At 72.4% G+C, this 358,268-nt stretch carries 285 protein-coding genes, 1 tRNA gene, 2 rRNA genes, 7 pseudogenes and 1 riboswitch (1 of these 296 running past the window's edge); of the genes and pseudogenes, 153 read left to right on the top strand and 142 right to left on the bottom strand.

The window, feature by feature from the left end; translation table 11 throughout:
* The 4 genes from CNQ36_RS28780 to CNQ36_RS28795 form a co-directional block, all read left to right on the top strand.
* Positions 1–2,353 (top strand): 23S ribosomal RNA (locus CNQ36_RS28780); it begins 772 nt to the left of the window's first position.
* Positions 2,354–2,437: 84 nt separating this feature from the next.
* Positions 2,438–2,554: ribosomal RNA gene (gene rrf / locus CNQ36_RS28785) — 5S ribosomal RNA — on the top strand.
* A 115-nt stretch (positions 2,555–2,669) separates the two neighbouring features.
* A complete protein-coding gene (locus CNQ36_RS28790) occupies positions 2,670–3,332 on the top strand; it encodes a DegT/DnrJ/EryC1/StrS family aminotransferase (RefSeq protein ID WP_163013441.1) in 663 nt (220 codons plus the stop codon).
* 78 nt (positions 3,333–3,410) lie between these two features.
* Positions 3,411–3,483 (top strand) — tRNA-Thr (locus tag CNQ36_RS28795).
* Positions 3,484–3,544: 61 nt separating this feature from the next.
* Here CNQ36_RS28795 and CNQ36_RS28800 read toward each other — a convergent pair.
* On the bottom strand, positions 3,545–6,298 hold the full coding sequence (locus tag CNQ36_RS28800; protein ID WP_121548116.1) for a SpoIIE family protein phosphatase: 2,754 nt from the start codon (positions 6,296–6,298) through the stop codon (positions 3,545–3,547).
* 415 nt (positions 6,299–6,713) lie between these two features.
* On the opposite strand from CNQ36_RS28800, the gene CNQ36_RS28810 reads away from it, so the two are divergent.
* The 10 genes from CNQ36_RS28810 (at position 6,714) to CNQ36_RS28855 (ending at position 21,628) form a co-directional block, all read left to right on the top strand.
* Positions 6,714–12,179, top strand: coding sequence for a HAMP domain-containing protein (locus CNQ36_RS28810; protein ID WP_121548117.1), 5,466 nt, complete (start codon positions 6,714–6,716; stop codon positions 12,177–12,179).
* Between the two features lie 307 nt (positions 12,180–12,486).
* Entirely contained in the window at positions 12,487–13,164 is a 678-nt protein-coding gene (locus tag CNQ36_RS28815) for a response regulator (protein ID WP_121548118.1), read from the top strand.
* Positions 13,165–13,320: 156 nt separating this feature from the next.
* Positions 13,321–16,053 carry a DNA translocase FtsK gene (locus CNQ36_RS28820; protein WP_206278522.1) on the top strand — a complete coding sequence of 911 codons (2,733 nt, stop codon included), beginning with the start codon at positions 13,321–13,323 and terminating at the stop codon, positions 16,051–16,053.
* Between the two features lie 252 nt (positions 16,054–16,305).
* Positions 16,306–17,136: a helix-turn-helix domain-containing protein gene (locus CNQ36_RS28825; protein WP_121548120.1), complete on the top strand. Its 831-nt coding sequence runs from the start codon at positions 16,306–16,308 to the stop codon at positions 17,134–17,136.
* 93 nt (positions 17,137–17,229) lie between these two features.
* Positions 17,230–18,705, top strand: coding sequence for a 30S ribosomal protein S12 methylthiotransferase RimO (gene rimO / locus CNQ36_RS28830; RefSeq protein ID WP_004924698.1), 1,476 nt, complete (start codon positions 17,230–17,232; stop codon positions 18,703–18,705).
* Complete coding sequence (gene pgsA / locus CNQ36_RS28835; protein WP_040906034.1) at positions 18,702–19,574, top strand: CDP-diacylglycerol--glycerol-3-phosphate 3-phosphatidyltransferase; 873 nt, start codon at positions 18,702–18,704, stop codon at positions 19,572–19,574. Before rimO ends, pgsA begins: the two co-directional genes overlap by 4 nt.
* A complete protein-coding gene (locus tag CNQ36_RS28840) occupies positions 19,571–20,116 on the top strand; it encodes a CinA family protein (protein WP_121548121.1) in 546 nt (181 codons plus the stop codon). The genes pgsA and CNQ36_RS28840 overlap by 4 nt, the downstream gene beginning before the upstream one ends.
* A 109-nt stretch (positions 20,117–20,225) precedes the next feature.
* Entirely contained in the window at positions 20,226–20,606 is a 381-nt protein-coding gene (locus tag CNQ36_RS28845) for a helix-turn-helix domain-containing protein (protein ID WP_003993396.1), read from the top strand.
* A 170-nt stretch (positions 20,607–20,776) separates the two neighbouring features.
* Positions 20,777–21,247: a Dps family protein gene (locus CNQ36_RS28850; RefSeq protein WP_121548122.1), complete on the top strand. Its 471-nt coding sequence runs from the start codon at positions 20,777–20,779 to the stop codon at positions 21,245–21,247.
* Positions 21,248–21,373: 126 nt separating this feature from the next.
* Positions 21,374–21,628: a hypothetical protein gene (locus CNQ36_RS28855; RefSeq protein WP_121548627.1), complete on the top strand. Its 255-nt coding sequence runs from the start codon at positions 21,374–21,376 to the stop codon at positions 21,626–21,628.
* Between the two features lie 33 nt (positions 21,629–21,661).
* Here CNQ36_RS28855 and CNQ36_RS28860 read toward each other — a convergent pair whose 3' ends face one another.
* Positions 21,662–22,468 carry an Fpg/Nei family DNA glycosylase gene (locus CNQ36_RS28860; protein ID WP_121548123.1) on the bottom strand — a complete coding sequence of 269 codons (807 nt, stop codon included), beginning with the start codon at positions 22,466–22,468 and terminating at the stop codon, positions 21,662–21,664.
* 56 nt (positions 22,469–22,524) lie between these two features.
* Positions 22,525–27,372 (bottom strand): ATP-dependent helicase, encoded by a 4,848-nt coding sequence (locus CNQ36_RS28865; protein WP_121548124.1) that lies wholly within the window; start codon positions 27,370–27,372, stop codon positions 22,525–22,527.
* Between the two features lie 97 nt (positions 27,373–27,469).
* Between CNQ36_RS28865 and CNQ36_RS28870 the strand changes: the two genes are divergently transcribed.
* The 3 genes from CNQ36_RS28870 to CNQ36_RS28880 are packed head-to-tail and all read left to right on the top strand — an operon-like array spanning position 27,470 to position 29,402.
* Positions 27,470–28,480, top strand: a complete 1,011-nt coding sequence (locus CNQ36_RS28870) for an AraC family transcriptional regulator (protein ID WP_163013387.1) — start codon at positions 27,470–27,472, stop codon at positions 28,478–28,480.
* Positions 28,444–29,097, top strand: coding sequence for an AzlC family ABC transporter permease (locus CNQ36_RS28875; protein ID WP_228313156.1), 654 nt, complete (start codon positions 28,444–28,446; stop codon positions 29,095–29,097). The genes CNQ36_RS28870 and CNQ36_RS28875 overlap by 37 nt, the downstream gene beginning before the upstream one ends.
* Positions 29,094–29,402, top strand: coding sequence for an AzlD domain-containing protein (locus CNQ36_RS28880; RefSeq protein WP_121548126.1), 309 nt, complete (start codon positions 29,094–29,096; stop codon positions 29,400–29,402). Before CNQ36_RS28875 ends, CNQ36_RS28880 begins: the two co-directional genes overlap by 4 nt.
* Positions 29,403–29,459: 57 nt before the next feature.
* Here the strand turns inward: CNQ36_RS28880 and CNQ36_RS28885 are convergent, their stop codons facing one another.
* Complete coding sequence (locus tag CNQ36_RS28885; protein WP_004924679.1) at positions 29,460–30,404, bottom strand: hypothetical protein; 945 nt, start codon at positions 30,402–30,404, stop codon at positions 29,460–29,462.
* Positions 30,405–30,482: 78 nt separating this feature from the next.
* Here CNQ36_RS28885 and CNQ36_RS28890 point away from each other — a divergent pair, with 78 nt between their 5' ends.
* The 4 genes from CNQ36_RS28890 (at position 30,483) to recX (ending at position 34,159) form a co-directional block, all read left to right on the top strand.
* Positions 30,483–30,677 (top strand): DUF3046 domain-containing protein, encoded by a 195-nt coding sequence (locus tag CNQ36_RS28890; RefSeq protein ID WP_004924677.1) that lies wholly within the window; start codon positions 30,483–30,485, stop codon positions 30,675–30,677.
* A 59-nt stretch (positions 30,678–30,736) separates the two neighbouring features.
* Entirely contained in the window at positions 30,737–32,011 is a 1,275-nt protein-coding gene (locus tag CNQ36_RS28895) for an AI-2E family transporter (protein WP_206278523.1), read from the top strand.
* 240 nt (positions 32,012–32,251) lie between these two features.
* The gene (gene recA / locus CNQ36_RS28900; protein WP_121548127.1) at positions 32,252–33,370 is read left to right on the top strand and encodes a recombinase RecA; all 1,119 of its coding nucleotides are present in this window, start codon (positions 32,252–32,254) and stop codon (positions 33,368–33,370) included.
* Between the two features lie 3 nt (positions 33,371–33,373).
* The gene (gene recX, locus CNQ36_RS28905) at positions 33,374–34,159 is read left to right on the top strand and encodes a recombination regulator RecX (RefSeq protein WP_121548128.1); all 786 of its coding nucleotides are present in this window, start codon (positions 33,374–33,376) and stop codon (positions 34,157–34,159) included.
* 43 nt (positions 34,160–34,202) lie between these two features.
* Here recX and CNQ36_RS28910 read toward each other — a convergent pair whose 3' ends face one another.
* Positions 34,203–34,871 (bottom strand): class F sortase, encoded by a 669-nt coding sequence (locus CNQ36_RS28910; RefSeq protein WP_121548129.1) that lies wholly within the window; start codon positions 34,869–34,871, stop codon positions 34,203–34,205.
* A gap of 5 nt (positions 34,872–34,876) precedes the next feature.
* Positions 34,877–35,716, bottom strand: a complete 840-nt coding sequence (locus CNQ36_RS28915; RefSeq protein ID WP_121548130.1) for a DUF4397 domain-containing protein — start codon at positions 35,714–35,716, stop codon at positions 34,877–34,879.
* Between the two features lie 277 nt (positions 35,717–35,993).
* Between CNQ36_RS28915 and CNQ36_RS28920 the strand changes: the two genes are divergently transcribed.
* Entirely contained in the window at positions 35,994–36,527 is a 534-nt protein-coding gene (locus tag CNQ36_RS28920; RefSeq protein WP_228313096.1) for a universal stress protein, read from the top strand.
* A gap of 17 nt (positions 36,528–36,544) precedes the next feature.
* Here the strand turns inward: CNQ36_RS28920 and CNQ36_RS28925 are convergent, their stop codons facing one another.
* A complete protein-coding gene (locus tag CNQ36_RS28925) occupies positions 36,545–36,883 on the bottom strand; it encodes a helix-turn-helix transcriptional regulator (RefSeq protein ID WP_121548131.1) in 339 nt (112 codons plus the stop codon).
* Between the two features lie 259 nt (positions 36,884–37,142).
* Here CNQ36_RS28925 and CNQ36_RS28930 point away from each other — a divergent pair, with 259 nt between their 5' ends.
* Entirely contained in the window at positions 37,143–38,195 is a 1,053-nt protein-coding gene (locus tag CNQ36_RS28930; protein WP_121548132.1) for a TerC family protein, read from the top strand.
* Positions 38,196–38,255: 60 nt separating this feature from the next.
* Here CNQ36_RS28930 and CNQ36_RS28935 read toward each other — a convergent pair whose 3' ends face one another.
* The 8 genes from CNQ36_RS28935 to CNQ36_RS28965 all read right to left on the bottom strand — a co-directional run bounded on the left by CNQ36_RS28935 (position 38,256) and on the right by CNQ36_RS28965 (position 44,787).
* Positions 38,256–38,675 (bottom strand): rhodanese-like domain-containing protein, encoded by a 420-nt coding sequence (locus tag CNQ36_RS28935; RefSeq protein ID WP_121548133.1) that lies wholly within the window; start codon positions 38,673–38,675, stop codon positions 38,256–38,258.
* Positions 38,672–39,205 (bottom strand): cupin domain-containing protein, encoded by a 534-nt coding sequence (locus tag CNQ36_RS28940; RefSeq protein WP_121548134.1) that lies wholly within the window; start codon positions 39,203–39,205, stop codon positions 38,672–38,674. Before CNQ36_RS28940 ends, CNQ36_RS28935 begins: the two co-directional genes overlap by 4 nt.
* 88 nt (positions 39,206–39,293) lie before the next feature.
* Entirely contained in the window at positions 39,294–39,380 is an 87-nt protein-coding gene (locus CNQ36_RS35870) for a putative leader peptide (RefSeq protein ID WP_351151402.1), read from the bottom strand.
* A gap of 103 nt (positions 39,381–39,483) precedes the next feature.
* Positions 39,484–41,100, bottom strand: coding sequence for an FAD-dependent monooxygenase (locus CNQ36_RS28945; protein ID WP_121548135.1), 1,617 nt, complete (start codon positions 41,098–41,100; stop codon positions 39,484–39,486).
* Positions 41,101–41,394: 294 nt separating this feature from the next.
* The gene (locus CNQ36_RS28950; protein ID WP_121548136.1) at positions 41,395–42,297 is read right to left on the bottom strand and encodes an amino acid ABC transporter permease; all 903 of its coding nucleotides are present in this window, start codon (positions 42,295–42,297) and stop codon (positions 41,395–41,397) included.
* Entirely contained in the window at positions 42,294–42,971 is a 678-nt protein-coding gene (locus CNQ36_RS28955; RefSeq protein WP_004924655.1) for an amino acid ABC transporter permease, read from the bottom strand. Before CNQ36_RS28955 ends, CNQ36_RS28950 begins: the two co-directional genes overlap by 4 nt.
* A gap of 110 nt (positions 42,972–43,081) precedes the next feature.
* Positions 43,082–43,927 carry a glutamate ABC transporter substrate-binding protein gene (locus CNQ36_RS28960; protein WP_121548137.1) on the bottom strand — a complete coding sequence of 282 codons (846 nt, stop codon included), beginning with the start codon at positions 43,925–43,927 and terminating at the stop codon, positions 43,082–43,084.
* A gap of 83 nt (positions 43,928–44,010) precedes the next feature.
* The gene (locus CNQ36_RS28965; RefSeq protein ID WP_004924652.1) at positions 44,011–44,787 is read right to left on the bottom strand and encodes an amino acid ABC transporter ATP-binding protein; all 777 of its coding nucleotides are present in this window, start codon (positions 44,785–44,787) and stop codon (positions 44,011–44,013) included.
* A gap of 285 nt (positions 44,788–45,072) precedes the next feature.
* Between CNQ36_RS28965 and CNQ36_RS28970 the strand changes: the two genes are divergently transcribed.
* Both CNQ36_RS28970 and CNQ36_RS28975 read left to right on the top strand, forming a co-directional pair.
* Positions 45,073–45,759: a response regulator transcription factor gene (locus CNQ36_RS28970; protein ID WP_040906027.1), complete on the top strand. Its 687-nt coding sequence runs from the start codon at positions 45,073–45,075 to the stop codon at positions 45,757–45,759.
* A gap of 9 nt (positions 45,760–45,768) precedes the next feature.
* Positions 45,769–47,202, top strand: coding sequence for a sensor histidine kinase (locus CNQ36_RS28975; RefSeq protein ID WP_121548138.1), 1,434 nt, complete (start codon positions 45,769–45,771; stop codon positions 47,200–47,202).
* On the opposite strand, the gene CNQ36_RS28980 is transcribed toward CNQ36_RS28975, so the two are convergent.
* A complete protein-coding gene (locus CNQ36_RS28980; RefSeq protein ID WP_121548139.1) occupies positions 47,181–48,176 on the bottom strand; it encodes a TAXI family TRAP transporter solute-binding subunit in 996 nt (331 codons plus the stop codon). The two genes, CNQ36_RS28975 and CNQ36_RS28980, sit on opposite strands and share 22 nt — an antisense overlap.
* Before the next feature lie 93 nt (positions 48,177–48,269).
* On the opposite strand from CNQ36_RS28980, the gene CNQ36_RS28985 reads away from it, so the two are divergent.
* The 4 genes from CNQ36_RS28985 (at position 48,270) to CNQ36_RS29000 (ending at position 51,680) form a co-directional block, all read left to right on the top strand.
* Positions 48,270–48,677 (top strand): pyrophosphohydrolase domain-containing protein, encoded by a 408-nt coding sequence (locus tag CNQ36_RS28985; RefSeq protein ID WP_121548140.1) that lies wholly within the window; start codon positions 48,270–48,272, stop codon positions 48,675–48,677.
* A gap of 77 nt (positions 48,678–48,754) precedes the next feature.
* Positions 48,755–49,339: a DUF7010 family protein gene (locus tag CNQ36_RS28990; protein WP_121548141.1), complete on the top strand. Its 585-nt coding sequence runs from the start codon at positions 48,755–48,757 to the stop codon at positions 49,337–49,339.
* 50 nt (positions 49,340–49,389) lie between these two features.
* Entirely contained in the window at positions 49,390–50,907 is a 1,518-nt protein-coding gene (gene miaB, locus CNQ36_RS28995) for a tRNA (N6-isopentenyl adenosine(37)-C2)-methylthiotransferase MiaB (protein ID WP_121548142.1), read from the top strand.
* Between the two features lie 56 nt (positions 50,908–50,963).
* A complete protein-coding gene (locus CNQ36_RS29000) occupies positions 50,964–51,680 on the top strand; it encodes a class III extradiol dioxygenase subunit B-like domain-containing protein (protein ID WP_121548143.1) in 717 nt (238 codons plus the stop codon).
* Between the two features lie 94 nt (positions 51,681–51,774).
* Here CNQ36_RS29000 and CNQ36_RS29005 read toward each other — a convergent pair whose 3' ends face one another.
* Both CNQ36_RS29005 and CNQ36_RS29010 read right to left on the bottom strand, forming a co-directional pair.
* The gene (locus CNQ36_RS29005; protein WP_004924636.1) at positions 51,775–52,047 is read right to left on the bottom strand and encodes an antitoxin; all 273 of its coding nucleotides are present in this window, start codon (positions 52,045–52,047) and stop codon (positions 51,775–51,777) included.
* Positions 52,048–52,070: 23 nt separating this feature from the next.
* Positions 52,071–52,337, bottom strand: coding sequence for a hypothetical protein (locus CNQ36_RS29010; protein ID WP_004924635.1), 267 nt, complete (start codon positions 52,335–52,337; stop codon positions 52,071–52,073).
* 182 nt (positions 52,338–52,519) lie between these two features.
* On the opposite strand from CNQ36_RS29010, the gene miaA reads away from it, so the two are divergent.
* The 5 genes from miaA to hflX all read left to right on the top strand — a co-directional run bounded on the left by miaA (position 52,520) and on the right by hflX (position 59,184).
* Positions 52,520–53,458: a tRNA (adenosine(37)-N6)-dimethylallyltransferase MiaA gene (miaA, locus tag CNQ36_RS29015; RefSeq protein ID WP_004924633.1), complete on the top strand. Its 939-nt coding sequence runs from the start codon at positions 52,520–52,522 to the stop codon at positions 53,456–53,458.
* Between the two features lie 108 nt (positions 53,459–53,566).
* Positions 53,567–54,070, top strand: coding sequence for a hypothetical protein (locus CNQ36_RS29020; protein ID WP_121548144.1), 504 nt, complete (start codon positions 53,567–53,569; stop codon positions 54,068–54,070).
* A 46-nt stretch (positions 54,071–54,116) separates the two neighbouring features.
* Positions 54,117–54,986 (top strand): diaminopimelate epimerase, encoded by an 870-nt coding sequence (dapF, locus tag CNQ36_RS29025; protein WP_004924630.1) that lies wholly within the window; start codon positions 54,117–54,119, stop codon positions 54,984–54,986.
* A 298-nt stretch (positions 54,987–55,284) separates the two neighbouring features.
* A complete protein-coding gene (locus CNQ36_RS29030; protein WP_121548145.1) occupies positions 55,285–57,444 on the top strand; it encodes a RelA/SpoT family protein in 2,160 nt (719 codons plus the stop codon).
* A 246-nt stretch (positions 57,445–57,690) separates the two neighbouring features.
* Positions 57,691–59,184 carry a GTPase HflX gene (gene hflX / locus CNQ36_RS29035; protein WP_121548146.1) on the top strand — a complete coding sequence of 498 codons (1,494 nt, stop codon included), beginning with the start codon at positions 57,691–57,693 and terminating at the stop codon, positions 59,182–59,184.
* 60 nt (positions 59,185–59,244) lie between these two features.
* On the opposite strand, the gene CNQ36_RS29040 is transcribed toward hflX, so the two are convergent.
* Entirely contained in the window at positions 59,245–60,453 is a 1,209-nt protein-coding gene (locus CNQ36_RS29040) for a trypsin-like serine peptidase (protein WP_121548147.1), read from the bottom strand.
* A gap of 118 nt (positions 60,454–60,571) precedes the next feature.
* A complete protein-coding gene (locus CNQ36_RS29045) occupies positions 60,572–61,789 on the bottom strand; it encodes a trypsin-like serine peptidase (protein WP_004924621.1) in 1,218 nt (405 codons plus the stop codon).
* Between the two features lie 356 nt (positions 61,790–62,145).
* Between CNQ36_RS29045 and CNQ36_RS29050 the strand changes: the two genes are divergently transcribed.
* From CNQ36_RS29050 to CNQ36_RS29060, 3 genes are all read left to right on the top strand, one after another.
* Positions 62,146–63,993, top strand: a complete 1,848-nt coding sequence (locus tag CNQ36_RS29050) for an IucA/IucC family protein (RefSeq protein WP_121548148.1) — start codon at positions 62,146–62,148, stop codon at positions 63,991–63,993.
* A complete protein-coding gene (locus CNQ36_RS29055) occupies positions 63,888–64,607 on the top strand; it encodes a GNAT family N-acetyltransferase (RefSeq protein WP_121548630.1) in 720 nt (239 codons plus the stop codon). Before CNQ36_RS29050 ends, CNQ36_RS29055 begins: the two co-directional genes overlap by 106 nt.
* 64 nt (positions 64,608–64,671) lie before the next feature.
* A complete protein-coding gene (locus CNQ36_RS29060; RefSeq protein WP_121548149.1) occupies positions 64,672–66,648 on the top strand; it encodes an ATP-dependent DNA helicase in 1,977 nt (658 codons plus the stop codon).
* Positions 66,649–67,226: 578 nt separating this feature from the next.
* Here the strand turns inward: CNQ36_RS29060 and lexA are convergent.
* Positions 67,227–68,006, bottom strand: a complete 780-nt coding sequence (gene lexA, locus CNQ36_RS29065) for a transcriptional repressor LexA (protein ID WP_004924614.1) — start codon at positions 68,004–68,006, stop codon at positions 67,227–67,229.
* Between the two features lie 530 nt (positions 68,007–68,536).
* Between lexA and nrdR the strand changes: the two genes are divergently transcribed.
* Positions 68,537–69,103, top strand: a complete 567-nt coding sequence (gene nrdR, locus CNQ36_RS29070) for a transcriptional regulator NrdR (protein ID WP_121548150.1) — start codon at positions 68,537–68,539, stop codon at positions 69,101–69,103.
* A 165-nt stretch (positions 69,104–69,268) separates the two neighbouring features.
* Positions 69,269–72,163, top strand: a complete 2,895-nt coding sequence (locus CNQ36_RS29075; RefSeq protein ID WP_004924609.1) for a vitamin B12-dependent ribonucleotide reductase — start codon at positions 69,269–69,271, stop codon at positions 72,161–72,163.
* Between the two features lie 113 nt (positions 72,164–72,276).
* On the opposite strand, the gene CNQ36_RS29080 is transcribed toward CNQ36_RS29075, so the two are convergent.
* Entirely contained in the window at positions 72,277–72,810 is a 534-nt protein-coding gene (locus CNQ36_RS29080) for a TerD family protein (RefSeq protein WP_121548151.1), read from the bottom strand.
* A gap of 156 nt (positions 72,811–72,966) precedes the next feature.
* Between CNQ36_RS29080 and CNQ36_RS29085 the strand changes: the two genes are divergently transcribed.
* From CNQ36_RS29085 to CNQ36_RS29095, 3 genes are all read left to right on the top strand, one after another.
* A complete protein-coding gene (locus CNQ36_RS29085; protein ID WP_004924605.1) occupies positions 72,967–73,572 on the top strand; it encodes a YdbC family protein in 606 nt (201 codons plus the stop codon).
* A 118-nt stretch (positions 73,573–73,690) separates the two neighbouring features.
* On the top strand, positions 73,691–74,350 hold the full coding sequence (locus CNQ36_RS29090) for a histidine phosphatase family protein (protein ID WP_121548152.1): 660 nt from the start codon (positions 73,691–73,693) through the stop codon (positions 74,348–74,350).
* Positions 74,351–74,381: 31 nt separating this feature from the next.
* Positions 74,382–75,290 (top strand): ADP-ribosylglycohydrolase family protein, encoded by a 909-nt coding sequence (locus CNQ36_RS29095; protein ID WP_121548153.1) that lies wholly within the window; start codon positions 74,382–74,384, stop codon positions 75,288–75,290.
* A 290-nt stretch (positions 75,291–75,580) separates the two neighbouring features.
* Here the strand turns inward: CNQ36_RS29095 and CNQ36_RS29100 are convergent, their stop codons facing one another.
* Complete coding sequence (locus CNQ36_RS29100; protein ID WP_121548154.1) at positions 75,581–77,128, bottom strand: MFS transporter; 1,548 nt, start codon at positions 77,126–77,128, stop codon at positions 75,581–75,583.
* Positions 77,129–77,317: 189 nt separating this feature from the next.
* Between CNQ36_RS29100 and CNQ36_RS29110 the strand changes: the two genes are divergently transcribed.
* The 3 genes from CNQ36_RS29110 to CNQ36_RS29120 all read left to right on the top strand — a co-directional run bounded on the left by CNQ36_RS29110 (position 77,318) and on the right by CNQ36_RS29120 (position 79,419).
* Positions 77,318–77,941, top strand: coding sequence for a TetR/AcrR family transcriptional regulator (locus CNQ36_RS29110; RefSeq protein ID WP_121548631.1), 624 nt, complete (start codon positions 77,318–77,320; stop codon positions 77,939–77,941).
* A gap of 82 nt (positions 77,942–78,023) precedes the next feature.
* On the top strand, positions 78,024–78,725 hold the full coding sequence (locus CNQ36_RS29115; protein ID WP_121548155.1) for a ribonuclease HII: 702 nt from the start codon (positions 78,024–78,026) through the stop codon (positions 78,723–78,725).
* 67 nt (positions 78,726–78,792) lie between these two features.
* Complete coding sequence (locus CNQ36_RS29120) at positions 78,793–79,419, top strand: hypothetical protein (protein WP_121548156.1); 627 nt, start codon at positions 78,793–78,795, stop codon at positions 79,417–79,419.
* Positions 79,420–79,633: 214 nt separating this feature from the next.
* Here CNQ36_RS29120 and CNQ36_RS29125 read toward each other — a convergent pair whose 3' ends face one another.
* Together CNQ36_RS29125 and CNQ36_RS29130 are read right to left on the bottom strand one after the other, a co-directional pair.
* The gene (locus CNQ36_RS29125; protein WP_121548157.1) at positions 79,634–80,248 is read right to left on the bottom strand and encodes a hypothetical protein; all 615 of its coding nucleotides are present in this window, start codon (positions 80,246–80,248) and stop codon (positions 79,634–79,636) included.
* A 212-nt stretch (positions 80,249–80,460) separates the two neighbouring features.
* Positions 80,461–82,629, bottom strand: coding sequence for a RecQ family ATP-dependent DNA helicase (locus tag CNQ36_RS29130; protein WP_121548632.1), 2,169 nt, complete (start codon positions 82,627–82,629; stop codon positions 80,461–80,463).
* Positions 82,630–82,759: 130 nt separating this feature from the next.
* On the opposite strand from CNQ36_RS29130, the gene CNQ36_RS29135 reads away from it, so the two are divergent.
* The 6 genes from CNQ36_RS29135 to CNQ36_RS29160 all read left to right on the top strand — a co-directional run bounded on the left by CNQ36_RS29135 (position 82,760) and on the right by CNQ36_RS29160 (position 91,318).
* Positions 82,760–84,361, top strand: a complete 1,602-nt coding sequence (locus tag CNQ36_RS29135) for a DUF4192 domain-containing protein (RefSeq protein WP_121548158.1) — start codon at positions 82,760–82,762, stop codon at positions 84,359–84,361.
* Between the two features lie 211 nt (positions 84,362–84,572).
* Positions 84,573–85,331 (top strand): NUDIX hydrolase, encoded by a 759-nt coding sequence (locus CNQ36_RS29140; RefSeq protein WP_040906023.1) that lies wholly within the window; start codon positions 84,573–84,575, stop codon positions 85,329–85,331.
* A gap of 75 nt (positions 85,332–85,406) precedes the next feature.
* The gene (locus tag CNQ36_RS29145) at positions 85,407–87,320 is read left to right on the top strand and encodes an ABC transporter ATP-binding protein (protein WP_121548159.1); all 1,914 of its coding nucleotides are present in this window, start codon (positions 85,407–85,409) and stop codon (positions 87,318–87,320) included.
* Positions 87,321–87,483: 163 nt separating this feature from the next.
* Complete coding sequence (locus CNQ36_RS29150) at positions 87,484–88,371, top strand: FadR/GntR family transcriptional regulator (RefSeq protein WP_121548160.1); 888 nt, start codon at positions 87,484–87,486, stop codon at positions 88,369–88,371.
* A 428-nt stretch (positions 88,372–88,799) separates the two neighbouring features.
* On the top strand, positions 88,800–90,329 hold the full coding sequence (locus CNQ36_RS29155; protein WP_121548633.1) for an RNA polymerase sigma factor: 1,530 nt from the start codon (positions 88,800–88,802) through the stop codon (positions 90,327–90,329).
* Between the two features lie 155 nt (positions 90,330–90,484).
* Positions 90,485–91,318, top strand: coding sequence for a S1 family peptidase (locus CNQ36_RS29160; protein WP_121548161.1), 834 nt, complete (start codon positions 90,485–90,487; stop codon positions 91,316–91,318).
* Between the two features lie 161 nt (positions 91,319–91,479).
* Here CNQ36_RS29160 and CNQ36_RS29165 read toward each other — a convergent pair whose 3' ends face one another.
* Positions 91,480–91,707: a DUF7455 domain-containing protein gene (locus CNQ36_RS29165; protein WP_121548162.1), complete on the bottom strand. Its 228-nt coding sequence runs from the start codon at positions 91,705–91,707 to the stop codon at positions 91,480–91,482.
* A 440-nt stretch (positions 91,708–92,147) separates the two neighbouring features.
* Between CNQ36_RS29165 and CNQ36_RS29170 the strand changes: the two genes are divergently transcribed.
* From CNQ36_RS29170 to CNQ36_RS29180, 3 genes are all read left to right on the top strand, one after another.
* Positions 92,148–94,271, top strand: a complete 2,124-nt coding sequence (locus tag CNQ36_RS29170; protein WP_004924556.1) for a DNA gyrase/topoisomerase IV subunit B — start codon at positions 92,148–92,150, stop codon at positions 94,269–94,271.
* Positions 94,272–94,368: 97 nt separating this feature from the next.
* Entirely contained in the window at positions 94,369–94,818 is a 450-nt protein-coding gene (locus CNQ36_RS29175; protein ID WP_121548163.1) for a DUF485 domain-containing protein, read from the top strand.
* The gene (locus tag CNQ36_RS29180; RefSeq protein ID WP_121548164.1) at positions 94,815–96,407 is read left to right on the top strand and encodes a solute symporter family protein; all 1,593 of its coding nucleotides are present in this window, start codon (positions 94,815–94,817) and stop codon (positions 96,405–96,407) included. Before CNQ36_RS29175 ends, CNQ36_RS29180 begins: the two co-directional genes overlap by 4 nt.
* A gap of 81 nt (positions 96,408–96,488) precedes the next feature.
* On the opposite strand, the gene CNQ36_RS29185 is transcribed toward CNQ36_RS29180, so the two are convergent.
* The 3 genes from CNQ36_RS29185 to CNQ36_RS29195 all read right to left on the bottom strand — a co-directional run bounded on the left by CNQ36_RS29185 (position 96,489) and on the right by CNQ36_RS29195 (position 99,869).
* Complete coding sequence (locus CNQ36_RS29185) at positions 96,489–97,169, bottom strand: response regulator (RefSeq protein ID WP_121548165.1); 681 nt, start codon at positions 97,167–97,169, stop codon at positions 96,489–96,491.
* The gene (locus CNQ36_RS29190) at positions 97,166–98,839 is read right to left on the bottom strand and encodes a sensor histidine kinase (RefSeq protein ID WP_121548166.1); all 1,674 of its coding nucleotides are present in this window, start codon (positions 98,837–98,839) and stop codon (positions 97,166–97,168) included. Before CNQ36_RS29190 ends, CNQ36_RS29185 begins: the two co-directional genes overlap by 4 nt.
* Before the next feature lie 91 nt (positions 98,840–98,930).
* The gene (locus CNQ36_RS29195; protein WP_121548167.1) at positions 98,931–99,869 is read right to left on the bottom strand and encodes a sucrase ferredoxin; all 939 of its coding nucleotides are present in this window, start codon (positions 99,867–99,869) and stop codon (positions 98,931–98,933) included.
* A gap of 314 nt (positions 99,870–100,183) precedes the next feature.
* Between CNQ36_RS29195 and CNQ36_RS29200 the strand changes: the two genes are divergently transcribed.
* A complete protein-coding gene (locus CNQ36_RS29200; protein ID WP_121548168.1) occupies positions 100,184–100,423 on the top strand; it encodes a hypothetical protein in 240 nt (79 codons plus the stop codon).
* A 1-nt stretch (position 100,424) separates the two neighbouring features.
* On the opposite strand, the gene CNQ36_RS29205 is transcribed toward CNQ36_RS29200, so the two are convergent.
* The gene (locus tag CNQ36_RS29205; RefSeq protein WP_121548169.1) at positions 100,425–100,982 is read right to left on the bottom strand and encodes a DUF6082 family protein; all 558 of its coding nucleotides are present in this window, start codon (positions 100,980–100,982) and stop codon (positions 100,425–100,427) included.
* Between the two features lie 319 nt (positions 100,983–101,301).
* Between CNQ36_RS29205 and CNQ36_RS29210 the strand changes: the two genes are divergently transcribed.
* Positions 101,302–102,345, top strand: coding sequence for a CobW family GTP-binding protein (locus CNQ36_RS29210; RefSeq protein WP_121548170.1), 1,044 nt, complete (start codon positions 101,302–101,304; stop codon positions 102,343–102,345).
* Here CNQ36_RS29210 and CNQ36_RS29215 read toward each other — a convergent pair.
* Entirely contained in the window at positions 102,342–104,792 is a 2,451-nt protein-coding gene (locus CNQ36_RS29215) for a DNA gyrase/topoisomerase IV subunit A (RefSeq protein ID WP_121548171.1), read from the bottom strand. The two genes, CNQ36_RS29210 and CNQ36_RS29215, sit on opposite strands and share 4 nt — an antisense overlap.
* Positions 104,793–105,083: 291 nt before the next feature.
* On the opposite strand from CNQ36_RS29215, the gene CNQ36_RS29220 reads away from it, so the two are divergent.
* From CNQ36_RS29220 to CNQ36_RS29235, 4 genes are all read left to right on the top strand, one after another.
* Positions 105,084–106,454, top strand: a complete 1,371-nt coding sequence (locus tag CNQ36_RS29220; RefSeq protein ID WP_004924530.1) for a M16 family metallopeptidase — start codon at positions 105,084–105,086, stop codon at positions 106,452–106,454.
* Positions 106,451–107,839 carry a M16 family metallopeptidase gene (locus CNQ36_RS29225; RefSeq protein ID WP_121548172.1) on the top strand — a complete coding sequence of 463 codons (1,389 nt, stop codon included), beginning with the start codon at positions 106,451–106,453 and terminating at the stop codon, positions 107,837–107,839. The genes CNQ36_RS29220 and CNQ36_RS29225 overlap by 4 nt, the downstream gene beginning before the upstream one ends.
* A gap of 202 nt (positions 107,840–108,041) precedes the next feature.
* Positions 108,042–108,205, top strand: a riboswitch (cyclic di-AMP (ydaO/yuaA leader).
* A gap of 12 nt (positions 108,206–108,217) precedes the next feature.
* On the top strand, positions 108,218–108,991 hold the full coding sequence (locus CNQ36_RS29230) for a M23 family metallopeptidase (RefSeq protein WP_004924525.1): 774 nt from the start codon (positions 108,218–108,220) through the stop codon (positions 108,989–108,991).
* A 182-nt stretch (positions 108,992–109,173) separates the two neighbouring features.
* A complete protein-coding gene (locus CNQ36_RS29235) occupies positions 109,174–109,878 on the top strand; it encodes a GntR family transcriptional regulator (RefSeq protein ID WP_121548173.1) in 705 nt (234 codons plus the stop codon).
* A gap of 222 nt (positions 109,879–110,100) precedes the next feature.
* Here the strand turns inward: CNQ36_RS29235 and CNQ36_RS29240 are convergent, their stop codons facing one another.
* Positions 110,101–110,382 carry an HPr family phosphocarrier protein gene (locus CNQ36_RS29240; RefSeq protein ID WP_004924519.1) on the bottom strand — a complete coding sequence of 94 codons (282 nt, stop codon included), beginning with the start codon at positions 110,380–110,382 and terminating at the stop codon, positions 110,101–110,103.
* 174 nt (positions 110,383–110,556) lie between these two features.
* Here CNQ36_RS29240 and CNQ36_RS29250 point away from each other — a divergent pair, with 174 nt between their 5' ends.
* The 8 genes from CNQ36_RS29250 to CNQ36_RS29290 all read left to right on the top strand — a co-directional run bounded on the left by CNQ36_RS29250 (position 110,557) and on the right by CNQ36_RS29290 (position 121,894).
* On the top strand, positions 110,557–113,472 hold the full coding sequence (locus tag CNQ36_RS29250; RefSeq protein ID WP_121548174.1) for a bifunctional acetate--CoA ligase family protein/GNAT family N-acetyltransferase: 2,916 nt from the start codon (positions 110,557–110,559) through the stop codon (positions 113,470–113,472).
* Positions 113,473–113,571: 99 nt separating this feature from the next.
* Entirely contained in the window at positions 113,572–114,159 is a 588-nt protein-coding gene (locus CNQ36_RS29255; RefSeq protein WP_086014742.1) for a DUF5998 family protein, read from the top strand.
* A 125-nt stretch (positions 114,160–114,284) separates the two neighbouring features.
* Positions 114,285–115,484 (top strand): alkaline phosphatase family protein, encoded by a 1,200-nt coding sequence (locus tag CNQ36_RS29260; protein WP_121548634.1) that lies wholly within the window; start codon positions 114,285–114,287, stop codon positions 115,482–115,484.
* Between the two features lie 56 nt (positions 115,485–115,540).
* Positions 115,541–116,191: a thymidine kinase gene (locus CNQ36_RS29265; RefSeq protein WP_004924505.1), complete on the top strand. Its 651-nt coding sequence runs from the start codon at positions 115,541–115,543 to the stop codon at positions 116,189–116,191.
* 273 nt (positions 116,192–116,464) lie between these two features.
* Positions 116,465–117,598: a leucine-rich repeat domain-containing protein gene (locus CNQ36_RS29275; protein ID WP_121548635.1), complete on the top strand. Its 1,134-nt coding sequence runs from the start codon at positions 116,465–116,467 to the stop codon at positions 117,596–117,598.
* A complete protein-coding gene (locus tag CNQ36_RS29280; protein ID WP_121548175.1) occupies positions 117,595–119,496 on the top strand; it encodes an ankyrin repeat domain-containing protein in 1,902 nt (633 codons plus the stop codon). Before CNQ36_RS29275 ends, CNQ36_RS29280 begins: the two co-directional genes overlap by 4 nt.
* Positions 119,493–120,698: a sigma 54-interacting transcriptional regulator gene (locus tag CNQ36_RS29285; RefSeq protein WP_121548176.1), complete on the top strand. Its 1,206-nt coding sequence runs from the start codon at positions 119,493–119,495 to the stop codon at positions 120,696–120,698. Before CNQ36_RS29280 ends, CNQ36_RS29285 begins: the two co-directional genes overlap by 4 nt.
* An 11-nt stretch (positions 120,699–120,709) precedes the next feature.
* Positions 120,710–121,894: a vWA domain-containing protein gene (locus CNQ36_RS29290; protein ID WP_121548177.1), complete on the top strand. Its 1,185-nt coding sequence runs from the start codon at positions 120,710–120,712 to the stop codon at positions 121,892–121,894.
* A gap of 16 nt (positions 121,895–121,910) precedes the next feature.
* Here the strand turns inward: CNQ36_RS29290 and CNQ36_RS29295 are convergent, their stop codons facing one another.
* A complete protein-coding gene (locus CNQ36_RS29295; RefSeq protein ID WP_228313097.1) occupies positions 121,911–122,426 on the bottom strand; it encodes an NADPH-dependent F420 reductase in 516 nt (171 codons plus the stop codon).
* Between the two features lie 247 nt (positions 122,427–122,673).
* On the opposite strand from CNQ36_RS29295, the gene CNQ36_RS29300 reads away from it, so the two are divergent.
* On the top strand, positions 122,674–122,868 hold the full coding sequence (locus CNQ36_RS29300) for a type II toxin-antitoxin system VapB family antitoxin (RefSeq protein ID WP_121548178.1): 195 nt from the start codon (positions 122,674–122,676) through the stop codon (positions 122,866–122,868).
* Positions 122,869–122,871: 3 nt separating this feature from the next.
* Positions 122,872–123,282 carry a PIN domain nuclease gene (locus tag CNQ36_RS29305; RefSeq protein WP_121548179.1) on the top strand — a complete coding sequence of 137 codons (411 nt, stop codon included), beginning with the start codon at positions 122,872–122,874 and terminating at the stop codon, positions 123,280–123,282.
* A 1,080-nt stretch (positions 123,283–124,362) separates the two neighbouring features.
* Here the strand turns inward: CNQ36_RS29305 and CNQ36_RS29310 are convergent.
* Positions 124,363–125,325, bottom strand: a complete 963-nt coding sequence (locus CNQ36_RS29310; protein WP_228313098.1) for a helix-turn-helix domain-containing protein — start codon at positions 125,323–125,325, stop codon at positions 124,363–124,365.
* Positions 125,326–125,573: 248 nt separating this feature from the next.
* Here CNQ36_RS29310 and CNQ36_RS29315 point away from each other — a divergent pair, with 248 nt between their 5' ends.
* Positions 125,574–126,164, top strand: a complete 591-nt coding sequence (locus CNQ36_RS29315) for a L,D-transpeptidase family protein (RefSeq protein WP_121548181.1) — start codon at positions 125,574–125,576, stop codon at positions 126,162–126,164.
* 19 nt (positions 126,165–126,183) lie between these two features.
* On the opposite strand, the gene CNQ36_RS29320 is transcribed toward CNQ36_RS29315, so the two are convergent.
* On the bottom strand, positions 126,184–126,987 hold the full coding sequence (locus tag CNQ36_RS29320; RefSeq protein ID WP_121548182.1) for a VOC family protein: 804 nt from the start codon (positions 126,985–126,987) through the stop codon (positions 126,184–126,186).
* Between the two features lie 209 nt (positions 126,988–127,196).
* Between CNQ36_RS29320 and CNQ36_RS29325 the strand changes: the two genes are divergently transcribed.
* Positions 127,197–128,048, top strand: a complete 852-nt coding sequence (locus CNQ36_RS29325) for a sulfurtransferase (protein WP_121548183.1) — start codon at positions 127,197–127,199, stop codon at positions 128,046–128,048.
* Between the two features lie 92 nt (positions 128,049–128,140).
* On the opposite strand, the gene sepH is transcribed toward CNQ36_RS29325, so the two are convergent.
* The 3 genes from sepH to CNQ36_RS29340 all read right to left on the bottom strand — a co-directional run bounded on the left by sepH (position 128,141) and on the right by CNQ36_RS29340 (position 132,110).
* On the bottom strand, positions 128,141–129,190 hold the full coding sequence (gene sepH, locus CNQ36_RS29330; protein WP_004924475.1) for a septation protein SepH: 1,050 nt from the start codon (positions 129,188–129,190) through the stop codon (positions 128,141–128,143).
* 402 nt (positions 129,191–129,592) lie between these two features.
* Positions 129,593–130,912, bottom strand: a complete 1,320-nt coding sequence (locus CNQ36_RS29335) for a D-arabinono-1,4-lactone oxidase (protein ID WP_121548184.1) — start codon at positions 130,910–130,912, stop codon at positions 129,593–129,595.
* The gene (locus CNQ36_RS29340) at positions 130,872–132,110 is read right to left on the bottom strand and encodes an MFS transporter (protein WP_121548185.1); all 1,239 of its coding nucleotides are present in this window, start codon (positions 132,108–132,110) and stop codon (positions 130,872–130,874) included. Before CNQ36_RS29340 ends, CNQ36_RS29335 begins: the two co-directional genes overlap by 41 nt.
* A 172-nt stretch (positions 132,111–132,282) precedes the next feature.
* Here CNQ36_RS29340 and CNQ36_RS29345 point away from each other — a divergent pair, with 172 nt between their 5' ends.
* Together CNQ36_RS29345 and CNQ36_RS29350 are read left to right on the top strand one after the other, a co-directional pair.
* Positions 132,283–133,410, top strand: coding sequence for a ferrochelatase (locus tag CNQ36_RS29345; RefSeq protein WP_121548186.1), 1,128 nt, complete (start codon positions 132,283–132,285; stop codon positions 133,408–133,410).
* Between the two features lie 8 nt (positions 133,411–133,418).
* Positions 133,419–134,234: an inositol monophosphatase family protein gene (locus CNQ36_RS29350; RefSeq protein WP_004924465.1), complete on the top strand. Its 816-nt coding sequence runs from the start codon at positions 133,419–133,421 to the stop codon at positions 134,232–134,234.
* A 90-nt stretch (positions 134,235–134,324) separates the two neighbouring features.
* On the opposite strand, the gene CNQ36_RS34855 is transcribed toward CNQ36_RS29350, so the two are convergent.
* Positions 134,325–134,489, bottom strand: a complete 165-nt coding sequence (locus tag CNQ36_RS34855; RefSeq protein WP_163013388.1) for a hypothetical protein — start codon at positions 134,487–134,489, stop codon at positions 134,325–134,327.
* Positions 134,490–134,939: 450 nt separating this feature from the next.
* On the opposite strand from CNQ36_RS34855, the gene CNQ36_RS29355 reads away from it, so the two are divergent.
* From CNQ36_RS29355 to CNQ36_RS29370, 4 genes are all read left to right on the top strand, one after another.
* A complete protein-coding gene (locus tag CNQ36_RS29355; protein WP_004924460.1) occupies positions 134,940–135,593 on the top strand; it encodes a response regulator transcription factor in 654 nt (217 codons plus the stop codon).
* Between the two features lie 6 nt (positions 135,594–135,599).
* Positions 135,600–136,844, top strand: coding sequence for a sensor histidine kinase (locus tag CNQ36_RS29360; protein WP_004924456.1), 1,245 nt, complete (start codon positions 135,600–135,602; stop codon positions 136,842–136,844).
* 395 nt (positions 136,845–137,239) lie between these two features.
* Positions 137,240–137,536: a DUF4193 domain-containing protein gene (locus CNQ36_RS29365; RefSeq protein ID WP_003993510.1), complete on the top strand. Its 297-nt coding sequence runs from the start codon at positions 137,240–137,242 to the stop codon at positions 137,534–137,536.
* Positions 137,537–137,549: 13 nt separating this feature from the next.
* Positions 137,550–138,509: a hypothetical protein gene (locus CNQ36_RS29370; protein ID WP_121548187.1), complete on the top strand. Its 960-nt coding sequence runs from the start codon at positions 137,550–137,552 to the stop codon at positions 138,507–138,509.
* A gap of 42 nt (positions 138,510–138,551) precedes the next feature.
* Here the strand turns inward: CNQ36_RS29370 and CNQ36_RS29375 are convergent, their stop codons facing one another.
* Positions 138,552–139,022 (bottom strand): DUF3093 domain-containing protein, encoded by a 471-nt coding sequence (locus CNQ36_RS29375; protein WP_121548188.1) that lies wholly within the window; start codon positions 139,020–139,022, stop codon positions 138,552–138,554.
* Between the two features lie 58 nt (positions 139,023–139,080).
* On the opposite strand from CNQ36_RS29375, the gene CNQ36_RS29380 reads away from it, so the two are divergent.
* From CNQ36_RS29380 to CNQ36_RS29415, 8 genes are all read left to right on the top strand, one after another.
* Positions 139,081–139,665, top strand: coding sequence for a PaaI family thioesterase (locus CNQ36_RS29380; RefSeq protein WP_121548189.1), 585 nt, complete (start codon positions 139,081–139,083; stop codon positions 139,663–139,665).
* Positions 139,662–140,222, top strand: a complete 561-nt coding sequence (gene dut, locus CNQ36_RS29385) for a dUTP diphosphatase (protein WP_004924431.1) — start codon at positions 139,662–139,664, stop codon at positions 140,220–140,222. The genes CNQ36_RS29380 and dut overlap by 4 nt, the downstream gene beginning before the upstream one ends.
* A 1-nt stretch (position 140,223) precedes the next feature.
* Entirely contained in the window at positions 140,224–140,979 is a 756-nt protein-coding gene (locus CNQ36_RS29390) for a DUF3710 domain-containing protein (protein WP_004924428.1), read from the top strand.
* A 229-nt stretch (positions 140,980–141,208) separates the two neighbouring features.
* Positions 141,209–141,901: an ABC transporter ATP-binding protein gene (locus CNQ36_RS29395; protein ID WP_121548190.1), complete on the top strand. Its 693-nt coding sequence runs from the start codon at positions 141,209–141,211 to the stop codon at positions 141,899–141,901.
* Positions 141,902–142,027: 126 nt separating this feature from the next.
* Positions 142,028–144,589 carry a sensor histidine kinase gene (locus CNQ36_RS29400; RefSeq protein WP_121548191.1) on the top strand — a complete coding sequence of 854 codons (2,562 nt, stop codon included), beginning with the start codon at positions 142,028–142,030 and terminating at the stop codon, positions 144,587–144,589.
* A complete protein-coding gene (locus CNQ36_RS29405; protein WP_121548192.1) occupies positions 144,586–145,266 on the top strand; it encodes a response regulator in 681 nt (226 codons plus the stop codon). Before CNQ36_RS29400 ends, CNQ36_RS29405 begins: the two co-directional genes overlap by 4 nt.
* 53 nt (positions 145,267–145,319) lie before the next feature.
* Positions 145,320–145,718, top strand: coding sequence for an OB-fold nucleic acid binding domain-containing protein (locus CNQ36_RS29410; RefSeq protein ID WP_004924415.1), 399 nt, complete (start codon positions 145,320–145,322; stop codon positions 145,716–145,718).
* Positions 145,719–145,721: 3 nt separating this feature from the next.
* Positions 145,722–146,438, top strand: coding sequence for a DUF3159 domain-containing protein (locus CNQ36_RS29415; RefSeq protein WP_004924412.1), 717 nt, complete (start codon positions 145,722–145,724; stop codon positions 146,436–146,438).
* A 122-nt stretch (positions 146,439–146,560) separates the two neighbouring features.
* Here CNQ36_RS29415 and CNQ36_RS29420 read toward each other — a convergent pair whose 3' ends face one another.
* Complete coding sequence (locus CNQ36_RS29420) at positions 146,561–147,229, bottom strand: potassium channel family protein (protein ID WP_040906014.1); 669 nt, start codon at positions 147,227–147,229, stop codon at positions 146,561–146,563.
* Complete coding sequence (locus CNQ36_RS29425; protein WP_121548193.1) at positions 147,229–147,900, bottom strand: potassium channel family protein; 672 nt, start codon at positions 147,898–147,900, stop codon at positions 147,229–147,231. Before CNQ36_RS29425 ends, CNQ36_RS29420 begins: the two co-directional genes overlap by 1 nt.
* Before the next feature lie 235 nt (positions 147,901–148,135).
* Here CNQ36_RS29425 and CNQ36_RS29430 point away from each other — a divergent pair, with 235 nt between their 5' ends.
* The 3 genes from CNQ36_RS29430 (at position 148,136) to CNQ36_RS29440 (ending at position 152,771) form a co-directional block, all read left to right on the top strand.
* The gene (locus CNQ36_RS29430) at positions 148,136–149,050 is read left to right on the top strand and encodes an adenosine kinase (protein WP_121548194.1); all 915 of its coding nucleotides are present in this window, start codon (positions 148,136–148,138) and stop codon (positions 149,048–149,050) included.
* Positions 149,051–149,326: 276 nt separating this feature from the next.
* On the top strand, positions 149,327–151,372 hold the full coding sequence (locus CNQ36_RS29435) for an APC family permease (protein WP_121548195.1): 2,046 nt from the start codon (positions 149,327–149,329) through the stop codon (positions 151,370–151,372).
* 70 nt (positions 151,373–151,442) lie between these two features.
* On the top strand, positions 151,443–152,771 hold the full coding sequence (locus tag CNQ36_RS29440; RefSeq protein ID WP_121548196.1) for a class I SAM-dependent RNA methyltransferase: 1,329 nt from the start codon (positions 151,443–151,445) through the stop codon (positions 152,769–152,771).
* Positions 152,772–153,043: 272 nt separating this feature from the next.
* Here the strand turns inward: CNQ36_RS29440 and CNQ36_RS35405 are convergent.
* Positions 153,044–153,200: pseudogene (locus tag CNQ36_RS35405) on the bottom strand (DUF475 domain-containing protein); the annotation flags it as partial.
* Positions 153,201–153,380: 180 nt separating this feature from the next.
* Here CNQ36_RS35405 and CNQ36_RS35410 point away from each other — a divergent pair.
* A complete protein-coding gene (locus tag CNQ36_RS35410; RefSeq protein ID WP_163013389.1) occupies positions 153,381–153,491 on the top strand; it encodes a transposase in 111 nt (36 codons plus the stop codon).
* A gap of 24 nt (positions 153,492–153,515) precedes the next feature.
* Positions 153,516–153,772, top strand: a pseudogene (locus CNQ36_RS29450) (LuxR C-terminal-related transcriptional regulator); the annotation flags it as partial.
* A 359-nt stretch (positions 153,773–154,131) separates the two neighbouring features.
* Here CNQ36_RS29450 and CNQ36_RS29455 read toward each other — a convergent pair.
* On the bottom strand, positions 154,132–154,428 hold the full coding sequence (locus CNQ36_RS29455; protein ID WP_228313099.1) for an antibiotic biosynthesis monooxygenase family protein: 297 nt from the start codon (positions 154,426–154,428) through the stop codon (positions 154,132–154,134).
* A gap of 118 nt (positions 154,429–154,546) precedes the next feature.
* A complete protein-coding gene (locus CNQ36_RS29460; RefSeq protein ID WP_121548198.1) occupies positions 154,547–157,090 on the bottom strand; it encodes an MMPL family transporter in 2,544 nt (847 codons plus the stop codon).
* Between the two features lie 153 nt (positions 157,091–157,243).
* Between CNQ36_RS29460 and CNQ36_RS29465 the strand changes: the two genes are divergently transcribed.
* The 3 genes and pseudogenes from CNQ36_RS29465 to CNQ36_RS35745 all read left to right on the top strand — a co-directional run.
* Entirely contained in the window at positions 157,244–157,840 is a 597-nt protein-coding gene (locus tag CNQ36_RS29465; protein ID WP_030864013.1) for a TetR/AcrR family transcriptional regulator, read from the top strand.
* A gap of 314 nt (positions 157,841–158,154) precedes the next feature.
* Entirely contained in the window at positions 158,155–158,349 is a 195-nt protein-coding gene (locus CNQ36_RS29475; protein ID WP_003973114.1) for a hypothetical protein, read from the top strand.
* Positions 158,346–158,635 (top strand): annotated as a pseudogene (locus CNQ36_RS35745) (type II toxin-antitoxin system death-on-curing family toxin); the annotation flags it as partial. The gene CNQ36_RS29475 and the pseudogene CNQ36_RS35745, both read left to right, overlap by 4 nt.
* Before the next feature lie 428 nt (positions 158,636–159,063).
* Here CNQ36_RS35745 and CNQ36_RS29485 read toward each other — a convergent pair.
* On the bottom strand, positions 159,064–160,629 hold the full coding sequence (locus tag CNQ36_RS29485; protein ID WP_121548199.1) for an ABC transporter substrate-binding protein: 1,566 nt from the start codon (positions 160,627–160,629) through the stop codon (positions 159,064–159,066).
* Positions 160,630–161,075: 446 nt separating this feature from the next.
* On the opposite strand from CNQ36_RS29485, the gene CNQ36_RS29490 reads away from it, so the two are divergent.
* Both CNQ36_RS29490 and CNQ36_RS29495 read left to right on the top strand, forming a co-directional pair.
* Positions 161,076–163,673, top strand: coding sequence for a collagenase (locus CNQ36_RS29490; protein ID WP_121548200.1), 2,598 nt, complete (start codon positions 161,076–161,078; stop codon positions 163,671–163,673).
* Between the two features lie 166 nt (positions 163,674–163,839).
* Positions 163,840–165,075: a protease gene (locus CNQ36_RS29495; protein ID WP_011030529.1), complete on the top strand. Its 1,236-nt coding sequence runs from the start codon at positions 163,840–163,842 to the stop codon at positions 165,073–165,075.
* A 172-nt stretch (positions 165,076–165,247) separates the two neighbouring features.
* Here the strand turns inward: CNQ36_RS29495 and CNQ36_RS29500 are convergent, their stop codons facing one another.
* Positions 165,248–166,240, bottom strand: coding sequence for a LysR substrate-binding domain-containing protein (locus tag CNQ36_RS29500; RefSeq protein WP_011030530.1), 993 nt, complete (start codon positions 166,238–166,240; stop codon positions 165,248–165,250).
* A gap of 242 nt (positions 166,241–166,482) precedes the next feature.
* Here CNQ36_RS29500 and CNQ36_RS29505 point away from each other — a divergent pair, with 242 nt between their 5' ends.
* From CNQ36_RS29505 to CNQ36_RS35425, 3 genes are all read left to right on the top strand, one after another.
* On the top strand, positions 166,483–166,998 hold the full coding sequence (locus CNQ36_RS29505; protein ID WP_003973107.1) for an ATP-binding protein: 516 nt from the start codon (positions 166,483–166,485) through the stop codon (positions 166,996–166,998).
* A 597-nt stretch (positions 166,999–167,595) separates the two neighbouring features.
* Entirely contained in the window at positions 167,596–169,086 is a 1,491-nt protein-coding gene (locus CNQ36_RS29510; RefSeq protein ID WP_410177139.1) for an AAA family ATPase, read from the top strand.
* Positions 169,087–169,762: 676 nt separating this feature from the next.
* Positions 169,763–169,915: a hypothetical protein gene (locus tag CNQ36_RS35425; RefSeq protein WP_228313101.1), complete on the top strand. Its 153-nt coding sequence runs from the start codon at positions 169,763–169,765 to the stop codon at positions 169,913–169,915.
* A 364-nt stretch (positions 169,916–170,279) separates the two neighbouring features.
* On the opposite strand, the gene CNQ36_RS29520 is transcribed toward CNQ36_RS35425, so the two are convergent.
* Entirely contained in the window at positions 170,280–170,585 is a 306-nt protein-coding gene (locus CNQ36_RS29520) for a helix-turn-helix domain-containing protein (protein ID WP_121548202.1), read from the bottom strand.
* A gap of 65 nt (positions 170,586–170,650) precedes the next feature.
* On the opposite strand from CNQ36_RS29520, the gene map reads away from it, so the two are divergent.
* Complete coding sequence (gene map / locus CNQ36_RS29525; RefSeq protein WP_121548203.1) at positions 170,651–171,433, top strand: type I methionyl aminopeptidase; 783 nt, start codon at positions 170,651–170,653, stop codon at positions 171,431–171,433.
* 44 nt (positions 171,434–171,477) lie between these two features.
* Here map and CNQ36_RS29530 read toward each other — a convergent pair whose 3' ends face one another.
* Positions 171,478–172,008: a Tn3 family transposase gene (locus CNQ36_RS29530; protein WP_410177126.1), complete on the bottom strand. Its 531-nt coding sequence runs from the start codon at positions 172,006–172,008 to the stop codon at positions 171,478–171,480.
* 112 nt (positions 172,009–172,120) lie between these two features.
* Positions 172,121–172,987: an alpha/beta fold hydrolase gene (locus tag CNQ36_RS29535; RefSeq protein WP_121548205.1), complete on the bottom strand. Its 867-nt coding sequence runs from the start codon at positions 172,985–172,987 to the stop codon at positions 172,121–172,123.
* Positions 172,988–173,093: 106 nt separating this feature from the next.
* On the opposite strand from CNQ36_RS29535, the gene CNQ36_RS29540 reads away from it, so the two are divergent.
* Entirely contained in the window at positions 173,094–173,573 is a 480-nt protein-coding gene (locus CNQ36_RS29540; RefSeq protein ID WP_121548206.1) for a CGNR zinc finger domain-containing protein, read from the top strand.
* A gap of 370 nt (positions 173,574–173,943) precedes the next feature.
* On the opposite strand, the gene CNQ36_RS29545 is transcribed toward CNQ36_RS29540, so the two are convergent.
* Positions 173,944–175,446, bottom strand: a complete 1,503-nt coding sequence (locus tag CNQ36_RS29545) for a SulP family inorganic anion transporter (RefSeq protein ID WP_163013391.1) — start codon at positions 175,444–175,446, stop codon at positions 173,944–173,946.
* A 398-nt stretch (positions 175,447–175,844) separates the two neighbouring features.
* On the opposite strand from CNQ36_RS29545, the gene CNQ36_RS29550 reads away from it, so the two are divergent.
* The gene (locus CNQ36_RS29550) at positions 175,845–176,258 is read left to right on the top strand and encodes a MerR family transcriptional regulator (protein ID WP_206278525.1); all 414 of its coding nucleotides are present in this window, start codon (positions 175,845–175,847) and stop codon (positions 176,256–176,258) included.
* A 144-nt stretch (positions 176,259–176,402) separates the two neighbouring features.
* On the opposite strand, the gene CNQ36_RS29555 is transcribed toward CNQ36_RS29550, so the two are convergent.
* Positions 176,403–177,800 (bottom strand): NAD(P)-binding domain-containing protein, encoded by a 1,398-nt coding sequence (locus tag CNQ36_RS29555; protein WP_121548208.1) that lies wholly within the window; start codon positions 177,798–177,800, stop codon positions 176,403–176,405.
* A 185-nt stretch (positions 177,801–177,985) separates the two neighbouring features.
* Here CNQ36_RS29555 and CNQ36_RS29560 point away from each other — a divergent pair, with 185 nt between their 5' ends.
* Positions 177,986–178,357 (top strand): ArsR/SmtB family transcription factor, encoded by a 372-nt coding sequence (locus tag CNQ36_RS29560; RefSeq protein WP_121548209.1) that lies wholly within the window; start codon positions 177,986–177,988, stop codon positions 178,355–178,357.
* Positions 178,358–178,441: 84 nt separating this feature from the next.
* On the opposite strand, the gene CNQ36_RS29565 is transcribed toward CNQ36_RS29560, so the two are convergent.
* The 3 genes from CNQ36_RS29565 to CNQ36_RS29575 are packed head-to-tail and all read right to left on the bottom strand — an operon-like array spanning position 178,442 to position 180,893.
* The gene (locus CNQ36_RS29565) at positions 178,442–179,500 is read right to left on the bottom strand and encodes an ArsO family NAD(P)H-dependent flavin-containing monooxygenase (RefSeq protein WP_121548210.1); all 1,059 of its coding nucleotides are present in this window, start codon (positions 179,498–179,500) and stop codon (positions 178,442–178,444) included.
* Positions 179,497–180,588 (bottom strand): ACR3 family arsenite efflux transporter, encoded by a 1,092-nt coding sequence (arsB, locus tag CNQ36_RS29570; protein WP_121548211.1) that lies wholly within the window; start codon positions 180,586–180,588, stop codon positions 179,497–179,499. The genes CNQ36_RS29565 and arsB overlap by 4 nt, the downstream gene beginning before the upstream one ends.
* Entirely contained in the window at positions 180,585–180,893 is a 309-nt protein-coding gene (locus tag CNQ36_RS29575; protein ID WP_121548212.1) for an ArsR/SmtB family transcription factor, read from the bottom strand. The genes arsB and CNQ36_RS29575 overlap by 4 nt, the downstream gene beginning before the upstream one ends.
* A 426-nt stretch (positions 180,894–181,319) precedes the next feature.
* Between CNQ36_RS29575 and CNQ36_RS29585 the strand changes: the two genes are divergently transcribed.
* Positions 181,320–181,739, top strand: a complete 420-nt coding sequence (locus CNQ36_RS29585; RefSeq protein ID WP_121548213.1) for an arsenate reductase ArsC — start codon at positions 181,320–181,322, stop codon at positions 181,737–181,739.
* 265 nt (positions 181,740–182,004) lie between these two features.
* Here CNQ36_RS29585 and CNQ36_RS34870 read toward each other — a convergent pair whose 3' ends face one another.
* The 4 genes from CNQ36_RS34870 to CNQ36_RS29605 form a co-directional block, all read right to left on the bottom strand.
* The gene (locus CNQ36_RS34870) at positions 182,005–182,205 is read right to left on the bottom strand and encodes a hypothetical protein (RefSeq protein ID WP_163013153.1); all 201 of its coding nucleotides are present in this window, start codon (positions 182,203–182,205) and stop codon (positions 182,005–182,007) included.
* Entirely contained in the window at positions 182,195–183,706 is a 1,512-nt protein-coding gene (locus CNQ36_RS29595) for an alpha/beta hydrolase (protein WP_206278527.1), read from the bottom strand. The genes CNQ36_RS34870 and CNQ36_RS29595 overlap by 11 nt, the downstream gene beginning before the upstream one ends.
* A gap of 211 nt (positions 183,707–183,917) precedes the next feature.
* Entirely contained in the window at positions 183,918–185,330 is a 1,413-nt protein-coding gene (locus CNQ36_RS29600) for an alpha/beta hydrolase (RefSeq protein WP_228313102.1), read from the bottom strand.
* 242 nt (positions 185,331–185,572) lie between these two features.
* Positions 185,573–186,220, bottom strand: coding sequence for a hypothetical protein (locus CNQ36_RS29605; RefSeq protein WP_121548214.1), 648 nt, complete (start codon positions 186,218–186,220; stop codon positions 185,573–185,575).
* A gap of 128 nt (positions 186,221–186,348) precedes the next feature.
* Here CNQ36_RS29605 and CNQ36_RS29610 point away from each other — a divergent pair, with 128 nt between their 5' ends.
* Positions 186,349–186,960, top strand: coding sequence for a TetR/AcrR family transcriptional regulator (locus CNQ36_RS29610; protein WP_121548215.1), 612 nt, complete (start codon positions 186,349–186,351; stop codon positions 186,958–186,960).
* Between the two features lie 532 nt (positions 186,961–187,492).
* Here the strand turns inward: CNQ36_RS29610 and CNQ36_RS29615 are convergent.
* Positions 187,493–187,852, bottom strand: a complete 360-nt coding sequence (locus tag CNQ36_RS29615) for a hypothetical protein (RefSeq protein ID WP_004924218.1) — start codon at positions 187,850–187,852, stop codon at positions 187,493–187,495.
* A gap of 60 nt (positions 187,853–187,912) precedes the next feature.
* Here CNQ36_RS29615 and CNQ36_RS34875 point away from each other — a divergent pair, with 60 nt between their 5' ends.
* On the top strand, positions 187,913–188,050 hold the full coding sequence (locus tag CNQ36_RS34875) for a hypothetical protein (protein ID WP_160160318.1): 138 nt from the start codon (positions 187,913–187,915) through the stop codon (positions 188,048–188,050).
* Between the two features lie 21 nt (positions 188,051–188,071).
* Here the strand turns inward: CNQ36_RS34875 and CNQ36_RS29620 are convergent, their stop codons facing one another.
* Genes CNQ36_RS29620 through CNQ36_RS29635 form a run of 4 tightly spaced genes read right to left on the bottom strand, consistent with a single transcriptional unit; the run spans position 188,072 to position 192,587 of the window.
* Positions 188,072–189,232, bottom strand: a complete 1,161-nt coding sequence (locus CNQ36_RS29620; RefSeq protein ID WP_121548216.1) for an acyl-CoA dehydrogenase family protein — start codon at positions 189,230–189,232, stop codon at positions 188,072–188,074.
* Between the two features lie 26 nt (positions 189,233–189,258).
* Complete coding sequence (locus tag CNQ36_RS29625) at positions 189,259–190,764, bottom strand: 3-hydroxyacyl-CoA dehydrogenase (protein WP_121548217.1); 1,506 nt, start codon at positions 190,762–190,764, stop codon at positions 189,259–189,261.
* A gap of 51 nt (positions 190,765–190,815) precedes the next feature.
* On the bottom strand, positions 190,816–191,619 hold the full coding sequence (locus CNQ36_RS29630) for a CoA-transferase subunit beta (RefSeq protein ID WP_206278530.1): 804 nt from the start codon (positions 191,617–191,619) through the stop codon (positions 190,816–190,818).
* 50 nt (positions 191,620–191,669) lie between these two features.
* Positions 191,670–192,587 carry a CoA transferase subunit A gene (locus CNQ36_RS29635; protein WP_228313158.1) on the bottom strand — a complete coding sequence of 306 codons (918 nt, stop codon included), beginning with the start codon at positions 192,585–192,587 and terminating at the stop codon, positions 191,670–191,672.
* 253 nt (positions 192,588–192,840) lie between these two features.
* On the opposite strand from CNQ36_RS29635, the gene CNQ36_RS29640 reads away from it, so the two are divergent.
* The 5 genes from CNQ36_RS29640 to CNQ36_RS29660 all read left to right on the top strand — a co-directional run bounded on the left by CNQ36_RS29640 (position 192,841) and on the right by CNQ36_RS29660 (position 198,011).
* Positions 192,841–193,749: a LysR family transcriptional regulator gene (locus CNQ36_RS29640; protein WP_004924202.1), complete on the top strand. Its 909-nt coding sequence runs from the start codon at positions 192,841–192,843 to the stop codon at positions 193,747–193,749.
* A 110-nt stretch (positions 193,750–193,859) separates the two neighbouring features.
* A complete protein-coding gene (locus CNQ36_RS29645) occupies positions 193,860–195,119 on the top strand; it encodes an acetyl-CoA C-acetyltransferase (RefSeq protein WP_121548219.1) in 1,260 nt (419 codons plus the stop codon).
* A 238-nt stretch (positions 195,120–195,357) separates the two neighbouring features.
* Positions 195,358–196,692, top strand: coding sequence for an MFS transporter (locus CNQ36_RS29650; RefSeq protein WP_040908444.1), 1,335 nt, complete (start codon positions 195,358–195,360; stop codon positions 196,690–196,692).
* Between the two features lie 73 nt (positions 196,693–196,765).
* On the top strand, positions 196,766–197,224 hold the full coding sequence (locus CNQ36_RS29655; RefSeq protein ID WP_121548220.1) for a MaoC family dehydratase: 459 nt from the start codon (positions 196,766–196,768) through the stop codon (positions 197,222–197,224).
* Between the two features lie 100 nt (positions 197,225–197,324).
* A complete protein-coding gene (locus tag CNQ36_RS29660; RefSeq protein WP_121548221.1) occupies positions 197,325–198,011 on the top strand; it encodes a phosphatase PAP2 family protein in 687 nt (228 codons plus the stop codon).
* A gap of 2 nt (positions 198,012–198,013) precedes the next feature.
* Here CNQ36_RS29660 and CNQ36_RS29665 read toward each other — a convergent pair whose 3' ends face one another.
* The 21 genes from CNQ36_RS29665 to CNQ36_RS29765 all read right to left on the bottom strand — a co-directional run bounded on the left by CNQ36_RS29665 (position 198,014) and on the right by CNQ36_RS29765 (position 225,498).
* The gene (locus CNQ36_RS29665) at positions 198,014–199,348 is read right to left on the bottom strand and encodes a glutamate-1-semialdehyde 2,1-aminomutase (protein WP_121548222.1); all 1,335 of its coding nucleotides are present in this window, start codon (positions 199,346–199,348) and stop codon (positions 198,014–198,016) included.
* Between the two features lie 7 nt (positions 199,349–199,355).
* Positions 199,356–199,907: a dTDP-4-dehydrorhamnose 3,5-epimerase gene (gene rfbC / locus CNQ36_RS29670; protein WP_121548223.1), complete on the bottom strand. Its 552-nt coding sequence runs from the start codon at positions 199,905–199,907 to the stop codon at positions 199,356–199,358.
* The gene (locus tag CNQ36_RS29675; protein WP_121548224.1) at positions 199,904–201,127 is read right to left on the bottom strand and encodes a polysaccharide pyruvyl transferase family protein; all 1,224 of its coding nucleotides are present in this window, start codon (positions 201,125–201,127) and stop codon (positions 199,904–199,906) included. The genes rfbC and CNQ36_RS29675 overlap by 4 nt, the downstream gene beginning before the upstream one ends.
* Positions 201,124–202,071 carry a glycosyltransferase family 2 protein gene (locus tag CNQ36_RS29680; RefSeq protein WP_004924180.1) on the bottom strand — a complete coding sequence of 316 codons (948 nt, stop codon included), beginning with the start codon at positions 202,069–202,071 and terminating at the stop codon, positions 201,124–201,126. The genes CNQ36_RS29675 and CNQ36_RS29680 overlap by 4 nt, the downstream gene beginning before the upstream one ends.
* Positions 202,068–203,378, bottom strand: coding sequence for an MATE family efflux transporter (locus tag CNQ36_RS29685; RefSeq protein ID WP_121548640.1), 1,311 nt, complete (start codon positions 203,376–203,378; stop codon positions 202,068–202,070). The genes CNQ36_RS29680 and CNQ36_RS29685 overlap by 4 nt, the downstream gene beginning before the upstream one ends.
* Before the next feature lie 5 nt (positions 203,379–203,383).
* Entirely contained in the window at positions 203,384–204,667 is a 1,284-nt protein-coding gene (locus tag CNQ36_RS29690) for a DUF4910 domain-containing protein (protein ID WP_121548225.1), read from the bottom strand.
* A complete protein-coding gene (locus CNQ36_RS29695) occupies positions 204,655–205,680 on the bottom strand; it encodes an NAD-dependent epimerase/dehydratase family protein (RefSeq protein WP_121548226.1) in 1,026 nt (341 codons plus the stop codon). The genes CNQ36_RS29690 and CNQ36_RS29695 overlap by 13 nt, the downstream gene beginning before the upstream one ends.
* 3 nt (positions 205,681–205,683) lie before the next feature.
* Entirely contained in the window at positions 205,684–206,331 is a 648-nt protein-coding gene (locus tag CNQ36_RS29700; RefSeq protein WP_004924169.1) for a PIG-L deacetylase family protein, read from the bottom strand.
* Positions 206,328–207,137 carry a glycosyltransferase family protein gene (locus CNQ36_RS29705; RefSeq protein ID WP_121548227.1) on the bottom strand — a complete coding sequence of 270 codons (810 nt, stop codon included), beginning with the start codon at positions 207,135–207,137 and terminating at the stop codon, positions 206,328–206,330. Before CNQ36_RS29705 ends, CNQ36_RS29700 begins: the two co-directional genes overlap by 4 nt.
* Positions 207,134–208,369 (bottom strand): class I SAM-dependent methyltransferase, encoded by a 1,236-nt coding sequence (locus tag CNQ36_RS29710; protein WP_121548228.1) that lies wholly within the window; start codon positions 208,367–208,369, stop codon positions 207,134–207,136. Before CNQ36_RS29710 ends, CNQ36_RS29705 begins: the two co-directional genes overlap by 4 nt.
* The gene (locus CNQ36_RS29715; protein ID WP_121548229.1) at positions 208,366–209,607 is read right to left on the bottom strand and encodes a glycosyltransferase; all 1,242 of its coding nucleotides are present in this window, start codon (positions 209,605–209,607) and stop codon (positions 208,366–208,368) included. The genes CNQ36_RS29710 and CNQ36_RS29715 overlap by 4 nt, the downstream gene beginning before the upstream one ends.
* A gap of 2 nt (positions 209,608–209,609) precedes the next feature.
* The gene (locus tag CNQ36_RS29720) at positions 209,610–210,842 is read right to left on the bottom strand and encodes an O-antigen ligase domain-containing protein (RefSeq protein WP_121548230.1); all 1,233 of its coding nucleotides are present in this window, start codon (positions 210,840–210,842) and stop codon (positions 209,610–209,612) included.
* A 1-nt stretch (position 210,843) separates the two neighbouring features.
* The gene (locus CNQ36_RS29725; protein WP_121548231.1) at positions 210,844–212,364 is read right to left on the bottom strand and encodes a right-handed parallel beta-helix repeat-containing protein; all 1,521 of its coding nucleotides are present in this window, start codon (positions 212,362–212,364) and stop codon (positions 210,844–210,846) included.
* 14 nt (positions 212,365–212,378) lie between these two features.
* Positions 212,379–214,331: a heparinase II/III family protein gene (locus CNQ36_RS29730; RefSeq protein WP_121548232.1), complete on the bottom strand. Its 1,953-nt coding sequence runs from the start codon at positions 214,329–214,331 to the stop codon at positions 212,379–212,381.
* Positions 214,328–216,517, bottom strand: a complete 2,190-nt coding sequence (locus tag CNQ36_RS29735; RefSeq protein ID WP_121548233.1) for a bi-domain-containing oxidoreductase — start codon at positions 216,515–216,517, stop codon at positions 214,328–214,330. Before CNQ36_RS29735 ends, CNQ36_RS29730 begins: the two co-directional genes overlap by 4 nt.
* Positions 216,514–218,466: an asparagine synthase (glutamine-hydrolyzing) gene (gene asnB / locus CNQ36_RS29740; protein WP_121548234.1), complete on the bottom strand. Its 1,953-nt coding sequence runs from the start codon at positions 218,464–218,466 to the stop codon at positions 216,514–216,516. Before asnB ends, CNQ36_RS29735 begins: the two co-directional genes overlap by 4 nt.
* A 3-nt stretch (positions 218,467–218,469) precedes the next feature.
* Positions 218,470–220,035: a Wzz/FepE/Etk N-terminal domain-containing protein gene (locus CNQ36_RS29745; protein WP_121548235.1), complete on the bottom strand. Its 1,566-nt coding sequence runs from the start codon at positions 220,033–220,035 to the stop codon at positions 218,470–218,472.
* Positions 220,032–221,399, bottom strand: a complete 1,368-nt coding sequence (locus CNQ36_RS29750) for a polysaccharide biosynthesis protein (protein WP_121548236.1) — start codon at positions 221,397–221,399, stop codon at positions 220,032–220,034. Before CNQ36_RS29750 ends, CNQ36_RS29745 begins: the two co-directional genes overlap by 4 nt.
* Positions 221,396–222,631 (bottom strand): glycosyltransferase family 4 protein, encoded by a 1,236-nt coding sequence (locus CNQ36_RS29755; protein WP_121548237.1) that lies wholly within the window; start codon positions 222,629–222,631, stop codon positions 221,396–221,398. Before CNQ36_RS29755 ends, CNQ36_RS29750 begins: the two co-directional genes overlap by 4 nt.
* Positions 222,621–223,937 carry a nucleotide sugar dehydrogenase gene (locus tag CNQ36_RS29760; RefSeq protein WP_004924138.1) on the bottom strand — a complete coding sequence of 439 codons (1,317 nt, stop codon included), beginning with the start codon at positions 223,935–223,937 and terminating at the stop codon, positions 222,621–222,623. The genes CNQ36_RS29755 and CNQ36_RS29760 overlap by 11 nt, the downstream gene beginning before the upstream one ends.
* A gap of 82 nt (positions 223,938–224,019) precedes the next feature.
* Complete coding sequence (locus CNQ36_RS29765; RefSeq protein WP_004924136.1) at positions 224,020–225,498, bottom strand: sugar transferase; 1,479 nt, start codon at positions 225,496–225,498, stop codon at positions 224,020–224,022.
* Positions 225,499–226,132: 634 nt separating this feature from the next.
* Here CNQ36_RS29765 and CNQ36_RS29770 point away from each other — a divergent pair.
* Positions 226,133–227,536: a glycoside hydrolase family 43 protein gene (locus tag CNQ36_RS29770; protein ID WP_121548238.1), complete on the top strand. Its 1,404-nt coding sequence runs from the start codon at positions 226,133–226,135 to the stop codon at positions 227,534–227,536.
* Here the strand turns inward: CNQ36_RS29770 and CNQ36_RS29775 are convergent.
* Genes CNQ36_RS29775 through CNQ36_RS29820 form a run of 10 tightly spaced genes read right to left on the bottom strand, consistent with a single transcriptional unit; the run spans position 227,530 to position 238,772 of the window.
* A complete protein-coding gene (locus CNQ36_RS29775) occupies positions 227,530–229,104 on the bottom strand; it encodes an ABC transporter ATP-binding protein (RefSeq protein ID WP_228313103.1) in 1,575 nt (524 codons plus the stop codon). The genes CNQ36_RS29770 and CNQ36_RS29775 overlap by 7 nt on opposite strands.
* On the bottom strand, positions 229,101–229,931 hold the full coding sequence (locus CNQ36_RS29780) for an ABC transporter permease subunit (RefSeq protein ID WP_121548239.1): 831 nt from the start codon (positions 229,929–229,931) through the stop codon (positions 229,101–229,103). Before CNQ36_RS29780 ends, CNQ36_RS29775 begins: the two co-directional genes overlap by 4 nt.
* Positions 229,928–230,881 carry an ABC transporter permease gene (locus CNQ36_RS29785; RefSeq protein ID WP_121548240.1) on the bottom strand — a complete coding sequence of 318 codons (954 nt, stop codon included), beginning with the start codon at positions 230,879–230,881 and terminating at the stop codon, positions 229,928–229,930. Before CNQ36_RS29785 ends, CNQ36_RS29780 begins: the two co-directional genes overlap by 4 nt.
* Entirely contained in the window at positions 230,878–232,455 is a 1,578-nt protein-coding gene (locus CNQ36_RS29790; RefSeq protein WP_121548241.1) for an ABC transporter substrate-binding protein, read from the bottom strand. The genes CNQ36_RS29785 and CNQ36_RS29790 overlap by 4 nt, the downstream gene beginning before the upstream one ends.
* An 8-nt stretch (positions 232,456–232,463) precedes the next feature.
* Complete coding sequence (locus CNQ36_RS29795; RefSeq protein ID WP_040905987.1) at positions 232,464–233,270, bottom strand: class I SAM-dependent methyltransferase; 807 nt, start codon at positions 233,268–233,270, stop codon at positions 232,464–232,466.
* Complete coding sequence (locus tag CNQ36_RS29800) at positions 233,267–234,547, bottom strand: MFS transporter (protein WP_121548242.1); 1,281 nt, start codon at positions 234,545–234,547, stop codon at positions 233,267–233,269. The genes CNQ36_RS29795 and CNQ36_RS29800 overlap by 4 nt, the downstream gene beginning before the upstream one ends.
* Positions 234,531–235,592, bottom strand: a complete 1,062-nt coding sequence (locus CNQ36_RS29805; protein ID WP_121548243.1) for a dipeptide epimerase — start codon at positions 235,590–235,592, stop codon at positions 234,531–234,533. The genes CNQ36_RS29800 and CNQ36_RS29805 overlap by 17 nt, the downstream gene beginning before the upstream one ends.
* Positions 235,589–236,674 carry a PLP-dependent cysteine synthase family protein gene (locus tag CNQ36_RS29810; RefSeq protein ID WP_121548244.1) on the bottom strand — a complete coding sequence of 362 codons (1,086 nt, stop codon included), beginning with the start codon at positions 236,672–236,674 and terminating at the stop codon, positions 235,589–235,591. The genes CNQ36_RS29805 and CNQ36_RS29810 overlap by 4 nt, the downstream gene beginning before the upstream one ends.
* On the bottom strand, positions 236,671–237,519 hold the full coding sequence (locus tag CNQ36_RS29815) for a Rossmann-like domain-containing protein (RefSeq protein ID WP_121548245.1): 849 nt from the start codon (positions 237,517–237,519) through the stop codon (positions 236,671–236,673). Before CNQ36_RS29815 ends, CNQ36_RS29810 begins: the two co-directional genes overlap by 4 nt.
* Entirely contained in the window at positions 237,516–238,772 is a 1,257-nt protein-coding gene (locus tag CNQ36_RS29820) for an ATP-grasp domain-containing protein (protein ID WP_206278532.1), read from the bottom strand. Before CNQ36_RS29820 ends, CNQ36_RS29815 begins: the two co-directional genes overlap by 4 nt.
* A gap of 125 nt (positions 238,773–238,897) precedes the next feature.
* Between CNQ36_RS29820 and CNQ36_RS29825 the strand changes: the two genes are divergently transcribed.
* Positions 238,898–239,443: a GNAT family N-acetyltransferase gene (locus CNQ36_RS29825; RefSeq protein WP_121548246.1), complete on the top strand. Its 546-nt coding sequence runs from the start codon at positions 238,898–238,900 to the stop codon at positions 239,441–239,443.
* Between the two features lie 16 nt (positions 239,444–239,459).
* Here CNQ36_RS29825 and CNQ36_RS29830 read toward each other — a convergent pair whose 3' ends face one another.
* The 3 genes from CNQ36_RS29830 to CNQ36_RS29840 are packed head-to-tail and all read right to left on the bottom strand — an operon-like array spanning position 239,460 to position 243,027.
* A complete protein-coding gene (locus CNQ36_RS29830; protein WP_121548247.1) occupies positions 239,460–240,074 on the bottom strand; it encodes a FadR/GntR family transcriptional regulator in 615 nt (204 codons plus the stop codon).
* Between the two features lie 3 nt (positions 240,075–240,077).
* Positions 240,078–241,148 (bottom strand): 2-oxoacid:ferredoxin oxidoreductase subunit beta, encoded by a 1,071-nt coding sequence (locus CNQ36_RS29835; RefSeq protein ID WP_121548248.1) that lies wholly within the window; start codon positions 241,146–241,148, stop codon positions 240,078–240,080.
* Entirely contained in the window at positions 241,141–243,027 is a 1,887-nt protein-coding gene (locus CNQ36_RS29840; RefSeq protein ID WP_121548249.1) for a 2-oxoacid:acceptor oxidoreductase subunit alpha, read from the bottom strand. The genes CNQ36_RS29835 and CNQ36_RS29840 overlap by 8 nt, the downstream gene beginning before the upstream one ends.
* A gap of 261 nt (positions 243,028–243,288) precedes the next feature.
* Here CNQ36_RS29840 and CNQ36_RS29845 point away from each other — a divergent pair, with 261 nt between their 5' ends.
* The 6 genes from CNQ36_RS29845 (at position 243,289) to CNQ36_RS29870 (ending at position 249,026) form a co-directional block, all read left to right on the top strand.
* Positions 243,289–243,972, top strand: coding sequence for a phosphoadenylyl-sulfate reductase (locus CNQ36_RS29845; RefSeq protein WP_040905983.1), 684 nt, complete (start codon positions 243,289–243,291; stop codon positions 243,970–243,972).
* Positions 243,969–244,880 carry a sulfate adenylyltransferase subunit CysD gene (gene cysD / locus CNQ36_RS29850; RefSeq protein ID WP_004924092.1) on the top strand — a complete coding sequence of 304 codons (912 nt, stop codon included), beginning with the start codon at positions 243,969–243,971 and terminating at the stop codon, positions 244,878–244,880. The genes CNQ36_RS29845 and cysD overlap by 4 nt, the downstream gene beginning before the upstream one ends.
* Complete coding sequence (locus tag CNQ36_RS29855; protein WP_121548250.1) at positions 244,880–246,202, top strand: sulfate adenylyltransferase subunit 1; 1,323 nt, start codon at positions 244,880–244,882, stop codon at positions 246,200–246,202. The genes cysD and CNQ36_RS29855 overlap by 1 nt, the downstream gene beginning before the upstream one ends.
* Positions 246,199–247,290, top strand: coding sequence for an ABC transporter substrate-binding protein (locus CNQ36_RS29860; RefSeq protein ID WP_004924087.1), 1,092 nt, complete (start codon positions 246,199–246,201; stop codon positions 247,288–247,290). The genes CNQ36_RS29855 and CNQ36_RS29860 overlap by 4 nt, the downstream gene beginning before the upstream one ends.
* A 127-nt stretch (positions 247,291–247,417) precedes the next feature.
* On the top strand, positions 247,418–248,149 hold the full coding sequence (locus tag CNQ36_RS29865) for an ABC transporter ATP-binding protein (protein WP_228313159.1): 732 nt from the start codon (positions 247,418–247,420) through the stop codon (positions 248,147–248,149).
* Positions 248,136–249,026, top strand: coding sequence for an ABC transporter permease (locus tag CNQ36_RS29870; protein ID WP_121548251.1), 891 nt, complete (start codon positions 248,136–248,138; stop codon positions 249,024–249,026). Before CNQ36_RS29865 ends, CNQ36_RS29870 begins: the two co-directional genes overlap by 14 nt.
* A 429-nt stretch (positions 249,027–249,455) precedes the next feature.
* Here the strand turns inward: CNQ36_RS29870 and CNQ36_RS29875 are convergent, their stop codons facing one another.
* The 7 genes from CNQ36_RS29875 to CNQ36_RS29905 all read right to left on the bottom strand — a co-directional run bounded on the left by CNQ36_RS29875 (position 249,456) and on the right by CNQ36_RS29905 (position 258,325).
* Complete coding sequence (locus CNQ36_RS29875; protein ID WP_121548252.1) at positions 249,456–251,114, bottom strand: nitrite/sulfite reductase; 1,659 nt, start codon at positions 251,112–251,114, stop codon at positions 249,456–249,458.
* Between the two features lie 3 nt (positions 251,115–251,117).
* Positions 251,118–252,437, bottom strand: a complete 1,320-nt coding sequence (locus tag CNQ36_RS29880; protein ID WP_121548253.1) for a hypothetical protein — start codon at positions 252,435–252,437, stop codon at positions 251,118–251,120.
* The gene (locus tag CNQ36_RS29885; RefSeq protein ID WP_004924073.1) at positions 252,434–254,179 is read right to left on the bottom strand and encodes a hypothetical protein; all 1,746 of its coding nucleotides are present in this window, start codon (positions 254,177–254,179) and stop codon (positions 252,434–252,436) included. Before CNQ36_RS29885 ends, CNQ36_RS29880 begins: the two co-directional genes overlap by 4 nt.
* Before the next feature lie 115 nt (positions 254,180–254,294).
* Positions 254,295–254,915, bottom strand: a complete 621-nt coding sequence (locus CNQ36_RS29890) for a response regulator transcription factor (protein ID WP_206278533.1) — start codon at positions 254,913–254,915, stop codon at positions 254,295–254,297.
* 100 nt (positions 254,916–255,015) lie between these two features.
* A complete protein-coding gene (locus tag CNQ36_RS29895) occupies positions 255,016–256,227 on the bottom strand; it encodes a sensor histidine kinase (protein WP_121548255.1) in 1,212 nt (403 codons plus the stop codon).
* A gap of 99 nt (positions 256,228–256,326) precedes the next feature.
* Complete coding sequence (locus tag CNQ36_RS29900) at positions 256,327–257,790, bottom strand: MFS transporter (RefSeq protein ID WP_121548643.1); 1,464 nt, start codon at positions 257,788–257,790, stop codon at positions 256,327–256,329.
* Between the two features lie 112 nt (positions 257,791–257,902).
* On the bottom strand, positions 257,903–258,325 hold the full coding sequence (locus CNQ36_RS29905; protein ID WP_004924060.1) for a DUF3291 domain-containing protein: 423 nt from the start codon (positions 258,323–258,325) through the stop codon (positions 257,903–257,905).
* A gap of 100 nt (positions 258,326–258,425) precedes the next feature.
* Between CNQ36_RS29905 and CNQ36_RS29910 the strand changes: the two genes are divergently transcribed.
* Positions 258,426–259,091 carry a MerR family transcriptional regulator gene (locus CNQ36_RS29910; RefSeq protein WP_121548256.1) on the top strand — a complete coding sequence of 222 codons (666 nt, stop codon included), beginning with the start codon at positions 258,426–258,428 and terminating at the stop codon, positions 259,089–259,091.
* A 6-nt stretch (positions 259,092–259,097) separates the two neighbouring features.
* Here the strand turns inward: CNQ36_RS29910 and CNQ36_RS29915 are convergent, their stop codons facing one another.
* The 9 genes from CNQ36_RS29915 to CNQ36_RS29955 form a co-directional block, all read right to left on the bottom strand.
* Entirely contained in the window at positions 259,098–260,399 is a 1,302-nt protein-coding gene (locus CNQ36_RS29915; protein WP_121548257.1) for an NAD(P)/FAD-dependent oxidoreductase, read from the bottom strand.
* 205 nt (positions 260,400–260,604) lie between these two features.
* Complete coding sequence (locus CNQ36_RS35630) at positions 260,605–261,456, bottom strand: 4'-phosphopantetheinyl transferase family protein (protein ID WP_121548258.1); 852 nt, start codon at positions 261,454–261,456, stop codon at positions 260,605–260,607.
* A gap of 6 nt (positions 261,457–261,462) precedes the next feature.
* Entirely contained in the window at positions 261,463–263,268 is a 1,806-nt protein-coding gene (locus CNQ36_RS29925) for an acyl-CoA dehydrogenase family protein (protein ID WP_121548259.1), read from the bottom strand.
* Complete coding sequence (locus tag CNQ36_RS29930; RefSeq protein WP_121548260.1) at positions 263,268–264,986, bottom strand: acyl-CoA dehydrogenase family protein; 1,719 nt, start codon at positions 264,984–264,986, stop codon at positions 263,268–263,270. The genes CNQ36_RS29925 and CNQ36_RS29930 overlap by 1 nt, the downstream gene beginning before the upstream one ends.
* Complete coding sequence (locus CNQ36_RS29935) at positions 264,983–266,602, bottom strand: PfaD family polyunsaturated fatty acid/polyketide biosynthesis protein (RefSeq protein ID WP_121548261.1); 1,620 nt, start codon at positions 266,600–266,602, stop codon at positions 264,983–264,985. Before CNQ36_RS29935 ends, CNQ36_RS29930 begins: the two co-directional genes overlap by 4 nt.
* Positions 266,603–266,633: 31 nt before the next feature.
* Positions 266,634–273,875 carry a beta-ketoacyl synthase N-terminal-like domain-containing protein gene (locus tag CNQ36_RS29940; protein ID WP_121548262.1) on the bottom strand — a complete coding sequence of 2,414 codons (7,242 nt, stop codon included), beginning with the start codon at positions 273,873–273,875 and terminating at the stop codon, positions 266,634–266,636.
* A 92-nt stretch (positions 273,876–273,967) separates the two neighbouring features.
* On the bottom strand, positions 273,968–280,714 hold the full coding sequence (locus CNQ36_RS29945; protein ID WP_121548263.1) for a type I polyketide synthase: 6,747 nt from the start codon (positions 280,712–280,714) through the stop codon (positions 273,968–273,970).
* On the bottom strand, positions 280,711–281,634 hold the full coding sequence (locus tag CNQ36_RS29950) for an alpha/beta fold hydrolase (RefSeq protein ID WP_121548264.1): 924 nt from the start codon (positions 281,632–281,634) through the stop codon (positions 280,711–280,713). The genes CNQ36_RS29945 and CNQ36_RS29950 overlap by 4 nt, the downstream gene beginning before the upstream one ends.
* On the bottom strand, positions 281,618–281,884 hold the full coding sequence (locus tag CNQ36_RS29955) for an acyl carrier protein (RefSeq protein WP_004924036.1): 267 nt from the start codon (positions 281,882–281,884) through the stop codon (positions 281,618–281,620). The genes CNQ36_RS29950 and CNQ36_RS29955 overlap by 17 nt, the downstream gene beginning before the upstream one ends.
* A gap of 538 nt (positions 281,885–282,422) precedes the next feature.
* Between CNQ36_RS29955 and CNQ36_RS29960 the strand changes: the two genes are divergently transcribed.
* On the top strand, positions 282,423–285,227 hold the full coding sequence (locus CNQ36_RS29960) for a helix-turn-helix transcriptional regulator (RefSeq protein ID WP_121548265.1): 2,805 nt from the start codon (positions 282,423–282,425) through the stop codon (positions 285,225–285,227).
* A gap of 39 nt (positions 285,228–285,266) precedes the next feature.
* On the opposite strand, the gene CNQ36_RS29965 is transcribed toward CNQ36_RS29960, so the two are convergent.
* From CNQ36_RS29965 to CNQ36_RS30000, 8 genes and pseudogenes are all read right to left on the bottom strand, one after another.
* A complete protein-coding gene (locus tag CNQ36_RS29965; protein ID WP_106429024.1) occupies positions 285,267–286,496 on the bottom strand; it encodes a 3-deoxy-7-phosphoheptulonate synthase in 1,230 nt (409 codons plus the stop codon).
* Positions 286,496–288,459: pseudogene (locus CNQ36_RS35875) on the bottom strand (anthranilate synthase family protein). The gene CNQ36_RS29965 and the pseudogene CNQ36_RS35875 overlap by 1 nt, the downstream one beginning before the upstream one ends.
* Positions 288,456–289,142 carry an isochorismatase family protein gene (locus CNQ36_RS29975; RefSeq protein WP_121548266.1) on the bottom strand — a complete coding sequence of 229 codons (687 nt, stop codon included), beginning with the start codon at positions 289,140–289,142 and terminating at the stop codon, positions 288,456–288,458. Before CNQ36_RS29975 ends, CNQ36_RS35875 begins: the two are co-directional and overlap by 4 nt.
* Before the next feature lie 96 nt (positions 289,143–289,238).
* Positions 289,239–290,075, bottom strand: a complete 837-nt coding sequence (locus CNQ36_RS29980) for a 2,3-dihydro-2,3-dihydroxybenzoate dehydrogenase (protein ID WP_121548267.1) — start codon at positions 290,073–290,075, stop codon at positions 289,239–289,241.
* A complete protein-coding gene (locus CNQ36_RS29985) occupies positions 290,072–291,592 on the bottom strand; it encodes an amidohydrolase family protein (RefSeq protein ID WP_228313107.1) in 1,521 nt (506 codons plus the stop codon). Before CNQ36_RS29985 ends, CNQ36_RS29980 begins: the two co-directional genes overlap by 4 nt.
* The gene (locus CNQ36_RS29990; RefSeq protein WP_040905974.1) at positions 291,589–291,870 is read right to left on the bottom strand and encodes a phosphopantetheine-binding protein; all 282 of its coding nucleotides are present in this window, start codon (positions 291,868–291,870) and stop codon (positions 291,589–291,591) included. Before CNQ36_RS29990 ends, CNQ36_RS29985 begins: the two co-directional genes overlap by 4 nt.
* Before the next feature lie 54 nt (positions 291,871–291,924).
* Positions 291,925–293,604 (bottom strand): (2,3-dihydroxybenzoyl)adenylate synthase, encoded by a 1,680-nt coding sequence (locus CNQ36_RS29995; RefSeq protein ID WP_121548268.1) that lies wholly within the window; start codon positions 293,602–293,604, stop codon positions 291,925–291,927.
* A complete protein-coding gene (locus tag CNQ36_RS30000; RefSeq protein ID WP_121548269.1) occupies positions 293,604–294,683 on the bottom strand; it encodes a ketoacyl-ACP synthase III family protein in 1,080 nt (359 codons plus the stop codon). Before CNQ36_RS30000 ends, CNQ36_RS29995 begins: the two co-directional genes overlap by 1 nt.
* A gap of 230 nt (positions 294,684–294,913) precedes the next feature.
* Between CNQ36_RS30000 and CNQ36_RS35635 the strand changes: the two genes are divergently transcribed.
* A complete protein-coding gene (locus tag CNQ36_RS35635) occupies positions 294,914–296,221 on the top strand; it encodes a phenylacetate--CoA ligase family protein (protein WP_121548270.1) in 1,308 nt (435 codons plus the stop codon).
* A gap of 442 nt (positions 296,222–296,663) precedes the next feature.
* On the opposite strand, the gene CNQ36_RS30010 is transcribed toward CNQ36_RS35635, so the two are convergent.
* Positions 296,664–297,392, bottom strand: coding sequence for a TetR/AcrR family transcriptional regulator (locus CNQ36_RS30010; RefSeq protein WP_121548271.1), 729 nt, complete (start codon positions 297,390–297,392; stop codon positions 296,664–296,666).
* 164 nt (positions 297,393–297,556) lie between these two features.
* On the opposite strand from CNQ36_RS30010, the gene CNQ36_RS30015 reads away from it, so the two are divergent.
* Both CNQ36_RS30015 and CNQ36_RS30020 read left to right on the top strand, forming a co-directional pair.
* Positions 297,557–299,374 carry an ABC transporter ATP-binding protein gene (locus CNQ36_RS30015; RefSeq protein WP_228313108.1) on the top strand — a complete coding sequence of 606 codons (1,818 nt, stop codon included), beginning with the start codon at positions 297,557–297,559 and terminating at the stop codon, positions 299,372–299,374.
* On the top strand, positions 299,371–301,116 hold the full coding sequence (locus CNQ36_RS30020; RefSeq protein WP_163013393.1) for an ABC transporter ATP-binding protein: 1,746 nt from the start codon (positions 299,371–299,373) through the stop codon (positions 301,114–301,116). The genes CNQ36_RS30015 and CNQ36_RS30020 overlap by 4 nt, the downstream gene beginning before the upstream one ends.
* 64 nt (positions 301,117–301,180) lie before the next feature.
* On the opposite strand, the gene CNQ36_RS30025 is transcribed toward CNQ36_RS30020, so the two are convergent.
* The gene (locus CNQ36_RS30025) at positions 301,181–301,387 is read right to left on the bottom strand and encodes a tautomerase family protein (protein ID WP_040905972.1); all 207 of its coding nucleotides are present in this window, start codon (positions 301,385–301,387) and stop codon (positions 301,181–301,183) included.
* Positions 301,374–302,672 carry a DegT/DnrJ/EryC1/StrS family aminotransferase gene (locus CNQ36_RS30030; protein ID WP_121548274.1) on the bottom strand — a complete coding sequence of 433 codons (1,299 nt, stop codon included), beginning with the start codon at positions 302,670–302,672 and terminating at the stop codon, positions 301,374–301,376. Before CNQ36_RS30030 ends, CNQ36_RS30025 begins: the two co-directional genes overlap by 14 nt.
* 248 nt (positions 302,673–302,920) lie before the next feature.
* Here CNQ36_RS30030 and CNQ36_RS30035 point away from each other — a divergent pair, with 248 nt between their 5' ends.
* Positions 302,921–303,970, top strand: a complete 1,050-nt coding sequence (locus tag CNQ36_RS30035) for an LLM class flavin-dependent oxidoreductase (protein ID WP_240659454.1) — start codon at positions 302,921–302,923, stop codon at positions 303,968–303,970.
* On the opposite strand, the gene CNQ36_RS30040 is transcribed toward CNQ36_RS30035, so the two are convergent.
* Positions 303,904–304,710, bottom strand: coding sequence for an AfsR/SARP family transcriptional regulator (locus CNQ36_RS30040; protein WP_121548275.1), 807 nt, complete (start codon positions 304,708–304,710; stop codon positions 303,904–303,906). The two genes, CNQ36_RS30035 and CNQ36_RS30040, sit on opposite strands and share 67 nt — an antisense overlap.
* A 210-nt stretch (positions 304,711–304,920) precedes the next feature.
* Between CNQ36_RS30040 and solA the strand changes: the two genes are divergently transcribed.
* Positions 304,921–306,063, top strand: a complete 1,143-nt coding sequence (gene solA, locus CNQ36_RS30045; RefSeq protein ID WP_121548276.1) for an N-methyl-L-tryptophan oxidase — start codon at positions 304,921–304,923, stop codon at positions 306,061–306,063.
* Positions 306,064–306,086: 23 nt separating this feature from the next.
* Positions 306,087–306,608, top strand: a complete 522-nt coding sequence (locus CNQ36_RS30050; protein WP_004924007.1) for a flavin reductase family protein — start codon at positions 306,087–306,089, stop codon at positions 306,606–306,608.
* 163 nt (positions 306,609–306,771) lie between these two features.
* Here CNQ36_RS30050 and CNQ36_RS30055 read toward each other — a convergent pair whose 3' ends face one another.
* Together CNQ36_RS30055 and CNQ36_RS30060 are read right to left on the bottom strand one after the other, a co-directional pair.
* Positions 306,772–307,524, bottom strand: a complete 753-nt coding sequence (locus CNQ36_RS30055; RefSeq protein ID WP_121548277.1) for a sirohydrochlorin chelatase — start codon at positions 307,522–307,524, stop codon at positions 306,772–306,774.
* Between the two features lie 100 nt (positions 307,525–307,624).
* A complete protein-coding gene (locus CNQ36_RS30060) occupies positions 307,625–308,461 on the bottom strand; it encodes an AfsR/SARP family transcriptional regulator (protein WP_228313109.1) in 837 nt (278 codons plus the stop codon).
* 211 nt (positions 308,462–308,672) lie between these two features.
* Between CNQ36_RS30060 and CNQ36_RS30065 the strand changes: the two genes are divergently transcribed.
* Entirely contained in the window at positions 308,673–309,473 is an 801-nt protein-coding gene (locus tag CNQ36_RS30065; RefSeq protein WP_121548278.1) for an AfsR/SARP family transcriptional regulator, read from the top strand.
* Positions 309,474–309,502: 29 nt separating this feature from the next.
* Here the strand turns inward: CNQ36_RS30065 and CNQ36_RS30070 are convergent, their stop codons facing one another.
* The 3 genes from CNQ36_RS30070 to CNQ36_RS30080 are packed head-to-tail and all read right to left on the bottom strand — an operon-like array spanning position 309,503 to position 312,865.
* A complete protein-coding gene (locus CNQ36_RS30070; RefSeq protein ID WP_121548279.1) occupies positions 309,503–310,321 on the bottom strand; it encodes a DeoR/GlpR family DNA-binding transcription regulator in 819 nt (272 codons plus the stop codon).
* Between the two features lie 25 nt (positions 310,322–310,346).
* The gene (pdxA, locus tag CNQ36_RS30075; protein ID WP_121548280.1) at positions 310,347–311,351 is read right to left on the bottom strand and encodes a 4-hydroxythreonine-4-phosphate dehydrogenase PdxA; all 1,005 of its coding nucleotides are present in this window, start codon (positions 311,349–311,351) and stop codon (positions 310,347–310,349) included.
* The gene (locus CNQ36_RS30080; RefSeq protein WP_228313110.1) at positions 311,348–312,865 is read right to left on the bottom strand and encodes a four-carbon acid sugar kinase family protein; all 1,518 of its coding nucleotides are present in this window, start codon (positions 312,863–312,865) and stop codon (positions 311,348–311,350) included. The genes pdxA and CNQ36_RS30080 overlap by 4 nt, the downstream gene beginning before the upstream one ends.
* A 145-nt stretch (positions 312,866–313,010) precedes the next feature.
* On the opposite strand from CNQ36_RS30080, the gene CNQ36_RS30085 reads away from it, so the two are divergent.
* From CNQ36_RS30085 to CNQ36_RS30100, 4 genes are all read left to right on the top strand, one after another.
* The gene (locus CNQ36_RS30085; protein WP_121548282.1) at positions 313,011–314,024 is read left to right on the top strand and encodes an aldo/keto reductase; all 1,014 of its coding nucleotides are present in this window, start codon (positions 313,011–313,013) and stop codon (positions 314,022–314,024) included.
* 31 nt (positions 314,025–314,055) lie between these two features.
* Complete coding sequence (locus CNQ36_RS30090; protein WP_121548283.1) at positions 314,056–314,832, top strand: HpcH/HpaI aldolase family protein; 777 nt, start codon at positions 314,056–314,058, stop codon at positions 314,830–314,832.
* Complete coding sequence (locus tag CNQ36_RS30095) at positions 314,829–315,788, top strand: phosphoglycerate dehydrogenase (protein ID WP_121548284.1); 960 nt, start codon at positions 314,829–314,831, stop codon at positions 315,786–315,788. Before CNQ36_RS30090 ends, CNQ36_RS30095 begins: the two co-directional genes overlap by 4 nt.
* 100 nt (positions 315,789–315,888) lie before the next feature.
* On the top strand, positions 315,889–317,304 hold the full coding sequence (locus CNQ36_RS30100) for an Nramp family divalent metal transporter (protein ID WP_121548285.1): 1,416 nt from the start codon (positions 315,889–315,891) through the stop codon (positions 317,302–317,304).
* 78 nt (positions 317,305–317,382) lie between these two features.
* Here the strand turns inward: CNQ36_RS30100 and CNQ36_RS30105 are convergent, their stop codons facing one another.
* The 6 genes and pseudogenes from CNQ36_RS30105 to CNQ36_RS30125 all read right to left on the bottom strand — a co-directional run bounded on the left by CNQ36_RS30105 (position 317,383) and on the right by CNQ36_RS30125 (position 323,679).
* The gene (locus CNQ36_RS30105; RefSeq protein WP_121548286.1) at positions 317,383–318,576 is read right to left on the bottom strand and encodes an MFS transporter; all 1,194 of its coding nucleotides are present in this window, start codon (positions 318,574–318,576) and stop codon (positions 317,383–317,385) included.
* A gap of 5 nt (positions 318,577–318,581) precedes the next feature.
* Entirely contained in the window at positions 318,582–319,121 is a 540-nt protein-coding gene (locus CNQ36_RS35435) for a GNAT family N-acetyltransferase (protein ID WP_323135686.1), read from the bottom strand.
* Positions 319,113–320,312 (bottom strand): annotated as a pseudogene (locus CNQ36_RS35440) (type III PLP-dependent enzyme); the annotation flags it as partial. The gene CNQ36_RS35435 and the pseudogene CNQ36_RS35440, both read right to left, overlap by 9 nt.
* The gene (locus CNQ36_RS35445) at positions 320,276–321,607 is read right to left on the bottom strand and encodes a DUF6271 family protein (RefSeq protein ID WP_228313111.1); all 1,332 of its coding nucleotides are present in this window, start codon (positions 321,605–321,607) and stop codon (positions 320,276–320,278) included. The gene CNQ36_RS35445 and the pseudogene CNQ36_RS35440, both read right to left, overlap by 37 nt.
* Entirely contained in the window at positions 321,604–322,629 is a 1,026-nt protein-coding gene (locus tag CNQ36_RS30120; RefSeq protein WP_004923957.1) for a phytanoyl-CoA dioxygenase family protein, read from the bottom strand. The genes CNQ36_RS35445 and CNQ36_RS30120 overlap by 4 nt, the downstream gene beginning before the upstream one ends.
* 285 nt (positions 322,630–322,914) lie before the next feature.
* Complete coding sequence (locus CNQ36_RS30125) at positions 322,915–323,679, bottom strand: GntR family transcriptional regulator (protein ID WP_121548288.1); 765 nt, start codon at positions 323,677–323,679, stop codon at positions 322,915–322,917.
* A gap of 372 nt (positions 323,680–324,051) precedes the next feature.
* Here CNQ36_RS30125 and CNQ36_RS30130 point away from each other — a divergent pair, with 372 nt between their 5' ends.
* From CNQ36_RS30130 to CNQ36_RS30145, 4 genes are all read left to right on the top strand, one after another.
* A complete protein-coding gene (locus tag CNQ36_RS30130; protein ID WP_121548289.1) occupies positions 324,052–325,329 on the top strand; it encodes an extracellular solute-binding protein in 1,278 nt (425 codons plus the stop codon).
* A gap of 88 nt (positions 325,330–325,417) precedes the next feature.
* On the top strand, positions 325,418–326,404 hold the full coding sequence (locus CNQ36_RS30135) for a carbohydrate ABC transporter permease (protein ID WP_121548290.1): 987 nt from the start codon (positions 325,418–325,420) through the stop codon (positions 326,402–326,404).
* The gene (locus CNQ36_RS30140) at positions 326,401–327,234 is read left to right on the top strand and encodes a carbohydrate ABC transporter permease (protein ID WP_004923946.1); all 834 of its coding nucleotides are present in this window, start codon (positions 326,401–326,403) and stop codon (positions 327,232–327,234) included. The genes CNQ36_RS30135 and CNQ36_RS30140 overlap by 4 nt, the downstream gene beginning before the upstream one ends.
* Positions 327,235–327,243: 9 nt before the next feature.
* Complete coding sequence (locus tag CNQ36_RS30145) at positions 327,244–328,734, top strand: glycoside hydrolase family 3 protein (protein ID WP_121548291.1); 1,491 nt, start codon at positions 327,244–327,246, stop codon at positions 328,732–328,734.
* Positions 328,735–328,757: 23 nt separating this feature from the next.
* On the opposite strand, the gene CNQ36_RS30150 is transcribed toward CNQ36_RS30145, so the two are convergent.
* Positions 328,758–329,180: a YdeI/OmpD-associated family protein gene (locus CNQ36_RS30150; RefSeq protein WP_410177127.1), complete on the bottom strand. Its 423-nt coding sequence runs from the start codon at positions 329,178–329,180 to the stop codon at positions 328,758–328,760.
* A gap of 236 nt (positions 329,181–329,416) precedes the next feature.
* On the opposite strand from CNQ36_RS30150, the gene CNQ36_RS30155 reads away from it, so the two are divergent.
* The 10 genes from CNQ36_RS30155 to fxsT all read left to right on the top strand — a co-directional run bounded on the left by CNQ36_RS30155 (position 329,417) and on the right by fxsT (position 345,121).
* Positions 329,417–329,818: a cell division protein SepF gene (locus CNQ36_RS30155; protein ID WP_004923940.1), complete on the top strand. Its 402-nt coding sequence runs from the start codon at positions 329,417–329,419 to the stop codon at positions 329,816–329,818.
* Between the two features lie 87 nt (positions 329,819–329,905).
* A complete protein-coding gene (locus tag CNQ36_RS30160; protein ID WP_163013394.1) occupies positions 329,906–331,189 on the top strand; it encodes an ATP-binding protein in 1,284 nt (427 codons plus the stop codon).
* Positions 331,182–331,553, top strand: coding sequence for a nucleotide pyrophosphohydrolase (locus CNQ36_RS30165; protein WP_121548293.1), 372 nt, complete (start codon positions 331,182–331,184; stop codon positions 331,551–331,553). Before CNQ36_RS30160 ends, CNQ36_RS30165 begins: the two co-directional genes overlap by 8 nt.
* A 181-nt stretch (positions 331,554–331,734) precedes the next feature.
* Positions 331,735–332,196, top strand: a complete 462-nt coding sequence (locus CNQ36_RS30170; RefSeq protein WP_121548646.1) for a DUF6099 family protein — start codon at positions 331,735–331,737, stop codon at positions 332,194–332,196.
* A 470-nt stretch (positions 332,197–332,666) separates the two neighbouring features.
* Positions 332,667–333,590, top strand: a complete 924-nt coding sequence (locus CNQ36_RS30175; protein ID WP_004923936.1) for an LLM class F420-dependent oxidoreductase — start codon at positions 332,667–332,669, stop codon at positions 333,588–333,590.
* Between the two features lie 155 nt (positions 333,591–333,745).
* Positions 333,746–335,203: a 3' terminal RNA ribose 2'-O-methyltransferase Hen1 gene (locus CNQ36_RS30180; protein WP_121548294.1), complete on the top strand. Its 1,458-nt coding sequence runs from the start codon at positions 333,746–333,748 to the stop codon at positions 335,201–335,203.
* The gene (locus CNQ36_RS30185; protein ID WP_121548295.1) at positions 335,200–337,752 is read left to right on the top strand and encodes a polynucleotide kinase-phosphatase; all 2,553 of its coding nucleotides are present in this window, start codon (positions 335,200–335,202) and stop codon (positions 337,750–337,752) included. The genes CNQ36_RS30180 and CNQ36_RS30185 overlap by 4 nt, the downstream gene beginning before the upstream one ends.
* Before the next feature lie 155 nt (positions 337,753–337,907).
* The gene (locus CNQ36_RS30190) at positions 337,908–339,470 is read left to right on the top strand and encodes a VMAP-C domain-containing protein (RefSeq protein WP_228313112.1); all 1,563 of its coding nucleotides are present in this window, start codon (positions 337,908–337,910) and stop codon (positions 339,468–339,470) included.
* Positions 339,467–340,534, top strand: coding sequence for an AAA family ATPase (locus CNQ36_RS30195; protein ID WP_121548296.1), 1,068 nt, complete (start codon positions 339,467–339,469; stop codon positions 340,532–340,534). Before CNQ36_RS30190 ends, CNQ36_RS30195 begins: the two co-directional genes overlap by 4 nt.
* The gene (fxsT, locus tag CNQ36_RS30200; protein ID WP_121548297.1) at positions 340,535–345,121 is read left to right on the top strand and encodes an FxSxx-COOH system tetratricopeptide repeat protein; all 4,587 of its coding nucleotides are present in this window, start codon (positions 340,535–340,537) and stop codon (positions 345,119–345,121) included. It begins immediately after the preceding gene.
* Positions 345,122–345,171: 50 nt separating this feature from the next.
* Here fxsT and CNQ36_RS30205 read toward each other — a convergent pair whose 3' ends face one another.
* Positions 345,172–346,497 carry a cation:proton antiporter gene (locus tag CNQ36_RS30205; RefSeq protein ID WP_121547640.1) on the bottom strand — a complete coding sequence of 442 codons (1,326 nt, stop codon included), beginning with the start codon at positions 346,495–346,497 and terminating at the stop codon, positions 345,172–345,174.
* 998 nt (positions 346,498–347,495) lie between these two features.
* Between CNQ36_RS30205 and CNQ36_RS30215 the strand changes: the two genes are divergently transcribed.
* The 3 genes from CNQ36_RS30215 to argF all read left to right on the top strand — a co-directional run bounded on the left by CNQ36_RS30215 (position 347,496) and on the right by argF (position 351,571).
* Positions 347,496–349,202 carry an HEXXH motif domain-containing protein gene (locus CNQ36_RS30215; protein ID WP_228313072.1) on the top strand — a complete coding sequence of 569 codons (1,707 nt, stop codon included), beginning with the start codon at positions 347,496–347,498 and terminating at the stop codon, positions 349,200–349,202.
* Positions 349,203–349,268: 66 nt separating this feature from the next.
* On the top strand, positions 349,269–350,495 hold the full coding sequence (locus tag CNQ36_RS30220; protein ID WP_121547643.1) for an arginine deiminase: 1,227 nt from the start codon (positions 349,269–349,271) through the stop codon (positions 350,493–350,495).
* A gap of 68 nt (positions 350,496–350,563) precedes the next feature.
* A complete protein-coding gene (gene argF, locus CNQ36_RS30225; RefSeq protein WP_121547644.1) occupies positions 350,564–351,571 on the top strand; it encodes an ornithine carbamoyltransferase in 1,008 nt (335 codons plus the stop codon).
* A gap of 15 nt (positions 351,572–351,586) precedes the next feature.
* Here argF and CNQ36_RS30230 read toward each other — a convergent pair whose 3' ends face one another.
* A complete protein-coding gene (locus CNQ36_RS30230) occupies positions 351,587–352,030 on the bottom strand; it encodes an ATP-binding protein (RefSeq protein ID WP_040905960.1) in 444 nt (147 codons plus the stop codon).
* 318 nt (positions 352,031–352,348) lie between these two features.
* On the opposite strand from CNQ36_RS30230, the gene CNQ36_RS30235 reads away from it, so the two are divergent.
* From CNQ36_RS30235 to CNQ36_RS30245, 4 genes and pseudogenes are all read left to right on the top strand, one after another.
* Positions 352,349–352,927 (top strand): enoyl-CoA hydratase-related protein, encoded by a 579-nt coding sequence (locus CNQ36_RS30235; RefSeq protein WP_266104752.1) that lies wholly within the window; start codon positions 352,349–352,351, stop codon positions 352,925–352,927.
* Between the two features lie 120 nt (positions 352,928–353,047).
* Entirely contained in the window at positions 353,048–353,173 is a 126-nt protein-coding gene (locus CNQ36_RS35640; protein WP_266104753.1) for a hypothetical protein, read from the top strand.
* Between the two features lie 4 nt (positions 353,174–353,177).
* Positions 353,178–355,477 (top strand): annotated as a pseudogene (locus CNQ36_RS30240) (bifunctional salicylyl-CoA 5-hydroxylase/oxidoreductase).
* Between the two features lie 372 nt (positions 355,478–355,849).
* The gene (locus CNQ36_RS30245; RefSeq protein WP_121547647.1) at positions 355,850–356,764 is read left to right on the top strand and encodes a YceI family protein; all 915 of its coding nucleotides are present in this window, start codon (positions 355,850–355,852) and stop codon (positions 356,762–356,764) included.
* A gap of 28 nt (positions 356,765–356,792) precedes the next feature.
* Here CNQ36_RS30245 and CNQ36_RS30250 read toward each other — a convergent pair whose 3' ends face one another.
* Both CNQ36_RS30250 and CNQ36_RS30255 read right to left on the bottom strand, forming a co-directional pair.
* Positions 356,793–357,614 (bottom strand): PaaX family transcriptional regulator, encoded by an 822-nt coding sequence (locus CNQ36_RS30250; RefSeq protein WP_121547648.1) that lies wholly within the window; start codon positions 357,612–357,614, stop codon positions 356,793–356,795.
* A 36-nt stretch (positions 357,615–357,650) separates the two neighbouring features.
* Positions 357,651–358,268, bottom strand: a pseudogene (locus CNQ36_RS30255) (AMP-binding enzyme); the annotation flags it as partial.

The following is a 358,268-nucleotide window of genomic DNA, read 5'->3' on the forward strand; positions in this document are numbered from 1 at the left end:
GACCCGAAGCGGAGTGATCTAGCCATGGGCAGGTTGAAGCGGAGGTAAGACTTCGTGGAGGACCGAACCCACCAGGGTTGAAAACCTGGGGGATGACCTGTGGTTAGGGGTGAAAGGCCAATCAAACTCCGTGATAGCTGGTTCTCCCCGAAATGCATTTAGGTGCAGCGTCGTGTGTTTCTTGCCGGAGGTAGAGCACTGGATAGGCGATGGGCCCTACCGGGTTACTGACCTTAGCCAAACTCCGAATGCCGGTAAGTGAGAGCGCGGCAGTGAGACTGTGGGGGATAAGCTCCATGGTCGAGAGGGAAACAGCCCAGAGCATCGACTAAGGCCCCTAAGCGTACGCTAAGTGGGAAAGGATGTGGAGTCGCACAGACAACCAGGAGGTTGGCTTAGAAGCAGCCACCCTTGAAAGAGTGCGTAATAGCTCACTGGTCTAGTGATTCCGCGCCGACAATGTAGCGGGGCTCAAGCGTACCGCCGAAGTCGTGTCATTGCGATATGTACCCCCAACGGGGATCGTGATGGGTAGGGGAGCGTCGTGTGCCGGGTGAAGCAGCGCCGGAAGGCAGTTGTGGACGGTTCACGAGTGAGAATGCAGGCATGAGTAGCGATTCACACGTGAGAAACGTGTGCGCCGATTGACTAAGGGTTCCTGGGTCAAGCTGATCTGCCCAGGGTAAGTCGGGACCTAAGGCGAGGCCGACAGGCGTAGTCGATGGATAACCGGTTGATATTCCGGTACCCGCTGTGAAGCGTCAAACATCGAATCCAGTGATGCTAAGCCCGTGAAGCCGCCGGCTGAGTCTTCGGACGAGGTCGGAGTGGTGGAGCCGGTGACCCGAGCTGGTAGTAGGTGAGTGATGGGGTGACGCAGGAAGGTAGTCCATCCCGGGCGGTGGTTGTCCCGGGGTAAGGGTGTAGGACGTCAGGTAGGTAAATCCGCCTGGCACATAGTCTGAGACCTGATGCCGAGCCGATTGTGGTGAAGTGGATGATCCTATGCTGTCGAGAAAAGCCTCTAGCGAGTTTCATGGCGGCCCGTACCCTAAACCGACTCAGGTGGTCAGGTAGAGAATACCGAGGCGTTCGGGTGAACTATGGTTAAGGAACTCGGCAAAATGCCCCCGTAACTTCGGGAGAAGGGGGGCCACGTCTGGTGATCCGATTTACTCGGTGAGCTGGGGGTGGCCGCAGAGACCAGCGAGAAGCGACTGTTTACTAAAAACACAGGTCCGTGCGAAGCCGTAAGGCGATGTATACGGACTGACGCCTGCCCGGTGCTGGAACGTTAAGGGGACCGGTTAGCTCACTTTCGGGTGGGCGAAGCTGAGAACTTAAGCGCCAGTAAACGGCGGTGGTAACTATAACCATCCTAAGGTAGCGAAATTCCTTGTCGGGTAAGTTCCGACCTGCACGAATGGCGTAACGACTTCTCGACTGTCTCAACCATAGGCCCGGTGAAATTGCACTACGAGTAAAGATGCTCGTTTCGCGCAGCAGGACGGAAAGACCCCGGGACCTTTACTACAGTTTGATATTGGTGTTCGGTTCGGCTTGTGTAGGATAGCTGGGAGACTTTGAACTCTGGACGCCAGTTCAGGGGGAGTCGTCGTTGAAATACCAGTCTGGTCGTGCTGGATGTCTAACCTGGGTCCGTGATCCGGATCAGGGACAGTGTCTGATGGGTAGTTTAACTGGGGCGGTTGCCTCCTAAAGAGTAACGGAGGCGCCCAAAGGTTCCCTCAGCCTGGTTGGCAATCAGGTGTTGAGTGTAAGTGCACAAGGGAGCTTGACTGTGAGACCGACGGGTCGAGCAGGGACGAAAGTCGGGACTAGTGATCCGGCGGTGGCTTGTGGAAGCGCCGTCGCTCAACGGATAAAAGGTACCCCGGGGATAACAGGCTGATCTTCCCCAAGAGTCCATATCGACGGGATGGTTTGGCACCTCGATGTCGGCTCGTCGCATCCTGGGGCTGGAGTCGGTCCCAAGGGTTGGGCTGTTCGCCCATTAAAGCGGTACGCGAGCTGGGTTTAGAACGTCGTGAGACAGTTCGGTCCCTATCCGCTGTGCGCGTAGGAGTCTTGAGAAGGGCTGTCCCTAGTACGAGAGGACCGGGACGGACGAACCTCTGGTGTGCCAGTTGTTCTGCCAAGGGCATGGCTGGTTGGCTACGTTCGGGAGGGATAACCGCTGAAAGCATCTAAGCGGGAAGCCTGCTTCGAGATGAGGACTCCCACCTCCTAGAGAGGGTAAGGCTCCCAGTAGACGACTGGGTTGATAGGCCGGATATGGAAGCACGGTAACGTGTGGAGTTGACCGGTACTAATAGGCCGAGGGCTTGTCCTCAGTTGCTCGCGTCCACTGTGTTGGTTCTGAAACCACGAACAACCCCATGTGCCACACATGGTGCGGTTGTCAGTTTCATAGTGTTTCGGTGGTCATAGCGTAGGGGAAACGCCCGGTTACATTCCGAACCCGGAAGCTAAGCCTTACAGCGCCGATGGTACTGCAGGGGGGACCCTGTGGGAGAGTAGGACGCCGCCGAACAATCTTTCAAAAGGGTTGGTCCCCGAACTTCGGTTCGGGGACCAACCCTTTTTTGTTCTGCGTCACTTGAAGTTCACGTTGCGCGACGAGCATCCCTGGCATGGGTACTGCTGCACTGCTCAGGGCCGCCGGTGTCGGATTGGGTGACGAGGTCGTCGTACCGGCCTTCGGCAACGTGGAAGTCGCCGAGGCCGTCGCGACGGCGGGAGCGCTGCCGGTGTTCGCCGACATAGATCCGGCGACGTACTGCCTGGATCCGGCCGCGGTGGACGCGGCCCTGACTCCGCGGACGGCGGCCGTCGTTGCCGTACACCGCTTCGGACTGCCCGCCGACATCGGGACGTTGCACGCGCTCGGCCGGCGGCAGGGGCTGCTGGTACTGGAGCACGGCGAGTCCGAGGCGCCGTACGACGAGATAGCCCAGCGGCGCGAGCGGGCCGCGTTCCTCGACGCCAGGCTGAGGGGGGTGCGGACACCCGAAGGCGGCGTCGGGCACACCTACCAGCAGTACGTGGTGCGGGTACCGGGCAATGGCCGGCCCGACCGGGACGCCTTCGCACGGACCGTACGGAGCAAGGGCGTTGAATGCCGGGTGCCGGTGAAGACCCCTGTTCACCGGCTGCCCGACTTCCGGCGGTGCGTGTCCCTGCCCGAGACCGAGCGGGCCGCCGACGAGACACTCGCGCTTCCCGTGGACGCCTCGCTGACCAAGCGTGAGATGCAGCGGATCGCGGCCGCCTGCAATGCGCTGGGTGGACTGCTCCAGCCGGCCGGCTGAGCGGCGTTTGGGAGCACGGGTCTGTTCAGGGTATGATCTATTCCGTTGCCGCGGGGGAAACCCCGCAGACGGCAACAGGCCCCTATAGCTCAGTCGGTAGAGCGTCTCCATGGTAAGGAGAAGGTCAACGGTTCGATTCCGTTTGGGGGCTCGGACAGAAAGGCCCCGCCCATTCGGGCGGGGCCTTTCTCATGTCCGCATCCCGGAGCCCGCTAGTCCGTGTGCAGGCCCGGTACGCGCATCGCCAGGATCGCCATGTCGTCGGACGGCGGCTCGGAGGCGAAGCGTTCCACGGCGCGCATGATGCGGGCCGCGACCGCGCCGGCCGTCAGGCCCGTGCACGTCGTCAGCACGTCGGCCAGGCCGTCGTCGCCCAGCATCCGGGGACCTTCACGGCGTTCGGTGACGCCGTCGGTGACACAGAGCAGGACGTCTCCGGGATCGAGCGTCACCGTCTGCTCGTACAGCTCCAGGTCCTCGATGACGCCGAGGAGGGGCTGCGGCTCCGCCGCCGGTTCGACCGTGCCGTCCTGGCGCAGACGGAGCGGGAGCGGATGGCCGGCGCAGACCACCCTCAGTTCCGCGCTGCCGTCCTCCTGCGGGCGCATCTCGCCGTACAGGAGGGTGAGGAAGCGGCTGCGGGCGCCCTCGTCGAGGATCGCCGAGTTGAGGCGCTCAAGGACCGCCGGGCCGCTGAGGCCCTCCCGGGCCAGCAGCCGGAGCGCGTGCCGGGCGAGGCCGGTGACGGCCGCCGCGTTGGGTCCGGTGCCGCAGACGTCGCCGATGGCGAAGCCGTAGGCGCCGTCGCTGATCGGGAAGAGGTCGTAGAAGTCGCCGCCCACCTCGTTGCCCTCGCCGGCCGCGCGGTAGATGACCTCGACCTCGACGCCCTCGACCGTCGGGAGCTCGGGCGGCAGGAGGCTGCGCTGGAGGGACTGGCTGATGGCGGTGCGCTCGGAGTAGAGGCGCGCGTTGTCCAGGGCCAGCGCGGCCCGCCGGGAGAGGTCCTCGGCGAGCTCCAGGATCTCCTGGCGGAAGTGCTCGTCGGTCGGCTTGCCGAGCGTCAGCATGCCGATGACGCGGTTGCGGGCGACCAGCGGAAGGACCACGGTCTCGCCGCCGACCGCGGAGGCCGTGGCGAGGGTCGGGCCGATGCCCGGGGTGACCTGCCGTGTCGGGCCGCCGCTCAGGCCGAGGCTGCGCATGGAGGTCCGCAGGGCCGCCTGGTGGGCGAGCTCCGCGGGGGCCGACCAGACGCGGGCGCCCGGGGTGGGGACCGGGTCCGGCGGGGCGATCTTCGACAGCAGCGACTTGATGCCGTCGATCAGCTCCTCGTCCTCGTGCAGCACGTAGGACAGATACGGCTCGGAGGCCTGGTCGGCGATCGTGTAGACGGCGCACCAGGTGGCGAGGGTCGGCACCGTCATCTGGGCCATCAGGGCGAGGGTCTGGTCCCGGTCCAGGGTGCCGGCCAGCAGGTCGGACGCCTCGACCAGGAAGCTGAGCGAGCCCCGGCGCAGGCGCTCCAGTTCGCCCAGCCGGGCCGACTCGACGGCGAGCGCGATACGGTCCGCCGCGAACTGCAGGCGCAGCGCCTCCTCGTTGGAGTATCTGCCGGGCGCCTCCGCGGCGACGCCGAGCGAGCCCGTTAGACGGCCCTCGACCTTCAGCGGGACGGTGACCACCGAGCGCATGCCGGTGCTGTTGAGGAGGGGGACAGCGCCAGGGACGGCGGTGAGGTCCTCGTGGACGGCCGGCATACGGGCGGAGCCGTAGCGGCCGGGGCCAGCCTCGACGGGGACGCGGGCGAAGCGCTGGCGGGCCGAGGGCAGGCCGGTGGAGGCGCGGACCTCCAGTTCCGTCTCGTCGTCGGTGGCGAGGAGCAGGAAGGCGGAGTCGCCGTCGAGCATGTCGCGGGCGCGTTCCACCGTGCGCTGGAGCAGCCCGTCGAGGTCGTCGGGCGCGGGGGAGCCGATGAACACCTCGAAGGGGTCGGCGCTCTGGCCGTCCGAGGTGCCGCCGTGGTCGGTCGCCGGGACGCGCAGCGGGGTCTGCAGGACCGCCCGTTCGTGGTCGCGCACCAGGAGGCAGACCGTTGACGGCTCGCCGTCGGTGTCGCGGACCCGCAGGTGGGAGGCGTACACGGGGATGACGCGGCCGTTGGCGCCGCGGATGCCGTAGCTGCCCTCCCAGCGGGAGAGCCGGAGGGCGTCGGCGATGCCGGTGCCGGTGCCCGGGGTGTGCGGCCAGGCCGCCAGATCGGTGAGCGGTTTGCCGGTGACCTGCTCGGCGGTGTAGCCGAAGAGCTCCTCCGCGTCCTCGTTCCAGGCGGTGAGGGAGCCGGACCGGTCGATCTGGACGACGGCGACCCGGACCCGGGTGTCGGCGAGCGGGAGGAGGTGGGCAGGCAGGGCGGGGCCGGCGGCGCGGGTGCCGACCGGGCGTTCGGGAAGGTCGAGGTGGAACCAGACGGTCTTGTGGGTGGGGGTGTAGTCCACGCCCCAGTGGCCTGCCAGGGCCGCGCACAGCTGGAGCCCGCGGCCTCCCTCGCGGTCGGGGCTGCCCATGGTGACGGCGGAGCCCTGGAGCGGGATCTCGCGCTCCGGATACCGGTCGGCCACCTCGATCCGTACGCCGTCCTCGCTGCGCAGGCAGAGCAGGTCGGCGGAGGTGCCGGCGTGGACCACGGCGTTGGTCACCAGTTCGCTGGTGAGAACCACCGCGTCGTCGACGATGTCACCGAAGCCCCAGCCCTGGAGGGTGTCACGGACGAAGGACCGGGCGGTCGCGACGGATCGCCCGACGGGCTCGAAGCTGGCGGCCGCGCGGGCGGTGATCACAGAACTCCTCGACCGGTTCTCGACAGGCATGGCTTCCTGGCCGACCGGCTCGTGCCGTGGGTGCGGCAGGCCGTCAGTCGGCCGTTGGTCCGGGGGCTGCTCCCCCGGGATCAGTCCGGTGGTCATGTGTGCGGCCGCCCTCCGATGCCCGCTCGTTCCCGTGCCACCGCCCAGGCCGGGCGGACCGGCGTGGCTGGACAGCCGGATGCAAGGTTACTTACCTTCGCGGTCCGAGCGGATGCCGGTCTGCTGTGTTTCCGTCCGGAGGGTGGCTGCCTTCCGGCGGGTGTGCGGACGATGTGCGAAGCTGCCGAACTGTTATGGCCTGGTTCGGCGGGGGTGAAACACTGGGCAGGCTTGTTGTGAAGGTCCGGCCAGGCAGTGTGCCGTGCGCGCCTGGTGGGCAGCAGCCCCCTGGCGGCGCCTCGGAGCGGCGGGCAGAAAATCGCAGTAGTACAGGAACAGCACGGCGGTAACGGGCACGCCCCTGGCGGCGGGCCCGGGCACAGCGGTAACGGTCGACCCCTGCGGGAGGGACACAGTGGAGTCTGGCGCAGCGACGCGGGGCACTGAGGCGCGCGCGAAGGGCGGACAGTCCCTGAGTAAGCGGGGGAAGGCGCGGGGCGGGACCACGACGGTGGACACGGCGTCCCTGAACCGGCTGGTGACGGCCCTGGTGGCGATGCGGGACGGCAACTTCCGCAAGCGGCTCACGGTGTCCGGCGACGGCGTGATGTCGGAGATCGCCGCGGTTTTCAACGAGGTGGCCGACCGCAATCTGCACCTGACGGGTGAGCTGGCGCGGGTGCGCCGCATGGTCGGGCGGGACGGGAAGCTCACGGAGCGGCTGGAGACGGGGCCCTCCGAGGGGTCCTGGGCGAACGCGATCGACAATTCGAACGCCCTGGTGGACGATCTGGTGCGGCCCGTGTCCGAGGTCAGCCGGGTGCTGTCCGCGGTGGCCGAGGGCGATCTGTCGCCGCGCATGGAGCTGCGGACACAGGCGCCGGACGGGTCGGGGCATCCGCTGCGCGGGGAGTTCCTCAAGGTCGCGCGGACCGTGAACAACCTGGTCGACCAGCTGTCGACGTTCACCGACGAGGTCACGCGCGTGGCCAGCGAGGTGGGCACCGAGGGCAAGCTGGGCGGGCAGGCCCAGGTGCGCGGGATGTCCGGTTCGTGGAAGGACCTGACGGATTCCGTCAACACCATGGCGGAGCGGCTGACGGCGCAGGTGCGGGACATCGCGCTGGTGACCACTGCGGTCGCGCGCGGTGATCTGTCGCGCAAGGTCACCGTGCACGTCGAGGGCGAGATGCTCGAGCTGAAGAACACCGTCAACACGATGGTGGACCAGCTCTCCGCGTTCTCCTCGGAGGTGACGCGCGTCGCGCGCGAGGTGGGCACCGAGGGCGCCCTGGGCGGGCAGGCGCAGGTGCCCGGCGTGGACGGGGTGTGGAAGGAGCTCACCGACTCCGTCAACACCATGGCCGGGAATCTCACCGCCCAGGTGCGCGGGATCGCCGAGGTGACCACCGCGGTCGCCAACGGTGACCTGTCGCGGAAGGTGACGGTGCCGGCGCGTGGCGAGGTGGCGCAGCTCGCCGACACGATCAACCAGATGACCGAGACGCTGCGGATCTTCGCGGACGAGGTCACGCGGGTGGCGAACGAGGTCGGCGCCGAAGGCCGGCTGGGCGGTCAGGCGAACGTGCCGGGCGCCGCGGGCACGTGGAAGGACCTGACGGACTCCGTCAACACGGTCTTCCGGAACCTCACCACTCAGGTGCGTGACATCGCGGCGGTGACGACGGCGGTCGCCAGCGGCGACCTGTCGCAGAAGGTCACCGTCGACGTGGCCGGCGAGATGCTGGAGCTGAAGAACACCGTCAACACGATGGTCGACCAGCTGTCCGCCTTCGGCGCCGAGGTCACGCGGGTGGCGCGGGAGATCGGTGTCGAGGGCGAGCTGGGCGGCCAGGCGCAGGTGCCGGGCGCGGCGGGGACGTGGAAGGACCTGACGGACTCCGTCAACACCGCGTTCCGCAACCTCACCGGACAGGTGAGGAACATCGCCCAGGTGACGACGGCGGTCGCCAACGGCGACCTGTCGCAGAAGGTCACCGTCGACGTCTCCGGCGAGATGCTCCAGCTGAAGAACACCGTGAACACGATGGTGGACCAGCTGTCGAGCTTCGCCGACCAGGTCACGCGGATGGCGCGGGACGTGGGCACCGAGGGCCGGCTGGGCGGTCAGGCGCGCGTGGACGGCGTGTCGGGCACCTGGAAGGAGCTCACCGACTCCGTCAACTCCATGGCGTCCAATCTGACCGGCCAGGTGCGCAACATCGCCCAGGTGACGACGGCCGTCGCACGGGGTGACCTGTCGCAGAAGATCGACGTCGACGCGCGCGGGGAGATCCTGGAGCTCAAGAACACCATCAACACGATGGTGGACCAGCTGTCGTCCTTCGCCGACCAGGTCACGCGGGTGGCCCGGGAGGTGGGCACGGAGGGCCGGCTCGGCGGTCAGGCGCAGGTGCCGGGAGTGGCCGGTGTGTGGCGGGACCTGACGGACTCCGTGAACGGCATGGCGTCCAACCTCACCGGCCAGGTGCGCAACATCGCCCAGGTGGCGACGGCGGTGGCGCGCGGTGACCTGTCGCAGAAGATCACCGTGGACGCGCGCGGGGAGATCCTGGAGCTCAAAAACACCCTGAACACGATGGTGGACCAGCTGTCGTCGTTCGCCGAGGAGGTCACGCGGGTGGCCCGGGAGGTGGGCACGGAGGGCCAGCTCGGCGGTCAGGCCGAGGTGCAGGGTGTCTCCGGCACCTGGAAGGACCTCACGCAGTCGGTGAACGGCATGGCGAACAACCTGACCCTCCAGGTGCGCAACATCGCCGAGGTCACCACCGCGGTGGCCCGGGGCGACCTGTCGAAGAAGATCACCGTCGACGCCAAGGGCGAGATCCTCGAGCTCGTCACCACCGTCAACACGATGGTGGACCAGCTGTCCTCGTTCGCCGAGCAGGTGACCAGGGTGGCGCGTGAGGTGGGTACCGAGGGCATCCTCGGCGGCCAGGCCCACGTGCCCGGGGTCACGGGCATCTGGAAGGACCTGAGCGACAACGTCAACCTGATGGCCAAGAACCTCACCACCCAGGTGCGGAACATCTCCGAGGTCTCCGCCGCGGTCGCCAACGGCGATCTGACGCGGCAGGTCACCATCGAGGCGCGCGGTGAGCTGGCGCAGCTCGCCGACACCATCAACATCATGGTGCGGACGCTGAGTTCCTTCGCCGAGCAGGTCACCAAGGTGGCCCGCGAGGTGGGTACGGACGGCATCCTCGGCGGTCAGGCGCACGTACCGGGCGTGGCGGGTACCTGGAAGGACCTCACCGAGTCGGTGAACCAGATGGCGTCCAACCTGACCGGCCAGGTGCGCAACATCGCCATGGTGACCACGGCCATCGCCAAGGGTGACCTGACGAAGAAGATCGACATCGACGCGCGCGGCGAGATCCTCGAGCTGAAGACCACCATCAACACGCTGGTCGGCCAGCTGTCGTCGTTCGCCGAGGAGGTCACGCGGGTGGCCCGGGAGGTGGGCACGGAGGGCCAGCTCGGCGGGCAGGCGCGCGTGCGGGACGTCGACGGCACCTGGCGCGACCTGACCGAGTCGGTGAACGAGATGGCCGGGAACCTGACCCGGCAGGTGCGTGCCATCGCGCGGGTGGCGACCGCGGTGACCCGCGGCGACCTGAACCTGAAGATCGACGTGGACGCGTCCGGGGAGATCCAGGAACTCCAGGACAACATCAACAAGATGATCGCCAACCTGCGCGACACCACGATCGCCAACAAGGAGCAGGACTGGCTGAAGGGCAATCTGGCCCGGATCTCCGCGCTGATGCAGGGTCGCCGGGACCTGGAGGACGTGGCCTCGCTGATCATGAGTGAGCTGACGCCCGTGGTCTCCGCGCAGCACGGCGCGTTCTTCCTGTCGATGCCGCTGGTCGACGGGGAGGACGTGGGCGTCACCGAGGACGACCAGTACGAGCTGCGGATGCTCGGTTCGTACGGCTACTCGCTGGGCTCCATGCCGACGACGTTCCGGCCCGGTGAGGGGCTCATCGGGACGGCCGCGATGGAGAAGCGCACCATCCTGGTGGAGAACGCGCCCAGCGGCTATCTGAAGATCTCCTCGGGGCTCGGGGAGGCGCCGCCCGCGCAGGTGATCGTGCTTCCCGTGCTGTTCGAGGGGACCGTGCTGGGCGTGATCGAACTGGCCTCGTTCACCCCGTTCACGCACATCCAGAAGGACTTCCTCAACCAGATCGCCGAGATGATCGCGACGAGCGTCAACACCATCTCGGTGAACACCAAGACCGAGTCGCTGCTGGCCCAGTCGCAGGAGCTGACCGAGCAGCTGCGGGAGCGTTCGGCCGAGCTGGAGCAGCGGCAGAAGGCGCTCCAGGCGTCCAACGCCGAACTGGAGGAGAAGGCCGAGCTGCTGGCCCGGCAGAACCGCGACATCGAGGTGAAGAACACCGAGATCGAGGAGGCGCGGCAGGTCCTGGAGGAGCGCGCCGAGCAGCTCGCGGTGTCCATGCGCTACAAGAGCGAGTTCCTGGCCAACATGTCGCACGAGCTGCGCACGCCGCTCAACTCCCTGCTGATCCTGGCCAAGCTGCTCGCCGACAACGCCGACGCGAACCTGTCGCCGAAGCAGGTCGAGTTCGCCGAGACCATCCACGGCGCGGGGTCCGATCTGCTCCAGCTCATCAACGACATCCTCGACCTGTCGAAGGTCGAGGCGGGCAAGATGGACGTCTCCCCGACGCGCATCGCGCTCGTCCAGCTCGTGGACTACGTGGAGGCCACCTTCCGGCCGCTGACCGCGGAGAAGGGCCTGGACCTGTCCGTGCGGGTCTCCCCGGAGCTGCCGGCCACGCTGCACACCGACGAGCAGCGGCTGCTGCAGGTGCTGCGCAACCTGCTGTCCAACGCGGTGAAGTTCACCGACTCCGGATCGGTCGAGCTGGTCATCCGGCCCGCCCGGGACGACGTTCCGCAGGCCATCCGGGAGCAGCTGCTGGAGACCGGTTCGCTGACCGACCCGGACGGGGGCCTGATCGCGTTCTCGGTGAGCGACACCGGCATCGGCATCGCGGCCAGCAAGATGCGGGTGATCTTCGAGGCGTTCAAGCAGGCCGACGGCACCACCAGCCGCAAGTACGGCGGTACCGGGCTGGGGCTGTCCATCTCGCGGGAGATCGCCCAGCTGCTGGGCGGCGAGATCCACGCGCAGAGCGAGCCGGGCCGGGGCTCCACGTTCACGCTGTACCTGCCGCTGAACCCGAGCGAGCTGCCGCCGCACGGCTACCAGCAGCCCATGCCCGCGCTGGAGGCCGGTGACCTGGTGGCGTCGGCCGAGCTGCCCCCGTCGCAGGTCGAGACGCCGGCGGAGGTGAAGTCGTACCGGGACACGCAGAACGGTCCGGCCGCGCTGTTCCGGCGGCGCCGCAGGATCACCCTGGAGCAGCGGCCCGCTGCGGAGCCCGAGCAGTGGCCGGAGACGGAGCGCGAGGAGCCGGCGCCCCGGCCGTCGCGCCGCGGCATCCGCTTCGGCGGTCAGAAGGTGCTGATCGTCGACGACGACATCCGCAACGTCTTCGCGCTCACCAGCGTGCTGGAGCAGCACGGTCTGTCCGTGCTGTACGCGGAGAACGGGCGCGAGGGCATCGAGGTGCTGGAGCAGCACGACGACCTCTCGGTGGTCCTGATGGACATCATGATGCCCGAGATGGACGGGTACGCCACGACCACGGCGATCCGGCGAATGCCGCAGTTCGCCGGGCTCCCGATCATCGCGCTCACGGCGAAGGCGATGAAGGGCGACCGCGAGAAGGCCATCGAGTCGGGTGCCTCCGACTACGTGACCAAGCCGGTGGACCCCGATCACCTGCTGACGGTGATGGAGCAGTGGATGCGGGGGGAGTGAGACCGGGGTCCGGAGAGCGCGCGGAGGTGACGGGAGGCTTCGGTGTTCACGCGCTGTTGCTGACGCGGTGCGCGCGAAGTCGTGTAGAAGTACGGGATTCGGGGAACCTTCTGTTCTCCCGCCGCGTTTCTGCTATGTGCACAGTGACATCGCGGTGACAGGGTGTGGCGACAGGCGGGGTGCGGCTACGATGACCGGCACAAGGACGGGCGGCGCAAGGGAGTCGTCCCCTGGGGCGGTACCCACGGGTGCGGACCCAGGTCCTGCGGACAGGGGAGGCCCCAAGCCGGGGCGAGGAGGGCGGGCCATGGTGCAGAAGGCCAAGATCCTCCTGGTCGATGACCGGCCGGAGAATCTGCTCGCGCTGGAGGCGATCCTCTCGGCGCTCGATCAGACGCTGGTGCGGGCATCGTCCGGGGAGGAAGCGCTCAAAGCGCTGCTGACGGACGACTTCGCGGTCATTCTGCTGGACGTCCAGATGCCGGGCATGGACGGTTTCGAGACCGCGGCCCACATCAAGCGGCGGGAACGCACCCGGGACATCCCGATCATCTTCCTCACCGCGATCAACCACGGTTCGCACCACACGTTCCGGGGCTACGCGGCGGGTGCGGTCGACTACATCTCGAAGCCGTTCGACCCGTGGGTGCTGCGCGCGAAGGTCTCGGTCTTCGTCGAGCTGTACATGAAGAACTGCCAGCTGCGGGAGCAGGCGGCGCTGCTGCGGCTCCAGTTGGACGGCGGCGAGAAGGACGATGCCGAGGCAGGCGACTCGGCGGGGCTGCTCGCCGAGCTGTCGGCGCGGCTCGCGGCCGTCGAGGAGCAGGCCGAGGCGCTGACCAAGCAGCTCAACGACGAGTCGACGGACGCGGCCGCGGTGGCCACGGCGGCTCATCTGGAGCGCAAGCTCACGGGGTTGCGGCGGGCGCTGGACGCCCTGGAGCCCGGGACCGGCAGCGCGTCGTCGGTGCCGTCGCAGAACTGACGCCGGACGCAAGGGGATTGGCCTTACGCCCGCTGCCCGGGAACGGTGAGACCGCATCAACTGCGGGTCAACTTCACGCCCCAACGGAAGCGACACGAACGGGTGAAGCGTCCGTCACGCGTGTCCCGCGCCGCCTCCGAAGGTAACCTCACACCCATGGCCTCACGTCCCTCCGCAGCCAAGAAGCCGCCCGCGAAGAAGGCAGCCGCTTCCGCGAAGGCTCCGGCGAGGAAGGCCGCTGCCAGGAAACCCCCCGCGAAGAAGGCTCCCGCCAAGAGGGCGCCGGCGAAGAGGCCCGCGCCCGCGCCGGCCCCGAATCCGACCAGCGCCGTGTACCGGTTCGCGCGCGCCCTCTGGCTGGGCCTCGCGCACGCCGTCGGCGCCGTCTTCCGCGGCATAGGGCAGGGCGCCAGGAACCTCGACCCCGCGCACCGCAAGGACGGCGTCGCGCTGCTGCTGCTCGCCGTGGCCCTGATCGTCGCCGCCGGCACCTGGGCCGACCCCCAGGGTCCCGTCGGCGACCTCGTGGAGATCCTGGTCACCGGTGCCTTCGGCCGGCTCGACCTGCTGGTGCCGATCCTGGTCGCGGTCATCGCCGTACGGCTGATCCGGCACCCGGAGAAGCCGGAGGCCAACGGACGCATCGTCATCGGCCTGTCCGCGCTCGTCGTCGGCGTGCTCGGGCAGATCCACATCGGCTGCGGCTCGCCCGCGCGCGGTGAAGGCATGCAGGCGATAAGGGACGCCGGCGGACTCATCGGCTGGGGCGCGGCCACCCCGCTGTCGTCCACCATGACCGACGTGCTCGCCGTGCCGCTGCTGGTGCTGCTCACCGTCTTCGGCCTGCTGGTCGTCACCGCCACCCCGGTCAACGCCATCCCGCAGCGGCTGCGGCAGCTCGGCGTGCGGCTCGGACTCGTCCGGGAGCCGGAGCCGGAGGAGTTCGGCGGGGACGACGAGCGCTACGAGCAGCAGTGGCGCGACGCGCTGCCCGCGGACGGCCGCAGGCGGCGCCCGGCGCCCGACGAGTACGACCCCGACGGCGTCGAGCAGGAGGCGCCGACCCGGCGTCGGGGCCGCCCCCGCCGGTCCGCGGCGCCGCAGCCCGACATGAACCGGCCCATGGACGCCGTGGACGTGGCCGCCGCCGCGGCCGCCGCGCTCGACGGCGCCGTGCTGCACGGGATGCCGCCCTCGCCGGTCGTCGCCGACCTGACCCAGGGCGTGAGCACCGGCGACCGCGAGCCGACCACACCGACGCCGGTCCCGGCCGCCCGCCCGCAGCCGGAGAAGCCGAAGGCGGACAAGCCGCAGCAGCAGAAGCCGCCGGCCGGCGTCCTGGACATGACCAAGAAGCCGCCCCGCGAGCCCCGCGACCTGCCCGCCCGCGCGGAGCAGCTGCAGCTCTCCGGCGACATCACCTACTCCCTGCCCTCACTCGACCTGCTCACCCGCGGCGGCCCGGGCAAGGCGCGCAGCGCCGCCAACGACGCCATCGTCGACGCCCTGCGGAAGGTGTTCACCGAGTTCAAGGTGGACGCCGCTGTCACCGGCTTCACCCGCGGCCCGACGGTCACCCGCTACGTCGTGGAGCTCGGCCCGGCCGTGAAGGTCGAGCGGGTGACCGCGCTGACCAAGAACATCGCGTACGCCGTCGCCAGCCCGGACGTGCGGATCATCAGCCCGATCCCCGGCAAGTCCGCCGTCGGCATCGAGATCCCGAACACCGACCGGGAGATGGTCAACCTCGGTGACGTCCTGCGGCTCGCGGAGTCCGCCGAGGACGACGACCCGATGCTGGTCGCCTTCGGCAAGGACGTCGAGGGCGGCTACGTCATGGACTCGCTGGCCAAGATGCCGCACATGCTGGTCGCCGGCGCCACCGGCTCCGGAAAGTCGTCCTGCATCAACTGCCTGATCACGTCGATCATGATGCGGGCGACCCCTGAGGACGTCCGGATGATCCTGGTCGACCCCAAGCGGGTGGAGCTGACGGCGTACGAGGGCATCCCGCACCTCATCACGCCGATCATCACCAACCCCAAGCGGGCCGCCGAGGCGCTGCAGTGGGTCGTGCGCGAGATGGACCTGCGCTACGACGACCTGGCCGCCTACGGCTACCGGCACATCGACGACTTCAACCGCGCGGTGCGTGAGGGCAAGGCCAAGCCGCCCGAGGGCAGCGAGCGCGAACTCCACCCGTACCCGTACCTGCTGGTGATCGTCGACGAGCTGGCCGACCTGATGATGGTCGCCCCGCGCGACGTCGAGGACGCCATCGTGCGGATCACGCAGCTCGCGCGGGCGGCCGGAATCCATCTGGTGCTCGCCACCCAGCGGCCGTCGGTCGACGTGGTCACCGGTCTGATCAAGGCGAACGTGCCGTCGCGGCTGGCGTTCGCCACCTCCTCGCTCGCGGACTCGCGCGTCATCCTGGACCAGCCCGGCGCCGAGAAGCTGATCGGCAAGGGCGACGGCCTGTTCCTGCCGATGGGCGCGAACAAGCCGACGCGTATGCAGGGCGCGTTCGTGACCGAGGAGGAGGTCGCGGCCGTCGTCCAGCACTGCAAGGACCAGATGGCGCCTGTGTTCCGGGACGACGTCACCGTCGGGTCCAAGCAGAAGAAGGAGATCGACGAGGACATCGGCGACGACCTCGACCTGCTGTGCCAGGCGGCCGAGCTGGTCGTCTCCACCCAGTTCGGGTCGACGTCCATGCTCCAGCGCAAGCTGCGCGTCGGCTTCGCCAAGGCGGGCCGGCTGATGGACCTCATGGAGTCCCGGAACATCGTCGGACCGAGCGAGGGTTCGAAGGCTCGTGACGTTCTTGTGAAGCCTGACGAACTGGATGGCGTGCTCGCCCTGATCCGGGGGGAGTCTGAAGGGTAGGCGTACGGGAGGCGGCCGGCGTCCCGGTTCACCCGGGTGGCCGATCGTGACCCAGCCGTGAGGGATCATTGAGCAACCGTTTCCCGCCGGCGTACGTCAAGTTCAGGGAAGCACCACAACGCAGGTCCACCACCGGGATGTCGGGCCATTCCGATGGCGTACAAAGTCCGACCGCCCGGTTGCCCCACCCTCTTGTACCCCTCCTAGACTGAATCTCCAGCACAGGCGGCTACACGCTCGAAAGGCGCCCCCGTGTCCATCGGCAACTCCCCTGAAGACGAGCGTCCGTTCGAAGACGTTTCCGACGATTCCCGGCCCTCCGTCGGCCGGGCGCTGCAGCAGGCGCGCATCGCCGCCGGGCTCTCCGTCGGCGATGTCAGTACCGCCACCCGGGTCCGTATCGCCATCGTGCACGCCATCGAGGCGGACGACTTCGCCCCCTGCGGCGGAGACGTCTACGCACGCGGGCACATCCGGACCCTGGCCAAGGCCGTGCACCTCGACCCGGCCCCGCTGATCGCCCAGTACGACGCCGAGCACGGCGGACGTCCGGCGCCGACCCCCGCCGCCCCGCTGTTCGAGGCGGAACGCATCCGTCCGGAGCGGCGCGGTCCCAACTGGACCGCCGCCATGGTCGCCGCCATCGTCGTCGTGATCGGCTTCGTCGGCTTCACGATGGTCAAGGGCGGGGACGAGGGCGGGACGACCGACGTCGCCGGAGGCGGCGAGCCCAGCGAGTCGCCCTCTGCCACCCCCAAGTCCAAGAAGCCCGTCGCACCCGAGCCCGAACCGTCGGACAGCGCCATCGCCGCCGCGCCGCAGGACAAGGTGACCGTCAAGGTCAGCGCCGCCGACGGACGCAGCTGGATCTCCGCCAAGGACCACAACGGTCGGCTGCTCTTCGACGGACTACTCAAGCAGGGCGAATCCAAGACGTTCCAGGACAGTTCCAAGGTCAACCTGGTCCTCGGCGACGCCGGCGCGATCGACCTGTACGTCAACGGCAAGAAGATCGAGGACGACTGGCAGCCGGGCGCCGTGGAGCGTCTGACCTACACCAAGGGCGACCCGCAGGCCGGATGAGCCACCGCGAAAGGTGCTTCGAAGACGGGGTTGGCCGTGATCGGCCAACCCCGTCGACGTGGGGCGTCAGCGGGACGAAGTAGTCTTGAGCCCATGCCTGAACGCCGTACCGTCGCACTCGTCACCCTTGGCTGCGCCCGTAACGAGGTGGACTCGGAGGAGCTCGCAGGCCGTTTGGAGGCGGACGGCTGGCAGCTCGTGGAGGACGCCGAGGAAGCGGACGTCGCCGTCGTCAACACCTGCGGCTTCGTCGAAGCCGCCAAGAAGGACTCCGTCGACGCCCTCCTGGAGGCCAACGACCTCAAGGGACAGGGAAGAACGCAGGCCGTCGTGGCGGTCGGCTGCATGGCCGAGCGGTACGGCAAGGAACTCGCCGAGGCCCTCCCCGAGGCCGACGGCGTGCTCGGCTTCGACGACTACGCCGACATCTCCGACCGCCTCCAGACCATCCTGAACGGCGGCATCCACGCCTCGCACACCCCGCGCGACCGGCGCAAGCTGCTCCCGATCAGCCCGGCCGAGCGGCAGGACTCCGCCGCCGACGTGGCGCTCCCCGGACACGGCCCGGTGGACCTGCCGGAGGGCCTCGCCCCGGCGTCCGGCCCCCGGGCACCCCTGCGCCGCCGGCTGGACGGCTCCCCGGTGGCATCGGTGAAGCTCGCCTCCGGCTGCGACCGGCGCTGCTCCTTCTGCGCCATCCCCTCCTTCCGCGGCTCCTTCATCTCCCGCCGGCCCAGCGACGTGCTGAACGAGACGCGCTGGCTGGCCGAGCAGGGCGTGAAGGAGGTCATGCTGGTCTCCGAGAACAACACCTCCTACGGCAAGGACCTCGGCGACATCCGCCTGCTGGAGTCCCTGCTGCCCGAGCTCGCGGAGGTCGACGGCATCGAGCGGGTGCGGGTCAGCTACCTCCAGCCGGCCGAGATGCGGCCCGGTCTGATCGACGTGCTGACCTCCACCCCGAAGGTCGTGCCCTACTTCGACCTGTCCTTCCAGCACTCCGCGCCCGACGTGCTGCGCGCGATGCGCCGCTTCGGCGACACCGACCGGTTCCTGGAGCTGCTCGACACCATCCGGAGCAAGGCGCCCCAGGCCGGTGTCCGCTCCAACTTCATCGTCGGCTTCCCCGGCGAGTCCGCCGCCGACCTCGCCGAGCTGGAGCGGTTCCTGAACCACGCGCGCCTGGACGCCGTCGGCGTCTTCGGCTACTCCGACGAGGAGGGCACCGAGGCGGCGACGTACGACGGGAAGCTCGACGAGGACGTCGTCGCCGAACGGCTGGCCCGTGTCTCGCGGCTGGCCGAGGAACTCGTCTCGCAGCGCGCCGAGGAGCGGGTCGGCGAGACCGTGCACGTGCTGGTGGAGTCCGTCGACGAGGAAGAGGGCGTCCACGGCCGGGCGGCGCACCAGGCACCCGAGACCGACGGCCAGGTGCTGCTCACGAGCGGCGAGGGGCTGAGCATCGGCCGTATGGTCGAGGCGAAGGTGATCGGCACGGAAGGTGTCGACCTGGTGGCCGAGCCGCTGTTCCAGGGTTCGCCCGCGTGTACTGAGGAGGCGGGCAGATGACGGGTGTCCCGGCATCGGCGGCGGGCGGCCCCTCCGGTGCGAGGAGGGCGGCGGGCGCCGGCCCCGGTGGCCCGGTGCCCGGCCGTGCGGCGGCCCGGGAGTCCCGGGGCCCGGGGCCGTCCGGCGCGGGCGCGGCACGACGGAGTCTGACCGGCCGCGGCGCGGGGACGCACGGCGACGAGGCCGCACCCGCGGCGGCGCCGGACGGCACCGAGGGCGTGACCGCCGAGGACGGTACGAGGCCGGCGCGCGGCGCGAAGATCGCGGCGGCGGCCGTGAACCAGGCCAGCGTCTGGAACATCGCCAACCTGCTGACCATGCTGCGGCTGCTGCTGGTGCCCGCGTTCGTGATGCTGATGCTCGCCGACGGCGGCTACGACCCGGCGTGGCGGTCGTTCGCCTGGGCGGCCTTCGCCATCGCCATGATCACCGACCTGTTCGACGGTCATCTGGCGCGCACCTACGACCTCGTCACGGACTTCGGGAAGATCGCCGACCCCATCGCCGACAAGGCGATCATGGGTGCCGCGCTGGTCTGCCTCTCCGTGCTGGGCGATCTCCCGTGGTGGGTCACCGGAATCATCCTCGGCCGGGAACTCGGCGTCACCCTGCTGCGTTTCCTGGTCATTCGCTACGGCGTGATCCCGGCCAGCCGCGGAGGCAAGCTGAAGACCCTCACCCAGGGCATCGCCGTCGGTATGTACGTACTGGCGCTGACCGGGTGGCTGGCCACGCTGCGGTGGTGGGTGATGGCCGCGGCGGTCGTGCTGACCGTGGCGACGGGGCTCGACTATGTGAAACAGGCCATTGTGCTGCGCAGGCAGGGAATCGCGGAGCGCGAGGCCGCATTGGAGGAGACGGAAGCGTGAGTTCCGAGGCCGCCGAAGTGGTGCGACTACTCACCGTGAACGGCGGAACGCTCGCCGTCGCCGAGTCGCTGACCGGTGGCCTGGTGGCGGCGGAGATCACTTCGGTGCCCGGGGCCTCCAAGGTCTTCCGGGGGTCGGTGACGGCGTACGCCACCGCACTCAAGCGGGAACTGCTCGGTGTGGACGCCACCCTGCTGGCGGAGCGCGGGGCGGTGGATCCGCAGGTGGCGGCCCAGATGGCGGCCGGTGTCCGTAAGGCGCTGGGCGCCGACTGGGGCATCGCCACCACCGGTGTCGCCGGTCCCGACCGCCAGGACGGGCAGGATGTGGGCACCGTTTTCGTCGCCGTGGACGGGCCCTCGGGAGCGGGCGCCGGTTCCGCCCGCGGCGGAAAAGTGGCGCATCTGCGGTTGAACGGCGACCGTGCGGAAATTCGTATGGAGAGTGTACGGAGCGTACTCGCACTGCTTCTGACGGAGCTTGCGGGCGAACAGACCGGGAATGAGCGGGCACAGGATACGGAACGGAACGGGGGGTTTTGATGTTTGCAGCCCTGAGTGAACACGACATCGCTCCCCGCACGGCCGCGGCGCTAGGCGGTACGGTGGGGCGAGAAGGATGCGGCTACGCGGTCCGAGGAGGGAGCCACCGATGATTCTGCTCCGTCGCCTGCTGGGTGACGTGCTGCGTCGGCAGCGCCAGCGCCAGGGCCGTACTCTGCGCGAAGTCTCCTCGTCCGCCCGAGTCTCACTCGGCTATCTCTCCGAGGTGGAGCGGGGGCAGAAGGAGGCTTCCTCCGAGCTGCTCTCCGCCATCTGCGACGCGTTGGACGTACGGATGTCCGAGCTCATGCGGGAAGTGAGTGACGAACTCGCTCTCGCCGAGCTGGCCCAGTCTGCTGCAGCGACCCCCAGCGAGCCCGTTCCCACGCCGGTTCGTCCGATGCTGGGTTCCGTTTCGGTGACCGGTGTGCCACCGGAACGGGTGACCATCAAGGCGCCCGCCGAGGCGGTGGACGTCGTCGCCGCGTGAGCGCGGCGCTCTGAAGGTGTGAGAGACCCCGGCAGGGGCCCCTCCGGGAGATCCGGAGGGGCGCGGCCGGGGTTTTCGCATGCCCGGGGTGCTCCCGTGTGCGCTTGCCGGTGCGGCGCGTGACGGTCATCGTTGAGGAACGAGGCGGGGGGCCAGCCACGGAGGTGCGGATGTACGTCGTGAAGAGCCCGTTGTCCGACGAGAACCTGAAGACCGTGTCCGAGGCGCTGCAGGGCGCGTTGGTGGACCTGGTGGATCTGGCCCTGGTGGCCAAGCAGATCCACTGGAACGTGGTCGGGCCACGCTTCCGTTCCGTGCATCTCCAACTCGACGAGGTCGTGACCGTGGCGCGCACCCACTCCGACACCGTGGCGGAGCGCTCCGCGGCGCTGGGCGTCTCGCCCGACGGACGTGCCGCCACGGTCGCCGTCGGCAGCGGGATCGGCGTGACCCCCGAGGGCTGGGTGGACGACTCGGCGGCGGTGGGCGCGCTCGTGGAGGCGCTGGGCGCGGTGATCTCCCGCATGCGCGAGCGGGTGACGGCGACCGCGGATCCGGACCCGGTGAGCCAGGACATCCTCATCGCGATCACCGCGGACCTGGAGAAGCAGCACTGGATGTTCCAGGCCGAGAACGGGTGACGTGACCCCGGGGGACCGTGGGCCCTTCACCGAGCCGGGCGCGGCACCGGATGCTCCCGTGTGCCGGCGGTGCGCTCTGTGCGCGGGGCCGCGCGGTCTCCTGGCGTCGGGCCGGGGGTGGCGGCCGTGACGACGACGGGGCGGTGGGTGCGCCGCGGTGCGGTGGTGGGCCTCGGGGCGCTGTGGTGGTGGGCGGTGGCGCGACTGGTGCTGGCGCCCGACGCCGGGGCGGTGGAAGGGGCGGTGGCGGCCGGCGGATGGGGGCTCAGCGTGCTGCCGGTGCACTGCATGCCCAAGGCGCGGGCGAAGGGCGCCCTCGCGGCCGGGCGGTGGCGGCGGGCCTGGCGGTACTGGCAGGGGAGCAGGGACGTCGGCGGCTGAGCGGGCGGGCGTGCGCCGGTGCGCCCACGGGCGTCAACGCGTCGTGGTGGGTGCCGGGCCCGGTTGGCAGGTGGGGCACCAGTAGGTGGGACGTTCACGGGAGCCGTCGCCCTGCTCGGCGACGCGGAGGGGGGTGCGGCAGCGCAGACAGGGGCGGCGGGCGCGGCCGTACACGTACAGGTCCTGGCCGCGGCGGCCCGTGGTGTTGCGGATCGGACGTTCGCGGTTGAACTCCAGCAGCTTCTTCGCGAGCCCCGGCAGCTTCGCGGACCGGTCGGCGGGCAGGCCGCCCACGGGGAGCCACGGGGTGACGCCGAGCAGGAAGCACAGTTCGCTCTTGAAGACATTGCCGACGCCGGCGAGGTTGCGCTGGTCCAGGAGGGCCTCGCCGAGCGGGCGGGCCGGGTCCTTCAGCAGGTTGGCCAGCGCGAGGTCCGGGTCCCAGTCCGGGCCGAGGAGGTCGGGGCCGAGGTGGCCGACCGCACGGTCCTCCTCGGTGGTACGGATCAGTTCCAGGACGGGGAGCCGGTAGCCGACGGCCGTACGGTCGGCGTTGCCCAGGATCGCGCGGATCTGGTGGGAGGGTCCGCCGTTCCACCGCTGCCCCTCGGCGTAGATCCGCCAGGAGCCGTCCATCCTCAGGTGCGAGTGCAGGGTCAGACCGCCCTCGACGCGGGTCAGCAGATGTTTGCCGCGCGGGGTGACGTCCAGCACGGCGCGGCCGGTGAGGTCGGCCGTGGCGAACCGGGGCACCCGGAGGTCGCTGCGGAGCAGCACCTTGCCGGCGAGGGCGTCGTTCAGCCGCCGTGCGGCCTGCCAGACCGTATCTCCTTCGGGCATGCGTCAAGGGTGGCACGCCGGCGCCGTACGGGGGCTGCGGGCCGTCGGGTGTCGCGTCAGGCACGCAGCCGCAGCCCCCGGGGCGTGGCGACGAAGCCCGCCGTCTCCAGGAGGCCGCCCAGGGGGGAGGTCAGTGCCGAGGCGCCGTTGATCCGTTCCACCGTGACCGTGCCGAGGGAGCCCGCGCGGGCGGCCGCGGCGAGGGCCTCCGCGGCGGCCGGGAGCCGGGAGTCCTCGGCCGGTTCGCCGTCGGGGCCGGCGGGCCAGGCCAGCAGCGTCTTGCCGCCGCGCTCCATGTAGAGCGTCAGCTCGCCGTCCACCAGCACCAGCAGGGAGCCCGCCTTGCGGCCCGGCTTGTGTCCGGCGCCGGTCGGGGGCTCGGGCCAGCCCAGCGCGGCACCGTAGGCGTTCGCCGGGTCGGCGGCGGCGAGGACCACGGCACGTCCGGCACGCTCCGCCCCGGTACGCCGGCCGGCGAAGGGGTCGTACGTCGGACGCCCGCCGTTCTGCCACGGCGGAGGGGAGTCGGGGGCCAGGTCGCGCGGGGAGACGTAGTCGCCCGGTGAGAGGCGGGGGTGCCGCGCGTCGTCCGGGGCGGTCTCGAAGGGGTCGGGCAGGCCGGCCCCGGACGAGGCCGGGACGGGGGCCGGGAAGCCGTCGCCGCGCTCGCGGGCGTTGGCCGCCGCGCGGAGGCGGTCCACCGCCCCGTCCATGGCGAACTGGGCGGCGCCCAGGCCCTCCACCACATAGCCGCGGCGGGCCTGCCCGGTCTCCTCGAAGGCGGACAGGATGCGGTACACGGCGGAGAAGCCGCCCTCGACGCCCTCCGCGGAGACGGCCCCGCGGGTCACCACACCGTGCCGGTCGAGCAGGGTGCGGGCCAGCGCGTGGGCGCGGACCGTGGGATCGGTGTCCCGGTCCGGGAGCAGGGACCAGCGGCCCGCGACGGTCGGCGGACCGGTCCGGGAGGCGGTGCGGGCGGCCGCGGTGAGCGAGCCGTAGCGCCCGCGCGGGACCGGGCGTTTCGCGCGGTGGGCGGTGGAGCCCGCGGTGCGGCCGGAGCCCAGCACGGCGCGCATGGGGGAGAGCGTGTCGTTGGTCAGCCGTCCGGACCAGGCGAGGTCCCACAGGGCGTCGGCCAGCTGCGGATCGCCGGCCTCCGGGTGGGTGGTGGCGCGGACCTGGTCGGCGATCTGCCGGAAGAACAGTCCGTAGCCACCGGCCAGGGCGTCCAGGACGGACTGGTGCAGGGCGGTCGGCTCCAGGGGATGCGGGGGCGGCAGGAGCAGCGGGGCCGCGTCGGCGAGGTAGAGGGAGACCCAGCCGTCCTTCCCGGGCAGTGACCCGGCACCGGCCCACACCACCTCCCCGGCCGCGGTGAGCTCGTCCAGCATCCCCGGGGCGTAGTCCGTCACCCGGGACGGCAGGACCAGCTTCTCCAGGGCGGACGCGGGCACGGAAGCGCCCTGCAGCTGTTCGACGGCGCGCACCAGGCCGTCGACGCCGCGCAGGGAGTGGCCCCTGCCGATGTGCTGCCACTGCGGGAGGAACTGGGCGAGCGCGGGCGGCGGCACCGGCTCCAGCTCGTGCCGCAGCGCGGCCAGGGAACGCCGGCGCAGCCGGCGCAGCACGGCCGCGTCGCACCACTCCTGTCCGATCCCGGCCGGGTGGAACTCGCCCTGGACGACCCGGCCCGCCGCGGAGAGCCGTTGCAGCGCGCCCTCGGTGACCGCGACGCCCAGTCCGAAGCGGGCCGCAGCGGTGGCCGAGGTGAAGGGGCCGTGGGTGCGCGCGTACCGCGCGAGGAGGTCGCCGAGGGGGTCCTTCACGGGTTCGGTGAACGCCTCCGGCACACCGACCGGAAGCGCCGTGCCCAGCGCGTCGCGCAGCCGTCCCGCGTCCTCGATCGCCGCCCAGTGGTCGGCGCCGGCCACCCGCACCCGGATCGCGCGCCGCGCGGAGGCGAGCTCCCGCGCCCACTGCGGCTCGGCGCCGCGTTCGGCCAGCTCGGCGTCGGTGAGCGGGCCCAGCATCCGCAGCAGGTCGGCCACGCCCTCCGCGTCCTTGACCCGCCGGTCCTCGGTGAGCCACTGCAGCTCGCTCTCCAGCTCGGTCAGCACCTCGGCGTCGAGCAGCTCGCGCAGCTCCGCCTGTCCGAGCAGCTCGGCCAGCAGCCTGGAGTCCAGCGACAGGGCGGCGGCGCGGCGCTCGGCGAGCGGGGAGTCGCCCTCGTACAGGAACTGGGCGACGTAGCCGAAGAGCAGGGAGCGGGCGAAGGGGGACGCCTCCGGCGTGGTGACCTCCACGAGGCGCACCTTGCGGGACTCCAGGTCGCCCATCAGCTCGACGAGGCCGGGGACGTCGAAGACGTCCTGGAGGCATTCGCGGACCGCCTCCAGAACGATCGGGAACGAGCCGAACTCGCCGGCCACCTGGAGCAGCTGCGAGGCGCGCTGACGCTGCTGCCACAGCGGTGTGCGGCGGCCGGGGTTGCGGCGCGGCAGCAGCAGCGCGCGGGCGGCGCACTCGCGGAACCGGGAGGCGAACAGCGCCGAGCCGCCCACCTGGTCGGTGACGACCTGGTCGACCTCGCCCTTGTCGAAGACGACGTCGGCCGCGCCCACCGGGGCCTGGTCCGCGTCGTACTCGGTGCCGGCCTTCACCGGCTCCTGGTCGAGCAGGTCGAGACCCATCAGGTCGGCGTCCGGCAGGCGCAGCACGATGCCGTCGTCGGCGTGCATCACCTGGGCGTCCATGCCGTACCGCTCGGAGAGGCGGGCGCCGAGCGCGAGCGCCCACGGGGCGTGCACCTGGGCCCCGAACGGGGAGTGCACGACGACCCGCCAGTCGCCCAGCTCGTCCCGGAAGCGCTCCACGACGATGGTGCGGTCGTCCGGGACGTGGCCGCAGGCCTCGCGCTGTTCGTCGAGGTAGGACAGCACGTTGTCGGCGGCCCAGGCGTCGAGGCCCGCGGTGAGGAGCCGCAGCCGGGCGTCCTCCTTGGACAGCGCGCCCACCTCGCGCAGGAAGGCGCCCACCGCGCGGCCCAGCTCCAGCGGCCGGCCCAGCTGATCGCCCTTCCAGAACGGCAGCCTCCCCGGCACACCGGGCGCCGGGGAGACCAGGACGCGGTCCCGGGTGATGTCCTCGATGCGCCAGGAACTGGTGCCGAGCGTGAAGACGTCACCCACGCGGGACTCGTAGACCATCTCCTCGTCGAGCTCGCCGACCCGCCCGCCGCCCTTCTTGGGGTCGGAGCCCGCGAGGAACACCCCGAAGAGACCGCGGTCGGGGATGGTGCCCCCGGAGGTGACGGCCAGCCGCTGGGCCCCCGGGCGGCCGGTGATCTCGCCCGTCACCCGGTCCCACACCACGCGCGGGCGCAGCTCGGCGAACGCGTCGGACGGATAGCGGCCGGCGAGCATGTCCAGGACGCCCGTGAACGCGGACTCCGGCAGGGAGGCGAAGGGGGCCGCGCGGCGGACCAGGGCGAGCAGGTCGTCGAGCTGCCAGGTGTCCATGGCCGTAATGGCGACCAACTGCTGGGCCAGCACGTCGAGGGGGTTGGCGGGGACCCGCAGGGACTCGATCGCGCCGGTGCGCATCCGCTCGGTGACCACGGCCGCCTGCACCAGGTCGCCCCGGTACTTCGGGAACACCACGCCCGTGGAGACCGCGCCCACCTGGTGCCCCGCGCGGCCCACGCGCTGGAGGCCGGAGGCCACGGACGGCGGCGACTCGACCTGCACCACCAGGTCGACCGCGCCCATGTCGATGCCCAGCTCCAGACTGGAGGTGGCGACCACCGCGGGCAGCCGGCCCGCCTTGAGGTCCTCCTCGACCAGGGCGCGCTGCTCCTTGGACACCGAACCGTGGTGGGCGCGCGCGATGACCGCGGGCGCGCCCTGCGCGGCTCCGGAACCGCCCATGAGCTCGGCGGGGGAGTGGTGCTCGTCCAGTGGCTCCCCGGTGGCCCGCTCGTAGGCGATCTCGTTGAGCCGGTTGCACAGCCGCTCCGCGAGGCGCCGGGAGTTCGCGAACACGATGGTCGAGCGGTGCGACTGCACCAGGTCGGTGATCCGCTCCTCGACATGCGGCCAGATCGACGGGCGCTCGGCGCCCTCCGAGCCGTCGGCCACCGGGGAACCGCCCAGCTCGGCCAGGTCCTCGACCGGCACCACCACGGACAGGTCGAACTCCTTGCCCGACTCCGGCTGGACGATCTCCGCCTTGCGCCGCGGGGAGAGGAACCGGGCGACCTCGTCGACCGGGCGCACGGTCGCCGAGAGGCCGATGCGGCGGGCCGGCCGCGGCAGCAACTCGTCCAGCCTCTCCAGGGTGAGCGCGAGATGCGCCCCGCGCTTGGTGCCCGCGACCGCGTGCACCTCGTCCAGGATCACCGTCTCCACGCCCGTCAGCGCGTCCCGGGTGGCAGACGTCAGCATCAGGAACAGCGACTCGGGCGTGGTGATCAGGATGTCCGGCGGCCGGGTGGCCAGGGCCCGGCGCTCGGCGGGCGGGGTGTCGCCGGAGCGGATGCCGACCTTCACCTCGGGCTCGGGCAGGCCCAGGCGTACCGCCTCCTGGCGGATTCCGGTCAGCGGGCTGCGGAGATTGCGCTCGACGTCGACGGCCAGGGCCTTGAGGGGCGAGACGTACAGGACCCGGCAGCGCTTCTTCGGGTCGGCGGGCGGCGGCGTCGAGGCCAGCTGGTCCAGGGCGGCGAGGAACGCGGCCAGCGTCTTCCCGGAACCGGTGGGGGCCACCACCAGCACGTCCGAGCCCGCCCCGATGGCCTGCCACGCGCCTGCCTGGGCGGCGGTGGGCGCGGAGAAGGCCCCCGTGAACCAGCCGCGGGTCGCGGGGGAGAAGCCGTCCAGGGCTCGCTGCGGATCGCTGACCATGCGTCCATCGTGCACCCGGCCACTGACAATCGGCCGGGCCGCGCGGCCGCGAGGTACCCCCGGACGGGCCCGGCCGGGGCCGCGTGACAATGGCCGTATGGCGGAATCGCGGAAGGAGCGAGCACGGCACTGGCAGTACGACGAACTGCCCGGTGTCGATCTGCTGCGTGCCCGGTACATACGGAAGACGTTCGTCCGGCACACCCACGAGCACTTCGTGATCGCCGCCATCGCCGACGGGGTGGAGGTCTTCCACCACGGCGGGGGCGACGTGTACGCGGGCGCGGGATCCCTGGCGCTGGTGAACCCCGACACCCCGCACACCGGCCGGGCGGGCGTCCCCGAGGGATGGCGGTACGGGGCGGTCTACCCGTCGCCGGAGGTGGTGGCCGGGATCGCCGCCGAGACCACCACGCTGCGCGGCGCGCCGGGGTTCGTGACGCCGGTGCTCGACGATCCGTACACCGTCCAGCTGGTGCACCAGGTGCTGCGGGCCACCGACGAGGGCAACGCGCTCGCCGCCGACACCCTGCTCCGGGTCGCGGTGACCCGGCTGCTGCGGCTGAACGGCGGCACGCTGCCGCGGCGCGAGGTGCGCACGGCGGGCGCCCGGATCGCGGCACGCGCGCGTGCCGCGCTGGAGGAGCGGATGGCCGGCCCGCCGACGCTGGAGCAGCTCGCCGCCGAGCTCGGCACCAGCCCGTTCGCCCTGCTGCGCGCCTTCCGGGACACCTACGGGATGCCGCCGCACACCTGGCTCACCGACGCCCGCGTACGGCGGGCGCGGAGGCTGCTGGACGCGGGAACGGCGCCGTCGGAGGCGGCCGTCGCGGTCGGCTTCACCGACCAGCCGCACCTGAACCGCCACTTCGGCCGGATCGTCGGCGTGCCCCCGGGCGCCTACCAGCGCGAGCGCAAGAACGTACAAGACGCGCGGCACGGCCGGCCCGTACCGTCCGGGGCGTGGCAGTGGAACGGACAACAGCGCTCGCGGACGTACGGGACGACGGCGGGGGAGCACCGGACGGCAAGCCGGACGGCGCCGTCGTACGCGACGCCCTCGGGGTCGGGATCGCCGTCGGACTCTCCGGGTTCGCCTTCGGCGTGACCTCGGCGGGCAGCGGGCTGACCCTGCTCCAGACCTGCGCGCTCAGCCTGCTGGTGTTCACCGGCGCGTCCCAGTTCGCGCTGGTGGGGGCGCTGGCGGCGGGCGGCGGCGCGTTCACGGCCGCCGCGGGGGCGTTCTTCCTGGGCGTGCGCAACGCGTTCTACGGGCTGCGCCTGTCGCAGCTGCTGGCGCTGCCCCGCGCGGTACGGCCGTTCGCCGCCCAGTGGGTGATCGACGAGACGACCGCCGTCGCGCTCGCCCAGCCCGGCCGGCGCTCCGCCCGTCTCGGCTTCCTGGTGACCGGCCTCAGCCTGTACGTCCTGTGGAACCTCACCACGCTGCTCGGCGCGCTCGGCGCCGAGGCGATCGGCGACACCGACGCGTGGGGGCTGGACGCGGCCGGTCCCGCGGTCTTCCTGGCGCTCCTCGCGCCGATGCTGCGCACCGGTACCGAGCGGACCGTCGCCGGGCTCGCCGTCCTGCTGGGGCTCGGTCTGCTGCCCGTCCTGCCGGCCGGTGTGCCGGTCCTGGTGGCCGCGCTCGCGGCGCCGGCCGTCCTGTGGGCCCAGGGCCGCAGGCACGCGGCACGCGGTGACGCGGCGGAGGGGGAGCGTTGAACATCTGGATCGCGATCGCCGCGACCGCCGTCGGCTGCTACGCCGTCAAGCTGGCGGGGCTGCTGGTGCCCGCCGGGGTCCTCGAACGGCCTGTCGTGCGGCGCCTCGCCGCGCTCCTGCCGGTGGCGCTGCTCGCCGCCCTGACCGCCCAGCAGACCTTCTCCGACGGCCAGGCACTGGTCGTCGACGCGCGGGCGGCCGGCCTGGCGGCCGCCGCCGTGGCCCTGATCCTGCGCGCCCCCTTCCTGATCGTCGTAGCGGCGGCCGTCGCCGTGACGGCGGGGGTACGCGCCCTGGGCGGCTGAGCGCACGCCGGCGGCACCCCGCGTGCGCGGGTGAGTGAAACCAGTCCTGTATGGCGCTCAGCCGACGCCACGGCCGTACGCCGTCAGGGTGCGCAGGGCGTCGATCGTCACCATGGGCCGCGCCTCCAGCACCGGCCCCGGCGCCCACTGCCGCCACCGCAGCGGCCAGCCGCCGTCCTCCCGCTGCTCGGCCGCGAGGTACTCCAGCGACCGCCCCATCTCCTCGTCCGTGAACCACGCACGCGCCAGCGAGTGGGGCGTGCGCGCGTAGTCGTGCGGGAAGTGGTGCTCGCCCGGGGCGTAACCGGGAGCGACCGGATACGCGTCGAGGTCGTCCGGGTCGAGCGCCGCGAGCCGCCGGGCGCGCACCAGCCGGCCCAGCCGCCCGGCGGCGGCCTGCGCACGGGGACGGTCGGGGGCGTGGTCCAGAAAGGCCAGGGCGGCCTGGACCTCGTAGGGATGGGACTCCTCCAGCGACTCCACGGCCCGCCAGCAGAAGTCCGTCGCACGGAACAGCCACGCGTGCCACACCTCGTTGCGGTGCAGCAGTCCCACCACCGGCCCGGTGGCCAGCAGCTCCCCGGGCGGGTCGTCCACCACCGGCACGAACGGCGCCACCGGGTATCCGCGCTGACGGGGATGGACTGCCGGAAGGGCGCCGTCCGCCGTGGAGACGGACGTCAGATAGCGGCACACGTCCTCCGCGCGGCGCCCGCCGCACCGCCCCACGGCGTCCAGCACGCGCAGCGCGCGGGCGGTGTGCAGCGGCTGGCTGACCGGCCCGCGCAGATCGGGTTCGAGCGCGTGACCGTAACCGCCGTCCTCGTTGCGGTAGGCGTCCAGCGCCGCCTCCACCGGGCCGGCGCCGCCGTCCCGGAAGTGGTGGGCGAACAGGTGCTGCTCGAGCACGCGCGCGGTCAGCCAGACGAACCGCTCCGCCCGCGCGAGCGGGCCCTGCGGCCGGGGCGCCGGGGGCGGCGGTTCGGCTTCGGTGTCGGCCATGGCTCCGACCGTAGGCGGAAACCGGCGCGGGCGGGCGGCCCGGACCGGGGCCACCCCCACAGGCGGGATACTGGGTGCATGCGGTTGACGGTTTTCTGGGAGCGGATGACGGAGCACTTCGGTGCGGGCTACGCCGACACCTTCGCGCGTGACCATGTCATGTCCGAGCTCGGCGAACGTACCGTGCACGAGGCGCTGGCGGCCGGCTGGAGCGCCAAGGACGTCTGGCAGGTGGTCTGCGCCGTGATGGACGTGCCCGCCGAAAAGCGCTGACCGTCACAGAGACCGCAGGGGGAGCGCATGCTTCCGCCGCCGTGGGCGAGACTTGCTTCGTGGCACCCACTGACGAGACCGGGCAGGCGGCCCGGCACACCACCCCGCCCGACGCGCCGCCGCCCGCCGGGCCCGGGGTGGACCCCGTACCCGGATCCCGGCCGGGCGCCCGCATGCCGCGCTGGCTGCCGCGCGCCATGGTGCTCGCGCTCGCGCTCTATGCCGTGTTCCAGCTGGGCAGCTGGGCCTTCCACCAGCTCATCGGCCTGCTGATCAACGTCCTCATCGCGTTCTTCCTGGCGCTCGCCGTCGAACCCGCGGTGAGCTGGATGGCCGCGCGCGGAGTCCGCCGTGGCCTCGGCACCTTCCTCGTCTTCCTGGGCGTCCTGATCGCGGCGGCGGGCTTCGTCACGCTGCTCGGGTCCATGCTGGCGGGGCAGATCATAAAGATCGTCGAGGACTTCCCCGACTACCTCGACTCCGTGATCAACTGGATCAACGGGCACTTCCACACCGAGCTGCGCCGGGTGGACATCCAGGAGGGGCTGCTGCGCTCCGACTGGCTGCGCAACTACGTGCAGAACAGCGCCACCGGCGTCCTGGACGTCTCCACGCAGGTCCTCGGCGGTCTCTTCCAGCTGCTGACCATCGGTCTGTTCTCGTTCTACTTCGCCGCCGACGGCCCGCGGCTGCGGCGCACCGTCTGCTCCCTGCTGCCGCCCGCCCGGCAGGCCGAGGTGCTGCGCGCGTGGGAGATCGCCGTGAACAAGACGGGCGGCTACCTGTACTCGCGCGGACTGATGGCCCTGGTCTCCGGGCTGGCGCACTACGTCCTGCTGGAGTTCCTCGAGGTGCCCTACGCGCCCGTGCTCGCCGTGTGGGTGGGTCTGGTGTCGCAGTTCATCCCGACCATCGGCACGTATCTCGCGGGCGCGCTGCCCATGTTGATCGCCTTCACCGTCGACCCCTGGTACGCCCTGTGGGTCCTGGTCTTCGTGGTGATCTACCAGCAGTTCGAGAACTACGTCCTGCAGCCCAAGCTGACCTCCAGGACCGTCGACATCCACCCGGCGGTCGCCTTCGGCTCGGTCGTCGCGGGCACCGCGCTGCTCGGCGCGGTCGGCGCGCTGATCGCCATCCCCGCCACCGCCACCCTCCAGGCGTTCCTCGGCGCGTACGTGCGGCGGTACGACGTCACGGACGACCCCCGGGTGCTCGGCCACCGGGGTCCCCGCCCCGGCGGCGGTGCGGGCGCCCTCGCCCGCGTGCGCGGCCTCTGGGTCCGCCGGCCGGCCGCGGAGGGCGCCCCGAGCGCAGACGCCGAGCCCTCCTGAGGGCTGCCGCCCGCGCGCCGCACGGCACGGCGGTGCCGCGCGGCGCGGCTTGACACAAAAATCGAACATCCATTCTTATGGAAGTGCCGGTGAGGCCCGGCGGCGGGTGTTCTGTCCTGTTTGGGGCGGATGTGAACCCACGTTATCCACAGGCCGGAGGTGCGTCGGGGCGCGTTGTCAGTGGCAGGCGTTAGCGTCTTTGACGTGAAGCGATCGACTCAAGCAAATCGGGTGGAACCCATGGCAGGAACCGACCGCGAGAAGGCGCTCGACGCCGCGCTCGCACAGATTGAACGGCAATTCGGCAAGGGCGCGGTCATGCGCATGGGCGAGCGGTCGATGGAGCCCATCGAGGTCATCCCGACCGGGTCGACCGCGCTCGACGTGGCGCTCGGCGTCGGCGGCCTGCCGCGCGGCCGTGTGGTGGAGATTTACGGACCGGAGTCCTCCGGTAAGACGACCCTGACCCTGCACGCGGTGGCGAACGCGCAGAAGGCCGGCGGCCAGGTCGCGTTCGTGGACGCGGAGCACGCCCTCGACCCCGAGTACGCGAAGAAGCTCGGCGTCGACATCGACAACCTGATCCTGTCCCAGCCGGACAACGGCGAGCAGGCCCTGGAGATCGTGGACATGCTGGTCCGCTCCGGCGCCCTCGACCTCATCGTCATCGACTCCGTCGCGGCGCTCGTCCCGCGCGCGGAGATCGAGGGCGAGATGGGCGACAGCCACGTCGGTCTGCAGGCCCGGCTGATGAGCCAGGCGCTGCGGAAGATCACCAGCGCGCTCAACCAGTCCAAGACCACCGCCATCTTCATCAACCAGCTCCGCGAGAAGATCGGCGTGATGTTCGGTTCCCCGGAGACCACGACCGGTGGCCGCGCGCTGAAGTTCTACGCCTCGGTGCGTATCGACATCCGCCGCATCGAGACCCTCAAGGACGGCACCGAGGCGGTCGGCAACCGCACCCGCTGCAAGGTCGTCAAGAACAAGGTGGCCCCGCCCTTCAAGCAGGCCGAGTTCGACATCCTCTACGGCCAGGGCATCAGCCGCGAGGGCGGCCTGATCGACATGGGCGTGGAGAACGGCTTCGTCCGCAAGGCCGGCGCCTGGTACACGTACGAGGGCGACCAGCTCGGCCAGGGCAAGGAGAACGCCCGCAACTTCCTGAAGGACAACCCCGATCTCGCCAACGAGATCGAGAAGAAGATCAAGGAGAAGCTGGGCGTCGGCGTACGGCCCGAGGAGCCCGCCGCCGCGCCGGGCGCGGACGCCACGAGCACCGCTCCGGCCGAGCCGGCCGCCGTACCGGCCCCGGCGGCCAAGGCGTCCAAGTCCAAGGCCGCGGCGGCCAAGAGCTGACCCGTGACCCGACGAACCGACTGGGCCGAGTACGAGTCCGCCGCCTCCGGTGCCCCACGGGGGAGGGGCATCGCGGGCGGCGACGGTCCAGCCGTGGGCGGTGACACAGAGTACGACGGCATCACCGAGGGGACCGGCCCCGAGGACGGGGACGGCGCACGGGCGGGCGGCTCGCGTGACGGCAGGCCGCGCGGTGGACGCGGACGCAGACGCCGGACCTCCGGCGAGGCGCCCGCGGCGGACGGAGGCGCCTCGTCCTCGTCGAGGGCCGAGCGGGAGGAACCTCCGGCGGACCCGGTGGAGCGGGCGAGGGCGATCTGCCTGCGCCTGCTCACCGGGACCCCGCGGACCCGGAAACAGCTGGCCGACGCCCTCCGCAAGCGGGAGATCCCGGACGAGGCCGCCGAGGAGGTGCTCTCCCGGTTCGAGGAGGTCGGCCTGATCGACGACGGCGCCTTCGCGGACGCCTGGGTGGAGTCCCGGCACCACGGCCGGGGACTCGCCCGGCGCGCACTCGCCCGGGAACTGCGCACCAAGGGGGTCGACCCCACGCTGATCGACGCGGCGGTCTCCCAGCTCGACTCCGAGCAGGAGGAGGCGACCGCCCGCGAGCTGATCGCACGCAAGGTGCGCGCCACCCGCGGACTCGACCGTGACAAGCGGCTCCGCCGCCTCGCCGGCATGCTCGCCCGCAAGGGCTATCCCGAGGGCCTCGCCCTGCGCGTGGTCCGACAGGCGCTCGAGGAGGAGGGCGAGGACACGCACCTCCTCGGCGACGAGCCGTTCTGAAGCGGCGGGGCCCGCACAGGGCGCGCCCGGGCTCGGTCCGGCCTCAGCTGGCGGGGACGGCGTACACCAGCAGATTCCGCTGGTAGCCGCCGTGTTCGCGGTCGTACGGGGGCGCGCAGGTGATCAGGGTCAGGACCGGCCGCCCATGGCGCCGGAACACATCGTCGGGGAGCCTGTCCTTGTCGACCACCTCGCGGGCCGTCACCTCGTACCGGACGGGAGTCGCGTCGCCGCGGGCGACGGTCACGGCGTCGCCCTTCCGGACCCCGTACAACTTGGCGAAGGCGCCCAGGTCACCGGTGCGGTCGTCCACGTGGCCGATCAGGACGGCGGAGCCCGCGGAGGCGCCCGGTGCGGGGCCGAACCGGTACCAGCCGGCCTGCTCCGCGTCGTCCGGGACCGCCACCGTGCCGTCGTTCCGGACGCCGACGTCCTGGACCCGGGCTTCCAGGGAGACCCGGGGGACGCGCAACGCCGTCGGTTCGGACGCGGGGCCGGATGTCTTCCCTTCGCCCGACGCATCGTCGAGAACCCCGGACGACACCCCGGTCACGGGCTCCTGGGCGCGCGGACGGGTGCCGAAGTCCGACGGCACCGAGGTCCCGGACGGCCTCAGCGACCAGACCAGCAGTGCTGCCAGGACGACGGCGACGACCGCGGCGGCCCCGACGGCCGCCGCGGGGGGCCTTCCGGCCCCTGTGGAGGAACGCACGGCCGTCAGTCGCCCCGGGCGCGCATTCGGCGGGCGGCCAACAGGCCGGCGACCGCGACGGCACCCGCGGCGCTCCAGGCCAGCCACGCGGTGGCGGACTCGTTGTCGGAGGCCATGGCTCCGCTCTCGCCGGCGTCCACACCGTTCGGCGCGGAGTTCATGCCGCCGATCGTCTGGGTCTTCAGCGCGAGGTTCTTGTCCTTGGCGCTGCCCCAGGCGTAGACGACCGTGCTGGTGCCCTCGGCGAGGTCGAGGTCGGCGGGGCCGATGGCCACGGTGTCGGTCCCGGCCAGGACGACATCGGCGTTCACCGTGCCTGCGGGCACCTCGAGCGACTTCTCGTGCGGGTTGGTCAGGTCCCGGACGATCGGCTTGCCGCCCGCTCGGACGTCCACGGCGGGTGCCGCGGCCACGTGACGGACGGTCAGCCGTGCCTGACCGGCCGGAACCTCGCTGGTGTCGTTGACGAACGCGGTGAGCGTGGGGTTGCCCTGCGCGTCGAGGTGGGCCGCGAGCGTCGCGTTCGCCCCGGCCGGGACATCGACGCTCTTCTGGATGGCGGGCGTGCCGTCGGGGCCCTCGCCGTCAGGGAAGATCTTGATGTCGTAGGTGCCCGGGTCCAGGGGCTGGGGCTCGGTCAGGGTGCCGGGCTTGAAGTCGGGAAGCAGTTCGTTCCCGTTGGCGAACACGTCGACGGTGAGGCCGGGAACGCCGTGAAACACGGACACGGACGCCTTGCCGTCCTCCTGGGCCGCACTCTCCGCGGAGGCGGGAACCGACACGGCGAGGGACAGTGCACAGGCTCCGGCGGTGGCGGCGGCTGTCTTCCTGATGCGGTTCGTCATCGCAACTCCCTTCGTGGGGGCTGGTCGGCGCTGCCGCGGTCGTCACCATGAACCCCGTGGCGGCGCCTGATCCATTGTGGGAAGCGAGGAAGTTTTCCGCCACTTGAGTCACATGAGCCACATGTGTCCCACAAATCCCTTGCCGTCCTGGTGTGCGCCGGTCCGCGGCGATGGATACACGTCCGCTATTACGCGAAAAAAATTTCACGTAACTCTTGACGTGCTTTCTGAGGGTGGAGACGCTGGAGGTGCCCCCGGTCCGGAAGGTGTGACGATCATGACCTCCCTGTTTCCGCCCTCCCCGTCCGCCGCGAAGGCCGTCAACGCCGCCTCGACTTCGGGTGGTTCACGTCCGTCGCGTCCGGTGGCGGCGGTACTGGCCGACCGTCTCGACGACGTCCCGGTGGTGGATGCGGCTGCCGGCCTCGCCGTCGTGCGCGGTGCTCCGCTTCTGCTGATCGCGGTGCTGCCGCCGCTGCTGCCGCGAGCCGCCGCGGCGGCGCCGGACGGTGCGACGGCCCGCGCGGTACTGGGGCGTGCTCTGCCGCGCCTGGCTCGGGCGGGCGTCGGTTTCGAGTCGGCCGTCTGTCACCGTCCCGCCGGACGGGGCGGCCGGCTGCGCGCGGCGAGCGGACTGCTGGACGTGGCGATCGCCCTTGGCTGCTCGCGGCTGGTGGTCTCCCGCAGTGGGCCGGAAGGGCTCGACGCGGACACGGTGATGGAGGCGGCCGCCATCAGGGGAGGCCCGTTCGTCCACGCGGCTCCGCCGCTGCCCTGGGTGCCGCTGGCCGCCCCGCGTCCCCTCGTCTGAAGCGGGGGCCGGAAGGCCTATGAGGCGCCGTGCCCGGACGGGGCTGCCGGTGTGTCCTCGCGGTGGATGAAGGTCGTCAGCAGGTCGCCGACGGGGTGGTCGGCCTCGGTGGGGTGGCGCAGGGCGACGGTGAAGTCGATCGTGTAGCGGTTGCGGCGGCCGACGCGCGTGCGTGTGAGGTATCCGGCCGTTTCGAGGTCGGCGACGATCAGCTGGACGGCGCGTTCGGTGATGCCGATGCGCTCGGCGACGTCGCGGAGCCGGGCGTCGGGGTCCTGGGCGAGGGCGATCAGGACGCGCGCGTGATTGGTCAGGAACGTCCACTGGTCGCCACGTGCGGAGGAAGGCCGGCTCATGGCCTTCATGATACGAAGCCGGCTTCACCCGACCAAGAATGTTTCGCGAAATGTGATTGACGAAAAATTTTTCACGTAATTCTTGACGGGTTTCAGGGTGTCCAGTGAAGATGGATTCATCACCTGGTGTCCCTAGTTGTCAGATTTGAAGGGATCCTGCGATGTCCGTCCATACCCGCCGTGACCCGCACCGCGGGGACGTCGGTCCGGCGGCGCCCGCCAGCCGTCTTCGCACTCGGTCCGAGGAACTCGATGCCCCATGAATGACCTGTCGTTCACCGTCCCGCTGTGGGTGTGGGCCTTGGTCTCGCTCGTCATCGCCGTCATGCTCGCCGTCGATCTGATCGCGCACCGGGACAACCATGTCATCGGGTTCAGGGAGGCGGCCGTCTGGTCCGGGGTGTGGATCGCGATCGGCCTGGCCTTCGGGCTGGTCCTGTTCGCGTGGCAGGGCGGAGAGGTGTCCTCCACCTACTACGCCGGATACCTGATCGAGAAGGCACTGTCGATCGACAACGTCTTCGTCTTCGCCCTGGTCTTCTCGTTCTTCGCGGTGCCCGACGCATACCAGCACAAGGTCCTGTTCTGGGGTGTCATCGGCGCTCTGGTGTTCCGGCTGGTGTTCATCTTCGTCGGCGCCGAACTGCTGCAGGTCTTCTTCTGGACCGCCTACCTGTTCGGTGCGTTCCTCATCTGGACCGGCTACAAGATGGCCGTCTCCAAGGACGAGGAAGTCCATCCGGACCGCAACATCGTCGTCCGTCTGGTCAAGAGGATGATCCCCACGGACCCGACGTTCCACGGTGGCCGGTTCTTCACGAGGATCGACGGGCGGCGTGTGGCCACCCTGCTCTTCGTGGCCCTGGTCGCGATCGAGGCCGCCGACCTGATCTTCGCCGTGGACTCCGTCGCCGCGGTCCTCGCGATCACCACCAACACCTTCCTGGTGTGGACCGCCAACGCCTTCGCGGTGCTCGGCCTGCGCAGTCTGTACTTCTGCCTGGCAGGCCTGCTGCGCCGCTTCGCCTATCTCCACTACGGACTCGCGGTGCTGCTCGCCTTCGCGGGCGTCAAGCTGATCCTGTCCGAGACTCCCGTGGGCAAGCTGCCGATTCCTCTGACCCTCGGCGTCATCGTCGTCACCATCACGGTGTCCATCTGCTGGTCCCTGATCGCCACGCACGGCGACCGCGATGACCACGGCGCCACACCGGGTACGGGCACCGCCCACGGCGCTGACGGCGGTGGGGTGACCGGCCCGGGCTCTGCGCCTTCCGCCCGGTCGCACGGTACGGAGCCGCCCCGACCGTAGCGATCACTCCCGCTCCGCCGCCCTCGCGTGGGCGTCGCACCCGCGGCGCCCACGGGACGCCTACCCGGGTGCGGGCACCACCGGCAGTCCCGCCGCACGCCAGGCCTGGAAGCCGCCGGTCAGATCGGTGGCCCGGTGGAGGCCCAGACGGTGGAGGGACTCCGCCGCCAGGCTGGAGGCGTAGCCCTCGTTGCAGACCACGACGACGCGCAGATTGGGGCCCGTGGCCTCCGGGAGGCGGTGGCTGCCCCGCGGATCCAGACGCCACTCCAGTTCGTTGCGTTCGACGACGAGGGCGCCGGGAATGAGCCCGTCCCGCTCCCGCAGGGCCGCGTAGCGGATGTCCACCAGCAGCGCCTCGCCGGCGCGGGCGGCCTCGTACGCGTCCCCGGGCTCGACGCGGTCGTAACCGGCGCGTACCCGCTCCAGCAGCTCGTCGATGCCCACGGCGCCGCCGGCCTGTCCGTCCGCCCCGCTCACTGCCAGTCCTCCGGGCGCTCGACCTGCTCCAGACGGAGGACGCGGCCGCTGCGGCTGTAGCGCCGGATCCGCGGCAGCGGCGGATAGTAGGCGTGCACGGAGACCGCGTGCCGGTCGGCGGACTCGTTGAGTACCTCGTGCACATGGTGCCGCCCGAAGGCGCGCCCCTGTCCCGCTCCCAGCCGGCGTTCCCGGTCCACCCCGTCCGTGAGCTCCAGGGTCTTCCAGCCGTCGGTCGGCAGCCGCGCGGCGAGGGAGTTCTCCTTCAGCTCGCCCGACGCGGTCATGAAGGCCCCGACGGAGTCGGCGTGGTCGTGCCAGCCGGTACCGGTCCCGGGCGGCCAGCCGATCAGCCACGCCTCGCTGCCTCCGGGCCCCTCGAGCCGCACCCAGGTGCGTCCCTCGGGGTCGAGCGGAAGGGAGGCGATCAGCTCCGTGTCGGCGACGGCCCGCCGCACGAAGTCGAGGAGCTCGGCCTGCGTGGGCGCGGAGACCGGAGCCGGAGCCGGAGCAGGGGAGGAGACAGACATGTGCACCGTCCTGGAGAAGGGTTCGCGGAGGCGCGCGGCAACGCACGGAAGACGGCGGCGGCGCGCGGAGAAGAGGGGGAGACGCGAATCAACAGGACGGACGACACACGCAGCCCGCATAGCGGACGAGGTCCATATGGACCCTCCGCCACAGGTGCACGCAGGTGTCGGTCACGAGCGGAGTACACCACGGAGCCGCGCGGCGATTCAACTCGCCGTCACCCTGCGGACCGCAGGGTGACGGGGCAAGGTGCCGGCGGCTCCACCGGCCGGGACCCTCAGCGCGATCCGGCCGCCCCGGCGTCGGCCCTGGCCGAGGTCTCCGCCGTGGCGGGTCCGCCGGTCGCCGTCTCCGCCGCCGCGTACAGGTCCGCCGGACGGACCCCGCTCAGCGCCGTGACCAGGTGACCGTCGGGACGGAGCAGCAGCACCGTGTGGGCCGCCGCCCCCGGGTAGCTCTCGGCGACCAGGAGTTCGGCCCGGTGCGGCAGTGCCGCGACGGCCGCCGCCAGCCGCGGCATGATCCCGGCGGACACCCAGTGGCGGCGCTCCCACACCCCCGTACCCGGCGCGATCAGCACCACCAGCAGCGCGCCCCGGCCGAGCCGGTCCCGCAGCCGGACGAAGGTGCCGTCCTCCGCCGTGACCCGCACGTCCGTGACCGCCGAGCCGGGAGCCGTCCCGGTGGGAGCCTCACCCTCGAGCCGGCCCGGCGCGAGCGGCGAGCCGGCGTACGTCCCCGGCGACCCCAGCGCGCCCCGACCCAGGTGACCGTCCATCAGCAGGGCGTCGTGGCCCCGCGCGGACCCCGGGACGCGGGCACGCAGCCCACCGCCGCCCCGCACCAGCGGCAGCGCCTGGTCGGCCGCGCGCAGCCGGGCGGCGACGATCGCGCGGCGCTCGGTCTGGTAGCTGTCCAGCAGCGCCTCGTGCGGACCGTGGTGCCAGGCCAGTGCCAGCTTCCAGGCCAGGTTGTCGGCGTCGCGCAGCCCCTCGTCCAGCCCGTGCGTGCCCAGCGCGCCGAGCAGATGGGCCGCGTCCCCGGCGAGGAACACCCGGTCGGACCGCCAGCGCCGGGCCAGCCGGTGGTGGACGGTGTGGACGCCGGTGTCCAGCAGTTCGTAGGGAGGCGTCCGACCGCCCGTCCAGCCGGCCAGCGTCTCCCGGACGCGGCCCAGCAGCAGTTCGGGTGTCACCAGGTCCTTGCCCGGCGGCAGCAGCCAGTCCAGGCGCCACACCCCGTCCGGCAGCGGCCGTGCGGTGACCTCCCCGGCCGAGGGCCCGGAGGTGCGCCACGGCGGCAGGCGGTGCAGCAACGCCTCGTCCCGCCAGGGGAGTTCCGTGCGCAGCGCGGCCACGGCGTGACGTTCCACCGCGGTGCGGCCGGGGAAGCGGATGTCCTGGAGCTTGCGCACGGTCGAGCGCGGGCCGTCGCAGCCGACCAAATAACTGCCGCGCCACCAGGTGCCCGTCGAGCCGCGTGTGTGGGCGGTGACGCCCGAGGTCTCCTGCTCTATGGTGTCCAGCCGGCTGTCCACGGCGATCCTGACGAGCCGCTCCCCGGCGAGGGCCGTGCGCAGGGCGCCGGTCAGGACGTGCTGGGCGATGTGCAGCGGAGCGGGCTCGGCGTCGCCGAAGGCGACCTCGGATGTCACCTGCTTGCGCCGCATCGACCGCCATCCGGCCCAATGGACACCGGCGTACGCGAGCGGTGCGCCGGTCAGCCGTTCCATGAGCGCGGCGGTGTCCTCGCGCAGTACGACGGTGCGCGCCGGGCGCGGCTCGTCCTTGCCCGGCCCTTCGTCGAGGACCACGCAGGGCACTTCCTGACGTGCCAGCGCCAGCGCGAGCGTGAGCCCGACGGGCCCCGCTCCGACGATGATCACCGGGTCCACGGCGCGGCGCCCCCTGCTCGAAGTGACGTCTGTGGGGACGTGGAGGAACAGGAAGATGGAGCAGGGTGCACGATCACAGAACGTATGCAACCTATTGCCGGTGCTTGCGTCAAGTGACCGAAGGCCAGTGGCGATCATGAAGTTGGCCGGGGCCGGTCCCACGACGTGACTGTTCATCACATGAGCCCGACGGGTACGGCACCTCCGCACCGCCGGGGGCGGACGGCAACGCGACATGACTGTGGCCCGCCGGGATGCGGCGGGCCACAGTCATGCCGTTGCGTCAGGCGTGCGTCACTTGTCGGCGCCGGTCCCGAACGTGCCTCCGACCTCGGCCGCGTTGAGGTCGTCGACGTCCTCCGCGCCGAGCACCGCGCCGGTGCCGCGCTTGCTGCGGCGCAGCCGTCCCTCGAGCCAGGAGGCGAACGAGGTGAGGAGGAAGTTGAGGACGATGAAGATGACCGCCACCACGATGAAGCTGGGGACGACGTTGGCGTAGTTGGCCGCCAGCGTGCCGCGGGAGTTCAGCAGCTCGGTGAAGCCGAGCATCACGCCGCCCAGCGCGGTGTCCTTCACGATGACGACGAGCTGACTGACGATCGCCGGGAGCATGACCGTGACCGCCTGCGGCAGCAGGATGTTGCTCATGATCTGGCTCTTGCGCAGGCCGATCGCCTGTGCGGCCTCTCCCTGCCCCTTCGGGAGGGAGAGGATGCCGGCCCGGACGACCTCGGCGAGGACCGAGGCGTTGTAGAGCACCAGGCCGGTGACGACCGCGTACAGGGGCCGGTCCGCACTGGTGACGTCCGTCGAGCGCGCGAAGAACTCGTTGGCGAACAGCATCAGCAGCAGCACCGGGATGGCCCGGAAGAACTCCACCACGACGGAGGCCGGCACCCGCACCCACTTGTGGTCCGACATCCGGGCGATGCCGAGTATCGCGCCCAGCGGCAGGGCGATGACCATGGAGAGCGCCGCGGCCTTGAGCGTGTCGACGAGGCCCGGCAGCAGATAGGTCGTCCAGGCCTCGGACTCGGTGAACGGCTTCCACAGGGCCCAGTCCAGCTGCCCCTTGTCGTCCATCGTCCTGTAGACCCACCACAGGACGAGGGCCAGGGCGGCGATGAAGACGACCGACAGGATGACGTTGCGCCGCTTGGCCCGGGGGCCGGGGGCGTCGTACAGAACGGAGGTCACCGCTTCACCGCCAGTCGCTTGCTCAGCCAGCCGAGGAACAGACCGGTGGGCAGGGTCAGTACCACGAATCCGAAGGCGAAGACCGCGCCGATGAGCAGCGTCTGTGCCTCGTTCTCGATCATTTCCTTCATCAGCAGGGCGGCTTCCGCCACACCGATGGCGGCCGCCACCGTCGTGTTCTTGGTCAGCGCGATCAGCACGTTCGCGAGTGGGCCGATCACCGAGCGGAAGGCCTGCGGCAGCACGATCAGGCTGAGCACCTGTGTGAAGTTCAGCCCGAGAGCGCGGGCCGCCTCCGCCTGGCCGACGGGCACGGTGTTGATGCCGGAACGCAGCGCCTCACAGACGAAGGCCGCGGTGTAGGCGGCGAGGCCGAGCACCGCGAGGCGGAAGCCCTGGAGCGCGAAGTCGTCCGGCGCGCCCATGGTCACACCGAAGATGTCGGCGAGGCCGAGCGAGGTGAAGACGATGATGACGGTCAGCGGGATGTTCCGCACGATGTTCACGTACGCGGTCCCGAACCACCGCATCAACGGAACCGGACTGACCCGCATCGCCGCCAGCAGCGTGCCCCAGACCAGGGAGCCGACGCCCGAGAACACGGTGAGTTTCACCGTCATCCAGAACGCGCCCAACAATGTTGGGTCGTCATAGTCAGAAATAAAGTCGAACACGATCTCCCGCGCTTCCGGGTGTGTGGCGTACGTGGCGGACGCGGCGCGCCGCCGCCCTGATCGCGACGGACGGCGGCGCGCCTTTCAAGACCCCGCGTTGCGGCCCTGGACTACTTGACGATGTTGCCGATCTTGGGCGCCGGCTCGTTGTTGTACTCGGCCGGGCCGAAGTTCGCCTCGACGGCCTTGTCCCAGGCCTTGTCGCCGACCATCTTCTCCAGGGCGGCGTTGATCTTGTCCGTGGTCTCGGTGTCGCCCTTCTTGACGCCGATGCCGTAGTTCTCGTTGCTGAGCTTCAGGCCGGCGAGCTTGAACTTGCCCGCGTACTGCTCCTGCGCGGCGAAGCCGGCGAGGATCGAGTCATCCGTGGTCAGCGCGTCCACGGCACCGCTCTGCAGGGCGGCGACGCACTCCGAGTAGGTGCCGACCTGCTTGAGCTGGGCCTTCGGCGCGAAGTCCTTCTTGACGTTCTGCGCCGAGGTCGAGCCGGTCACCGAGCAGAGCTTCTTGTCGTTCAGGTCGGTGGCCTCGGTGATGTCCGAGTCCTTCTTCACCAGCAGGTCCTGGTGGGCCAGGAGGTACGGGCCGGCGAAGTCGACCTTCTCCTTGCGCTCGTCCGTGATCGAGTAGGTCGCCGCGATGAACTTCACGTCACCGCGCGCGAGGGCGTTCTCGCGGTCGGCGCTCTTGGTCTCGACCCACTCGATCTGGTCGGCCTCGTAGCCGAGCTCCTTGGCGACGTACGTCGCCACGTCCACGTCGAAGCCGGAGAAGGATCCGTCCGGCTTCTTCAGACCGAGACCGGGCTGGTCGTACTTGATGCCGATCTTGATCTTGTCGCCGCCGCCCCCGGAGGACGAACCGCTGTCCTTGCCGTCGTCGCCGCCACAGGCGGTCGCGGTCAGGGCGAGAACGATTACGGCGGCCGAGGCGGCGGTGACCTTGCGGAGCTTCATGGTGCACATCCTTTGACTCAGGTGAAGTGATGCGGCCCGGTCGGGTGTCCGGTGACGCAAGACTGCGGGGCGCGGGGCGCGCCTCAGTGGTGAAGGATCTTCGACAGGAAGTCCTTGGCGCGGTCGCTGCGCGGATTGCTGAAGAACTGGTCCGGCGTCGCCTGCTCGACGATGCGACCGTCTGCCATGAACACCACACGATTCGCGGCCGAACGGGCGAATCCCATCTCGTGGGTGACGACGATCATGGTCATGCCGTCGCGGGCGAGCTGCTGCATGACCTCCAGAACCTCATTGATCATCTCCGGGTCGAGAGCCGACGTCGGCTCGTCGAAGAGCATGACCTTGGGCTCCATCGCCAGGGCCCGCGCGATGGCGACGCGCTGCTGCTGGCCGCCGGAGAGCTGGGCGGGGTACTTCTCCGCCTGCGCGCCCACGCCGACCCGGTCGAGCAGGGCGCGGGCCCGCTCCTCAGCCGCCTTCTTGTCCTTCTTCCGAACCTTGATCTGGCCCAGCGTCACGTTCTCGAGCACGGTCTTGTGCGCGAAGAGGTTGAAGGACTGGAAGACCATCCCCACGTCGGCCCGCAGCCGGGCCAGCTCCTTCCCCTCGTGGGGCAGGGGCTTGCCGTCGATGGTGATCGACCCTGAGTCGATCGTCTCCAGACGGTTGATGGTGCGGCACAGGGTGGACTTCCCGGACCCGGAGGGCCCGATGACCACGACGACTTCGCCACGGGCGACCGTCAGGTCGATGTCCTGGAGTACGTGCAACGCGCCGAAATGCTTGTTGACGCTCTGCAGGACGACCAGGTCGCCGGTCGCGGCCACATCTTCCTTGGCCACCGATACTTCGGTCATCGCTCTCTGGCTCCGTCCTCCTCGGTTTCGGAGGACAGTAGTAATCCTTCAGACCTGCGTCATTACATCTGAGGGGAATCTGAGCATCACGATCCGATAGCAATCGGACACCTGTCGTAGCACTTGTGAGCTGGGGTGATTTCGGCGGGGTAACGGTACGAAAGAGCAACCGGAACCCTCTTGACGGGGCACTCGGTCATCGGCGTCACTGCAAGGTGCACGCGCGCGTGCCCGCGCAGGAATACACACGGAGAGCGGACGGCCGATGAACCGAAGGGGGCCCTGGTGAGACTGCTTCTTGTCGAGGACGACAACCACGTCGCCGCCGCCCTGTCGGCGGTCCTGGCGCGGCACGGGTTCGACGTCACCCACGCCCGCAGCGGCGAAGAGGCGCTCCAGGCACTGGTCCCCGAGGGCGAGGGCTTCGGTGTCGTCCTGCTCGACCTGGGCCTGCCCGACCAGGACGGCTACGAGGTCTGCGGCAAGATCCGCAAGCGCACCGGCACCCCGGTGATCATGGTCACCGCGCGGTCCGACGTCCGCTCCCGCATCCACGGCCTCAACCTCGGCGCCGACGACTACGTGGTCAAGCCGTACGACACCGGCGAACTGCTCGCGCGGATCCACGCCGTCAGCCGGCGCAGCGTCCCCGAGGAGGCCACCGGCAGCACGGAGACCGAGCTGCGGCTCGGCCCGGTCCGCATCGAGCTGCCGACCCGCCAGGTCACCGTCAACGGCGCGCCCGTGCAGCTCACCCGCAAGGAGTTCGATCTGCTCGCCCTGCTCGCGCAGCGGCCGGGGGTCGTGTTCCGCCGCGAGCAGATCATCAGCGAGGTGTGGCGCACCAGCTGGGAGGGGACCGGGCGCACCCTGGAGGTGCACGTCGCCTCCCTGCGCGCCAAGCTCCGCATGCCCGCCCTCATCGAGACCGTGCGCGGCGTCGGCTACCGGCTCGTCGCGCCCACGGCGTAGCGGGGCCGGGTGCACACACGTCTGCTGCCGCTGCTCATCGTCCTGATGGCGGCCGTACTGCTCGCCCTCGGCGTCCCGCTGGCCGTCAGCCTGGCCGGGGCGCAGCAGCAGCGGGTCGTCGTCGACCGGATCGACGACACGGCGCGCTTCGCGGCCCTCGCCCAGTTCGTCACCGAGCCCACCGATCCGGTCGCCGGCGACATCAACGAGCGCCGCGAGACCCTCAGCAGCGAGCTGAGCAGCTACCACACGGTGTACGGCATCCGCGCGGGCGTCTTCTACCGCAACGACTCGCCGATGGCGCACGCGCCGGGCGACTGGTTCCTGCCCCGCTCCGGGGAGGTGCGCGACGCCTTCGAGGAGGCGCTGCTCAGCCGCCGCAGCCACGACCCCGAGCAGGTGTGGCCCTGGCAGCGGCGCAGCCTCGTGGTGGCCTCGCCGGTGATCCGGGACGGAGACGTGGTCGCGGTGGTGGTCACCGACTCGCCCACCGGACAGATGCGCTCCCGCATCCTCCAGGGCTGGCTGGTCATCGGGGCGGGCGAGGTGGCGGCGATGCTGCTGGCCGTCGGCGCCGCGCTGCGGCTGACCGGCTGGGTGCTGAGGCCCGTACGGATCCTGGACGCCACCACGCACGACATCGCCACCGGGCGGCTGAAGTCCAGGGTCGCGGCGGCCGGCGGGCCGCCGGAGCTCAGGCGGCTCGCCCGGTCGTTCAACGAGATGGCGGACAACGTCGAGAGCGTGCTGGAGCAGCAGCGCGCGTTCGTCGCCGACGCCTCCCACCAGCTGCGCAACCCGCTCTCCGCGCTGCTGCTGCGCATCGAGCTGCTCGCCCTGGAGCTGCCCGAGGGCAACCAGGAGATCGCCTCCGTGCAGGCCGAGGGCAAGCGCCTGGCACAGGTCCTGGACGATCTGCTCGACCTGGCGCTCGCCGAGCACAGCGAGGCCAGCCTCCAGATCGCCGACATCGGCGCCCTGGCCGCCGAGCGCGTCGCGGCGTGGGCGCCCACCGCCGAGGCCAAGGAAGTCCGGCTGACCGGCACCTGCCCGCCCACCACGGCGTGGGCCGACCCGGTGGCGCTGTCCAGCGCCCTGGACGCGGTCATCGACAACGCGGTGAAGTTCACGCCCGGGGGCGAGGCCGTCGAGGTCGCCGTCGCCTCCAACGGAGACACGGTCACCGTCGTCGTCACCGACAACGGGCCGGGGCTGACCGAGGAGGAGCTGGCCCGCGTCGGCGACCGCTTCTGGCGCAGCGGACGGCACCAGAACATCAAGGGCTCGGGCCTGGGCCTGTCCATCACTCGGGCGCTGCTCGCGGCGGGCGGCGGGTCGATCGCGTACGCGAGCCACGAGCCGCACGGACTGCGGGTCACCGTGACGGTGCCGAGGAACGCCCCCGCGGGCGGGGCGACGGATCAGGGCTTGTCGGACCGGTAGTACCGGCGGGCGCCCTCGTGCAGCCTGAGCGGGTCGGTGTAGATCGCCGTGCGCACGTCGACCAGCTGGGCGGAGTGCACATGCGCGCCGATGCCGTCCCTGCTCCTGAGCACGATGCGGGTCAGCCACTCGGTGAGCCGGGGATCCGCGTCCGCGCGGGTGATCAGCAGGTTGGACACCGCCATCGTCGGCACGGTCGCACCGAGCTGGCTGCCCGGGTAGGCCGACTCCGGCATGTTGGTGGCGCGGTAGTAGCGCGTGGCGCCGCCCTCCCTGTGCAGCTCCGCGACGAGGTCCGCCTCGATCGGCACGAACCGCAGCGCGGACTGCTCGGTGAACTTCTTGAGGCCGTCCGTGGGCAGTCCGCCCGACCAGAAGAAGGCGTCCAGACCGTGCCCGAGCCGCCCCGGCCCGGTGTCGATGCCGTCGGCGGACGGGCTGATGTCGGTCTCCGGGTCGATGCCGGCCGCCTTCAGCACCCGGTTGGCGATGAGCCGGACGCCCGACTTGGGCGGCCCTATGGCGACCCGCTTGCCCCGCAGGTCGTCCACGGTGCGGATGCCGGAGTCGGGCGCGACGGCGAGCTGGACGTAGTCGTCGTACAGACGCGCCACCCCGCGCAGCCGGTCCGCGCCCGGCCGGCCCTCCAGCTTGTACGTCTGCACGGCGTCGGCCGCGGCGATCGCGAAGTCGGCCTGTCCGGTCGCCACGCGCCGCACGTTCTCCTGCGAGCCGTCACTGGTCTTCAGCCGCACCTCGAGGTCGGGCATGTACTTGTCGAGCGAGGAGCGCAGCAGCTCGCCGTACTTCTGGTAGACGCCCGCGCGGGTGCCCGTGCTCAGGGTGATCGTCCCGCCGGGCGGCTCCTCGCTCCAGGGCGCCAGCCACCACAGCAGCACCCCGAGCGCCACGAAGGCGGCGGCCGCGCCCCGCAGGGCCCGTCGCCTGCCGATCCGGGACAGCGTGTGGGGCATGCGCGCGATCCTGCCAGCCCGAGTCGCCGCTGACCAGGGCGGAGCTCACAGCGGCGGGGGTGGGCGCCCCGGCCGGCCGCTACAGTCGCGGGCATGAGTTCTTCGCCCGCCGAACTGGTCCGTGACTTCCACCGCACCTTCGGGCTGGACGCCCGGGACACACCGTCCGAGGTCTCCCCGGAACTCGCCGCCCACCGCGGTGAGCTGCTCGCCGAGGAGGCCGGCGAGGTCGCCGAGGTGTCGGTGACGGGGCCGCTCGACCGGCTCGCGCACGAACTGGCCGACGTCGTCTACGTCGCGTACGGCACGGCGCTGGTCCACGGCATCGACCTCGACGCGGTGATCGCCGAGATCCACCGGTCCAACATGACCAAGGTCGGTCCCGACGGGCGGATCAGCCGGCGGGCCGACGGCAAGGTGCTCAAGGGCGACCACTACGAGGCCCCGGACGTCTCGGCGGTGCTGCGCCGGCAGGGATGGGCGCCGGGCGGGGACGCCTGAGCGGACCCACCCACGGCGTGCCGCGCATCATCGTATTTCCGGGCCTGTGGCACGCATGATCGCTGTACTCTCCGCCCATGACGCCCACCCAGCCGGTCCCCTCCTCCGGGGACGCCGAATGTCTCACGCTCACCCGGCAGTTGCGGCGCAGAGGAACTCTCGTCCTGTCCGTGTTCGCCCTGCTCTGGGCCTTCGCGGGGGCCTCCGGCACGGGCGCGGCGACGGACGCCGTGCCGCTGTCCATCGAGGTGGCGGCCGTCCTGGTCACCGCGGCCGCGGTCTACCTGGGACACCGTGCGGGGGCGGCGCCGTCGCCCCGCTCGGTGCGCCTGCCGGAGAACTGGGCGCGCGGCGTCGGGATCGTCAACGGCGTCGAGGTGGCGGCCATCGTCGCCGTGATCGCCGCGGCCAACGGCTCCGGCCGTCCCGAACTCGTCCCGGCCGGCGTCGCGCTCGTCGTGGGGCTGCACTTCTTCCCGCTCGCCCGCCTCTACGACCAGTGGCAGTACCGGTGGACGGCCGCCCTGCTGACCGCCGTGGCGGTCGTCGGCCTCGTGCTGGCCGGGGCCGGTCTGACGGCCGGGAGCGTGCGGATCGTCGTGGGCCTCGGGTGCGCGGCGGTGCTCTGGGCCGCCGCCTACCACCTGGCCCTGCGGGGCTGACGGACCGCCGCGGCCCAGGGGTGTCCGCGGCACCGCCTACTCTTGGGGACATGAGCAGCATCGACCGGAGCCAGTCAGTGGGCGGCACGCGCACCTATGAAGTACGCACCTACGGGTGCCAGATGAACGTCCACGACTCCGAGCGATTGTCCGGGCTGCTGGAGGACGCGGGCTATGTGCGCGCCCCCGAGGGCTCCGACGGCGACGCGGACGTCGTCGTCTTCAACACCTGCGCCGTGCGGGAGAACGCCGACAACAAGCTGTACGGCAACCTCGGCCACCTCGCCCCGAAGAAGGCGAGCCGGCCCGGCATGCAGATCGCGGTCGGCGGCTGCCTCGCGCAGAAGGACCGCGACACCATCGTGAAGCGGGCGCCCTGGGTGGACGTCGTCTTCGGCACGCACAACATCGGCAAGCTGCCCGTCCTCCTGGAGCGCGCCCGGGTGCAGGAGGAGGCGCAGGTCGAGATCGCCGAGTCGCTGGAGGCCTTCCCCTCCACGCTGCCGACCCGGCGCGAGAGCGCCTACGCGGCCTGGGTGTCGATCTCCGTCGGCTGCAACAACACCTGCACCTTCTGCATCGTCCCGGCGCTGCGCGGCAAGGAGAAGGACCGCCGCACCGGCGACATCCTCGCCGAGATCGAGGCCCTGGTCGCCGAGGGAGTCTCCGAGATCACCCTGCTCGGCCAGAACGTCAACGCGTACGGCTCCGACATCGGCGACCGGGAGGCGTTCAGCAAGCTGCTGCGGGCCTGCGGGAAGATCGACGGCCTGGAGCGCGTCCGCTTCACCTCGCCGCACCCGCGCGACTTCACCGACGACGTCATCGCCGCCATGGCCGAGACGCCGAACGTGATGCCGCAGCTCCACATGCCCCTGCAGTCCGGCTCGGACCCGGTCCTGAAGGCGATGCGCCGCTCCTACCGGCAGGAGCGCTACCTCGGGATCATCGAGAAGGTGCGCGCCGCCATCCCGCACGCCGCGATCAGCACCGACATCATCGTGGGCTTCCCCGGCGAGACCGAGGAGGACTTCGAGCAGACCCTGCACGTGGTGCGCGAGGCCCGCTTCGCACAGGCGTTCACCTTCCAGTACTCCAAGCGTCCCGGCACCCCGGCCGCCGAGATGGACGACCAGATCCCCAAGAAGGTCGTCCAGGAGCGCTACGAGCGGCTCGTCGAGCTCCAGGAGGCGATCTCCTGGGAGGAGAACAAGAAGCAGGTCGGCCGCACCCTGGAGCTGATGGTCGCCGAGGGCGAAGGCCGCAAGGACGACGCCACCCACCGCCTCTCCGGCCGCGCCCCCGACAGCCGTCTGGTGCACTTCACCAAGCCGGAGCAGGAGGTGCGTCCCGGGGACGTGGTCACCGTCGAGATCACCTACGCAGCCCCGCACCACCTCCTCGCGGAGGGCGCCGTGCTGGACGTGCGCCGCACCCGCGCGGGCGACGCCTGGGAGAAGCGGAACACCGCCCGGGCCGCCGGGCCGAAGGGCGTCATGCTCGGCCTGCCCAAGCTGGGCGTGCCCGAGCCGCTGCCCGCGGTCACCGGAGGCTGCGCCGTCGACTGACCGGGACGCCGGGGGACGGGCCGCCGTCGCGGCCCGTCCCACGTAGGCTGCCGATCATGCTTGTCGCCGCCGCCGTCTGCCCCTGCCCGCCGCTGCTCGTGCCCGAGGTCGCCGCGGGCGCCGCTCCCGAGCTGGACGCCGCACGCGCCGCCTGCGGTGACGCGCTGGGCGTGCTCGCCGCCGCCCGGCCGGACCTGCTCGTGGTCGTCGGACCGGGGGACGACGCAGGGCCAGAGGTCTACCCGGAGGGCACCCCGGGATCCTTCCGGGGCTTCGGCGTCGACCTGGACGTACGCCTCGGATCCGACCGCGGCACACCGGCCGGGCGGGAACTCCCCTACGGGCTCGCCGTGGGCGCCTGGCTGCTGGGCCGCGCCGGATGGGCGGACGCCCCCGTCGAGGGACTGGCGGTGGGGGAGGACCTCGCCGCCGAGCGCTGCGCCGAAGCGGGGGAGGCCCTCGCGGGCCGGGCGGAACGGGTCGCGCTGCTGGTGATGGGCGACGCCAGCGCGTGCCGCTCGCTCAAGGCGCCGGGCTACCTGGACGAGCGCGCGGCCCCCTTCGACGCGGAACTGGCGCGTGCCCTCGGCGCCGCCGACACCGGAGCCCTGCGCGCCCTGGACACCGGACTGGCGCGCGAACTGAAGGTGTCCGGCCGGGCGCCCTGGCAGGTGCTCGCCGGCGCGGCTGCCGGCAACGCGGACCTGAGAGGCGCGCTGCTGCACGAGGACGCCCCGTACGGGGTCGGCTACCTCGTGGCCGGCTGGTCGTAGGCGCGTACCGCCCCGGAAAGGGCGGACGGCCGCGAGCCCTCGTGCGCTCCACGGCCGTCCGTCCGTGCTGCCCCGTCGCGTCCCGCCGTACGGCTCAGGAGGCGGGCGGAGGCCCGGCCGGCGGGGTGGTCGTGCCACCCGTCTCCTGACCGGGGTCCTGCTTGTGCGCGAGCCGGTCCACGGCACCCTTGGCCTTGCCCGTACCCGACTGGATCCGGTCGCTGTACTTGCCCTTGGTCCGCTGGTCGACGGTCCGTGCGGCCTTGTCCAGCCCGTGCTGGATCTTCTCCTCGTGCTGCTGCGCGAGGTGGGAGACCTTGCCCTTGGCCGGGCCGATCTTGGCCTTCAGATTGTCCAGGAGACCCATGATGCACCTTCCCTCGAGGCCGTCTACGTGCGGGCGCCCTCACCGGTCTCGCTGCCGGCGGACTCTGCGGACTGCTGCTTCGGGATCTCGAGGGTGTCCGTGACGGTGACCTCACCGGACTCCTTCCCGGCCGGCCCGGCGCCCTCCGGCGCCTCGTCCGTGCCCTCCGGCCGCGCCGCCCCGGCCGCCTCCTCGGCGGGCCCGGCCGCCGCCTCACCGGCCCGTGCCTCGGCGGTCCGCGTCTCCTCCGTCGCCTTCGACCTCCGGAAAAGCCGTGCAAAAACGCCCATATCAACTCCATACGTTACTCGTGCGGGCGAAATCCCGCGTTGCCCGGTGTGTCCGTTCGTGTGACCCGGGCCTCCACCCGCGCAGTCCGACGGCTGGAACCCCGCAACGGGCAACGACCCGGCGACTGCCGCGTCACGTAACCCGTTCGGGGGCGGGCCGGGAGGTTTGCGAGACTGGATCAGTGAGCAGCGCACCCCTCGCCCCCCGCGTCATCGCCGTAGTCGGCCCCACTGCGGCCGGAAAGTCCGATCTGGGCGTGTTTCTGGCCCAGCGGCTCGGCGGTGAAGTCGTCAACGCCGACTCCATGCAGCTCTACCGGGGGATGGACATCGGCACCGCCAAGCTGACGCCCGCCGAGCGCGGCGGCGTCCCGCACCACCTTCTGGACGTCTGGGACGTCACCGTCACCGCGTCCGTCGCCGAGTACCAGCGGCTGGCCCGGGAGCGGATCGACGCATTGCTCGCCGAGGGCCGCTGGCCCGTCCTGGTCGGCGGTTCCGGCCTCTACGTCCGCGGCGCCGTCGACAACCTGGAGTTCCCGGGCACCGACCCGGAGGTCAGGGCCCGCCTGGAGGAGGAGCTCACGCTGCGCGGTCCGGGGGCGCTGCACGCACGCCTCGCGGTCGCGGACCCCGGGGCGGCACAGGCGATCCTGCCGAGCAACGGCCGCCGCATCGTCCGCGCGCTCGAGGTCATCGAGATCACCGGAAGGCCTTTCACGGCAAGTCTCCCCGGCCACGACTCGGTCTACGACACGCTCCAGATCGGCGTCGACGTGGCCCGCCCCGAGCTGGACGAGCGCATCGCCCGCCGGGTCGACCGGATGTGGGACGCCGGTCTCGTGGAAGAAGTGCGCGCACTGGAGGCGCAGGGGTTGCGCGAGGGGCGTACGGCGTCGCGCGCGCTCGGCTACCAGCAGGTGCTGGCGGCTCTCGCCGGGGAGCGCACCCTCGAGGAGGCGCGGTCCGAGACCGTTCGTGCCACCAAGCGCTTCGCGCGCCGTCAGGATTCATGGTTCAGGCGCGATCCCCGGGTGCACTGGTTGAGTGGGGCCGCGGCGGACCTGACGGAACTTCCGCAGCTCGCGTTGTCGTTGGTCGAACGACCGGTTACAGCCTGATCACGTCATGGCATCGGGACGCCCAGGCCGTCATCCGGCCCTGTGACGCCGTGCCATCATCGAGCTTCGATCGACCGGAGTGAGTCCTAGTTGGGAGGGCGCGTGGCGATGGAGGCCGGCCCTCGCGACACCGGACACGGCACCGAACACCTCACCACCGAGCGGGGTGCGGCGGAGCAGGAGAACGACCGTCTCAGCCCGGACGGACCGGACGAGACGCAGGGCGGGGTGACCGACGACGGTCCCGAGCCGGACGAGATGTTCGCGGGCGGCGACGAGGTCGAGGTCGAACTGCGCCCGCAGCGCCGACTGCGCATCTGGCAGCTCGCGCCCATCGTGGGACTGGCCGCGGTCGGCTCCCTGATGTTCGCCTTCCCGCTCGCCTTCGACTTCGGCGACAGCGGCGCCGTGATCGCCATGCTGGGACTGCTGATCTGCTCCTGCGCGGCCGGCTGGGGCATGATGGCCGCCCGCAGGGTCGGCTCCACCCTCCCCGGCCTGCCGGCCCGGGGCTCCGGACGCAGACCCGACTGGCGGGTGGTGACCGGCTACGCCGTGATGGTCGCCGCGGTGGTGGCCCTGGCGGTCTGGCGCGTCGCCCGGCTCCGCTGACGGCTCCGCCCGGCGCCCGGGCGGCGTGTTCTCGTACGATCGAGGAATGAGCACGCGGATCGCCTTCCTCAAGGGACACGGCACGGAGAACGACTTCGTGATCGTCCCCGACCCCGAGAACGCCATCGACCTCCCCCCGGCCGCCGTCGCCGCCCTGTGCGACCGCCGCGCGGGCATCGGCGGCGACGGGCTGCTGCACGTGGTGCGGTCCGCGGCACACCCCGAGGCCCGGCACATGGCGGCCGACGCCGAGTGGTTCATGGACTACCGCAACGGCGACGGCTCGATCGCGGAGATGTGCGGCAACGGAGTGCGGGTGTTCGCGCGCTACCTCCAGCGCGCCGGGCATGTGGCCGAAGGGGACCTCGCCGTCGCCACGCGCGGGGGAGTGAAGACCGTGCACATCGCGAAGGAGGGCGACATCACCGTCGGCATGGGCGGCGCGCTGCTCCCCGAGGGCGACGTCACGGTGAGCGTCGGAGGGCGCAGCTGGCCCGCCCGGAACGTGAACATGGGCAACCCGCACGCCGTGGCCTTCGTGGACGACCTCGCCCACGCGGGCGACCTGCTCGGCCCCCCGCCGTTCAGCCCGGCCACCGCCTACCCGGACGGCGTGAACGTGGAGTTCGTCGTCGACCGCGGGCCGCGGCACGTGGCGCTGCGCGTGCACGAGCGCGGGTCCGGCGAGACCCGCTCCTGCGGCACCGGCGCCTGCGCGGTCGCCGTGGCCGCCGCCCGCCGCGACGGAATCGACCCGCGCGTCACCGGGACCCCGGCGACGTACACCGTGGACCTGCCCGGCGGCACCCTGGTGATCACCGAACGGCCCGACGGCGAGATCGAGATGACCGGACCCGCGGTGATCGTCGCCGAGGGCGAGATCGAGGCGGAATGGCTGGAGAGCGCCCTCCGCTGACCGGGCGATGGCTCGGGAACGCAGCCTCCGGCCCGCCCGGGGGTGCCATCCGCAGGCACCGGCAGGGTGTTCGTCTTCAAGAGCACGGCGGACCGCCGGTCCGATGGCGTGAAACGGACCTCTCGCCGGCCTTCCCTCAATGGGGTGATCCGTTTCACGCTCGGCCGGAGGCGGTCCGTCCGGCGTGGTCCGTGTCGGTAGCATCAAGCACCGGCCCGGACGGGAACGAACGCCGCCTCCCGAGCCCGAGTCCGCCCTGGGGCGCGCCGTCCGCCGGTCCACGCAGCCGGAGGTGCCCATGAACGCGGAGGCCGTGAATCCTGCGAGCCCAGGCTCTGTGACTTCTGAGCACGTCACATCCACGGGACCGCGCAGGAAGGCCCGCCCCCGGCTCGACCTGCGCAGACTGGGCCGCGCCGCGCTGCTCGGCACCACCGCCCGCGACCGGCTGCCCGACGCCATCGGTCACGTGGTCGACGCCCATCGCGCGCACCATCCAGACGCCGATCTCGAAATCCTGCGCCGCGCCTATGTGTTGGCGGAGTCCTCCCACCGGGGGCAGATGCGCAAGAGCGGTGAGCCGTACATCACCCACCCGCTCGCCGTGACCCTGATCCTCGCCGAACTCGGCGCCGAGACGACCACGTTGACGGCGTCCCTGCTTCACGACACCGTGGAGGACACGGATGTGACGCTGGAGCAGGTGGGGGAGGAGTTCGGCGAGGAGGTCCGCTATCTCGTCGACGGCGTCACCAAGTTGGAGAAGGTCGACTACGGCGCCGCCGCCGAACCCGAGACCTTCCGCAAGATGCTCGTCGCCACCGGCAACGACGTCCGCGTGATGTCGATCAAACTCGCCGACCGGCTGCACAACATGCGCACCCTCGGCGTGATGCGTCCCGAGAAACAGGAACGCATCGCCAAGGTGACACGTGACGTCCTGATCCCGCTCGCCGAACGGCTCGGCGTCCAGGCTCTCAAGACGGAACTGGAGGACCTGGTCTTCGCCATCCTCCACCCCGACGAGTACACGCACACACGGGAGTTGATCGTCCGCAACGCCGCACGCGCGGACGACCCGCTCGCCGAGGTGGCCGACGAGGCGCGCAAGGTGCTCCGCGAGGCCGACATCCCTGCCGAAGTCCTCATCCGCCCGCGCCACTTCGTCTCCGTGCACCGTGTGTCCCGGAAGCGCGGGCCGCTGCGCGGCGCCGACTTCGGCCGTCTGCTGGTCCTGGTGAACGAGGACGCCGACTGCTACGGCGTCCTGGGCGAGCTGCACACCTGCATGACGCCCGTGGTCTCGGAGTTCAAGGACTTCATCGCCGTACCGAAGTTCAACCTGTACCAGTCGCTGCACACCGCCGTGGCCGGCGGGGACGGCCAGGTCGTCGAGGTCCTCATCCGCACCCACCAGATGCACAAGGTCGCCGAGGCCGGCGTCGTCGCCCTCGGCAACCCCTACGCCGTCCCGCCGGAAGAGCAGCAGTCCGCGAGCGACGGCGAACGCGTCGACCCCACCCGGCCCGGCTGGCTCTCCCGGCTGCTCGACTGGCAGCGGGCCGCGCCCGACCCCGACACCTTCTGGTCCACCCTGCGCGAGGACCTCGCCCAGGACCGCGAGATCACCGTCTTCCGCCCCGACGGGGGGACGCTGGGCCTGCCCGAGGGGGCGACCTGCGTGGACGCCGCCTACGCGCAGTACGGCGAGGACGCGCACGCCTGCATCGGGGCCCGGGTCAACGGCCGTCTGGCGACGCTCAGCACCGTCCTCAAGGACGGCGACACCGTCCAGCTGCTCATGGGGCAGGACGCGGCCTCCGAGCCCTCCCGGGAGTGGCTGGAGCACGCCCACACCCCCGCGGCCCGGATCGCCATCCAGCGGTGGCTGGCCGCCCACCCCGCGCCGGACGGGGCCACCGCACCGGACACGGCAGCCCGGCCGCCCGCCCAGGATCCCGCCCCCTCGCCGACCCCCGACGCTCCGGCGCCCGGCCGTCCCGGCGCCGCCCAGGTCCTGGCCGACCGGGCCGGCGCGACCGTACGGCTCGCCGGCTGCTGTACGCCCGTACCGCCCGACGAGGTGACCGGCTTCCCCGTGCGCGGGGGAGCGGTCACCGTGCACCGGGTCGGGTGCGCCGTGGTGGCGCGGATGAAGGGCGCCGGGCGCGCCGAGGTCGGCGTGCGCTGGGGCGAGGGCGCCGAGTGCCGGGTCACGCTCGTCGCGGAGTCGTTCGTCCGCCCGCATCTGCTCGCCGACCTCACCGAGGCCATGGCCCTCGAGGGCGCCGAGATCGTCTCCGCGACCGTCGAGCCTCCGGAGCGGCAGCAGGTGCGGCACACCTACACCGTGCAGCTGCCGGACGCCGCCCACCTGCCCGCGCTGATGCGCGCGATGCGCGACGTGGCCGGCGTGTACGACGTCAGCCGGGCGCAGCGGCAGGCGCCGGGCGTCTGACAGGCGCGGGCGGAAAGCCGGACCGGTCCGGCCGCCCCGCCCCGCGGGCGCTCGCTCACGCGCGTCGACCGGGCGCCGGCAGGGAATAACACGGTGACGAGACGAGCCGTACCGTGCGACCATCGTCAGGTCCGCGCACCACGGGCCCCGGGAATCTCCCGGAGCGCCCGGACGTTGTGCACAGTGACGGAGGGTCCCACGGACCGGCTCCGTCGACACTCAGGTCACCGACGACGTAAGGACCCAATGACCTCCTCTTCTTCCCCTTCCCAGGACACCAAGCGCTTCGCGCACACCTACCCCGAGGGTCTCCGGGCCGATGCCCTGATGGAAGAGGACGTCGCCTGGAGTCTCGACATCGACGGAGAGCGGGACGGCGACCAGTTCGACCGCTCCGAGCGTGCGGCCCTGCGCCGCGTCGCGGGTCTCTCCACCGAGCTCGAGGACGTCACCGAGGTCGAGTACCGGCAGCTCCGCCTGGAGCGGGTCGTGCTCGTCGGAGTGTGGACCTCGGGCACCGTGCAGGACGCGGAGAACTCCCTGGCCGAGCTCGCCGCCCTCGCGGAGACGGCCGGCGCCCTCGTCCTCGACGGCGTGATCCAGCGCCGCGACAAGCCCGACGCCGCCACCTACATCGGCTCCGGCAAGGCCGAGGAGCTGCGGGACGTCGTGCTCGACACGGGCGCGGACACCGTCATCTGCGACGGTGAGCTCAGCCCCGGCCAGCTGATCCACCTCGAGGACGTCGTCAAGGTCAAGGTCATCGACCGTACGGCCCTGATTCTCGACATCTTCGCCCAGCACGCCAAGTCCCGGGAGGGCAAGGCGCAGGTCGCGCTCGCGCAGATGCAGTACATGCTGCCGCGGCTGCGCGGCTGGGGTCAGTCGCTGTCCCGGCAGATGGGCGGCGGCAAGGGCGGCGGACTCGCCACCCGTGGCCCCGGTGAGACCAAGATCGAGACGGACCGGCGCCGGATCCGCGAGAAGATGGCGAAGATGCGCCGGGAGATCGCGGAGATGAAGACCGGCCGCGAGATCAAGCGACAGGAGCGCCGGCGTCACAAGGTGCCGTCCGTGGCCATCGCGGGCTACACCAACGCCGGCAAGTCCTCCCTGCTCAACCGCCTCACCGGCGCGGGCGTCCTGGTCGAGAACGCCCTGTTCGCCACCCTCGACCCGACCGTACGCCGGGCCGAGACCCCGAGTGGCCGGCTGTACACGCTGGCCGACACGGTCGGCTTCGTCCGGCACCTGCCGCACCACCTGGTCGAGGCGTTCCGCTCCACGATGGAGGAGGTCGGCGACGCCGACCTGATCCTGCACGTGGTGGACGGTTCGCACCCGGTCCCGGAGGAGCAGCTGGCCGCCGTGCGCGAGGTGATCAGGGACGTCGGCGCCACCGGCGTACCCGAGATCGTCGTGATCAACAAGGCCGACGCCGCCGACCCGCTGACGCTGCAGCGGCTGCTGCGGGTGGAGAAGCGCTCCATCGCCGTCTCGGCCCGCACCGGCCGGGGCATGGCGGAGCTGCTCGCGCTCATCGACGCCGAGCTGCCCCGACCATCCGTGGAGATCGAGGCACTCGTGCCGTACACCCACGGCAAGCTGGTCGCGCGCGCCCACGACGAGGGCGAGGTGATCTCCGAGGAGCACACCGCGGAGGGCACCCTGCTCAAGGTGCGGGTGCACGAGGAGCTGGCGGCGGAACTCACGCCGTACGTGCCGGCCCCGGCTGGCTGACCGCACGGCCGAAGGCCCGCCCCCGCGGTGTGCGGGGGCGGGCCTTCGGCATGGTGCGGCTCACTGACCGCCGTAGGTCTTGCTCATGTTCTGGTACAGCGCCTCGGCGTCCGCGCCGAGCTGCGGGCCGGCGAGCCAGGTGTTGTCCAGCGGGCCGATCGAGGTGTTGGAGACCAGCACCGTCTTGCCGTCCCGCACCCGGAACCAGCCGCCGCCGGACGAGCCGCCGGTCATCGAGCAGCCGATGCGGTACATCGTCGGCAGGCTCGGACTGAGCGAGAACCGGCCCGGGGCGTCGAGGCACTTGAACATCTGCAGCCCGTTGTAGGGCGGCGCCGCGGGGTAGCCCCAGGCGCCCATCCGGCCGGCCTCCGCCGCGGACGGCGCGGAGAAGTCCACGTCGAGCGCGTTGCCGACCGTCTCCTCCAGGGACTTGGCGCCCTGCTCCGGCTTCACGTGCAGCACGGCGTAGTCGTACGCCGCGCCGTCGCCGCCGCTCGGCGAACCGCCCTGGATCCAGCCGTTGGAGGTCGAGGCCCAGTCCGCCCACCAGTTGCCGTAGGGGGCGATCTCGGCGGCGTTCGCGTTGCTCAGCTCCGCCTCGGACTTGCCGAGGTCGTTGTAGGCCGGGACGAAGACCAGGTTCCGGAACCAGCCGCCGTCGCTCCCGGCGTGCACACAGTGCCCCGCCGTCCAGACCAGGTTGGACTTGCCCGGGTGGTTCACGTCCTTGATGACCGTGCCGGAGCAGACGGCGGGGCCCTCCGGGGAGTCGAAGAACACCTTGCCGACCGGCGCCGCGTTCTCGTGGTACGGCGTCTTCTCGCCCACCGCCCGGACCTGGGCCGGCTCCGGGTCGCTGACGCCCTCCGCCGCCGACGCGTCCTTCGTCGAGACCGTCTTGTCGGCCTCCTTCGCGGACTTCATCCGGTCGGGCTTCCACAGCCCCTCGATCACCGGGTTGACGAAGTCCTCGGCCTCACTCAGCCACTTGTCCCTGTCCCAGTTCTCCCAGCCGCCGTCCTTCCACTTGTCGACGTCGATCCCGTGCTCCTTGAGCCTGTCCGCGATGTCGGACGGGACCGTCACCCTGCCGCCGCCGCTGTCCGCGGTCCGGGAGGCGGTGGCGTCGGGCTTGCCCTTCGCCTCGTCCTCCTCGGAACCGCCGCACGCGGTCGCGGTGAGCGCCAGGGCGGCGACCAGCCCGGTGGCGGCGAGGACGGTGCGACGGCCACGCCCGGACGGCGCGGACATACGTGTGGAACCCATGGTGCGATGACCCCCGTGGAAACGAATGAATGTCGTGCCGCGCGTCATGTCCCGCCCGGGGCGCTGCCGCCCCGCCCGGTCCCGTGCGCGCGGCGGCACACGGGACCGGGCACGCCGGTCACTGCCCGGCGAACTTCTCGCTGACCGAGTCGTACACGCCCTTGGCCTCGTCACCCAGACGCGGACCGGCCAGCCAGCCCGACGTCACCGGGCCGATGGAGGTGTTGGACACCAGCGCCGGCTTCCCGTCCGAGCCCGTCGCGACCCAGCCGCCACCGGAGGAACCGGCCGTCATGCTGCACCCGATGCGGTACATCGTCGGGTCGGACGCGCTGAGCGACAGCCGCCCGGGCCTGTCCTGGCAGCGGTACAGCGTCTGGCCCTCGTACGGCGGGGCGGCCGGGTAGCCGATCGCCGTGAGCTCCTTCACCTTCGCCACCGCGGGCGCGTTGAAGTCCACCGGCAGAGCCGAACCGACCTTCTCCTCCAGCGACTTGCCGTCGCCGCCCTTCTCCGGCGTCACATGGATGACGGCGAAGTCGTACGAGGCGCCGTCACCGCCCGTGGCGCCGCCCTGCTCGATCCACTGGTCGGAGGTCTGCGCCCAGTCGCCCCACCAGACGCCGTACGGAGCGACCTCCTCCTTCGTCGCGCCCTCGAGCTCCTGCGCCGACTTGCCCGAGTCGTTGTACGAGGGCACGAACGCGATGTTGCGGTACCAGCCGCCCTTCTTGCCCGCGTGCACACAGTGGCCCGCCGTCCACACCATGTTGGACTTGCCCGGGTTGGCCGGGTCCTGCACCACGGTGGCCGAGCAGACCATCGTGCCCTCGGGGGAGTCGAAGAACACCTTGCCCGCCGTCGGGGCGTTGGCGTGGTACGACGGCGAGATCGCCGCCGCCTGCACCGGCTCCGGAGTGGGGTCGGTCACGCCCTGGTCACCGGAGATGTCGCCCTCGTCGACACCCTGGTCCGGCTCCTCGGCGTCCCGCATGCGGTCCGGGTCCCACAGGTCCTCGATGATCGGGTTGACGAAGTCGTTGGCCTCGCGCAGCCAGTCGTCCTTGCTCCAGTCCTTCCAGGCGCCGTCCCTCCACTTGTCGAGATCGATCCCGTGCTCCTTGAGCCGGTCCTTGATGTCGTCCGGGATCTTGAGCTTGCCGTCGTCGGCCGCGGCGGTCGCCGAGGTCTCGGCGCTCGCGTCCGTGTCCCCCGACTCACAGGCGGTGGCGGTGAGGGCGAGCGCCGAGGCGAGTGCGACGGCGGCCAGCACGGGGGAGGTACGGCGCGCGCTCCCCCCTCGTCGAGCGGTGGACGACGGCCGTATGGATCGCATGATCTGACTCCCCCTGGAGTGGACGAACTTGATGGTTCTCGGCCGTGATCCGGCCCGCGCGCAGGCGGAGTTCGGGGCGGTCCCACGGCCTTCGGGAACGGCACCACACACTATGCGCTCGCTGTGGGGGACGTCCGACGGAACGGCAACGGTTCGGCTACAAGCCGCCTGACCTGGATGTTCGTCCGCAGTTGCGCCGGTTTGCTGCCGGACGGCGCACGCGTCGCGGACGCCCGGGCGGCCAAGTGCGCCCGGACAACCCGTAACCCGGCGAGTGGTCCGGGGTTGGTTGAGACGACTCCCCCCTCCCACCCGGACGGGCCGACCCCGCTACGCGCCACCCACGAGGACCCGCCTTGCACACCACCCCCACACCGGCCGACCGCACGGGCCCCCTGCTGCCGCGCCAGGACCGGAAACCGCCCGACACCGACTGGATCAGGGGCACCGGAGCGTGCCCCCTGGAGCATCCCGACCCGCGCAGGGCGGCCCAGGCGGCCGCCGCCGAGAACCTGCTGCGCTGCTGGGTGCGCGAAACCGGCGTACGCGCCCCGGAGGGCGACATCCTGTGCCTCCCCCTCCCGGCCAGCGGCACGGCCCTGCTCGTCCCCGTCCTGTACTGGTCCCCGACCGGCCTGCACCGCTTCGGCCTGCCCTACCTGGCGGACGCCCCGGACCCCGCCCCGTACGTCGACGCCGTGCTGCTGGCCGCCCTCCTCGGCAGGGAGCACGCCCGCCCGGCGGGACCAGCGCTTCCGCCGGCCGGTGACGTCACCGACCTGGTCTCGCGGGTCGCCGACTCCGTGCGGCGCGTCACCGCCTTCGTCACCGAACGGCGGCTGCGTACGGAGGACCACCCGGACCTCTTCCTCGCCGCGGAACAGGCACTCGTCCTCGGCCACCCCCTGCACCCCGACCCGAAGAGCCGCGACGGCCTCTCCGACGCCGAGGCGCTGCGCTACTCACCCGAGTCACGCGGCTCCTTCTCCCTGCACTGGATGGCCGTCGCCCCCGCCCTGCTCGCCACCGACTCCGCCTGGACCGAGCACGGACGCCCGGTCACCGCGCCCGGCCTCACCGCCCGGCTCGCCGGCCCCGGCCTGCCGCTGCCCGACGGCCACGCGGCCCTGCCCGTGCACCCCTGGCAACTGCGCCAGATCCGCCACCGCCCCGAGGCCGCCGCGCTGCTCGACGCCGGGCTGCTCCGCGACCTCGGCGGCCACGGCGACCCCTGGCACCCCACCTCCTCCGTCCGTACCGTCCACCGGTCCGGCGCCCCCGCCATGCTCAAGCTGTCGCTGGGCCTGCGCATCACCAACTCCCGCCGGGAGAACCTCCGCAAGGAACTCCACCGGGGCGTCGAGGTCCACCGTCTGCTGCGCACGGGACTGTCCCAGCGGTGGCGGGCCGCGCACCCCGGCTTCGACATCGTCCGCGACCCGGCCTGGCTCGGCGTGGACGGACCGGCCGGTGACCCCGTGCCCGGACTAGACGTGGTGATCCGGCACAACCCCTTCCGGCCGCACGAGGACGCGACCTGCGTCGCCGGGCTCCTCGCGCCGCACCCCCGCCCCGGCAGCCGCACGGCGTCCCGGCTGGCCGGGATCCTCACCGGCCTCGCCGCCCGGACGGGCCGGCCGTCCGGGGCGGTCGCCGCGGAGTGGTTCCTGCGCTACCTCGAGCACGTGGTGCGGCCCGTGCTGTGGCTGGACGGCGAGGCCGGCATCGCCCTGGAGGCGCACCAGCAGAACACCCTGCTCCTGCTGGACCCCGACGGCTGGCCCGCGGGCGCCCGCTACCGGGACAACCAGGGCTACTACTTCCGCGACTCCCGGCGCGCCGGACTCGACGCCCTGCTGCCCGGCATCGGCGAACGCAGCGACACCTTCGTCCCCGACGAGGTCACCGACGAACGCTTCACCTACTACCTGGGCATCAACAACGTCTTCGGTCTCATCGGTGCCCTGGGCTCCCAGCGCCTCGCCGACGAACGGCTGCTGCTCGCCGCCTTCCGCCGGTTCCTCGCCGGAATCTCCACCGGCCCGGCAAGGACCCGCAGCACCCTGCCCGCCCGTCTCCTCGACGCACCCGTCCTGCGCTGCAAGGCCAACCTGCTGACCCGGCTGCACGGCCTCGACGAACTCGTCGGCCCGGTCGCCACCCAGTCCGTCTACGTCACCCTCGCCAACCCGCTGCACCCATGACGCCCGACCGCGTCCGCGACTGGGGCCCGGCCGGCACACCCGCCGGACTGTTCCGGCTCGTCCCCGTCCGCCTCGAACGCGACCTGCCGCTGCTCGCGGGGTGGATGAACGACCCCGCCGTCGCCGCGTTCTGGGAGCTGTCCGGACCGCCGGACGTGACCGCGGGCCACCTGCGGGCCCAGCTCACCGGCGACGGACACAGCGTTCCGTGCCTCGGCGTCCTGGACGGTACGCCGATGAGCTACTGGGAGATCTACCGCGCGGACCTCGACCCCCTGGCCCGCCACTACCCGGCCCGGCCCCACGACACCGGGCTCCACGTCCTCATCGGCGCCTCCCGCGACCGGGGCAGGGGCCTCGGCGGCATCCTGCTCGCAGCCGTCGCCGACCTCGCCCTGGACCGAAGCCCCCGGTCACCTCGCGTCATCGCGGAACCCGACCTGCGCAACGTTCCGTCCGTCGCCGCGTTCCTCACGGCCGGCTTCCGCTTCTCGGCGGAGATCGATCTGCCCACGAAGCGGGCCGCCCTCATGGTCCGGGACCGTTCCCCGCGGCATCGGCTCCGGCACGCCGTCCCCGTACCCCTCACCTCCGCCGAGGAGCCCGAGTCTTGATCACACCGCCCGTCCCCGCCGGGATCGCACGAATGTCAGTGCCGGGTCGTAGGGTGGTCGCGCTATGACGAAGCCCTCACTCCCCGAACTCCTGCACGCCGCCGTCGCCGCCGTCGGCGGCACGGAGCGTCCCGGCCAGGTCTCCATGGCCGAAGCCGTCGCCGAGGCGATCGACGACGGAGCCCATCTCCTGGTGCAGGCCGGCACCGGCACCGGAAAGTCGCTGGGCTACCTGGTGCCCGCGCTGGCGCACGGGGAGCGGGTGGTCGTGGCGACGGCCACCCTGGCACTGCAGCGCCAGCTCGTGGAGCGGGACCTTCCGCGCACGGTCGATGCCCTGCATCCGCAGCTGCGCCGCCGCCCGGAGTTCGCGATGCTCAAGGGCCGCTCCAACTACCTGTGTCTGCACCGGCTCCACGAGGGCATGCCGCAGGACGAGGAGGAGGGCCTCTTCGACCAGTTCGAGGCGGCCGCGCCCACCAGCAAGCTCGGCCAGGACCTGCTGCGGCTGCGCGACTGGTCCGACGAGACGGAGACCGGCGACCGGGACGACCTCACACCGGGCGTCTCCGACCGGGCGTGGTCCCAGGTGTCGGTGTCCTCGCGGGAGTGCCTGGGCGCCACCAAGTGCGCATACGGCGCCGAGTGCTTCGCCGAGGCGGCCCGCGAGCGCGCCAAGCTGGCCGAGGTGGTCGTCACCAACCACGCCCTGCTCGCCATCGACGCCATCGAGGGCGCGCCGGTGCTTCCGCAGCACGAGGTGCTGATCGTCGACGAGGCCCATGAGCTGGTCTCCCGGGTCACCGGGGTCGCCACCGGGGAGCTCACCCCCGGGCAGGTCAACCGCGCGGTCCGGCGGGCCGCGAAACTGGTCGACGAGAAGTTCGCGGACCAGCTCCAGACGGCCGCCGAGGGCTTCGAGCGGCTGATGGAGCTGGCCCTCCCCGGCCGGCTGGAGGAGATCCCGGAGGACCTCGGATACGCGCTCATGGCGCTGCGCGACGCGTGCAGGAACGTCATCTCCGCGATCGGCAGCACCCGCGACAAGTCCGTGCAGGACGAGGACGCGGTCCGCAAACAGGCGCTGGCCTCCGTGGAGAGCGTGCACGACGTGGCGGAGCGGATCACGCACGGCTCCGAGTGGGACGTCGTCTGGTACGAGCGGCACGACCGCTTCGGCGCCTCCCTGCGTGTCGCGCCCATGTCCGTCTCGGGTCTGCTGCGGGAGAAGCTCTTCACCGACCGCTCCGTCGTCCTGACGTCCGCGACGCTGAAGCTGGGCGGCGACTTCAACGGCGTGGGGGCGTCCCTGGGGCTCGGTCCCGAGGGCGTCGAGGGCGAGGACCTCCCGCAGTGGAAGGGCGTCGACGTCGGCTCGCCGTTCGACTACCCCAGGCAGGGGATCCTGTACGTCGCGAAGCATCTGGCGCGTCCCGCGCGTGACGGTGACCGCGGGGACATGCTGGACGAGCTCACCGAACTGATCCAGGCGGCGGGAGGCCGCACCCTGGGCCTGTTCTCCTCGATGCGGGCCGCCCAGCTCGCCGCGGAGGAGCTGCGCTCCCGCATTCCGGAGTTCCCGATCCTCCTCCAGGGTGAGGAGACGCTCGGCGAACTGATCAAGAACTTCGCGGCCGACCCGAAGACCTGCCTGTTCGGCACGCTGTCGCTCTGGCAGGGGGTGGACGTACCGGGTCCGAGCTGTCAGCTGGTGGTCATGGACAAGATTCCCTTCCCGCGTCCCGACGACCCCTTGATGAGCGCCCGCCAGAAGGCCGTCGAGGAGGCGGGCGGCAACGGCTTCATGGCGGTCGCCGCCACCCATGCGGCGCTGCTCATGGCGCAGGGCGCGGGCCGTCTGGTGCGCGCCTCGGGCGACCGGGGCGTGGTGGCCGTACTGGACCAGCGACTGGCGACGGCACGCTACGGCAGCTATCTGAAGGCTTCGCTGCCCGACTTCTGGTACACCACTGACCGCAACCAGGTCAGGAAGTCGCTGGCCGCGATCGACGCGACGGCGAAGCAGGCGGAAGCGAAGTGACCACCGGGGGCGTCGCCCGCCCCCGGCAGGTGCCGCGGCCGGCGGCCCCGTAGGCCGGACGGCCGAGTCCCACAGCCCCACCCCTCGGCGTGTCGCCGGTCCGCATGGATGAGCCGACTGTCCATGCGTTCGCGTGTGCGTGAGGTCCGGCTGTCCGGTGATCCGGCGGACTCGGGGGCCTGTCGGTCCGTGTCCGGGCGTTCTGTGTGCCCGGCGGGGGCCGGGATGCCCGTTGATCGCGCGAAGTCCGCTGCAGGGTGCGCCGGTGGTCCGTGTCGGCCCGGCACCCGGTGAATCCGGGGGAGTCCTCGGCACGGCGTGTCTGCGGGACGTGGGACAGGTCGGCCGAGGTGGCCCGCGTGACCGGGGATGCCGGGAGTGGGCCGGCCTGGCGGGCCGGAATGCCCGCGCCGGGTGGGTCGGCCGGGCCTCGCCTACGGAGCTGGTCCCGGGCCGGGGCCGCGGTGGTCGGAGCGGCGTGAGGTGCTCGGGGCAGCACAGGGCCCCGGAACCGGCGCAGGGGTTCCGGGGCCCGGTCAGGGGGCGGGGTGGGCGGCGTGGCCAGCCCCGCACCGTGCTCAGACGCGGCGCAGAACGGCAACCACCTTGCCCAGAATGGTCGCGTCGTCGCCCGGGATCGGCTCGTAGGCCGCGTTGTGCGGGAGCAGCCAGACATGGCCGTCCTCGCGCTTGAAGCGCTTGACCGTCGCCTCGCCGTCGAGCATCGCCGCCACGATGTCGCCGTTCTCGGCGACCGGCTGACGGCGGACCGTGACCCAGTCGCCGTCACAGATCGCCGCCTCGATCATGGAGTCGCCGACGACCTTCAGGACGAACAGCTCACCGTCACCGACGAGCTGCCGGGGGAGCGGGAAGACGTCCTCGACGGACTCCTCGGCGAGGATCGGGCCACCGGCGGCGATACGGCCGACCAGCGGCACGTAGGACGCGGCCGGCTTGCCGGCGGTGTCCGTGGGCTGCACGGAGGCGGCCTGGTCGGAGCCGCGCACCTCGTACGCCCGCGGGCGGTGCGGGTCGCGGCGCAGGAAGCCCTTGCGCTCCAGCGCCATCAGCTGGTGCGCCACCGAGGAGGTGCTGGAGAGGCCGACCGCCTGGCCGATCTCACGCATCGACGGCGGGTAGCCGCGCCGCTGGACCGAGTCCCTGATGACCTCGATCACCCGGCGCTGGCGGTCGGTGAGTCCGGAGCTGTCCGCCCGGATGCCGGGAGGTCGGCCCGGCAGGGAGCGCTTGTGCCCCTCGGGATTCGTGGCTTCGTTCATCGCATGCGCCGGCTCGAGTCGGCCCTGGTGGCGATCCTGGGCAGTGATGGCGGCACTGTCTGCGGTGGTGGTCACGTCGGCCCCTCTCGATGGTCTCCCTGCAGCACAACGGTAATTGCTTTCGAAAGGTTGCGCCAAACACACGTTCGAGTGAAAAAACGCGAATTGCCTTACGCGATCTCTCATCGAGGTGTATTTGCCGCCCCGCCTCCCGCCGGACAAACGGGCCGATTGTTGTACTCTTCACCGCCTGGGCGACGACCCCGGGGCTGCGGACCTCAGTCTGCCATCGGGTGCCCCGCGAGGTGGGAAGCGGCCCCCGCTCTCTTCGGGAATCGCACGCCGCCTCCCCGCCTCCGGCACGCCGTCTCCCCGACGCGCGGCCGTCGGCCGCCACGTACCCGGCCTGCCGCGCGCGACACGCGTGCGCGGCATGAATGTATGAGCCAATCCCCACATCTAGTGGTTGGATTGCGGCAGCAGCCCAGAAGTTGTGGTCCCCCGGGTCTCCGAGCCCTCCACGATCGCCTATGCTGGTGCTGCTTCGTGAGGCCCAAGAGGCCTCGTGGGGCTATTGAGACTGCTGTGAGGAGGGTTGGGACTTCATGCACTGCCCCTTCTGCAGGCACTCCGACAGCCGTGTCGTCGACAGCCGTACGACCGACGACGGCACGTCGATCCGCAGGCGCCGCCAGTGTCCGGACTGCTCCCGTCGTTTCACGACCGTGGAGACGTGTTCGCTCATGGTGGTCAAGCGGTCCGGGGTCACCGAGCCCTTCAGCCGCACCAAGGTCATCAACGGTGTGCGCAAGGCGTGCCAGGGACGGCCCGTCACCGAGGACGCCCTCGCCCAGCTCGGGCAGCGTGTCGAGGAGGCGGTGCGGGCCACCGGGAGTGCCGAGCTGACCACCCATGACGTGGGGCTTGCGATTCTCGGCCCGCTTCAGGAGCTCGACCTCGTCGCCTATCTGCGGTTCGCGTCCGTCTACCGGGCGTTCGACTCGCTGGAGGACTTCGAGGCCGCGATCGTGGAGCTCCGGCGGGCGGAGCCGCCCGCCGCGGACGACGGGGACGGCGAGGGCGGCGAAGAGGCCGTCCCGGCGAGCCAGGAAGACGACAGCGGGTCCGGAGGGCCTGTCCAGGTCCCCGAACCCGCTCCCGCCGCCGGCTGACCGGCGGGCCGGCCCCGGAGGCGAGCTGCGGGGACCGGCCGGGCGGCGGCGATGAGAAGACCTGTTGCGGGCAGGCGAGTGGGCACCCGCAGCACCAGACAGAACACCGTGCCACGGGAACAATCGGGGCACTTCAGGGCGTTTTCGCCCGTACAGGGAGGCGGCATGACAGAGACGGCGAGCGGTCCGGCACGGAGTCCCCGAGCCAAGAGCAACAAGGCCGGCAAGGGACTTCGCGTCGAGCGCATCCACACCACCCCTGGAGTCCACCCGTACGACGAGGTGGCCTGGGAGCGCCGTGACGTCGTCATGACCAACTGGCGCGACGGCTCGGTCAACTTCGAGCAGCGCGGCGTCGAGTTCCCCGACTTCTGGTCGGTGAACGCGGTCAACATCGTCACCAGCAAGTACTTCCGGGGCGCCGTGGGCACCCCGCAGCGCGAGGTGAGCCTGAGGCAGCTCATCGACCGCATCGTGAAGACGTACCGGAAGGCCGGCGAGGAGAACAAGTACTTCGCCTCGCCCGCCGACGCCGAGATCTTCGAGCACGAGCTGGCGTACGCCCTCCTGCACCAGATCTTCAGCTTCAACAGCCCCGTGTGGTTCAACGTGGGCACGCCCCAGCCGCAGCAGGTCTCCGCCTGCTTCATCCTGTCCGTCGACGACTCCATGGAGTCGATCCTCGACTGGTACAAGGAAGAGGGCATGATCTTCAAGGGCGGCTCCGGCGCCGGCCTGAACCTCTCCCGGATCCGCTCCTCCAAGGAACTGCTGTCCTCCGGCGGCAACGCCTCGGGACCGGTCTCCTTCATGCGTGGAGCCGACGCCTCCGCCGGCACGATCAAGTCCGGTGGCGCCACCCGCCGCGCCGCCAAGATGGTCGTCCTCGACGTGGACCACCCGGACATCGAGGACTTCATCGAGACCAAGGTCAAGGAAGAGGAGAAGATCCGCGTCCTGCGCGACGCGGGCTTCGACATGGACCTGGGCGGCGACGACATCGCGTCCGTCCAGTACCAGAACGCCAACAACTCGGTCCGCGTGAACGACGAGTTCATGCAGGCGGTCGAGCAGGGCGGCAAGTTCGGCCTGCGCGCCCGGATGACCGGCGAGGTCATCGAGGAGGTCGACGCCAAGGCGCTCTTCCGCCGGCTCGCCGAGGCCGCGTGGGCCTGCGCCGACCCGGGCATCCAGTACGACGGTGTCATCAACAACTGGCACACCTGCCCCGAGTCCGGCCGGATCACCGCGTCGAACCCGTGCAGCGAGTACATGCACCTGGACAACACGTCCTGCAACCTGGCCTCGCTGAACCTGATGAAGTTCCTCAAGGACGACGGCCTGGGCAACCAGTCCTTCGAGACCGAGCGCTTCCAGAAGGTCGTCGAGCTGGTCATCACCGCGATGGACATCTCGATCTGCTTCGCGGACTTCCCGACCCAGAAGATCGGCGAGAACACCCGCGCCTTCCGCCAGCTCGGCATCGGCTACGCCAACCTCGGCGCCCTGCTGATGGCCACCGGCCACGCGTACGACTCCGACGGCGGCCGCGCCCTCGCCGGCGCGATCACCTCCCTGATGACCGGCACCGCGTACCGGCGCTCCGCCGAACTCGCCGCGATCGTCGGCCCGTACGACGGCTACGCCCGCAACGCCGACGCCCACCAGCGCGTCATGAGGCAGCACGCCGACGCCAACGGCACGGCCGTGCGCATGGACGACCTGGACACCCCGGTGTGGGCCGCCGCCACCGAGGCCTGGCAGGACGTGGTCCGGGTCGGCGAGAAGAACGGCTTCCGCAACGCCCAGGCGTCCGTGCTCGCCCCGACCGGCACCATCGGTCTGGCGATGTCCTGCGACACCACCGGCGTCGAGCCCGACCTGGCACTCGTCAAGTTCAAGAAGCTCGTCGGCGGCGGCTCGATGCAGATCGTCAACGGCACCGTCCCGCAGGCCCTGCGCCGCCTGGGCTACCAGGAGGAGCAGATCGAGGCGATCGTCGCCCACATCGCCGACAACGGCAATGTGATCGACGCCCCCGGTCTCAAGCAGGAGCACTACGAGGTGTTCGACTGCGCCATGGGCGAGCGCGCCATCTCCCCGATGGGCCACGTCCGCATGATGGCCGCGATCCAGCCCTGGATCTCCGGCGCCATCTCCAAGACGGTCAACATGCCGGAGACGGCGACCGTCGAGGAGGTCGAGGAGATCTACTTCGAGGCCTGGAAGCTCGGCGTCAAGGCGCTCGCGATCTACCGCGACAACTGCAAGGTCGGCCAGCCGCTCTCCGCGAAGACCAAGGAGAAGGAGAAGGCCGAGGTCACCGAGAAGGCCGAGGAGACGATCCGCGCCGCGGTCGAGAAGGTGGTCGAGTACCGCCCGGTCCGCAAGCGCCTCCCCAAGGGCCGTCCCGGCATCACCACCTCCTTCACGGTCGGCGGCGCCGAGGGCTACATGACCGCCAACTCCTACCCGGACGACGGTCTCGGCGAGGTCTTCCTGAAGATGTCGAAGCAGGGTTCGACCCTCGCGGGGATGATGGACGCCTTCTCCATCGCGGTCTCCGTCGGCCTCCAGTACGGCGTGCCGCTGGAGACGTACGTCTCGAAGTTCACCAACATGCGCTTCGAGCCGGCCGGCATGACGGACGACCCGGACGTGCGGATGGCGCAGTCGATCGTCGACTACATCTTCCGCCGCCTGGCGCTGGACTTCCTGCCCTTCGAGACGCGGTCCGCGCTCGGCATCCACTCCGCCGAGGAGCGCCAGCGTCACCTGGAGACCGGTTCGTACGAGCCGTCCGACGACGAGCTCGACGTCGAGGGCCTGGCCCAGTCGGCGCCGCGCGCCCAGGAGCTGAAGGCGGTCGCCGCCCCGAAGGCCGAGGCCGAGGTGACGGAGCCCGCCCCGAAGCAGGCCCACACCAGCGCCGAGCTGGTCGAGATGCAGCTGGGCATCCAGGCCGACGCCCCGCTGTGCTTCTCCTGCGGCACGAAGATGCAGCGGGCCGGTTCCTGCTACATCTGCGAGGGCTGCGGCTCCACCAGCGGCTGCAGCTGAGCCGTCCGGGCGCTGCCCGGACATGAGAACCACCGAGGGCGGTGGCGCCGGTTCCCCCGGCGCCACCGCCCTCGGCGTTCCGTCGCGTCGCCTTCTTGTCTGGCCGCGCTCCGTCAGGCCCCGCGCGACACCCCCATCGCACGGGTGAAGGTCGCCGGATCGCCCTCGAACCCCTGGACACCGGGCCGGAACTCCCAGGGGCCCGACCCGTCCCGGACGAACTCCGCGACCGTCGCCGCCGTGGCCCCGAGGACACCGCCGAAGTCGTCCTCGGACAGGATGGTGTAGCCCTCGCGGATGCGCAGGCCGGGGTTGGCCACCCCGGAGAACGTCCGCTCCCCCTGCTGCTGCTGGATGACGACGCCGACGACCACCCGCCCGTACCGCTGGTCGAGCCGGTCCAGTTCCAGCGTCATGACCTCGTCGAAGCCGAAGCCCTTGCCGTCCTTGCTGTCCCGGTTGAGCGTGATGGTGCCGTCGGGCGAGCGGCTGTCGAAGTGCACCACGTACCCGGGGGCGGCCTGCGGGTCGCCCGCCGGATAGGGCGCGGCGACCAGATCCAGGTCGGTGGAGGGCTCTCCCGACGGACTCGGATCCCACCTCAGTGCGATCTCGACCTTGCCGATGCCCTTGTTGAGGCCGTTCACCAGTCTTCCCCTTCCCTGCGACCGTTCTGCCCGTCACCCCAACTGCCGGACGAATCCGGCAGGTTGTCCATCCTGCCACGCGTGCGGCGGCGGACGCCGGTAAGCAGTCACCGCGAGGGTGACCGGCGCCACGCTCACTGGCCTTACGATGGCGCGGTGCTGGTCAAGTGGATTCGCTGCACCGTGGTGGACCGCCGGGGGTTCGAGCGGGGGCAGCGGAAATGGGCGGGGCTTCTGGGGGAGCCGGGGTTTCGCGGACAGGGCGGGGGCTGGAGCCGGGGGCGGCAGGACGTGGCGCACATCTTCTCCTTCTGGGAGAGCCGTGCCTTCTACGACTCCTTCATGGCGCGTTCCCACGACCGGCTCGCCTCGGCCCAGTCGGGGACCTTCAAGGACGCCCAGGTCAGACTCTTCGACCACCGTTTCGACGTGAAGACGGGCTTCGAGCCCCGTTTCACCGACGCCGACCTGCTCAGGGCGGCGCTGTGCCGGGTCCACGAGGAGCGGGCGGAGCACTTCGTGCTGATGCAGGAGAAGGTCTGGAACCCGGCGATGGCCGGCTCGCCCGGCATGATCCGGGGTCTCTTCGGAGAGGCGCCGGGGAACGAGTTCCTGGTCCTCTCGATGTGGCGGTCGGCCGCGGAACACGGCAAGTACCGCACCGAGCGGATCGAGCGGCTCGCCCTGAGGGCGCAGACGGAGGCCGATGTCGCGGCCCTCACGGGGGACATCGTGGAGATGGAGTCGGCCTGGACGGTGTGATCCCCGGACGCGCGAGGGAGGGCGCCGGCGAGGCGTGGAGCGCGGGAGAGGTGTGACCTACGCCGTACGAGGCCCGCACGGGTGCTCGCCCGGCCGTCACCCGATCTAGGGTTTCGGCATGGCACGACCACGGCGCATCGTCCTTGTCCGGCACGGTGAATCAACGGGCAATGTTGATGACTCCGTCTATGAGCGCGAACCCGATCACGCCCTGGCGCTGACCGAGCGGGGCAGACTGCAGGCCGAGGAGACGGGAGAACGGCTGCGGTCACTGTTCGGCGGGGAGCGGGTCAGCGTCTATGTCTCCCCCTACCGCCGGACGCACCAGACGCTGAGCGCCTTCCGGCTCGACCCGGAGCAGATACGGGTCCGCGAGGAGCCGAGACTGCGCGAGCAGGACTGGGGCAACTGGCAGGACCGGGAGGACGTGCGGCTGCAGAAGGCCTACCGGGACGCCTACGGGCACTTCTTCTACCGCTTCGCCCAGGGAGAGTCCGGGGCCGACGTCTACGACCGGGTCGGCGGGTTCCTGGAGAGCCTGTTCCGCAGTTTCGAGGACCCGGACCATCCGCCCAACGTCCTCATCGTCACCCACGGACTGGCCATGCGGCTGTTCTGCATGCGGTGGTTCCACTGGACCGTGGCGGAGTTCGAGTCGCTGTCGAATCCGGGGAACGCCGAGATGCGGATGCTCGTTCTGGGGGAGAACGACAAGTACACCCTCGACCGGCCCTTCGTGCGCTGGCGGGATCCGGAACCCTACGGGAGCACCGGATGAGCAGAGGGTCACCGGATAGAGTGGCAGGGCGATGACCGCTGATTCCTCTCCCGCCGGGCGCCTGGACCGCGCCCTGGCCAGCCTGCGCGGACTCTCCGTGGGGGACGCGCTGGGTTCACAGTTCTTCGTGCCGGTGAACTACCCGCTGCTCAAGCGCCGCGCCCTGCCCCCGGGCCCCTGGCAGTGGACGGACGACACGGAGATGGCGTGCTCCGTCGTCTCCGTCCTCGCCGAGCACCACCGGATCGACCAGGACGCCCTCGCGCGGTCCTTCGCCACGCGGCACGACTTCGACCGGGGCTACGGGCCCGCGGTCAACCGGCTGCTGCGCCTGGTCCGTGAGGGCGGCGACTGGCGGGAACTGGCCGCCGGGCTGTTCAACGGGCAGGGGTCGTGGGGCAACGGCGCCGCGATGCGGATCGCCCCCCTGGGCGCCTGGTACGCGGACGACCCGGAGCAGGCCACCCATCAGGCCGAGATCTCCGCCTACCCCACGCATCAGCACCGTGAGGCGGTGGTCGGTGCCATGGCCGTCGCGGCGGCGGCCTCGCTCGTCGCCGCTCCCGGCGGGCCGCCCGGCGCGGAGGCCCTGCTCGACGGGGTCGTCGCTCTGGTGCCTGCGAGGAGCGCGGTCGGAGCCGGGCTGCGCCGGGCCCGCGACATGCTCGACTACGGCGACGCGGCCACCGTCGCGGCCGTGCTCGGCTGCGGACGGCGTACGACGGCGCACGACACGGTGCCGTTCGCGCTCTGGTCGGCCGCCCGGGCTCTCGGTGACTACGAGCGGGCCTTCTGGACCACCGCGCAGGTGGGCGGGGACGTCGACACGACCTGCGCGATCGTGGGCGGGGTCGTCGCCGCGGAGAAGGCGGGAGCGCCGCCCGCCGAGTGGGCCGACCGGGTCGAGCCGCTGCCGGACTGGACGCGGACCACGGTCTGAGAGCCGGTCGCGGGACCGCCCGAGGGGCCTGTCCCGAAAACTCTCCGTGCATGGTGGGAACTCTCCGTGACCGGCCGCTCGTTGTCGGGACATCCACTGTGTGAGGCGGGAGACCTGACACGTGTAGGTGTGCCGTGCCGGAGCGGAGATCGGGAGGGGCCGTGGTGTTCATCGTGCGGGCGTTGCTCGCGGCGCTGTTCGCCCTGACCGGTGCGGTCCGGCCCGGCGGCCGCCGGCCGACCCCCCTGCAGTCGGCCGGAGGTCCGCCGGGCCGGACCCGCGGTGGCTTCTCAGCCCATGCCCGGTCCGGCGGAGCCGGACAGTGCCTCCAGGTCGCTCTTGCGGACCCGGATGACGAACCACGCGGTGGCCAGGGCGAGTACGGCCATCGCGGCCGCCGGGATGAACGCCGTGGAGATGCCCTCCGCGAGGACCTCGTGTCCCCACGGAGCGGGCAGCTGGTGCGTTTGGGCGAACTCCGCCTGCTGCTCCGGCGTCGCCTCGGCGAGGAAACCGGGGACCTGCTTCTCCGCCTCGTCCTTGCTCGCCGTGCCGAACACCGTCGTCAGAAGGGCCAGTCCGACCGACCCGCCCACCTGCTGGGTCGCGTTGAGCAGCCCGGACGCCGCGCCGGCCTCGTGCTGGGCCACCCCGGAGACCGCGGTGAGCGTCAGGGTCACGAAGTTCAGGCCCATGCCGAAGCCGAAGATCAGCATCGGTCCGAGGATGCCGCCGACATAGGAGCTGTCGGAGCTGATCAGCGTCTGCCAGGCCAGTCCGGTCGCGGCGAGCGCCGAGCCGACGACCATGAACGGCTTGGGGCCGAACACGGGGAGGAACCGCTGGGACAGACCCGCCCCGAGCGCGATGACGACCGTCACCGGCAGGAAGGCCAGTCCGGCCTCGATCGGGGTGTAGCCGAGCACGTTCTGCACGAAGAGGACGATGTAGAAGAACATGCCGAACATCGCCGCGGCCAGGCTGAGCATGATCACATACGTGCCCGAGCGGTTGCGGTCGGCGAACATCCGCAGCGGGGTGATCGGCTCCTTGGCGCGGGACTCGATCAGCGCGAAGGCCGCCAGCAGGACCGCGGAGGCCGCGAAGGAGCCGATGGTCAGTCCGTCTCCCCAGCCCTCCTCCGCCGCGCGGATGAAGCCGTAGACGAGGGAGGCCATGCCGGCCGTCGAGGTCACGGCGCCCGCGATGTCGAAGCGGCCGGAGTGCCGCTCGGACTCGTTGATGAACATCGGTGTGAGTACGGCGATCAGCAGGCCGATCGGCACGTTGACGAAGAGCACCCAGCGCCAGTCGAGCCACTCGGTGAGCATGCCGCCTGCGAGCAGGCCGATGGCGCCGCCGCCCGCGGAGACCGCGGCGAAGACGCCGAAGGCGCGATTGCGTTCGGGCCCTTCCGGGAAGGTGGTGGTGATGAGGGCCAGCGAGGTGGGCGAGGCGATCGCACCGCCCACGCCCTGCAGTACGCGCGCCGCCAGCAGCTGCCACGGCTCCTGGGCGAGCCCGCCGAGCAGCGAGGCGACGGTGAACAGCAGGATGCCGCTCATGAAGACCCGGCGGCGGCCGAGGATGTCGCCGGCCCGGCCGCCGAGCAGCAGCAGGCCGCCGAAGGTCAGCGTGTAGGCGCTGACCACCCAGGTGAGGTCGGTGGTGCTGAACTGGAGAGCGTTCTGGATGTGCGGCAACGCGATATTCACAATCGTCGCGTCGAGTACCACCATGAGCTGGCAGGCCGCGATGACGGTGAGTGCGATGCCGGGGTGCCCGCCCCGGCGTGCCGCCCCTGGCTTCTGGTCGTGAATCAAAGGAGAGGTTGTCACTATGGATCCCCCACGAGTGCGTCAGTGAACGCTCGCGTTCACTGTTGCGCCAAACGGTAGTGAATCCCCGACAGTGAACGCAAGCGTTCACTTGATGGGGCGTCGCCCGGTGCGTCCCCCTCAGGCGCCGCGCGGCGTGTGCTTCATCCCCGGAATGCCCGCTTCCTCTGCTCGTTGGAGAGAGTTCAGATGGTTTCTTCGAGCTGGGTGGCCGCCCAGGAACCGACCGCCGCGTCCCGCCGCCGCGGTGCCGTACTGGAGCGCGCGATCCTCGACGCCGCCCTGGAGCAGCTCAGCACGGTCGGCTGGAACGGCCTGACGATGGAAGGCGTCGCCGCCGGCGCCCAGACCGGAAAGGCCGCCGTCTACCGGCGCTGGCCCTCCAAGGAGGACCTGGTCGCGGACGCCCTGCGGGCCGGACTGCCACAGTTCGACGCGGTGCCGGACCTGGGAAGCGTGCGCGAGGACCTCCTGCACCTGTGCCTGCGGGCGCGCGACGCGATGTTCTCCCCGTCCGGATTCGCGGTGCGCTCGGTCATTTACGAATGTGACACCACGCAGGCCGAGCGCTTCCACGCCGTCATCTTCGACGGTGTCGTCGAGCCGACCATCAGGATGCTGCGCGAGGTGATCACGCGGGGAATCGAGCGAGGAGAGGTGCGTCCCGACGCGGCCAACGGATATGTCTTCGACGCCGTTCCGGCGATGATGATGTACCGCTCGAAGATGTGCGGCAGCGAATGGTCGGACATCGATCTGGAGCAGATGATCGACCAGTTGATGGTTCCGCTGCTGCGCCCGGAAGGCGCCTGACCCGGGTGCGGTGAGGCGGCCGGCGCCGCTCGGAGAACCGGGGTGTCGCGGGCCCTCGTGGGCGGCGTACGCTAAGGGCGCCATGCCGTACGAACCACCTACTCACACCGTCGAGCGCTCTCTGCGCGCCACGACCGGGGCGAAGATCGTTGCAGGTGTCGACGAGGTGGGCCGAGGCGCGTGGGCCGGGCCTGTCACCGTCTGCGCGGCGGTCACCGGACTGCGCCGGCCCCCCGAGGGCCTGACCGACTCCAAGCTCCTCACCGTCAAGCGGCGCACCCAGCTGGCCGAGACGCTGCGGGGCTGGGTGACGTCGTACGCCCTGGGGCACGCGTCCCCCGAGGAGATCGACGCCGTGGGGATGACGGCGGCGCTGCGGCTGGCGGCGGGACGTGCCCTTGAGGCGCTGCCGGTCCGGCCGGACGCGGTGATCCTCGACGGCAAGCACGACTATCTCGGCACGCCCTGGAGGGTCCGTACGGTCATCAAGGGCGACCAGTCGTGCGTGGCGGTCGCGGCGGCCTCGGTGATCGCCAAGGTCCAGCGCGACAAAATGATGGCCGAACTGGGCATCGACCATGCAGACTTCGGTTTTGCGGACAACGCCGGGTATCCGTCACCCGTGCACAGGGCCGCACTGGAGGTTCGGGGCCCCACTCCGTACCACCGGTTGTCATGGGCGTATCTTGATGCGTTGCCCCAGTGGCGGCACCTCAAGAAGGTCCGCAGCTGGACGGAAGGGCGCGTTCCGGAAATCGAGGGTCAGCTCGGCTTCGACTTCTGACGTGCCGCTCGCACTCATGTGCCACCCGGCGGCGCGTGCCGTACCAACGTTTGATAAAAATCAGCTCATGCCTCTCATTCCCGAGGAGCCTCAGATTCACGAGAGTGCCCAGGGTCCCCGCGCCACGCCGGCCAGTGGCCGCACCGCGCCGACCCCCCGCCCCGTACCCGGTCCCCGCCCCGCGGCTCCGTCGCGTCCCGGTCGTCCCGGCCCGCCGCGGCCCGCGCCGCCGGTGCAGCGCGCGTCACGCGACGCCGTCAAGCCCGGCCCCGGTCCTTCGACGCCGCCCGCGCCCGCCGCGGGCACCCCGCAGATCCAGTTGATCCCGGCCTCGGTCCAGGGGGCGCTCGACGCCGCCGAAGAGGCCGTGGACCTGCTGCTGGACTCGGGCCGCGCCCCCGGTGAGGTGCTGGTGATCACCACCGGCGATCCGCACCCGTGGGCCACCCACGAACTGTCCTTCGGCGAAGCCTCCTACTGGGCCCAGCACGACGCCGGTGACGACGTGTTCTACACGGACACCCGGATCGCGGACCGGGCCGGCGCACGGCCCGTCGTCGTGGTCGCCGTCAACGGAGGACCGGAGTCCGCTGCCGTCTCCGCCCTGGCCGTGGCGCAGGCCCGGGCCGGGGCCCTGCTGATCGTCTGCGGTGACCCGCAGCGGATCAACTCGGTGCTGGGCGCGGGCGTCTGAGCCCACACCACGGCGTCCGGCCGGACGCCGAGGGGGACGTGAACGCCGCGGACGCGGCGTCCGCACGGTGACTGACTCGGCGTGCCCGCGGCGCGCAGCGGCCGGTGGACCGGTGCCCCCGCCGTCCTCGGACCGGGCGGGGGCCGCGGTCGTGCGGACGCACCGCGTCCTCGCGCGGGCCACCGAGCCGGCACTCCGGGCGGTGTGCGTGAGGTCAGCGTGCCGCCGCGCGGCGCAGGACCTCCGAGGCGACGCCTCCGGTGCGCGGTATCCGGGGCGGCGCCGTGGCCGTGGCGAACGGCTCCGGCGCCGAACCGGCGGTGGGATGCCGGCCGCCACGCCCTTCGCCGAGGACCTGCCACCCGTCACGGGTCAGCGTGATGTACGCCCCGCAGCGCAGCCCGTGCAGGGTGCAGGCGTCCCGCAGCCCCCACATCCACGCGCCGTCCTCCGCCGTCCAGCGCGCGTCGCCGTCACGGCAGTAGAGCAGTACGGCGGTGCGCACCGGGGTGCGGCGCCGCAGGTCGTGCGGGATGACCCGGCGCAACTGGTCCAGCAGGGCGTTGCGGAACATCCAGCCGTCCGCCGGGGCGGAGCGGCGGACGAACGAGGCGCTCGCGCGCACCCGTTCGTCCGGATCGAGCACGGCGACCACCGCGGTCGCCGGACCGGGGCGATGCCGGGCGTGCAGTCCGCTGACGACCTCGCGCGGGCTGCGCAGCAGCGGGATTCCCGCGGCGGCCCACTCCGCGGGTTCGAGCACACGGTGGGCGGAAGCGGCGGACGTCGACAGCGATGCCGCCGAGGACGGAGCGAATCCGAAGGTCACGGTCCTCCCTTCGGCTACGCCCGGACAGCGGGCGGGTCGGATGCGGGGGAGCGCGCACGCAACGGAGCCCTACCTGGTCGGCGGGCGAGCCGTGCGGGTGCGGACTTCAATTCTTCCTGTCGAACTTGGATGCGGCAACGAGCAATTGAGGCAGCGGACCGGTATCGGCCGCTCTGCGGCTAATATCCCCACCCGCCGGACGCGGTGAACCTTCAGCTCTGTACGGCCAGTACCAGCGGCAGTACTCCCTGCGCACCGGCCCGCCGCAGCAGGCGCGCGGCGACCGCGAGGGTCCAGCCCGTCTCCGTGAAGTCGTCCACGAGGAGGACCGGGCCCCGTGCCTCCGCCAGCGCGGCCGCCAGGTCGTCGGGCACCGTGAGCGCTCCGTCCAGGGCCTTGAGCCGCTGGGCGCTGTTGCTCCGGGAGGCGGAGGGCGCCTCACCACCCGCGTACGCCACCGAGCCCAGCAGCGGCAGCCGCCCGATCTCCGCGATGCTCGCCCCCAGTGAGCTGATCAGCCGGGGCCTGCTGCGGGAGGCGAGGGTGACCACCCCCACCGGCCTCGGCTGCGCGTCGGCCACCCCCGGAGCCCAGCCGCCGGGGCCCTTCGCCCAGTCGGCCAGCACACCCACCACCGCTCGTGCGACATCGTCCGGCACCGGTCCGTCCGGCGCGTGCGGCGCCAGCATGGGACGCAGCCGGTTGCCCCAGCCGATGTCCGACAGCCGGCCCAGGGCGCGCCCCGGGGCGGCCTGTTCGCCGGCCGGGATGCGGCCCTTGAGGTCCATGCCGATCGCGGGGAGACCGGTGGGCCACATCCGCCTCGGCTCCACCTCGACGCCCGCCCGGCCGAGGTCCACGCGGGCCGCCTCCAGCGCGGTCGCGGAGGCCTCGGCGGTGAAGCGCGCGCCCGCGCAGTTGTCGCAGCGGCCGCACGGCTTGGCGCCCTCGTCGTCGAGCTGCCGCTGGAGGAACTCCATCCGACAGTCGGTGGTCGCCGCGTACTCGCGCATCGCCTGCTGCTCCGCCTTGCGCTGGCGCGCCACCCACGCGTACCGCTCGGCGTCGTAGGACCACGGCCTGCCGGTGGCGGTCCAGCCGCCCTTGACCCGCCGGACCGCGCCGTCCACGTCGAGCACCTTGAGCATGGTCTCCAGCCGGGAGCGGCGCAGCTCGACCAGCGGCTCCAGGGCCGGCAGCGACATGGGCCGGTCGGCGCGGGAGAGCACGTCGAGCGTGCGGCGCACCAGGTCCTCCGAGGGGAAGGCGAGCGACGCGAAGTACTCCCAGATCGCCTCGTCCTCCTTCCCCGGCAGGAGCAGCACCTCGGCGTGCCGCACACCGCGCCCGGCGCGGCCGACCTGCTGGTAGTAGGAGATGGGGGAGGACGGGGAGCCGAGGTGCACCACGAAGCCCAGATCGGGCTTGTCGAAGCCCATGCCGAGAGCGGAGGTGGCGACCAGGGCCTTCACCTTGTTGCCGAGCAGGTCCTCCTCGGCCTGCTGCCGGTCGGCGTTCTCCGTCCGGCCCGTGTACGGGGCGACGGTGTGTCCGCGCTGCCGCAGGAAGGCGGTGACCTCCTCGGCGGCGGCCACGGTGAGCGTGTAGACGATCCCCGAGCCGGGGAGCTCGTCCAGGTGGTCGGCGAGCCAGGCCATCCGGTGCGCGGCGTCCGGCAGGCGCAGCACGCTCAGGCTGAGACTCTCCCGGTCCAGCGGGCCCCGCAGCACCAGTGCGTCCGACGAGGCTCCCGTGCCGAGCTGTTCGGCGACGTCGGCGGTGACGCGGGCGTTGGCGGTGGCGGTGGTGGCTAGTACGGGCACGCCCGCGGGGAGATCGGTGAGCATGGTGCGCAGCCGGCGGTAGTCGGGGCGGAAGTCGTGGCCCCAGTCGGAGATGCAGTGCGCCTCGTCGACCACCAGGAGCCCCGTCGCGGCGGAGAGCCTGGGCAGCACCTGGTCCCGGAAGTCGGGGTTGTTCAGCCGCTCCGGACTCACCAGCAGCACATCGACGTCGCCCGCGGCGATCTCGGCCTGCACGGAGTCCCACTCCTCGCTGTTGGAGGAGTTGATGGTGCGGGCGCGCACGCCGGCCCTGGCGGCGGCCTCCACCTGGTTGCGCATCAGCGCCAGCAGGGGCGAGACGATCACGGTGGGGCCGCTGCCCCGTGCCCGCAGCAGCGAGGTGGCCACGAAGTAGACCGCGGACTTTCCCCAGCCGGTGCGCTGGACGACCAGGGCCCGGCGCTTGTCGGCGACCAGCGCCTCGATCGCCCGCCACTGGTCGTCGCGCAGCCGGGCCTCGCCCGAGTCGTCCCCGACGAGACGGGCGAGAACCGCGTCGGCGGCCGTCCGGAGTTCCGTGTCGCTCGTGTGCACCATGGGGTCCATACAACAGGACGGCGCCGACATCCGGGCCGGTGCGGGGGAGGGCGCCAGCTGGTGGCATGTCCCTGGCGGGACTTATCCACAGGGTGAAGCGGAGTACGACATTCCGCGAGATCGTCTTCGCATGACGAACCACAGCGAAGCCGCCGGATCCTCTGAAAACGGCGACATCTCCGAAAGCGGTGACATCTCCGGTGACGACGGCAGGGGCGGGCATGACGCCGGGACCTGGCCGCAGGGCGGCGCGGAGCTACGCGCACCGCTTCCGCCGGACCTCACCTGCACCGCGTACGACAGCCGTGGCGACGGACAGCAGGTCACCCTGCGCACCCCCGCCGAACTCGCCGACGCCCTGCCCTATCTGCTCGGCTACCGCCCCGAGGACAGCATCGTGCTGGTCGCCCTGCACGACAAGGACGGACGGGGGCGGTTCGGCGGGCGCGCCCGGCTCGGGATCCCCGCCAACCCCGACGACTGGCCCTCCGCCGCCCGGCAACTGGCGCACGGCCTGGTGGCGGGCAGCGAGCGCCGGGGCGCCCGGCCCGAGCAGATGGTCGTCTTCCTCTGCCACGAGCCGGGCCGGGACGAGTCCGGGCGGCAGGTCAAGGAGCGGCTGGGGCCGCTCGCCCACACCCTGCGCCTGGAGTGCGGCGCCCTGGACATTCCGGTGGTGGAGGCGCTGTGCGTCTCGGACGGCCGCTTCTGGTCGTACTGCTGTGACGACGAGGGCTGCTGCCCGGCCGAGGGAGTGCCGATGGGCCTGCCCGGCACCTCGGTACTGGCCGCGGCGGCCGCCTACGCGGGGCTCCAGGTCCGCGGCTCGCTGCGCGAACTGCGCGCCAGGCTGCTGCCCTGGGAGAACTCCGCGGCCCGGGAGCAGGAGGCCGCCCTGGACGCCGCGGGCGCGGCGCTGGTCCCCAGGATCCTCGACGCGCGGGGCCGGCACGAGGTCGCCGGCGAGACGCTGGATCTGGCCGAGCGGATCATCGGCCGGCTCGCCGACGCCCCGCCCGCGCCCGGCATGCTCCCGGCGGATCTGCGCGACGACGAACTGCTCGGGTACGACGAGGCCGCGACGCTGATCCTCGGCCTGCAGGACCGTACGACCCGCGACCGCGCGGCCGAGTGGATGGAGGACGAGCAGGCGGGCCCCGCCCTGCGCCTGTGGCGGTCCCTGGCCCGCCGCTGCGTCGGGGCCTACGCCGAACACGCGGCGGCGCCCCTCACGCTCGCCGGGTGGGTGGCCTGGTCCAGCGGGGACGAGCTGGAGGCCCGGGAGGCGCTCGCCATGGCCCTCGGCGCCGATCCCGACTACCTCTTCGCCCGTCTGCTGCACCAGGCGTGCAACGAAGGGCTCGATCCGGAATCGATCCGCCGCTGCCTGCGCGCCGAACGTGAGGAACGCGCCCCGGCGCCCCGGGACGAACCGGCCACGGCCGGGGGTGCGGACGAGCGGAAGCAGGGGGACGGCGCGCCGCCGGCCGCGGACCCCGCGGATTCCGGCGGCGGGGCGTCCCTCCTGTCCCGCCGCCGTCGTGCGCGGGTCCCGCGGGCCGTCGGCGGAGCACTGCGCAGGCCGCGTGCGGAGGGCGGCCGGGTCCCGCGTCCCCGTGCGTCGGCGGTGAGCACGCGCCCCGGGGGCGGCGCGGCGGGCGCGCACCGCCGTCGTGGCGCCCCGAAGCCGGGCGCCCAGGCCGGCGGGCGGGGCGGCGACGGGGAGGAGTGAGTGAGCCGGATACCGCCCGTTCGCCCCGCGCCGGGCCGGGGGAGGAGGCCGGCCGGCGTGCGGGACGGGACCTGCTCGCCGGACACGGAGGTCCGCGCGGGGCGAGGGGGTAAAGGGCATGGTGACGGGCCTGTCCGACCGAAGTGGATCAGCCATCGATACGGCCGGCGAAGGGAGTGCTTATCGTCAGGCAGACGACTATGATCGCCGCATGTCCTACGACCCGTCAGCATTCCCGCCCTTCGCCGTCACCGTGGACCTGGTCGTGCTGACCGTTCGCCGTCACGCCCTGTGCGCGCTGGCGGTGCGCAGGGGCGAGTCGCCGTTCCAGGGGCGCTGGGCGCTTCCCGGCGGTTTCGTGCGGGCCGACGAGGACCTGGCGCAGGCGGCGGCGCGGGAACTTGCCGAGGAGACCGGGCTGCGGGTGCACGACCCCGCCGTCCCCGCCCAGGACAACGGCGCTCACCTGGAGCAGCTCGCCACCTACGGCGACCCCAAGCGTGATCCCCGGATGAGGGTCGTCAGCGTCGCCCATCTCGCCCTCGCCCCGGACCTGCCCGCACCCCGGGCGGGCGGTGACGCCAGCAACGCGCGCTGGGCGCCGGTCGGGGAACTGCTCCAGCAGGGTGGTTATGGCCGGGAGGGCGAGCCGGTGGCGCCGCTCGCCTTCGACCACGCCCAGATCCTGTCGGACGGAGTGGAGCGGGCCCGCTCCAAGATCGAGTACTCGTCGCTGGCGACCGCCTTCTGTCCGCCCGAGTTCACCGTCGGCGAGCTGCGCCGTGTCTACGAGGCGGTGTGGGGCGTGGCCCTCGACCCGCGCAACTTCCACCGCAAGGTGACGGGAACACCGGGCTTCCTGGTCCCCACCGGTGGCACCACCACCCGGCAGGGCGGACGCCCCGCCCAGCTCTTCCGGGCCGGCGGAGCCACCCTGCTCAACCCCCCGATGTTGCGCCCCGAGGTCTGACACGGGGACCGTCTGACCGGCCAACGGGCCCCGCGATGCCCGAAAAACCCGATTTGGCGCGCTATCTTGCATCGGGTGATCCAGGCCATCGGACTGACCAGCAACCCCCGCAAAGAGCTCCCGCCCGCCGTCGACGACGTCTCCTTCGAGGCGCACGCGGGCCGCGTCACCGCGTTGCTCGGAGCACCGGGCGCCGGCAAGACGACGGCGCTGGGGCTGATGCTCGAACTCCAACGCGGCCGAGGCGTCACCCACTTCAGGGGCCGGCCCCTGCACCGCATCCCCCATCCCTCCCACGAAGTCGGCGTGCTGCTCGGTGACGTGCCGGGCCACCCCGCCCGCACCGTCCGCGGACACCTCCGCATGCTGAGCGCCGCCGCCGGCGTTCCGGTCCGCCGGGCCGACGAAGTCCTCGAAGCGGTGGGGCTCGTGAGCCTGCGCGACGAACGGCTCGGCACCCTGTCCCGCGGCATGGACCGCCGTTTGGGACTGGCCTGTGCCCTGCTGCCCGACCCCCATACGCTCGTGCTCGACGAACCCGCGCGAGGCCTCTCCATCGGCGAGAGCCGCTGGCTGTACGGCATGCTCCGGACGTACGCGGCCCAGGGCGGCACGGTCCTGTGCACGACGGCGGACCCGAAGGAGGCCGCGCGGATCGCCGACCGCGTGGTCACGCTGGAGCGGGGACGGCTCGTCGCCGACCAGGAGGCGGCGGACTTCTCCCGCACCCGGCTGCGCCCCCGGGTCGCCGTGCGCAGCCCGCACGCCGCCCGCCTCTCCTCCCTGCTCGCGCAGGAGGCCCGCGCCGCGCAGCGGTCGGTCGAGGTGGCACGGGAGGGCGGCAACCGCCTGCGCGTCTACGGCAGTACCTGCGCGGACGTCGGCGAGATCGCGTTCCGGCACGGCATCGTCGTACACCAACTGGCCGACGAGGTGGGGGACATGGGGCCCGGTGCCGGAGCGCCCGAGCCTCCGGCGGCCGACGGGGACGCGGCGGGGCACCCGGCGGACGGTTCGCGGCAGGACCCCGCCGCCCCGTCGCGGCAGGCCCGCCCCGCAGCACCGCCCCACCCGGGCGCTCCCGCCGGGGAAGGCTCCCCGGCACCCGGCGAAGCCGCCGCGGAAGAGACCGGTCCGGCGTCCGAGCGCCGCTCCCGCCGCAGAGCCCGCACGCGCGACGCCGACGCCGCGCTGCCGCCCCCCATCTCCGTCCGCCCCGCGTCCAGGCCCCTCCGCCCCCTCCGCTACGAGATCCGCCGTGCCACCGGCGTCGGCACGGTGTTCCTCGTGGGCGCGGTCGTGCTCGCCGTGTCCGCCCTGACCGCCGTGCTGCTGGCACGCGTCGGGCACACCCCGCAGCCGCGCCTGCTGGCCGCGTGGCCGGCGGAGTTCCCCCTGCCGCCCGCGGCGCTCGGCGCGGGGCTGCTCGGCGCGCTGGCCTTCGGCGACGAGTTCCGCCACCCCGCCCTCGCGGCGGGCCGCGGCACCGTGCCCCGGAGGCTGGGGCTGCTGACCGCCAAACTCCTTGTCTCCTCGGCACTCGCGCTGGTGCTGGCAGTCCTGACCGTCGGCTGCGACGCCGAACTGCTTTACCTCGTCTACGGGCGGGAGGTCGTCGCGGTCCCCGCCGACTGGCTGCCGCTGAGTGCCGGTTGGCTCGGCCTCGTCATGGGATGCGCCTGCGCCGGTGTGCTGGCCGCGGGCGTCTTCCGGTCCACCACCGCCGGTCTCGCCGTCGTCGTCGCCGTACCCCTGCTCGTCGTGCCGCTCGTGCACAAGATGACGGAAGGGACCCCGGCGCGCACCCCGGCCCCGCTCTCGTCACGGCTGCGGGACGGCCTGCCGCTCCGCTGGCCCTTCGGCGGCGAGCACCACCTGGAGGCGGCCCTGCGCCTGATCGCCCAACCCGTGGGCGGCGCACTGGCGTTGTCGCTCGCGGCACTGCTCTGCGCGTACCTGTGCACCGGTCTGCGGAGCCGGGTCCGATGACGACCGTCCGGGGGCGCATCGTTACGCCACTGCCCACAACTCCCCGGAAAAAGCCCAATTCCTTCCGATAAGGCGTCAATTGCGACGGGGTGAGCGATCACCCTTTCGTGTGCTTTTCACCAAAGACCTCAAGGGAGTTGGAAACAGAGCCGACAAAGGATGCGTGAGTACCCTTGCGCACACCATGATGACCGCCGCCCGCTCCGCAGACTCCGGCCTCGCGAACCCGGGCGAACTCGACCGCTACCCCTTCGCCGAGGGGCCCTCCGTCGACCGCGTAGGCGCCCCCGCCTGGGACGGCGCGGATCCGGAGCTGGGCCGTGTGGGCCGACGGGCCGCGGGCAGCCGCGGACGCGGCCTGCACGGCCAACTCGTTCAGCAATTGGGTCAGATGATCGTTTCCGGGGATCTGGGCGCCGACCGTCCGCTGGTCCCGGAGGAGATCGGCCAGCGCTTCGAGGTCTCCCGCACCGTCGTCCGCGAGTCGCTCCGCGTCCTGGAGGCCAAGGGCCTGGTCAGCGCCCGGCCGAACGTCGGCACGCGGGTGCGCCCCGTCAGCGACTGGAACCTGCTCGATCCGGACATCATCGAGTGGCGGGCCTTCGGGCCGCAGCGCGACGACCAGCGCCGTGAGCTCAGCGAGCTGCGCTGGACGATCGAGCCGCTCGCCGCCCGCCTCGCGGCCGGCCACGGCCGGGAGGAGGTCCAGCAGCGCCTCTCCGACATGGTGGAGATCATGGGGCACGCCATGGGGCAGGGCGACGCCCTCACCTTCGCCCGGGCCGACGCCGAGTTCCACTCCCTGCTGATCCAGGTCGCCGGCAACCGGATGCTGGAGCACCTCTCCGGGATCGTGTCCGCCGCGCTGCAGGTCTCGGGCAGCGCGGTCACGGGCTGTGAGCGGCCGAACGAGACCTCCCTGGCGCAGCACGGCCGGATCGTCGACGCCCTCGCCGGCGGCGACGGCGCGGCGGCCGAAGCGGCCGTGCGCCAACTCCTCACGGTCCACCCGGAGGTGGAACGCGTGGTGCCCGCCCCGCGCGAGCACTGACCGCGTTCCGCGGACGGCGCGGGCCGGCGTGCCACCCCCCTCCTGTGGCATCGCCCCACCGCTGAGCCGTCCCCCGTCGGACCCCGCTGGATCCTCGGTGATCCCGCGGGGTCCGACGCCGAGTAGGTCGTGGCAGACTCGGAAGAGTGACCCCCTCGCCCCTGAGTGAACTCTTTCGATCTTGTTTGACCGTTTGTGCGCGCGTACGGGGTGTGACTCGGGCCACGCGGATTGGGCGTAACGCTCCTGGGAAGAACGCGATGACCTAAGAGGTGACAGCCGCGGAGGGAATACGGACGCCGTTCAAGGCGCTGTGCATCTTCCCCGGTCCCCGCCCGCACCGTCGGCCCATCCCCAAGCCGGCGGTCGGCCCCTGTCCACAGTGGACGGGGCCGGAAGCCGTTTTCCAACGTTCCGAGAGGTTGTTCGTGTCGGCCAGCACATCCCGTACGCTCCCGCCGGAGATCGCCGAGTCCGTCTCTGTCATGGCTCTCATTGAGCGGGGAAAGGCTGAGGGGCAGATCGCCGGCGATGACGTGCGTCGGGCCTTCGAAGCTGACCAGATTCCGGCCACTCAGTGGAAGAACGTACTGCGCAGCCTCAACCAGATCCTCGAGGAAGAGGGTGTGACGCTGATGGTCAGTGCCGCAGAGCCCAAGCGCACCCGAAAGAGCGTCGCAGCGAAGAGTCCCGCCAAGCGCACCGCCACCAAGACGGTCGCGGCCAAGACGGTGACCGCCCGTAAGGCCACCGCCACCGCCGCACCCACGGCGCCCGCCGCCGACCCCGCCGGCGAGGAGGAGGCACCCGCCAAGAAGGCGGCTGCCAAGAAGACCACGGCCAAGAAGACGGCCGCGAAGAAGACCACGGCCAAGAAGACGGCCGCGAAGAAGACCACGGCGAAGAAGGACGACGCCGAGCTCGGTGACGAGGAAGTCCTCGAGGACACCAAGGCCACCGAGGAGCCCGAGGGCGCCGAGAACGCCGGTTTCGTGCTCTCCGACGAGGACGAGGACGACGCGCCCGCCCAGCAGGTCGCCGCCGCCGGTGCCACCGCCGACCCGGTCAAGGACTACCTCAAGCAGATCGGCAAGGTCCCCCTGCTCAACGCCGAGCAGGAGGTCGAGCTCGCCAAGCGCATCGAGGCGGGTCTGTTCGCCGAGGACAAGCTGGCCAACTCCGACAAGCTGGCGCCGAAGCTCAAGCGCGAGCTGGAGATCATCGCCGAGGACGGCCGCCGCGCCAAGAACCACCTGCTGGAGGCCAACCTCCGTCTGGTGGTCTCGCTGGCCAAGCGCTACACCGGCCGCGGCATGCTCTTCCTGGACCTGATCCAGGAGGGCAACCTCGGTCTGATCCGCGCGGTGGAGAAGTTCGACTACACCAAGGGCTACAAGTTCTCCACGTATGCCACCTGGTGGATCCGTCAGGCGATCACCCGCGCGATGGCCGACCAGGCCCGCACCATCCGTATCCCGGTGCACATGGTCGAGGTCATCAACAAGCTCGCGCGCGTGCAGCGCCAGATGCTCCAGGACCTGGGCCGCGAGCCCACCCCGGAGGAGCTGGCCAAGGAGCTCGACATGACCCCGGAGAAGGTCATCGAGGTCCAGAAGTACGGCCGCGAGCCCATCTCCCTGCACACCCCGCTGGGCGAGGACGGCGACAGCGAGTTCGGTGACCTCATCGAGGACTCCGAGGCGGTCGTCCCGGCCGACGCGGTCAGCTTCACGCTGCTGCAGGAGCAGCTGCACTCCGTCCTGGACACCCTGTCCGAGCGCGAGGCGGGCGTCGTCTCCATGCGCTTCGGTCTCACCGACGGTCAGCCGAAGACCCTCGACGAGATCGGCAAGGTGTACGGCGTCACGCGCGAGCGCATCCGCCAGATCGAGTCCAAGACCATGTCGAAGCTGCGCCACCCGTCGCGCTCGCAGGTGCTGCGCGACTACCTCGACTAGAAGGCGCCGCCGCGACCACCGGTCGTGTGCCACGCACGCGTCAGGCCCGGTTCCCCTCCTCGGGGGCCGGGCCTTCGTGTTGCCGCGCGGGTGCGGGCTCCGGCGGGCTCCCTCACTGTGGGTGTCTCAGGAGCACCCCAGTGTGAGGAGCGTGCATGAGACGTCGTCTTGCCCGGGCCCTGGCCCGGCCGCTGGCCCTCGCGGCCGCGTCGACAGTCATACCGCTGGCCTCGGCCGTTCCGGCGGCCGCCGACAGCATCGTCGTCGGCGGCTTCCCCGTCGATGTCTCGGAGGGTCCGTGGACGGTCGCGCTGTCCAGCCGTGACCGGTTCGGAGGTACGCGAGCGGGACAGTTCTGCGGGGGTGTGGCGGTCGGCCGGACCACCGTGCTCACCGCGGCCCACTGCATGGAGGAGGAGGTGCTGGGGGCGCCCCCGGAGCGGGTGCCCGACCTCAGGGTGATCGCGGGGCGCTCCGAACTGCTCGCGAAGGGCGGTCAGGAGATCGCCGTGCGTGACGTCTGGGTGAACCCGGACCACGACGCGGTCACCAACTCCGGCGACTTCGCCGTGCTCAGCCTGGCCGAGCCGCTGCCCCAGGGCTCTTCCATAGCCATGGCCGGGGCCGGTGACCCCGCCTACCGGGCGGGCACCGAGGCCACGGTCTACGGCTGGGGGGACACCACGGGATCCGGCGCCTACACGGGCAGCCTGCACGCGGCACGCGTCCATGTGCAGCGGGACGCGGTGTGCGAGCAGGCCTACCCGGGCGGTTCCGTGGGCACCTACCGCGCCAGGACGATGCTGTGCGCGGGAGAGGCGGCCGGCGGCCGGGACGCCTGTCAGGGGGACAGCGGCGGGCCGCTGGTGGCCCAGGGGCGGCTGATAGGCCTGGTGTCCTGGGGGGCGGGCTGCGGCTGGGCGGGCAGTCCCGGGGTCTACACGCGCGTCTCCGAGATCCTGAGCACCCTCGGGTGGCCGCAGGGCTGAAGGGGGCGCGGAAGGACCTCAGACGGCGCGGACGGGCCGCTGAGCCGTTTCGCGCCGACGCGTACGAGAAGACGGGCGGCTGCCTCCGAGGTGGAGGCAGCCGCCCGCTCGCCGGCCTGTGCCGAGCTGCTCGTCGTCGGACGCGATGTGTCGGCGCTCTGTCAGCGCTCCTCGTCGGGGGTGGCCGCCGGAGTGGTCAGCCGCTCCGTCTCGTCCTGTATCTCAGCGGCGATCTTCTTGAGTTCCGGCTCGAACTTGCGGCCGTGGTGGGCGCAGAAGAGCAGTTCTCCGCCGCTCAGCAGGACGACGCGCAGGTATGCCTGGGCGCCGCAGCGGTCGCAGCGATCGGCGGCCGTCAGCGGGCTCGCGGGGGTCAGAACAGTAGTCACGTCGCCTCTTCTCTAGCTCGACGAGCTGTCGTACCAGGGTCAACATCCAACCAGCCCCAAAACGTTCCCGCTCGTGGCTTCTCCTCGAAAAAAATTTCCGAGGATGGGTGGCTGTTGCCGGTTGGCGGCGAATGTGCCGTAGTGCGTGTCTCTGTGTCGTACGGATTCGCGTTCGTATCGGTGGTCGGCCCTCCCGGCTGGCTTGCCGGTTGTTCATGAGGACGTGCCCGGAGCCTAAATGGTTCATGCCTGGAAGGGAACGTGATGTGTGCTTCACTCCATCGAGGGATCGAACAGGCATACGACTCTGGACTAGGGTGGAGTGAAGCGAGGGTGGCGTTACAACGGCTCTACCAGGCCTCGGTACCCTCTCAGCGGTGACTCAAGCCGCGCCCTTACCCATGAGGGCCCCATCTGAAATTCAGCGAGGAGCGAACCGCGTGACCGCCGAGACGTCCGTGCCGTCCACAGCGCTGCTGGCAGGAGCAGACCGGGACGGTAGCAACTACACCGCGCGGCACCTGCTTGTCCTCGAGGGGCTCGAGGCCGTGCGCAAGCGCCCCGGTATGTACATCGGGTCGACCGACAGCCGCGGTCTGATGCACTGCCTCTGGGAGATCATCGACAACTCCGTGGACGAGGCCCTCGGGGGCTACTGCGACCACATCGACGTGGTCCTCCACGACGACGGCTCGGTGGAGGTCCGGGACAACGGCCGGGGCATCCCCGTCGACGTCGAGCCCAAGACCGGCCTCTCGGGCGTCGAGGTCGTCATGACCAAGCTGCACGCCGGCGGCAAGTTCGGCGGCGGCTCCTACGCGGCCTCCGGCGGTCTGCACGGCGTCGGCGCCTCCGTGGTGAACGCGCTCTCCGCGCGGCTGGACGTCGAGGTGGACCGCGGGGGCCACACCCACGCGATCAGCTTCCGGCGCGGTGTCCCCGGGGCCTTCGCCGCCGTGGGCCCGGAGGCGAAGTTCGAGGCCGGCAGCGGGCTGCGCAAGGCCAGGAAGATCCCCAAGAGCCGCAGCGGCACGCGCGTGCGCTACTGGGCCGACCGCCAGATCTTCCTCAAGGACGCCAAGCTCGCCCTGGACACGCTGCACCAGCGCGCCCGCCAGACCGCGTTCCTGGTCCCCGGCCTGACCATCGTCGTCCGTGACGAGTACGGGCTCGGCGAGGGCGGCAGCAAGGGCGAGGAGTCGTTCCGCTTCGATGGCGGAATCAGCGAGTTCTGCGAGTTCCTGGCCTCCGACAGGCCCGTCTGCGACACCCTCCGCTTCACCGGGCAGGGCATCTTCAAGGAGACGGTCCCGGTCCTCGACGAGCACGGCCAGATGACGCCCACCGAGGTCACCCGCGAGCTCGGCGTCGACGTCGCGATGCGCTGGGGCACCGGCTACGACACCACGCTCAGGTCGTTCGTCAACATCATCGCCACCCCCAAGGGCGGCACTCATGTCGCCGGCTTCGAGCAGGCCGTCGCCAAGACGATGAACGAGGTGCTGCGCACCAAGAAGATGCTGCGCGTGGCCGAGGACGACATCGTCAAGGACGACGCCCTCGAAGGCCTCACCGCGGTGGTCACGGTCCGCCTGGCCGAGCCGCAGTTCGAGGGCCAGACCAAGGAGGTCCTCGGCACCTCGGCGGCCCGCCGCATCGTGAACAACGTGATCTCCAAGGAGCTCAAGGCGTTCCTGACCTCCACCAAGCGCGACGCCGCCCAGCAGGCGCGTGTCGTCATGGAGAAGGCCGTCGCCGCGGCCCGGACCCGCATCGCGGCCCGCCAGCACAAGGACGCGCAGCGCCGCAAGACGGCCCTGGAGTCCTCCTCGCTGCCCGCCAAGCTCGCCGACTGCCGCAGCGACGACGTGGACCGCAGCGAGCTGTTCATCGTCGAGGGCGACTCGGCGCTCGGCACGGCCAAGCTCGCCCGGAACTCCGAGTTCCAGGCGCTGCTGCCGATCCGCGGCAAGATCCTCAACGTCCAGAAGTCGTCCGTGACGGACATGCTGAAGAACGCCGAGTGCGGCGCGATCATCCAGGTCATAGGAGCCGGCTCGGGCCGGACCTTCGACATCGACACGGCCCGCTACGGCAAGATCATCATGATGACCGACGCCGATGTCGACGGCTCCCACATCCGCACGCTGCTGCTGACCCTGTTCCACCGCTACATGCGGCCCATGGTCGAGGCCGGCCGGGTGTTCGCCGCGGTGCCGCCGCTGCACCGCATCGAGCTGGTCCAGCCCAGGAAGGGCCAGGACAAGTACGTCTACACGTACTCGGACCGGGAACTGCGCGACACCCTCATGGAGTTCCAGAGCAAGAACATCCGGTACAAGGACTCGATCCAGCGCTACAAGGGCCTCGGCGAGATGGACGCCGACCAGCTGGCGGAGACCACCATGGACCCGCGCCACCGCACCCTGCGCCGGATCAACCTCACCGACCTGGAGGCCGCCGAGCAGGTCTTCGACCTGCTCATGGGCAACGACGTCGCCCCGCGCAAGGAGTTCATCTCCAGCTCCGCGGCGACGCTGGACCGGTCTCGCATCGACGCATAGCGTCCATGCCCGGCCCACGGCGGGCCGAGTCACCTGATGGGGTGAAGAGGAACGGGAAGAAGAGTCGGGGATCTTCCCGTTCTGTCCATCCTTGGGCATGCAGCGAAGCAATTCGGGGGACGTGAGGTACGACGATCCCTGGTACGACGCCCTGGCCTCGGGCTGGGGCGAGTCGTCCGAACCGGCGGTGGCGTCCGAGCCGGCCCGCCGCTCGGACGGGGCCGACGTCTACCTCCAAGTACAGCGCAGCGCGGCCTTCCAGGAGGTGCGCAGCCGCTACCGGCGGTTCGTGGTCCCGGCGGTCGTCTCCTTCCTCGCCTGGTACGTGGCGTACGTCGTGACCGCCACGACCGCGCCGCAGCTGATGGCGCGGCCCGTCATGGGCGCGGTGAACCTGGGGATGCTCGCCGGGCTCGGCCAGTTCCTGAGCACCTTCCTGCTCACCTGGGCCTATGTGCGGCACGCACGGCTGCGCCGGGACCGGGCGGCGCTGGAACTGCGCTGGGACGCCCAGGAGCTGGCGCGCCGGAGAGGCGGTGCGGCATGACGGGCGATCACCAGACGGCGGCGCTGCTGCTGTTCGGCGCCTTCGTCGCGGTCACCCTGGGCATCACGACCTGGGTGAGCCGCCACCGGCAGGGCTCGGCGGAGGAGTTCTACGCGGGCGGCCGGCTCTTCTCGCCGCTGGAAAATGGTTTTGCCATCGCGGGCGACTACATGTCGGCCGCCTCCTTCCTCGGCATCTCGGGACTCATCGCGCTGGTCGGCTACGACGGGATGCTCTACTCGGTGGGCTTCCTGGTGGCCTGGCTGGTGGTCCTGTGCCTGGTCGCGGAACTGGTGCGCAACTGCGGCCGGTTCACCCTCGCCGACGTGGTCGCGGCGCGCATGCGGGAGCGGCCGGTGCGCATCGCGGCGGGAACCTCCTCGGTCACGGTGTCCGTGCTGTACCTGGTGGCGCAGATGGTGGGCGCGGGCAGCCTGGTCGCGCTGCTGCTCGGCGGCACGGGCGAGGCGGCGCGCGCCTGGACCGTCGTCGGCGTCGGTGTCCTCATGGTGATCTACGTGTCGTTGGGCGGGATGCGGGCCACCACGTGGATCCAGATCGTCAAGGCGGTCCTGCTGCTCGGCGGCACGGTCGCGCTGACCGTCCTCGTCCTGCTGCGGTTCCACGGCGACTTCAACCGGCTGCTCCTCACCGCGGCCGAGCGCAGCGGTCACGGGGAAGCGTTCCTGGCGCCCGGGCTCGCCTACGGCGGGGACTGGACCGCGCGGTTCGACTTCATCAGCCTGGGCCTCGCCCTGGTGCTCGGCACGGCGGGGCTGCCGCACATCCTGTCCCGCTTCTACACCGTCCCCACCGCCCGCGCGGCACGGCGGTCGGTCGTCTGGGCGATCGGGCTCATCGGCGGTTTCTACCTGATGACGATCGTGCTCGGCTTCGGCGCCGCCGCCCTCATCGGCCCTGACGCCGTGCGCGCCTCGAACGCCTCGGGGAACACGGCGGTGCCCCTGCTGGCGCTCGACCTGGGCGGCGGCGCCGACACCACGGGCGGGACGGTCCTCTTCGCGGTCGTCGCCGCGGTCGCCTTCGCCACGATCCTCGCCGTGGTCGCCGGGATCACGCTCGCCTCCTCGGCGTCCGTCGCGCACGACCTGTACGCCTCGCTGCGGCGCCGCGGCGGCAAACCGCGCAGTGAGGTGGCCGTCGCCCGCGTCGCCTCCGTCGGCATCGGCCTGGTCGCGATCGCCCTCGGTCTGCTGGCCCGCGACCTCAACGTCGCGTTCCTGGTGGGCCTCGCCTTCGCGGTGGCCGCGTCCGCGAACCTCCCCGTGCTGCTCTACTCGCTGTTCTGGCGCGGCTTCACCACACGCGGCGCCGTGTGGGCGGTCTACGGCGGACTGATTCCCGCCGTGGTGCTGGTGCTGCTGTCCCCCGTGGTGTCGGGCGGCCCCGCGTCCCTCTTCCCCGGCGCCGACTTCCAGCTCTTCCCGCTGCAGAACCCCGGCCTGGTCTCCATCCCGCTGGGCTTCCTCGCGGGCTGGCTCGGCACGGTCACCTCTGGCGAGGTGCCCGACGAGGCCAAGCACGCCGAGACCGAGGTGCGCTCACTGACCGGCGCGGGAGCCGTGTAGGACCCGGCGGAGACGAACGGCGCCGCCGTACGTAGGGAAGGAGGGCACGGTTCCTTCCCCCGCCCCCATGGGCCGTGCCCCTCAGGCGCGGGTCGCCCACACATAACGGTGCTCCGGGCGGCCCGCGTCCCCGTACTTCAGGGTCAGGGTGGCCCGTCCGGTGCGTTCCAGGAGCTTCAGATAGCGCTGGGCGGTCTGCCGGCTCACCCCGGTACGTTCGGCGATCTCCTGCGCCGACAGCGGGCCCTCGGCGCGCATCAGCGACTGCCGGACGAGTTCCGCCGTGGTGGGGGAGTGCCCCTTGGGCAGCTGGGGCTCGGACGACGCCGACAGCGCGCCGAAGATCCGGTCCACCTCCGCCTGCTCCGCCTCACCACCGCCGTCGAGGGTGCGGCGCAGTTCCGCGTACGCCTCCAGCTTGGCGCGCAGGTCCGCGAAGGCGAACGGTTTGACCAGGTACTGCAGGGCGCCCTGGCGCATCGCCGCCTGCACCGTCGACACGTCACGGGCCGCCGTCACCATGATCACGTCGGTCTGGTGGCCGCGCCGGCGCATCTCCCGCACCACCTCCAGCCCCGTCCGGTCGGGCAGATAGTGGTCCAGGAGCACGAGATCGAGCCGGGGCAGCGCCGCCAGCCTTTCGAGCGCCTCGGCCGCGCTGTGCGCCTCCCCGGCGACATGGAAACCGGGCACCTTCCCGACGTACGCGGCGTTGACCCGCGCGACCCGGACGTCGTCGTCCACGACCAGGACCTCGATCACCGCGACTCCTCCTCGGCGGTCACCGGCGCGGACGCCCCGGTGAGGGCGGGCTCCGCGCCCGGCTCGGTCAGGGCCTCGGGCAGGACGACGGTGAACTCCGCGCCCCCGCCGTCCGCCTCGGCCACGCGCGCGCTGCCGCCCTGCCGCTCGGCGAGCCTGCGCACCAGCGGCAGTCCGATGCCCCGCTCGCGGTGGGCCGGGGGTTCCTTGGTGGACCAGCCCTCGGTGAAGATCAACTCGCGTCGCTCCGGCGGTATCCCGGGCCCTGTGTCGCGCACCACGAGCACCGCCGTACGCCCCTCGGCGCGCAGTTCCACCTCGACGCGGGCGAGCGGGGTGCCGGCGACGGCGTCCAGCGCGTTGTCCACCAGGTTCCCCACCACGGTGACGAGCCCCCGGGGGTCGATCAGCCGGTCCGGCAGCCGGGTCCGGTCCGAGACCCACAGCGCCACTCCGCGCTCGGCCGCGACCGTCGCCTTGCCCACCAGCAGCGCCGCGAGCAACGGGTCCCGGATCTTCTCGGTGACCTGCTCCGAGGTGGCACGGTGATCGCCGACGACCTCGCCGACGAACTCCACCGCGTCGTCGTACATCTCCAGCTCCAGCAGCCCCAGCAGGGTGTGCATGCGGTTCGCGTGCTCGTGGTCCTGGGCGCGCAGCGCGTCGATCAGCCCGCGGGTGGAGTCCAGCTCCCGGCCGAGCCGGTCCAGCTCCGTGCGGTCGCGCAGCGTGGCCACCGCCCCGCCGTCGTCCGTGGGCATCCGGTTGGCGACCAGGACGCGCCGGCCGCGGACGGTGAGCAGATCGGTGCCGGTCACCCGGCCGGCCAGCACGTCGGCGGTGCGTCCTTCGCCGAGCGCGTCGTCGGGGGAGCGGCCCACGGCCTCCTCGCCGATCCCCAGCAGGCGCTGCGCCTCGTCGTTCAGCAGGCGGACGCGGCCGGCGCGGTCCAGGGCGACGACCCCCTCCCGGATGCCGTGCAGCATGGCCTCACGCTCCGCGAGCAGCGCAGCGATGTCCGAGAAGGCCAGGTCGCGGGTCTGCCGCTGCACCCGCCGGGAGATCAGCCAGGCCGCGAGCGCGCCCACGGCGAGGGCACCGCCGGCGTAGGCGAACAGTCCGGGGATGGCGTGGATCAGCCGGGCCCGGACGCTGTCGTAGGCGATGCCGACCGAGACCGCCCCCACGATCTGGCCGGTGTCGTCCCGCAGGGGCACCTTGCCCCGGGCGGAGCGTCCCAGCGTGCCGTCGTCGATCTCCATGACGTCGTGCCCGGCCAGCGCCTCTCCCGGGTCGGTCGACACCGTGCCGCCGATCCGCCGCGGATCGGTGTGCGACCAGCGCACGCCCCGCCGGTCCAGCACCACGACGTACTCGGCACCGGTGGCCTCGCGGATCCGTTCCGCCTCCCGCTGCACCGGTCCGTCCGGCGACGGCTCCGTGCTCCGCAGGTCCCGCACCAGCTGCGGCTGCTGCGCGGTGGTCTGCGCGATGGCGAGCGCGCGGCGCATCGCCTGGTCGTCCAGCTGGTCCCCGAGCGGCGCCAGGAACAGCCCGGTGGCGAGCACCGCGACGCCCGCGGCGATCGCCAGCTGCATCAGCAGGACCTGCGAGAACACCCGCCGGGGCAGGCCGAGGCGCAGGCGGCGTGCGGTCGGAGTGGGGCTCATGCCCCTGACGGTACGCGGGCGGGCGCGGAGTGCCGCAGGGGTGTGGCGGGGATCTCCCGGGGGTGCGGTGCGCGACCCGTGAACGGGACGGTCAGCTCGCCATCGCCGTGACGGTCACCTCGCGGACGTCCACCACGTCCATCCGCGCGGGTGAGCCGAGCACCGACCCGCAGCTCTCCGGACGGGGCGGCAGGGAGGCGCCCTGGGCGACCCCGACCAGCCACCGGCGCCCGTCCGCGTGGGCGACGGTCACCTCCCAGCGGGGCGCCGCGCCGTCCGTCCGTACGACGGTCAGGGCCTCCGCGGCGTACTCGCCCACCGCACGCCGGACGGCCAGCTCGGCCGCCTGACCGGGGCGCTCCCAGGCGGAACCGCCCCGGCACCCCTCGACGACGATCCGGCCCTCCTCCGCGCGGTGCAGCACCTCCTTGACGGCGTGCGCCTCGGCCCGCCCGTAGGCGTAGCCGTACGGCAGGACCAGCACCGTGGGGGAGAAGCGGTGGCCGCCCAGGTGGGTCACCTCCCAGACGCCCTGGACGCCGGAGGCGGCGAGCTCGGCGGCCAGGGGGCGACCGAGGAGGGCGCAGCAGCGGTCGCGCTTGCCGTTGGTGCAGACGAGGGCGAGCGGGTCGCCCTCGTGGGGCCGTCCGCCGAGGACCGACTCGACGGTCGCGGGCTCGCCCCTGCCGAGGGCGGCGAAGTCGAGGTCGAGCAGGTGTGCCGGGTCCGTGGTGGTGGCGGCGCGCAGCCACACGTTGCCGGGGACGGTGTGGGCGACGTACACGCGGCGTGCGGCCGGCATGTGGGAGTCCGCGTGGCGGCCGGGCCGCCGGATGAGCGCGATCCGCACGCCGGTGCCCTGCGCGGCGGCCTCCAGGGCGCGGCCCAGCGCGGGGTCGAGGTGGCTGGAGGTGAGCGCCTTGGCCCCCCAGGGGCCGGGCTGCTCCAGCAACAGCCACGTCCTCGCGGTGGCCGCGGTTCCCGCGACGGGCTCGTCGAGCTCACGGGAGACGGTTGAGCACGTACTCACAGAGGTGAGCCTAACCTGACTTGCTCGGCAGTGCCGCGGCAGCCCGCCCATGCTGTGGCGACAATTGCCTTAAACGAGGCTGATCATCGATTCTGGGCTTACTCGTCACTCTTGCGGAGGATTCCTCGGAGTCGAAGTGCCCTCACGCCTCCGGGTGATAGGAATGCGGCAAGCGCTGCGTCCGTTGAGGGTGACCTGGTTCGGTTGTCTGTGAGCCTCCCTCGACAGGGCGCCAGACCTGCGAAGATTGCGACCGCGCGTCGCGCGACAGCGGGCGTAGGCGCTCGTGCCTTGAGAGCAGAGGAAATCCAACAGTGAGTCAGATCGTCCGCCGTCTCGGTGTCGCTCCCCGCTTTCGAGGCAGCGCCACTGGTGGAACATGTCCCGACATCTTTGAGCTGGCAGACGGGAACTTCGCCGTCATCGGCACGGACGCCACGGATTCACTTGATTCCCAACTGCCTGAGGACGCCGCACGCGCCGACTATGAACGCATCGTCGTGATCACCAGGGAGACCTTGCTCAAGGCGAAGGCGGATATTCCGGACGCATAGCTCACGCGTCGCCGGGCGGGTCTCCGATCACCCACCACTCGTCGGTGTCGGCCTCATCGAGTTGCAGCAGCAGGTCGTCGATCATCTGGCCGAGTTCTGCCTCCTCGGTTCCCTTCAGGCTCGCACGCAGGTGCCGGGTTGCGTACCAGTACTCCCTGACGATCGGGTTCTGAAACATGCCTCGGGCGTGTTTGAAGAACTCGTCCCTGGTGAGGTTGCCGACGCGGTGGTAGCAGAGCAGGTTCGTGTAGAGGGCGTTGGCGAAAAGGTACTGGCGGCGCTTCTGTACGGTGACCGGCACCGCGAAGATGTCGAGCACTTCAGTGAGCTCGGGGTTGTCCATGGCTTTGCTCAGCAACTCCCAGTGCTGGCGCTGCTGCATGGCCAGGTTGGCTTGCTGCTGCGTGAGCGCACGCTTCTCCAGGTGTTCCAGCCGTGCGTTGATCGCGTCCAGGGTGTGCCGTTGTGCGGCCATGGCGGCAAAGGTGCCCGCCGCCATGCCGAGGCAGGCCGCTACCGCGGAGCGGAGCCCCCGTATTCCACTGTTCCGTGTGGCCATGTCAAATACCCCCGATCAGGCCGCCGTCCGCCGGTCGTCGGGATGCGGGTCGACTGTGGGGAACCGGCGAGCGGTGGGCGGCGCTTGCCGTCTTCCAGGGTGCCGAGCGGCTCTGATCGGCGGGAAGGCGGAGAGGAGGCGCACGGAGGGAAGCGAGGGTCGCACAAACCGGCGCCTTCCCCAACGTCTGCCCCGTGGATGCTGCTAACAATCGTTCACTTCGCCGTCGTTCCGGTCGCTCGTATCCTGGGGTGTCAGTCGGTTGTGGGTGTGCACGCCGTGAGCGAGCCGGTGTGCGCACAGGTGTGAGAGGGGTCGCGTGTCGGAGCGGAGCAGCGGGCGGCAGATTCCGGTGGTCGTGCTGGCCGGATTCCTCGGCTCGGGAAAGACCACCCTGCTCAACCACCTTCTCCACCGCAGCGGCGGCAGCCGCATCGGTGCCGTCGTCAACGACTTCGGGGCGATCGAGATCGACGCGATGGCCGTCGCCGGGGCGCTCGGGGATTCGACCGTGTCACTGGGCAACGGGTGCCTGTGCTGTGCCGTCGACGGCAGCGAACTGGACGTCTACCTCGAACGGCTGGCACGCCCCTCCGCCGGGATCGACGTCATCGTCATCGAGGCCAGCGGCCTCGCCGAACCGCAGGAACTCGTGCGCATGGTGCTCGCCAGCGAGCATCCCGGCATCGTGTACGGCGGACTCGTCGAGGTCGTGGACGCCGCCGAGTTCGACGACACCCGGGCCAGGCACCCGGAGATCGACCGGCACCTCGGCCTCGCGGACCTCGTGGTCGTCAACAAGGTGGACCGGGTCACGGACGCCTCCCGGGTACTGACCCTGGTCAGCTCCCTCGTCGACCGCGCGGCCGTCGTCCCCGCCACGCACGGCCGTGTCGATCCCGAGTTCCTCTTCGACTGCCGGCCGGGCGAGGAGCGTGTCGGGCAGCTGACGTTCGACGATCTGTCCCACGACGACCACGCCGGGCATCTGCACGCCGCGTACGACAGTCTTTCCTTCCGCTCCGGGCGTCCGCTGGACCCCCGGCGGCTGATCGGGTTCCTGGACAGCCGGCCCGAGGGGCTCTACCGGATCAAGGGGTACGTCGACTTCGGGCCTTACGACGCCCGCAACCGGTACGCCGTGCATGCCGTGGGGCGTTTCCTGCGGTTCTACCCCGAGCCCTGGCCGGCCGGGGCGGAGCGCCTCACGCAGCTCGTCCTCATCGGGGCGGGCATCGACGCCGCCGCCCTCCGCGAGGAGCTGGAGGCCTGTGGGAGCGACGACGCCCCACACGCCGACGAGCACGGCATGTGGGGCGTCCTGCGCTATGTGCAGGGAGCGGCGGAGGATCCGGCGGCCTAGACCGGCCCCGCCACCACCGACACCGTCTTCTGCAGGGACACGCCCGAACCGTCGCGGCGCGGGTCGGCTTCCGGGAGGCTGACCGCGGTGCCGTTCTTCTGGGCGGCACGGGCCGGGGTCGGGCCGGCCCAGGCCAGGGACAGGCAGTCCTCGCCCTTCAGGAACCGCTGGCAGCGCACCCCGCCGGTGGCCCGGCCCTTGCGCGGGTACTGGTCGAACGGGGTGAGCTTGGCCGTCGTCTGGACCGAGTCGTCCAGCGTGCCGCGGGAGCCCGCGACCGTGAACACCACCGCGTCCACCGCCGGGTCGACGGCCGTGAAGCAGATGACCTTCGCGCCCTCGGTGACCTTGACGCCCGCCATACCGCCCGCGGGGCGGCCCTGCGGGCGGACCTGCGCCGCCGGATAGCGCAGCAGCTGCGCGTCGTCGGTGATGAAGACCAGGTCCTCGTCGCCCGTGCGCAGCTCGACCGCGCCGACGATCCGGTCGCCCTCCTTCAGCGTGATGACCTCCAGCTCCTCCTTGTTGGAGGGGTAGTCGGGCACCACGCGCTTGACGACGCCCTGTTCGGTGCCGAGCGCCAGGCCGGGCGACGACTCGTCGAGCGTCGTCAGACACACCACCTGCTCGTCGTCCTCCAGGGAGACGAACTCGGCCACGGGCGCCCCGCCCGAGAGGTTCGGCGTCGGCATCTGCTCCGGGAGCTGCGGCAGGTCGACGACGTTCAGCCGGAGCAGACGGCCCGCCGAGGTGACGACGCCGATCTCGCCGCGCGCCGTCGCCGGCGCCGACGAGACGATCACGTCGTGCTTGACCCGTTTGCCGTCGTCGGCCAGTGGTGCGTCGTTCACCGTGCGGGCGAGCAGGCCCGTGGCCGACAGCAGGACGCGGCACGGGTCGTCCGCCACCTGCAGCGGTACGACGGCGGCCGGGGTGCCGGCCGACTCCAGCAGCAGCGTACGGCGGTCGTTGCCGAACTTCTTGGCCACCGCGGCCAGTTCGGCGGAGACCAGCTTGCGCAGCTCCGCGTCCGAGTCCAGGATCCGGGTCAGCTCCTCGATCTCCTCGTTCAGCCGGTCCTTCTCGGCCTCCAGCTCGATCCGGTCGAACTTGGTGAGCCGGCGCAGGGGCGTGTCCAGGATGTACTGGGTCTGGATGGCGCTCAGCGAGAAGCGCTCCATCAGGCGCTGCTTGGCCTGCGCGGAGTTCTCGCTGGAGCGGATGAGGCGGATGACCTCGTCGATGTCCACCAGGGCGGTGAGCAGGCCCTCGACCAGGTGGAGCCGGTCGCGCCTCTTGCCGCGCCGGAACTCCGAACGCCGCCGCACGACGTTGAACCGGTGGTCGAGGTAGACCTCCAGGAGCTCCTTGAGGCCCAGGGTGAGCGGCTGGCCGTCCACCAGGGCCACGTTGTTGATGCCGAAGGACTCCTCCATCGGCGTCAGCTTGTACAGCTGCTCCAGTACCGCCTCCGGCACGAAGCCGTTCTTGATCTCGATGACCAGACGCAGCCCGTGCGCGCGGTCGGTGAGGTCCTTGACGTCGGCGATGCCCTGCAGCTTCTTCGAGCCGACCAGGTCCTTGATCTTGCCGATGACCTTCTCGGGGCCGACCGTGAAGGGCAGCTCGGTGACGACCAGGCCCTTGCGGCGGGCGGTCACGTCCTCCACGGTGACGGTCGCGCGGATCTTGAACGAGCCGCGGCCCGTCTCGTACGCGTCCCGGATGCCGGGCAGGCCGACGATCCGGCCGCCGGTGGGCAGGTCGGGGCCCGGGACGTGCTTCATCAGGGCGTCGAGGTCGGCGTTGGGGTACCTGATGAGGTGGCGGGCGGCCGCGACGACCTCGCGCAGGTTGTGCGGCGGCATGTTGGTGGCCATGCCGACCGCGATGCCCGACGCGCCGTTCACCAGGAGGTTCGGGAACGCGGCGGGCAGCGTGACCGGCTCCCGCTCCTGGCCGTCGTAGTTGGGCGCGAAGTCGACCGTGTCCTCGTCGATGGACTCGGTCATCAGGCTCGTGGCCTCGGTCATCCGGCTCTCGGTGTACCGCATGGCGGCCGGCGGGTCGTCGTTGCCCAGCGAGCCGAAGTTGCCGTGGCCGTCGACGAGGGGGACCCGCATGGAGAAGGGCTGCGCCATGCGCACCAGGGCGTCGTAGATCGACGCGTCGCCGTGCGGGTGCAGCTTGCCCATGACCTCGCCGACCACGCGCGCGCACTTCACGTACCCGCGGTCGGGGCGCAGGCCCATCTCGTTCATCTGGTAGACGATGCGGCGGTGCACCGGCTTCATGCCGTCGCGCGCGTCCGGCAGGGCGCGGGAGTAGATGACCGAGTACGCGTACTCGAGGAAGGAGCCCTGCATCTCGTCGACGACGTCGATGTCGAGGATCTTCTCCTCGTACGAGTCGTCGGGCGGCGGGGTCTTCGTGCTGCGGCGGGCCATCGCTGCCGGCTCCTTGCTGAAGCGTGTGGACGGGATCTCTACGCGGACCATTGTGGCCCGTCGCACTGACAGGCGGGACCAGGACCCGGTTGTGGGTGGCGTGGGGTGGGCGGGGCGGTAGGGGCGCGAGCAGGGTACGGGGCGGGTTCGAAGACAGGATCCGGGATTCTCGCTCTCGGCGTATCGCGGGGCGGGTGGGAACTTCGCCGGGGGTTCGCGCGCTTGCATACAGTGGCAGGACCGGCAGAAACGGCGGGTTCGACGACCGCCTCCGCGATCGAAGGGACGTACATGCCCATGGGTCACACGGCCACAGCCCAGGCAGGCTCCGGCGGCCTGACAGCGACCGAGCACCGCCTGGCCAACGGCCTGCGCGTGGTGCTCTCCGAGGACCACCTGACCCCGGTCGCCGCGGTGTGCCTCTGGTACGACGTGGGTTCGCGTCACGAGGTCAAGGGACGTACCGGTCTGGCTCACCTTTTCGAGCACCTGATGTTCCAGGGCTCCGCCCAGGTGAAGGGCAACGGGCACTTCGAGCTGGTCCAGGGCGCGGGCGGCTCCCTCAACGGCACCACCAGCTTCGAGCGGACCAACTACTTCGAGACCATGCCCGCCCACCAGCTGGAGCTCGCCCTCTGGCTGGAGGCCGACCGCATGGGCTCCCTGCTGACCGCCCTGGACGACGAGTCCATGGAGAACCAGCGGGACGTCGTCAAGAACGAGCGCCGCCAGCGCTACGACAACGTGCCCTACGGCACCGCCTTCGAGAAGCTGACCGCCCTCGCCTACCCGGAGGGCCACCCGTACCACCACACGCCCATCGGCTCGATGGCGGACCTGGACGCGGCCACCCTGGAGGACGCCCGCCAGTTCTTCCGCACGTACTACGCGCCGAACAACGCCGTGCTCTCCGTCGTCGGCGACATCGACCCGGAGCAGACGCTCGCCTGGATCGAGAAGTACTTCGGCTCCATCGCGTCCCACGACGGCAAGCCCGCCCCGCGCGACGGCGCGCTGCCCGACGTCATGGGCGGGCAGCTGCGCGAGGTCGTGGAGGAGGAGGTCCCCGCGCGTGCGCTGATGGCCGCCTACCGGCTGCCGGAGGACGGCACCCGCGCGTGCGACGCCGTCGACCTGGCGCTCACCGTGCTCGGCGGCGGCGAGTCCTCGCGGCTCTACAACCGCCTCGTACGGCGCGACCGTACGGCCGTGGCCGCCGGCTTCGGCCTGCTGCGGCTGGCCGGGGCGCCCTCCCTGGGCTGGCTGGACGTGAAGACGTCAGGCGACGTGGAGGTGCCGGTCATCGAGGCCGCCATCGACGAGGAGCTCGCCCGGTTCGCCGAGCAGGGCCCCACCGCCGAGGAGATGGAGCGCGCGCAGGCCCAGTTGGAGCGTGAATGGCTGGACCGGCTCGGCACCGTCGCCGGCCGCGCCGACGAACTGTGCCGGTACGCCGTCCTGTTCGGCGACCCCCAGCTCGCCCTGACCGCCGTGCAGCGCGTCCTGGAGGTGACGGCGGAGGAGGTGCAGGAGGTCGCCAAGGCCCGCCTGCGCCCCGACAACCGCGCGGTGCTCGTCTACGAGCCCGTCGCCGCCGAGGACGAGGACACCGAGGAAGCCGCGGCCGCCGGCACCGACGAGAACGAGGAGGCGGCGAAGTGACCGAGCTCGCCACGATGGACTTCCACCCGCAGCCGCAGGCGGGCGACGCCAGGCCCTGGGCCTTCCCGGCCCCCGAGCGCGGCACGCTCGACAACGGCCTGACCGTGCTGCGCTGCCACCGCCCCGGCCAGCAGGTCGTCGCCGTCGAGGTGCTCCTCGACGCACCCCTGGAGGCCGAGCCGGCCGGCCTCGACGGCGTCGCCACCATCATGGCCCGGGCCTTCTCCGAGGGCACCGACAAGCACTCCGCCGAGGAGTTCGCCGCCGAACTGGAGCGCTGCGGCGCCACCCTGGACATGCACGCCGACCACCCCGGCGTCCGTCTCAGCCTGGAGGTCCCGGCCTCGCGGCTGCCGAAGGGGCTCGGGCTGCTCGCCGACGCCCTCAGGGCGCCCGCGTTCGCCGACAGCGAGGTGGAGCGGCTCGTCCGCAACCGCCTCGACGAGATCCCGCACGAGCTGGCCAACCCCTCCCGGCGCGCCGCCAAGGAGCTGTCCAAGGAGCTGTTCCCGGCGAGTTCGCGCATGTCGCGGCCGCGCCAGGGCACCGAGGAGACGGTCGCCGGCATCGACTCGGCGGCGGTGCGCGCCTTCTACGAGAAGCACGTCCGCCCCGCGACGGCGACCGTCGTGGTCGTGGGCGACCTCACGGGCGTCGACCTGGACGCGCTGCTCGGCGACACGCTGGGCGCCTGGACCGGTTCCCCGGGCCAGGTGCGGCCCGTGCCGCCGGTGGTCGCCGACGACACCGGCCGGGTCGTGATCGTGGACCGCCCCGGCGCCGTCCAGACGCAGCTGCTGATCGGCCGGGTCGGCCCCGACCGGCACGACCGCGTGTGGGCCGCGCAGGTGCTCGGCACCTACTGCCTCGGCGGCACCCTCACCTCCCGCCTGGACCGCGTGCTGCGCGAGGAGAAGGGCTACACCTACGGCGTGCGGTCCTTCGGACAGGTCCTCAGGTCGGCCCCGGACGGCTCGGGCGCGGCGATGCTCGCCATCAGCGGCTCCGTCGACACCCCGAACACCGGCCCCGCGCTGGAGGACCTGTGGAAGGTCCTGCGCACGCTCGCCGCGGAGGGCCTCACCGACGCCGAACGCGACGTCGCCGTGCAGAACCTCGTGGGCGTGGCGCCGCTGAAGTACGAGACGGCGGCCGCCGTCGCGAGCACCCTGGCCGACCAGGTCGAGCAGCACCTGCCCGACCACTACCAGGCCGACCTGTACCGGCAGTTGGCGGCGACCGGCACCGTGGAGGCCACCGCGGCCGTCGTCAGCGCCTTCCCGGGGGACCGTCTGGTGACCGTCCTCGTCGGCGACGCGGCGCAGATCAAGGCGCCGGTCGAGGCGCTCGGCATCGGCGAAGTCAGCGTCGTGGCGGCCGAGTAGCGAGCGGCGGCGGACGCACGCGCGGGCGGGCCCTGGTGACGTCGGCGTCACCAGGGCCCGTTTGTGCCCGAATTGAGGCGGAGGCTGCCTGTCTGCCCTGTGGGATGCGCTACAAAAACCGGGTTTTGTTTGGGGAACGGACGGCTCCCCGCTTAGCTTCGTGCGGGCTGTTCGTCGGGCAGTGCGCCGCACCCGCGGCACCGGACAGCCATCGCCGAGTCCCCGTACGGCGCGAGCCAGGGGAGCCGGGGACCCACACAGTCCCTGGGGTGAATCGGACGCCCGCGCGTGTCGCGAGGGGGTCCGTAGGAGACCTTCCTGCTCCGAACCCGTCAGCTAACCCGGTAGGCGAGAGGGAAGGAAAGGACCAGCCTGTACATGGCGTTCACCCGCGCCCCGGGCAAGCACCGTCGTCCCAGCAGGATGCAGCGCGGCACCGCCCGCGCGGCGGGCGTCGCTGCCCTCACCACCACCGGCGTCGTCGGTTCCCTCGCGGCCCCCGCGCTCGCCGCCGAACCCGCCGCCGCGCAGACCGGTCTCACCCCCGTCGTCACCCTGGGCGACTCGGTCGCCGAACGGATCGACGCCCAGGCCGCCGCCCAGCACGAGGCCGCCCGTGAGGCCGCCGAGGCCGCCGCCCGCAAGGCCGCCGAGGAGGCCGCGCGCGAGAAGGCGGCCAAGGCCGCCGAGGAGGCCCGGGCGGAGAAGGTGCGCGCCGCGCGGGAGGCCGAGCGCAAGCGCCTCAACACCTTCGTCTCCCCGATCCCCGGCTCGTACGTCTCGACCAGTTACCAGGCCGGCAGCTCGCTCTGGTCCTCCGGCAGCCACACCGGCGTCGACTTCCACGCCGCGAGCGGCACCCCCGTCCAGTCGGTCGGCATCGGCACCGTCGTCGAGGCGGGCTGGGGCGGCTCGTACGGCAACCAGGTCGTCATCAAGATGAACGACGGCACGTACACCCAGTACGGACACCTGTCGTCCATCGGCGTCTCGGTGGGCCAGCAGGTCGCCGCCGGGCAGCAGATCGGCCTCTCCGGCGCGACCGGCAACGTCACGGGCGCCCACCTGCACTTCGAGGCCCGCACGACCGCCGAGTACGGTTCCGACCTCGACCCCGTCGCCTACCTCCGCGCGCACGGCGTCGGTCTCTGACCCGCCCGCTTCCCGATGCCCCGGCTCCCCCGAGCCGGGGCATCGGTGTTTCCGGGGAACGTCTGTCCAAAAAATACGCCTGGATTCCGGCCCGCCGTCGGAAATTCTCGCGGATTGCAATAGAGTCACGGAACACACGTCAATCCGTCGACGTTTCACGGGGATTAAGCCGGAGGTCCGTCATGCGTATTCCCGCGCACTCGGTGTGCACGGCGATCCGGGACGACATCGTCACGGGGGTCCACGAGCGCGGCGGCCGGCTCACCGAGGAAGTACTCGCCCGCCGCTACGGCGTCTCCCGCGTCCCCGTCCGGGAGGCGCTGCGCACACTGGAGGCCGAGGGGTTCGTGGTCACCCGGCGGCACGCGGGCGCGTGCGTCGCGGAACCCACCGAGCAGGAGGCCGCCGACCTGCTGGAGATGCGCCTGCTCCTGGAGCCGCTCGGCGCCTCCCGAGCGGCGCAGCGCCGCACCGAGGCCCATCTGAAGGTGCTGCGCGGTCTGGTCCGGCTGGGGCAGGAACGCGCCCGCCAGGGCAACAGCGACGACCTGCGCTCCCTGAGCGGCTGGTTCCACGAGACGCTCGCCCAGGCCTCCGGCAGCCCGGCGCTGACCTCGGCACTGACCCAGCTGCGGCACAAGATCGCCTGGATGTACGCCAGTGAGGGGCCGCCCGACCCGGTCGAGTACTGGGCGGAGCACGGCGCGATCGTGGACGCCGTGGCGCGCGGCGACGGCGACCGGGCGCGGGCCGTCACGGCGCTGCACACCGAGCGCGCGACCGCCGGCCACCGGCTGCGCTTCGCCGGCGGCGCCGACCGGGGCGCCCGCCCGGACCGTGTGAGGAACCCGCAACATCCCGTAAACATGCCGAGTCTTCGGCATTAACACGAGTGCCGTATACAAAGGGGAAGCATTTTGCGGGGCTTTATTCGTGCTGCCCGCAGAAACTGTTGAACCGGTGATGCGCGCTAATTCGTGGAGCCGTGAAAGGTGTGGATCCCGCAATCCGCGTGCCGCGGAAAAGCGAAAGGCCCGACCGGCGGTCAGGTCGGGCCTTTCGGTGGTGCGGCGGGATTCCCGTGCGGACGGTCCCGCGGCCGTGCGTGCTCAGACGGTCTCGGGGAGCTCCTCGAGCCCCTCGGCGACCAGCTTCGCCAGACGGTCCAGGGCGGCGTCCGCGCCCTCGGCGTCGGACGCGAGGACGATCTCCTCGCCGCCCTGGGCGCCCAGGCTCAGCACGGCCAGCATGGAGGCCGCGTTGACGGGGTTGCCCCCGGCCTTGCTGATCGTGACCGGGACGCCTGTGGCCGTGGCGGCTCGGACGAAGATGGAGGCGGGGCGGGCGTGGAGACCCTCGGCCCAGCCGACGTTGACGCGGCGCTCAGCCATGTGTTGCTGCCCTTCACTGTTCAGGGTTGTCTAGACCAGTTTCCCATATCGGGAGGCGTGCCCGGAGCGGCGTCTTCCGCCGCTCCCCGCGGCAGCCGGACCGCGGCCCCGGTCCGGCTGTCCACCACAGACTGCCTCGCGCCGTCACCGTACGCGAGCCGTACTCTGGGGCCCATGCAGATCTCGTCGGACCGGCACGAGTATCCCGCCCACTGGGAAGCCGACGTGGTGCTGCGCGACGGCGGCACCGCGCGCATCCGCCCCATCACCGTCGATGACGCCGAGCGCCTGGTCAGCTTCTACGAGCAGGTGTCGGACGAGTCGAAGTACTACCGCTTCTTCGCGCCCTACCCGCGGTTGTCCGCCAAGGACGTCCACCGCTTCACCCACCACGACTTCGTGGACCGGGTGGGGCTCGCGGCCACCGTGGGCGGCGAGTTCATCGCCACCGTGCGCTACGACCGGATCGGCGCCGACGGAACGCCCGCGTCCGCACCGGCCGACGAGGCCGAGGTCGCCTTCCTGGTGCAGGACGCCCACCAGGGACGGGGCGTCGCCTCCGCCCTGCTCGAACACATCGGCGCCGTGGCGCGGGAGCGCGGCATCCGCCGGTTCGCGGCCGAGGTGCTGCCCGCCAACAACAAGATGATCAAGGTGTTCACCGACGCCGGCTACACCCAGAAGCGCAGCTTCGAGGACGGCGTCGTCCGGCTGGAGTTCGACCTCGAACCCACCGACCGCTCGCTCGCCGTGCAGCAGGCGCGCGAACAGCGCGCGGAGGCGCGCTCGGTGCAGCGGCTGCTGGCCCCGGGCTCGGTGGCCGTCGTCGGCGCCGGGCGCACGCCCGGCGGGGTGGGGCGCAGCATCCTCGACAACATCCGGGACGCCGGGTTCACCGGGCGGCTCTACGCGGTGAACAAGGCGTTCGAGGAGGACCGGAAGGAGCTCGACGGGGTCGCCGCGTACCGGTCCGTCCGGGCCATCGACGCTCCCGTCGACCTGGCGGTCGTCGCGGTGCCCGCGGACCGCGTCCCCGAGGTGGTCACCGAGTGCGGTGAGCACGGTGTGCAGGGGCTCGTCGTGGTCTCCGCCGGGTACGCCGAGTCCGGCCCCGACGGCCGCGAGCGCCAGCGCGCCCTCGTACGGCAGGCGCGCTCGTACGGCATGCGGATCATCGGCCCGAACGCGTTCGGTGTCATCAACACGTCCCCGGACGTGCGGCTGAACGCCTCGCTCGCCCCCGAGTCGCCCCGCCCGGGCCGGATAGGGCTGTTCGCCCAGTCCGGCGCGATCGGCGTCGCCCTGCTCTCGCGCCTGCACCGGCGCGGCGGCGGGGTCACCGGGGTCACCGGCGTCTCCACCTTCGTCTCGTCCGGCAACCGTGCCGACGTGTCCGGCAACGACGTCATGCAGTACTGGTACGAGGACCCCGACACCGATGTCGCCCTGATGTACCTGGAATCCATCGGCAACCCCCGCAAGTTCGCCCGCCTCGCCCGCCGGACCGCGGCGGCGAAGCCCCTGGTCGTGGTCCAGGGCGCCCGGCACGGCGCCGGTCCCCGGGGCCATGCGGTGAGGGCGACCCGGCTGCCCCACGAGACGGTGTCCGCGCTGCTGCGGCAGGCCGGCGTGATCCGGGTGAACACCATCACCGAACTGGTCGACGCGGGGCTGCTGCTCGCCCGCCAGCCGCTGCCGGCCGGACCCCGGGTGGCGATCGTCGGCAACTCCGAGTCCCTGGGCCTGCTCACCTACGAGGCCTGCCTCGCCGAGGGGCTGCGCCCGCACCCCCCGCGGGACCTGACCACGGCGGCCACGGCGGCGGACTTCCACGCGGCGCTCTCCCACGCGCTGGCCGACGAGACGAGCGACGCGGTGGTCGTCACCGCTATCCCCGCGGTGGGCGAGGGCTCGGTCGGGGACGCCGCCCTGGCGGAGGCCCTGCGCTCGGCCGCCGCCGCGACCCCGTCCAAGCCGGTCCTCGTCGTCCACGTCGAACTCGGCGGCCTCGCGGAGGCCCTGTCGGCCGCGACGAGCACGGCGCCCCAGCCGACGCCCGCCACCGCACCGGGCACACCGCCGCGGGCGGGAGCGGACACCGCACGGGACACGGCGGGCGCCGCGCGGGTGGCAGACACACCGCCGCGGACCGGAGCGGGCCACGCCCCGCGGACGGAGACCGGCGCCGGGCCGACGGCGGCGCCCCCCGTCGTACCCCCCGAGGGCACCCACCTCATCCCCGCCTATCCCGCCTCCGAGCGCGCCGTCCGGGCCCTGTCCCAGGCCGTCGCGTACGCGCAGTGGCGGCGGGACGCCGCCGAGCCCGGCAAGGTGCCCGCGTACGACGACATCGAGGAGAGGGCCGCCGCCGCGCTCATCGACCGGCTGCTCGCCCGCGGCGACGGCCTCACCCTCGGCGGCGAGGACACCTGCGACCTGCTCGGCCGGTACGGCATCCAGGTGCACCGGGCCCTGCCCGCCCCCACCCCCGACGCCGCCGTCGAGGCGGCGCGCACCCTCGGCCACCCGGTGGCCCTCAAGGCGACCGCCCCGCACCTCAGGCACCGGGCCGACCTGGGCGGCGTCCGCCTGGACCTGGCGGACGAGGAACAACTGCGCCGGGCGTACGCGGAGTTGACGGAGCTGTTCGGCTCGCCGGCGGAGCTTCGCCCCGTGGTGCAGCGGATGGCGCCGCGCGGTGTCGACACCATCGTCCGCGCGGTCATCGACCCCGCCGCCGGAGCCGTCCTGTCCTTCGGGCTGGCCGGGGCCCCCTCGCAGCTGCTCGGAGACATGGCGCACCGCCTGATCCCGGTCACCGACCGGGACGCGACCTCGCTGGTGCGCTCGATCCGGACGGCCCCGCTGCTGTTCGGCTGGCGCGGCTCGGCACCGGTCGACACCCCCGCCCTGGAGGAGCTGATGCTCAGGGTGTCGCGGCTGGTCCACGACCACCCGGAAGTGGTCGCGGTCACCCTGGAGCCGGTCGTCGTCGCCCCGCACGGGGTGAGCGTGCTGGGCGCCACCGTCCGCCTGGCCCCGCCGCCCGCCCGCGACGACCTCGGTCCGCGCACCCTCCCCGCGTACTGACGCCGCGGACCCTCCCCGCGGGTCCGGCGCCCCCTCAGGAGGGCGCAGTGCGGTGAGAGCGGTGCCTCGCAGTCAGCGGTCCCCTTTAGGATGGGCGTCATGGCCAAGACCAGTACGACGACCCAGGGGCTGCGGGCGGCGATCGAGCGCAGCGGCTACTACCCGGCCCTCGTGGCCGAGGCGGTGGAGGCCGCCGTGGGCGGCGAGCCCATCCGGTCGTACCTGGTCCACCAGGAGACGACCTTCGACCAGAACGAGGTGCGGCGGCACGTCACCGTGCTCGTCCTCACGGGCAACCGCTTCATCGTCAGCCACACCGACGAGCAGGCCGCGGACAGCACCTCCCCGACGCCGTACGCCACCACGTCGACCGAGTCGGTCAAGCTCGGCCGGATCTCGTCGATCGTGGTCAGCCGAGTGGTCGCCAACCCGGAGTCGTACAAGCCGGGCACACTGCCGCGCGAGATCGTGCTCACCATCGGCTGGGGCGCCGTCTCCCGCATCGACCTGGAGCCGGCCGCCTGCGGCGACCCCAACTGCGAGGCCGACCACGGCTACACGGGCAACTCCACGGCCGACGACCTGAGCCTGCGGGTCAGCGAGGCCGGCGACGGACCGGAGACGGTGCGCCAAGCGCTCGACTTCGCGCAGGCCCTGTCCGAGGCGACCGCGGACCCGACGCGCTGATGGCGCAGCCCACCCCCGGCCCACGACCCGCACCTCCCGGCCGAAGGCCCACGCCCGGCCCGCGCCCCACGCCCCCGGCACGGCCCGGCCCGCCGCCCGCGGCCACGGCGCGGCCCACCCCCGTGGTGCCCCCGCCGCACACCGCCTGGGGCGACGCGCCCCCGCAAGCCCTCGCTCCGGACTCCGCGCCCCTGCCCGAGTACGGCACCGGCTCGCTCGCCGACCTGCTGCCCACGCTCGCCGCAGGCATGGGCGTACCCGGTACCACCGCGGCGATCCCCGAACTCACCCCCGCCGACCGGAACTGCGTGTTCCTGATCGACGGGCTGGGCTGGCAGCAGCTGCGCGCGCACCCGGAGGAAGCCCCCTTCCTGACCTCGCTGCTCGGCAGCTCGCGCGGCGGCACCGGCCGCCCGATCACCGCGGGCTACCCGGCGACCACCGCGACCTCCCTCGCCTCCGTCGGCACCGGTCTGCCGCCGGGCGCCCACGGCCTGCCCGGCTACACCGTGCGCAACCCGGACACCGGCGAGCTGATGAACCAGCTGCGCTGGCAGCCCTGGTCCCCGCCCGGGGCCTGGCAGCCGTACCCCACCGTCTTCGAGCTGGCCCGCCGGGCGGGAGTGCACGCCGCCCAGGTCTCCTCCCCGACCTTCGCGAACACCCCGCTGACCAAGGTCGCCCTCAGCGGCGGCACCTTCGTGGGGAAGCTGTCGGGGGAGGAGCGCATGGACGCCGCGGCCGGGCAGCTCGCCGCCGCCGACCGCGCGCTCGTCTACACCTACTACGCCGAGGTCGACGGCGCGGGCCACCGCTTCGGCGTCGACTCCGACACCTGGCGCGGCCAGCTCATGTACGTCGACCGCCTGGTCCAGCGCCTCGCCGAGCAGCTGCCCCCGCGCAGCGCGCTCTACGTCACCGCCGACCACGGCATGATCGACGTCCCCTTCGACGAGGACCACCGCATCGACTTCGACGAGGACTGGGAGCTGAAGGCGGGCGTCGCCCTGCTCGGCGGCGAGGGCCGCGCCCGGCACGTCTACGCCGTCCCGGGCGCCGCGAACGACGTGCTGACCTGCTGGCGCGAGGTGCTCGGCGAGCAGTTCTGGGTCGCCTCGCGCGACGAGGCGATCGCGGCGGGCTGGTTCGGTCCCGCCGTCGACGAGCGGGTGTACCCGCGCCTCGGCGACGTGGTCGCCGCCGCGCGGGACGACGTCCTGCTGATCGCCTCCGAGCGTGAGCCCAGGGAGTCGGCGATGGTCGGCAACCACGGTTCGATGACCCCTGCCGAGCAACTGGTCCCCCTGCTCGAAGTACGCTCCTGAACCGCCCCCTACGCCCCGCCACTCACCGACCCTTGCCGAAAGGTGCCCGACCCCCCATGCCCGAGCTGGTGTTCTTCTCCGGAACGATGGACTGCGGGAAGTCGACGCTGGCTCTCCAGATCGAGCACAACCGTTCGGCGCGCGGCCTGGTCGGCATGATCTTCACCCGCAACGACCGGGCCGGCGAGGGCAAGCTCTCCTCCCGCCTCGGCCTGGTCACGGACGCGGTGGAGGTCGGCGACGGCGCGGACCTCTACGCGCGTCTCGTCGAGCACCTCTCCCAGGGCCGGCGCGCGGACTACGTGATCGCGGACGAGGCGCAGTTCCTGGCTCCGGAGCAGGTCGACCAGCTCGCGCGGGTCGTGGACGACCTGGAGCTCGACGTCTACGCCTTCGGCATCACCACCGACTTCCGCTCCAAGCTGTTCCCCGGCTCCCAGCGGCTGGTGGAGCTGGCCGACCGGGTCGAGGTGCTCCAGGTCGAGGCCCTGTGCTGGTGCGGCGCCCGCGCCACGCACAACGCCCGCACGGTCGGCGGCGTCATGGTCGTCGAGGGCGCCCAGGTCGTCGTCGGCGACGTCACCGACTCCGCGGACGAGGTCGGCTACGAGGTGCTGTGCCGCCGCCACCACCGCCGCCGCATGACGGCGGCGACGTCCCGCGCGGCGGCGCTCTCCCCGGACGTACTGCCGGTGTCGTCCAGCTGACCGTCGTGGTCCGGTTCGGTGCGGTCCCCGACCGGAGACCGTCCACAACTGATCAACGGGGCAGGGGAATCCGGCTATGATCCTCGCGGCAAGGCCGTAGCGCAGAGGTCGTCGCGCCCGAGCATCAAGCTGGAGGACGTCGGTTCGAATCCGACCGGTCTTGCCGCTCATGTCGTGGAGGAAGAACGATTGGCGTCGGTCCGTCCTGGCCGGGCGGAGGGCGATGCCGTCCCCGGCGAGCCGGACACCGGCGACGGACCCGGTGGAGTGGTGATGACGCGGCCGACACCCGTGCGCTGTCCGGTGATCGAGCACCCGGACGTCCCGATCAGCGACCCTGCCGGGCTCGACCCCCTGCTGGACCGGCTGAGGTCGGCGCGGGCCGTGGAGGACGACGAGACCTTCCCCCTCGGCACCCTCCGCGCGGACGGACGCGTCGACCTGTGCAAGCAGGGGCTCGGAGCGGCCGGCGCCGCCCGGCTGATGCCCGTCGCCGCCTCCTCGCCGCACGCCCGGCACGTCCTGCTCGGCACCAACGCCATCGGGGACGAAGGGGCGTCGACGGTCGCCCGCTCCCTCGCCGACGGCCACGGCCTGGACACCCTCTACCTCGGCTGCAACCGCATCGGCCCCGAGGGCGCCGGGGCCCTCGCCGACGCGCTGTCCGCGGACAGCACCGTCCGCGCCCTGTGGCTCAAGCGCAACCCGGTCGGCGACGAGGGCGCCCTGGCGCTCGCCGCGATGCTCCGCCGCAACACCACGCTGCGCACCCTCGACCTGGTCAACACCGGCGTCACCACCGACGGCCTGCGCGCCCTCCTCGACGCCCTCACCCACCGCCCGCGTCCCGTGGAACGCCTCTTCCTCGGCGGGAACGGCCTGACCGCCGACGCCGCCGGCCCGCTGGCGTCGCTGATCCGCGACGCGGGCGTACGGGAGCTGTACCTGCCCGCCAACCACCTCGGCGACGAAGGCGCCGCCGTCCTGGCCGCCGCGGCCGACCCCGGACGGCCGGTACGCCTCGGACTCGGCGGCAACGGAATCGGCCCCGCCGGCGCGCGCGCCCTCGCCGGCGCCCTCGACGGCATCGAGACGCTCGACCTGGGGCGGCCGATGTCCGAGCGCAGCCTGGGCGCCCCCGCCAACGCCACCGGTGACGACGGCGCCCTCGCGCTGGCCGCCGCGCTGGAGGGCAGCCCGCTGCGCCGGCTCGAACTGCGCCACACCGGCCTCACCGGGCGCGGCGCGAAGTCGCTGCTGGCGGCCGTGCCGCACGACTCCCCGCTGGAGTACGTCGGTCTGGGGCCCGGACTGCCCCGCAAGCTAAAGCGGTCCTTCACCCGGCGCCTGCGGCCCGGCACCGGAACCCACCCCGACCTGCGCGCGATAGGGAGCGTCTACCGGTGAGCCCCCGCCCCGACTTCCTGTGCTTCCCACCGGACGAAGCGTCGAGCCGGCGGCGGATCCGCCGCTACGCGGTGCCCCGCGGGATGATCGAGCGTGCGACCGAGCGCCGCTCGGCGGGCGACTGGCGCGGAGCGTGCGCGGCGGCGCACGTGGACATCGACTTCGAGCTGTCCGAGGTCGCCGGGGAGTACGGCGACGACGTCGCCGCGGCGCTGGAGGACGACCTGCGCCATCTCGTCCCGGACCTGGTGCGCTGGCACCTGCCGCGGACGCTGGGCGGATGGACCACCCTCGCCACCGACCGGACCGTGGTCCTCGCGCGCTACCACCCCGTCACGGCGGCCGGGCGACCCCGCCGCGCGCCGTACCTGCACCTCACCACGCCCGCCATGCTGGAGGGCCCGCAGCGGATCACCCTGCGCTTCCGGAGGGTCGCGGACGAGAAGACCGCCGGCGTCTTCGGACGCCGGACCGAGGACTGGCGGTACGCCCGGCACCTGTGGGACGCCCGGCACACCGCCGGTCTGCGCGAGAGGGGCGGAGCCGGCGAACGGCCGCCCTTCTTCCACCCCGACGGCAGCCCGCGCCGCGCGGACGAACTGCCCGCGGCCGATCCGGGCCCCGGCGACGCCGCGGCACGCGCCGAATGGGCGACCCTGCTGCACCACAGGGGCGAGTTCGAGGCGGCCTTCGCCGCAGCCGGCATCGAGGCCGATCCGACGCACCCGAGCAGCCCCCGGTGGTACCGGGCCGATCCGCAACGGATGTTCCGCAGGCTCGCGTTCGACCACACCCGTCTGGAGGCGGAGGTCCGCCGGCTGGCGGACGCGGGCGTCGGCGAGCGCTTCGTCCTCGCGGGCGACTGGCGCGCCTGCGTCCTGCTGGAGCCCACGGCTCCCGGTTCCCCCGCCGGGCTGCGGGTGAGGGTCGTCGACCAGGACGAGGCCAAGGACCTGCCCTTCCTGGCCGAAGCGCTCTGGCGCAGGCTCCCCGACCTCGATCTGCTGCGCGTCGGCGGAGTCGAACCGCGGCACCTGCACCCGCTGGTCCGCGAGGCACTGTTCCCCGCCCTCCGGACCGCCGACGGAGCCCCCGGCGGTCCGCCGGGTCCCGGAGTCCCCGCGCCCGTCCGGGTGCGCTGCCGGGGTGAATGGCACGAGGTGGGCTTCCGCCCGGGCGGTCTGCTGCGCATGCCGCACAGCGACCAGGAGCAGCAGCGCGAGCGCGCCCTGCGCGCGTTCGGCGGAGACGTCGCCGGATGCTTCGCCGTCGAGCAGACCTGGGCGTCGGGGAGCGGCCGGCTGCCGAAGGCGCTGCGTGCCCAGCGGCAGGACCTGTTCCTGCGCGCCCAGCACGGCGACACGGAGGGCGTGCTTCAACTGCTGGACGCGGGCGTGGACCCCCGGGTCCGCGACGCCTGCGGGCGCTCACTGCTGCACGTGCTCCACCAGCTCGACCACGAGCCGCTGCTGCCCCGGCTGCTCGCCGCGGGGCTCGACCTCGAGGCCCGGGACCAGCGGGAGCGCACACCGCTGTTCGTGGCGGTCAACGACGGCGGATCCCGAGCTCTCGTGGAGGCGTTCCTCGCCGCCGGTGCCAGGATCGACGTGATCGACCAGTCGGAGCTGTCGCTGGCCCAGGTCATCCGCCGGTACAGGCGTGCGGACCTGCGCTCCCTCCGGGAGCGCGTACAGGAGGAACACCCGGGCATCGGCGCCGACTGGTGGGACGAGTGGATGGACCGCCAGGAGCAGCGCGACGCGGACGACCACGAGCCGGACGAGCCCGACGAGCCGGACGAGCCAACCGAGCTGGACGAGCCAACCGAGCTGGACGAGCCCGCCGAGCTCGAAGTGCCGGACGCGCCACGCGAGTACAGCAAGGAACCGCCGTTTTGAACACCGCGCCCACTTCCCGCTCCGGTCCGAACCCGCTGGCTGCCGCGGACGACCTCGCCGCCAGGCTCCGCACGCACCGCACCGAAGCCGCCGTCAATTCCCAGCTGGAGGCGCTGGCACTGGCCGTGACGGCCAATCAGCCGGTGCTGCTGTGGGGCGAGCCCGGCATCGGCAAGTCGGCCGGCCTGCAACAGCTCGCCGCCGGACTCGGCCTCCCGCTGGAGACGGTCATCGCCAGCGTGCACGAACCGTCGGACTTCGCCGGCCTGCCGATCGTGGGGGACGACCCGGCCGCCACGGGCGTGCCCATGGCCCCGCCCGACTGGGCGGTCAGGCTCAGGGACGCCGGACACGGCCTGCTCTTCTTCGACGAGCTGTCCTCCGCTCCGCCGGCGGTCCAGGCGGCGCTGCTGCGCGTCGTCCTGGAACGCCGGGTCGGCAGCCTCGTCCTGCCCGACGCGGTGCGTATCGTCGCCGCCGCCAACCCGCCGTCGAGCGCCGCGGACGGCTGGCACCTCAGCCCGCCGCTCGCCAACCGCTTCGTCCACCTCGACTGGACCCACGACCCGGCCACGGTCGCCCGGGGCATGGCAGGCACCTGGCCGGAGGTGACCGTCCCCGCGGTCGATCCGGCGAGGGTGCCCGGTGCCGTCGCCCGGGCCCGCGGCGCCGTCTCCGGTTTCCTCACCGCCCGGCCGGGACTGGTCCATCACCTGCCCGCCGACGCCGAGAGCCGGGGCCGGTCCTGGCCGTCCCCGCGGACCTGGGAGATGGCGCTGCGGCTGCTCGCGACCGCGTACGCGACCGGCGCCGGGCGCGAGGCCACCGCCGCCGCGCTCACCGGAGCCGTCGGGGACGGCGCGGGCATCGAACTGCTGTCGTACCTGGACCACCTCGACCTGCCGGACCCCGAGCGGGTCCTCGCCGACCCCGACGCGTTCGCCCTGCCCGAGCGCGGCGACCGGCAGCTGGCCTTCCTCATCGCGGTGGTCGCCGCCATCCAGAGCGATGTCACCCGGCCCCGCTGGGAGGCCGGCTGGGCGGTCCTCGCCAAGGCCGTCGACGCGGGCGTACCGGACGTGGCCGCCCGGGCCGCGACCGACCTCGCGGCGATGCGCCGGCTCGACTGGCCCGTACCGCCCGGCATCGACGGATTCCTGGAGCTGCTGCAGATGTCCGGGGCCCTGCCCGGCAGCCGGTGAGGCCGACGGGCATGACGGATCCCCGCGGCGGCCTCGACACGACCAGACTGCTCGCCGCCCGCTACCGCGCGGCGAGCGACCGCCCCTATCTGGCGTCGGCCCTGTACGCCCTCACCGTCGTCCCCAGCGCCGACGTCCCGACGATGGGCGTGGACCGGCACTGGCGCTGCTACGTGTCACCCGCCTTCGTCGACGCGACGCCCGTGGAGGAACTCGCGGGCGTGTGGATCCACGAGGTGGCGCACCTGCTGCGCGACCACCACGGCCGGGCCGGCCGGCTCTCCGCCGCCGACCAGCGCGACCGGTACCGCGTCAACGTCGCCCAGGACTGCGAGATCAACGACGACCTCCTCGCCGACGGACTGCGCCTGCCCGCCGGACGCGTCGAGCCCCGCCTCTACGGCCTGCCCGACGGGCAGTTGTTCGAGGTGTACCTGGAAGGGCTGCCCCCGCACGTACGGGAACACGACTGCGGCTCGGGCGCCCACGGCCGCCCGGCGCCCTGGGAACTCCCCGGATCCGCCGGCCCCGCCGCGCTCGGCGAGGCAGAGGCCCAGGCACTGCGCCGGCACACCGCCGACGCGATGCGCGCCCACCAGCGGGCCCGCGGCAATCTGCCCGCCGGCTGGCGGCGCTGGGCCGAGCAGGTGCTGGAACCCACGGTGGACTGGCGGCAGGCGCTGTCCGGCGCGGTCCGGGAGGCCGCCGCATGGGCCGCGGGGGCCGTCGACTACACCTACCGCCGCCCGTCGCGCCGCACCCCGGCACTGCGCGGGGTGGTCCTCCCCAGTCTGCGCCGTCCGCTGCCCCGGGTGGCCGTCGTCGTCGACACCTCGGGCTCCATGGGCGACGACGAACTCGCGGCCGCGCTGGGGGAGGTCACGGGCGTACTGCGCGAGGTCGGCGTGCGGGGCAACCGGGTCACCGTCCTCGCCTGCGACGCCGACGTGCACGCCGTGTCCCGGGTGACCTCCACCGAACAGGTCACCCTCGGCGGCGGAGGCGGCACGGACATGCGCGTCGGCATCGACGCCGCCCTGGCGGCACGCGACCGCCCGGGCATCGTCATCGTCCTCACCGACGGCTTCACCCCGTGGCCCGCCGAGACCCCGTCGTGCCGCCTCATCGCCGCCCTGATCGGCGCCGGGGCGCCGCGTCCACCGGCCTGGGTGGAGACGGTGCGCGTCACCGGCTGACGGCCGGCGCGGGCGGTCAGGGCAGGATCGCGAGGGCGCTCGACCAGTTCAGGCCGAGCCGTTCCTGCGACGCCATGTGCAGGAACTGGAAGCCCTCCAGCTCGCGCGCCCGGCGCAGCGGCCCCACGTCCAGGGGGCGCAGCCCCGCCGAGGAGACGAGCTCCGAGACGGACCGCTTCGCGTCGTCGTCGTCCCCCGCGACGAACACGTCCAGCGGCCGGCCGGCCACCTCACCGGCGACCAGCGGCCCGGCGAAGGTGGTTTTGAAGGCCTTGACCACCCGGGCCCCGGGCGCGGCGGCGGCGATCTGCTCGGCGGCCGAGGTGCCGGGTTCCACGACCAGCGAGTCGAACGTGGAGAAGTCCACCGGGTTGGAGATGTCGACGACGACCTTCCCCGCCAGCGCCCCGGCCCACGCGGCGGCGGGCGCTGAGTCGGAGGCCCGGCCGCCTGACCCCGTGATGGGGTGTCCGCACGCGCCTGCGCAGCCGATCGCCGTCCACGGCTCACTTGTTCTGGCCGTCGTCGTCATCGTCGAGGCCGGGTGTGCCAAATCAGCGGCTTTTCGCGAGTGTTGAGGATGTCAGTCGTCATGGGCGTGGCCTCGAAGGGGCAGAACAGTTCTGCGGAATCTCTGGGCGGTCGCTTCGCACCGGCGCGGGCCGCGGCTCGGCATCGCCGTATGGCCGGCCGCAGCGAAGAAGAGGACCTGAGATATCATGTTGCAGCAGGGAACGATATCGTTTAGGTGTACTCAATCATACGTAGGGGTATCTGCCATGTCGCGTACGGTGATCGATCTCGATGACGAGGCCACTGCTGAGCTGATGGAGCTCTACAACGTCAAGAGCAAGGCCGCGGCTGTCAGGCGAGCCATAGACGAAGCGGTCAAGCTGCGTCGCCGCATGGCGTTCATGGACGCCATCGACAGCGGGGAGATCGACCTGACATACGATGCGCGGAAGGCTGGCTGATCTGTGCGCTACCTGATCGACAAGTCTGCTCTGGCCCGCCGCGCGAAGCCGGCTGTCCGGGGCGTCCTGGACCCGCTCATCCAGCGAGGCCTTCTCGCGGTGACCGGAGCGGTCGAGATGGAGATCCTCTATTCGGCGCGCAACCCGGCGGAAGCGGAAAAGCTCCGCTACTGGCTCGCTGGTTTCGACTACCTGCCTTGCCCGGACGAATGCTGGGGCCGGGCCAAGGAGATCCAGGCCCAGGCCACTCGTACGGGAAACCACCGGGCCCTGTCGATGGCGGATCTCCTGATCGCGGCCACCGCCGAGCGCCACGGGGTTCCTGTCCTGCACTACGACGAGGACTACGAGCAGATAGCCAAGCTCACCGGCCAGGCCCACGAATGGGTCGCCCCTGCCGGTACCGCCGACTGACCGTCGGGCTCTGCCGCCCTCCGAGAAGAACCGGCAGGGTTTTCGCGGTCGTGCGGCGTCAGAGTTTCCGCTCCACCGAGGCCGGACCGACGCATCCCGCCTCACCTCTCCCCCCGCCGCTGTCCGGCCGGCCCCGTCGTCGTTCCACCAGCCGTCCCCGGTCGGCCGCTGCCGCTGCTCGGCGGACGCGGGGGCCGGATCCTCGGCCGTGGCCCGGTCCGTTTCGAGGGCCTCGGCCGGGGGAGGGGTGAGCTGCTGCTCGGGGGAGGACATCGTACAAACTTCCTTTCGGCACGAGGGCGCGGAGGTGTGGCGGGAGGAGGGCGCGGCGAGCGGATACGGGGCTCAGCCCCGGCCGCGCCGGTACTCGGCCAGCGCCCCGCTCGCCCAGAGCGGTACCAGCGGGGGTATCTCGTCCGCCGGCACCCGGCCGCGCACGGAGCGCAGGCCGAGCGCGGGTCGCCGACGTGGGCCTTCTCGTGGACGAAGGTGAGGTCGGGCGTGTACTCGGCGTACATCTGCAGCTTGACGAGGCTGGGCGAGCGGCCTTGCGAACGCAGCCGGGTCTCGTAGCCGTCCGGCATCCAGTAGCCCCCGCGCTGCCACTCGTGCAGGAGGTCCAGGGCGTCGAGGTTGTCGACGCGGACCTTGACGGGCCATCCGGGATGCGCCGCGAGGATCCGCCTCAGTCCCCAGTACACGGCCCGGAGTTCGGTGACGACCACGCGCACGCGGGGTGCGGTGAGGTACTGCGGGTAGGCGTGGGCGCGCAGTCCGGTCTCGCCGGTGGCGAGGACGATCGGTGTCCGGCAGACGGCCTTGACCGCGCCGTCGAAGTGCACTCGCTGACGGCCCTTGAGGGTGGGACGGGGTGCGTGGGCGAGCGGGGAACGGCGGCCCATCGACGGACCCTCCTGTTCACGTCGGGCGGGTGGCGGACGGGGGAGGGGAACGATGTTCTGCCGGGCTGTTGTGCGGTGCCAGAACCATCTCCAGAAGCCGGTTTGACCCGAGCAAGACTTGTTCCGAGGGTGTGGGGCCGCTGAAGGACTCGGCCCGGGCGGTGCGGCCGGCCGGTCCTCACTCCCGTTCGATCAGGAACACCTGGTCGTCGCCGTCGTGTTCCGTGCAGCGCTGCACCACGGCCGCCGCGCCCGTTTCCTCCGCGCGCCCGCGGATGCCGACGCAGAGCCCGTCGTCCTGGGCCGAGTGCAACCGCCACCGGTCGCCGCCGTCTGCCCGCTCGGCGCGGAACCACTGGGATTCGCCACCCGCCCGGCAGTCGTCCCAGGGTTCGAGCGTGCCCTTGAACGCTCCGTCGTCCAGGACGGTGAGACAGCCGGGGCTGTCGAACTGCGGGTGGTGGAAGCGGATCTGGTACAGGCCGTCGGCCTCCCGGTGGAGGTGCACGCGCGGCGGAACGGCCTCCGCGCAGGGGCGCTGCACCGCGACCAGCTTGGACTCGCCGGAGCCGTCCGCGCGGACGGTCCCGTCGGTCAGGCAGAACTCGGGGGCGTGTGCCGGGCGGACGCGTGAGAAGCCGACGGCAGGGCCGGGGGTGACCGACGGGGTCGTGGACGCCTCCCCGTGCGTCGTACCGCCGGTGGGTTTCCCCTCGTCCTGCGGCAGCAGCATCACCGCGCCGACGACGAGCAGTGCCACCGTGCCGAGGGAGGCGACCGTGGCGGTCAAGGCGGTCCTGCCGCGACCGGCACCCGCCGATTCCGGTGAAGTGCCGGGCAGCTCCTGATCCGTTCCCGCGTCCCCGGCCGCCAGTCGCTCCCTGGCCGCGAGCCACGCCGGCACGTCCCGTTCGGCGCCGCACGCGCGGACCAGCGCCGCGACCACCTCCGCGCGCGGCAGCGCGTCCCGGCGCAGGACGTCGGCCAGGGTGCTGCGGGCCAGCACCTCGTCGCGTTCGGCGGCCCGTTGCTCCAGCTGACGGTAGGTCAGCCCACTGTGCTCCTTGAGCTCCCGCAGCAGGGCGACGTATTCGCGCGCCGTCCGTGCCTCCGCGGGATCCACGCCCCCCGAGACGACCATGAGGTCATTCCAGCACACCCGGCACAACGGGCAACCGGTGTCCGGCGGTTATCGGACAGCCCGGCCGCACCGTCCGCGCGCGCCGTTGACCAGGCCGGACAGGCTCCGTCTGTCCCGGACACCGCAAACCGTTGCCGGACGGCCGCCCACTGCCAAGACTCTGGTGCTGCCGCCGCACACCGGACCCACGGGGGTGGACCGGAATCCGGCGCGGCAACCCAACCAACCTGGAAGAAGGAGTCGTTCCCATGTCCACGCACGGTCTGCGTACCCGCATCGCTCCCCTCGCCCTCGCCACGGCCCTCGTCGGCGGCCTCGCCGTCACCACGACCGCGACCGCCCCGGCCGCGCACGCGGCGGGCAGCAGCTACTACCTGTACTTCAAGAAGAACACGTCCAACCCGATCAACTCCAAGCTCTGCCTGATGAAGAGCGTCGCCAACGCCAAGGACAAGGTCGTCGCCAAGTACCGCGCCGGCTCCGGCAACGGCAGCCGGGACGAGTGCGCCGTCAGCAGGGGATGGCTGCCCGGGACCACCACGAAGAACGGCAAGTACGACATCGAGTTCCACCGCACGGACTTCGACGGCATCATCAACGGCTACGTCATCAAGCTGTCCGACAAGAAGTGCAGCAAGGGCACCAAGCGCACGGAGCTGTTCGTGCACAGCGAGATGAAGCCGAACGGCAAGCAGGGCACCATCGAGTCCGAGCGCTGGGACGGCACGGGCGACTACTACTCCAACGGCTGCGTCAAGCTGAAGCCGGCCGACATCAAGGACCTCTTCGCCAAGGCCAAGCGCTACGGCTGGCCGAAGACCCTGTACGTCGTCAAGTAGACCGCGGGGAGCCCGCGTGTCAACGCGGGCTCCCCACCACCGCGAACCGCGCCCCCTCCGGGTCCGCCACCAGTGCGGCCCTGCCGTGGGCCGTGTCGTGGGCCGGGGTGAGGAGCCGGCCGCCCAGGCGGAGGACCCGGTCCACCGCGTCGTCGGTGTCGGACACCGTGAAGTACGTCGTCCAGTGCGGGCCCCGCTCCCGGGGGAGGGCGCCGCCCACGCCGTGGACGCCGGCCACGGGACGGCCGCCCAGGCGCAGGGTGACGTGGCCGGCGTCCACGGAGGGCGCCGGCTCCTCGTCGTAACCGAACACGGTCGCGTAGAACTTGGCGACACGGGCCGACTCGAACGTCGTCAGCTCGTTCCAGGCGGGGGTGCCGGGCACTCCGGTGACGGCGGTGCCCGGGCTCGCCTCCGGCTGCCAGATGCCGAAGACCGCACCGGACGGGTCGAGGCCGACCGCCAGCCGGCCGGCGTCGGCGGCGTCCAGCGGGCCCACGCCGATCGTGCCGCCGCAGGACCGCACCGCGTCGGCCGTCAGGTCCACGTCGTCGGAGGCGAAGTAGGGGGTCCAGGCGACCGGCAGATCACGGTCCGGCGGCAGCACCCCCATGCCGGCCACCTCACGCCCGTCGAGCAGGGCACGCACATAGGGGCCGAGTTGCCGGGGTCCGGGGCGGAACTCCCAGCCGAACAGCGCCCCGTAGAACTCCTCGGTGGCGTCCAGCCCGTGCACCATCAGACTCACCCAGCAGGGTGTGCCGGGCGTGTGCCGGGCGGGTACCCCGCCGTTCGGGCGGGAGTTCCCCCGTGCGTCGGTCATCGTCACTCTCTTCTCGGCCGCGTGTGTGGTGGCCGTGGTCCTCCCGCCCCTGTGGGGCGGCCGTCTCGCATCCGCCCGGCGGATCGTTCCCTCGCCGCCGCCGACACCGTATGTGCCCGATACCGTACGCCTCGTGACCGCTCCTGCTCGGCCGAGCAGAGTAGCCGGACGCGGACGACTCGGCCGGCCCGTGCGCGAGGATGGTGGCCATGAACGCCATCATCGACGCATCCGAACTCGCGAGCGCCCTGGCGGGCGCCAACCCTCCGGTGCTGCTCGACGTCCGCTGGCAGCTCAGCGTGGCCCGGGCGGCCGGTGAGCCGCCGTTCGACGGACGGGCCGCGTACCTGGCCGGGCATCTTCCCGGCGCCGTCTTCGTCGACCTGGACGAGGAACTGGCGTCCGCGCCGGGCGCGCACGGCCGCCATCCGCTGCCCGACCTCGGGGTGTTCGGGGCCGCGATGCGCCGGGCGGGGGTGTCGTCCCGGACGCCGGTGGTCGTGTACGACGGCGGCATGGGCTGGGGCGCGGCCCGCGCGTGGTGGCTGCTGCGCTGGACGGGCCACCCGGACGTGCGGGTCCTCGACGGCGGGCTGCCGTCCTGGCAGGGGCCGCTGGAGACCTCGGTGCCGGCGCCGGCCGAGGGCGACTTCTTGCCGGAGCCGGGGGAGACCGGGCTGCTGGACGCGGACGGCGCGGCCGCACTGGCGCGCTCGGGGGTGCTGCTGGACGCCCGCGCGGGGGAGCGGTACCGCGGTGAGGTGGAGCCGATCGACCGGGTCGGCGGGCACATCCCGGGCGCGGTCTCGGCGCCCACCACGGAGAACGTCGGCGCCGGCAACCGGTTCCGGCCGGCCGCCGAACTGGTCACCCGCTTCAAGGAACTGGGCGTGTCGGAGAGTTCGCCGGTCGGCGTGTACTGCGGCTCGGGCGTCTCCGGAGCGCACGAGGTGCTGGCGCTGGCGGTCGCGGGCATTCCGGCGGCGCTGTACGTGGGCTCCTGGTCGGAGTGGTCGTCCGACCCCGGGCGGCCGGTCGCGGTGGGGCCGGACCCGCAGTAGACCGGTCCGGGGCATACGAAGGGGCGCTCGCCGCACGGCGAGCGCCCCTCGCATCACGTCAACCGGCCGTGGATACGGACCGCTCGAAGGGGTTACTCCTTGTTCTTCCGCCGGGTTCCGAACACGATCTCGTCCCAGCTCGGCACCGCCGCGCGACGGCCCGGACGGACGCCGTCCGCCTCGGCCTGACGGTCGGTGGAGCCGATGAGGCGGTCCCGGTGACTGGTGACGGAACGCGGCATGAGCACATCGGCGTAGGCCGATCCGGCCGAGGCCGCGGGGGCCGGCGGCTCCTCCGCCTCGGGCTCGGGATCCGGCTCCTCGGCGGCGGTCTCGGGCGCGCGCTCGGGAACCACCAGGTCGCCCCGGAAGCTCGGCACCGCCTCCAGCAGGCTGGTCAGCGAGTCCCGTTCCCCGGACGCCGTGGCGGTCAGGGACTCCTCGTCGGGCTCGGACGCCTGCGCGGGCAGGCTCGGGCGGTCGCGGTCGCCGGGACGGTCGAGCGGGCGGTCCCGCGGCAGCCGGGCGATGCGCGGCACGAACGGGAAGCTGGGCTCGGGCGCGGCGAGGTCGTCGGACTCGCCGATCAGCGAGCGCGCCTCCTCGTCGACGGCCTGGACCAGCCGCCGGGGCGGGTCGTACGTCCAGCTCGCCGAGTGCGGTTCGCCCGCGACCAGATAGACCAGCAGCACTTCCCAGGTGCCGTCGTCGCGGCGCCAGGAGTCCCACTGGACGGTGTCCTTGTCGACGCCGCGCAGCAGGAGCCGCTCCTGTACGGCCTCGCCCAGCGGGGGGCCGGAGTTCTCACCGGGTCTGCGGACCGGCGTCTTGCGCGCCCGCTCGGCCATGAACGCGCGCTCGGCGAGGACGGGGCCCTCGAAGCGGCGTACCCGGTCCACGGGGATGCCGGCCATCTGGGCGACCTCTTCCGCGGTCGCGCCTGCTCGTATACGCGCCTGGATGTCTCGGGGGCGGAGATGGCTCTCCACCTCGATCTCGATCTGGCCGAGGCGGGGACGGTCGCCGCGCACGGCGGCCCGGAGCCGTTCGTCGATCGGAAGCGTGTACTCCGTGCTGTCCGCAGCCTTCAGCACAAGCCGTGTGCCGTCATTCGAGACGGCCACGACACGCAGTTCGGGCATGGGGACCTCCCGGGTGGTGCCTGCCGACGTCACGTGCGTCGCTGCTTCCGCTAGTCGAGTGTGGCCTGCCCGGGTGCAGCCTGCCACAACCTTGCCGAGTTGCCCGGCGTGTCGGGCGCGGGCCCTGGAACGCCGTTATGGCACGGTTACCTGTTCGCAACGCTCAGTGACAAACCGCGTCACCTTGTGCAACTAGCCCCCTCCCGGCGGTCCTCAAGGTCTCGGGCACCCTGACGGGAGACCGGACCCAGGGCTCGCAACAGTACTCCATTTGGGCCACGTGCGTGGATTGGCGCGCCGCCCTGACTTCTGGCAAGAGGTGGGACTTGGACATGGTTACCCGGTCTCCCCGATCTTGAACGTGGGGAAGTTCACGCAACCACCGGAATCGGAACGAATCCTCTACGACCCCAGAACCCTGCGCAAGTAGTCGTTGCGGAACCGGCGTTCCGGATCGAGCCGGTCCCGGAGCGCCGTGAATTCCGCGAAACGCGGATACACCCTTGAGAAGTACTCGGCGTCCCTGGTGTGGATCTTCCCCCAGTGGGGTCGCCCGTCGTGCGCGGTGAAGACGCGCTCGGCCGCCGTGAAATACCCCTGATAGGGGGTTCCCTTGAACATGTGTACGGCGATGTACGCGGTGTCCCGGCCGGAGGCCGTGGAGAGCGTGATGTCGTCGGCCGGGGCGGTGCGCACCTCGACCGGGAAACTCACCCGCAGCCGGGAGCGGTCGACCATGGCCTTCAGTTCCCGGAGCGTGTCCACGAGGGCCTCGCGTGGAATGGCGTATTCCATCTCCACGAAGCGCACCCGGCGCGGCGAGGTGAACACCTTGTAGGGAATGTCGGTGTAGGTCCGCGCGGAGAGCGCCCTGCTGGAGATCCGGGCGAGGGCCGGAATGGTCGCGGGCACCGCGCGGCCGACCCAGTTGGCCGCCTGGAACACGCCGTTGGAGAGGAACTCGTCCTCGAACCAGCCCTTGAGCTGCGGCACCGGCCGTTCCGGGCCCGCGCTGCGGTTGTTGCGCTTGGTGTTGGTGTTACCGGTGTGCGGGAACCAGTAGAACTCGAAGTGCTCGTTCTCGGCATGCAGTTGGTCGAACTCCGCGCACACCCGGTCGAAAGGCATGGGTTCCTCGCGGGCCGCCAAGAGGAAGACCGGTTCCACGGCGAAGGTGATCGCGGTGATGATCCCCAGGGCGCCGAGGCCCAGCCGGGCGGCCGCGAAGACCTCCGGGTTCTCCTCCGGCGAGCAGGTGAGCACCGAACCGTCGGCGGTGACCAGTTCCAGGCCCCGGATCTGGGCGGCGAGGGAGGCGGAGTCGCGGCCCGTGCCGTGGGTGCCGGTACTGGTGGCCCCGGAGACCGTCTGCTCCATGATGTCGCCCATGTTGGTCAGCGACAGGCCCTCCCGCGCCAGGGCCACGTTGAGCCGCTTGAGCGGGGTGCCGGCCTCCACCGTGACGGTGCCGGCCGCCCGGTCGATGTCGCGGATGCCGGTCAGCAGGTGGGGGCGGACCAGCAGGCCGTCGGTGGCGGCTATGGAGGTGAAGGAGTGCCCGGTGCCGACCGCCTTCACCGGCATGCCGTCCTCGGCGGCCCGGCGCACCGCGGCGGCCAGCTCGTCGACGGAGGCGGGCGCGACCTCCCGGGCGGGACGGGCGGAGACGGTGCCGCCCCAGTTACGCCATGTGCCGTTCCTCGCGCTCGCTGTGCTGCCCAACGGAGCCTCCCCGACCCGGAGCCGGCCGCTTGAGCCGGCGGAACCCGAGGAACCCGACCGCGACCGCGACGGCCCCGGACACCGCCGGAACCCCGTACCCGGCGCGCGCCCCGGCCGCGTCGATCACCCAGCCGGCCGCGGAGGAGCCGGTCGCGACGCCGACCGCGAGCCCGGTGCTCACCCAGGTCATGCCCTCGGTGAGCTGCGTGCGTGGTACGTGCTGTTCGATGAGGGACATCGTCGTGATCATCGTGGGTGCGATGGACAGACCCGCAACGAACAGCGCCACGGCCAGCAACGGCAGGTTCCCGACCAGTAGGAGTGGGATCATACTCACGGCCATGGCGCAAACGCCCAGCAGCCAACGACGTTCCGGCGCCCCCGCGAAGTGCAGCAGCCCGAACACGACGCCCGCCAGACACGAGCCCAGCGCGTACACGGAGAGCACCAGGCTGGCGGCCGCCTTGTGCCCCTCCTCCTCGGCGAACGCCACGGTGACCACGTCCACGGCGCCGAAGATCGCTCCCGTCGCCACGAACGTCGCGACCAGCACCTGCAGGCCCGGGGCGCGCAGCGCCGTGCCGCCGCCCCGCTGATCGCGCGGATGCGGCTCCGGCTCGGTGGCGCGCTGCGCGGTCAGCCAGAAGACACCCGCCGCCAGGAAACAGGCCGCGAGCAGCGGGCCGGCCTCCGGGAACCAGGCCGTGGACAGCCCGATGGAGATGATCGGCCCGAAGATGAAGCACATCTCGTCCACCACGGACTCGAACGAGTACGCGGTGTGCAATTTCGGGGTGCCCCGGTACAGCGCGGCCCAGCGCGCCCGGATCATCGAGCCGACGCTCGGTACGCAGCCGATGCCGGCGCACGCGACGAACAGCACCCAGTCCGGCCAGCCGTAGTGCGCGGCCAGCAGGAGCAGCGCCGCCGCGGCGAGCGACACCAGCGTGGCCGGGCGCAGCACCCGCCGCTGCCCGTACCGGTCCACCAGGCGGGAGACCTGCGGCCCCGCCACGGCGGCGGCCAGCGCGAGGGTCGCCGACAGGGCTCCGGCCAGCCCGTACCGCCCGGTGAGCTGGGAGATCATCGTCACCACGCCGATGCCCATCATGGACAGCGGCATCCGGCCGAGGAATCCCGCGGCGGAGAATGCCCTGCTGCCGGGCGCGGCGAACAGGGCGCTGTACGGGCTGGGCACGGGATCTCCCGAAGGGCTCAGTAAGGTGCGACCGCGGTCGATACAGATTACCGGCGCGTTCACCCGTTCGCACCGGTGGTGACCGCCCCTGCCCCGCGCCGAGCCGCGGCGGGGCCGCTCGCACCCCCCGCCCCGTGTCCCGGCCGCCGGTCACGGGTGGCAGGATCGGGACATGCCTGACGTGCGCGATGCCAGTCCCTACGACGCCCTGCTCCTGCTCTCTTTCGGCGGTCCCGAAGGCCCGGACGACGTGGTCCCGTTCCTGGAGAACGTGACCCGCGGGCGCGGCATCCCGACGGAGCGCCTCAAGGAGGTCGGGCAGCACTACTTCCTCTTCGGCGGGGTCAGCCCCATCAACGACCAGAACCGCGCCCTGCTGGCCGCGCTGCGCGAGGACTTCGCCGCGCACGGCCTGGACCTGCCGGTGTACTGGGGCAACCGCAACTGGGCGCCCTACCTCACCGACACCCTGCGCGAGATGGTCCGGGACGGCCGCCGCCGCGTCCTCGTCCTCGCCACCAGCGCCTACGCCTCGTACTCCGGCTGCCGCCAGTACCGCGAGAACCTCGCCGACGCCCTCGCGACCCTCGAGCAGGAGGGGCTGGAGCTGCCGAAGGTCGACAAGCTGCGGCACTACTTCAACCACCCCGGCTTCGTCGAGCCCATGGTCGACGGCGTCCTCCGGTCGCTCGCCGAGCTCCCCGAGGACGTCCGGGACGGCGCCCACATCGCCTTCTGCACCCACTCGATCCCCACCGCCGCCGCCGACACCTCCGGCCCGGCCGGGGAGCACGGCGACGGCGGCGCCTACGTCCGCCAGCACCTGGACGTCGCCCGGCTGATCGCCGACGCCGTCCGCGAGCGCACCGGCGTCGACCACCCCTGGCAGCTCGTCTACCAGTCCCGCTCCGGCGCCCCGCACATCCCCTGGCTCGAGCCCGACATCTGCGACCACCTCGAGGAGCGGCACGCGGCCGGCGTCCCGGCCGTCGTCATGGCCCCCATCGGCTTCGTCTCCGACCACATGGAGGTCATCTACGACCTCGACACCGAGGCCAAGGCCAAGGCGGAGGAGCTGGGGCTGCCGGTGCGCCGCTCGGCGACCGTCGGCGCCGACCCGCGGTTCGCCGCCGCGATCCGCGAGCTGATCGGGGAACGCGCCGCCACCGAGCGCGGTCAGGACGTCACGCCGTGCGCCCTGGGCGCGCTCGGCGCGAGCCACGACCTCTGCCCGGTGGGCTGCTGCCCGGCCCGCGCCCCCCGCCCCGCCGCAGCGGGCGCCGACAGCCCCTACGCGTGAGGAGCGCCGTGACCGACCCCCTGCACCAGGAACTGCTGGAGCTCGCCCGGGAGGCGGCCGCTCGCGCGGGCGAGCTGCTGCGGGACGGCCGCCCCGCCGACCTGGCGGTCGCCGCGACCAAGTCCAGCCCGATCGACGTCGTCACCGAGATGGACCTCGCGGCCGAGAAGCTGATCACCACGCTGATCGCCGGACGCCGCCCGGAGGACGGCTTCCTCGGCGAGGAGGGCGCCTCCACCGAGGGCAGCAGCGGCATCCGCTGGGTGATCGACCCGCTCGACGGCACCGTGAACTACCTGTACGGCCTGCCCACCTGGTCGGTCTCCATCGCCGCCGAGCAGGACGGCGAGACCGTGGCCGGGGCCGTGGTGGCGCCCATGCGCGGCGAGGCGTACCACGCGGTCCGCGGCGGCGGCGCCTGGGCCACCGGCGCCTGGGAGGGCGAACGCGAGCTGACCTGCCGTCCCTCGCCGCCGCTGGACCAGGCCCTGGTCTCGACCGGTTTCAACTACGTCGCCGAGGTCCGCGCCCACCAGGCCGAGGTGGCGCGCCACCTCGTCCCCCGGCTGCGGGACATCCGCCGCGGCGGCTCGGCCGCGGTCGACCTGTGCGACCTGGCCGCCGGCCGGCTCGACGGCTACTACGAGCGCGGGCTGCACCCCTGGGACCTCGCCGCCGGTGACCTGATCGCCCGTGAGGCGGGCGCGCTGACCGGTGGCCGCCCCGGGGACCGCCCGTCCTGGGACCTCACGGTCGCGGCCACCCCGGGCGTCTTCGAGCCGCTCCAGCGGCTCCTGGAGGACCACGGCGCCTGGCACGACTGACGGGCCCGCGGAGGCGGACGACGGACGAACAGAAGAAGCGGGCCCCGGCGCTGGATTCGCCGGGGCCCGCTTCTACTGGCCGATCAGACGCTATGCGCTGACCTCCACGCCGTGTTCGGCGGCGAGGCGACGCAGGTCGTCGAGTTCGCCCTGCTCCACGTCGACGAGGAACTCGTCGCCCTCGTCGCGGGCGCGCGACAGGTCGGACTCGGTCGCCTTTATGCGCTGCAGAAGTCCCGTGGTGAATGCGTCCATGCTGCGCCCCCTCGTCCTGGGTCGGTGGGTCGGTGGCACGGGGGTGTGCCGATCGGGAAGGGCCGATCACGTCAGAAGCAGATGCCCAGCGCCGCCCGGCCGGGCGGCGACGGTGCCGGACATCCACGCCCGCTCTGCGGAAGCGGACTGATGCGCACCGCATGGTGCTGCGGTACGTGCAGAGCGTGATCGCGGGATGTAAAACCCGTCCTCCCCAAGCTCCCTTCCGCGGAAACCTAACCGCGCGAGAAAATCTCGTATTCCCGCCCCGTTCGCCCGGACGTTTCCCGGTCCGGCACCCGCCCGCCCTTGGCCGCTCACCCCGTCTTACAGCCGACTTATGACCGAAAAGGGCAGGATGGAGGCCAACACACCCACCGGTAACCCTGCCCGCGTGCGCCCCGAGGCGCTGCCCGACCGGGGGGCAGGACATGAGGAAGGACAAGCGACGTGCGCGTACTCGTCGTCGAGGACGAGCAACTGCTCGCCGATGCGGTGGCCACCGGACTGCGCCGGGAGGCCATGGCCGTCGACGTCGTGTACGACGGTGCGGCCGCCCTGGAGCGCATCGGCGTCAACGACTACGACGTGGTCGTGCTCGACCGCGACCTCCCGCTCGTGCACGGCGACGACGTATGCCGCAAGGTCGTCGAGCTCGGCATGCCCACGCGGGTGCTGATGCTCACGGCGTCCGGCGACGTCAGCGACCGCGTCGAGGGCCTGGAGATCGGCGCCGACGACTACCTGCCCAAGCCCTTCGCCTTCAGCGAGCTGATCGCCCGCGTGCGTGCCCTGGGACGGCGTACCAGCGTGCCGCTGCCGCCCGTCCTGGAGCGTGCCGGGATCAAGCTCGACCCCAACCGCCGCGAGGTCTTCCGCGACGGCAAGGAGGTCCAGCTGGCGCCGAAGGAGTTCGCCGTGCTGGAGGTGCTCATGCGCAGCGAGGGCGCGGTGGTCTCCGCGGAGCAGCTGCTGGAGAAGGCGTGGGACGAGAACACGGACCCGTTCACCAACGTGGTGCGGGTGACCGTGATGACCCTGCGCCGCAAGCTGGGGGAGCCGCCGGTCATCGTGACCGTGCCCGGCTCCGGATACCGGATCTGATGAACGATGGCCGCCACACCCGCGCCCCCCACGGCGCCCCCCAAGCCCACCTGGGACCCGAGGAAGGCCGACCCGCCCTTCCCGTGGCTGCGTCCCACCATCCGCATACGTCTCACGCTGCTGTACGGCGGCATGTTCCTGATCGCCGGGATCCTGCTGCTGTCGATCATCTACCTGCTGGCCGCCCAGGCGCTCCATGACGGTGGCGGCGGCCAGTCCTTCCAGGTGACCGGCACCAACATCGACATCAGCAGCCAGACCTGTCCGCAGCTGGACAGCGCGACCACCAACGGCCAGCTCAACGACATGCTCAAGCAGTGCAACGCGGTCCAGCGGCAGCACGCGCTCGACGATCTGCTGAGCCGTTCCCTGGGCGCGCTCCTGGGCCTCGCGATCATCGCCTTCGCCTTCGGCTACGCCATGGCCGGCCGTGTCCTGTCGCCGCTGGGCCGGATCACCCGCACGGCCCGCGCGGTGGCCGGCTCGGACCTCTCCCGCCGTATCGAGCTGGACGGCCCGGACGACGAGCTGAAGGAGCTGGCCGACACCTTCGACGACATGCTGGAGCGGCTCCAGCGGGCGTTCACCGCGCAGCAGCGCTTCGTGGGCAACGCCTCCCACGAGCTGCGCACCCCGCTGGCGATCAACCGCACGCTCCTGGAGGTGCATCTCTCCGATCCGGGGGCGCCGGTGGAGCTGCAGCAGCTCGGCAAGACGCTCCTGGCCACCAACGAGCGCAGCGAGCAGCTCGTGGAGGGCCTGCTGCTGCTCGCCCGCAGCGACAACCAGATCGTGGAGCGCAAGCCCGTGGACCTCGCCGAGGTCGCCACCCAGGCCATCGACCAGGTGCACGGCGAGGCGGAGGCCAAGGGCGTGGTGATCCGCGGCGAGCGCCGTCAGGCGGTGGTCCAGGGCAACGGCGTGCTGCTGGAGCGGATCGCGCTGAACCTGGTGCAGAACGCCGTGCGGTACAACGTCCCCGAGGACGGCTGGGTCGAGGTCACCACCGACGTGCAGCACGGTCAGGCGGTCCTGGTGGTGTCCAACACCGGTCCGGTGGTGCCGGCGTACGAGATCGACAATCTCTTCGAGCCGTTCCGGCGGCTGCGCACCGAACGCACGGGCAGCGACAAGGGCGTCGGACTCGGTCTGTCGATCGTGCGATCGGTCGCGCGGGCGCACGGCGGGCACATCTACGCACAGCCGCGCGAAGGGGGAGGGCTCGTGATGCGCGTCACCCTTCCGATCTGAGATCATGCCCCCGACACAACGGGGTGTTCGCTTTGAGCCGAATTTTCGGGGCGCCACTCCGGCTTCCCCGTGTGTGATCGATCACAAGGGCGATTTCCCGGCCATCCACTCTCCGTGATCATGGATGCCTGTGAATCGTCGGGAAAGTCCCGGTTTTCGGGGGCCCTGATCACGGGAAGTACACGGTGAGGTGCCTTTGATGTGCGGCATCCCGACCGTGTACGGTCCCCATCGCCATCCAAGCCGATCACTCGTGAGGAGTCCGGTTGGGTGTCGATTGAGTAACAGACCTTGATGTGAGGCAAAATCTCCGCCTCAGGTCGGGCACAAGTCCGGCCTCTCACGCGTTACGTGCGCTGGAGACACCGCATACACCCAGAGGGGGAGAGCGACACATGGCAACCGACTACGACACACCACGCAAGACCGATGACGACGTCGATTCGGACAGCTTGGAAGAGCTGAAGGCCCGGCGGAACGACAAGTCCGCCTCGGCCGTGGACGTCGACGAGTTCGAGGCCGCCGAAGGCCTGGAACTGCCCGGCGCGGACCTCTCGAACGAGGAGCTGGCCGTCCGGGTTCTGCCCAAGCAGCAGGACGAGTTCACCTGCATGAGCTGCTTCCTGGTCCACCACCGCAGCCAGCTGGCCCGCGAGAAGAACGGCCAGCCGATCTGCCGCGACTGCGACTGAGGCGGGGTCGGCCGTGACTGGCTCGACCCCTCCGCGGAAGCGCCGCTTCTTCACCAGGGGAGCGGACCAAGGGCCCCAGCAGGGCCCGCAGCACGACACGCGTGAACCAGAGCGGGGCTCAACCGGTACCGGGGCGGCCTCGCTCGAAGCGGCAGCCGGCCGGGGTGACCTCCCGGCGTCCCCGGGGGTCACCGCGCCCGTGGCGCACCGGCGGGCCGCCGCGTTCCGTGAGAAGGCCCGGGAAGGCGCCCGCAAGGGCGGTGCGCGCGCCCGCGCGGGGCTGGCGCACCTCGCGGACCGGATCATCGAGATCGCCCCTCGTGTGCCCGTACGCGACCTCGAGACCCTGCGCCGGCAGTTCCCCGGGCACGGTCCCGAGGAGCTCGCGGACAAGCTCGTCGCCGGTGCCGCGAAGGCCACGGCGACGGTCGGGGCCGGCGTCGGCGCGGCCGCCATGATGCCCGTGCCGCCCGCGATGCCGACGGAGCTGGCCGCCGAGATCACCGGCGTCGCCGCGATCGAGCTGAAGCTGATCGCCGAACTCCACGAGGTCTACGGCGTACGGCCGGCCGGCGGGCTCAGCCGGCGCAGCACCGTCTACCTGAACTCCTGGTCGGAGGAGCGCGGCGTCGAGGCGACCAGACCCTCGACCGTGAGCGCCGCCCTGAACACCCGCATGAAGCGCGAACTGCGCCAGCGGATCATGAAGCGGACGGTCCGCAATCTGCCGAACCTCATGCCCTTCCTGGTGGGTGCCGCCGTGGGCGCCGTGATGAACCGCCGGGACACCACGAAGCTCGCCACCCGCATCCGGGACGACCTGCGGAGAATCCAGGTGCCCTGGGACGCCCTGCCGGAGCTTCCCGCCCTGGAGCGCCCAGCGAACGTCCTTCCCGAGGACTCCCTCCCCGAGGACGCCCTCAAGGAGCTGGGCGGCCACCCGAGGAAGGGCGACGGGCGCCAAGCCCCGTGAGACGCCCGCCGGGGCGGCCGTCTCCCGTCCGTGCTCCCGGCCCTACGCGGCCTCCGCCGCGTCCCTGGCCGCCCGCAGCGCCTGCGCCAGCCGCTCCGGCTCACGCGTCGACAGGAAGAGGTACGGAGTCGGGTCCGCCGGGTCCGTGACGTCCACCCGCAGCGCGCCGGGGATGTAGGACCGCAGCAGCATGAAGGAGCGCGGGTCGGCCTTGTACGTGCGCCAGGCCCGGGCCTCCTCGGCGTCCAGGATCTCCGCGTCGCCCAGCGCCGCCACCGGGATCTTCGCCTCGCCCGCGATCAGATGACCGCCCACGACCCGGATGCGCACCGAGCCGTAGGAACTGGCCACGACGGCCGCCGCGGCGGTGCCGCCGGCCAGCCCGCCCAGCATGGGCAGCGTGCCGAACGGCAACAGGATCAGCGCGAAGGAGACACCCACCAGGAAGGAGATCAGCCACCAGGAGCGGGGCGCGGTGAGGCGTTCTTCGTACGGGGTGGCGGAGAGCTGCATGAATCCAAGCTTGGCACGGTGTCGGAACGACACCGACGCGCGGGTAAGGTCTGCGCCTGTGAGTGGTACTTCCGCAGCTCTTCAGCCCCCGGCCGACGCCGTGAAACCGGTGCGCCACCCCGACGCCCCCGCACCCGGCGAGCCCCTCGGCGCGCACTACGGCCAGTGCTTCGGCTGCGGCGGAGAACAGCCCCACGGGCTGCATCTCGAGGCCCGCGCGGGCGAAGGCGTGTCGATCACCGCCGAGTTCACGGTGCAGGCCGCCCACCAGGGCGCCCCCGGACTCGCGCACGGCGGGGTGCTCGCCACCGCCCTGGACGAGGCGCTCGGCTCGCTCAACTGGCTGCTGCGCACGATCGCGGTGACCGGCAGGCTGGAGACCGACTTCGTCCAGCCGGTGCCGGTCGGCACCGTGCTGCACCTGGAGGCCGAGGTCACCGCGGTGGCCGGACGGAAGATCTACTGCACCGCCACCGGACGGATCGGCGGCCCCGGGGGGCCGGTCGCGGTCCGTGCCGACGCCCTCTTCATCGAGGTCAAGGTCGACCACTTCATCGACCACGGCCGCGAGGAGGAGATCCAGGCCGCGATGAGCGACCCCGACCAGGTCCGGCGGGCCCGCGCCTTCGAGGTGAACCCGTGAGCGGGCCCCGCTCCGGCGCGCTCGAGGTGCTGATCAGGCGCGTCGACCCCGACGTACCGCTTCCGGCGTACGAGCACCCCGGCGACGCGGGGGCCGATCTGCGGACCACCGAGGCCTGCGAACTCGCTCCGGGCGAGCGGGCCGTACTGCCCACCGGGGTGTCTGTGGCGCTGCCCGAGGGGTACGCGGCCTTCGTGCACCCGCGATCCGGTCTTGCCGCCCGCTGCGGCGTCGCCCTGGTGAATGCCCCGGGGACGGTTGATGCCGGGTACCGTGGGGAGATCAAGGTGATCGTGGTGAATCTCGACCCGCGCGGGACGGTGCGGTTCGAGCGCTTCGACCGGATTGCCCAACTGGTCGTCCAGCAGGTCGAGAGGGTCCGCTTCGTGCCGGTCGCGGAGCTTCCCGCCTCGGCGCGGGCCGAGGGGGGCTTCGGGTCCACCGGCGGCCATGCGGCGGTGGAAGGTAAGAGCGGCACAAGCGTTCAGGCCGCCACGGGCGGTACAGCGGGTGGGAATCGATACGCTTCGGTCGTATCCGACCGGGAAGGACAGTGACGTGTTCGGACGTCGCAAGAAGAAGGATGCCGCCGACGGTGCGGCCGGCGAGGCCGAGCAGGTCGTCGACGGTGTCGACGCTGAGGCGGACCAGGAGGCCGAGCGGCTGAGGCTCGAGCCGGCGCCGCGGCCCGACGGGCCCTGGGACAGCACCGAGGTAGGTGAGCCCGGCGAGGGCCGGGTCGATCTGGGCGGCCTGTTCGTGCCCGGAGTCGACGGCATGGAGCTGCGGGTGGAGGTCGCGGGCGACGCGATCGTCGCGGCCACCGTCGTGCTGCGCGACAGCGCCATCCAGCTGCAGGCCTTCGCCGCGCCCAAGCGCGAGGGCATCTGGGGCGAGGTGCGCGAGGAGATCGCCTCCGGCATCACCCAGCAGGGCGGCATCATCGACGAGGTCGAGGGCCCGCTGGGCTGGGAGCTGCGGGCCCAGGTGCCGGTGCAGCTGCCGGACGGCACGGGCGGCTTCCAGGTCGTGCGGTTCGTCGGTGTGGACGGGCCCCGCTGGTTCCTGCGCGGGGTGATCTCCGGGCAGGGGGCGGTGCAGCCGCAGGCGGCCGGGCTGCTGGAGCAGATCTTCCGGGACACGGTGGTGGTGCGCGGGGAGGGGCCGATGGCCCCGCGTGACCCGATCGTGCTGGAGCTGCCCAACGACGCGCAGATGGTGCCCGAGAACGTGCAGCAGGAGGAGGGCGGGTCACGGTTCGCCGGTGGCATGGGCCAGCTGCAGCGTGGGCCGGAGATCACCGAGGTGCGCTGAGCGGGCGCGCTGCTTCAAGGGGCCGCACCCTGGAAGGGGGCGGCCCCTTGGCGTACCCGGGGGAGGGGTCGCGCTGACCGGCGCTCGCGGGGTGCCGTCGCGCCCACCCGTGCCGCCCCAGCGGCACGACTGCCCGCGGATCGCGGAGGCGGGGCGGGGAAGGGTGGGCGTTGATTGGTGGGGGGTGGGCGGGGATACTGGCGGGCGGTTCACGGGGGAGGGGAGTCGGATGAGTCGGGTGATCACCGAGACCATGGTGCGCGTCGAGGACGTGCACAAGTCCTACGGCACCGGAGCCGCCGCGGTGCACGCGCTGCGCGGTGTCTCCTTCGAGGTCCCGCGGGGCGAACTCGTCGCCCTCAAGGGCCGTTCCGGATCCGGCAAGACCACCCTGCTGAACATCGTCGGCGGCCTCGACGCCCCCGACCGGGGGCGGGTCGCCGTCGACGGACGCGACCTCGCCGCCCTCGACGAGGACGGGCTGCTCGCCCTGCGCCGGGACCACGTCGGCTTCGTCTTCCAGTCCTTCGGACTCATCCCCATCCTCTCCGCGGCCGAGAACGTCGGCGTCCCGCTGCGGCTGCGCCGCGCCGACCCGCGCGAGCGCGAGGAACGCGTCGGCCTGCTGCTGTCCCTGGTCGGCCTCGCCGACCACGCGGCCCAGCGGCCCGGCGAGATGTCCGGCGGCCAGCAGCAGCGGGTCGCCATCGCCCGCGCCCTCGCCAACAGCCCCGCCCTCCTCATCGCCGACGAGCCGACCGGCCAGCTGGACGCCGAGACCGGCCACGCCGTGATGGAACTGCTCCGCGCGGTCGTCCGCAGCGAGCACGTCACCGCCCTGGTCGCCACGCACGACACCACCCTGCTCGACCTCGCCGATCGCGTCCTGGAGCTGAGCGACGGCGAGATCACCGAGCACTGACCTCCCCGTCCGGCGCGTCAGAGTTCCGTCAAGGAGCCGCCGCGCACCCGCCCGGCGTCCTCCCGCCGCAGATGACGGCCGTATGGTCGAACCGCGTGACAAGGGTGACCGGAAGACAATGAGGCCATGGGACGCGGCAAGCTTCGGATCCATCTCGGCGCGGCGCCGGGCGTCGGCAAGACGTACGCGATGCTCTCCGAGGCCCACCGGCGGGCCGAACGCGGCACCGACTGCGTGGTGGCCTTCGCCGAACCGCACGGCCGGCCCAGAACCGAGGCCCTGCTGCGGGGACTGGAGCTGATCCCGCACCGGGAGACCGGCCGGACCGGTCACGCGGGGACCGTCGCGCCCGAGATGGACCTCGACGCCGTCCTCGCCCGCCGCCCCGAAGTGGCCGTGGTCGACGAGCTCGCCCACATCAACGCGCCAGGCTCCCGCAACGCCAGGCGCTGGCAGGACGTGGAGGAGCTGCTGGCCGCCGGGATCGACGTGCTCTCGACCGTCAACATCCAGCACCTGGAGTCGCTGGGAGACGTCGTCGAGTCGATCACCGGCGTACGGGAGCGGGAGACCGTGCCGGACGAGGTGGTGCGGCGGGCCGACCAGGTCGAACTGGTCGACATGACGCCCGAGGCGCTGCGCCGCCGCATGGCGCACGGCAACATCTACCAGCCGGACATGGTCGACGCCGCCCTGTCGAACTACTTCCGCCCCGGCAACCTCACCGCGCTCCGGGAGCTGGCGCTGCTGTGGGTGGCCGACCGGGTCGACGAGCACCTCCAGCGCTACCGCAGCGAGCACGAGGTCTCCGCCATATGGGGTTCGCGCGAGCGGATCGTGGTCGGCCTGACCGGCGGGCCCGAGGGCCGCACCCTGCTGCGCCGGGCGGCCCGGCTGGCCGAGAAGGGCGCCGGCGGAGAGCTGCTCGCCGTCTACATCTCCCGCAGCGACGGCCTCACCGCCGCCTCCCCGCGGGAACTGGTCGAACAGCGCACCCTGGTGGAGAACCTCGGCGGCACCTTCCACCACGTCGTCGGCGACGACATCCCGGCGGCGCTGCTGGCGTTCGCCCGCGGGGCCAACGCCACCCAGATCGTGCTCGGCTCCTCCCGCCGCCCGGCCTGGCAGTACGTCTTCGGCCCCGGCGTCGGCGCGACCGTCGCCCGGGACTCCGGGCCCGACCTGGACGTGCACATCGTCACCCACGAGGAGGTCGCCAAGGGGCGCGGACTGCCCGGCGCCCGCGGCGCCCGGCTGGGGCGGTCCCGGCTGGCCTGGGGCTGGGCCGTCGGCGTGGCCGGCCCCGCGGGGGTGGCGCTGCTGCTCAGCACGGTGGACCTCGGTCTCGCCAACGACATGCTGCTGTTCCTGGCGCTGACGGTGGCGGCGGCCCTGCTCGGCGGGCTCTGGCCGGCGCTGGCCTCCGCGGCGGCCGGCTCCCTGCTGCTGAACTACTTCTACACCCCGCCCCTGCACACCTGGACCATCTCCGATCCCAAGAACATCGTCGCCATCGTGATCTTCGTCGCGGTCGGCGCCGCGGTGGCGTCCGTGGTCGACCTCGCGGCCCGGCGCACCCACCAGGCGGCCCGGCTGCGCGCCGAGTCGGAGATCCTCTCCTTCCTGGCCGGCAACGTGCTGCGCGGGGAGACCGGCCTGGAGGACCTGCTGGAGCGGGTCCGGGAGACCTTCGGCATGGAGTCCGCCGCCCTCCTCGAACGCGCCGGCGACGTGGAGCCCTGGACCTGTGCGGGCCGGGCGGGCCGGGGGCACCCGGTCGAACGGCCCGAGGACGCGGACGTGGAGGTCCCGGTCGGCGACCACATGGCGCTGGCGCTCAACGGCCGGGTGCCGCCCGCCGAGGACCGCCGGGTCCTGGCCGCGTTCGCCGCGCAGGCCGCCGTCGTCCTGGACCGCCGCAGGCTGCGCGAGCAGGCCGACCGGGCGCTCGCCCTCGCCGAGGGCAACCGCATCCGCACCGCCCTGCTCGCCGCCGTCAGCCACGACCTGCGCACCCCGCTGGCCGGGATCAAGGCCGCCGTCTCCTCGCTGCGCTCCGAGGACGTCGAGTGGTCGCCCGAGGACCGGGCCGAGCTGCTGGAGGGCATCGAGGACGGCGCCGACCGGCTGGACCACCTGGTGGGCAACCTGCTGGACATGTCCCGGCTGCACACCGGCACCGTCACCCCGCTGATCCGGGAGATCGACCTGGACGAGGTGGTGCCGATGGCGGTCGGCGGGGTGCCCGAGGGCAGTGTCGCGCTCGACATCCCCGAGGCCCTGCCGATGGTCGCCGTGGACCCGGGCCTGCTGGAGCGGGCGATGGCCAACGTGATCGAGAACGCCGTCAAGTACAGCCCCGCCGGCCTGCCCGTCCTGGTCGCCGCCAGCGCCCTCGCCGACCGGGTGGAGGTGCGGGTGGTGGACCGCGGACCCGGCGTCCCCGACGAGGCCAAGGACCGCATCTTCGAGCCCTTCCAGCGGCACGGTGACGCCCCGCGCGGGGCAGGCGTCGGTCTCGGCCTGGCGGTCGCCCGGGGCTTCGCCGAGGCCATGGGCGGCATCCTGAACGCGGAGGACACCCCCGGCGGCGGCCTCACGATGGCCCTCACCTTGCGTGCCGCGGGAGCGCGGCCGCAGACGCCCCAGGCCCCAGCGGCCGCGGAACCCGAAAGGCAGCCCTCATGACCCGTGTGCTGGTGGTCGACGACGATCCGGCCATCGTGCGCGCCCTCGTGATCAACCTCAAGGCACGCTCGTACGAGGTCGACTCGGCCCAGGACGGCGCCGGCGCCCTGCGCACGGCGGGCGCCCGCCATCCCGACGTGGTCGTCCTCGACCTCGGCCTGCCCGACATGGACGGCGTCGAGGTGATCAGGGAACTGCGCGGCTGGACCCGGGTGCCGATCCTGGTGCTGTCCGCCCGGCACGCCTCCGACGAGAAGGTCCAGGCGCTGGACGCGGGCGCCGACGACTACGTGACCAAGCCCTTCGGCATGGACGAACTGCTGGCCAGGCTGCGGGCCGCGGTGCGCCGCGCGGAGCCGCCGGGGGACGGCGCGGACATGGTGGTGGAGACCGCCGGGTTCACCGTCGACCTGGCCGCGAAGAAGGTCAACCGCGGCGGCAAGGACGTACGGCTGACACCCACCGAGTGGCACCTGCTGGAGGTGCTGGTGCGGGGCGGCGGCCGGCTGGTGGCGCAGAAGCAGCTGCTGCGTGAGGTGTGGGGGCCGTCGTACGGCACGGAGACGAACTACCTGCGCGTGTACATGGCGCAGCTGCGGCGGAAACTGGAGGCGGATCCGTCCCATCCGAAGCACCTGATCACCGAGCCGGGAATGGGTTACCGCTTCGAGAAGTAGGCCGGGGCGGCGGGGGGTACGTAACCGTCAGTGCACCCCGGTACGCTTCAGATATGAGTGCTGTTCCTCGATCCGAGAAGCCGGCAGGCCGGTTCCGGCGCATGCTCGACCGGCTCTCCTCGTCTCAGGAGGACCTGGAGTCCGAGGAGCTGCGTGAGGACGCCGAGACGGCCGGCTGTACGCGGATAGGCGACTGCCGTGACCGGCAGATCGTCACGGTTACTGGTACCTTGCGCACGGTCACGCTGCGGCCGCGCGCGGGCGTCCCGGCCCTGGAGGCCGAGCTGTTCGACGGTTCCGCCGCACTCGACGTGGTGTGGCTCGGCAGGCGCTCCATCGTGGGGATCGAACCGGGGCGCAGGCTGATCGCATCGGGCCGGATCTCGATGAGCCGGGGCCGCCGGGTGCTGTTCAATCCGAAATACGAACTGAGACCCCTCGGACGGGAGTAGCCGGTGACGTCGCTCGACAAGCCGACAACCGAAGACACATCCGCGGACGACGCCAAGGCGGTGACCGAGGCCGCCCTGTTCGAGGCGTTCGGCGGAGTGCGGGGCATGGTCGAGACGGTGCTGCCCGGACTCCTCTTCGTCAGCATCTACACGATCAACAAGGACCTGCACATGTCGGCGATCGCGGCGCTCGCCGTGTCGCTGGTGATGGTCGTGGTCCGGCTGGCCAGGAAGGACACCGTCAAGCACGCCTTCAGCGGTGTCTTCGGCGTGGCGTTCGGTGTGGTCTTCGCGATGATGACCGGCAACGCCAAGGACTTCTACCTGCCGGGCATGCTCTACACCCTGGGTCTGGCCCTGGCGTACATCGTCACGGCGATGGCGGGCGTCCCGCTGATCGGTCTGATGCTGGGCCCCGTCTTCAAGGAGAACCTCTCCTGGCGCACCCGCAACCCCGGCCGGAAGAAGGCGTACACCAAGGCCAGCTGGGCCTGGGGGCTGATCCTGCTCGGCAAGAGCGCGATCCTCTTCCCGCTGTACTGGTGGGCGGACACCACCCAGCTGGGCTGGGTGCTGATCGCGCTGAAGATCCCGCCGTTCCTGCTCGCGGTGTATCTGACGTGGGTCTTCCTGGCGAAGGCGCCGCCGCCGATCGACGTGTTCGCCGAAATGGAGGCGGAGGAGCGGGCGGAGGAGGAGCGCAAGGCTGCGGCCGAGTAGGCGCGCCTTGGCTTCCGGGGGCTGCCGTCCCCGGGCCCCCGCTTCGGCCCTGAAGGGGCCTCGTCCTCAAACGCCGGACGGGCTGACAGGGGGCGCCCGTGATCGTTGGGCGCCCCCTGTTCCTACATCTCCTTGCGGACGGAGAGCAGGTCCTCCAGTTGTTCCTCGCGGGCCTGGGCGGCGACGAAGAGGAGTTCGTCGCCCGCCTCCAGGGAGTCCTCCCTGGTCGGCGTCAGGACGCGGGTGCCGCGGATGATGGTGACCAGCGAGGTGTCCTGCGGCCACTGGACGTCCCCGACCTGGGTGCCGGCCAGCGCCGACTCCTCGGGCAGGGTCAGCTCGACCAGGTTGGCGTCGCCGTGGCTGAAGCGCAGCAGCCGGACCAGGTCGCCGACGCTCACCGCCTCCTCCACCAGGGCCGACATCAGCCGCGGGGTGGAGACGGCGACGTCCACGCCCCAGGACTCGTTGAACAGCCACTCGTTCTTCGGGTTGTTCACCCGGGCGACGACGCGCGGAACGCCGTACTCGGTCTTCGCGAGCAGCGAGACCACCAGGTTGACCTTGTCGTCGCCGGTGGCGGCGATGACGACGTTGCAGCGCTGGAGCGCCGCCTCGTCCAGGGAGGTGATCTCGCAGGCGTCGGCGAGCAGCCACTCCGCCTGCGGCACCCGCTCCACCGAGATGGCGGTCGGCGCCTTGTCGATCAGCAGGACCTCGTGGCCGTTCTCCAGCAGCTCGCCCGCGATCGAGCGGCCGACCGCGCCGGCTCCGGCAATGGCGACCCTCATCAGTGACCGCCCTCCTCTTCGGGACCCTTGGCGAACGCCGCCTCGACCCGGTCGATCTCGTCGCTGCGCATCATCACATGCACCAGGTCCCCCTCCTGCAGCACCGTCTGCGAGCTGGGCAGGATCGCCTCGCCGAGCCGGGTCAGGAAGGCCACGCGCACACCGGTCTCGTCCTGCAGCCTGCTGATCCGGTGGCCCACCCAGGCCGTGGAGGTGTGCACCTCGGCGAGCTGGACCCCGCCGGTGGGGTCGCGCCACAGCGGCTCGGCGCCCGAGGGGAGCAGCCGGCGCAGCATCTGGTCGGCCGTCCAGCGGACGGTCGCCACGGTGGGGATGCCCAGGCGCTGGTAGACCTCCGCGCGGCGGGGGTCGTAGATGCGGGCGGCGACGTTCTCGATGCCGAACATCTCGCGGGCCACCCGCGCGGCGATGATGTTGGAGTTGTCGCCGCTGGAGACGGCGGCGAAGGCCCCCGCGTCCTCGATGCCCGCCTCACGCAGGGTGTCCTGGTCGAAGCCGATCCCGGTGACCCGGCGGCCGCTGAACGAGGAGCCCAGCCGGCGGAACGCGGTGGGGTCCTGGTCGATCACGGCGACCGTGTGCCCCTGTTCCTCCAGGGTCTGAGCCAGGGCGGAACCCACCCTTCCGCAGCCCATGATGACAATATGCATCGCGTCACACCGCGCTTCCTGCAGGCCGTTCGACCTTCATGACCTTCGTGCTCATGTCTCTCTTTCGGCTCGCCAGGCAAACAACGCGGCCTGAATGCGGGCCGCCAGGCAACATCATGCCGGGGGAACGCGGCGCCGACGCCCTCCGGGGTCCGGCCGTCACCTTCGCGCGCCGGGTCCCACGCATCCGCACCGTCCGGGCACGCCCGACGCCCGGACAAGGAGAGGAACCGCCATGACCGCCGAGATCGACGTCCTCGTCCTGGGAGGCGCGGGCGTGGACACGATCGTGCACGTGCCCGAGCTGCCCGTGCCACTCGCCGACAGCCACATGATCCAGCCGGGCATCGTCACCCGCGCGGGACAGAGCGGCGACTTCGTCGCCCTCGGCACCAGCGCCCTCGGTCTGCGCACCCACCACCTCGACCTGATCGGCGACGACCACGAGGGCGACCTCGTCCGCGCCCTGCACCGGGACCACGGCATCGCGCTCACCGCCGTACCGGGGCCGTGCGGCACCAAGCGGGCCGTCAATCTCGTCGGCCCCGACGGCAGACGGCTCTCCCTGTACGACGCGACCCGCTGGGCGGAGACGGACCGGCTGCCCGAGGAGACCGTGCGGGGCCTCGCCGCCCGCAGCCGGCACGCCCATGTCGTCATCACCCAGCCGTGCGCCCAGGCCCTGCCCGTGCTGCGGGAGGCCGGCGTGACGATCTCGACCGACCTGCACGACTGGGACGGCGTCAATCCCTACCACGAGGCCTTCGCCCTCGCGGCGGACGTCGTCTTCGTCTCCGCCGCCGCCCTCACCGACCCCGGGGCCGCCCTGCGCGCGATCGTCGCACGCGGCCGGGCCGAGGTCGCCGTCGCCACCGCGGGCGCCGAGGGCGCGTACCTGCTGGCCGACGGCGAGCTGACACACGTCCCCGCGGCCGAGCCCCCGGCGCCGGTCGTGGACTCCAACGGCGCCGGTGACGCCTTCGCGGCCGCCTTCCTGCACGGCCTGCTAGGCGGCGAACCGCCCCTGCGCTGCGCCCGGCTCGGGGCGGTGGCGGGGGCGTACGCCTGCACGGTGCCCTCGACCCGGGTGGCCGCCATCGGACCGGAGGAGCTGCTCGCCGGAGCGGCGGCGACGCTCAGCGGCGCGTGAAACTCCGCACGCTCGCCACGGTGAGGATGCCGAGGCCGACGAGGGAGGCCACCGCGCCGATCAGTTCTGCGGTCGTGTGCACGGGACCTCCACGGAGCCGTCGGGGAAGGGGAATCCAGGGGTGCAGTCATACAGGCATGGAACTCCCCCGGCCTGCCCGGTCCGCACCCCGGCCGCCCGCCGATTTCACCCGGAGGGCAGAGCCCGTATGGATGGCGTATGGATGTGGGGTGGTGGTTGGCCCGCCCCTCGCCGGAAGGCTTACGATCCTCTGCTGTGTCCAAATTGACCGACGTGCCCAAACGGATCCTGATCGGGCGCGCACTGCGCAGTGACCGGCTCGGCGAAACGCTCCTGCCGAAGCGTGTCGCGCTGCCCGTGTTCGCCTCCGACCCGCTCTCCTCCGTGGCGTACGCCCCCGGCGAGGTGCTGCTGGTCCTGTCCATCGCGGGCCTGTCGGCGTACCACTTCAGCCCCTGGATCGCCCTCGCGGTCGTCGTGCTGATGTTCACCGTGGTCGCCTCCTACCGCCAGAACGTCCGCGAGTACCCCAGCGGCGGCGGCGACTACGAGGTGGCCACCACCAACCTCGGCCCCAGGGCCGGCCTCACCGTCGCGAGCGCCCTGCTCGTCGACTACGTCCTCACCGTCGCCGTGTCGATCTCCTCCGGCATCGAGAACCTCGGCTCCGCGGTCCCCTTCGTCGTCGAGAACAAGGTGGCCTGCGCGATCGGCGTGATCGTGCTGCTGACCCTGATGAACCTGCGCGGGGTGAAGGAGTCGGGCACCTTCTTCGCGATCCCCACCTACGTCTTCGTCACGGGCGTCTGCCTCATGATCGCCTGGGGCGCGTTCCGCGGCATCGTGCTCGGCGACGACATGCGGGCGCCGACCGCGGACTACGAGATCAAACCCGAGCACCCGGGCCTGGCCGGCTTCGCCCTGGTCTTCCTGCTGCTGCGCGCCTTCTCCTCCGGCTGCGCCGCGCTCACCGGTGTCGAGGCGATCTCCAACGGCGTACCGGCCTTCCGCAAGCCCAAGTCGCGCAACGCGGCGACCACCCTCGCCATGATGGGCCTGCTCGCCGTCACCATGTTCTGCGGCATCATCGGGCTGGCCATGGCCACCGACGTCCGTATGGCCGAGAACCCCGCCACCGACCTGATCCACAACGGCGTCCCGCTCGGCGCGGGCTACGTCCAGGACCCGGTGATCTCCCAGGTCGCCGAGGCCGTCTTCGGCCACGGCAGCCTCCTGTTCATGGTCCTCGCCGCCGCCACCGCGCTGGTGCTGTTCCTCGCCGCGAACACCGCGTACAACGGCTTCCCGCTGCTGGGCTCGATCCTCGCCCAGGACCGCTACCTCCCCCGCCAGCTGCACACCCGCGGCGACCGCCTCGCCTTCTCCAACGGCATCGTGCTGCTCGCCGGCGCCGCCGGACTGCTGGTCTGGATCTACGGCGCCGACTCCACACGGCTGATCCAGCTGTACATCGTCGGCGTGTTCGTGTCCTTCACGCTCAGCCAGACCGGCATGGTCCGCCACTGGAACCGGCTGCTGGCCACCGAGAAGGACCAGGCCAAGCGCCGCCACATGGTCCGCTCGCGGGCCATCAACACCTTCGGCGCCTTCTTCACCGGCCTGGTCCTGGTCGTCGTCCTCGTCACCAAGTTCAGCCACGGCGCCTGGGTCGCGCTGCTCGGCATGTGCATCTTCTACGCGACGATGACGGCGATCCGCAGGCACTACGACCGGGTCGCCGAGGAGATCGCGGCCCCCGAGACCCCGGACGACGGCACGGTGCGGCCCTCCCGCGTCCACTCGGTAGTCCTGATCTCCAAGATCCACCGGCCCACGCTGCGCGCGCTCGCCTACGCCCGGCTGCTGCGCTCCGACACCCTGGAGGCGCTCAGCGTCAACGTGGACCCGGCCGAGACCAGGGCACTGCGCGAGGAGTGGGAACGGCGCGGCATCGAGGTGCCCCTCAAGGTGCTCGACTCCCCGTACCGGGAGGTCACCCGCCCGGTGATCGAGTACGTCAAGGGACTGCGCAAGGAGTCGCCGCGCGACGTGGTCTCCGTGATCATCCCCGAGTACGTGGTCGGCCACTGGTACGAGCACCTGCTGCACAACCAGAGCGCGCTGCGGCTCAAGGGCCGGCTGCTGTTCACACCGGGAGTCATGGTGACCTCGGTGCCGTACCAGCTGGAATCCTCCGAGGCCGCCAAGAGGCGGGCCCGCAGACGGCAGGACTGGTCCGCTCCCGGCTCGGTGCGCCGGGGCCCGAAGGAGCGGTCGAGGGACTCCTCCCCGCACACGTAGACTGGTGGGCTGTTGTCACGGGCCGCAGGGCCCGTCCCGCCCGTACCCGATGTTGTGGAGTCACCCCGCCATGCAGGCAGAACCGAGGAAATCACTGGTGGGGGAGGAGTACGAGGTCGAGATCGGCCCCGTCGCCCACGGCGGCCACTGCATCGCCCGTACGTCGGAGGGCCAGGTCCTCTTCGTCCGCCACGCGCTGCCCGGTGAACGGGTCGTCGCGCAGGTCACCGAGGGCGAGGAGGGGGCCCGCTTCCTGCGCGCGGACGCGGTGCGGGTGCTGGACGCCTCCAAGGACCGCATCGACGCCCCCTGTCCGTTCGCTGGCCCCGGCCGCTGCGGCGGCTGCGACTGGCAGCACGCCAAGCCGGGCGCGCAGCGCCGCATGAAGGGCGAGGTCGTCGCCGAGCAGCTGCAGCGGCTCGCCGGACTCACCCCCGAGGAGGCCGGCTGGGACGGCACGGTGATGCCCGCCGAGGGCGACAAGGTCCCCGCGGGCCAGGTCCCGGCGTGGCGCACACGCGTGCAGTACGCCGTCACCGCCGACGGCCGCGCGGGACTGCGCCGGCACCGGTCGCACGAGGTCGAGCCGATCGACCACTGCATGATCGCCGCGGAGGGTGTCAGCGAGCTGGGCATCGAGAAGCGGGACTGGACGGGCATGGACTCGGTCGAGGCGATCGCCGCGACCGGCTCCCAGGACCGGCAGGTCGTGCTGACCCCGAAGCCCGGCGCCCGGCTCCCCCTGGTCGAACTGGACCGCCCCGTCTCGGTCATGCGCGTCGACGAGCGCTCCGGCCAGCTGCACCGCGTCCACGGCCGCCCCTTCGTCCGCGAACGCGCCGACGGCCGCACCCACCGGGTCGCCGGCGGCGGCTTCTGGCAGGTCCACCCGAAGGCCGCCGACACCCTGGTCACCGCCGTCATGCAGGGCCTGCTGCCCCGCAAGGGCGAGATGGCCCTCGACCTGTACTGCGGCGTCGGCCTCTTCGCGGGCGCGCTGGCCGACCGGGTCGGCGAGACGGGCGCGGTGCTCGGCATCGAGTCCGGCAAGCGCGCGGTGGAGGACGCCCGCCACAACCTCGCGGACTTCCCCCGCGTCCGCATCGAGCAGGGCAAGGTCGACTCGGTCCTGCCCCGCACCGGCATCACCGACGTCGACCTCGTCGTCCTCGACCCGCCGCGGGCCGGCGCCGGCCGCAAGACGGTGGAGCACCTGTCGTCCCTGGGCGCCCGCAGGATCGCCTACGTGGCCTGCGACCCGGCGGCGCTCGCGCGTGACCTGGCGTACTTCCGGGACGGCGGGTACCGAGTGCGGACGCTGCGGGTGTTCGACCTGTTCCCGATGACTGCGCACGTTGAGTGCGTGGCGATTTTGGAGCCCGCCGCAAAGGGGCTCTGACCTGCATTTTTCTTGGCTGGATCAGGAGCGGCCTGTTGCGCTCGACCTGTTCTCCAAAGCGCACGACGTAGAGCTTGCGGACCGCTCGTGAAAGCCGCCTGACCTGGCGTTGCACGAGCGGTGCCGCGATGTCGGCGTGGTCGGCCCTTCTCCTGGCGCGAAGGGAAACCGAAGGTCTTGACGCTCGGGTGACGCTATTTCTGAAGGGTCGTCACCGACTGGGGAGGCAGGGCCCTGCCTCTCGCGCCCGATGAAGCAGGTTCTCTCTGCTCCAGGTAATCGTCGAGGGTGCCCTGACGGATCAGGTAGACGGTCAGGGACCGCAGGGTGCAGGGCGTCGACGCCCAGGTCGAGGATCATCAGGGCGCTGTCATTGGTGATGGCGAAGGCGCCGATCACACCGTCGACGGAACAGGTTGCGTTCAGGAGTCTGTGCGGGCGCCGCACCGGCACGGTCTGGAAGCTCGGCTCCGACCGCAGCTCGCCACCAGTCCGAGAGGAGCCGATACTGTCCGTTGCCGGGTGACCCTTCGTGCAAGCGTTGCTGCCCCCGCTCGGCAGACCGGGGCAGCAACGCTTGCACGATCGGCCGGTACTCAACGGGATCGTGTGGAGTTTCGGACCGGAACGGCTTGGCAGGACGTGCCCGAGCGGTACGACTCCTGGGCCACATTGCACACCCGCTTCCGTCGATGGGTGAAAGGCGGCACCTTTCAGTGAAAGGGGGTTCCGCCCCCCCGGGACCTTGCGCCCACCGTCGCCGACCGGCTGATGAACCGGCTCCGCGCTCCCGCCACCAACCTGACCCGACGTGAGACCGAAGTCCTCTCACCGATCGCCGACGGACTGTCCGACCAGGCCATCGGCGCACGCCTCCACTTGACCGAAGGCACCGTCGATATCACCTGGCCTGCATCTATGCCAACCTCGGAACCGACTCGCGCACCGCCGCTGTGGCCACTGTCACCGCCATCGACGACCTCGGGCTCATCCGCCGCTGAACAGTATGTGGTGGGCGGTGTTTCCGTTCTCCACGACTTCAGCGGCGTCCGGAGTTGTGGTGCTGGCTGGGCTTGGTGCCCGCTCCTCTGAACCCATGTGAACGCCCACGGCCAGTTCGAGCCGGACACGCCCCCCGGACCTGGCCTCCGCCGCGGCCAGAATGCCCGGCCCCTGCACCTGGTCTGCCTACCTGTACAGGCGAGGGCGGTCCCTCGGAGCCACTGCCTGTAACTCCGAGGGGCCGCCCTTGGCCGACTCGGCGGTCACCGCGGACGCGGTGCGGTCAGGAGGCACCGTCTGCGTCATCAGGCGCGGCTCGGCCGAGCGAGTTATTCCGGCACCCGTGGGACCAGAAATGTCAGCCCTGCGTGACCGCTTCGAAGACCGTGACGCGGTTGTCGTCGGAGAGCGAGTGGGTGGGGTCGGCGTGCGCGGCGCGGAATGCCTCCGACGAGGTGTAGGCGGTGAATGCGGCGTCGTCCTCGAAGTTGAGGACGGCCAGGTAGCCGTGTGCGCCCTTGCGGGGACGCAGCAGCCGTGCGTTGCGCAGCCCCGGCACGTTGGAAAGGGTGGCGCGCATGCCGGCGGTGCAGTTGTTCTCGAACGCGCCCTGGGCGGGCGCGGCGACGGTGAACTCGGTGACGGCGGTGATCATTTCTGTCTTCTCTCGGTTGTTGGTGTGATGTCGGTGGCTGTCCCGCCCGGCCGGGGCCCGCACGGCGATGGCGGTGATGTGCACCGCGTGTCCGATCGAGTTCCGTTGCGGGGTGCGGTTACTGGGCTGGAGTTGGGCTCGGGTCCGCGGTCGGCTGAGGGAGCCTGCCTGTGCGGCGGGCCCAGATTTCGAACGCGATAGTCATGAACGGGGGTACGGCGGCCAGCAGGGCGAAGATCGTGGTCCGGCCCAGCCGCCACTTCAGCCGGATCGCGACCAGGACGGTCAGGGACACGTAGACGATGAAGGCGGCGCCGTGGAGGGTGCCGAAGATCCGTACGCCGAGTTCGGTGGTTTCGGGGATGTACTTGAGGTACATCCCGGCCAGCAGACCTGCCCACGTGCACGCTTCGATGATCGCGATCCAGGTGAACGCGCGCAGCAGACGGCTGGTGCCGGTTTCGGCAGCCCGTGCGGCCGGCGCGTCGGCGGAAGGCGGTTCGGAGGTGGGCGTGGAGGGTGTCTGCGGGGTGCCTGGGCGTGCGGGCCACAGGGCGCGGTTGCCGAGCAGGCGGACGATGGCGGGGACCAGGAGCGGGCGGATGAGGAAGGTGTCCAGCAGGATGCCGAAGGCCATGGCGAAGCCGAACTGGAACAGTTCGCGGATCGGCTGGGTCATCAGGACGGCGAAGGTCGCCGCGAGGATGAGGCCCGCGGAGGAGATGACGCCGCCGGTGCGTGTCAGGGCGGCGGTGATCGCCTTCGCTGGGGGCTGGGTGCGCAGTTCCTGCTTGAACCGGCTCATGATGAAGATGTTGTAGTCGACGCCGAGCGCGACGAGGAAGACGAAGATGTACGCGGTGACGCGGTTGCCGATGCCGTCGTCACCGAGGACGGTCACGGTGAAGAAGGTGGTGGCGCCCAGGGTGGCCAGGAACGACAGGATCAGGGTCGCGACCAGGTAGAGCGGGGCAAGGAGCGAGCGGAGCAGCAGGACGAGGACCGCGGTGACGAGAGCTAGGACCAGCAGCACGATGAGGGTCGTGTCGCGGTCGAGGGCGGAGCGGATGTCGGCGTTCTGCGCGGTCTCGCCGTCGATGAGCACCGTTGCGTCCTGGACGCCGGCGGCCTGGGCTGCGGATTGTGTGGCCTGCTTGAGGGGGCCGATCGCGTCGAGTGCCTTGGAGCTGTAGGGGTCGAGGTCGAGGATGACGTCGTAGAAGACGGTCTTGCCGTCCTTGCCCATGCGGGGGTCTGCGACACGGCTGACGTGATCGGTGTCGGTGAGCGCGGTGGCGATGTCGGCGGGTGCGGGGCTGGAGCGCAGGTTGTCCTGGGAATGGACGACGACGGTACTGGGGGCGATCTCGCCGGGCCCGAATTCCTCCCGAATGAAGTGCTGTCCGTGCTCCGACTCGGTGGCGGCGCGGAAGCCGCTGAGGGTGTTGAAGCTCTCCTGGTAGCCGAGCAGTCCCGCGCTCAGCACCACCAGGAGTGCGATCACGGCCGAGGCCACCTTGACGGGGGCCCGTGCGACCAGGGCGGCGATGCGGTGCCAGACGCCTGCGCCGCGACTGCGTTCGGCGGCCTTGTCCACGCCCCCGGGCCAGAAGACGCCCCTGCCCAGCAGGAGGACCAGGGCGGGGATCAAGGTGAACGCCACCAGCGCCATGACGGCCACGCCCAGAGCGAGGTACGGTCCGAAGCCGTGAAGTGCCGGGGAGACGGCCACGAGCAGGGCAAACATGGCGAGCACGATGGTCGAGGCGCTGGCGAGGACGGACTCGGCGGTGCGGCGCACGGCGGCCTGCATCGCGCGGGCGCGGTCTGGCTCGTCGAGCAGGGTCTCGCGGTAGCGGGCGGTGATGATCAGCGCGTAGTCCGTGCCCACCCCGAACAGCAGCACGGTCATGATCGAGGCGGTCTGGGAGCTGACCGTGATGACTCCGGCGTCCGCGAGAATCGCGCCGAGCGTCTCCGCCACGCGCATAGCCACGCCCACGGCAAGAAGCGGCACGAGCGCCATCAGGGGCGAGCGGTAGATCGCCAGCAGGATGATCAGGACGAGCACGACGGTGGCCAGCAGCAGGACTTTGTCACCGCCGCTGAAGACCTTCACGGTGTCGGTGGCGATCCCGGCGGGGCCGGTCACCGCGACGTCGGCGGGCCCGGCCCGGTCGGACGCGAGGGCACGCACCTCGTCGACCGCATTCTGGAAGGACTCGTCCGAGGGGCTGCCCTCCATGGGCACGATGACCAGCTGAGCACCGCGGTCCTGCGAGACCAACTCGGCCGCAGCGTTGGGAGCGGTCACCGTGGAGACCACGCTCACGACATGGTCGGGTCGGCTGGTTCCGGAAAGGGCCGAGGTGATGGCGGCGACCGATTGCGTGGCGCTCTTCGCGGCGTCGGTGCCCTTGCCGCGGACCACGATGATCGCCGGCGTCGCGTCCTGGCCCGGAAGCTGGGCGCGGACGAGATCACGGGCCTTCATGGAGTCCGAGGCGGCGGGCGGCAGGTTGGCGGACGCGTTGTCCTCGACGGATTCCAGGGTCGGGGCGACCCCGGCGAGGAGGCCCGCGATCAGGACCCAGAAGGCCACCACCACGGCGGCGCGCTTCTTCGATCCCAGGAGACATCGCAGCAGAGCGGGGGAGTTCATCGGTTGCATCGGGCAGCCTTCGGCAGGAAGTACGGACAGAACTTAGCGACAGGGTGTCTCTAAGTTGCGTCAAGCTAACACGCCCCCTCGGCCTCTCGGGCGTGGGGGTAGGTTGGCGGGAGACGGCACAGCGTCCGAGGTGAAGCGGAGAAAATGCCCAAGATTGAAGCCGGCAGCGTCCGGGAGCACCGGGCGCAGCGGCTCGCGCAGCTGATCGACGCGGCCGAGGAGCTCCTGGAAGAGGGCGGTGCCGAAGCCCTCACAGCCGGAGCGGTTGCCGCGCGAGCCGGGATCGCCCGCAACAGCATCTACCGCTACTTCAACTCCATCGACGACCTGCTCGAACTCGTCGTCACCCGCGAATTCCCCGCCTGGATCGACGCAGTGGAGCAGGCCATCGCGGCCGAGACCACACCCGCCGCCCAGGCTGCCGCCTACGTCAGGGCCAACCTCGAACAGGCAGCTCGCGGCACCCACGGCTGGCGGGCCGCGCTCTCGCGCGACTCGCTCTCCCCGTCGGCGCGGGAGCGGGTGAGGAATCTGCACATCTCGCTACACGAGGCGCTCGCCCGGGTCGTGCGCGAACTGGGGCAGCCACAGCCCGAGCTGACCGTGGCGGTGGTCCAAGCAGTCGTCGATGCGTGCATCCGCAGAATCGACCAAGGCGACGATCTGACAACCGTGTCCGACTTCGCGGCCGGAGCGACGCGTCGACTGCTCGCGGATGACGACTTGCCACATCACCCGTGACGCACCCCGTCCAGGCGGCTCGCAGGCCCGTCGACAGCGAAGCCCCGGCAGAACGAGCCGGATCTTGAGCCGCACCGGACCGTGACGCAGACCGCTGGTGGCTCATGCCTCGTCTCATCCGATCTTGCCACCGGGCGGCCGACCGGTCAGTGCCCGACGCCCATCGATTACGAGGTCCACGACCCGAACCAGCGCGTTCAGTGCGTTGACGTTCGTGGTGCGCTCATTGGTCACCCGGCCTCTGGGGGTCACCAGCGCTTTTAGGGCACGAGACTCGACGGTGGCGCGTGATACCAGGCAGGCATCATGACCTTATGGCGATGACACTCCGGCTTCCCGACGACCTGGACACGAAGCTTACGGAGCGGGCTCGTGGGGAGGGTTGCAGCAAGCAGGAACTTGCCATCGGGGCCATTCGTGATGCCCGGGACCGGGCCGAGCTGAAGGTCGATGACGTTCTGGCCGGTCTGATGGACAGCGATGCGGAGATTCTGGACTACTTGAAGTGAGCGGCGTGCGCTACCTCCAGATCGACGAGATCCTGGCCATCGTGCGCACGGTCAACGGTGCCGAGCACAGCGTGCGTGACATGGGCCTCCTTGTGTCGGCGATCGAACGGCCCCGGACGAACGTCTTCGGAGCCGAGCTGTATCCCACCCTGCACGAGAAGCCGCGGCACTACTGCACTCCGTCGCCCGCAATCACGCGCTGATCGACGGCAACAAGCGCACCGCCTGGCTCGCCATGCGCGTCTTCCTGCGGTTCAACGGCGCCAGCGCCAGTACCGTCCCGCCGCACGGGCGCCGGCCCGACGGACCCGAGGCCCGTCACGCGCTGCTCACCAGCAGCCCTCTCCTCAGCAGCGCACTGGGACCGGCGCTGCTGATCGCCCTGTCCGCCCTGGGGGTTCTCGCCCTGGACACGGCGTTGTGGGTCTCGGTGGTCAGTGAGGTGGCGGCGCCGGCCCGGTGGGGCTTCGTGGGCGGGCTGCGTGTCGGCGCCGGGCGTCTGGGAGCCCTGATCGCCGGCGTACTCAACGCCGTGATCGGTCTTGGCGTGGTCGCTGTCAAACTCATCGCCGGGCACTGAGAGGGCCTGTGGTGGTGTTCGCGGAGCGCATACGGTGGCAGACCGGTCGGAATCCTCGGCGCCGCGGCCGGAGCGGTCCCGGCACCCCGGCGAACAGCCGCACGTCCCCGTCCGGTCGGGTCAGGTCCGAGCCGTCAGATCCAGGTCAGTCGCCACAGGCGCAGAAGCCCGGTGCCGTCCACCGCGTACTGGCCGCCGCCCACGTCCTCCCCGGACACCACGAAGTCCTTGGCCTGCCACAGCGGGACGACGGGCACGTCGCGGGCGACGATCCGCTGAAGGGCTTCGAGGTCGGCTTCGGCGTCGCTCCGGTCGGCGAAGCGCTGACTGCTCGTGATCAGCCGGTCGGCGGCCTTGCTGCCGTACCCCGTCGCCATGGTGCCGTCCGTGCCGACGAGAGGACCGCCGAAGGTGTCGGGATCGGGGTAGTCGGCGACCCAGCCGACGGCGTAGGCGTCGAGCTCTCCCTCGGCCCAGCTCTTCTGGAATTCGTCCCATTCATATCCTCTGAGGGTCACCTTGAACAGCCCGTCGGCCTCTAGTTGCTTTTTCACCTCCGCAGCCTCCTCGTGGGCTGATCCGCGTCCCGCCGCGTAACCGTAGGTGAAAGACAGCGGGATTTCCTCACCGGCCTCGACGAGGAGGCGGCGTGCCTTTTCGGCGTCCTTGTGAGGGTAGTTGTCGAAGAAGGAGGTGGTGTGGCCCGTGATGCTCGTCGGGATGAGGGAGTAGAGCGGGTCCACGGTTCCGTCGTAGACGTCGTAGGACATCCGGTCCCTGTCTATCAGCCAGGCCGCCGCCTGCCGTGCGCGTCTGTCGTGAAACGGCTTGCCGCGGCGGTTGTTGAGATACAGGTTTCGAGTCTCCGCGCTCTGCGCCTCCGTCACGCGAAGCCCCGGATCGCTCGGGTTCAGATCGGCGAGCATTTCGGGGGGAAGCTGTCTGAGGGCGACATCGATGCGGTGGGATATCCAGGCCCGGGCGAGTGAGTCGGGGGTGTCGTAGAAGTGGAGTTCGATCGGCCGGCCGGTGTTCTCGGCGGCGCCCTTGTACCGAGGGTTGGGCGAGAGGGAGATCTTCTCGCCCTTCGCGTAGGAGACGACGCCGTACGGTCCGGTCCCGTCGATCCGGCCGTCCGAGCGCAGGGAGTCCGCCGGGTACGTGGTCGAGTCGACGATCGAGCCCGCCCCGGTCGTCAGCTTGAAGGGGAACGTGGCGTCCGGTGCGGTCAGTCGGAAAGTGACGGTCCGGTCGCGGGCGTCCATCGACTCGATGGTGTCCAGGAGGGACGACGGCCCCACGTCGGAATCTATCTTCTTGACCCGTTCGAACGAGAACCGGACGTCCTTGGCTGTCATTCTGCGTCCGCTGGAGAAGGTGATGTCATCCCGCAGCCGGCATCGATAGGTGCGTAGGCCGGAATCGGTGAAGGAGCAGCTTTCGGCTGCGTCGGGAACGGGCTCCGCCACTCCGGGCTCCAGGGTCAGCAGTGTCTGGAAGACATTGCTGTACAGAGTGGTCGAGCCGGAGTCGTAGCCGCCGGCCGGGTCGAGTGACGTCGGCGGTTCCGTCGTCCCGACCTTGATGGTGGTGCCCTCCTGGTCGTCCGTCGGGTAAAGCAGCAGACCGGCTGCCAGTGCCGTGGCGATCACCGTGGGTGTGATGACGGACGCACGGATGTGCGCACGAATAGGTCTCATGAGGCTCGTCCTCGCAAGATCGAGACGAACAGGAATTTTCGTACCCCTGGGTGGAGAGTGCGTCGGCCAAGTATGCGCAGGCGTCGCTTCCTTCGGAGCCCGACGGCACTTCCGGAACGAAGTCTTATGACTGACACGGTGGAACTGCTATGCCCCGTTCGGCGAGAGGGCCGCCAGGGGTCGGCACCCCCTCTCAGCAGCCGTTCCGCCTCGTCTCCGGTGGTCCTGCGGACCCGCTTGCGCGGGTCCCGCCCACGGTCTCACTCCTCGATGCCATTCCCTGTGCAATGTCACCTGTGCCATGTTCCGTGTTGCAGGGCGTGGCCATGCCAAGTCGGGAGGTCGTTCGTCTTCCGTCAGGTGGCAGTGCGGTACTCCGTTTCCCACGTCCTCTCCCCCTTCAGTCGGCCGTGCTCCGCACGGCCGGATCCCTCATGGGAGGCGCTGTGAGAAAGTCACTGGTACGGCGAGGTCTGGGGGCGGCGCTGCCGCTGGCCCTGACCGTCGCCATGAGCGTGGGCCTGCTGTCGCAGCCGGCCGGCGCAGCCGGGAACACCGGGTCCGTCGTGCACGTCGCGGCGGACGACCCGGAGCACGCGGGACCCCCGCCCGTCGCGCAGTCCCCCACCGCCGAGACGGAGCACGTCGCGCAGGGACGCACGAAGGCGTCCGAGCTTCCGCCCGTGGCCGCGAGTAAGGACGCGCTCAAGGAGGTGTACGGCAAGACCGCGAAGGCGCCGGTCCGTCCCTCGAAGTCGACGGACAAGGCGGTCGCCGGCAAGACCGGCAACTCCCGTGCGCGTGCCGCCGCGTGCAACGTCTCCGACTTCACCAGCCGGAGCGGCGGCGCGCTGGTCCAGCAGATCAAGGCGTCCACGACCGACTGCGTCAACACCCTGTTCAACCTGACCGGGAACGACGCCTACTACGCCTTCCGTGAGTCGCAGATGACCTCGGTCGCCTACGCCCTGCGCGACGGCTCGACGTCCTACCCGGGCAACGCCTCCACCGGTATGCCGCAGCTCGTGCTCTACCTGCGCGCCGGCTACTACGTGCACTACTACAACGCCGGCACGGTGGGCACCTACGGCAGCAGCCTGCAGACCGCGATACGCGCCGGGCTCGACGCCTTCTTCGCCAGCCCGCACTCCCGCGACGTCAACGACGCCAACGGCGAGACGCTCGCCGAGGCCGTCACGCTCATCGACAGCGCCGAGGAGAACGCCCGCTACATCCACGTCGTCAAGCGACTGCTGGCGGACTACGACTCCACCTGGAACTCGTCGTGGTGGATGCTCAACGCGGTCAACAACGTGTACACGGTGACCTTCCGCGGTCACCAGGTGCCCGCGTTCGTGAGTGCCGTGCAGTCTGACCCCGGCCTGATCGACGCGCTCTACAACTTCGCGAGCGGCCACCTCGCGCTGCTGGGAACGGACCAGTCCTACCTCTTGTCGAACGCGGGACGTGAACTCGGCCGGTTCCTGCAGCATTCCGCACTGCGCTCCAAGGTCAGCCCTCTGGCCGGCGGCCTGCTCAACTCCAGCTCCATCAAGGGCCGGACGGCCCCGCTGTGGGTCGGTGTCGCCGAGATGACCGACTACTACGACAAGGCCAACTGCTCCTACTACGGCACCTGCGACCTCCAGGCACAACTGGCCCGCTCCGTCCTGACGGTGACCTACCCATGCAGCTCCAGCATCACCATCAAGGCGCAGCAGATGACCTCGGGCGAGCTGTCCTCCAGCTGCAGCAGCCTGCGCAACCAGGACGCCTACTTCCACAACGTGGTCCGTGACAACGGCCCCGTCGCGAACGACAACAACAGCACCATCGAGGTCGTGGTCTTCGACTCCAGCACCGACTACCAGACCTACGCCGGCGCGATGTACGGGATCGACACCAACAACGGCGGCATGTACCTGGAGGGGAATCCGTCGGCGGCCGGCAACCAGCCGCGCTTCATCGCCTACGAGGCCGAGTGGCTGCGTCCGGACTTCCAGATCTGGAACCTCAACCACGAGTACACCCACTACCTCGACGGCCGCTTCGACATGTACGGCGACTTCAACGCCAACATCACCACCCCGACCATCTGGTGGGTCGAAGGCTTCGCCGAGTACGTCTCCTACTCCTACCGCGGCGTCCCCTACACCGAGGCCACGACCGAGGCGGGGCGTCGCACGTACGCGCTGAGCACCCTGTTCGACACCACGTACAGTCACGACACCACGCGCATCTACCGCTGGGGCTACCTCGCCGTGCGGTACATGCTCGAGAACCACCGCGCCGACATGGACACCGTCCTCAGCTACTACCGCGCGGGAAACTGGAACGCCGCCCGCAGCTACCTGACCGGCACCATCGGCACCCGCTACGACAACGACTGGTACACCTGGCTGGCGGCCTGCGCGGCCGGCAACTGCGGTGGCGGGGGCACCAACCCGCCCGGGAACCAGGCGCCCACCGCCGCGTTCACCACCGCCGTCCAGGGCCTGAACGGCACCTTCACCGACCAGTCCACCGACGCCGACGGCACCATCGCCTCCCGCTCCTGGAGCTTCGGCGACGGCACCACCTCCACGGCCACCAACCCCGTCAAGACGTACGGGTCGGCCGGGTCCTACACGGTCAAGCTGACCGTCACCGACGACAAGGGAGCCACCGCCACCGCCACGAGGACGGTCACCGTCGGCAGCGGCGGAGGCGGCGGCACCGAATGCACCGGGACCGACACTCGGGAACTGGGCCAGAACTGCCAACGCGGCAACCAGTCCGCCACCACCGGCAACTACGCCTACCTGTACCTCTACGTCCCGGCCGGCACCACCCAGCTGAAGATCACCACCTCCGGCGGGACGGGCGACGCGGACCTGTACTACAGCACCAGCGGCTGGCCCGGCACCACGAGCTACACGCAGCGGGCCACGGGAGCCGGCAACAACCACACCCTGACCATCACCAACCCGCCGGCCGGCGCCAACTACATCAGCCTGCACGCCGTCAGCAGCTTCAGCGGCGTCACCGTGAGTTCCGCCTACTGACCCACGGCTCCGCACCAAGGCACGACCCTCACGACGGCCCGGGGCGGCTCTCCCCGCCCCGGGCGGCGTCCGGGGCGGCGGCAGGGGGGGGAGACCTCCGTCGCCCCGGACCGAGAACACATCGCCCGCCCGCACACGGGCATCCCTACCTCCCAGGAGGCAGAGCGTGAAGTCATTACCCGCACGCAGGCGACGCCGCGCCATGTGGTCCCTCATCATGTCCGTCGGTCTCACCTGCGCACTCGCCACACCCGCCGTCGGCAGCGGTGACCAGGGCACGTCACGGCTCAGCGCCTCGCAACAGGCCGCGGCCGGCCAACTCGCAGCGGACCAGCACATCTCCACCCAGGAGGCACAGCGGCGCGTACTGCGGCAGGAGCGGCTCACCGGCGTCGCAACAGCGCTGCGTGAGCGCCTGGGTTCCCGCTTCGCAGGAGCCTGGATCGACCAGAAGCACGGCGGCAGGCTGACCGTCGCCGTCACCCGGTCGACGGCCACGGCCCTCGTCGAGGCCCGGTCCGCGCAGGCTCAGGCACCCGACACGACCACCGTCGTCGTCGACCGCAGCCTGCGGCAACTCGACCGCATGTCCGCAGGACTGGCCCACCGTATCGCCGCAGCGAACAAGGGCGCCGCCCACGGCCTGCAGTCCGCGGTGGTGGTGCAGGACAACAAGGTTCGTCTGGACCTGCCACGGGGCAAGACCCTCACCCCCGCCCAGCACGCAGTCGTGGAGTGGGCGAAGCGGACCCTCGGCGATGGCCTCGAGGTCAGCACCTACGCGCATGCCTCCGAACCCTTCTACTGCGGCGGCCAGTACTCGTGCGACCCCCCGCTGCGCTCGGGCCTGGCCATCTACGGCACGAACGTCCGCTGCTCCAGCGCCTTCATGGCGTACAGCGGCAGCAGCTACTACATGATGACCGCCGGCCACTGTGCGGAGGACAGCTCGTACTGGGAGGTCCCCACCTACAGCTACGGCTACCAGGGGGTCGGTCACGTCGCCGACTACACCTTCGGCTACTACGGCGACTCCGCGATCGTCAGGGTCGACGACCCCGGCTTCTGGCAGCCGCGCGGCTGGGTCTACCCCTCGACCCGCATCACCAACTGGGACTACGACTACGTCGGCCAGTACGTGTGCAAGCAGGGCTCCACGACCGGCTACACCTGCGGGCAGATCACCGAGACCAACGCAACGGTGTCCTACCCAGGCCGCACCCTGACCGGCATGACCTGGTCCACCGCATGCGACGCTCCCGGTGACAGCGGCAGCGGCGTCTACGACGGCTCAACGGCCCACGGCATCCTCAGCGGGGGGCCGAACAGCGGATGCGGCATGATCCACGAACCGATCAGCCGAGCACTGGCGGACCGCGGGGTCACGCTGCTGGCCGGCTAAGCAGCCCGGGCGGACCGTGAGTACGCCGCCCCGGTCACATCACGAGGACGTCGACCGCCGCACGCGCGGTCGGCGTCTTTCCCCGTGCTCCGCTCCGTCCGCCACCCAGCGGACTGGGGGCGGGGGCGTGGCACGTCGTGCACGCCGCAGCGCGGTGGAACCCGTCGGCCGATTAGACCGTACCGGGGAGCGCCTTTCCGGCTCCGTTCGTGGGACGGGCGGGTGCGTATGCGCGCGTCACCCATTTCTGGAAGTGCGGAGCCTGCGACAGCAGTTGCCAGTGGGCGCGTACGGCATGATGGTGCACCACCTCGACGGCCGACGCCTCGACCGAATCCCGCCGCCAGACGAGCAGATGCCGCTGCCACAGCGGATCCCCCGCGAGGGGTTTAACCAGTACTCCGCCCACCGGGCGCATGGTGGGCTGGACGGCGGCCACCCCCAGACCCTTGGCGATCATCGACTGCAGTTGGTCGAGCATGTGGAACTCGTGGGTGACGGCGGGCCTGAATCCCGCGGCCCCACAAGCGTCGTAGAAGGCGCCGGGCCAGCCCACCCCGTCGTCCGCGGAGACGAACCACGCGTCCTCCGACAGGTCGGCCAAGGACACCTCCAGCCGGTGCGCCAGTGGGTGATCGGCAGGGGTGGCCACGAACACCGGGACGGTTCTGATAGCTCGGTGGTCCAGCTTCGGAGAGTGTCGAAGAGGAAGCCCTGGGTAGTCGCAACCCAGGGCGACGTCGAGCTCGCCGGCCTCTAGGAGATCGATGAGTTCTCCGGTCGCGTACACACTGCTGACCGAGACGGTCAGATCGGGGCAGGCTTCACGGAGGACGTCGAGCAAGGTGGGTACCACCGGTGTGTTGATGGCCCCGAGGCGAAGCCGACGTGTCGCCCCGGACGAGCGGGGAGGCCGCAGCCGTGCGAGATTGTCGGAGAGCGCCAGGATCTCCCGGGCCCGGCCGACGACCTGGGCGCCGTAGGCGGTGAGCTCCACGCCCGCGCTGCTGCGCAGGAAGACCCCCTCGCCGAGCAGTCCCTCGATGCGGCGCAGTTGGGTACTCATCGCCGGCTGGGTGTATCCGAGCGCCGCAGCAGCCCGGCCGACGCCCCCCGCGTCGGCTATCGCACACAGCACGCGCAAGTGGCGCAGCTCAAGTTCCACGGGGGCACCTCGCTCCGGGCGAACAGAGTTCCATTATGCGCCAGGAGGAAGGCGGTGGGGAATCCGGGACGGCCTGACGCCTTCGGTCGACCAGTAGCCCGAGGGTTATGGATGAGCCGGAGCCTCTGGTATGGCCTGGCCGGTTGTTCCCGGGTGACCGCCGTGGAAATCTCGGACCTGCGTGTTGGTCCGCAGAGGCGACTGCGGAAGCCTGAAGCGCACCGCCATCGAGGAGCGACATCATGCCTCACACCTGCATCAGCTTCACCGTCGAAGCGACCGGGGCCGCGGTTCACCGCGCCCGCCACCGCGTCTCCACCGCGCTGAGCTGGTGGGGAGGGCCGGTCGAGGAAGAGCTCCGCTTCAGCGCGGAACTCGTGACCTCCGAGCTCCTCACCAACGGGCTGCGGCACGCGGGCGGGCCCATGACCGTCGAGTTGACGCTGGTGCACGACATGGTCGTCGTCGCGGTCCTCGATGACAGTCGGGAGCTGCCGCGGCCTCGGCAGACGGAGGCGGACGACGAGTGCGGGCGGGGACTCGCCCTGATCGAGGACCTCAGTCTGATACGGGGAGTCGAGACCACTTCCCGCGGGAAGCGCTGCTGGGCGGTTCTGCCGCTGCGGACGCCACAGGAGCGGGCTATCGAGTCGGCTCCGGCTGAGGAGGCGGACCACGGCTTCGAGGCAGACCGGGAACGCTGGTCACTGGCTCCCCAAGGAAGCGGACTACTGGCGAGTCTGTTTCCGGCGATGTGAGTTCGTCCTCCTCGGGCGGCCCAGTAGCCGACCCAGGGCAGGCGGGCGTGCCTGAGGGCGTGATGACGCTCGTCTGACGCTCTGGCCGCTTTCAAGCTGCACAGCGAGCCGAGAAACAGCCTTTGACCTGGCCTTTTCTGCGGCTGCCTCAGGCCGACATCTTTCCGATGACGCACCACGTGGAGTGCGTGGCGATTCTGGAGCCTGCGGGAAAGAGCCGCTGACCTGCGTTTCAGTAGGAGGGTCGGTGGGTCTCGACCTGTTTCGCGGTATCCAGCAGGTCGAACCCTTCGAGCCCGCCTCACCTGCGGGTTCGTACTGGAGTGACGGGCGGGAGCGGCTGCGTGATGCCCGGTCTTCGGGACTCTTGACGCTCATGTGACGCTCGACTCCCGTCGGCGAGGCCGACCGGAGCAAGGTGTCGCGACATACGCAACAGCCTTGTCGGGGTGGTCGCTGACACAACTCTGCGACGATCATCGTGAGTGACTTCGGTTGCCCGTCGTGAGGAAAGTCGAGCTGGACGGATCCTGTCTAAGTAGACTTAGACAGGTCGTTGTCGATCCAGGTTGGTGGGGAGTTCCGGTGGACGAGGGCATGCTGGCCAAACCCGAGGACGTGGTCGACCGTGATCGTGAGTGGGGTCTGCTCACCGAGTTCGTCACGGACCCGGATCCGGCGATGCGTCTGGGGATCGTGTCGGGGCGCAGGCGGCACGGGAAGTCGTATCTGCTGCAGGCACTCTCCGAGAGGGTCGGGGGCCTGTACGTCACCGCGGTGCGGGAAGAAGGACGGCTGCCGGCGATCCAGCGGTTCAGCGACGCCATCGCGGCCCACGCGGGTCTGCAGCCCGGCACGCTGCGGTTGACCGACTGGCGTGAGGTCCTGTCCAACGCCCTTGACGTCACCGCGCGTGCACGGACTCCGCTGCTGGTGATCGACGAGTTGCCGTATCTCCTCCAGCACTCTCCCGAGATCCCCGGCCTGCTCCAGCAGCTCTACGACGAGCGCCAGCGGGGCACCGGGCCCGGACCCGGAGCGCGTGTGGTCCTGTGCGGGTCCGCGATGAGCGTCATGCACGAACTGCTGTCGGGGACGAAGCCGTTGCGCGGCCGCGCGGTGATCGATCTACGGCTGGGGGCCTTCGACTACCGGGCCAGTCGTGCCTTCTGGCAGATCGACGACCCGCTGACCGCTCTGCAGGTGCACGCCGTCCTCGGGGGTGCTCCCGGTTACCGGCCGGTGGCGGCCCGTCCGCACCCCAACGACGGCTTCGCCTCCTGGCTGACGCGGACGCTCCTGGACCCGGGGCGGGCGGTGTACTCGCGCACGGAGACGGAGTATCTGCTGCGCGAGGATCCGCGGATCACCCAGCACACCCTCTACTACGACATCCTCACGGCGATCGCCCAGGGTGCCACCACCCCCAGCAAGATCGGTGCGGCCCTGGAACGACAGCGCAACGCCGTCACCCACCCGCTCGACGTCCTGTTGTCCACCGGCTACATCCAGCGCGAGCAGGACATCCTGCGTCCCCGCCACCCCGTCATCACCCTGGCCGACCCCGTCATCCGCTTCAATCAGCTGATCACCTTGCCGCAGGCGGCCACTGTCGAGCAGGGCTTCGCCGAAGAGGCGTGGCAGGCCGCCGCGCCGACCTTCAACTCCAAGATCCTCGGCCCCCACTTCGAGGACCTCGCCCGCGCCTTCACCCGCCGCTACGCCCACACCCTGCTTCCCGGCGGCCTGCCCGGCCCGGTCGGCACCACCGAGGTGGCGGACCCCGGGGCCCGCACCAAGCACGAGGTCGACGTCATCGCCCTGGCCCTGGGCGAGCGCCCGCAGGCCCCCCGCGCCCGGATCGCCCTCCTCGGCGAGGCCAAGGCCACCGCCGCCCGCCGCGGTACCGGCGACCTGCGACGCTTGGAACGCATCCGTACCCTGCTCGCCGACCAGGGTTACGACACCACGGGCACCACCCTGGCCCTGTTCTCCCTGCACGGCTTCTACCCGGACCTGATCGAGTCTGCGGCCGGCCGCGACGACCTACTCTTGGTCGACCTGCCGGGTCTCTACGGGATCGAGTAACCGCCGACTGAACTGTCCCGGGTTCGGTAGAGATCTCGGAGTGCCTACCGGACCCGGAACGGTCCAGCCCCGTGGCTTCCGCTGAGCTGGATAGACGTGTGGACCGAGGACGGCTCGTTGCGTGATCTTGCGGAGTGCGGCGAGGCGACACGCGTCACCGAACTCGAACGGGCCGGACTCGACGCCCTGAGGATGCTCGCGGCCGAGCAGGGCGATCCCATCGAGCTGGGCGTCGAACAGCGGTGCCGCTTCCGTGCGGCCGAGAGCGAAGCGCTGGGCCCTCTGGCTAGGGCATACGGCGACCTTGCACGGACGATGGTCGCACTGCCCGACGACGACCTGGATGCGCTGAGGCGCATCCAGGAGCCGTCGGGGCGACCGGTCTCGCTGCTCGGTTGTGCGGGACCGAAGGGACCTGCGGGGGCGTCCCCGGCCTCACGGGACGGTCGCGGGCTCACCGAACCGCCGGACGGCAGCGGACGTCTTCCTGCACGCCTGGGGCGATGGCCGCCCTCCGGGAGCAGCTTTCGGAACCTCGCGGTGACCTTGACGCGGAATTCGCGGTGCTCGACGAGGACGCTGCCGACGAGGTGCGGCAGCGGCTGGCGGAGCGGATGGCTCCCGATGTCCGCCGGCAGCAGAGGACCACCCGTGTCTGGCCGACCTGGGGTCATCCTTGCCCCGGGAAACGGTGGTCGCCGAGTCGGTCGTCGTGCACGCGCTGGTCGAGTTTCACCACTGCGCCCACCTCGATGTGCTGCGACGCGTCCACGCGATCCTCTACGAGGGCGAGACCACGGAGAGCGGAAGCAACTACGCCCGGGAATGAGCCGGTGTGCCGGGGTGCCGGGCTCTCACTCACGCGACCTGCCCACACGGGCCACGGACGCGGTGGTCCTGGAGGCCGAGGAGTTGCCTCGCGGCTGCTCCGTTCTGACCGCCGAGGAGATCCATGGCCATCCACTCCAAGACGTCGACGAGGATGTCTGGTGGGACCGAGAGGGTAGCGGGCTTCCTCTGATGAGCCGAAGGCCAACCGGTGAAGGGTTTCGCCGATCGCGGCCGAGGCTTCAGAGGTGCCCGGAGTGCCGGTCGGCCCCTCCGGAACACCTTCTCGAGGATGAGCGCCTCGGCCAGGTGGAAGGGTCAGACGACCCAGGCCGGAATCCCTGGACTTCAGGCCAGGGAGCACGTCAAGAAACCAGCGATGGACGCTGTGCGACAGGCAGGACCGGCTGGTCTTCGACGGTTCGCTCCGCCCGGTTGATCTCGGCCCAGACGGCGTCGAGAGAGAGGCCGAGGGTGTCGGCGATCGCCGCGATGGTCGGGAAGGCGGGGGTGGCCACACGGCCTGATTCGATCTTCCGCAAGGTTTCCGGCGAGATGCGCGAAGCGAGCGCCACGTCCAGCATCGAGCGACAGCCCCGGGCCCGGCGGAGCAGGGCGCCGAGGCGCTGTCCGCGTTCTACCTCGGCGGGGGTGAGCGGCAACCTGACCATGACCCCATTCTAATACCGGTACAGTTAGACCGGGATAATTATTGGAAGCAGAGGAGAGGTCCCCCATGATTGAGATCCTGAACTCCGCGCGGCTTGAGCGGGCGAGGGACACCGGCGCTCTGGTCGGAGGCATCCTGCACACGCTGAAGACCCGCACCACGGTCGGGACCAACCTGCTGGACATCGACCAGTGGGCCAAAGAGATGATCACCGAGGCGGGAGCGCAGTCCTGCTACGTCGATTACGCACCTTCCTTCGGGCGCGGCCCGTTCGGGCACTACATCTGCACGGCCGTCAACGACGCAGTGCTCCACGGGCTGCCCCACCACTACACGCTGGCAGACGGGGATCTGCTGACTCTCGACCTCGCTGTGGCCAGGGGCGGGGTGGCCGCGGACGCCGCGATCAGCTTTCTGGTGGGCGCAGCCAGGCCGGCGGAGAGCGTCGCGATGATCGAGACGACCGAACGCGCACTCGCCGCCGGCATCGCCGCCGCCAAGCCCGGGGCGCGCATCGGTGATCTCTCACACGCCATCGGCACGGTCCTCACTGAGGCGGGCTACCCGATCAACACCGAGTTCGGAGGCCACGGCATCGGCTCGACCATGCACCAGGACCCCCACATCGCGAACACCGGACGGCCAGGCCGCGGATACAAGCTGCGCCCCGGACTGCTGCTCGCCCTGGAGCCCTGGGTCATGGCCGACACTGCCGCACTCGTCACCGATGCCGACGGTTGGACGCTGCGCAGTGCGACAGGCTGCCGGACCGCACACAGCGAGCACACCATCGCCATCACCGACAACGGAGCCGAAATTCTCACCCTGCCCACGCAGGCACGGCCCTGAGAGGGCGCTGCAAGGAGTGGCCCGGCGGGCGGGGTGCGCCGCCGTCAATCCTCGTCCTCGACAGTCTCCGGGGCCCGGAAGGAGCGCAGGCCCTGACCGGGTCCGCCGGCCTTGATGTTGAACAGACAGCGGTCCAGGAAGTCGATGTGTCGGTCCTCGAGCGGGGAGAGGCGGGCCACGGCCTCATCCTTGATGTCGTGGCCCTCGGCGCGGAGCTGGGCGACGACGGCATCCAGGGAGCGGGTATTCCGCAGGGCGACAGTGTTGAGGACCGGGCCCAGGCTTGCCAACCGATCTTCTTGGTCCTCGCGGTACGCCTGGCGGACCGGCCCAGGCCGCCGTGGCAGATCGCGCGGGGGAGAAAGCGGTGGGACTCCTGGACGGTGAGCTGCCGTTCGCAGCCGCCGGTAGGTGTCGTCGACCGGGTCTGCCAGAGCAAGCAGGTGCATGGTCTTGTCGTTCCGCCCGTACTCTGCGAACGCCGCCCCCCAGCGGGGTCGGGTGCCTCTCACGGCCGAACATCCGCAGCTGGGCGCAGGCCCGGATCTGATGGGTGACGAGCGCCCCGGCGACACTGAGTGTGTCCGGCCAGTGCGTGGCGACCAGCGACTCCGGCAGACGCCGACGGAACTTGGGGGACGGGCGGGGTGGCCTGCGAAGGCTCCGATGCAAGTCCCCGGCCGCCGCTTATCGCAGTACGCGTCCGAGGAAGCCGCGGAGGTAGCCCGCGACGACGTCGAGGTGGCTCTCCAGCAGGAAGTGTCCGCCGTTGATCAGGTGTACTTCCGTGTGCTTGGCGTCGCGGGCGAAGGCGCGGGCGCCGGCCGGGCCGAAAATCTCGTCGTTGCGGCCCCAGACGGCGAGCACGGGGACTTCGCTGGTGCGTAGGTACTGGTGGAGCAGCGGGTAGAGGGGGCGGTTGTTCTGGTAGTCGCGGAAGAGCGCGAGTTGGATCTCGTCGTTGCCTTCGCGGGAGACGAGGGCGATGTCGTGTTCCCAGGTGTCCGGGCTGACCAGGGTGGGGTCGGGGACGCCGTGGACGTACTGCCAGCGGATGGCGTCGATGCCGAGCGCGGCGCGGACGGCGGGTTCGGTGTCGGGGCCGGGATTCGCTCCGTAGGCCCAGAGGTCGGCCCAGAAGGAGTCGACGAAGCCGTCTTCGTAGCCGTTGCCGTTCTGGGTGACGAGGGCGGAGATCCGTTCGGGGTGCTTGAGTGCGAGGCGCCATCCGATGGGGGCGCCGTAGTCCTGGACGTAGAGGGCGTAGCGGTCCAGGCCCAGTTGGTCGAGGAGCCCTGAGGTGAGTTCGGCGAGGGCGTCGAAGGTGTAGTCGAACTCCGCCACGGAGGGTGCGTCGGAGTGGCCGAAGCCGAGATGGTCGGGCGCGATGACGCGGTAGCGGTCGGCGAGCAGCGGGATGAGTTCGCGGAACATGAACGAGCTGGTCGGGTAGCCGTGCAGCAGGACGATCGCAGGGGCGTCGGCGGGGCCGGCTTCGCGGTAGAAGATCTCATGGCCGTCGACGGTGGCGGTCCGGTGGTGCACCGAGCTCATGTCTAACCCCTTTACGTGTCTGATCCGGTTAGCTGTTTGCTACGGAAGCACGAGGTGGACTAACCTGTCAAACGAGTCGATCAGGTTAGGATGGTGGTGGTGCCCCATGGACGTGCTGCTGGACCTGCTCAACAGCAGACCGCTGATCAACGGCGAAGAACAGGACGCGCTCGCCGACCCGGCCGAGGGCAGGCGCTGGGCACGGGAGCACGGCGGCGACGGCAGCCTCGCGGAACTGGCGCTGCTGCGCGAGGCACGGGACGCCCTGCGGGACGTGGCGCGCGGAAAGAGTTCGCCCGCCGCGTTGGGCCCGCTGCTCGAAGGGGTCCATCAGACCCCTGAGATCACCGCGGACGGCCTTCGGTGGACAGTCGTGACTCCCCCGCATGCCCGGCTGGCCGTGGAGACGGTCCTCGCCTGGGCCGCCACCGAGCACAACATGCCCGGCCGGCTGCGCCCCTGCGCCAACGACGCGTGCCAGCTGTTCCTGCTCGACCGCAGCCGCGCCAACCGCGCCCGCTGGTGCTCGATGGCCGTCTGCGGCAATCGCGAGAAAGCACGTCGCCACTACGAACGCACCCGCTGAATCCACCCCAAGGCCCGGCGGAAACCGAACGGGAATCCCGTCGAGCAGCAGGGCAGGCGGTGAGGAGTGGTGTCTTTCCCGGCGGGCGCCCCGATGGTGGCCGGAGCGTCCGGGGGCCGAAGGTGACCGCCGGCCTGTGGGGCCGCGACGGCGGCTTGCCCGGAGTCGCGTTGGACCTAGGTGGAGAGTATGGAAAGTGGATCTGACCTGGTCTTTTCCGTGGCTCGTTCAGGTCGACGCCTTTTCGATGACGCACCACGTGGAGTGCGTGGCGATTCTTGAGCCAAGCCGATAGGGCTTCTGCTGTGGTTCGCATCCGGCTCCGTGCTCCGGTGACCGGCCACAGCGAGGGCGGTGGAAGTGCGCGAGGTCAGTGGCTGGTGAGTTCGCCGGTGAGTTTGCCGTGGAGGCCGGCGCTGAGGTCGTTCAGGCCGATGATCTTCACCGTCTTGCCTCGCTGCTTGTACTTGGTCTCGATGGCGTCGAGTGCGGCGACGGAGGAGGCGTCCCAGATGTGGGCTTCGGAGAGGTCGATGACGACCCTGTCGGGGTCTCCGGCGTAGTCGAACTGGCCGACGAGGTCGTTGGAGGAGGCGAAGAACAGCTCGCCGGTCACGGAGTAGACCACGCTGGTGCCGTCCGGGTCCGCGACGGCGCTGACACGGGCGAGGTGGGCGACGCGCTTGGCGAAGATGACCATCGCGGTGACCGAGCCCACGACCACGCCGATGGCGAGGTTGTCGGTCGCGACCACGCAGATCACCGTGATCACCATGACGGCGATCTCCCCCGCCGGCATCCGCTGGAGGGTACGGGGCGCGACGGAGTGCCAGTCGAAGGTCGCGAAGGACACCATGACCATGACGGCGACGAGGGCGGCCATGGGGATGTCCGAGACGACCGGGCCGAAGACGATGCACAGCACCATCAGGAATGAGCCGGCGAGGAAGGTGGACAGGCGGGTGCGGGCGCCGGACACCTTCACGTTGATCATCGTCTGGCCGATCATGGCGCAGCCGCCCATCCCGCCGAAGAAGCCGGTGACGACGTTGGCGATGCCCTGGCCGATGGACTCGCGGGTCTTGGAGGAGTGCGTGTCGGTGATGTCGTCGACGAGCTTGGCGGTCATCAGCGACTCCATCAGACCGACCAGCGCCATCGCGAACGCGTACGGCGCGATCGTCGTCAGCGTGTCCGTCGTGAACGGGACGTCCGGCAGACCGGGCACCGGTAGCGAGGACGGGAGCTCGCCCTTGTCGCCGACGGTCGGGACCGCGATCCCGGCCGCGACCGTGATGACGGTGAGGATGACGATGGAGACGAGCGGCGCCGGGATCACCCTGGTGATCTTCGGGAAGAACACCATGAGCGCCAGCCCGCCGGCGATCAGCGGGTACACGGCCCAGGGGACGTCGTGCATCTCCGGCACCTGTGCCATGAAGATCAGGATCGCGAGGGCATTGACGAAGCCGACCATCACCGAGCGGGGAACGAACCGCATCAGCTTCGCGACCCCGAGCGCGCCGAGGGCGACCTGGATGATCCCGGCGAGGATGACGGCGGCGACGAGGTAGCCGAAGCCGTGCTCGCGGTTGAGCGGTGCGATCACGAGCGCCACGGCACCGGTCGCCGCGGAGATCATCGCGCGGCGGCCGCCGACGACCGAGATGACCACGGCCATGGTGAACGAGGCGAACAGACCTACCGCCGGGTCGACGCCGGCGATGATCGAGAACGAGATCGCCTCGGGAATCAGGGCCAGGGCGACGACCAGCCCGGCCAGCACCTCGGTGCGCCAGACCCTCGGATCGTTCAGCCAGTCGGGGCGCAGGCCGCGCAGTCGCGCGGTGGGAGTCACAGCAGCAGAAGACAAGAGATGCGTACCTGTCGTGCTAGGGCACACCCCGTCGGCGGGCCGGGGCGTGCGGGAAGGACACGCAGGGGCCGGACGGCACCCCGCGGACGACCCGCGGGGCGGGCCGGAAGGCGAAGGGATGATCGAAGCCGGGGGCCTGGAGGTAAGCGCGGCCGGCTCACATCAGAGGCGACCGGTCACGGTGGGCAGGCGGCGGCGATCGGCGTCATGGGCTCGCGCACGCTCTCTCCTGCAAGAATCGGGATCTTCGCCGGGGGACCTTCGGCCCCGGAACGGCGGTAGCGCGGCAGCTGGACCGCCCTTACCGCCGACAACTCTACCCTAACGTTAGGGTAGGGGTCGGTGGGGTCGCACGGGACGCGGCCCACCATGACGGAAAGGCCAGGCGCGGGGACGTGGACGGCAAGCACATGCAGATCGGCGAGGTCGCCACGCGCACCGAGCTGTCGCTGCGCACCATCCGGCACTACGAGGAGACCGGTCTGGTCGTCCCCTCCGCCCGTTCCCAGGGCGGGTTCCGCCTCTACACGGAGACCGACGTCGCCCGGCTCATGGTCGTCCGCCGTATGAAGCCGTTGGGCTTCACCCTCGACCAGATGCGCGACCTCCTGGACGCCACCGACCGTCTCGACAGCGGCGAGGCCTTCGACGACGACGAGCGGGAGGCCCTGCTCGGCCGCGTCCGGGTATACGAGCAGGCCGCAACGGAGCAGGTGGAGAAGCTGCGTGTCCAGCTGACCCGCGCCGAGGAATTCGCCGCCACCCTGGGCGCCCGCCTGGCGCAGAACGGCCCCGCGGCCCGCCCGTGAGCCCGTGGCGCCGCACGTGGGCCGACCCGGCCGGCGGCTCCGTCGTCCCGCTCGGTCGGGTACAGCCCCGGTGGTTGTCCCCGGTGCGATGAGCGCGGCGGGCGAGGGTGGCGTACAGGCCGCGCGTGGGGGTGCCCAGGTCGTTTACGAGCCGCAGCAGCCCCCGGTCGGAGCCTCCTCGGCGGCCGCCCCGGCCACGGCGGGGGCGCCGAGCTGGACGAGCTGCGGCGCGGGCGCGCAACAACCGCCGTCGCCCTCCTGGGCGTCGGGGGCGTCGAACAGGCCGGCGCCGCCGCAGACTCCGGTCTCGGGCAGGGTGAGTTCCACGCGGTCGGCCGCGTCCAGGTCGCCGGCGATCGCCGCGGCCACGGAGCGGACCTGCTCGTAGCCGGTCATGGCCAGGAAGGTGGGGGCGCGGCCGTAGGACTTCATCCCGACCAGGTACACGCCCTGCTCCGGATGGGAGAGCTCGCGGTGGCCGTGCGGGTAGACGGTGCCGCAGGAGTGCTGGTTGGGGTCGATCAGCGGAGCCAGCGCGACCGGTGCCTGGAGGCGCTCGTCGAGGCCCAGGCGCAACTCGTCCAGGAAGGACAGGTCGGGGCGGAAGCCGGTCAGGACGATCACCTCGTCGACCGGGTCCAGGCGGCGGCCGTCCTCGCCGACCAGGATCAGGCGGCCGTCGGTGTCGCGCTCGACGGCCTCGGTACGGAAGCCGGTGACCGCGTCCGCGTGACCGGCGTCGACGGCGGCCTTCGCCGCCAGGCCCAGGGCGCCGCGCGCGGGGAGCTGGTCGGCGGTGCCGCCGCCGAAGGTCGAGCCCGAGATGCCCCGGCGCAGGATCCACACGCCCTTCGTCCCGGCACCGTCGTCGGATTCGGCGAGGTCGGCGAGGAGGGCGAGGGCGGTGAACGCGGAGGCGCCGGAGCCGATGACGGCGGTGCGCCTGCCGGCGTACCGGGCGCGGACGGCGGGGTCCTTGAGGTCCGGGACGCGGTAGGTGACCCGGTCCGCGGCGGCCTTTTCGCCGAGCGCGGGCAGTCCGCTGCCGCCGGCGGGGCTCGGTGTGGTCCAGGTGCCGGAGGCGTCGATGACCGCGCGGGCGAAGAGCCGCTCCTCTCGGCCGTCGGTGTGGGCGACGTGCACGACGAACGGCTGCTGCTCGCGGTCGGCGTCCACGATGCGGTCGCGGCCGGTCCGGGAGACGCCGGTGACGGTGGCGCCGGTGCGGACGCGGTCGCCGAGGACGTCGGCGAGCGGCTGCAGGTACAGCTCGGCCCAGTCACCGCCCGACGTGTAGGTGGCCGGGTCCGGCCGCGTCCAGCCGGTGGGAGCCAGGAGCTTCTCGGCGGCCGGGTCGACGACCTCCCCCCAGGGGGAGAACAGGCGCACGTGCGACCACTCACGCACCGAGGCCCCGGCACTCCGGCCGGCTTCCAGGACCAGGGGCTCGATGCCCTGGTCGATCAGGTGGGCGGCGGCTGCCAGACCGGAAGGACCGGCCCCGATCACTACGACGGGCAGCTTGGTGGCGGGCGCGTTCACGGCGACTCCTTGCGTGTTTCGACATCCGTCGATGCTTGCGCGGTCCAGCATGGCACCTGTATTGATGGGCGTCAACATAGATGGTCATCGAATTCGAGGGGCGGACCGCCCGGCGCTCGACCGTCCACCTCGCACGTCGGTGACGGGCCTCCCCGTGCTGCTTCGACGTGTGTCAACATAGACGTATGTCGAATGCGAACGTGCTGCCGCTGCTCGAAGCCGACGGCCAGGGTGTGGCGCCGTGCTGCCCGCCGCTGACCGAGCGTCCGATGACCGCCGCAGAGGCCGAGACGGCCGCGCGGATGTTCAAGGCGCTCGGCGACCCGGTCCGGCTGCGGCTGTTCTCCGCCGTGGCCTCGCACGAGGCCGGGGAGGCGTGCGTGTGCGACATCTCCGATGTCGGTGTCTCCCAGCCGACCGTCTCCCATCACCTGAAGAAGCTGAAGGAGGCCGGGCTGCTGACCTCCGAGCGGCGCGGCACCTGGGTGTACTACCGGGTCGAGCCGTCGGTGCTCGCGGCGATGGGCAAGCTGCTGACGCTGCCGTCCGCGGCGTGACGAGCGGGAAGACACGGGGAGAGGCGGCGGGCGGACGCGTCCGCTGACGTGACCGAGCGCCGCAGTCCCGCCGTCACCTGACCGTCACCACAGCTGTGCGATCGCGCGGGCGGCGTCGCGGGCCGGTCGGCCGACGCCGATGAGGGTGGCCGAGGCCGGCCCTGTCCAGTCGCCGTAGCCCAGCAGGTGCAGCCGCGGCTCGCCAAGTGCGCGCGTGCCTTCGGTGGGGATGTGCCCGCGCGGGCCGCGCAGGTTCAGCGGGGCGAGAGGGGTGAGAGCCGGGCGGAAGCCGGTGCACCAGATGACAGCGTCCACGTCGGCCCCGCTGCCGTCGTCCCACCGCACGCCGTCGGCGGTGAGCCGGGTGAACATCGGCTTCGCGGTGAGGAGCCCGGCGTCGCGGGCGGCGCGTACGGGAGGCACGGCGACGATGTCGCCGAGCGAGGCCACCCCGCCGGTGTCGCCGCGGCCGGCGTCGAGGGCGCGGCGGCGCGCGGTGGCGACGTCGAACAGGGCGCGGCCGTCGATGTCGTCGGCCAGGAACCGCGGCGGGCGCTGCGTCACCCACGTCACCTCGACACGGTTGTCCAGGGCGAGGTCGGCGGCGATCTGGGCACCGGAGTTCCCGCCACCGACCACGATGACGCGCTGCCCGGCGAAGTCGTCCGGACGACGGTAGTTCACCGTGTGCAGTTGCCGTCCGGTGAAGACGCCGCGGCCGGGTACGGCGGGGAGGAACGGCCGCGACCAGGTGCCGGTGGCGCTGACGACCGCTCTCGCCCGCCAGGTGCCGGAGTCCGCCTCGACCAGGAGGCGGTCGTCGTCGCGGCGTACGGCCTCCACACGGGTGCCGTGATGGACGGGCAGGTCGTAGCGCTTCTCGTAGTCGGTGAGGTAGTCCACCACGTGCCCGGCGTCCGGGTGGATCTCGCCCGCCTGGACGGGCATGAGACGTCCGGGCAGCGAGGAGTACGGGGCCGGGGAGAACAGGTGCAGCGAGTCCCACATGTGCCGCCAGGACCCACCCGGCGCCGTGCCGGCGTCCAGGATCACGTGGTCCAGGCGCCGGCGGCGCAGGTGGTAGCCGGCGGCGAGCCCTGCCTGACCGCCGCCGATCACCACCACATCGGTGTGCCGGGTCATGAACCCGGACGGGCAGCCGCGAACCTGCGCCGCCAAGCGAGGGAGACGTACACCAGCGCCACCAGGACCGGGACCTCGATGAGCGGTCCGACCACGCCGGACAGGGCTTGACCCGACGTCACACCAAAGGTGGCGATGGCGACCGCGATGGCCAGCTCGAAGTTGTTGCCCGCCGCGGTGAACGCGAGCGTCGCGGTGCGTTCGTAGGCGAGACCGATGGCCTTGCCGAGGGCGAAGGTGCCGAACCACATCACCGCGAAGTACACCAGCAGCGGCAGCGCGATCCTGACGACGTCCAACGGCTGGGAGGTGATGGTCTTCCCCTGCAGGGCGAAGAGGATGACGATCGTGAACACCAGGCCGTACAGGGCCCACGGGCCGATCTTCGGCAGGAAGCGCTGCTCGTAGCCTTCGCGGCCCATCCTCCGCTCGCCGATCCGACGGGTGAGGAAGCCGGCCAGCAGCGGGACGCCGAGGAAGACGACCACGTTGAGTGCGATCTTCCACATGGAGATGTCCAGGTGCTCGCCGTCGCCCAGGCCCAGCAGGCCGGGCAGCAGGTCGAGGTAGAACCAGCCCAGCAGGCCGAACGCCAGGACCTGGAAGACGCTGTTGAGGGCGACCAGGACGGCGGCGGCCTCGCGGTCGCCGCAGGCGAGGTCGTTCCAGATGATGACCATGGCGATGCAGCGGGCCAGACCGACGATGATCAGGCCGGTGCGGTACTCGGGCAGGTCCGGCAGGAAGATCCAAGCCAGGGCGAACATGACCGCCGGGCCGAGGACCCAGTTGATGACCAGCGAGGAGATCATCAGCTTCTTGTCGCCGGTGACGGCGTCGAGCCTGTCGTAGCGGACCTTGGCCAGGACCGGGTACATCATGATCAGCAGGCCGAGCGCGATCGGCAGGGAGATCCCGCCGATCTCCACCTTCGCCAGCGCGTCGTTCAGTCCGGGAATCACCCGCCCGAAGCCGAGGCCGACGGCCATGGCGAGCAGGATCCACACGGCGAGGTAGCGGTCGAGCGTGGAGAGCTTGGCGACGACGGACGCTTCCTGGATCGTCGCGGGCGCTTCGGTGCGGGTCACGGGCAGGCCCTCTTGTTGTCGGCGGCGTTGCGGGCGGACTCGGCCAGGTCGGCGAACTGCCCGGCGAGCCGGGCGATGACGTCCGGGCGGAGCTTGTAGTAGGTGAAGCGTCCGCACGGCTCGGTCTCGACGACCCCGGCCTCGCGCAGGACCCTCAGGTGGTTGGAGAGGTTCGTCTGCCTGGCGCCGGTCTCCTCCACCAGGTGGGTGGTGCACAGCGTCTCGCGGGCGAGCAGGGTCACGATCTGGAGCCTGAGCGGGTCGGCCAGCACCCGGATCAGGTCAGTGTCGACTGACGTCATCATGGGCTGATACTGTCACATCACCCAGCAGTGATATCAGCAGGGGCTGACTCGTAGGCCCGTCGAAGGGGGTCCTTCCCTGTCCGCCGCTCCCACCCCTGTCCTGCCCGACGAGCGCGGGACCGCCGACGCCGCACGGCTCGCCACCCGGCACGCCGGCCACTTCCCGGCCGGGACAGCCACTGGCCTGCTCACCGACTCCTCCGCGAGGCCGGCGCCGACGCGGCCGACGCGTTCCCCGAGCCGCTGACCGACGAGGTCGTACAGGCGGCGGACATCGTCATCACCATGAGCTGCTGCGACGCTTGCCCCATGGTGCCAGGCCGCCGGTACTTGGACTGACCCGTGCCCGATACCGACGGCGCCGGCCTGCCGAGCGCCTGAACATCCCCTGCGCCACCTGCCACTCACCTCGTGAAGGAAGAACGCATGTCCTCCGCTCCGCTCGCCTCCGTGCTGTTCGTCTGCGTCCACAACGCCGGCCGCTCGCAGATGGCCGCCGGTTTCCTCCAGCACCTCGCGGGCGACCGCATCGAGGTCCGCTCCGCCGGCTCCGTCCCCGGCGACCAGGTGAACCCCGCAGCCGTCGAGGCGATGGCCGAGGCCGGCATCGACATCTCCACCGCCCGGCCGAAGATCCTCACCACCGAGGCCGTCCAGGCATCCGACTACGTCATCACCATGGGCTGCGGCGACGCCTGTTCGGTCTTCCCCGGCAAGAAGTACCTCGACTGGGCCCTCGAAGACCCGGCCGGCAAGGGCGTCGACGCCGTCCGCCCGATCCGCGACGAGATCAAGACCCGCATCGAGGCACTCATCGAGGAGATCGACGCCAAGCAGGAGGCGTGACGCCCGCGACGCAGCCCGACGACCAGGCGCGCGACGTCGTCATCATCGGCTCCGGCCCTGCCGATACACCGCGGCCCTCGACACCGCCCCGCCCAACTCGATCCCCTGCGTCCCCGGCTTCCTTCACGACACCGCGGGTCGGCCCGCACGGCTCGTCCAGCGACCCCGGGGACGACAGCGCGGTGGTGACGCGGTGTCAGGCAGCTGGGCAGCCGCCGGCAGCGGTCGGCTGCCACGCGAGGTCAGGGGACTTGTGCCCGGCGGATCAGCTCGGCAGCCGCACCAGGAACACCGTCTCCATATGCGGCCGGCTCGCCACGGAGACGTCTCCGCCGTGCGCCCGCACCAGCTGTCTGACCATCACCGACCCACGGTGCCCGGCCTGGAAGCTCCACCGGCCATCCGACGCGATGCCCGCGATCCGCCGCAGGCCAGCGGCCTCGGCGTCGACGTGGTCAGTCCGCACGGCAGGACGTGTCCTTGGCGGGCATCTCGCCCTCGACGAGGTAGCGCGTGGTGGTGTTCAACGCGCAGGAGTTGTCGCCCAGGACGTAGGCGCCGTGCCCGCTGTCGTCGACGCTGACCAGCCGGGCGCGGTCGCCGAACTTCTCGCGCAGCATCTTCCCTCCCCGGTGCGGGGTCGACGCGTCCCGCCGGTTCTGCAGGAGCAGCACGTTGCGCGGGCCCTCGGCGTCGATCTTCACCGGCGGTTCGGCGGGGGCGTACGGCCAGAAGGCACACGGTGTGATGTTGGCGGTGGCGGCGCCGAACAGCGGGTAGCGCTCCCGGTCCTCGGTGACGCCCCGCCGGTAGGTGTTGACGTCCTCGGGCCACTCGACGTCGTTGCAGGTGACGGAGAGGAACACGGTCAGGGCGTTGTCGGCCGGCGACAACGCCCCGTCCCGTGTTTCCTTCTGGACGGCCGACAGGCCGCGGGCCGCCGCCTCGTCGCCTTCGAGCATCGCCTGCCAGGTCTGCGCCAGCTTGGGGTACTGCGTCTGCTTGAACAGGTGGCTGAACGTCAGGAGCCGGAAGAGGCTGCCGTCGATCCCCGCGACCGGAGCGTCGTCGAGTGCGCCGGCGATGGTGAGGTAGGACGCCCGGACCTGTTCGGGGGTGCGGCCCAGGCCGTAGCTGTCGTGCCGCCGGGCGGCCCACCGCGCGAAGTCCGGGAAGGTCTGTTCCATGCCGAGCGCGTAGCGGCGCATGCCGTCGCGGTCGAGGTGGGTGTCTCCGATGTTGCTGTCGAGCACGATCCGGTCGGCGTGCTCGGGGAACATCGACGCGTAGGCAGCCCCGAGTGCCGTGCCGTAGGAGTAGCCCAGGTAGCTGGTCTTCTCCTCGCCGAGAGCGGCCCGGATCCGGTCCAGGTCGCGGGCGGTGTTCGCGGTGGTGAGGTGGCGCAGCATCCCGTCGTCGTCGTTGTCCGCGCACTGCTGGGCCGCCTGTTCGGCGACCTTCGCCTGCGCGATGACCGCGGTGTCGTCGGCGGCGTAGGGCGGGATGTTGGCGTAGTAGGGGCTGTCCGTGGTGAATCCGCAGCTGACCGGTGCGGAACGACCGATCCCGCGGGTGTCCATGCCGATCAGGTCGTAGCGGTCGGTGACGCTGCTGGGCAGGCCCTGGGCCACCAGCAGCGCGGACAGCGCCAGCCCGGACCCGCCGGGACCGCCCGGGTTGAGCATGAGGACGCCGCGCCGCTTGTCCGGGTCGGCGGCGGCCAGCCGGGAGACGGTGAGGTCGATCTGCTCGCCCTCCGGCTCGGCGTAGTCCAGTGGGACGGCCACGGTGGCGCACTGCAGCTCGGTCGGAGCGGCTTCGGCCGCGACGTCCTCGGGGCACTGGCCCCACTCCACCCGCGGCGTCTTGGGCTCCCCGGCGGCGGCGGGCGCGGTGGTCAGCGAGCCGCCCAGGCCGAGGACCGCCAAGAGGGCCAGGCTCTGGCCGACGCTGAGTTGTCGTTTCATGTCCAGGCTCCGCATATCGGTTCGTGGTCGTGGTCGTGGTCGTGGAAAGGGCTTCTGGTCGCGTGGAGTACGCGTCAGCCAGCAGCACAGGGACCACCCCGGCCTGGCAGACCTGGGGTTGTCCTCACACCGGAAAAGGCGGTCGCCGAGTCGGTGCTCGCTCGACGGTCATGCCGTGCGTATGGCCACAGGGTGGACGACCGGCTGCGGCTCACCCGTTCGCGGGAACGAGGGGGTGGGTGGTGGCGGGTGTGTCCGTCTTGCACACGGTGCCGTCGGCGGGGTGGGTGCCGTGGATGAGGGCGGCGTCGACTGCCTTGTCGACACACGCGTTGGTGCCGTAGGAGCCGTGTCCGACTCCTTCACGTGTGAGCAGGACCGCGGAGTCCAGGGTTCGGGTCATGTTCTCGGCCCAGTGGTGGGGGGTTACGGGGTCCAGTCGGCCCGCGACCACCAGTGCCGTCGGGGTACCGGCGCCTGTGAGCGGCTTGGTGACGCGGTCCTTGTCCGGCGCGGGCCATCGAGCGCAGTTGAGGGCGGAGTAGGCGGCCCGGGGCCCGATGCGCTTGGCCTCGGTGACCACCTTGGTGGCCGCGGCCTTGTGCGCGGCGATGCCGGCCGGGGTCTGCCAGTCGGCGCAGCGTACCGCGGTGTGGGCTTCGAACATCGCGGTGGGGACGGGGAAGGGGGACACGGTGACGCTGCTCCACAAGGTGTAGAGAGGTGCGCCGTTGCCGTCCTGTGCGGCCAGCAGCGCCGAGGTCAGCAACGGCCAGGTGTGCTGGTCGCCGGCCAGGGCTCGGGTGGCCTCAAGGGCCATGGCGCCGTCGAGTTCGCCGCCCGGCGTGACACCCTCGACGGGTGCGATCCTCAGCGGCTTCGCTTCCAGCGTGTCGATCAGTGTGTCGAACGCCGCCTGCGGGTCTCCCGCTCCGAACGGGCACACCGCGGTCCCTTCGGCGCGGCAGGTCTCGAACCAGGCGTTGAGCGTCCGTTCGCTTGCCACGGCGACGTCGTTCAGGAAGGGGAGGGGGTTGCCGAACCACTTGTCGGTGTCGACGGGCGCGTCGAGCACCATCTGGCGGACGCGGTGAGGGAAGAGGGTGGCGTACATCGGGCCGACCACGGTGCCGTAGGACAGGCCGTAGTACGTGATCTTGTCCTCGCCGAGCGCGGAGCGGACCTGGTCGATGTCGCGGGCCACGTTGTCGGTGGACAGGCCGGCCAGGAACTTCTTGCTCTGGTGTTCGGCGCAGCCATCGGTGAACGCGGCGGCATCGGCCAGCAGCCGCGGCAGGGCTTTGCCCCCGGGGACGGCCGGGTCGAAGGCGGTGCCGGCGGCGTCGGCTCGCTGCTTGTCGGTCAGGCAGCGAACGGCCCGCGATTGGCCGACGCCGCGCGGGTCCATGGCGATGACGTCGAACCGGGCGAGCACCTCGGCCGAGAAGGCGCCGGGAGTGCCGGCTGTCTTGGGCAGATTGCGCAGTGTCTCGGTGGCGGAGACTCCGGGGCCGCCCGGGTTGAAGAGCAGGCTGCCGATGCGCTGGTCGGGATCAGTGGCCCGGTGCCGCATGACCGCGAGCGGGATCTGCGCGCCCTCGGGCTCGGTGTATTCCTGCGGCACCTCGATCGTGGCGCACTCGAGGTTCTTCCCGCACGAGCTCCACGCGAGTGGGTCCGGGGACGGGACGGAGGCCGACGTGGCTCCTGCGGACGCGCCGCGCGTCCCCGAAGCGCCGGGCGAACACCCGGTCAGGGCCATGAGTGCTGCGGCGAACGCCACCCCGTACCGGGCGGCGGGCCTCGACCTCGACTGGATCATGAGGATCTTCCTTTCTCCGTACTCGTGACGTTCACGTCGAGGGGTCAGCGTCCGGCCGCGTCGAGCAGCGGGGAGTACCGCAGGCGGAGCGCGCGCTCCATGCTCGCCAGTACGGCCCCGCCCCCCAGTGCGAGGTTCAGCCAGATCGGCAGGTGGATCGGCGATTCGAACGTTCCGACCCGCTGCATGACGGGGGGAATGCGGGAGAGGGGTTCGGCGAGCTGCACCAGGTTCAGGCCCACCCCGATGACGAGCAGCAGCACCGATCCGATGCCGATCGCCCGGCTCAGTCCCGGATGGCGGGCGCCGAAACGCGCCCGCCGTCCCTCCGCCGAGGCCGGGTCGGGCGTGAGCTGACGCGGCTCTCCGTCCCGGGGGCGGTAGTGGCAGCGTTTGATGCCGTAGTCGCTCATCGCCACCTCGATGACACCGCCGTCGACAGGGAAGGCCGCGGGCAGTTTCGACTCGGCCACGTGCCTGCCGTCCAGGAACAGATGCGCCCGGATCCTGCTGTTGTCCAACCGCGCCCAGTGCCGTACGTCGACGGCGTGCAGGCGGGCGTGCCCGTCGGCACCGGGAAGCCGTAGCCAGAACAGGGAGCGCAGCGGGAGCTGCCACCAGTGGAACCGCTGCAGTTCCCTGCCGTCTCCCGGCTTGAGGCGCTTCGATGCCGCCCACTGCTTCCACGCCATGCTCCGCCCAACCCCTTCGCGTCACGGCCGCACCTCACTAGTACAGCGTGTTAGCGGGACGGTAGCACACTGTACTAGTACGGCGTACTAGTACAGTGGGGAATCAGGAGAAGCGAAGGGGAGCGGGTATGGAAACGCGCGAGAAGATCCTCCAGGCCGCTGCGGAGATGCTCGCCGAGGACATGGCGGCGAAGCTGAGCGTGCGAGCGGTCGCCGCGCGTGCGGGAGTGAGCACCGGCTCGCTGAGGTTCCACTTCCCCACCCAGCGCGCCCTGCAGGACAGCCTGCTCGCGCGGATCTACGATCACCTGCTGCCCGGCGACCCGATCCGGGACCGGACGCTGTCGCCCCGTGAGCGGCTGCTGAACTGTCTGCGGCAGGTCCTCGCACCGCTCGGCACCAGCGAAGACGCGCGAACCGCGTGGGGCACCATGTATCGGACCTTCATCGAACCCGAGCCGACCGAACAGGTACGCGCCGCTTACCTCCGCCTCGAACGGGAGTCGGAGCGCCGGGTCGAACACTGGCTGACCGTGCTCGAGGAGGAGGGTGCTCTGTCCCCGGGGGGCCACACCCGCAACCTCAAGTTCCTTCTCACGGTCCTCAACGGGCTCTCGGTCGAACGCGCCCTGCCCTCCCGCGAATCCGTCCTCGTCGCCGAGACCGAGACCCTCAACGCCGCCGTCGACCACGTCCTCTCCACCGGCCCCGCACCACCCGCCGGGCCGACTCGGCCGTGAAGCGAATCCCGAAACAGCATGCTTCGGCGGGGTCGATATCTGTGCCCGCGAGCTGAGATTTCATCGCTCGCTCCCGTTCGACCCGACCAAGAGCGGCGTGGCGGAATCGATGAAGGGCGTCACGCCTGAGCTGGTCACCGGTGAGTCCAGCCGCGAGCAGTTCAGACAGACGCTCGGCTGGGGTCTTCCAGGGCGGGTCTCCGGGCGGCCCGGGGTACGGGTGCTCGCCAGGGCAGCCTTGTGTCCACGACGGACGGGGCTGCCTTGTACCTCGCGGATGCCTGCCGGCCGTCGAGCCAACGCTTGCCGGTGTGGCGGTTGATGCCGATGATCCGGCAGGCTTTCCGTGTTCCCTCTTCCGAGATTCACGAGCCGGAGGTGTTCCTCCCGCTCAGGGTCCGGCCTCCTGGGTCTCTGAAGACCGCCGGTCCTTCCGGATCCCGAAGTCCCTCGCACCCCTTGGGCTGGGGTGTTGCGACGACCACTGGAACGGAAGCGTGCCGGTCGGGCCTCTGTGTCGTGGGTCGGTGAGTCAGTGGTCGGAGTAGCTGAAGTTGCCCACGGTCCAAGCACTGACGTCCTCGATCGCGACGCGGTACATCCCGCCTGTCTCCGGGATCCCCACCGGACCCTGCAGGATCCGGGCGACGTGGAAATGCAGATGCGTGGGCGGTCCGTCTTTCCTCGCGGGGGTGTCGAAGACGGCGGAGAACTCGCCCAGGTCGGCGGAGTCCGTCAGCACCTCCGACACCCTCTGCCGCCACATGGCTTCCGGTGCCAGCCGACCGGTGATGACAGCACCACTGGTGACCACGGTCAGGGACATCTGATTGCTCTGCTCGGACTCCACAAGGGCGGCTATCGCAACGAGCAGCTCGTCAGGCTTCGGCATGAGATCGCATTCTATGCACCAGCGGGATCCTCATCGTCGAACCGCAGTAAATCTCGAACGGTGGATGACAGCAGACGAGTCGCTGGGATCAACCTGCAGTTCCTGTACCAGGGCGAGTCCCTCACCGCGGGCGGCCCCTACAGCCGACTGCCGTGGCGGCCGGGTGTGCTCACCCTGCGGCGTTGCCCCTCCGGCTGACGGCACCGGCGGTTCCGCCGGTCAGGTCAGGGCGTTCACGCCGGTCAGGGCCCGGCCGATGATGAGCTTCTGGACCTGGCTGGTGCCTTCGTACAGGGTCAGCACCCGTGCGTCGCGCAGGTACTTGCCGACCGGGTACTCGTCGATGAAGCCGTAACCGCCGAAGACCTGGAGGCAGTTGTTGCTCACCCGGACCGCCGTCTCGCTCGCGTGGTACTTCGCGGCGGAGGCGTCGGTGGCGTACTCCTTCGGGGAGGCGCCGGCGTCCGCCATCCGGGCCACGTGGTGGGTGAGCAGCCGGGCGGTCTGCACGTCGACGGCCGAGTCCGCGAGGAGCTCCTGGACCAGCTGGAAGGAGGCGATCGGCCTGCCGAACTGGGTGCGCTCCGTGGAGTAGCGCACCGCCGCGTCGAGTGCGCCCTGGGCGAGGCCGACCGCGCCGGCCGACACCGATATCCGGCCGCGGGAGAGGGCGCCGAGCGCGATGCCCAGGCCCCGGTCCACCTCGCCGAGGCGGGCCGAGTCGGGCACGCGCACCGACTCGTAGGTGAGTTCCGCGGTCGCCTGGCCCCGCAGGCCCAGCTTGCCGTGGATCTCCGTGGCGGTGAAGCCCGGCGTGTCCGTCGGGACCAGGAAGGCCGTGACGCCCTTCTCGCTGGTCCGGGCGAACGTCAACGCCACCGCGGCGACGGTGCCGTTGGTGATGAACATCTTGCCGCCGTCGATGATCCAGTCGTCGCCGTCGCGCTTCGCGCGGGTGGTGAGGGAACCCGCGTCGGATCCGGTGCCCGGCTCGGTGAGGGCGAAGCAGCCGAGCGCCTCACCCGACGCGAGCCGGGGCAGCCAGCTCTCCTTCTGCTCGTCCGTGCCGTGCGACGCGATGGTCTTGGAGACCAGCCCCAGCGAGACCGACACGATGCCGCGCACCGACGAGTCGCCCCGGCCCAGCTCCTCGGTGACCAGGACGTACGACAGCATGTCGGCCTCGACGCCGCCGTACTGCTCGGGAAGCATCAGTCCGAGGATGCCGAGGTCGCCGAGGCGCTTGGCGATACCGGGGTCGACCCGCTCGGCCCGGTCCCAGTCGCGGGTGTGCGGCACGATCTCGTTGTCGACGAACTCCGCCGCCAGGGCGCGGAAGTCCCGCTGGGTCTCGGTCAGCCCGAAGTCCCTTGTCAGCACGGTGTCTCTCCTTCGGTGGGTGGTGTTCAGCGCGCGGCGGGGCCGGTGCCCGGCTCGGTGAGGGGGAGGCCGAGCTGGGCCCGCTCCGTCAGCCACCGGGTGGGGCGGTAGCGGGGGTCCCCGGTAGTGGTGTGCAGGGCGCGCTGCAGGTCGAGCATGCGCCCGGCGCCGACGCGTTCGCCCCAGGCCAGCGGCCCGGCCGGGTATCCCAGGCCGGCCGTGACGGCGGTGTCGATGTCGGCCGGGGCGGCGATCCCGCGCTCCGCGATGGACGACGCCACGGAGACGATCGAGGCGAGCAGCCGCTGCGCGACGGAACCCGCGGTGTCGCGCACCGGGGTGACGCAGTGCCCGCCGCCGGCCAGGACGGCGCGCGCGTCCCGGGCGGCCTCCGGGCAGGCCGCCGGGGTCACCGACAGGACCCGGCGTGATGTGCCGAGGCACAGGGGGTCGACGCCGAAGGTTCGGTCGGCGGGCAGTCCCCGCTCGGCGACCGCGGCGGCCACGGAGGTGCCCCACACCGGTACGAGGACGAGCGCGTCCCCGGTGAGCGGTCCCGGTGCCGCACCGGAGGCGGCCAGCGCGTCCCGCAGCGCCGCGGCGTCCCCGCCGCCCCCGGGTACGTGCACGGGACGGGCGGCGTCCCCGGTGACGGCGGGCTCGGGCTCCGTCTCGGGCGCGGCGGAGCCGTAGGAGTAGAAGCCGCGTCCGGTCTTGCGTCCGTGCAGTCCGGCCGCGACGCGGTTGGGGGTCAGGTACGAGGCGCGCAGCCGGTCGGAGTGGCGGAAGCCCTCCCAGACGGTGTCGATCACGGTCGCCGTCACATCGAGCCCGGTGAGGTCCATCAGCTCGAACGGGCCCATGCGCAGCCCGAGCACGTCACGGGCGATCCGGTCGATGCCGGCGGTGTCGCCGACGCACTCCTCGAGGAGGGCGAGGGCCTCGGTGACGAGCCCGCGTCCGGCGTGGTTGACGAGGAAGCCCGGGGTGTCCGCCACGACGACGGCGGCGTGCCCGCCGGCCCGCACCATCTCCGCGAGTTCCTCCGGGAGTCCGGGGCGGGTGAGGGCGCCGGGGACGACCTCGGCGACCTTCATCAGCGGGACCGGGTTGAAGAAGTGCAGTCCGGCCAGGCGGGAGGGGTCCTTCAGTCCGGCGGCGATCCTGGTGACCGACAGCGACGAGGTGTTCGTCGCGAAGACGGTGGAGGCGGGCAGGGCCTCCTCCAGCTGCCGGAAGAGGGCCGTCTTGACGTCGAGGTCCTCCAGGACCGCCTCGACGACCAGTTCCACGTCGTCGCCGGGAGCGGCCGGGGAGTCCACCGGGACCAGGCGCGTGAGGGCGGCCTCCAAGGCCCGTGCGCTCATCCGGCCCTTCTCCGCGGCCCGTTCGAGCATGGCGCGGATGAAGAGGACGGCGTCGTCCACGGACTCCCGGCGGGCGTCGGCGAGTTCGACGGTGTGTCCGGCCGTCACCGCCCACTGGGCGATGCCGCGGCCCATGACGCCGGCGCCGACGATTCTGATGCGCATACGGGCTGTCTCCTGCTTCGGTACGGTTCGGCTCGGGGATCTCGGGGCCGGTCAGCGCAGATAGACGCGATCGGGGTCGACGTCCTCGCGCAGCAGGCGCAGTTCGGAGTCCGAGGGAGGGGCGACGACGGTCACGTCCTCGGCCACCTTCAGGTCCCAGCCGGTGGCTTCCCGCACCTGGTCCACGGTCACCCCGGGGTGCACGGCCACGAGCCGCAACTCGTCGCCCACGCCACGGCGTTCGAGCACACCGAGATCGGTGATCACCCGGGTGACGCCCGCGCCGAGCGGCCGGACGCCGTCGGCCAGCGCGCGGTCGGGCCCCGAGGAGGTGCAGAAGTCCAGCTCCTCGGTGAACGAACGCGGGGTGTGGCGGCGCATCACCACGAAGACCTCCCGCGCGTTGGCCATCACCTCCATCGCCCCGCCGGAGCCGGGAAGCCGTACGCCGGGGGAGTGCCAGTCGCCGATCACGGACGAGTTGAGGTTGCCCCACTTGTCGATCTGCGCGGCGCCGAGGAAGCCCACGTCGATGTGCCCGCCCTGCAGGACGTAGCCGAACAGCGCCGGGATCGTCAGCACCGCCTCGGCGCCGGTGATCAGCACGGCGTCCGCGATGGTCTCCGGCAGGTGCGAGGGGTGGGCGCCGCACACCCCGGACTCGTAGACGATCTCCAGGCCGGGCGCCACCGTCAGATGGGCGAGCGACGCCGCGAGGGTGGGCAGCCCGATGCCGGCGAAGACGGTGCGCCGGCCCACCAGGGCGCGCGACGCCACGACGGCGAGCAGTTCGGACGAGGTGACCTCCGGTGCGTCCGGAGCCGCGTCGGTCGTCGTCATCGTCACGGTGGTCATCGTGGGCTCTCCTTCGGGGTGCGGTCCGGTGGTGCGCCGGTCGTGCGGGGTCACAGCCGTCGCCCGTAGTTCACGGGCAGGCTCATGGCCTCGCCCACCGCGAGGGAGGCCCAGAACTCCTCGCCGAGCTTCGCGGTGTACTCGGCGTGGTCCTTCGTGCCGTACACCCACTCGGCCATCCATTCCCGCAGCCGTACGGGGTCCTTGCTGATGGCCGACCAGGCGCGGTAGAAGGCGTTGTCGCGGTCGTAGTAGCCCTGGGCGAACGACGGGTGGGCGCCCCGCGGGCACTCGACCACCGCGTCCACGGCGTGCGCGGGGATCACGGTGCGGTTGGGGTCGGAGCGCACCACCTCGTCGTCGACGACCTCCTCGACGACCACGACGGCCGTGCGGGCCGCGTACACGGCCTCGGCCTGGACGCCGGTCAGACCCCAGACCTGGGTGTTGCCGCTGCGGTCGGCGCGCTGGGCGTGGACGATCGTCACATCGGGGTTCACCGGCGGCACGACGTAGATCTGCTCGGGCTCGCCGTCGGGTCCCGGGTAGGGCGAGGTCACCTTGCGCAGGCCGTCGTTGACCTTCGTCAGGTCGCTGCCCGCGTAGCTGCGCAGCGGGTGGAACGGCAGCCGCTGCGCGCCCGCCAGATAGCGGCAGACCATCCCGTGGTGGCTGTACTCCTCGAACACGAGCGGTTCCGGGTCGGCCCGCTCCACGCGCCGGCGCAGCTCTCCGAGCGAACCGGCCGACGAGTTGCCGACGAAGGAGGACACCAGCCGGGACACGCAGCCTCCGGCCAGCATCTGGTCCACGACGATGTCGGCGGTCATACGGACGACGGTGAGGTTCCTGCGGCCCTGGCGGATGATCTCGTGCCCGGCCGCGGTCGGGATGAGATGGGTGAAACCCTCCAGGCAGACGGTGTCGCCGTCGTGCACGAAGGCGGCGATCGCCTCTCTCATCGACATCGTCTTGTCCGCGCCGGCGCCCCGGTTCCTCGCGGAGGCCTCAGACGCGACGGCGGTGCCGGCTCCCTGGGAGCCGGCGGGGGCGGAGTCCATGGATCGGTCCACGGGTGGCAGCTCCTCGGAGGGGGTGCGAGTGTCGCGTCACACCGTGCCAGGAGCCATTGATTGCCGTCCAATACCGAATTAAGGTGAGATCGAGACGTCGAACAGATAAATGCCGGGGAACGCCGAGGGCGGCGAGGGAGAGAACTCCGTGGAACTGCGCTATCTGACCGCCTTCGTGGCCGTCGCCGAGGAACTCCACTTCGGACGGGCCGCCCGCCGGCTCCAGATGGCGCAGCCGCCGCTCAGCCAGCAGATCCGGCAGCTGGAGAAGGAACTCGGCGTACAGCTCTTCGAACGCAACACCCGGTCCGTGCGGCTCACCAGCGCCGGGGACTCCTTCCTCGGTCCCGTCCGCACGGTGCTGCGCGACCTCGACCTCGCCACCCGAGCGGTCAAGGCCGCCGGGCGCGGGGAGTTCGGCAGGGTGACCGTCGGATTCGCCGGAGCGTCCAGCCACGAGGCGCTGCCCCTGCTCACCCGCGCCGTCCGCGCCTCCCATCCGGGCATCGAGCTCGTCCTGGCCGGACAGACGTACGCAAACACCGCCCTCGCCCGCGTCGCCGAGGGCACCCTCGACCTCGGGTTCGTCCGGCTCCCCGCCCGCCGTCCCGGCGTACGGACCCGGGTGATCTACGAGGAGGAGCTGATCTGCGCCCTGCCGTCGGACCACCGCCTCGCCCGCCAGGAGCGCATCGCGCTCGCCGACCTCGCCCAGGAACCCTTCGTCACCTTTCCGTCCAACGCGGGATCCAGCCTGCGTGACGCCATGACGGAGGCGTGCGAGAAGGCGGGCGTCGTCCCGCGGGTCACCCAGGAGGCGCCCGACTCGCACACCATCCTGGCGCTGGTGGCGGCAGGGGTGGGCGTGACCCTCACCCTGACGTCCGTCCAGCACGTCCAGGGCACGGGCCTCGTCTACCGGCCCCTCGACGGGGACCCCGTGCGGCTGCACGCCGCTCTCGCCTGGCGGGCGGACAACCCCTCCGCCGCGCTGCGCACCGTCCTCGCCGTCGCCGAGGAGGCCCTGCCCACGCCGCCCGGCTGTGTAGCGGAATAAGACGCCAGGGGTATCAGTCCGCTACCAACTGAGTATTGGAGTTGAACGACAGGGGGATGCGAAGGTCAGCCGGACGCCGTTGTCCGTCTGACCGGAAAGGTCCCCCCAGCATGTCCGAACAGCCAGCGAACCCCTCACGGCCGACGTCGGCGGCGGGAACCGACGTCGTCGTCTGCGCACCCCTGCGCACCCCCATCGGCCGCTTCGGGGGCGCGCTCGCCGGTCAGCGTCCGGCGGCTCTCGCCGCGCACGTCGTCTCGGCCGTCGTCCGGGAGAGCGCCGTCGACCCGGAGCGCATCGACGAGGTCGTCCTCGGTCACGCGTACCCCACCGCCGACGCCCCCGCCATCGGCCGGGTCGCCGCACTCGACGCCGGCCTTCCCGACCGGGTGACGGGCGTGCAGATCGACCGGCGCTGCGGCTCCGGCCTGCAGGCCGTGCTCGACGCCGCCATGCAGGTCCGGTGCGGTTTCAGCGAGGTGGTCGTCGCGGGCGGCGTCGACGTGATGAGCGCGGCGCCCTACTACACGCACGAGGGGCGGTGGGGGATCCGCGGCGCCGGACTCCAGTTGCACGACTCCCTGGCGCGCGGCCGCGTCACGGCGGGCGGGGAGCACCACGCCGTCCCCGGTGGCATGATCGAGACGGCCGAGAACCTGCGCCGCGAGTTCGCCGTCAGCCGCGAGGACCAGGACGCGCTCGCCCTGCGGTCGCAGCAGCGCGCCGCGCGGGCCATGGCCGAGGGCCTGTTCGACGACGAGATCGTGCCCGTCACCGTACGCACCCGCAAGGGCGACGTCGTGGTGGACAAGGACGAGCACCCCCGCCCGGACACGACCGCCGAGACCCTGGCGGGCCTCAAGCCCCTGATGCGCGCCTCCGATCCGGAGGCGACCGTCACGGCCGGCAACGCCAGCGGCCAGAACGACGCGGCCGCCGCCTGCCTCGTCACCACCCGGGAGACCGCCGAGCGGCTCGGCCTCACCCCGCTCGTGCGCCTGGTCTCGTTCGCCCGTGCGGGCGTCCCCGCCGAGACCATGGGCATCGGCCCCGTGCCGGCCACCCTCACCGCGCTGGACCGCGCCGGACTGACGCTCTCCGACCTCGACCTGATCGAGCTCAACGAGGCGTTCGCCGCGCAGGTACTCGCCTGCACCCGCGCCCTCGGGCTGTCCGACGCCGACCACGCGCGCATCAACGTCAACGGCTCCGGCATCTCGCTCGGCCACCCCGTCGGGGCGACCGGCGCCCGGATCCTGGCCACCCTGACCCGCGAGATGCACCGCAGGCAGGCGCGCTTCGGCCTGGAGACGATGTGCATCGGCGGCGGACAAGGACTGGCCGCGGTCTTCGAACGCGTCGCCCCCTAGGTGCCGACACCTACGCCGCCGCCCCGCACCGCGCGGGGAACCGCGACCACTGATACGCGAACCGTCTCACTGAATCCGTTATTCGGTATTGGACCGCTATAGGCGGGGACTGGCAGCGTTGCGCCATCGCACGGGACGGACGCCCCGTCCGATGGCAGGCGCGTCGCCGCCGCGCTGCGGAGCACGAAAACCCACCCCCCTCCACTTCCCCTGATCACCGCTGCCCATGGGAGCCGTCATGAGCACCACCCCGAGCCAGGCACGGAACAAAACCGCGCGCAGAGCAGGAATCGGAGCCTTCATCGGCTCGACCATCGAATGGTTCGACTTCTACATCTACGGGACCGCGGCCGCACTGGTCTTCGACAAGGTCTTCTTCCCCGAGCTCGAAGGCGCCATCGGCACCCTCGTCGCGTTCGGCACGTTCTGGGTCGGCTTCCTCGCCCGGCCCCTCGGCGGCATCATCTTCGGTCACTTCGGTGACCGGCTCGGCCGCAAGAAGACCCTGGTCATCACCCTCCTGATGATGGGCATATCGACCACCGCCATCGGCCTGCTCCCCGGCTACGCCAGCATCGGCGTGGCCGCTCCCATCCTGCTGATCCTCATCCGCATGATCCAGGGCATCGGCCTGGGCGGTGAATGGGGCGGCTCCGTCCTCATCGCCTCCGAACACGCCCCCAAGGGCAAGTCGATCCTGTACGGCGCCTTCGCCCAGCAGGGCTCCCCGGTCGGCAACACGCTCAGCACCCTCAGCTTCCTCGCGATCAGCCAGCTGCCCGACGAGGACTTCGTCTCCTGGGGCTGGCGCGTGCCGTTCATTGCCTCCGCCGCACTCGTCTTCGTCGGACTCCTCGTCCGGATGAAGGTCGAGGAGTCCCCGGCGATGGCCGGCATCATCGAGAAGAAGGAGGTCGTGAAGGTCCCGGTCCTCGAGATCTTCCGCAAGCACCCCGGGCTGATCGCTCTCGGCATCGGCGCCTGCACCATCGGTCTGTCGGCCACCTACTTCAAGGGGACCTTCGCCCTGTCCTGGGCGACCAGCAGCCTCGGCTTCGACCGCAGCTCGTTCCTGACGATCCTGCTGGTCGCGAACGTCACCCAGGTCCTCGTCCAGCCCTTCGGCGCCGTCATCGCCACCAGGATGAACAGCATGGCGCGCGCGGTCACCATCATGCTGGTGCCCGAACTCGTCCTGATGCCGCTGATGTTCATGCTGATCGCCACCGAGAACTACGCCCTCGCCATGCTCGGCGTGGTCGTCGCCACCATCCCGCACTGCCTCTACTACGCGGCCCTCGCCGGCCTGCTCGCCAGCCGCTTCCCGGCGCACCTGCGCTACACCGGCATCTCCCTGAGCTACCAGCTGTGCGGCACCATCCTCGGCGGCACCACGCCGATCGTCGGGCAGTTCCTGCTCAACCAGACCGGCTCCATCACCGCCGTGATCGCGTACGCCCTGTTCCAGGTCGCCCTGACCCTCGTCTGCATGCTGCTCCTGCTCAAGCGCCGCAACTACGACGAGACGGCCGGGGCGGAGGAGAAGCCGGCGGGCGCGATGGCCGCCGCCTGACCCGCCCGCCGGGCCCCGCCCGCCCGACCGCGTCCCGTCCGGGAGCACCGCACCACAGAAAGGCCACCCGCCCATGCCCCGCATCGTCCACGGCATCGACGAGATCACCGGTCTCGCCGGCCAGGACCTCGGTCACTCCGGCTGGCGGCCGGTGACCCAGGAGCTCATCGACGCCTTCGCCGAGGTCTCCGGCGACCACCAGTGGATCCACACCGACACGGAGCGCGCCGCCGCCGGGCCTTACGGCCGGACCATCGCCCACGGCTACATGATCCTCAGCTGGGGCATCCCGCTGTTCTCGGAACTGCTCGAGGTGCGGGGCGTCGGCATGGCCCTCAACTACGGGGTCAACAAGGTGCGCTTCCCGGCCCCGGTGCCGGTCGGCAGCCGTGTCCGCCTGCACGCGTCCGTCGCCGCCGTCGAACCGGTCAAGCGGGGCGGAGTGCAGGTGACGCGGTCCTTCACCTTCGAGCTGGAGGACTCCGCCAAACCGGCCTGCGCGGCCGAGTCCCTCACGCACTACTACCCGTGACGGGCATCAGGGAGCGCTGACGTAAGGGGGGCGAAGCGCGCCGTGGCCGAATCGCCCACAAGGCCCGGCGTCCGCGGGGCGCGGCGGCGATGATGGACCCATGTTGGATGACCTGACCCCGCTCACCCGCGGTGGGCGTACGGCCGGCCGGCCGGAGCGCGCGGTGCTCCCTCCCGCGCTCCGCGGGTGGCTGGGGGTGATGGCGGGCCTCGCCGGGCTGGTCGTCCTCGTCCTCGGGGTGCTGCACGCCGGTGAGAGCGAGCCCGGCAGGGTGGACGCGCGGATCTGGGCGGCCGTGGACCGGGCGGGGCCGACGTGGCGCGACGTCGCGCTGGCGACGGACTTCCTGGGGGAGCCCCTGGGCGCGGCGGTGCTGGTAACGGCCGCCGTGGCGGGCTGTCTGCTGATCCGGTGGCCCCGCGCGGCGCTGCTCGCCGTGGGCGGCCCCGCTCTGGCCGTCGGGGCGACGACACTGCTCAAGCCGCTGGTGGGACGGACCATCCACGGCGACGACAACCTGTCCTACCCGAGCGGGCACACCGCCTTCCTCACCGCGTTCGTCCTCGTGGTGGCGCTGCTCGTGACCGGCCGGCTCGGCCTCGGCAGGGCGGCCGGCCTGTCCCTCGTGCTCGCCGCCGCGCTGGCCGCCGGGGCCGCCATGGGCTGGGCGCAGGTACTCCTGGGGGCGCACTACCCGACCGACGTCCTCGGCGGCTGGTGCACCGCCCTCGCGGTGGTCCCGGCGGCCGCGTGGCCGGCCGACGCGTGGTCGAGAAGGCGCCCCTGACGTCACGCCCGGCGGCGGAACACCGGTTTCACCGGGCGCCCGCCCGTCCAGGGCGTGGGGTCGCCGGCGTCCAGCGCCTTGCGGTACACCGCGCACGCCTGGGCCACCACGGCGACGGTGCGGTCGATGTCGGCGTCGGTCAGCGCGGCGCTCACCACGAACGACGGGGCCAGCACCCCGCCCGCGAGGAGCCGGCGCAGGAACAGGGTGCGGTACTCCTGCGACGGCCGCCGCCGCTCGTCCAGCGTGGCGAAGACCAGATTGCTGGCCCGGCCCCGGACGACGACATGGTCCCCGACGCCCATGCCCGCCGCGGCGTCGCGGACACCGGCGGCCAGCCGCTCGCCGAGGGTGTGCAGCCGCGCGGTGACGCCCTCCTCGGTGTAGACGGTCTGCACGGCCATCGCGGCCGCCAGGGAGTGGGTCTCCGCACCGTGCGTGGTGGAGAGCAGGAACACCCGGTCGCCGGAGTGGCGCAGCCCGCCCCGCTCCATCAGCCCCCGGCGCCCGGCCAGCGCGGAGACGGCGAACCCGTTGCCCAGCGCCTTGCCGAAGGTGGAGAGGTCGGGGACGACGCCGTAGAGGCCCTGGGCGCCCGCCTCGGACCAGCGGAAACCGGTGATCATCTCGTCGAAGACCAGGACGCAGCCGTGCCGGTCGGCCAGCGCGCGCAGGCCGGCGAGGTACCCGGGCGGCGGTTCGGTGTGGGTGGCGGGTTCGAGGACCAGGCAGGCGACCTCGCCCTCGTACCGGGTGAGCAGTTCCTCCGTGGCGGCCAGGTCGCCGTACGGGAACGTCACGGTGAGGTCGCCGGTCGCCGCCGGAACGCCGGCGGACATCGGTGTGGTGCCGATGAACCAGTCGTCGACGGAGAAGAACGGGTGGTCCGCGCAGATCGCCACCCGCGGGCGCCCGGTGGCGGCGCGGGCGAGGCGCACGGCGGCGGTGGTGGCGTCGGAGCCGTTCTTCGCGAACTTCACCATCTCGGCGGTCGGCACGGTGGCCAGGAAGCGTTCCGCGGCCTCGGCCTCCAGCAGGGACGGGCGGACGAAGTTGCCGCCGCGGTCCAGTTCGCGCCGCACCGCCTCGGTCACACGCGGATGGGCGTGGCCGAGGCTGACCGAGCGCAGGCCGGAGCCGTACTCGACGTAGCGGTTGCCGTCGACGTCCCACACATGGGCGCCGCGGCCGTGGCTGATGACCGGGGCCAGGTCCTCGGGGTACTGGTCGTCGCCCTTGGCGTAGGTGTGCGCGCCGCCGGGGATCAGGGCGTGCAGCCGCTCGTTCGCCTCCCGCGACCGGGGCAGGCGGAACCCCTCGACGTCTTCGGTGCTCACGTGGGCCTCAGCTCTCCCTCTGCTTCAGTACCTCGGCGAGTCCCGGCGCCTCCCGGTCCCGCCGGGACATCGAGGTGACCGGCAGCGGCCACGGAATGGCGAGCTCCGGGTCGTCGAAGGCGATCGTCACGTCCTCGGCCGGATCGTGCGGGCGGTCGATGCGGTACGAGGTGTCGGCGGTGTCCGTCAGCGCCTGGAAGCCGTGCGCGCACCCCGCCGGGACGTACAGGGTCGCCTGCGTCTCGCCGGACAGTTCGAAGGTGGCCCGGCCCAGATAGGTGGGTGAGTCCGGCCGCAGGTCCACGACCACGTCGAAGATCCTCCCGTACGAGCAGCGCACCAGTTTCGCCTCGCCCTCGCCGGAGCGCAGGTGCAGCCCGCGCAGCACGCCCTTCACCGAGCGGGACAGGCTGTCCTGGACGAAGGCGTCCGGGTCGAGGCCGGCCGAGCGGACCATCTCGGCGTCGAAGGTGCGGCAGAAGAAGCCGCGTTCGTCGGCGTACGGCGTCGGTTCGAACAGGTACGCGCCGGCGATCGCCGGGACTTCGGTCGCTCTCATGGGGTCTCCTGTCGGGCGTGCGCCCGGGGGTGATCGGCCGCGGGGAAGAGGGCCGCGCTCAGCGCGGCGAACTGGTGCCGCACGCGCCGGGCGACGACCAGGTTCCGTTCGGAGAGGGTCGCGCGGACCTCCGCCGACCGCCGCTCCAGCTCCCGGAACTGCTGGAGGAGCCGGTCGGCGTCGGCCTCGCGCGCCGGGTGGCAGTACTCGCCCAGCCCCATCTCCGCCATCAGCGTGTCGCTCTTCGCCGAGTAGCTGACGGCGAGCGTGGGGGTGCCGACCTTCAGCGCGCAGACCAGGTTGTGGTAGCGGGTCGCCACCACGGTGTCGGCGGCCGCCATCTCCTTCATCAGGTCGGCCAGCGAAGCCGTCCGGGCGACGGTGACCAGCGGCGAGTCCACCGCGTCGCGGATCGCCCCGGCGACCGGCACGTCGAGTTCGTCGCCGGTGAGCAGCCGGACCGGCCGACCGTCCCCGGCCAGCGCGCGGACGAAGCGGGTCGTCCCGTCGAGGTAGCGCCGGTGGATCTCCTCCGCCCGGTCGCGTTCGTCGTTGCTCCCGTGGAAGTCCATGACGCCGACGCAGACCGTGCCCGGCGGGCCCGCGGGCTCGCCCGCCCGCGGTGCCGGCAGGGCGAACACGAGGTCCGCGTAGACCTCGTCGCGGGCGGTGTCCACGCCCATCGCCCGCATCGCGTCACGGGACATGGTGTCCCGGTACGACCGGTAGGAGGCCAGCCGCGTCGACCAGCGGGTCAGCGTCCGGGTCGGCCGGTTGCCGATCGCGGCGGCGCCGACGCCGACGAGCGCGACCCGGGTGCCGAACAGCCGGCCGGTCGCGCAGAGCAGGAACAGCGAGTACGGGAAGCCCCACGGCCGCAGCGGCAGCGTGGTCTCCAGCACTCCCGTGCCCGGCACGATCACCACGTCGTGCCGGCGCGTCCAGGCGGCGGTGCGGACGACGTCGACGAGCTTGCCCAGGCCCTTGGCCGCGACGGCGCCCGCACGGGAGGCCGTCCGGTACTCCCCGCGGTACCAGTTCAGCCGCGTCGCGGGGATCCCGTACCGGGCCGTGACGGCCTCGGGTCCGCCGCACAGCGCGTCCACGACCGCGTCCGGGTGCTCGGCGCGGAGATGGCCGAGCACGGCCTCCAGCGATCCGTCGTTGCCGATGTTGCCGGAGCCGAGCAGGCCGAACACCCCCACCCTCACGGGCCTCATGCCCGCCTCCCCTCGCGGCCGGCGACCAGCGCGTCGACGGAGACGGTGAGCCGGTCCGGGTCGACCGGGGCGCGGTCCTCGACCCGCTCGCCGGCGCCCGGCCGGACCCGGGAGGCCATCCACGCGGCCAGGTGCCGGTAGCAGGCGCGCCGGTCGGCGGGGGAGAGCGGCGCCCGCCGGATCGCCGCGACGAATCCCCACACGTACTCCGCGAGCAGCCGGGGCGTCGGGTGCAGCGGGCCCGCCCGGCGCGGGTCCAGGTTGACGCACCGGGAGCGCTTGCCCGGGTTGGCCCGCTCGGCGCGGGTGGGGTGGTCGCGGCGGAAGTACAGCAGCTCCGGCACCTGGTGGAAGGGGCCGTGCAGGGTGATCTCGGCGACGAAGGTGCGGTCCGCGTGGTGGTAGCTGTCGTGCGGCTTCACCCGGCGCAGCACGTCGGCCCGCATCACCCCGTAGAAGTCGTCGCCGCCCGGCTCGAACAGCAGGCTGCGGAAGCGCTCCGGCGCGTGCGGCGAGTCGGTGGCGAGCCCGTACTCGTAGGGGACCTTCACCTCGCCGTCGCCGTCGATGACCGCCTGGCCGCTGTGCGCGAGGATCACGCCGGGCCGCTCGTCCAGCGCCTCGACGCAGCGCCGCAGCAGGTCCCGGGCGTACAGGTCGTCGTGCGAGGCCCACTTGAACAGCTCGCCGCGGCACTCGGTGAACACGTGATTGTGGTTCGGCGCGGCGCCGATGTTGCGGGGCAGCCGGAGATAGCGGACACGCGAGTCCTTCGCGGCGTACCGGCGGCAGATGTCCTGGGTGCCGTCGGTCGAGGCGTTGTCGGAGACGACCAGCTCGAAGTCCTCGTACGTCTGGCCGAGCAGGGCGTCGAACGCCTCGGCGAGGTACTCCTCGCCGTTGTACACGGGCAGGCCGATGCTCAGCCTGGGTCGGTCGGTCATGGTGTCCTCTCTTCGCGAAGGGGGGTGCGGTGGCGCTCGCGCAGCGCGGACCGCAGTTGCAGCCACCACACGGCCGAACCGCAGGCGGACGCGGTGGCGACGCCCCAGGCCGAGCCGATCGTGCCGCCGACGGCCGCGCCGCCGATCCCGCCGCCGGCGTAGCAGGCGGAGGCGAACAGCTGGCAGCGCAGGCTGAGCCGGGCCGCGCCGAGCGCGCGCAGCCCGGCCGCGGCGCCGCTGCCGAGGCCGGCGCCCGCGACGCTGAGCGTGGCCGGCACGATGAGTTCCGAGGCGCCGGGCCAGACGTCGCCGAGCACCAGCTCGCCCGCCCGGTCCGGCATCAGCAGCAGCACCGCTCCCCAGAGCAGCGCGGCCACCGCCTGCCCGCCGCCGAGGAGCAGGCAGAACCTCCCGAGCCGGTGCGGGGCCTGCCGCAGCATCCGCGCCGCCTCCGCGACGGTGACCAGCGTCAGCCCCATCAGCACGGCGAGGAACGGGCCGAGCAGCAGCTCCGAGCCCCGGATCACCCCCACCGCGCCGACCCCGACGATCGCGCCGAGCCCGTACGCCCGCAGCTGGCTCGCGCCGCTGACGCTGGTGTTCTCCACCAGGTACCGGTAGCCGAGGTCGCGGTGGTCGCGGACCCACTCGCGCGCCCCGGTCAGCCGTGGCCGGATACCGGACTGGAAGCAGCCGTACAGCGCGGCCACCGCGGCGGACCCGCCCCAGGCGAGCACGAACGCGGCCACGCTGCCCACCCGGGCCGCCACCACCATGGCCGGGACGAGCGCGACGCCCCACACCACGTCGTTGACGAACGCCTTCCGCCCGGCGCCGGCGGCGAAGAACGAGTACCGCCAGGCGTCCTGCAGCAGCAGCCCCGGCAGCATGACGCCGAGGCAGACGAACGCGGGCCCCACGCTGCTCCCGAGCACCGGCCCGGCCGCCAGGCACCCCGCGCCGATGACGGCGCCGACGCCGAGCGCGGTACCCGAGGACCGGGCCACCGCCCCCCGCCAGGACGCGTCCGGCACGCCGCTGAAACGGACCACGAGCGGGTCGGTGGCCAGGCCGCGGGAGACGCTGAGCACCACGCCATAGGTCACCCAGGCCAGGCTGAACACGCCGAACGCGGTCAGCCCCAGCGAACGGGCCACATAGACGCCCACCGCGAAGTTGGACAGGCTGGAGGCCGCCTGGTCGGCCAGCCCCCAGGACAGCCGGCCGACGACGGCCCGGGTGACGGTCCGCCGGGCGGAACCGGCCGGGGCCGCCGTGGCCGTCGTCTTCTCCCCCTCGGTGGTCATCGGCGTCACGCCTTGAGCAGTCCGGCGCCGTGCAGGGCGTCGGCGGCGGCGGCGACGGTGTCGAACGGCAGCCCGGACCGCTCGGCGACGTCCAGCAGACCGTGCTCGCCGTCGGAGAGGCTGAGCACCCAGAGCATGGCCATCTGGGCCTCCTTGGCGTCGCTGCGGCCCCCGAGCGAGTCGTACAGCCCCCGCCGCCCCAGCTGCGGTTCGCCGTAGGGGCTGAGGTTGACGTACCGCCGGTTCCGGTCGAGCACGGCGAACGCCTCCCGGCAGACCGCGAGGGTGTCCTCCATCGCCTCCGGGGAGACGAACTCCAGGTCGTCCGCCGAGGTGTGGTACTCGGGATAGCCCGCGTACGGGGTCCGGCTGAGCGAGCCCACGCCGAGATCGAACCCGGGCGAGCAGTACTGCCGCTCGTCATAGCCGTACGGGGTGAACTCGGTGATCCGGTGCGGCCGTCCGGAGGCGGTCAGCACATGCCGCAGCACCCGGTCGATCTCCGCGTCGCCGCGCCTGCTCCGCTTGTACGTCAGGTCGCCCGGGTCGCCGGCGCAGGCCAGCACCAAACCGTGCCGCACCCGTTCCACCCGCTCCGCGTTGCGCGCCAGCCAGGTGATCGCCCCGATGGTGCCGGGGGCGAAGACGAACCGGTAGGTGTAGTAAGGCGTCCGCTCCGCCAGCGCCCGCGCCAGGTACGTCGCCACCGCGATCCCGGTCAGGTTGTCGTTGGCCAGCGACGGGTGGCAGACGTGGCAGGAGACGAGCACCTCGTCGGCGACCTGCCCCGGCACCACGTGCTCGGCGTAGGTGAGGTGGCCGTCGGCGAGCGTGGAGTCGATCCGCACCTCGTAGTCGCCGTCCGGCAGCGCGTCCAGGGTCTCCTGCGCCAGGCAGAAACCCCACTCCGGCCGGTAGTAACTGGTGCGGTACGGAACCCATTTCGGGTGGTCGGGCAGCGTGTACAGGTGCTCACGCAGCTCGGACAGCGGCATCGTCGCCGACACCGGCACGCTGTAGCCGAGGACGTGCAGGCTGGACGCGGCGAAGTCGACGACCCGGCGTCCGGTGCCGTCGGCGACGTAGGCGTCCCGGATGTTCCACTCCTGCGGCACCGTCCAGTCGAGCACCTGCGTCCCGGTCGGCACCTCGTGCACCCGCAGCGGGACGTACTCGCCGACGATGTCCAGGGTGGCGCGCACCCCGTCGCCGGTGATGCTCCGGCAGAGCGGGTACAACCGCTCCACCAGCGCGTACATCTCCTCGCCCGTCCCGGTCACCGGCGCCACCGCAGGGTGTCGTCGACGGTGCCGGCGTCGGACGCCGCGCGCAGCACGGCGAGCCGGGTGAAACGCTGCTCGAAGTCCTCCCGGGTCAGCCCGTGCTTGCGGTAGGCGTCGGCGAGTTCGAGCGCGCCCCGCTTCACCGTCCACTCGCAGTCGAAGCCGGGCACCGCGGCGCGGAACCGGGAGAAGTCCACCCGGTACGACCGCGGGTCGGCGCCGGTCTCCCCGGTGATCACCACCTTGGAACCGGCGACCGCCTCGGCGACCTGCCCGGCGATCTCGGCGACCGTGACGTTGTTGACCTCGCTGCCGATGTTGAACGCCCGGTCGTGCACCGCTTCCCGTGGCGCGACCAGCGCGGCGGCGAAGGCGCGGGCGATGTCGGCGGCGTGCACCAGCGGGCGCCAGGGGGTGCCGTCGGAGAGCACGAGGACCTCGCCGGACAGGAGGGCGTGGCCCACCAGGTTGTTCAGCACGATGTCGGCGCGCAGCCGGGGGGAGTGGCCGAAGGCGGTGGCGTTGCGCATGTACACCGGGCTGAAGTCGCCGTCGGACAGGGCGTGCAGGTCGTCCTCCACCCGCACCTTGGACTCCGCGTACGGCGTCACCGGGCGCAGCGGGGCGTCCTCGCCCACCAGGTCGTCACCCCCGGCGGCGCCGTAGACCGAGCAGGTCGACGCGTACAGGAAGCGCTGCACCCCGGCGTCGCGGGCGAGCCGGGCGAGCCGCACGGACGCGTGGTGGTTGATGTCGTAGGTGAGTTCGGGAGCCAGCGAGCCCAGCGGGTCGTTGGACAGCGCGGCCAGATGGATCACGGCGTCCACCCCGGCCACGTGCTCGGCCGTGACGTCCCGCAGGTCCACCCGCTGCCCCGGCGGGTCCGCGGGGCGCGGGCCCAGCACGCAGTCGGCGAACAGGCCGGCGTCGAGACCGACGACCTCGTGGCCCGCGGCCGTGAGCACGGGGACCATCACGGTGCCCAGGTAGCCCTGATGTCCGGTCAGCAGTACGCGCACGGTTCAATCCCCCAGGTTCAGAGTGAGTTTGGTGACGGCGAACGCCTCGGCGTAGCGGGCGTGGCATTCGATGCCGCGGATCCGGGCCAGCCCCAGGAAGGCCTCCCGGTCGTACCAGGGCCGGTGCCGCTGCGAGGGGTAGTGCTCCTGCAGCAGCCGCACCTTCCGCTCGGCGAGGTCCGGCGACAGCGGCTGGTACGCCGCCATCCGGCCGAGGTCGCCGTCCCACTTGACGATCTCGTAGCCGAGCACCAGGTGGTCGCGGAACGCGGTGGACATCAGCTTCGCCAGGCCCCGGTGGTCCTGGTGGGCGTCCTCGGTGCGCGGGGCCAGCACGAGATCGGGCTCGGTGCGCCCGCGCAGCTCCTCGACCGCGGACTTGGCCTCCTCCCAGTGCGCCGGCATCCGGCCGTCCGGCAGTTTCAGCACGGTCAGCCGCAGGTCGGCGCCCGGGCAGAAGGCGGCGAGCGCGGCCCGCTCCTCCTCCTCCCGCTCGCCGCCGCCGCCGGAGAGCACCAGCGCGTCGACGCGGACGCCGGGCCGGGCCAGGCACAGGGTGAGCAGGGTGCCGCCGGCGCCGATGGCGATGTCGTCGCAGTGCGCGCCCACCGCGACGACCCGGTCCAGGCGCCCGGAGCCGAGCCGGATCACGCGGTCCTCACCCCGGCGCCCGCCCCCGCGCCGTCCCGCTCCCACACGGCCCACGGGCGGTCGCCCCGGGCGTAGGCGTCGTCGAGCGCGGCCCGCTCCTTCACCGTGTCGGTGGGCTTCCAGAAGCCGCGGTGCCGGTGCGCCACCAGCCGTCCCCGCTTGGCCAGTCCGGCGCATCCGTCGGCGACCAGGTCCCCGCCCTCCGGGATGTGGTCGAAGACCTCCTGGCGGAGCACGAAGTAGCCGCCGTTCTCCCACAGCGGCAGTTCGCTCACCGGAGTGATACCGCCCACCAGGCCGTCCTCGCCCAGGTCCACACAGTGGAACGAGGACTGCGGCGGCACCACCATCATCGAAGCGCCCGCGTCGCGCCGGGAGAACCGGTCGATCATCTCCGGCAGCGGGGCGTCGGTGAGCACGTCGGCGTAGTTGGCGAGGAATATCTCCTCGCCGTCCAGGTGGTGCCGCACCCGTCGCAGCCGCTCCCCGATCGGCGACTCGATGCCGGTCTGCGCGAACGTGATGGTCCAGTCGGCGATGTCGGTGGACAGCAACTCCGTCCGCCCGCCGCGCAGTACGAAGTCGTTGGACGTCGTCTCCTCGTAGGAGAGGAAGAAGTCCTTGATGTGGTGGGCCCCGTAGCCGAGGCACAGGACGAACTCCGTGTGCCCGAAGTGCGCGTAGTACCGCATGACGTGCCAGATCAGCGGTCGCGGCCCGACCATCGCCATCGGCTTGGGCACGTCGTCGGAGCTTCCGCTGCGCATCCGCATCCCGTAGCCGCCGCAGAACAGTACGACCTTCATGCCCCCACCTCGACGATGCTCAGTTCCGGTATCGGGAAGACCAGCCGGCCGCCCCATTCGTGCACGTAGGACAGCTGCTCGGTCAGCTCGGCCCGCAGGTTCCACGGGAGGACCAGGACGTAGTCCGGCCGGTCGGCGGCGATCCGCTCGGGCGGCAGGATCGGGATGCGGGTGCCCGGGGTGAACCTGCCGTGCTTGTACGGGTTGCGGTCGACCGTGTACGGGAGCAGGTCGGGCCGGATGCCGCAGTGGTTGAGCAGGGTGTTGCCCTTGCCCGGGGCGCCGTAGCCGACGACCGTCTCACCGCGCTCGGCCGCGTCGATGAGGAACCGCAGCAGGTCCCGGCGCACCTTGGCCACCCGCGCGGAGAACTCGGCGTACCCGGACAGCTCCTGGAGGCCGGCGGACTTCTCCCGGTCCAGCACCTCCGCCACCCGCCGGGACGGCTCGCCGGCCACCTCGGCGGGGCGGGCCCACAGCCGGATGGAACCGCCGTGCGTCGGCAGCAACTCGACGTCCACGAGGGCGAGTCCGCCGCTCGCCAGCGCCCGGGTCGCGGACGCGACCGTGTAGTACTGGAAGTGCTCGTGGTAGATCGTGTCGTACTGGTTCTCCTCGATCAGGGTCAGCAGGTGCTGCACCTCCACGGAGACCCAGCCGTCGTCGGCGACCAGGGCGCGCAGCCCCCGGGTGAACCCGACCACGTCGGGGATGTGCGCGTACACGTTGTTCGCCACGACCAGGTCCGCGGGGCCGTGTTCGGCGCGGACGCCGGCGCCGGTGTCCGGGTCCAGGAACGCGGTGAGCGTGGGCACCCCCGCCTCCCGCGCCGCCGCGCCGACGTTCACCGAGGGCTCGATGCCCAGGCAGCGGATCCCCCGGTCCACGACGTGCTTCAGCAGGTACCCGTCGTTGCTGGCCACCTCCACCACGAAGGAGCCGGCGCCGAGTTCGAGGCGCGCCGCGGCGTCGGTGACGAAGGTGCGCGCGTGCTCCACCCAGGAGGTCGAATAGGACGAGAAGTACGCGTACTCGCTGAACGTGTCCTCCGGCGTGATCAGCGGCGGGATCTGTGCGAGTCGGCAGTCGGCGCAGACCCGCAGGTGCAGCGGGTACGCCGGCTCCGGTCTGTCCAGTTGGTCCGCGGCGAGGAAGCTCTCGCACGGTGGCGTCGCCCCGAGATCGACGACGCTCGCCATCGCTTCCGAGCCGCAGAGTCGGCAGTGTGTCATCTACTGTCCCCATCCCCCCTGCCCGCGCGGGTGTCCCCGCCGCGAGCCAGTGCTGACCGACCCGCGATCGCGGTGCGGTACTCCTCCAGCAGGCGCTCCAGGCCGACGGCCGGGCTGAAACCCCGCTCGTAACGGCGCCGGGCCGCCCGGCCCATCTCCCGGTTGCGGTCCTCCTCGGCCGTGATCCGGCGTATCCGGGACGCCAGCGAGGCGGCGTCGCCCGGCCGGTGCAGCAGCCCGGTCCCGCCGTCCTCGACGAGTTCGGTGAAGGCGCCGTGGCCGGCGGCGACCACCGGGACCCCCGCCGCCATCGCCTCCACGGCCACCAGGCCGAACGCCTCCAGCCAGGTGGAGGGGGCCACCACGGCGACCGCCCCCGCGATGGCCAGGCGGCACCGGTCCGTGTCGTACAGGCCCGCGTACCGCACGTCGTCCCGGCCCGCCGCCCAGGCGGTCACCTCGTCCTCCAGCGGCCCCGTCCCGGCGATCACGAGCGGCACGCCCACACCCCCGGCGGCGGCGAGCTCGTCCCACGCGGCCATGAGCAGCCGTACGCCCTTGGCCTCCGCGAGCCGGCCGAGATAGAGCAGGTGCTCGCCGGCGCCCGTGCGGCGGACCCCCGGTTCGGGCACGAAGTTGTGCTTCACCGCCAGCCGTTCGGCCGGCATGCCGGCCCGCACCAGGACGTCGCGCTGCGCCGCGGAGATGCACAGGAACCGCTCCACGCCGGTCCACCAGCGCCGCCGGTTGGCCGACAGGCTGACCGCGAGCGGCACCGTCGCGAGCCGGGAGCCGCGGTAGCAGCCGTGCCGGACGGCGGGCAGCGGCGTGGCCCCGACGCACTCGGTGCACGGCCGGCCGTCCCGCTGCAGTGTGCCGGGCGGGCAGATCTGGGTGTAGTTGTGCAGCGTGGCGACGGCGGGCACGCCGGCGTCGGCGCAGGCGGCCAGCACCGCCGGCGACAGCAGCGGGAAGACGTTGTGGATGTGCACCACGTCCGGCCGCCCGGCCCGCAGCCGCGCGGCCAGCTCCCTGCGGACCGCCGGGTTCCACGGCACGAGCAGCGGCAGCGCGGCCTTGGACGGCAGGGACCGTGCGGCGATGTCGTCGCTGCGCCGCTCGAACACCTCGACCCGGTGGCCGGCCGACCGCAGCAGCGCCACCTCCTGGTCGACGACCTTGTTCTCCCCGCTCGGCTGCGCCGAGGCGTAGCGGTTGTGCACCACCAGGACGTCCATGCTCAGGTCACCTCCGGGGTCCGGGCCCACCGCGGGACGCGCCGGCGGGGCACGTCGGGCGCCGGGACGGCAGTGGTCGCGGCGGGCGCCGCCAACAGCGAGGCGGCCACGGTCAGATGCAGCAGATAGGGCGAGGCGTCGCCCAGCCCCGCCTCGGTGTACGACGCGATCGCGCAGTAGCTGATCAGGAAGATCGCGCAGGCCCTCGACAGCGACGGCGGCCGCAGCAGCGCGACCCCGCCCAGCACGGCCACGGCCGCCGCCACCAGGGTGACGCCGAACACCCCCTGCTCGTGGTAGACGGCCAGCCAGCTGTTGTCGATGGGCAGCCCGCCGAACGACTTGTCGCCCAGGCCCGCCCCGAACACGTACTCCGAGGTCGTCCGGGGCGCCGCCAGCAGGGCGTCCCAGACCTTGGCCCGGCCGGTGAGGCTGGCGAAGTTCTCCTGGCTCTGTCCGCGCAGGAACCACGCCTGCAGCACGGAGCCGAACCCCACCGCGGCCACGGCCGCGCACGCCACCGCCCAGGTGAAGAAGCGGCGGGCGGCGGCGCTGGTCAGGACGAGCGAGCCGATCGCCAGGATCAGCCCGGCCAGCAGGCCGAGGGTGGCCGTGCGGGTGTGGGTCAGCGCGAGCAGGACGAGCGCCGGCAGGGCCACCAGCGCCGCGCTGCGGCGGTCGGTGCGGCCGCCCAGCAGGAGCAGCACGGACAGCCCGGTGATCACCGCGGCGTACTGGCCGATCTGCGGCGGGGTGAGCGGCCACAGCGCGCCGACCAGCCGTCCGCCGTAGAGCTCGGGCATCGCGGCGCCCGGTGAGACGACCAGGCCGGCGGCGACCGAGCAGAGCACCAGGAAGTACATCCGGATGTGGTGCCTGACGAACCCCGGGCCACCGTCCCACCAGCGGCTGAGCAGCCACAGCGTGCCGACGAAGAGGGCCAGCCGGGCGCAGCGGAACAGCGCGCCGAACCCGGACTCCAGGTCCGCGCTGGAGATCACGCTCGGCACCAGCAGCAGGGTGAGCAGCAGCAGGAAGGCGCTCGGGCGGACGCGCAGCCGGAGATTGACCGCGAGCGCCAGCACGAACGCGGCGGCCAGCGCGCCCATGGTGACCATCTGGATGAGGGAGCGGGGCAGCGGGACGATGGTCTCCGCCCCCGCGGAGCCGAGCGTGTTGAGGACGAGCAGTCCCCAGGCCGTCCCCACGGCCTTCGGCATGCGGCCGGCGGTCATCTCAACCACCGTCCCGTGCGCGGAAGGTGCTGCCCGCGTCCTGCCGGTAGGGGGCGCCCTGCCACTGCGCGGAGTCGAGTACCCGGCTCGGGTCGTGGGCGACGAACTTCCAGGGCCCGATGTAGACGTTGTCGTGCCAGCGGTTGTGCTGCTCCAGGGTGATCGCCTCGGCCACCCGCTCGCCCTGGTACGGCGACCAGTCCGGGTAGGTGCCGTAGTTGGCCAGCACCGCCATGCGGTCGCACTTCACCGCGCAGTCGACGACCGACTTGTCCAGCACGAAGCGGTTGTCGTGGATGTCCACCCGCTGGGTCCGCCACCGGCAGTCGGCGTACAGCGGCGCGGTGGCGATCTCCGGCCGGGTGCAGCGGCCGGTGTCCTTCACCAGCAGCGTGCAGTCGCCGGAGGAGGTGTTGGCCGGGCTGTTGCAGAACCGGTCGGCGTTCTCCCACAGGGTGATCCCGGACCAGTTGTCCTCCAGCACGTTCCGGTGGATCTCGATCCGGTCGGTGCGGGCCGGGATCCTGGGTTCGCCGCCGGACTCGGAGACGTAGACGGTCGCGAACGGGAAGGAGTCGCCGCGGTCGGCGGACTTGCGGCCCTCGACCCAGTTGTTCCGCCGGATGGTGTTCTCGCGGACGACCGCATTGTAGCTGGTCTCGTAGATCAGCGCGGCGCCGTCGTTGGCCTCGAGCACGTTCTCCTCGATGCGGAAGTCGTTGTTGTTGGTGTCCGCCCACAGGCCGGCTCCGCGGTTGTCGTGCACCCAGTTGCCGCGGATGTCGGCGCCGTCGACGGACCAGAACTTGACGCCTCCGGTGCAGCCGCAGCCCGGCCGCTTCCGCTCCCAGTCGTCGGTGTTGTTGCCCGTGATCTCGTTGCCCTCGACCACCAGGTCCCGCAGGGGGCCGCCGGCCTTGTAGGCGTTCATGCCGTACTGGCCGTTCGCCCGCAGGCAGTTGGCGCGCACCCGCTGGCGGGCGCCGGCCATCAGTCCGGCGCCGGAGTTGTTCTGGATCGTCGAGTGCTCGATCACCCATCCGTCGGCCGAGTCGTGGTTGACCACGCCCTCGTCGTGCGGCGCGACGAACCCCTGCACGGTCAGGTGGCGGAGGGTGACGTCGCGGGCGGTGCCGCCGAACGCGTACTGGTTGGTCTTCCGGCCGTCGAGCACCGCGCCCGGCGCGCCGAGGTAGACGTTGCCGGTCTTGGGGACGACCTGCGCGTAGCGGTCGGCGGCGAGCCGGTGGGTGCCCGGCCGGAGCCAGAAGGTGGTGTGCGGAGGGCTGTTCCTGGTCTTCGCGGCCACATCACCGGTCACGGAGGGGTCGACCGTGACGGCGCCGGCCGGCGCCCCGGAGGGCCCGGCCCCGGGCTCGGCGCACACCCGGGCCACGGGCGTGGACCATGCGGCGGTCGGTTCCGGCCGCGAGTCCGGCGTGCTCTCGCAGCCGGTCGCCGCCAGCAGGACCAGCACCAGCGGTGCCGCCGGTAACGCCCGGCGCCGCCCCTCGCTCCGCACCTGTCCCCTCCTCCCTAGCCCTGGAACCCGAGTACGGTGGTGAACCCCTGGGCGCCGACGGTGAAGCCGGTGCCGACCAGCGTCGTGGCGGGTTCCCTGCGGCCGAAGCCGGGGGAGTACCAGCCCAGCGGCGGGTCGCTCTCGCCGCGATGCGCCCGCCAGCTCAGCTGGGCGGGCAGGTCGAGCACCGCGGAGCGGTCCTCGCCGTCCCGGGTCCAGGTGAGCAGGGCCCGGTTCCCCGTCAGGTCGGCGGTGACCGCGGGGCCGAGGTGGAAGGCGAGGCGCACCGCCCGGCGCGGGCCCCGCACCTCGTCGACCACCCTCAGCTCCCGGCTCGCGGCCGTCAGTTCCACCCGGCGGCGGTGCACGGACGGCCGGTAGCCGTCGTGCTCGCCGCACCAGCGGGCCACGCCCTCGCCGGAGGCGTCCGCGACCAGGACGCGGCTGCGGGCGTGCCGGGTCCACAGGAACGGGCCGCCGGACACGGACTGGTCGGCGCCGTCCAGTTCCAGGGTGTTGTGGCCGAGGGTCGACCGGAAGTACCGCCGCCACCCGGGCTGGCCGTGGTAGCAGTACGTGCCCGGGTCGGCGAGCACGTCGACCCCGTCGTGCCGGACCTCCACGGACAGGGCGTCCGCGTGGGCGTGAGCGGCGATGGACAGGAAGCCGTGCGGGCCGCCGTCGCAGCGGCACCAGACGCCGTCCGGGCCGCGCAGGATCGTCATCCCCGCGTCGGCGAAGTGGGCCGGCCGGCTCGCCGGGCGGGACACGGCCGGCGCCGTGTGCCGGACCAGCGCGGCCAGCAGCGGGGTGCGCACATCGGTGCCGGTCACCTCCGGCCACCAGCCGAGCCGGCCGAACAGGGCGTCCCCGGTGGCCAGGAGCGAGGCCCAGCGGTCGGTGCCGGCGCCGTCCACCACCAGTCCGTGCCCGTCGTCCGCGTCGCCCTGGCGCGGCGGCCGCAGCCGGTCGTCCACGACGGCCGCGAGCGCGTCGGTCATCCGCAGCAGCACCAGCCGGACGGTCGCCGGGACCGGCACGCCCGCGGTGTCCGCCTCGGCCACCGCGGCCAGTCCCAGCTCCAGCACCAGTCCGTGGTACTCGCTCGCCAGTTCGCGGTTGAGGCCGGAGCCGAAGGTGTTGCTCCGCAGATGCTGGTCCAGCGACCGCAGCGCGTCGGCCCGCCAGCGCGCCGAGGAGGGGAACCAGCCGAAGGCGCAGGCCGCGGCGAACTGCCCGGCGGCCTCGGCGACGGCGTGGTTGTTCGCCGAGGATCCCCGGCTGGGGAAGGCGGCCAGCCAGCGCTGGTGGTGCCAGATCTGGCGCAGCGCCACCGGGTTGTCCTCGAACAGCCCGGCCGCCCCCGGCCAGCCGTCCAGCAGGCGGCGGACCCACACCCAGGACAGCAGCCGGATGCCCAGCTCGATGCCGCTGGTCCAGTGCACCCCGCGCAGCGGCGCGTTGGCCGCCCACCACGACCGCAGGTGCTCGGCCACCCGCTCGGCGTACCGCTCGTTCCCGGTGACCGCGTAGGCGGCGGCGAGCACGGTGAGGTGGTGGTGCCGGGACAGCTCCCAGATCTGCTTGACGTCCCCGACGGCCTCCTCGTCCCGGTACGGCACGTCGAAGGCGTAGCCGTCGGGTGCCCGGCGTCCGGTCTTCGGGTCGTACCACCAGTCCGGGTCGGCCAGGTCGTCGCGCGCCACCCCGAAGTACTCGGCGTGCCCGGCCATCAGCCGGTCCGCCTCGGCGACCAGACGTTTCACGGCGTCCGGCGGCACCGCGGCGGCCGCGCCCGCGGGCAGTACGGCGGTGAACCGGGCGCCCGTCACGTCCGGGCAGGCCGGCGGCGCCGACCGCCAGCGCCGTCTGCGCGCCGTGTCGGCCACCCGGCCGCCGACCTCCCGCGGCCCCATCCGGGACAGCCGCCGCAGGTACCAGCCCGGGCTCCCCGAGCTCACCGTCATCGCGGCCCCGCCAGTGTCACCGGCGCGCCGCCGGCCAGTCCCGCCCGCACGGCGAGGGTGGCCGCGGTGGTGGCGACCAGCGATTCCAGCGGCACCGGCATCGGTCCGCCGGTCCGCACGGCCTTGACGAACGCGGCCAGTTCGGCGGACTGGCCCTTGTCCCGGGCCTTGGGCAGCCGGGAACCGACCCACTGCCTGCGGCGGCCGTCGTAGACGGTGGCGCGGACGAAGTCGTCCAGGCGCAGGGCGCGGCCGTCCGCGACCAGGTCCAGGGTCTCCTTGGGGAAGCCGGCCGGGCCGGTGGTGACGTAGCCGATGGTGGCGGTGGACCCGTCCGGGTAGCGGAGCACGACCTGGAGGTCCTCGTTGCCGGGCGTGGTGAGCGCGTACACCGAGACCGGGTCGGCCCCCAGCAGCCAGCTCGCGGTGTCGATGAAGTGCCCGCCCTCGCCGGTGAACCGGGAGCCCTGCGTGCCCTGTTGGAGGTACCAGCTGCCGTGGTCGAGGCGGCCCGCGTTGACCAGGTAGCGCAGGTGCCCCGGCCCGGTCCGGGTGCCGAACCGCTCCCTGGCCTCCCGCAGCAGCGGGGCGAACCGGCGGTTGAAGCCCACCTGCAGCCGGTCGTTGCCGGACTCCTCCACCGCCGCGAGCACACCGGCCAGTTCGTCCTCGGTGAGGGCCAGCGGCTTCTCCACGAACACCGCCTTGCCGGACAGCAGCGCCTTGCGGGTCAGTTCGGCGTGCGAGCTGTGGCGGGTGACCACGAACACCGCGTCGACGGCCGGGTCGCCGAGCACGGCGTCGAGATCGGTGGTGGCCCGTTCGAAGCCGAACTTGCGCCGCGCGTTGGCACCGGACAGCGCCGTCGTGGTGACGACCGTGGACAACGCGACGCCCTCGCGCTGCGCCAGGTGGGGCAGCAGCATCGACGAGGCGTAGTTCCCCGCGCCGACGAACGCGAGGCGCACCGGCGTCCTCACGGCCCGGACCGGGGCCGGCCCGGCGCCGCCGGGCCGTCTCACCTCGGGCACGGCCACCTCGGGGGCCTGCGCCTCCACCGCCTGCTCGGGGTAACGGAACAGCACGGCCACGGCCTTCAGACCGCCGTCCTCGAGGCTGCGGTACGTCTCCACGGCGTCGTCGAAGTCGGCCGTGTGGGAGACCAGCGGCTCCACGTCGACCCGGCCCCGGGCGACGAGATCCAGGAAGCAGGCCAGGTTGCGGCGTTCGGTCCAGCGCACGTAGCCGATCGGGTAGTCCCGCCCCTCCAGCTCGTACTCCGGGTCGTAGCGACCGGGGCCGTACGAGCGGGAGAAGCGGACGTCGAGCTCCTTCTCGTAGTACGCGTTCCACGGCAGGTCCAGGCGGCACTTGCCGATGTCGACCACCCGGCCCCGGTCCCGGCAGAGCCGGGCGGCCAGCTCGACGGGCTGGTTGCTGCCACCGCCGGCGGCCAGGTACACCTGGTCCACCCCGTGACCGCCGGTGAGTTCGGCGACGGCGTGGGCCACCGCCGGGGAGTCGGGATCGCCGCAGGCCGCCGCGCCCAGTCGCTCGGCGAGCTCGCAGCGCACCGGGTCCGGGTCCACCCCGACCACCCGGACACCCGAGGCGGTCAGCAGCTGCGCCACCAGCTGGCCGATCAGCCCGAGACCGATCACCAGCGCCACCTCGCCGAGCTGCGGCTCGCCCTGGCGGACGCCCTGCAGCGCGATCGACCCGACGGTGCCGAAGGCCGCGTGCCGCGCCGCGAGACCGTCCGGGACGCGGGCGTAGAGGTTCTTCGGCACCCAGTTCAACTCGGCGTGCAGCGCGTGCTCGTTGCCGGCGCAGGCCACCAGGTCGCCGACCGACACGTCGTCGACGCCGGCGCCGACCTGCACCACCACACCGGACAGCGAATAGCCCAGCGGCGTGAAGGAGTCCAGCTTGCCCATCACCTTGCGATAGGTGGCGGGCACCCCGTTGGTGGCCACGCTCTGCACGACCTTGGCCACCTGGTCCGGCCGGGAACGGGCCTTGCCCAGCATCGACATGCCGGCCTCGGACACCTTCATCATCTCGGTCCCGGTGGATATCAGCGAGTAGGCGCTGCGCACCAGCACACCGCCCGGCCCGCACCCCGGCACCGGCACGTCGAGCAGGGCCAGCTCGCCGCTCTTGTAGTTCTGTACGACCTGTTTCACCGAAGTCCTCTTGTCTCTACGCCGTCGAGGGAGTTCTGGCCGGCCCCGGTGGTCGCGCCGCGATACCAGAACTCGAGGGTCAGCACATGCCACAGATGTTTGGAGAAGTCCTGCTGTCCGGCGGCGTCCGCGGCGACCAGCCGCCGCAGCGCGTCGCGGCGCAGGAACCCGGAACGGACCAGCTCGCCGTCGTTGACCACCTCGCGCACCAGCGGGGCCAGATCCCGGCTCATCCAGGCCCGCAGCGGGGCGCTGAACAGGCCCTTGGGCCGGTACACGATCTCCCGCGGCAGGACGGAGGCGGCCGCCTCCTTGAGGACGGCCTTGCCCTGCCGGCCGGCGATCTTGCGGTCACCGGGCACGGCGAACGCCGCCTTCACCACCTCGACGTCCACGTACGGCACCCGCACCTCCGTCGACGCGGCCATGCTGGAGCGGTCCGTGTAGGCGAGGTTCAGCCCCGGCAGGAACATCCGGGCGTCGGCCAGGCACATGCGGTTGACGAAGTCGTCGAGGCCGTTGTCCCGGTAGACGTCCGCGTGCTCGGTCAGCACGTCGTCGACCGTGCCGGCGAGGTCCGGGTCGATCAGGTCGATCAGTTCCCGCCGGTCGTACAGGGTGTAGCTGCGCCGGAAGGCGGTCTCCTCCGGCAGATCGGCGAAGGAGAGGAACCGCTTCGCGAAGCGCACCGACCGGAACCCGCGGCGGGCCGTGGCGACCGGCAGCCGGTCCACGGCGCCCGACACCGCGCGCCGCAGCGGCCGGGGAACGCGCTGGTAGCGCAGCGCGAGCCGGTTGGCCAGGTGCTTGCGGTACCCGGCGAACAGTTCGTCGGCGCCCATCCCGGAGAGCATCACCTTGACCCCGGCCTCCCGGGCGGCCGAGCAGATCAGGAACGTGTTGATCGCCGCCGGGTCGCCGATCGGCTCGTCGAGGTGGTACGTCATCCGCGGCAGCAGGTCCAGCACGTCGGGGGCGATCTCGATCTCGTGCAGGTCGACGCCGTACCGCCCGGCCACCTGCCGGGCGTGGCGCAGGTCGTCCGGCATCGCCTCGAACCTGGCGTCCTCGGCGCGGAACCCGATCGTGTAGGCGGAGATCCCGGGCCGGTCGCGGGCGGCCAGCGCGGTCAGATAGCTGGAGTCGAGACCGCCGGACAGGAAGGTCGCCACGGGCACGTCGGAGAGCAGATGGCGCCGGGTCGACTCCTCGACGACGGCCGCGATGTCCGGCCGCTCGCCGCTCAGCGCCCGCTCCCGGCCCTCGGCGGCGACGTCCTCCAGCCGCCAGTAACGGCCGCGCTCTACCCGGCCGTCGGGCCGGCACCTCAGCCAGCTGCCCGGCGGCAGCTTCTCCGCCTCGCGGAACGCGCACCGTGAGTCCGGCACCCAGTAGTACAGCAGCGAGGCCACCATCGCCGCGTGATCCACCTCCAGCGACCCCCCGGTCACGGCGGCGAGCGCCTTGAGCTCGGAGGCGAACACCAGCCCCTCGCCGCGCCGGAGCAGGAACAGCGGCTTGATGCCGAGCTGGTCGCGGGCGAGGACCAGCTCACCGGTCCGCTCGTCGAAGATCCCGAAGGCGAACATGCCGCGCAGCCGGGGCAGACAGTCCGTGCCCCAGCGCCGCCACGACTCCAGCAGCACCTCGGTGTCGGAGGTGCCGCGGAAGCGCACCCCGGCGGCCGCCAGTTCGGCGCGCAGCTCGGGCGCGTTGTACAGCTCGCCGTTGTACGTCAATGCGAGGCCGCCCGAGACCATCGGCTGCGCGCCGGTCCCCGACAGGTCGATGACGGCCAGCCGGCGGTGCCCGAGGTGCACCTCGCCGTCACCGACGGCGTGGCTGTACCGGCCCGCCCCGTCCGGACCGCGGTGGGCCAGGGTGTCGGTGAGCCGGTCGGTGACGGCCTTCCCGTCCGGCCACCGGTATGTGCCTGCGATGCCACACATGTGCTACCGCGCCTCCTGGTCGCTGTCCGGGATCCGTGCCGCCGGCATCGGCAGCCGTTCCGTCCGCCGCGTCTCTTCCCCCACTGCCTGAAGGGCGTGAGAGGTACCCCCACCGTTGAGCCGGGCCGGCCGCTCGCTCCTGCCGAGCGGCACGCCGCGCGGCCCGTCCCACAGCGTGCCGTCGCTCCGGTCGCGCGGATCGGGGTCGATCAGCACCACGCCGGCCACCGCGACGCGCTGCTCCTCGAGCCGCCGCGCCACGGTGTGCAGCCACGCGGTGGCGGCGTGCCCGGCACGCACGACGAGCACGGTCCGGGCGCCGAGGTACGGCAGGTCGGTCCACGCCGTGCCGGGCGCCACCGAGCCCACGCCGAGCCGGCGCTCCCCGGACTGCCCGGCCCCGGCGTCCCCGGCGCCGACCACGGCCGGGTCACCCGGCTTGGGGCGGCGGCGCGAGAGCCGCGGGCCGGACAGAGCGTCGACGACGACCACCGGTTCCTCCGCCGCCAGTGCCCGGCCGAGGTCCAGGGCGAGCGTGCTCGCGCCGCGCGCGCAGCCCAGTTCCAGCAGCGACACCGGTTCCGCGGAGCCGCGCACGGTACGCGCCAGGGACGTGACGAGGCGGGTGCGGGCCGCCCTGATCCGGCGCCGCCGCCACGGCAGGAGCGACCGCCGGGGCAGCTCCGCGACGACCGAGGCGCCGAGGTGCGCCGCGATCTCCCGGCGCAGCACGGGCCGGTCCGCCACCACCGTGCCGACGGCTGCCGCCGCGAGCCCGAGCGCCAGCCCGAGGACGAGCCCGATCGCGGCGTTCGTGCCGGCGGCCCGGGGCAGCGAGTGCGGCACCACGCGCGCCGCGTCCACGATCTGCGTGCCGGCGACGAGCTGCGGCGTGCCGACCCGCGCCTCCGCGGCCCGCTGGCTGAAGTCCGTGATGCGGGAGGTGAGTTCGGCCCGGCGGGCGAAGAGCGACTCCATGTTCGCCGCGTCCTGCGACCCGCTCTGGGGCGGCGGCTCCTCCTCGATCGTCGCGTTGACCTCGGCGAGTTCGTCCCGCATCCGGTCACGCTGCTCGAGCAGGGTCTTGGCCTCGGCGCTCGCGGCCTCCCGTATCCGCCGTACGTGGTCCGCGACGAACGCGTCCGCCAGCGCCTCGGCGCGCTCCACCGCCTCCGCGTCGCTGTCACCCGCCACGGTGATCTGCAGCAGGTTGTTGGTCAGGCCGAGGCCCTCGTAGTCCTCCACGAAGTCCTCCGGTTTCTCCGAGGACTTCATGGAGCGCAGGGCCGCACCCGCGATCCGCGTGGTGTGCAGCAGCGCCGCGTCGGTGCGGATCAGCGTCCCGGGGTCGTTGGGCTGGTCCTGCTGGTGCGCGACCAGCACCTTGGTCACCGCGGTCGGCGGCGGCGGAAGCAGGACGGCCACCGCCACACCCGCGAGCAGCCCCAGCAGCGCCATGGAGCACCACAGACGGCGCCGCCTGCGCACCGCCACCACCAGCGCCTGCAGGTCCAGCAGCGGAGCGGCGGCCGGCGGCTCCGGCGTCGTGTGCGCCGTACGCGTCGTCACGCCGGACCTCCCCTCGTGTCGGCGCCCACCGCGAGGGCCGGCGCCGCGGTGTCCCGGGGCCGGCCGGCGGACCGCGCCGCACGGGCCGGGGCCGGGCCGGCGAGGACGACGCCGACGACCGTGTGCCCGGCGTCCGCGCACGCCTCCCTGACACCGGCGAGCTCCTCCGCCGTCCAGCTGCCCGCGCTGAGCACCACCAGGGCTCCCGACTCGTCGCCGCGGTCCGGCACCGTCGGCAGGGCCACCGACACCTCCACCACCCGCAGCCGGGGCTCGTCCCCGGCCTCGGCGACGAGCCGCTCGGCGGCCGGCAGGGCGATCACGTCGCCGCCCGGGACGACGACCAGCAGCCGCCGGGGAGCCGGCGACCGGTCACGGAGGCGGGCGCACACCCGCCGGTAGCGGATCCGCCGGCCTTCCTCGTCGCCCGCGGTGTCCGACGGGGGCAGGTCCCACCGGACGTCGACGCCGAGCAGCCGGCGGATCCGGGCCCGGGCGCCGCGCGCCTCCGGGCGGTGCGCGGCGGCTTCGGCGGACACGTCGACGGTGCCGAGCGGCGCGGTGCCCAGCGCCGCGGCGATCTCCGGTTCGGTGCGCAGCCGGCGGCTCGTCCGGGCGGCGGCGAGATGGCCGACGACCGCCAGCAGGAAGAACGACAGCGCACCGCCGACGACGAGTTGCAGCCTGGTCGGCGGCGCCTCGCCGTCCGGCCGGGCCGCCGGCCCCATGACGACGGGGCCGGAGCCGGTCCCGGCCGGGTCGGCCTCGTTCAGCTCGGCGACGGCCTCCTGCAGCGCGGTGCGCAGCTTCGCCAGCTCGGTGCGGGTCTGCACGCTCTCCACGGTCCGCCCCGGATCGGCCGCGTCGGCCAGCTCGGTGATGCGGCGGCCGGTGCGCTGCACCAGCTGCCGCAGCTCCTCGGGCCGCGCCGCCGCCTCGGGGTCGGTGGTGTCGCCCACGACCCGCGCGGCGAAGCCGACGTACTGCTCGACCACCTGGTCGGCGAGCCGCTGTGCCCGCTCCGGGGTATCGGCCGTGCCGGAGATCTCGATGATGTTCCCGTCGCTGACCTTCGCGCTCACCCGCTCGCGCAGTTCGACGCCGTCGACGCCGTCCCAGTCCAGCGTGTCGGCCGCGCGGTCGACCACCACCGAACTGGACGCGATCTCCGCCTGGGTGAGCAGCCCGCGCTCCTCCCACGCCCCCGGCAGCAGGACCGACGCCGAGGTCGTGTAGCGCGGCGGGAACACCAGCGAGGCGCCGTAGCCGACGAGCGCGCCCAGCACGGCGAGGACGGCGAGCAGCCGCCCGCGCCGGCGGACGATCCGTCCGACCGTGGCCAGGCGTATCGTGTCATCGCTCAACGGCGCGGCCTCTCGTCGCAGGCGGCGGCGTAGGCGGCGAGCAGCGACGCCTGCGAGTTCCGCCAGGCCAGCGGCCCGTTGATCCGCTCCTGGCCGATCTTGCCCATCTGCGCCCGCTTCTCCGGGTCGTCCAGCAGCAGCGCGATGAGCCGGGCGAACTCCGACTCGTCGTCGGCGGGCGCGTAGACGGCGGCCTCGCCGGCGGAGACGCGCGCCTCCTTGAGGTCGAACGAGACGAGCGGCCGGCCCATCACCATGTACTCCAGGACCTTGTTCATGGTCGACACGTCGTTGAGCGGATTGCGCGGGTCGGGGGAGAGGCACACGTCCGCGGAGGACAGGTAGCGCACCAGGTCGGCGTCCGGAACCCGCCCGGTGAACTGCACCTGCTCCGAGAGCCCGAGCCGCCGGGACAGCTCCACCATCGCGTCGAAGGTGTCGCCGCCGCCGACGAACACCGCGTGCCAGTCGGTGCGTCCGACCTCGTCGCGCAGCTTCGCCAGCGCCCGCAGGGCGTAGTCGACGCCGTCCTGCGGGCCCATCACCCCGAGGTAGCACAGCAGATGGGGCTTGCCGCGCTTCAGCTCCGGCTCCGCGGGCACCGGACGGAACCGGTCGGTGTCGGGGGCGCTGCGCACCACGAAGACGTCCTCCGGCCGCCGCCCGCCGCGGCGCACCGCCACGTCCCGGTAGCTCTCGTTCGTGGCGAGCACGACGTCCGCGGCCCGGTAGGTCATCCGTTCCAGCGCGCACACCCCGCGGTAGAGCAGGTCCTTGCCGCGGCCGAACCGGGAGAGGTACAGCTCGGGCACCAGGTCGTGCTGGTCGAAGACGAACCGGGCCCCGCGCCGCTTCATCCACAGGGCCGGCAGGAACAGCAGGTCGGGCGGGTTGCAGGCGTGGACCACGTCGACGGGTCCCACCTTCCGGGCCAGCCGGACGGTGTGCCACAGCGCCGATCCGTACTCCCGCAGATAGCCGGCCGGCCCGCCGGTGGCCGCGCGCAACGGGTAGCGGTGGATCCGCACCCCGTCGACCACCGCCTCCGCCTCGGTGTCCCGCTTGCTCCCCCGGGGGCAGATGACGTGCACCTCCCAGCCGGCGTCGCGCAGCGTCGTGCACTCCTGCCACACCCGCCGGTCGAACGGCACCGACAGGTTCTCCACGAGGATCAGCGCGCGCCGGCCCGCCCGGATGCCCGCTCCGTCACTGAACGATGTGTCACCAGGCAAGGCCCACGTACCCCGGTTCGGCCCGGCGCGCCTCGGCGTCGGGAAGGCGGACGAGATCGACGATCACCGGGCCGTCGCCGTGCGGCAGCGCCGAGAGCACTTCGGGGTCCCTGGTGCCGACCAGGCACACCTCGGCGTGCTGGAGCACCTCCTCGACGGAGTCCGCGAGCAGTTGCGCGAGGTGCGGCAGCCGGTTCTCGATGTACTCGCGGTTCGCGCCGAGCAGCCGGGAGAGGCTCACGTTGGCGTCGTGGATCCGCAGGTCGTACCCCTTGCCGAAGAGCCGCTCGGCCAGCTCGACGAGCGGGCTCTCCCGGAGGTCGTCGGTGCCGGGTTTGAAGGACAGCCCGAACAGGCCCACCCGGCGCTTGCCGGTGCGCTCCACCAGCTCCACCGCGCGCTGCAGATGGTCGGAGTTGGAGGGCAGCACATGGGCGAGGATGGGCACCGAGACGTCGGCCCGCCGCGCCGCGTGGACCAGGCTGCGCAGGTCCTTGGGGAGGCAGGAGCCGCCGAAGGCGAAGCCGGGCCGCAGATAGGCGGGGCTGATGTTCAGCTTGCGGTCGGCCAGGAACACGTCCATCACCTGGTGCGAGTCCACCCCGAGGGCCTGGCACACCGCGCCCAGCTCGTTCGCGAAGCCGATCTTGAGTCCGTGGAAGGCGTTGTCCGCGTACTTGATGGCCTCGGCCGTGGGGACCGGCACCCGGAACACCTCGCCGGGCAGGCCGTCGTACAGCGCGGCCACCACGTCGCCGCTCGCCGCGTCGAGCTCGCCGATGACGGTCTTGGGCGGGTCGAAGAAGTCCCGCACGCTGGTGCCCTCGCGCAGGAACTCCGGGTTGACCGCGACCCCGATGTCCACCCCGGCCGTGCCGCCGACGTACTTCTCCAGGATCGGCACCAGCAGGTTGAGGCAGGTGCCCGGGAGCATGGTGCTGCGGAACACCACGGTGTGCCGCCCGCCCCGCTCGGCGAGGGCGGCGCCGATCTCCTCGGTGACCCGCTCCAAGTAGGTGGTGCACAGGCTGCCGTTGGGCTCCGAGGGCGTGCCCACGCAGACCAGCGACACCTCGCTGTCCCTGATCGCCTCGCGGACGTCGCGGGTGGCGCGTAACGCCCCGGTCCCCACGGCCTCGGCGATCAGCTCGCCGATCCGCTCCTCGACCACCGGGGCCCTGCCGTCGTTGACCAGGTCGACCTTGACCTGGTTCACGTCCACCCCGACGACCTCGTGGCCCATGCCGGCCAGGCACGCGGCCGACACGCAGCCCACGTACCCGAGCCCGAAAACGCTGACTCTCATGACCCGTTCCTCCCCCCAGGCAGGCCGTCACGGCCTGCGGTCCGCGCGCGGGCGGGACCGTCGTGTCGCGGCCCCCCGCGCATCAGTAGGCCCCCTGGCCGTGCAGCACCGCCCGCAGCGTCTTCCACAAGATCACTGTGTCCAGGGCGAGCGACCAGTCCTCCACGTACCGCAGGTCCAGCCGCACCGCCTCCTCCCACGACAGGTCGCTGCGCCCGCTGATCTGCCACAGACCGGTCAGCCCGGGTTTGACCAGCAGCCGCCGCCGGATGTCCGGGCCGTACGCGGCGCACTCCTCCGGCAGCGGGGGCCGCGGTCCGACGAGCGACATCGAGCCGGTGAGCACGTTGAAGAGCTGCGGGAGTTCGTCGACCGAGTACCGGCGCAGCACCCCGCCCACCCGGGTCACCCGCGGATCCCGGCGGAGCTTGAAGAGCAGCCCCGCGCCCTCGTTGAGGTCGGCCAGCTCGGCGCGTGCCCGGTCGGCCCCGGCGACCATGGTGCGGAACTTGAGCATGGTGAACTCGCGGCCGTCCTTGCCGACCCTGCGCTGGCGGTAGAAGGCCCCGCCCCGGCTGGTCGCCAGCACGAGCAGTCCGACGCACACCATCAGCGGGGCGAACAGCATCAGCAGGACCGCCGCGCCCAGCCGGTCGACGACCCCCTTGACCGCGCGGCGGCCGCCGGTGAAGGCCGGCATGCTGACCCGCAGCAGCGGGATCCCGAGCACGGCGTCGATGTGCAGCCGGGGGCCGGCCACCTCCATCAGCACGGGGGCCACGACCATCTCGGTTTCGCTGCCCTCGAGGCTCCAGGCCAGCCGCTGCAGCCGGTCCGGTGTCCAGTGCGGGTCCGGTGTGACGGCGACGACGCGGTAGCCGTCGCGGTGCAGGTGGCCCGCGACGTCGTTCAGCCTGCCGACGACCGGTACCCCGTCGAGCTGGTCACCGTCGGGGCCGAGACCGTCCGTGGTGCACACGGCGTCCACCCGCCAGCCGAGGTGCGGGAACTTGCGGGTGCGGTTGATCAGGTCGCGCACGGTGTCCGGGCTCCCGGCGGCGAGCACCGGTCTCAGACACCGCCCCTCCTTGCGCTGTCTGTGCAGCCAGAGGCGGAGCACATACCGCTCGGTCATGGTGGCGAGCGCCATCGCGGGGACCGCGACGAAGATCCAGAGTTTGATGTTGCGCGAGGTGAGGGCGATCCCGCCGAGCGCGAGCACGACGGTCGCCATGAAGAGCGAGCGTCCCAGCCGGCGGAACTCCTCGGCGCCCTGGCCGAGCACGGCGGGAGCCCACGACCGGCTCACCGTGAGCGACCCCAGCACCAGCAGTTCGGTGCCGAAGGCGAGAATTCCCCATTTCTCGTGCCAGTTGGCCGCGTCCCGCGACCCGAAGAAGTTGCCGATCGCCGCCACCACACAGGAGGTGGCGATGGTGTCGCTGGTGATCACGGTACGGCGGTACCGCTGCTCCCAGTCGATCGCGGGTTGGTTGAATGCCCCGTTCGCCAGACGCCCGCGCGCCGACGGAAACGGGCTGACTAATCCCCCTTGCCGCACAAGACCCCCCAGGTCCAGTGGTACGACGTGGTCGCCCAACACTGTTCTTCCCCCCGGGAGGCCCCCGCCTCCCGTGCCGCGCTGTTCCTCCCCGCGGGAGGCAGCCGCCCCCCGCACAACACGTACCGGCTCGCAGAACTACGTGAACAACCCGCCCCGGCGGCAGCGGACGTGGCCGTCCTGCCGGACCTCCGAGGCGCGCGGGAACCCGTCGAAACCCCGGGTGCTCCCCGCACCCGTGGCCCCTCCCGGACTCCGAGAACCGATCACCCCCACGCCCGGCGCGGGGTGCGTGACTTCTTGCTTTCCCTTGCGCCGGACCTATTGATCATTAGTGGTCGCCTCGTGTCCGAACGGCTGAAGCAAGGTCAATCTAGACCATCGGGGCCAGTATGAAGAGGGGTTGTGTGGAATTTGTGTTCAAGCTTTGAGGCAGGATGCGCCGACCGGTGTCCGGGAGGCTGTCACGCCGGCCGGGGGGCGTGGGAAGCATTGACGTGTCCAGGGCGGGGGCCTACCTTCTGACCGGCTCCCCGAACCGCGTTCGGCATCACGAACGACGGGAGGGGGTCGAGCCGGCCATGCCCGTTCCGTTCGCGCACCCGCCCCAGCCCCACACCCACCTGGAGAGCCGATGAGCGCACGCCCCCGCAGCCAGGCCATGCCGTCCCGCAGAACGTTCCTCGGAGCCGCCGCGGCCACGTCGGCCGCCCTGGCCGCCGACCTGTCGCTGGGCGCCCCGCCCGCCCGTGCCGCCGACTCCGCCTACGTCATGGGCTACTTCACGGAGTCACCGAACGGCGTCGGCACCGACTACGGCCTCCACCTGGCCGTCAGCACCGACTCCCTGAACTGGACCCCGCTGAACCAGAACAACCCCGTCGTCACCCCCACCGCGGGCGCCGGCGGGCTGCGCGACCCGTTCATCATGCGCAGGCGCGAGGGCGGCTTCGTGGTGCTGGCCACGGACCTCAAGGGCACCGACTGGGGCTACAACAGCCAGACCATCCACGTGTGGGACTCCGCCGACCTGCGCACCTTCACCAACTACCGGCGTCCCCACCTGCACGACATGGTCACCCACAGCTGGGCCCCCGAAGCCTTCTGGGACGCCAGCCGCAACCAGTACGGCATCCTCTACTCTGCCGTGAACTCCTCGGGCCACAACGTCCTGATGGTGAACTACACCGGCGACTTCACCACCGTCTCCGCCCCCCAGGTCTTCTTCGACCCCGGCTACGACGTCATCGACGGCGACATGGCGGTGGGCGTGAACGGCGTCAACTACCTCTACTTCAAGAGCAGCAGCACGGGCGGGCTGGTCGGCGCGCGCTCCACCTCGCTCAACCCGGGAAGCTTCACGCCGTTCAGCACCTCGGTCGCCCACGGGGGCACCGAGGCGCCCACCCTCGTGAAGTCCCTGACCTCCGCCACCTGGTACCTGTGGGGCGACACCTACACCCCCAACGGCGTCTTCTACGCCTGGCAGACCACCAACCTCGCGGCGGGCACCTGGACCCCGGTCGACCAGAAGCTCTACACCCACCCGGTCAACGCCAAGCACTGCACCATCGCCCCGATCACGGCCGCCGAGCACGACGGCCTCCTCGCCCGCTGGGGCGCCCCCGCATGGAACCGGCTGAAGTCGTACAACTACCCGGCCCGCTACGTGCGTCACGCCGACTACCTGGCACGGATCGACACCTACCCCTTCGACCCGTACACCGACTCCCAGTGGAAGCTGGTCCCCGGGCTGGCCGACGCCTCCGGTGTCTCGTTCCAGTCGGTCAGCCACCCCACCCGCTATCTGCGGCACTACGACCACCAGCTGCGACTGGACGCCGACGACGGCACCACGGCCTTCGCCCAGGACGCCACCTTCCACCGGGTCGCCGGCCTGGCCGACGCCTCCTGGTCCTCCTTCCGCTCCCACAACTACCCGACCCGCTACATCCGCCACTCCGGCTACGCCCTGCGCACCGACCCGGTGAGCACCGCCACGGACCGCGCGGACGCCACCTTCTCGGTGGGTCACTGATCCCGCGTCGCCGCCGTCGGCGCCCGCGCCACGAGGGACGCGGTGAACGGGTGGGCCGGCGCGGTCAGGATCCGCCGGGCCGGCCCCTGTTCGACGACCGTGCCGCCGTCCAGTACGGCGATGCGGTGGGCCAGGGCTGCCGTGTCCAGGTCGTGGGTGACCAGGACCAGGGACAGGCCGTCGCGGTCGCGGACCAGCGCGGTGAGCACGTCGAGGATGCCCCGGCGGGTGAGCGTGTCGAGGCCGGAGGTGATCTCGTCGCAGACGAGGACGCGGGGGCGGGCGAGCAGGGCGCGGGCGAGGGCGGCGCGCTGCAGCTCGCCGCCGGAGAGCCGGCCGGGGCGCCGGCCGGCCAGATCCTCCGTGATGCCGAGTCCGGCCAGGGTGGTCAGCGCCTCCCGGGTCGCCGTGTCCGGGTCGGCGCCGCGCAGGCGGACGGCGGTGCGGGCGACCTGCCGTACCACGGCGCGGTGTTCGTCGAAGGAGGCGTGCGCGTCCTGGAAGACGTACTGCACGGCCGCGAGCTGTGCCCGGCCGCGGTCGCGCAGGCTCCGGGGGAGCGGAGCGCCGTCCAGCAGGATCTCGCCGTCGTGGTCCCGGTGGAGGCCGGCGAGGCAGCGGGCGAGGGTGGTCTTGCCGCTGCCGGAACGGCCGACGACGGCGAGCGTCTCGCCCGCGTACAGGTCGAGTTCGGGGGCGCGGAGCACCACGGCGGTGCCGCCGCGCGTGCCGTCGCGGTGGCGGGCGGTCAGCCCCCGCACCCGCAGCACCGGCCGCCCGGCACGGGCGGCCGTCTCGGCCGGGTACGGCAACTCCGTACCCGCGGCGAGCAGTTCACGGGTCCACGCGTGCCGCGGCGCGAGCAGCACCTGCTGGGCGGGGCCCGACTCGACGACCCGGCCCGCCCGCATCACCACCACCTCGTCGGCGAGCGCGCGCACCACGTCCAGGTCGTGGCTGAGCAGCACGACCGCGATGCCGCGGGCCGCGACGGCCGTGAGCTGCTCGACGATACGGCGCTTGGTCAGCGCGTCCTGCCCCGTGGTGGGCTCGTCGGCGACGACGACACGCGCCCCGAGCAGCAGTGCCTGGGCGAGGACGACGCGCTGCTGCTGGCCGCCGGAGAGCTGGTGCGGAAAGCGCCGCAACAGCGCTTCGCCGTCCGGTAGTTGCGCCTCGGACAGGGCGCGCAGGACCCGCTCGCGGGCCGCCGCCCGGCGCTGCCGCAGCGGCACCTGGCGCACCTGGGCGCGGGCGATGTCGGTGAGGAGCGCCGGGACGCGGCGGGCGGGGTTGAGCGCCGCCGCCGGATGCTGGGGGACGTAGCCGACGAGCCCGCCGGCCCGCACATGGACGCCGCCGGTGACGCGGGCGCCCGCCGGGTACTCGCCGAGCAGGGCCAGACCGGTGGTGGTCTTGCCGCTGCCGGACGCCCCGACCAGGGCCGTGACCCTGCCGGGCAGCACCCGCAGGCTCACCCCGTCGACGACCGCCCGGCCGTCGATCTCGACGCGCAGGTCCCGGATCTCCGCCACGGGATCCGCGTCGCCGTCCTTCTCCGGTCTCACGGACGTGCCTCCTTCTCTCTCCGGTCCGCTCCCCGGCGTCCGCCCCTGTCCAGCGCGGCGTCGAAGAGGAGGTTCGTCCCCGTGGTCAGGGCGACGAGCAGCACGGCCGGGACGACCACGGCCCACGGCTGGACGAACAGTCCCGTCCGGTTGCGGTCGACCATGACCGCCCAGTCGGCGGCGTCGGGAGCCACGCCGACACCGAGGAACGCCGCGGTGGCGACCAGGTAGAGCACGCCGGTCAGCCGGGTGCCGGCGTCGGCCGCCAGGGTGCGCAGCATGGAGCGCCCGACATGGCCGACGGCCGTGCGCCACCAGGTCTCGCCCTGCATGCGCAGCGCCTCGACCGCGGGCCGGGCGGCAGCCTCCGCGGCGGCGGCGCGCACCAGCCGGGCCGCGTCGGGCACGTTGGCCAGGGCGACCAGCAGGGCGAGCCCGACCGCCCCCGGCGAGAACACCGTGGCGGCCAGCAGGATCAGCAGCAGCGAGGGGATGGCGAGCAGCACGTCCAGGGGCCGCATCAGCAGCTCCTCCAGCAGACGGCGGCGGGTCAGCGCGCCGAACAGGCCGACCGGGAGGGCGACCAGGTAGGCGAGCGCGGTCGCGGCGAGGGCGGTCAGCACCACCGGCCGTCCGCCGTGCAGCACCTGCCCCCAGACGTCCCGGCCCACGAAGTCGGTGCCGAGCCCAAACGCCCCGCCCGCCGTGAAGGAAGTGGCCCGCGGTCCCGGCTCCCCCGCGAACACCGGCCCGAGCAGGGCGAGAACGAGCGGTACGGCGACGATCACGGCACCGAGGGCGAAGCGGCCCGTCCGCCGGCGCCTCACGCGGCCACCCCCGCACGGGGCGCCAGCCGGTGGGCGACCAGGTCGGCGCCCAGGTTCAGTACGACCGTCAGCACGCCGAAGACCACCGCGAGGCCCTGGACGGCGGGCACGTCACGTTCGGCGACGGCGCCCAGCAGCACCGTGCCGAGCCCGGGGATCACGAACAGCGCCTCCACCACGACGACCCCGCACAGCAGCCAGTCGACGGTACGGGCGAGCTGCTGGGCGGCGGGCGCCAGGGCGCCGGGAAGCGCGTGGGTGTAGCGGAGGCGGGCGCCGGACACACCGTAGCGGCGGGCCTGCGCCACATGGGGGGAGGCGAGCGCGTCGATCATTCCCGCGCGCACCAGCCGCACCAGCGAGCACACCGGCCGCGACAGCAGGACCAGCACGGGCAGCACCAGCGCGGCCGGGTGGGCGAGCAGGTCCGTGCCGTAGCCGACGGCGGTCGGCGGCAGCCAGCCGAGACGCAGTGCGAACACCGTCACCAGCAGCACCCCGAGGGCGAACTCGGGGACGGCGTACACGGCGAGCGTCACCGAGCTGATCAGCCGGTCGGCCGCCCGGCCCGCGTACCGGGCGGCCAGCACCCCGAGCCCGAACCCGGCCGGGACGAGCAGCGCCACGGTGAGCGTGGCCAGCAGCAGGGTGGGGCCGAAACCGTCGGCGAGGTACTGGCTCACCGGACGGCCGGAGACCAGGGAGGTGCCGAGGTCGCCGTGGAGCAGGCCCGCCGCCCAGTCGGCCAGCCGTTCCCATGCCGGGCGGTCGAGCCGCATCGCCTCCCGGATGGCCGAGACGCGGGCCGGGTCGGGCTGGTCCCCGGCGAGGGCGACCGCGGCGTCGCCCGGCAGCGCCTCGGTGAGCGCGAAGACCAGCAGCACCACGGCCACGGTCTGCAGCGCGCCGAGGAGCAGCCGCCGGACGACGAAGGAGCGCAGTCCGCTCACGCGAGCCACACCTTGTCGAAGCGCGCCCAGTCGAGGGTGTTGGCGGGCGCCTCGGTCCCGACACCCCGCACGGTGCGGGCCGTTCCGATGATCCAGTCGGCGAACCCCCACATCAGGAAGCCGCCCTCGGCGTGCAGACGGCGCTGCATGCGCTCGTAGACGGCGGCGCGTCCCGTCCGGTCGCGGGTGGACTGGGCCTGCTGGTAGAGGGCGTCGAAGTCCTTGTGCCGCCACTGGGTGGCGTTGGTGGAGGAGTCGGTGAGCAGCCGCTGGGAGAGGTGCGCCTCGATGGGCATGGCGCCGGAGCGGTAGCAGCACAGGGTGCCGTTGTCGAGGATGTCGCTCCAGTAGGAGTCCTTGCTGCCCGTCCTCACCTCGACGGTGACCCCGGCCTTCTTCGCCTGGTCGCGGAAGATGCCGGCGGCCTCGGTGAACCCGGCGGCGACGGGAGAGGTGTCCAGGGTGACCCTCAGGTCCTCGGCGCCGGCCTGCCTCAGCAGGGCGCGGGCCCTGCCGAGGTCCTGCTCCCGCTGCGGCAGTCCGCCGGCGTAGTACTCGTAGCCCTTGCCGAACAGGTCGTTGCCGACCTCGCCCGCGCCGGACAGGGCGCCCTCGACGAGTTCCCGGCGGTCGGCGATGAGGAAGAACGCCCGGCGCACCCGAGGGTCGTCGAACGGCGGCCGGTCGGTCTTCATGCAGAACGCCTGCATGGCGCTGCCCCGCAGCCGCACGATCCCGATCCGCCCCTCGTTCTCGTGGGCGCGGGCGGTGGTGGGGTTCAGCTCGTGGGCGTACTCGATCTGCCCGCCGAGCAGCGCGTTGATCCGTGCCGACTCCTCGTTCGCCACCAGGAACTCGACCTCGTCGAGGTGCGGGGCGCCCTCCCAGTAGTCGTCGTAGCGGCGGAAGACCGCCGAGCGGCCCGGCGTGAAGGACACGAAGCGGAACGGCCCGGAGCCGACCGGCGCCGTGTCGAACCCGGTGGCGCCCTCGGGCACGATGTACGCGCCGAACGCGGCCAGCACGTTGGGGAATTCGGCCGTGGGCCGTTTGAGGACGAACTCGAGGGAGCGTGCGCCGGTGGCGCGGCTGGCGTCGAGGTCGATGGGTTCCAGGGAGGCCTTGGCGCGGAACGCCCGCTTCGGGTCGGCTATACGGCGGTAGCTGTACAGGACGTCCCGCGCGGTGACGGGTCTGCCGTCGTGGAAGGTGGCCTCGCGCAGGGTGATCCGCCAGCGGTCCAGCGCCTTGTCGGGCTCCCACTTCTCGGCGAGGCGAGGTTGGGCGGAGAGGTCGGCGCCGTAGTCGGCGAGCTTGTCGAACAGGGCCTTGGCGCGGGCGACGTCGGCGAACAGGTTGGCGAGGTGCGGGTCGAGGGTCTCGCTCGCGCCGCCGCCCGCGAACGCGGCGCGCAGCCGCCCGCCCTTCTTCGGGGAGCCGCCGCCCCCGCCGTCGTCGGAACCGGAGCCGCCGCCGCAGCCGGCCAGTGCGAGCGTCCCCGCGCCGGTCGCTGCGAGGAAGCCGCGGCGGCGCAGCGCGGGAAAGGGGAGGGGGCGGGTCGTGTCGTCGTGCATGGGATTCCTCAGTGGGTAGTGGTGCCGGTGGGCGGTCCGAGCGGACGGGCCACCACGTGCAGCCGGTCGGCGTCGGCGGTACGGCCGGGGAGCAGGCCCTCCCGCCAGGGCGGTTCGGTGCGCGGCCCCGGCCCGTCGTGCAGCTCCAGGACCTCGAAGCCGTGCGCGGCCAGCAGATGGCGCAGTTCCTGCGGGAACAGCAGCCGCCACGCGGAGCGCTGTTCGACGGGCTCCGACCCGTCGTCCGCGGTCCACACCCTTCGGCGGCGCAGCAGCTGGTCCGTGCGGTCCACCGTGAGGGTGGTGACGGACCGGTGGACGGTGCCCCGCCAGGCGAACTCCCCGGCCGTGGGCGTGTCGAGCAGATCGGTGCGGCCGAGGAAGTACGCGCCGTTGCGCATCTCCGCGACGAGCAGTCCGCCCGGGGCCAGGGCGCGGCGGCAGGACGACAGGAAGCCGTCGAGCTGGGCGTTGGTGTGGCAGTACAGCAGGGCGCTGTCCAGGCACACCACGGCGTCGAACTCCCCGCGCCCCAGGTCGAAAGCGTGCAGGTCGGCACGGACGTACCCGGGCCCCGGATGGTGTGCGCGGGCGTGCGCGAGCATGGCCTCGGAGAGGTCCGCGCCGGTCACCTCGCGGCCGGCGCGGTGCAGCCACGCGGCGTCGCGGCCGGTGCCGCACCCCATGTCCAGCACCCGCCGTCCGGCGCGGTGCCGTCGCAGGCAGTCCTCCGCCCAGCGTCCGGCCAGCCGGCCGGGGTCGGGGAAACGGGCCTCGTACAGCGCGGGGTTGTCGGTGAGCAGGTTTCCGGTCATGCCGGGGTCCTTCCTGGTACGGCCGCGGACACGGAGGGCTCCGGTGGCGCGGGCAGCGACCCCAGCCGGCGCAGCCGGACGACACCGAGCGCGGACGCCAGCCCGGTCAGCGCGCAGCACGCCCACGGCAGCCACGCGGCGCCGCTGTCCCGCCCGGCGTCCATGGACCAGCCGACGAGGGTGTTGCCCAGCGCGGCGGCGACGCCCGAGACGACGTAGAAGATCCCGAAGCGGGTGCCGGTCAGCTCGGGACGGCCGAAGCCCGGTATCAGCTCCAGCACGAACGGCTGGGCGACCATCACCCCGAGGTGCAGCAGCAGGGCGCCCGCCAGCACCGGCAGGACGCCCAGCACCGCGCCGGCCACGCCGTCCGGGCTCCCGGACGCGCCCGCGGACAGCGCGGGAGGCAGGAAGGCCAGCCCCATGAGGCCGAGCCCCGCCGCGATCCAGCGGGCCCTGTCCCCGCGGGGTGCGAGCGCGCGGGTGAGCCGCAGCTGGAGGGTGAGGCCGGCGAGGGCGACGACGAGGAGGACGAGCCCGGCGGCGCCGTCCCAGCCGGTGGCCCGGCGGGCCCCGTGGGGCAGCAGCAGGTACAGCTGGCTCTCCAGGGTGAACAGACCGGACATGGCGAGCGCGAAGGCCAGGAAGGCCCGGTTGCCGAGCACCTCCCGCCAGTCGGCGAGCACCCCGCCCCCGCTCGGCCGGACCCGCCGGGCCGGCAGCACCAGGGCCTGCGCGACGGTGAGGACCGCGAAGATCCCGGCGGCGGTCAGCGCCGCGGCGCGGAAGTCCACGAGCAGCAGCGCGCCGCCCAGCAGCGGCCCGATCAGCGCGCCCGTCGTGGCGAACACGTTGAACAGGGCGAACGCCTCGGCCCGGCGCTCCTCCGCCTCCTGCGCCACGTAGGCGCGTACGGCCGGGTTGAACAGTGCCCCCGCCAACCCGCTGAGGACGGACGCGGCGAGCAGCACGCCCAGGTCGTCCCCGAGCGCGAACAGCGCGAACCCGGCGGTGCGCAGCGCGCAGCCGGCGATGATGACGCCGCGTGCGCCGAGCCGGTCGGAGGCGGAGCCGCCGATCACGAACAGGCCCTGCTGGCTGAGGTTGCGCACCCCGAGGACGACGCCGACGACGGCGGCCGACATGCCCAGGTCCTCGGTGAGGTGGGTGGCGAGATAGGGGATGAGCAGATAGAAGCCGGTGTTGACGCCGAGCTGGTTGACGAGCAGCAGCCGCACGGCGGGCGGGAAGCCGCGTATCTCATGCCAGGTCCGCACGGCGCGCCTCCCGCCGCTCGACGCCCAGTCCCGGCAGACCGCTCGCCCGCACCCGGCCGTCCTCGCCGCCGATGCCGCTCCACGGGTCGTGGGCGAGCAGCAGATGCCCGTCCAGGTCGGCCCAGCGCGCCCGGTCGGCGAGGTGCACGGCGGGCGCGAGCCCCAGGCTGCTGGCGGTGAGACAGCCCAGCATCAGCCGCGTGCCGCTGCCCTCGATCGACTCGGCGATGCGCAGGGCCGCGTGCACCCCTCCGCACTTGGCGAGTTTGACGTTGACGCCGTGGACGCGGCCGGCCAGCCGGCGTACGTCCTCCAGGTCCACGGCGTCCTCGTCGGCGACGACCGGCAGCGGCGAGCGCGCGGCCAGCTCCGCCAGGGCCTCCGGGGCACCCGGCGCCAGGGGCTGTTCGACGGCCTCGACGCCCAGTTCCGCGAACCGGGGCAGCAGCGCCCGGGCCCGCGCCGCGGTCCAGGCGCCGTTGGGGTCGAGGAGCAGCCGGGCGCGGGGCGCGGCGTCGCGGACGGCCCGTACGCGCGCCACGTCGTCCTCGGGATCGGGCGTCCCCGCCTTGACCTTGAGCACGCCGAAGCCCTTCGCCACGAGGGAGCGGGCCCGCTCCGCCGCCCGCGCGGGGGAGGTGATGCCGAGGGTGCGGGCGGTGGCGGCGACCGGGGTGTCCGCGGCGCCCAGGAGCCGGTGGACGGGATGGCCCGCGCGTTTCCCTACGAGGTCCAGCAGCGCCGCCTCGACGGCGGCGGTCACGGCGGGGGGAGCCGGTTCCCCGGTCGACTCGCCCGTACGCAGCGCCTCCAGGGCCGCTTCGGGGTCGGGGAAGCGGGCCAGGCGACTGCCCGCGGCGGTGAGGTGGCGTACGAGACCTCCGGTGTCGAGGCGGTAGTAGACGCTGCTGACGGCCTCGCCGTGACCGGTCACGCCGTCGTGCTCGACGCTCAGCCACACGGCGTCCCGCGCGGCCATCGTCGAACGGGAGATGCGCAGCGGCTCGGTGAGCGCGAGGCGCACGGTGCGCAGACCGGTCTTCACGGGGTCCCCCCGGGAGCGGTTTCGAGCGGGTCGGTGACGCGGGTGCAGCGCGCCCAGCCGGTGGCCTCGGCCGCGTACGGGTGCGGGATCTGCACGGGACGGGTGGCCGCCGCGTCCGGGTCGACGCCGTGCGCGGTGGTGAAGTCGTCGTCGTAGACGGTGCCGAGGTAGCGGTGCGGTCCGTCGGGGAAGACGGTCGCCACGACCGCGCCGGGGTGGACGCGGGCCGCCCAGGCGGCGACCCGGGCGACCGCGCCGGTGCTCCAGCCGCCGCTGACGAAACTCCCCCGGGCCAGCCGACGGCAGCCGTCCACCGCCTCGGCCGGGCCGAGCCAGTGCACCTCGTCGAAGGCGTCGTAGGCGACGTTGCGCGGATGAATGCTGCTGCCGAGGCCCCGCATCAGCCGGGGCCGGGCGGGCTGCCCGAAGATGGTGGAGCCGGTGGAGTCCACACCGATCAGCCGCAGTGCGGGCCAGTGCCGGCGCAGCGGTCCAATGATCCCGGCGCTGTGCCCGCCGGTCCCCACACTGCACACCAGGACGTCCAAGTGGTCCAGCTGCGCCGCGAGTTCGGCGGCCAGTGAGGCGTACCCGGACGTGTTGTCGGGGTTGTTGTACTGGTCGGGCCAGTAGGCGTCGGGCAGCCCACCGAGCAGTTCGCGCAGCCGGGCCAGACGCGCCGCCTGCCAGCCGCCCCGGGGCGCGGGCCGGTCCACGATCTCCAGCCGCACCCCGTACGACCGGAGCAACTGCCGCATCGACGGTTCCAGTTCGCTGTCACCCACCAGGACGACCGGGTGCCCGAGCGCCTGGCCGGCGAAGGCGAGTCCGACGCCGAGGGTGCCCGAGGTGGACTCCACCACCGGTGCCCCCGGCAGCAGTTCGCCGCGTTCACGGGCGCCCATCAGCATCGAGACGGCCGCCCGCGCCTTCATCCCGCCCGCGGAGAGCCCTTCGAGTTTGGCCCAGAAGCCGGGGTGCGGCCCGGGCAGCGGGGCGGTGACCCGCACGACGGGGGTGCGGCCGAGCAGGGAGAGCAGTTCCGGGCGGGCGGCGGGCCGTACGGCGGCGGTGGCGGTCACCGGGTGCCTCCCGGCAGGTCGGCGCGGTAGCGGTGGAGGGTGCCGGGACCGCCGTCCAGCCAGAAGAAGGGGTACGGCTCCGCGCACACCGCGCTCACCCCGTGGCCCAGGAAGCGGGGGAGTACGGCGCTGCCGGTCTGGGCGAACATCACCAGCTGCTTGCCCGACCGCAGCGCGTGCTCCCGCAGCGGCTCGAAGGTCCCGTTGCCCAGGGTCATCCCGGACACCAGCAGCGCGTCGCACCGCCCTGCCGCGGCGAGGGCGTCGGTGACGACCGTCTCGCCCCACTCGGTGACCCCGCCCTTGAGGTCGCACGGGACATAGCCAAGCCCTCGCGAACGCAGGGCCTCCAAAAGCGAGTTGACCACGCCGACCACGAGCACCGTCGAGCCGGGCGGCAGGACGAGCAGCCCGGCGACGGCCTCGGCGCGGGCCCGGGACTTCTCCAGCGACGTCCCGGCGGGCAGGGCGACGGGCCGTGCCCCGTGGTCCGGGGTGTGCGGGGTGACGTGCATCAGATACGCGTCCAGCGCGGCGACCCGCACCGCCGGCACCGGATGCGCCAGCAGCCGGGCCAGGTCCGCGCCCGCGCAGTCCTCCACCGCGCCGTCGGGCAGCGCGCCGGGCTCGACCGCGCAACTGCCGACGGCCTCGGCCAGCCGCAGGCTGAGCACCTCGTTGCGGTAACCGGTGCCGCGTCCCTCGTGCCGTACGGCCTGCCGGGTGGTGAACGCCACGGAGATCCGCAGCGCGGCCGGATCCGGTCCCAGCCCGCCGGCGCGGGCGCGCGCCAGCAGTTCGTCGTACGTTGCCGCGCGGGCGGACGCTGGGGCGGTGCGGCTCATCGGATCACCAGCCCGGACCGCACCTCGTCGAGCAGGGACTCCACCCGGGCGCGGGCGCCGCTGCCGTCCGGGTCGCCCGCCATCACATGCCCCAGGTACTCGTTGTTGCTGCCCGCCGCCTTCACCTGCCGCCCCGGTTCGGCGAGCTGCACCTCGAGAACGTCGGGCGCGGTGCGTACGGCACCGGCGTCCAGCGCTTCGAGCGTCCCCGCGGTCCCGGGTACGAGGAAGCCGATGGCGGCGCTGCGCAACCCCGTGTCCGTGCGCCGCAGGTCGGGGGCGCGGCCCAGGGAGACGTCCACGAACGCGGCGGCGAGGTCGACGCCGGTGACGTGCCGTATCAGTTCGGTGATGCGGTTCCCGGCGGGCCGCGGGTTCACCTCGACCACCCGCGGTCCCGCGGAGGTCAGCTTGATCTCGGTGTGCGCCACCACGCCGTCCGTCAGGCCGAGCGCCTTGAGCGCGCCGAGCGCGGTCTGCTCGGCGGCCTCGGCGTCCCCGGCGGGCAGGGCGGCGGGGAACATGTGGCCGGTCTCGACGAACGCGGGCGCCCCGCCGACACTCTTGTCGGTCACCCCGACGACCTGCACCGCGCCCGCGTGCGACACGGTCTCGACGCTCACCTCCGGGCCGTCCAGCAGCTCTTCGAGCAGCACCGCGGGCGCCCGCCGCTGCCCGCGCGCGTTCACCGGGAACCCGGCCAGCGCGGCGACGCAGGAGGCGAGTTGCTCCTCGTCGTCCACCCGGCGCACGAACATCCCCGCGCACAGGTCGACGGGCTTGACCACCAGCGGGTAGCCGATCTCCCGCGCCGCCGCCGCGATCCGCGACCACTCCTCGTGCACCGCGAACCGCGGCCCGGGCACCCCGACGTCGGCCAGGACCCGGCGGGTGGCGTCCTTGCGGCAGGCGTTCCCCACCGCCTCGGGCGGCGGTCCGGGCAGCCCGAGCCGGGCGGCCGTCAGCGCCACCGTGGGCAGGTAGTAGTCGCAGGACGTCAGCACCCCGTCGAAGCCCAGCACGGCGTGCAGCCGCTCCACTTGGGGCAGCAGCGCCTCGGTGTCGTTGGTGTCCGCGGTGATGACGTTGCGCGCCCCGAGCAGCGGGTGCGCCGCGCCCTCGGGCGCCGAGCGCAGGTAGTGGTGCAGATCGCGGGTGAGGAACGTGAACTCGTGCCCGCCCTCCCGGATCGCCCGTGGCAGCAGCCTGCTCATCGAACCGACCCAGCTCTCGACCACCAGCAGATGAGCCACGGATCCCCTTTTCGCGTCGTCGCCTGTGACGCGGCCCCGACACCGGGACCGCGACCGTCGACACGATATCGGTAATCATTTTCATTGTCAGGTACTGTGAGGCCCCCGAACGGAAGGCCCTCACGATGAGTCCGACCCCGCCCGCCGGTTACACGGTGCGTCCCGCCACCCCGGCGGACGTCGACGGCGCCCGCGCCGTCATGCTCGACACGTTCTACAAGGAGTTCGGATACGGGTACGTGCCCCGCTGGCACCGCGACGTGACCGACCTCCGGGGCACCTATCTCGACGACCCCCGGCACGTCCTCCTCGTGGCCGTCCACGACGGCGAGGTGGTCGCCACCACCGGCGTGCACTCCCACGGCCCGGCGCACCCGCCGCACCCCCGCTGGCTGGCCGAGCGCTACCCGTCGGGCAGCACCGCCCAACTCGTCCGCGTCTACGTCCGCCCGGAACACCGGCGCCGGGGCCTCGCCCGCACACTGGTGGACGCGGCCCGCGACTTCGTCGCGCGGACCCCCGGCTACGACTGCCTCTACCTCCACACCAATGTGCGCGTCGAAGGCGCCGAGGCGTTCTGGCGGAGCACGGCCAAGGAGATCTTCGACGCCCGCACCACCGGCGAGCACGGCCCGGGCGTGGCCACGGTCCACTTCGAGATCCCGCTCTGACCGGGACGCCCACGGGTCAGACGATTGCCGGGCGGCCGTCCGAGGTGTGGGCGGCCGCCTCGGTGCCGGCCGCCCGGGGGGCCGAGGCACGGATCGCCGAGAGCAGCCGGGCGTGGTCGCCGCGCGGGTCCGGGTGCGACGCGCAGCAGGGCGGCGCCAGCTGGGTGAGGTCCGCGTACAGGGTGATCAGCACCTCGTTGTGGGACGCGGCCACCACCGCCCGGTGGAAGGCGGCACCGGCGCCCCGCTCCAGCAGCCCGTCCAGCTCCCGCAGGTCCTCCTCGGTACGCCGCCGGGCGGCCAGCCCCGCCGCGGCGACCTCCAGGGCGTCGCGTACGTCGGCCGTGTCACCCGGGCCGGCGGCGGCGAAGCGGCGCCGCATCACCCCGGCCAGTTCGCTGGTCGCCACCACATAGGTGCCGGAACCGTGGCGGATGTCCAGGAGGCCGTTGTGGGCGAGCGCCCGCAAGGCCTCCCGGACGGTGTTGCGGGCCACCCCGAGCTGCCGGACCAGTTCCGGCTCGGTCGGGATGCGGGAGCCCACGGGCCAGGCCCCCGAGGTGATCTGCTGACGCAGCCGGGCCACCACCTGGTCGAACAGCCCGGCGGGCCGGGGCACCGGACGCAGCATCGCCTACCGCTCCTTCGCGCCGTCGACGGTCCAGGTGTCGGCGCCGGTGAGGAGGGCGGCGAGGTCGCCCTTGCCGTGTTGTTCGACGGCGGTGTCGAGCTGGTCGGTCATGAGGGTGTCGTAGACGGGTCGCTGGACGGAGCGGAAGACGCCGATCGGGGTCTGGTGGAGGGTGTCGGGGTCGGCGAGGCGGGAGAGGGCGAACGCGGTGGTCGGGGAGGGGGAGTGGGCGTCGTGGACCAGGATGTCGGCTGCGTTGTCGGGGGTGACGGTGACGACCCGGAGGTCGCCGGTGGCGGGGTCGCGGACGACGCCCTTGGCCTGGTCGGCGCCGAAGCGGATGGGGGCGCCGTGTTCGAGGCGGATGACGGCTTCCTCGGCCTGCTGGCGGTCCTTGAGGACGTCGAAGGCGCCGTCGTTGAAGATGTTGCAGTTCTGGTAGATCTCGACGAGGGCGGTGCCGGGGTGGTCGGCGGCCTGGCGCAGCACCTCAGTGAGGTGCTTGCGGTCGGAGTCGACGGTGCGGGCGACGAAGGAGGCTTCGGCGCCGAGCGCGAGGGAGACCGGGTTGAACGGGGCGTCGAGGGAGCCCATCGGCGTCGACTTGGTGATCTTGCCGACTTCGGAGGTGGGGGAGTACTGGCCCTTGGTGAGGCCGTAGATCCGGTTGTTGAAGAGCAGGATCTTGAGGTTGACGTTGCGGCGCAGGGCGTGGATGAGGTGGTTGCCGCCGATGGAGAGGGCGTCGCCGTCGCCGGTGACGACCCAGACGGACAGGTCGCGCCGGGAGGTGGCCAGGCCGGTGGCGATGGCGGGGGCGCGGCCGTGGATGGAGTGCATCCCGTAGGTGTTCATGTAGTACGGGAAGCGGGAGGAGCAGCCGATGCCGGAGACGAAGACGATGTTCTCGCGGGCGAGGCCGAGCTGGGGCATGAAGCCCTGCACGGCGGCCAGGACCGCGTAGTCACCGCAGCCGGGGCACCAGCGCACTTCCTGGTCGGACTTGAAGTCCTTCATCGACTGCTTGCCCTCGGCCCGGGGCACGAGCTGGAGCAGCGCGTTGGCGTCAGTCATCGAGGGCCTCCTTGAGCGCCGTGGCGAGCTGCTCCGCCTTGAACGGCATGCCGTTGACCTGGTTGTACGAGCGGGCGTCGACCAGGTACTTCGCCCGGATCAGGGTGGCGAGCTGGCCGAGGTTCATCTCCGGGACCACCACCTTGTCGTACGCCGCGAGGACCGTGCCCAGGTTGTGCGGGAAGGGGTTGAGGTGGCGCAGGTGGGCCTGCGCGATCCGGCCGCCCTCCTTGCGGATGCGGCGCACGGCCGCCGTGATCGGTCCGTAGGTCGATCCCCAGCCCAGGACGAGTGTGCGTGCGCCGTGCGGGTCGTCGACCTCGATGTCGGGTACGTCGATGCCGTCGATCTTGGCCTGCCGGGTGCGGACCATGAAGTCGTGGTTGGCGGGGTCGTAGGAGATGTTGCCCGTGCCGTCCTGCTTCTCGATGCCGCCGATGCGGTGCTCCAGGCCCGGGGTCCCCGGGATCGCCCAGGGGCGGGCCAGCGTCCGCGGGTCACGCTTGTAAGGCCAGAACACCTCGGTGCCGTCGTCGAGGACGTGATTGACGTTCTGGGCGAACTGGACGGTGAGATCCGGTAGTTCGCTCACCTCCGGTACGCGCCAGGGCTCGGAGCCGTTGGCGAGGTAGCCGTCGGAGAGGAGGAAGACGGGGGTGCGGTAGGTCAGCGCGATGCGGGCGGCTTCGAGCGCGGCGTTGAAGCAGTCGGCCGGGGTGCGGGGAGCGATCACCGGGACCGGTGCCTCGCCGTTGCGGCCGTACATCGCCTGGAGCAGGTCGGCCTGCTCGGTCTTGGTGGGCAGGCCGGTCGAGGGGCCGCCGCGCTGGATGTCCACGACCAGCAGGGGCAGTTCCAGGGAGACGGCGAGCCCGATCGTCTCGGACTTCAGCGCCACACCGGGGCCGGAGGTGGTGGTGACCGCGAGGGATCCGCCGAAGGCGGCGCCCAGCGCGGCTCCGATGCCGGCGATCTCGTCCTCGGCCTGGAAGGTCCGCACGCCGAAGTTCTTGTGCCGGCTCAGCTCGTGCAGGATGTCCGAGGCCGGGGTGATCGGGTACGAGCCGAGGTAGAGCGGCAGGTCCGCCTGACGGGACGCCGCGACCAGCCCGTAGGACAGCGCCAGGTTCCCCGAGATGTTCCGGTAGGTGCCCGCCGGGAAGGCGGCCGGTGCGATCTCGTAGGAGACCGCGAAGTCCTCCGTCGTCTCACCGAAGTTGAAGCCCGCCCGGAACGCCGCGATGTTCGCCGCCGCGATGCCGGGCTTCCCTGCGAACTTGGTGTTCAGCCACCGCTCCGTGCCCTCGGTGGGCCGGTGGTACATCCACGACAACAGGCCCAGCGCGAACATGTTCTTGCTGCGTTCGGCCTCCTTGCGGCTGAGGTCGAACTCCTTGAGCGCCTCGACGGTCAGCGTGGTCAGCGGCACCGGGTGCAGGTGGTAACCGTCGAGAGAGCCGTCCTCCAGCGGGCTGCTGTCGTAGCCGACCTTCTGCATCGCCCGCTTGGTGAACTCGTCGGTGTTGACGATGATCTCCGCACCGCGCGGCAGGTCGCCGATGTTGGCCTTCAGCGCGGCCGGGTTCATCGCCACCAGCACGTTCGGCGCGTCGCCGGGGGTGAGGATGTCGTGGTCGGCGAAGTGGAGCTGGAACGACGACACCCCGGGCAGGGTGCCGGCGGGCGCGCGGATCTCGGCGGGGAAGTTCGGCAGCGTGGAGAGGTCGTTGCCGAAGGACGCGGTCTCCGAGGTGAAACGGTCACCGGTGAGCTGCATCCCGTCACCGGAGTCCCCCGCGAACCTGATGATCACCCGGTCCAGCCGGCGGACCTCCGCCGCGCCGGACGCCCGGCGTGCCGATGCTCCCGTGGACACCATGTCGGGGCCTCTTCTCTCCTCGCTCACGAGCACCTTCGAGAGCCGGATGCTGGCAGCACCCGCTGACCGCGTGCTGACGACGGACTGGGCGCGCGGCGGCCGACCGCGGCTCGAGGGGCGGGGTCAGTGCGGCGTCAGCGACGTGTACACCGGCCCGGCTAGCCTGCGCCTGCCGTTCAGCAGCCCGGTGAGGCGTGGACGCGCGCTCTCCACCTGTCTTTCCTCGGCTCTCCGCCCGGGGACGTATCGAGAGGGCTACAGATGCACGAACTCCAGCAACTGGCGATCCGGGCCGGGACGGAGCTGGAAGAGGCACCGGCGCTGGAGATCCTGCGCTGGGCCGTGGACACCTTCGGGTCACGCCTGTGCGTCACGTCCTCGATGGAGGACGCCGTGGTGGCGCATCTCGCCGCCCGGGTCGCACCGGGGGTGGACGTCGTCTTCCTCGACACCGGCTACCACTTCCCCGAGACCATCGGCACCCGGGACGCCGTCGAAGCCGTCCTGGACGTCAACCTCGTCACCCTCCTGCCCCGGCAGACGGTCGCCGAGCAGGACGCCGAGTACGGGCCGGAGCTCTACCGCCGCGACCCCGACCGGTGCTGCGACCTGCGCAAGGTCCAGCCGCTCGAGGAAGGACTCGCCGGGTACGACGCGTGGGTCACCGGACTGCGCCGCTTCGACTCGGAGCAGCGCGCCGGGACACCGGTGGTCGACTGGGACGCCCGGCGGCAGAAGGTGAAGATCTCGCCCATCGCCCGATGGACCCGCGAGGACGTGGACATGTACATCGCCGAACACGGAGTGCTGGTCAACCCATTGCTCTCGGACGGCTACGGCTCAGTGGGCTGTGCTCCCTGCACCCGGCGGACCCTCCCGGGCGAGGACGCCCGGGCCGGCCGCTGGACCGGGCGCGCCAAGACGGAATGCGGGCTCCACACATGACGACCGAGACAGACATCCCCGTACGGCATCTGGACGCACTCGAATCCGAGGCGGTGCACATCTTCCGTGAGGTGGCGGGCGAGTTGGAGCGCCCCGTCATCCTCTTCTCCGGCGGCAAGGACTCCATCGTCATGCTGCACCTGGCGCTGAAGGCGTTCGCGCCGGCGCCGCTGCCGTTCTCACTGCTGCACGTCGACACCGGACACAACTTCCCCGAGGTGCTCGACTACCGCGACCGGACGGTGGCCCGGCACGGGCTGCGGCTGCACGTCGCCTCCGTGCAGGACCACATCGACCGCGGCCTGCTCAGGGAACGACCCGACGGCACCCGCAACCCGCTCCAGACGCAGCCGCTCGTCGAGGCGATCCACACCCACCGCTTCGACGCGGTGTTCGGCGGCGGACGCCGGGACGAGGAGAAGGCCCGCGCCAAGGAACGGGTGTTCAGCCTCCGGGACGAGTTCGGCGGCTGGGACCCGCGCCGGCAGCGCCCGGAACTGTGGCAGCTCTACAACGGCAGGCACGCGCCCGGCGAGCACGTGCGCGTCTTCCCGCTGTCCAACTGGACCGAGCTGGACGTGTGGCAGTACATCGCCGGGAGGGGCATCGAGGTGCCCTCGATCTACTACGCCCACGAACGCGAGGTCTTCCAGCGCGGCGGCATGTGGCTGACCGCGGGGGACTGGGGCGGGCCGAAGGACGGCGAACCGGTGGAGACCCGGACCGTGCGCTACCGCACGGTCGGCGACATGTCCTGCACCGGCGCGGTGGAATCCGGCGCCGCCGACCCGTACGCCGTGATCGAGGAGATCGCCGCGTCCCGGCTCACCGAACGGGGCGCCACCCGGGCGGACGACCGGATGTCGGAGGCCGCGATGGAGGACCGCAAGCGCGAGGGATACTTCTGATGACACTGGGCACCGAGCACGGCTCCACCGCCGGACACCACTCCACCCTGCTGCGGTTCGCCACCGCCGGCTCCGTCGACGACGGCAAGTCCACCCTCGTGGGCAGGATGCTGCACGACTCCAAGTCGCTCCTCTCCGACCAGTTGGAGGCCGTCGAACGGGCCTCCCGCTCCCGCGGTCAGGAGACGCCCGACCTGGCGCTGCTCACCGACGGGCTGCGCGCCGAACGCGAGCAGGGCATCACCATCGACGTGGCGTACCGCTACTTCGCCACCGCCCGGCGCAGCTTCATCCTGGCCGACACCCCCGGGCACGTGCAGTACACCCGGAACATGGTCACCGGGGCGTCCACCGCGGAACTCGTGATCGTCCTGGTCGACGCCCGGCACGGCGTGGTCGAACAGACCCGCCGGCACGCCGCGGTCGCCGCCCTGCTGCGGGTGCCCCATGTGGTCCTCGCGGTGAACAAGATGGACCTGGCGAACCACGCCGAGTCCGTCTTCGCGGACATCGCCGACGAGTTCACCGCCTACGCGCAGGAACTCGGCGTCCCGGCGGTCACCGCCATCCCGATGTCGGCGCTGAACGGCGACAACGTGGTCGCGCCCTCGGCGCACATGGACTGGTACGGCGGCCCCACCATGCTGGAGCACCTGGAGACCGTGCGGGTGACGGCCGAACCGGCGCACGCCCCGGCCCGCTTCCCGGTCCAGTACGTCATCCGGCCGCAGACCTCCGAGCACCCCGACTACCGCGGCTACGCCGGCCTGGTCGCCTCCGGCAGCCTGCACGTCGGCCAGGACGTCGTCGTACTGCCGTCGGGACGCCGGTCGTCCATCGGCGCCATCGACCTGCTGGGCGAACGGGTCGAGTCGGCCCGCGCGCCGCAGTCGGTGACCGTGCTGCTCGCCGACGACCTGGACGTCTCCCGCGGCGACCTGATCGCCCCCGTCTCCTCCGCGCCCGCCGTGACGCAGGAGTTCGAGGCCACCGTCTGCCACCTCGTCGACCAGCCGCTGGTCCCGGGCCGGAAGGTGCTGCTCAAGCACACCACCCGGACCGTGCAGGCGGTGGTGCGGGAGATCGAGAGCCGGGTCACGCTCGACCCGCTCAGCAGGCACCCCGCACCCGGCCGGCTGGTCGCCAACGACATCGGCCGGATCCGGGTCCGCACCGCCGAGCCGGTCGCCCTCGACCCCTACGTCGTGTCCCGCCGCACCGGATCGTTCCTCCTGATCGACCCGGCCGACGGGGCGACCCTGACCGCGGGCATGGCGGGCGAGTCGTTCGTCGCGCGCGCCCCGGGAGGGTCCGGGGCATGAGCGGTGCGGCGCGGCTGCGCGCGGCCGTGGCGGCCCTGCTCGCCCTGCTGGCCGTCGCCGGCTGCGGCTACGGGTCCGAGCGGGTCGACACCGGGGCCAAGGTGGTGCCGGCCGGGCCGAAACTCTCCGTGGACGAGGTGCGGGTCGGCTACTTCCCCAACCTCACGCACGCCACCGCGCTGGTCGGCGTGCGTGAGGGGATCATCCAGCGGGAGCTCGGCGGCACGAAACTGTCGGCGACCACGTTCAACGCGGGCCCCGCCGCGGTCGAGGCGCTGACCTCCGGCTCCGTCGACCTCGCCTGGATCGGCCCGTCGCCGGCGATCAACAGCTACACCCGGTCGCACGGGAAGAGCCTGCGCATCGTCGCGGGGGCGGCCTCCCGGGGCGTCAGGTTCGTCGTCGACCCGGAGAAGATCAGGACGCCCGCCGACGTCAAGGGCAAACGCATCGCCAGCCCGCAGCTCGGCAACACCCAGGACGTGGCCCTGCTGGACTGGATCGCCCGGCAGGGCTGGCACGTCGACCCGGCCTCCGGACGCGGCGACGTGTCCGTGGTGCGCACCGACAACAAGCTGACGCCGTCCGCGTTCAGGTCCGGCTCCATCGACGGGGCCTGGGTACCGGAACCGACGGCCTCCCTGCTGATCGCCGAGGGCGCGAAGGTGCTGCTGGACGAGGCGAGCCTGTGGCCGGACCAGAAGTTCGTCATCACCAACCTCGTCGTGTCGCAGCGCTTCCTCGAGGAACACCGGGACGTCGTCGAGGCCGTCGTCCGCGGGTCCGTGCGGACCAACGCGTGGATCAACGGCCGGCCGGACCAGGCCAAGGACGCCGCGAACGCGGCACTGCGGCAGCTGACCGGGAAGGCCCTGCCGGACGGGATCATCGACGCGGCCTGGCCGTCCCTCACCTTCACCGACGACCCCCTGGCCGGCACCCTCGGCGCCCAGGCCGAACACGCCGTCCGGGCCGGGCTGATGGAACGGCCCGACCTGCACGGCATCTACGACCTCGACACGCTCAACAGGGTTCGCGCGGCAGAGGGCCGGCCGGCGGCCGACGACGCCGGGCTCGGAGTGTCATGAGGCGCGGCACCGCGCCGACCGCCTTCCCCGCACCCAGGAGTTGACCTCAGTGCATCCGACAACGATCACGGTGAAGGAGGCTGCGTCCGGCGCGGCCGGCCTCGCACCCCGCACCCCGGCCGTCCGTGTGGTCGGCGCCCACAAGTCCTTCGTCCGGCCGGAAGGCGTCCAGACGGTCCTGCAGGACATCAGCCTCGACGTCGCGCCGGGCGAGTTCATCTGCCTGCTCGGGGCGTCCGGTTGCGGCAAGTCCACCCTGCTGAACCTGGTGGCCGGGCTCGACGAGCCCTCGTCGGGCCGCATAGAGGTGGCCGGCGGCCGGCCCGCCCTGATGTTCCAGGAACACGCGCTGTTCCCGTGGCTGACGGCGGGCAAGAACATCGAACTGGTGCTCAGACTGCGGGGCGTGCCCCGGCCCGAACGCCGGGCCCGGGCGGAGGAACTGCTGAGCCTGGTGCGGCTGCAGGACGCCTACGACAAGCGGGTCCACGAACTCTCCGGCGGCATGCGCCAGCGCGTCGCGCTCGCCCGGGCGCTCGCCCAGGACTCCGAAGTCCTGCTGATGGACGAGCCGTTCGCCGCGCTCGACGCCATCACCCGCGACGTCCTGCACGAGGAACTGACCCGGATCTGGCAGGAGACCGGCGTCTCCGTCCTCTTCGTCACGCACAACGTGCGCGAGGCGGTGCGGCTGGCGCAGCGCGTCGTCCTGCTGTCCTGCCGGCCCGGCCGGATCGCCCGCGAGTGGACTATCGACATGCCGCAGCCGCGCCGCATCGAGGACCCCGCGGTGGCCGAGCTGTCCGCAGAGATCACCGACCAGCTGCGGAAGGAGATCCGGCGCCATGGGCGGCACTGACACCCGTACGACGGAACCGGTGGGCGCCGACGAGGAGCTCGCCGGGCTGGAGGCGGGGCTCGACTCGCTGGACTCGGTGCCGGTGTCCCGGGTCCCGGTCCGGCAGGTGCTGCGGCAGAAGGTGGCGCCGCCGCTGCTCGGCGTGGCCGCGGTCCTCACGGTGTGGCAGCTGCTGCACACCCTCGGGCTGGTGTCCGAGGAACGGCTGCCCAGCCCGCGCGCCGTCGGCGACAGCTTCCTCACGCTGTGGCGGCAGGGGACGCTCTTCGACATCGTGTGGACCAGTCTGGAGCGGGGGCTGCTGGGGTTCCTGGCCGCGCTCGCCATCGGCACGCCGCTGGGACTGGTCGTGGCGCGGGTGCCGGTCGTCCGGGCGACGCTGAGCCCCGTGCTGTCGGGGCTGCAGTCCCTTCCCTCCGTGGCGTGGGTGCCGGCGGCGATCATCTGGTTCGGGCTGACCGACACGGCGATGTACACGGTGATCCTGCTCGGCGCGGTGCCGTCGATCGCGGTGGGGCTGGTCTCCGGGATCGACCAGGTGCCGCCGCTGTATCTGCGGGCCGGGCGGACGATCGGGGCGACGGGGTTGCGGGGCGCGCGGTACATCGTGCTGCCGGCCGCGCTGCCCGGGTACACGGCGGGGCTCAAGCAGGGGTGGGCGTTCTCCTGGCGGTCGCTGATGGCGACGGAGCTGATCGCGTCGTCGCCCGACCTGGGGGTCGGACTGGGGCGCTATCTGGCGAACTCGCGGGAGGCGATCGATCTTCCCGGGGTGTTCTTCGGGATCCTGCTGATCCTCGCGGTGGGTGTGCTGATCGATCTGCTGGTGTTCAGTCCGCTGGAGCGCCGGGTGCTGCGCAGCAGGGGGCTGCGGTGATGCCGGTCGCGGTGCGGGTGTTGGTGCCGGCGCCATGAGCCCGGGGGCGGCCGCGGGGTCGTAGAACACGGCGCGGGAGTGCGGTGCGAGGGTGCACCGTAGCCTGCGGTCGTCTCCGGTTCCACCTTTCGTACGGCCCTCGTCCTCTGCCCGTTCCGCGGGAGGGGGCGGGGGCCGTACGTGTGCGGTGACGCCGGCCGGCGTTGGGGCTGGGCGGGGGGTGTTGCGCGGCCTGGCGCTTACAGGGTGCCGTCGCGCCCACCCGTGCCGCCCCAGCGGCACGACTGCCCGCGGAGACGCGGGGGCGCGGAGGCGCGGGGGCGCGGGGGCGCGGAGGCGCGGAGGCGCTGGGGCGCGGGGGCGCGGAGGTGCGGAGACGTGGAGGCGCCCACGGCTGGGGGGCCGTGGGCGCCTTGGGGGAGAGGGGGGTCAGGGGGTTAGTTGGGAGTCCTCGGCTCGGGTGAGCCATTGGGTGAAGGTTTCCGACTCGTCGGCCCGATCCGCGCGGTAGTTGCGGACCAGGTTCTCCACGAAGTCGGGGAGGTCGTCCGCGAGCACCTTCACTCCGCGGGGCTTGCGGCCGAGGGCCGCCTCGTCCTCCTGGGAGAGGGAGAGCGCGCCGCCCAGGTGGACCTGGAAGCCCTCCGCCTGGCTGCCGTCGGGGCCCGTGATGAGCTGGCCCTTCAGGCCGATGTCCGCGACCTGCGTACGCGCGCAGGCGTTCGGGCAGCCGTTGAGGTTGATGGTGATGTCCGCCCGCTGGTCCCCGAGCCGCCGTTCCAGCTCGGCCACCAGCTCCGCCGCGCGGGCCTTCGTCTCGACGATCGCGAGCTTGCAGTACTCCAGACCCGTGCACGCCATGGTCGCCCGCCGCCACGGCGAGGCGTCCACCCGCAGGTCGAGCGACTCGAGCCGGCGCACCAGCGGCTCCGGGTCCGCCACGTCCAGCACCAGCACCTTCTGGTACGGCGTCAGCCGCAGCCGGTCGGAGCCGTGCGCCTCCGCGGCGTCCGCGAGCGCGGCCAGCCGGGTGCCGGAGACCCGGCCCACCACCGGCGCCGCACCCACGTAGTGCAGCCCGTCCCGCTGCTTGTGCACGCCGATGTGGTCGACCGGCGAAGCGGGCAGCACCGGCGCGGGGCCGTCGGCCAGCCGCCTGCCGAGGTACTCCTGCTCCAGGACCTCCCGGAACCGCTGCACACCCCAGTCGGCGACGAGGAACTTCAGCCGGGCCCGGTTGCGCAGCCGCCGGTAGCCGTAGTCACGGAACAGCCCGGCCACCCCCGCCCAGACCTCGGCCACCTCGGAGAGCGGCACCCAGGCGCCGGCCCGGTCCGCGAGCCGCGGGTTCGTCGACAGACCGCCGCCCACCCACAGGTCGAACCCCGGCCCCAGCTCCGGGTGTTCGGCGCCGAGGAAGGAGAGGTCGTGGATCTGGAAGGGCACGTCGGGCAGCCACGACACGGACGACTTGAACTTGCGCGGCAGATTGGACAGCGACGGGTCCCCGATGAACCGCTCGGTGATCTCCCGGATCGCGGGGGTGCCGTCCAGCACCTCGTCGGCGCTTACCCCGGCGACCGGGCTGCCCAGGATGACGCGCGGGCAGTCCCCGCAGGCCTCCGTGGTGGACAGCCCCACCGCCTCCAGCCGGCGCCAGATCTCGGGCACGTCCTCGACGCGGATCCAGTGGAACTGGATGTTCTGCCGGTCGGTGATGTCGGCGGTGTCGCGCGCGAACTCCGTCGACAGCGCGGCGATCTCGCGGAGCTGGGCGACGTTCAGCCCGCCGCCGTCCACCCGCACCCGGAGCATGAAGTACTCGTCGTCGAGCTCCTCCGGGGCGAGGGTGGCGGTGCGCCCGCCGTCGATGCCGGGCCGGCGCTGGGTGTAGAGGCCCCACCAGCGGAACCTGCCGCGCAGATCGTCCGGCGGGATGGAGGCGAACCCCTCCCGCGCGTAGATCTTCTCGATGCGTTCCCGCACCAGCAGCGGATCCTCCGCCTGCTTGAACTGCTCATTGGCGTTGAGCGGTTCCCTCTCGCCGAGTGCCCACTGGCCATCGACGCGTTTGCGGTCCCGGGTCATTGCTCATCCCTCCCTCATCGGGCCGCTGACCGCCGAGATCATTCCCGACGGCAGCCAGTCGGCGACGGCCGCTCCGTGGTGGTGGCCGCCCGCGCCCTCACCGTCCGCGGAGATCATGGTTCCGGGCACATAGGCGGTGGAGGCGGCGAAGAGCCGGGGCCGGGGCGCCGGCGACTCGCCGCGGGCCCGCTGCCAGGCCTCGTATCCGCTGCCGGTGGGGTACTCGCCGGGCAGCCGCGCGGACAGCGCCTCGGCGTACGCCATGGCCTCCTTGGTACGCGGGGTGAAGCGCAGCGGTATCAGCTGGCCGGCGCTGGGGCTCAGCACCGGACGGGTCAGCAGCCAGGGGGCGAGGTACACGCCCTGGGCGCGGGTCTCGCCGCTCTCGACGGCCTCCGCAGCCGTCGTGGCGCCCGCCCACCCCGCGGTGACCAGCAGCGGGCGGTCCTTCCCGGGCGTGCCGACGGCGACGCCCTCCTGCCGGGCCGCCGCACGGACGACGGCCGCGGCCTTCCGGCCGCGCGGTGAGCCGTCCGCGACGAGCCCCGCGGACTTGGCGCCGCGCCCGGCGACGAACCGGACCGTGGCGCGCAGCGCGGCCGCGTCCTCGGCGGAGAGCGCGTCGGACGGGCAGGCGGTGAGCGGGCTGTTGGCGCCGGCGACCAGCGCCCCCGCGGCCGCGGCGGCGCACTCGGGCGCGTCGGCGGACGACAGCGCCGCCGGGACCTCCGGGTGTTCGTCCCCGGTGTCCACGGACAGGGACCCCGTCTCGCCGCCCGCGGACACGCGCAGCGTGCTGCCGCCCTCGGGCAGGTCGACGGTGACCCAGGTCTGGGCGCTGCCGGGGTGCCGCCGGCCCTCGCGCAGCGCGCCGGCGCCGGTACCGGCCCTGGCGTCGGCCGCCCCGATCCCCACCAGGTTGCGGCCGGGACGTCCGGGCACCACGAGGACGCCGACCTGCTTGCCGTCCAGGTGCAGCGTCCGCAGCACCGGGGTCCCGGGCCGGGCCGGCTGTTCCGCGTCCGCGGCGGCGGCGCCGTGTGCCGTGCCGTGCGCCGCCGTGTTCCCCGCCGGGCCGGCCGGGCGCAGCGCCGCGCCCACGACGAACGAGAACACCAGGACGCAGAGCGCGCCGCAGGCGAAGAGGGGCAGGCGGGGCAGCGCATTGCGCCGGGCCAGGACTGCCGTGGCCACCAGCCCGGCGACTGCGGCGAGCGCGAGCAGCGGCAGCGTTCCCCCGGCCTGCGACGCCTGAACATGGGCCAGGTGCCCGCCGCCCGGGGGAATGGCGGCGGGCACCGGGGTCTCGGCGGATCCGGTCACTTCAGCACGCTGTCGCTGACGGTGAACAGGATGCCGTGCGGGCGGGCCGGGCCGGTGTCGCCGTGCGGCCACGACGTCCGGTCGAAGTCCACGCAGGGCCGGCCGGTGTTCTCGTCCCGGAACCGGGTGTCCTGGCGCAGCTTGCCCGACTTGCTGAGGTCGTACATGCACACCTCGTGGTTGCCGTCACCGCTGAAGGAGCCGGCGATGAAGTAGTTCGAGGTGGCGAGGCGGCCGATGCGCTCGGTCTCCTTGTAGAGACCGCCGCGCAGCTGCTGGAAGTTGTCCATCGCGCCCCAGTGCGGGCCGCCGTCGGTGGTGTCGCGGATCGGCATGGCGGAGGTCACCGCCGGGCAGTCCCGCTCCTTGCCGCCCCGGTAGGCCTCGTCGATCGAGTCGATGTCGCACTTGGGGTTGTCGCCCGCGGCCAGCAGCTTCTGGATGTCCAGCACGTAGACCATGCCGGTGGTCTTGTCGAGCGGCGCGCCGTACGGCGTCGACTGGCCCATGACCGTGTGGAACAGGTAGCGGTCGTCGGGGCTGACCATCAGCCAGCTGCCCGCGTCGCCTGCGCCGGTGACGTCCCGGTCGGCACCGGCCTTGCGGTAGGCCGTGGTGTCGTCGAAGACCTCGCGCCACTTGGGATCGGGCACCGTCACGTCCGGCGCGTAGAAGATCGCTCCGCCCAGCATGGACGAGGCGAACGCGCCCTTGTGGTGCTTCTTGTGGGGGAGCGCCGGCTCCATGACGACCCGGGACTCGTGCCACATCTTTTCGTCCTCCCGCGCGGCGCGCGGGCCGTCGGGCATCTTGCTGACGGAGAGCAGCTCGGGGTCGTCGCGGTTGGTGATGTCCCAGACGCGGACCGTTTGACGGGCCAGGCGCGCCTCGTCGGGCAGCTTGGGGCTGAGGAAGTGGCGCGCCTCGACGAAGTCGCTCGCCACCATGATGTTGCGCTCTTCGCTGACCATGATGCCGTGCGGGTTGGCGCAGGTGGCCTTCTCCAGCTTCGGCACGTTGGCGCACTGCTCCGGGTCCTCGCCCTCGGCGAGGGCCGCGGGGATCTCGGAGATCGTCTGGCCGTTCTCGTCCATCCGCACGATCTCGCCCGGCGATCCCGCCGCGCCGTTGCCCAGGCGGACCTCACCGTTGGTGTAGGTGCAGGGGCCGGGCACGTCGGGGCCGCCGAGGTAGGTGGCGTACGCGGTGCCGTCGCGCAGCACCTGGAACGCGTCGGGCGCGGTGCCGCAGGGCGTGTCGACGGTCGAGTTCACGCCGGCCAGCTTCAGGGCCGGCAGCGCCTTGGTGTCGAAGACGAACACGGTGTCCGAGAGCAGGCCGCCGGCGAAGAGACGGTCGCCCTTGTGCCACACGTACTGCATGTGGTGGGCCTCGTTGGACAGGCCCGGCCCCAGGGTGACGGTGTTGACGACCTCGCCGTACGTCCGTGATCCGCGCGTGGCGTCGATGACGGCGAGGAAGTCGGGCTTGGCGGGGTCCGCCGAGCCCGCCCAGGTGAGCATCCACTCGCGCCCCCGCCCGCCGGCGGAGGGCAGCAGGTTGTTGGTGGCGGTGTAGGTGACGCCGTCGTTGGCGGTGAACTCCGAGGTCGTCCGCTTGGGTTCGGGTGATGCGGTGGCGTTGCCGGATCCTGTCAGCAGGGCAGCGGTCAGGCCGGCCGCGGTGAGACAGACGGCCAGGCGGGATGCTCTGCCTGGCCGGCCGATGCTGAGTCGTCGCACGTCGCGGGTGCTCCTCTCGCGGAGCGGTGGTGGTGTCCGAACTGGCGCCGGTACCTTCCCAGAGCCCGCTGACGTGCCCCTGACGCTGCGATCGGGTGCGACTTCCGGCCGTTTCTCAGGAGTTGAGGAGCCACCCGGCGTCGCGTGCGATGCGGATGGCGTCGAGCCGGTTGCGCGCGTCGAGCTTGGCGATGATGGTGGTCATGGAGTTCCGCACCGTGCCCGGTGAAAGATGCAGGTACTCGGCGATCTCGGCGGTCTCCGCGCCGGCCGCCGCGATCCGGAGCACATCGGCCTCCCGCGCGGTGAGCGGGCTGGCCTTGCCCTCCCAGGCGGCCAGCGCCAGCTCCGGTGAGATGACGCGTTCCCCGGCCATGATCTGGCGCACGGCCTTGACGAGGTGCTCCACCGGAGCGTTCTTGACGAGGTAGCCGTCGACCCGGACGTCCTGCGCCCGGCGCAGGACGTTGGGCGCGTCCAGGACGGTCAGCACCAGGATGCGGGAGTCGGGCAGCTGCTCGCGCAGCCGCTCGGCCGCGGTGAGCCCGTCGAGTCCCGGCATGTTGACGTCCACGATCACGAGGTCGGGACGTGTTCCCCTGGCCGCGTCGAGTACGTCCTCACCGGAGCCGACTTCTGCCACCACCCGGATGTCGTCCTCGAGTTCGAGCAGTGCGGCCAGCGCTTCCCGCACCATTTGTACGTCTTCCGCCAAGAGAACACGTATCACACACATCCCCCCCGCAGACTGTCCAGGCCTTGGCCAGAATCATAGACATGCAAGGCGTGAACATGTCGCGGAAAGCTGCGGTCGGTGCTCCGGCGGATGCGCGCGGTTACGCCACGTTGGCCATTTTGGTCACGACGGTTTGCAGATGCGCGGTGCCGCCGGGCGGTACGGTCACGGTCGTGGTCGGGACGACGGCCAGCAGCCGGAACGTGCCGTCCGGGGAGACCCTGCCCTCGAGGATGCCGCCGAGGGCGGTCACCCGCTGCGCGAGATTGCCCAGCCCGCTGCCCCCGTCGTGCGACGCGCGGCGGTCCGCGCGGGCGGCCCCGTCGTTGACGACCTCCAGCCGCACGGTGCCCGGCCCGGCGGTCAGCAGGACGGAGCAGTGCGAGGCGTCGCTGTGCCGGAGCACATTGGTGACGGCCTCCCGCAGCACCGCGGTGAGGGCGGTTCCGGCCTCACCGCGCGAGGGCAGGGCGGTCACCTTGAGGGTGACGTCGATGCCCACGGCGCTCAGCAGCGAGCCCGCGGCGCGCACTTCGCTGAAGAGCGGGAGCTCCCGGTAGCCGCGCACGGCCATCCGTATCTCCGCCATCGACTGCCGGGCCGTCCGCAGCAGCTGGTCGGTCTGGGTCGCGGCGAGCTCGGGGCGGGACTGGAAGGTGCGGTGCAGCAGTTCGGCGCGCATCGCCAGCGCCGAGAGGGTGTGGCCCAGCAGGTCGTGCAGGTCGCGGGCGAACCGGGACTGCTCGTTCTGGACGGCGGCCCGGGCGAAGTTCTCGCGGTACTCGCGCAGTTGACGGAGTGTCAGCATGGTGCTGGACACGGTGAAGGCCATCAGGCCGGTGACCAGGAGGCCGAGGCCCATGTGGCAGAGGTGGCTGAGCGAGCCGTCCGCGCGGGTGGCGGCCACCGGGCCGGTGATCACCACCAGGGCGAACAGCGGCCAGGCGAACCGGGACGGCAGCACCAGGGGCAGGGTTCCCGCCAGATAGCCGGCCAGGACGCAGAACTCCACGTCGAGCACCTCGGCGGACACGATGACGACCGCGCACTGGAGGGCCAGGGCGAGGGCGGCCCCGCGGGCCGGCCCGCCCTCACGGGGGCGCTGGGTGATGAAGGCACCCACCTGGAGGGCCAGCAGCACCCCCGCCAGGAGCGGCACGATCACCACCTCCACCGCGGGGTGGGTTCTGTCTCTGAGCGCGCTGTGGACGAGTACCGACACGGTGACCGTGGCGGCGACGAGCAGTCCCAGCAGACGGCTGACGCCCGGCTGACAGAGTCCGTTGGCACGACATGACGACAGCAGCTGCATCAAGATCCCCTGACCCCCCGAATCGAAGTTCGTCCTCAGCGGTTGCGCGCGCGGATTCACACCACTCGGCCGCCGCCCCCGGAGGAACGGCGGCCGAATCTACGGGGTCGCCGAACTGGGCGTCCTGTCGGATTCCCGTTCCCCGGCCACCGTGGCCGGTACGTTGTCCTCGGGCCGCGGGCGCGGGATCGCCAGCGCGCACAGGGCGCCCACGAGGACCACGGCGACGCCGATCCAGATGCCCGGCTTCATGCCGTCGACGAAGCCCTGAGCCGTGCGGTCGTCGCCGTAGTGGACGAAGACGCTGCTCAGAATGGCGGTGCCGAGGGCGCCGCCGATCTCGCGGACGGTGTTGTTGGCGCCGGACGCCTTGCCCCGGTACTGCGGCCCGACCGAGCCCAGCACCACCGCGGCGGTCGGTGCGAACACGAGGCCCATGCCGATGCCCGCGACGACCATGGCGCCGACCATGCGCGAGTACGGGGTGTCCGACGTGGCCACCAGGTTGATCCAGGACAGGCCGATCGCCTGGAGGAAGAGGCCGAGGGCCATCAGCCGTCCGCCGCCCACCTTGTCGGTCAGGGCGCCGGCGACCGGAGCGACGAACATCGGCATCAGGGTCCAGGCCAGGGTGAGCACACCGGCCTCCAGCGGGGTGCGGACCGGGGCGATCTGGAAGAACTGCGACAGCAGGAAGATCGATCCGAAGACGCCGAAGTACATGCTCGCGGAGACCAGGTTGGAGAAGACGAAGGCCCGTACGCGGTAGAAGGAGAGCGGAAGCAGCGGCTGGGGTGCGCGGCGCTCCCACATCACGAACAGCGCCAGCAGGACGGCGCCGCCGGCGAACGCCGACAGGATGATGCCCGAGGTCCACCCCTCGTCCTCGCCGTTCACGATCGCCCAGACGACGGCGAGGAGTCCGGCCGTGGTGAGGAGCATGCCGAGCAGGTCGAGCCGGGTGCCGGCCAGCGAGCTCTCCCGGAGCACGACGAGCACCAGCGGGATGGCCACCAGGCACACGGGGATGTTGATCCAGAAGATCCACTGCCAGTCGAGGCCGTCGACCACCGCGCCGCCGACCACGGGCCCGAGGGCCACGGCGAGTCCGCTGACCGCGGACCACAGTCCGAGGGCCAGGTTGCGCTTCTTGTCCGGCACCTCCTCCGCGAGCAGCGTCAGCGACAGCGGCATCACGGCCGAGGCGCCCAGGCCCTGCACCGCACGCATGAGGATGAGCTGCTCGCTGCTGTCGGCGAGGCCGCAGCCGACCGAGGCCAGGGTGAACAGCGCGATGCCGGCCACGAAGATCCGGCGCCGGCCGAACCGGTCACCCAGTGCCGCGCCGGTCAGCAGCAGACAGGCGAAGCTGAGGACGTAGGCGTTGACGAACCACTGCAGCTCCGTGGTGGACGCGTCGAGGTCGACGGCCATGGTGCGCAGCGCGGTCGAGACCACCAGGTTGTCGAGCGCGACCATGAACATCGGCACGCTGCACGCGACGATGATCACCCATAAGGGCTTCCGGCGGTCCCCGGCGCCCGGGGCGGAGGGCCGGGGCACGGCACCGCCCTCCCCGATGTTGATTGTGCTCATGACGAGACCTCCATGGTGCGAGCCCGTGCGAGGGCGGAAGGGACCGGGATGGGTGGGGGTGGGAGGAGGGGGAGTCGGGTCAGGCTGCGTGGCCGCTCTGGGCGGCGTCCTCGCGCGCCTTCACGTCCAGGCGCCGCTTGGCCTCGTCCCAGCTGATCGGCAGCTCGGCTGAGTCCGCCTCCCAGAAGACGAAGGTCGAGCGCCGGCAGGCCGCCCGCGACGCCCTCATCGCCTCGCCGTGCGGATCGGTCTTGGCGTAGGCGTACAGCGTGCCGCGGTCCTCCCACGCCGAGAGGGTGAAGAAGACCCGCCGGAACGGCTGCGCGACGAGGGAGGCCCCGTACGCGCCGTGCGCGGTCTTGACCTGGCTCCACGAGCGCAGGGAGTGGATGAGGAATCGCGGCACGTCCGACAGGGACTTCAGCTCGAAACGTGACGCCATGACGAAGACCCGCTTCTGCGCGGGTGCGGGGTTGGGGGTGATCCAGCCGAGAGTCGGCATGCGACGCCCACCTTCCTGGGGAGACCGGCTAAGCTCATAATGGATAGTAGCGCGATCCGTTATCCGTTATCCAGTGGGTACCAGAACGTAAGTGGAGTCGATGAAGATCTCGGAGCTCAGCCGCCGCAGTGGGGTGTCCATCCCCACGATCAAGTACTACCTCCGGGACGGCCTGCTGCCCCAGGGGCAGCTGACGACGGCTGCCAACCAGGCCGACTACGGCGAGGAGCACCTGCGGCGACTGCGGCTGATCCGCACCCTGGTCGGGGTGCGGCGGCTCTCGGTGAGCGCCGTGAAGGAGATCCTCGGCGCCATCACCGAGGAAGGCGACCTGCACCAGATCTTCGGCATCGTGACCGACGCCCGGCCCGCCATGCACCAGCAGAAGGCGAGCGAGGAGGAGGCCGCCGGGGGCGAGACGGCGGGCGTCCACGACGCGCGCCGGCTGATCACCGAGATGGGCTGGGAGGTCTCCCCGGAGACCGCCGCGATCCGGACGCTCGGCGACGTCCTGGACGCCCTCGCCGACGTGGACTCGGACATCGACTGGCAGTCCCTGCTGCCCTACGCGCGGCTGACGGACCGCATCTCGGAGCTTGACGTCAGACAGATGAACGGCGCGTCCGGCCTGCTGGAGCTGGCCGAACGCGCCGTTCTGGTCTCGGTCCTCCTGGAACCCGCCCTGCTCGCCCTCCGCCGCCTCGCCCAGGAGGACAAGTCGGCGCGCCTGTTCAGCGGCGGCGCCGACGGGGGAGACGCGGCGTGAGAGGGATCAGGACAGTTCGCCGATGAGCCGGTCGGCGGCGTCCGCCCCGGCCGAGAACGCGGCCTCGTGGGAGCCGATCAGGTCCGGCCCGAGGCGCGGCGAGTGGAAGTACGACCCGGCCAGCTTCACCCGGGCGCCCTCGTCGGCCCGGTGGATCACGTTCTGCCGCTCGCGCAGCGCCATGTCGATGACCGGGTGGGTGTAGTCGAACTCGGCGACGACCGCCTCGGGGGCGATCGGGCGCGGCGGGTCGAGGGTGACGAAGTAGTCCTTCTCCGCCGTGAAGTCCTGCAGCCGGTTCAGGTAGTACGTGACGAAGCAGCGCGTCGAGCCGTCCGCGTGGACCTTGCCGTAGTTCCAGGCCATCCAGTTCTCCCGGTCGGCGGGCATCAGGGACGGGTCGGTGTGGAGCACCACCCGGGAACGGCTGTAGCGGATGCCCTCCAGCGCGGCCCGCTGGCCGGGCGTGGGGTTCTCCAGCAGGGCGTGGGCCTCGTCGGCGTGGGTGGCCAGGATCGCGTAGTCGAAGGTCGTGGTGCCGGACGCGGTGGTCACCGCGACCCCGTCGGGGCCCTGCCGCACGGCGGTGGCGGGCTCCGAGACGCGCAGGTCGGGGCCGGTCGCGGCGAGCGCCTTGCGGACGTACGAGATCGAACCGCCGCCCACCGTGCGCCAGTCGACGCGCCGGCCGCCGAGGCCGCCCTCGTCGTGGCCGACGAAGAAGGCGATCACGGTGGCCGCCGGCATCTCCCAGACCAGCTCCGCCGGCACCGACCAGACGGCGGAGCAGAGCATGATCAGGTAGGAGTGCCGGAACTCCTGGCTGTAACCGCCCTGGTCCAGGTAGGCGCCCATGGACATGTTGGCGCGGCCGCGGGCGAAGTCCCGGCGGCTCTCCTCGTGGAAACGGCGCACCTCCCGCCAGACGTCGGGGAATTCGGGGTGGCGCACGGAGTAGCGCTCCTCGATGGCCGCCTCGTCGAGTTCGAGGTCGTCGGTGCCGTACTCCAGGCCGCTGTCGAGGTCGAAGAAGGTGAAGCCGCCGGGGTGCGGGACGGTCTCGACCCCGAGGTCGTCGAAGAAGCCGCACAGGCGGGGGTAGAAGCGCCGGTTGAAGACGATGAAGGCGGTGTCCAGACCGATGACGCGGCCGTTCTCCTCCACCTCCACGGTGTTGGCGTGGCCGCCGGGGCGGTGCTCGCGTTCGAAGACGGTGATCCGGGCGCGCTCGCGCAGATGGTAGGCGGCGGACAGCCCGGCGGGGCCGGAACCGATCACGGCGACGGTCGGCGGGGTGTGCTGCGGCATGGCAGGTCCTTCCGGTTCGGTACAGGTCATCGGGTGGTCAGGAACAGGGGCCGCCCGGACCCGGCGGACACACCACGAGCCCGCCGCCGCCGTGGCGCGGCGGGCCCTCGTGGTGGTGGCGCCGGGTGCGGCGGGTGGCGTTCGTCGCGAGGGATGGGAGTCGGCCGGTGCGGGAGTGGCGTGGTCCGGGTGGGGACGGTGGTGTTCACCGTGGTGGCGGGCGGTGGCCGGGGCCGGGGCCGGGGTGCGAGGGGGCGTCGTAGGGATGGGGGCGGATGGGGCCCGTGGCTCTCGCGGCGGGCGGCGGGAACAGGCGCGGGGCCGCGGGCGGTGCGGAGCCGGCGGGGTGCGGCGGAAGTCGGTGGGGGGTGGGGTGGAGGGGGTCGTTGGGGTGGGGTGCCGGGGTGGGGGCCGTGGCGGGCACCGCGACGGCCAGGAGGTGGGCGGGGCCCGGGCGCAGCAGGTGGGCGTGCCAGCGGCTGCCGGGGGCCGGACGCCGTCCGTCGTACACCGTGAAGCGGCCGGGGCCGCAGGGGGTGAACCGCAACCCCCGTACGCCGTACGCCAGTCCCGTCCCCAGCCCCTTCAGATAGGCCTCCGTCAGCACCCACAGCTCGGTCAGGGCCGCCGGCCGGTCCGGGGCCGCGTCGAGGGCCGCCCGCTGCGCGGCGTCGAAACGGTCGCGCAGCAGACGGGCCGTGCCGGGGGCGAACGGCGCCCGCTCCACGTCGACCCCGCAGGCCCGCCCCCGCGTGACCACACAGGCGATCAGCCCGTCGGTGTGGGACACGTTGAAGCGCAGCCCCCCGTGGTCGCCCTCGAGCTCCGGACGCCCGTACCGGGTACGGACGAAGCGCCAGGTGTCCGGCGGCAGCCCCGTGGCGGCGCTGAGCGCCCTACGGCACAGCAGCCGCCCGCCCAGGAAGCGGCGGCGCGCCCCGGGCGTGCGGAGCCGCCCGTGACGTGCCCGCTCCTCGGCGGACAGCAGCCCCAGCCCGCCCATGCGGCGGGCCAGTTCGGACACCTGGTCCTCGGGCAGCGTCCACAGCTCGGTCATCGGGCGTCAGCGGGCCTCGGCGCGCGGGACGTCCCCGGCGGGCGCGGTACGGTCGGCCAGCGTGATCGGCCAGTGCGACAGCAGCCGGTTCTCGGAGTCCAGCCGGACCAGCAGGACCAGCACCTCCTCGGCCGCGTCGGGGTCCCGGTAGGGCTCGTACGGGGCGAACCGCAGCCGCAGCCGCTCCAGTTGGAGGAGGAGCAGCGCCGGGCTGGGCAGCGGGTCGGCCATCACCCCGTGCGAGTGCACGTAGGTGTGCACACAGGCCGCGGCCGCGTGCACCAGGCAGTACTCCTGCGCCAGGTCGAACAGCTCCGCCGAGTGGGCGTAGCCGCGGCCCAGGTCCGCCTGGAGCAGGCGCTGCCGCTCCCGCAACGGACCGAGCCGGTCCAGCAGTTCCTCCGCGACGCCGGCGGCGAGCAGCAGCCGGTCGCGGTCCTTGTCGGCCGCCTCCTCGGCCAGCGCCCGCAGCCGCTCCAGCGAGTCGGGCGCGGCCAGGACCGCGTCGTCCATGCCCCGGCTGGAGAGCTCCTGCAGCGCCGGCCGGTAGGTGGGCAGCTCCGTGTCCATGCCGTACAGCACGGCCGCGCGCTCCGCCGCCTCCCCGCGGACCCCGGCCTCGGCGGTGAGGGCCTGCTGGAGCAGCGAGGGGAGCTGGTGGCCGATGTTGCGGAGGTTCACCACCGTGTTCCCGTCGGCCATGTTGGTGACGAGGAGGTCCCGCAGCATCTTCTGGTGCATCCCGAAACGGGGGTGCGTGCGCAGGAACACCCGGGCCCCGAGCACCACGTTCAGCCGGGACAGGGTCTCCTCCAGCAGCGTCGGCACCACGTACTTGGCCACCGACGACCACACGCTCACCTGGGCGGGCGAGGCCTGCAGGCTGCGCACCGCGCCCAGGCACACCGCGTCCGCGATCATCAGCTCGGCGAAGGACTCGGCGAGCTGGCGCCCGGTGTAGGGGACGTCGACGACGGGCCGGTCGAACAGCACCCGCCCCTGCGCGAACTCCAGGGCCGTCCGCAGCGAGGTGTCCACCCCGGACAGGGCCAGGCTGAGGATCACCAGACGCGCCGTCTGGCTGGTCTTGAGGGCGATCTCCAGGCCCTGCCCCTCCGCGCCGACGAGGTCGGAGTCGGGGACGAACACGCCGTCGAACCGCAGCCCGCTCAGGTCCAGGGCCCGTACGCCGTGCTGCCTGACGGGGTGGGTCTCCCGGACGGTCTCCGCCTCCGCCCGCCACTTGTCGACGACCAGGATCGAGTAGTCCCCGGCGCCGCCGCGCGGTCCGGTGCGGGCGAAGACGACCATGCGGTCGGAGTAGGTGGCGTTGCCGATCGGCCACTTCTCACCGGTCAGGCGGTAGCCGCCCGGCACCCGCTCGGCGACGACCTCGTTGTTCAGCAGATCGCTGCCGTGCGCCGCCTCGGACAGCCCCCAGGACAGCCCGACACCGCCGTGGATGTCGGCGATCTGCCGCCGCTTCTGCTCGTCCGTGCCGGCGATCCACACCGGCGTGAACGCCGCCTGGGTCAGGCCGAGCGCGATGGCGGTGGCGCCGTCGCGGCGCGCCACGAGCCGCATCAGGGTGAACCCGGTCTCCGGGTTGCCGGCCTTGCCGCCCTGTTCGGCCGGCAGCCCGTAGTCCAGGAAGCCCCAGCGGCGCAGCATGCCGACGAAGGCGTACGGGAAGGTGTCGTGCTCGTCGTGGTCCAGTACGGCGGTGAACGGCATCCGGCTCGCCGGGTCGTGCGGGTCACCGAGGTACTGCTCGAACCGTCGGGCCAGATCGGCCAGCTCGGCCTGGGACATCAGGAGTTCTCCATCGGGTCGGACGGGCGGGAGGTCTCGGGGGCGAGGGGAACGGGCAGCGCGGTGATGAGCCGGTTGCCCCGGCGCAGGGCGTCCGCGGCGTCCAGGGCGGGCAGCAGGTCGGGACCGCCCCGGCGGGGGTCGACACCGCCGGACCGGGCGAGCAGGAAGGACAGCACCGCGCGCAGCCAGCCGGACGCGCCCGGCTCACCGCCGTACAGCGGCAGATGCCGGTTCGCCCACCACAGGTGGACGCACGCCGCGGCGGCGTGCACCCAGGCGTAGCGCTCGGCGACATCGGCCAGCGCGTTGGGATCGGCGCCGCGCAGACGCGCCGCGGCGGCCTCGGTGCCGAGCGCGGCGACCGCGTCGGCCACCCGGCCCACCAGCGCCGCGGTGCGCGGATCGGTGAGCTCCGCCCGGACGGCGCCGGTGATCGGGCGCAGCCCGGTCAGTACCGGATCGGAGCCGCGGACGACCAGGTCCAGCCGGGCCGGGTCGTACGGCGGCAGCTCCGCGTCGAGGGCGAAGATCCGGTGCAGGGTGTCCGGGTCGGGCTCCTCGCTGCGCCCGGCGAGGGTGGGGATCTGGGCGGCGAAGGAGCGCAGGTTCGCCAGCGGGCTGGCGTCGATCACCCGGACCACCGCCGTGTCGCGCTGCACCTTCTGGAACATCCCCGAGCCGGGCGCCCCTTCGCGCAGCACCGAACGGGTGGCGAGGACGCCCGCGCAGCGCCGCGTCAGCTCGTCGCACGCCTCGGCCACCACGTGCTTGGCGGCCGGCGCCCACACGCTGAACACCCCGGGGACGACGTGCACGCCCCGCGCGGCGGCCAGCGCCACCGCGTCCGCCGCCAGCAGCGCCGCCGAGGCGACCGCCAGCTCCCGCCGGGAGTGCGGCGCCCCGGTCAGAGGAGTGCCGGCCACCCGGCGCCCGGCGGCGAAGCCGAGGGTCAGGCGCAGCGCCGTGTCCGCGCAGCCGAGGCTGCCCGCCATGCTCATCAGGCGTACCGCCTGCTGGGCGAGGACCGCCACCTCCAGGCCCTCCCCGACCTTGCCGACCAGTGCGTCCTCCGGCACCGGTACCCCCTCGAAGCGCACCCGCGCGGTGTCCACGCCGCGCATGCCGCCCGTGCGCGGGGCGGGCTCGCGGACCACTCCGTCGGCACCGGAGTCCAGCAGGAAGGCGGAGAACGCGCCGGGGCCGCGCTCACCGGTGCGGGCCACCACGTAGAAAGCGTCGCAGCGCATGCCGTTGCCGACCATCCACTTCTCGCCGCGCAGCCGTCCGTCCTCGTCCAGCCGCATCTCGCCGGCCAGCAGTTCGCTGCCGTGCGCGGCCTCGGTCAGGGCGAACCCCACCGAGCCGCCGCCGGTCAGGATCCGGGCCACCCGCTCGCGCTGCTCCGCAGTGCCGTGCAGCCGGAGGCAGGTGGCGGCGATGATGCCGAACATGGTGCCCGGCATCACGTTGACGTCCCGGCGGGCCGCGGCCCGCACCATGGTCAGCCCGCGGTCGAACGAGTCGAACGCGCCGCCCCACTCGCGCGGCAGGTAGTTGAGGTGGAAGCCCGCCGAGACCAGCTTCCGGCACAGCTCGTCGGGGTGGGCGTCGGCCTCGTCGCGGGCGACGGCCGCGGCGAAGCCGTACGGGTTGCCCGGGTCCCCGGGGTCACCGAGCAGTTCCTCCACGCCCTCGGCGGTGAGCGCCCGGCTCATCGGGCGGCCTCCGTGAGGGCGGCCGGCTCCAGCGGCACCGGACGGTAGTCCGTCACGGACGCCGGAAGGGTGACGCCGGCCGTGGCCAGGTGGGCGATCCGGGTGTGGAAGGCGGCGCCCCGCATCAGATGGTGGGCGACGTCGGCGACCGTCCGGTTCTCCGGCGTCTTCAGATAACTGCCGGACACCCAGGCGTTGAAGCTGCCCATCGCGGGACCGCACCAGATCTGGAAGTCGGCGGCCCGGTCCCGCTGTCCGGTCACCGCCCAGCGGGAGGCCATCCCGAGGTACCAGCGGAACACCAGCGCCATCCGCCGCCTGGGGCTGTCGGCGGCCCGGGCCAGCTGCTCGGGGTCGCGCCGGCCGAAGTACTCCACGCACTCCTTCCAGACGTCCTCCAGGGGACGCCGGAACACCTGGGACTCCAGCCGCTCCCGCTGCGCCGCGGGCAGCGCGTCGATGCCGTCGTACGCCTGGTACAGCTGGTAGAGCTGCGCGGCCCGCATCGGGAACATCGAGCCCCGGCGCAGCACCTGCAGCTCGACGCCCATCTCGAACATGTCGGCCGCCGGCGCCATCACACAGTCCGTGACCTCCGCCTGCGCCAGCAGCTCGCGGGTGGCGGGGGAGGTGCCGGCCTCCAGACAGGACTGGTTGACGGAGCCGGTCACCACGTAGGCGGCGCCCATCGTGAACGCGGCGGCGACGGCGGCCGGGGTGCCGAGCCCGCCGGCCGCGCCGACCCGGACCGGTGTGGCGTAGCGGTGCTCGTGCTGGATCTGGTCCCGCAGCCGCAGGATCACCGGGAAGAGCGCCGGCAGCGGACGGCGGTCGGTGTGCCCGCCGGAGTCCGCCTCCACGGTGATGTCGTCGGCGAGCGGCAGATGGTGGGCGAGCTGCGCCTGCTCCGGGGTGATCAGACCGTCCCGCAGCAGGGCGTCCACCATCGCCGTGGGCGCGGGGCGCATGAACCGCTCGGCGGTCTCCGACCGGGACACCTTGGCGATGACCCGGTGCCCGGCCACGATCCGCCCGGACGGCTCCCGCCGCAGCCCGGCCAGCCGGTAGCGGACCAGGTGCGGGGTCAGGCCCAGGAACGCGGAGGCCTCCACACAGCGCACCTCGTGCCGCAGGAACAGCTCGACGGCCTCCCGCTCCAGCCGCTCCTCGCTGGGACTGTGGATCAGGTTGACGGCGTACGGCAGACCGGGGATCTCCGCGGCGAAGCGGGCCAGGGCCTCCTCGATGGTCTTCGGCAGCAGACCGGCCGCGCCGAAGGAGGCGAGGAAGCCGTGCCGGGCGAGGGCGATCACCAGGTCGGCGGAGGCGATGCCGCCGGCCATCGCCCCGGCCATGTACGACTGCCGTACCCCGTGCGCGGCGCGGAACGCGGCCGAGCCGAGCCGGTGCGGCGGCAGCGCGGGCACGGCGGCCAGCACGGCCGGCCCGTCCCCGCCCGCGGCCGCCGTGCCGCCGGCGGCCGCGCCGGCGCCCTGCGCCGTGGACACGATGAAGCAGGGCTGCTCCAGCTGGGCCAGGACCTGCTGGATGCCTGCCGGATCGGTGCTCGGATACCCGCCCCCGTACCAGCGGAGCGTCTCGGGTGTGGTGCTCATGGACAACACGGCTCCTTGGCTGTGGCTGCGGTCAGTCGGCATCCGGACGGACCTCGATGGCCACGTCGGTCAGTTCGTAGATGCGCAGACCCGGCTTCCACAGGTCCGCGTCGGCGATCAGCAGCAGCCGGCCCGCCTCCTCGCGGACCTCCTTGACGTGCACGTCGAAGAACAGCTCGCGGTCGTCGCGCAGGATCTGCCCCCGGTACTTCCAGGACATCTCCACGTCGGTGGCCATGGCGAACCGGGGCCGGGTCATGCCCCCGGCGAGGCCCTGGTCGAGGACGAACAGGCGCAGCGCCTGCAGCACCGCCTCGACACCCAGCGAGCCCGGCATCACCGGGTCGCGGTGGAAGTGGCAGTCGAAGTACCACTCGTCGGGCCGGATGCTGCGCTGCCCGTGCACGTAACCGGCGCCGTGCCGGCCCCCGTCCGCGACCAGGTCGACCCGGTCCACCAGGTCGAAGCGGCCGCCGGGCAGGTGCAGCCGGCCGCCGGAGGCGTCCCGGAAGGCGGGCGCGTCCGGGCCCAGTTCGATCCGCTTCACCCTCTCCGGCGCCGGCTTCTCCTCCTCGAGCCAGGTCGGCCTGTAGGTGCCGCTGTCCAGGCCCACCTGGTTGGCCAGGGCGGACGCGGAGAAGTACCCGAAGAGCGACTCGCCGGTGTAGAACACCTCGCCGTCCGCGGAGAGTTCGTACGAGAAGTTCTGCAGTACGGCGCCGGACACCACGCTCGTCATCAGCAGCTTCGAGCGGTGCCGGACGGTCTTCCCGCGCAGGTCGACGTCCTTGACCAGGGTGGCCCGGCCGTCCAGGTTGCGGATGGAGTACTGCTCCTGCGGCTCGCGCAGTGTCGCGCCCAGGTAGTAGCCGAGGAAGATGGCGGCCTGCAGCGAGCTCTCCATGTACACGCAGTTCGGCATGTACGGCGTGGAGTTCTCGCGGTAGTACCAGGCGTCGTCGGGCGAGTCGTACTCGGTGACCATCTCGGAGCCGGGGCTCAGGTCGCCGCGGGTGCCGGTGAGCGACATGACCCGGTCCACGAACTGGAAGTCGCCGTTGGGGATGTAGGGCGCCCGGCTGGTGCGGTAGATCTCGAACTCCGGCCCCATCGCCATGTCCAGCAGCCCCTTGGCGGAGTGCGCCAGGTGCAGCTCGTTGATCATGGCGGCCTCGCCGTCGCGGTTGCGCCGCCCGAGGAACGCGGGGACGCCGCCGGTCTCCGGCCGGTACGGGGTGCCGGGCTTCTCCACGATCTGCAGGCCGAGGTTCTGCATCCGCACCACCGGCTTGTCCCCGAGGTAGATCAGGACGTCCGCGACCACCGTGGGACGGGGCAGCAGCGTCAGCTCGGTGACCTCCACCTCGTAGCGGATCTCGGCGTCCTTCGGGGTGACCTGGCCGCGCACCTGTACGTCGATGCGTCGGTCGGTCACCGTCTGGAAGCGCGCGTCCGGCAGGGTGAGGTGCATGCCCTGGTGCATCAGGTAGACCTGCAGCAGCTGGATCGCGCCCTCGGCGATCAGGGAGCCGGCCAGCACCGGGTCGTCGGGGAAGTGGCAGGTGAAGTACCAGGCGTCCGGCTCCAGATGCTTGACGGCGCTGATCGAGCCCAGCTCGCAGGGCCCGCCCTTGCGGTCGATGGTGACCTCGTCCACCATCCGCAGCCGCGCGTCCGGCAGCCGCAGCGCCGGGTTGATGCCGGGGTCCTGCGCGTGCTCCGGTCCGAAGACGTCACCGGGACGGCCCTGGGCCAGCAACTCAAGGTCGGCCGCGTCGAGTTGGTTCTTGGTCGTGGCGGCCAGCGGCTTGAAGGAGCCCTTCGGCAGGGCGGCGCGGCGGGCCCGGTCCTGATCGGTGAGGACCACGCCGAGCGGGGTCTCCAGCTCCTTCTTGCTGAAGAACCCGGCGCAGGCGTCCCGGAGTTCGAGGATCAGCTCGCCGTCGGCGTAGCAGTCGTAGCTGAAGAAGAAGATCGTGGTGTCGCCCTGGTGGACGAACCGGTCGATGGAGATCTCGTAGCGGAGCGTCTGCCCGGTGGTGGGCAGCCCGCCGCGGAAGACCAGGGAACTGTCGAGCAGCCGGTAGACCCGCTCGCCCTTGTTGCGGAAGTCGATGCCCAGATAGCTGACCAGCAGCAGGTCGCACTGCCCGGACTCCACGGTCACCGCGGGCGGCACCCCGCCGTCCACGGCGTACCAGGCGTCCTCGGGCACGTCGTACTCGGTGGTGATCCTGGCCGGCCGGAGCACTCCCGGCTCGGCGTCCAGCTCGGTCACCCGGGTGACGAAGTGGTACGGCGGGGCGGGCAGCCGCACCCGGGCCGCGTAGGTGTCGATCTCGGCGAACTCGGGGCCGAAGACCTTGGCCACCGAGCCGGTCGCGAACTCCAGCAGCTCCGCCTCGTTCCAGATCGCACCGCCGTCCGCACCCGGGACCACCTGCGGGGCCGCGGGCAGTGCCGGGGGTGCGGGGGGCGGCGAGGCGGGGAGCGCGGGCGCGGCGGGCCGCGCGGCGGAGACGGCGGGCGGGGCCGCGGGGGCCGCGGGAGCGGGCGCGGGCCCGCCCAGCAGGGCCTCCGTACGGTCCAGGGTGGCCGCCTGGAGCACCCGGTGGGTCTCCATGACCACGCCGTGCGCGGCGACGATCTCCCGGCGCAGCTCCCGCACCAGGTCCGCGGCCGGCCCTCCGCCGGTACGGGCCCCCGCGGGCGCCGGTGAAGCCGGCCGCGGTGCGGGCTGCCGCGGCGGGTCCGCCGCGGCGGGCGCCTGCGGGACGGCGGCCGGCGCGGGCGGGGTCCAGGGCACGACCGTGGCCGGCTCCCCGTCGAAGGTGATGACCTCGGACATCTCGAGGGTCGGGTCGGCGGGCATGGCTGCGGGCACCTCCGGCGGAGCGGACGGGACTGTGACAACGGGTTCCGGCCGGTCGGCGGACGGCGCCGCGGCGACGGGACGAAGGGCGGACAGGACCTCGGCCGCCTCACGGGCGACGCGGTCCGGGATGGGCTCGCCCAGACCCACCCGGGTCAGGGGCAGACGGCGGGACGCGGCCGCCGGCGCGGGCCGCGCGGCGGGCTCCCGCCCGAGCAGGGCCGTGAGGTCCACCGGGAGCCCGTGGCCGGCGAGCCGGGCCACGAGATGGGCCAGCGGTGTCGTGGCGGACACCCCGCGCCGGTCCACGCAGGCGGCCATGTGCGGTGCGTCGCCGAGCGTGTCGCGGATCCACCGCGAGCAGGTGGCGCCGGGGCCCACCTCGATGAAGTAGCGGTAGCCGCGCTCGTACGCCGCGTGCACCAGCCGCGGGAAGTCGATCGGCGAGCGCAGCGTCGTCGCGATGCGCCGCGGCGACTCGGCCAGCTGTCCGGCGGGCAGCGGCCGGTAGTCGTACGCGCTGAACAGCTCCAGGTCCCCGAAGGAACCGGTGGGGTAGTCGTTCAGCCGGGCCAGACCGTCGAACTCGGCGTCCACCACCGGGCAGTGCATGACCACGTTCACCGGCGAGCGGGCCGCACGGCAGCCCAGCTCCCCGATCAGCGCCCGGCACTGGGCCGGATCACCGGCGATCACCAGCTCGCCCGGCGTGTTGACGTGGGTCAGGAACACCCTGTCGTACCGGGTGAGCGCCTCGCGCACCGGTTCGGCCGGGGAGAGCAGGATGTGGGAGGCCCACACGGACGAGTCCGGGGTCTCCCGCGGCAGCCCCCACGCCTCGCGCACGGTGCGGCGCGGGCCGCACAGCCGGTCCTGGAAGACGGGGCTGTCGCTGATCAGCGAGTCGCTGCGGCCGGCCGGGTCCCAGCCGCCGGTCGCGAACAGCATGCTCGACTCGCCCAGGCTGTAGCCGAACCCGCCGTGCGCGGTGACGCCCAGCACCTCGCGCACCAGGGCGGTGTAGAGGATGGCGAAGCTGGTGCCGGTGGCGAGCATGAACGGCACGTCGTCGCCGAGCCGTTCCTCGAGCAGCATCAGGTCGCGCCGGGTGAGCGCCTCCAGGGTCCGCGGGTACAGATGGGCGGCCCGCAGCATCCGGGCAGGTTCGGCGGCCTGCTCCTCGAAGCGGTCCAGCAGCGCCGGGAAGGCCCGGAAGAGGTCCGCGCCGAGCCCCGGATAGCTGTTGAAGGCGCCCGGGTAGACCAGGGCGACCCGCCCCTCGGGACCGAGCGGCCGGGGGGTGAAGAAGGAACCGGCGGGGGTGGCCCACTCCTTGCCCTCGGCGTGCGCCGCGGGCACGTCACGGGCCATCAGCTCCAGCTGCTTCACCAGCGCTTCGCGGTCCTGGCCGACCAGCACGGCCCGCAGCCGCCGCCCGTCGATCCGGCCGGCCGCCTCCCGCGCCAGCGCGCGGGGGTCGGCGCCGTCCTCGAGCAGCGCGCGGTACCGCCCGGCCTCCTCGACCAGCCCCTCCGCCGTGCCGGCGCCGACGGCCAGCAGGACGGGGCCGCCCGCGCGGTACCAGTCGGCGGTGGGCCGGGGCCGGTCGGCGCCGGGCACCGAGGACAGCACCAGGTGGGCGTGGGAGCCGCCCGCGCCCAGCATGCTCACCGCGGCACGGCGACGGGTCCCCGCGCGCTCCCGCAGCCAGGGGCGGGTCGCCTCGGGCACATGGAACGCGGAGGCCGCGAAGTCGTCCGCGAGGTCCTCCGCCGGGCGGCTCCAGCCGCGCGTACCGGGCAGGTACCCGTACCGCAGGCACAGCACGGCCCGGATCAGACCGGCGATCCCGGCCGCGCACCCGGCGTCGCCGAGCTGCGCCTTGACGCTGCCCAGGGCGGTGCTGCCGGCGCCCGCGCGGTAGACCCGCGCCAGACCGGCGATCTCCGCGCGGTCCGCGTCCCGCGTGCCGTCCGCGTGGGCCTCCAGATAGCCGACGTCGGCCGCGCCGGCGCCGGCCTGCTCCAGGGCCGCCCGCGCGGCCGCGGCCAGCTCGCCGGCGTCCGCTCCGGGCAGGGCGCCGTCGGCCGGCGCGTACCGCACGGCCAGGCCGTCGATCCGGGCGTGCACCCGGCCCCCGCTCACGGCGGCGTCCGCGCGGGTCACCACCAGGGCGCCGGCGCCCTCGCCGACCCGCCGCCCCCGCTCGCCGTCGTCGAACGACAGCCCCGGTCCGGCGGCCGTGCCGGGCCCGGTCAGCAGGTTCTCCGCGGAGCCCGCCAGGTCGACGGCGCCGACCAGCACCGCCTCCAGGTCCGGGTCGAGCAGCAGCAGCCGCGCGACCTCCAGGGCCTCCGCGGTGCCCGCGCCGTCGGCGGACAGGGTGAAGGACGGTCCGGTCAGGTTCCAGCGGGAGGAGATCCGCCCGGCCATCACGTTGCCGATGTAACTGAGCACCTCGTTGGCGCCGATCGGGTCCACCACGGCGTCCCGGGAGATCTCGGCGAGCGCCGCCCGCTGCTCCTCGGTGAGCTCCAGGCCCGCCGCGTCGAACTCGCGGCGCAGGAACGCCCCGAGCCCGTAGCGGCTCAGCCGGGCGTGCGTGTACGGCTCGATCTCGGTCACCACGACCACGGCGACCCGGCGCGGCTCGGGAGTGTCGCCCGCCCCCGCGCCGAGCCGGTAACCGGCGTCGCGCAGCGCCTCGTCGGCGACCTTGGTCATCAGCGCGTGCTGCGGGTTGTAGATGCGCAGGTCGGACGGCGGCACCCGGAGTTCCACGGGGTCCACCTCGACGCCGTCGACGAACGCCCCCCGCGGTGCGCCGCCGGTGAGTCCGGCCTCGTCCAGGGTGCCGCCGTCGGTACGGTCCAGGCCGCGCCAGCGCTGCTCGGGCAGCGGACGCAGATCGTCCTCGCCCCGGTGGACGGCGCGTTCGAAGGCGTCCAGGGTCTCCAGCGACCCGAAGTGCGCGCCCAGGCCCACCACGTCCAGCGCGGGCGGCACGGCCGGCCCGTCGGAGGCCTCGGGGCCGTCGGCGGAGGCGGACGTGGCGTCCGACAGCACCACGTGCGCGTTGGTGCCGCCGAACCCGAACGCGGAGACCGCCGCGCGCCGCGGACCCGGACCCTCGGGCCAGGCCCGCGCCGCACGCACCAGGACCGGCTCGCCGACCCGCCCGTCGGGGGAGGAGATGGGCTCCGTGACCCCGATCGTCGGCGCGATCGTGCCGTCGTCCATGGCCAGCACCACCTTGAGCAGACTGCTCAGACCGGCCACGGTCAGCAGGTGCCCGACGTTGCCCTTGACCGAGCCGAGCAGCGGCACCCCGCCGCGCGGGCCGAAGAACTCGGCGACGGACTCGGCCTCCGTGGCGTCCCCGATCGGCGTGCCGGTGGCGTGGCACTCCAGGTAGTCGATGGCGGCCGGGTCCACCCCGGCGTCCGCGTAGGCGCGGGCCAGCGCGTCGAGCTGGCCGCTCTTGCGCGGCACCAGCGGATGACGTCCGGAACCGTCGTTGGACAGCCCGATGCCGTCCACCACGGCGTGGATGCGGTCACCGTCGCGCAGCGCGTCCGCCAGCCGCTTGACCGCGACCATGCCGGCGCCCTGACCGGTGACGATGCCGCCGGACCCGCGGTCGAAGGGCTGGCTGAAACCGTTCTGCGGATAGGCGTGCAGATCCGAGAACGACAGATGGATCAGCGTCGGGTCGGGCGCGCACACGCCGCCCGCCAGCACCAGGTCCGCCTGGCCGGAGGCGAGGTGGCCGCAGGCCAGACTGAGCGCGTACAGCGCCGACGAGCAGGCCGCGTCCAGGCAGTAGCGGGGTCCGCCGAGACCGAGGGCGGCGGCGGTGACCGCGGCGGGCGATCCGCTCACCCGCAGGTTCTCCGGGACGACCGCCGCCCGGTCGACCAGCGGGCGGGCGCCCGGCAGCCCGGCCAGCTCGGGCTGTCCGGCACGGCGCAGCCCGGCGAGCACGGCCTCCTGCGCCAGCGGGACGCTGACCTCGGCCGAGGCGGGCGTGGGGAACGAGTAGTTGCCCATCACCAGGCCGGTGCGGGCCAGCGTCCCGGGCCGCTCGTCCGCGCCGCAGTCGCGCAGCGCCTCCCGGGCGGCGTACAGGGACCAGTGGAAGATCCGGTCCAGCCGGGAGAGGCGGTCGGGGTCCAGGCGGTAGCCGGTGGGGTCGAACTCGAAGCCGGAGATGAACCCGCCGCGACGGGAGGTGATGCGGTGGCGGGGATCGAGGTCGCGCTCGTCGAGCGCCGGCCCGAAGACCTCCTCACCGCCGTCGCGGCGGCTGTCCGTCCCGTTCCGCAGGTTGTCCCGGAACTCCTCGGGAGTCCGGGCGCCGGGGAACAGGCAGGAGATCCCGACGATCGCGTATCTGCTCATGACTGGGAGAGGTTCCTTCCCGAACGGGGGATCCTGTGGGGCGGGCGGCGGCGAACCGCCGCCCGCTCGGTGCGTCCTGCACAGGCCATGGGTCAGCCCGCGAACTTGGCCGCCAGCTGCGGGGCCGAGACCACGGACACGTCGGTGAACCGGGCGAGGACCCGGCCGTCGGGGGCACAGGCGGTGACGGTGAGCCGGGAGCCGGCGCCGTCGTGCCGTACGGGCTCCACCACGACGAGGAACGTGCCCGTCGAGGCCAGCGGGGCGTGCAGCTCCACGCCGCCCACGGCCAGCGGCAGACCGGCGGCCGACCGGAAGCGGCGCACCCAGACCAGCGCGGCCTGCAGCAGCAGGTCGGCGGGGCCCGCCGCGTAATGGGACGTGGCGGCGGTCACGGCGTCCGCCATGACCGGCTCGCACTCCAGGACGAGCCGTGACTCCTCCTCGGCGAGCACCCGCCGCACCCCGCGCAGCGCGGGCCCGTGGAACAGGGTGCCGTCCTCGTAGAGCCCGGCAGCGTCCCGGCCGGTACCCGGCGCGGGCAGCCCGGCCGGCGGGGCGGCCGGCGCCAGGGGGTCGCCGGTGACCACCGTGGCCGCGTAGTGCGGCCGTACCGAACCGTCGGCGGCGACCGACCGGACGGCCACCTTCACCTCGCCGTCGGACGGGGTCATCACCAGACGGCACTCGTCGGGCTGGGTGCCGTCGAAGACGATGCCCTTGTGCACGGAGAAGTCCCGCAGCCGCACCGCGGGCCGTCCCTCGGCGTGCTCCACCGCGCCCAGCGCCCAGCCGATGGCCACGGCCGCCGGCAGGACGGGCACCGAGTCGATCACATGGTCGGTGACGAGCGGAGTGTCCGCGGGCTCCGTGAGCGACCGCCGTACGGTCGCCGGTGCCGTCGGCGTCCGGTGCTCCCGCGAGCTCAGGGGCGTCGTCGGGCCCAGCACCGTCACCGTGTCCGCCGCCCGCTCGGGAGCGAACTGCCCGGCGAACAGCTCCGCACCCTCGGAGGCCTGGATGAGCGGGATGCCGCGCTCCTCGAACACCGCCTTGATCTGCGGGGACACCATGCCGCTGTCCCAGGCGCCCCAGTTCAGCGAGGTCACCCTGGCCCCCGGCAGCCTCCGGCGGGCGGAGGCGGCCCAGGTGTTGAGCACCTCGTTGGCCATCGCGTAGTCCGACTGGCCCTGGTTGCCGAAGAAACCGGCGACCGACGAGAACAGCACGACGTGGCGCAGCCGTTCGGCGGGCAGCGCGGCCATCACGGACCGCAGCCCGGCCAGCTTCGGGGCGAAGACCCGCTCGATCTCCGAGGCCTTCTTGTTGGCGATCAGCTGGTCGGCGAGGACGCCGGCGCCGTGCACCAGACCCGTGACCCGGTCACGGTGCGGGGCGAGCGCGGCGGCCGTCGCGGCCTGGTCGGTGATGTCCACCGCGAGGTACTCGGCCCTGCTGCCGGCCGTGTGCAGCGCGTCCAGCGTGGCCCGGATCTCCCGGCTGCCCGTCACGGACGCCGCGAGCAGCCCCACCTTCTTGGGGGTCGGCTTCTCGCCGGACGCGGTGAGGGAGGCCGCGGCGGCCGCCTTGAGACCGGAGTCCGGGACACCGCGCGCCCAGTCGGGCTCCTCGCCGAGCGGCGTGCGGCCGAGCAGCAGCAGCTGCGGGCGGTGCCGTTCGGCGAGCCGGAGGACGCAGGTGGCGGTGATGCCGCGGGCGCCGCCGGTGACCACCAGCAGGTCCTCGGAGGTGGGCGCGCCGACCTCGGGGACGTCCCCGGCGAGCGGCCGCGTGTCCACGGTCAGCCCCACCCGGCGCGTCCCGTCGAGGCCGACCTGCACCGGCTCGGGGGCCGAGTCGGCGGCCTCGTCCAGCAGCAGCGCGGCCCCGGTGGCCGCGTCGACGGCGGGGGAGAGGTCGACGGCACGGCAGAACAGGGCGGGCGCCTCCAGCGCCAGCGTCTTGACGAGCCCCGCCACACCACCGGCGGGCGCCTGTTCCTCGGCGACCCCGGTGAGTCCGAAGGACCCGTCCAGCACGGTCGCGGTGACGAAACCGGCCCGGCCGTGCTCCGCCGCCGCGCTCAGCGGCTTCACCACATGACGCGCGAGGAGCAGGGTGTGGGCCAGCCGCCGGGTGCCCTCGGACCATTCCGCGCCGGACGGCGCGGTGACGTCGACGACCAGGGCGATCCGGTCGGTGAAGATCTCCTCGACCTGGGCGGCCAGTTCGGTCGTGCCCCATCCGGTGAGGGCGTGGTCCCGCACACCGGACGAGCGCGCCGGGACTCCCGGCAGGCGCAGGGTGTGCACCCGCCGGCCGGTGCCGGCGAGCCGTTCGACGAGCTGTGCGGCCAGCTGCGAGCCGTCGTCCACGACGAGGGCGCCGTGGTCCGGGGCGTAGGCGTCGAGCAGCGGGTCGGGAGCGGGAAGGGTGACGAGCGCGGCCTGTGCCCGGCCGATGCGCGAGGGCTTCTCCGACACCGGTTCCGGGGGATGGTCCTCACCCGCCGGCGCCGCCTGCGCGGACGATCCGGCCGACGCGGCCTCACGCTGCCCGGTCCGGGGCACACCCGCCACGAAGGCCACGATGTCGCCCAGCGTCCGCAGCTCGGCGAGCTGTTCGGGCCCGGCGGCCGCGAGGGTGCCGAAGCGTTCCTGGATGACGCCCATGATTTCGACGCGTTTGATGGAGTCGATGCCGAGGTCGGCTTCGACGTCCATGGTGAGGTCGAGCATGTCGGCGGGGTAGCCGGTCTTGTCGGCGACGACGTCGAGGAGGACGGTGCGGACCTTGTCGGCGTCGGCGGTGGGTGCCGGGGCGGGGGTGGTGGTCGGTGTTGCTGTCGCGCCGGCGACGAAGGTGACGATGTCGCCCAGGGTGCGGAGTTCGGCGAGTTGTTCGGGTCCGGCGGCGGTGAGGGTGCCGAAGCGTTCCTGGATGACGCCCATGATTTCGACGCGTTTGATGGAGTCGATGCCGAGGTCGGCTTCGACGTCCATGGTGAGGTCGAGCATGTCGGCGGGGTAGCCGGTCTTGTCGGCGACGACGTCGAGGAGGACGGTGCGGACCTTGTCGGCGTCGGCGGTGGGTGCCGGGGCGGGGGTGGTGGTCGGTGTTGCTGTCGCGCCGGCGACGAAGGTGACGATGTCGCCCAGGGTGCGGAGTTCGGCGAGTTGTTCGGGTCCGGCGGCGGTGAGGGTGCCGAAGCGTTCCTGGATGACGCCCATGATTTCGACGCGTTTGATGGAGTCGATGCCGAGGTCGGCTTCGACGTCCATGGTGAGGTCGAGCATGTCGGCGGGGTAGCCGGTCTTGTCGGCGACGACGTCGAGGAGGACGGTGCGGACCTTGTCGGCGTCCGCGGCGGGCGCCGGGGCCGGAGCGGGCTCCGGGGCGGGCGGAGCCGCCGGTGCGGGCGTCCAGGTCGCGGGCAGGGCGGGGGCGACCGCCGGTTCCGGGAGGGGCGGTGCGGGAAGCGCGGGCTCCTGCGCCACGGCGACGGGCGTCACCGGGACGGGCGTCACCGCGGCGGGCGCCGGCACGGCCGCAGCCGGACGGGTGGGCGCCGCCGGGGCGGCCGGGGCCTCGTTGCCGAGCTCCAGGCCGGCCAGCCGGGCCAGGACCTCGTTGGCCCGGATGTGGGTCCGGCCGATCGCCAGCCCGTGCTCCTTGACCGAGCCGATCCCGGGCAGCACCTGGTCCAGCCTGTCCTGCTCGTCCGCGCGCTCCAGGAGCCGCGCGAGGCGCTCGGCGCTCTGCAACTGGCCGTTCAGATAGTCGTCGTGAAGGGAGAGATGGTCCGAGATCAGCTCGGTGAGACGGTCGCTCGGCATGGGTTCGTTCTCCTGGGCGGGGCGAGGGTGGTCCGGTTGCGGAACGACGGCCGGTGCGCGGAGGACGGGCGCTTCGGGGGCCGGTCGCGGTGACTGCGCCGGGGGCGCCACCACGGCGGGGGCCGGTGCCACGGCGGCGGGCGCAGCCGGTGCCGGTGCGGCGGGGGCCGCGACCCGGTAGCCGTTGGCCAGCGCGTCCTGGTAGGCGGCGCGGCGCTCCGGGGACACGTAGTTGATGCCGTTGAGCATCACCGTCATGCCCTTCGCCGGTGTCTCCTTCTCCGGCTCCGCCGCGTAGCGGTCGCTCGTGGCCAGGGGCAGACCCAGCACCGCGAGCCGCGCCACCGCCTGCTTGAGCGTCAGGTCGGCGTCCCTGCCGGGGCCGCCGTCCAGCGACACCGCGGTGTGCGGGCGCCCGCGCAGGATCCTGCCCACCAGCCCGGTGAGCACCGTGCCGGGCCCGAACTCGACGAAGACGCGGAACCCGTCGGCGTACATCTCCTCGACCCGGGCGGCGAACTCCACCGGGTGGATGAGCTGTTCGGCGAGGACCCGGCGGTTGCCCGCGACGTCCGGGCCGTAGTCCGCCCCGGAGGTGTTGGCGTAGACCCGGCCGCGCGGCGCCGCCATCTCGGCGGCCTCCACGGCCGTACGGAAGTCGTCCACCGCGTGTGCCACGAACGGGGTGTGGAAGGCGGCGGACACCGGCAGCCGGCGCGCGCGGACACCCGCGTGTTCCGCCGCCTCGAGCAGCCGCTCCACCTCCGCCGTGGCGCCGCCCACCACGATCTGGTCGGGCGCGTTGCGGTTGCAGACCAGCAGCCCGGAGCGTTCCGCCAGCAGTTCGGCGACCCGCTCCTCCGGAGCGAACACCGCCGCCATCGTCCCGGTGTCGTCGGCCTGTCCGGACGCCGGCGACATGGCGCTGCCGCGGGCGCGCGCCAGCCGGTGCAGGGTGTCCTCGTCGTAGACCCCGGCGGCGTACAGCGCGGTCAGCTCGCCGAAGCTGTGGCCGAGGAAACCCTCGGCGGCGAAGCCGAGTTCGGTCAGGTACCGGAAGTGGCCCGCGGACAGCGCCCCGATCGCCGGCTGCGCGTAGGCGGTGGCCCGCAGGGCGGCCTCCTGCGCGGCGCGGCCGGCCTCGTCGACCAGCGGCTGCGGGAACGCCACCCGGGACAGCGGGGTGTCCTCCGGGTAGTGGCGGTTGGCCCGGTCGAAGGAGGAGCGCAGCGGCGGCAGCGCCAGTACGGCGCTCAGTCCCGGCGCCACGTACTGGCTGCCCTGGCCCGCGAAGAGGGCGCCCACCCTGCCGGTCTCGCCGGCCGAGCGGCGGTAGTGGATGCCCTTCGGGTGGGTCCATTCCGTGGCCTCGGCACGGGACCGCAGCTCACCGAGCGCCGTCTCGCGCAGCGCCCGGGCGTCGTCCTCGCCGCGTGCGGCGTAGGCGAGACGGGCGTGCCCCTCGGGCACCGGGCCGCCGGTGGGCGTGCCGCCCGCGGCCAGCAGGTCGGCGAGGGCAGCCGGGTCGGGAGCGTGCCACAGGTGCACCCGGGCGACCGGGAACCGCACCGCGACGTCGTCGCCGTCGCCGTACTCCTCGAGGACCGCGTGGAAGTTGGTGCCGCCGAAGCCGAACGCGGAGACCGCTGCACGGCGGTTGGGCCGCTTCGGGTCACGGATCCACGGCCGGCTCTCGGAGTTGACGTAGAACGGGCTGTCCGGGCCGAAGGACGCGGAGGCCTTGCCGACGTTGATGGTGGGCGGCAGCACCTTGTGCTCCAGGGCGAGCGCCAGCTTGATCAGCCCGGCCGCGCCCGCCGCCGCCTTGGTGTGCCCGATCTGGGACTTGACGCTGCCGATGGCCGCGTACTCCCGCTCCCCGCCGTCCTTCGCCACCACCTCGGTGAGCGCGCTGATCTCGGTGGCGTCGCCGACCGCGGTGCCGGTGCCGTGCGCCTCGAACAGCTCGATGCTGTCGGGGGACACGTCCGCGTCCCGGTAGGCGCGGTTCAGCGCCACCATCTGGCCTTCCTTGCGCGGCGCGTAGATGGACTTGAAGCGCCCGTCGCTGGAGGTGCCCAGGCCCCGCAGGACCGCGTAGATCCGGTTGCCGTCGCGTTCGGCGTCGGCCAGCCGGCGCAGGGCGAGCATGCCGATGCCCTCACCGATCAGCGTGCCGTCCGCCTCGCTGTCGAACGGGCGGATGCGGCCCGACTTCGACAGCGCCGGGGTCTTGCTGAAGCACAGGTACATGAAGATCGTGTTCTCGGCGTCGCACCCGCCGGCCAGCATGGTGTCGGCCCGGCCCTCCAGCAGTTCGCTGACGGCGGTGCGGACGGCGCCGAGCGAACTGGCGCAGGCGGCGTCGATCGTCATGTTGATCCCGCCGAGGTCGAACCGGTTGGCGATCCGGCCGGCGACGACGTTGCCGAGCATGCCCGGGAAGGAGTTCTCCTCCCACGGGGCGTACGCCATGCGGAACTTGGCGGCGATCTCCTCCGCGTCCCGGTCGGACAGCCCGCAGCTGCGGACCACTTCCTTCAGCACCGGGCTCTGCAGACGCGCGGTGAGCGGCTGGGTCAGCTGGTTGGCGCCGGTGATGCCGAGCACCACGCCGGTGCGCGAGGCGTCGTACCACTCCCGGTCCGCCCCCGCGTCCTTCAGCAGGTCGCGGGTGACCATCAGGCTGAGCAGCTGCAGTACGTCGGTGACCTCGAGCGTGTTCGGCGGCAGGCCGAACTCGAGCGGGTTGAACGGCACGTCCGGGATGAACCCGCCGCGCTTGGCGTACGTCTTGTCGGGCGCCGAGGGGTCGGGGTCGTAGAACTCGCCGACGTCCCAGTGGGTGGCGGGCACCTCCGTGGTGCAGTCGGCCGCCGCGACGACGTTGGACCAGTACTCCTGGAGGTTGCGCGCCTGCGGATACAGCGCGGACAGGCCGACGATGGCGATCGGGTCGCGGGCGAGTCGTCGGTCGAGGGTGCGTTGCTGGGATTCGTTCACGGCGAGGGCCTCCGGGTCGTGACGAGGTGCGCCGGCCGGAGGGGTGGCACCAGTCCGGCTATGGCCTGCGAGGCGTCCGGGCGGATCAGCATGGTGTAGTGGTCGCCGGGCGCCGAGTGGGCGGTGATCCCGTGGCCGGCCAGCTCGCTCCAGCCGAGCGTGGGGTCCGACGGGACGAGACTGTCGCCGGCCTTGATCTGGACCAGCGGAACGGTGGCGGGCGCCGGGCGGTAGGGAGCCGTCAGCCTGTTGTTGCGCAGCAGCCCCGCCGTGTACGCCTCGAAGAGCTTGCGTATGCCGGCCATGGGCGTGCCCTGCGGCAGGGCGCCCGCGGCGATCGCGTCCTCGAGCAGCCGGGCCAGCGCGGTGTCGGCATCCGCGCCCTCGGGCACGGGGCGCGGACGGACCTCCGCGCCGCGCCGGGCGCCCAGGAACATCGCGAACCAGCGCAGCACGAGTGCGGGTTCGACCTCGTCGCCCTCGGTGTGCTGGTAGGCGTCCACGGGGGCGATGCTGTCCAGCAGTACCACGCCGCGGGGCCGCTCCTCCGGCGTCAGCCGCTCGGTCATGCCGTGGGCCAGGACTCCGCCGAAGGACCAGCCCACCAGCACGCTGTCCGTGCCGGCCGCGCCGGTGCGGTCGCGGTCGGCGCGGTAGGCGGCGGTCAGCAGGCCGACGAGGTGGTCGATGGTCAGCCGGGAGACTTCCGGGGCGAGCGCGGCCTCCCCGTACTCGGGCACCGCGCCCAGGTCGAGGACGGCGAACCCGGTCTCCTCCGGCAGCGCGCCGGCCAGCCCGGACCAGACGGCGACGGGCAGCGCGCCGGGGTGCACCGCGTAGACGGTGCCCGCGCCGGGCGCGGCGTCCCGGTGACGTATCAGCGGCTTGGGCGGCGACGTCGCGTCAGGCCGTCGCGCCATGCCGCGCACTCTCCTCGGCGATGTGCGCCGACAGGGCCTCGATGGTGGGGTGGTACCACAGCGCCGTGGTGCCCAGCTCGAAGCCCAGCCAGCTCTCCATCTCGCCGGCGATGATCAGCGCCTCCGTGCTGTCCATGTCGAGTTCGTCGAAATACTGGCCCGGCGGAATGGCCGAGGGCTGCTCACCGAGCCGCTCCGCGATCTTCTCGATCAGCCATTTCTGCACCTCGTCGGCCGTGACCTTGCCCATGACCCGTTCCTTTCTCGTGCCTATACGTACGCGTGCACTCCGGCGCGTTGTTCGCGACAGCGGAGTGGGCGGGTTTCTTCGGGAGAATGAAGAGCGGTCAGGCCGCCGCTCGCAGTTCGGGAGCGTAGGGAGGCGGACACCCTTCGCGCAACTCAATCGTGAGCGATGGGAGAGCGGTCGACGAGGCGCGGTCAGGGCACCTGAAATGGAACGTATCCGCAGGTGGGAGCGGTTTCGGTGATCTTGCCCGGCCGGTAGGCCGGCCCTTCCGGGCGGACTCCCGCGGGCGCGGCACCATCCAGCCTTGGCTGTCGCTCATCCGCCGTGTCAGCGCGGTGTCAGAATCGCCTCAGTGCGGCGTCCGACTGCTCTCCTATCGTGAACACGAGGTAACACGCGGCACATTTCACGGCCGCTGTCCCGCGCACTCGTCCCCGTCGGTGGGATCTTCCGGGAAAGCGGCCTCCGTAAAAAGGGCGACTGCTATTCCGTACGTTCCGTGAACAATGTCTTTCACCTATCCTTGATAAGGATCGACATGCCGACCGAGATCGAACAGATGTGGGCGGTCACGGCTCGTCAGGGGGAACTGCGGGCCATCGGCTCCGCGCTGACGGACCGCGGCGGGATCCTCCTCACCGGCACCACCGGCGTGGGCAAGACGCGCCTGCTCGCCGCCTCACTCCAACGCGTCGCGGCCGAGGGCCGCACCGTCGTGGCGGTCGGCGGGGCGGGCGGTCCCGAGACCGGCTGCGCGGAGAACTTCTGCTCGCTCGCCGAGTGCCTGGACCGGCTGGAGTCCGTACGGCGGCACAGCGATCCGGCACGGCGCACCGTCGTCGGCTTCGACGACGCCCACCTGGTGGAGGAGTCCGCCGCCCACCGGCTGTACCGCCTGACCGCGTCCGGGCGGGTGGCGGTCGCCGCCACCGCCCGGCGGGACGCGGCGCTGCCCACCGGGGTGGACAAACTCTGGGTGGAGCGCCTCGTGGAACGCCTGGAGGTACGGCCGTTCGCCCGGGACGTGGTGAGCTCCATCCTCCACGGCAGGGTCGGCGGGCCGGTGGACTCCGCGACCCTGGAACGGCTCTGGGCCACCACCCGGGGCAACGCCCTGATCCTGCACGAACTCGTCGAGTACGCGCTGACGGACGGCTCGCTGCGCCGCGTCGACGGGCGGTGGCACTGGGACGGGCTGCCCGCACGGCCGCCCGAGCGGCTGGCCGACATCGTCCTCCTCCGGCTGCGCGACCTGGCCCCGGAGGAACAGGAACTGGTGAACGTGCTGGCCGTGGCCGGCCCGGTCGAGTACGGACTGGCCGAACGGCTCGGTCTCGCCCGCGCCGCGGAGACCCTCGACGGACGCGACCTGGTGCAGATCGAGTACAGCGGACGCCGGGTCGGCATCCGGCTGACCGAACCGCTCACCGGGGCGGTGGTGGCGGACCGCATGTCGGGCCTCACCGCCCAGCGGCTGCGGCTGCAGCTCGCCGACGCGATCGAGGCCACCGGCGCGCGGCGCGAGGACGACGTGGTGCGGATGGCGACCCTGCGCATGGCGGCGGGCCGCGTCCCGGAACCGGCGGTACTGCTCGCCGCGGCGCGCACGGCGGCCCACCGCCGCGACTTCGCCCTCACCGAACGACTGTGCCGCTCCGTACTCGGCAACCCCCGCCCGCCCCGCGACGCCCGTCGGACACCGTCCGCCGGGCCGGCCGGTGACGGCGCTCCGGTGTCCGGCCCGGCCCGTGGTGTGGCGGGTGCCGACAACGTTTCCGTGGCGGGCGAGGGGGACGGGGCCTGCGGTGGGGTGGTGACCGCCGACGAGGCACGTGCCGCGCTGCTGCTCGGGCGGGCCCTCGCCGGGCAGGGGCGGCACGAGGAGGCCGAGGCGGTCTTCGCGGGCGCCCTCGCCGAACGGCCGGGTGCGGCCCCGCACGGGCTGCCCCGCGACGAGCTGATCGCCGCCGTCCACGACCGGGCGGACAACGCCGCCTGGGGACTGGGCCGCGGCGCGGACGCCGCCGCCGTCGTGGACGGACTGCCCGCCGGACTCGGCGCCCAGGGCACCGGCGTCCGGCACGGCTTCCACGCCGTCCTCGCGCTGCTCGCCGACCGGCCCGACGACGCGGCCCGCACGGGACGCACCGTGCTGCCGGGCGAACAGCCCGACTCCGTGGTGGTGCAGCACCTGCTGCCCCCCGCCGCCTTCGCGCTGAGCGAGCTCGGCCGGCCCGCCGAGGCGCTCGCCCTGATCGCCCGGCACGCCCGCGACCTCGGCGGCTGGCACGACGACGCCCGGCTGCGCTGCCTGGTCGTGACGGCGCGCTGCGCCTTCGCGCAGGGCGACCTCGGCCGTGTCGCGGACACACTGGACGCCACCGGCCGCTTCGCGACGCCCGGCGACGACCTGCGCCAGCTCCAGCTGGCGCTGCTCCGCTCCCGCCTGCTGCGGCTGCTCGGCCGCCCCGCCGAGGCCGTCACCCTGCTGCGCGGCGCCAGCACCCTGCGGGTGCGGCGCGACTGGCTCGGCACACCCTCCTGGACGCTGGCCCAGCTCGCGGGCGCGCTCGCCGAGGCGGGCAGGCCGACGGAGGCGCTGCAGACGCTGGTCGAGGCGCAGGCCGCACGCCGGGACGCGCCCGCCTACCCGCTCGCCGACGACGCCCTCCTCCTCGAGCACGCCGTGGTGCTCGCCCACACCGGCGACCGCTCGGGCGCCGCCTGCCGCGCCCTGGAGGTCGTCCAGCGGGCCGCCGCCCGCCCGGCGACCGCGCTGGCTGCGCTGCACCTGGCCGTGCGGGTCGCCGACGCGCCGCGGGCCGCCGTCCGCGCCGCGCAGCTCGCCGCCGGCGCCCACTCGGAGCTGATGCGGCTCCAGTGCGACCACGTCGTCGCGCTGACCCGCTCGGACGGCGAGGCGCTGGAGGACGTGTCGGCCCGCTTCCGCACCATGGGAGCGGTCGCACTGGCGGCCGAGGCCGCGGCGCAGGCCGCGGACATGTACCGCAGGGACGGCCGGCGCCGCGCGAGCCGGCTGGCCCGTGCCGCCGGCGCCCGCCTCCTCGCGGAGACGGGCTGCGCGCTGGTCCCGTGGGCCGACCCCCAGGAGCAGCGGCAGCCGGACCGGGCCGCGCCCCTGACCAGCCGCGAACGCGAGGTCGCCGCCCTGGCCGCCGGGGGACTGTCCAACCGGGACATCGCGGCACGCCTGGTGGTCTCGGTCCGCACGGTCGAGAACCACCTCTACCGGGTGTACGAGAAGCTCGGCATCACCGCCCGTTCCGATCTGGGCGGCGCGCTGCAGGGCCCGGCCCGCAACTCGCTGGGCCGGGCCGCCTGAGGGAACGGCTCCGGGCAGGGCGGTGCCCTGCCCGGCCCGTCAGCCCGCCGCCACCAGGGACGGCGTGCGCAGACCGGCGACGAGCCGGCCGAGTTCCAGGGCCTGGGTGCGGTTCAGCCGGGGATCGCACGCCGACTCGTAGCGGGACGCGAGGTCGGCGGGGCGCACGCCCGCGCTCCACACCGCTCCCGAACCGCCGCCCAGGCACTCGGTGACGTCCGCGCCGGTCATCTCCAGATGGACGCCGCCGGGGTGCGTGCCCAGCGCCCGGTGCACCTCGAAGAAGCCGGCGATCTCCTCGTACACGTCGTCGAAGTACCGGGTCTTGCGGCCGTTCACACGGACGGTGTTGCCGTGCATCGGGTCGCACACCCAGGCCACCGGGACGCCCGCGTCCGCGACCGCGCCGACCAGCTCCGGCAGCACCCGCCGGACGCTGCCCGCACCGGTCCGCACGATGAACGTCAGCCGGCCCGGCACCGCGCCGGGGTTGAGCGTCCGGGCGAGCCGCAGCAGGTCGTCCGGACGGGCGCCGGGGCCGATCTTCACCGCCACCGGGTTGGCGACCCGGGACAGGAACGCGATGTGCGCCCCCTCGGGGTCCCGGGTGCGCTCGCCTGCCCACAGCAGGTGCCCGGAGCCGGCGTACGCGCGTCCCGTGCGGGAGTCCCGCCGGGTCAGCGGGAGTTCGTAGTCCATCAGCAGCGCCTCGTGGGACACGAACACCTCCCGCGCCACCGGCCGCGGCTCCGGACGGTCGGCGACCAGCCGCAGCGTGGTCGCGGCCGCCTCGTACGCGCGCAGCATGCGCCGGGGATCGGGGGTGCGGTCCTCCGCGGTGAACGCCGCGCCGTTGACCGCGTCACCGCGGTAGGCGGGCAGGGTGTGCCCCTGCACCGTCTCCAGCGGGCTGGAGCGCGGCTTGGCGTACTGACCGGCGAGCCGCCCGACCGTCACCACCGGCATCCCGAAGGCCCGCTCCAGGGTCCCCGCCAGACGGGACAGCGTCGCCACGGTGCCGTGCACCGCCGCCGGTGTGGCCCGCTCGACCATCTCGGCGCAGTCGCCGCCCTGGAGCAGGAAGGCCCGGCCCCCCGCGACCTCGCCGAGCAGCGCGGCCAGCCGGTCGCTGTCGTGCGGGCGGACGAGCGGGGGAAGGCCGGCCAGCCGTTCCCGGACACGGGTCACCGCGTCGGGGTCGGGCCACTGCGGCTGCTGCTCGGCCGCGGGTACGGCGGCCGGCGGCACGGGGAACTGGGGTACGGACATCACGCCGGGACTCCCTGGTCGGGCGGTGGGCAGACGGGCGGGGCGAGCAGGCCGGTGAGCAGGTCGCCCAGGACACGGTCGCCGTTCCTGGTCATCACCGACGCCGGATGGAACTGCACGGAGCAGAAACCGGGGCCGCGCAGCGCGAGCACCTCGTCGGTGAGGGCGTCCCGGGCGATGCGGACCGTGCCGGGGCGCACCGGGGCGCTCGGGATCTCGTCGGTGCCGGAGACCGCGGTGAACGAGTTGTAGAAGTAGACCAGTTCGCGCGAGCCGAACAGGTCGACGGCGCGCTGCACGCCCTGGTTGGGCACCGGGCGGCGGACCAGGTCCAGGCCCAGTGTCCGGCTCAGCACCTGGTGGCCCAGGCAGACGGAGAGGAACGGGGTGTCCTGCTCCAGGAGCTGCCCGGTGACCTCGTACAGGATGTCGATCTTCGCGTGGCCGCGGTCCCGCGGATCGCCGGGGCCCGGGCCTACGACGACGAGGTCCGGCCCCTGCAGCGCGTAGTCCTCGTCGTACCGGCGGACCTCCACCTCGCAGCCCAGCGCCCGCAGCAGCGTGGCGCCCATCGCCGTGAAGTGGTCCTCGGCGTCGATGATCAGGACGCGGCGCCCCGCCAGGGCCGGCCGCGGGGTGCTGCGCGCACCCGGGTCGGTCAGCCAGAACGGCGCCAGCGGCTCGTTCCGCCGGACCAGCGCCTCCCGTACGGACGGCAGCCGCGCCAGCCGGTCGCCGTGCCCGGCCGTGGCGGCGGGCGGCGACACGTCCTCGTCCGCCGCGCCGGCCACGGCCGCCAGCAGCCCCGCCGCCTTGGCGCGGGTCTCGGCCGCCTCGGCCATCGGGTCGGAGTCGCGCACCAGCGTCGCGCCGACCCCGAGGCGCAGCGCGCCCGCGCGGTCGATGTCCATGGTCCGGATCAGGATCGCCGAGTCCATGGTCCGCCGCCCGCGCGGCGGCCCACCAGTGCGGCCACCCCGGAGTAGTAGCCGCGTCCCTCCGGCTCGAACCGCGCGATCACCGAGCAGGCGCTCTCCAGCGGACTGCCCGTCACGGTCGGCGCCAGCAGGGTGCGGCGCAGGATCTCCCGCGGGTCGAGGGCGGTGCGGCCCTCGATGAAGTACTCGGTGTGGGCGATGTGCGCCATCATGCGCAGCCGCGGACCGAGGACCCGGCCGCCGTCCGCGCACACCGCGCTCATCATCTTCAGCTCCTCGTCGACGACCATGAAGAGCTCGTTGGTCTCCTTGTCGTCGGCGAGGAACTCCAGCAGCCCCTCGGCCTCCGGGCCCTCCTCGGGGTAGCGGTAGGTGCCGCTGATCGGGTTCATCACGGCCCGACCCTCGTCCAGGGACACATGCCGCTCCGGGCTGGCCCCGACCAGGGTGCGGTCGCCGAGGTGGACCAGGAAGGTCCAGTGCTGTCCGGAGGTACGGCGCAGCAGCCGCCCGTAGTACGCCAGGGCCGCCGGCACCGACCAGCCGGCCAGGCGGGCCGAGTAGTCGCGGCGCAGCACGAAGTTGGCGCCCGCCCCGCTGGCGATCTCCTCGTCCAGGACCCGGCGCACGGTGTCGGCGTACCGCCGGTCGTCCAGTTCGAAGCCGCCGTCCCGCAGGGCCAGCGGGTGGTCGGCGGACCGGGGGAGGGCGGCGAGCACCTCGTCCAGCGGCACCGACTCCTGCGCGGTGATCCGCAGTCCGGCCAGCGGTGTGCCGTCGTCGACGTGGTCGAAGCCGCGCTCGCCGATCTGCCGGTGCGGGACCAGGGCCAGCAGTTCGAACCCGTCGTCGCCGCCCGGCTCGTCCAGCGGGAGGCCGGCGAGCGTCTCGTACTCGTCCACCGGCCCGGCCAGCACGTCGATCCGGTCCGGCGCCCCCGACTCGGGGCGGTGCAGCAGGGCGAACGGCCCGTTGTGGGTGCCGTCCGCGATCCGGCGCAGCAGCGAGCCCGCGCCGGCGGTCACGACCGTGCCTCCGCGAGCTCGGCGCCGGCCGCCCGGTCACCGTCGAGCGCGGTCACCAGGGTGCCGGTCGGCAGCACCATGGCGCACCGCTCCGCCATGTACCGCAGGGCCAGCCGGTGGTGGCCCCGGGAGAAGTCCGCGGTGGCGTCGCCCGCGACGAAGGTGCGGATGCCGTGCGCGAAGCCGTCGGCGGCGGTCAGCAGGATGCCGACGTGGGCGTAGATCCCGCACAGCACCATCTGGTCGCGGCCCGAGGCGCGCAGCAGCCGCAGCAGCTCACCGCCGTGGTAGGCGCTGGCACGCCACTTGACGAGCACGGTGTCGCCCTCGTCCGGCGTCAGCCCGTCGACGACGGCCCGGTCCTCGGGGCGCGCGCTCATGCCGGGGCCCCAGAAGTCCGCGAGCAGTCCGCGCTCGTCGGGGCTCATGCCGCCCGGCTGGGCGGTGTAGAGGACCGGCACCCCGGCGCGGACCGCCGCCTCGCGCAACGCGACGGTGTGCCGTTCGAGTTCGGTGCGCGGCGACTGCCGCGCGGGCAGCTTCTCGACGAAGAAGCGCTGCATGTCGTGGACGAGCAGCACGGCCCGGTCCGGGTCCAGGACCCACTCGGCGGTGTTCCGCGGCAGCTCGGCGGCGGTGGGCATGGCATGGGGGACGATCTCGGGAACGGCGGCCTGCGTCATGGTGTGCCCTTCTGGGTCTTCGAGCGTCTGGGAGCCGGGCCCCGTCCGCCGGAGCGGTGCGTACCGGCGGACGCGGCCCGGACCACGGCGGGCGGCTCACACGCCGAGCGTGGCGCCGCCGTCGACCGTGAGGTCCTGCAGAGTGATGTGGCCGGCCCGCTCGGAGAGCAGGAACACCACCGCCTGGGCCACGTCGGAGGGTCGGGCCAGCCGGCCGGTGGGGATGCCGACGCGGTACGCGTCGGGGGCGCCCTCGATGGACGGGCGGCCCGCGTCCTCGCCCTCCCACAGGGAGGTCAGCATCGGCGTGTCGGTGGAGCCCGGCGCGACCACGTTGCAGCGGATGCCGGCGCCCGCGAGCTCCAGCCCCAGGCACTTGGTGAACGCCTGCGCGGCCGCCTTGGACGCCGCGTAGGCGGCCATGCCGGTACGGGCGGTGCGGGCCGCGTTGGAGGTGACGGTGACGACCGCCCCGTGCCCGCGCGGCGCCATCCGGGCGGCCACCGCACGGCTCATCAGATAGACGCCGGTGGCGTTCACCGCGAGGGTGTCGGCCCAGTCGCGCTCGGACAGCCCGGCCACCGGACCGGGGCGCAGGATGCCCGCGGCGTTGACCAGGTGTGTGATCGGCCCCAGCTCGCTCTCCACCCGCTCGACCGCCGCCGCTACCTCCTCGCCGTCCGACACGTCCGCCGGCACGGCCAGCAGCCGGGGCTCGGGCGCCGCGGGATCGGCGGCGGCCTCCTTGCGCAGCCGCGCGGCGAGCTCCTCGAGCGCCGTCCCGTCCCGGTCGACCAGGGCCACGGCCGCCCGGTGGCGGACCAGTTCGGCCACGACCTCCGCGCCGATGCCGCCGGCCGCGCCGGTCACCACGGCCACCCGGCCGTCCAGTCCGAGACCGTCCCGCTCGAGATCGTGCGTCAGCACCGTCATCGGGTCGCCTCCTCGGCGGCGCGGCGCCGCGTGGTGCGCGCGAACACCTCGTCCACGCTCTCCTGCGGAACCTTCAGGCAGCGCACCGAGTAGGAGCGCAGCGCCGCCTCGTAGTCGGCCAGCAGGGCGTCCTCGTCGAAGCCGGTGGGCCGGCCCGACTCCACCAGGACCCGCCCGCCGACGACGACCGTGTCGATGTCGCCGGAGCCGCCCACCGCGAGGAACGCCTCCAGCGGACGCGGCGTGTGCACGAACCGCCAGTCGTCCAGCGGAACCATCACCAGGTCCGCCTGCTTGCCCGGGGCCAGGCTGCCGATCTCCTCCTCCCAGCGCAGTCCGCGGGCGGCGATCCGGGTGCCCATCGCCAGCGCGTCGGTGGGCCGGACCAGCAGCGGGTCGGCGTACATCTCGTTGTGGGTCTGCCAGGCGGCCCGCATCTGCTCGGGCATGCCGGGGAAGACCAGCGGCTGGCCGTCGGTGGACAGCGACACGTCGAGTCCGGCGTGGCGCAGTTCCGGGATCAGCCGGGTCTCCGTCATCGCGGACTCGCCCGCGGAACCGTACTTGGCGGGGGAGTGGCTCAGGTGCACTCCCGCCTCCAGCAGCATCTTGCGTTCCTCGTCGTCGGCGAACCCGGTGTGGATCGACATCAGCCGCTCGTCCAGCAGCCCGAGCCCGGCGAACCGGCGCACCGGCGTGTCGCCGTAGTAGCCGCGGACGAACTCGCCCTCGTTGCGCTGGGCGCCGATGTGCGAGGCGAAACCGGTGTCGTGGCGCTGCACGATCCCGGCCAGCCCGCGCCCGAGTTCGTCGGTCATGTTGGTGCCGTACACGGCGGTGGGGCGGGCCCTCAGCAGGCCCGTGGGGTCGTCCGCGCACGTCTTGACCAGCGACTCGATCTCGGACAGCACGGCGTCGGTGTCACGGCTGCGGGTGAACGCGCTCTCCCCGGGCCGGCACACGGCGTCCGTGGCCCAGGTGCTCACCGAGCAGCGCATCCCCAGCCACACGGCGGCCGCGGCCAGCGCCTCGGGGCGGTTGACCGAGCCGACGTCACCGAGCGTGGTGACGCCCGCCCGCAGCTGCGTCCACATCGAGAACCGGGCGATGGCCTCGCCCTCGTCCGGGGTGAGACCGGCGATCAGGTCGTGGAAGGAGTCGAAGACGGCGGAGATGCGGTGCATGTCGCCGCCGTGACCGAGGAAGCCGGCCTGGTCGCCGCGGTCGTCGGCGGGCCGCAGCGCCCCGTTGAACGGCAGCCGGGTGGAGAACAGTTCGTGCCAGTGCGCGTTGACGAAGCCGGGCAGCACCAGCATCCGGCGGGCGTCCACCGTACGCAGCGCGGCCCGCTGGCCGGGCGGCAGCGCGGCGACGGCGGCGTCCACCTCGGCCACCGTCCCGACGGCGGCGATCCGGCCGTCGACGGCCAGCAACGACCCCTCGGGCAGGACCCGTTCGCCGTCGTCGGCCGTGTACAGGTGGGCGCCGCGCACGAGCAGCGGCTCGGGTGCGCTCATGCGGCACCCCCGGTCGCCGCGGACCGCGCCCGCGCCTCGGCGAGCTCACGGCTGAACCCGGCCACGGTCGGGTCGGAGAGCAGGGAGTCGAAGTCGACGGGGAAGCCGCCGCGCCGCCAGCGGCTGCTCAGCCGCATGACTTCGAGCGAACCGAGCCCCAGCAGGATGAGGTTGGCGTCGTCCGGGATCTCGTCCGGCGCGGTACCCAGGAGCTGGGCGACGGCGTCACGCACCTGTGCGCGCAGCTCCAGGTCCCCGGTCGGTGTACTGGTGTCCATGGGCGGTGCGGGCCTTCCTTCGGTCGTGGGATGACAGGACGCGGCGGACGGCGCTCAGCCCGTACGGTCACGGGCGGGCACGAACGCCCCCGCCTCGGCCGGGGCCTCGCCGCGCAGCAGCGCGCCCAGCGCCTTCTTGTCCGTCTTGCCGAGGCCGGTCAGGGGCAGTTCCTCGAGGTACACGAGCCGGTCGGGGAGCTTGTACTCGGCGAGCCCGCGGGCCTGCATGGCCCGCTTCAGCTCCGGCAGCAGCATCTCCTCGGCGCCCTCCGCCCGGACCAGGCAGGCGCAGGTGCGCTCGCCGAGGAAGTCGTCGGGCACGGGCACGACGGCCGCCCGGGCCACGCCCTCCAGCGCCTGGAGGTGGCCCTCGACCTCCGCCGCGGAGACCTTGTCCCCGCCGCGGATGATGACGTCCTTGATCCGGCCCTCGATGACGAGGTTGCCGTCCTCGGTCAGCCGGGCCAGGTCGCCGCTGCGGTAGAAGCCGTCCTCGGTGAAGGCGCGGGCGTTGTGCTCGGGCGCCCGGTAGTAGCCCTGCAGGGTGTACGGGCCGCGGGCGAGGAGTTCGCCGATCTCACCGGCCGGCAGCTCCTTGCCGTCCTCGTCGGCGATCCTGATCTCGTCCGCCGGGGAGATGGGCCGCCCCTGGGTGGCGAGCACCGTCTCCGCCGGGTCGTCGTCCCGGGTGAAGGTGCACAGCCCCTCCGCCATCCCGAACACCTGCTGGAGACGGCAGCCGAAGGCGGGCTCGATCTGCTCGGCGATGTTGCGGTGCAGCTTGGCGCTGCCGATCTGCACGGTACGCAGGCTCGACAGGTCGTCGGGGAGCCACTCCGCGCCCTCGAGCCACAGCTGCACGACGCTCGGCACCACCGAGGTGACGGTCACCCGCTCGGCCGCGATCAGCGGGAAGCAGGTCTCGGGCGTCGGGTCCTCGGCGAACACCACCGTGCCGCCGGCCCGCAGCGTGCCCACGATGCCGGGGCAGCCCCAGGTGAAGTTGAACGCCGCGGGCAGCGTCGCGAGATACACGTCCCGCTCGGTCAGCGCGGTCGCCGAGCCGGCGGCACGCACCTGGTAGGTGTAGTCGTCGTGGGTGCGCGGGATCAGCTTGGGCAGCGCGGTGGTCCCGCCGGAGAGCAGGAAGAACGCCACGTCCGACGGGTCCAGGACGGGGAACGGGGCGCCGGCCTCCGGATCGCCGTCCACCTCGGACAGCGGCACGACGGGTTCGGCGTCCGTACCCGACGGGTCGTCGCCGCACACGAACAGGTGCCGCAGCGTGGGCACCTCACTGCGGATACGACGCGCGAGCGCGGCGTGGTCGAAGCCCCGCAGCAGCCCCGGATGCACGTAGCCGACGGCCCCGGACAGCTCGCACAGATGGCGGATCTCCACGTCCCGGTGCGCGGGCAGCGAGAAGACGGGCCGGGCGCCGAGGGTGAACAGGGCGAAGCACACCCGGACGAAGTCCGGCGTGTTCGGCAGCTGCACCACGACCCGGTCGCCGTCGCCGATGCCCCGGTCGCGGAAGCCGGCCGCGAGCCGCCGCACCTCCCGCTCCAGCTCGGCATAGCCGATCCGCCGCCCGCCGCCCACCAGGGCGGTCTTCGGGCCGTGCGTGCGCGCGGCGTCGGCCAGCAGCCGCACCAGGCTCTCCCCGCGCCAGTACCCGTCCCGGCGGTAGCGCTCGGCCCGTTCGGCCGGCCAGGGGGTGCAGTGCTCCAGCATCACGCCTCCTCGTCCGGCGTCACCGCGCGCTGCGCGGCCGTCGGCTCCGCGGTGATCTCCAGGACGGCGCACCCGGCCTCCATGCCGGTGGCCGCGCCGATGAGCATCACGTGGTCGCCGGGGCCGACCTCGCCGTCCAGCCACAGCCGTTCCAGGGCGATGACGAAGTCGCTGACCCCGGTGTGGCCGATCCGCCGGCAGATGTCCCAGGTGCCCTGCTCGAGGGTCACGCCGAGCGGCTCCAGGAACATGGTCAGCAGCGGGTCCTCGTTGAAGCCGACGTGGCAGAAGCGGCGGATGTCCGACAGCGCCACACCGGCCTCGGCGGCGGTGCGTTCGGCGATCGCCGCGACCTGGTCGCCGAAGTGCCCGATGGGCGGCTTCACCCCGGACGCCCACTGCTTGCGCCAGTACTGCACCCGCGAGTCGAAGTCGAGCGGGATGCCCGCGGTGACACTGGGCGGCAGCAGCGCCTCGCCGCCCCGGTGCAGCGCCTCCATCCGCGGGTCCGACAGCGAGCCGACGGCGAGCACACGGGCGAAGCCCGGCCGCCGCGACACCACCAGCGAGGAGCCGGCGTCGCCGAACAGGAACAGCTTGGAGGAGGTCCAGCGGTCCACCAGCGGCGTGGAGAAGTTGTCGCCCGTCGTCAGCAGGACGCTGTCCCCGCCCCCGCCGCCGGTGTACCGGTCCAGGGACAGCCGGGTGGCCGCGGACTCCAGGGCGGCCACCATGCCGAGGCAGCCCTGCCGGATCTCCACCGCCGGAACCGGCCGGTTCAGGGTGTTGAGCAGTACGTAGTGCGGGGCCGACCAGCCGTCGGGCCCCTGGTGGTAGGCGCTGCTGTGCAGCAGCGCCGCGAAGTCGTCGGGTTCCTGCCCCGACCGCGCCAGCGCGGTCCGCGCCGCGCGGATCGCCATGTCCGGCGCCGGCACGGTGTCCTCGACGGCGACGGACTCGATGCCCGACGCCTCCCGCACCCCGGCGTCGAGGCGGCCTTCCTTGACCGCCAGGTCGGTCGGCACGAGCTCCGGAACGTAGCAGCCCACGCCCGACAGATGGATGTCCTCGACCTTCACCCCGGCCCCTCCCTCGTCTCGTGTGGAATCGGGGCCAGCACAACACCCGCGGCCGGGAGGCCACCTGAGTAGCAGTCACTCAGCTTCACCCGCCCGCCTCCCCGGCAGCCGCCCGCCGGGCCCCCGGGCCGTCGCGCACGCGGATGAGTGGCGCGCACTCACGAGGTGCCGGCCCGCGGCTGCTGTGCTGGGCCGACAGGCGTGGGCGACGTCCCGAGGAGGCATCCGCCATGACAGTGACCAGGCCGGAGATCGGTGACTGGAAGAGCATCGACGAACTGCGCGAGCTCCAGGAGCGGCAGCTGCCGCCGCTCCTCGCGCGCGCGGCCCGCTCCCCCTTCTACCGCTCCCGCCACCCCGGCCGTCAGGCTCCCGCCACCCCGGCCGACCTGCGCTCCCTGGAGCCGACCAGCAAGCAGGACCTGCGCGACGCCTACCCGTTCGGGCTGCTCGCCGTGAACCGTACGGAGCTGGCGACCTACCACGAGTCGAGCGGCTCGGCGGGGCAGCCCACCGCCTCCTACTACACCCGGAACGACTGGGCGGACCTCGCGGAGCGCTACGCCCGCAAGTGGGTCGGCATCGAACCCAGCGACATCTTCCTGGTGCGCACGCCGTACGCACTCATGATCACGGGCCATCTCGCGCACGCCGCCGCCCGGTCCAAGGGGGCGACCGTGGTCCCCGCCGACAGCCGCTCGGCGGCCACGCCCGCGGCCCGCACGGTGAAGCTGCTGCACCGCCTGGGAGTCTCGCTGACGTGGTCGAACCCCACGGAGACCCTGCTGTGGGCGGCCGCGGCCCGGGCGGCGGGCCTGGACCCGGCGACCGACTTCCCCTCCCTGCGGGCCCTGTTCGTGGGCGGCGAGCCGCTCTCCCCGGCCCGGCGGGCGCGCATCTCCGCCCTCTGGAACGCGCCGGTGGTGGAGGAGTACGGCTCGACGGAGACCGGCACGCTGGCCGGGCAGTGCCCCGAGGGCCGGCTGCACCTGTGGGCGGACCGGGTGCTGTGCGAGGTCCTGGACCCGGAGAGCGGGAAGCTGTCCGAGGAGGGCCGCGGCCGGCTGGTGGTGACACCGCTGTACCGCGAGGCCATGCCACTGCTGCGGTACAACCTCGACGACGAGGTGGAGGTGGAGTACTCGGACTGCGCCTGCGGCTGGCGGCTGCCGGTGGTGCGGGTGCTGGGGCGGGGCGGTTTCGCCTGGCCGGTGGGCACCGGGACGGTGGACCAGCACCAGGTGGAGGAGCTGGTGTTCGGGCTGCCCGCGGCGGACGGCGTGCTGTTCTGGCGTGCGCGGGCCGGGCGGGATCTGCTGCACATCCAGGTGGAGGCGGGTGAGGGGCGGGCGGCTGCCGTGGAGCGACGGCTCACCGAGGCGGTGGCGCGTGAACTGTCCGTGCCGTGCAGGGTGGAGGCGTTGCCGCCGGGCGCGTTGGTCCCCACGGAGGTCCTGACCGCGAACCCGGACGCCCTGAAACCCCGCGGCCTCTTCGGCCCCTCCGAGGACTGGGACGCAGCCCTGCTCTACTACTGACCGGTACCGGCGCGGGTGCGTGCCGGGGGTGGTCTGCGCAGCCCGGCGCTTACGGGGTGCCGTCGCGCCCACCCGTGCCGCCCTGCGGCACGACTGCCCGCGGAGTGCGGTGGCGCGGCTGTCCAGAAGTGTGGCGGTGTCGCCGGTGGTCGGCGTTGGTGTGGGCCGGGGGTGGGTCTGCGCAGCCCGGCGCCTGCGGGGTGCCGTCGCGCCCACCCGTGCCGCCCTGCGGCACGACTGCCCGCGGAGTGCGGGGGGGCTTGGGGACGGACGGAGCCGTGGCGGACAGCCGCCGACGGCGTGGAGGGGACGGGGCGGGGGTGGCCGCCCGCAGTGGCTGGCGCGTCCGCGCCGGCCACCTCTTCCAGCCGACGCAGTCGCGCCAGTCCGAGGACGGCCACCCCCGCCCCGGCCCCGCCCCACCCACCCCGCGGGCGCTACGTCACCCCGACAGCCCCCCACGGTCCGGCCGGGACAGCACCGCCGCCACACCGTCCAGCGAGCGCTCCACCGTGTAGGCGTAGAAGTCGTCCTCCAGCGCCGCGATCGCCTCCGGATCGTCCGTGCCCCGGCTGGTGACCGCGGCCCCCACCGCCGCCAGCCCCCGCCGCTCCGGATCGTCCCGGTGCGCCGCCAGCGCACCGGCCAGCCGCTCCCGCGCCTCCGGCAGGTTCTCCGCCCGGTCGTCCTCGACCATCACCAGCGTGAACGCCGAATTCGTCAGATACCGGTACGCGGCCGTGGCCCCCTCGGCGAACCCCGCCTCCTGGAGCACCAGGATCCCCCGGTCCATCATCGTCAGCGCCGACGGAATGATCGGCCCGATCCGCACCAGCCGCCGCGCCACCCCCCGGTACCGCCGCAGCACCGGCCGCCCCTCCAGCAGCAGCGCACTGAACCACTCCCGCCAGGCAAGCTCCTGCGACGGCAGCGAGATCATGCCCACCACCCGGTCGGCCACCGCGTCCGCGACCGCGTCCCGGTCCCCGATGTGGTGGTACACGGCCCGCGGCCAGACCTCCAGCGCGGCGGCGAGCTGCCGAGTGGACCACGCGTCCAGCCCCTCCGTCTCGGTGAGCCGCAGCGCCGCGTCGACGATGCCCGTCGGCGTGATCGGCGGCCGGTCGACGGGGCGCCGACCCCGGCCACCAGGTGCAGGTGAACTGGGCATGGCAGGCAATGTATCCACTCCTCGGCTCGTCCGGTGGCCCGGCACTTCTTGACCCGGCCCGCCCGGCCCATCGTATGGTGGGCTGAGTTTATTACCCAGTGGGTAGTAGCATCTACTATTACCCACTGGGTAGTAACCCCCCGCATCCGAATTGGAGGACGACGATGGCCGCGGAACCCGCCGCGCTTCCGTCATTACTGCAGCCCGTCCGTAAGCGACTGGCTCTGGCGGTGCTCTGCCAGGCAGTCGCCGCCCTGCTCAACATCGCCCCGTTCGTAGCCGTCGCCGAGCTGGCCAGGGTGCTGCTCGCGGACGGCTCGCTGGACCACGACCGCGCCTGGACCGTCACCGCGATCGCCGGCGCCTGCCTCCTCGTACGGCTGCTGTTCCTGCTGGCCGCCAGCGTCGTCAGCCACCTCGCGGAGAACGACCTGCAGCTGTCCGTCCGCCGGCTGCTCATCGGCCGGCTCGACCGGGTCCCGCTGGGCTGGTTCTCCGGCCGCGGCGGCGGCGCCGTCAAGAAGGCCGTGCAGGACGACGTGCACGCGCTGCACCACCTGGTCGCGCACTCGCTCCTGGAGCTGACCTCCGCGGTGATCGTGCCGCTGTCGACGCTCGCCTACCTGTTCTGGGTCGACTGGCGCCTGGCGCTGATCACGATGATCCCGCTGGTCCTCGGCATCGGCCTGTTCGGCCGCACCGGCGCGGCGTTCAAGAAGAACCTGCCCGCGCTGGACGCCGCGATGACCGACATCAACGGCGCGGCCGTGGAGTTCGTCCAGGGCATCGCCGTGGTGAAGACCTTCGGCCAGACCCGGCGCGCCCACCGCCGCTACACCGACGCGGCGGACCGCTTCGCGTCGTTCTTCCGCGGCTGGGTCGATTCCCTTGCCGCGCCCAGGGCGCTGTCCGAGATCGTGCTCTCGGCGCCCGTGATGCTGTTCACCGTCCTGCTCGGCGGCACCGCCCTGATCACCGCCGGCCGCACCGCCCCCGAGGACCTGGTCCCGTTCGCGCTGCTGGGCGTCGGCATCACCACCCCGGTGCTGACGATCAGCTTCGCCGAGGAGGAGGTCCGCGCGGCGAAGGCCGCCGCGGACCGCATCGGTGAGGTCCTGGCCACTCCCGCGCTGCCCGTGCCGGAGCGGCCCGCCACGGCGGGATCCGGAGCGGTCACCTTCGAGGCCGTCGGCTTCTCCTACGACGGCGAGCACCGCGTCCTGGAGGGCGTGGACCTGACCCTGGCCCCCGGCACGACCACCGCGCTGGTCGGCCCCTCGGGCTCGGGGAAGAGCACGCTGGCGTCGCTGCTGCCGCGCTTCTGGGACCCGGACGAGGGCACCATCCGCGTCGGCGGCACGGACCTGCGGGACATCGCCTCCGAGGAGGTGTACGGCCGGATGTCCTTCGTCTTCCAGGAGGTGCGCCTGCTGCGCGACACCGTCCGCGCCAACCTGCTGATCGCCCGCCCGGACGCCACCGACGAGGAACTGCGGGACGCCGCGCGGCGCGCCCGCATCCACGACCGCGTCACCGAACTGCCGCGCGGCTACGACTCCGTGGTCGGCGAGGACGCCCGGTTCTCCGGAGGAGAGGCGCAGCGCCTGTCCATCGCCCGGGCGATGCTCGCCGACGCCCCCGTACTCGTCCTGGACGAGGCCACCGCGTACGCGGACCCGGAGTCGGAGGCGGCCGTGCAGGACGCCCTGTCGGAACTCACCCGCGGCCGCACCCTGATGGTCATCGCGCACCGTCTGTCCACGGTGAAGGACGCCGACCAGATCGTCGTCCTCGACGCAGGGCGGGTGGCGGAGCGCGGCACCCACGACGAACTGCTGGCCCTGAACGGCACGTACGCCGGGATGTGGCGGGCCCACGAGCACAGCACCGTCTGGCGGCCCGGCAGCCCGGACGAGTCCGCCGCCGTCCGACCCGCGGTCGAGCCCGCGGCCCCGTCCGCGGTCGAGGAGGCCGTCCGATGATCCGTCAACTGATGTCCGTGGTCGGCCCCGCCGAACGGCGGCTGCTGCGGAAGGTACTCGCGCTCCAGGTCCTCGGCGCGGTCCTGCAGGCGGTGGCGTTCGTACTGATCGTGCCGGTGCTCGAACGGCTGCTGGGCGACGAGCCCGACCAGGCCTGGCCGTGGGTGTGGGCGCTGGCCGCCGCGGCCGCGGCCCAGTCGGTGGTCCACTACTGGGCCACCAAGGCAGGCTTCCAGGCGGGCGCCGCGCTCTCCCGGGTGCTGCACCACCGCATCGGCGACCATGTCTCCGAGCTGCCGCTCGGCTGGTTCGGCCCCACCCGTACCGGGGAACTGAGCACGCTCACCACCCAGTCCGTGATGGGCATCATGCGCGTCCCCGGGTATCTGTTCCGCCCGCTGATCGGCGGACTGCTCACCCCGGCCGCGGTGGTGGTGCTCATGTACCTGTTCGACTGGCGGCTGGCGCTCGCCGCGACCTGCACGGCCCCGTTCATCGCGGTGGTCCTGCGCTGGAGCACCCAGCGCACCGCCACCGCCGACCGGATGCGCGCCGGGACCATGACGGAGGCGGCCAACCGGGTCATCGAGTACGCCGAGGTGCAGCCGGTGCTGCGCGCCTTCCCCGGATCGAGGGCGGCCGGCGGCAGCCGGCTCGACGAGGCGCTGGCCGCGCAGCGGGACGCCGGACGGCAGGTCATGAGGGCCGGCGTGCCGGGCCAGATCGGCTTCACGCTGACGGTGCAGGCGGCCTTCACGGTGATCCTCGTGTACGGCACCTATCTCGCCCTCGGCGGCTCGCTCGACGTGCCCGAGCTGCTGGCCCTGCTGGTGCTCGCCGCGCGGTTCGTGGAGCCGATGGCGGAGGCCGCCAACCTCGGCTCCGCGCTGCGCTCGGCGAGCGCGGCCCTCGGCCGGGTGCAGCGGGTGCTGGACGAGGAGCCGCTGCCCGAACCGGAGCACCCGGCCCACCCGGCCGGCACGGACATCGAGTTCGACGCGGTGGAGTTCGCGTACGACAGCGGCCGCAAGGTGCTGGACGGCGTCGGCTTCCGCATCCCCGAGCACACCATGACCGCGCTGATCGGGCCGTCCGGTTCCGGCAAGACGACGGTCGCCCGGCTGATCGCCCGGTTCTGGGACGTGCACGGGGGCGCCGTGCGCATCGGCGGCGTGGACGTGCGGGAGCTGCCGGCCGAGGACCTGATGTCCCGTATCTCGGTGGTGTTCCAGGACGTCTACCTCTTCGAGGGCACCATCGAGGACAACATCCGGGCCGGCCGTCCCGAGGCGACCGACGAGGAGGTGCGCCGGGCCGCCACCCTGGCGCGGGTCGACGAGATCGCCGAGCGGCTGCCCGGCGGCTGGTCGACGCAGGTCGGCGCGGGCGGCGCGGGCCTGTCCGGCGGTGAGCGGCAGCGCATCTCCATCGCCCGGGCGCTGCTCAAGGACGCGCCGATCGTGCTGCTGGACGAGGCCACGTCGTCCCTGGACCCGGCGAACGAACGGGCCGTCCAGGAGGCCCTGTCGGAGCTGACCCGGGACCGCACCCTGCTGGTGATCGCGCACCGGCTGCAGACGGTGCGGGCCGCCGACCAGATCCTGGTCCTCGACGGCGGGCACATCGTCCAGCGCGGCACGCACGACGAGCTCATCGCCCAGGAGGGCCGCTACGCCGACTTCTGGGCCGAGCGCAGCCGCAGCCGCGGCTGGCGGCTGGCGAAGACCCCCGTGGCCAACTGAGAATCCCCCGGCGGGACCGCTCTCGCGGTCCCGCCGGGGGATCGGTGTGGCCGCCGCTCCCGGTTCACCCCCGTGCCGAGAGCGGCGGCTTCCCCGGTACGCCCGCGATGCCCCAGCGGGTGGCGGGCACCTCCTGGAGGACGACCCAGGTCGCGGCCCGCGCCGAGTCGCCGAAGACCTCGGCGACCGCGTCGGTGATCCGGGCGATCAGCTCCGTCTCGGTGGCGCCGTCCAGTCGGCCCTCGTAGAGCTTGACGTCAATGAGCGGCATGTGAGGTCTCCTTCATGCTCGGTACGGTCGTACGGCTCCCGGTACGGCTCTCGGCGTTCTCGATCACGGCGCGCGCGTCCTCCAGGGCCGCGTCCAGCGCGTCGGCCAGGTGGTCCACCTGCTCGTCGCTCAGCCCCGGATGGCAGGGCAGGTTGACGTGCTCGGTGAACCACAGCTCCTCGGCGACCGGGCACTCGCCGGGCTCATGCCCGCGGGATCGCCACTCCGGCAGCAGATGCAGCGGGAAGTAGCGCAGCTGCACCTCGACGCCCCGCGCGTCGAGCCCCCGCACCAGCGCCTCACGGGTGCCGCGGGGTCCCGACACGAAGCACGTGTACAGGTGCTGGGCGTGGTGCACGCCGGGACGCGGACGGCCGGCCCGGGCGTGCGGATGGCGGTCCACCACCGCGTTCAGCCGCGCCGCGATGGCGCGCCGCCGCTCGACGAGGCTCTCCAGCCGGTCGAGCTGGTGCAGCCCCACCACACAGGCGGCCTCGGACAGCGTCGCGTTGGTGCCGCTGCGGCGCACGCCCAGGCAGGCGTCCCGGTACACCGACGACGAGTACTTCATCCAGGGCAGCAGCTCCGGCGCGTCCAGCGGCGACGCGCTCCCGTCGACGAACACCCCGTCGACCTCGTTCGAGCGCAGCCGGTCGATCCGCTCCGCCCAGTCGTCGCGGTCGAAGGTGAGCATGCCGCCCTCGCCGAGCGTGGTGATGTTCTTCGAGGAGTGGAAGCTGAAGCAGCCGATGTCGCCGAGCGAGCCCGGACGCCGGCCGTCGTAGCGGGCTCCGAGCGCGTGCGCGCAGTCCTCGACGACCAGGATGCCCCGCTCCCTGGCCATGGTCACGATCTCGTCCATCTCGGCGGGCCAGCCGCCGTAGTGGACCAGCAGGATGGCCCGGGTCCGGTCGTTGATCAGGCCCTTCAGCACGGCCGGGTCCATGTTCAGCGACTCGCGGTCGATGTCGCAGAACCGCACCCGGACCTGTCGGTCGAGCAGGGGCTGTACGGTCGCCTGGAACGTCTGCGGGGTGACGACGACCTCGTCGCCCGGCGCCAGGTCGAGCAGGTGGACGGCGAGTTCGAGGGCGACGGTTCCGCTGGTGACGCTCAGCGCGTACCGGGTGCCGGCGTACTCGCTGAAACGCCGCTCGAACCGCTCCCTCCAGGTGCCCATGGACAGTGATTCACCGGATTCGAGCAGCTGTCCGAGAGCCGTCGCCTCCGTCGCACCGAGGATGCTTCCGCGACTCGCGTACGGAACTTTGTAGGCCCCGTGCATAAGTACCCTCCGGCAGGATTCGGGGATTGATTTCCCGTCGCCGACTGGGGCGACGCACCTGACTCTACGATTGTGACCTGCCCGCCGAGAAAGCAAATCGGAGACGCTGACAGCGATTTGACATGCCGTCAATCTCACGGAGAACGCTTGCCTCCGAAGATCCCCCCGGACCATGATTCGGAGCGAACCGAACGAGAGGGTCGTGCACCCAGTCGAACACGAGGGGCGAAGCGTTTATGAAATTCGGCGTGAATTTCTTTCCGGTGATCGATCCCGCGCAGAAGAGCGCCACGGCCTACTACGAGGAGACGCTCCGCCTCGTGGAACTGGCGGAGGCCCTGGACTTTGAACACGTCCAGACGGTGGAGCACTACTTCACCGGGTACGGCGGCTACTCCCCGGACCCGGTCACCCTGCTGACCGCGATGGCCGCCCGCACCAGCCGCATCCGGATCGCCTCGGGCGCGGTCGTCCCCGCCTTCACCCACCCGGTGAAGCTGGCCGGCAAGCTGGCCATGCTCGACCACCTCTCGCACGGCCGGCTCGACGTCGGCTTCGGACGGGGCTTCCTGCCCACGGAGTTCGAGGCGTTCGGCATCCCCATGGACGAGAGCCGGGCCCGGTTCGACGAGGGCGTCGAGGCGTGCGTGCGGCTGTGGAGCGAGGAGGACGTGGTCTTCGAGGGCCGCTTCCACCGCTTCGGCCCCGTCACCCTGCTGCCCCGGCCCTACCAGGCGCCGCACCCGCCGGTCTTCATCGCCTCCGCGACCAGCGCGGAATCCTGCGCGGCCGCCGGCACGGCCGGCCACCACCTCCAGGTGGTGCCGTCGGTCACCAGCGCCGAACAGCTCTCCGCGATGCTGCAGAAGTACCGGGCGGCATGGGACGAGGCGGGCCACGATCCGGCCGCCCGCCGCATTCAGATCAAGTACACCTGCTATCTCGCGGACGACGCCGCTCAGGCCCGCCGCACCGGGGAATTCTACGAGCGTTCCTACATCGAGCACATGGCGAAGGCGGTGGAGCCGCTCGCGAACGGGAACCGGGCCGATTACCCGGGTTACGAGAAATTCCTGGAGAAGGCCCGGAATTACGACTTCGCGGCGTCCCTCGCGGCGAACAAGGTGTTCGCGGGCGACGCGGCACAGGTACGGGCACAGCTGGAGAGGACCCGCGAGGAGTACGGCGCGGACCTGTCCGTCAGCCTGCAGTTCAACCCCGGCGGCCTCGCCTACGGCCTCGCGGCCCGCGCCATGGAGCTGTTCGCCCAGGAGGTGGCCCCCGCCTTCACCGGCTGAGGTGCCCGGCCGGCGGCGGACCCCACGAGCAGCGACAGCTGCTCCACCTGGAAGCGCAGCAGCCGCTGCTCGTCGACGAGTTCGTCGACCCGGGCCCGCAGCCGCCCCAGCTCGCCCCCCTCCTCCGGCCGGCCCGCGCCGCCCCCTCCCCGCACGGGAAGCGGGCGGCGCGGGAGGTCCGGGGGACACGGGTCCCCCGGTGCGGCGGCGGCGCGCGCCCGGGTCTCGTACAGCAGCTCCAGCGCGGCCAGCCGCTCCTCCTCCAGTTCGGCCGCCGCCCCCGCGCACAGCGGACCACTGGTGCTGCCGGCCATCGCGGGACCCCGCCACAGCCCCAGGGCCTCCTCCAGCAGCGCGCAGGCGCCGAGCGGGTCGCCCGCCAGCAGCGTCCCGGCCTTCGCCACGCCCAGCCGGAACCGGGCGCTGTCCAGCTCCTCGGGGCGCGCCTCGAGCACATAGCCGGTGTCACGGGCGACCAGCCGCGGCATGTTGGCCCGCGACGGCTCCGCCTCGATCAGTAGCTGCCGCAGCCGCGACGCGTGGGCCTGGAGGGCGTTCACCGCCTTGCCGGGCGCGCACCCCCTCCACAGCTCGTCGATCAGCCGGGCCGCCGGCACGGGAACGCCGGGCCGGACCAGCAGCGCCCCGAGGAGCTGCCGCTGTTTGGGACTGGTCAGGGGCACCCACCGGTCCGCGACGTCGTCGTGGACCTCGGGGACGCCCAGCACTCGAAACTGCATTCGCACCTCCGTGGTCGCACACCCCTGCTCCGTCCCAGCTGACCCCGGACGGCCGTGCGCCCGCCTGAGTGCCCGGTACTCAACTGGGCCCGCCACCCGCCGGGGCGGGGCGCCGGCGGACTGAGTGGCGGCTACTCACGATCGGCCGCCCGCACCGTGATGGTCTTGTTCGGACGCGAGTCACAGCCACGGGTGAGGAGTTGAGGACGCATGGCGCGGTGGGACGCGGAGGTCGCGGTGGTCGGCCTGGGAGCGTGGGGAGCGTGCGCGCTGTGGCAGCTCGCCGAACGCGGGGTCGACGTCGTCGGCGTCGAACGCCATGAGCCGGGCCACTCCCTGGGCTCCTCGCACGGCGGTTCGCGCATGTTCCGTGTCACCTGCCTGGAGCACCCGGGGCTCGTCCCGCTGGCCCGGCGCTCCCGTGAGCTGTGGAGCCGGCTGGAGGACTCCGCCGACCAGCAGCTGTTCTTCCCGGTCGGCGGCCTGCTGATCGGCCCGAAGGACGGCCGGGTCGCGGGCGGCACGCTGACCGCCGCGTACCGGCACGGCATCGAGGTGAGCACCCTCACCGCGCAGGCGCTGCGCTTCCACTACCCCCGCCATGTGCGGGTGCCCGAGGGCCACATCGGGGTCCGGGAGCCGTCCGCCGGCATCATCCGGCCGGAGCTGTCGATACGCGCGGCGGTGAACCGGGCCGAGAAGTACGGCGCCCGGGTCCTCACCGATACCAGGATCGCCACCTACGACCTGGTGCCCGACGGTGTGGTGCTGCGCACCTCCCAGGGCGAACTGCGCGTGCGGCAGGTGGTGTTCACCGTCGGCTCCTGGCTCTCCTCGCTGGTCGACGGGCTGCCGCTGCGGACCGTGCGGATGCCCATCACCTGGTACCGGCCGCTGGAGCAGGGCGACGAGAGCTTCGCCCTGGAGCAGTTCCCGGTCTTCATGCGGGAGCTGGACGACGGCACGATCCTGTGGGGCAACGGCACGGAGGGCGGCCACGACGTCAAGCTGGGCATCGAGGACCGGGCCGACGCGCTGCCCCTCGACCCCGAGGCGTACGACCGCTCGGTCGGGCCGGGGGACTGGTTCGCCCTGACCTCGCTGCTCCCGGCCAAGCTGCCCGGTCTGGAACCGCTGCCGTCCAAGGTGGCGGTCTGCATGCTGACCCGCACGCCGGACGGGCAGTTCGTCATCGGCCGGCCCGGCGGCGATCCCCGCGTGGTGGTGGCCGGCGGCGACAACGCGCACGGCTTCAAGCACGCCACCGGTATCGGGGAGGCGCTCGCCGAGATCGTGCGGGGCGAGGAGACGACGGTGCCCATCGGCTTCATGTCCCCGAACCGCTTCGGCTGAACCGCGACCCCAGGAGGGCGACCATGACGTCGACACCCACTTCGCAGCAGGCGCCGCTGGTGAGCGCCCGCCAGTTCCGTGACGCGATGGCCGAGCTGGCCTCGCCGGTGACCGTGGTGACCGTCCCGGACGGCACGGGCGGACGCCGGGGCTGCACGGCGAGCTCGGTGACGTCGCTCTCCCTCGACCCGCCGCTCCTCCAGGTCGCCGTCGCCCACACCTCCAGCTGTCACCAGGCCCTGGTCGAGTCGGAGGAGTTCGTCGTCCACGTCCTCGCCGACCGGCACCGCTGGCTGGCCGACCGGTTCGCCCGGCAGAACATCGACCGCTTCGCCGGGTCCGGCTTCACCACCTGGCCCGGCACCGACCTGCCCTGGTTCCCCGACGCGACGGCCGCCTTCCGCTGCCTGACCCGTCAGGCGATCCCGGTCGGCGACCACACCCTCCTGGTCGGCGCCCTCTCCGCCGTACGCCGGGGCCCGTCCCACGACACCCCGTCGGACGCCCTCCTCTGGTACCGCCGCGCCTTCCACACCCTGACCTGACGCCCCGAGCGGCGGTGCCGCCCCCCACCCGGTCGGAAGCTGAGGCGGTGTGCGTGGCCCGCGGGGGCGGTGGCGTTCGTGGGTGGAGTCGGGCGGGGCGTGCCCGGGCGTGGCCCGGAGGCGATGGTGGTGGGGGTTTTGGTCGGTGGGTCCGTGGGTGGGGTCAGGCGGTGGGGGTCAAGGCGGTGGATTCCAGCCAGCGCTCGGTGACCAGGCGGGCCAGCTCCGGGGCGTCCCCGAGCGGTGCGGAGAGGACCTCCGCGCGGGCCGCCACCGCCTCGGCGGCGATGCGGTCGGGGAGCAGGCCGGGAGCCAGTACGTACGGGGCGACCGCCACCCGGCGCACGCCCCGCGCGCGCAGCTCCCGCACCACCGTGCCGGGCCGGGGCTGCGGACCGGTGACGAACGCCGGCCGCACCGCGCGCCAGCCGGCGCGCCGCAGCTCCCGGGCCGCCGCGCCGACCGACTCGATCGCCTCCGGGTCGCGGGAACCCGCCCCGGCCAGCACCACCGCGGTCGTGGACCGGTCGGCGGGGGACAGTCCGGCCTCGAAGAGCCGCCGCTCCACCGCCCGGACGAGCAGCGGGGACCCGCCGAGCACGGCCGCCTGACGCACCTGTGACCCGCCGGCCTCCGCGAGCGCGGCCGGCAGGTCGGTCTTGGCGTGGTAGGCGCGGGTCAGCAGCAGCGGGACCGCCACCGCCGCCGTGGTGCCGGACCGCTCCAGCCGCTCCAGCGCGCCCGCCACCCCCGGTGTGTCGAACTCCAGGAAGGCGGGCGCCACCGTCAGGCCGGGCCGCAGCAGCCGGATCCGGTCGGTCAGGGCCCACACGGTCGCCGCGTGCCGGGGGTCGCGGCTGCCGTGGCTCACGAGCAGCAGCGCCGGCTCCGCAGTGGTCGTACGTACCGCTGTCACCCGCGGACCCCCGATCGGCGCACCCGTACGGCGGTGGATTCCGCCGCCGGAGCACCGTAGCCGGAGCCGGTCACACCGCCCTGACGGTGCGCTGACCGGCTCAGGCGGGCCCACGGCTGTGCAGCGGCTCACCCCCGAGCTCGGCGCGCATGCCCCAGTCCCAGTCGCCGACCACCGTGGCGGGCGCCGGGGAGTCACCGCGGAGCATCCGCTGGTGCGCCTCCCGGACCGCCTCCGAGGGCTCCAGACCGAGCTCGGTCACCAGCCGGGTGTGCAGCCGCCGGTAGGTCTCCAGCGCCTGCCACATCCGGCCGGCCTGGTACTGCGACAGCATCAGCTGGAGGTGGAACCGCTCGTGCAGCGGATAGCGCGCCGCGAGTTCGGTGAGCCTGGCCAGGACCTCGATGCCCCGGCCGAGCGCCAGGTCCGCCGCGACGCAGATCTCGAACGCGCTGAGCCGCGACTCCTGCAGCCGCAGCACCTCCACCCGGAGCACCGGCCCCAGGGGCACGTCGAACAGGACGTCGCCCCGCCACAGTCCCAGGGCCTGGTTGAGCAGCTCGGACGTGAGCCGGTGGTCCCGTTTGCGGGCCGCGGCGAGCCCCGCGGAGACCAGGCTCTCGTGCTGCAGCGCGTCCACTTGGTCAGGTGTCGCGTTGAGCACGTAGCCGCCGTGCGCGGTGGCGAGGATCTCCTTCGCGCGCACCGGTCCGCCGATGCCGCACACCGCGGCGATCCCCCTTCTCAACTGCATCATGTACGTCTGCAAGGTGGCCTGCGCACTGCGCGGCGGCCGGTCGCCCCAGAGTTCGTCGACCAGCTCCCACACCGGCACCGTGCGCCGGGCCCGCAGCGCCAGCAGCGCCAGCACCTGGCGGTGCTTGGCCGCGCTGGGTGTCCAGAAGTCGTCTCCAAAGTTGGCAGTCAGGGTGCCCAACAGCTTGATCTCCACCAGCCAACCTCTCCCCGTGTGTTGCCAGCGACATGATGCTGACACGACGCGCGTAGCTTCAGTAGTGCCCTCGATCACCAGTCCGGTGTGAACGGGCATATGACCGGCCTGGCCGAAACTCGCCTCCAGCGGGAGTCCAGTGCCGCATGAGCTGCGCCTCAAGAAGCGGACGACCGCAGCGTGTGAGGCTTTCGCCATGGAATTCACGCTCCTCGGCCCCGTCGGGATCGTCACGAAGCACGAGCACGTTCCGATCGCCGGCTCCCGTCAACGGATCCTGCTGGCCTCACTTCTCGTCAGCGGAGGCCGGCTGCTGACGAACGAGCAGCTCTACAGCGAGCTGTGGGGGGACGAGCCGCCCCACACCGCCCACAACGCGCTCCAGGCGCAGGTGTCCCGGCTGCGCCGCACACTGAGCCGGCTCGCCGACCCGTCGGAGCCGGCGCCCGCCCTCGTCACCCACTCCGCCGGGTACGTCCTGAAGGCCGACCCCGCGCGGATCGACATGAACGACTTCCGGCGCCGGATCACCGAAGCCAGGGCAGTCGCCGACCGTGACCCGATGGCGGCCGTGGGCCTGCTGGAGTCCGGAATCGCCCTGTGGCAGGGCAAGCCGCTGCAGGACACCGGCACCAGCCCGCTGTGCCACAGCACGGCCGTCCAGCTGGAGGAGGAGTTCCTGGCGGCGCACGAGGCCAAGCTGGAGCTGAAGCTGCGCTGCGGTCTCACCGAGGACGCGATCGGCGAGCTCCGGGCGATCGGCGTGGTGCACCCGTGGCGGGAACGCATCACCGAACTCCTGATGCTCGCCCTGTACCGCGTCGGCCGCCGCGCGGAGGCCCTGGAGACCTACCACAGCACCCGCCGCCAGCTCACCGACCACCTCGGCATCGAGCCGTCCCGCCGGCTGAAGGAGACGCTCCAGGTCATCCTCCGCGAGGACCCGGTGCCGCTGGCGCCGCTCCGCCCGTCACCGCTGTCGGCCCTCGCCCGCTGACCGGGGCGCCCCGGCGGGGAGCGCCGTCCTCAGTCCCCTTCCGCGGGGGCGGGCCGGTCCGGTGACGGTTCGTCCACCGGCTCGGCCAGCACCACCCGCGTACCGCGCCCGGTGAACGCCGCGACGTCGGCGTCCGTCGCCGAGGCGTCCGTGACCAGGGTCCAGCCGGCCGGCAGCTGGGCCCACGCGTGGAACGGGGCCCGGCCCAGTTTCGCCGCGTGGGCCAGGACGTACGTGCGGGCGGCCCGCCGGGCCATCAGTTCCTTCAGGCGGGTCTGCCGCAGGTCCGCCTCGCAGATCCCGCCGTCCGCCGTGACACCGTCCGCGGAGAGGAAGACCCGGTCGAACGTCATCCGTTCCAGCGCCGCCTCCGTCAGCGGGCCCACGAACGCCTGGCTGAGCGGACGCAGCGTCCCGCCCAGGCACTCGACGTGAACGGACTCGACGTCCGCCAGTTCGTGCAGCGCCGTCAGACCGGTGGTGGCGACCGTGAGGTCCTTCGCCGTACGCAGCTCGTGCGCCAGCGCCCCGACCGTCGACCCGGCGTCCAGCAGCACGGTCTCACCGGGCTGTACCTGCGCCGCCGCCCAGCGGGCGATGGCCCGCTTCTGCGCGTACGCCTCCGTGGTGCGCTGCCGCAGCGACGCCTCCGGATGCGCGTTCAGCGCCATCGCCCCGCCGTACGTGCGGGCCAGCCGGCCGTCGGCGGTGAGCCGGGCCAGATCGCGGCGGATCGTTGAGGCGGTCACGCCGAAGTGCCGGGACAGTTCCTCGACGCTGGCCAGGCCGGTGGTGGTGGCGAGTCGCAGGATCTCCTCACGCCGAGCCTGGGATCCGTTGGGCGGCATCAAGTGTCCTTCGCGATACGTGGGTTCAGCGGGCGGTGGACATCTCGGCGGCCTGCCGCAGCGCCTCGATCATGCTACCGGCCTCGGCCTTCCCCGTACCGGCGATGTCGAAAGCCGTGCCGTGGTCGACGGAGGTGCGGATGACCGGGAGGCCGACGGTGAGGTTGACGCCGGCCTCGATGCCGAGCACCTTGACGGGGCCGTGGCCCTGGTCGTGGTACATCGCCACGATGAGGTCGTAGTCGCCCCGGGAGGCCAGGAAGAACGCCGTGTCGGCGGGCAGCGGGCCGCGGGCGTCGATGCCGTCGCGGCGCACCGTCTCCAGCGCCGGGACGATCTTCTCCTCCTCCTCGCCGTACCCGAACAGCCCGTTCTCGCCGGCGTGCGGGTTGATCCCGCAGACCCCGATGACGGGGGCGGCCACCCCGGCCCGGACCATCGCCTCGTGGCCGCGGCGCACGGTCCGCTCGACCAGGCCGGGCTCGATCCGGTTGACGGCGTCGATGAGACCGATGTGGGTGGTGACGTGGATGACCTTCACCTTCTCGGTGGAGAGCATCATCGACACCTCCTCCACCCCGGTGAAGTGGGCCAGCAGTTCGGTGTGCCCGGGGTAGACGTGCCCGGCCGCGTGCAGCGCCTCCTTGTTGAGGGGGGCGGTGCAGATGCCGTCGATCTCCCCGGCGAGGGCCAGCTCGGCGGCCCGCTTGACGTACTCGTAGGCGGCGTTGCCGGCCGCGGCGGACAGCGTGCCCCAGGCCAGGCCGGCGGGGAGCAGTCCGAGGTCGACGACGTTGATCCGGCCCGGTGCGGACTCGGCCGCCGCCGGTGACGGGACGGCCACGATCTCGCAGTCGGCGCCGAGGATCCGGGCGGCCTCCCGCAGCCGCGCGGCGTCACCGATCACCACCGGCCGGCACCGGCCCAGCGTCGCGGCGTCCAGCACGGCGGGCACGATCACCTCGGGCCCGATACCGGCACCGTCGCCCATGGTGACACCGATGAGGGGGAGGGGCTGCTGCGCGTTCACTGGGTGACTCCTTGCTGAGAGGGGCGGAGTGCCGCCGCGATACGGACGAACGAGTCCGGGCCGCCGAAGCTCCCGGGGCGGGTGACGACCGACCGGCCGTCGGTGGTGGTGCAGTGCACGGCGCCGTGGTGGATCTCTCCGACGGGCCGCAGCGTGGTGACGCCGAGCGCGTCCAGCACCCGGCGGGCCGTCTCACCGCCGGTCAGGACGAGGTCCGGACGCCCGGGCAGCGCGGAGACGGCCCGGGCGAGGCCCGCCACGACCGCCCGTGCCGCACCGGCCCGGACCCCGCCGGCGCCGTCCACGGACACCACGGTGACCGTGCCGGGCGCGGGAGCGGGCAGCACGACGGTGTCCGTCCCGGCCAACTGCCCCGGCGCCAGCACGACATGCCGCGCCCCGGCCGCCACCAGCCGCCCCACCTGCTCACCCACCACAGGCTCCGCACTCCCGGCAACGACGAGCAGCCCCCGCCCCCCGGTCCCGACCGTGTCGTACACCGGTACGACCGCCCGGGCGGCCCCCGACGCCGCGTCCGGGCACGTCGCGGTCGGTCCGGCGGGGGAGGGCGGTGAGGCCGGTTCGGTGGTCGCCGTGGCCGGGGTGTGGGTGGCGGCTGTCGGCCCCGTGGCTTCCGCCGGTGCCGTCGGGTGGGTCGCGGCCGGTGTGTGGGTGGCGGACGGTGGGACGGCGGACGGCGGCCGGGTTCCGGCGGAGGGGGGTGTGGGGCGGCGGGAGGTGAGGAGGCGGCCGAGGGCGGCCGCCAGACCGCCGCTGCCCAGCAGCCGGACGCCCGGGCCGAGCAGCGCCGCCGCCGTGGCGATCACCGTCAGGTCGGTGTCGGTCTCCGCGTCGCAGACCGGGTGCCGCCCGTCCGCCGCCACCTCCCGGAACCGGCCGGCCAGGGCGATGGGGCCCCGCCGTACGGTCTCCAGCGGTACGCCGGTGACCGGCAGCGGGGCCAGCGCCCCGGCGACCGACCGCGGCGCCGCGCGCTCCTCGGCGCGCCAGGCAGCGGACTCGTGCAGCGGGACCCCGTCGACCAGGACCACGCCGCCGCGCACCACGCGCCGCGCGGCGGGCAGCGCGGTGGCGACCACCAGGACCTCGGCGTCCTCCGCGAAGGCGGCCGCCTCCGCGCCCACCGGCCCGCGCAGCAGCGAGTCGCACTTCTTGAACCAGAGCGGACCCCCGTCCACCGCACCGGAATTGACTGCGCGAAACGCGCGCCCCTCCGCGAGGTTCCCGTCCGCGTCGCGGCCGGCGCCGGACGAGACCCGCCCCGCCGCGCGCACCGCGCGTACCGCGGCCCGTACGGCAGCCGCGGCGGCCCCCTCGTCCAGGTACCGCGAGTCGAGGTCCACCACGACGGCCTCACCGGGGGCCGGGGAGAGCCCCAGGTCGGCCGGTCGCAGTACGAGCCGCGCGGGCAGGCCCAGCAGCGCGGCGACCTCCGCCGCCCCCGACAGGTCGTCGGCGAGCGCGACCACCGTGGTGTCGTCCCGACGGCACACGCGGACCTCCTCCAAGAACTCGGCGTCGCAGTGCCCCGATGATGACATAGCTTGCGTGATTCGCGCGAGACTCTTGCGCATAACGCGCAGTCATGCGAGCGTTCACACACCGAGAACCAACCGCCCGCACCGGAAGGAACCGCTCGTGAGCACCGGCACCCGCACCGGCCCGCACGGAAGCCCGCAGGGAATCGGACTCCCGTCCGTCCCCGTACCGCTCTCCCGTCTGGTCCTGGGCACCATGACGTTCGGCGACACCGTCGACCGCGCCGGCGCCGCCGCCATGCTGGACACCGCCCTCGACGCCGGCCTCACCGGCGTCGACACGGCCAACGGCTACGCGGGCGGCGAGAGCGAGCGGATCCTCGCCGAGCTGCTGCCCGGCCGCCGGGACCGGATCGTGCTCGCCACCAAGGCCGGCATCCCGCACCCCGACCAGGGCGAGCACGCCCCGCTCTCCCGGGCCGGCCTGCGCGCCGCCCTGGAGGGCAGCCTCAAGCGGCTCGGCACCGACCACGTGGACCTCTTCTACCTGCACCAGCCGGACCGCAGCACCCCGCTCACCGAGACCCTGGGAGCCGTGGCGGAGTTCGTCGCGGAGGGGAAGGTCCGCGCCCTCGGCGTCTCCAACTTCGCCGCCTGGCAGATCGCCGAACTGACCCGCGCCGCCGACGCGACCGGCGCCCCGCGCCCCGTGGTCGCCCAGCAGCTGCACAACCTCCTCGCCCGCCGGATCGAGGAGGAGTACACCGAGTACGCGGCGGTGAGCGGTCTGCGCACCATGGTCTACAACCCGCTCGGCGGCGGCCTCCTCACCGGCCGGCACCGCTTCGGGGCCGACCCCGCCACCGGCCGCTTCGGCGACTCCAAACTCGCCGCGATGTACCGGGACCGCTACTGGAACGAGGACCTCTTCGGAGCCGTCGGCCGGCTCACCGCGATCGCCGACGAGGCCGGCCTCCCGCTCACCGAACTCGCCCTCCGCTGGCTGCTGGACCGCCCCTCCACCGACGCCCTGCTGCTCGGCGGCTCCCGGCCGGAGCACCTGCGCGCCAACATCGCCGCCGCACAGGCCGGCCCGCTGCCGGCGGACGTCACCGCCGCCTGCGACGCCCTCGGCGCCGCCCTCCGCGGCCCGATGCCCGCGTACAACCGCTGACCCCCCGATACCCGCAGTCCGGAGACCTCTCATGACCACCGCCGCGCACTTCACCGCCGCACTGCGCGACCGCCGCCCCCTCCTCGGCTACTGGTCGCTGCTCGACTCGCCCGTCGCCGCCGAGCGCCTCGCCCGCCTCGGCTACGACTACCTCGCCTTCGACGCCCAGCACGGCCTCTTCGGCTACCAGGGCCTGCTGAACAACCTCATCGCCACCGACACCCGCGGCTCCACCGCCGTCGGCGTGGTCCGCGTCGAGGCCAACGACCCGACGTACATCGGCCGCGCCCTGGACGCGGGCGCCGCCGCCGTCATCGTGCCGCTCGTCGACACCGCCCGGGACGCCGCCGACGCGGTCGCCGCCGTCCGCTACCCGCCGCACGGCCGCCGCTCCTACGGCCCCATGCGCGCCCAGCTGCGCATCGGTCCGAACCCGGCCGACACCCACGAGCAGACCGCGGTCCTCGCCATGATCGAGACCGCCGACGGACTCGCTAACGTCGAGGAGATCTGCGCCACCCCGGGACTCGACGGCGTCTACGTCGGCCCGTCCGACCTGCGCCTGGCGATCGGGGGCGCCACCTCCACCGACCCGGACGTGGCCGACGCGTTCGAGCGGGCGCTCACCCGGATCCGCGAGGCCGCCGCGGCCGCGGGCATCGCCGCCGGCATCCACAACGGGGACGGCGCGAGCGCGGCCCGCCGGCTCGCGGAGGGCTTCACCTTCGCGTCCGTCGCCGCCGACGTCGTCCACCTCCAGCAGATCGCCGCCAGCCACCTGGACGCCGCGCGCGAGGGCCGGGCATGAGCACCCCCGCGCGCACCACCCTCATCACCACGCCCACCTTCGCCCGCCACTCGCCCGACCCCTGGACGCTGCTCGCCGACGGCGGCGCGGGCCCCCTGCGCCCGTACGACGACCGTGCCCTGCCGTACGGCGAACTGCTCGCCCGGATAGCCGGCGCCGACGCCCTCGTCGCCGGAATGGACCCGGTGACCGCCGAGGTCATGGACGCCGCGCCCCGGCTGAAGGTCATCGCCAAGCACGGCGTCGGCACCGACACCATCGACGTCGCCGCCGCCCGCGACCGGGGCATCCCCGTCGTCTTCGCTCCCGGCTCCAACTCGCGGGCCGTCGCCGAGTACACCTTCGGGCTCGTCCTCGACGCCGCCCGCCGGATCAGCGCCTCCCACACCGCGGTCACCGAGGGCGGCTGGCCCAAGCTCTTCGGCCCCGAACTGCACGGCCGTACCCTCGGCGTCGTCGGCTTCGGCCGCATCGGCCGGCTCGTCGCCGGATACGCCCGCGCCTTCGGGATGAGCGTCCTCGCCCACGACCCCTACGTCCCCGACGACGCGGTCACCGGGGCGGACGCCGAACCCGCCGGGCTCGACGCGCTCCTCGCCCGCGCCGACGTCGTCACCCTGCACCTCCCGCCCGCCGGCGAACCCCTGCTGGACGCCGCCCGGCTGGAAGCCATGAAGCCCGGCGCGATCCTGGTCAACGCCGCCCGCGGCGGCCTCGTCGACGACACCGCGCTCGCCGCCGCCCTGCACTCCGGACACCTGGCCGCCGCCGCGCTCGACGCCTTCGCCGTCGAACCCCTCCCGGCCGGCCATGTGCTGCGCACGGCACCCCGTCTCACCCTCACCTCCCACATGGCCGCCTGCACCCCGGAGGCCAACCGCGCGATGGGCCTGATGGTCGCCGAGGACGTACTCCGTGTCCTCGACGGCGAGGCCCCGCGCCACGCGGCCGGCTGACCCCGCCCCGCCGCCCGGAACGTCACCCCCCATTGCTCCTCCCCGCCCTGTTTGCCTTCCGCTCCGGCGACGGCGCCGGATCCAGCAAAGGAACACCGCCATGTCGACCACCACCGCCCCAGCGGCGGAGCACGCGCAGGCCGATCCGTACGCCCTGCGCCCCGAGGACGCCCGGCCCGCACCCACCGTCTTCCGCGACCGGATACGCCATCTCGGCCCCGGCTTCGTGCTGTCGGCCGCCGTCGTCGGCTCCGGAGAGCTGATCACCACCACCGCGCTCGGCGCCGAGGCGGGCTTCGCCCTGCTCTGGCTGGTGATCGTCTCCACCGCGGTCAAGGTCTGGGTCCAGATGGAACTGGCCCAGTGGACCATCCTCAACGGACGGACCGCACTCGAGGGTTACCGCGACGTCGGGCCCCGCATCGGCCGGCTGAGCTGGATCAACTGGCTCTGGATCGGCATGGACTTCGCCAAGATGTTCCAGCGCGGAGGCATCATCGGCGGTACCGCCGCCGCCTGTTCGGTGCTCTGGCCGGTGATCGGCGAACCGCTCAGCTGGGGCTCCCTCGCGCTCTGGGCCGTCGTCGTCACCCTCGCCGCGGTCCTCCTGCTCCAGTCCGGCAAGTACAGCCTCGTCGAACGCGCCTGCCTCGTCTCCGTCGTCGTCTTCACCCTGGTCACCGTCAGCCTCGCGGTGGGCCTGCCCGGCACCGAGTTCGGCTACGGCGGCAGCGAACTGGGCAGCGGCTTCGGCTTCGAGATCCCGGCCGGCACCGTCGGCATCGCGCTGGCCGTCTTCGGCATCACCGGCGTCGGCGCCGACGAGATGACCACGTACACCTACTGGTGCATGGAGAAGGGCTACGCCCGCTGGACGGGCCCCGACGACGGCAGCGAGGAGCGCGCCCGGCGCGCCGAGGGCTGGATCAAGGTGATGCGCCTGGACGCCCTCACCGGCCTCGCCGTCTGCGTGCTGTGCACCCTGTCCTTCTACGTCATCGGCGCGGCCGTGCTGCACCCGCAGGGCCTGGTGCCCGAGGGCAACAAGATGATCACCACGCTCTCGCGCATCTACACCGACACCATGGGCCCCTGGGCCGAGTACCTGTTCCTGATCGGCGCGTTCGCCGTCCTCTTCTCCACCCTCATCGGCTCCACCGCCTCCGTGCCCCGGCTGTGGACCAACACGCTCGGCCTGCTCGGCGTCATCGACTGGGGCGACGTCCGCGTCCGCACCCGCACCATCCGCGTCCTCACCTGGTGTCTGCCGCTGCTGTGGGCCTGCTTCTTCCTCTGGATGCAGTCGCCGGTGCTGATGGTCCAGATCGGCGGCATCGGCGGCGGGATCTTCCTGCTCGCCGTGGTCGTCGCCGTCTGGCGGCTGCGCTCCACCGGCGTCCCGCGCCGCTTCCGCGCCAACCCCTGGCTGACCGGGGCCCTCGTCGTCAGCAGCGCCGCCATCCTGTGCGTCGGCGTGTACGGCGTGCTGAAGACGCTGGGAGCCGTCCCGGAGTAGCCCACCGCCCGGACAGGACCCGGACAAGGACGGCGCGGGGTTCCCGCACGAGACGCTCGTGCGGGAACCCCGCGCCGTTCAGCGCGCCGCGGCCGCGCCCTCCCGCTCCTTCCAGCGCACCCGGCCCGAGCACACCGCCACCAGCACCGCGGAGGCCGCGACCACCGCCATCCCGGTCGTCAGGTCGGTGCGGCCGGCCACGAAACCGATCAGGGCCGGACCCGCGAGAAGGCCGGTGGTGCCCATGGCGGCCACCAGGGCGAGCGCGTCGGGGCCTTGGTCCGCGGCGGCGACGTAGAGGCAGGGCGTCACCGTGGCCATGCCCAGGCCGACGCAGGCGAAGCCGGCGAGCGCGGTCCAGGTGCCGCCGGACAGCAGGGCGAGGGCCAGGCCCGTACCGGCCATGACGCTGCCCACCCGCACCATCCGCGCGTCGCCCCAGCGGCCGCGCCAGCCGTCGCCCAGCAGGCGCGCCAGCACCATCATCACCGAGACGACGGCGATGCCCAGCGGCGCCAGCCGTCCCGACGCCCCCGTCTCCTCCGTCAGATAGAGCGCAGACCAGTCGTTCATCGCGCCCTCGACGACCGTGCCGCACACCATCGCGCAGCCCAGCCAGAGCGCCGCCCGGGAGGCGCCGGTCAGACTCCTGAGCCCCTTCTTCCCCTGCTTCTCCTCCTTCGTGGGCTGTTCCCCGGCCGGAGGCGCGTCCGGGAGCGCACGGGGACCCGCACCGGCCAGCAGCAGCAGTCCCAGCGCCGCCGCCACCGCGAAGTGCGCGGTCACCGAGTGCGTCACGGTGTTCACCCCCGAGGCCAGCAGCGCGCCCCCGAGCGACCCGCCGCTGAACGTCGCGTGCAGCTGCGCCATCGCGGCCCGGCCGTAGTGCGACTCGAGCGCGGCGCCCCGCGCGTTCATGGCCACGTTCAGACAGCCGACGGCCACCCCGTCGACGAAGATCACCAGCAGTACGAGCGGGTAGCCGCCCGCCGCGGCCAGCACCGGCAGCACGGCCACCAGGACCAGCGCCGACCACAGCGCCAGCCGCCGCGCGCCGAGCCGCCGCATCAGCGGGGCGACCAGCGGGAAGGACACCGCCGCCCCGACACCGCAGACCATCAGCAGCAGCCCCACCTCCGTCCCGCCCAGGTCGAAGCGGTCCTTGAGGGCGGGCAGCCGGGACGCCCAGGTGGCGTACTGGAAACCGAGGAAGCAGAACAGCGCGGCGATCGCCAGCTGGTCACGGCGGAAGTCGCCGAGGGTGGGCGGCATGGGAGTCAGATCCCCTCTCCGGGGTCGCCGGGACGGTGGTGCGGGACGGGGCGGGAGAGGTAGACGGCGCCCTCGCCGTAACTCCCGGGAGGTCCGGCCGCCGGGTCGGGCCGGTATCCGTGCCCGGCCCAGAAGCCCTCGGTCCCGCCGACGGCGACCAGCGAGATCCGCTCGAAGGCCGACCGGCCCGCGGTCGCCGTGAGATGCCGCAGGAGCCGGCTGCCCAGCCCCCGGCCGCGCAGATCGTCCGCGATCACCAGGTCGTGCAGATGCAGATTGCGCGAGTCGTACGCCCGCTCCTCGGGCCGGCTCAGATCCGGCCACCGGTGGCGGGGATAGGGCAGGGCGAGCACATAGCCGGCCACCCGCGCGCCGGTCTCCAGCACGAAGCAGGTCTCCGGGGAGGCCCGGCCCCGGGAGCGCAGCGCCTCCAGCCCTTCCGACAGCGCGGCCGGCGCGTACACCTGGGCCTCCAGGGCGGCGATCCGCGGCCAGTCGTCCTCGGTGATCCGGCGGACGCGGACGTCCGGGACGCCGCCGCCCACGCAGACGCGGGGCAGCGGGGCGAAGCCGTTGAAGCCCTCGGTCGTGTAGCTCGCCGCGTAGGCGCCGGCGGACAGCACCCACACCGGGTCGCCGGACGCGAGCGCCGCCGGTACCCGCACCCGGGGGTGCTCGTGGGCGTAGGCGTCGTCGCTGTCGCAGGTGGGGCCCGCGACGACGACCGGCACCAGGTCCGAGCCGGCCGCGTCCGGACGGGAGGGGAAGACCAGCGGGTACCGCACCTGGTCCATCTCGTACAGTCCGTTGAACTTGCCGCAGCTCAGGAACAGCCAGCGCTCGCGTTCCCCGTCCGGCCCGCGGCGCGTGGTCAGCCGGGCGACGTGCGCCCTGATCGCGCCGTGGTCGGCGACCAGATGGCGTCCCGGTTCGACCAGGAAGGCCGGCGGACGCGAGGACGCTCCGGCCAGCCGCTCCATCCCCTCGCGGAGCACCGCGAAGATCTTGTCCAGCGGGGGATCGAGCCGTTCGCCCCGGCGGTCCGTGTAGCCGAGCGCGGGCAGACCGCCGCCGAGGTTGACGTGGTCCGGCACGATCCCGCGGCCGTGCAGCGCCGTGAGCACCTCGGCCAGGGCGGTGAAGGCCCGCTGCCACGCCTCGGCGGTCATCTGCTGCGACCCCACGTGCACCGACAGCCCCGACGGGACCAGCCCCGCGTCCCGCGCGGCCTCCAGCACCCGTACGGCGTCGTCCGCCGAGCACCCGAACTTACGGCTCAGCCCCCACAGCGCGCCCTCGCCGCTGGTCGCCAGCCGGCAGAACACCCGTGCGCCCGGCGCGTGTTCGCCCAGCGCGACGACGTCCTCCACGCTGTCCGTGGCGAAGTCCCGCACGCCCAGCCGGCAGGCCTCGGCGATGTCCCGGTCGGACTTGACGGTGTTGCCGTAGTGGATCCGGCCGGCGGGCACGCCCGTCGCCAGCGCCAGGGCGATCTCCCGGGGGCTCGCCGCGTCGAACCCGGCGCCCCGGCCGGCCAGCCGGGCCAGGACCTCCGGCACCGGGCAGGCCTTCACCGCGAACCGGATGCCGACGCCCGGCAACTCACCGGCCAGCGCGTCGTACTGGGCGGCGATCCCGTCCAGGTCGTAGACCAGCGCGTCCCCTCCGGCGGCCGCAAGGGCGGCGCGCAGCGCCCCGTTCACCGCGGACCGCCCGGCACCTCGGTGTCCCGGCACGCCCGTACCAGCGCCTCCCAGTCCCCGATCAGCGCGACGAAGTCCTCGGTGTCGCGCGCGGCCTCGTCCAGCAGCCGCTCCCGGTCCGCCGTAATGCCGCGCGCGAACTCGGCGTACTTGCCGCCCAGTCGCCCGTAGGCCGCCGCGACCGTGTCCAGCCGCCGCTCGTTCTCCGTACGGTCCAGCCGCACGCTCTCGGCGAGGAACGCGGCGAACGGCTCCGGGTCGAGCCGCCCGTCGTCGTCGAGCAGCGCCGTACCGGCGTCGGCCATCCGCGCGTAGACGTAGTGCAGGTACAGCATCGACAGCAGGAACTTCACGAACCGCTCCTGGTACGCCAGGAAACCGGCGTGGGTGCGGCGCTCCCCGGTGTACCAGTTCTCGATGTGCCGGTTGTGCAGGACCCCCGGCAGCCCGGCGTCGTGCACGGCGTGGATCAGGAAGTAGTCGCTGCCGATGGTCGCGGTGGCGGGCGGCAGCGGCAGCCGCTCGTACACGTCCCGGTCGAACGCGATGTTGGACATGTCGACGTGCATCGGGTCGACCAGCGTCAGCGTCGAGTGGTCGCCGGCGAAGGGGAGCACCCCGGCGCCCTTGAAGGACTCCTCGGCGAGCTCCCGCCGCTGCTCCGCCGACCAGTGGCCGGGCGCCCACAGCCCGACGACCTCGTCGTACACGTCCTTGTCGAGTTCCCGTATCCCACCGATGTCGACGGAGAGTTCGCCGATGAAGGAGGCGCCCACCATCGACACGGTCCGCCCGGCGATCGCCGGGTCGAGGGTCACCTCGGACACCCCGGCCCAGGCGTCGGCGGCGCTCTTGCCCAGCGAGGCCAGCTCGTGGTGGACGGGGAAGACGGGCTCGCCGCCGAAGGTCTGGTAACTGCTGTCGGAGTCGCGCCGGTGGACCGAACGGCAGCCCAGCGCCGCCGCGACGAGGAACGCGCGGTTGGTGCAGGCGCCGTACGAGAGCGCGTCCGGGAGCATCAGGCCGAGCGTCCGGTCCGGCTCGGCGAGCGCGGCCCGGTCGGCGGCGCGCCGCAGGAAGTCCCGTTGGGCGGTCTCGTCGAGGTGGTGCACCACGACGTGCGGGACCTCGGGGAGCGCGGCGACCGTCCGTGCGTGGGCCTCGCGGGTCGGCCCGTCGGAGGAGTCGAGGACCAGCAGATGCGTCTCGACGCCGAACCGCCGCGCGGCGTAGGCGGCTTCGTCGCCGAGGGCGGTGATGGCGGCGGAGCACTCCCGGTTCGTGGGGAGGGCCAGGCATATCCGGTGCACGTCGGTTCCCCGTCTCATCGCGTCCGCCCGTGCCAGGCGTCCAGCCCCAGCAACGCGCGTCCCAGGTCGGTGAGTTCGGCGGGTCCGTAGCGCAGGGACTCGTGCTTCCGCGCGTCGCCGAGCAGCGTCGCGTTCCACTCCGGTGTGCTGAGCGTGCGCCAGGAGCGCACCCGGGAGTCGCGCAGCTCCCGGTGCTCCTCCAGCGCCGGCATCATCGACAGGTACTGCACCGCCCGCACACCGTCGGCCGAGGTGTTCGGGGCGACGCCGTGCGCCAGCATCCCGTTGAAGATCAGCAGGTCACCGGCCTTGAGCTCGGGCCGGACGACCGGGAACTCCGTGCGGTCGGCGCCGGGCCGGATCGGGTCCCGGTCGGCGGGCTGCCCCAGTTTCCACTCGTCGAACCGGCGGAACAGCTCGGGCGAGCACTGGAAGCCGCCCTCGTCGGGCGCGGTGTCGGTGAGCGCGATGATGCCCTGCACCCGCTGCGGGGGCACGCTCGCCGTGGTGTCGACGTCCCAGTGCAGCTCGATGTCGAAGCCCTCGTCCGTGGGCTCGATGAAGGAACGCGAACGGTTGCCGACATTGGGCGGGTTGAGGTTGAGGCGGTCCAGGGTGACCCAGAGCTCCTCGCAGTCCCAGACGTCCACGAAAGCGTCGTAGACCCGCCGGTTCTGCCGGCTGTCCCAGAGCAGCTGGTGCTGGTACGCCTCGACGAAGCCGTAGACGAACAGGTCCCGGTCGAGGTCCGAGCGGAAGGCGCGCTCCTCGTACCAGGTCTCGGGGCGCTGGGGGTCCAGCCCCTGGAAGTCCCAGGCGAACTCCAGCAGCAGCTTGGCCGCGTCGGGGGAGACGGCCTCGGGCACCACGACGTAGCCGTGGTCCTGCCAGGAGGCGAACTGTTCCCGCGAGAGCACCCGCAGGGGCAGGTCCTTGGTCAGGTGCCGCAGCTGCGTCCCGGCGAGGTAGCTCTCGCCGTCGGCGCTGAAGTAGGGGCGCTCGGAGGCGGCGCGGTGTAAGAAGCGGTGCTGCGTCGTCATGCGGTACTCCGGAGATCGGGATCACTCACGGCCTGCTCGCGCCCGCGCCGGCTCGCCGCGGCGGTCGGACGGCCCGGTGACATCGATGTCACCGGGGCCTCCGTGCGGGACCGTGCGCGGGGCGGATGCGGAAGGAACGCGCCACGTGGTTCAGACCAGTGGGATATTGGACTGGACCAATGAGCCGTGTCAAGGAACGCCCTTTCGGTATCCCGCACTCAACTCTTTTTGATCTAGGCGGTGTTGAAAGGAACCACCCGGTCAGGGCGTCGGGGCATCAGGGCATCAGGGCGCCGGACGCGTCAGGGTCGCCGTGAACTTGTAGCGCGAGCCCCGGTACACCGAGCGGACCCACTCGACCGGCCTGCCCGACTCGTCCCGCGAGTGGCGGGAGAGCAGCAGCATCGGCAGCCCGACGTCCGTGGCGAGCAGCCCGGCCTCCCGCGGTGTCGCCGGGGAGGTCTCGATGGTCTCGTCGGCCTCCGTGGGCCGCACCCCGTACACCTCGGCGAGCGTGGTGTAGAGCGAGGTGTAGCGGGTCAGGTTGCGGCGCAGGTGCGGGAAGCGCCGGGCGGACAGATGGGTCGCCTCGATCGCCATCGGCTCCCCGCCGGCCAGCCGCAGCCGCTCGATGCGCAGCACCCTGTCCGCCGGCTCCACCTCCAGCAGCGCCGCCAGCTCCGCGTCGGCGGCGATGTACCCGATGTCCAGCACCTGCGAGGCCGGGTTGAGCCCCTGGGCCCGCATGTCCTCCGTGTACGAGGTCAGCTGGAGCGTCCGGTAGACCTTCGGGCGGGCGACGAACGTGCCCTTGCCCTGGATCCGGTCGAGCCTGCCCTCGCTCACCAGCTCCTGGAGGGCCTTGCGGACCGTCGTGCGGGAGGTGCGGAACTCGACGGCGAGCAGCCGCTCGGCCGGCATCGGGGCGCCCGGGGTGCGTTCGTCGGTCATCTGCAGCAACCGCTGCTTGATGCGGTAGTACTTCGGCACGCGTCCGGGGTGGCCCGGCGCCTGCGAGTCGGCCCGGGCGCTGCTGACATCCGTGGTCATGACCTGCCTTCCGGCTGCGGTGTCCGGCGCGCGGACGGCAGGCGCCGGCCGCGGTGCACTTCGGCGGACGGCCGGGTTCGGCGCCGCACGCTCGGCGATCCCGTTATAACGGTGCGTTCTCACTTTGGTCTAGTCCAAGCCGCAACCCGTCCCTGTTTGTGCGTAGTTCTGCGCTCCGTCAGGGGTGTCGGAGCCGTTATCCAGGCGTGAGTCCACGACCCTTGACAGAGCCATAGGTCTAGGCCAAGCTCCCCCTTGCTGGTCTAAACCATTTAGAGGAAGCCGGGTCCCAGCCCGCCGAGCTGTTGCGCCGCTGTGGGGGTCACCGCCGAGGGCGTGGGTGTGCAAGGCATTCCTGAGGAGGGGTGGCGCGTGAAGCGCAAGCTGATAGCCGCGATAGGGGTCGCGGGCATGCTGTTCTCCGTCGCGGCGTGCGGCGGCGACGACGGTGACGACGGCAAGAAGGCCGGCGCGGACGGCTACGCCGGCGAGACGCTCACCGTGTGGGTGATGGACGGCTCCTCGCCGGACCAGTGGCAGAAGGACCTCGCCACGGAGTTCGAGAAGAAGACCAAGGCGAAGGTCAAGTTCGAGGTCCAGCAGTGGAACGGCATCCAGCAGAAGCTGACCACCGCGCTGTCCGAGGAGAACCCGCCGGACGTCTTCGAGATCGGCAACACCCAGACCCCGGCCTACGCCAAGACCGGCGGCCTCGCCGAACTCGCCGACCTCAAGGCGGAGATCGGCGGCGAGTGGACCGATTCGCTCAACGAGTCGTCCGTCGTGGATGGCAAGCAGTACGCGGCGCCCTGGTACTTCGCCACCCGCGTCGTCCTCTACAACAAGAAGGTCTGGGCGGACGCCGGCCTCAAGGACACCCCCAAGACCCGCGACGAGTTCTACGACGCGCTCAAGACGATCGGTGACAAGACCGACGCCGAGCCGATCTACCTGCCCGGCCAGAACTGGTACCACTTCGTCGGCCTGGTGATCGGCGAGGGCGGCGAACTGGTCAAGAAGGACGGCGACAAGTACGTCTCCAACCTCGACGACCCGAAGGTCGCCGCCGCCGCGGAGACGTACAAGAAGTTCCAGGCGCTGTCCAAGGCGCCCAAGGACAAGGACGAGGCCACCCCGCAGCAGGGCGAGGTCTTCGCCAAGGGCAAGACCGGCGCCTTCATCGGCATGGGCTGGGAAGCCGGCATCGCGATCAAGGCCAACCCGGACATCGAGAAGGAGATCGGCTACTTCACCATCCCCGGTGCCACGGCCGACAAGCCCGAGGGCGTCTTCCTCGGCGGCTCCAACCTCGCCGTCGCCGCGGGCAGCAAGAAGCAGGACCTCGCCAAGGAGTTCCTGAAGCTGACCCTCTCCGACAAGTTCGAGGGCCAGCTGGCCAAGCTCAACGGCGTCATCCCCAACAAGGAGTCGCTGCAGAGCAACCTCGAGGGCAACGCCCCCGCCGAGGCCGCCGCGCCGGCCGCCGCCGTCGGCGGCACCACGCCGCTGATCCCCGAGTGGGCCGCGGTGGAGAACGCGCCCAACCCGATCAAGACGTACCTGACCGCCGTGCTGAACGGCAAGTCCCCCGCCGAGGCCGCCAAGCAGGTCGAGGGCGAGTTCAACAAGCGCCTGGCGCAGCAGCAGTAGAAGCGCACGCGCTCCGAACGGGGCGGGGGCCGGCCGACGCGACGGCCCCCGCACCCCGTTGAGCACGCCGAGAAGAGAGATCGCGAGCATGACCGTGCAGACCGAACGGCCGCCCTCCGGCCCGGCGGACGTCCGCAAGACGGACGACGGGGGACCCGGCAGGCCCACACCGCGAGCCGCGTCGCGCGCCGGCGCGCTCGCCCCGTACCTCCTGCTGCTGCCCGCCACCGCGGCCACCGTGCTGCTGCTCGGCTGGCCGCTGCTCAAGGACCTGCTGCTGTCGTTCCAGAACCTCAACATGGCGCAGCTGATCCAGCACGTCACCGAGTGGAACGGCCTCGACAACTACAAGGACGTCCTCACCGGCGAGGAGTTCTGGCGGGTCACCCTCCGCTCCATCCTGTTCACGGCGGTCAACGTCGTCCTGACCATGGTCCTGGGCGCGCTGACCGGCCTGCTGCTCGCCCGCCTCGGCAAGCGGATGCGGTTCACCCTGCTGATCGGCCTGGTGCTGGCCTGGGCCATGCCCGTGGTCGCCGCCACCACCGTCTACCAGTGGCTCTTCGCGCAGCGCTTCGGCGTCGTCAACTGGGTCCTGGACAAGCTCGGCTGGCACTCCATGGCCGACTACAGCTGGACCAGCAGCCAGATGTCGACGTTCTTCGTCGTCACCCTGCTGATCGTCTGGATGTCCGTCCCGTTCGTCGCGATCAACCTCTACGCGGCGACCACCACCATCCCCGGCGAACTGTACGAGGCCGCCGCGCTCGACGGCGCCGGCGCCTGGCGCAGCTTCACCACGGTCACCCTGCCGTTCCTGCGGCCGTTCCTGTACGCCACGACGTTCCTGGAGATCATCTGGATCTTCAAGGCGTTCGTCCAGGTCTTCACCTTCAACGGCGGCGGCCCCGACCGGCTCACCGAGATCCTGCCCGTCTACGCCTACGTCGAGGGCGTCGGCAACCAGCACTACGGCATGGGCGCGGCGATCGCCGTGCTCACCGTCCTGATCATGCTCGGCCTGACCGCCTACTACCTCAGGATCGTGCTCAAGCAAGAGGAGGACGAGCTGTGAAGCGCTCGCTCTTCGGCCGCCTGTGGCCCAACGTCACGGCCGTCGTCCTGTTCATCGTCTGCGTCTTCCCCGTGTACTGGATGTTCGCCACGGCGTTCAAGCCGACCGGCGACATCATCTCGGAGACCCCCGTCTGGTTCCCGACCGACGTCACCTTCGAGCACTTCAGGACCGCGACCGACGCCGACCACTTCTGGACGTACGTCCGCAACTCGCTGACCGTCACCTGCCTCGCCGTCCTCTTCTCCCTGATCATCGCGCTGGCGGGCTCCTTCGCCCTGGCACGGATGCGGTTCAGGGGCCGGCGCGGCTTCGTCATCGGCTTCATGCTCGCCCAGATGGCGCCCTGGGAGGTCATGGTCATCGCGATCTACATGATCGTGCGGGACGCCTCCATGCTGAACAGCCTGGTGCCGCTGACGGCCTTCTACATGATGATGATCCTGCCCTTCACCGTCCTGACGCTGCGCGGCTTCGTCGCCGCCGTGCCGAAGGAGCTGGAGGAGTCGGCCATGGTCGACGGCTGCACCCGCGCCCAGGCGTTCCGCCGGGTCATCCTGCCGCTGCTCGCGCCGGGACTGATGTCCACCTCCATGTTCGGCTTCATCACCGCCTGGAACGAGTTCCCCCTCGTCCTGGTGCTCAACAAGGAAGCCGGTGGCGCGCAGACCCTGCCGCTGTGGCTGTCCAGCTTCCAGACCCAGTTCGGCGACGACTGGGGCGCCACGATGGCTGCCTCGTCCCTGTTCGCCGTCCCCATCCTGATCCTCTTCGTCTTCCTGCAGCGCAGGGCCGTCAGCGGCCTCACCGCGGGCGCCGTGAAGGGATAACGCCACCCGATGACGACATTCACCACCGGCACCGACACCCTCACCCGGGACGCGCTCGCCGTGCTGCAGCCGGGCTTCGCCGGCACCACCGCACCCGACTGGATACGCCGCCGCCTCGGCGAGGGCCTCGCCTCCGTCGCCCTCTTCGGCCGCAACGTCACCACCGCCGAGCAGGTCACCGCCCTCACCGCGCAGCTGCGGGCCGAGCGGGACGACCTGCTGGTGGCCATCGACGAGGAGAGCGGCGACGTCACCCGCCTGGAGGTCCGCACCGGCTCCTCCTTCCCCGGCAACCACGCGCTCGGCGCCGTCGACGACACCGGCCTGACCCGGGGCGTCGCCCGCGAACTGGGCCGCAGGCTCGCCGAGTGCGGGGTCAACTTCAACTGGGCGCCGTCCGCCGACGTCAACGCCGACCCCGACAACCCGGTGATCGGCGTGCGCTCCTTCGGCGGGGACACCGCCCTGGTCGCCCGGCACACCGCCGCCTACGTCGAGGGCCTGCAGTCCACCGGCGTCGCCGCCTGCACCAAGCACTTCCCCGGCCACGGCGACACCAGCGTCGACTCGCACCACGCGATCCCGCACATCGACCTCGACGCCACCACGCTGCACGAGCGTGAACTCCAGCCGTTCCGGGCGGCGATCGCGGCCGGCACCCGTGCCGTCATGAGCGCCCACATCCGGGTCCCGGTCCTCGACCCGGACCGCCCGGCCACCCTCTCCCGCCGCATCCTCACCGACCTGCTGCGCGGCGAACTCGGCTACCAGGGCCTGATCGTCACCGACGGCATGGAGATGCGCGCCATCTCCGGCACCTACGGACTGGAGCACGGGGTCGTCCTCGCCATCGCGGCCGGCGCCGACGCGATCTGCGTGGGCGGCGGACTGTGCGACGAGGGCACCGTGCAGAGCCTCCAGGACGCGCTGGTCGCCGCCGTACGCTCCGGGGAACTCCCCGAGGAGCGGCTCGCCGACGCCGCCGCCCGGGTCCGCGCCCTGGCCGACTGGACCGCGGGCGTACGGCGCTCCCCGGCCGGGACGGTCGCACCCGAGCCGGAGATCGGCCTGGTCGCGGCCCGCCGCGCGGTCACCGTCACCCGCGCCGCCGCCCCCGCGCCGGTCACCGGACCCGTGTACGTGGCGACCTTCAACCCGGCCCCGAACATCGCCGTGGGCGACGAGACCCCGTGGGGTGTCGGAGCGGAGCTGGAGCGGCTGCTTCCCGGCACCACCACCGGCGGCTTCACCGGCCCCGGCGCCGGTGAGCAGGCGCTGAGGGCGGCGGCCGGCCGGCGGGTCGTCGCGGTGGTCCGCGACGAGCACCGGCACCCGTGGATGCGCGAGGCCCTCGACACCCTGCTCGCCGCCGACCCGGCCACCGTGATCGTGGAGATGGGCGTACCGCAGTCCGCCCCGCGCGGCGCCCCGCACATCGCCACCTACGGCGCGGCCCGCGTCTGCGGCGTGGCGGCGGCGGAGGCGGTCCTGGCGGGCTGAACCGCCGGAGCGGCCCCGGCCGTTCAGGGGTGGAGCTTCCTCCCCTCGGCGAGCATGGCGACGAACTTCTCGATACGGGCCGCCCGGGTCGCCGGCCGCCTGGCCTCCTCGATCCGGTGCAGGATCCCGTACCGGTTGCGGCTGTCGAGGGCGGCGAAGAAGTCACCGGCGCCGGGGGCCGCGTCCAGCGCGGCCCGAAGATCATCGGGGACGGCCGCCGTGGACTTTCTCGCGTACGCGGCCTCCCAGCGGCCGTCCGCCCGCGCCCTCTCCACCTCGCGCAGGCCGGACGGCCGCATACGGCCGCGTTCGATGGGGTCGAGGGCCTTGCGCCGGTTGACGGCCGACCATCTGCTGCGCGCCCGGCGCGGAGTGAACCGGTGCAGCCAGTGCGTGTCGTCGAGGCTCTGCGCCCGCCCGTCGATCCAGCCGTAGCACAACGCCACACGCCGTAGGCGTCACCGTGGTGCTTCTTCAGCCACGCCTCCCAGTCGGCCTGAGTCTCGAAGCCGACCGCCGTTTCCGCCGCGTCGTGCGCTTTCCCGGGCATGCGGCCATGCAAGCGGGGCAAGCGTGACGGTGTGCTGGCCCGGCGATGGCGGAGCGTGTCGTATTGGGCCGAACGGGTGACCATGAGTAAGAATTGCCCGATGCAGACAGCCAGTGCGACAGGGGACGGAGCATGCCGGTGAACAGCCACGATGTCACCGACGAACAGTGGGAGGGGCTCGCCCAGGTCGTTCCGCTGCGGGGCCGCGACGCGTGGCCGTCCGCGGTGGGCCACCGCGCCCTGCCCGAGGCCGAGACGGAGGCGGCGGCGCGCCGTCGCTTCGTCGTCCTGCGCGTGAACGTGTTCGCGGACGCCCGCGACGTCGCCGAGACGCTGATGTCCGGGATACCCGTCCTGCTCGACCTCACCAGCGCGGAGACCGAAGTCGCCAAGAGAGTCCTGGACTTCAGCACAGGTGTCGTCTTCGGCCTGGCCAGCGGAATGCACCGGGTCGACCGCAACGTCTTCCTGCTGACCCCGTCCGGCACCGAGGTCACGGGGCTGATGGAGGGAGCGGGAGCGCCGGGGGTGTGAGCCGCGCGGGCACCCGCTCGCCCGATCGTGGGAAGGACCGCCGAGCGGAACGGTTCGCCGCCGTGCCGAACCCTTAGCGTCCGGCGCATGACCTCCGCCTCGCCGCCCCGTCCGGCCGCCCTGACCGGCCGGGCTTCTCCGCCCGGCTCGGCTCTCCCGTCCGGCTCGGTTCTCCCGTCCGGCCCGGCTCTTCCGCTTCGTGGGGCTTTCCCGCCCGGCTCGTCACCCGTGGCTCCGGCTCCGGGCGGGCGGCCCGTGCGGCCGCGGGTCACCGAACTGCTGTTGTCCGCGTTCGCGGGGCACCGCGGTGTCCGGCTCCCGCTGGGGGCGCTCACCCTGCTCGCCGGGCCCAGCGGAAGCGGCAAGACCAGCGCGCTGCGGGCCTACGAGGCGCTCGCCCGGCTCGGCGGCGGGGCCGAGCTGGGGGAGGTGTTCGCGGAACCCGGCGCCTGTGTGCCGGAGCGGGCCCGCGCCGACGCCCAGCGCCGGCGCGGCTTCCGCATCGGCTGCGTCGCCGACGGCCCCGCGGGTCCCGTCCGGCTGGAGGTCGCCGTACAGGCCGAACCCGAACTGCGGATCGTGGGGGAGCGGCTGACGGCGGGCGGGCTGGTCCTCCTGGAGACGGCGCTGCGCGACCCCGGCCGGCGCACCGTGCAGGCCGCCTGGCACACGGCGGGGTCCACCCCGGTGACCCGCGGCCCGCTGCCGGACGACCGGCTCGGCACCGCGCTGCTCCCGCTGCGCGTCGCGGGCAAGACCCCCGGGCAGCGCAGGGTGCTCGCCGCCGCCGAGCAGCTGGTGGTGGCCCTGCGCTCCGTCTTCCCCTGCGACCCCCGCCCCGAGCGGATGCGGGGCCCCGTGCCCACCGGCACCGGCCGGCTGCTGGGCGGCTGCGACAACCTCCCCGACGTACTGTGGCGCACCCGCACCGAGTGCGGGCGCCGGCACGCCCTCCTGGTGGACGCGGTGCGCGCCGGATGCTCCGGGCCGGTCGCCGGGCTGCTCGCCGAGCCGTACGACACCGGCCGCCGGGTCCGTGCCCTGCTCGACCGGGGTGACGGCACCCGTACCGATCTGCGGCGCCTCGGCGACGGCGAGCTGCGGTACGCCGCCCTCGCGCTGGTGCTGCTCACCGGGCCCGGGGTGCTGGGGGCCGACGCGCCCGGCGAGGTCCCCGACGCGCTCCGGACCCTCACCGTCCTCGCCGACGGCCTGGACCGTTCACTGGACCCGGAGCAGCGGGTGCTGCTGCTGGACCTGGCGGCGCGGACGTGCGACCGCGGGCGCGTCCGGCTGCTCGGCGCCGTGAACGACGCCTCGTGGGCGGCGGGTTCGGAGGGAGTGACGGTGGTACACCTGGACCGTGACTGATCCGTACGACGACGAGAGTCCCCGCGGGAACGAGCGGCTCGCGGCACTCCAGCACCGACTCGCCGAGTTCGCCGCCGCGCGCGACTGGCAGCCGTACCACACGCCGAAGAACCTCGCCGCCGCTCTCAGCGTGGAGGCGTCCGAACTCCTCGAGATCTTCCAGTGGCTGACGCCCGAGGAGTCCGCGGCGGTCATGGACGACCCGGACACCGCGCACCGGGTCACCGACGAGGTGGCCGACGTCCTCGCGTATCTCCTTCAGCTGTGCGAGGTCCTCGGGGTCGATCCGCTGACCGCGCTCGCCGCGAAGATCGACCGGAACGAGCGCAGGTTTCCGGTCGGGGAGCCGCCGCGCCGAAAGTGAGGAGCCGTTTACTCCTCTTTCACTCTCCGTATTCGAAAACTCGGCCTCTTTCGCTTGGGTGTCCACAGATTTCGGTCTTCCTCTGGCTTTTTGTCTCAGGGGACTTCACTCTGGGTAGTGAACAAGGGAGTTCAACGGATGCGGACGCGTGGGCAGCGCGTCGGACAGACGGGGGCAGCGCATGGACGCTGTGCGGCTCATCGTGACGAGCAGACGTGCCCTGGCCGCGGGCGGCGGTGTACGGGAGCGGCTGACCGAGGTGTGGCAGGCGCAGGCCCTGGCGCAGGCGATAGGGAGCCGCCTCGCCGTCACCGGGCCGCCCGAACTGCGGGGCGAGGCGCTGGGGCTGACGGAGCTGGCGGGCCGGGGCTGCGGAGTGCTGGGCGGCCGCGGGCTCGGGCCCGACGAGCTGCGCGCGGCCTGGCTCACCGAGCTGGGGGAGCCGCGCCCGGTCCTGATGCAGCTCGGCGGGCTGCTGGGCGAGGTCGGTATCGCCCTGGTGGGCCTCGCCTGCTCCGCGGACGACGAGGCGACGTACTGGCAGTGCATGGAGGCCATCGACGCGGCGGACGAGTCCCGCGACCGGGTCCGCGAGATGCTCCGCAAACTGGCCGACTCCCTGCCGGAACGCGAGGCCGGCTGATCCGGACGCCCACAGGTGGTGGGTGGGTCGGGGCCGGGTCGGGGGTGGCCGTCCTCGGACTGGCGCGACTGTGCCGGCTGGAATACGTCGGGGGCGCGGACGCGCCAGCCACTGCGGGCGGCCACCCCCGCCCCGTCCCCTCCGCGCCGCGAGCGACCATCCGCCCCACCTACCGCCCTCCACGCGCAGTCGTGCCCCCGCTCTCCGCGGGCAGTCGTGCCGCCGCCCTCCACGCGCAGCCGCGCCGCCGCGTTCCGCGGGCAGTCGTGCCGCTGGGGCGGCACGGGTGGGCGCGACGGCACCCCGTTGGCGCCGGGCTGCGCGACACCCCCCGGCCCACCCCCACGCCGGGCACCCTGCCAACGCCGGGCAGCAACCCCGCCCCACCGACGTGCGGCAACCGCGTCAGCCCGCCAGGGCCAAGCCCCCTCCTCCCCGGCCCCCACCCCCCGACCATGCAGGATGGACCCATGGATCTCCGCATCTTCACCGAGCCCCAGCAGGGCGCCACCTACGACACACTGCTCACCGTGGCCAAGGCCACGGAAGACCTCGGCTTCGACGCCTTCTTCCGCTCCGACCACTACCTCAGCATGGGCTCCGCCGACGGCCTCCCCGGCCCCACCGACGCCTGGATCACCCTCGCCGGCCTCGCCCGCGAGACCAAGCGCATCCGCCTCGGCACCCTGATGACCGCCGGCACCTTCCGCCTCCCCGGCGTGCTCGCCATCCAGGTCGCGCAGGTCGACCAGATGTCCGGCGGCCGGGTCGAACTGGGCCTGGGCGCGGGATGGTTCGAGGAGGAGCACAAGGCGTACGGCATCCCCTTCCCGAAGGAGAAGTTCGGCCGCCTCGAGGAGCAGCTGGAGATCGTCACCGGACTCTGGGCCACCGAGACCGGCAAGACCTTCGACTACCACGGCACCCACTACGACCTCACCAGGTCGCCCGCGCTGCCCAAGCCGGCCCAGTCCAAGGTGCCGGTCCTCATCGGCGGCCACGGCGCGACCCGCACGCCCCGGCTGGCGGCCCGGTTCGCCGACGAGTTCAACATGCCGTTCGCCGGCATCGAGGACACCGCGCGCCAGTTCGGCCGGGTCCGCGACGCCGCCCAGGAGGCCGGCCGCGACCCGGACGAGCTCGTCTACTCCAACGCCCTCGTCGTCTGCGTCGGCAGGGACGACCAGGAGATCGCCCGCCGCGCCGCCGCCATCGGCCGCGAGGTCGAGGAGCTCAGGGCCAACGGCCTCGCGGGCACCCCGGCCGAGGTCGTCGACAAGATCGGCCGCTACGCCGAGACCGGCTCCCGGCGCATCTACCTCCAGGTCCTCGACCTGGACGACCTCGACCACCTGGAGCTGATCTCCGCCCAGGTCCAGTCCCAGCTGTCGTAACGCGCGTCCGAGGGGGCCGTCCGCACCCGCGGGCGGCCCCCTCGTCGTGCGCCCGTAAATTCCCGGGGCGTACCCGGCCGTTCCCGGTACGTTGGCACCGCGCGCCCCATTCGGCGTGTCCCCGCAGCTCAGAAGGGTCTCGAGGTGTAACCACCGTGTTCCTGACGATCAGTACCACCGGCTCCGCGGAGCGCCCGGCGACCGATCTCGGTTTTCTGCTGCACAAGCATCCCGAGAAGGCGCAGAGGTTCTCCACCTCCTACGGCACGGCCCACGTCCTCTACCCCGAGGCGGACGCCGAGCGCTGCACGGCGGCGCTGCTGCTGGAGGTGGACGCGGTGGCACTGGTCCGGCGCGGGAAGGGCAAGGGCCGCGGCGGAGCGCCCGACGCGGCACTCGCGCAGTACGTCAACGACCGCCCCTACGCGGCGTCCTCCCTGCTCGCCGTCGCCCTGAGCGCCGTCTTCTCCAGCGCGATGCGCGGCGTCTGCAACGCCCGCCCGGAACTGCCGGGCCGGCCGCTCCCGCTGCGCGTCGAAATACCCGCGCTGCCCGCCCGCGGCGGCCCCGGACTCGTCGGCCGGCTCTTCGAGCCGCTCGGCTGGACGGTCGGCGCCGAGCCCGTCGCGCTGGACGGCGAGTTCCCGCAGTGGGGCGACTCGCGCTACGTCCGCCTCGTGCTGGAGGCGGAGACGCTGACCCTCGCCGAGGCCCTGCGCCACCTGTACGTCCTGCTTCCCGTGCTCGACGACGCCAAGCACTACTGGGTCGCCTCCGACGAGGTCGACAAGCTGCTGCGCGCCGGTGCGGGCTGGCTGCCCGGCCACCCGGAGCAGCGGCTGATCACCAGCCGCTATCTCTCCCGCCGCTGGTCGCTTACCCGCGAGGCCATGGAGCGGCTGGAGCTGGTCCGCCTCGCCGAGGCCGACGACAGCGACGTCGAGGAGATCGACAACGCCGTCGCCGTGGAGACGGAGGCCGAGGAGAAGCCGACCCCGCTCGCCGTGCAGCGCAGGGAGGCGATCCTCGCGGCGCTCCGGGCGGCGGGCGCCTCCCGGGTGCTCGACCTCGGATGCGGACAGGGCCAGCTCGTCCAGGCCCTGCTGCGGGACCCGTCCTTCACCGAGGTCGTCGGCCTCGACGTGTCGGTGCGGGCGCTCACCATCGCCTCCCGGCGGCTGAAGCTGGACCGCATGGGGGAGCGGCAGGCGGCGCGTGTGAAGCTGCTCCAGGGCTCGCTCGCCTACACCGACAAACGGCTCAGGGGATACGACGCCGCGGTGCTCAGCGAGGTGATCGAGCACCTCGACCTGCCCCGGCTCCCCGCCCTGGAGTACGCGGTGTTCGGCGCCGCCCGCCCCCGCACCGTCCTCGTCACCACCCCCAACGTCGAGTACAACGTGCGCTGGGAGAGCCTGCCGGCCGGCCATGTCCGGCACGGCGACCACCGCTTCGAGTGGACCCGCGACGAGTTCCGCGCCTGGGCCCGCATGGTCGCCGAACGGCACGGCTACGACGTGGAGTTCGTCCCCGTGGGGCCGGACGACCCCGAGGTCGGGCCGCCCACCCAGATGGCCGTGTTCGTGACCGCGCAGGAGGCGAAGGCCGCATGACCACCGACAGCACCGCCGTGCGGGGCCGCGCCCTGCCCGTGACCGACCTCTCCCTCGTGGTGCTCGTCGGCGCCTCGGGATCGGGCAAGTCCACCTTCGCACGCCGTCACTTCAAGCCCACCGAGGTCATCTCCTCCGACTTCTGCCGGGGCCTGGTCTCCGACGACGAGAACGACCAGAGCGCGTCGCGCGACGCCTTCGACGTGCTGCACTACATCGCCGGCAAGCGCCTGGCGGCCGGCCGCCGCACCGTCGTCGACGCCACCAGCGTCCAGCCGGACGCCCGGCGTCAGCTCGTCGCCCTGGCGAAGGAGTACGACGTGCTGCCCATCGCCGTCGTGCTCGACGTGCCCGAGGAGGTGTGCGCCGAACGCAACGCGGCCCGCGGCGACCGCGCCGACATGCCCCGCCGGGTCGTCCAGCGGCACGTCCGCGAACTCCGCCGCTCGCTGCGCCACCTGGAGCGCGAGGGCTTCCGCAAGGTGCACGTGCTGCGGGGCGTGGAGGAGATCGAGCACGCCACCGTCGTCACCGAGAAGCGGTACAACGACCTCACCCACCTGACGGGGCCCTTCGACATCATCGGCGACATCCACGGCTGCTCGGCCGAACTGGAGGCGCTGCTCGGCAAGCTGGGGTACGCCGACGGCGCGCACCCCGAGGGGCGCACGGCCGTCTTCGTCGGCGACCTCGTCGACCGCGGGCCGGACAGCCCCGCCGTGCTGCGCCGGGTGATGGCCATGGTGAAGGCGGGCCACGCGCTGTGCGTGCCCGGCAACCACGAGAACAAGTACGGCCGGCACCTCAAGGGCCGCAAGGTCCAGCACACCCACGGACTCGCCGAGACCGTCGCGCAGATGGACGGGGAGAGCGAGGAGTTCCGCGCCGAGGTGCGGGAGTTCATCGACGGCCTGGTCAGCCACTACGTCCTCGACGGCGGCCGGCTGGTGGTCTGCCACGCGGGCCTGCCGGAGAAGTACCACGGCCGCACCTCAGGCCGCGTCCGCAGCCACGCCCTCTACGGCGAAACCACCGGTGAGACCGACGAGTTCGGCCTGCCGGTGCGCTATCCGTGGGCGGAGGACTACCGGGGCCGGGCCGCCGTCGTCTACGGCCACACTCCCGTCCCCGAGGCCACCTGGCTGAACAACACCATCTGCCTGGACACCGGCGCCGTCTTCGGCGGCAGGCTCACCGCGCTGCGCTGGCCGGAGCGGGAACTGGTCGACGTACCGGCCGAGCGGGTCTGGTACGAGCCGGCGCGTCCCCTGCGCACCGAGGCCCCCGGCGGCCACGACGGCCGTCCGCTGGACCTGGCGGACGTGCACGGCCGCCGCTTCGTGGAGACCCGTCACCAGGGCCGGGTGGCGGTCCGGGAGGAGAACGCCGCCGCGGCCCTGGAGGTCATGAGCCGCTTCGCGGTCGACCCGCGCCTGCTGCCGTACCTCCCGCCGACCATGGCCCCCACCGCCACCTCGCGCCTCGACGGCTATCTGGAGCACCCGGTCGAGGCGTTCGCCCAGTACGCGGGGGACGGCGTCGCCCGCGTCGTGTGCGAGGAGAAGCACATGGGCTCCCGCGCGGTCGCCCTGGTCTGCCGCGACGCCGAGGCGGCCGCCCGCCGCTTCGGCACCGCGGGGGGCCCGGCCGGCGCGCTGTACACCCGCACCGGCCGCCCGTTCTTCAACGACGCCTCCGTCACCGAGGAGATCCTCGGACGGCTGCGCACGGCGGTCACCGAGGCCGGCCTCTGGGACGAACTCGACACCGACTGGCTGCTGCTGGACGCGGAACTGATGCCGTGGTCGCTGAAGGCCTCCGGGCTGCTGCGCTCCCAGTACGCCGCGGTCGGCGCCGCCGCCGGCGCGGTGTTCCCGGGCGTCCTCGCCGCCCTGGAGGGCGCGGCCGCCCGCGGCGTCGACGTCACGGACCTGCTGGGCCGGCAGCGCGAACGCGCGCGCGACGCCTCGGCGTTCACCGACGCGTACCGCCGCTACTGCTGGACCACCGACGGTCTGGACGGCGTCCGCCTGGCGCCGTTCCAGATCCTCGCGGTCCGCGGCCGCAGCCTGGCCGCGCTGCCCCACGACCGGCAGCTCGCCCTCATCGACCGCATGGTCGAGCACGACACCACCGGACTGCTCCGCACCACCCGCCGCCTCTACGTCGACACGGCCGACCCCGAGTCGGTGCGGGCCGGAGTGGACTGGTGGCTGGAGATGACCGGACGCGGCGGCGAGGGCATGGTGGTCAAACCGGTCGACGCCCTGGTCCGCGACACGTCGGGCCGCCTGGTGCAGCCCGGCATCAAGTGCCGCGGCCGCGAGTACCTGCGGATCATCTACGGCCCCGAGTACACCCGTCCGGAGAACCTGGCACGCCTGCGCGGCCGCTTCCTCAACCACAAGCGCTCCCTCGCGATCCGCGAGTACGCGCTCGGTCTGGAGGCACTGGACCGCCTCGCCGACGGCGAGCCGCTGTGGCGGGTCCACGAGCCGGTCTTCGCGGTGCTGGCGCTGGAATCGGAGCCGGTGGACCCGCGGCTGTGACGGACCCGCGCGGTGTCCGTGGCGAATGAATCCGGCCGAGTCTCACCCGTAAGGGGGACTCGGCCGGACTTCGTCCCGCCCGGCCCCACCTGTCCCTGGCTAACCGTCAGTTGCCGTGCTAGCTTCGCAGGTCGGTCAGGCAGGAGTACCGGCTCATGGGGGAACGGTCGGTGGAGAAAGGCGAGGGTTTCGGCGGTCCCGACGGCGGGGTGCCGCGCGCGCAGGGTCTGGAACTGCTGTCCCGGCTCACCGGGGCCCTGTGCGAACTGAGCTGCATGGAGGACGCCCAGGGGCGCGTCCAGTTCGCGGCCGTCCTGGGGGAACAACTGGTCCGCACGGTCGACGTGCGCGGCGTCCGGCTCCGCGAGGACGTGGTGGCCATGGTGCGCGCCGCGCTGAACGTGGAGGGCGGCCAACACGTACTGGTGCGGGTGGTCGAGATCTTCGAGGGGGCCGCGCCCGCCGACGAACTGGACCGGCTGCTCGCCCCCGCCGCCCCGCCCCCGTCCCCCGACTCCCTCCCCGGCCCGCTCTCCGGCCACGACACCGGCATGGCGCACGCCCTGCTGGCCGACGTCAAGGGAGAGGTGCCCGCCGCCCGGCTGCGGGACGGGCTCACCGAGGAACTCAACGGCCTCTACCTGCCCGCCGGGCTCTCGCCCGACCAGCTCTTCGCGCACGTCCTGGAGTGGAACGCGCAGCCGGACGGGTTACCCCCCGCGGTGCTCCTTGCCGACGTGGCCGCCTCCCTCGCCGCGTCGCCCGGTCACCGCGGCGCCCTCGTCAAATGGGTCGACGGCTGGGCCCAGCGCTCCGGCCTGACGGCCGCCGTGGCGCGCCGCCGCGCCGCCCGCCGGGAGTCCGCCGTCGATCCGGACATCCCCTGCTGTCTGATCGTCGCCGTGGAACCCGCCCGGGACGGCTCCGGCGAGATCGTCGTACGCCCCTGGCTCAACACGGTCCCCGGCCACTGGGACCCGCAGCCCGGTGAACCCGCCACCACCACTCTCGACGGACTCGGCGAGGCCGTCGAACGCGCGCTCCAGCAGGGGGCCCGCCTGTGGTCCGCCCCGGACGCCCCCGACCGGACCGGGCGCGAGCAGCCGGCCTACGTCGAATTCGTCCTCCCGTACGACCTCCTCAACCACGACGTGGCGGGCCTGAGGTTCCGGATCGGCCACGGCAGGCCGCTGCCGCTGGGCCTGAAGTACGGGGTGCATCTGCGCAGTCTGGAGCGGATGCGCACCGACGACGCCGTGGTCCGGCAGCAGTGGCGCGACCGCTGGCACAGTCTGCGCCGGCACGGCGTCACGGTGCACGGCTGGACGGGCGCCGACGCCCAGCGGCTCGACGCCTGGCAGACCGCGCTCGCGGGGGAGGCCGGACGCACCGCCGTGGTGCTGGACGCCCCCGCCGACACGCCCGCCCTCGAAGCGCTGAAGGCCGCCATCGCGGAGGGCATCTCGCTCGCCATATGGGACCGCCGGGGCGCCTTCATCGAGGAGCGGCGCGAGGTGGTCACCGCGGTGTTCGCCTCCGTGCCGATCGCGGCGCAGATCCCCATGGCCATCCACCGGCTGCGCAAGAAGGCCGTCGACCCCGCGCAGAGTCCGGACCTCCTCGGGCGGCACATCGCCTTTTTCTGGGACGATCCGACACGACTGGTCGACATCCACACCGACGACGGCGACCCCGCCGACGAGGAGGCACTGGCGTGACGCAGGACGAGCGTACGGTCCCGGACGGCTGGCGGATCTTCCATGCCACCGGCGAGGACCCGGCCGCCGCCGTGCGACTGCCCGAGCCCCCGCCCTGGCGCCGGTTCGGCGGAACGCCGCTCCAGCCCTCGCCGCCCGACGACCCGGCGGCGGCGCTGCGGCGGCTGGGCCCCGGCGAGGTCACCCCGCAGCTCGGCTCCGAGGAGATCGACACCGTCAACGCGGCGCTGCTGCTGCGCCGGCCGCTGCTGATCACCGGCCCTCCCGGCATCGGCAAGTCCACCCTGGCCTATGTGATCGCGCGGGAACTGGGACTGGGCCGGGTGCTGGAGTGGAACATCGTCAGCCGCACGACCCTGCGCGACGGCCTCTACGTCCATGACGCGATGGGACGCGCCCAGGCCATCGCCGCCTGGCAGGCGGGGCTGCGGGATGCCGTGGGATCCGGCGCCGCGGACTCCGAGAACGACCTGACGGAACGTCAAAGTCCGCCACTTCTCGGGGATTTCCTCACCCTGGGGCCCCTGGGGACCGCTCTGCTGCCCTACGATCGTCCCCGGGTGCTTCTTGTCGACGAGCTCGACAAGAGCGACATCGACCTGCCGAACGACTTGTTGCACGTCTTGGAGAACGGAAGCTATGACGTCCCGGAGCTGGTCCGTGACGCCGCCGACACCGCGCGCGTCCACACCAGCGATCCCGGCGTCCGTGCCGAACTGCGGCAAGGGCGGGTCGAATGCCGGGAGTTCCCCGTCGTGGTGATCACCAGCAACGGCGAGCGCGAGTTCCCGGCCGCGTTCCGCAGGCGCTGCCTGCCCCTCGAGCTCCGCACGCCCACCCGGGAACAGCTCCTCGCCATGGTGCGCCGGCACCTCGGGGAGAGTGCGCGGCACAGCGAGGACCTGGTGGACCTCTTCCTCCAGCGCGTCCGCTCCGGGGGCACGCACTCCCTGGACCAGTTACTCAACGCTGTCCAGATCACTACCATGGGTGGTTTCCAGGTCGACGGGGACGGGCGTAAGCTCGTGGAAATGCTCCTCCGCGACCTCGCGAAGGGCCGCTGAATGGACAACGGCTTTCCCAGGGAGCGCGCATCCGGAACCGGCGACGGCGGACCTCGGTCGGGCTCGTCGCCTCCTTCGGCGTGCTCCGAGTCCGGCGAGTACGCCGGTGAGGTCGGAGGCTTCCTCCTCGCCGCCCCGCTCCCGCGCGCCCTCGACCAGCCGCTGCCGGGCCCGGACGGCGCGGACCGGGAGACGCCGCGCTGGCAGGAGGTCGCCGACGCGGTGTGGCTCGCCGCGTACTGGAACCGGCACGGCGGCCCCGCCGGAGCGCAGGCGGCCCCGGACCCGGACGCCCCCCGTCCCGCCGCGGGGAAAGCCGCCACACCGCCGCGGGCCGAGGACGCACCGGACCCGGCGACGCCTCCGGGGGATGCGGATCCAGCCGATCTGACGCCCGGCACCGGACTTCCCGCACCCGTCCCGCCGCCCCCCTCCGACCACCCGGGCACCCAGGACCGGGCACAGCCGCCCGCCCCGGCGGACCCGGACGCCGCCCCCGCACCGGCGTGGACCCCGCCGCGCACCGGGGACGGGCCCTTACCCCACCCCGGGGGCGCCCTCCACCGCGGCGGCCCCCTGCTGCCCGACGCCAACCTTCCGCAGCACGGGCCGGGCCGGCGCACCGCCCTGCTCGCCCGCGCCCTGCACCAGCTCGCCCGCCGCGTACCCTCCCGCGACACCCTGGAACTCGACGAGGAGACCACCGCCGAGCAGGGACTCGCCGACGGCATGTGGATGCCGTTCCTCCGGCCCGCCCGCACCTCCGCGTTCGACCTGGTGCTGCTCGCCGACGAGGCGCCCACCATGCGCATCTGGGAGGAGACGGTGGCCGCGCTCGCCGAGGCAGCCGAACACAGCGGCGCCTTCCGCGGCGTCCGCACCCTCCGCGCCACCCTCCCGCGCACCGGCACGGCCACCCTGCGCTGGGCCGGGTCCGGCACCGTCGTCGATCCCGCCGAACTCCTCGACGGCCGGGGCGGCCGGATCTTCCTCGCCGTCACCGACGGCCTCTCCCACGGCTGGGCCGCCCCCGCCGCCGACACCCTGCTGAGCAGGCTCGCCCGCTCCGGCCCCACCGCGGTGGTCCATCTGCTCCCGCCCCATCTGCGCCACCGCACCTCCCTCTACCCGCACTCCGCGGTACTCGAGGCCGGCGGCTTCGGCATGCCCAACGACTCCCTCGGCCACTGGGCGCCACCGGGCGGACCCGACCCGCTGCGCCCGCTGCCCGAGGCGGCCGGCGACTCGCTGCCCGTCCCGGTGCTCTCCCTCAAACCCGGCTCCGTCGCCGCGTGGGCCGACCTCGTCACCGGCGAGCGAGGAGTGCGCCGCTCCCTGCCCGTCGTCCTCGCCGGCACCCTGACCAAGGGGGCGCCCGCCCCCGGCCTGCGCGCCCCGCGCCTCCCGCGCGCCGCTGCCGCCGCCGTACGCCGCTTCTTCACCCTCGCCACGCCCGCCGCGCGCCGTCTCGCCACCCAACTGGCCGCCATCCCGTTCGACTTCGACCTGGTGGAGCAGTTACGGCGCCGGGTCATGCCGGAGACCGGGCCCGACCACCTCGCCGAGATCCTGATGGGCGGGCTGATCGACTGGGACAGCGGCGGCGAGGGCCGCCCCGAGTTCGCCGAAGGCGTCCGTGAGGCGCTGCTCGCCACCACCACCCGGTCCCAACTCGCTCGCACCGTGCGGTTGGTGGGCGACCTGCCGGCCGCCGGCGAGCGGGGTGCGGCACTGCGCGACGCGCTGCGCGACCCGGTCGGCACCACGCTGCCCGACCCGGCCGAGCCCGGCTGGCGGCGCAGCGAGCTCGCCGTGATGCGGGCCCTGTCCGGCCCGTACTCCGAGCGGGCGAACCGCATCGAACCCGACGTCTCCCGACTGCTGCCCGAGTCGCCCGATCGGGTGCCCGCGGAGTCGGCCGGAAGGGTGAACCACCCGGACGGCGGCGAGTTCCCCGACGACCAGGACGGGAGGCATCCAGCGTCGGACGTTCGCGAACCGGCAGGAGAGACCTCGCCGAGCCCGGTGACCGAGACCCCACACGAAGCCCCGGAGGCTGAGCCGCTCATGCAGAGCACCACGACCGCACCGCCGGCCATCATGGTGAACGTTCCGCTGAGGAACACCTCGTTCGTCGGCCGCCAGGCGCTGCTGGGTGCCGTGGAGGCGCAGCTCGAAGCCCAGGACACGGCGGCCGTGCTGCCGCACGCGCTGCACGGTCTCGGCGGCGTGGGCAAGTCCCAGCTGGCCCTGGAGTACATCTACACCCACCAGCGCCGCTACAAGGTGATCTGCTGGATCCCCGCCGAGCGGGAGAGCCTCATCCTGGCCGCGCTCGCCGGTCTCGCGACCCGGCTCGGCGTCGCCCAGCCGGGGCAGGAGGGCACCGCCAACACCTCGGTCCAGGCGGTCCTGGACGCGCTGCGCGCCGGAGAGCCCTACGACGACTGGCTGCTGGTCTTCGACAACGCCGAGGACATCGACGTCGTACGCCAGTACTTCCCGACCAGCGGCCCCGGCAAGGTCATCGTCACCTCCCGGAACCGGTCCTGGGAGCGGGTGGCGACCCCGCTGCCGGTGAGCGTGTTCGAGCGCGAGGAGTCCGTCGAGCTGCTCCAGAAGCGCTCCGCCGACCTCTCCGCCGAAGACGCCGACCGCCTCGCCGAGGCCCTCGGCGACCTGCCGCTCGCGGTGGAGCAGGCGGGTGCCTGGCGCGCCGTCACCGGCATGCTCGTCGACGATTACCTCGCCCTGCTCGCCGAGCGCAGCCCCGAGATCCTCGACCTCGACCCGGCTCCCGACTACCCGGTCTCCGTGGCCGCCGCCTGGGACATCTCGCTGGAGCGGATCAAGGAGAACAATCCCGGCGCCCGCCAGCTCCTCGACATCTGCGCCAGCATGGCCCCCGAGCCCATCCCGCGCTCGATGCTGCGCGGCGGCCGGGGCATCAGCATCACGCCCGAGGTGGACCCGCTGCTGCGGGAGTCGATCAAGCTCAACCGGGCCGTCCGCGACCTCAACCAGTTCTCCCTGGTCAAGACGGACCCCCGGACCGACACCCTGCAGATGCACCGCCTGCTGCAGACGGTGCTCCTCGCCAAGCTCGACCCCGACGAGCGCAAGCGCATGAGGGACGCCGCCCACCAGCTGCTCTCCGGCGCCAAGCCGGGCCACTACGCCTCGTCCCGCGAATGGCCCGCCTACCAGGCGCTGCTGCCGCACATCCTCACCTCCCGGGCGGTCACCAGCTCCGACACCTATGTGCGGGAACTCGTGTCCGACACGGTGCTCTTCCTCTACTACTGGGGCAACCACGAAGGGGCTGCGGACCTCGCGCGGCAGGCATGGAGCTCCTGGCTCGCGGAGTCCGGTGAGGAGGACATCCACGTCATCCGCATCACGAAGACCTTCGCCTTCGTCCTGCGCCAGATCGGTCAGATCGGCGAGGCCATCCCGCTGACCGAGAAGGCCCTGGAAGTGTCAAGGCGAATCAACGCCGACCCCGAGGACCTCATCGACTCCCTCTGCGAGATGTCCGACGCCCGTCGTTACCAGGGCCGGTTCGCGGAGGCCCGGGACCTCGGCCGGGAGGCCACCGAGCTGGCGCGCGGCATGTTCGGCGGGGAGGACCCGATCACCCTGCGGGCCACCCACAGCTGGGGGGTCGACCTACGGCTGTGCGGGCAGTTCGCCGAGGCGTTGCCCATGGACCGGGAGAACGCCCGACAGCGCGAGCACATGTTCGGTCCCAACAACTCCCTCACGCTCAACACCCTCAATGGCCTCTCCATCGACATGCGGGAGAGCGGCGACTACCCGGGCGCCCGGGAATACCAGAGGGATGTCTACTCCAGGGCCCGTGACGCCATGGGCGAACAGCACCCGCTCACCCTGCGCGTGGCTCGCAACCTCGCGGTCTGCCTGCGCCGGGACGGCGCGCTCGACGAGGCACTGAAGCTCTCCGAGGAGACCCTCGCCCGCTTCGTCGCCCGCTACGGGCCCGTTCACCCCGACTCACTCTCCACGGCGATCAACCTCGCCGTCGACCGGCGCCTCGCCGGAGGGTCCCAAAACCTCGACAAGTCCCGCGAGCTGGGCGAGGAGACCGCGCGGCGCTACGCGTCCTTGTTCGGCGAAGACCACGCCTACACCTTGCTCACCAAGGCGAATCTCGCAGCCACTCTGCGGATGCTGGGCGCTCTGGACCACGCCGCGGAAGTGGAGGACGACGCGTCTCGCAGACTGGTGGCCACACTGGGCCCCGAGCACGTGACGACGCTGACCGTCGACATCGGCAGGGCCAACACCGCCTACGCACGACTGGACTTCGACCGTGCATACGAGGTCGACGAGGCCACCCTGACGGCGCTCACCGTGACCGCCGGCGCGGAGCACCCGCTGACCCTGTCCTGCACCGCGAACCTCGCCCTGGACCTGCGCGGTCTCGGCCGGGGGGCTGAGGCGGACCAGATGCGGCGAAAGGCTGTGGAGGGCTTCGCCCGCGTGGTCCGTGCCGACCACCCCTGGCTGGAGGCGGCCCGGCTGGGCCGCCGTATCGAGTGCGACATCGCTCCCCTGCCGCTGTAGCAGTCGACGCGAACGGCCGGGGCGGCACAGTTGCCGCCCCGGCCGGATGTTCAGCCCAGATCCGTCACCGGAGCGCCGCGCGAGTCGTCCCGCCCGGTGGGTGGAAGAGGCAGGTCGGCCCGGTCTTGTGTCCCTCCGGGTGGACGGCGTTGGGCCATGCGACGGACCAGGATCAGGAGCGGCTGGGTGAATAGAGTCGTGGCCAGGGCCATGAAGACCAGGACGCTGTAGAGCCGGTCGCTCAGCAGGCCCGCCTGCAGGCCGGCGTTGAGTGCGATCAGCTCGGTGAGCCCCCGGGCGCTCATCAGGATGCCGACGGTGTGGGCGTCGTAGCGGCCCAGGCCGCCCAGCCGGGCCGCCACCGTGCCGCTGCCGATCTTCGTCACCGTGGCCAGCGCGGTCACCACCAGTACGGCGATCCATCCCGTGACGCCCATGCCGTTCAGCACGACGGCCTGGCCCGAGACCACGAAGAAGAACGGCAGCAGCAGCGAGCTGACGTCGTGCAGGGGACGGAGCAGATCGGGGTCGAGCCGGTCGTCCGGCTCGCGGGGTGTCACCACGCCCGCCAGCAGCGCGCCGAAGATCACGTGCAGACCGAGGGAGTGCGTGACCCAGGCGGACCCGAGGGCGAAGCCGATCAGCAGCGCCATCCGCAGCGAGGGCTCCAGGTGCGTGCGCCACAGCAGCCGGCGCAGCAGCGGCCGGGCCGCGAGGAGCATCACGGCGACGAAACCGGCCGCGAGCGCCACCCGCCACCCCCAGCCGAGCGCCTGGTCGCCGCCGTTCTCCAGCAGCGCCCCGGCCAGCACGGTCCAGCAGACCACGTCGAGCAGGCCGGCGGCCGAGACCGCCACCACGCCGGGCACCGTGCGGGCCAGTCCGTTCTCCCGCACTATGGCCGTCAGTACGGGGACGGCGGTGACGGACAGGGCGATCCCGGCGAACAGCACCATCGACGGGGAGGGGGCGCGCGGCATGCCGAGGCCGTGCAGCTGGTCCCAGAACAGCAGCGCGCCGCCGCTGCCGACCGCCATCGGCACCACGAACGAGGCCGCCGCCACCCCCACCGCCGTGCGCGCCCGGTCGCCCAGCAGCTTGAGGTCCAGCTCGTAGCCCACCGCGAAGAGGAACACCACCAGGGAGAACTGCGCGAAGCCGGTCAGGGCCGTGCCGATCTCCTGGGGGAACAGCATGTCGTACGCGTCGGGCGCCATGCTGCCGAGGAGGGAGGGACCCAGCGCTATCCCCGCCGTCAGCTGGCCGACGATGTACGGCTGCCGAAGCTTGCGAGCCGCCCAGCCCGCCGCGTGCGCGGCCACCAGGATCAGGGCCGAGGCCCCCACGAAGTGCGCGATCAGAGCGTCAGGGCTCATGAGTCCCCCTGTGGTCCTGTTGTTCGGCCGACCGAATGTCCGCCGAGGGTCATCGCACGCTTTGGCGAAGTCAACTCAGCCAGAATAGAGGCTATCTGACGGTGTATCGGATCATGTGCACGTGCTCGCCCCGAGTCACAGGATGCACGCGGGTAGCGGTCGAGCACGGCCGTGTACAGGGGTGCGTCGGGCTGCACCTCCGTGCTGCCGTGCGCCGTCGACGCGCTCTCAGGGTGCCGCGAAGGTACGCCGCCTCGCGGGCCGTCATTCCGGAGGGATTGTTTCCGGCCGTGCGGGGCGCCGCACGGCCCTCGAGGCAGTGCGGCGCGTTCTGCGGTGCCGATGGTTCGGCAGCACGGCCGTGTGCGCACCGGGACGTTGCTGACCGGGAGCCGGTGGCCGGGTGCATGCTGCGGAACTCCGTCTCGTCGCAGCGTGATGTGCGTGAACGGTCTTCTCCGCTCTCACCGTTCCAGGGCGGCACAGGGCGGTGCGGCCGGTCGACGTGCTCCTCGGCGGCGCTGCTTCCGCATGCACTTCTCAAGTAGGAGGAGAATCGGATGAGTTGATCGGTTCTGTCAGGTGTTCACGCAATCGATGATGATCGGATGGCGTGATCGTACGGTTTTCGATGCGGGAATCAATGGCCATGATGGATGCAAAGGACACGGGGCATTGCGTGCCACCGTGCGAGAAGGGGGACGCACCTTGCATCAGCCGCCCGCTCAGCGCAACGCCGAAGCCGCCGCCCGGAAGCCGGCCCTCGCGGCGGGGGCTCCTGTCCGGGAGTCGGACCTGGCCGATCTTGCGGCGCTGCCCCTGTCCGCTGTGGACGGCCTCGCCCCCCTCGGTCCCGGCACCCGTCTTCTCACAGAGGTCCTCCGCTCCCGCGGCGGCATCCGGGGCGGCGGCGATCCGCCCCGGGCCGAATAGCAGTCCTGCCGCGCAAAGTGCCCCCACCGGGCCCCCGCATGCCCGCCCACCGACCGGAGGTCCCGGTGACGAACAGCGAGCGCCCCCGCCCGTTCCGCATGCCCGAACCCCTCTTCGCGGAACTGGCCGCCGGCGGCGGCTCCGCACGGGCCCTGGCCTTCCTCGATCAGGGCGAACGGGCGCGCCGGCTGCTGCTGCTCCGCACCGTGCTGCAGGAGATCCGGGACCTGCCCACCCCGCTGAGCCCCGCCCCCGAGGCCTGGCGGGTGTTCAAGGAGGCGGCGGAGCGGGCGCCGGAACCGGTGGAAGGGCTGCTGCTCGCCCCGACGACCGGCGCGTGGATCGCGCACACCCTGCGCCGGATCCACGGCACCGCGACCGGGCCGCACCTGTGGGCGGAGGCGGCCAGGCTGAACACCCTGGCGGTGGCCGCCTCGCTGCGCGCCGGCACGGAGGCGTCCCTGCGCGTTCCGCTGGAGGACGGCGCGCTGTCCCTGCCGGGGCTGGGACTGGCCAGGCTGCCGGACGGGGCGGCGGGCCTGTCGGCGGCGACGGCGAGCACCCGCGCCGGTGAGCTGACCCTGACCGGCCAGGGGCGCGACGGCCGGCGCTCGGTCCTGACCTGCCGCCCCGCCTCCGTCCCGGTGGACGGGGCGCCGCCGGCGGACGACCCCCGCTGGCTTCCCCTCCGTACCCTCACGGTCGGCTCCGCCGCCGTGCCGCTGGAGGACCTGGACCCCTACCGCGACCTCGACGGCCCGGTGCCGCCCGCCCGGCTGGACGCCGACGAGGCCGTGGCCTGGCAGCGGCTGTTCGACGAGGCCGTGGCCGTCCTCGCGACCGCGCAGGGGCCGGGGCCCGGACGGCTCGACCCCGCGGTGATCCGCGCCGTGGTCCCGTGGGCCCGCACCGGCCTGCTGCCGCCTCCGCCACCCGACGTCCGCGTGTCGGCGTCCAGCGGCGACTCCTTCGGCGCGATGGTCATCGCCCGCCCCTCCTCACCGCTGGCCCTGGCCGAGGCGCTGGTCCACGAGTTCCAGCACAGCAAGCTCGCCGCGCTGATCCACCTCTTCCCGCTGCTGCGCGACGACCGCGCCGAGCGCTACTACGCCCCCTGGCGCCCGGATCCGCGCCACCTCACCGGTCTGCTGCACGGCGCCTACGCCTTCACCGGCGTCGCCGGCTTCTGGCGGGACCGGCTGTCCGACCCGGAGCACGGCGAGACGGCCGCCTACCACTTCGCGCTGCGCCGCACCCAGAGCCGTCTCGTGGTGCGCACCCTCCTCACCAGCGGCCGCCTCACGGAGGCCGGGCAGGCCCTGGTCGGCGGTCTCGCCCGGACCCTCGACGCCTGGCTGCGCGAGCCCGTGCCCCCGGCCGCCCTTTCCCGCGCCCGCACCGCAGCCGCCCTGCACCGCACCGAATGGCGGCTGCGCAACGTCGCCCCCGCCCCCGAGGGGCACTCGGTGCCATCCGACGGCGACACACCGCCGGACGTCCTCCGCTTCCGGCCCGACCGCGCCCCCTGGCCGGACGTCCGCACCCACGCCTTCTCGGTCCCGCCCGCCGGCCCCCGCACCCCGGACGAACAGCTCGCCGCCGGCAACGCCGCCGCCGCGCTCACCGGGTACGACGACGGCCTTTCCCGGGAGCCAGGCGACCCGCACCTCCTGGCCGGGTGGATCGTCGCCCGCGCGGCGCTTGCCCGGGACCCCGGGGCGCGCCGGCTGCTGGCCCGGCCCGAGCTGATCCGGCCGGCGCCCGGCCGCTGACGGAAGCCGGACCGCGGATGTGCCGGACCGGGGGTGAACCCGCCCCCGGGTGGTCAGGATGGAGGCATGACCTACCACGTCGACTCCGAGGCCGGCCGGCTCCGCCGCGTCATCCTGCACCGGCCCGATCTCGAGCTCAAAAGGCTCACCCCCAGCAACAAGGACGCCCTGCTCTTCGACGACGTGCTCTGGGTGCGCCGGGCGCGCGCCGAGCACGACGGATTCGCCGACGTCCTGCGCGACCGCGGGGTCACCGTCCACCTCTTCGGTGACCTGCTCTCCGAGACGCTGGACATCCCGGCGGCCCGCGCTCTCGTCCTGGACCGGGTCTTCGACGAGAAGGAGTACGGCCCGCTCGCCACCGACCATCTGCGGGCCGCCTTCGAGACCCTTGCGGCGCCCGGGCTCGCCGAGGTGCTGATCGGCGGGATGACCAAGCGGGAGTTCCTGGACGCCCACCCGGAGCCCACCTCCGTGCGCTTCCACGCCATGGAGCTCGACGACTTCCTGCTCGGGCCGCTGCCCAACCACCTCTTCACCCGCGACACCTCCGCCTGGATCTACGACGGTGTCGCCATCAACGCGATGCGGTGGCCGGCCCGGCAGCGCGAGACCGTGCACTTCGAGGCGATCTACCGGCACCACCCGCTGTTCCGCGAGGAGTCCTTCCACGTCTGGTCCGAGGGGCAGGCCGACTACCCGTCCACCATCGAGGGCGGGGACGTGCTGGTCATCGGCAACGGGGCGGTGCTGATCGGGATGAGCGAGCGGACCACCCCGCAGGCGGTGGAGATGCTCGCGCACAAGCTGTTCGCGGCCGGCTCCGCCGAGACCATCGTCGCCCTCGACATGCCGAAGCGGCGCGCCGTCATGCACCTCGACACGGTGATGACGATGGTCGACGGCGACACCTTCACCCAGTACGCCGGCCTGGGCATGCTCCGCTCGTACACCATCGAGCCGGGCGCGGGGGACAAGGAGCTGAAGGTCACCGACCATCCGCCGGAGCACATGCACCGCGCGATCGCGGCCGCGCTGGGGCTCAGTGAGATCCGGGTGCTGACCGCCACCCAGGACGTGCACGCCGCCGAGCGTGAGCAGTGGGACGACGGCTGCAACGTCCTCGCCGTCGAACCGGGCGTGGTCGTCGCTTACGAGCGGAACTCCACCACCAACACGCACCTGCGCAAGCAGGGCATCGAGGTGATAGAGATCCCCGGCAGCGAACTGGGCCGGGGGAGGGGCGGGCCGCGCTGCATGAGCTGTCCCGTCCAGCGGGACGCGGTGCGGTAGGCCGTATAGAAATACAAAACGTCGTATAGACTTCCAAGGGTTCATGTCCCCCATTACTGGAGCGCCCCATGGCGACTGTCCCGACCGCCCTCGCCGGCCGCCACTTCCTCAAGGAGCTGGACTTCACCGCGCAGGAGTTCCTCGGACTGCTGGAGCTGGCCGCCGAACTGAAGGCCGCCAAGCGGGCCGGGACCGAGCAGCGGTACCTGCGGGGCAGGAACGTCGCGCTGATCTTCGAGAAGACCTCGACGCGCACCCGCTGCGCGTTCGAGGTCGCGGCCGCCGACCAGGGCGCCTCGACGACGTACCTCGATCCGTCCGGCTCGCAGATGGGCCACAAGGAGTCGGTGCGGGACACCGCCCGGGTGCTGGGCCGGATGTACGACGGCATCGAGTACCGCGGCGACAGCCAGGACAAGGTGGAGGAGCTCGCGGCGTACGCGGGGGTGCCCGTCTACAACGGGCTCACCGACGACTGGCACCCCACCCAGATGCTCGCCGACGTGCTCACCATGACCGAGCACTGCGCCAAGCCGCTCACCGGGATCGCCTTCGCCTACCTGGGCGACGCCCGCTTCAACATGGGCAACTCCTACCTGGTGACGGCCGCCCTGCTGGGCATGGACGTCCGTGTCGTCGCCCCCAAGGCGTACTGGCCCGCCCAGGAGATCGTCGACCGGGCTTATGAGCTCGCCGCGTCCAGCGGGGCCCGCATCACGCTCACCGAGGAGATCGGCGAGGGCGTCGCGGGCGCGGACTTCGTGGTCACGGACGTCTGGGTCTCCATGGGGGAGCCCAAGGAGGTGTGGGACGAGCGGATCGCCGCCCTCGCCCCGTACGCGGTGACCATGGACGTCCTGCGCGCCACCGGCAACCCGGACGTCAAGTTCCTGCACTGTCTGCCGGCCTTCCACGACCTGGGCACGAAGGTCGGCCGGGAGATCCACGAGACCCACGGCCTGACCTCCCTGGAGGTGACCGACGAGGTGTTCGAGTCGGCGCACTCGGTGGTCTTCGACGAGGCGGAGAACCGTATGCACACGATCAAGGCGGTCCTGGTCGCGACCCTCGCCTGAGGTCCCGCGCCGCGTTCAGACCGGGCGCCGCTGTCCCGGCAGCCGGAACCACACCGCCTTGCCCGACTCGGTGGGGCGGTGGCCGCAGGACGAGCTCAGGGTGCGGATCAGCAGCAGCCCCCGCCCGTTCTCCTGCCAGGGGTCGGGCATCCCGAGGGACGGGCGGGTGAGCTCACCGGGGGGCTCCGGGTCGGCGTCGTGCACCTCGACCTGGCAGCCGGCCGGCAGCAGCCGCACCACCAGCTCGATCGGCGTGCTCCCCGAGGTGTGCTCCACCGCGTTCGCCACCAGCTCCGCCGTCAGCAGCTCCGCCGTGTCGCAGTCGGCGGCGTGCTCCCGCTCGGCCAGTGCCGTACGGACCAGTGCACGGGCCACCGGCACCGCCGCGGCGGTGTGCGGCAGCGCTACGCGCCAGGAGGTGGAAGCGGCGGGGGGTTCGTGCACGACGGGTCCGTTCATGGAGCGGGTGCTCCTCGCGTTCAGCAGCCCATGGTACGGCGCAGCCGGTACGGCCCCCCGAGGGGGGCGGGGCACCGGCCCCCGTGCCCGGGGGCGCCGTGCCGGGGCCCTCTGCCCCGGCAACGGGCGGCTTACCCAGCTCCACGCCCCGCCTCGCACGCGGGCTCCCGCCGTTACCGGTATGTCGACGAGTCGTGACGGACGGGACGGCGCCCGAACGGCGTATCGCGCACCCGTGACGGAAGTCACGGACAGGTGATAAATTCATCGGACAGAACTCACTGAGCCGCGCAGTGCCCGTCCGAGGAGGCCGCCCTCATGAGTCCCTTCACCGGCTCCGCCGCCCGCACCTCCCGCTGGGAGCATCTGCGCGTCGATCTGGCCGACGGGGTCGCCACCGTCACCCTCGCCCGCCCCGACAAGCTCAACGCGCTCACCTTCGGCGCCTACGCCGATCTGCGCGACCTGCTCGCCGAGCTGGCCCGGGAGCGGGCCGTACGGGCCCTGGTGCTGGCCGGCGAGGGCCGCGGCTTCTGCTCCGGCGGCGACGTCGACGAGATCATCGGCGCCACCCTCGCCATGGACACCGCCGAGCTGCTCGACTTCAACCGGATGACCGGTCAGGTCGTGCGGGCGATCCGGGAGTGCCCGTTCCCGGTGGTCGCCGCGGTCCACGGGGTGGCGGCGGGCGCCGGGGCGGTCCTCGCCCTGGCCGCCGACTTCCGCGTCGCCGACGCGGGCGCCCGCTTCGCCTTCCTCTTCACCCGGTCGGCCTGTCGGGCGGCGACATGGGCGCGGCCTATCTGCTGCCCCGGGTGGTCGGCCTGGGCCACGCCACCCGGCTGCTCATGCTGGGAGACCCGGTACGGGCACCGGAGGCCGAGCGCATCGGCCTGATCAGCGTGCTGACGGACGAGGGCGACGCGACGAGGCCGCGCGGGCCCTGGCCGCCGCCTGGCCGACGGCCCCGCCCTGGCCCACGCCCAGACCAAGGCCCTGCTCACCGCCGAACTGGACATGCCGCTCGCGGCGGCGGTGGAGCTGGACGCCTCCACCCAGGCCCTCCTCATGAACGGCGAGGACTACGCGGAGTTCCACGCGGCCTTCACCGAGAAGCGCACCCCGAAGTGGCGGGGGAGGTGAGCGGATGCCTTCCGCCAGGAGCCAGGGAAACCGCCCCGCGCGCGTGGCGGTCATCGCGGCGGCCCCGGCGGCCTCTACACCGCCGCGCTGCTGAAACGCCTCGACCCCGACCGGCATATCACCCTCTGGGAACGCAATCCCCCCGACGAGACCTTCGGCTTCGGAGTCGTCCTCTCGGACGAGACCCTCGGCGGCATCGAGCACGCCGACCCCGTCGTCTACGCGGCCCTGCAGCGGGACTTCACCCGCTGGGACGACATCGACATCGTCCACCGGGGCGTCCCGCACACCTCGGGGGGACACGGCTTCGCCGCGCTGGGCAGGCACCGCCTGCTGGAGATCCTGCACGACCGCTGCCGCTCCCTCGGCGTGGAACTCCGCTTCCGGACCGCGGCCCCGGACCCCGCCCGGCTGGCGCGGACGTACGACCTCGTCGTCGCCGCCGACGGAGTCCACAGCACCACCCGGGAGGCCTTCGCGGACGTGTTCCGGCCCCGGATCACCGAGCACCGGTGCCGTTACGTCTGGCTGGCCGCCGACTTCGCCTTCGACGCCTTCCGCTTCGAGATCGCCGAGACCGAGCACGGCGTGATGCAGCTGCACGGCTACCCGTACTCCGCCGACGCCTCCACCGTGATCGTCGAGATGCGCGAGGAGGTGTGGCGCGCGGCCGGGTTCGACGGGACGGACGGGACGGAGTCCGTCGAGCGCTGCGCCAAGATCTTCGCCGACGCGCTCGGCGGACGCCCGCTGAAGTCCAACAACTCGGCCTGGACCACCTTCCGTACGGTGGTCAACGAACGCTGGTCGCACGGCAACGTCGTGCTCCTCGGCGACGCCGCCCACACCGCCCACTTCTCCATCGGCTCCGGCACCAAGCTCGCCGTCGAGGACGCCCTGGCCCTCGCCGCCTGCCTGCGCGAACAGCCCACCGTCGAGACCGCGCTGGCCGCGTACGAGGAGGAACGCCGGCCCGTGGTCGCCTCCACCCAGCGCGCGGCACGGGCCAGCCTGGAGTGGTTCGAGGACCTGTCCCGCCATCTCGCGCAGCCGCCCCGCCAGTTCGCGTTCAACCTGCTCACCCGCAGCCGCCGGGTCACCCACGGCAATCTGCGGCTGCGCGACGCCCGGTTCACCGGGTCCGTGGAGCGGGAGTTCGGCTGCCCGCCCGGTACGCCCCCGATGTTCACCCCGTTCCGGATGCGCGGTCTCACCCTGCGGAACCGGGTCGTCGTCTCGCCCATGGACATGTACTCCGCGCTCGACGGGGTCCCCGGCGACTTCCACCTCGTCCACCTCGGCGCCCGCGCGCTGGGCGGCGCCGGGCTGGTGATGACCGAGATGGTGTGCGTCGGCCCGGAGGGCCGCATCACGCCCGGCTGCGCCGGCCTCTGGACCGGCAGACAGGCCGAGGCGTGGCGGCGGATCACCGACTTCGTGCACGCACAGGCCCCCGGCGCCGCGATCGGCGTGCAGCTCGGGCACAGCGGTCGCAAGGGCTCGACCAAGCGGATGTGGGAAGGCATGGACGAGCCGCTCGACGAGGGCAACTGGCCCCTCGTAGCCGCCTCGCCCCTGCCGTACCGGCCGGGCGGCCAGGTGCCGCGCGCACTGTCCCGGGCGCAGCTCACCGATCTGAGGGAGCAGTTCGCCGCCACCGCCGTGCGGGCCGCGCGGGCCGGTTTCGACCTGCTGGAGCTGCACTGCGCCCACGGCTATCTGCTCTCCGGCTTCCTCTCCCCGCTGACCAACCACCGCACCGACGCCTACGGCGGCTCACCCGAGAAGCGGCTCCGTTTCCCGCTGGAGGTGTTCGACGCGGTGCGCGCGGCGTGGCCCGGTGACCGGCCGATGACCGTCCGCATCTCCGCGACCGACTGGGCGCGGGGCGGCGTCACGGCGGAGGACGCGGTCGCGATCGCCCGTGCCTTCGCCGCGCACGGCGCCGACGCGATCGACGTGTCGACCGGGCAGGTCGTGGCGGAGGAGGAACCGGAGTTCGGGCGCTCGTACCAGACCCCGTTCGCCGACCGGGTGCGGCACGAGGCGGGCGTCCCGGTGATCGCGGTGGGCGCCATCTCCTCCTGGGACGACGTCAACTCCCTGATCCTCGCCGGGCGTACGGACCTGTGCGCACTCGCCCGCCCGCACCTCTACGACCCGCACTGGACGCTGCACGCGGCGGCCGAGCAGGGGTACGAGGGCCCGGGCGTGGTCTGGCCGGCGCCGTACCGGGCGGGCAGCAGGCCTCCGCGCACCGGCCGTACGGACGCGCCCAAGCCCCGGCTCACCCTGGGAGGCTGAGCCCGGTCGCGGCCGGCACCGCCCGCTCCGGGCGAGGTGTGCGGGGAACGTGAGTGAAGCGCGCCGTAACCGTGCATGCTGCATGAATATCGCCACACGCTTCCCGCCGTTCGCCGGAGCGTCACTGCAAAGTGCCGCCCCTCCAAATCCCGACATACGCCCCCATCGTGCGCTCTTCCGGTGGTCCGTCCGGCGTTGACCGGTGCTCGTCAAGGCTCTGGGACCAGCGCCTTTGCCCTCCCGGCGGCTTTAGGATCGATGTCAGACCGTCCCCTCGTACTGATGTCCTGTTCTCCCGGGTCGTTGGCAGCCGCGAACGCGGCGTGGCGTACGGGCCGCGCGGAAACACACATGCGGAAAGGTGAACACCACATGGTCCTCGGACTGCTTCGACGCCTGCGCCCGCACGGCGCCTCCGGCGCCGCCTCGGGCCTCACGGTCCCCCTGCCGGACGGGGCGGGGGCGTTCGGCTGCGAGACCGTCGACGTCCTGGGGCAGCCCCTGGGTGCGGCCGAGGTCACGGTGACCGCTCTCGACAGCCACCGTGTGGTGGCCGGCGGCACCACCGACCCGTACGGCTACTTCATGGCGGCCCTGCCCCCGGGGAGGTACAGCGTGATGGTGGCCGCGGAGGGCCTGACGCCCGTCCGCGAGACCGTCGACATCACCGCCGGGGTGGCTCTCGCCCCCGTGCGCGTGACGCTGCAACCCGGACGCCAACTGGAGCTGCCGCCGCCCGGCACCTGGCTGTTCGACCCTCCGCACACCGCGATCCGGTTCATCGCCAAACACGTGGGCATGGCCCATGTGCACGGCCGCTTCACCCGGTTCGAGGGCGGCATCCGGGTCGCGGAGAACATGGCCGACTCCCAGGTCTCGGTGCGCATCGACGCCTCCAGCCTCACCACGGGCAACCGGACCCGCGACAACCACCTGCGGTCCGCCGACTTCCTCGACGTCGGCAACTACCCGTACATCGACTTCACCAGCACCCGGTTCGCCTACCGCGGCGGCTCCCGGTGGACGCTGCACGGCACCCTCACGATGCACGGCACCAGCCGCTCCGTGGGGCTCGACACCGAGTACCTCGGCACCGTAAACGGCGGCTACGAGCAGGAACTGCGCTGCGCGGCGCTCGCGAAGGCGGAGCTGCACCGCGAGGACTTCACCCTCAACTGGCGTTCCATGCTCGCCCGTGGCATCGCCGTCGTCGGGCCGACGGTCCAGCTGGAGCTGGACGTGCAGGCCATGTACCGCACCCACGACACGCCGACCCCGCCCCAGTGACGGGCGCGCGGGGCGCGGCCCCGGGCCGTCACACGCCCACGAACCGCGCCCCCGCGTCCCGCAGCCGGTCGTGCAGGCCGCGGAAGACGGCCGCCGAGCGGGTGCCCGGCCAGCCGGCGGGGAGCAGGGCGGCGGGCAGTCCGGGGTCGGCGTAGGGGAGATGACGCCAGGAGTCCAGGGCGAGGAGGTAGTCGCGGTAGGCCTCCTCGGGCGGGGTGTCCGTCCGCTCCTCCCAGGCGCGCAGCACCGGCGCGTGCCGGTCCAGGAACGCCTCGTGCTGCCCGGCGATGGCGGTCAGGTCCCACCAGCGCGCGGCCGCCTGAGCGGTTGGCGCGAAGCCGAGGTGCGCGCCGCGGAAGAAGTCGACGTAGGCGTCCAGGCGCAGCCGTTCCAGGGTGTGCCTGGTCTCCTCGTACAGCCGGGCCGGGGCGATCCACACGCCCGGGGCCGCCGTGCCGAAGCCGAGGCCGGACAGCCGTGAGCGCAGGACGTGCCGCTTCTGCCGTTGGGACTCCGGCACGGAGAACACGGCGAGCACCCAGCCCTCGTCCTCCGGCGGATCCGTGGCGTACACCCGCCGGTCGCCGTCGTCGAGCAACTGGCGTGCCTCGGGCGAGAGTTCGTAGCCGGCCGCCCCGAGGGCGGTGCGCGCGGGGACCAGCAGGCCGCGCCGTTTCAGCCGGGACACCGAGGAGCGCACGGACGGGGCGTCCACACCGACCGCGGCCAGCAGCCGGATCAGCTCGGCGACGGGCACCGGGCCCTCCACGGAGCGGCCGTACGCGCCGTAGAGCGTGACGATGAGGGATCTCGGAGCGTGCTGGGCTTGCTGGTCGGACACGTTGATCATCTTAGGTCGTGTGCGCGGGGGTGCCGTCCGGGGGCGTCACGTCCGGCCCTCGCCGGTCCCGGCGGGAGCGCGCAGACGGAACCGCTGGAGCTTGCCGGTGGCCGTGCGCGGCAGCGCCTCCAGGAACACGATCTCCTTCGGGCACTTGTACGGCGCGAGTTCGGACTTCACGAAGGAACGCAGCGCCTCCGCGTCGCGCGGCGCGCCCTCCACGAGGACCGCGTACGCCACCACGACCTGGCCGCGTGTCTCGTCGGGCCGCCCGACCACCGCCGCCTCCACGACGTCCGGGTGGCGCAGCAGGGCGTCCTCGACCTCGGGGCCGGCGATGTTGTACCCGGCCGAGATGATCATGTCGTCGGCGCGGGCGACGTACCGGAACCGGCCGTCGGGGTCGCGGACATAGGTGTCGCCGGTGATGTTCCAGCCGTCGCGCACGTACTCCCGCTGGCGCGGGTCGGCGAGGTAGCGGCAGCCGACCGGGCCGCGCACCGCGAGCAGTCCCGGCTCCCCGTCGGGCACCGGGACGCCGTCGGCGTCCTGCACCCGGGCCTGCCAGCCGGGGACCGGAAATCCCGTCGTCCCGGGGCGGACGTGTGCAGTTCGTGGCGCCGATGCCGTTGATGATCCGCAGCCCGGTGCGTTCGTGCCAGG

Source organism: Streptomyces fungicidicus (assembly GCF_003665435.1).
GTDB classification, from domain to species: Bacteria; Actinomycetota; Actinomycetes; order Streptomycetales; family Streptomycetaceae; genus Streptomyces; species Streptomyces fungicidicus.

Coding starts and splice junctions, on each gene's coding strand:
- CNQ36_RS29420 (WP_040906014.1), bottom strand. CDS start 147,229: ATGAGGGTCGCCATTGCCGGAGCCGGCGCGGTCGGCCGCTCGATCGCG.
- CNQ36_RS29215 (WP_121548171.1), bottom strand. CDS start 104,792: ATGGCCCGCCGCAGCACGAAGACCCCGCCGCCCGACGACTCGTACGAG.
- CNQ36_RS29475 (WP_003973114.1), top strand. CDS start 158,155: ATGGCGATGACACTCCGGCTTCCCGACGACCTGGACACGAAGCTTACG.
- CNQ36_RS29325 (WP_121548183.1), top strand. CDS start 127,197: ATGAACGCCATCATCGACGCATCCGAACTCGCGAGCGCCCTGGCGGGC.
- CNQ36_RS30230 (WP_040905960.1), bottom strand. CDS start 352,030: ATGAACGGACCCGTCGTGCACGAACCCCCCGCCGCTTCCACCTCCTGG.
- CNQ36_RS28890 (WP_004924677.1), top strand. CDS start 30,483: ATGCGGTTGACGGTTTTCTGGGAGCGGATGACGGAGCACTTCGGTGCG.
- CNQ36_RS29605 (WP_121548214.1), bottom strand. CDS start 186,220: ATGGCGTGGAAGCAGTGGGCGGCATCGAAGCGCCTCAAGCCGGGAGAC.
- CNQ36_RS29135 (WP_121548158.1), top strand. CDS start 82,760: ATGACGAACCACAGCGAAGCCGCCGGATCCTCTGAAAACGGCGACATC.
- rimO (WP_004924698.1), top strand. CDS start 17,230: ATGCCTGAACGCCGTACCGTCGCACTCGTCACCCTTGGCTGCGCCCGT.
- CNQ36_RS29360 (WP_004924456.1), top strand. CDS start 135,600: ATGGCCGCCACACCCGCGCCCCCCACGGCGCCCCCCAAGCCCACCTGG.
- asnB (WP_121548234.1), bottom strand. CDS start 218,466: ATGTGTGGCATCGCAGGCACATACCGGTGGCCGGACGGGAAGGCCGTC.
- CNQ36_RS29045 (WP_004924621.1), bottom strand. CDS start 61,789: ATGCGATCCATACGGCCGTCGTCCACCGCTCGACGAGGGGGGAGCGCG.
- CNQ36_RS29000 (WP_121548143.1), top strand. CDS start 50,964: ATGCTTGTCGCCGCCGCCGTCTGCCCCTGCCCGCCGCTGCTCGTGCCC.
- CNQ36_RS29770 (WP_121548238.1), top strand. CDS start 226,133: ATGAGCGCACGCCCCCGCAGCCAGGCCATGCCGTCCCGCAGAACGTTC.
- recA (WP_121548127.1), top strand. CDS start 32,252: ATGGCAGGAACCGACCGCGAGAAGGCGCTCGACGCCGCGCTCGCACAG.
- CNQ36_RS28865 (WP_121548124.1), bottom strand. CDS start 27,372: ATGGTCAGCGATCCGCAGCGAGCCCTGGACGGCTTCTCCCCCGCGACC.
- CNQ36_RS29175 (WP_121548163.1), top strand. CDS start 94,369: ATGCAGCGAAGCAATTCGGGGGACGTGAGGTACGACGATCCCTGGTAC.
- CNQ36_RS30250 (WP_121547648.1), bottom strand. CDS start 357,614: ATGATCAACGTGTCCGACCAGCAAGCCCAGCACGCTCCGAGATCCCTC.
- CNQ36_RS29625 (WP_121548217.1), bottom strand. CDS start 190,764: ATGCGCATCAGAATCGTCGGCGCCGGCGTCATGGGCCGCGGCATCGCC.
- CNQ36_RS30040 (WP_121548275.1), bottom strand. CDS start 304,710: ATGCAGTTTCGAGTGCTGGGCGTCCCCGAGGTCCACGACGACGTCGCG.
- CNQ36_RS29565 (WP_121548210.1), bottom strand. CDS start 179,500: ATGACCCGGCACACCGATGTGGTGGTGATCGGCGGCGGTCAGGCAGGG.
- CNQ36_RS29650 (WP_040908444.1), top strand. CDS start 195,358: ATGAGCACCACCCCGAGCCAGGCACGGAACAAAACCGCGCGCAGAGCA.
- CNQ36_RS30065 (WP_121548278.1), top strand. CDS start 308,673: ATGGAATTCACGCTCCTCGGCCCCGTCGGGATCGTCACGAAGCACGAG.
- CNQ36_RS29275 (WP_121548635.1), top strand. CDS start 116,465: ATGACGCGGCCGACACCCGTGCGCTGTCCGGTGATCGAGCACCCGGAC.
- CNQ36_RS29935 (WP_121548261.1), bottom strand. CDS start 266,602: ATGAGCACCACACCCGAGACGCTCCGCTGGTACGGGGGCGGGTATCCG.
- CNQ36_RS29905 (WP_004924060.1), bottom strand. CDS start 258,325: ATGCCGACTCTCGGCTGGATCACCCCCAACCCCGCACCCGCGCAGAAG.
- CNQ36_RS29870 (WP_121548251.1), top strand. CDS start 248,136: ATGGGCGGCACTGACACCCGTACGACGGAACCGGTGGGCGCCGACGAG.
- CNQ36_RS29895 (WP_121548255.1), bottom strand. CDS start 256,227: ATGCAGCTGCTGTCGTCATGTCGTGCCAACGGACTCTGTCAGCCGGGC.
- solA (WP_121548276.1), top strand. CDS start 304,921: ATGGCGCGGTGGGACGCGGAGGTCGCGGTGGTCGGCCTGGGAGCGTGG.
- CNQ36_RS29910 (WP_121548256.1), top strand. CDS start 258,426: ATGAAGATCTCGGAGCTCAGCCGCCGCAGTGGGGTGTCCATCCCCACG.
- CNQ36_RS30155 (WP_004923940.1), top strand. CDS start 329,417: ATGCCGGTGAACAGCCACGATGTCACCGACGAACAGTGGGAGGGGCTC.
- CNQ36_RS28815 (WP_121548118.1), top strand. CDS start 12,487: ATGGTGCAGAAGGCCAAGATCCTCCTGGTCGATGACCGGCCGGAGAAT.
- CNQ36_RS30025 (WP_040905972.1), bottom strand. CDS start 301,387: ATGCCGCTCATTGACGTCAAGCTCTACGAGGGCCGACTGGACGGCGCC.
- CNQ36_RS29840 (WP_121548249.1), bottom strand. CDS start 243,027: ATGGTGTCCACGGGAGCATCGGCACGCCGGGCGTCCGGCGCGGCGGAG.
- CNQ36_RS29460 (WP_121548198.1), bottom strand. CDS start 157,090: ATGAACTCCCCCGCTCTGCTGCGATGTCTCCTGGGATCGAAGAAGCGC.
- CNQ36_RS29930 (WP_121548260.1), bottom strand. CDS start 264,986: ATGAGCCGGGCGCTCACCGCCGAGGGCGTGGAGGAACTGCTCGGTGAC.
- CNQ36_RS29255 (WP_086014742.1), top strand. CDS start 113,572: ATGGCCAAGACCAGTACGACGACCCAGGGGCTGCGGGCGGCGATCGAG.
- CNQ36_RS30175 (WP_004923936.1), top strand. CDS start 332,667: ATGGATCTCCGCATCTTCACCGAGCCCCAGCAGGGCGCCACCTACGAC.
- CNQ36_RS29095 (WP_121548153.1), top strand. CDS start 74,382: ATGACCGCTGATTCCTCTCCCGCCGGGCGCCTGGACCGCGCCCTGGCC.
- CNQ36_RS30235 (WP_266104752.1), top strand. CDS start 352,349: ATGAGTCCCTTCACCGGCTCCGCCGCCCGCACCTCCCGCTGGGAGCAT.
- CNQ36_RS29540 (WP_121548206.1), top strand. CDS start 173,094: ATGGACGTGCTGCTGGACCTGCTCAACAGCAGACCGCTGATCAACGGC.
- CNQ36_RS29180 (WP_121548164.1), top strand. CDS start 94,815: ATGACGGGCGATCACCAGACGGCGGCGCTGCTGCTGTTCGGCGCCTTC.
- CNQ36_RS29815 (WP_121548245.1), bottom strand. CDS start 237,519: ATGAGCCGCACCGCCCCAGCGTCCGCCCGCGCGGCAACGTACGACGAA.
- CNQ36_RS29610 (WP_121548215.1), top strand. CDS start 186,349: ATGGAAACGCGCGAGAAGATCCTCCAGGCCGCTGCGGAGATGCTCGCC.
- CNQ36_RS29440 (WP_121548196.1), top strand. CDS start 151,443: ATGCAGGCAGAACCGAGGAAATCACTGGTGGGGGAGGAGTACGAGGTC.
- CNQ36_RS29010 (WP_004924635.1), bottom strand. CDS start 52,337: ATGGGCGTTTTTGCACGGCTTTTCCGGAGGTCGAAGGCGACGGAGGAG.
- CNQ36_RS29310 (WP_228313098.1), bottom strand. CDS start 125,325: ATGGTCGTCTCGGGGGGCGTGGATCCCGCGGAGGCACGGACGGCGCGC.
- CNQ36_RS29675 (WP_121548224.1), bottom strand. CDS start 201,127: ATGAGGCCCGTGAGGGTGGGGGTGTTCGGCCTGCTCGGCTCCGGCAAC.
- CNQ36_RS29090 (WP_121548152.1), top strand. CDS start 73,691: ATGGCACGACCACGGCGCATCGTCCTTGTCCGGCACGGTGAATCAACG.
- rfbC (WP_121548223.1), bottom strand. CDS start 199,907: ATGAGAGCGACCGAAGTCCCGGCGATCGCCGGCGCGTACCTGTTCGAA.
- CNQ36_RS30010 (WP_121548271.1), bottom strand. CDS start 297,392: ATGCCCAGTTCACCTGCACCTGGTGGCCGGGGTCGGCGCCCCGTCGAC.
- CNQ36_RS29205 (WP_121548169.1), bottom strand. CDS start 100,982: ATGGCCACACGGAACAGTGGAATACGGGGGCTCCGCTCCGCGGTAGCG.
- CNQ36_RS29855 (WP_121548250.1), top strand. CDS start 244,880: ATGACACTGGGCACCGAGCACGGCTCCACCGCCGGACACCACTCCACC.
- CNQ36_RS30030 (WP_121548274.1), bottom strand. CDS start 302,672: ATGCACGGGGCCTACAAAGTTCCGTACGCGAGTCGCGGAAGCATCCTC.
- CNQ36_RS29005 (WP_004924636.1), bottom strand. CDS start 52,047: ATGGGTCTCCTGGACAATCTGAAGGCCAAGATCGGCCCGGCCAAGGGC.
- CNQ36_RS29120 (WP_121548156.1), top strand. CDS start 78,793: ATGCCTCTCATTCCCGAGGAGCCTCAGATTCACGAGAGTGCCCAGGGT.
- CNQ36_RS29655 (WP_121548220.1), top strand. CDS start 196,766: ATGCCCCGCATCGTCCACGGCATCGACGAGATCACCGGTCTCGCCGGC.
- CNQ36_RS29630 (WP_206278530.1), bottom strand. CDS start 191,619: ATGACCACCGTGACGATGACGACGACCGACGCGGCTCCGGACGCACCG.
- CNQ36_RS30190 (WP_228313112.1), top strand. CDS start 337,908: ATGGGGGAACGGTCGGTGGAGAAAGGCGAGGGTTTCGGCGGTCCCGAC.
- CNQ36_RS30050 (WP_004924007.1), top strand. CDS start 306,087: ATGACGTCGACACCCACTTCGCAGCAGGCGCCGCTGGTGAGCGCCCGC.
- CNQ36_RS29365 (WP_003993510.1), top strand. CDS start 137,240: ATGGCAACCGACTACGACACACCACGCAAGACCGATGACGACGTCGAT.
- argF (WP_121547644.1), top strand. CDS start 350,564: ATGGCGACTGTCCCGACCGCCCTCGCCGGCCGCCACTTCCTCAAGGAG.
- CNQ36_RS29705 (WP_121548227.1), bottom strand. CDS start 207,137: ATGAAGGTCGTACTGTTCTGCGGCGGCTACGGGATGCGGATGCGCAGC.
- CNQ36_RS29645 (WP_121548219.1), top strand. CDS start 193,860: ATGTCCGAACAGCCAGCGAACCCCTCACGGCCGACGTCGGCGGCGGGA.
- CNQ36_RS28980 (WP_121548139.1), bottom strand. CDS start 48,176: ATGCCCCACACGCTGTCCCGGATCGGCAGGCGACGGGCCCTGCGGGGC.
- CNQ36_RS29425 (WP_121548193.1), bottom strand. CDS start 147,900: ATGCATATTGTCATCATGGGCTGCGGAAGGGTGGGTTCCGCCCTGGCT.
- CNQ36_RS29295 (WP_228313097.1), bottom strand. CDS start 122,426: ATGACGACGACGGCCAGAACAAGTGAGCCGTGGACGGCGATCGGCTGC.
- CNQ36_RS30245 (WP_121547647.1), top strand. CDS start 355,850: ATGGTCCTCGGACTGCTTCGACGCCTGCGCCCGCACGGCGCCTCCGGC.
- CNQ36_RS29990 (WP_040905974.1), bottom strand. CDS start 291,870: ATGGACACCAGTACACCGACCGGGGACCTGGAGCTGCGCGCACAGGTG.
- CNQ36_RS29510 (WP_410177139.1), top strand. CDS start 167,596: ATGCTGGCCAAACCCGAGGACGTGGTCGACCGTGATCGTGAGTGGGGT.
- CNQ36_RS28960 (WP_121548137.1), bottom strand. CDS start 43,927: ATGAAGCTCCGCAAGGTCACCGCCGCCTCGGCCGCCGTAATCGTTCTC.
- CNQ36_RS30020 (WP_163013393.1), top strand. CDS start 299,371: ATGATCCGTCAACTGATGTCCGTGGTCGGCCCCGCCGAACGGCGGCTG.
- CNQ36_RS30145 (WP_121548291.1), top strand. CDS start 327,244: ATGACGACATTCACCACCGGCACCGACACCCTCACCCGGGACGCGCTC.
- CNQ36_RS30070 (WP_121548279.1), bottom strand. CDS start 310,321: ATGCCGCCCAACGGATCCCAGGCTCGGCGTGAGGAGATCCTGCGACTC.
- CNQ36_RS28940 (WP_121548134.1), bottom strand. CDS start 39,205: ATGTCTGTCTCCTCCCCTGCTCCGGCTCCGGCTCCGGTCTCCGCGCCC.
- CNQ36_RS29575 (WP_121548212.1), bottom strand. CDS start 180,893: ATGATGACGTCAGTCGACACTGACCTGATCCGGGTGCTGGCCGACCCG.
- CNQ36_RS29030 (WP_121548145.1), top strand. CDS start 55,285: ATGAACGCGGAGGCCGTGAATCCTGCGAGCCCAGGCTCTGTGACTTCT.
- CNQ36_RS35635 (WP_121548270.1), top strand. CDS start 294,914: ATGACAGTGACCAGGCCGGAGATCGGTGACTGGAAGAGCATCGACGAA.
- CNQ36_RS30170 (WP_121548646.1), top strand. CDS start 331,735: ATGGACGCTGTGCGGCTCATCGTGACGAGCAGACGTGCCCTGGCCGCG.
- CNQ36_RS30135 (WP_121548290.1), top strand. CDS start 325,418: ATGACCGTGCAGACCGAACGGCCGCCCTCCGGCCCGGCGGACGTCCGC.
- CNQ36_RS29230 (WP_004924525.1), top strand. CDS start 108,218: ATGGCGTTCACCCGCGCCCCGGGCAAGCACCGTCGTCCCAGCAGGATG.
- CNQ36_RS29320 (WP_121548182.1), bottom strand. CDS start 126,987: ATGACCGACGCACGGGGGAACTCCCGCCCGAACGGCGGGGTACCCGCC.
- CNQ36_RS30205 (WP_121547640.1), bottom strand. CDS start 346,497: ATGAGCCCTGACGCTCTGATCGCGCACTTCGTGGGGGCCTCGGCCCTG.
- CNQ36_RS28870 (WP_163013387.1), top strand. CDS start 27,470: ATGGCGGAATCGCGGAAGGAGCGAGCACGGCACTGGCAGTACGACGAA.
- CNQ36_RS30160 (WP_163013394.1), top strand. CDS start 329,906: ATGACCTCCGCCTCGCCGCCCCGTCCGGCCGCCCTGACCGGCCGGGCT.
- CNQ36_RS29465 (WP_030864013.1), top strand. CDS start 157,244: ATGCCCAAGATTGAAGCCGGCAGCGTCCGGGAGCACCGGGCGCAGCGG.
- CNQ36_RS29560 (WP_121548209.1), top strand. CDS start 177,986: ATGTCGAATGCGAACGTGCTGCCGCTGCTCGAAGCCGACGGCCAGGGT.
- CNQ36_RS29400 (WP_121548191.1), top strand. CDS start 142,028: ATGGGACGCGGCAAGCTTCGGATCCATCTCGGCGCGGCGCCGGGCGTC.
- CNQ36_RS35630 (WP_121548258.1), bottom strand. CDS start 261,456: ATGACCGAGCTGTGGACGCTGCCCGAGGACCAGGTGTCCGAACTGGCC.
- CNQ36_RS29975 (WP_121548266.1), bottom strand. CDS start 289,142: ATGACGCAGGCCGCCGTTCCCGAGATCGTCCCCCATGCCATGCCCACC.
- CNQ36_RS29430 (WP_121548194.1), top strand. CDS start 148,136: ATGACCGCCGAGATCGACGTCCTCGTCCTGGGAGGCGCGGGCGTGGAC.
- CNQ36_RS29830 (WP_121548247.1), bottom strand. CDS start 240,074: ATGCTGCGTCCGGTGCCCCGGCCCGCCGGGCTGTTCGACCAGGTGGTG.
- fxsT (WP_121548297.1), top strand. CDS start 340,535: ATGGACAACGGCTTTCCCAGGGAGCGCGCATCCGGAACCGGCGACGGC.
- CNQ36_RS28925 (WP_121548131.1), bottom strand. CDS start 36,883: ATGAGCCGGCCTTCCTCCGCACGTGGCGACCAGTGGACGTTCCTGACC.
- nrdR (WP_121548150.1), top strand. CDS start 68,537: ATGCACTGCCCCTTCTGCAGGCACTCCGACAGCCGTGTCGTCGACAGC.
- CNQ36_RS29405 (WP_121548192.1), top strand. CDS start 144,586: ATGACCCGTGTGCTGGTGGTCGACGACGATCCGGCCATCGTGCGCGCC.
- CNQ36_RS29040 (WP_121548147.1), bottom strand. CDS start 60,453: ATGGGTTCCACACGTATGTCCGCGCCGTCCGGGCGTGGCCGTCGCACC.
- CNQ36_RS28820 (WP_206278522.1), top strand. CDS start 13,321: ATGGCCTCACGTCCCTCCGCAGCCAAGAAGCCGCCCGCGAAGAAGGCA.
- CNQ36_RS28915 (WP_121548130.1), bottom strand. CDS start 35,716: ATGACGAACCGCATCAGGAAGACAGCCGCCGCCACCGCCGGAGCCTGT.
- CNQ36_RS28845 (WP_003993396.1), top strand. CDS start 20,226: ATGATTCTGCTCCGTCGCCTGCTGGGTGACGTGCTGCGTCGGCAGCGC.
- CNQ36_RS29235 (WP_121548173.1), top strand. CDS start 109,174: ATGCGTATTCCCGCGCACTCGGTGTGCACGGCGATCCGGGACGACATC.
- CNQ36_RS29925 (WP_121548259.1), bottom strand. CDS start 263,268: ATGTCCCAGGCCGAGCTGGCCGATCTGGCCCGACGGTTCGAGCAGTAC.
- CNQ36_RS29250 (WP_121548174.1), top strand. CDS start 110,557: ATGCAGATCTCGTCGGACCGGCACGAGTATCCCGCCCACTGGGAAGCC.
- CNQ36_RS29410 (WP_004924415.1), top strand. CDS start 145,320: ATGAGTGCTGTTCCTCGATCCGAGAAGCCGGCAGGCCGGTTCCGGCGC.
- CNQ36_RS29915 (WP_121548257.1), bottom strand. CDS start 260,399: ATGCCGCAGCACACCCCGCCGACCGTCGCCGTGATCGGTTCCGGCCCC.
- CNQ36_RS30120 (WP_004923957.1), bottom strand. CDS start 322,629: ATGACGACGCAGCACCGCTTCTTACACCGCGCCGCCTCCGAGCGCCCC.
- CNQ36_RS29845 (WP_040905983.1), top strand. CDS start 243,289: ATGCACGAACTCCAGCAACTGGCGATCCGGGCCGGGACGGAGCTGGAA.
- CNQ36_RS28920 (WP_228313096.1), top strand. CDS start 35,994: ATGACCTCCCTGTTTCCGCCCTCCCCGTCCGCCGCGAAGGCCGTCAAC.
- CNQ36_RS28800 (WP_121548116.1), bottom strand. CDS start 6,298: ATGACCACCGGACTGATCCCGGGGGAGCAGCCCCCGGACCAACGGCCG.
- CNQ36_RS29160 (WP_121548161.1), top strand. CDS start 90,485: ATGAGACGTCGTCTTGCCCGGGCCCTGGCCCGGCCGCTGGCCCTCGCG.
- CNQ36_RS29680 (WP_004924180.1), bottom strand. CDS start 202,071: ATGACCGACCGACCCAGGCTGAGCATCGGCCTGCCCGTGTACAACGGC.
- CNQ36_RS29520 (WP_121548202.1), bottom strand. CDS start 170,585: ATGGTCAGGTTGCCGCTCACCCCCGCCGAGGTAGAACGCGGACAGCGC.
- CNQ36_RS28885 (WP_004924679.1), bottom strand. CDS start 30,404: ATGGCCGACACCGAAGCCGAACCGCCGCCCCCGGCGCCCCGGCCGCAG.
- CNQ36_RS29585 (WP_121548213.1), top strand. CDS start 181,320: ATGTCCTCCGCTCCGCTCGCCTCCGTGCTGTTCGTCTGCGTCCACAAC.
- CNQ36_RS29685 (WP_121548640.1), bottom strand. CDS start 203,378: ATGACCACCGAGGGGGAGAAGACGACGGCCACGGCGGCCCCGGCCGGT.
- CNQ36_RS30015 (WP_228313108.1), top strand. CDS start 297,557: ATGGCCGCGGAACCCGCCGCGCTTCCGTCATTACTGCAGCCCGTCCGT.
- CNQ36_RS29060 (WP_121548149.1), top strand. CDS start 64,672: ATGACGAAGCCCTCACTCCCCGAACTCCTGCACGCCGCCGTCGCCGCC.
- CNQ36_RS29505 (WP_003973107.1), top strand. CDS start 166,483: ATGCCTCACACCTGCATCAGCTTCACCGTCGAAGCGACCGGGGCCGCG.
- CNQ36_RS29395 (WP_121548190.1), top strand. CDS start 141,209: ATGAGTCGGGTGATCACCGAGACCATGGTGCGCGTCGAGGACGTGCAC.
- CNQ36_RS29115 (WP_121548155.1), top strand. CDS start 78,024: ATGCCGTACGAACCACCTACTCACACCGTCGAGCGCTCTCTGCGCGCC.
- CNQ36_RS30100 (WP_121548285.1), top strand. CDS start 315,889: ATGTCGACCACCACCGCCCCAGCGGCGGAGCACGCGCAGGCCGATCCG.
- CNQ36_RS29950 (WP_121548264.1), bottom strand. CDS start 281,634: ATGGCGCGACGGCCTGACGCGACGTCGCCGCCCAAGCCGCTGATACGT.
- CNQ36_RS28990 (WP_121548141.1), top strand. CDS start 48,755: ATGACGCCCACCCAGCCGGTCCCCTCCTCCGGGGACGCCGAATGTCTC.
- CNQ36_RS28860 (WP_121548123.1), bottom strand. CDS start 22,468: ATGCCCGAAGGAGATACGGTCTGGCAGGCCGCACGGCGGCTGAACGAC.
- CNQ36_RS29635 (WP_228313158.1), bottom strand. CDS start 192,587: ATGTCGATGAGAGAGGCGATCGCCGCCTTCGTGCACGACGGCGACACC.
- CNQ36_RS29300 (WP_121548178.1), top strand. CDS start 122,674: ATGTCGCGTACGGTGATCGATCTCGATGACGAGGCCACTGCTGAGCTG.
- CNQ36_RS28850 (WP_121548122.1), top strand. CDS start 20,777: ATGTACGTCGTGAAGAGCCCGTTGTCCGACGAGAACCTGAAGACCGTG.
- CNQ36_RS30125 (WP_121548288.1), bottom strand. CDS start 323,679: ATGACCACGGATGTCAGCAGCGCCCGGGCCGACTCGCAGGCGCCGGGC.
- CNQ36_RS29190 (WP_121548166.1), bottom strand. CDS start 98,839: ATGAGCCCCACTCCGACCGCACGCCGCCTGCGCCTCGGCCTGCCCCGG.
- CNQ36_RS29240 (WP_004924519.1), bottom strand. CDS start 110,382: ATGGCTGAGCGCCGCGTCAACGTCGGCTGGGCCGAGGGTCTCCACGCC.
- CNQ36_RS29290 (WP_121548177.1), top strand. CDS start 120,710: ATGACGGATCCCCGCGGCGGCCTCGACACGACCAGACTGCTCGCCGCC.
- CNQ36_RS29020 (WP_121548144.1), top strand. CDS start 53,567: ATGGAGGCCGGCCCTCGCGACACCGGACACGGCACCGAACACCTCACC.
- CNQ36_RS29075 (WP_004924609.1), top strand. CDS start 69,269: ATGACAGAGACGGCGAGCGGTCCGGCACGGAGTCCCCGAGCCAAGAGC.
- dapF (WP_004924630.1), top strand. CDS start 54,117: ATGAGCACGCGGATCGCCTTCCTCAAGGGACACGGCACGGAGAACGAC.
- CNQ36_RS29835 (WP_121548248.1), bottom strand. CDS start 241,148: ATGACTGACGCCAACGCGCTGCTCCAGCTCGTGCCCCGGGCCGAGGGC.
- CNQ36_RS28965 (WP_004924652.1), bottom strand. CDS start 44,787: ATGACCGAAGTATCGGTGGCCAAGGAAGATGTGGCCGCGACCGGCGAC.
- miaB (WP_121548142.1), top strand. CDS start 49,390: ATGAGCAGCATCGACCGGAGCCAGTCAGTGGGCGGCACGCGCACCTAT.
- CNQ36_RS29980 (WP_121548267.1), bottom strand. CDS start 290,075: ATGACGGTGCTGACGCACGATCTCGAGCGGGACGGTCTCGGACTGGAC.
- CNQ36_RS29375 (WP_121548188.1), bottom strand. CDS start 139,022: ATGCAGCTCTCCGCCACCCCGTACGAAGAACGCCTCACCGCGCCCCGC.
- CNQ36_RS35445 (WP_228313111.1), bottom strand. CDS start 321,607: ATGAGACGGGGAACCGACGTGCACCGGATATGCCTGGCCCTCCCCACG.
- map (WP_121548203.1), top strand. CDS start 170,651: ATGATTGAGATCCTGAACTCCGCGCGGCTTGAGCGGGCGAGGGACACC.
- CNQ36_RS30095 (WP_121548284.1), top strand. CDS start 314,829: ATGAGCACCCCCGCGCGCACCACCCTCATCACCACGCCCACCTTCGCC.
- CNQ36_RS30220 (WP_121547643.1), top strand. CDS start 349,269: ATGACCTACCACGTCGACTCCGAGGCCGGCCGGCTCCGCCGCGTCATC.
- CNQ36_RS29715 (WP_121548229.1), bottom strand. CDS start 209,607: ATGGACGTCCTGGTGGTGCACAACCGCTACGCCTCGGCGCAGCCGAGC.
- CNQ36_RS29595 (WP_206278527.1), bottom strand. CDS start 183,706: ATGAAACGACAACTCAGCGTCGGCCAGAGCCTGGCCCTCTTGGCGGTC.
- CNQ36_RS29710 (WP_121548228.1), bottom strand. CDS start 208,369: ATGACACACTGCCGACTCTGCGGCTCGGAAGCGATGGCGAGCGTCGTC.
- CNQ36_RS29485 (WP_121548199.1), bottom strand. CDS start 160,629: ATGAGACCTATTCGTGCGCACATCCGTGCGTCCGTCATCACACCCACG.
- CNQ36_RS30185 (WP_121548295.1), top strand. CDS start 335,200: ATGACCACCGACAGCACCGCCGTGCGGGGCCGCGCCCTGCCCGTGACC.
- CNQ36_RS29940 (WP_121548262.1), bottom strand. CDS start 273,875: ATGAGCAGATACGCGATCGTCGGGATCTCCTGCCTGTTCCCCGGCGCC.
- CNQ36_RS29985 (WP_228313107.1), bottom strand. CDS start 291,592: ATGAGCGCACCCGAGCCGCTGCTCGTGCGCGGCGCCCACCTGTACACG.
- CNQ36_RS30105 (WP_121548286.1), bottom strand. CDS start 318,576: ATGCCGCCCACCCTCGGCGACTTCCGCCGTGACCAGCTGGCGATCGCC.
- CNQ36_RS29615 (WP_004924218.1), bottom strand. CDS start 187,852: ATGCCGAAGCCTGACGAGCTGCTCGTTGCGATAGCCGCCCTTGTGGAG.
- CNQ36_RS29110 (WP_121548631.1), top strand. CDS start 77,318: ATGGTTTCTTCGAGCTGGGTGGCCGCCCAGGAACCGACCGCCGCGTCC.
- pgsA (WP_040906034.1), top strand. CDS start 18,702: ATGACGGGTGTCCCGGCATCGGCGGCGGGCGGCCCCTCCGGTGCGAGG.
- CNQ36_RS29730 (WP_121548232.1), bottom strand. CDS start 214,331: ATGACGGTGAGCTCGGGGAGCCCGGGCTGGTACCTGCGGCGGCTGTCC.
- CNQ36_RS29720 (WP_121548230.1), bottom strand. CDS start 210,842: ATGACCGCCGGCCGCATGCCGAAGGCCGTGGGGACGGCCTGGGGACTG.
- CNQ36_RS28985 (WP_121548140.1), top strand. CDS start 48,270: ATGAGTTCTTCGCCCGCCGAACTGGTCCGTGACTTCCACCGCACCTTC.
- CNQ36_RS28930 (WP_121548132.1), top strand. CDS start 37,143: ATGAATGACCTGTCGTTCACCGTCCCGCTGTGGGTGTGGGCCTTGGTC.
- CNQ36_RS35640 (WP_266104753.1), top strand. CDS start 353,048: ATGCCGCTCGCGGCGGCGGTGGAGCTGGACGCCTCCACCCAGGCCCTC.
- CNQ36_RS29960 (WP_121548265.1), top strand. CDS start 282,423: ATGCCGACCGAGATCGAACAGATGTGGGCGGTCACGGCTCGTCAGGGG.
- sepH (WP_004924475.1), bottom strand. CDS start 129,190: ATGCCCGAACTGCGTGTCGTGGCCGTCTCGAATGACGGCACACGGCTT.
- CNQ36_RS29535 (WP_121548205.1), bottom strand. CDS start 172,987: ATGAGCTCGGTGCACCACCGGACCGCCACCGTCGACGGCCATGAGATC.
- CNQ36_RS30090 (WP_121548283.1), top strand. CDS start 314,056: ATGACCACCGCCGCGCACTTCACCGCCGCACTGCGCGACCGCCGCCCC.
- CNQ36_RS29220 (WP_004924530.1), top strand. CDS start 105,084: ATGCCCATGGGTCACACGGCCACAGCCCAGGCAGGCTCCGGCGGCCTG.
- CNQ36_RS29455 (WP_228313099.1), bottom strand. CDS start 154,428: ATGATCACCGCCGTCACCGAGTTCACCGTCGCCGCGCCCGCCCAGGGC.
- CNQ36_RS29345 (WP_121548186.1), top strand. CDS start 132,283: ATGCCTGACGTGCGCGATGCCAGTCCCTACGACGCCCTGCTCCTGCTC.
- CNQ36_RS29660 (WP_121548221.1), top strand. CDS start 197,325: ATGTTGGATGACCTGACCCCGCTCACCCGCGGTGGGCGTACGGCCGGC.
- CNQ36_RS29860 (WP_004924087.1), top strand. CDS start 246,199: ATGAGCGGTGCGGCGCGGCTGCGCGCGGCCGTGGCGGCCCTGCTCGCC.
- CNQ36_RS29795 (WP_040905987.1), bottom strand. CDS start 233,270: ATGACCGGAAACCTGCTCACCGACAACCCCGCGCTGTACGAGGCCCGT.
- CNQ36_RS29955 (WP_004924036.1), bottom strand. CDS start 281,884: ATGGGCAAGGTCACGGCCGACGAGGTGCAGAAATGGCTGATCGAGAAG.
- CNQ36_RS29825 (WP_121548246.1), top strand. CDS start 238,898: ATGAGTCCGACCCCGCCCGCCGGTTACACGGTGCGTCCCGCCACCCCG.
- CNQ36_RS29130 (WP_121548632.1), bottom strand. CDS start 82,629: ATGGTGCACACGAGCGACACGGAACTCCGGACGGCCGCCGACGCGGTT.
- CNQ36_RS29315 (WP_121548181.1), top strand. CDS start 125,574: ATGTCCACGCACGGTCTGCGTACCCGCATCGCTCCCCTCGCCCTCGCC.
- CNQ36_RS29760 (WP_004924138.1), bottom strand. CDS start 223,937: ATGAGAGTCAGCGTTTTCGGGCTCGGGTACGTGGGCTGCGTGTCGGCC.
- CNQ36_RS29790 (WP_121548241.1), bottom strand. CDS start 232,455: ATGCACGACGACACGACCCGCCCCCTCCCCTTTCCCGCGCTGCGCCGC.
- CNQ36_RS34855 (WP_163013388.1), bottom strand. CDS start 134,489: ATGGACGCATTCACCACGGGACTTCTGCAGCGCATAAAGGCGACCGAG.
- hflX (WP_121548146.1), top strand. CDS start 57,691: ATGACCTCCTCTTCTTCCCCTTCCCAGGACACCAAGCGCTTCGCGCAC.
- CNQ36_RS29265 (WP_004924505.1), top strand. CDS start 115,541: ATGCCCGAGCTGGTGTTCTTCTCCGGAACGATGGACTGCGGGAAGTCG.
- CNQ36_RS29875 (WP_121548252.1), bottom strand. CDS start 251,114: ATGACCCGGGACCGCAAACGCGTCGATGGCCAGTGGGCACTCGGCGAG.
- CNQ36_RS29890 (WP_206278533.1), bottom strand. CDS start 254,915: ATGTGTGTGATACGTGTTCTCTTGGCGGAAGACGTACAAATGGTGCGG.
- cysD (WP_004924092.1), top strand. CDS start 243,969: ATGACGACCGAGACAGACATCCCCGTACGGCATCTGGACGCACTCGAA.
- CNQ36_RS29995 (WP_121548268.1), bottom strand. CDS start 293,604: ATGCTGGAGCACTGCACCCCCTGGCCGGCCGAACGGGCCGAGCGCTAC.
- CNQ36_RS29140 (WP_040906023.1), top strand. CDS start 84,573: ATGTCCTACGACCCGTCAGCATTCCCGCCCTTCGCCGTCACCGTGGAC.
- CNQ36_RS29965 (WP_106429024.1), bottom strand. CDS start 286,496: ATGTCCGTACCCCAGTTCCCCGTGCCGCCGGCCGCCGTACCCGCGGCC.